Source organism: Microbacterium endophyticum (assembly GCF_011047135.1).
GTDB classification, from domain to species: domain Bacteria; phylum Actinomycetota; class Actinomycetes; order Actinomycetales; family Microbacteriaceae; genus Microbacterium; species Microbacterium endophyticum.
Genome location: NZ_CP049255.1, coordinates 2,069,727 through 2,531,099, shown reverse-complemented (window position 1 = coordinate 2,531,099; position 461,373 = coordinate 2,069,727). Strand labels below are relative to the sequence as shown.

General features: G+C 61.8%; 421 protein-coding genes, 9 tRNA genes, 1 other RNA gene and 4 pseudogenes (2 of these 435 running past the window's edge). 173 read left to right on the top strand and 262 right to left on the bottom strand.

Features of this window, described 5'->3' with window-relative positions; translation table 11 throughout:
* Window positions 1-279, bottom strand: the 5' end (the start) of a protein-coding gene (locus G6N83_RS11805; protein WP_165142289.1) for a DUF6264 family protein. It extends 300 nt beyond the left edge of the window; only the first 279 of its 579 coding nucleotides appear in the window; it begins with the start codon at window positions 277-279; the stop codon falls past the left edge of the window.
* Window positions 276-1,250 carry a 4-hydroxy-3-methylbut-2-enyl diphosphate reductase gene (locus tag G6N83_RS11800; RefSeq protein ID WP_208379981.1) on the bottom strand — a complete coding sequence of 325 codons (975 nt, stop codon included), beginning with the start codon at window positions 1,248-1,250 and terminating at the stop codon, window positions 276-278. Before G6N83_RS11800 ends, G6N83_RS11805 begins: the two co-directional genes overlap by 4 nt.
* A 136-nt stretch (window positions 1,251-1,386) precedes the next feature.
* Between G6N83_RS11800 and xseA the strand changes: the two genes are divergently transcribed.
* Genes xseA through G6N83_RS11765 form a run of 7 tightly spaced genes read left to right on the top strand, consistent with a single transcriptional unit; the run spans window position 1,387 to window position 7,470 of the window.
* Window positions 1,387-2,703, top strand: coding sequence for an exodeoxyribonuclease VII large subunit (gene xseA, locus G6N83_RS11795; protein WP_165142287.1), 1,317 nt, complete (start codon window positions 1,387-1,389; stop codon window positions 2,701-2,703).
* Window positions 2,700-2,924, top strand: a complete 225-nt coding sequence (locus tag G6N83_RS11790; protein WP_165142285.1) for an exodeoxyribonuclease VII small subunit — start codon at window positions 2,700-2,702, stop codon at window positions 2,922-2,924. The genes xseA and G6N83_RS11790 overlap by 4 nt, the downstream gene beginning before the upstream one ends.
* Window positions 2,921-3,565 carry a DUF4245 family protein gene (locus G6N83_RS11785; protein ID WP_165142283.1) on the top strand — a complete coding sequence of 215 codons (645 nt, stop codon included), beginning with the start codon at window positions 2,921-2,923 and terminating at the stop codon, window positions 3,563-3,565. The genes G6N83_RS11790 and G6N83_RS11785 overlap by 4 nt, the downstream gene beginning before the upstream one ends.
* On the top strand, window positions 3,562-4,212 hold the full coding sequence (locus G6N83_RS11780; RefSeq protein ID WP_165142281.1) for a carbonic anhydrase: 651 nt from the start codon (window positions 3,562-3,564) through the stop codon (window positions 4,210-4,212). The genes G6N83_RS11785 and G6N83_RS11780 overlap by 4 nt, the downstream gene beginning before the upstream one ends.
* Before the next feature lie 37 nt (window positions 4,213-4,249).
* A complete protein-coding gene (locus G6N83_RS11775) occupies window positions 4,250-5,644 on the top strand; it encodes a class II fumarate hydratase (protein ID WP_165142279.1) in 1,395 nt (464 codons plus the stop codon).
* A gap of 36 nt (window positions 5,645-5,680) precedes the next feature.
* Window positions 5,681-6,817, top strand: coding sequence for a sensor histidine kinase (locus G6N83_RS11770; RefSeq protein WP_165142277.1), 1,137 nt, complete (start codon window positions 5,681-5,683; stop codon window positions 6,815-6,817).
* Window positions 6,814-7,470 (top strand): response regulator transcription factor, encoded by a 657-nt coding sequence (locus G6N83_RS11765; protein WP_165142275.1) that lies wholly within the window; start codon window positions 6,814-6,816, stop codon window positions 7,468-7,470. The genes G6N83_RS11770 and G6N83_RS11765 overlap by 4 nt, the downstream gene beginning before the upstream one ends.
* 236 nt (window positions 7,471-7,706) lie before the next feature.
* Here the strand turns inward: G6N83_RS11765 and G6N83_RS11760 are convergent, their stop codons facing one another.
* From G6N83_RS11760 to G6N83_RS11750, 3 genes are all read right to left on the bottom strand, one after another.
* Window positions 7,707-9,062, bottom strand: coding sequence for a PhoH family protein (locus G6N83_RS11760; protein WP_165142273.1), 1,356 nt, complete (start codon window positions 9,060-9,062; stop codon window positions 7,707-7,709).
* Between the two features lie 216 nt (window positions 9,063-9,278).
* The gene (locus G6N83_RS11755; RefSeq protein ID WP_165142271.1) at window positions 9,279-9,761 is read right to left on the bottom strand and encodes a GNAT family N-acetyltransferase; all 483 of its coding nucleotides are present in this window, start codon (window positions 9,759-9,761) and stop codon (window positions 9,279-9,281) included.
* A complete protein-coding gene (locus G6N83_RS11750; RefSeq protein ID WP_165143433.1) occupies window positions 9,762-10,550 on the bottom strand; it encodes an isoprenyl transferase in 789 nt (262 codons plus the stop codon).
* A 156-nt stretch (window positions 10,551-10,706) separates the two neighbouring features.
* On the opposite strand from G6N83_RS11750, the gene trhA reads away from it, so the two are divergent.
* Window positions 10,707-11,378: a PAQR family membrane homeostasis protein TrhA gene (gene trhA / locus G6N83_RS11745; protein ID WP_165143431.1), complete on the top strand. Its 672-nt coding sequence runs from the start codon at window positions 10,707-10,709 to the stop codon at window positions 11,376-11,378.
* On the opposite strand, the gene G6N83_RS11740 is transcribed toward trhA, so the two are convergent.
* Entirely contained in the window at window positions 11,375-11,677 is a 303-nt protein-coding gene (locus tag G6N83_RS11740; RefSeq protein ID WP_241246202.1) for a hypothetical protein, read from the bottom strand. The genes trhA and G6N83_RS11740 overlap by 4 nt on opposite strands.
* A gap of 67 nt (window positions 11,678-11,744) precedes the next feature.
* Between G6N83_RS11740 and G6N83_RS11735 the strand changes: the two genes are divergently transcribed.
* Together G6N83_RS11735 and greA are read left to right on the top strand one after the other, a co-directional pair.
* Window positions 11,745-12,140: a DUF4307 domain-containing protein gene (locus G6N83_RS11735; protein ID WP_165142269.1), complete on the top strand. Its 396-nt coding sequence runs from the start codon at window positions 11,745-11,747 to the stop codon at window positions 12,138-12,140.
* 84 nt (window positions 12,141-12,224) lie between these two features.
* Window positions 12,225-12,716: a transcription elongation factor GreA gene (gene greA / locus G6N83_RS11730; protein ID WP_165142267.1), complete on the top strand. Its 492-nt coding sequence runs from the start codon at window positions 12,225-12,227 to the stop codon at window positions 12,714-12,716.
* A gap of 23 nt (window positions 12,717-12,739) precedes the next feature.
* Here greA and ilvA read toward each other — a convergent pair whose 3' ends face one another.
* Window positions 12,740-13,966: a threonine ammonia-lyase gene (ilvA, locus tag G6N83_RS11725; RefSeq protein WP_165142265.1), complete on the bottom strand. Its 1,227-nt coding sequence runs from the start codon at window positions 13,964-13,966 to the stop codon at window positions 12,740-12,742.
* Window positions 13,963-15,150 (bottom strand): AI-2E family transporter, encoded by a 1,188-nt coding sequence (locus G6N83_RS11720; RefSeq protein WP_165142263.1) that lies wholly within the window; start codon window positions 15,148-15,150, stop codon window positions 13,963-13,965. Before G6N83_RS11720 ends, ilvA begins: the two co-directional genes overlap by 4 nt.
* 60 nt (window positions 15,151-15,210) lie before the next feature.
* Between G6N83_RS11720 and G6N83_RS11715 the strand changes: the two genes are divergently transcribed.
* Window positions 15,211-16,440 (top strand): winged helix-turn-helix domain-containing protein, encoded by a 1,230-nt coding sequence (locus tag G6N83_RS11715; protein ID WP_165142261.1) that lies wholly within the window; start codon window positions 15,211-15,213, stop codon window positions 16,438-16,440.
* Between the two features lie 22 nt (window positions 16,441-16,462).
* Here G6N83_RS11715 and G6N83_RS11710 read toward each other — a convergent pair whose 3' ends face one another.
* From G6N83_RS11710 to G6N83_RS11655, 12 genes are all read right to left on the bottom strand, one after another.
* Window positions 16,463-17,032, bottom strand: coding sequence for a LemA family protein (locus G6N83_RS11710; RefSeq protein ID WP_165142259.1), 570 nt, complete (start codon window positions 17,030-17,032; stop codon window positions 16,463-16,465).
* Between the two features lie 83 nt (window positions 17,033-17,115).
* Window positions 17,116-18,429, bottom strand: coding sequence for a D-arabinono-1,4-lactone oxidase (locus G6N83_RS11705; RefSeq protein ID WP_165142257.1), 1,314 nt, complete (start codon window positions 18,427-18,429; stop codon window positions 17,116-17,118).
* On the bottom strand, window positions 18,426-19,658 hold the full coding sequence (locus G6N83_RS11700; protein ID WP_165142255.1) for an alanine racemase: 1,233 nt from the start codon (window positions 19,656-19,658) through the stop codon (window positions 18,426-18,428). Before G6N83_RS11700 ends, G6N83_RS11705 begins: the two co-directional genes overlap by 4 nt.
* A 132-nt stretch (window positions 19,659-19,790) precedes the next feature.
* Window positions 19,791-19,863: transfer RNA gene (locus G6N83_RS11695), tRNA-Leu, on the bottom strand.
* Window positions 19,864-19,898: 35 nt separating this feature from the next.
* Complete coding sequence (locus tag G6N83_RS11690) at window positions 19,899-21,335, bottom strand: NAD(P)/FAD-dependent oxidoreductase (protein WP_165143429.1); 1,437 nt, start codon at window positions 21,333-21,335, stop codon at window positions 19,899-19,901.
* Between the two features lie 33 nt (window positions 21,336-21,368).
* Complete coding sequence (locus tag G6N83_RS11685) at window positions 21,369-22,649, bottom strand: S8 family serine peptidase (protein ID WP_165142253.1); 1,281 nt, start codon at window positions 22,647-22,649, stop codon at window positions 21,369-21,371.
* Complete coding sequence (locus G6N83_RS11680) at window positions 22,646-23,176, bottom strand: DUF501 domain-containing protein (protein WP_165142251.1); 531 nt, start codon at window positions 23,174-23,176, stop codon at window positions 22,646-22,648. The genes G6N83_RS11685 and G6N83_RS11680 overlap by 4 nt, the downstream gene beginning before the upstream one ends.
* A complete protein-coding gene (locus tag G6N83_RS11675) occupies window positions 23,173-23,697 on the bottom strand; it encodes a septum formation initiator family protein (RefSeq protein ID WP_165142249.1) in 525 nt (174 codons plus the stop codon). The genes G6N83_RS11680 and G6N83_RS11675 overlap by 4 nt, the downstream gene beginning before the upstream one ends.
* A gap of 36 nt (window positions 23,698-23,733) precedes the next feature.
* Entirely contained in the window at window positions 23,734-25,014 is a 1,281-nt protein-coding gene (gene eno / locus G6N83_RS11670) for a phosphopyruvate hydratase (RefSeq protein ID WP_165142247.1), read from the bottom strand.
* A 117-nt stretch (window positions 25,015-25,131) separates the two neighbouring features.
* The gene (gene hisS / locus G6N83_RS11665) at window positions 25,132-26,388 is read right to left on the bottom strand and encodes a histidine--tRNA ligase (RefSeq protein WP_208379990.1); all 1,257 of its coding nucleotides are present in this window, start codon (window positions 26,386-26,388) and stop codon (window positions 25,132-25,134) included.
* A 31-nt stretch (window positions 26,389-26,419) separates the two neighbouring features.
* Window positions 26,420-27,052, bottom strand: a complete 633-nt coding sequence (locus tag G6N83_RS11660; RefSeq protein WP_165143427.1) for a nucleoside triphosphate pyrophosphohydrolase — start codon at window positions 27,050-27,052, stop codon at window positions 26,420-26,422.
* 32 nt (window positions 27,053-27,084) lie between these two features.
* Window positions 27,085-28,257 (bottom strand): Na+/H+ antiporter NhaA, encoded by a 1,173-nt coding sequence (locus G6N83_RS11655; RefSeq protein ID WP_165142243.1) that lies wholly within the window; start codon window positions 28,255-28,257, stop codon window positions 27,085-27,087.
* A gap of 127 nt (window positions 28,258-28,384) precedes the next feature.
* Here G6N83_RS11655 and G6N83_RS11650 point away from each other — a divergent pair, with 127 nt between their 5' ends.
* A complete protein-coding gene (locus G6N83_RS11650; protein ID WP_165142241.1) occupies window positions 28,385-31,057 on the top strand; it encodes a phosphoenolpyruvate carboxylase in 2,673 nt (890 codons plus the stop codon).
* Between the two features lie 19 nt (window positions 31,058-31,076).
* Here G6N83_RS11650 and mfd read toward each other — a convergent pair whose 3' ends face one another.
* The 3 genes from mfd to G6N83_RS11635 form a co-directional block, all read right to left on the bottom strand.
* Window positions 31,077-34,700, bottom strand: a complete 3,624-nt coding sequence (gene mfd / locus G6N83_RS11645) for a transcription-repair coupling factor (RefSeq protein ID WP_165142239.1) — start codon at window positions 34,698-34,700, stop codon at window positions 31,077-31,079.
* A gap of 46 nt (window positions 34,701-34,746) precedes the next feature.
* A complete protein-coding gene (pth, locus tag G6N83_RS11640; RefSeq protein ID WP_165142237.1) occupies window positions 34,747-35,328 on the bottom strand; it encodes an aminoacyl-tRNA hydrolase in 582 nt (193 codons plus the stop codon).
* 68 nt (window positions 35,329-35,396) lie between these two features.
* A complete protein-coding gene (locus G6N83_RS11635; protein WP_165142235.1) occupies window positions 35,397-36,029 on the bottom strand; it encodes a 50S ribosomal protein L25/general stress protein Ctc in 633 nt (210 codons plus the stop codon).
* Window positions 36,030-36,248: 219 nt separating this feature from the next.
* Between G6N83_RS11635 and G6N83_RS13950 the strand changes: the two genes are divergently transcribed.
* Window positions 36,249-36,371, top strand: a complete 123-nt coding sequence (locus G6N83_RS13950; RefSeq protein ID WP_260149054.1) for a hypothetical protein — start codon at window positions 36,249-36,251, stop codon at window positions 36,369-36,371.
* A gap of 137 nt (window positions 36,372-36,508) precedes the next feature.
* Window positions 36,509-37,912: an NADP-dependent phosphogluconate dehydrogenase gene (gndA, locus tag G6N83_RS11630; RefSeq protein WP_241246346.1), complete on the top strand. Its 1,404-nt coding sequence runs from the start codon at window positions 36,509-36,511 to the stop codon at window positions 37,910-37,912.
* Between the two features lie 53 nt (window positions 37,913-37,965).
* Here the strand turns inward: gndA and G6N83_RS11625 are convergent, their stop codons facing one another.
* The 3 genes from G6N83_RS11625 to G6N83_RS11615 all read right to left on the bottom strand — a co-directional run bounded on the left by G6N83_RS11625 (window position 37,966) and on the right by G6N83_RS11615 (window position 41,236).
* Entirely contained in the window at window positions 37,966-38,979 is a 1,014-nt protein-coding gene (locus G6N83_RS11625) for a magnesium and cobalt transport protein CorA (RefSeq protein WP_165142231.1), read from the bottom strand.
* A gap of 63 nt (window positions 38,980-39,042) precedes the next feature.
* Complete coding sequence (locus tag G6N83_RS11620) at window positions 39,043-39,738, bottom strand: ABC transporter ATP-binding protein (protein ID WP_165142229.1); 696 nt, start codon at window positions 39,736-39,738, stop codon at window positions 39,043-39,045.
* 31 nt (window positions 39,739-39,769) lie between these two features.
* Window positions 39,770-41,236: an ABC transporter permease gene (locus G6N83_RS11615; RefSeq protein ID WP_165142227.1), complete on the bottom strand. Its 1,467-nt coding sequence runs from the start codon at window positions 41,234-41,236 to the stop codon at window positions 39,770-39,772.
* 180 nt (window positions 41,237-41,416) lie between these two features.
* Here G6N83_RS11615 and G6N83_RS11610 point away from each other — a divergent pair, with 180 nt between their 5' ends.
* Complete coding sequence (locus tag G6N83_RS11610; protein ID WP_165142225.1) at window positions 41,417-42,151, top strand: response regulator transcription factor; 735 nt, start codon at window positions 41,417-41,419, stop codon at window positions 42,149-42,151.
* Between the two features lie 53 nt (window positions 42,152-42,204).
* A complete protein-coding gene (locus tag G6N83_RS11605; protein WP_165142223.1) occupies window positions 42,205-43,632 on the top strand; it encodes a sensor histidine kinase in 1,428 nt (475 codons plus the stop codon).
* Here the strand turns inward: G6N83_RS11605 and G6N83_RS11600 are convergent.
* The 6 genes from G6N83_RS11600 to G6N83_RS11575 form a co-directional block, all read right to left on the bottom strand.
* Window positions 43,626-45,194, bottom strand: a complete 1,569-nt coding sequence (locus tag G6N83_RS11600; RefSeq protein ID WP_165142221.1) for an FAD-dependent oxidoreductase — start codon at window positions 45,192-45,194, stop codon at window positions 43,626-43,628. The two genes, G6N83_RS11605 and G6N83_RS11600, sit on opposite strands and share 7 nt — an antisense overlap.
* Window positions 45,191-46,042, bottom strand: a complete 852-nt coding sequence (locus G6N83_RS11595) for an FAD:protein FMN transferase (RefSeq protein ID WP_165143425.1) — start codon at window positions 46,040-46,042, stop codon at window positions 45,191-45,193. The genes G6N83_RS11600 and G6N83_RS11595 overlap by 4 nt, the downstream gene beginning before the upstream one ends.
* Before the next feature lie 20 nt (window positions 46,043-46,062).
* Window positions 46,063-46,533: an FMN-binding protein gene (locus tag G6N83_RS11590; protein WP_165142219.1), complete on the bottom strand. Its 471-nt coding sequence runs from the start codon at window positions 46,531-46,533 to the stop codon at window positions 46,063-46,065.
* Between the two features lie 89 nt (window positions 46,534-46,622).
* Window positions 46,623-47,657: a ribose-phosphate diphosphokinase gene (locus G6N83_RS11585; protein ID WP_165142217.1), complete on the bottom strand. Its 1,035-nt coding sequence runs from the start codon at window positions 47,655-47,657 to the stop codon at window positions 46,623-46,625.
* Complete coding sequence (gene glmU, locus G6N83_RS11580) at window positions 47,632-49,038, bottom strand: bifunctional UDP-N-acetylglucosamine diphosphorylase/glucosamine-1-phosphate N-acetyltransferase GlmU (RefSeq protein WP_420901764.1); 1,407 nt, start codon at window positions 49,036-49,038, stop codon at window positions 47,632-47,634. Before glmU ends, G6N83_RS11585 begins: the two co-directional genes overlap by 26 nt.
* Before the next feature lie 64 nt (window positions 49,039-49,102).
* Window positions 49,103-49,174 (bottom strand) — tRNA-Gln (locus G6N83_RS11575).
* Window positions 49,175-49,250: 76 nt separating this feature from the next.
* On the opposite strand from G6N83_RS11575, the gene G6N83_RS11570 reads away from it, so the two are divergent.
* Both G6N83_RS11570 and G6N83_RS11565 read left to right on the top strand, forming a co-directional pair.
* Window positions 49,251-49,748 (top strand): MarR family winged helix-turn-helix transcriptional regulator, encoded by a 498-nt coding sequence (locus G6N83_RS11570; RefSeq protein WP_165142212.1) that lies wholly within the window; start codon window positions 49,251-49,253, stop codon window positions 49,746-49,748.
* Window positions 49,745-50,275 (top strand): hypothetical protein, encoded by a 531-nt coding sequence (locus G6N83_RS11565; RefSeq protein WP_165142210.1) that lies wholly within the window; start codon window positions 49,745-49,747, stop codon window positions 50,273-50,275. The genes G6N83_RS11570 and G6N83_RS11565 overlap by 4 nt, the downstream gene beginning before the upstream one ends.
* A 6-nt stretch (window positions 50,276-50,281) precedes the next feature.
* Here the strand turns inward: G6N83_RS11565 and G6N83_RS11560 are convergent, their stop codons facing one another.
* From G6N83_RS11560 to G6N83_RS11520, 9 genes are all read right to left on the bottom strand, one after another.
* Window positions 50,282-52,081: an ABC-F family ATP-binding cassette domain-containing protein gene (locus tag G6N83_RS11560; protein WP_165142208.1), complete on the bottom strand. Its 1,800-nt coding sequence runs from the start codon at window positions 52,079-52,081 to the stop codon at window positions 50,282-50,284.
* 82 nt (window positions 52,082-52,163) lie between these two features.
* Window positions 52,164-53,084 carry an ABC transporter substrate-binding protein gene (locus tag G6N83_RS11555; RefSeq protein WP_165142206.1) on the bottom strand — a complete coding sequence of 307 codons (921 nt, stop codon included), beginning with the start codon at window positions 53,082-53,084 and terminating at the stop codon, window positions 52,164-52,166.
* A gap of 46 nt (window positions 53,085-53,130) precedes the next feature.
* The gene (locus G6N83_RS11550) at window positions 53,131-53,865 is read right to left on the bottom strand and encodes an ABC transporter permease (RefSeq protein ID WP_165142204.1); all 735 of its coding nucleotides are present in this window, start codon (window positions 53,863-53,865) and stop codon (window positions 53,131-53,133) included.
* Window positions 53,862-54,551, bottom strand: coding sequence for an ABC transporter permease (locus tag G6N83_RS11545; protein ID WP_165142202.1), 690 nt, complete (start codon window positions 54,549-54,551; stop codon window positions 53,862-53,864). Before G6N83_RS11545 ends, G6N83_RS11550 begins: the two co-directional genes overlap by 4 nt.
* Window positions 54,548-55,375 (bottom strand): ABC transporter ATP-binding protein, encoded by an 828-nt coding sequence (locus G6N83_RS11540; protein ID WP_165142200.1) that lies wholly within the window; start codon window positions 55,373-55,375, stop codon window positions 54,548-54,550. The genes G6N83_RS11545 and G6N83_RS11540 overlap by 4 nt, the downstream gene beginning before the upstream one ends.
* Window positions 55,376-55,403: 28 nt before the next feature.
* Window positions 55,404-55,709 carry a DUF427 domain-containing protein gene (locus tag G6N83_RS11535; protein ID WP_165142198.1) on the bottom strand — a complete coding sequence of 102 codons (306 nt, stop codon included), beginning with the start codon at window positions 55,707-55,709 and terminating at the stop codon, window positions 55,404-55,406.
* 143 nt (window positions 55,710-55,852) lie between these two features.
* Window positions 55,853-57,166 (bottom strand): GNAT family N-acetyltransferase, encoded by a 1,314-nt coding sequence (locus G6N83_RS11530; RefSeq protein WP_165142196.1) that lies wholly within the window; start codon window positions 57,164-57,166, stop codon window positions 55,853-55,855.
* Between the two features lie 2 nt (window positions 57,167-57,168).
* A complete protein-coding gene (locus G6N83_RS11525) occupies window positions 57,169-58,122 on the bottom strand; it encodes a 4-(cytidine 5'-diphospho)-2-C-methyl-D-erythritol kinase (protein ID WP_165142194.1) in 954 nt (317 codons plus the stop codon).
* Window positions 58,119-59,186, bottom strand: a complete 1,068-nt coding sequence (locus tag G6N83_RS11520) for an aldo/keto reductase (RefSeq protein ID WP_165142192.1) — start codon at window positions 59,184-59,186, stop codon at window positions 58,119-58,121. Before G6N83_RS11520 ends, G6N83_RS11525 begins: the two co-directional genes overlap by 4 nt.
* A 142-nt stretch (window positions 59,187-59,328) precedes the next feature.
* Here G6N83_RS11520 and G6N83_RS11515 point away from each other — a divergent pair, with 142 nt between their 5' ends.
* Complete coding sequence (locus tag G6N83_RS11515; protein WP_165142190.1) at window positions 59,329-60,918, top strand: stealth family protein; 1,590 nt, start codon at window positions 59,329-59,331, stop codon at window positions 60,916-60,918.
* Here the strand turns inward: G6N83_RS11515 and G6N83_RS11510 are convergent.
* Entirely contained in the window at window positions 60,863-61,795 is a 933-nt protein-coding gene (locus tag G6N83_RS11510; RefSeq protein ID WP_165142188.1) for a phosphodiesterase, read from the bottom strand. The two genes, G6N83_RS11515 and G6N83_RS11510, sit on opposite strands and share 56 nt — an antisense overlap.
* Before the next feature lie 120 nt (window positions 61,796-61,915).
* Window positions 61,916-62,764: a 16S rRNA (adenine(1518)-N(6)/adenine(1519)-N(6))-dimethyltransferase RsmA gene (gene rsmA, locus G6N83_RS11505; protein ID WP_165142186.1), complete on the bottom strand. Its 849-nt coding sequence runs from the start codon at window positions 62,762-62,764 to the stop codon at window positions 61,916-61,918.
* A 69-nt stretch (window positions 62,765-62,833) separates the two neighbouring features.
* Between rsmA and G6N83_RS11500 the strand changes: the two genes are divergently transcribed.
* Window positions 62,834-64,294: a sugar porter family MFS transporter gene (locus G6N83_RS11500; RefSeq protein ID WP_165142184.1), complete on the top strand. Its 1,461-nt coding sequence runs from the start codon at window positions 62,834-62,836 to the stop codon at window positions 64,292-64,294.
* Between the two features lie 39 nt (window positions 64,295-64,333).
* Here the strand turns inward: G6N83_RS11500 and G6N83_RS11495 are convergent, their stop codons facing one another.
* The 3 genes from G6N83_RS11495 to rsmI are packed head-to-tail and all read right to left on the bottom strand — an operon-like array spanning window position 64,334 to window position 67,792.
* Complete coding sequence (locus G6N83_RS11495; RefSeq protein WP_165142182.1) at window positions 64,334-65,332, bottom strand: TatD family hydrolase; 999 nt, start codon at window positions 65,330-65,332, stop codon at window positions 64,334-64,336.
* Complete coding sequence (metG, locus tag G6N83_RS11490) at window positions 65,329-66,906, bottom strand: methionine--tRNA ligase (RefSeq protein ID WP_165142180.1); 1,578 nt, start codon at window positions 66,904-66,906, stop codon at window positions 65,329-65,331. Before metG ends, G6N83_RS11495 begins: the two co-directional genes overlap by 4 nt.
* A gap of 46 nt (window positions 66,907-66,952) precedes the next feature.
* Window positions 66,953-67,792, bottom strand: coding sequence for a 16S rRNA (cytidine(1402)-2'-O)-methyltransferase (gene rsmI, locus G6N83_RS11485; RefSeq protein WP_165142178.1), 840 nt, complete (start codon window positions 67,790-67,792; stop codon window positions 66,953-66,955).
* A 23-nt stretch (window positions 67,793-67,815) separates the two neighbouring features.
* On the opposite strand from rsmI, the gene G6N83_RS11480 reads away from it, so the two are divergent.
* From G6N83_RS11480 to G6N83_RS11470, 3 genes are read left to right on the top strand one after another with little or no spacing between them, the layout of a single operon-like run.
* Window positions 67,816-69,378: a dolichyl-phosphate-mannose--protein mannosyltransferase gene (locus G6N83_RS11480; protein WP_165142175.1), complete on the top strand. Its 1,563-nt coding sequence runs from the start codon at window positions 67,816-67,818 to the stop codon at window positions 69,376-69,378.
* A 51-nt stretch (window positions 69,379-69,429) separates the two neighbouring features.
* The gene (gene hrpA / locus G6N83_RS11475; RefSeq protein ID WP_165142173.1) at window positions 69,430-73,305 is read left to right on the top strand and encodes an ATP-dependent RNA helicase HrpA; all 3,876 of its coding nucleotides are present in this window, start codon (window positions 69,430-69,432) and stop codon (window positions 73,303-73,305) included.
* A gap of 29 nt (window positions 73,306-73,334) precedes the next feature.
* Window positions 73,335-74,276, top strand: a complete 942-nt coding sequence (locus G6N83_RS11470) for a quinone oxidoreductase family protein (RefSeq protein ID WP_165142171.1) — start codon at window positions 73,335-73,337, stop codon at window positions 74,274-74,276.
* A 27-nt stretch (window positions 74,277-74,303) separates the two neighbouring features.
* On the opposite strand, the gene G6N83_RS11465 is transcribed toward G6N83_RS11470, so the two are convergent.
* The 6 genes from G6N83_RS11465 to G6N83_RS11440 form a co-directional block, all read right to left on the bottom strand.
* Entirely contained in the window at window positions 74,304-75,290 is a 987-nt protein-coding gene (locus G6N83_RS11465; protein WP_165142169.1) for a linear amide C-N hydrolase, read from the bottom strand.
* Between the two features lie 191 nt (window positions 75,291-75,481).
* Window positions 75,482-76,720 (bottom strand): multiple monosaccharide ABC transporter permease, encoded by a 1,239-nt coding sequence (gene mmsB / locus G6N83_RS11460; RefSeq protein ID WP_165142167.1) that lies wholly within the window; start codon window positions 76,718-76,720, stop codon window positions 75,482-75,484.
* 24 nt (window positions 76,721-76,744) lie between these two features.
* The gene (gene mmsA / locus G6N83_RS11455) at window positions 76,745-78,271 is read right to left on the bottom strand and encodes a multiple monosaccharide ABC transporter ATP-binding protein (RefSeq protein ID WP_165142165.1); all 1,527 of its coding nucleotides are present in this window, start codon (window positions 78,269-78,271) and stop codon (window positions 76,745-76,747) included.
* A 75-nt stretch (window positions 78,272-78,346) separates the two neighbouring features.
* Entirely contained in the window at window positions 78,347-79,471 is a 1,125-nt protein-coding gene (gene chvE / locus G6N83_RS11450; protein ID WP_165142163.1) for a multiple monosaccharide ABC transporter substrate-binding protein, read from the bottom strand.
* A 113-nt stretch (window positions 79,472-79,584) separates the two neighbouring features.
* Window positions 79,585-80,259, bottom strand: coding sequence for an L-ribulose-5-phosphate 4-epimerase (locus tag G6N83_RS11445; RefSeq protein WP_241246343.1), 675 nt, complete (start codon window positions 80,257-80,259; stop codon window positions 79,585-79,587).
* Between the two features lie 170 nt (window positions 80,260-80,429).
* Entirely contained in the window at window positions 80,430-81,440 is a 1,011-nt protein-coding gene (locus tag G6N83_RS11440; RefSeq protein WP_165142161.1) for a LacI family DNA-binding transcriptional regulator, read from the bottom strand.
* Window positions 81,441-81,595: 155 nt separating this feature from the next.
* Between G6N83_RS11440 and G6N83_RS11435 the strand changes: the two genes are divergently transcribed.
* Complete coding sequence (locus tag G6N83_RS11435; protein WP_165142159.1) at window positions 81,596-82,150, top strand: hypothetical protein; 555 nt, start codon at window positions 81,596-81,598, stop codon at window positions 82,148-82,150.
* Here the strand turns inward: G6N83_RS11435 and G6N83_RS11430 are convergent.
* Window positions 82,147-83,475, bottom strand: coding sequence for a M20/M25/M40 family metallo-hydrolase (locus G6N83_RS11430; RefSeq protein ID WP_165142157.1), 1,329 nt, complete (start codon window positions 83,473-83,475; stop codon window positions 82,147-82,149). The two genes, G6N83_RS11435 and G6N83_RS11430, sit on opposite strands and share 4 nt — an antisense overlap.
* A 48-nt stretch (window positions 83,476-83,523) precedes the next feature.
* Here G6N83_RS11430 and G6N83_RS11425 point away from each other — a divergent pair, with 48 nt between their 5' ends.
* Together G6N83_RS11425 and G6N83_RS11420 are read left to right on the top strand one after the other, a co-directional pair.
* On the top strand, window positions 83,524-84,522 hold the full coding sequence (locus G6N83_RS11425) for a Gfo/Idh/MocA family protein (RefSeq protein WP_165142155.1): 999 nt from the start codon (window positions 83,524-83,526) through the stop codon (window positions 84,520-84,522).
* Window position 84,523: 1 nt separating this feature from the next.
* Window positions 84,524-85,393: an NYN domain-containing protein gene (locus G6N83_RS11420; RefSeq protein ID WP_165142153.1), complete on the top strand. Its 870-nt coding sequence runs from the start codon at window positions 84,524-84,526 to the stop codon at window positions 85,391-85,393.
* A 9-nt stretch (window positions 85,394-85,402) separates the two neighbouring features.
* Here the strand turns inward: G6N83_RS11420 and G6N83_RS11415 are convergent, their stop codons facing one another.
* The 6 genes from G6N83_RS11415 to G6N83_RS11390 all read right to left on the bottom strand — a co-directional run bounded on the left by G6N83_RS11415 (window position 85,403) and on the right by G6N83_RS11390 (window position 91,374).
* Complete coding sequence (locus tag G6N83_RS11415) at window positions 85,403-85,792, bottom strand: DoxX family protein (protein WP_165142151.1); 390 nt, start codon at window positions 85,790-85,792, stop codon at window positions 85,403-85,405.
* Window positions 85,793-85,848: 56 nt separating this feature from the next.
* A complete protein-coding gene (locus G6N83_RS11410; protein ID WP_165142149.1) occupies window positions 85,849-86,871 on the bottom strand; it encodes a 1-aminocyclopropane-1-carboxylate deaminase in 1,023 nt (340 codons plus the stop codon).
* The gene (locus G6N83_RS11405; RefSeq protein WP_165142147.1) at window positions 86,868-87,569 is read right to left on the bottom strand and encodes a GntR family transcriptional regulator; all 702 of its coding nucleotides are present in this window, start codon (window positions 87,567-87,569) and stop codon (window positions 86,868-86,870) included. Before G6N83_RS11405 ends, G6N83_RS11410 begins: the two co-directional genes overlap by 4 nt.
* Before the next feature lie 83 nt (window positions 87,570-87,652).
* Complete coding sequence (locus G6N83_RS11400; protein WP_165142145.1) at window positions 87,653-88,045, bottom strand: DoxX family protein; 393 nt, start codon at window positions 88,043-88,045, stop codon at window positions 87,653-87,655.
* A complete protein-coding gene (locus G6N83_RS11395) occupies window positions 88,045-88,827 on the bottom strand; it encodes an LLM class flavin-dependent oxidoreductase (protein WP_165142143.1) in 783 nt (260 codons plus the stop codon). The genes G6N83_RS11400 and G6N83_RS11395 overlap by 1 nt, the downstream gene beginning before the upstream one ends.
* Before the next feature lie 9 nt (window positions 88,828-88,836).
* Complete coding sequence (locus tag G6N83_RS11390) at window positions 88,837-91,374, bottom strand: ATP-dependent Clp protease ATP-binding subunit (RefSeq protein ID WP_165143421.1); 2,538 nt, start codon at window positions 91,372-91,374, stop codon at window positions 88,837-88,839.
* A 211-nt stretch (window positions 91,375-91,585) separates the two neighbouring features.
* Here G6N83_RS11390 and G6N83_RS11385 point away from each other — a divergent pair, with 211 nt between their 5' ends.
* Genes G6N83_RS11385 through G6N83_RS11375 form a run of 3 tightly spaced genes read left to right on the top strand, consistent with a single transcriptional unit; the run spans window position 91,586 to window position 93,642 of the window.
* A complete protein-coding gene (locus tag G6N83_RS11385) occupies window positions 91,586-92,338 on the top strand; it encodes an EI24 domain-containing protein (RefSeq protein WP_165142141.1) in 753 nt (250 codons plus the stop codon).
* Window positions 92,339-92,358: 20 nt separating this feature from the next.
* Window positions 92,359-92,511 carry a hypothetical protein gene (locus tag G6N83_RS11380; protein ID WP_165142139.1) on the top strand — a complete coding sequence of 51 codons (153 nt, stop codon included), beginning with the start codon at window positions 92,359-92,361 and terminating at the stop codon, window positions 92,509-92,511.
* Window positions 92,512-92,523: 12 nt separating this feature from the next.
* Window positions 92,524-93,642, top strand: coding sequence for a class I SAM-dependent methyltransferase (locus tag G6N83_RS11375; protein WP_165142137.1), 1,119 nt, complete (start codon window positions 92,524-92,526; stop codon window positions 93,640-93,642).
* On the opposite strand, the gene G6N83_RS11370 is transcribed toward G6N83_RS11375, so the two are convergent.
* Window positions 93,614-94,549, bottom strand: coding sequence for a hypothetical protein (locus tag G6N83_RS11370; protein ID WP_165142135.1), 936 nt, complete (start codon window positions 94,547-94,549; stop codon window positions 93,614-93,616). The two genes, G6N83_RS11375 and G6N83_RS11370, sit on opposite strands and share 29 nt — an antisense overlap.
* 188 nt (window positions 94,550-94,737) lie before the next feature.
* Between G6N83_RS11370 and G6N83_RS11365 the strand changes: the two genes are divergently transcribed.
* The 3 genes from G6N83_RS11365 to G6N83_RS11355 all read left to right on the top strand — a co-directional run bounded on the left by G6N83_RS11365 (window position 94,738) and on the right by G6N83_RS11355 (window position 97,941).
* The gene (locus G6N83_RS11365) at window positions 94,738-95,808 is read left to right on the top strand and encodes a sugar ABC transporter substrate-binding protein (protein WP_165142133.1); all 1,071 of its coding nucleotides are present in this window, start codon (window positions 94,738-94,740) and stop codon (window positions 95,806-95,808) included.
* Window positions 95,809-95,887: 79 nt separating this feature from the next.
* Window positions 95,888-96,676: an ATP-binding cassette domain-containing protein gene (locus G6N83_RS11360; protein ID WP_165142131.1), complete on the top strand. Its 789-nt coding sequence runs from the start codon at window positions 95,888-95,890 to the stop codon at window positions 96,674-96,676.
* Window positions 96,673-97,941 carry a sugar ABC transporter permease gene (locus G6N83_RS11355; RefSeq protein WP_241246201.1) on the top strand — a complete coding sequence of 423 codons (1,269 nt, stop codon included), beginning with the start codon at window positions 96,673-96,675 and terminating at the stop codon, window positions 97,939-97,941. The genes G6N83_RS11360 and G6N83_RS11355 overlap by 4 nt, the downstream gene beginning before the upstream one ends.
* Window positions 97,942-97,995: 54 nt before the next feature.
* Here the strand turns inward: G6N83_RS11355 and nrdF are convergent, their stop codons facing one another.
* The 4 genes from nrdF to nrdH are packed head-to-tail and all read right to left on the bottom strand — an operon-like array spanning window position 97,996 to window position 101,811.
* Window positions 97,996-98,970, bottom strand: coding sequence for a class 1b ribonucleoside-diphosphate reductase subunit beta (gene nrdF, locus G6N83_RS11350; RefSeq protein WP_165142129.1), 975 nt, complete (start codon window positions 98,968-98,970; stop codon window positions 97,996-97,998).
* A 24-nt stretch (window positions 98,971-98,994) separates the two neighbouring features.
* Window positions 98,995-101,154: a class 1b ribonucleoside-diphosphate reductase subunit alpha gene (gene nrdE, locus G6N83_RS11345; protein ID WP_165142127.1), complete on the bottom strand. Its 2,160-nt coding sequence runs from the start codon at window positions 101,152-101,154 to the stop codon at window positions 98,995-98,997.
* Window positions 101,133-101,573, bottom strand: a complete 441-nt coding sequence (gene nrdI / locus G6N83_RS11340; RefSeq protein WP_165142125.1) for a class Ib ribonucleoside-diphosphate reductase assembly flavoprotein NrdI — start codon at window positions 101,571-101,573, stop codon at window positions 101,133-101,135. Before nrdI ends, nrdE begins: the two co-directional genes overlap by 22 nt.
* Before the next feature lie 4 nt (window positions 101,574-101,577).
* On the bottom strand, window positions 101,578-101,811 hold the full coding sequence (gene nrdH / locus G6N83_RS11335; protein WP_165142123.1) for a glutaredoxin-like protein NrdH: 234 nt from the start codon (window positions 101,809-101,811) through the stop codon (window positions 101,578-101,580).
* Between the two features lie 372 nt (window positions 101,812-102,183).
* Here nrdH and G6N83_RS11330 point away from each other — a divergent pair, with 372 nt between their 5' ends.
* Window positions 102,184-103,389 carry an MFS transporter gene (locus G6N83_RS11330; RefSeq protein ID WP_165142121.1) on the top strand — a complete coding sequence of 402 codons (1,206 nt, stop codon included), beginning with the start codon at window positions 102,184-102,186 and terminating at the stop codon, window positions 103,387-103,389.
* Here the strand turns inward: G6N83_RS11330 and G6N83_RS11325 are convergent.
* Window positions 103,382-104,410, bottom strand: a complete 1,029-nt coding sequence (locus G6N83_RS11325) for a TIGR00341 family protein (protein WP_165142119.1) — start codon at window positions 104,408-104,410, stop codon at window positions 103,382-103,384. The genes G6N83_RS11330 and G6N83_RS11325 overlap by 8 nt on opposite strands.
* An 81-nt stretch (window positions 104,411-104,491) precedes the next feature.
* Between G6N83_RS11325 and G6N83_RS11320 the strand changes: the two genes are divergently transcribed.
* Genes G6N83_RS11320 through G6N83_RS11305 form a run of 4 tightly spaced genes read left to right on the top strand, consistent with a single transcriptional unit; the run spans window position 104,492 to window position 107,780 of the window.
* Complete coding sequence (locus tag G6N83_RS11320; protein WP_241246200.1) at window positions 104,492-105,658, top strand: acyl-CoA dehydrogenase family protein; 1,167 nt, start codon at window positions 104,492-104,494, stop codon at window positions 105,656-105,658.
* Window positions 105,658-106,932, top strand: coding sequence for a DUF445 domain-containing protein (locus G6N83_RS11315; RefSeq protein ID WP_165142115.1), 1,275 nt, complete (start codon window positions 105,658-105,660; stop codon window positions 106,930-106,932). The genes G6N83_RS11320 and G6N83_RS11315 overlap by 1 nt, the downstream gene beginning before the upstream one ends.
* A 9-nt stretch (window positions 106,933-106,941) precedes the next feature.
* The gene (locus G6N83_RS11310; RefSeq protein ID WP_241246199.1) at window positions 106,942-107,295 is read left to right on the top strand and encodes a gamma-glutamylcyclotransferase family protein; all 354 of its coding nucleotides are present in this window, start codon (window positions 106,942-106,944) and stop codon (window positions 107,293-107,295) included.
* Complete coding sequence (locus G6N83_RS11305; RefSeq protein ID WP_165142113.1) at window positions 107,292-107,780, top strand: SixA phosphatase family protein; 489 nt, start codon at window positions 107,292-107,294, stop codon at window positions 107,778-107,780. Before G6N83_RS11310 ends, G6N83_RS11305 begins: the two co-directional genes overlap by 4 nt.
* On the opposite strand, the gene G6N83_RS11300 is transcribed toward G6N83_RS11305, so the two are convergent.
* The 3 genes from G6N83_RS11300 to G6N83_RS11290 form a co-directional block, all read right to left on the bottom strand.
* Window positions 107,777-108,253, bottom strand: coding sequence for a YbaK/EbsC family protein (locus G6N83_RS11300; RefSeq protein ID WP_165142111.1), 477 nt, complete (start codon window positions 108,251-108,253; stop codon window positions 107,777-107,779). The genes G6N83_RS11305 and G6N83_RS11300 overlap by 4 nt on opposite strands.
* 440 nt (window positions 108,254-108,693) lie before the next feature.
* Window positions 108,694-110,091: an HNH endonuclease signature motif containing protein gene (locus tag G6N83_RS11295; RefSeq protein ID WP_165142109.1), complete on the bottom strand. Its 1,398-nt coding sequence runs from the start codon at window positions 110,089-110,091 to the stop codon at window positions 108,694-108,696.
* A 154-nt stretch (window positions 110,092-110,245) separates the two neighbouring features.
* Window positions 110,246-111,481, bottom strand: coding sequence for a lipocalin family protein (locus tag G6N83_RS11290; RefSeq protein WP_165142107.1), 1,236 nt, complete (start codon window positions 111,479-111,481; stop codon window positions 110,246-110,248).
* Between the two features lie 28 nt (window positions 111,482-111,509).
* Between G6N83_RS11290 and G6N83_RS11285 the strand changes: the two genes are divergently transcribed.
* From G6N83_RS11285 to G6N83_RS11275, 3 genes are all read left to right on the top strand, one after another.
* The gene (locus G6N83_RS11285; RefSeq protein ID WP_165142105.1) at window positions 111,510-111,710 is read left to right on the top strand and encodes a hypothetical protein; all 201 of its coding nucleotides are present in this window, start codon (window positions 111,510-111,512) and stop codon (window positions 111,708-111,710) included.
* Window positions 111,711-112,139, top strand: a complete 429-nt coding sequence (locus G6N83_RS11280; RefSeq protein ID WP_165142103.1) for a hypothetical protein — start codon at window positions 111,711-111,713, stop codon at window positions 112,137-112,139.
* Window positions 112,140-112,282: 143 nt separating this feature from the next.
* The gene (locus G6N83_RS11275) at window positions 112,283-113,866 is read left to right on the top strand and encodes an SPFH domain-containing protein (RefSeq protein ID WP_165142101.1); all 1,584 of its coding nucleotides are present in this window, start codon (window positions 112,283-112,285) and stop codon (window positions 113,864-113,866) included.
* Between the two features lie 201 nt (window positions 113,867-114,067).
* Here G6N83_RS11275 and G6N83_RS14000 read toward each other — a convergent pair whose 3' ends face one another.
* The 7 genes from G6N83_RS14000 to G6N83_RS11250 form a co-directional block, all read right to left on the bottom strand.
* Entirely contained in the window at window positions 114,068-114,406 is a 339-nt protein-coding gene (locus tag G6N83_RS14000; RefSeq protein ID WP_420901768.1) for a hypothetical protein, read from the bottom strand.
* Window positions 114,407-114,823: 417 nt separating this feature from the next.
* Window positions 114,824-114,958, bottom strand: a complete 135-nt coding sequence (locus G6N83_RS13945; protein ID WP_260149056.1) for a hypothetical protein — start codon at window positions 114,956-114,958, stop codon at window positions 114,824-114,826.
* A gap of 494 nt (window positions 114,959-115,452) precedes the next feature.
* Complete coding sequence (locus G6N83_RS11265) at window positions 115,453-116,013, bottom strand: hypothetical protein (RefSeq protein WP_165142097.1); 561 nt, start codon at window positions 116,011-116,013, stop codon at window positions 115,453-115,455.
* 124 nt (window positions 116,014-116,137) lie between these two features.
* The gene (locus tag G6N83_RS11260) at window positions 116,138-117,028 is read right to left on the bottom strand and encodes an Imm26 family immunity protein (RefSeq protein ID WP_165142095.1); all 891 of its coding nucleotides are present in this window, start codon (window positions 117,026-117,028) and stop codon (window positions 116,138-116,140) included.
* A gap of 75 nt (window positions 117,029-117,103) precedes the next feature.
* Complete coding sequence (locus G6N83_RS11255) at window positions 117,104-117,691, bottom strand: SMI1/KNR4 family protein (RefSeq protein WP_165142093.1); 588 nt, start codon at window positions 117,689-117,691, stop codon at window positions 117,104-117,106.
* Window positions 117,692-117,938: 247 nt separating this feature from the next.
* Window positions 117,939-118,058: a hypothetical protein gene (locus G6N83_RS13995; protein ID WP_420901763.1), complete on the bottom strand. Its 120-nt coding sequence runs from the start codon at window positions 118,056-118,058 to the stop codon at window positions 117,939-117,941.
* A complete protein-coding gene (locus G6N83_RS11250) occupies window positions 118,055-118,414 on the bottom strand; it encodes a hypothetical protein (protein WP_165142091.1) in 360 nt (119 codons plus the stop codon). The genes G6N83_RS13995 and G6N83_RS11250 overlap by 4 nt, the downstream gene beginning before the upstream one ends.
* Window positions 118,415-118,554: 140 nt before the next feature.
* Between G6N83_RS11250 and G6N83_RS11245 the strand changes: the two genes are divergently transcribed.
* Window positions 118,555-118,908: a DUF6572 domain-containing protein gene (locus tag G6N83_RS11245; protein ID WP_165142089.1), complete on the top strand. Its 354-nt coding sequence runs from the start codon at window positions 118,555-118,557 to the stop codon at window positions 118,906-118,908.
* On the opposite strand, the gene G6N83_RS11240 is transcribed toward G6N83_RS11245, so the two are convergent.
* From G6N83_RS11240 to galU, 12 genes and pseudogenes are all read right to left on the bottom strand, one after another.
* On the bottom strand, window positions 118,862-119,476 hold the full coding sequence (locus G6N83_RS11240) for a hypothetical protein (protein WP_165142087.1): 615 nt from the start codon (window positions 119,474-119,476) through the stop codon (window positions 118,862-118,864). The two genes, G6N83_RS11245 and G6N83_RS11240, sit on opposite strands and share 47 nt — an antisense overlap.
* A gap of 5 nt (window positions 119,477-119,481) precedes the next feature.
* Window positions 119,482-120,117 (bottom strand): hypothetical protein, encoded by a 636-nt coding sequence (locus tag G6N83_RS11235; RefSeq protein WP_206535813.1) that lies wholly within the window; start codon window positions 120,115-120,117, stop codon window positions 119,482-119,484.
* A 1,401-nt stretch (window positions 120,118-121,518) separates the two neighbouring features.
* Window positions 121,519-121,850 (bottom strand): annotated as a pseudogene (locus tag G6N83_RS11230) (helix-turn-helix domain-containing protein); the annotation flags it as partial.
* A 253-nt stretch (window positions 121,851-122,103) separates the two neighbouring features.
* Window positions 122,104-122,637 (bottom strand): hypothetical protein, encoded by a 534-nt coding sequence (locus tag G6N83_RS11225; protein WP_165142083.1) that lies wholly within the window; start codon window positions 122,635-122,637, stop codon window positions 122,104-122,106.
* A complete protein-coding gene (locus G6N83_RS11220) occupies window positions 122,634-123,035 on the bottom strand; it encodes a hypothetical protein (RefSeq protein ID WP_165142081.1) in 402 nt (133 codons plus the stop codon). Before G6N83_RS11220 ends, G6N83_RS11225 begins: the two co-directional genes overlap by 4 nt.
* Window positions 123,036-123,366: 331 nt before the next feature.
* Window positions 123,367-123,894: a barstar family protein gene (locus G6N83_RS11215; protein WP_165142079.1), complete on the bottom strand. Its 528-nt coding sequence runs from the start codon at window positions 123,892-123,894 to the stop codon at window positions 123,367-123,369.
* A complete protein-coding gene (locus tag G6N83_RS11210) occupies window positions 123,891-130,841 on the bottom strand; it encodes a polymorphic toxin-type HINT domain-containing protein (RefSeq protein WP_165142077.1) in 6,951 nt (2,316 codons plus the stop codon). The genes G6N83_RS11215 and G6N83_RS11210 overlap by 4 nt, the downstream gene beginning before the upstream one ends.
* A 2-nt stretch (window positions 130,842-130,843) precedes the next feature.
* Window positions 130,844-134,113 (bottom strand): LamG domain-containing protein, encoded by a 3,270-nt coding sequence (locus tag G6N83_RS11205; protein ID WP_166769995.1) that lies wholly within the window; start codon window positions 134,111-134,113, stop codon window positions 130,844-130,846.
* A 379-nt stretch (window positions 134,114-134,492) separates the two neighbouring features.
* Window positions 134,493-134,568: transfer RNA gene (locus tag G6N83_RS11200), tRNA-Ala, on the bottom strand.
* Window positions 134,569-134,621: 53 nt separating this feature from the next.
* Complete coding sequence (locus G6N83_RS11195; RefSeq protein WP_165142073.1) at window positions 134,622-135,512, bottom strand: large exoprotein; 891 nt, start codon at window positions 135,510-135,512, stop codon at window positions 134,622-134,624.
* A gap of 62 nt (window positions 135,513-135,574) precedes the next feature.
* A complete protein-coding gene (locus tag G6N83_RS11190) occupies window positions 135,575-136,204 on the bottom strand; it encodes a GNAT family N-acetyltransferase (RefSeq protein WP_165142071.1) in 630 nt (209 codons plus the stop codon).
* A gap of 24 nt (window positions 136,205-136,228) precedes the next feature.
* A complete protein-coding gene (gene galU / locus G6N83_RS11185; RefSeq protein ID WP_165142069.1) occupies window positions 136,229-137,116 on the bottom strand; it encodes a UTP--glucose-1-phosphate uridylyltransferase GalU in 888 nt (295 codons plus the stop codon).
* A gap of 102 nt (window positions 137,117-137,218) precedes the next feature.
* On the opposite strand from galU, the gene G6N83_RS11180 reads away from it, so the two are divergent.
* The 3 genes from G6N83_RS11180 to mscL are packed head-to-tail and all read left to right on the top strand — an operon-like array spanning window position 137,219 to window position 138,600.
* The gene (locus G6N83_RS11180) at window positions 137,219-137,815 is read left to right on the top strand and encodes a 5-formyltetrahydrofolate cyclo-ligase (RefSeq protein WP_165142067.1); all 597 of its coding nucleotides are present in this window, start codon (window positions 137,219-137,221) and stop codon (window positions 137,813-137,815) included.
* A 13-nt stretch (window positions 137,816-137,828) separates the two neighbouring features.
* A complete protein-coding gene (locus G6N83_RS11175) occupies window positions 137,829-138,152 on the top strand; it encodes an FmdB family zinc ribbon protein (RefSeq protein ID WP_165142065.1) in 324 nt (107 codons plus the stop codon).
* 19 nt (window positions 138,153-138,171) lie between these two features.
* Entirely contained in the window at window positions 138,172-138,600 is a 429-nt protein-coding gene (gene mscL / locus G6N83_RS11170; RefSeq protein ID WP_165142063.1) for a large conductance mechanosensitive channel protein MscL, read from the top strand.
* 16 nt (window positions 138,601-138,616) lie between these two features.
* On the opposite strand, the gene G6N83_RS11165 is transcribed toward mscL, so the two are convergent.
* Together G6N83_RS11165 and G6N83_RS11160 are read right to left on the bottom strand one after the other, a co-directional pair.
* Window positions 138,617-138,811 (bottom strand): hypothetical protein, encoded by a 195-nt coding sequence (locus G6N83_RS11165; protein ID WP_165142061.1) that lies wholly within the window; start codon window positions 138,809-138,811, stop codon window positions 138,617-138,619.
* The gene (locus G6N83_RS11160) at window positions 138,798-142,532 is read right to left on the bottom strand and encodes an AAA family ATPase (RefSeq protein ID WP_375782605.1); all 3,735 of its coding nucleotides are present in this window, start codon (window positions 142,530-142,532) and stop codon (window positions 138,798-138,800) included. The genes G6N83_RS11165 and G6N83_RS11160 overlap by 14 nt, the downstream gene beginning before the upstream one ends.
* A 167-nt stretch (window positions 142,533-142,699) precedes the next feature.
* Between G6N83_RS11160 and G6N83_RS11155 the strand changes: the two genes are divergently transcribed.
* Together G6N83_RS11155 and G6N83_RS11150 are read left to right on the top strand one after the other, a co-directional pair.
* Window positions 142,700-143,233, top strand: coding sequence for a methylated-DNA--[protein]-cysteine S-methyltransferase (locus G6N83_RS11155; RefSeq protein ID WP_165142059.1), 534 nt, complete (start codon window positions 142,700-142,702; stop codon window positions 143,231-143,233).
* A gap of 9 nt (window positions 143,234-143,242) precedes the next feature.
* Window positions 143,243-143,590, top strand: coding sequence for a histone-like nucleoid-structuring protein Lsr2 (locus tag G6N83_RS11150; protein WP_165142057.1), 348 nt, complete (start codon window positions 143,243-143,245; stop codon window positions 143,588-143,590).
* Window positions 143,591-143,606: 16 nt separating this feature from the next.
* Here the strand turns inward: G6N83_RS11150 and G6N83_RS11145 are convergent, their stop codons facing one another.
* The 4 genes from G6N83_RS11145 to G6N83_RS11130 all read right to left on the bottom strand — a co-directional run bounded on the left by G6N83_RS11145 (window position 143,607) and on the right by G6N83_RS11130 (window position 148,658).
* Window positions 143,607-144,350: a formylglycine-generating enzyme family protein gene (locus G6N83_RS11145; protein WP_165142055.1), complete on the bottom strand. Its 744-nt coding sequence runs from the start codon at window positions 144,348-144,350 to the stop codon at window positions 143,607-143,609.
* 10 nt (window positions 144,351-144,360) lie between these two features.
* Window positions 144,361-146,061 (bottom strand): ABC1 kinase family protein, encoded by a 1,701-nt coding sequence (locus G6N83_RS11140; protein ID WP_165142053.1) that lies wholly within the window; start codon window positions 146,059-146,061, stop codon window positions 144,361-144,363.
* 58 nt (window positions 146,062-146,119) lie between these two features.
* A complete protein-coding gene (locus G6N83_RS11135) occupies window positions 146,120-147,103 on the bottom strand; it encodes an alpha/beta hydrolase (RefSeq protein WP_165142051.1) in 984 nt (327 codons plus the stop codon).
* Between the two features lie 133 nt (window positions 147,104-147,236).
* On the bottom strand, window positions 147,237-148,658 hold the full coding sequence (locus G6N83_RS11130) for an HNH endonuclease signature motif containing protein (protein WP_165142049.1): 1,422 nt from the start codon (window positions 148,656-148,658) through the stop codon (window positions 147,237-147,239).
* 217 nt (window positions 148,659-148,875) lie between these two features.
* On the opposite strand from G6N83_RS11130, the gene G6N83_RS11125 reads away from it, so the two are divergent.
* On the top strand, window positions 148,876-149,793 hold the full coding sequence (locus G6N83_RS11125; protein WP_165142047.1) for an Ltp family lipoprotein: 918 nt from the start codon (window positions 148,876-148,878) through the stop codon (window positions 149,791-149,793).
* Window positions 149,794-149,847: 54 nt separating this feature from the next.
* On the opposite strand, the gene G6N83_RS11120 is transcribed toward G6N83_RS11125, so the two are convergent.
* Entirely contained in the window at window positions 149,848-150,096 is a 249-nt protein-coding gene (locus tag G6N83_RS11120; RefSeq protein ID WP_241246195.1) for a ferritin family protein, read from the bottom strand.
* Between the two features lie 252 nt (window positions 150,097-150,348).
* Between G6N83_RS11120 and G6N83_RS11115 the strand changes: the two genes are divergently transcribed.
* Window positions 150,349-150,714 carry a hypothetical protein gene (locus tag G6N83_RS11115; RefSeq protein ID WP_165142045.1) on the top strand — a complete coding sequence of 122 codons (366 nt, stop codon included), beginning with the start codon at window positions 150,349-150,351 and terminating at the stop codon, window positions 150,712-150,714.
* 204 nt (window positions 150,715-150,918) lie between these two features.
* On the opposite strand, the gene G6N83_RS11110 is transcribed toward G6N83_RS11115, so the two are convergent.
* Window positions 150,919-151,491 (bottom strand): hypothetical protein, encoded by a 573-nt coding sequence (locus tag G6N83_RS11110; RefSeq protein WP_165142043.1) that lies wholly within the window; start codon window positions 151,489-151,491, stop codon window positions 150,919-150,921.
* Window positions 151,492-151,719: 228 nt separating this feature from the next.
* Here G6N83_RS11110 and G6N83_RS11105 point away from each other — a divergent pair, with 228 nt between their 5' ends.
* Window positions 151,720-152,826 carry an SRA domain-containing endonuclease gene (locus G6N83_RS11105; RefSeq protein ID WP_165142041.1) on the top strand — a complete coding sequence of 369 codons (1,107 nt, stop codon included), beginning with the start codon at window positions 151,720-151,722 and terminating at the stop codon, window positions 152,824-152,826.
* 7 nt (window positions 152,827-152,833) lie between these two features.
* Here G6N83_RS11105 and G6N83_RS11100 read toward each other — a convergent pair whose 3' ends face one another.
* From G6N83_RS11100 to G6N83_RS11085, 4 genes are all read right to left on the bottom strand, one after another.
* A complete protein-coding gene (locus tag G6N83_RS11100; RefSeq protein WP_165142039.1) occupies window positions 152,834-153,232 on the bottom strand; it encodes a (deoxy)nucleoside triphosphate pyrophosphohydrolase in 399 nt (132 codons plus the stop codon).
* On the bottom strand, window positions 153,229-155,019 hold the full coding sequence (locus tag G6N83_RS11095; RefSeq protein ID WP_165142037.1) for a DUF2075 domain-containing protein: 1,791 nt from the start codon (window positions 155,017-155,019) through the stop codon (window positions 153,229-153,231). Before G6N83_RS11095 ends, G6N83_RS11100 begins: the two co-directional genes overlap by 4 nt.
* A complete protein-coding gene (locus G6N83_RS11090; protein WP_165142035.1) occupies window positions 155,006-155,290 on the bottom strand; it encodes a nucleotide pyrophosphohydrolase in 285 nt (94 codons plus the stop codon). The genes G6N83_RS11095 and G6N83_RS11090 overlap by 14 nt, the downstream gene beginning before the upstream one ends.
* A gap of 82 nt (window positions 155,291-155,372) precedes the next feature.
* Complete coding sequence (locus G6N83_RS11085) at window positions 155,373-156,293, bottom strand: G5 domain-containing protein (RefSeq protein WP_165142033.1); 921 nt, start codon at window positions 156,291-156,293, stop codon at window positions 155,373-155,375.
* Between the two features lie 873 nt (window positions 156,294-157,166).
* Here G6N83_RS11085 and G6N83_RS11080 point away from each other — a divergent pair.
* Window positions 157,167-157,418: a DDE-type integrase/transposase/recombinase gene (locus G6N83_RS11080; RefSeq protein ID WP_338143810.1), complete on the top strand. Its 252-nt coding sequence runs from the start codon at window positions 157,167-157,169 to the stop codon at window positions 157,416-157,418.
* A gap of 33 nt (window positions 157,419-157,451) precedes the next feature.
* Here G6N83_RS11080 and G6N83_RS11075 read toward each other — a convergent pair whose 3' ends face one another.
* Window positions 157,452-157,607, bottom strand: a complete 156-nt coding sequence (locus G6N83_RS11075) for a hypothetical protein (protein ID WP_165142029.1) — start codon at window positions 157,605-157,607, stop codon at window positions 157,452-157,454.
* Window positions 157,608-157,965: 358 nt separating this feature from the next.
* On the opposite strand from G6N83_RS11075, the gene G6N83_RS11070 reads away from it, so the two are divergent.
* Complete coding sequence (locus G6N83_RS11070) at window positions 157,966-158,217, top strand: hypothetical protein (protein ID WP_165142027.1); 252 nt, start codon at window positions 157,966-157,968, stop codon at window positions 158,215-158,217.
* Between the two features lie 41 nt (window positions 158,218-158,258).
* Here the strand turns inward: G6N83_RS11070 and G6N83_RS11065 are convergent, their stop codons facing one another.
* From G6N83_RS11065 to G6N83_RS11055, 3 genes are read right to left on the bottom strand one after another with little or no spacing between them, the layout of a single operon-like run.
* The gene (locus G6N83_RS11065; protein ID WP_165142025.1) at window positions 158,259-159,197 is read right to left on the bottom strand and encodes a sce7725 family protein; all 939 of its coding nucleotides are present in this window, start codon (window positions 159,195-159,197) and stop codon (window positions 158,259-158,261) included.
* On the bottom strand, window positions 159,184-160,053 hold the full coding sequence (locus G6N83_RS11060) for a sce7726 family protein (protein WP_165142023.1): 870 nt from the start codon (window positions 160,051-160,053) through the stop codon (window positions 159,184-159,186). The genes G6N83_RS11065 and G6N83_RS11060 overlap by 14 nt, the downstream gene beginning before the upstream one ends.
* A complete protein-coding gene (locus G6N83_RS11055; RefSeq protein WP_165142021.1) occupies window positions 160,050-161,588 on the bottom strand; it encodes an SIR2 family protein in 1,539 nt (512 codons plus the stop codon). Before G6N83_RS11055 ends, G6N83_RS11060 begins: the two co-directional genes overlap by 4 nt.
* A gap of 1,008 nt (window positions 161,589-162,596) precedes the next feature.
* On the opposite strand from G6N83_RS11055, the gene G6N83_RS11050 reads away from it, so the two are divergent.
* Both G6N83_RS11050 and G6N83_RS11045 read left to right on the top strand, forming a co-directional pair.
* Window positions 162,597-162,926 (top strand): transposase family protein, encoded by a 330-nt coding sequence (locus G6N83_RS11050; RefSeq protein ID WP_165142019.1) that lies wholly within the window; start codon window positions 162,597-162,599, stop codon window positions 162,924-162,926.
* Between the two features lie 225 nt (window positions 162,927-163,151).
* The gene (locus G6N83_RS11045; protein ID WP_165142017.1) at window positions 163,152-163,730 is read left to right on the top strand and encodes a hypothetical protein; all 579 of its coding nucleotides are present in this window, start codon (window positions 163,152-163,154) and stop codon (window positions 163,728-163,730) included.
* Between the two features lie 519 nt (window positions 163,731-164,249).
* Here G6N83_RS11045 and G6N83_RS11040 read toward each other — a convergent pair.
* Window positions 164,250-165,212 carry an exonuclease domain-containing protein gene (locus G6N83_RS11040; RefSeq protein WP_165142015.1) on the bottom strand — a complete coding sequence of 321 codons (963 nt, stop codon included), beginning with the start codon at window positions 165,210-165,212 and terminating at the stop codon, window positions 164,250-164,252.
* A gap of 200 nt (window positions 165,213-165,412) precedes the next feature.
* The gene (locus G6N83_RS13965) at window positions 165,413-165,535 is read right to left on the bottom strand and encodes a hypothetical protein (RefSeq protein WP_338143802.1); all 123 of its coding nucleotides are present in this window, start codon (window positions 165,533-165,535) and stop codon (window positions 165,413-165,415) included.
* A 396-nt stretch (window positions 165,536-165,931) separates the two neighbouring features.
* On the opposite strand from G6N83_RS13965, the gene G6N83_RS11035 reads away from it, so the two are divergent.
* Window positions 165,932-167,107, top strand: a complete 1,176-nt coding sequence (locus G6N83_RS11035) for an IS481 family transposase (protein WP_165141304.1) — start codon at window positions 165,932-165,934, stop codon at window positions 167,105-167,107.
* Between the two features lie 47 nt (window positions 167,108-167,154).
* Here G6N83_RS11035 and G6N83_RS11030 read toward each other — a convergent pair.
* Window positions 167,155-167,226: transfer RNA gene (locus G6N83_RS11030), tRNA-Arg, on the bottom strand.
* Window positions 167,227-167,259: 33 nt separating this feature from the next.
* Window positions 167,260-168,993, bottom strand: coding sequence for a ubiquinone-dependent pyruvate dehydrogenase (gene poxB / locus G6N83_RS11025; protein ID WP_165142013.1), 1,734 nt, complete (start codon window positions 168,991-168,993; stop codon window positions 167,260-167,262).
* Window positions 168,994-169,167: 174 nt separating this feature from the next.
* Here poxB and G6N83_RS11020 point away from each other — a divergent pair, with 174 nt between their 5' ends.
* Window positions 169,168-169,449, top strand: a complete 282-nt coding sequence (locus G6N83_RS11020; RefSeq protein ID WP_165142011.1) for a HesB/IscA family protein — start codon at window positions 169,168-169,170, stop codon at window positions 169,447-169,449.
* 215 nt (window positions 169,450-169,664) lie between these two features.
* Complete coding sequence (locus tag G6N83_RS13940; protein ID WP_260149057.1) at window positions 169,665-169,799, top strand: hypothetical protein; 135 nt, start codon at window positions 169,665-169,667, stop codon at window positions 169,797-169,799.
* On the opposite strand, the gene G6N83_RS11015 is transcribed toward G6N83_RS13940, so the two are convergent.
* The 4 genes from G6N83_RS11015 to G6N83_RS11000 form a co-directional block, all read right to left on the bottom strand.
* Complete coding sequence (locus tag G6N83_RS11015; RefSeq protein WP_165142009.1) at window positions 169,790-173,206, bottom strand: error-prone DNA polymerase; 3,417 nt, start codon at window positions 173,204-173,206, stop codon at window positions 169,790-169,792. The genes G6N83_RS13940 and G6N83_RS11015 overlap by 10 nt on opposite strands.
* A complete protein-coding gene (locus G6N83_RS11010) occupies window positions 173,206-174,744 on the bottom strand; it encodes a DNA polymerase Y family protein (RefSeq protein WP_165142007.1) in 1,539 nt (512 codons plus the stop codon). Before G6N83_RS11010 ends, G6N83_RS11015 begins: the two co-directional genes overlap by 1 nt.
* 1 nt (window position 174,745) lies before the next feature.
* A complete protein-coding gene (locus G6N83_RS11005; RefSeq protein WP_165142005.1) occupies window positions 174,746-175,426 on the bottom strand; it encodes a hypothetical protein in 681 nt (226 codons plus the stop codon).
* An 83-nt stretch (window positions 175,427-175,509) separates the two neighbouring features.
* A complete protein-coding gene (locus tag G6N83_RS11000) occupies window positions 175,510-176,388 on the bottom strand; it encodes a DMT family transporter (protein ID WP_165142003.1) in 879 nt (292 codons plus the stop codon).
* A 39-nt stretch (window positions 176,389-176,427) separates the two neighbouring features.
* On the opposite strand from G6N83_RS11000, the gene G6N83_RS10995 reads away from it, so the two are divergent.
* Window positions 176,428-176,934: a MarR family winged helix-turn-helix transcriptional regulator gene (locus G6N83_RS10995; protein ID WP_165142001.1), complete on the top strand. Its 507-nt coding sequence runs from the start codon at window positions 176,428-176,430 to the stop codon at window positions 176,932-176,934.
* Window positions 176,935-176,954: 20 nt separating this feature from the next.
* Here the strand turns inward: G6N83_RS10995 and G6N83_RS10990 are convergent, their stop codons facing one another.
* The 3 genes from G6N83_RS10990 to G6N83_RS10980 form a co-directional block, all read right to left on the bottom strand.
* Window positions 176,955-177,452 (bottom strand): HNH endonuclease, encoded by a 498-nt coding sequence (locus G6N83_RS10990; protein WP_165141999.1) that lies wholly within the window; start codon window positions 177,450-177,452, stop codon window positions 176,955-176,957.
* A 298-nt stretch (window positions 177,453-177,750) separates the two neighbouring features.
* The gene (locus G6N83_RS10985) at window positions 177,751-178,671 is read right to left on the bottom strand and encodes a M23 family metallopeptidase (RefSeq protein WP_241246194.1); all 921 of its coding nucleotides are present in this window, start codon (window positions 178,669-178,671) and stop codon (window positions 177,751-177,753) included.
* 197 nt (window positions 178,672-178,868) lie between these two features.
* Window positions 178,869-179,570 carry an iron-dependent transcriptional repressor DtxR gene (locus G6N83_RS10980; protein WP_165141997.1) on the bottom strand — a complete coding sequence of 234 codons (702 nt, stop codon included), beginning with the start codon at window positions 179,568-179,570 and terminating at the stop codon, window positions 178,869-178,871.
* A gap of 117 nt (window positions 179,571-179,687) precedes the next feature.
* Here G6N83_RS10980 and serC point away from each other — a divergent pair, with 117 nt between their 5' ends.
* Entirely contained in the window at window positions 179,688-180,800 is a 1,113-nt protein-coding gene (gene serC / locus G6N83_RS10975) for a phosphoserine transaminase (protein ID WP_165141995.1), read from the top strand.
* An 8-nt stretch (window positions 180,801-180,808) separates the two neighbouring features.
* Here serC and G6N83_RS10970 read toward each other — a convergent pair whose 3' ends face one another.
* Both G6N83_RS10970 and G6N83_RS10965 read right to left on the bottom strand, forming a co-directional pair.
* Window positions 180,809-181,381: a DUF3027 domain-containing protein gene (locus G6N83_RS10970; RefSeq protein ID WP_165141993.1), complete on the bottom strand. Its 573-nt coding sequence runs from the start codon at window positions 181,379-181,381 to the stop codon at window positions 180,809-180,811.
* Window positions 181,365-181,748 (bottom strand): cold-shock protein, encoded by a 384-nt coding sequence (locus G6N83_RS10965; protein ID WP_165141991.1) that lies wholly within the window; start codon window positions 181,746-181,748, stop codon window positions 181,365-181,367. Before G6N83_RS10965 ends, G6N83_RS10970 begins: the two co-directional genes overlap by 17 nt.
* A 108-nt stretch (window positions 181,749-181,856) precedes the next feature.
* On the opposite strand from G6N83_RS10965, the gene G6N83_RS10960 reads away from it, so the two are divergent.
* The 6 genes from G6N83_RS10960 to G6N83_RS10935 all read left to right on the top strand — a co-directional run bounded on the left by G6N83_RS10960 (window position 181,857) and on the right by G6N83_RS10935 (window position 188,540).
* Window positions 181,857-182,123, top strand: a complete 267-nt coding sequence (locus G6N83_RS10960) for a multidrug ABC transporter ATPase (protein WP_165141989.1) — start codon at window positions 181,857-181,859, stop codon at window positions 182,121-182,123.
* A 1-nt stretch (window position 182,124) separates the two neighbouring features.
* Window positions 182,125-183,873, top strand: a complete 1,749-nt coding sequence (locus G6N83_RS10955) for a helicase-associated domain-containing protein (protein WP_165141987.1) — start codon at window positions 182,125-182,127, stop codon at window positions 183,871-183,873.
* Window positions 183,874-183,929: 56 nt separating this feature from the next.
* On the top strand, window positions 183,930-185,585 hold the full coding sequence (locus tag G6N83_RS10950; protein ID WP_165141985.1) for a DNA repair helicase XPB: 1,656 nt from the start codon (window positions 183,930-183,932) through the stop codon (window positions 185,583-185,585).
* Window positions 185,586-185,663: 78 nt separating this feature from the next.
* Window positions 185,664-186,356, top strand: coding sequence for a response regulator transcription factor (locus G6N83_RS10945; RefSeq protein ID WP_165141983.1), 693 nt, complete (start codon window positions 185,664-185,666; stop codon window positions 186,354-186,356).
* A gap of 86 nt (window positions 186,357-186,442) precedes the next feature.
* Window positions 186,443-188,122: a sensor histidine kinase gene (locus G6N83_RS10940; protein WP_311737114.1), complete on the top strand. Its 1,680-nt coding sequence runs from the start codon at window positions 186,443-186,445 to the stop codon at window positions 188,120-188,122.
* A gap of 130 nt (window positions 188,123-188,252) precedes the next feature.
* Window positions 188,253-188,540, top strand: a complete 288-nt coding sequence (locus tag G6N83_RS10935; RefSeq protein WP_165141981.1) for a WXG100 family type VII secretion target — start codon at window positions 188,253-188,255, stop codon at window positions 188,538-188,540.
* A gap of 63 nt (window positions 188,541-188,603) precedes the next feature.
* Here the strand turns inward: G6N83_RS10935 and groL are convergent, their stop codons facing one another.
* From groL to G6N83_RS10910, 5 genes are all read right to left on the bottom strand, one after another.
* On the bottom strand, window positions 188,604-190,232 hold the full coding sequence (gene groL / locus G6N83_RS10930) for a chaperonin GroEL (protein ID WP_165141979.1): 1,629 nt from the start codon (window positions 190,230-190,232) through the stop codon (window positions 188,604-188,606).
* Between the two features lie 215 nt (window positions 190,233-190,447).
* Window positions 190,448-190,651: a cold-shock protein gene (locus G6N83_RS10925; protein ID WP_165141977.1), complete on the bottom strand. Its 204-nt coding sequence runs from the start codon at window positions 190,649-190,651 to the stop codon at window positions 190,448-190,450.
* 133 nt (window positions 190,652-190,784) lie between these two features.
* Entirely contained in the window at window positions 190,785-191,375 is a 591-nt protein-coding gene (locus G6N83_RS10920; RefSeq protein ID WP_165141975.1) for a LytR C-terminal domain-containing protein, read from the bottom strand.
* Window positions 191,376-191,384: 9 nt separating this feature from the next.
* Window positions 191,385-191,642 carry a DUF3263 domain-containing protein gene (locus G6N83_RS10915; RefSeq protein WP_165141973.1) on the bottom strand — a complete coding sequence of 86 codons (258 nt, stop codon included), beginning with the start codon at window positions 191,640-191,642 and terminating at the stop codon, window positions 191,385-191,387.
* 9 nt (window positions 191,643-191,651) lie between these two features.
* On the bottom strand, window positions 191,652-192,650 hold the full coding sequence (locus G6N83_RS10910; RefSeq protein WP_165141971.1) for a DUF2332 domain-containing protein: 999 nt from the start codon (window positions 192,648-192,650) through the stop codon (window positions 191,652-191,654).
* Between the two features lie 76 nt (window positions 192,651-192,726).
* Here G6N83_RS10910 and msrB point away from each other — a divergent pair, with 76 nt between their 5' ends.
* Both msrB and G6N83_RS10900 read left to right on the top strand, forming a co-directional pair.
* Window positions 192,727-193,134, top strand: a complete 408-nt coding sequence (gene msrB / locus G6N83_RS10905; protein WP_165141969.1) for a peptide-methionine (R)-S-oxide reductase MsrB — start codon at window positions 192,727-192,729, stop codon at window positions 193,132-193,134.
* Window positions 193,131-193,694 (top strand): nitroreductase family protein, encoded by a 564-nt coding sequence (locus G6N83_RS10900; protein WP_241246193.1) that lies wholly within the window; start codon window positions 193,131-193,133, stop codon window positions 193,692-193,694. The genes msrB and G6N83_RS10900 overlap by 4 nt, the downstream gene beginning before the upstream one ends.
* On the opposite strand, the gene G6N83_RS10895 is transcribed toward G6N83_RS10900, so the two are convergent.
* The 3 genes from G6N83_RS10895 to G6N83_RS10885 all read right to left on the bottom strand — a co-directional run bounded on the left by G6N83_RS10895 (window position 193,691) and on the right by G6N83_RS10885 (window position 195,752).
* Window positions 193,691-194,641 carry a DMT family transporter gene (locus G6N83_RS10895; RefSeq protein WP_165141967.1) on the bottom strand — a complete coding sequence of 317 codons (951 nt, stop codon included), beginning with the start codon at window positions 194,639-194,641 and terminating at the stop codon, window positions 193,691-193,693. The two genes, G6N83_RS10900 and G6N83_RS10895, sit on opposite strands and share 4 nt — an antisense overlap.
* A gap of 53 nt (window positions 194,642-194,694) precedes the next feature.
* A tRNA-Thr gene (locus G6N83_RS10890) sits at window positions 194,695-194,767 on the bottom strand.
* Between the two features lie 37 nt (window positions 194,768-194,804).
* Window positions 194,805-195,752 carry a DsbA family protein gene (locus tag G6N83_RS10885; protein WP_165141965.1) on the bottom strand — a complete coding sequence of 316 codons (948 nt, stop codon included), beginning with the start codon at window positions 195,750-195,752 and terminating at the stop codon, window positions 194,805-194,807.
* Between the two features lie 220 nt (window positions 195,753-195,972).
* Here G6N83_RS10885 and G6N83_RS10880 point away from each other — a divergent pair, with 220 nt between their 5' ends.
* Together G6N83_RS10880 and G6N83_RS10875 are read left to right on the top strand one after the other, a co-directional pair.
* On the top strand, window positions 195,973-197,076 hold the full coding sequence (locus G6N83_RS10880) for an ABC transporter ATP-binding protein (protein WP_165141963.1): 1,104 nt from the start codon (window positions 195,973-195,975) through the stop codon (window positions 197,074-197,076).
* A 94-nt stretch (window positions 197,077-197,170) separates the two neighbouring features.
* Window positions 197,171-198,481: a DUF4032 domain-containing protein gene (locus tag G6N83_RS10875; protein WP_165141961.1), complete on the top strand. Its 1,311-nt coding sequence runs from the start codon at window positions 197,171-197,173 to the stop codon at window positions 198,479-198,481.
* Window positions 198,482-198,502: 21 nt separating this feature from the next.
* Here the strand turns inward: G6N83_RS10875 and G6N83_RS10870 are convergent, their stop codons facing one another.
* The 3 genes from G6N83_RS10870 to cysS are packed head-to-tail and all read right to left on the bottom strand — an operon-like array spanning window position 198,503 to window position 201,525.
* On the bottom strand, window positions 198,503-199,141 hold the full coding sequence (locus tag G6N83_RS10870; RefSeq protein ID WP_165141959.1) for an NAD(P)-dependent oxidoreductase: 639 nt from the start codon (window positions 199,139-199,141) through the stop codon (window positions 198,503-198,505).
* 10 nt (window positions 199,142-199,151) lie between these two features.
* Window positions 199,152-200,165 (bottom strand): 23S rRNA (guanosine(2251)-2'-O)-methyltransferase RlmB, encoded by a 1,014-nt coding sequence (gene rlmB / locus G6N83_RS10865; RefSeq protein ID WP_241246192.1) that lies wholly within the window; start codon window positions 200,163-200,165, stop codon window positions 199,152-199,154.
* On the bottom strand, window positions 200,134-201,525 hold the full coding sequence (cysS, locus tag G6N83_RS10860) for a cysteine--tRNA ligase (protein ID WP_165141957.1): 1,392 nt from the start codon (window positions 201,523-201,525) through the stop codon (window positions 200,134-200,136). The genes rlmB and cysS overlap by 32 nt, the downstream gene beginning before the upstream one ends.
* Window positions 201,526-201,608: 83 nt before the next feature.
* Here cysS and G6N83_RS10855 point away from each other — a divergent pair, with 83 nt between their 5' ends.
* Complete coding sequence (locus tag G6N83_RS10855; RefSeq protein ID WP_241246191.1) at window positions 201,609-202,073, top strand: GNAT family N-acetyltransferase; 465 nt, start codon at window positions 201,609-201,611, stop codon at window positions 202,071-202,073.
* Between the two features lie 3 nt (window positions 202,074-202,076).
* On the opposite strand, the gene ispD is transcribed toward G6N83_RS10855, so the two are convergent.
* Both ispD and G6N83_RS10845 read right to left on the bottom strand, forming a co-directional pair.
* Window positions 202,077-203,267, bottom strand: a complete 1,191-nt coding sequence (ispD, locus tag G6N83_RS10850) for a 2-C-methyl-D-erythritol 4-phosphate cytidylyltransferase (protein WP_165141953.1) — start codon at window positions 203,265-203,267, stop codon at window positions 202,077-202,079.
* Between the two features lie 29 nt (window positions 203,268-203,296).
* Window positions 203,297-203,779, bottom strand: coding sequence for a CarD family transcriptional regulator (locus G6N83_RS10845; protein WP_165141951.1), 483 nt, complete (start codon window positions 203,777-203,779; stop codon window positions 203,297-203,299).
* Between the two features lie 156 nt (window positions 203,780-203,935).
* On the opposite strand from G6N83_RS10845, the gene G6N83_RS10840 reads away from it, so the two are divergent.
* Window positions 203,936-204,412: a DNA modification methylase gene (locus tag G6N83_RS10840; RefSeq protein ID WP_165141949.1), complete on the top strand. Its 477-nt coding sequence runs from the start codon at window positions 203,936-203,938 to the stop codon at window positions 204,410-204,412.
* 56 nt (window positions 204,413-204,468) lie between these two features.
* Here the strand turns inward: G6N83_RS10840 and G6N83_RS10835 are convergent, their stop codons facing one another.
* Window positions 204,469-205,152: a response regulator transcription factor gene (locus G6N83_RS10835; RefSeq protein ID WP_165141947.1), complete on the bottom strand. Its 684-nt coding sequence runs from the start codon at window positions 205,150-205,152 to the stop codon at window positions 204,469-204,471.
* Complete coding sequence (locus tag G6N83_RS10830) at window positions 205,149-206,348, bottom strand: sensor histidine kinase (RefSeq protein WP_165141945.1); 1,200 nt, start codon at window positions 206,346-206,348, stop codon at window positions 205,149-205,151. Before G6N83_RS10830 ends, G6N83_RS10835 begins: the two co-directional genes overlap by 4 nt.
* A gap of 161 nt (window positions 206,349-206,509) precedes the next feature.
* Between G6N83_RS10830 and phoU the strand changes: the two genes are divergently transcribed.
* The gene (gene phoU, locus G6N83_RS10825; RefSeq protein ID WP_165141943.1) at window positions 206,510-207,169 is read left to right on the top strand and encodes a phosphate signaling complex protein PhoU; all 660 of its coding nucleotides are present in this window, start codon (window positions 206,510-206,512) and stop codon (window positions 207,167-207,169) included.
* A gap of 67 nt (window positions 207,170-207,236) precedes the next feature.
* Here the strand turns inward: phoU and G6N83_RS10820 are convergent, their stop codons facing one another.
* The 5 genes from G6N83_RS10820 to G6N83_RS10800 form a co-directional block, all read right to left on the bottom strand.
* Complete coding sequence (locus tag G6N83_RS10820; protein ID WP_165141941.1) at window positions 207,237-207,986, bottom strand: phosphoglyceromutase; 750 nt, start codon at window positions 207,984-207,986, stop codon at window positions 207,237-207,239.
* A gap of 60 nt (window positions 207,987-208,046) precedes the next feature.
* Window positions 208,047-209,159 carry an aromatic acid exporter family protein gene (locus tag G6N83_RS10815; RefSeq protein ID WP_183408401.1) on the bottom strand — a complete coding sequence of 371 codons (1,113 nt, stop codon included), beginning with the start codon at window positions 209,157-209,159 and terminating at the stop codon, window positions 208,047-208,049.
* The gene (ygfZ, locus tag G6N83_RS10810; RefSeq protein WP_165141939.1) at window positions 209,156-210,244 is read right to left on the bottom strand and encodes a CAF17-like 4Fe-4S cluster assembly/insertion protein YgfZ; all 1,089 of its coding nucleotides are present in this window, start codon (window positions 210,242-210,244) and stop codon (window positions 209,156-209,158) included. Before ygfZ ends, G6N83_RS10815 begins: the two co-directional genes overlap by 4 nt.
* On the bottom strand, window positions 210,244-210,846 hold the full coding sequence (locus G6N83_RS10805) for a heme-binding beta-barrel domain-containing protein (RefSeq protein ID WP_165141937.1): 603 nt from the start codon (window positions 210,844-210,846) through the stop codon (window positions 210,244-210,246). Before G6N83_RS10805 ends, ygfZ begins: the two co-directional genes overlap by 1 nt.
* Before the next feature lie 143 nt (window positions 210,847-210,989).
* Window positions 210,990-211,280, bottom strand: coding sequence for a hypothetical protein (locus G6N83_RS10800; protein ID WP_165141935.1), 291 nt, complete (start codon window positions 211,278-211,280; stop codon window positions 210,990-210,992).
* Window positions 211,281-211,392: 112 nt separating this feature from the next.
* Here G6N83_RS10800 and G6N83_RS10795 point away from each other — a divergent pair, with 112 nt between their 5' ends.
* A complete protein-coding gene (locus G6N83_RS10795) occupies window positions 211,393-212,091 on the top strand; it encodes a winged helix-turn-helix domain-containing protein (protein ID WP_165141933.1) in 699 nt (232 codons plus the stop codon).
* A gap of 13 nt (window positions 212,092-212,104) precedes the next feature.
* Here the strand turns inward: G6N83_RS10795 and G6N83_RS10790 are convergent, their stop codons facing one another.
* Entirely contained in the window at window positions 212,105-213,367 is a 1,263-nt protein-coding gene (locus G6N83_RS10790; RefSeq protein ID WP_165141931.1) for an MFS transporter, read from the bottom strand.
* Between the two features lie 124 nt (window positions 213,368-213,491).
* On the opposite strand from G6N83_RS10790, the gene G6N83_RS10785 reads away from it, so the two are divergent.
* From G6N83_RS10785 to G6N83_RS10775, 3 genes are read left to right on the top strand one after another with little or no spacing between them, the layout of a single operon-like run.
* Window positions 213,492-215,663, top strand: a complete 2,172-nt coding sequence (locus tag G6N83_RS10785) for an RNA degradosome polyphosphate kinase (protein WP_165141929.1) — start codon at window positions 213,492-213,494, stop codon at window positions 215,661-215,663.
* Window positions 215,660-216,598: an NUDIX hydrolase gene (locus G6N83_RS10780; RefSeq protein ID WP_165141927.1), complete on the top strand. Its 939-nt coding sequence runs from the start codon at window positions 215,660-215,662 to the stop codon at window positions 216,596-216,598. The genes G6N83_RS10785 and G6N83_RS10780 overlap by 4 nt, the downstream gene beginning before the upstream one ends.
* Window position 216,599: 1 nt before the next feature.
* Entirely contained in the window at window positions 216,600-217,169 is a 570-nt protein-coding gene (locus G6N83_RS10775) for a 4'-phosphopantetheinyl transferase family protein (RefSeq protein ID WP_165141925.1), read from the top strand.
* On the opposite strand, the gene G6N83_RS10770 is transcribed toward G6N83_RS10775, so the two are convergent.
* Window positions 217,120-218,421 carry a M1 family metallopeptidase gene (locus G6N83_RS10770; RefSeq protein ID WP_165141923.1) on the bottom strand — a complete coding sequence of 434 codons (1,302 nt, stop codon included), beginning with the start codon at window positions 218,419-218,421 and terminating at the stop codon, window positions 217,120-217,122. The two genes, G6N83_RS10775 and G6N83_RS10770, sit on opposite strands and share 50 nt — an antisense overlap.
* Window positions 218,418-222,365, bottom strand: a complete 3,948-nt coding sequence (locus tag G6N83_RS10765; protein WP_165141921.1) for a Pls/PosA family non-ribosomal peptide synthetase — start codon at window positions 222,363-222,365, stop codon at window positions 218,418-218,420. The genes G6N83_RS10770 and G6N83_RS10765 overlap by 4 nt, the downstream gene beginning before the upstream one ends.
* A gap of 158 nt (window positions 222,366-222,523) precedes the next feature.
* On the opposite strand from G6N83_RS10765, the gene G6N83_RS10760 reads away from it, so the two are divergent.
* From G6N83_RS10760 to pstB, 4 genes are all read left to right on the top strand, one after another.
* Window positions 222,524-223,624 carry a phosphate ABC transporter substrate-binding protein PstS gene (locus G6N83_RS10760; RefSeq protein WP_165141919.1) on the top strand — a complete coding sequence of 367 codons (1,101 nt, stop codon included), beginning with the start codon at window positions 222,524-222,526 and terminating at the stop codon, window positions 223,622-223,624.
* A 142-nt stretch (window positions 223,625-223,766) separates the two neighbouring features.
* Complete coding sequence (pstC, locus tag G6N83_RS10755) at window positions 223,767-224,723, top strand: phosphate ABC transporter permease subunit PstC (protein WP_165143403.1); 957 nt, start codon at window positions 223,767-223,769, stop codon at window positions 224,721-224,723.
* Window positions 224,723-225,820: a phosphate ABC transporter permease PstA gene (pstA, locus tag G6N83_RS10750; RefSeq protein ID WP_165141917.1), complete on the top strand. Its 1,098-nt coding sequence runs from the start codon at window positions 224,723-224,725 to the stop codon at window positions 225,818-225,820. Before pstC ends, pstA begins: the two co-directional genes overlap by 1 nt.
* Before the next feature lie 19 nt (window positions 225,821-225,839).
* Window positions 225,840-226,619 (top strand): phosphate ABC transporter ATP-binding protein PstB, encoded by a 780-nt coding sequence (gene pstB / locus G6N83_RS10745; RefSeq protein ID WP_165141915.1) that lies wholly within the window; start codon window positions 225,840-225,842, stop codon window positions 226,617-226,619.
* A 13-nt stretch (window positions 226,620-226,632) separates the two neighbouring features.
* Here pstB and G6N83_RS10740 read toward each other — a convergent pair whose 3' ends face one another.
* From G6N83_RS10740 to sigK, 4 genes are all read right to left on the bottom strand, one after another.
* Window positions 226,633-227,517: an aminodeoxychorismate lyase gene (locus tag G6N83_RS10740; RefSeq protein WP_165141913.1), complete on the bottom strand. Its 885-nt coding sequence runs from the start codon at window positions 227,515-227,517 to the stop codon at window positions 226,633-226,635.
* Between the two features lie 157 nt (window positions 227,518-227,674).
* The gene (locus G6N83_RS10735; RefSeq protein WP_165141911.1) at window positions 227,675-228,313 is read right to left on the bottom strand and encodes a DNA-directed RNA polymerase subunit beta; all 639 of its coding nucleotides are present in this window, start codon (window positions 228,311-228,313) and stop codon (window positions 227,675-227,677) included.
* Between the two features lie 51 nt (window positions 228,314-228,364).
* Window positions 228,365-229,108: an anti-sigma factor gene (locus G6N83_RS10730; RefSeq protein ID WP_165141909.1), complete on the bottom strand. Its 744-nt coding sequence runs from the start codon at window positions 229,106-229,108 to the stop codon at window positions 228,365-228,367.
* Complete coding sequence (gene sigK / locus G6N83_RS10725; protein WP_183408402.1) at window positions 229,105-229,707, bottom strand: ECF RNA polymerase sigma factor SigK; 603 nt, start codon at window positions 229,705-229,707, stop codon at window positions 229,105-229,107. Before sigK ends, G6N83_RS10730 begins: the two co-directional genes overlap by 4 nt.
* Before the next feature lie 161 nt (window positions 229,708-229,868).
* On the opposite strand from sigK, the gene G6N83_RS10720 reads away from it, so the two are divergent.
* Both G6N83_RS10720 and G6N83_RS10715 read left to right on the top strand, forming a co-directional pair.
* A complete protein-coding gene (locus G6N83_RS10720; protein WP_165141905.1) occupies window positions 229,869-230,531 on the top strand; it encodes a fasciclin domain-containing protein in 663 nt (220 codons plus the stop codon).
* Window positions 230,532-230,638: 107 nt separating this feature from the next.
* A tRNA-Lys gene (locus tag G6N83_RS10715) sits at window positions 230,639-230,714 on the top strand.
* A 201-nt stretch (window positions 230,715-230,915) separates the two neighbouring features.
* Here the strand turns inward: G6N83_RS10715 and G6N83_RS10710 are convergent.
* The 7 genes from G6N83_RS10710 to G6N83_RS10680 form a co-directional block, all read right to left on the bottom strand.
* Entirely contained in the window at window positions 230,916-231,155 is a 240-nt protein-coding gene (locus G6N83_RS10710; RefSeq protein WP_165141903.1) for a hypothetical protein, read from the bottom strand.
* The gene (locus G6N83_RS10705) at window positions 231,156-231,425 is read right to left on the bottom strand and encodes a hypothetical protein (protein WP_166769998.1); all 270 of its coding nucleotides are present in this window, start codon (window positions 231,423-231,425) and stop codon (window positions 231,156-231,158) included.
* 278 nt (window positions 231,426-231,703) lie between these two features.
* Window positions 231,704-232,255 (bottom strand): hypothetical protein, encoded by a 552-nt coding sequence (locus G6N83_RS10700; protein WP_165141899.1) that lies wholly within the window; start codon window positions 232,253-232,255, stop codon window positions 231,704-231,706.
* Between the two features lie 107 nt (window positions 232,256-232,362).
* A complete protein-coding gene (locus tag G6N83_RS10695) occupies window positions 232,363-232,812 on the bottom strand; it encodes a hypothetical protein (protein ID WP_165141897.1) in 450 nt (149 codons plus the stop codon).
* A 678-nt stretch (window positions 232,813-233,490) separates the two neighbouring features.
* Window positions 233,491-234,039 (bottom strand): hypothetical protein, encoded by a 549-nt coding sequence (locus G6N83_RS10690; protein WP_165141895.1) that lies wholly within the window; start codon window positions 234,037-234,039, stop codon window positions 233,491-233,493.
* A gap of 229 nt (window positions 234,040-234,268) precedes the next feature.
* On the bottom strand, window positions 234,269-234,889 hold the full coding sequence (locus G6N83_RS10685; protein ID WP_165141893.1) for a hypothetical protein: 621 nt from the start codon (window positions 234,887-234,889) through the stop codon (window positions 234,269-234,271).
* Window positions 234,890-234,976: 87 nt separating this feature from the next.
* Window positions 234,977-236,641, bottom strand: coding sequence for an excalibur calcium-binding domain-containing protein (locus tag G6N83_RS10680; protein WP_165141891.1), 1,665 nt, complete (start codon window positions 236,639-236,641; stop codon window positions 234,977-234,979).
* Between the two features lie 254 nt (window positions 236,642-236,895).
* On the opposite strand from G6N83_RS10680, the gene G6N83_RS10675 reads away from it, so the two are divergent.
* Complete coding sequence (locus G6N83_RS10675; protein ID WP_165141889.1) at window positions 236,896-238,242, top strand: HNH endonuclease signature motif containing protein; 1,347 nt, start codon at window positions 236,896-236,898, stop codon at window positions 238,240-238,242.
* Window positions 238,243-238,388: 146 nt separating this feature from the next.
* Here the strand turns inward: G6N83_RS10675 and G6N83_RS10670 are convergent, their stop codons facing one another.
* From G6N83_RS10670 to G6N83_RS10660, 3 genes are read right to left on the bottom strand one after another with little or no spacing between them, the layout of a single operon-like run.
* Complete coding sequence (locus tag G6N83_RS10670; protein ID WP_165141887.1) at window positions 238,389-239,576, bottom strand: cation:proton antiporter; 1,188 nt, start codon at window positions 239,574-239,576, stop codon at window positions 238,389-238,391.
* Window positions 239,573-240,157: an isochorismatase family protein gene (locus G6N83_RS10665; protein WP_165141885.1), complete on the bottom strand. Its 585-nt coding sequence runs from the start codon at window positions 240,155-240,157 to the stop codon at window positions 239,573-239,575. Before G6N83_RS10665 ends, G6N83_RS10670 begins: the two co-directional genes overlap by 4 nt.
* Complete coding sequence (locus G6N83_RS10660; RefSeq protein ID WP_165141883.1) at window positions 240,154-242,409, bottom strand: MMPL family transporter; 2,256 nt, start codon at window positions 242,407-242,409, stop codon at window positions 240,154-240,156. Before G6N83_RS10660 ends, G6N83_RS10665 begins: the two co-directional genes overlap by 4 nt.
* Before the next feature lie 55 nt (window positions 242,410-242,464).
* On the opposite strand from G6N83_RS10660, the gene G6N83_RS10655 reads away from it, so the two are divergent.
* Window positions 242,465-243,352 carry an EamA family transporter gene (locus tag G6N83_RS10655; RefSeq protein ID WP_165141881.1) on the top strand — a complete coding sequence of 296 codons (888 nt, stop codon included), beginning with the start codon at window positions 242,465-242,467 and terminating at the stop codon, window positions 243,350-243,352.
* 4 nt (window positions 243,353-243,356) lie between these two features.
* Here G6N83_RS10655 and G6N83_RS10650 read toward each other — a convergent pair whose 3' ends face one another.
* Complete coding sequence (locus tag G6N83_RS10650) at window positions 243,357-243,854, bottom strand: hypothetical protein (RefSeq protein WP_165141879.1); 498 nt, start codon at window positions 243,852-243,854, stop codon at window positions 243,357-243,359.
* Window positions 243,855-244,341: 487 nt separating this feature from the next.
* Between G6N83_RS10650 and G6N83_RS10645 the strand changes: the two genes are divergently transcribed.
* The gene (locus tag G6N83_RS10645; RefSeq protein WP_206535812.1) at window positions 244,342-245,613 is read left to right on the top strand and encodes a family 43 glycosylhydrolase; all 1,272 of its coding nucleotides are present in this window, start codon (window positions 244,342-244,344) and stop codon (window positions 245,611-245,613) included.
* A 65-nt stretch (window positions 245,614-245,678) separates the two neighbouring features.
* On the opposite strand, the gene G6N83_RS10640 is transcribed toward G6N83_RS10645, so the two are convergent.
* From G6N83_RS10640 to G6N83_RS10615, 6 genes are all read right to left on the bottom strand, one after another.
* The gene (locus tag G6N83_RS10640) at window positions 245,679-248,255 is read right to left on the bottom strand and encodes an alpha-L-rhamnosidase (protein WP_165141875.1); all 2,577 of its coding nucleotides are present in this window, start codon (window positions 248,253-248,255) and stop codon (window positions 245,679-245,681) included.
* Window positions 248,256-248,305: 50 nt separating this feature from the next.
* Window positions 248,306-249,124 (bottom strand): carbohydrate ABC transporter permease, encoded by an 819-nt coding sequence (locus tag G6N83_RS10635; protein ID WP_241246190.1) that lies wholly within the window; start codon window positions 249,122-249,124, stop codon window positions 248,306-248,308.
* Between the two features lie 74 nt (window positions 249,125-249,198).
* A complete protein-coding gene (locus G6N83_RS10630) occupies window positions 249,199-250,083 on the bottom strand; it encodes a carbohydrate ABC transporter permease (protein WP_165141871.1) in 885 nt (294 codons plus the stop codon).
* Window positions 250,084-250,146: 63 nt separating this feature from the next.
* Window positions 250,147-251,454: an ABC transporter substrate-binding protein gene (locus G6N83_RS10625; protein WP_206535811.1), complete on the bottom strand. Its 1,308-nt coding sequence runs from the start codon at window positions 251,452-251,454 to the stop codon at window positions 250,147-250,149.
* A 99-nt stretch (window positions 251,455-251,553) separates the two neighbouring features.
* Window positions 251,554-252,606: a LacI family DNA-binding transcriptional regulator gene (locus G6N83_RS10620; protein ID WP_206535810.1), complete on the bottom strand. Its 1,053-nt coding sequence runs from the start codon at window positions 252,604-252,606 to the stop codon at window positions 251,554-251,556.
* Window positions 252,607-252,689: 83 nt separating this feature from the next.
* A complete protein-coding gene (locus G6N83_RS10615; protein WP_165141869.1) occupies window positions 252,690-253,271 on the bottom strand; it encodes a TetR/AcrR family transcriptional regulator in 582 nt (193 codons plus the stop codon).
* A gap of 116 nt (window positions 253,272-253,387) precedes the next feature.
* Here G6N83_RS10615 and G6N83_RS10610 point away from each other — a divergent pair, with 116 nt between their 5' ends.
* Window positions 253,388-254,710, top strand: a complete 1,323-nt coding sequence (locus tag G6N83_RS10610) for an FAD-dependent oxidoreductase (RefSeq protein ID WP_165141867.1) — start codon at window positions 253,388-253,390, stop codon at window positions 254,708-254,710.
* Window positions 254,707-255,588 carry an alpha/beta hydrolase gene (locus tag G6N83_RS10605; RefSeq protein ID WP_165141865.1) on the top strand — a complete coding sequence of 294 codons (882 nt, stop codon included), beginning with the start codon at window positions 254,707-254,709 and terminating at the stop codon, window positions 255,586-255,588. The genes G6N83_RS10610 and G6N83_RS10605 overlap by 4 nt, the downstream gene beginning before the upstream one ends.
* 264 nt (window positions 255,589-255,852) lie before the next feature.
* Here G6N83_RS10605 and G6N83_RS10600 read toward each other — a convergent pair.
* From G6N83_RS10600 to G6N83_RS10565, 8 genes and pseudogenes are all read right to left on the bottom strand, one after another.
* Window positions 255,853-255,928 (bottom strand) — tRNA-Thr (locus G6N83_RS10600).
* Window positions 255,929-255,993: 65 nt separating this feature from the next.
* A complete protein-coding gene (locus G6N83_RS10595) occupies window positions 255,994-257,529 on the bottom strand; it encodes an alpha/beta hydrolase (RefSeq protein ID WP_165141863.1) in 1,536 nt (511 codons plus the stop codon).
* Window positions 257,526-258,704 (bottom strand): DNA polymerase III subunit delta', encoded by a 1,179-nt coding sequence (locus G6N83_RS10590; protein ID WP_165141861.1) that lies wholly within the window; start codon window positions 258,702-258,704, stop codon window positions 257,526-257,528. The genes G6N83_RS10595 and G6N83_RS10590 overlap by 4 nt, the downstream gene beginning before the upstream one ends.
* 65 nt (window positions 258,705-258,769) lie before the next feature.
* Window positions 258,770-259,393, bottom strand: a complete 624-nt coding sequence (tmk, locus tag G6N83_RS10585; RefSeq protein ID WP_165141859.1) for a dTMP kinase — start codon at window positions 259,391-259,393, stop codon at window positions 258,770-258,772.
* Window positions 259,390-262,053 carry a type I DNA topoisomerase gene (gene topA / locus G6N83_RS10580; protein WP_241246342.1) on the bottom strand — a complete coding sequence of 888 codons (2,664 nt, stop codon included), beginning with the start codon at window positions 262,051-262,053 and terminating at the stop codon, window positions 259,390-259,392. The genes tmk and topA overlap by 4 nt, the downstream gene beginning before the upstream one ends.
* Window positions 262,054-262,231: 178 nt before the next feature.
* Window positions 262,232-262,549, bottom strand: a complete 318-nt coding sequence (locus tag G6N83_RS10575) for an Rv3654c family TadE-like protein (RefSeq protein WP_165141855.1) — start codon at window positions 262,547-262,549, stop codon at window positions 262,232-262,234.
* Entirely contained in the window at window positions 262,549-262,857 is a 309-nt protein-coding gene (locus G6N83_RS10570; protein WP_241246189.1) for a TadE family type IV pilus minor pilin, read from the bottom strand. Before G6N83_RS10570 ends, G6N83_RS10575 begins: the two co-directional genes overlap by 1 nt.
* Before the next feature lie 26 nt (window positions 262,858-262,883).
* Window positions 262,884-262,991: pseudogene (locus tag G6N83_RS10565) on the bottom strand (DUF4244 domain-containing protein); the annotation flags it as partial.
* Window positions 262,992-263,026: 35 nt separating this feature from the next.
* On the opposite strand from G6N83_RS10565, the gene G6N83_RS10560 reads away from it, so the two are divergent.
* Window positions 263,027-264,517, top strand: a complete 1,491-nt coding sequence (locus tag G6N83_RS10560; RefSeq protein WP_241246187.1) for a recombinase family protein — start codon at window positions 263,027-263,029, stop codon at window positions 264,515-264,517.
* 828 nt (window positions 264,518-265,345) lie between these two features.
* The gene (locus G6N83_RS10555; protein WP_165141849.1) at window positions 265,346-266,557 is read left to right on the top strand and encodes a hypothetical protein; all 1,212 of its coding nucleotides are present in this window, start codon (window positions 265,346-265,348) and stop codon (window positions 266,555-266,557) included.
* Between the two features lie 113 nt (window positions 266,558-266,670).
* Here the strand turns inward: G6N83_RS10555 and G6N83_RS10550 are convergent, their stop codons facing one another.
* From G6N83_RS10550 to G6N83_RS10535, 4 genes are all read right to left on the bottom strand, one after another.
* Window positions 266,671-266,823 (bottom strand): hypothetical protein, encoded by a 153-nt coding sequence (locus G6N83_RS10550; RefSeq protein ID WP_165141847.1) that lies wholly within the window; start codon window positions 266,821-266,823, stop codon window positions 266,671-266,673.
* A 120-nt stretch (window positions 266,824-266,943) separates the two neighbouring features.
* Window positions 266,944-267,702 carry a DEAD/DEAH box helicase family protein gene (locus tag G6N83_RS10545; RefSeq protein WP_165141845.1) on the bottom strand — a complete coding sequence of 253 codons (759 nt, stop codon included), beginning with the start codon at window positions 267,700-267,702 and terminating at the stop codon, window positions 266,944-266,946.
* Between the two features lie 264 nt (window positions 267,703-267,966).
* Window positions 267,967-268,554, bottom strand: a complete 588-nt coding sequence (locus G6N83_RS10540) for an RES domain-containing protein (RefSeq protein WP_165141844.1) — start codon at window positions 268,552-268,554, stop codon at window positions 267,967-267,969.
* Window positions 268,551-268,901, bottom strand: a complete 351-nt coding sequence (locus tag G6N83_RS10535) for a helix-turn-helix domain-containing protein (protein WP_206535809.1) — start codon at window positions 268,899-268,901, stop codon at window positions 268,551-268,553. Before G6N83_RS10535 ends, G6N83_RS10540 begins: the two co-directional genes overlap by 4 nt.
* 73 nt (window positions 268,902-268,974) lie before the next feature.
* Here G6N83_RS10535 and G6N83_RS10530 point away from each other — a divergent pair, with 73 nt between their 5' ends.
* Window positions 268,975-270,135, top strand: coding sequence for a hypothetical protein (locus G6N83_RS10530; protein WP_165141842.1), 1,161 nt, complete (start codon window positions 268,975-268,977; stop codon window positions 270,133-270,135).
* A 253-nt stretch (window positions 270,136-270,388) separates the two neighbouring features.
* Here G6N83_RS10530 and G6N83_RS13795 read toward each other — a convergent pair whose 3' ends face one another.
* Window positions 270,389-270,589 carry a hypothetical protein gene (locus tag G6N83_RS13795; protein WP_206535808.1) on the bottom strand — a complete coding sequence of 67 codons (201 nt, stop codon included), beginning with the start codon at window positions 270,587-270,589 and terminating at the stop codon, window positions 270,389-270,391.
* A 41-nt stretch (window positions 270,590-270,630) separates the two neighbouring features.
* Between G6N83_RS13795 and G6N83_RS10525 the strand changes: the two genes are divergently transcribed.
* The 8 genes from G6N83_RS10525 to G6N83_RS10490 all read left to right on the top strand — a co-directional run bounded on the left by G6N83_RS10525 (window position 270,631) and on the right by G6N83_RS10490 (window position 275,846).
* On the top strand, window positions 270,631-271,017 hold the full coding sequence (locus G6N83_RS10525) for a hypothetical protein (RefSeq protein WP_165141841.1): 387 nt from the start codon (window positions 270,631-270,633) through the stop codon (window positions 271,015-271,017).
* 663 nt (window positions 271,018-271,680) lie between these two features.
* Window positions 271,681-272,664, top strand: coding sequence for a hypothetical protein (locus G6N83_RS10520; RefSeq protein ID WP_165141840.1), 984 nt, complete (start codon window positions 271,681-271,683; stop codon window positions 272,662-272,664).
* 114 nt (window positions 272,665-272,778) lie between these two features.
* Window positions 272,779-273,285: a hypothetical protein gene (locus G6N83_RS10515; protein WP_165141839.1), complete on the top strand. Its 507-nt coding sequence runs from the start codon at window positions 272,779-272,781 to the stop codon at window positions 273,283-273,285.
* A 149-nt stretch (window positions 273,286-273,434) separates the two neighbouring features.
* The gene (locus G6N83_RS10510) at window positions 273,435-273,815 is read left to right on the top strand and encodes a hypothetical protein (protein WP_165141838.1); all 381 of its coding nucleotides are present in this window, start codon (window positions 273,435-273,437) and stop codon (window positions 273,813-273,815) included.
* A gap of 156 nt (window positions 273,816-273,971) precedes the next feature.
* The gene (locus G6N83_RS10505; protein WP_165141837.1) at window positions 273,972-274,238 is read left to right on the top strand and encodes a ribbon-helix-helix protein, CopG family; all 267 of its coding nucleotides are present in this window, start codon (window positions 273,972-273,974) and stop codon (window positions 274,236-274,238) included.
* Complete coding sequence (locus tag G6N83_RS10500; protein WP_165141836.1) at window positions 274,235-274,927, top strand: PIN domain-containing protein; 693 nt, start codon at window positions 274,235-274,237, stop codon at window positions 274,925-274,927. The genes G6N83_RS10505 and G6N83_RS10500 overlap by 4 nt, the downstream gene beginning before the upstream one ends.
* 116 nt (window positions 274,928-275,043) lie before the next feature.
* A complete protein-coding gene (locus tag G6N83_RS10495) occupies window positions 275,044-275,505 on the top strand; it encodes a prevent-host-death protein (RefSeq protein ID WP_165141835.1) in 462 nt (153 codons plus the stop codon).
* The gene (locus G6N83_RS10490) at window positions 275,505-275,846 is read left to right on the top strand and encodes a hypothetical protein (protein WP_165141834.1); all 342 of its coding nucleotides are present in this window, start codon (window positions 275,505-275,507) and stop codon (window positions 275,844-275,846) included. Before G6N83_RS10495 ends, G6N83_RS10490 begins: the two co-directional genes overlap by 1 nt.
* A 73-nt stretch (window positions 275,847-275,919) precedes the next feature.
* On the opposite strand, the gene G6N83_RS10485 is transcribed toward G6N83_RS10490, so the two are convergent.
* Window positions 275,920-277,422 (bottom strand): toll/interleukin-1 receptor domain-containing protein, encoded by a 1,503-nt coding sequence (locus G6N83_RS10485; RefSeq protein WP_165141833.1) that lies wholly within the window; start codon window positions 277,420-277,422, stop codon window positions 275,920-275,922.
* Between the two features lie 588 nt (window positions 277,423-278,010).
* Between G6N83_RS10485 and G6N83_RS10480 the strand changes: the two genes are divergently transcribed.
* On the top strand, window positions 278,011-278,478 hold the full coding sequence (locus G6N83_RS10480; RefSeq protein WP_165141832.1) for a hypothetical protein: 468 nt from the start codon (window positions 278,011-278,013) through the stop codon (window positions 278,476-278,478).
* A 451-nt stretch (window positions 278,479-278,929) separates the two neighbouring features.
* Here the strand turns inward: G6N83_RS10480 and G6N83_RS10475 are convergent, their stop codons facing one another.
* The 5 genes from G6N83_RS10475 to G6N83_RS10455 all read right to left on the bottom strand — a co-directional run bounded on the left by G6N83_RS10475 (window position 278,930) and on the right by G6N83_RS10455 (window position 289,230).
* Entirely contained in the window at window positions 278,930-280,456 is a 1,527-nt protein-coding gene (locus G6N83_RS10475) for a 5-methylcytosine restriction system specificity protein McrC (RefSeq protein ID WP_165141831.1), read from the bottom strand.
* Window positions 280,453-282,039: an McrB family protein gene (locus tag G6N83_RS10470; RefSeq protein ID WP_165141830.1), complete on the bottom strand. Its 1,587-nt coding sequence runs from the start codon at window positions 282,037-282,039 to the stop codon at window positions 280,453-280,455. Before G6N83_RS10470 ends, G6N83_RS10475 begins: the two co-directional genes overlap by 4 nt.
* A gap of 531 nt (window positions 282,040-282,570) precedes the next feature.
* The gene (locus G6N83_RS10465) at window positions 282,571-283,386 is read right to left on the bottom strand and encodes a hypothetical protein (protein ID WP_165141829.1); all 816 of its coding nucleotides are present in this window, start codon (window positions 283,384-283,386) and stop codon (window positions 282,571-282,573) included.
* Between the two features lie 363 nt (window positions 283,387-283,749).
* The gene (locus G6N83_RS10460) at window positions 283,750-287,631 is read right to left on the bottom strand and encodes a hypothetical protein (RefSeq protein WP_165141828.1); all 3,882 of its coding nucleotides are present in this window, start codon (window positions 287,629-287,631) and stop codon (window positions 283,750-283,752) included.
* Window positions 287,632-287,763: 132 nt separating this feature from the next.
* Window positions 287,764-289,230 carry a serine/threonine-protein kinase gene (locus G6N83_RS10455; RefSeq protein ID WP_241246341.1) on the bottom strand — a complete coding sequence of 489 codons (1,467 nt, stop codon included), beginning with the start codon at window positions 289,228-289,230 and terminating at the stop codon, window positions 287,764-287,766.
* A 454-nt stretch (window positions 289,231-289,684) separates the two neighbouring features.
* On the opposite strand from G6N83_RS10455, the gene G6N83_RS10450 reads away from it, so the two are divergent.
* Window positions 289,685-290,989: an IS256 family transposase gene (locus G6N83_RS10450; RefSeq protein ID WP_206535807.1), complete on the top strand. Its 1,305-nt coding sequence runs from the start codon at window positions 289,685-289,687 to the stop codon at window positions 290,987-290,989.
* A 108-nt stretch (window positions 290,990-291,097) separates the two neighbouring features.
* Here G6N83_RS10450 and G6N83_RS10445 read toward each other — a convergent pair whose 3' ends face one another.
* The 3 genes from G6N83_RS10445 to G6N83_RS10435 form a co-directional block, all read right to left on the bottom strand.
* Window positions 291,098-291,412, bottom strand: coding sequence for an FHA domain-containing protein (locus G6N83_RS10445; RefSeq protein ID WP_165141824.1), 315 nt, complete (start codon window positions 291,410-291,412; stop codon window positions 291,098-291,100).
* Between the two features lie 140 nt (window positions 291,413-291,552).
* Complete coding sequence (locus tag G6N83_RS10440) at window positions 291,553-292,167, bottom strand: hypothetical protein (protein WP_165141822.1); 615 nt, start codon at window positions 292,165-292,167, stop codon at window positions 291,553-291,555.
* Window positions 292,164-296,591, bottom strand: a complete 4,428-nt coding sequence (locus G6N83_RS10435) for an FtsK/SpoIIIE domain-containing protein (RefSeq protein ID WP_165141820.1) — start codon at window positions 296,589-296,591, stop codon at window positions 292,164-292,166. Before G6N83_RS10435 ends, G6N83_RS10440 begins: the two co-directional genes overlap by 4 nt.
* Before the next feature lie 156 nt (window positions 296,592-296,747).
* Here G6N83_RS10435 and G6N83_RS10430 point away from each other — a divergent pair, with 156 nt between their 5' ends.
* The 4 genes from G6N83_RS10430 to G6N83_RS10415 all read left to right on the top strand — a co-directional run bounded on the left by G6N83_RS10430 (window position 296,748) and on the right by G6N83_RS10415 (window position 299,342).
* Entirely contained in the window at window positions 296,748-297,044 is a 297-nt protein-coding gene (locus G6N83_RS10430; protein ID WP_165141818.1) for a WXG100 family type VII secretion target, read from the top strand.
* A 78-nt stretch (window positions 297,045-297,122) separates the two neighbouring features.
* A complete protein-coding gene (locus G6N83_RS10425; RefSeq protein WP_165141816.1) occupies window positions 297,123-297,455 on the top strand; it encodes a hypothetical protein in 333 nt (110 codons plus the stop codon).
* A gap of 31 nt (window positions 297,456-297,486) precedes the next feature.
* On the top strand, window positions 297,487-298,884 hold the full coding sequence (locus tag G6N83_RS10420; protein ID WP_165141814.1) for a hypothetical protein: 1,398 nt from the start codon (window positions 297,487-297,489) through the stop codon (window positions 298,882-298,884).
* A 14-nt stretch (window positions 298,885-298,898) separates the two neighbouring features.
* Window positions 298,899-299,342, top strand: a complete 444-nt coding sequence (locus G6N83_RS10415; RefSeq protein ID WP_165141812.1) for a hypothetical protein — start codon at window positions 298,899-298,901, stop codon at window positions 299,340-299,342.
* 1,025 nt (window positions 299,343-300,367) lie between these two features.
* Here the strand turns inward: G6N83_RS10415 and G6N83_RS10410 are convergent.
* The 3 genes from G6N83_RS10410 to G6N83_RS10400 all read right to left on the bottom strand — a co-directional run bounded on the left by G6N83_RS10410 (window position 300,368) and on the right by G6N83_RS10400 (window position 305,446).
* Complete coding sequence (locus G6N83_RS10410) at window positions 300,368-301,498, bottom strand: plasmid recombination protein (protein ID WP_241246340.1); 1,131 nt, start codon at window positions 301,496-301,498, stop codon at window positions 300,368-300,370.
* A gap of 412 nt (window positions 301,499-301,910) precedes the next feature.
* Complete coding sequence (locus G6N83_RS10405; RefSeq protein WP_165141808.1) at window positions 301,911-303,059, bottom strand: AAA family ATPase; 1,149 nt, start codon at window positions 303,057-303,059, stop codon at window positions 301,911-301,913.
* A gap of 1,064 nt (window positions 303,060-304,123) precedes the next feature.
* Window positions 304,124-305,446, bottom strand: a complete 1,323-nt coding sequence (locus tag G6N83_RS10400) for a hypothetical protein (protein ID WP_165141806.1) — start codon at window positions 305,444-305,446, stop codon at window positions 304,124-304,126.
* Between the two features lie 80 nt (window positions 305,447-305,526).
* Here G6N83_RS10400 and G6N83_RS10395 point away from each other — a divergent pair, with 80 nt between their 5' ends.
* Window positions 305,527-305,802, top strand: coding sequence for a hypothetical protein (locus tag G6N83_RS10395; RefSeq protein WP_165141804.1), 276 nt, complete (start codon window positions 305,527-305,529; stop codon window positions 305,800-305,802).
* 196 nt (window positions 305,803-305,998) lie between these two features.
* Window positions 305,999-306,799 (top strand): hypothetical protein, encoded by an 801-nt coding sequence (locus G6N83_RS10390; RefSeq protein WP_165141802.1) that lies wholly within the window; start codon window positions 305,999-306,001, stop codon window positions 306,797-306,799.
* Between the two features lie 19 nt (window positions 306,800-306,818).
* Here G6N83_RS10390 and G6N83_RS10385 read toward each other — a convergent pair whose 3' ends face one another.
* Complete coding sequence (locus G6N83_RS10385) at window positions 306,819-307,796, bottom strand: IS481 family transposase (RefSeq protein WP_165141800.1); 978 nt, start codon at window positions 307,794-307,796, stop codon at window positions 306,819-306,821.
* Between the two features lie 503 nt (window positions 307,797-308,299).
* Here G6N83_RS10385 and G6N83_RS10380 point away from each other — a divergent pair.
* On the top strand, window positions 308,300-309,241 hold the full coding sequence (locus G6N83_RS10380; RefSeq protein ID WP_165141798.1) for a hypothetical protein: 942 nt from the start codon (window positions 308,300-308,302) through the stop codon (window positions 309,239-309,241).
* 45 nt (window positions 309,242-309,286) lie between these two features.
* Here the strand turns inward: G6N83_RS10380 and G6N83_RS10375 are convergent, their stop codons facing one another.
* The 3 genes from G6N83_RS10375 to G6N83_RS10365 are packed head-to-tail and all read right to left on the bottom strand — an operon-like array spanning window position 309,287 to window position 311,412.
* Complete coding sequence (locus G6N83_RS10375; protein ID WP_165141796.1) at window positions 309,287-309,457, bottom strand: DUF4244 domain-containing protein; 171 nt, start codon at window positions 309,455-309,457, stop codon at window positions 309,287-309,289.
* Window positions 309,458-309,502: 45 nt separating this feature from the next.
* Complete coding sequence (locus G6N83_RS10370; protein ID WP_165141794.1) at window positions 309,503-310,384, bottom strand: type II secretion system F family protein; 882 nt, start codon at window positions 310,382-310,384, stop codon at window positions 309,503-309,505.
* Entirely contained in the window at window positions 310,384-311,412 is a 1,029-nt protein-coding gene (locus tag G6N83_RS10365; protein WP_165141792.1) for a TadA family conjugal transfer-associated ATPase, read from the bottom strand. Before G6N83_RS10365 ends, G6N83_RS10370 begins: the two co-directional genes overlap by 1 nt.
* Window positions 311,413-311,779: 367 nt before the next feature.
* On the opposite strand from G6N83_RS10365, the gene acs reads away from it, so the two are divergent.
* On the top strand, window positions 311,780-313,759 hold the full coding sequence (gene acs / locus G6N83_RS10360) for an acetate--CoA ligase (protein WP_165141790.1): 1,980 nt from the start codon (window positions 311,780-311,782) through the stop codon (window positions 313,757-313,759).
* 52 nt (window positions 313,760-313,811) lie between these two features.
* On the opposite strand, the gene G6N83_RS10355 is transcribed toward acs, so the two are convergent.
* Complete coding sequence (locus tag G6N83_RS10355; RefSeq protein WP_241246185.1) at window positions 313,812-314,579, bottom strand: TetR/AcrR family transcriptional regulator; 768 nt, start codon at window positions 314,577-314,579, stop codon at window positions 313,812-313,814.
* Window positions 314,580-314,637: 58 nt separating this feature from the next.
* Between G6N83_RS10355 and G6N83_RS10350 the strand changes: the two genes are divergently transcribed.
* From G6N83_RS10350 to G6N83_RS10340, 3 genes and pseudogenes are all read left to right on the top strand, one after another.
* Complete coding sequence (locus tag G6N83_RS10350; RefSeq protein ID WP_165141788.1) at window positions 314,638-316,122, top strand: MFS transporter; 1,485 nt, start codon at window positions 314,638-314,640, stop codon at window positions 316,120-316,122.
* Window positions 316,123-316,194: 72 nt separating this feature from the next.
* On the top strand, window positions 316,195-316,338 hold the full coding sequence (locus tag G6N83_RS10345) for a hypothetical protein (RefSeq protein WP_165138068.1): 144 nt from the start codon (window positions 316,195-316,197) through the stop codon (window positions 316,336-316,338).
* Window positions 316,296-316,612: pseudogene (locus G6N83_RS10340) on the top strand (acetyl-coenzyme A synthetase); the annotation flags it as partial. The gene G6N83_RS10345 and the pseudogene G6N83_RS10340, both read left to right, overlap by 43 nt.
* Window positions 316,613-316,622: 10 nt before the next feature.
* On the opposite strand, the gene G6N83_RS10335 reads toward G6N83_RS10340, so the two are convergent.
* Together G6N83_RS10335 and G6N83_RS10330 are read right to left on the bottom strand one after the other, a co-directional pair.
* Complete coding sequence (locus G6N83_RS10335) at window positions 316,623-317,090, bottom strand: RidA family protein (protein ID WP_165141786.1); 468 nt, start codon at window positions 317,088-317,090, stop codon at window positions 316,623-316,625.
* Between the two features lies 1 nt (window position 317,091).
* Complete coding sequence (locus G6N83_RS10330; RefSeq protein WP_165141784.1) at window positions 317,092-317,307, bottom strand: Sp36 family protein; 216 nt, start codon at window positions 317,305-317,307, stop codon at window positions 317,092-317,094.
* A 97-nt stretch (window positions 317,308-317,404) separates the two neighbouring features.
* On the opposite strand from G6N83_RS10330, the gene G6N83_RS10325 reads away from it, so the two are divergent.
* The 5 genes from G6N83_RS10325 (at window position 317,405) to G6N83_RS10305 (ending at window position 324,464) form a co-directional block, all read left to right on the top strand.
* Entirely contained in the window at window positions 317,405-320,014 is a 2,610-nt protein-coding gene (locus G6N83_RS10325; RefSeq protein WP_165141782.1) for a transglycosylase domain-containing protein, read from the top strand.
* Complete coding sequence (locus tag G6N83_RS10320) at window positions 320,011-320,940, top strand: metallophosphoesterase (RefSeq protein WP_165141780.1); 930 nt, start codon at window positions 320,011-320,013, stop codon at window positions 320,938-320,940. Before G6N83_RS10325 ends, G6N83_RS10320 begins: the two co-directional genes overlap by 4 nt.
* 102 nt (window positions 320,941-321,042) lie before the next feature.
* Entirely contained in the window at window positions 321,043-323,541 is a 2,499-nt protein-coding gene (locus G6N83_RS10315; protein ID WP_165141778.1) for a hypothetical protein, read from the top strand.
* Between the two features lie 16 nt (window positions 323,542-323,557).
* Window positions 323,558-323,631: transfer RNA gene (locus G6N83_RS10310), tRNA-Pro, on the top strand.
* A 59-nt stretch (window positions 323,632-323,690) separates the two neighbouring features.
* A complete protein-coding gene (locus G6N83_RS10305; RefSeq protein WP_165141776.1) occupies window positions 323,691-324,464 on the top strand; it encodes an HAD-IIB family hydrolase in 774 nt (257 codons plus the stop codon).
* Here the strand turns inward: G6N83_RS10305 and G6N83_RS10300 are convergent.
* Window positions 324,461-325,720: an alpha-hydroxy acid oxidase gene (locus G6N83_RS10300; RefSeq protein ID WP_165141774.1), complete on the bottom strand. Its 1,260-nt coding sequence runs from the start codon at window positions 325,718-325,720 to the stop codon at window positions 324,461-324,463. The genes G6N83_RS10305 and G6N83_RS10300 overlap by 4 nt on opposite strands.
* A 13-nt stretch (window positions 325,721-325,733) precedes the next feature.
* A complete protein-coding gene (locus G6N83_RS10295; RefSeq protein ID WP_165143393.1) occupies window positions 325,734-326,444 on the bottom strand; it encodes a FadR/GntR family transcriptional regulator in 711 nt (236 codons plus the stop codon).
* Window positions 326,445-326,542: 98 nt separating this feature from the next.
* On the opposite strand from G6N83_RS10295, the gene G6N83_RS10290 reads away from it, so the two are divergent.
* Window positions 326,543-327,397 carry a DUF1295 domain-containing protein gene (locus tag G6N83_RS10290; protein ID WP_165141772.1) on the top strand — a complete coding sequence of 285 codons (855 nt, stop codon included), beginning with the start codon at window positions 326,543-326,545 and terminating at the stop codon, window positions 327,395-327,397.
* Here the strand turns inward: G6N83_RS10290 and G6N83_RS10285 are convergent.
* The 4 genes from G6N83_RS10285 to G6N83_RS10270 all read right to left on the bottom strand — a co-directional run bounded on the left by G6N83_RS10285 (window position 327,361) and on the right by G6N83_RS10270 (window position 331,939).
* On the bottom strand, window positions 327,361-327,957 hold the full coding sequence (locus G6N83_RS10285) for a thymidine kinase (RefSeq protein ID WP_165141770.1): 597 nt from the start codon (window positions 327,955-327,957) through the stop codon (window positions 327,361-327,363). The genes G6N83_RS10290 and G6N83_RS10285 overlap by 37 nt on opposite strands.
* A gap of 12 nt (window positions 327,958-327,969) precedes the next feature.
* Window positions 327,970-329,400 (bottom strand): malate dehydrogenase (quinone), encoded by a 1,431-nt coding sequence (gene mqo / locus G6N83_RS10280; RefSeq protein ID WP_241246339.1) that lies wholly within the window; start codon window positions 329,398-329,400, stop codon window positions 327,970-327,972.
* 82 nt (window positions 329,401-329,482) lie between these two features.
* Window positions 329,483-330,553, bottom strand: coding sequence for an aspartate-semialdehyde dehydrogenase (locus G6N83_RS10275; protein WP_165141766.1), 1,071 nt, complete (start codon window positions 330,551-330,553; stop codon window positions 329,483-329,485).
* Window positions 330,554-330,652: 99 nt separating this feature from the next.
* Window positions 330,653-331,939, bottom strand: coding sequence for an aspartate kinase (locus tag G6N83_RS10270; RefSeq protein WP_165141764.1), 1,287 nt, complete (start codon window positions 331,937-331,939; stop codon window positions 330,653-330,655).
* A gap of 203 nt (window positions 331,940-332,142) precedes the next feature.
* Here G6N83_RS10270 and G6N83_RS10265 point away from each other — a divergent pair, with 203 nt between their 5' ends.
* Complete coding sequence (locus tag G6N83_RS10265) at window positions 332,143-333,540, top strand: threonine/serine exporter family protein (protein WP_165141762.1); 1,398 nt, start codon at window positions 332,143-332,145, stop codon at window positions 333,538-333,540.
* A gap of 24 nt (window positions 333,541-333,564) precedes the next feature.
* Here the strand turns inward: G6N83_RS10265 and recR are convergent, their stop codons facing one another.
* The 7 genes from recR to ffs form a co-directional block, all read right to left on the bottom strand.
* Window positions 333,565-334,158, bottom strand: coding sequence for a recombination mediator RecR (recR, locus tag G6N83_RS10260; protein WP_165141760.1), 594 nt, complete (start codon window positions 334,156-334,158; stop codon window positions 333,565-333,567).
* Entirely contained in the window at window positions 334,158-336,293 is a 2,136-nt protein-coding gene (locus tag G6N83_RS10255) for a DNA polymerase III subunit gamma and tau (protein ID WP_165141758.1), read from the bottom strand. The genes recR and G6N83_RS10255 overlap by 1 nt, the downstream gene beginning before the upstream one ends.
* A 160-nt stretch (window positions 336,294-336,453) precedes the next feature.
* Window positions 336,454-338,979 carry a glycoside hydrolase family 65 protein gene (locus G6N83_RS10250; protein WP_165141756.1) on the bottom strand — a complete coding sequence of 842 codons (2,526 nt, stop codon included), beginning with the start codon at window positions 338,977-338,979 and terminating at the stop codon, window positions 336,454-336,456.
* Between the two features lie 52 nt (window positions 338,980-339,031).
* Window positions 339,032-339,763, bottom strand: coding sequence for an HAD family hydrolase (locus tag G6N83_RS10245; protein ID WP_165141754.1), 732 nt, complete (start codon window positions 339,761-339,763; stop codon window positions 339,032-339,034).
* A gap of 105 nt (window positions 339,764-339,868) precedes the next feature.
* Window positions 339,869-341,095, bottom strand: a complete 1,227-nt coding sequence (locus G6N83_RS10240) for an acetate/propionate family kinase (RefSeq protein WP_165141752.1) — start codon at window positions 341,093-341,095, stop codon at window positions 339,869-339,871.
* On the bottom strand, window positions 341,092-343,263 hold the full coding sequence (gene pta / locus G6N83_RS10235) for a phosphate acetyltransferase (protein WP_165141750.1): 2,172 nt from the start codon (window positions 343,261-343,263) through the stop codon (window positions 341,092-341,094). The genes G6N83_RS10240 and pta overlap by 4 nt, the downstream gene beginning before the upstream one ends.
* A gap of 74 nt (window positions 343,264-343,337) precedes the next feature.
* Window positions 343,338-343,434, bottom strand: an RNA gene (ffs, locus tag G6N83_RS10230) — signal recognition particle sRNA small type.
* 75 nt (window positions 343,435-343,509) lie between these two features.
* On the opposite strand from ffs, the gene G6N83_RS10225 reads away from it, so the two are divergent.
* Complete coding sequence (locus G6N83_RS10225) at window positions 343,510-343,935, top strand: GNAT family N-acetyltransferase (protein ID WP_165141748.1); 426 nt, start codon at window positions 343,510-343,512, stop codon at window positions 343,933-343,935.
* 30 nt (window positions 343,936-343,965) lie between these two features.
* Here the strand turns inward: G6N83_RS10225 and G6N83_RS10220 are convergent, their stop codons facing one another.
* Both G6N83_RS10220 and G6N83_RS10215 read right to left on the bottom strand, forming a co-directional pair.
* Window positions 343,966-344,667 (bottom strand): helix-turn-helix domain-containing protein, encoded by a 702-nt coding sequence (locus G6N83_RS10220; RefSeq protein ID WP_165141746.1) that lies wholly within the window; start codon window positions 344,665-344,667, stop codon window positions 343,966-343,968.
* The gene (locus tag G6N83_RS10215; protein WP_165141744.1) at window positions 344,660-346,162 is read right to left on the bottom strand and encodes an APC family permease; all 1,503 of its coding nucleotides are present in this window, start codon (window positions 346,160-346,162) and stop codon (window positions 344,660-344,662) included. Before G6N83_RS10215 ends, G6N83_RS10220 begins: the two co-directional genes overlap by 8 nt.
* A 219-nt stretch (window positions 346,163-346,381) precedes the next feature.
* Between G6N83_RS10215 and G6N83_RS10210 the strand changes: the two genes are divergently transcribed.
* The 7 genes from G6N83_RS10210 to G6N83_RS10180 all read left to right on the top strand — a co-directional run bounded on the left by G6N83_RS10210 (window position 346,382) and on the right by G6N83_RS10180 (window position 355,291).
* Complete coding sequence (locus G6N83_RS10210; protein ID WP_165141742.1) at window positions 346,382-347,857, top strand: APC family permease; 1,476 nt, start codon at window positions 346,382-346,384, stop codon at window positions 347,855-347,857.
* A gap of 87 nt (window positions 347,858-347,944) precedes the next feature.
* On the top strand, window positions 347,945-349,960 hold the full coding sequence (locus G6N83_RS10205) for a primary-amine oxidase (protein WP_165141740.1): 2,016 nt from the start codon (window positions 347,945-347,947) through the stop codon (window positions 349,958-349,960).
* 4 nt (window positions 349,961-349,964) lie between these two features.
* Window positions 349,965-350,513 carry a hypothetical protein gene (locus G6N83_RS10200; protein WP_165141738.1) on the top strand — a complete coding sequence of 183 codons (549 nt, stop codon included), beginning with the start codon at window positions 349,965-349,967 and terminating at the stop codon, window positions 350,511-350,513.
* 79 nt (window positions 350,514-350,592) lie between these two features.
* Window positions 350,593-351,600: an AAA family ATPase gene (locus G6N83_RS10195; RefSeq protein WP_165143391.1), complete on the top strand. Its 1,008-nt coding sequence runs from the start codon at window positions 350,593-350,595 to the stop codon at window positions 351,598-351,600.
* 7 nt (window positions 351,601-351,607) lie between these two features.
* On the top strand, window positions 351,608-352,855 hold the full coding sequence (locus G6N83_RS10190) for a DUF58 domain-containing protein (RefSeq protein WP_165141736.1): 1,248 nt from the start codon (window positions 351,608-351,610) through the stop codon (window positions 352,853-352,855).
* A complete protein-coding gene (locus G6N83_RS10185) occupies window positions 352,842-355,127 on the top strand; it encodes a transglutaminase TgpA family protein (RefSeq protein WP_165141734.1) in 2,286 nt (761 codons plus the stop codon). The genes G6N83_RS10190 and G6N83_RS10185 overlap by 14 nt, the downstream gene beginning before the upstream one ends.
* Before the next feature lie 76 nt (window positions 355,128-355,203).
* A tRNA-Ser gene (locus G6N83_RS10180) sits at window positions 355,204-355,291 on the top strand.
* A 45-nt stretch (window positions 355,292-355,336) separates the two neighbouring features.
* Here the strand turns inward: G6N83_RS10180 and G6N83_RS10175 are convergent.
* Window positions 355,337-356,506, bottom strand: a complete 1,170-nt coding sequence (locus G6N83_RS10175; RefSeq protein ID WP_165141732.1) for an IS481 family transposase — start codon at window positions 356,504-356,506, stop codon at window positions 355,337-355,339.
* A 74-nt stretch (window positions 356,507-356,580) separates the two neighbouring features.
* The gene (locus G6N83_RS10170) at window positions 356,581-357,282 is read right to left on the bottom strand and encodes an NUDIX hydrolase (RefSeq protein WP_165141730.1); all 702 of its coding nucleotides are present in this window, start codon (window positions 357,280-357,282) and stop codon (window positions 356,581-356,583) included.
* 302 nt (window positions 357,283-357,584) lie between these two features.
* On the opposite strand from G6N83_RS10170, the gene G6N83_RS10165 reads away from it, so the two are divergent.
* Window positions 357,585-357,989: a glucose-6-phosphate dehydrogenase gene (locus G6N83_RS10165; RefSeq protein WP_165141728.1), complete on the top strand. Its 405-nt coding sequence runs from the start codon at window positions 357,585-357,587 to the stop codon at window positions 357,987-357,989.
* Between the two features lie 90 nt (window positions 357,990-358,079).
* A complete protein-coding gene (locus G6N83_RS10160) occupies window positions 358,080-358,817 on the top strand; it encodes a GAF and ANTAR domain-containing protein (RefSeq protein ID WP_165141726.1) in 738 nt (245 codons plus the stop codon).
* Window positions 358,818-358,867: 50 nt separating this feature from the next.
* Here the strand turns inward: G6N83_RS10160 and G6N83_RS10155 are convergent, their stop codons facing one another.
* A complete protein-coding gene (locus G6N83_RS10155; RefSeq protein WP_165141724.1) occupies window positions 358,868-359,332 on the bottom strand; it encodes a DUF3817 domain-containing protein in 465 nt (154 codons plus the stop codon).
* A gap of 99 nt (window positions 359,333-359,431) precedes the next feature.
* On the opposite strand from G6N83_RS10155, the gene G6N83_RS10150 reads away from it, so the two are divergent.
* The 5 genes from G6N83_RS10150 (at window position 359,432) to G6N83_RS10135 (ending at window position 362,848) form a co-directional block, all read left to right on the top strand.
* Window positions 359,432-360,640, top strand: a complete 1,209-nt coding sequence (locus G6N83_RS10150; protein WP_165141722.1) for a Rossmann-fold NAD(P)-binding domain-containing protein — start codon at window positions 359,432-359,434, stop codon at window positions 360,638-360,640.
* Complete coding sequence (locus G6N83_RS10145; RefSeq protein WP_165141720.1) at window positions 360,640-360,960, top strand: NAD(P) transhydrogenase subunit alpha part 2; 321 nt, start codon at window positions 360,640-360,642, stop codon at window positions 360,958-360,960. The genes G6N83_RS10150 and G6N83_RS10145 overlap by 1 nt, the downstream gene beginning before the upstream one ends.
* On the top strand, window positions 360,957-361,214 hold the full coding sequence (locus G6N83_RS13935; protein WP_277601907.1) for an NAD(P)(+) transhydrogenase (Re/Si-specific) subunit beta: 258 nt from the start codon (window positions 360,957-360,959) through the stop codon (window positions 361,212-361,214). Before G6N83_RS10145 ends, G6N83_RS13935 begins: the two co-directional genes overlap by 4 nt.
* Entirely contained in the window at window positions 361,184-362,377 is a 1,194-nt protein-coding gene (locus tag G6N83_RS10140) for an NAD(P)(+) transhydrogenase (Re/Si-specific) subunit beta (protein ID WP_277601906.1), read from the top strand. Before G6N83_RS13935 ends, G6N83_RS10140 begins: the two co-directional genes overlap by 31 nt.
* Before the next feature lie 108 nt (window positions 362,378-362,485).
* On the top strand, window positions 362,486-362,848 hold the full coding sequence (locus G6N83_RS10135; protein WP_165141718.1) for a pyridoxamine 5'-phosphate oxidase family protein: 363 nt from the start codon (window positions 362,486-362,488) through the stop codon (window positions 362,846-362,848).
* 17 nt (window positions 362,849-362,865) lie between these two features.
* On the opposite strand, the gene G6N83_RS10130 is transcribed toward G6N83_RS10135, so the two are convergent.
* Together G6N83_RS10130 and G6N83_RS10125 are read right to left on the bottom strand one after the other, a co-directional pair.
* Window positions 362,866-363,396 (bottom strand): DUF4395 domain-containing protein, encoded by a 531-nt coding sequence (locus tag G6N83_RS10130; RefSeq protein WP_165141716.1) that lies wholly within the window; start codon window positions 363,394-363,396, stop codon window positions 362,866-362,868.
* Complete coding sequence (locus G6N83_RS10125; protein ID WP_165141714.1) at window positions 363,377-363,820, bottom strand: YbbN family protein; 444 nt, start codon at window positions 363,818-363,820, stop codon at window positions 363,377-363,379. Before G6N83_RS10125 ends, G6N83_RS10130 begins: the two co-directional genes overlap by 20 nt.
* A gap of 166 nt (window positions 363,821-363,986) precedes the next feature.
* On the opposite strand from G6N83_RS10125, the gene G6N83_RS10120 reads away from it, so the two are divergent.
* The 3 genes from G6N83_RS10120 to G6N83_RS10110 all read left to right on the top strand — a co-directional run bounded on the left by G6N83_RS10120 (window position 363,987) and on the right by G6N83_RS10110 (window position 366,551).
* The gene (locus G6N83_RS10120) at window positions 363,987-364,391 is read left to right on the top strand and encodes a hypothetical protein (RefSeq protein WP_165141712.1); all 405 of its coding nucleotides are present in this window, start codon (window positions 363,987-363,989) and stop codon (window positions 364,389-364,391) included.
* A 46-nt stretch (window positions 364,392-364,437) separates the two neighbouring features.
* Window positions 364,438-365,685 carry an LCP family protein gene (locus tag G6N83_RS10115; protein ID WP_165141710.1) on the top strand — a complete coding sequence of 416 codons (1,248 nt, stop codon included), beginning with the start codon at window positions 364,438-364,440 and terminating at the stop codon, window positions 365,683-365,685.
* A gap of 122 nt (window positions 365,686-365,807) precedes the next feature.
* Entirely contained in the window at window positions 365,808-366,551 is a 744-nt protein-coding gene (locus G6N83_RS10110) for a LamG domain-containing protein (protein ID WP_165141708.1), read from the top strand.
* Window positions 366,552-366,584: 33 nt separating this feature from the next.
* Here G6N83_RS10110 and G6N83_RS10105 read toward each other — a convergent pair whose 3' ends face one another.
* Window positions 366,585-367,256 (bottom strand): DUF4166 domain-containing protein, encoded by a 672-nt coding sequence (locus G6N83_RS10105; RefSeq protein WP_165141706.1) that lies wholly within the window; start codon window positions 367,254-367,256, stop codon window positions 366,585-366,587.
* Entirely contained in the window at window positions 367,253-367,882 is a 630-nt protein-coding gene (locus G6N83_RS10100; RefSeq protein ID WP_183408403.1) for an SRPBCC family protein, read from the bottom strand. The genes G6N83_RS10105 and G6N83_RS10100 overlap by 4 nt, the downstream gene beginning before the upstream one ends.
* Window positions 367,883-368,241: 359 nt before the next feature.
* Here G6N83_RS10100 and G6N83_RS10095 point away from each other — a divergent pair, with 359 nt between their 5' ends.
* From G6N83_RS10095 to G6N83_RS10085, 3 genes are read left to right on the top strand one after another with little or no spacing between them, the layout of a single operon-like run.
* Complete coding sequence (locus G6N83_RS10095; RefSeq protein ID WP_165141704.1) at window positions 368,242-369,546, top strand: HNH endonuclease signature motif containing protein; 1,305 nt, start codon at window positions 368,242-368,244, stop codon at window positions 369,544-369,546.
* Window positions 369,547-369,583: 37 nt separating this feature from the next.
* Entirely contained in the window at window positions 369,584-370,255 is a 672-nt protein-coding gene (locus tag G6N83_RS10090) for a response regulator transcription factor (protein WP_165141702.1), read from the top strand.
* The gene (locus tag G6N83_RS10085; protein ID WP_165141700.1) at window positions 370,252-371,214 is read left to right on the top strand and encodes a sensor histidine kinase; all 963 of its coding nucleotides are present in this window, start codon (window positions 370,252-370,254) and stop codon (window positions 371,212-371,214) included. Before G6N83_RS10090 ends, G6N83_RS10085 begins: the two co-directional genes overlap by 4 nt.
* Before the next feature lie 40 nt (window positions 371,215-371,254).
* Here the strand turns inward: G6N83_RS10085 and G6N83_RS10080 are convergent, their stop codons facing one another.
* Entirely contained in the window at window positions 371,255-373,306 is a 2,052-nt protein-coding gene (locus tag G6N83_RS10080) for a heavy metal translocating P-type ATPase (RefSeq protein ID WP_241246183.1), read from the bottom strand.
* 108 nt (window positions 373,307-373,414) lie between these two features.
* Between G6N83_RS10080 and G6N83_RS10075 the strand changes: the two genes are divergently transcribed.
* Window positions 373,415-374,218, top strand: coding sequence for a GNAT family N-acetyltransferase (locus tag G6N83_RS10075; RefSeq protein WP_165141696.1), 804 nt, complete (start codon window positions 373,415-373,417; stop codon window positions 374,216-374,218).
* Window position 374,219: 1 nt separating this feature from the next.
* On the opposite strand, the gene G6N83_RS10070 is transcribed toward G6N83_RS10075, so the two are convergent.
* The 11 genes from G6N83_RS10070 to G6N83_RS10020 all read right to left on the bottom strand — a co-directional run bounded on the left by G6N83_RS10070 (window position 374,220) and on the right by G6N83_RS10020 (window position 387,624).
* A complete protein-coding gene (locus G6N83_RS10070) occupies window positions 374,220-374,693 on the bottom strand; it encodes a GNAT family N-acetyltransferase (RefSeq protein ID WP_311737119.1) in 474 nt (157 codons plus the stop codon).
* A 39-nt stretch (window positions 374,694-374,732) separates the two neighbouring features.
* Entirely contained in the window at window positions 374,733-375,530 is a 798-nt protein-coding gene (locus tag G6N83_RS10065; protein ID WP_165141694.1) for an FAD:protein FMN transferase, read from the bottom strand.
* Complete coding sequence (locus G6N83_RS10060; protein WP_165141692.1) at window positions 375,530-376,096, bottom strand: FMN-binding protein; 567 nt, start codon at window positions 376,094-376,096, stop codon at window positions 375,530-375,532. The genes G6N83_RS10065 and G6N83_RS10060 overlap by 1 nt, the downstream gene beginning before the upstream one ends.
* A gap of 15 nt (window positions 376,097-376,111) precedes the next feature.
* Entirely contained in the window at window positions 376,112-377,542 is a 1,431-nt protein-coding gene (locus tag G6N83_RS10055) for a ferredoxin reductase family protein (protein ID WP_165141690.1), read from the bottom strand.
* Between the two features lie 60 nt (window positions 377,543-377,602).
* A complete protein-coding gene (locus G6N83_RS10050) occupies window positions 377,603-378,925 on the bottom strand; it encodes an ATP-binding protein (RefSeq protein WP_165141688.1) in 1,323 nt (440 codons plus the stop codon).
* Entirely contained in the window at window positions 378,922-379,644 is a 723-nt protein-coding gene (locus G6N83_RS10045; protein WP_165141686.1) for a LytR/AlgR family response regulator transcription factor, read from the bottom strand. Before G6N83_RS10045 ends, G6N83_RS10050 begins: the two co-directional genes overlap by 4 nt.
* 31 nt (window positions 379,645-379,675) lie before the next feature.
* On the bottom strand, window positions 379,676-380,716 hold the full coding sequence (locus tag G6N83_RS10040; RefSeq protein ID WP_165141684.1) for a glycosyltransferase family 2 protein: 1,041 nt from the start codon (window positions 380,714-380,716) through the stop codon (window positions 379,676-379,678).
* Window positions 380,713-381,339: a hypothetical protein gene (locus tag G6N83_RS10035; RefSeq protein WP_165141682.1), complete on the bottom strand. Its 627-nt coding sequence runs from the start codon at window positions 381,337-381,339 to the stop codon at window positions 380,713-380,715. The genes G6N83_RS10040 and G6N83_RS10035 overlap by 4 nt, the downstream gene beginning before the upstream one ends.
* Complete coding sequence (locus tag G6N83_RS10030; RefSeq protein WP_165141680.1) at window positions 381,339-383,807, bottom strand: glycoside hydrolase family 3 C-terminal domain-containing protein; 2,469 nt, start codon at window positions 383,805-383,807, stop codon at window positions 381,339-381,341. Before G6N83_RS10030 ends, G6N83_RS10035 begins: the two co-directional genes overlap by 1 nt.
* A 72-nt stretch (window positions 383,808-383,879) precedes the next feature.
* Window positions 383,880-386,786, bottom strand: coding sequence for a glycoside hydrolase family 3 protein (locus tag G6N83_RS10025; RefSeq protein WP_241246182.1), 2,907 nt, complete (start codon window positions 386,784-386,786; stop codon window positions 383,880-383,882).
* A 241-nt stretch (window positions 386,787-387,027) separates the two neighbouring features.
* A complete protein-coding gene (locus tag G6N83_RS10020) occupies window positions 387,028-387,624 on the bottom strand; it encodes a DoxX family protein (protein WP_165141678.1) in 597 nt (198 codons plus the stop codon).
* Window positions 387,625-387,804: 180 nt separating this feature from the next.
* On the opposite strand from G6N83_RS10020, the gene G6N83_RS10015 reads away from it, so the two are divergent.
* Entirely contained in the window at window positions 387,805-388,536 is a 732-nt protein-coding gene (locus G6N83_RS10015; protein WP_165141676.1) for a VIT1/CCC1 transporter family protein, read from the top strand.
* Here G6N83_RS10015 and G6N83_RS10010 read toward each other — a convergent pair.
* Entirely contained in the window at window positions 388,533-391,433 is a 2,901-nt protein-coding gene (locus G6N83_RS10010; RefSeq protein ID WP_165141674.1) for a glycoside hydrolase family 2 TIM barrel-domain containing protein, read from the bottom strand. The two genes, G6N83_RS10015 and G6N83_RS10010, sit on opposite strands and share 4 nt — an antisense overlap.
* 133 nt (window positions 391,434-391,566) lie before the next feature.
* Between G6N83_RS10010 and G6N83_RS10005 the strand changes: the two genes are divergently transcribed.
* The 3 genes from G6N83_RS10005 (at window position 391,567) to G6N83_RS09995 (ending at window position 395,620) form a co-directional block, all read left to right on the top strand.
* Entirely contained in the window at window positions 391,567-392,610 is a 1,044-nt protein-coding gene (locus tag G6N83_RS10005; protein ID WP_165141672.1) for an LLM class flavin-dependent oxidoreductase, read from the top strand.
* 71 nt (window positions 392,611-392,681) lie between these two features.
* Window positions 392,682-395,033 (top strand): AAA family ATPase, encoded by a 2,352-nt coding sequence (locus G6N83_RS10000; RefSeq protein ID WP_165141670.1) that lies wholly within the window; start codon window positions 392,682-392,684, stop codon window positions 395,031-395,033.
* Between the two features lie 254 nt (window positions 395,034-395,287).
* The gene (locus tag G6N83_RS09995) at window positions 395,288-395,620 is read left to right on the top strand and encodes a hypothetical protein (RefSeq protein ID WP_183408404.1); all 333 of its coding nucleotides are present in this window, start codon (window positions 395,288-395,290) and stop codon (window positions 395,618-395,620) included.
* 194 nt (window positions 395,621-395,814) lie between these two features.
* Here G6N83_RS09995 and G6N83_RS09990 read toward each other — a convergent pair whose 3' ends face one another.
* On the bottom strand, window positions 395,815-397,443 hold the full coding sequence (locus G6N83_RS09990; protein ID WP_206535805.1) for a serine hydrolase: 1,629 nt from the start codon (window positions 397,441-397,443) through the stop codon (window positions 395,815-395,817).
* 193 nt (window positions 397,444-397,636) lie between these two features.
* Between G6N83_RS09990 and G6N83_RS09985 the strand changes: the two genes are divergently transcribed.
* The 5 genes from G6N83_RS09985 (at window position 397,637) to G6N83_RS09965 (ending at window position 402,615) form a co-directional block, all read left to right on the top strand.
* Window positions 397,637-399,328 carry a sensor histidine kinase gene (locus G6N83_RS09985; protein WP_165141668.1) on the top strand — a complete coding sequence of 564 codons (1,692 nt, stop codon included), beginning with the start codon at window positions 397,637-397,639 and terminating at the stop codon, window positions 399,326-399,328.
* Window positions 399,319-399,999 (top strand): response regulator transcription factor, encoded by a 681-nt coding sequence (locus G6N83_RS09980; RefSeq protein WP_165141666.1) that lies wholly within the window; start codon window positions 399,319-399,321, stop codon window positions 399,997-399,999. Before G6N83_RS09985 ends, G6N83_RS09980 begins: the two co-directional genes overlap by 10 nt.
* A 13-nt stretch (window positions 400,000-400,012) precedes the next feature.
* Entirely contained in the window at window positions 400,013-400,381 is a 369-nt protein-coding gene (locus tag G6N83_RS09975; RefSeq protein WP_165141664.1) for an MmcQ/YjbR family DNA-binding protein, read from the top strand.
* A gap of 275 nt (window positions 400,382-400,656) precedes the next feature.
* The gene (locus G6N83_RS09970) at window positions 400,657-401,622 is read left to right on the top strand and encodes a hypothetical protein (RefSeq protein WP_165138066.1); all 966 of its coding nucleotides are present in this window, start codon (window positions 400,657-400,659) and stop codon (window positions 401,620-401,622) included.
* 51 nt (window positions 401,623-401,673) lie between these two features.
* Window positions 401,674-402,615, top strand: a complete 942-nt coding sequence (locus tag G6N83_RS09965; protein WP_165141662.1) for a linear amide C-N hydrolase — start codon at window positions 401,674-401,676, stop codon at window positions 402,613-402,615.
* Window position 402,616: 1 nt separating this feature from the next.
* On the opposite strand, the gene G6N83_RS09960 is transcribed toward G6N83_RS09965, so the two are convergent.
* Complete coding sequence (locus tag G6N83_RS09960; RefSeq protein ID WP_165141660.1) at window positions 402,617-403,171, bottom strand: helix-turn-helix domain-containing protein; 555 nt, start codon at window positions 403,169-403,171, stop codon at window positions 402,617-402,619.
* Between the two features lie 67 nt (window positions 403,172-403,238).
* On the opposite strand from G6N83_RS09960, the gene G6N83_RS09955 reads away from it, so the two are divergent.
* The 3 genes from G6N83_RS09955 (at window position 403,239) to G6N83_RS09945 (ending at window position 406,971) form a co-directional block, all read left to right on the top strand.
* Window positions 403,239-404,750, top strand: coding sequence for an FAD-dependent oxidoreductase (locus tag G6N83_RS09955; protein ID WP_165141658.1), 1,512 nt, complete (start codon window positions 403,239-403,241; stop codon window positions 404,748-404,750).
* Between the two features lie 80 nt (window positions 404,751-404,830).
* A complete protein-coding gene (locus tag G6N83_RS09950) occupies window positions 404,831-406,360 on the top strand; it encodes an HNH endonuclease signature motif containing protein (RefSeq protein ID WP_165141656.1) in 1,530 nt (509 codons plus the stop codon).
* A complete protein-coding gene (locus G6N83_RS09945; protein WP_241246338.1) occupies window positions 406,360-406,971 on the top strand; it encodes a GNAT family N-acetyltransferase in 612 nt (203 codons plus the stop codon). Before G6N83_RS09950 ends, G6N83_RS09945 begins: the two co-directional genes overlap by 1 nt.
* On the opposite strand, the gene G6N83_RS09940 is transcribed toward G6N83_RS09945, so the two are convergent.
* Complete coding sequence (locus tag G6N83_RS09940; protein WP_165141652.1) at window positions 406,968-407,897, bottom strand: VOC family protein; 930 nt, start codon at window positions 407,895-407,897, stop codon at window positions 406,968-406,970. The two genes, G6N83_RS09945 and G6N83_RS09940, sit on opposite strands and share 4 nt — an antisense overlap.
* Before the next feature lie 9 nt (window positions 407,898-407,906).
* Window positions 407,907-408,485, bottom strand: coding sequence for an NADPH-dependent F420 reductase (locus tag G6N83_RS09935; RefSeq protein WP_165141650.1), 579 nt, complete (start codon window positions 408,483-408,485; stop codon window positions 407,907-407,909).
* 90 nt (window positions 408,486-408,575) lie between these two features.
* Here G6N83_RS09935 and G6N83_RS09930 point away from each other — a divergent pair, with 90 nt between their 5' ends.
* Window positions 408,576-409,088, top strand: a complete 513-nt coding sequence (locus tag G6N83_RS09930) for a MarR family winged helix-turn-helix transcriptional regulator (protein ID WP_165141648.1) — start codon at window positions 408,576-408,578, stop codon at window positions 409,086-409,088.
* Between the two features lie 26 nt (window positions 409,089-409,114).
* Complete coding sequence (locus tag G6N83_RS09925; RefSeq protein WP_165141646.1) at window positions 409,115-409,987, top strand: LLM class flavin-dependent oxidoreductase; 873 nt, start codon at window positions 409,115-409,117, stop codon at window positions 409,985-409,987.
* Between the two features lie 5 nt (window positions 409,988-409,992).
* Here G6N83_RS09925 and G6N83_RS09920 read toward each other — a convergent pair whose 3' ends face one another.
* The 5 genes from G6N83_RS09920 to G6N83_RS09900 form a co-directional block, all read right to left on the bottom strand.
* Window positions 409,993-410,664, bottom strand: a complete 672-nt coding sequence (locus tag G6N83_RS09920) for a GAP family protein (RefSeq protein WP_165141644.1) — start codon at window positions 410,662-410,664, stop codon at window positions 409,993-409,995.
* An 80-nt stretch (window positions 410,665-410,744) separates the two neighbouring features.
* A complete protein-coding gene (locus G6N83_RS09915) occupies window positions 410,745-411,029 on the bottom strand; it encodes a hypothetical protein (protein ID WP_183408405.1) in 285 nt (94 codons plus the stop codon).
* A 241-nt stretch (window positions 411,030-411,270) separates the two neighbouring features.
* A complete protein-coding gene (locus G6N83_RS09910) occupies window positions 411,271-412,536 on the bottom strand; it encodes a COG4705 family protein (protein WP_165141640.1) in 1,266 nt (421 codons plus the stop codon).
* Between the two features lie 65 nt (window positions 412,537-412,601).
* Window positions 412,602-413,363, bottom strand: a complete 762-nt coding sequence (locus tag G6N83_RS09905) for a COG4705 family protein (protein ID WP_241246181.1) — start codon at window positions 413,361-413,363, stop codon at window positions 412,602-412,604.
* A gap of 4 nt (window positions 413,364-413,367) precedes the next feature.
* Window positions 413,368-414,036: a VTT domain-containing protein gene (locus G6N83_RS09900; RefSeq protein ID WP_241246180.1), complete on the bottom strand. Its 669-nt coding sequence runs from the start codon at window positions 414,034-414,036 to the stop codon at window positions 413,368-413,370.
* Between the two features lie 218 nt (window positions 414,037-414,254).
* On the opposite strand from G6N83_RS09900, the gene G6N83_RS09895 reads away from it, so the two are divergent.
* On the top strand, window positions 414,255-414,950 hold the full coding sequence (locus G6N83_RS09895; protein WP_208380017.1) for a response regulator transcription factor: 696 nt from the start codon (window positions 414,255-414,257) through the stop codon (window positions 414,948-414,950).
* Between the two features lie 5 nt (window positions 414,951-414,955).
* A complete protein-coding gene (locus tag G6N83_RS09890; RefSeq protein ID WP_241246337.1) occupies window positions 414,956-416,338 on the top strand; it encodes a sensor histidine kinase in 1,383 nt (460 codons plus the stop codon).
* A gap of 558 nt (window positions 416,339-416,896) precedes the next feature.
* On the opposite strand, the gene G6N83_RS09880 is transcribed toward G6N83_RS09890, so the two are convergent.
* Entirely contained in the window at window positions 416,897-417,814 is a 918-nt protein-coding gene (locus G6N83_RS09880) for a DMT family transporter (protein ID WP_165141636.1), read from the bottom strand.
* 9 nt (window positions 417,815-417,823) lie between these two features.
* Window positions 417,824-418,765 carry a diacylglycerol/lipid kinase family protein gene (locus G6N83_RS09875; protein WP_165141634.1) on the bottom strand — a complete coding sequence of 314 codons (942 nt, stop codon included), beginning with the start codon at window positions 418,763-418,765 and terminating at the stop codon, window positions 417,824-417,826.
* Between the two features lie 90 nt (window positions 418,766-418,855).
* On the opposite strand from G6N83_RS09875, the gene G6N83_RS09870 reads away from it, so the two are divergent.
* Both G6N83_RS09870 and G6N83_RS09865 read left to right on the top strand, forming a co-directional pair.
* Window positions 418,856-420,148, top strand: a complete 1,293-nt coding sequence (locus G6N83_RS09870; protein WP_241246336.1) for a chloride channel protein — start codon at window positions 418,856-418,858, stop codon at window positions 420,146-420,148.
* Between the two features lie 31 nt (window positions 420,149-420,179).
* Window positions 420,180-420,791: a winged helix-turn-helix transcriptional regulator gene (locus tag G6N83_RS09865; RefSeq protein ID WP_165141630.1), complete on the top strand. Its 612-nt coding sequence runs from the start codon at window positions 420,180-420,182 to the stop codon at window positions 420,789-420,791.
* Between the two features lie 21 nt (window positions 420,792-420,812).
* On the opposite strand, the gene gnd is transcribed toward G6N83_RS09865, so the two are convergent.
* From gnd to moaA, 3 genes are read right to left on the bottom strand one after another with little or no spacing between them, the layout of a single operon-like run.
* Window positions 420,813-421,862: a phosphogluconate dehydrogenase (NAD(+)-dependent, decarboxylating) gene (gene gnd / locus G6N83_RS09860; protein WP_165141628.1), complete on the bottom strand. Its 1,050-nt coding sequence runs from the start codon at window positions 421,860-421,862 to the stop codon at window positions 420,813-420,815.
* Window positions 421,863-421,908: 46 nt separating this feature from the next.
* A complete protein-coding gene (gene fdhD, locus G6N83_RS09855; RefSeq protein ID WP_165141626.1) occupies window positions 421,909-422,766 on the bottom strand; it encodes a formate dehydrogenase accessory sulfurtransferase FdhD in 858 nt (285 codons plus the stop codon).
* 33 nt (window positions 422,767-422,799) lie between these two features.
* Window positions 422,800-423,858 (bottom strand): GTP 3',8-cyclase MoaA, encoded by a 1,059-nt coding sequence (gene moaA, locus G6N83_RS09850; RefSeq protein ID WP_165143375.1) that lies wholly within the window; start codon window positions 423,856-423,858, stop codon window positions 422,800-422,802.
* Window positions 423,859-424,049: 191 nt separating this feature from the next.
* Between moaA and G6N83_RS09845 the strand changes: the two genes are divergently transcribed.
* The 4 genes from G6N83_RS09845 to cydC all read left to right on the top strand — a co-directional run bounded on the left by G6N83_RS09845 (window position 424,050) and on the right by cydC (window position 430,130).
* Entirely contained in the window at window positions 424,050-425,495 is a 1,446-nt protein-coding gene (locus G6N83_RS09845; protein ID WP_165141624.1) for a cytochrome ubiquinol oxidase subunit I, read from the top strand.
* Between the two features lie 11 nt (window positions 425,496-425,506).
* Window positions 425,507-426,538 carry a cytochrome d ubiquinol oxidase subunit II gene (cydB, locus tag G6N83_RS09840; protein ID WP_165141622.1) on the top strand — a complete coding sequence of 344 codons (1,032 nt, stop codon included), beginning with the start codon at window positions 425,507-425,509 and terminating at the stop codon, window positions 426,536-426,538.
* A gap of 80 nt (window positions 426,539-426,618) precedes the next feature.
* The gene (cydD, locus tag G6N83_RS09835) at window positions 426,619-428,328 is read left to right on the top strand and encodes a thiol reductant ABC exporter subunit CydD (RefSeq protein ID WP_311737120.1); all 1,710 of its coding nucleotides are present in this window, start codon (window positions 426,619-426,621) and stop codon (window positions 428,326-428,328) included.
* Window positions 428,325-430,130 (top strand): thiol reductant ABC exporter subunit CydC, encoded by a 1,806-nt coding sequence (cydC, locus tag G6N83_RS09830; protein ID WP_165141618.1) that lies wholly within the window; start codon window positions 428,325-428,327, stop codon window positions 430,128-430,130. The genes cydD and cydC overlap by 4 nt, the downstream gene beginning before the upstream one ends.
* Window positions 430,131-430,344: 214 nt before the next feature.
* Here the strand turns inward: cydC and G6N83_RS09825 are convergent, their stop codons facing one another.
* Window positions 430,345-430,929, bottom strand: a complete 585-nt coding sequence (locus tag G6N83_RS09825; protein ID WP_165141616.1) for a hypothetical protein — start codon at window positions 430,927-430,929, stop codon at window positions 430,345-430,347.
* Between the two features lie 60 nt (window positions 430,930-430,989).
* Entirely contained in the window at window positions 430,990-432,108 is a 1,119-nt protein-coding gene (locus G6N83_RS09820) for a zinc-binding alcohol dehydrogenase family protein (RefSeq protein WP_165141614.1), read from the bottom strand.
* Between the two features lie 107 nt (window positions 432,109-432,215).
* On the opposite strand from G6N83_RS09820, the gene G6N83_RS09815 reads away from it, so the two are divergent.
* Both G6N83_RS09815 and G6N83_RS09810 read left to right on the top strand, forming a co-directional pair.
* Window positions 432,216-432,779 carry a TetR family transcriptional regulator gene (locus tag G6N83_RS09815; protein ID WP_165141612.1) on the top strand — a complete coding sequence of 188 codons (564 nt, stop codon included), beginning with the start codon at window positions 432,216-432,218 and terminating at the stop codon, window positions 432,777-432,779.
* A gap of 51 nt (window positions 432,780-432,830) precedes the next feature.
* Window positions 432,831-433,244: a DUF4279 domain-containing protein gene (locus G6N83_RS09810; protein WP_165141610.1), complete on the top strand. Its 414-nt coding sequence runs from the start codon at window positions 432,831-432,833 to the stop codon at window positions 433,242-433,244.
* Window positions 433,245-433,296: 52 nt separating this feature from the next.
* On the opposite strand, the gene G6N83_RS13875 is transcribed toward G6N83_RS09810, so the two are convergent.
* The 6 genes and pseudogenes from G6N83_RS13875 to G6N83_RS09785 form a co-directional block, all read right to left on the bottom strand.
* Window positions 433,297-434,283 carry an epimerase gene (locus G6N83_RS13875; RefSeq protein WP_241246335.1) on the bottom strand — a complete coding sequence of 329 codons (987 nt, stop codon included), beginning with the start codon at window positions 434,281-434,283 and terminating at the stop codon, window positions 433,297-433,299.
* 93 nt (window positions 434,284-434,376) lie between these two features.
* A pseudogene (locus G6N83_RS13870) lies at window positions 434,377-434,880 on the bottom strand (GNAT family N-acetyltransferase); the annotation flags it as partial.
* 9 nt (window positions 434,881-434,889) lie between these two features.
* Window positions 434,890-435,894: an ABC transporter ATP-binding protein gene (locus G6N83_RS09800; protein WP_165141606.1), complete on the bottom strand. Its 1,005-nt coding sequence runs from the start codon at window positions 435,892-435,894 to the stop codon at window positions 434,890-434,892.
* Window positions 435,891-436,655 (bottom strand): ABC transporter permease, encoded by a 765-nt coding sequence (locus tag G6N83_RS09795; RefSeq protein ID WP_165143372.1) that lies wholly within the window; start codon window positions 436,653-436,655, stop codon window positions 435,891-435,893. The genes G6N83_RS09800 and G6N83_RS09795 overlap by 4 nt, the downstream gene beginning before the upstream one ends.
* A 47-nt stretch (window positions 436,656-436,702) precedes the next feature.
* A complete protein-coding gene (modA, locus tag G6N83_RS09790) occupies window positions 436,703-437,497 on the bottom strand; it encodes a molybdate ABC transporter substrate-binding protein (RefSeq protein ID WP_165141604.1) in 795 nt (264 codons plus the stop codon).
* Between the two features lies 1 nt (window position 437,498).
* Entirely contained in the window at window positions 437,499-437,891 is a 393-nt protein-coding gene (locus G6N83_RS09785; RefSeq protein WP_165141602.1) for a TOBE domain-containing protein, read from the bottom strand.
* Window positions 437,892-438,001: 110 nt separating this feature from the next.
* Here G6N83_RS09785 and G6N83_RS09780 point away from each other — a divergent pair, with 110 nt between their 5' ends.
* The 6 genes from G6N83_RS09780 to G6N83_RS09755 are packed head-to-tail and all read left to right on the top strand — an operon-like array spanning window position 438,002 to window position 441,935.
* Window positions 438,002-439,117, top strand: coding sequence for a ThiF family adenylyltransferase (locus G6N83_RS09780; protein WP_165141600.1), 1,116 nt, complete (start codon window positions 438,002-438,004; stop codon window positions 439,115-439,117).
* Window positions 439,114-440,352, top strand: a complete 1,239-nt coding sequence (locus G6N83_RS09775) for a molybdopterin molybdotransferase MoeA (protein ID WP_165141598.1) — start codon at window positions 439,114-439,116, stop codon at window positions 440,350-440,352. Before G6N83_RS09780 ends, G6N83_RS09775 begins: the two co-directional genes overlap by 4 nt.
* The gene (gene moaC, locus G6N83_RS09770; protein WP_165141596.1) at window positions 440,349-440,825 is read left to right on the top strand and encodes a cyclic pyranopterin monophosphate synthase MoaC; all 477 of its coding nucleotides are present in this window, start codon (window positions 440,349-440,351) and stop codon (window positions 440,823-440,825) included. Before G6N83_RS09775 ends, moaC begins: the two co-directional genes overlap by 4 nt.
* The gene (gene mobA / locus G6N83_RS09765; protein WP_165141594.1) at window positions 440,822-441,430 is read left to right on the top strand and encodes a molybdenum cofactor guanylyltransferase; all 609 of its coding nucleotides are present in this window, start codon (window positions 440,822-440,824) and stop codon (window positions 441,428-441,430) included. The genes moaC and mobA overlap by 4 nt, the downstream gene beginning before the upstream one ends.
* On the top strand, window positions 441,427-441,702 hold the full coding sequence (locus G6N83_RS09760) for a DUF6457 domain-containing protein (protein WP_165141592.1): 276 nt from the start codon (window positions 441,427-441,429) through the stop codon (window positions 441,700-441,702). Before mobA ends, G6N83_RS09760 begins: the two co-directional genes overlap by 4 nt.
* Complete coding sequence (locus G6N83_RS09755) at window positions 441,702-441,935, top strand: MoaD/ThiS family protein (protein ID WP_165141590.1); 234 nt, start codon at window positions 441,702-441,704, stop codon at window positions 441,933-441,935. Before G6N83_RS09760 ends, G6N83_RS09755 begins: the two co-directional genes overlap by 1 nt.
* Before the next feature lie 15 nt (window positions 441,936-441,950).
* On the opposite strand, the gene G6N83_RS09750 is transcribed toward G6N83_RS09755, so the two are convergent.
* The 4 genes from G6N83_RS09750 to G6N83_RS09735 all read right to left on the bottom strand — a co-directional run bounded on the left by G6N83_RS09750 (window position 441,951) and on the right by G6N83_RS09735 (window position 443,666).
* Window positions 441,951-442,247, bottom strand: a complete 297-nt coding sequence (locus G6N83_RS09750) for a hypothetical protein (RefSeq protein WP_165141588.1) — start codon at window positions 442,245-442,247, stop codon at window positions 441,951-441,953.
* Complete coding sequence (locus G6N83_RS09745; RefSeq protein WP_165141586.1) at window positions 442,247-442,675, bottom strand: molybdenum cofactor biosynthesis protein MoaE; 429 nt, start codon at window positions 442,673-442,675, stop codon at window positions 442,247-442,249. The genes G6N83_RS09750 and G6N83_RS09745 overlap by 1 nt, the downstream gene beginning before the upstream one ends.
* Complete coding sequence (locus tag G6N83_RS09740) at window positions 442,675-443,157, bottom strand: MogA/MoaB family molybdenum cofactor biosynthesis protein (RefSeq protein WP_165141584.1); 483 nt, start codon at window positions 443,155-443,157, stop codon at window positions 442,675-442,677. The genes G6N83_RS09745 and G6N83_RS09740 overlap by 1 nt, the downstream gene beginning before the upstream one ends.
* Window positions 443,158-443,321: 164 nt before the next feature.
* Window positions 443,322-443,666, bottom strand: a complete 345-nt coding sequence (locus G6N83_RS09735; protein WP_165141582.1) for a VOC family protein — start codon at window positions 443,664-443,666, stop codon at window positions 443,322-443,324.
* 135 nt (window positions 443,667-443,801) lie between these two features.
* On the opposite strand from G6N83_RS09735, the gene G6N83_RS09730 reads away from it, so the two are divergent.
* Window positions 443,802-444,329, top strand: a complete 528-nt coding sequence (locus tag G6N83_RS09730; RefSeq protein WP_241246179.1) for a GNAT family N-acetyltransferase — start codon at window positions 443,802-443,804, stop codon at window positions 444,327-444,329.
* Here G6N83_RS09730 and G6N83_RS09725 read toward each other — a convergent pair.
* Together G6N83_RS09725 and G6N83_RS09720 are read right to left on the bottom strand one after the other, a co-directional pair.
* Window positions 444,326-445,864 carry an SDR family oxidoreductase gene (locus G6N83_RS09725; protein WP_165141578.1) on the bottom strand — a complete coding sequence of 513 codons (1,539 nt, stop codon included), beginning with the start codon at window positions 445,862-445,864 and terminating at the stop codon, window positions 444,326-444,328. The two genes, G6N83_RS09730 and G6N83_RS09725, sit on opposite strands and share 4 nt — an antisense overlap.
* A gap of 74 nt (window positions 445,865-445,938) precedes the next feature.
* Entirely contained in the window at window positions 445,939-448,251 is a 2,313-nt protein-coding gene (locus tag G6N83_RS09720) for an FdhF/YdeP family oxidoreductase (protein WP_165141576.1), read from the bottom strand.
* Between the two features lie 207 nt (window positions 448,252-448,458).
* On the opposite strand from G6N83_RS09720, the gene G6N83_RS09715 reads away from it, so the two are divergent.
* Window positions 448,459-449,940 carry an MFS transporter gene (locus G6N83_RS09715; RefSeq protein WP_165141574.1) on the top strand — a complete coding sequence of 494 codons (1,482 nt, stop codon included), beginning with the start codon at window positions 448,459-448,461 and terminating at the stop codon, window positions 449,938-449,940.
* On the opposite strand, the gene G6N83_RS09710 is transcribed toward G6N83_RS09715, so the two are convergent.
* Window positions 449,903-450,592, bottom strand: a complete 690-nt coding sequence (locus G6N83_RS09710; RefSeq protein WP_165141572.1) for a phosphatase PAP2 family protein — start codon at window positions 450,590-450,592, stop codon at window positions 449,903-449,905. The two genes, G6N83_RS09715 and G6N83_RS09710, sit on opposite strands and share 38 nt — an antisense overlap.
* A gap of 34 nt (window positions 450,593-450,626) precedes the next feature.
* Window positions 450,627-451,979, bottom strand: a complete 1,353-nt coding sequence (locus tag G6N83_RS09705) for a multidrug effflux MFS transporter (protein ID WP_375782620.1) — start codon at window positions 451,977-451,979, stop codon at window positions 450,627-450,629.
* Window positions 451,980-452,155: 176 nt separating this feature from the next.
* Here G6N83_RS09705 and G6N83_RS09700 point away from each other — a divergent pair, with 176 nt between their 5' ends.
* Entirely contained in the window at window positions 452,156-452,590 is a 435-nt protein-coding gene (locus tag G6N83_RS09700) for a hypothetical protein (protein ID WP_165141570.1), read from the top strand.
* On the opposite strand, the gene G6N83_RS09695 is transcribed toward G6N83_RS09700, so the two are convergent.
* The 4 genes from G6N83_RS09695 to G6N83_RS09680 all read right to left on the bottom strand — a co-directional run bounded on the left by G6N83_RS09695 (window position 452,577) and on the right by G6N83_RS09680 (window position 458,588).
* Window positions 452,577-454,970, bottom strand: coding sequence for an HAD-IC family P-type ATPase (locus tag G6N83_RS09695; RefSeq protein WP_241246178.1), 2,394 nt, complete (start codon window positions 454,968-454,970; stop codon window positions 452,577-452,579). The genes G6N83_RS09700 and G6N83_RS09695 overlap by 14 nt on opposite strands.
* Before the next feature lie 85 nt (window positions 454,971-455,055).
* A complete protein-coding gene (locus tag G6N83_RS09690) occupies window positions 455,056-456,033 on the bottom strand; it encodes a carbohydrate ABC transporter permease (RefSeq protein ID WP_165141566.1) in 978 nt (325 codons plus the stop codon).
* Complete coding sequence (locus G6N83_RS09685) at window positions 456,030-457,163, bottom strand: carbohydrate ABC transporter permease (protein WP_165141564.1); 1,134 nt, start codon at window positions 457,161-457,163, stop codon at window positions 456,030-456,032. The genes G6N83_RS09690 and G6N83_RS09685 overlap by 4 nt, the downstream gene beginning before the upstream one ends.
* Before the next feature lie 111 nt (window positions 457,164-457,274).
* On the bottom strand, window positions 457,275-458,588 hold the full coding sequence (locus G6N83_RS09680) for an ABC transporter substrate-binding protein (RefSeq protein ID WP_165141562.1): 1,314 nt from the start codon (window positions 458,586-458,588) through the stop codon (window positions 457,275-457,277).
* Window positions 458,589-458,843: 255 nt separating this feature from the next.
* Here G6N83_RS09680 and G6N83_RS09675 point away from each other — a divergent pair, with 255 nt between their 5' ends.
* Window positions 458,844-459,872 (top strand): LacI family DNA-binding transcriptional regulator, encoded by a 1,029-nt coding sequence (locus G6N83_RS09675; protein WP_165141560.1) that lies wholly within the window; start codon window positions 458,844-458,846, stop codon window positions 459,870-459,872.
* A 67-nt stretch (window positions 459,873-459,939) separates the two neighbouring features.
* Here G6N83_RS09675 and G6N83_RS09670 read toward each other — a convergent pair whose 3' ends face one another.
* On the bottom strand, window positions 459,940-461,373 hold the final stretch of the coding sequence (locus G6N83_RS09670; protein ID WP_241246175.1) for an ExeM/NucH family extracellular endonuclease. The gene runs 3,558 nt beyond the window's last position; the window shows 1,434 of its 4,992 coding nt (coding positions 3,559-4,992); the start codon falls outside the window, past its right edge; the stop codon is at window positions 459,940-459,942.

Here is a 461,373-nt window from a genome sequence, read left to right as displayed (position 1 = left end):
AATCGCGGTGATCGTTGAAAACAGCCCGTATCCCAGGAGCGCATAAGTGATGATGCGGTCAGTCACGCGACCCCGTGTGGGTGCCGCAAGCACAGGTACGACCGGTTTCGAGGGTGCGGCCGGTGCGGCCTCTTCGACTGGCGCCTCTACCGCTTGTCCGGTATCGAGAGCGAAAGTCGCGTCGGGCTGCTGAATGCGTGCGCGCTGTTCTTCGGGCGTTGCGTACTCGCCGTACTGCGGTGCCGGGCGGCTATCCGCGTTGGCGCGGTCGTCACTCACGCGCTTGCCCGCCCGCCGGTTCCGCGCCCTTCGCGCAGTTCCTTGGGCAGAGAGAAGATGAGGTCCTCTTCCGCGGTTCGAATCTCTTCAATGTCGCGGTAGCCAGCACCGGCGAGGTCTTCGAGCACTTGCTGCACCAGTACCTCCGGCACCGAGGCGCCACTTGTGACGCCGACGGTTTCGACGCCGTCGAGCCATTCTTGTTTGACCTCATCGGCGTAGTCGACCCGGTACGCAGCCTTGGCGCCGTGTTCGAGGGCAACCTCGACGAGGCGCACGCTGTTTGAAGAGTTTGCGGATCCGACAACGATCACGAGGTCAGCGCCAGTGGCAACCTTCTTGATGGCCACCTGACGGTTCTGCGTCGCGTAGCAGATGTCGTCCGAGGGCGGGTCCTGCAAGTGCGGAAAACGAAGCCGCAAGCGGCGTACGGTCTCCATGGTCTCGTCGACCGAAAGCGTGGTCTGTGAGAGCCAAACGACTTTCTCCGGGTCGCGCACCTCGACGGTGTCGGCGTGCTCGGGTGAATTGACGACGGTCACGTGCTCAGGCGCTTCGCCCGCTGTGCCTTCGACTTCTTCGTGGCCCTCGTGACCGATGAGCAGAATCTCAAAGTCGTCACGGGCAAAACGCACGGCTTCACGGTGCACCTTGGTGACGAGGGGACACGTCGCGTCTATGGCCTGGAGACCACGATCGGATGCCGCTGAAACAACCGCCGGCGAAACCCCGTGCGCGCTGAACACGACGTGAGAGCCCGAGGGGACCTCGTCGACCTCTTCGACGAAAATGGCGCCGAGAGATTCGAGTTCACTCACAACATGTGTGTTGTGCACGATCTGCTTACGGACGTAAACGGGCGACCCGTAGCGCTCTAGCGCTTTCTCCACAGCGATCACAGCGCGGTCAACGCCGGCACAATAACCACGGGGTGCTGCCAGTAACACTCGTTTGTGTCCAGCAACGGGCATATCCTGAAGGCTGCCTCGTCGTCCTGGGACACGGGGCACGGGCAGATGCACGGCGGGGGAAGTCACACCTTGATTCTATGGGCGTGCGCTGGATGCGGGCCGTGGACGGCCGATAACGCTTGCGAGAAAGCTCTTCATGACTATTTTTGAACCCGATGCGACAGCCGACGAGCCGATCCCGGCGGGCACCGTGCACCCCCGTGACTCGTCGAAAGACACTCCTACCTCTGTCGGCCGCCTCGGCGAGACGATCCGCGGTTTCATCGAGCGTTGGGGCACGATCTGGGTTGAAGGCGAGATCACCTCATGGAACGTTCGAGGCGGCAACGTCTTTGGACGACTGAAAGATCTCGATACCGACGCGACGATTGCGTTCCGCGTGTGGTCATCCACCACGCGTCGATTACCTGATGATCTTTCGGTGGGCGATCACGTGATCGCGTGCGTGAAAGCTGACTATTTTGTGCGCGGTGGCGACTTCAGTTTCATCGTCTCAGCCATGAAGCACGTTGGTCTGGGTGAACAGCTTGAAAAACTCGAAAAACTCCGGGCCCAGTTGCGTCGCGAAGGCCTTTTCGATGCTGATCGTAAAAAAGTACTGCCCTTTCTCCCCCAGACGATCGGGCTCATCACGGGCGAGAAATCAGACGCGGAACGTGATGTACATCGCAATGCCGAACTGCGCTGGCCGCGCGTGCGCTTTCGCAACGAGTACGCGGCGGTCCAGGGCGACCGCTCGGTTCCCGACGTGCTCGCGGCTCTTGCTCGCCTGGACGCCGATCCCGACGTCGATGTCATCATCATCGCTCGCGGCGGTGGCGATCCGCAGCATCTGCTCGGCTTCAGCGATGAACGGTTGGTCCGCGCTGTCGCGGCGGCCGAGACGCCGGTCGTGAGTGCGATCGGGCACGAAAACGATCACCCGCTTCTTGATGACGTCGCCGATCTTCGGGCATCGACGCCGACTGATGCCGCAAAGCGAGTGGTTCCCGACGTCAGCGAGCAGCATGCCCTCGTGCAACAGCTGCGAGCGCGGCTAACGGGCCGGCTCACCCTGCGCGTCAATCACGACATCGCCCAACTCGAGCAGTTGCGCTCGCGCCCCTCGCTACGCGACCCGGATGCGATGCTCAATTCGCGCAGCCAGGAGGTGCACCTTCTCTCCTCACGAGCACGTGACGTAGTCGATCGACATCATGCTCAAGCTGAGCGCACAGTCTCTGAACTACGCGCTTCACTGCGCGCTCTCTCACCGGGTGCGACCCTGGCTCGCGGGTACGCGATTGCGCACCACGATGGTGGAAAAGTGCTGCGGGATGCCGCCGACGCACCTGCCGGAGCACAAATTGTCGTCACGGTCGAACGCGGCTCGTTCGCTGCTGTCTCTGAAGGTGAAGTAGCAGAGTCCGCTGAACCGCAGCAGGCAGCACCCACACGTAGGATGGAATCATGACCGACGAGAGCACCCGGGATGTGGCATCGCTTTCGTTTGAAAAGGCGCGAGACGAGCTGATCCGCGTCGTTTCGGAGCTCGAACAGGGCGCCCCCACTCTGGAGGAGTCGCTCGCACTCTGGGAACGCGGCGAGGCACTTGCTTCCCGCTGCGAGCAGTGGCTGTTGGGAGCAAAACAGCGTCTCGATGCGCCCTCGCGTGACGACGAGGCTACTTCGTGAGCCAGAAAGAACCACGTGTTGTGGCAGAGCTTGGGCGCCCAGAAACGCCTGACGAAACCGCAGCACGGAAGGCCGCTTCTTCGCGCGCCTACCGCGGCAGCCAAACCTTTCGTAACCTCTTAACGGCGCTCGGGGTCACTCTCGTCATCGTCGCAATCGTGATCTTCGCCGTTCCGCGCGGTGAGATTCCTGATGATCCAGCCATCGATGTGGTCTCACTCGCGGCCGACGCTGAAGCCGGATACGGACGAGACATCGTCGTCGCCGATGTCTCGTCGACCTGGCGCGTAAATTCTGCTGTGGTCAAGGGTGACTCGGTTCCGGCATGGACGGTTTCCTACGTTCCCCAGGATTCATCGTTCCTGGTCGTTGCTCAAGCATTCGACGCCGACGACGCCTGGGCACGCACCGAGCTCAAGGGCAGTGCGCCAACAGGCACGACCACGATCAACGGCATCGTGTGGGACGAGTACGAAATTGCCAACCCTAGTTCAACGGGCAACATCACCTATGCTCTCGGCACTCAAGCGGGAACCGACCATATTCTCGTGTACGGCACAGCCGATCACGATACGACGGCTGCCGTTGCCGCGTCGCTGACAACAGACATCCAAACAATGCAGGAGGAATCAGCCTCATGAGCGATACGCAGTCTGCACCACAGCAAGTGTGGAACGAGATGCAGCGCGGAAATGCGCGTTTCGTGGCGGGTGAGCCACGGCATCCTCGCCAAGACGTTGAGCGACGCCACGAGCTCGAGGCCGCGCAGACTCCCCGCGCCGCGCTTTTCGGGTGCTCCGACTCACGCCTGGCCGCTGAGATCATCTTCGACAAGGGCCTCGGCGACTTGTTCGTCGTGCGAAATGCTGGTCAAGTCATTTCGGACTCTGTCATCGGCAGTCTCGAATACGCCGTCGCTGTGCTGAATGTACCGCTCATCGTTGTGCTCGGGCATGACGAGTGTGGTGCTGTACGCGCCGCGATCGACAGCACAAGCAACGATGCGCCGCCGCTGCCGACGCACATTTGGCGACTCATCTCACCAATTGTCCCGGCAGTTCGCCGAGTGATGGCGGCAGATAAAGCACCCACCGCAGACGTCGATGCCGAGCACGTCGGCAAAGAGCACCTGCGTGACACCGTCGCTGAGCTGCTTCGTTCATCCGAGCTCATCAGCGAGGCGATAGCCGAGGGCCGCTTGGGCATTGTCGGCGCCAACTACCGCCTCGGCGAAGGCACCGCGGTCCCCGACGTCCTCGTCGGCGTCGGCGAGATGGCTCCCAACTAATCTTCCACAACACACTCAGCACAGAAGGAACAACGACGTGACCGACACTGAATACCGCATCGAACACGACACCATGGGCGAAGTCCGCGTACCCATCAACGCGCTCTACGGTGCGCAAACGCAACGTGCGGTAGAGAACTTTCCGATCTCGGGCCACGGCCTGGAGTCGACTCAGATCGCCGCACTTGCCCGCATCAAGAAGGCGGCGGCGCTCGCGAACAAAGAGCTGAACGTCCTCGATGGCGCCATCGCCGATGCCATTGCAGCCGCGGCCGATGACGTTGTCACGGGGAGTCACGACGGACAGTTCCCGGTCGACACCTACCAGACAGGTAGCGGCACTTCGTCGAACATGAACATGAACGAGGTGCTCGCGGCCCTCGCCACCCGCATCCTCGGCGCAAGTGTTCACCCGAACGACCACGTCAATGCTTCACAGTCCTCGAACGACGTGTTCCCGACTTCCGTCCACATCGCCGTGACGCAGGCCCTGATCGACGACCTCATCCCCGCGCTCGACCATCTCGCTGTCGCGTTGGAGGCGAAGTCGGTCGAGTGGAAAGATGTCGTGAAGGCGGGCCGCACGCACCTGATGGATGCCACGCCCGTGACGATGGGCCAGGAATTCGGCGGATACGCGCGACAGATCCGGCTCGGTATCGAACGCGTGCAGGCGGTCATCCCTCACGTGAGCGAAGTTCCGCTCGGCGGAACCGCCGTTGGCACCGGGATCAATACTCCCCTGGGCTTTCCGCAGAAAGTCATTGAGCTTCTCGCGAGTGAGACCGAGTTACCGATCACCGAGGCGAAGGACCACTTCGAAGCACAGGCAAACCGTGACGCTCTCGTTGAGGCATCCGGTGCACTTCGCACGATCGCAGTATCGCTGACGAAAATCAACAACGACATTCGCTGGATGGGTTCAGGCCCGAACACAGGTCTCGGCGAGCTCCACATTCCTGACCTGCAGCCCGGCTCTTCGATCATGCCCGGAAAAGTCAACCCGGTCGTCCCCGAAGCCACTCTCATGGTCTGCGCGCGCGTCATCGGTAACGACGCGACAGTGGCATGGGCCGGCGCGTCGGGCTCCTTCGAGCTGAACGTCGCCATTCCCGTGATGGGCACAGCGCTGCTCGAATCGATCCGTCTGCTCTCCAACGCGATGCGTGTGCTCGCCGACAAGACGGTTGACGGCCTGGAAGCCAACATCGAACGCGCCACAGCGTTCGCCGGAATGTCCCCCTCGATCGTGACACCGCTCAACAAGCTCATCGGATACGAGGCCGCTGCCAAGATCGCCAAGCACTCGGTCGCCAAGGGCGTCACAGTTCGTGAAGCAGTGTTGGACCTCGGCTACGTCGATCGCGGCGAACTCACCCTGGAGCAGCTCGATGCGAAGCTCGACCTCCTCTCGATGACTCACCCCGGCTAAGACGACAATCGGCCGGCTCCACGCCATAATCGATACGTGTTCACGGTGCGCAACCCGCTAGCTGGGCGCGCAACCGTGCTCGGACCGGTGCTTGCTGCGGCGGGTATCGGCCTCGCCGTCACTGGAATCTCGGTGTTTGCGCTGCAACGAGCGCGGATTCTCGCGGCGCTTCCGCGCAACGCCAGTCGAGCCGATATCGATGCGGCGCTCGACCCCGTGCTGACGTCGAGCCTGACATATGCCGCAGCCGGAATCATTGTGCTCGGTGCGATTGCGGCGGCCGGTTGGTATGTCAGTCGCCGGGTGTATTCGCCGCTTCGGAATCTGGAGGAAACGGCTGCGCAGGTCACGCTGGCCGACCTCGGCGCTCGGCTGCCAGACCGCGGAAAAGACGATTTCAGTTCGCTGAACCGCACCATAAACGAGATGTTCGAGCGGCTCGAGGGATCGGTCGACGTGCAGCGGCAGCTGCTTGACGATATCCGCCACGAGTTGAAAACTCCGCTGACGATTGTTCGCGGCCACCTCGAGATCATGAACACCACCGACCCCCTCGACGTCGCAAGCGCGCGAGAAGTCGCCATGTCGGAGCTTGACAGAATGAGCCGCTTGATAGACGACATCGACCTCTTGGCGACCGTCGAGGGCGGCGGCCAGCTTTCGATGGATGTTGTCGACCTTCGCGCGCTTACACAATCTGTCGCGCAGCGCGCAGCTGTCATTCCCGGGCACGCGTGGCGAGTCGAGTCACGCGCCCGTGGGCACGTCCACGGAGACTTCGACCGACTGCTTCAGGCGTGGTTGCAGCTTGCAGACAACGCAGCGAAGTACACGCCGTCCGGGAGTCCCATTGAAATCGGGAGTGCTGTCGACGATGTCCGCGCATCTCTTTGGATCCGGGACCACGGGTCGGGAATTCCACCGGCAGCTCGTCACCGAGTATTCCGGCGTTTCGATCGGGCGAACGGACAGCGTAGCGTTGGTGGTTCGGGGCTGGGGTTGGCAATCGTTGACGCCATCGCAAAAGCACACGGGGGAACATGTGCGATTACAGACACCGCGGGCGGTGGTGCCACCTTCACCATCGAAATACCGCTTCACGACTACCAACCTGCGGCTCCCGCACCAGTACGAGCTGAGGATGTCGTGACGCAACGGGAAGCTACAGGATGACTCGCATACTCATCGTCGAGGATGAGCCCCGAATTTCATCCTTCGTGAGCCGCGGGCTGATCGTCGCCGGATATGAAACTGAAGTCGTCGACGACGGCGCACTCGCTCTTCAGCGCGTGTTCGATGGCGCATTCGACCTTGTGTTGCTCGACGTGGGGCTTCCCTCTATCGACGGCTTCGAGGTGCTTCATCAGCTACGGGGCCAAGGCTTCACGCTTCCGATCATCATGTTGACGGCGCGATCGAGCATCCGCGACACTGTCGACGGTCTCGATGCTGGTGCGAATGACTACATCGCAAAGCCGTTCCGGTTCGACGAACTGCTCGCTCGCGTGAGAACTCGATTGCGCGACCCGGGCCCCACCGAAACCACGGCTCTTGTGCGAGGCGATGTCACTCTGGATCCGCTGAGCCGACGGGCGACCTCGGCAGGACGAGATATCGAGCTTTCAGCGCGGGAGTTTTCACTCGCCGAATACTTTCTGAGGCACCCCGGTCAGGTACTGAGCCGTGAACAACTCTTGAGTCGCGTCTGGGGCTTGGATTTCGACCCAGGATCGAATGTTGTCGACGTATATGTGCGGTATTTGCGCAATAAATTCGGCACGAGCGTCATCACGACAGTCCGCGGGGCCGGATACCGCTGGGAATAGAAAATGTGGATGCCCCCGACGCTGGGGGACGTCGGGGGCTGATGAGAGTTGCGAAACCGAGGCTTCGCGACCGCTACCGGGGCAAACGGTCTTCCTCTCAAGAACTTCTCCGATGTACTTGGGGGAAACATCAGAGGAGTGCGGCTTTCGCCACAGTTAGATCCTGAATCACTTTTATGAGACAAAAGCGAGTGCCGGATGAGAAACCTCTCATCCGGCACTCGCTTTTGCATCGGCTAGCTGAGCTCGCCAGCCTCGAGCAGATCAGTAACGAGCGCGGCAATCGCTGAGCGTTCCGAACGCGACAGCGTGACGTGTCCAAACAGCCCGTGACCCTTCAGCGTCTCGATCACCGACGCGACACCGTCGTGGCGGCCCACGCGCAAGTTGTCGCGCTGCGCGACGTCGTGTGTCAGCACAACGCGTGAGTTCTGACCGATTCGGCTCAGCACGGTAAGGAGAACGTTGCGCTCCAGCGATTGAGCCTCATCAACGATGACAAAAGCATCATGAAGCGAACGCCCGCGAATGTGAGTGAGTGGCAGCACCTCGAGAAGCCCCCGCTCGATGACTTCTTCGACAACATTGGGCGAGACGATCGAGCCGAGAGTGTCGAATACCGCCTGACCCCACGGATTCATTTTTTCTTGAGCATCGCCTGGCAGGTATCCAAGCTCCTGCCCGCCTACAGCGAAGAGCGGACGAAACACGATGATCCTGCGCTGCTGTTGGCGCTCCAGTACCGCTTCGAGCCCCGCGCACAGCGCGAGCGCCGATTTTCCGGTTCCCGCGCGGCCGCCGAGCGACACTATTCCGACCTCAGGGTCGAGCAGGAGATCGATCGCAATGCGCTGTTCCGCTGAACGACCATGCAGGCCGAATGCCTCTCGGTCCCCGCGGACAAGCGAATATTCGCCATCACCGGTGACACGGCCAAGAGCCGAGCCACGTTCGGAGTGGATGACGAGGCCGGTGTTGATCGGAAGTCCACGTACCGACTCGCTCGTGCCGATCTCCGTCTCGTAGAGATCGCTGATCTCATCCCCCGCGACGTCGATGGTCGCAATACCGGTCCACCCGGAGTCGACGGCCTGCTCGGCCAAATACTCTTCGGCCGTGATTCCGAGGGAGGCCGCCTTGACGCGCATGGGGAGGTCTTTCGACACAATCGTGACTTCTTGACCGCCGTTCATGAGGTGCATGGCGATAGCGAGGATGCGGGTGTCGTTATCGCCGAGGCGCATTCCCGACGGCAACACCGAGACATCCGTGTTGTTCAGCTCGACGCGCAGCGTGCCGCCGCTTCCTACAGGAACCGGAAAGTCGAGCCGACCGTGTTCAATGCGTAATTCGTCGAGGTGGCGGAGCGCCTGCCGGGCGAAGTAGCCGAGTTCGGCGTCGTGCCGTTTTGCTTCGAGTTCGGTGATCACGACGACCGGGATGACAACGGAGTGCTCCGCGAAGCGGAAGAAGGCCCGCGGATCGCTGAGGAGAACCGAAGTATCCAAAACATAAGAGCGCAGATCTTGGTCAAGATCCGCGCTCTCGTGAACGGCTTCGTACTGTCGCTGCTGTGCTGCTTGTGTGGTCACAACTCGCTCCCGACCCGGGACACGATCCCGGTTATCGCAAGTCGACCTGGGGCCACGAGTCGCGGTCCTGAAGGCCGACCCGACCGGGCTCCTTGCCCGATGAAACAGAAACTACGCCGCAATTGTCACGGAGGGATACCGACACGCCCTTTCGCGGGTTACAGCTCCGTTAACTCCGGGCGTCGAGACGGCTGACGAGCGTTCAGCGGTCGCGTATCAGTCGCGCTTAAGGCTCTTTCGTAACCAGACGGTCGCGTTGGGGTTGTCGTTGTACGCCGCGATCGCTGTAAACCCGGCGCGCGCGTAGAGGCGTCCCGCGGCGTCCAACGAGTGATGGGTATCGAGCACGAGTTCGGTCGCGCCAAAGCCTCGTGCGCGTTCTTCGAGGCCAGCAAGTAGCGCACTACCGCCTCCGCTCCCGCGCGCAGAGGCACGCATGTAGAGATGCTTCACCTCGAACCGCACGACGCCGGTTCCCGCTGGCGCTTCGATGCGGCGCACACCACCGCACCCAACGTCGACCCCATCATCGTCCGTGAACACCAGGAACACCCCCACTGGTGGCACGAACGCGCTTGCATCTGCTGGTGATCGCTGATAGCCACCGCCAGGAAAACCATCGGCGCGAAACGCCATGTATTCGTTCAGAAGGGCGATTGCCGCTGGTGCATCAACGGATTCGGCGCGAAGGCGAGACATCTAGCTGCCGTAGCGTCTGTCTCGCGTGGCATAGTCGCGAATTGCTCGCAAAAAGTCGACTTCACGAAGGTCTGGCCCCAGCGCCTCAACGAAGTAGAACTCGCTGTGCGCGCTCTGCCAGAGCAAGAAGTCGCTAAGTCGTTGCTCGCCCGACGTCCGAATGACGAGATCAGGGTCGGGCTGGCCACCGGTGTAGAGGTGTTCACCGATTTGCTCGGGCGTCAGGTTTTCTGCGAGCTCTTCGAGAGAGCCCCCCACGCCGTCATGCTCGGCGATGATGCTTCGCACCGCATCGACGATTTCGCTGCGCCCACCGTAACCAATTGCAAGGTTCACATGCAGGCCGGTATGGCCCTTGGTGCGTTCCGCAGCTTCCGAGACGACCTCGGCCAGATCTGGCGGCAACAGGTCGGAGCGCCCCATGTGGTGCACTCGCCAGTTACTCTCGTGCGAGAGCTCGTTGGCGAGCTCAGCGATGATCTGCAGGAGATCAGCAAGTTCTCGAGTGTCGCGTTTACGCAGATTGTCGTTTGAGAGCAGGTAGAGCGAGACGACCTTTACTCCGATATCGTCGCACCACCGCAGAAATTCCCGCATCTTGGCGGCGCCTGCTCTGTGGCCGTGGGCTGCGGAATCGAATCCAAGCTGCCGAGCCCACCGACGGTTTCCGTCGATCATCATCGCGACATGGCGAGGAACTGTCTCGCGGGTGAGGCTTCGCCGCAACCGCGCGATGTACACGCGGTAGAGGGGGCCTCTCCCCTCACTTGACCAGCCGGTTTTCACGATCACTACGCTACCGCCTGCTTCTATCAATGCCGGAAGACACGTGTGTTGGGCACTCTCACGGCTCACGTGAACGACGCGGCATACATCGGGTCGTAGGCTCGCTGTGTGTCCCCCAAAAATCGCCGGTCAGACATCCCGGTTCCTGAGCTCCCTCTTATGGAGGCAGCCCACGTCGATGCCATCGTCGAAGTCAAGCCCACTTGGCGCGGATGGATTCACGCGGGAACGTTCCCGGTTGCAATAGCTGCGGGAATCGTGCTGATCGTGCTTGCCGACGGCGCGGCAGCAAAATGGGCGTCCGCCATCTTCATGGCAACGTCGCTGCTACTTTTCGGCAACTCCGCGCTCTACCACCGCTTCAACTGGGGCGCCAAAACTCGGGCAGTGCTCAAGCGAATAGATCACGCAAACATCTTGCTGCTGATCGCGGGAACCTACACTCCGATCGCGGTACTCGCGCTGCCGCCCGGCAAGTCCGTGCTGCTCCTCAGCCTCGTGTGGTCGGGGGCACTACTCGGGATCCTCTTCCGCGTGTTCTGGATCAACGCACCTCGGTGGCTCTATGTTGCGCTTTACCTTGTGCTCGGGTGGGCCGCCGTCATGTATATGGTCGACCTGTTCGACGCGAACCCCGCCATGATGGTGCTCGTTATCGTCGGCGGACTCTTGTACACCGGTGGAGCAATCGTGTACGCGCTGAAGAAGCCGAACCCGTGGCCCGGAAAATTCGGATTCCACGAGATTTTCCATGTGTGCACAGTGCTGGCATTTCTCTGCCATTGGACAGCGTGCCTCTTGATCGCGCTGCACCCCGCATATAACGGCTAACTGTCGCGCGGCTTCGAGGGATCGTCCTCGGGCGCGGAGGGGTCTTGTCTCGTCGCGCCATCCGCGTCGGCCTTTGCCCGTGCCGCAGCCTCTTCGGCATCAAGATCCTCACCGATCTCGAAGCGGTAGCGAGCACGACGTATCCGCCGCAGCATGTCCCACACCAGAAGCATCACGGCGATGGCCACGAATGCAATGACTCCAAAGCCCCAAGGCCCTGGGGTGACGAGGTCCGGGTCCAGAGTGGATGACGGACTCGGCGTCGCAGCCGCGAGTACCGCGGCGACCGCGAAGTGCATGTTGTCCTCGTTTCGCGCGTAAGCGCATAGCCTAGAGTTACAGCTTATTCCCCCTGTGAGAGACAGTATGACGACGCAAGAAAAACTCGACGTTCGATACGGGCGCGGTCGCCTGTCTGCGCGCAGGAGAAGCGCCTATATCTCGGGGAGCGTCGTCCTTATCGCTGCGCTGGGCTATCTTGCATGGGGCGCAGTGAGCGACATTTTCTACACGGTCGACGCTGTTGACACCGGATATAGCCTCGTGAGCGAACATCAGGTAGATGTGCGATTTCAGGTGACCGCTCAGGTCGGTGCCACCGTTGCATGCGCGATCGAAGCACAAGATGAAGACCACGGAATCGTGGGATGGCGCATCGTCGAGTACGAAGCATCCACTGATGCGACTCATTCCTACACGGAGTCCATTCCCACTCTCGACCAAGCTACGACCGGGTTTGTCAACTCATGCTGGGTGTCGTAATCTAGCGGGAAAGAAGTCGACGAACGCCCTGGCAAGAGCCGGGGCGTTTATCTTTAGCCGACGTACCCAAAGAAGGAGACAGCCGTGTCTGCCGACGCACCTGAAACGTTCCTCACTCAAGACGCTTACGACCGTCTCGTGAACGAGCTTGAGTACCTCTCGACGACGGGCCGCGAAGAAATCGCCAAGCGTATTGAAGCCGCTCGCGAAGAGGGAGACCTGAAAGAGAACGGCGGATACCACGCCGCTAAAGACGAGCAGGGAAAGCAAGAGGCGCGCATTCGCACGCTCACGAGTTTTCTCAAGGATGCCAAAGTGGGCAAGGCTCCGGAAAGCTCAGGCGTGGTCGAGTCGGGCACGGTCATTACGGCAATTGTTGCCGGCGGCGAAGAGGTCTTCCTGCTCGGAAACCGCGAAATCGCAGCGAACAGCGAACTCGACGTCTACAGCGAGGCGTCACCCCTGGGTGCCGCGATCATGGGACAGCGTGAAGGTGCAAAGACCAGCTATACGGCACCCAACGGCCGCGATATCCCCGTTGAGATCATCAAGGTTGAGACGTACACGGGCCAGTAGTCGGCCGCTCGCGTCATCACCGCTCAGTCTGCAACAACCGTCGGGAAGAACCCTGCCTCTTTCAGAGTGGTGATGACGAGAGCACGATGTTCCTCGCCGCGTGTCTCCACGCTGAGCTGAAGCACGACTTCACTTATCTGCATACCCTGACCGTGACGAGTGTGCAGCACTTCGGTGACGTTCGCTCCCACCAGAGCCAACAGCTCCGAGACCCGCGCCAGCTGCCCGGGGCGATCAGGCAACGGAATACGCAATGACATATAGCGACCGGATGCCGCAAGTCCATGTGCCACGACACGCTGCAGAAGTAGCGGGTCGATGTTGCCGCCTGAAAGCACAGTGACCGTTCGCCCCTGGGGCACCACTTTGCCCGCAAGCATCGCAGCAACCCCCACAGCGCCAGCTGGTTCGACGACCTGTTTTGCGCGCTCGAGCAATACGAGCAATGCGCGCGCGATGTCATCTTCAGTGACGGTGACGACCTCGTCGACGAGCTCTTTGATGATCTCGAACGGGATATTGCCGGGGCGAGCGACAGCGATGCCGTCCGCAATGGTTGGGAGGGTATCGATTTGCAGTGGAGACCCTGCAGCGAGCGAGGATGGGTAAGGCGCGGAATTCTCTGCCTGTACGCCGATGACTCGCACTGTGCGGCCCACCGCCGCAGCGCGGGCCTTGATAGCGGCTGTCACGCCTGCAATCAGGCCTCCCCCGCCGATGCCCATGACGACAGTGTCGATGTCTGGAAGGTCTTCGAACAGCTCAAGGCCCAGTGTTCCTTGGCCGACGATGATATCGCGGTGGTCGAAGGGGTGGATGAGGACGGCACCCGTGCGTTCAGCAAACTCCGCAGCGAGGCGCAGCGGCGTTTCGACAGTGGCACCCTCGAGAATGACCTCGGCACCGTAACCTCTTGTGGCCAGCAGCTTCGGCACGGGGACGCCTAGGGGCATGAAAATCGTGGCAGCGATGCCGAGGCGTTGCGCTGCGAGCGCGACGCCCTGAGCATGGTTGCCGGCGGAAGCCGCGACAACTCCGCGAGCTCTTTCTTCCGCGGTCAGGCGCGATAGCCGATAGGTGGCGCCGCGGATCTTGAATGAGCCCGTGCGCTGCAGGTTTTCGAGCTTGAGATGTACTGGCACACCGAGCACCTCGGTCAGGTGCAGAGACTCATCGAGTGGGGTTCGCGTAATGATGCCGCGGAGCGTGGCCGCGGCATCCTCGAAATCAGCAAGTGTGGGAATCGTCATCGCTTGGGCCTCCTTTGCCGGGGAACAGTGATCCAAATGAGGTCGGCAGCTGCAGGATCTTGCCCCGTTTTCCACGATTTAGTCGAGAGAGATACCGCGACCACGTTCACAAACGCAGCCAGCGGCACGGCAAACAGGGCACCGGGAATGCCCGCGATCATCGCGCCGCCTGTCACCACGAGAACGACGGCGAGCGGGTGAACCTTCACAGCCGAGCCCATGAGAATCGGCTGCAGGATATGACCTTCGATCTGTTGCACCGCGAGCACGACAACGAGCATCCAGAGCGCAATCCACGGCCCGTTGTACACGAGGGCGAGAAAGACAGCGACCGCACCTGTGACAACCGCACCGACAATCGGCACGAACGCGCCGAGGAAGACGAGGATCGCGACGGGGATAGCAAGCGGTACGCCGAGGAAGAAAGCGCCCAATCCGATTCCGACCGCATCGATCGTTGCGACCAGCATCTGCGTGCGCGCGTAGTTCACAACAGTGACCCAGCCCGCACGCGAAGCGTGGTCGATCGCCGGTCGCGCAGCGCGCGGAAAAATCCGCGTCGTCCAGCGCCAGATGCCCCCGCCGTCAGCGAGGATGCAGAGAAGAATAAAGATCGCGAGAAGAAAACCGGTGGCGACGTGCCCCACGGTGCTGCCAATCGCGAGTGCGCCCGAAAGCAACAATTGCGCCTGCTCTTGCACCAGGCTGACCACTTGGTTGAGGATGCCGTCGATGTCTTGAGTCGTGAGGTGAAGCGGACCCTGAATCAAGTAGTCGCGAAACTGAGATGTCGCCTCGACCGTTCGATCCTGCACCGAAGACCATTGACGGGCCACCTGCCAGCCAGCCAGCCACAGCAATCCCGAGACAACCGAAAGCGTGCCGACGAGCGCTATGACGATGGCAAGCCATCGCGGCACTCGGTGACGCAGCATCCAGGTGAATCCCGGCCACAGCAGGGCAGTGACAAGAATCGCGACCAACAGTGGAATGACGAGAAGCTTGAGCTGAATAATCAGCCAGATTCCGACTCCGACCGCAGCCGCTATGACAAGCAATCGCCACGCAAAAGCGGTCGCTACCCGCATGCTGTGCGGAACAACCTCGGAGCTTTCGGTGCTCACGATTCTGCTACGCAGCGCTTCGATGAGAGCGTTGCGCGGCTTATCGTCAGAACCGGTCACCCGCTCAGTCTAGTTGCGGCGATGACCCACGGTGTCGGCGCTCACCCGTAGTCTGCCGGGGTGAGACAGACCCTCAGTGCAGCAGAAGCCCGACGCCTCGCATTAGCGGCTCAAGGCTTCGGCCGAACTCGTCCTGACGTCGTGTCGAAGCAACACCTTCGCCGCGCGTTCGAACGCATGGCTGCGCTGCAGATCGATTCTGTCAATGTATTTTCGCGATCTCACTACATGCCGTTGTATTCACGGCTCGGCGCCTACGACCGCACTCAGCTCGACGAGCTGCTTTTTGAAAAGCGCGCGCCGTACGTTGAATACTGGGCGCACATGGCCGCCTTCATTGCCATCGATGACTGGGCGCTATTCGACTTTCGTATGCGCGATATGCGCTCTCGCTACCGCGACGGCCCTGATGCATGGCTCTCTGGGAAGCCCGACGTGGTCGAGTGGGTTTACCGCGAGCTGTCGGCACGAGGTCCGCTGCGCCCAGCCGAGATCGAGTACGACGTCGCGCGTTCTCGACAGAGCAGCTGGTGGGGGTGGAGTGACGTAAAACGCGCCCTGGAGCTTCTCTGGCTCTGCGGCGATGTGGCTATCGCAGGCCGACGCGGGTTCGAGCGCCGCTACGCCCTTGTAGAGCACGTCATCCCGCGCTCGGTGCTGGACGCACCCGTCCCCCGCGCCGAGGCGCTACTGCGACTTGTAGAACGAGCAACGCGAGCGCTCGGCGTTGCGACAGCAGCAGACATCGCCGACTACTGGCGAGTGCGAGACCGTCGAGCAATCACAGCTTCACTCGATGCGCTCGTAGATATCGGGTCGATAACTCCTGTGACGGTCGAGGGCTGGCAATCCCGCGATAAACCAACTGCAGCTTGGATGGATGCTGGCGCTTCGGTGCCGCGGCGAATCGATACTGCAGCCCTCCTGACGCCGTTTGACCCGATGGTGTGGTTTCGTGACCGTGCATCACGACTCTTCGGCTTCGACTACCGCATCGAGATCTACACGCCCGCCCATAAGCGCCGCTATGGCTATTACTCGTTGCCGGTGCTCGTCGACGACCGTATCGTGGCGCGCATTGACCTCAAAGCAGATCGTCAGCGCTCGACGCTGCTCGTGCAGTCCGCCTGGTGGGAGGGCGAACCACAGCCGAATTGGATCGAACGCGTCGCGCAGGTGCTGTTGGATGCCGCATCGTGGCAGCGTCTCGAAAGTGTCTCGATCTCCCGCTGGGGTGACGCAACCGACAGTGTTGCCGGTGCGCTGCCTCGCGCATTACGCCACGGCTGAATCGGTGAAAGCCAGGGCGATTCTAGAACTGGACGCGCGGCGGCTCTGAGACGTTCGCACCGCCGACGACCTCGAAGAACTCTCGTGAGTTCATTCCCAGTCGACGAGCAAACATGCTCGCCGGGAACACGTTCATTTTGGTGTTGAGTTCGCGCACGCCGCCGTTGTAAAAACGGCGCGATGCGTGAATCTTGTCTTCGACTTCAGCGATGGACTGCTGCAGTTGCAAGAAATTGTGGCTTGAATGGAGTTGTGGATACGCTTCTGCCGCCTGAAACAGCGGCACGACAGTGCGTTGGAGCTTTCCCTCGACGATGCCGGCCTGAGCGGGCGTGAGCGTTGTCGACGCCTCTGCGCTCGCATCAGCCGCCTGCGCGAGCACAACTCGTTCGTGCGGCGCATATTCGCGAACGGCATCGACGAGACTGTTCACCGCTTCGGCGCGATGAGACAACTGCACCGTGATGTCGTTCCACGCTTCGTCGACGCGCGCGTTGAGCTGCACGAGCGATCTGTAGCTGGCCCAGAGATATACGCCGACCAAAACCAGCAGTACAACAACAATGAGGACCGGGATAAGCCATTCCCACATAGCTTGAAACTCCGTTCACAATAGAGATTTATTCTATCGAGCGGTCCCGCCGAGACGTCGATCAGAGCCAGTACTCTCAGTCACTACTCACCCAAGACGCGCGCGAGATAGGCGTTCTGAAAGCGTCGCTGTGGATCGAGCCTGTCACGCAGGCTAACAAAGTCAGTAAACCGGGGGTAACGACTCTGCAACAGCTCTCGGCCCGTGGTGTGCAGCTTGCCCCAGTGCGGACGCCCACCGTGCGCGAGAAAGATTTCCTCCATCGCGCGAAAGTACGGGCCCGGGCGTTCGCGCCAATAGCGATGCACCGCGATGTACCCAGTGTCTTGCGCGTGAGCTGTCGACAGCCAAAGATCATCGGCGCGGGCAACCCGAACTTCGAGAGGGAACGATATGCGCCACGAGCTCTGTGTGATCGTGGCACGCACCTCCGCGAACACTGCGTCGAGCGATGATCGCGCAACGGCATACTCCATTTCCACGAACCGGACACCCCGGTGTTGAGTGAAGACGCGAGTGGAGGCATCGGTATATTCACGAGATCCAGTGGATGCCGCGGCGAATCGGGTGAGGCGAGGAACTATCGGCGGCGCAGCCGTGCCCGCGGCGCACGCCAGTCCCCACACACCGTTGGAGAGCACTTCTTCGTCAAGCCATTTCGACACTTTTCGCAGTGGACGTCGCGGTGCGCTCTCCGGCAGCCGAGTATTTGTCTTCGTGTGAGCGATATCGGTGTGCGGAAACCAATACAACTCGAAGTGGTCTGCCGCCAGCGCGCGCTGCTCGATGCTGTTCGCTACCGTTTCCAATGGTTCCCGCGCCTCGAGAGCGTGCAGTACGAATGCCGGAACGCACTGCAGTGTGATCTCGACGAGCACGCCGAGGGCACCAAGGCTCAGGGCGAAGGCCGGTAGCAGCTCAGCGTTCTGCTCTTCGTCGATAGTGAGGAGCTCACCATCCGCGGTCACGACTTTGAGGCCGACCACCTGAGTCGAAATACCGCCGAAGTCGGCTCCCGTGCCGTGAGTTCCGGTCGATATTGCACCAGCGATAGTCTGCCGGTCGATGTCACCGAGATTTGCCATCGCGAGCCCGTAGGGAGCAAGGAGACGCGGAATCTGATGCAGTCGCGTGCCCGCGCGAAAACTTGCACGACCGCGCTCGCGGTCGATCGCGACCAGACCGGTGAGGTCCGCGAGGTCGAGGAGCACTCCGGTAGTCGCTGCGATATCGGTGAAGCTGTGACCGGCGCCTACGGCTTTAATGAGAAGTCCTCGCGTGGCCGCCGCTCGCACAGCACGTTGAACTGCACCGATACTGGTGGGATATTCAACGCGCTGTGGGCGAGCCGCGGCGGTGCGCGCCCAATTACGCCATACTCCCCCGGGCCGGGTCACAGGAACGCCTTTCCCTCGCCGCGATACGTCGGTGTTTCTCCCACGATCGCTCCGTTCTCAACGAGCTGATAGCGATCGACCCGCTCCGCGAGCTCACCGCTCTTCGCGTGTCGAAACCACACCCGATCTCCCACTCGAAGTGAGCGCGCTGCCTGACCTTGCAGTGGGGTCTGCACTTCGCCCGCACCCTCGCGCCCCAGCGTATGAAGCCCCTCGGGCCACGCTGGAATCGGCTGGCGGGAGGCCACAGGCGGGCCCGACGCAATCCACCCACCGCCGAGCACGGTCGCGATGTCGTCTGTCGGTTTTCGCACGACTTCGAGGGAGAATGCCGCGGCGGGCGCCGGTGAAAACACCCGGTAGTGATCGAACAGGTGTCCCGCGAACAGTCCACTGCCTGCGGTGACTTCGGTTACCGCGTGATCGGATGACGTCAACTCGAGCGAGCCCGTTCCGCCACCGTTCACGAACTCAAGGGGCGAGACGGAAGACACAGCTTCGACGATGGCCGCGCGTCGCTCGAGCAGTTCCGCGCCGGAGCGCCGCTGCATCCATCTGATGACCGGGTCCGCCGGGCCCGCAGCGTCCGGTTGCCCGGCGATCTGCGCTTCGTACATCATGAGGCCCACGAGGTGAAAGCCGTCGCGTCCTGCGATCTTGCGGGCGAACGCGGCGACCTCGTGCGGTTCATGTAGCGGCGATCGACGCACACCCACGTGCCCCATCGCGCTGGAGCGCCACGAAGCGTCGGCGTCGATAGCGAGCCTTACTGCGGCCCGAGTGCCCGGTGCCGCGAGCGAGTCGATGAGGTCGAGCTGTGCTACGTCATCGACCATGAGCGTGATGCGCGCGGCGGCATGCTCGTCGGCGATAAGCACCCGCAGCGCTCCCCTGTCGACGGTGGGATAACCCAGAACGACATCGTCGTGGTCCTCCGCGAGCCAGAGCGCTTCGGGCAGAGTGAAAGCCAGGATGCCGTGGTACCCGGGCACACGCAGCGTTGAATCGACAACCTCGCGTACCCGCACCGACTTGCTCGCGACACGGATAGGCACGCCGCTTGAGCGCACCACCATGTCGAGCGCGTTGTAGCGCAAAGCGCCGAGATCGAGCACCGCAACCGGACCCGAGACGTCGGCCACTGCAGTGCTCAGCGACCCCCAGTATTCGTCGGGGCGACGCCACGGTTCTGCCGCGCCCTGGGCCGATGCCAGTAGGTCGATGCTCATACCACCACGCTTCCTCGTCGAGACGGTTGTCTGATCACCCTACGGCGATGTACTGCGAGCGGCAGGCAAAAAGCGAGAAACAAAAAGCCCGCTTCTCTCAACGAATCAAGAGAAACGGGCTTTTTAAAGCAGTACCCCCGGTGGGACTCGAACCCACACTGGAGCGATTTTAAGTCGCCTGCCTCTGCCATTGGGCTACGGGGGCATCGCCAATTACGGCGAGTCCACCGTAACGCGACTTCAGCTTTCGACGGCGTCAGTCTTCGGCGTTGCTGCCTTCTTTACGGCGGGCTTCTTCGCAGCCGGCTTCTTTGCGGCCGGAGCCTTCTCTGCGGCAGGCTTCGCCTCAGCTTCAGCGGGACGGGGACGAGTAGCAAACTCCTCGAAGTAGTGGCGGGGCGTCTGCACGGCGATCAGCGAAACGTTGTCGCGCCCCATCCAGAAGTTGAGCCACCAGTCTCCGATGACGCGCCACTTGCGCTCCCACGACGGCATTGCCAGACCGTGGTAACCGCGGTGGGCGCACCAGGCGATGAAGCCCTTGAGCGCGATGTTGCCCGACTGGAACACACCGTTGTAGAGCCCGAGGCCAGCAACGGCACCGAGGTTCTTGTGCTTGTATTCGCGGGGCAGCTCGCCGCGAAGCACCGCGACGACGTTCTTGGCCATGAGCTTCGCCTGACGCACAGCGTGCTGAGCGTTCGGCACGCAGAAGCCGCCGACACCGCCACCGCTGAGGTCAGGAACTGCGGCGACGTCGCCAGCGGCCCAGGCGCCCTCCAGGGGCTCCTCGGCAGTACCGACGCGCAAATCTGCGCGGGTCTGAATGCGCCCACGCTCTTCAACAGGAAGGTCTCCGCCACGAACGACGGTGGGGTTGGCCATCACGCCAGCGGTCCAGACGATGACGTCGGTTGGCAGTACTTCACCGGTCGAGAGCTCGACGTTGCCGTCGACGGCACCCTTGACCTGAGTGTCGAGGTGGACGTGAGCACCACGCTTGGCGAGGTCTTTCAAGACCCACTCCGACGTTTTCAGCGAAACCTCGGGCATGATGCGACCCATGGCCTCGATGAGGTGGAAGTGCGTGTCTTCGAAACGGATGCCGGGGCGATCCTTCAGCAGCGACGATGCCATCGCCCGCAGCTCGGCGAAAACCTCGATACCAGCGAAGCCACCGCCGACGACGACGACAGTCAGGAGACGGTCGCGCTCGGGACCTGCGGGCAGGTTCTCGGCCTTGTTGAAGTTCGTGATGATGCGGTCACGGATCGCAACAGCTTCTTCGATCGACTTGAGTCCGATCGCATTGTCGGCGATACCGGGGATCGGGAAGGTACGCGAAACCGCGCCGGCTGTGACAACGATCTGGTCGTATGTCTCGGTCCACGGCTCACCCACGGGCGGCGTAATCGTTGCCGTCTTCGTCGCGTGGTTGATGCCGGTCACCTTCGCGCCGACCACCTTGGTGGTCTTGAGGTGGCGACGGTGACCGACAACCGCATTACGCGGTTCGATCTCGCCAGCAGCGACCTCGGGAAGGAACGGCTGGTAGGTCATGTAGGGCAGCGGGTCGACCATGGTGACCATGGCTTCACCCTTGCGCAAGTGCTTTTCAAGCTTCCATGCGGTGTAGAAACCGGCGTATCCGCCACCGACGATAAGGATCTTGGGCACAGTGCTAGTCACAGTGGAATTACTCCTAGACAGTTAACGGGTTGGCGTACGAGAGTGGCGCGCCGAACGGATACGTCGGACAGCAGCGGTGACGCCGAGCGCTCCCAGTATAGCCGGGACCGTCACGGCAACGAGCGGAAGAGTCCCGTACGTCAGTGACGCAGCGGTCGGAATGAGCGCTGACGCGTCGTTTATCGCTTCCTCGGGCGGCTCGAGCGGAGCAATCGTCACGGGGTTCGCGCTTGGCTCGGGGTCGCTTCCCGCGTCTGCCCGACGGTAGAGGCGAATCCACTCAGAGAGGCTTCCCATCGGGTTCTCCGTCACCGATGGGAGCCATGTCGTCACTGCCGCCTCAGCATTGACCAGCCCGTAGCCGTAAAGCACATCGGGTACCGATGTGGCCGCGGCTGCGGGCGTTGCTGTCGACACGATGTGGTTGATGACATCGGCTGCGCTCATACCCGGGTTGGCGGAGCGCACGAGGGCAGCGACGGCCGACACTATGGGCGCAGCACCGCTCGTCCCGTTCCACAGCACGACGTTACCGTCGGCCGAGACCCCGAGTAGTCGTTCACTCGGCGCCGAGACACCGATCGTGACACCCTGCGTTGATGCTTCTTGACTCGCGTTCCCTTCCGGGTCGACACCACCGACTACCAGTACGCCCGGAATCGTCGCCGGTGCGCCGATCTGATCGGTGCCGGCTCCGCGGTTGCCCGCCGCAACAACGACAACGACGTCGTGGTCAAATGCGTACAGGAATGCGTCGTCCCAGCTGGGGTCCCAATCCAAAGTGTTCGTCGTAAACGACATGTTGATGACATCTGCGCCGTTGTCAACGGCCCAGCGGATGCCGTCGGCCACCTGTGTCACGAACGGTACCGATGACTCCACACCGAAACCTACCGACACCGACAGGAGCTCCGCTTGCGGGGCGACCCCCAGCATCCCGGTGCCATCTGGTAGCCCACGGGATGCTGCGAGGGACGCTACCCAACTGCCGTGATTCGAGTCCGCTCCACCAACGGGCGTGCGGCCGTCGGGCGAACCGAGCCCTGACATGTCAGTCCCGCCCACGACGGCACCATCGAACTCGGGCGCGTAGCCGATACCGGTGTCAATGATCGCGATGCGCGTGCCCACGCCACGCGTCGTCTGCCATGCCGCGCTCACCCCGTAGTCATCTAGCCAATATTCGGCTTGACGAACCGGGTCAACATTAGGAGTCGCGGGTACTGCAGCGCCGGCAGTAAGAATGAGAGCGAGAGCCGCCACAAGCGCGCCCGTCGCTGCGGCAAGAAAAGGCCGCCTCATTGCGCCCCGGCACTCGTGGCGTTCGGTTCAGCGCATGTGCAACGCTCAGGCGACCACGTGCTCCGAGCGAGGGCCTCGTCGCCGATGGGGTTGACGCCGGGTCCGGCTGCGAGCGCATGCCCCGCAAGAGCATGCAGACATTTCACTCGTACTGGCATGCCGCCGGCCGAAATCCCCTTAATCTCCTCGACGTCGCCGTAGTGCGCACGATCTGCGAGATATGCCTCATGTGCACGCGTGTACGCGGCAGCGATCTCGTCATCTTCAGCGAGAGAATCCTGCAGCTCACGCATGATGTGCTCAGCCTCGAGCACCGACATCGCGGCTGTCGCCCCGGGGTGGGTCAAGTAGTAGAACGTCGGGAACGGCGTTCCGTCGTCGAGTCGCGGGGTCGTTGCGACAACCGTCGGATTGCCGCACACGCAGCGCGCAGCGATCCCCACGACTCCCCGGGCGGGGCGTCCGAGTTGGGCGCGTACGACCGCCAACTCTGCATCGGTTACGGGCGCAAAAGGCGGAGTAGTCACTGCGACAGAGTACCGTCGTCGTCTACTTCAGTCGCAGTTTGCGCGAGGCCAGCGGCCGTGACCGACCGGACCATCTGCGTCATCCAGTCAGTTTTTGCCTGCTCGACATCAGTGCTGATCGGGGCTTCTTCTTGCGGAATCGCCGACTCTGGCAGGTCATTGTCGATGAGGTAGCCGACCTCGCCCGGGTTGAAGTAGTACAGGCGCTCTCTCGCCTGAGTGGTGATGTAAGCCGGATCGCTCCAGCGATCACGCTGTGCTTCCAGGTCAGCGACGTCATCTTTGGTCAGCTGGATCGAATTCTCGAGCGCGTCGATCTGCTGACGCTGATCGAGATAGGTGCCGAATGTCGGCACAAGAACGAAAACACCCAGCACGACGAGGCCCAACATGATGACCATGAAGCCCGAGAGCCGGATGCCACCGAGCCACTCACGCGCATCGACTTGACGTGCCGACCCGCCCGGCCGCCGCGGCGTCTTTCCGGACAAAGCAGAAGGGGGAGCCGTCGGTTTCGACATGACTCCCCCTTCCTTACTACTTGCCGTACTTAGTGCTTAGCCTTTGAAGCGCGGGAACGCGGCGCGGCCGATGAAGGTCGCTGCATCGCCGAGTTCTTCTTCAATGCGCAGAAGCTGATTGTATTTCGCGACACGCTCGCTGCGTGCGGGCGCGCCGCTCTTGATCTGGCCCGAGTTGGTTGCGACAACCAGGTCGGCGATCGTGGTGTCCTCGGTCTCGCCCGAACGGTGAGAGAACATCGACGTGTAGCCGGCGCGGTGCGCCATCTCAACGGCGTCTAGCGTCTCGGTGAGGGTACCGATCTGGTTCACCTTGACGAGCAGCGAGTTGGCGACGCCGCGCGAGATGCCATCGGCGAGACGTGCCGGATTCGTAACGAACAGGTCGTCGCCGACGAGCTGCGTCTTTGTACCGAGCTTGTCGGTGAGGTGCTTCCAGTTGTCCCAGTCATCCTCTGCAAGAGCGTCCTCGATCGTAACGATCGGGTAAGCGTCCACGAGGTCGACGTAGTAATCGGTGAGTTCGGCTGCAGTCCAGTCCTTCTTGTCGAAGCGGTAGACGCCGTCGTTGAAGAACTCTGTCGCGGCAACGTCGAGGCCGAGCGCGATGTCGGTTCCGGGCGTGAAGCCCGCCTTCTCGATAGCACGCACGAGGAAGTCAAGACCCTCACGGTTGCTGGGAAGGTCGGGGGCGAAACCGCCCTCGTCGCCGAGGCCGGTTGCGTAGCCAGCGGCCTTTAGCTCGCTGCGCAGTACGTGGTAGGTCTGCGCACCCCAACGGAGCGCTTCGGCAAAGCTCGACGCACCGATGGGTGCGAGGAAGAATTCCTGGCAGTCGATGCCGTTGTCGGCGTGTTCGCCACCGTTGATCACGTTGAACAGCGGAACGGGCATGACGTGAGCGTTCGGTCCGCCGAGGTACCGGAAGAGCGGCAGGTCAGCCGAATCGGCTGCGGCCTTCGCAACGGCGAGGCTGACGCCGAGGATGGCGTTCGCGCCGGTGCGCGACTTGTTTTCGGTGCCATCGGTGTCGATCAGGATTTGATCGATCATGCGCTGCTCGCTGGCGTCGACGCCCTCGATAGCGGGTCCGAGCTCATCGATGACAGCAGCAACGGCCTTGAGCACGCCCTTGCCGTTGTAGCGGTCCTTGTCGCCATCGCGCAATTCATATGCTTCGAACGCACCGGTCGATGCGCCGGAGGGAACTGCCGCGCGCTGGACGATGCCATCGTCGAGCAACACCTCCACCTCGACGGTCGGGTTTCCGCGTGAGTCGAGAATCTCGCGCGCGTTGACAGCCTCAATTAGTGCCACAGAGGACTCCTTGGGTAGTGGAGAAAAGTTTCACGGAGCAACGTCGGTCCTCTCCCGAGTCTAGCGATCTGAGCCGCCGCTGCCAGGGGTCACGCCGTGCAGCGGAGAATTGGCGACTTACGCGAGCGGCTTCAACTCGAGAGATTCAGCGGATTGACCGGCCTGCAGCATCGCGAACTGGCGGTAGCCATCGGATGCCGCACGCTCAAGCAGCCCCTTCACGTTCTTCGTGCGCTGCTCGAGGCGTACCCGCGCACCCTCGGCGACGAAAGCACTCTTGGCTGCGAGCAACTCGACCATTGGCACATCCCTGTCGTGGACGATGACAACTGCCGCCGCTTCACTGAGGTCTTGGGCATCGACGAGATCGACAATGCGCTCGAAGCCGATGGAAAAGCCCACCGCCGGCACTTCTTGACCCAGGAAACGGCCGATCATGCCGTCATAGCGCCCGCCACCGCCGAGCGAATAACTCACCGATGGGTGTGCCAGCTCGAAAATGGTCCCGGTGTAGTAGCCCATCCCGCGTACGAGAAAAGGGTCGAAAACGAGGGGAACCGCAGCGCCATCGCGGGCAGCAGCGACCGCGGTACCGAGAGACACGAGGTGCTCAACGATCTCGTCGGGCGCACCGTCCGGGAGCATGCCACGAATCTGCTCTCCGCCGAAGATCTCGGCGACCGACGGATGTTCGCCGGTCAAGAAGAGCTCGAAAGCATCCACTGCCGAAACTGTCGCGTCTCGCGAACGAAGCTCGGCGATCACGCCTTGCGCGCCGACTTTGTCGAGCTTGTCGATTGTGATGAGCACGCCAGGGCGCTCTGCTTCGCTGAAACCGAAAGCTTCGAGCATCCAATCGAGTGCACGTCGGTCATTGATACGCACGCTCGCGCCAGTGAGCTGAAGAGCGTCGAGAGCGTCGAGGCTCGCGACGATGAGTTCGGCTTCTGCTCGAGATGAGGCGTCGCCGATGATATCGATATCGCACTGCATGAACTGGCGATAGCGCCCCTTTTGTGGACGCTCCGCACGCCAGACCGGCGCGATCTGAATCGCGCGAAACACAGTGGGTAGTTCCGCACGGTGAGTCGCGTAGAAGCGCGCCAATGGAACTGTGAGGTCGTAGCGAAGGCCCAAGTCCGTCAGAGACGCTGGGTCGTCGGCTGCAGCACGAATGGCCTCAGCATCGAGTCCGCGCTTCATGACGTTGAAGGCGAGTTTTTCGTTGTCTCCGCCGATACCGGCGTGCAGGCGCGCGTACTCCTCCATGACCGGGGTTTCGATCTCGTCGAAACCGTGCGCGCTGTAGCGATCGCGGATGACAGAGAGCACGCGTTCACGGCGGCTCTTTTCGGCGGGCAGGATGTCGCGCATTCCGCGCGGAGGATTGACCGAGGGCACGTGCCTATTCTTTCAGTTTGTCAGACGCATCCGACGCGGCGGTACTTTGTTCAGCGCCGCGAACGTCGTCCTGAAGTTGACGCAGCCGTTCACGCAGGGCTCTTTCGGCGTCGAGCCCATGCGCTCTGGCCGTAGCGACAAGGTTCAGCAACGCGTCACCGAGGTCTGCCTCGTCGACAATTTTCGACTCAGCTTTTTGCGGCACGACGCCGACTTGCGCGGCTTTACCGAGCACTTTTTGCGCGAGAGCGAGCGACGGCATGTGCGGTGAAACGCCGTCGAGCACGCTGCGGCGCTCATGCTTTTCTGCGGCCTTTGCCGCGTTCCACAGCACGAGCACCTCTTCGGGGGTACGCGCCGTCTCCCCCGCGAAGACGTGGGGATGCCGTCGCACCATTTTTTCGGTGAGACCGCGCGCAACGTCGTCTATGTCGAACGGATCGGCGATGTCGCGCGAAGCGATCTCGGCATGAAAAAGCACCTGCCAGAGCACATCACCGAGCTCTTCGCGCAGATCGGCACGCGTGCCGGTTTCCACAGCATCGACGAGCTCAGCGCTCTCTTCGATCAAGTAAGGAACAAGGTCACGGTGGTCGATCCCCTGCGTCCACACGCAGCGATCACGGATGTCGTGCATCGCTCTCACTGCGTCGCGCAGGGGATCGTTCCTCACGCTGTTGCTGCGCTTTCGGTCGACCCCTCGGCGGCGGCGATCCGGCGGTAGTAACGTGCGCGCCACGACACGATCACGGCCGCCAGAATGACGGCGATACCTGACCCGGCAAGCACACCGAGTGTGGCCTCGTCACGAACCTCATCGTTGCTCGCGAAGGCAAGCTCAGAAAGCAGCAGCGAAACCGTGAACCCGATTCCGCCCAGAGCTCCCGCGGCCAGGAGGTCGCCGATCGGAAGCCGCTTGCCCCCGCCCTGCACGACGCGCTGTGAAATCCACCCGAAAATCGTGATTCCGATGATCTTGCCGACAGGCAGTGCGACCAGGATTCCCCAGAAAGCCGGAGAAAGCTCAGCCAGCGGAACGTTGGGAATGATCACGAGCGCAGACGAGAACGCGAAGAGCGGTAGCACGATCCCGTTGACCCACGGCTCCATCTCATGACGAACCCGCAAAGCCGGCTGCTGCGCCATCACCAGTCCGAGCGCGACGCCAGCGATCGTGGCGTGCACACCGGAAAGATAAACGAGCACCCATGTCGCAATTGCCAACACGATGAGAATCGTGATGATGAGGCCCTTGGCGCGGCTATCCAGCATCCGACTCACAAAACCGAAGGCCGCCACGGTCAGCACAGCAAGACCGAGAAGCGCGTAGTTGACATCCGAGGTGAAAAGCACCGCGATGAAGACGATTCCGACGATGTCGTCCAGGATCGCGAGCGCAAGCAGAAAGATCCGAACACCCGAGGGCAGGCCACGGCCGAAGACCGCAAGTACCCCGAGAGCGAACGCGATGTCGGTTGCAGTCGGGATGGGCCAGCCCGAGGTTACATCGCTTCCCGCTGTGAAAATCAGAAAGACGATGATCGGAACGATGACACCACCGGCGGCGGCGATCGCTGGCTGGAGAGCCTTCCGTGCCGAGGCAAGCTGGCCTTTCGTGAGTTCGTACTGCAACTCGACAGCCACGACGAAGAAAAAGAAGACAAGCAGTCCGTCGGCGATCCAGTGCCCGACAGAAAGTTCAAAAATGCCGGGGATACCGATATAGGCGTGTTGCACATCCTGTGCGAACGGTCCCGCCGCCGAATTGGCGAGAATGAGGCCGAGAGCGGCAGCGGCGAGCAGCACAATCGCGGGAAAACGATCTGAGCGCAAAAGAGACACGGATTTCCTTCCGTAGGAAGCAGGGGGGTCACAGAAACATCGCCGACCAGACTTCCCGGCACACCAGATACCAGCCTACCGGTGATGGCGTGACGAAGAAGAAACACAGGCCCGCTAGCGTGGGTATATGCGTGAACCCACCCCCACGGAAGCCGTCGACCTCGTCGGACGCTTCGAGGCTGGTCAAGAAATCCCTGAAAACATGCGCGGCGACGTGCGTCTACTCGGCTCCCTTCTCGGGCGAGTACTTCGTGAAAGCGGATCTCCCGGCCTCTACGAAGACGTCGAGCGGCTTCGAATCGCAACGATTCAGGCCTATACCGATGAAACCCCGGAAGCTTTCGAGCGGGCAACAGCTGTTGCCGACTCGTTCTCTGTCGCGAGGGCCGACGAAGTCGCGCGAGCATTCACGGCGTACTTCCACCTCGTGAACCTCGCCGAAGAACACCAGCGCGTGCGCATTCTTCGTGACCGTGACGGACAGCCCGAACGCGCCGATGCCACGGATTCCGTCGGCGGCGCTTTCACGAGCCTTACCGCCGAGATCGGTAGCGAAAAGGCACTCGAGCGCCTTCAGGCGCTGCGCTTCCACCCGGTATTCACCGCGCACCCCACCGAGGCTCGCCGCCGCGCCGTGTCTACCGGCATCCGCCGGCTGTCGGTGCTTCTGGACGAGCAGGATGCCGCAACCCACGGTGGCGACAAGCGTCGACGCCAGCGCCAGATGCTCGAAGAAATCGACACGCTGTGGCGCACCGCTCCCCTTCGCCCGGAAAAGCCCTCGCCCACCGACGAAGTTCGCGCGGTCATGGCGGTCTTCGACGACACCCTCTTCACATCTGTCCCGCAGGTGTACCGCCGCATCGATGACACGCTGCAGCCCGGACTTTCGGGCCACGCGGCGCCGGTTGTGCGCCCCTTCGTGCGTGTCGGTTCCTGGGTCGCAGGTGACCGCGACGGAAACCCGTTTGTCACCGCATCCATCACTCGTAAAGCCGCGGGAATTGCGAGCGAACACGTGCTGCTCGGACTCGAGCGCGCCACGAGCCGGATCGGCCGGGGGCTGACCCTCGACGGCACGTCGACTCCGCCCAGCGACGAACTGATGTCGCTGTGGCGTCAGCTTCGCGCGTCCGACGAAGAAGCTGCTGCCGACATCGCCAAGCGCTCACCCGACGAGCCGCACCGTCGCATCGTGCTGCTCGTCGCCCGAAAGATCGCGGCCACCCGAACACGTAACGCCGATCTTGCATACGGCGACCCCGAAGAGCTGCTCGCCGATCTGCGTATCGTGCAGGATTCGTTGGTAGCCGCCGGTGCTGCCCGCCAGGCATATGGCAATCTGCAAGAGCTGATCTGGCAGGTCGAGACCTACGGTTTCCACCTGGCCGAGCTCGAAGTGCGACAGCACTCCGCGGTGCACAAGAAGGTACTCGAGGAACTCGAAGCAGGCGGGGCGCGCAGCGAGCAGACGGAAGAAGTTCTCGAGGTGTTCCGCTCGATTGCATTCATTCAGGAGCGCTTCGGGCCGCGGGCCGCGGGTCGCTACATCGTCTCGTTCACGCAGTCGGCAGAAGACCTCGAGAACGTGCACAAACTGGCGCGGTTCGCGATGGGTGCTGACTCGGCTGTGCCGGTGCTCGATGTCGTGCCACTCTTCGAGACTTTTGCCGATCTCCAGGCTGCACCCGGCATTCTGGCCGAGATCATCGACCATCCCACGTTTGCCGCGCGTCTTACGGCGACGGAGCGACGCCTTGAAGTGATGCTCGGCTACTCCGACTCATCGAAGGATGTCGGACCGGTCGCGGCGACCCTCGCGCTGTATGAGGCGCAGGCAAAAATCGCGGCGTGGGCCAAGGACGAGAACATCGAATTGACCCTGTTCCACGGGCGTGGCGGCGCTCTGGGCCGCGGCGGCGGACCGGCCAACAGCGCAATCCTTGCCCAGCCCCCGCACTCCGTTGACGGTCGATTCAAACTCACCGAGCAGGGCGAAGTCATTTTCGCTCGCTACGGTGACGCAACGATTGCGAAGCGTCACATCGACCAGGTGGCGGCCGCAATTTTGCAGGCATCATCGCCGTCGAACGAAACACGGAACTCCTCGGCTGCCGAAACCTACGCAGACATCGCAGCGACGATGGATTCGGCATCGCGCGAACGATTCTTCAGCCTCGTCAAGGCGCCCGGCTTCGCTCCGTGGTTTGCAACAGTCACACCCATGGAAGAAGTGGGTCTGCTCGCGCTCGGTTCACGTCCCGCTCGTCGCGGGCTCTCGGTTGAGTCGCTCGAAGATCTCCGCGCCATTCCGTGGGTTTTCGCATGGACTCAGGCACGTATCAACCTCGCCGGCTGGTTCGGCCTCGGTACAGCGCTCGAAGCCGTCGGCGACGAAGAGCGGCTCAAGAAGGCTTACGCCGAGTGGCCACTGTTTCGCACGATGATCGACAACGTCGGTATGAGCCTTGCCAAGGCCGACGACCGTATCGCGCGACGCTATCTCGAACTCGGTGATCGGCAAGATCTTGCTGACCTGGTCATGGACGAGATGACCCTCACGCAGTCTTGGGTCATCCGGATTGCCGGAGGCACGGGTCTGCTCGAGAACAAGCCCGTCTTGCAGCGTGCCGTCAAGCTTCGCAGTCCTTACGTCGATGCGCTGTCACTGCTGCAGCTGCGAGCGCTCAGAGCTCTGCGGGATGCACCTGCCGATCAGCCAACGCCCGATCCCGACCTTCAGCGGCTCCTGCTGCTTTCGGTCAGCGGGGTCGCCGCTGGGCTTCAGAACACCGGTTGACACGAACCGGTAGGGGCTCCTAGGCGGAAGTCGCCTTGGCGCCCCCATCGGACGTCGGCTGCGGCGCACTCTCAGCGACCGGAGCCGGGAAAAGCTGATCAAGGAGCGTTGCCACCCACTGCAACAGGGCGGCATCCGATACCGCTCCGTCAGAGGCCGTCGGTAGCGGCACGACCATCGCGTCTCCGCCTGAAATCAACTTCGCTTTGGGGTAAAGGCGCTGCAACCGAATGCGCATGGAATCCGCCAAATGCGCGGGCGCAATGCGTAAGTTGGGCCCCATAGCGACGACGTCAGCGAGACCTGCACGCGCGGCACGACGGCGGAGTTGGGCGACTGCGACAAGGCCGTCGACATCGGCGGGCGGCTCGCCATAGCGGTCGCGGAGTTCATCAATGACGGCATCCAGCGCATCGTCTTTGGCGGTTGCGGATGCCGCAGCGGAGAGCTTCTGGTACGCCTCAAGGCGCAGCCGCTCGCTGTCGATGTATGACTCGGGAATACGCGCTTGTACCGGCAACTCCAACCGCAGTTCGGCCGGCCCCTCGGTGTCATCGCCCCGGAAAGCCGACACTGCCTCACCGATCATGCGCAAGTACAGGTCGAAACCGACCCCGGCGATGTGGCCCGCCTGCTCAGCCCCGAGAAGGTTTCCAGCGCCACGCAACTCGAGGTCTTTCAGCGCAACCTGCATTCCGCTTCCGAGTTCATTGTTGACCGCGATGGTCTCGAGGCGGTCTGCCGCGGTCTCAGACAGCGGCTTCACGTCGTCGTAGAGGAAGTAGGCATAGGCACGCTCGCGAGCGCGCCCCACCCGCCCACGCAACTGGTGCAGCTGAGAGAGTCCGTATTTGTCGGCACGATCGATGATGATCGTGTTGGCATTCGAGATGTCGAGGCCCGTTTCGACGATCGTGGTCGACACCAAAACGTCAGCACGACGCTCCCAGAAGTCGTCAACAACCTGCTCGAGCGCGTGCTCCCCCATCTGACCGTGAGCGACCGCGACACGGGCCTCCGGAATAAGTTCCGCCAGATGGGCTGCCACGCGCTGAATGGACTGCACGCGGTTGTGTACGTAGAAAACCTGCCCCTCGCGGAGGAGTTCTCGCCGGATAGCTGCCGCGATCTGCTTGTCGTTGCGTGGTCCGACGTACGACAAAATCGGATGCCGGTCCTCCGGTGGAGTCTGGAGCGTCGACATCTCGCGGATCCCCGTGACAGCCATCTCGAGCGTGCGCGGAATCGGCGTCGCGCTCATCGAGAGGATGTCGACGTTGGTCTTGAGCTTTTTCAGCGAGTCTTTGTGCTCAACGCCGAATCGCTGCTCCTCGTCGATGATCATGAGGCCGAGGTCTTTGAAGATGACCTTCTCAGTCAGGATGCGGTGTGTACCGATCACCATGTCGACGGTGCCATCGGTGATGCCCGCGAGCGTCTCACGCGCCTGCTTGTCGGTTTGGAATCGCGACAGCGCATGCACCTTGACCGGGAAACCGGCAAAGCGTTCGGTGAATGTCTCAAGGTGCTGTTTCACGAGCAGCGTCGTCGGCACAAGCATGGCAACTTGCTTGCCATCCTGGATCGCTTTGAACGCGGCACGAACGGCAACCTCGGTCTTGCCGAAACCGACATCACCCGAAAGCAGCCGGTCCATGGGAATCGGTTTCTCCATGTCTGCTTTGATCTCATCGATCGTCTGCAACTGGTCTGGGGTCTCCGCGAACGGAAAAGCTTCTTCGAGTTCGCGCTGCCACGGAGTGTCGGGGCCGAATGCGTATCCCTTCGACGCCATGCGCGCCGAATAGAGCTTGACGAGCTCAACGGCAATGTCTCGCACGGCCTTCCGCGCACGACCCTTGGCCTGCGCCCAGTCGCTGCCGCCCATTTTTGAGAGCGTCGGAGTTTCGCCGCCGACGTAGCGAGAGAGTAGATCGAGCTGATCGGTCGGAACGAAAAGCTTGTCGCCGGGATAGCCGCGCTTGGTCGGCGCATACTCGAGCAGCAGATACTCCCGCTTGCTTTTGACAGGGTTGCGCCCGCCACTGGACACTTCACGCTGCACGAGCTCGACGAACTTTCCAATGCCGTGGGTGGCGTGCACCACCACGTCACCGGGCTTCAGCTGCATCGGGTCAACGACATTGCGACGACGCGAAGCGAGCTTCTTCACGACCCGCTGATCGCTGCCGATCGTCCGCCCGTAGAACTCCGTCTCGGTCAACACCGCGAACTGCGCCGCCGGCGCTTCGAATCCCCGCTCTAGAGCTGCGGGAACAACAAGTACGACTCCCACCGGTGGCGCCGCATCGATGTCGTCAACGCGACGTGCGGCCACACCACGTTCAGCGAGCACATCGCGTGCTCTGTCGGCGAGCCCGACTCCTGATGCCGCGACAACGACGCTCCAGCCGTCAGCGACGAGGCGCGCGACATGGTCGATGGCGCCATCAACCATCCCCTGAAAAGAGGGAACAGCGTTCGCCGCGATACGCACAACATCGTCACCGGCGGTGAGTCCCTCATCTGCGGCGTCTGCAGCGCCGGAATCAAAGGCACTAAAAGTCCACCATGCGCCATGACGGTCGTGGACAGCTTCCTTCAATTCTCCCAGCGTGACGAAGTCGCCAGAGCCGAGGTCAACGGGACTCTCACCGCCCGCGGTCGCCACTGACCACGCTGCCTCCAAGAATTCACGGTTCGTGTCGCCAAGGGTCTTGGCACGCGATGCGGCACGGACGGGGTCGACAAGCGCAATCGCGGCACCGTCAGGTAGGTAATCCGCGAGAGTCACAAGCCGGTCAGCAAGCACGGGAAGGAGCGATTCCATACCCTCTACCGGGATGCCTTCACTCATCTTCTCAAGCATGCCTCGCACGCCGGGAAATCTGTCTTGAAGCTCCAGTGCGCGGGTGCGGACGGCGTCCGTCAGAAGGAGCTCGCGGCTCGGGAGAAAGTCGACTTCGGTGATCTCTTCGGGGAGCGATCGCTGATCGGCCACCGAAAACGAACGAATCTGATCTACCTCGTCACCGAAAAACTCCACACGATAGGGGTGGTCAGCAATGGGCGGGAACACATCGAGAATGCCGCCGCGCACTGCGAATTCTCCCCGCCGAGAGACCATGTCAACCCTGAGGTACGCGCGCTCGACGAGGGCAGCGCTGATTTCACCGAGGTCGTAACCGCGTGCGCCTCTGCGAACACGAAGACTCGCTACATCCGCAAGCCCCGCCGCGAGCGGCTGAAGCGCGCCGCGAACCGACGAAGTTACGACGAGCGGAGTGGTTCGATCCCACTCCGCGATTGCCCGGAGCGCCCAAAGTCGCCGCCCCACTGTCTCGGTGCTGGGGCTCAGCCGCTCATGCGGCAGCGTCTCCCATGCCGGGATGTGCAGCACTATGGCACCGGGAATCAGCGCTTGAATGGCAGGTCCTACCGCCTCGGCGCGTCGGCCCGTCGGAGTGATCGCGAGTACCGCTGGCACCCGCCCGTTCTCACGACGTTGCTGGAGGAGCGCCGCTATGAGCGGTGCATCGAGCCCGTCTACGAGCGAGAAGTCGGCATCAACTGATGCTGATTCCAGTGCCTCCCGGAAAGTATCTGTGGACGCGAGGGCGCGCGAAATCCCGGGAACTGTCACCGAATAAGTCTAGAGCGCCCCCGCGACACTCGGGGTCAGCGTTCCGTCACCGAGGCGCGTGGTGGCGTTGCTGGGCGGAAACGAGACCATCTTCGATGAGCTCTTCCACTGCATCCGCAGCGTCTGCGACCAGAGATGGGAGGGCGCTGCGTTCCGTCGTTCCGAAGGGGTCGAGAACCCAATCGGCCGCATCCATCCGCCCCGGAGGGCGCCCGATGCCTACTCGCACGCGCGGAAAATCGGGCGTTCCCAGTGCTTTCGCGACATCGCGAACGCCGTTGTGTCCACCGTGCCCACCGCCGACCTTCAGCTTGATCGTGTCGAAAGGAATGTCGAGCTCGTCGTGCACAACGATGACATGGTCGGGTGTCACCCCGTAAAACGCAGCGAGTGCGGCAGCGGGTCCGCCTGAGACATTCATGAACGTATTCGGCTTCGCAAGCACGAAGCGGTCACCGCCGGGACGAACCCAGCTCTCCGCGACGCGCGCGTTGGCCTTGTGTGCGCGGAGCTTCTCGCTCCGACGCGTGACCAGCTCGTCGATCACAAGTTGACCTATGTTGTGGCGTGTTTTTTCATACTGCGCGCCAGGGTTTCCGAGGCCGAGCACAATCCAGGTCGTCGCCATGACAGATCTCCTCCGACAAAAAGTGAGGGGGCGCGCATCGGCACCCCCTCACAATCGCAATGTCGTGACTATTCGGCAGCTTCAGCTGACTCTGCGGCCTGCTCAGCGGCAATCGCGGCATCTGCTTCGGCGATCTCGTCGATGTCGCCGTCGCCAGCGGGCGACGAGATTGCGACGATGAGAGTCTCGGGGTCGACCACGAGCACTGCACCGGACGGAAGCTTGATGTCTGCTGCGGTGATGTGCGCTCCGGCTTCGAGGCCCTCAACACTGACCTCAACCGACTGCGGGATGTGGGTAGCTTCTACCTCGAGCAGAACGGTGTTGGCGTCGACGTTCACGTTCATACCAGCAGCAGGCTCACCGGTGATGATGACAGGAATGTCAACCTCGACCTTTTCACCCTTGATGACGACGAGCAGGTCGATGTGCTCGATGATCTGGCGTACCGGGTCGCGCTGAATGTCTTTGACAAGCGCGAGAACCTGCGAGCCGTCAACCTCGATCTCGAGAACGACGTTCGCACGACGCACGATCAGCGCAGTCTCGTGGCCCGGGAGGGCAACGTGCACGGGGTCGGTGCCGTGTCCATAGATAACGGCGGGGATCTTGCCTGCAGCACGAAGGCGGCGGGCGAAGCCCTTGCCGAAGCTGTCGCGGAGTTCCGCGGTGATCTTGGTATCGGCGGACTTTGTCGCCATGATGATTCTCCTTGCGGGCACACGGGCCCGTATCGTCTGGGGTCTGGATTCGACTCGAACGCGAGTGCGTGAGGAAAGCCGTGAGCCTGCTTCACTGCGTCGATAACGGATGCATGGAGCATCCCTCGCCGAAGTACAGTGTGTGAGTCTACCAGCGTGCCGCCCGGGATACGTGCCCGCTACGATAAATAGCGCAACGACTTTGAAGGAGCCCTCATTATGGACGCCCAGCTTTCCTCTGACATCATGCTCGGCGTTGTCGGTTTAATCGCCGCCCTGGGGCTCGTCGGAACTGTCCTGGCCTTCTGGTCAATGGGTCGTCAGGCGTATCGCAAAGACTGACGTCGTCGCCGCAGGGCGCCTGACCTGCTCCTCTGTTCCTCACGACTTCTTGCAGGACAGACTTTTCGTATTTCAACCCCAAGGAGAACGAGTTGAGCGATAAAACAGCAAACATCGGTGTTGTCGGACTGGCGGTGATGGGCTCAAATCTCGCCCGCAACCTCGCGAGCCGCGAAGGCAACACCGTTGCGGTCTACAACCGCAGCCACGACAAGACCGAGCACCTCGTCTCCGCGCACCCCGAAGCGGGCTTCATCCCGACGGCTTCTTACGAAGAGTTCGCTGCGAGCCTGTCTCAGCCACGCACCGCCATCATCATGGTGAAAGCCGGCCGCGGAACAGACGCCGTCATTGAAGAGCTCGTACAGGTTTTCGAGCCGGGCGACATCATCGTCGACGGCGGCAACGCGCTCTTCACCGACACGATCCGCCGCGAGAAGGCAGTACGCGACACCGGCATCAACTTCGTCGGTATGGGAGTTTCCGGCGGCGAAGAAGGCGCGCTGCTCGGCCCGTCGATCATGCCCGGAGGCTCCGACGAGTCCTGGGTGACCCTCGGACCGATCCTGAAGTCCATCGCGGCGGTCGCCGAAGGCGAACCATGCGTCACGCACATCGGACACGACGGCGCTGGCCACTTCGTCAAGATGGTTCACAATGGCATCGAATACGCCGACATGCAGCTCATCGCGGAAGCGTATGACCTGATCCGTCGCGGAACCGGCAAGTCACCAGCAGAGATCGCTGACGTGTTCGCGGAGTGGAACAGCGGCGAACTCGAGTCGTACCTCATCGAGATCACCGCGGAGGTACTTCGTCAGGTAGACGCTGAAACCGAAAAGCCGCTCGTCGACATCATCGTTGACCAGGCTGGGGCCAAGGGAACCGGCGCATGGACAGTGCAGACCGCGCTCGATCTCGGCGTTCCGGTATCTGGTATCGCCGAAGCAACATTTGCCCGCTCGCTCTCGAGCCACGCCGAACAGCGTGCAGTATCTCGTGAGCTCCCTGGGCCCGCTCAGACGCTCACGGTAGACGACGCCGATAGCTTCATCGAAGATGTGCGCCTTGCGCTGTTCGCTTCCAAGATCGTGGCGTACTCGCAGGGCTTCGATGAGATTCGTGCCGGTGCGGGTGCATACAACTGGAACATCGACCTCGGCGCGGTATCGAAGATCTGGCGTGGTGGCTGCATCATCCGCGCTCAGTTCCTCAATCGCATCGCTGACGCGTACAGCGATGCGCCCGAGCTGCCCGTCCTGCTGACAGCGCCGTACTTTGTAGAAGCGCTCGGTCGCGCTCAGGATGCCTGGCGTCGAATTGTCTCGATCTCCGCCGCCGCGGGGCTTCCCGCCCCCGCGTTCTCATCGTCACTCGCGTACTACGACGGATTGCGCGCCGAGCGCCTGCCTGCTGCCCTGATTCAGGGCCAGCGCGATTTCTTTGGCGCGCACACGTACAAGCGAATCGACAAGGAAGGCACCTTCCACACGCTGTGGTCGGGAGATCGCACCGAAATCGAAGCTGAAGACACGCACTGACGGTCTGAAAAAACGAGGGTGGCCCGGTACATGTGCCGGGCCACCCTCGTTTTTCATAACCACTGTTTGCGCTTGAAGATCGTGTACAGCGTGATGCTGGTTCCGAGCATGAGGGCGATTGCCATCGGATAGCCGTAGGTCCAATGCAACTCCGGCATGTTGTTGAAGTTCATTCCATAAACAGTTCCGACGAGGGTTGGGGCGAACAAGATCGCCGCCCAACTCGACACCTTCTTCACCTGGTCGTTTTGCTCGAGACTAATCTCGGTCATCCGCCGCATTTGCACGCTGTTTTCTTGTTCAACCAAGATCGCGTTAACCTGCAGCGCAGATTCGAGCGCATGGCGGAAAGCTTGAGTACGTTCGACCATGTGGCGTGCTCGATCGGCCAGATCGCCCAGAATCGGCGCGCGCGTGATGTGCGCTCGCTCCATCGCGATTCGCTCGAGGTCTTCGAGAATTCCTGGCAGTTCCGATGTCGCGTGCTGCAGATCGATCACTTCTCGCTGGAGAGCGAATATCCGCTTTGACACATGCGGGTCTGTCGACGACAGCTGCTCTTCGATCTCGTCGATGTCGTGCTCGATGCCGTCGAGTACGGGGTGATAGTGACCGATGACCTCATCGATTATCGCGGTCAAGGCGGCTATCGGCCCCCGCTCCAGGTATTCGGGACGGCCGGCTAACCGCTCACGCGCAGCCGAGATGTCGACTGCGCTGCTGTGCTGCACCGTGACGATGTCATGCACGCCCGCGAACACGTCGACTTCGGCGCACGACACCATCTCGGAGGCATCGTCGTATCGTGCCGGTTGCAGCGCAACGAAGATCTTGTCATCCGATGCGGCGAGCTTCGTTCGCTGGCCAGGGCGCAAGACCCCTTCGGTGAGAAGCGGGTGCATATCGAGCAACGACAGCGCTTCGTCGAGCTCTGTCTGATCGGGATCGAGTAGAGACACCCACGCCATTCCGTTCGAGGCTCGAGCCTCCGATATCGCGTCAGAAAGGGTCGTCGCATCCGCGATCTTTCGGCCGTCAGCATAAACCTCGGCGCTCAGCACACTCATTCCGCAAACGTAATGCAGCAATGGGTGCGGACAGCACCGCCGTCCGCACCCAATGCTGAGCGTTCACTTTGTGATGTCGCGCACAGTCCCCTTCTCGAGACGAAGTCGGCGCTTCGCGCGCCGTGCAACGGCTGAGTCATGCGTCACCATGATGAGTGTGAGCCCCTCAGCGTTGAGCTCTTCGAGGACCACGAGAATCTCGTCGCGCATGCTCTCATCGAGGTTTCCCGTTGGTTCATCCGCAAGAAGAACGCGCGGCCGCTTTGCAATAGCGCGTGCGATGGCGACACGCTGCTGCTGGCCACCTGAAAGCTCTCCCGGTCGATGATCGCCGCGCTCTTCGAGGCCGACGCGCAAGAGCGCTTCCGCAACCCGCTTCGCGCGTTCTTCTTTATCCAGGCCCAGGGGCTCAAGGCCCATATCCACGTTTTCCGAAGCCGTGAGCGTGGGAATGAGGTTGAAGCCCTGAAAGACGAATCCAATCTCGTGCGCGCGCACTTTTCCGAGGTCGGCGTTCGACGCTTTGGCGATATCCGTATCGCCCAGCAGCACCTCGCCTTTCGTCGGTCGCTCGAGCGCTCCGAGCAACTGAAGGAATGTTGACTTTCCACCGCCCGTCGGACCCTGAATGGTCACGAAATCGCCCTGAGCGATGTCGATGTCAACGCCCGTCAGTGCGTTTACGACACGCCCCTTCTGCTGGTAGGTCTTCGTGACGCCTTTAATCCGGTAGGCGCTTGCGGTGTCTACGATGCTCATGCCTGTCTCCTGTTCTGAACTATCACGGCGCTTAGCCGACTGACCGAAGTGCCTCAGCAGGGCTGAGGCGGGATGCGCGCCAGCCGCCGAAGGCTCCCGCGACCAGCCCACCAACGATCGAGAGTCCGATCGCGATGAGAATCATGGTGATCGAGATGGGAGCGCTGAGGACGATGTCCGCTGAACTTGTTGCAGCATCCATTCCTGGCATTCCACCGCCACCCGGGGCACCCATACCGCCCATGCCACCGGTATCGGCGGTTGATGACGTCGAGATGGTCGGCCCGATGATGTTGATAGCAACAACGCCAGCGAGGCCAATGGCAAGACCCACAACGCCACCGATGAGGCCCTGCACCACCGATTCACCGGCAACCTGGCCGACAACCCGACGATTCGACCAACCGATGGCCTTCAGCGTTCCGAACTCTCGCGTACGTCGCGAGACTCCTGAGATCGTGAAGAGCACCGCGAGGGCTACCGCAACGATCAGGAGGATCACTGAGAGCCACGTTCCAAGGTTGGTGATGAGCGATGAAGCGCTCGACAGCGAGCTTGACACCGTCGAAGCCAAGTCAGATTGCGAGCTGACGGTGGCATCGGGCAGCGCCGACTCGATCTCGCTCTGGACTGCGCCGATGCTGTCAGAAGAATCCGCTTGCACGTAGATGGTTGAGATGACATCTTCCACGCCTGCCAAGCTCTGTGCGACGTCGATGGGAATGTAGACGTTCGCCGCGGTGTCGGCCTCGTCCGAAGTCGATGTCACGAGCCCAACGATCTCCATGTCGCTACCGCCGACGTCGATCGTGTCACCGACCGCGAGTTCGTTCGTCGTGGCATACGTCGAGTCCAAAAGCGCGACGTTCTCGCCGGCATCCGACTCACTGAGCAGGCGTCCGTCCGAGACTTCGACCGCCGAGAGCGGCCCGACTTCGGTGTCGGCAGATTCGATGCCGAGAACCGTGAACGAGTCGACGTTGAAGGCACTCCCGCCGTCGCCGCCGGGTCCGCCCGTTCCGCCTTCGGCAGCATCACCGGGAGGCCCACCCGCTGTGTCGCCGTTCTGCGACATATCGGGAATCTCACCGTCGAAGGTGATGTTCGTGAGGCTGAGAGCTCCAGAGGCCGCCGACACACCGTCGAGCTCGCTCACTGTATTTACTGTTGTGGCGTCCAGCGTGCCACGCTGCATGTCGGTCGACAGACGCGACTGGCTGAGAGTCGTTGTGCCGTCTGATGTTTCGCCGTCATCCCCACCGAACTCGAACTGCCCGCGGTCTCCCGGCTCCCCCGGTTCCGACTGCGCGCCGCTCACGGTGAGGTCGGTGCCGACACCATAGACAGATTGCAACGCCGTGGCCTGCGCGTTGCTAACTCCCGTCGATAGTGAATTCACGATGATGACGAGCGCGATCGCAATTGCGAGTCCCGCCGCCACGATGGCTGTTTGTTTCTTGCGACCCGCTAATTCTCGCCGCAGATATGTCCAGTACATTCGTCTCCTCTCGGCCGCAGGGTCCGGCCATTTGAACCGAAGCTAGGAGTCGCGCTGATGGACCGTGCTTGAGGAACTTAAGAGAAAGCTATGTACGCGCAGTGATGCCCTAGAAAAACTCACAGGCTGCGCATAGCATCATCCATAGGAATCACATAGAACGCCGCACACAATCGGAGTATGACCACGATCGCACCCACCCACTCTCTCCGCCGGGCCGACGGCAGCGCGCCCCGCGTGCTTGTCGTCGACGATGAGCAGATGCTCACCGACCTCCTCTCCATGGCATTGCGCATGGAAGGGTGGGATGTGCGAACAGCCGGTTCAGGCTTTCAAGCTCTGCAGACAGCTCGCGAATTCCATCCCGACGCGATGGTGCTCGACATTATGATGCCCGACCTCGACGGCATGGCCGTCTTACAGCGGCTGCGTCAGTCCGGCGACGACGTCCCGGTGCTTTTCCTGACAGCTAAGGATGCTGTCGGTGATCGTGTTGCGGGTCTGACAGCCGGCGGTGACGACTACGTGACGAAGCCCTTCAGCCTTGAAGAGGTCGTAGCGCGCCTACGCGGCCTCATGCGGCGCGCCGGCACAGCAGAAGCGAGTGATGCTGAGCCGATCCTTCGGGTGGCAGACCTCAGCCTCAATGAAGACAGCCACGAAGTGGAACGAGCCGGAACTGAAATCGAGCTGACAGCTACCGAGTTCGAGTTGCTGCGCTACCTTATGCGCAACCAGCGACGAGTCGTCTCGAAGGCGCAGATTCTCGATCGGGTGTGGAACTACGATTTCGGTGGACGCTCAAGCGTCGTCGAACTCTATATCTCGTACCTACGGAAAAAGATCGACCAGGGCCATGACCCCCTCATCCACACTGTGCGTGGTGTGGGCTACATGATCAAGACACCGCAGTGACGTCTGCTAAAACCTCCACACGACGACGCAATTGGAGTCTTCAGGCTAGATTGATGACGGCCGTCGTGGGAATTGTCTCCCTCATCTTCGTGGGCGCCGGGCTTGCAACAGCCACGATTCTTGAGAGCATTCTGCAAGAAAACCTCAATACGCAAGTCGTCGAAGAGACCCCCGATCTGCGCCGAGTGACAGCAACCTCAACCGCGGCTGACGTTCTTGATACCGGACGTCAGACACAGGGGTACCTGCTGATATTGCAGGTACCGAGCGGACTTACCGGCGCATACGTCACGGAGGACGCCGACGTTGCTGAGCTCACTTCAGAGCAACTGAGTGTGGTCGTCGCGGCGCTCGATACGCCAGGTTTTGTGACGATTGATCTTCCAGAGCTTGGGGAATACCGCCTGGACTTTACAGGCTCCCCCTCAGGCCTTTTTGCCGCGTACGGCCTACCAACCTCCGAAGTCACATCGACGCTCGGCACGATCCTGACAAGTGTGACGCTCGTCACTGTCGGCGGCCTCATACTGCTCGGCGTAGTGATCGTGCTGGTTATTCGCCGAAGCCTCCGTCCGCTGCGGGCAGTCGCCGACACGGCACAGCGCGTTGCCCGGATGCCGCTCGCCGAAGGTTCCGTGCGTATTTCAGAGCGCGTGCCCCCTGAGCAATCCGACCCTCATACCGAAATCGGTAGTGTCGGTGATGCCCTCAACACTCTTCTCGATCACGTCGATGCTTCCCTTGAGGAGCGGCAGCGGAACGAAGAGCGCATGCGACGCTTTGTCGCCGATGCCAGCCATGAGCTGCGCACTCCCCTGGCTTCTATTCGCGGCTATTCCGAGCTTTCGCTCCGCGCGATTCACCAGGGAAACGGCGCGGAAGCCGTCGCCAACACCGAAACCTCGCTCGAGCGCATTCAGGCTCAGTCGCTACGAATGACGGCTCTCGTGGAAGATCTCCTCCTGCTCGCACGCCTCGAAGAGGGGCAAGAGCTCGTCTACGGCGCTGTCGATCTCAGCCGCTTGGCCATCGAAACCCTCGGTGACGCGCAGGCTGCCGGTCGTGACCACACGTGGGAAATCGAACTCGGTGACGAGCCCATCGTCGTCGCCGGTGATGAGCCACGTCTGCACCAGGTCGTGGTCAACCTGTTGGCGAATGCGCGCACGCACACGCCGGCGGGAACGACTGTCACTCTCTCGGTAGCCGGTGAAGGCACCGAGGCCGTCGTGCGCGTGCATGACAACGGTCCGGGCGTCGATCCCACGATCATGAACGAGCTCTTCGAACGGTTCGCGCGCGCCGACAGTTCACGGGCGCGAAAGACCGGTGGTACGGGTCTCGGCCTTTCGATCGCGCGAGCGATCGTCGATGCGCACAGCGGAAGCATCTCGGTGGCCTCAACTCCAGGTGACACGACCTTCACCGTCCGTTTGCCAGCGCGCCCAGATACACCCGCCGCGGCAGATCCCGCTCAGTAACCGCTGAAGGCATCCGTTGTGAGCCCCCGCGCTTTCCGAAGCGCGGGGGCAAGGTCTGCGATAAGTGCCGGTGGGCCCGAGATGAAAGCATGTCGGGCGGCGAGGTCCGGCACGGCGATCTCGAGGGACGCCGCGTCCAGGCGCTTTCCGCCTGTCCACTGCCAGGCCGCAGGAAGGTCGGCCGGCTGATCGGCGCTGTAGATGATCACAGGAATACCCGCAGCCTTCAGCTCGTCCCGGAAGGCGAGCTCAGCGCCGGTGCGCGCGACGTAGACCAGCACCACGTCTCGGCGTGGTCCAGCGAGACGCATTTGGCGCAGTTGAGAGATGAAGGGCGTGACACCGATTCCGGCCGCGACCATCAGCAGGGGTCGACTCGCATCCCGCGGAAGCACGAAGTCTCCCCACACGCCTGTGACAGCCAGTGCGTCGCCGGGCTCGACTTCACCGAGCGCTCGTTTGTAGGTGCTCTGGGGTCCGGTGCCGTCGCGATACGCGACGCGCACCTCCGGAAGATCTGCCGGAGCCGACACGATGCTGAACTCTCTTCGTGTCCCGCGCGCATCGGGGCGACGGTGCGGCACGTCGAGCTCGAGGTACTGACCCGCCGCAAAGGTGAGCGGACGGCGCGTGCGAAAGATGAGCTCGTGAGAGGTCGACGTCGGCATATCGCGTGCTACGAGGGTCAGCCGAATCGCGTGGCGCAGGCAGAACGCAAACGCGACAAGATTGCCGATCAAAAGCGCGCGTTCTTGCCCGAGCGTGAACGCACCAACGCTTATCGGCCACCCAGCAAGCACACCCACGACGATCGCCACGGTGTATTGCTGCCATCGGCGCGGTGGCATTGTGAGTGGCTCCGACAGCATGAATGCCCCAAGAAAGAGGAACGGCGATGCAGTGACGATCTGCGAAAGCTGCGCGCCGACATCGAACGCAAGCCCCGCGTCTTGAAGTTGATACGCCACGCGGCCGAACGAGACCACAGTTGCAACGACAAAGAACATCGCAACAACAGCAAGCTTCTCGATACGCGCCAACACGAGCATCCCGAGCAAGACCACTGGCCCGAAGAGAACCGGAGTCCCCACCCACCAGGCGGCACTGCCGAGGCCTACCTCGAACGGAAGGAAACTAGAGAGGATCGTCAAACTGGCGGCGCCGGTCGCAGCGGGGTTGAAAATATGCCGGCCACGCCATACCAACAGGTACTTTGATGCAGACGCTACGAGGGCCGCAAGGGCGATCCCGAGAAGTGCTGCTGGATCAAGCGTCGGACGCAGCACGAATAGCAGAATCAACGCGGTAATGAGCGACGATTCGATGCGCTGAGGCAGCCGCAGTATGCGCTGCGCCGCGGCATCAACTCCGACGCAGATGATCGATAGCACGGCGAGCGTCGCCAGCATCTCGAGCGGAGCGGGCACGACCAGTTCGAAGAACGAACCACCGAACGCGATGATGGCAAGAAGCCCCAGCGCGATCAGCACGAGACGATACATCGAGATGCGCCCGAGAGCTGCGTAAACGCGATTCCAGGAAGATACCAGCGCTGTCCTCATCGGAAAATCTCTGCCCTTCCACCGGGTGACCATTCCACCCGTCCGTCTGTTGTCATGCGTACCCAGTCAACGCCCCACGCGGCAGCAAGCTCTGGACCACCATCGAAGAACAGGGCTGTTGCTGCGGCATCCGCGTGCATGGCATCCGGATGCACAGCCCATGTTGCCGCAATAGTACGCACCGGAATGCCTGTACGGGCATCGAGAACGTGGTGCAGTCCATCACCCCATGATCTCCGGTTGGTCGCCGACGCGCACAGCGCCTCATCGTGAAGTTCGTACACTCCAACGACGCGCCGACTATCGAAGGGATGCTCGAGCCCCACACGTACCGGCGTCCCCTGCACAGCGAGGTCACCGCTCGCATCAACGATCACGGGGCCATCCACGCGGGCAACAACGTGGGCGAACACCAGATCGACGAGGCGGCCTTTTCCGAGCGCCCCGATGTCGATCATGGCCCCCGGCTCCGAGACCCGCAGGTGAGTCTCGTTCCAGGCCAGAATGTCTTCCCAAACCTCTGGTGCCGGTGCGGGCCCGCTGTCAACCAACGACATACGAGCGTCATACCCTCGCTGAGCGAGCGAGTGCCCCACCAGTGGGTTGACGGCACCAGCAGTTGCAGCGGTGAGTTCGCGGTAGACCGTCAACATGTCGTCAGCGTCAGCCGGGAGAGGGATGACGCCGCCGCCGTCGGCGAGAAGTGTCACAGCTGAGTCAGCACGAAACCGTGACCAGGTGAGGTCGAATTCAGCAATCAGGTCGCTAATCGCGGAACGCTCGTCGCGGGTGAGTGGGCGTGCTGTCTCGATCTCCCACTGTGTACCGATAGCGGCGAAGCGCCACATCGACGCTTCGCCATTCGCAATCACGCGGCTGCTTCGGACTTGATTTCTTCGATTGCCGAGTTGAATCCGGAGCTCGTGAGGGATGAGCCAGCGACTCGACTGACCGAGATATCGTCGATGTTTTTGCCCTCGACGACATCGGCGATCCCACCGATGAACTCGGACTGGTATTGCTGCGACTCGCGCGCTTGCGGATCGCCCGTGACCTCGACATCTGTGATGACGTTGTCTGCAAGGGTGACAGTCACACTGATCGTTTCGACGGACTCGGGCGTCTGGTAGGTGCCTTCCGCCGTATAGGTGCCGTCGCTATACGTCCCACTCGATGTGCTGGACCCCGCCGCAGCAGAGCTTTCTGGCGTAGCGGCCGCCGAATCGCTCGTTGCCGACGTGTCGGTAGTCGAGCAACCGGCGAGAGCGACGAGTCCGGCAACCGATGCCAGGGCAGCGGCGACGCGAACGGGTCGGGGCGCGATGGTGGAACGGATCATGGTCATCCTCCTGAGTAGTGAAAATCCATCGTCGTGGTCGCGGCTATGAATAAACTCCGAGCGATCCCATGCCAGAGGTCGAGAGCTGTCTAGGCGGCGCCGTCAAACATGCTCGTCACGGAACCGTCTTCGAAGACCTCATGAATTGCACGAGCGAGCAGCGGCGCAATGGGAAGCACCACGAGCGCGTCCCAGCGACGCTCCGGCGGCAGTGGAACTGTGTCTGTCACCACAACCTGGTCAATCGAGGAGTCCTGCAGGCGTTCGACGGCGGGGTCACTGAAGATCGCGTGAGTCGCCGCAACAATGACCTTCTTCGCGCCGCTCGCCTTGAGTGCTTGAGCCGCCTTGACGATGGTGCCACCGGTGTCGATCATGTCGTCTACGAGCAGGCACACGCGGCCATCGACCTCTCCGACGATGTCGTGCACAGTGACCTGGTTGGCAACCTTCGGGTCACGACGCTTGTGAATGATGGCAAGGGGCGCGCCCAGGCTGTCTGACCAGGTATCTGCGACGCGGACACGACCCATGTCGGGTGATACGACGGTGAGCTGGGCACGGTCTTCCGCTGTGAGGTTCTGTTCGAAGTGTTCGAGCAGCACGGGCTTCGCGAACAAGTGGTCGACAGGCCCATCGAAGAAGCCCTGGATCTGGGGAGCGTGCAGGTCGACACTCATGATGCGGTCAGCACCGGCAGTGCGAAGAAGATCGGCAACGAGGCGGGCGCTGATGGGTTCACGACCGCGGCCTTTTTTGTCTTGACGCGAGTACGGGTAGTAGGGCGCGACGATAGTGATGCGCTTGGCAGAGGCACGCTTGAGCGCATCGACCATGATCATCAGTTCCATCAACCACTCATTGACGGGCGGGCCGAACGACTGGATCACGAAGACGTCACAACCGCGAATCGACACCTCGAAGCGGGTGTAGATCTCGCCGCTCGCGAAAGTTCGGTGTTCGGTCGGTACTAACTCGGTGCCGAGACCCAGAGCTACGTCGTGCGCGAGGTCGAGGTGGGATCGCCCCGAAACAACAACCAGCCGCTTCTTGGTCTTGGCGACCAGTCCTGGGGCGATTCCGTTTTCGCGGTCGAGGTCAACTGTCTTCTTTTTGCGTGCCATTGCCTGTTTCCTGTGCCGCACGGTTCGCAGCAGCCGCATCTGCGGCCCTGGTACCCGGCCTGTTGGTCTCGACCCACCCGGTGACATTGCGCTGGGGGGCAACGCTGAGTGCAAGAGCACCGGCGGGGACATCCTTTCGGATGACGGCACCGGCGCCCGTTTTCGCGCCGTCTCCGATCTTAACCGGCGCCACGAAGACGTTGTGCGATCCAGTGTGCACTTCGTCACCGATCTCGGTGCGGTGCTTGGTCAGATCGTCGTAGTTCGCCGTGATCGCACCGGCACCAAGATTGACATGTGCACCGATCGTCGTGTCTCCCACGTAGGAAAGATGCGGCACTTTACTGCCAACGCCGATCGTTGAATTCTTGGTTTCGACGAAGGTACCCACCTTGCCATCCGCCTGTACGACCGTGCCAGGACGAAGATAGGCGAACGGACCGATATTCACACGCTCTCCGATGACAGCGAGCGTCGCGTCGGCGCGCGTTATTTTGGCGTCTTCCGCGACTTCGCAGTCCCGGAGCGTCGTGTCTGGCCCGACTGTCGCCCCAGCGGCGATGGTAGTGGCACCGAGAATGAAGGTGTTGGGCAATAGCGTGACGTCTGCGGCGAGCACAGCATTGGTGTCGATCCACGTCGTGGCGGGATCGAGCACAGTGACGCCCTCTCGCTGCCATTTGTCGACAGTCCGCGCGTTGAGCGTGCGTGCGGCCTCGCTGAGTTGGACGCGATCGTTCACGCCGAGCACAGCTGTCGCATCCGGGGCGACCGTGGCCTCGGCTGCCAGACCATCCGCGCGAAGGAGCGCAACCATGTCTGTCAGGTAACGCTCGCCCTGGGCATTCGTTGACCCGACCAGGCCGATTCGCTTCCGCAGTTCAACCGACTGAAAAACGTACACACCAGCGTTGATTTCAGCGATAGCGGCTTCATCGCTCGTCGCGTCTTTTTGCTCGACGATACGTTCGACAGAGCCACGGTCGCTCCGGAGGATGCGGCCATAACCGAACGGATCCTCCATGAGAGCGCTGAGCAGTGTGACGGCAGCGGTGCTTGCACGATGGGCTGCGACGAGCAGGGAGATCGTGTCGGCATCCAATAGCGGCACATCACCACTCAGGACAAGAACGTCGCCGTCGAAGTCGGTGAGCGCCTGCAAAGCGAGTTCTACGGCGCGGCCTGTTCCCGGGACCTCGTCTTGATCAACGACGTCGACGTTCGGGTCGTCCGCCTTGATCGCTGACTCGACGAGGTCGCGCTCATGGCGAACGACCACGACGACCCGGGCGGGATTCAGGCTGCGCGCAGTGTCTAGGACGTGCCCCACGAGAGGACGCCCGCCGATCTCGTGCAACACTTTGGGCAAACGTGACTTCATGCGCGTACCCTGGCCCGCAGCGAGGATGATCACTGCGAGTGGGCTATCAGCGCTTGGGGACATGCTCCGCCGCCAGGATTCGAACCTAGACCTAACAGCTCCAAAGGCTGTCGTGCTGCCGTTACACCACAGCGGACCGCGGCGTCCGAGGGCGCCACTACCTCCAGTCTGCCAGAATCTGAAGAAGTTGCAGCGACGACGATAAGAGGGACATGACGCACGACACCGACGAAGTCGACAGAATCGTTGGTGCCTGGGTGCGCCAACGGCCCGATCTCGACTTCTCTCCGCTTGAAGTTCTCTCGCGTGTCGACCGACTATCTCGGCACCTCGACCGGGCACGACGTGACGCATTCCGCCGGAGCGAGTTGGAACCGTGGGAGTGGGATGTCCTCTCGGCGCTGAGACGCGCCGGAGAACCTTTTCAGATGAGCCCCAAGTCGTTGCTCCAACAGACCCTGGTTTCGAGCGGAACGATGACCAACCGCATCGACCGGCTCGTTGATCGCGGGCTCGTCAGGCGCGAAGCAGATCCTGTCGACGGGCGAAGTATTCTCGTCATCCTCACAGGAAACGGTCGGACTCGAGTCGATGCAGCGATCACTCGCCTCGTCGATGCAGAGTCGGTGTTGCTCGGCGCGCTGTCGCGAGGCGACCGCGACCGTCTCGCCGGACTTCTTCGCAAGCTCAGTATGGGCTTCGATTCATGAGCGCAAGCGATCGTCCCTCAAGAGAGCCCAAGCCAGCGAAAGATGCCAGAAGCTTCGGCCGTTGGTTCGATAGCCGTTTTCGCAGCGCGCCCGCTGTGTACGGACTCATCGTTTTTACGGCGTTCATTACGATCGCTTCAGATCACGCCCGCGATGCATGGGACATGCTCGACACCGCGGTGGGCACCCTGATCGTTTTCTTTATTGCCCACGTCTTCGCTCATACGCTCACGTCGCACGGCGAGCACGGACTGTGGCGAGCAATTCGTCACGGGATCGCTCACGCCTCAGGCATGCTGTACGCCTCAATTCCTACGACCCTCGTTTTGGTCGTCGCTGGAATTCAGGGTGCCTCCGCCGACAACGCCTACATCTCGTCGATGTGGGTTGCTGTAGCCATGCTCGCGCTGCTGGGATACTCCGCCTATGCCAAGCGTGGCGCACACGTCGTCGTGAGACTCTTAGGGGCCGCCGGAACCGCATTACTCGGACTGTTCATCATTCTCTTGGAGTATGTGATTCACTGATTTCGCTCAGCCGATCTGCTCGGTGAGTGCGAACCAACGCTCCTCGATGTCGTCGCGTTCAGCCTCAAGGCCCGAGATTCTGGCCATCTCGGCGGCAAGACCTTCGTAGTCGGATTGGTCGCGGTCAGCAAGCGCTGTTCGTGCAGCCGAAACCTGTTTGTCGATCTTCATCAATCGACGCTCAAGAGATGACACCTCTTTTTGTGCTGCGCGAGCATCCGCGCCTGAGAGGGCAGGAGTCGCACTCGGCGTCGACGATGAGGTCGATCCGGACGAACCGCCTGTCGTCTGCTCGAGGTGGCGAAGTCGAAGGTACTCGTCGACACCTCCGGGGAGGTGACGCAGCCGCCCACCGAGAATCGCATACTGCTGATCGGTGACGCGCTCAAGAAAGTATCGATCGTGAGAGACCACGATCAGTGTTCCCGGCCAGGAGTCGAGCAGGTCTTCCATGGCAGCGAGCATGTCGGTGTCGAGGTCGTTTGTAGGCTCGTCGAGAATCAGCACGTTGGGCTGCTCGAGCAGAATAAGCAGCAGCTGAAGGCGACGCTTCTGGCCTCCCGAGAGATCTTTCACGGGTGTAGACAACTGAGCGGTCGAGAAACCCATACGCTCGAGCAACTGACCTGGGGTGAGTTCTTGTGACTTCGAGCCGGATCCGAAGGCGTATGTCGTTCGAAGACTCGCGATGACGACGCGCACCGGATCGTTGAGGTGCTGTTCGAGCTCATCCAGCCGCTGCGTGAGCGTCGCGACCTGGACAGTCTTGCCTCGCTTGACCCGACCAACTGTTGGCTCGATGTCGCCGGAGATAAGGCCGAGGAGCGTCGACTTACCCGCACCATTGACGCCAAGTATTCCGGTGCGCTCCCCCGGTGCGAGCCGCCACTCGACATCACGCAGCACTTCGTGGTCGCCGTATGAGACGCCGGTGTCAAGCAGGTCGACGACATCCTTTCCGAGGCGTGCGACAGCGAGCGACTGGAGCGCTACGGGGTCACGAATCTCTGGGACATCTGAAATGAGTTCGTTCGCTGCATCAATGCGAAACTTCGGCTTTGTCGTGCGCGCGGGCGCTCCCCGTCGAAGCCATGCCAACTCTTTGCGCGCAAGATTCTGACGACGGGCTTCGATGGTCGCGGACTGCCGGTCACGCTCGACTCGCTGCAGAATATAGGCGGCGTAGCCACCCTCGAACGGGTCAACGACACGATCGTGCACTTCCCAGGTCACCGTGCAGACGGCATCCAAGAACCACCGATCGTGCGTCACGACCATGAGCCCACCGCTCGATGCGGGCCAGCGCCGGATGAGGTGTTCAGCCAGCCACGTAATCGCCTCGACGTCGAGGTGGTTTGTGGGCTCATCAAGCGCCAGGATGTCGTAATCGCCCGCGAGAAGCTGAGCAAGCGCCACGCGACGACGCTGCCCACCGGAAAGGTCTCGCAGCGACTTTCCCCAGTCGAGATCAGCGAGGAGCCCCGCAATGATGTCGCGGATGCGGGCATCTCCTGCCCACTCGTATTCCTCGAGGTCACCTACGACGGCATGCCCGACGGTGTCGTCGTCGTCGAGGGTGTCAGCTTGGTCGAGCACACCCACGCGTACGCCGCTTCGCACCGTGACGCGGCCGGCGTCGGGCTTCTTACGACCGGCGAGCATCGCCATGAGACTGGACTTGCCGTCGCCATTGCGGCCGACAATTCCGATGCGATCGCCTTCGTTGACCCCCAGAGAGATCGAGTCGAAGACGACTTTGGTCGGGTATTCGAGCTGGAGGGCCTCGGCCCCGAGAAGATGCGCCATATTACGTCCAGCGTACCGACCGACGGAAAGAGCGGGGGCCAGACGGTAGTACCGAAGTACTGCCGCCTGGCCCCCGGTGGGGTTAGGAACCCGCGATGAGGCCGTTGTCGGTCAACCACTGAGTAGCGATGTCAGCGGATGACATCTCGTCGACGGTGCTTTCAACGTTCAGCTGCACGAGGCCCTCCGGGGTGAGAGCTGCGCTCACCGCGTTGATAACACTTGCGATCTCATCAGCGACATCCGCGTTGACAACCGGCACGACGTTCGATGCGAGGAAGAGACCTTCAGGGTCCGCCAACGTCACAAGGTCGTCTGTCGAGATGCGCGGATCTGCCGTGTAGACATTCGCCATATCGATCGTGCCAGCGATCAGATCGTCGACGGTCGTGTCACCGGTAGCGGTGAAATCGACCGTGACGTCGTATACGTCCTTCAGTCCGGTGGGCCCGTAGGGTCGCTCCGCGAGTTCGGCGGGCCCGCCCAACGTCAACGTGTCCGAGACGTTGGCGAGGTCGCCGATCGATTCGAGGTTGTTCGCCTCGGCAAACGCGCCGGTAACCGTGTACGAATCCTGGTCAGTAGCACTCGACTGATCGAGCACTGTCAGGTTGTCGGGCAGCGCGTCTTGGAGCGCCGCGTACACGTCGTCGGACGTGCGAGCTTCGGTGTCTGGCTCGAAGTACTGCAGAAGGTTTCCGCTGTACTCCGGGAAGAGCGTGATCTCGCCGCTTTCCAACGACGGAAGATACGCGTCGCGCTGCCCGATGTTGAACTGACGGTCGACCGTGAATCCACCGTCTTCAAGGGCTTGAGCATAAATCTCGGCGATGATCTCGTTCGAGTAGTAGGCCTGGGAGCCGATCACGATAGTGTCTGAACTCGCCGAACTGGAGTCGCCACTGTCGAGAGGATCCGACGACGAGCAGCCCGCCAGTGCCAACGCCGCGACAGCAGTCATTCCGACAACGCCCAGGGCGCTCTTCTTACGTGAGAGTTTCATTTCGATTCTCTTTCTCTTGGTGCAGTGGGTGCGGTGGGTGCGAGCTCTATGAGCTTGTGGACATCGAACGTTTTCGGACTTCGCGCGGAGGTTTACCGGCGCTTACTCGAGCGGCGGCCGAAACTCCGGTGGGAACGACGAGCCGCTGCGCGAATGCAAACAGTCCATCGAGCACGAGTGCAAGCGCTGCAACAAGTATTGCTCCGCCGATGAGAACGTCGAGTTGGCGAAGTTGCAAACCGGTGATGATGTACTGACCGAGGCCCACCGGCATGACGTAGGCGGCGATGGTTACGGTCGCTACGACTTGAAGGGTGGCCGAGCGCAATCCGCCGACGAGAAGTGGAAGACCCAGCGGCACTTCAACCCGCCAGAGTACTTGCCACTCTGTCATTCCGAGCGCGCGGGCCGCATCAATCGTGCGCCGGTCGACGGCTTCGAACCCGGAATACGCGCCGGCGAGGATCGAGGGAATCGCCAGCACGACGAATGTGATTATCGCCGCCTCCGGCTTCTTGACGACGCCGAGGACGAGCACCAGAAGAACGAGCAGGCCGAATGAGGGGATAGCTCGCGCAGCCCCAGACACCGCAACAGCAACTTCTCGTCCGCGGCCGGTGTGACCGATGAGCCAGCCGAGCGGAATGGCGATGAGTGCTGCGATGAGGACGGCGAGAGCGGTATACCCGAGCTGCTGCGCGAGGGCCGCAGGTAACGGCACCGTTCCCGAAAAGCGATCCGGCGAGAAGATCCACGCGAACGCCTCGATGAGATAGTTCATGCGGTCTTCTCCGCCGCGACAGTGCGAGCAGCGCTGGATCGTGAACGCGATCGATGCGCGCGTACCCAGGGCATGAGAACTCGGCCAAAAATCACCAACGCAGCGTCAATGACGAGGGCGAGAACCATGACGACCACCACGCCCGTGAGCACTTCAGGAACGATGCGCCGCTGCAACCCATTCGTGAAGAGGTAGCCGAGATTGATGATTCCCACGAGGATGCCGACCGTTGCGAGCGAAACCGTGCTCGCGGCGGTCACACGAAGGCCTGCCAAGATCACAGGGCCCGCGAGTGGGAATTCCACAGCCCAGAATCGACGGAATGGGCCGAAGCCGACAGCGATCGCGGCTTGGCGTACGGAGGGGTCGACAGAGTCCAGGCCGTCGGCCACCGCCCGCACGAGGATGGCCAACGCGTAGATCGTGAGCGCGACGATGAGGTTCGCTTCGCTCAGAATCGGGTAGCCGAGAACCGGCGGCAGCAAAAGCAGGAGCGCGATCGATGGGATCGTGTACAACAGCCCGGTGATCGTGATGATCCCGCTCCGCACGATCTTGTATCGCCAGGCAACCCACCCGAGCGGCACCGAGAGCACGAAGCCGATAACGAGTGCGATCACGCTCTGGCGCACGTGCACCAGCGTCAATTCTCCGATGAGACCGAGGTTGTCAAAAACCCAGCTCATCCGCTTCTGCCGTCCTCAATGAGTGCGCCCTGCGCGCGCCCTTCGCCGTCGACGACAACAGTGCCGCCGCTGGTTGCCTTGAGCCGCAGCGCGCGCTTGCCTTTATCGGCTCCGATAAAAGAGCGAACGAAATCATTCGCAGGGTTTTCGATGATGTCATTCGGGCTGCCCACTTGTGCGACATGTGCACCCTTTTCGAGGATGACTACCTGGTCGCCGAGAAGAAACGCCTCGTCGATGTCGTGTGTGACAAACACGATCGTTTTCGCCACGTCGCTCTGCAAACGCAGCAACTCTTGCTGAAGCTCGCTTCGTACAATTGGATCGACAGCACCGAACGGCTCATCCATGAGCAAGATGTTGGGGTCGGCCGCGAGTCCGCGCGCCACACCGACGCGCTGCTGTTGTCCGCCCGAGAGCTGAGCCGGGTAGCGGTCTGCCATCGCGCGATCAAGGCCAACGGTGTCCATGAGTTCGAGGGCGCGGGCGCGCGCCGCCGCGCGCTTTTGACCGCCGAGTACCGGCACCGTCGCGATGTTGTCGGCGACGGTGAAGTGCGGCATGAGCCCCGCATTTTGCATCACGTAGCCGATTCGGCGACGAAGGGCCACAGGATTTCCGGATGACACATCGTCACCGTCGATCTCGATGGCACCACTGGTCGGCTCGACCATTCGATTGATCATCCGCAGCAGCGTCGTCTTTCCACACCCTGAAGAGCCGACGAACACCGTCGTCGTGTGGGCGGGGATTTTCAAAGAAAACTCTTCGACGGCGTTCGTACCACCGGGGAATGTCTTCGTGACAGTCCGAAACTCAATCATGATGCAGTGTCGTTCGACGCTCCGAGCGTCAGGCGACGACCTTCACCTGTGGCGAGAATGCCACGTACCCGGCGAAATCCGACCCAACTCGCTCGATGGCAGAAGGAAACGGCGTGAGGTATGCCCATGCCGCGTCCACCTGCTGCACAACGTCACCGTCGATGACCGAGTAATACTGGCACGCACCCTTCCAGGGGCAGGTGTAGGGAGTGGGGCTCTCAGTGAGAACGCCTTCCGTGATACTCGCGGGAGGAAAATACCAGTTGCCCTCAATACGAACGAGATCTGATTCTTCGGCCTCGGCGAGAACCGTCGTGCCCAGTAATGCCTGCATGTTTTCCTCCCAAAGACGCACGTAAGAAGTGCGCCCGGTTGTCGGCTACTGCAACGCTACCGACACCAACGGACATCGGGGCGGACTTGTCTCGAAACACGATGATCGTGTACGTTCCGCGCCGATGCCCGTAAGGAGATGTATCAGTAGACGAAACTGAGTCGAGCCTGTTCGTGCCAGCTGAACGCACGAGCCAGCGCGACAGCAGCCGTCGTCTCGATTCGGCCAGCTGCCGCGAGGGTCGCTGCGGAAACCTGACCAGCCATGATGGCTCCGAGCTCGCCGATTCCCATTCGCGCTTCTGTCACGCCGTCCGGAACAGCGTTCGGGGCGGGCGAAATTTGAGCGGAACCCGACGCGTCGATATCGATCAGCCAGCGTCCGCCAGTGATGTCGAGCGGGTCAGAGATGTCGAGCAGGAATCGACCCGGCGTGGCATAGGTGCGTGATGCCAACACAACCGGGAGATCGAGGATACGAAGATAGTGGTGGTCGAAAAGTGTTACTTTCGCGGCCTTCTGATCAGAAATCATCCACAAGACCGGATCGTGGATCCCGCCCTCGTCCATTCGAATTTCACCGATCAGATCGTGATCGATGAAGAATCGCCATAGCGCGCCGTGCGCCGCATCGTCATCCGAGATGAGAGAAAGAATCTCGAGATGAGACTTCGTGAAGTCCTCTTTATTTTCGGTGATCGCATATAGCGCAACACCCCGTACGACACCTTCGGTGTCGGTGTACTGCACCGCGCGTCGCTTTCCCGGCTTCTCGACGTCGGGGCGAGTTCCGGCGAACCGGTCCCAGTATCCGCCGGGCATCTTTGCTTCGCCCGGACGGCCGGGGCGAACCCGCTCAAAAATCTCTGGCGCAAGCTCACGCCAAGCTGCGCGTGAGATGAAATCGAGTCGACCGGGATAATCCGGGCCGATCCACGACGCACGCTTGGCATCGATGATCCAACGACCAGCGGTCGCGGCGGGAGCGAACCCGTATCGACCGTAGATGTTCGACTCGGTGACGGTGAGCGTTGCCATCGGAATACCGACGGCGGCGGCGCGGCGAAGTTCACCTTCCATCATCGCGCGAGCAATTCCGCGGCGACGATGAGTGGGAGCGACAGTGACATCGCTGATCGCGCACGTGGTCACCACGTGTTCGCCGGGCAGCGAAACCGCCGAAATCCAGGAAGCGAAGGTACCGACCGGAATCTCCGGCATGACGCCTGTGCTGTCGATGACGCCGATGAGCCGGCGGTAGTCAAAACGTGCGTGCGTGGCGTCGCGCTGCACATCCGTGGGCTCAGCGTCGAGAAAACCACGAGATACGGCTTCGAACCACGGCTCGAACTCTTTCATTTCGTTCGACATGCGCCGCAGTTCAAGACCGCGACGTGCCAGCTTCTCGCTCGACTGCTGATCGACGGGGCCGTCGTGGTGTGCGGTGGTCAGATTCATCGTCACCTCCGGGGTGTTGGGTCGGTGAGTACGCGCGCGCCAGGAACCGGCCCATGCGCTCGAAGCGCGTCACATCCCGCGGCACTCAACGTCACCTGCAAATCAAGCGCAGATGCTTCATCTCGTGCAAGGAAGGCAAGAGTCGGGCCCGACCCAGAAACGAAACCCGCGAGGGCTCCAGAACGTTCACCGAGTTCGAGGATCTCTGCCAGGTCGGGACGCAACGCAAGCGCTGCAACCTGAAGATCATTACTCACGTGCAGAGCAAGCATATCGGGATCGCCCGCGCGCAACGCTTGCATCACGCCCGGAGGAACCATCGGGGCGCGCGGCGCAGGCGAAATGTCGAGCACGCGCTGAGCACGATATTCATCGAGGGCGCTGTACACAGCGGGGGTAGAAAGCCCCTGGGTATTCGAGACCAATACCCACTCGAAGCGCCCGCGGGCGAGGGCCGGGCTGAGTTCGTCACCACGGCCGGTTCCGATCGCGGTGCCACCCAGAAGGGAGAATGGCACGTCGGCGCCGAGCTCGGCCGCGAGCTCGTGAAGTTCGTTCATTGCAAGCCCCGTGCCCCACAGCGCATCGCACGCGACGAGCGCTCCGGCAGCATCCGCTGAACCGCCACCCATTCCACCCGCAACCGGCACTGCCTTGTGGATAGTCAGGTGCACTCCCCCGGAATAACCAGTCGTCGATGCGAGCAACCGAGCGGCTCGCATCGCAAGGTTTCTCGCATCGAGCGGGACGCCCGTGACATCGACAGTCCCAGACACCTCAATCGAAAAGTCATCCGAGTGCTCTGCCCAGACATCTTCGTAGAGCGAAAGCGCCTGGTATGCCGACGCCACGTCGTGATACCCGTCGGCCTCGACTTCGCCGACTTCGAAGAACACGTTGATCTTTCCGGGAGCGCGCACGTGCACTCGGAAAGGTGACGACGCGGCTCCGCTCATAGATCTGAAGACTTCGACCAGAGATTCACATCGATCGCGCCGGCGAGATTGTCGATCCGTTGCAGCTCGTCGTCGTCGAAGGCCGGTCCGTTAACAGCTGCCAGGTTCTCATCGAGCTGGCGTGTCGAAGACGCTCCCCCGAGAGCGGATGCCACGACACCATCACGAAGGACCCACTGAATAGCCATCTGAGCGAGACTCTGACCACGCTCACGCGCAACGTCATTGAGGCTACGAAGCGATGTGAGTGCGTTATCGGAGAGCGCACCGCTCGGCAAAGAGTTGCGCTTCTGGGCACGTTCTGCGCTTCCGTCGCCGAGATATTTGTCCGTCAGGATGCCTTGCGCGAGCGGTGTGAAAGCGATGGCCCCCATCTGCTCGGCCCGCAACGCGTCGGTGAGGCCGTCTTCGATCCACCTGTTGAGGATCGAGTAGGAAGGCTGATGAATCACGAGCGGAGTCCCGAGGTTCCGTGCGATTTCGGCTGCCTCTGACGTACGCTCGGCGCTATAGGAAGAGATTCCGACGTAGAGAGCTTTGCCCTGGCGCACCAGTGTGTCGAGGGCCCCGATTGTCTCTTCGAGGGGCGTTTCGGGGTCGGCGCGATGCGAGTAGAAGATATCGACATAGTCGATGCTCATCCGCTTGAGCGACTGTTCCGCGCTCGCGAGAATGTACTTTCTTGACCCGAAGTCACCGTAGGGACCGGGCCACATGTCGTAGCCGGCCTTTGACGAGATGATCATCTCATCGCGGTAGCGGGCGAAATCCTCGCGCATCATGCGACCGAAGTTGGTCTCGGCTGATCCGTAGGGTGGCCCGTAGTTATTGGCCAGGTCGAAGTGGGTGATACCGGAGTCGAATGCGTGCCGGAGAATCTCGCGTTGATTGTCGAACGGAAAATTGTCGCCGAAGTTCCACCACAACCCGAGAGAAAGTGGCGGGAGATAAAGTCCAGAGTTTCCGACGCGGCGATAGCCGAGATGGTTCTCACGACCATCGGCTGCCGAGTACGGGCGGTGGAGGTCGGGAATATGGGAACGGAAGCGCGGCTCATCAGTCACGCTTCGAGACTACTCGGCGGTCCGGTTTGCGGCCATCGGGTCGACAATCGTTCGGAAGTCTGAACTGCCGCCAAACGGTGAGTAACATCCTGGCAACGAAGAGGACGTACTCTGAGCACACACAGTCAACAAGAAGGACTAAATGGCAACGACACTCTCTGCGCTCGACGCACACCAGCACCCCTGGGCCAGCCTGCTCGAACGCGAGGATGTCGTTCTCGATCACGGGATGCTTCATCTCGTCCATGACGATGTGACCCCCGCTCAAGCGCGCGTTGACGACCTCCTGCTGATCGCATCAACGCTAGAGGGCGCCGGCATCCCGGTTCTTCTCATTCGTCACAGCAACACTGTGCCCGCGCTCGTCGTCGATGACAGCCTGCGACAGGAGGCCTTCAGCGCGCTCATCTCGCTGTGCTCACGCGAACCGCTGTATGCCAAGACCAAGGGAAAAACGACGGTTCCACTGCCGGACGTCGCTGTCAGCAACGTCGGCCCGTCATCCGTTCGAATCTTCCGGCCTCGCCGCGCCGCATCCGGTGGCAAGCGCTACGGTGTCGAGCACGCGGCTCGAGTAGAGTTCTGGCACTTCGGCGAAGAGCTCATCGAAGCGCCGCTCAATAACGCGCTCACTCGCCGCATCACCCCCGCCGAAGACATCGTCTTTGGCGACGTCACGCGTTTCGGCCGCGAGTGGCGCACGATCAGCGGGATGTTCGAAGCTCACCCGAGTGAGATCACACATGACATCGACATGGTTTTCTCGTGGGTTGACGGATCATCAACGGAGTTCCAACGCCAGCGAGCAGCGCAAATGGCGGGTTACGTCGTCGGCGAAGGAGACGACGGCGCCGCGCGCTTTCGTCACGTCGATGAGCTCCGTTACGCGCTTCGAAGCGTGCACATGTACGCACCCTGGGTGCGACGCATTTTCATCGCGACAGATTCACCGCGGCCCGCGTGGCTCGCCGATGATCCGCGTGTGACGATCGTGCGTAGCGAGGAGTTCTTCGAGGACCCGGCTGCGCTCCCCACACACAACTCGCACGCCGTCGAATCACAGCTCCACAAGATCGACGGTCTCGCCGAGCATTTCTTGTACTCCAATGACGACATGTTCTTCGGTCGCGCGGTGCAGCCAGAAATGTTCTTCACTCCCGGCGGCCTGTCGCAGTTCGTGGAGTGTGAGGTGCGGATCGGAACCGGAAACCGAGCTCTGCACCGAAGCGGCCATGACAACGCGCTGCGCTTGAACCGAGAGCTCTTGCAGGAGCGTTTTGGTCGCACGATTGTCCGAGACCTCGAGCACTGCGCTACTCCGCTGCGTCGAAGTGTGATGCAGGAGCTCGAGCAGGTCTATCCCGAGGACTTCGCGCGCACAGCGGCTTCACGTTTTCGGGCAGCCACCGATATCTCCGTCACGAACTGCCTCTATCACTATTACGCGCTGTTCACGGGTCGCGCTGTCGCAACCACCGCGCCGCACACACGGTATGTCCAGACGACGCTTGCCGATTCGCTCCGCAAGATCGAACGCCTCGACGACGGCACGATCGACATGTTCTGCCTTAACGACGGTGGCGAGACCGAAGTTCCCGAAGAGGTGCGCGTGCGTGTACTGAGCGATGCCCTCGAGCGCATGTTCCCGGTGCGAGCACCGTGGGAACTTCCCTCAGTTAGCGCAGCGTCTTCAGCGGAGCATTCGACCGCACGCTCCGGCGCGCTGTCGTAGCACGCGCGCGAACTCCCGCTTCGCTCAGTCGTCGTTCCGCTTCTGCGGCGTCGATGTATTCGAGAGGCTCTGGAACGTCGACCGGTACCACCGAATGCACGACGGTGTCGTCGTAGACGTGCACGAGATTGAACGCCTGGGAGCCGTCTTGCGGACGCGTACCTCCCGTGGGGACAGTCAGATCCTGCGCATAACAGGTCGATGATGCGACTGAAACCGGGATGCCTGCGAAGGTTGCGAAAGTCGAGTAGTGCAAGTGCCCGGCGATGATCGAACGCACATCTGTTCCTCGAAGCACAGCAGCTAGCCGGCGCTGATCTCGCAACTCAACGCTTGCCGCGAGCGGAAGAACCGCGGGGACCGGAGGGTGGTGCATGGCAAGTATCGTGCCAAGCGGTGCCGGGGTGGCGAGTTCGGCCGCGAGCCACTCGAGCTGTTCATCACTGATTTCGCCGTAGTGCTCTCCAGGCACGCTCGTGTCGAGTGTGATGACACGCAGCCCATCGAGTTCGTCCACGCGGTCGATCGTCGCGGAGGAATTGTCGGCGGCATCCGTGTCGAAAAGCACTTCACGGAATGCGTGCCGGTCGTCGTGATTTCCCATGACCCACAGCACCGGCGCACCGAGGCGTTCAGCCCACGGTTCTACCAGTTCGCGCAGGACACGGTACGCGTCGGCCTCGCCCAGATCGACGAGGTCACCGGTGAAGACGACAGCATCCGGCTCTACACCCGATGCGGTAATAGCATCGAGAGCCTTCTGGAGCTGAGCCGCACCATCCAGCGAGCCGAAGAGCTGTGGGCCCGGAGCACGCAGGTGGGTGTCACTGATGTGCAGCAGCACCCGTTCGGGTGCAGCGTATTCTGCGGTGCGCATGGTCTCCCCTTGCGCTCCGCTTCTCGGTATCGGGTGATGAATCAGCGGAACGTGCTGGTTATGTTACCGGCATGTTTCGTCGTCGCGCTGGTAACAACATATGAACATTCCAAAAAAGGTTTACGACCCAAGCACCTGAGCGATGCGTTGAAAGTCATCGATCCGCAGTTCTTCGCCGCGAGCTGTGGGCGCGACACCCGCACGTTCGAGAATGCCGGATGCTTCAGCGGCAGTTCCGCCGAGAACGCTCGCAAGAGCTTGGCGAAGCATCTTGCGACGCTGCCCGAATGCCGCGTCGATGATGCGGAATGTACTGCGGCGCTCTTCTTCGCTGCCTCGAGTCGAGGCATCCCGCTCGAACGCCACCAGCACGCTATCGACATTCGGAACGGGCCAGAACACTTGCCGTGAAACAGTGCCCGCGAGCCGCCACGAGCCGTACCACGCAGCTTTTGCGCTCGGAGAGCCGTACACCTTCGACCCGGGCGCTGCCGCGAGTCGCTCGCCGACTTCGGCTTGCACCATGACGACACCGCGCTTGAGCGACTCGAAATGTTCGAGGAAGTGCAGCAGCACCGGAACCGACACGTTGTAGGGCAAATTCGCCACGAGTACGTCGGGGTCACCGGGAAGTTCAAGAATACGAAGCGCATCGGCGTCGATCACGGTGAGTGCACCATCGGGCACACCGTGGGCGGCCGCCGTCTGCGGCAATCGCGCGGCCAGCCGATGATCGATCTCGACGGCGACCATCGACGCGCCTGTTTCAAGGATCGCCAGCGTGAGAGATCCGAGGCCGGGACCGATCTCAACGACCCGATCCGTGGCAGTGACGCGAGCCACATGAACGATCTTTCGCACGGAGTTGGCGTCGACGACGAAGTTCTGGCCGAGCTTTTTCGTCGGAGTCACGTCGAGTTCGCCAGCGAGGGCACGAATCTCGGCGGCACCGAGCAGGGTCACAGGCATGACTCTCACCCTAACCAGCGTTCTGTCAATACTCCGTCTCGGCACCCCGGAAGGGATATTCTGACGGCTATGACCAGCACAGGTGCGATCCCCTCCGACGCCTTCTCGCTGCGTAGCCCGTTCGGGCGGCGCGCGATTGGACTCTCGGTAGCTGCCGCCGTCGGCGGCTTTCTTTTTGGCTTCGACTCATCCGTCATCAATGGCGCGGTGGACTCGATTCAGGGCAACTTCGATATCGGCGACGTGCTCACCGGCTTCGTCGTTGCTGTCGCGCTTCTCGGTTGCGCTGTGGGAGCCCTGCTAGCCGGAAACCTCTCGGACCGCTGGGGTCGTCTTCGCGTCATGCGACTCGGCGCGATCATGTTCCTTGTGAGCTCCGTCGGTTCCGGACTGACCTTCAGTGTTCCGGACCTCATCCTGTGGCGGGTTATCGGCGGAATCGGCATCGGTATCGCCTCGGTCGTGGCGCCTGCGTACATCGCAGAGATCGCGCCGCGTCAAATTCGCGGTGGTCTGGCATCGCTCCAGCAGCTCGCGATCACGCTCGGTATTTTCGCCGCACTCTTGAGTGACGCCGTCATGGTCTGGGGCGCTGGCGGCGCGTCAGAACCTCTCTGGTTCGGCCTTGAAGCCTGGCGCTGGATGTTCCTCGTCGGCGTCGTACCAGCAGCTGTCTACGGTCTCCTGTCGTTCACGATTCCAGAGTCCCCGCGGTACTTGATGGCCAAGGGGCGCGACGACGAAGCAGAAGAAGTGTTCGCGCGCCTCGTACCCGCGGCCGACCTCAAGCAGACGATGCGCGAAATTCGCAACGGCATCGATACCGACAAGAAAAACTCGAACGCGTCACTTCGCGGTCCGGTCTTGGGACTGCAGTCGATCGTCTGGGTTGGAATCATCCTGTCGGTGTTCCAGCAGTTCGTCGGCATCAACGTGATCTTCTACTACTCCACGACGCTCTGGAAGGCCGTCGGATTCAACGAGAGCAACTCGCTGCTCATCGGTGTCATCACCTCGGTCACGAACGTTCTCGTGACTCTGATCGCCATCTTCTTGGTCGACCGCATCGGCCGAAAGCCGATCCTCTTGACCGGTTCCATCATGATGACGGTGTCCCTCGGTGCCATGGCGCTGGCGTTCGCCTTCTCGGTCACCGTCGATGGCGAAGTGTCACTTCCGGGTGCATGGGGTCCTGTCGCCCTTGTTGCCGCGAACCTGTTCGTCGTCGGGTTCGGCGCGTCATGGGGCCCGCTGGTGTGGGTGCTGCTCGGCGAAATCTTCCCCAGTCGCATCCGCGGCAAGGCGCTCGGAGTTGCCGCTGGCGCTCAGTGGGTCGCCAACTTCTTGATCACGGTCTCGTTCCCCGCGATGTCGAGCTGGTCGCTCCCGCTCACCTACAGCATGTACGCCGCTTTCGCCGCGCTGTCGTTCTTCTACGTACTGCTTCGTGTGCCAGAAACCAAGGGCATGGAGCTCGAGAAGACCGAGACGCTTTTCACGCAGAAGAAGAAGCCCGCGAAAACCTCATAGCCGCACGCCGGTTCGTTCGGCGCCTGGGAGCCGATAGCGCTACGCGCCGAACGAACCGTAGACCTCGAGTGTGTTGGCCGAGATCTGAGCGCAAAGTTCATCAACGCCGACACCGAGTTCTGCAGCCATGAACCGCACTGTCACGGGCACGAGATACGGAGCGTTCGGGCGACCTCGATGCGGGGTCGGCGTGAGGAACGGGGCATCCGTTTCGACCAGAATGCGCTCGCGTGGGGTCACTGCGAGGGCGTCGCGCAAGTTTTGAGCATTTTTGAATGTCACATTGCCGGCGAAAGACAGGTAGTAGCCGCGATCGGCAGCGATCCGCGCCATCACATCGTCTCCCGAGAAGCAGTGAAAGACCGTGCGGTCCGGTGCGCCGACGCGAAGGAGCGTTTCGAGCACGGCATCGTGCGCATTCCGATCGTGGATCTGCATCGCGATGTTGTGTTTTTTGGCCAGCGCGATGTGGGCCTCGAAGCTCTCCAGTTGAGCGGGGATGCCGTCTGCTTCGGTACGGAAGAAATCGAGCCCCGTCTCCCCGATCGCTCGCACGCGTGGCTGCGCCGCGAGCTCGTCGATGACAGCGATCGCTTCGGCAAGTCTTCCCGCGGCGGCATAGACAGGTGCCTCGTTCGGGTGAATTGCGACCGCCGCGAGCACGCGCGAATCGGATGCCGCAGCATGGGCCGACCAGCGACTCGATTCAATGTCGCCACCCGCCTGCACAACACCGATCACCCCGGCGGCGGTGGCCCGGTCGAGCTGCTGCTCGAGCGTCATCGGACTGTCACCGTCAGAGATCTCGAGGTGAGTGTGGTTGTCGTACACGGGCACCATGAGCGGCTCGGGCGACTCGGGGTACCGCAGTTCTTTGCGCCCGTCGGCCGTGCGCTCTCGCACATAGGTGCTGGCGTCGAAAGCCTCCGCAGCGACCTGGGGCCGGGTGGCGCCGTCTCCCCCCGCTGACTTGCCGGTTTTTGCGGACGCCGCCCCACCCACAGAAACGGGCAAGTCAGGGGTGGAATTCGGGGTCATACTGACTGTTCGATGCGCGGGAAGAGGGGCGACAGCGCCGCGACCTTGGTACCGACGGGGAGTTGTCCCCAGCGCCCTGCGTCGCGGAGGGGCTGAGCCTGAAGCGCACCGAGCCTTTCTGTCACGCCAAGCGATGTCCAGAGCTTCTCGGTCGCAACGGGCATGACCGGCGACAGCAGTACCGCGAGCGCACGAAGGCCCTCGGCTGCCGTATACAGCACAGTGCCGAGCCGCTCGCGCTTCGTCTCGTCCTTTGCGAGCGCCCACGGTTCGTTTTCGGTGATGTAGCCGTTCAGCACATCAACGATCGTCCAAATCGCGGCGACGGCCTCATCGATGCGGAACCGTTCGATGGCAGCATCGGCGGCGGATGCGGCATCCGCAACTGTCTTTGCGACGACATCGTCGGCCGGGGTCGGTACGCCCGCGGCCGGCACGACGCCGGCGAAGTAGCGCTCGATCATCGCGATCGTGCGAGATGCCAGATTGCCGAAGCCGTTGGCAAGCTCGGCCTGGTAACGGGCCGAAAGGTCTTCCCACGAGAAGGAGCCGTCTTGACCGAAGGCAATCGCTGAGAGGAAGTAGAAACGGTACGCATCCGACCCGAAAACATCCGTGATTTCGGTCGGGGCGATACCCGTGAGCTTCGACTTCGACATCTTCTCGCCACCGACAAGCAACCAGCCGTGCGCAAACACCCCTTTGGGCACGTCGACGCCCGCAGCCATCAGCATCGCGGGCCAGATGACAGCGTGGAAACGCAGGATGTCTTTACCCACGACGTGATAGGCGGGCCAGCGCTTATCGAACTGTTCGGGATCCGAACCGAAGCCAACTGCCGTCGCGTAGTTGAGAAGAGCATCGACCCACACGTAGATGACGTGCGATTCGTCCCACGGGACCGTGATGCCCCAGTCGAAGGTCGAACGGGAGATCGAAAGATCTTTCAGGCCCTGCTTAACGAACGAGACGACTTCGTTGCGCGCAGACTCGGGACGCACGAAATCGGGCTCGGTGCGGTAGAGCTCGAGCAGCCGGTCTTGAAACTCGCTGAGTTTGAAGAAGTAGTTCTTCTCCTGCAGCAGTTCCAGCGGCTTGGAGTGGATGGCGCAGATCTTTAGTCCTTCGAAAGCACCTGTGCCATCGAGGATCTCTGATTCGGTCTTGAATTCTTCGCAGCCGACGCAGTAGAGCGCTTCGAATTCGCCGGCGTAGATGTACTCGCGGTCATATATTGCCTGCACGAACTCGCGCACTCGCTCTTCGTGGCGGGGCTGAGTGGTGCGGATGAAGTCGTCGTTGGCCACATCGAGAGTCTCGAGCAGCGGAAACCACGACTCGCTCACGAGCTTGTCGACCCACTCCTGCGGGGTTGCACCGTTGGCGGCGGCGGCACGCATCATCTTCTGACCGTGCTCGTCGGTGCCCGTCAGCATCCAGGTGTCGTCCCCAGACTGACGGTGCCATCGGGCCAGAGCATCGACGGCGACCGTCGTGTAGCCATGGCCGATGTGCGGTACGTCGCTCGGATAGTAAATCGGCGTCGTGATGTAAAAAGATCGGTCCGTGCTCACCAGTGAATTCTAGTTGCGATGGATGCCGCCGCTCACCGTGTGACGATTACGCGCTGTCTTTGTTGCTCGTTTGCTTCGCTTCAAGGGCCGCCTGGTACAGATCTCGTGATGGGTGCCCAGTGTGGCCGGCGACTTCGCGCACGGCTTCTTTCAGCCGGCCGCCAGCGGCGACCAGCTCAGTCACCTGTGCGACCGCCGCCGGAAAAGAGACCGGCTCTTCCTGTGAACCGCCCACGACAAGCACGACTTCGCCGCGCACACCGTCTTCTGCCCATTTCGCTAATTCGGCGACCGGGCCACGAACGACCTCTTCGTAGAACTTGGTAAGTTCGCGACAAACGGCTCCCTGCCGGTCATCACCGAACGCCGTGGCCATGTCGGCGAGCGCCGCGCCCGTCCGCGCGGGCGACTCGAAGAAGACCATTGTGCGCGTCTCAGAAGAAAGCGCCGCGAGCTGTGCACGGCGCTCCGACGGCTTTCGCGGCAGAAACCCCTCGAACGTGAACCGGTCAGTCGGCAGCCCCGCAACGGCGAGCGCTGTCAGCACGGCGCTCGGTCCTGGGAGCGCGGTCACTGTGACGCCAGCCGCAATTGCTGCGGCAACGAGCCCGTATCCGGGGTCGCTGACGGTGGGCATTCCGGCATCCGAAATCACGAGCACGTCGTCGGTTTCGGCGAGCGCGATAATCTCGGCTGCCCGCTCTTTTTCGTTGTGATCATGCACCGCGATCAATCGCGGCCGGTTGGTGATGCCAAGGCCCGCGAGCAGCCGCTGCGTCGTGCGAGTGTCTTCGGCGGCGACGACGGTGGCGTTCTCGAGAGCTTCGACGAGTCGTCGAGTTACATCGCCGAGGTTTCCGATCGGCGTCGCCGCGAGGATGATCACCACTCCAGCTTAGGCTTGACGCTGTGACGGATACCGCGCCGCCGCTCGTTCCGACCGAGCCGCCCTCTCACTACGACAGGTGGGCCGCGCGTGTGTACGCTTCGACGCGGCTGCAGCACAGACTCAATATCTTGGCCCCGCTAGTCATCACCCTCCTGGCCGGCTTTCTGCGCTTTTTCCGTTTGGATCAGCCGCACTCGCTCGTGTTCGACGAGACCTATTACGTGAAGGATGCCTGGAGTCAGTGGCTTCTCGGCTACCCCGCGAACTGGCCCGAGGGCGCCGACGATCTCTTCACCTCGGGTTCAACAGACATCTTCTTGTCGACAGGTAGTTACGTTGTGCACCCACCGTTGGGTAAATGGCTTATCGGTGCGGGCATGTGGCTGTTCGGGCCCGATTCGTCGTTCGGTTGGCGTTTTTCCGTCGCGCTCTTTGGCACGGCGACGGTGTTACTCGTCTACCTCGTGGCGCGCTCGCTCACCCGCTCAACGGTGTTCGCGAGCATCGCGGGAACACTCATGGCAATCGACGGCCTCGCCATCGTGATGAGCCGCACCGCGCTTCTCGACACGTTTCTCACCTTCTTCATTCTGTTGACGTTCTGGTTTTTGATCCTCGATCACCGCTGGCATCACAGCAGGCTCGCGGCAAGAATCGCTGCGCGCGAGGGCGTCGTACCCACGCGCCCAGTGCTCTGGGGCCCAGTGCTCTGGAATCGGCCCTGGTTGCTCGCGGCCGGCGCTGCCGCAGGTGCCGCGACCGCCGTCAAGTGGTCGGGCCTTTATGTGATCGCGGGCGTCGGCATATACGTCGTCGTGTCCGATGCCCTGGCCCGTCGGCGTGCAGGCGTCGAATTCTGGCCGATGGATGCTGCGCGTCAGGGCGTGGCATCGTTTCTGCTTCTCGTTCCCGTAGCCGTCATCGTGTACATCTCGACATGGACCGGCTGGCTTGCGACGTCAGGCGGCTACGACCGCTCGTCAGCCGCGGACGCCCCCGCCACCGGCTTCTGGTCTTGGGTTCCCGAGTCACTGCAGAGCCTGTGGAAGTACCACGAGTCAATGTACGCATTCCACGTCGGGCTTTCCACGCCGCACAGCTACGCGAGCCCGGCGTGGCAGTGGCCGCTACTCGTTCGTCCCACGTCGATGTATTGGAATCAAGACGACAGCGTTCAGGCTGTCTCCTCCATTCCCAACCCGCTCATCTGGTGGGCAAGTATCGCTGCGGCAGTGTTTTTGATCTACCGTTTCGTCATCACTCGCGACTGGCGCCTGGCGCTCGTGCTCACCGGAATTGCCGTCACGTACGTGCCGTGGCTGCTCTATCCCGAGCGCACAATTTTCCAGTTCTACACGATCGCGATGCTGCCCTTCCTCGTGCTGGCGCTCACCTTTGCGCTGCGTGAAATAGCGGGTCCACGGCACGCACCCGTGCATCGCCGGAAGTCCGGGCAGCGCGTCGTGATCGTCTTCTTGCTCGTGGTGGTCGCGCTATCGGCGTTTTGGTACCCGGTGTGGACAGCGTTCCCGGTGCCATATGACTTCTGGCGCCTGCACAACTGGCTGCCCACCTGGATCTAAGACGACCGAGGAGCGCCGGCTGGGTGCCTCGAGGGAATACGATGAGAGGCTATGTCTGAGCCCGTCATCACGTTCCCGCCCGAGCTGCCCGTCAGCGCCGCGCGGGAAGAGATTGCACGCGCGATCAAAGACAACCAGGTTGTCATCGTTGCGGGAGCCACGGGCTCCGGAAAAACAACGCAGCTACCGAAGATTTGCCTCGAGCTCGGGCGCACCAAAATCGCCCACACGCAGCCACGACGAATTGCAGCACGCTCTATCGCCGAGCGCATCGCAAGCGAACTCGAAGTACCGCTCGGCACAGCCGTCGGCTACAAAGTGCGCTTCACCGACAAGGTGTCGGCGGAGACCAGCATCGCGCTGATGACCGACGGCATCCTGTTGAACGAGATTCACCGCGACCGCCTGCTGCGCCGCTACGACACGATCATCGTCGATGAGGCCCACGAGCGCTCACTCAACATCGATTTTCTGCTCGGGTATTTGACCCGCATTCTTCCCGAACGCCCCGACCTCAAGGTGATCATCACGTCGGCGACGATCGATCCGCAGAGTTTCGCTGCGCATTTCGCGGATGCCTCGGGCAATCCAGCCCCCGTCATCGAAGTATCGGGCCGCACCTACCCTGTCGACATCCGGTATCGCCCACCGAACGATGAAGACGACCTCGACGGATTGGTCGCGGCGCTTCGGGAACTCGATCGTGAAGCCACGGGCGATGTGCTCGTCTTCCTCCCGGGCGAGGCCGAAATTCGCGATGCCGCCGATGCCGTACGTGGTGCGTACGCGAAGGATGCCGCGCCCACTGAGGTGCTCCCCCTCTATGGTCGCCTGAGCGCGGCTGAACAGCACCGCGTTTTCGAACCGTCGCGGATCGCGGGGGTCCGCCGGCGTGTGGTGCTCGCCACCAACGTTGCCGAGACGAGCCTGACGGTTCCCGGCATCCGCTACGTCGTCGATATCGGTACGGCACGCATCACGCGCTACAGCCCGCGCAGCAAGATCCAGCGACTGCCGATCGAGGCGATCTCGCAGGCCTCCGCGCAGCAGCGTGCAGGGCGCGCGGGGCGCACTGCGCCCGGAATCGCGATTCGTCTGTATGCCGAAGACGATTTCGCGTCGCGCGATGAGTTCACCGATCCCGAAATTCTTCGCACATCGCTCGCATCGGTAATTTTGCAGATGTTGGCGCTGGGCTTCGGTGACATAACGGCGTTTCCGTTTCTCACTCCCCCGGATTCTCGTGGCGTCAAGGCCGCATTCGATCTGCTGCTCGAGCTCGGCGCCGTCCGCACAACAGGCTCCGGCAAGACCGCGCGTACAACGCTCACCGATACGGGAAGAGAGCTCTCACGTCTGCCCATCGATCCCCGATTCGCGCGCATGCTCGTGGAGGCGAAACGGGGCGGCGTCTTGGCCGACGTCATGCCGATCGTTGCGGGGATGTCGATTCAAGATGTGCGTGAGCGCCCAGAGGAGGTTCGCGAGCAGGCGGACCGTCTACACGCCAGATTTACCGACCCCACAAGCGACTTTCTGTCACTGCTGAACCTCTGGAACTATCTGCAAGAGCAGCAGGAGGCGCTCGGCTCGAGTGCTTTTCGGCGCCTGTGTCGCAGTGAACACCTCAACTATGTGCGCGTTCGCGAATGGGTCGATGTGCACCGCCAGCTTTCGGCGCAGCTCGGTCGGCTTCGGGGCGCAAGCGACGCGGCCGACCCGGATGCTGTTCACAAGGCGATCATGGCGGGGCTCCTGTCGCAGATCGGCATCCTGGATGAGCGCACACCGTCGCGTGATGCCAAGGCCACCGCGAAAGATGCGCCAGCACGGCGTGGGGGTGAGTACCTCGGTGCCCGTGGTGCCCGGTTCGCCATTTTCCCCGGTTCCGGGCTCAAGAAGAAGCGGCCTGCTGCCGTGATGGCGGCAGAGCTCGTAGAGACAAGTCGCCTCTTTGCGCGAACGGTCGCCGCGATCGACCCGGAGTGGGCCGAAGCTCTCGCACCGGACCTCATCAAGCGGCAGGTAAGCGACCCGCACTGGTCGAAGGATGCGGGAGCCGCCGTTGCGGCCGAGAAGATCACCCTCTTCGGAGTAGAGATCGTGCCGCGCCGCCGCATCCAACTGGCGCGAATCGATCGCCCGCTGGCGCGAGAGATGTTTTTGCGGCACGCGCTCGTCGAAGAAGAGTGGGATGCCACTCGGCTCGACAAAAAGCTCACCGCGTTTGTTCGGCGAAACCTTGAACTGCGGCGCCGCCTCGAGAAGATCGAAGAGCGCGAGCGCCGCCGTGACATTCTCGTCGGCGATGAGGCCGTCTATGCCTTCTACGACACACGAATTCCGAACGACGTTTTCGATGTGCGTTCGTTCGAATCGTGGTGGCGCGAAGCCATGACGCGCACACCCCGACTTCTCGACATGAGCGAAAACGACCTCGTCGACGACGCGTCACGCGCCGACGAACGTGACTTTCCGACGCGCTGGCGACAGCGTGATCAGGTCCTGTCGCTCACTTATCGATTCGAGCCCGGTGCCGTCGACGACGGTGTCACGGTCGTCGTTCCACTCGCACTTCTCGCCTCGATCACGGAAGATGGCTTCGATTGGCAGGTACCAGGGCTTCGGCCTGAGCTCATCACCGGGCTCCTGCGTGCGCTTCCCAAAGCGATTCGGCGTCATGTGGTGCCAGCCGCTGACTGGGCAGCGACCTTTGCCGAGCAGGTGGCAGACCTCGGCCCCGAGAATACCGAGGGTGCGCCGCGTCAGAGTCTTCGGGTGGCGTTGGCATCTCTCGTGCAGCGCGTAGCCAACCAACCTGTCACGGCTGACTCGTTCGAACTCGAAAGAGTTCCCGCCCACCTTCATGTGTCGTTTCGGGCTGTCGATGAGCGTGGACGCACTGTCGGGAGCGATCGCGACCTCACCGCGCTCCAGTCGCGCCTCGCCGCCCGCACACGCTCGAGCGTCGAGCGGTCACTGCGTGCCCACAAGCCCGAGCCGGCGCACGCTGCCGCGCGCGTAGCCGCTCACGCGCCCACGGGCCCGTCGACCGCTGTTGCGGCGCGCAGCGGCCTGACGACATGGGACATCGACGATCTTCCCGCTGTTGTCGACAGCCGGGTTGCTGGCGGGATCGTCCGCGGCTACCCCGCCCTCATCGACGACGGTGAGAGCGTGTCGGTGCGTATCGAAGCGACACCCGAAGCGGCCGCTGTCGCCACGACCGCGGGCGTGCGGCGCCTTGTGCTCTTGGCAGTGCCATCTGCGGCGAGTTATGTGCTCGAACATCTCACCGCGAAAGAGAAGCTGGCGCTAGCGGCATCCCCGTATGCATCCGCGAAAGCTCTCATCGAGGACTGCCGCGTGGCCGTCGCCGATGATGTGATCTCGCGTCTTGCCCCTGCGACGGGCGTGCGCACGAAAGCGGAGTTCGAACAGGTTCGTGCGGCGTTCTCGGCAGCGTCGGTCGAGACAGTGTTCAACACCGTGTCACTGACCGCGCGCATCCTCACGCTCTCGCGCGATGTCGAGCGCTCGCTCAAGAGCCAGAATTCGATGACGCTGCTGGGAGCGCTCGGAGATATTCGTGGGCAGCTTGCCGGACTTATTTTTCCGGGGTTCGTCTCTCGCACAGGGTCACGGCAGCTAACGCATCTGCCGCGGTACCTCAACGGCATCCTCAGCCGATTGCAGATATTGCCCGATAATCCCGGGCGCGACCGCACTCGTATGACTGAGTTCGAACGCGCCCAGGTGGCATTTACCGATGCCGGCGGCACAATTCCCGTCGCGGTCGACGCGCCCACACGCATCGCTCACACGCGCTGGCTTTTGGAGGAGTACCGTGTGAGCCTGTTCGCGCAAACGCTCGGAACGGCGCAGGCTGTTTCGCTGCAGCGGATTCAAAAGGCGCTTAAGGAATAGCGCACCGGGACTCGGAGGTTGGTTACCCAATGGCACATGCAGTCGTCTACGACGAGTTCGGTGGTCCTGAGGTTCTTCATCTGATTGAAGTTGCCGTTCCTGCGCCGACGGCCGGCCAGGTTGCTGTCGCTGTCACAGCCGCAGGCGTCAACCCCATAGATATCAAGTTGCGCGCCGGGATGCGGGCGTCAAAGCCCATCACGTCAGCGCGACGCACGGGATCGGATGCCGCCGGCACCATCACCGCGGTCGGAGACGGAGTCGACGGGTTCCGCGTCGGCGACGACGTCGTCATCTTCGGTGGCCACGGCATGTATGCCACCGATGTCGTCGTCGGAGTGGAACATGTGCACCACCGACCACCGCAGGTGTCGGCAGCCGCGGGAGCTGCGCTTGGTATTCCGGTCGGAACCGCGTACCAGTCTCTTCGCTCGCTCGCCGTTCGCGAAGACGACACCCTCCTCATCCACGGCGGATCTGGAGCGGTCGGTCAGGCGGCGATTCAGTTCGCCGCGCTCTGGGGCGCTAACGTCGTCGCGACGGCATCGCCGCGACGATTTGACCGCGTGAGCGAGCTCGGCGCGACGCCCGTTGCGTATGGGCCCGGACTCGAAGAGCGCGTGCGCGCGGCGGCCCCGGGCGGCGTCAGCGTCGTCTTCGATGCTGCAGGCACCGACGAAGCGCTCGAGGTTTCGCTCGCGGTGGCGACGGACCCACAGCGGGTTGCCACGATCGTTCGCGGGGCGGATGCCGCGGGCATCGGCATCCGTGCCTTCTCGGGCGGCTCGCCAACTCCGCTGACCGAACAGCAGCTCGCCTGGCGCGCAGAAGCACTCCCCGTCACTCTCGCGCTGATGGCGGCCGGTCACTTTTCTGTGGAGCTTGCCGCGTCGTTCGCGCTGAGCGAGGCGGCACGAGCGCAGCAGCTCGTCTCAGACGGTGCCGACGGCAAAGTGACACTCTCCCCCTGACCGAGACCAGACAGTGCGGCGGCTTGATCAGCCCGCGTTAGCGAACGCGAACGGTTCGGCAGGCTCGAACAGTGCCGAGACATCACCGCCGCGGATCTCCGAACGATCTGTCGTGAGGTCAAGCTTTCTTGCCGGCATGGACTCTGAGAAATCGATCTTGGGGAGATCTACCCAGATGACACTCGGCGAAAGCACCGAGTCGAAGAAGTAGCGTCCGTCTTTGTGGTCGGCGACGGTGCGCCACCGCGTCGATGAGATATTCGGCTGACCGGGCGTTGTGATGCCATAAGGCACTGACGCATTCCGGATGACGCCAAAGACCGCCGCGGTGGCGATCGTCCGGTCTTCGACCTGCGGAACCGCATTCACGTAAAAGCCCGCTCGCACGTAGCGGTCGGCCGCCCGGTTGGTGCCGGGAAGCATGACAGTACCGCCGATTTCATCCCAGTACGTGTTGATCGCCAGCTGCTGATCGTATGGGGGCGAGTTCGTCATCACCTGGTACGAGCGACCGTGGTGAACCGTCAGCTTGCCACTCAGGTATTCGAAGATCGCACTGTCGCCGGTCGGATCTGACAGCGCGAGGTGCATCGTCGTGTCGCGGTCTTGCCCTGGCACGCCTGAGGTTGCGATCGCGAACGCGTCATCGCCCGAGACTGCGTCAACTGCATCGGTGACCGTCGCGAACGTATCGAGAAAGTACTGCGCCCACGCCGCGACCGAGAGCTTAGGGCGGCCGTCGTCTGTTGCCGGATACTCAGATTCGGCAAGCCAGAGTCCGCTCGCGACGAGACCCTTCTCATTCATTCCGTCGGCTGTCGCGACGTCATAGGCCGCAGAAACGACGCTCCCGTATCGCGACGTCCAGGTGAGCGAGTTCGCACCCGCTGCGCCGTTCCGCTCCATTCCGCGTGGAAACAGCCACATGTTCGTGCCCATGTCGGCGTTCCAGTCCATGGAGCGCGCGGTCAGCACTCGGTCGCCCTCGCCTAGATAAACAACCCTCGTGCACATCTCGTAAATCCTCTTCACCGGGCTTCTGGAAACGCTGCGGTGTGGACGTCCACCAGCGCATGGTTTTCACGTTTCCCCTGCTCTGAGCAAAGCAGGTTTTTCACGCGCCGGTCAACAGCCGGGCCCCGACGAACGAACGACGAAAAGGGCCCCGCTAAAAAGCGGGACCCTTTTCTCTGTACGTGCGCGGTCTAGCTGTGGCCAGCGCGACGCTTGTTGTAGACGTCGAAGGCAACGGCCAGCAGCAGCACGAGGCCCTTCACTGCCTGCTGCCACTCGATACCGATACCCATAATCGACATACCGTTGTTCAGCACGCCGATGATCAGACCACCGATGATGGCTCCACCGATCGTTCCGACACCACCTTGAACAGCCGCGCCACCAATGAAGGCTGCCGAGATCGCTTCGAGTTCGAAGCCGTCACCGGCCTTCGGGCCAGCAAGGTTGAGTCGTGCGGTGAAGATCAGACCAGCAAGAGCGGCGAGAACGCCCATGTTGACGAACAACAGGAAGTCGACACGACGCGTCTTGATACCCGAGAGCTCGGCCGCGTGGCGGTTGCCACCGATCGCATAGACGTGGCGACCAAAGACCGTACGGTTCATGACGATGCCGTAAATCATGACGAGTGCCGCCAGGATGATCAACGTCACGGGGATGCCCTTGTAGGAAGCGAGAGCGTAGGCAAAGAACCCGATCACGACAGCAATGAGAACGAGTTTGATCCAGAACCAGAGGGCCGGCTCCACATCCTGGTCGTACTTTGCTCGCCCTGCTCGAGCGCGCAACTGCTGCACAACAAGTGCGATTACAGCTGCTGCGCCGAGAAGTAGCGTGAAAATATCGGGCTTCACCGAGCCGAACACACCATCAAGGAAGCCGTTACCGAGGGCACGGTACTCCTCGGGGAACGAACCGATGTTCGCGTTGCCGAGAACGACGAGCGCGAGCCCGCGGAAGATCAGCATGCCCGCCAGCGTCACGATGAACGCGGGTATACCGACGAAGGCCACCCAGAAGCCCTGCCATGCACCCACCAGAGCACCGATGAGCAAGGACAGGATGACCGAGAGCCACCATGGCAAGCCCATGTTGACGGCGAATACACCCGAACATGCACCAACGAAGGCGGCGACGGATCCCACCGACAGGTCGATGTGACCGGCGATGATGATCATCACCATCCCGATCGCGAGAACCAGGATGTAGCCGTTCTGCACGACCAGGTTCGAGATGTTCTGCGGGCGTAGCAGGATGCCATCGGTCAGTACCGCGAAGAGAGCAACCACCGCGACCAACGCGATGAAGATACCGTTCTTCCCGAGGTCGGAGATGACCGTCGCGATCCAGCGCGTGAACCTGTTGTCTTCGGGCTGAACGAGACCGCCCGCAGCCTGCGAATCTTGAGAGAGATTGTCGTTTGACATGAAATGTGTCTCCTGCAAGCCCCGTTAGCGGGACTTCTCCATGGTCATAAGTTTGAGGACGGACTCGGGGGTTGCTTCGGCAATCGGCAGTTCGCCGGTGATGCGCCCCTCCGAAATGGCGTAGACGCGATCCGAAATGCCGAGCAGTTCCGGAAGCTCGGAAGAGATCACGATGATCCCTTTACCCTCAGCTGCGAGCTTGTTGATGATCGTGTAGATCTCGTATTTTGCGCCAACATCGATACCGCGAGTGGGCTCGTCAAGAATGAGCACATCCGGATCGGAGTAGATCCACTTCGAGAGCACGACTTTCTGCTGGTTTCCACCGGAGAGCTTTCCAGTTTTGACCAACACGTTCGGCGCCTTGATGTTCATGTCTTTGCGGTATTTATTCGCAATGCGGAATTCTTCGTTGTCATCCACGAGGCCGGCTTTTTCCAGCTTCTTGAGGGATGCTACGGAGATATTGCGCTTGATGTCTTCGATGAGGTTGAGACCGTACGTTTTGCGATCTTCGGTCGCGTACGCGATCCCGTTGTCGATCGCTTCGGCAACGGTACGGGTCTTGATTTCCTTGCCGCGCATGAACACTTTGCCGGAAATCTTGCTGCCGTAGCTGTGGCCGAAAAGGCTCATCGCGAACTCGGTACGACCGGCACCCATGAGCCCGGCGATGCCGACGATCTCACCCGCGCGCACGTTGATCGACACATTGTCGACCATGACACGCGAGGAATCTTGCGGGTGGTGAGCTGTCCAATCTTCGACGCGCATGAGCTCTTCGCCGATATTCGGCTCGTGATCGGGATAGCGGTGCTCGAGATCGCGTCCCACCATGTCTTTGATGATGCGATCTTCGGTCACATCTGCCTTGGCGATCGTCTCGATTGTCTTACCGTCACGAATGATCGTGACAGTGTCGGCGACCTTTTTGATCTCGTTCAGTTTGTGACTGATGATGATCGAGGTAATCCCCTGCTCGCGCAAACTCAGAATGAGATCGAGCAGGTGATCCGAGTCCTCGTCGTTGAGAGCGGCAGTCGGCTCGTCGAGAATGAGGAGCTTGACCTCTTTCGAGAGCGCCTTCGCGATCTCGACGAGCTGTTGCTTTCCGACACCGAGCTGATTGACCTTCGTCATCGGGTTGTCTTTGAGGCCCACTCGCTTCAAGAGCTTCGATGCCTCGAAGTTCGTCTCGTTCCAGTCAACAAGCCCGAAACGGGTGCGCTCGTTGTTCAGGAAGATGTTCTCGGCGATCGACAGGTACGGGCTCAACGCCAGCTCCTGGTGGATGATGACGATGCCCTTCGCTTCACTTTCGCTCAGGCTCTTGAACTGCACTTCATCACCGACGTAGACGATCTTGCCGTCGTACGTGCCGTGGGGGTAAACCCCTGACAGCACTTTCATGAGAGTCGACTTGCCGGCGCCGTTCTCGCCGCAGATTGCGTGGATTTCGCCACGTTCTACGGAGAAGTTCACATCAGCGAGCGCTTTCACGCCGGGGAACGTTTTAGTGATTCCCCGCATCTCAAGGATGTGCTCGGACATCCTGCCTCCTCATTGAACGGGCCCGAGCCGGGCGGTGGGAATTCCCACCGCCCGGCCGGAGCACTCGTGGATTAATTAACCGGCGATCTCGTCTTCGGTCCAGTAGCCGCTGTCGACCAGCACCTCTTGGATGTTGTCCTTGACGACGATTGCCGACTCAAGCAGGTACGAGGGAACGATCTTCTCGCCGTTGTCGTAGTCGGTCGTGTTGTTCACGTCCGGCTCGTCACCGTTCAAGAGAGCCACAGCCATGTTCACGGCAACCTCTGCCAGCTGGCGCGTGTCCTTGAAGATCGTGGCGTACTGCTCGCCGCGGTTGATCGCCTTCACCGAGTCGAGCTCAGCGTCCTGGCCCGAGATGATCGGCCACTCGTCACCGACGGTGTAGCCGGCGTCGGTCAGAGCGGAGATGATGCCGCGCGAAATGCCGTCGTAAGGCGACAGGACTGCATCAACCTTCTCACCGCCGGAGTATGTCGACACGAGAATGTCTTCCATGCGGCTCTGGGCGGTCTCCCCGTCCCAGCGCAGCGTAGCTGCCTGCTGGAAGTCGGTCTGGCCAGAAGCCACAACGAGCGTGCCCTCGTCCATGTAGGGCTGCAGAGTGTCGATTGCACCGTTCCAGAAGAACGTTGCGTTGTTGTCGTCGGGCGAGCCGGCGAAGAGTTCGATGTTGAACGGGCCTTCAGGCGCTCCGTCGGTCGGAGTTCCATCGAGTTCGGTCAAACCGAGTCCGTTGAGGAGCGAGGTCGCCTGCTGCACGCCGACCTGGTAGTTGTCGAACGACGCGTAGTAGTCGACGTTCTCGGTGTCGCGGATAAGACGGTCATAAGCAATGACCGGGATGCCGGCATCCGCTGCTTCCTGCAGCACGCTCGTGAGCGTCGTGCCATCGATCGATGCAACGATCAACGCCTCGGCGCCCTTGGTGATCATGTTCTCGATCTGAGAGACCTGCGTGGGGATGTCGTCTTCTGCGTACTGCAGGTCGACGGAGAAACCCTGCTCTTCGAGCTGCGACTTGACTGCGTCGCCGTCCTGGATCCAGCGCTCTGAGCTCTTGGTCGGCATTGCAACGCCGACCAGTCCGCCATCTCCGCCTCCGCTTGAGTCGCCCCCGCTCGCCCCCGAGCAGCCGGACAGAAGCAAAGCGCCCGCAACGACCGTGGCCGTTCCGAGAAGAATCTTCTTACCGTTCACTGTGTTCCCTTTCTGATGGACATCGTTGTCGCCTTCGTTGACAGCTTTGTCTTGTTGTCGATATTCGGTTTTATCTTGGTGTCGATGTTCAGTTGTGGTGTACCGTCGCCGTCTCAGCGACGGTCGTCTGTGCTCTGCCCGTAGACATTTTGATATCGGTCGTAAAGCCGATCGATTGCCTCGGGCGGAATCGGCAGGAGGTCTCCACCCTGCCGTGAAATATGGATCGTGCGGGCAGCGTCCTCGAGCATGACGGCGGCCTTCACGGCATCCTTGGCTGTCGCCCCGATTGTGAACGGCCCGTGGTTTTGCATCAGCACCGCGCGTGAACGGTGGCCGGTGAGTGTCTCGACTATTCCGCGCCCAATGGAGTCATCACCGATGACGGCAAACGGCCCGACCGGGATCGGTCCGCCGAACTCGTCGGCCATGCCTGTAATCACGCAGGGGATCTCTTCTCCGCGTGCAGCCCACGCCACCGCGTATGTGGAGTGGGTATGGACGACACCGCCGACCTCCGGCATGTGTCGATACACGTAAGCGTGCGCTGCGGTGTCGGAAGACGGCGATCGATCGCTGCCGGGCGTATCGACAACAACCGACCCATCGAGATCACAGACGATCATGTTCTCGGGAGCAAGATCGTCGTACGACACCCCTGAGGGCTTGATCACGAAGAGGTCGGTGCCTGGCACACGCGCCGAGACATTGCCTCCCGTCCAGACGACGAGGCCGTACCGGACGAGTTCTGCATGAAGCGCCGCAACCTGCTGGCGTGCGCGAGCGATAGCAACCTCGGCTTTCGCCTCGGCAGCCTGCTGCTCACGTGCATCGTTGCCCAAAACCACTTCAAGAACTCCTTCGTCCCCGGCCAATGTGACCGTTCACATTGCGTCACTATAGCCAGGTCGGATCGGGTCGTGTCAACTCCGGATCGGTCTCAGATTGGTAACGAGACTTAATGAACCGGTGCTGTCGATGCCCTCACGATGACTTCGGGCATGAGTGGATCGCTCGCAAAGTCGCGTTCTGTTGCGGATCCGAGCAGCAAGTCAACACATCGACGTCCGAGCTCTGCGAAGTCTTGGCGCACGGTAGTGAGCGGCGGCCAAAAGTGAGCAGCTTCGGGGATGTCGTCGAATCCCACGATGCTGATATCTCCAGGGACGTCGAGTCCGGCATCCCGCACCGCGTGGATAAGCCCCAACGCCATCTGATCGTTCGACGAGAAGATCGCTGTGAAGTCGCGAATTCGCAGCAACTCGCGACCGACGAAAAATCCGAAGTCCGCGGTCCAATCGCCGAGGATCGGCGCAGTCGTCGCAATATCGTTTGCGCTCATTTCCTCGAGAAAACCGCGCATTCTCGCCTCCGCCTCGATCCAATCCTGAGGCCCGGAGAGATGGTAAATCTGACGGTGCCCGAGTTCGATGAGGTGACGCGTAGCGAGCCTCGCCCCCGCTACCTGGTCAACGGTGAGGTTGTTTTCGGGCTCCAGATCGGTTGATTGCAATGTCACATACGGCACATTGAGTTCATGGGTTGCAAGAGCGCGAAATACCCGCACCTGCGGCGCGATCACGACGAGGCCTTCGATTCCCTGCGCCATCAAATGCGACAGACCCGCCGCAATCGATTCAGGGTCGGCAGCGTCGATATTCGCCGTGCTGACCCAATACCCGCGGGCTCGCGCGGCCGCCTCGATCGCCGCAATCGATGACGCCGGGCCGTACTGCGTCGCAGACGATGCCAGGACCCCGATAGTTTGCGATCGGCTGGTCACGAGAGCTCTCGCGGCACGGTTGGGTCGATACTGCAGCTGACCCATGACCTGCAGTACGCGTTCGCGAGTTTCGGGCCTGATGCTCGGATGATCGTTCAGCACGCGAGAGACCGTTTGATGAGAAACGCCCGCGAGGCGCGCAACATCGCGGATGCTGGGCGGACGCCCGCTCGCTTCGTCGCCCATGGCACTCGCTTCCTCGTGATGCCCAGCAGCTGGTGAGCCCATTATGCACGTAGTGAGCGCAAATGTGACTGTCACATTGAGAGCGCGATTCTGAAATCAGCAATCGTGCGTTGTCACATGTTGTCACATGCACGTTGTGGCGTACGCTGAGCGCCATGGCGGATTTCGCCCGATACCTCCCCCTCAGCCAGCATGAGGCGCCGGATTCTTCCGCCGTCTCATCCGATCGCCGTCGGCAGATCTCTGAACTGATCGTCGAAGCTGCCCGGCTGCTCCAGAGTGCACCAAAGCCCGAGGCGGCGGTGTTGGCCGCGAACTTCGCACGAGACGCGAAGCTTGGGCGCGGCATCCGTCCTGCGTCCTCTTCGTTCACGCCGGATGACCTCAGCCGCTACGCCGTTGAGGTCGTTCCGGGACAGAAGCTGCGGATCCGGCATCTCGCCGACACGCTGCGCGCCCTGTTGCTATTAGCGAAGGCGGTCGACTCAACTCCTGTGGTTCCCGTACTCACCTCGGGCGCTGTCGCGCTATATGCGTCTGGTCGTGCGCCATTCGAGCGCCGAGCTGCCATTTCGGGCCACACCGTCAGTGCCACTGACGCCGAGTGGTCGTTCGGTTCCGGGCCCGCTATTTCTGCGCCCGCACTGCAGATCGCAGCTTTTCTCCTGGGCGTGAGCGAAGACCCGCCACGTCGCCCCGCTGCGCCCTAGCTCGCCGTCATCAAGCTGCGATAGAAGCGAACGCCCGCGAGCCACGATTCGACGCGGATCCGTTCGTTGTGCGAGTGGAGCGCCTCTCGCTCGCCTTTGCTGAGATGAAAAGGTGCGAAGCGATAGACATTCTCGCTGAGACCGGTGAACCATCGACTATCGGTCGCACCCGACTGCAAATATGGCGTCGTGACGACGTCCGGGCCAATTGCTGTCGCCACCGCCGTGGCGATTCTGCGCCAGGGTTCACCCCGCCACGGCGAGATCGGTGATGGCTCCGAATCGTGCCGAACGTCAATTTCGACCTTCGGATCCGCGATCACACGGCGCATGCGTTCCCGCACCGATGCCACCGTTTCTCCGGTCAGAATTCGCACATTGACGGATGCACGTGCCGTCGTCGCGAGAACATTCTCCGCGGGTGCTCCCGACAGCTCTGTCACGACGGCTGTCGTGCGAACGGTGGCATTCATCTCGGGGCCGAGCCGTGAGAGCACCAGAGCAACAAGCGGCGCGGTCAGCCGGATGTGTCGGAATGCCCACCCCAAGGCGCCCGGGGCAGAGGTCGAGAGGGTGCGAAACATCGCTCGTACCGGAGGCGAAATGCGGGCATGAAATGGGCGACGCGACAATCTTGTGATCGCCCGTGCGAGTCGTGCGGTAGCCGGCAGTCTCAACGGAGTCGACGCGTGCCCCCCACTTTCTCGGGCCGTGAGAACAACTGTCATGATGCCACGCTCGGCGACGCCGACCATGGCGGTAGGTATCGAGATTCCAGGGATCGCACCGTCGACAACAGCTCCGCCCTCATCGAGCACGAGTGCGGGGCGGATGCCATTTTCTTTGAGTGTGCGCGCAAGCGCGCGTGCTCCGCCGCCCGCGGTTTCTTCGTTGTGACCGAATGCGAGGTAAATATCGTGAGCCGGCACGTACTCCTCACTCACGAGTGATTCGACGGCTTCGAGAATTCCGACGAGTGCGCCCTTGTCATCGATCGCGCCGCGCGCGTGGATCGTCGCGTCGTCGCCTGCGCCGACGAGTGTTGCGCCAAACGGATCGTGATCCCACTCGGCCGCGACGACCGGCACGACATCCATGTGCGCCATCAAAACAAGAGATTCTTCGGCTGTTCGGCCGCGCCATCGGTAGAGCAACGAATGCTCGTCGACTGTTTCACGGCTCAAAGCCGCATGGGTTGCCGGATACAGACGCTCCAGTGCGGCAGCGAATTCGGCGAATGCAGACCAATTGGTGTGCTCTTCATCGACGTGAGAAACAGTGGGTATGCGCAAGAGCTCGCGAAAGCGGTCAACGGCGGCGGTCACAGTCCGAGCCTAATCCGAAGAGCTGCTCGTGGGCATAGGGTCGGATGCATGACCGGAGATCAGACACCGAGCCTGCGATGGGGAATCCTGGCAACGGGTGGAATCGCACACGCTTTTGCAAGTGACCTGCGCACGGCTGGGCGCACTCTCACCGCCGTTGGCTCAAGAAGCGAGCAATCAGCAAAAGCGTTCGCCGACGAATTCGACATCCCGCACGCACATGCCTCTTATGAAGACCTCGTTGCCGACCCCGACATCGACATCGTGTACGTTGCGACACCGCATCCGAGTCACCTTCAGAATGCACTCCTCGCGCTGCGAGCGGGCAAGCATGTCCTGGTCGAAAAACCCTTCACTCTGACGGCACCGGAAGCTGAGATGCTGCGTGAGGTGGCAGCAGAAGCGGGTCTTCTCGCGATGGAGGCCATGTGGACGAGATATCTCCCCCATATGGTGCGGATTCGCGAAATCCTCCGGGAGGGCACTCTTGGCGATGTGCGCACAGTGTTCGCCGATCACACTCAGAAGATCTCTACCGACCCCGCACACCGGCTGAACGCTCTCGCGCTGGGTGGTGGAGCACTTTTGGATCTGGGTATCTATCCGATTTCGTTCGCGTGGGACATTCTCGGGGCGCCGGTATCTGTCGTCAGCGCTGGCCGACTGAGCGACGCGGGCTCCGATGCCGAAGTCGCGACGATTCTCACGCACGACGGCGGCGCGCTATCGACGTCTATCTCCTCGTCACGCGGGCGCGGCCCGAATATCGCTCACATCGTTGGTACGGACGCGCGAATCGACATCGATGCCGTCTGGTACACCCCTACCTCGTTCCGGGTAACGGCATCCGATGGCACCGTGCTAGAGGAATACACCTCTGACGTCGATGGGCGCGGTATGCAGTACCAAGCACTCGCAGCCGAGAAATTTGTCGCTGACGGCACGCTAGACAGCGATCTACTTTCTATCGCGGAGTCGGTTGCCATCATGGAAACCCTGGATTCGGTGCGCAAGAGCATTGGCGTCCGCTACCCCAGTGAGGACTGACATGGCTGAAATCCGTGCCGAGGCCCGTGTCGCGGTCTACCTCGACTTCGACAACATCGTGATGTCTTGGTACGACCGCGTGCACGGCCGAAACGCCTACTCACGAGACCGTCAGAAGATCGCGCAGAACCCAGCCGATCCCGAGATCGCGGAAAAACTCACTGCTGCGACCATCGATCTCGGCGCAATCATCGACTATGCGGCATCCTTCGGCACTCTCGTTCTCACACGCGCGTACGCCGACTGGTCGTCACCGGTGAACGCCGAGTACCGCTCTCAGCTCGTCGCGCGCGCCGTAGATCTGGTGCAGCTTTTTCCAGCCGCGGCATATGCGAAAAACGGTGCCGACATTCGGCTTGCTGTCGACGCAGTAGAAGACATGTTTCGCCTGCCTGACCTCACCCACGTCGTCATCGTCGCTGGCGACTCCGACTATGTGCCGCTGGCCCAACGCTGCAAGCGCCTTGGACGTTTCGTCGTCGGCGTCGGTGTTGCGGGCTCGACAGCGAAGTCTCTCGCCGCGGCCTGCGATCGTTTCGACGCCTACGACGCGCTCCCCGGCGTCACTCGACCCGCGAGCGCCGAGAAAAAGGATGCTGCGCCCGCTCGTTCCCGGGCGCGAAAGCGTTCGGTAGACCCGGCCGCCGATCTCCTCGAACGCGCGCTGCGATTAGAGGGAGACAAAGAGGGCACCGACTGGCAACATGCCTCGGTCGTGAAGAGCCTCATCACGCGCATGGACCCATCGTTCAGCGAAAAGGCGCTGGGCCACCGCAGCTTCTCGGACTATGTGAAGGCCCACAGCGATGTCGCCGAGATCGACGAGTCCGAAAACATCGTGCTCGTCAGACTCGCCGCCGCACGGCGCTGACCCGCCAGTTCAGACGCGCGAACGCGACGTCGACCATAGCGCCCACGCTACGAGCATCGGCTGGAAGAAGAGTCGCGCGAGACGCTTGGTGTCGCTGTCGAGTCCGAACCCGTCACGCTTCTGTGTGTATTGCGCGATGTTGCCGGGGAAGATCGCAACAAAGAACGCCGCAAGGATGCGGCCTACGCGGCGGCGATCTTTCGGAAACAACACGAGCGCGGACCCGAGCATGATTTCGACGACTCCGGATGCCAGAACAACGCCGTCTTTATCGATTCCCGTGACTTCAGATACCTTGTCGGGAACTTGAGCCTGGAATTCTTTGCGGGCCCAGAACATGTGGCTGACACCAGCAAAAACCATGGCTGATGCGAGCATCCAGCGAAGAACAATTTTCATCTTCTGATCAAATCGCGTCGACGTCACCTTGTCGAGCGGCTAGTCCGGTTCTCCGATCAGTGATAACGACCGCTATAGGCATTCAGCGCGGGCTGACCGCCCAGGTGTGCATAGAGGACCGTCGAGTCTTTCGCGATTTCTCCCGATGTGACGAGATCGATGAGGCCCGCCATCGACTTGCCTTCATATACGGGGTCGAGAATCACACCTTCGAGTCGGCCCGTCAGATGAATCGCGGCATCGGTCGACTCGACCGGGATCCCGTAGAAGTCACCGGCCCACCCCTCCAGGACCGTGATCTCGTCTTCGGCGATTTCACGGCCAACTTCGATGGACGCGGCGGTCCGGCGGGCAATGCGTGCCACCTGCGCGCGCGTCTCATCGATCTTCGCCGACGCGTCGATGCCGATCACTCGTCTCGGCCGGCCCCCGAAGTTCTCCGCGAGATCTGCGAACCCGGCAATCATGCCCGCGTGGGTAGAACCGGTTACTGAGCACACCACAATCGTGTCGAAGAACACGCCCAGAGCTTCTTCTTGAGCGGCGACCTCGTGGGCCCAGTTCGCAAAACCGTGCCCACCCAGCGGGTGGTCGCTTGCGCCCGCGGGAATCGCGTACGGCGTGCCGCCACGCTCCTCTACGTCGGCGATTGCCCCTTTCCACGAGTCCTTGAACCCGATCCCGAAGCCCGACGGCGAAAGCCGCACATCGGCGCCCATGATTCGCGAGAGCATGATGTTGCCGACGCGGTCGTTGACGGAATCGGGCCAGTCGACCCATTGCTCTTGCACAAGCACGGCCTTCATCCCGAGGTGCGCCGCGACAGCCGCGACCTGCCTCGTGTGGTTCGACTGCACTCCCCCGATCGAGACGAGCGTGTCAGCTCCCTGCGCGAGTGCATCGGGCACGAGGTACTCAAGCTTTCGTACCTTGTTGCCGCCGTAGGCAAGTCCACTCGAGACATCCTCACGCTTCGCCCACACGCGCGCCCCACCGAGGTGATCGCTCAAACGGTTGAGGGGATGTACCGGGCTCGGCCCGAACATCAGAGAATGGCGGGGAAAATCGGCCAGTGTCATTGCGGATCCTCATTCAAAGTCGGTGCCGGGGTCGTGCGGAGTGTGTGATCGGATGCCTCGGGCAAAAGCCGCTCGAGAGTGAGCCAGTTCTCGCGGGTCGCCGTCGCTGCCGCGTCGATGTCGCCACGGACGCACAGCGCGATAATTCGTTCGTGGTCGGCAACGCTGCCGCGACCGGCGAGGCTTGCGAACCGCGCGCGCTCGAGTCGGCGAAGCGCGGGGCTGACCTGTTCGAGGAGGCCGGGCAGGAGCGGGTTTGCACTCGCCCTGACAGCTACGGCATGGAAGTCATCGTCTGCGGCTATCGCACCGTCAACGTCTGAGGCACCGAGAGCTGCCGTGAATCGCGCGTTGGCTGCCCGCATTGAGTCGTGGTCACCACCTGTCATCAACGGAACCGCGTCACGCATTGCTAGTTCGTGGAGAGCCGCCGCCACGCGCTGTGCGGCGAGCGCCTGTCGAGCATCGAGTGGAGCAACCTCGGTGAGCTTCGCTCGGCGTGTATGCACGAGGCCCGCGGCTTCTAAGCGGGTCAGAGCTTCTCTAATGGGCGTGCGGCTCACTCCGAGCCATTCTTCGAGCTCAGGGTCGCGCAGTCGCGCCCCGGGAGCAAGCTCGCCCGACACAATCGCGTCACGGATCTGCTGGTAGGCGTAGTCACGCAGCGACCTAGGACGCTCGGCGTGCGGTAGTGACATGCAATATATTGCACATCACTGATGTGAGGACGTCAAGTCATCCGTGGGTTCTCCCAGTTAAGAACAACAGTGACGACCGCCAGTTACGACCGCGAGGTGCTCCACAGCGCCCACGCCACCAGAACCGGCTGCAAGAAGAGTCGCCCAAATCGCGCGCGATCGCTTCCGAGCATTGGGGCGTTTCGTCCGGTGCGCCACTGGTGGACGTTTCCCGGCAAGACCGCGATGAAGAATGCTGCGATCACACCGCCGACACGGCGGCGCTCACGCGGCAGCGCGATGGCCGCAGCTCCGAGCATGATCTCAACCGCGCCGGATGTCACCACGATCGCGTCCTTATCGAGCCCGGTTACCCGCGGCGCCCAGTCGGGCACCACAATGCGGTAACCGCGACGGCCCCAGGTCAGGTGAGAAAGGCCGGCCGCGATGAGGAGGGCGGCAAGCAACCACCTGGCAGCTACGACCACACGAGTCATCAGCGATCGCGCTCGATCGCTGCGCGCGCGACGAAAGCAGCATCGTCTCGCGCGGTGTTCCCCGGCGTGATCGCGCGCAACACGACTTCGTCGACGGCGCCGCGGTAGGCGGAAAGACGCTCCCGCGCGTGTTCGCCGGGCGCGATGACAGTATCCCCGGCGCTGACACCAAGGCGGGCAAAGTTGGCGGCATACTGCGGGAAGCTGGCATAACGCGCGCTTTCTTCCTCAAGAGCGCCCGCGGCATCCGGGTCGAACGCGGTGCGGACGTACAGGATGCTGCGAGCATTCCCCCGCGACCTGGTCTCGCCAGTCTGCTCCGCTGCCGCTTCTGGTGTCAGCCAGTTCAGGAGCACACCGTCGCTCCGCTCCGCAGCCAACGCGCGCATCTTCGGGCCGAGCGCTCCCACCACGACCCGCGCTCGAGTGCCATCTTTGACGGTGTCAACGGCAGTCCTCACGTGTGCCAAAGCACCGGTGCGCATACCGCCGGTTCCGATTCCGATTATCAATCGGTCTTCTGGAAGCTCCAGCGACGACACGTCATCGACGATCTGGTCGGCGCTCCGACGATCCAAGGGAACGACACCGGTCGCCAGGTTGATGCGCTCGGTTACTGCCGCGGCGGCAGCGAGCCCCGCCAACGCATCCGCGCCCGGAGTGTCATTGATCCACAGCGCATGAAAACCTGCCTGCTCGACGAGCGCGGCAATGGCACGGATGCGGACAGTACCGATCACCGCAGCCACGCCGATTGAGACGTGACCGCGGCGATCGTTCATGATTCGAGACTACGCCGCGGCTGAAAGCACCGGCGACGACACGACGAGCGTGCCGTCCATCGCGTCGACCTGTACGACGCCCCCATCAGCGAGCGTTCCGGCAACGAACATGTCGGCCACACGATCGTCTACTTCACGCTGGATGACCCGGCGCAGCGGCCGTGCCCCGAACTCGGGTTCGTACCCGGTTTCCGCAAGCCACGCAATTGCCGCGTCGGTCACCGTAAAGCTCACATTCTGGTGCTCAAGGCGAGCAGCTGTGTCGGTGAGAAGCAGACGAACGATCTCGTGCAGTTGGTGAGAATCGAGCTTTCGGAACAGCACAATCTCATCGATTCGGTTCAAGAACTCGGGACGCATCGACTCGCGAAGCTTTCCCATCACGCGAGCGCGAAGATCCGCCTCACTGCCGAACCCGGTAGCGCCGCCACCGTCTGCAATGAAGCCGATGGCCCCGGATCGGGACGCGAGGAATTCGCTACCCAGGTTTGATGTCATGACGATGACGGTGTTTCGAAAATCGACTGTGCGGCCCTGTCCGTCGGTCAAACGCCCATCATCGAGCACCTGCAGCAGCAGATTGAAGACGTCTGGGTGAGCTTTCTCGATCTCGTCGAACAGCACAACGGAGTAGGGGTTGCGTCGTACTCGCTCGGTCAGCTGGCCCGCTTCGTCGTAACCGACGTATCCGGGAGGGGCACCGACGAGCCGAGAGACAGTGTGTCGCTCGCCGAACTCGCTCATGTCGAACCGGATGACGCGCGAGTCATCGTCGAACAGCGACGAGGCCAATGCCTTCGCAAGCTCCGTCTTTCCAACCCCAGTGGGGCCCAAAAAGAGGAACGAACCAACTGGGCGCTCTGCATCGCCCATGCCGGTGCAGTTGCGGCGGACGGCCCGCGACACCGCGGCGACTGCGTCGTCCTGCCCGATTACACGGTCGTGGAGCTCAGCCTCTAGGCTCCCGAGTCGGGTACGTTCCGATTCGGTGATGCGGTTGGCGGGGATGCCGGTCGCTCGGCTGATCACTGACGCAATCTGAGCTTCATCCACGATCGTGCTCGCGTGCTGTTCTGGCACCACCGCGCGGTCTATCTGCTCTTGCAGCGACGCCATCTCGTCTCGTACCCGAGATGCTTCCTCGTAGTGCTCGGCGGAGACTGCGGCATTCTTGTCGGCTTCGAGGCCGGCAAGCTGCGCAACAAGTGCCGACACGTCGACGGTGGGCCCGGTGCGCAGCCGTAGCCGCGCACCCGCCTGGTCGATGAGATCTATCGCCTTGTCGGGAAGCACTCGTTCGGTCAGATAGCGATCGCTGAGTTCCACAGCGGCACGAAGCGCGTCATCCGTGTACGTCACTGCGTGGTGTTCCGCGTACGCAGGTGCGACTCCGTGAAGGATTGCCACGGCATCCTCGATTGATGGCTCGCCCACCCGGACCGGCTGGAATCGACGTTCGAGAGCCGGGTCCTTTTCGATCGTGCGGTACTCAGTCAGAGTTGTCGCGCCGACCAGACGAAGTTCGCCACGAGCGAGGCGAGGCTTCAGGATGTTCCCGGCGTCCATCGCTCCGTCTCCGCCGCCGCCGGCGCCCACTACCGTGTGCACCTCATCGATGAAGACGATGACTTTGCCCTCTTGAGCGACGATCTCATCGATCGTTCCGGTCAGCCGCTCTTCGAAATCGCCCCGATAACGGGCGCCCGAAAGCATTGCGGGGAGGTCGAGCGAGATGACCCGCTTGTCGGCAAGCTGTGCTGGCACGGTACCGGCAGCGATTGCACTCGCGAGACCCTCGACGATGGCGGTCTTGCCGACGCCGGCTTCGCCCACCAATACCGGGTTGTTCTTCGTGCGACGGCTCAAGATCTCAATTGTCTGCTCGATCTCGGTGTCGCGACCGATGACCGGGTCAAGCTTTCCGGCTTCCGCGCGAGCGGTGAGGTCGGTGCCGAAACGATCGAGCATCGGCGTTGTCGAGGCGGGGCGGTTGTCTTCACGTTCCGGTGCCTCTCCCGTTGACGTCACCGTCTCACGTGCGCCCTCGGTGAGCGCTTCTGCCGTGACGCCAGCATCCGCCAGAACCTGGCCTGCCGGAGCATCTTGAGCGAGCACGAGAGCAAAGAACATGTGCTCGGGATCGATATAGGTGGAGCCTGACGAACGAGCCACCTGGAATGCATGAAACAGCAGCCGCTGCACCGAGGTCGTGACGACGGCACCATCGATGTCAGCGGCACTAGTGGGGGCAGGAAGACGCTCGTCTACGGCGCGCGCGATGCGGTCGGGGTCAACACCAATACGAGACACTGCGTCACGCGCCGGCGCTTCGGTCACTATGACGCGTAGTACGTGCAGCGCATCGAGCTCTCGCTGCCCGCGCTCGATCGCAAATCGACCGGCCGACTGCAGAATTTCCTGCGTGCGCGCGCTCAAGAAACGGCTGAGGTCGATCGATCGCGCGGCGCGCGCGCGCTCGCCTTCGAGGTAGCGCGCGAGAAAGTCGTCAAACGCGTTCGATCCGTCCGGAGTGAAGTCTTCGGGCATTGCCATGCTCCTTCAAAAACTTGATGTTATGCGTAGCAACTTTACAAACTTGCGCCGCTACGTATCAAGTTAACGAGCTGCGCTCCTGGCGTATTCCCACCACCCGCAATTGATCCTCCGACTTCGCGAGGGGTCGCAACACGCCGCATCACCCCGCGTACCCGCAGCACAAAACGGCGTGTTGCGACCCCTCGCGAATAGGATGTGGGCGATGCGAGAGTTCTTACGCGGGGCCATGCTGCTCGGGCAGGGGTTTGCATGGTGGCGCCGACGGCCGGGCGTCATGTTCTTGGGCCTCATACCCGCAGCAATCGTGGGGGCCGGGATGCTGGCAGCCCTCGTTGCGCTCGGGATTGCGCTCCCCTCGGTCACTGTCGCCATCACCCCGTTTGCCGAGGACTGGCCCGGAATCTGGGCTACTGCTCTGCGAGTCACCGTCGGCACCGCACTCGTCGGCACGACCCTCGTGCTTCTCGCCGTCTCATTCACAGCCCTCTGCCTCATGATCGGCGAGCCGTTCTACAACCGCATTTGGTTGCGCATCGAGACTGATCTCGACAACCACGCGCCAGCCGCCGATTCCGGATTCTGGCAGGGAATTCTCGATGCTCTTTCGCTCCTCGTGCGCGGAATTGGAGTATCGATCTTCGCAGGGCTACTCGGGCTTGTTCCCGCGGTCGGTGGCGTCCTCGGTGCGATCGTCGGAGTCACGCTGACCGGCTGGTTGCTCGCGGACGAGCTGAGTTCTCGAGCCCTCGCCGCTCGCGGCATCGCGCGTCGCGACCGCCGCGCGATGCTCGGCGCCCAACGTGCACGAGCCCTCGGCTTCGGTGTCGCCACCCAGGTGTGTTTTCTCGTGCCGCTCGGCGCTGTCGTCACAATGCCGGCTGCTGTGGCCGGATCCACACTGCTCGCTCGATCCCTTGTCACAGCAAACCCGCCCACAGCGGGTACCCTGGATTGAGACGTCCTCGAGGGAGATTCATGTTCATCATCTCGCTGCTGCTATTCCTGCTCGGCATGTTCGCCTTCGGCATTTCCTTTTCTGTTCCAGGACTTGAGGCGCTGATCTTTATTTCTGGCATCCTGCTGGTCTCTCTCGCGATGGCGCTGCCCATCCACCTCAGAGCGAAGTAGCACACCGCACAGGTGGCTTTCTCCTTCGATTCACTTCGCCGCTGGCCCGATATTGAGGCGCCCGAGCTTCGGGCGTGGGATGCCGCAGACACGCTGATCCTCGACGAGTCGGCGTCCGCGCGAAGTGAACTCCGCGACGGCACCCTTGTCGTTATCGAAGACACTCATGGGGCATTGACTCTTGCCGCCGCTGATGCAGGCGCCAGCGGCATCCGCACCCACCAGGACTCGCTCACCGGCGAGCGAGCACTGCACACCAACGCGAAGCGGGTCGGCCTCGAGCATGTCGCGGTCTCAAAGCCGCTCGATGCCAGCCTGGTCGCCGGAGCTCGGATAGTTCTTTTGCGACTACCCCGGTCGCTCGATGCTCTGCGTGATATCGCAGGACTCATCGCCGCACACGCAGCCCCCGGGGTTGTTGTGTACGCGGGTGGGCGCATCAAGCACATGACTCCCGCGATGAACGATGTACTCCGCGAGTATTTCGATCGCGTCGATGTGACTCACGCTCGACAGAAATCGCGCGTTCTCATCGCATGCCAGCCACACGACGGCGCCGACCCCAGGGCTTCTCTGGCTGTTCACAGCGGAATGTCTGTCTGCGCATTCGGTGGAGTATTCGCGGGCACAGCGATCGATATCGGTACTCGCTTCCTGCTGGAGTGCCTGCCAGACACCGTGCCGGGTGGCTCTTCTGCCGACCCGCTCATTGATATGGCCTGCGGCAGTGGCGTCGTCGGGGCAACCCTTGCGCTACGGCACCCCGACGCGCGCGTGTACGCATCGGATCAGTCCGCCGCGGCCGTCGCCTCCGCCACAGCGACAATCGAAGCAAACGGGATCTCGTCACGCGTTGAAGTCCAGCGTGATGACGCACTGTCACTGCGGCCGGATGCAAGCGCATCCTTCATCGCGCTCAACCCTCCGTTCCACGCTGGTGCCGCGATTCACGATTCCATCGCCCCGCGCATGTTCGAAGACGCCGCGCGGGTACTTCGTCCCGGCGGCGAATTGTGGACCGTCTGGAACACTTCGCTGGCCTACCGCTCCGCCCTCGAGCGGATCGTCGGCCCGACCCGTCAGATTGGTCGCAACACCAAGTTCACTGTGACGCGTTCGGTACGGCGCTAGGGTTCTCAGCTGCGGCAGAGTCTTCTGCGGCAGAGTCTTCTGCGGCAGAGTCTTCTGAGGCATCCGGATCGTTCCAGAGCTGTACGGTTTGCACTGTCCAAAAGACGGCAAAAAGGGCAAGCGCCAACGCCTCGCCGACAAATATCAGTGGGATGCCGGTAGCACGCGACACATCGAAGCCCCATACGTCGCACAGCACAACTGTGATCAGTAGCGCAACGCTCACGCCAATCCCGATAGCGACGGTGGCATACGCGCCCCGGTATATGAGTCCACGACGGCGAGTTCGAGCGAGGCGTCCGGCACCGAGAGCCGCAATAGTTGCAACCGCAGCGATAAGACCGAAAAAGAGGGATGCCGCTACGGCGTGAGCACCCTGCAGGAACCCCTGCGGCCAGATGATCCACCACGCGCCCATCGCAATGACGATGAGTGCCGCGATGATGAGGGCGATCCCTGAAGCGCGACTCAGTGTGCGCTGCACGATGGCAAGGGCCCAGGCTCCACCGACGGCGGCTGCCGCTGTGGCGATGAGCGCGACGGCGCTGACATCAACGCTTGCCGCAAACTCTGGCGGAACACACGACGGTGCGTCGGCACATGTTCCGCCCCATACCGCTGGGTCGATTGGCGTCGGCACGATCGCGACGATGGGGGCAAGAATCGCCATGTAATCGAGGAGCGCCTGCTCGATGCTCCTACCCGACAGCGCAACGAGCGCGAGCGTGATGGCAAAAATAGCCCCGACGAACACATCCCGCGCCGGTGAATAGTAGGCCGCACTGATGGATGTGAGTGGACCGTCAGTGACAAACACCGCGGCGAGCGTGACGCCGAGCGCAAAAACTGCCCCGACGATCGAGAGCCGAACATAGCGATACGTTCGCTGCGTTGATGTCGTCCGCATCCGCATGGTGACCCTCTCGTTTCGCCTGCCATTGCCATCATGTCGTGTTCACGAGCGACGGAGATCCACACGCCGTTACCGAACTGTGACCGTCAATTGCTTTTCTTTCGCAATCCCGAGGAGCAAGGTTCAAGTGCCGCGTCGATGACGATGCGAGTGAAGTTTTTCACGTCAATGAAGGGTGAGAAATGAAGAAAAGCACATGGGCGCTTGTGGGAGCGCTCTCAGCCACCACAGCGTTAGCGCTATCGGGTTGTTCTGGTTCAACCGACACGGCAAGTAGCGACGGTGGTGGCGGCGATGCAGCGGCTCGGGCCTGCGTCATCCTTCCGGATGCGGCATCGTCACCCCGTTGGGAGAACTTTGACCGTGCGTATCTCGAAGAGGGCCTGACATCGGCGGGTTTCGAGGTCGACATTCAAAATGCGCAGGGAGACACGAGCAAGTACTCGACCATCGCAGACCAACAGCTCACGCAGGGCTGCGGCGTCATGCTGCTCGTCGATTACAACGGCGCGGCTGAAGGGGTTGCAACCAAAGCGAAGGCTCAAGGCATCCCGGTTATCGCCTATGACCGACCATTTACCGGCGCCGACTACTACGTCTCGTTCGACAACGTGCAGGTGGGAGAGCTTGAAGGACAGACGATTGTCGATGGACTGACCGCCGCCGGTAAGGACCCGGCAACCGCCTCAGTCATCTACATGGGTGGTGACCCGACCGACGGTAACGCGGCGATGTTCCGTGAGGGCGCAGACAAAGCGATGTCGGCTGCCGGAATCACACCGGCTGCCGAGCCCAAGGGCGTGTGGGATCAGGCGAAGTCGGCAACGAACTTCGAGCAGGCCCTCACATCTCTTGGCGGAAGCGTCGATGCTGTGTGGTCGGCGAATGACACCAACGCTGCGGGAGTTATCTCCATCCTGCAGAAGAACAATCTGACGGGAGTTCCAGTTTCGGGCCAAGACGCCAACGTGGCTGGGCTCCAGAACATCCTGCTCGGGTGGCAGACAGCCACTGTCTACAAGCCGGTGGCTGACGAAGCAACGGCGGCCGTTGACGTCGTCGTGAAGCTGCTCAACGGTGAAACGGTGAGCACCGATCTCACGCTCGACGACGGCACACCGTATATCGCCGTCACACCGCAGCTTGTCGGGCCTGACGAGGTGCAGACAGTCGTCGATGCTGGCGATGCGTCGGCAGCCGAGATCTGCACCGGCGATGTTGCACCCAAGTGCGAAGAATACGGCGTGAAGTAAACCGTGGATAGAGGGCGCCGCGCCGGTCAGGTGCGGCGCCCTCTGGCACGCATTTCGGAACTGTCGCAAGGAAGCGAGCATGAGCGAATACATCATTGAACTCTCGGGAATCCGCAAGTCCTTCGGGCCCGTCACTGTCTTGAAGGGCGTCGATCTCCACATTCGTGCGGGCAAGGTCACGGCGCTCGTCGGTGACAACGGCGCCGGAAAATCCACACTGGTCAAAGGACTCGCCGGCGTACAGCCGTACGACGGCGGAAGCATCCGATTCGAAGGCCAGTCCGTCACGCTGCATTCACCGCGCGATGCCGGTCATTACGGAATCGAGGTCGTCTATCAAGACCTCGCACTCTGCGACAACCTCGACATCGTGCAGAACATGTTTCTCGGGCGTGAAGAACTTCGCGGTGGCACATTCGATGAGGGTCGAATGGAAAAGGATGCCTCCGATACGCTGCGCTCGCTTTCTGTTCGTACCGTCAAATCTGTGCGACAAAAGGTCTCGTCGTTGTCGGGTGGTCAGCGCCAAACTGTCGCGATCGCGCGCGCCGTCTTGAAGAAGGCACGCGTCGTCATTCTCGACGAGCCGACTGCGGCTCTCGGCGTGGCGCAGACCGAACAAGTACTGAACCTTGTGAGGCGGCTCGCCGAGCAGGGCGTCGCCGTGCTGCTGATTAGCCACAATCTCGCCGATGTCTTCGCTGTCGCAGACGACATCGCAGTGCTCTACCTCGGTCAGATGGTCGCCCAAATCGACGCCGATGCAACGTCGCGTGACGACATCGTGGGTTACATCACGGGCGCGAAGACGCCGGAAGGGTTCTCTGTCATGGATACCACCACGATTGCTGCGGAGGGCCTGCGGTGAGCGCGCCGAAAACTAGCGGATCCTCAAGCGGATCTTCGAGCAGCGACCTCATCGGCAGTGGACTTGAGGGCGGCGTTCGCGATCAGTTCGCCGCGTGGCTTCAGCGTCTTCGTGGCGGCGAAATGGGGGCGTTACCCGCTATCGGCGGTCTCATCGTACTCACGGCGTTGTTCACGTCACTCAGTCCGTACTTTCTCACAGCGGGCAACTTCGCCAATCTCCTGAACCAGGCCGCTTCGCTGGTCATGCTCGGAATGGCGCTCGTCTTTGTCCTGCTGTTGGGCGAAATCGATCTGTCTGCGGGCGTCACAGGTGGCGTTGCGATGGCGATCTTCGTGGTACTCAACGACAAGTTCGGGGTGAATTGGATTCTTGCACTCGTGATCGGATTCGGGTTCGGAATAGTGACGGGAGCACTCATCGGCTTCTTTGTCGCTCGCGTCGGTATCCCGTCGTTCGTCGTGACGCTAGGGCTCTTTTTGGGGTACCAGGGTCTCGCGCTCCTGATCATCGGCGCTGGCGGGCTGTATCAAATTCAGGTGCCAGAACTCATCGCCATTCAAAACAGCAACCTGCCGGTATGGGCGGGGTGGGTGATGCTCGCGATCATCCTCATCGTTTCAGCAGCCACGTCGTTCTGGGATCGCATACAGCGCTCGCGGGCCGGCGTACCCAACCGCACTCTCACCCTCGTATGGCTCAAATTGGGGGCGATCGTCGTTCTGGGCGGGCTCGTTATCGGCGTGCTCAATCTGGACAGATCGCAGTCGATCCTTCCGGTTCAAGGCGTTCCGATCATCGTTCCGGTCGTGCTCGTCATTTTGTGGATCGGCACGTTCATTCTGGACCGCACCAAATTTGGGCGTTACATCTACGCCATTGGCGGCAATGCCGAAGCTGCACGTCGATCTGGGGTCAAGGTGCGATGGGTCAAGTGGTGGGCATTCGTCGCCTGCTCCACTCTTGCCGTGCTCTCAGGACTTTTCAGTGCGGCCCGCATTGCGTCAGTGGATGCCGCGGCGGGCCGCGACATCGTGCTCAGCGGTGTAGCCGCAGCCGTCGTCGGCGGCGTGAGTCTGTTCGGTGGGCGCGGCCGACTCATGCACGCGGCCATCGGCGCACTCGTCATCGCTATGATCACGAACGGGCTCGGCCTGCTGCGGCTCCCGGCGGGTATCAACCTGCTCGTCACCGGCGGTGTACTGATCCTCGCCGCGACCGTCGATGCCGTATCTCGATTGCGCTCCGGCGGCGGCCGAACGTAAAAGGTGGGGCCCGGCGTGTGCCGGGCCCCACCTTTTACGTTGATCGGATCTTCGTTAGAAGTCCCAGTCGTCGTCGCTCGTGGCTTCAGCCTTGCCGATCACGTACGACGAGCCCGACCCCGAGAAGAAGTCGTGGTTCTCGTCGGCGTTCGGTGAGAGCGCCGAGAGAATAGCGGGGTTCACGTCGGTGACGGATGCCGGGAACATGGCCTCGTAGCCGAGGTTCATCAGCGCTTTGTTGGCGTTGTAGTGCAAGAACTTCTTGACGTCTTCGGTCAGGCCGACGCCGTCGTAGAGATCTTGTGTGTACTGCACCTCGTTGTCGTAGAGCTCGTACATCAGCGAGAACGCGTAGTCCTTGATCTCGTCACGCTCTGCCTGCGAGACCTTCTCAAGCCCCTTTTGGAACTTGTAACCGATGTAGTAGCCGTGCACTGCCTCGTCACGAATGATGAGACGAATGAGGTCCGCGGTGTTCGTGAGCTTGGCACGCGACGACCAGTGCATCGGGAGGTAAAAGCCCGAGTAGAAGAGGAAGCTCTCGAGCAGAGTCGAGGCGACCTTGCGCTTGAGGGGCGAGTCTCCGCGGTAGTAGTCCATGACGATCGAAGCCTTCTTCTGAAGGTTCGGGTTCTCAACCGACCACCGGAAGGCCTCGTCGATCTCTTTCGTCGACGCAAGCGTCGAGAAGATCGAGGAGTAGCTCTTCGCGTGCACCGACTCCATGAACGCGATGTTCGTGTAGACGGCTTCTTCGTGGGGTGTGATCGCGTCAGGAATCAGTGAAACTGCGCCCACCGTGCCCTGGATCGTGTCAAGCAGGGTCAAGCCTGTGAACACGCGCATCGTCAACAGCTGCTCATCCGGCGTGAGCGTGTTCCACGACTGAATGTCGTTCGACAGCGGCACCTTCTCGGGCAGCCAGAAGTTGTTGACGAGACGGTTCCAGACCTCGAGGTCTTTGTCGTCTTCGATACGGTTCCAGTTGATGGCCTGAACGTGGTTCAGGAGCTGAAGCTTTTCGCTCATATCAGTTCTCTCTTGGTGCCGAGATCAGAGCATGCACGAGACGCACTCGGACATGTCAGTGCCCTCAAGCGCCATCTGCCGCAGGCGGATGTAGTAAATCGTCTTGATGCCCTTGCGCCATGCGTAGATCTGCGCCTTGTTGATGTCGCGGGTCGTTGCGGTGTCCTTGAAGAACAGCGTGAGCGACAGCCCCTGGTCAACGTGCTGAGTGGCTGCGGCGTAGGTGTCGATGACCTTCTCGTAGCCGATTTCGTAGGCATCCTGGTAGTACTCCAGGTTGTCGTTCGTCATGAACGCCGCCGGGTAGTACACACGCCCGAGCTTGCCTTCTTTGCGGATCTCAACCTTCGACGCGATCGGGTGGATCGACGACGTCGAGTTGTTGATGTACGAGATCGAACCGGTCGGAGGCACAGCCTGCAGGTTCTGGTTGTAGATACCGTGCTCCTGGATGGAAGCCTTCAGCGCTACCCAGTCTTCCTGCGTCGGGATGTGCTTACCCGCGAACATCTCGGTGACCTTGGCTGTTGCAGGTGCCCATACGCCATCGATGTACTTGTCGAAGAACTCACCGCTGGCGTACGTGGAGTCTTCGAAACCGTCGAAGGCCTTTCCGCGCTCAACCGCGAGGTTGTTCGATGCGCGAAGCGCGTGGAACAACACCGTGTAGAAGTAGATGTTCGTGAAGTCGACGCCCTCTTCGGAGCCGTAGTACACGTGCTCACGTGCGAGGTAGCCGTGGAGGTTCATCTGACCAAGGCCGATGGCGTGCGAACGGTCGTTTCCGTCTTCGATGGAACGAACCGAAGCGATGTGGCTCTGCTCACTTACCGCGCTCAGAGCGCGAATAGCGGTTTCGACCGTCTTGCCGAGGTCTTCAGCATCCATCGACAGTGCGATGTTCATCGAACCAAGGTTGCAGGAGATGTCTTTACCGATCTGGTCGTACGACAGGTCAGCGTTGTACGTGGTCGGTGTGTTCACCTGCAGAATTTCGCTGCAGAGGTTCGACATGTTGATACGGCCCTTGATGGGGTTCGCCTTGTTGACGGTGTCTTCGAACATGACGTACGGGTAACCAGACTCGAACTGGATTTCCGCGATCGTCTGGAAGAACTCGCGCGCGTTGATCTTGGTCTTCTTGATGCGCGAGTCATCGACCATTTCGCGATACTTCTCGGTGACGGAGATATCGCCGAACGGCACTCCGTAGACCTTCTCGACGTCGTACGGGGAGAAGAGATACATGTCTTCATCGTTGCGTGCGAGCTCGAACGTGATGTCAGGAACGACAACACCCAGCGAGAGCGTCTTGATACGGATCTTCTCGTCGGCGTTCTCGCGCTTGGTGTCGAGGAAGCGCATGATGTCGGGGTGGTGAGCCGACAGGTACACAGCACCGGCGCCCTGGCGAGCACCCAGCTGGTTGGCGTAACTGAAGCTGTCTTCGAGGAGCTTCATCACGGGGATGATGCCGCTCGACTGGTTCTCGATCTGCTTGATCGGAGCACCCGACTCGCGGATGTTCGACAGCAGCAGAGCCACACCGCCGCCGCGCTTCGACAGCTGCAGTGACGAGTTGATTCCGCGTGAAATCGACTCCATGTTGTCTTCGATACGAAGCAGGAAGCAGGAGACGAGTTCGCCGCGTTGAGCTTTGCCGGCGTTCAAGAACGTCGGTGTCGCCGGCTGGAATCGGCCAGCAAGAATCTCATCGACCAGGTTCATCGCGAGCTTCTGGTCGCCATCGGCGAGCGCAAGAGCTGTCATAACTACGCGGTCTTCGAAGCGCTCGAGGTAGCGCTTGCCGTCAAATGTCTTGAGCGTGTAGCTCGTGTAGTACTTGAAAGCCCCGAGGAAGGTCGCGAAGCGGAACTTCTTCGAGTACGCGAAGTCGTTGAGCTTCTCGATGAACTCGAAGGGGTATGCCTCGAGAACGGCACCTTCGTAATACTCCTTCTCGACCAGGTAGTCGAGGCGCTCTTTGAGCGAGTGAAAGAAAACGGTGTTCTGGTTGACGTGCTGCAGGAAGTACTCGCGAGCGGCGCGCCTATCGGCGTCGAACTGAATCTTTCCGTCAGCGTCGTAGAGATTAAGCATCGCGTTGAGCGAGTGGTAATCAAGCCCTTCGAAACGCGCCTCGCTCTTGAATGCGGGGTCTTTCAGTGCTGTTGTCTCCACCATTTTTCCAATCCGTCGCTCACGCGGTCGACATCTTCAGGCGTGCCAAAGAGTTCTAGCCGGTACATGTGCGGCACGTTGCACTTGCGGCTGATGATGTCACCGGCAAGACAAAAGGCCTCACCGAAGTTTGTGTTTCCCGCGGAGATCACTCCGCGGATGTGGCGGCGGTTCTGTTCTCTATTTAAGAAGCGAATAACCTGCTTCGGAACAGCGCCGCCCTCTTCCCCACGGCCTTGGCCACCGCCATATGTCGGGGTGACCAAGACGAAAGGTTCGTTGACCTCGAGGGGGGCATCCCTCGGCTGAAGCGGAATCCGCTCCGCCGGCATCCCCAACTTCTCGATGAAACGCGCAGTGTTTCCCGACACGCTCGAAAAGTAGACGAGGAGCGGTGCCGATGTTGCAACCGCCCTGGTCATGTCTTCAGACCAGGCGGCTGGCGAGCTCGTCGATCTTGTCAGGACGGAAGCCTGACCAGTGGTCACCGTCAGTGACGACAACCGGTGCCTGGAGGTAGCCCAGTGCCTTTACCTGCTCGAGGGCCGCGGGGTCCTGCGAGAGGTCGTGAATTTCGTACTCAATGCCCTTGGAGTCCAGTGCGCGGTATGTCGCCGTGCACTGAACGCAGGAGGGCTTGGTGTAAACAGTGATCGCCATATTGGACCAGTTTCCCCTCAAAATCTTTACTGTGTCCCGACGGTACGCCGCCAGGAACTCAATACTACATATGGGTACGGACATTGGATAGCACCACTAGGGGTAGTAGTTACACGGATGTAGTTTTCCACCGCTATCCCCACGTACACCACAGGTTCTCCACCGTTTCATCCACAGCTGAGGCGCCGCGGGTGTGATCAGAAAAGGCCTGAATCTCGCGGTTTTCGTGTCGATGCCGGACCGTTGTCCACAATCACGACGATATGCGGACCCTCCGACATCGAATATGGGTGCGCATGGCAGCTCCGGCGTGTCGCACCGCTACCGATCGAATGCACCAAATCCACCCTTTTTGGGCGCTAGCGTTGTGGCATGGCCAGCTACCGCGACCTTCTGCGCACCCCCGGCGTCGGGCGTATCATCGCGGCACAGTTGACCGCACGTTTTCCCAACGGAATGACGAGCCTCGCCATCCTGCTCCATATCGAGCACGTCACAGGTTCTTACGGTTCGGCGGGTCTCGTGCTTGCCGCGACATCGGTAGGCCAGGCGATCTCTGGACCCGTCACGAGTCGATGGATGGGCCTGTGGGGCATGCGCAAAGTGCTCACCCTCACGACGGTGCTGTGTGCCATAGCGATCACGACACTCGCCCTGGTGGAAATGGTTCTTCCCGCCTACATGGCGCTCGGACTCATCGCCGGCCTCACCACCCCGCCGATTCAATCGGCTGCCCGAACGATCTACCCCAAGCTCGTGAACTCACGGCAACTGTCTCCGCTGTATTCACTCGATGCGTCACTGCAAGAGATCATTTGGATTCTGGCGCCAGTGCTCATCACTTTTGTGGCAACACAGGCCGGCACGGTGCCGGCGCTCCTGCTGATCGCTGCGATCCTCGTCGGCGGCGGGTCCTGGTTCATCCTGTCCCCCGAAGTCGGCCGTGTTCGCATCCCTCGCAGTCGCCGCAAACTCGGCCGCGTTCTCGCGAAGCCGCCGGTGCTCATGGCAACCGCTGTCGGCTTCCTTCTCATCGGGGCGTGTGCTGCGGTCGAGGCAGGAGTCGTCGCCGAGTTCGACGAGGGCGGCCTCGAGGCTGGCCTCATCCTCGCCGTCTTCGGTATCGGAAGCCTCGCGGGCGGTCTGGGCATGGGGCACCGCCCCATCAGCCCGTGGTCGATGGCACGGCGCCTTCTGATCGTCACGATCGGCCTTGCCACGACGATGTTCGCACTCAACGCGTGGTGGCTCGGTGGCTCTCTCCTGGTCGCCGGTATCGGCATCGCGCCAGCGCTCGCGGTGATCTTCGCGATGACCTCGGCGAGTGTGAAGTTCAGCGAAACAGCCGAAGCTTACGGTTGGATCGGCACCGGTCAGCTCATCGGCGCTGCGGCAGGATCGGCCGTCGCTGGGTTCCTCGTTGACGGCATCGGTCACGTCGGCGCATACGCTGCCGCCTTCGGCTTCATGTTCGTGGGGCTCATCGTCAGCATCGTGTTCGTACGCGCCTTTCCCGACTTGCGCCACCGTGATCCGAGCCCGATACCCGATACCGAGCCGGTCGAAACAATCACTTAAGAGGGGCAGCACCTGCGCCGCGCGAGCTCACGCGGTATGTCGCTTCGACGCCTACCTCTACTACGACGTCGACGAACTCCGGCAGAGCGCTCTCCAACTCGGTTTCGAGCAGGCTAGTCGCCGGTACCGTGCCGTCTGGAGTCGCGACCCGAACTGTCGCTTCAAGGCCCGTCCACTTCACTCCGCCCACACGTGCCCCGTCGACTTCGCTGAGCCACTCGGTCGCTGACGCCTCGATATTTTGCGTCCATCCGGTCAGCACCACCGTGACCGTGGTGTTCAGTGCGAGTGGAACGACGATCACTGTGGAAAGCACAGCGACCACCGCGTACGCCCGTTTGCGGTTGGCGGTGCGCGATGAGCCCGCCGCGCGTGAATACCCCGCAAGAGTGAAGACGATACTCCCGGCGATCACGAGAGAAATCACGTTCGACAAAAAGAGAATGAGGGCACCGAGCGCACTGTCCCAGTCGCCCTGCCCCGCGCACACCCCCACAACCCCAAGCGGCGGCACGAGTGAGATCGCAATCGCGACTCCGGGCAGGATCGCGCTCAGATCGCGGCGACACATTGCGAAAGCGCCCGCCGTGCCCGTCGCCATCGCCGCCAGGAGGTCGACTAGTTGCGGAGACGTTCGACCGGTAATTTGCGAGTTCGTCGACAGCGAAGAGCCGTGCGGCAGGATGATCGAGAGCCCATAGCCGATGAACACGACGATCACGACGCTGGCGAGCACCCACAAAATCGAGCGCACCAGGAGGCTTCTCCGGCCCACGACGAGGGCGAGGCCAATGCCGAGAATCGGGGTACCGAGAGGTGCGACGATCATCGCGCCGATCACTGTCGCCGTTGAGTCGGCAAGCACGCCGGCGACGGCGATAACGCCCGACAGAATGAGCATGATGAGGAATCCGCTGCGTTTGCCGACGGCGTCGCCGCGGGTGAGGTCGAGCGCGTCTCGCACGTCATCGACGCTCTGCCGCTGTGAGTCGGGCAGAAGAAACTGCGACAGCGAAGACATATGCACATCTTGGCGGAACGGATAGCGCGATCCAATGGGCAAAAACGGCCGGATCCGGACAAGAGCGCAAGAATGAGTACTGTGACTTCTTCGGTGTTCGACCCTCGCGACATCCTGCCCGACGATCTGATCGAGCGAATTCGCTCTCGCGCCGCGGGCTATGACGCGCAAAATGCGTTTCCCGTCGAAGACCTCAGCGAGCTGACAGCGGCCGGGTATCTCTCCGTTTTGGTGCCGACAGCACTCGGCGGCGCCGGTCTCAGCATCGCCGAAGTCGCGCTGCTGCAGCAGCGCCTTGCCGGGGCCGCTCCCGCCACAGCGCTGGCCATCAACATGCACCTCGTGTGGACGGGGGTTGCAAAAGTGCTCGCCGACCGCGGCATAGATGACCTCGGCTTCGTGCAAGAGGGTGCCGTGGCGGGCGAGGTGTTCGCGTTCGGGATCAGCGAGGCGAGCAACGACCTCGTACTTTTCGGCAGCGACACGGATGCCGCGCCCCAACCTGACGGTTCGTACGCGTTCACCGGCACCAAGATTTTCACCTCGCTCGGGCCGGTATGGACTCAGCTGGGACTCCACGGTCTCGACACGACAAGCTCAGACGGCCCAAAGATGGTCTATGCGTTCGTCTCCCGTTCGGATGCAATTGTCACGCGGGACGACTGGGACACCGTTGGTATGCGTGGCACACAGAGCCGCACGACCGAGCTTCACGGCGCGGTGGCGGCGCCCGATCGTGTCGTGCGAAAGATCGCGCCGGGGCCGAACTCTGACCCGATCGTCTTCGGCATTTTCAGCGTCTTCGAGGTGCTTTTGGCTTCGGTCTACACCGGTATCGCCCGACGGGCGCTCGACTTGGCTGTTGAGGTCGCAAAAACGCGCACATCGAAAAAGACCGGCAAGACATATAGCGACGACCCCGACATCCGTTGGCGAATTGCCGAGATGGCGCTCGCCTACGATGCCCTCGGCCCGCAGATCGCGTCTCTGTCCGAAGACATCGACGCTCAGACCGATCACGGCGCGCGCTGGTTCTCGCTCTTAAGTGGTCTCAAGCATCGCGCCGTCGTTTCCGCGAAGCAGATAGTGGATGACGCGATGCTCGTCGCGGGCGGGTCGTCGTACCGCTCGGCATCGGAACTTGGCCGCCTCTACCGAGATGTGCTCGCCGGAATGTTTCACCCCTCCGACCCGGAGTCCGCGCACTCGACCGCGGCGTCGGCGTGGCTCGGACCGATGAGTTCCTGATGCCCCGCACTCCCACATCTCTCCTCAGCCGCGCGGACCAGGAGCGTCGGCGCGCACTTCGGGTGATGAAAGGTATTGCGCTCGGCGCGCTCGTGGCGCTCGCAATAGTTTTCGTGATCTCGTTCGTTTTGCAAGAACGCATGCCGGCTTTTGCATATGTGCGGGCGGCGGCCGAGGGCGGAATGGTGGGTGCGCTCGCAGACTGGTTCGCCGTGACGGCGTTGTTTCGGCATCCGCTTGGCATCAAGATTCCGCACACGGCAATCATTCCGAGCCGAAAAGACGAGATCGGTCGCTCGCTCGGCGAGTTCGTCGAGACTAATTTTCTGTCAGCGGACGTCGTTCGCACCAAGCTCGAGAGCACCTCTGTCGCCGCACGCTTGGGTGAGTGGCTGCGAGAGCCCGCGCACGCCGAGCGTGTGAGCGCCGAGGGCGCTGCGATGGCTGCTGGCGTGTTGCAGGCGCTGAGCGATGATGACGTCGGAGACGTACTCGAAAGCCTTGCTCGTGAGCATCTGATCGAGCCGCAGTGGGGTCCGCCTCTCGGTGAGCGGCTGCAACAGGTGGTGTCATCCGGGGCGCATCATGGCGCCGTCGATCTCGGCGTTGACACGATCGCCACGTGGCTTCGCAGTAACCAGACATCTTTCACGGGTTTGCTCTCACGGCGGCTGCCGTCGTGGGTGCCGTCGGTTGCTCGTCGCCTTGTCGACGAAGCGGCCTACAACGAGGCGATGAAACTTGTCGCTGCAATCGCCGCGGAGCCCGAGCATCCGGCGCGTTTGGCTCTTGATGGGTATCTTGAGCGCCTCGCACACAATCTGCAGAACGACCCTGAGACCATTGCGAGCCTCGAGAGCACAAAGTCGGGAGTCTTCGATAGCCCGCGTGTGCGCGAGCTTGCCGCGAGCGTGTGGGAAACCGCAAAGTCTGGGCTGCTGAAATCTCTTGCCGATCCAGAGAGCGCGCTTCGCGCTCGCGCCGCACGAGCACTCGCTGAGGTGGGCGATCGACTCACATCAGATACCGCTCTTCAGGCGCGAATCGATGGGTGGGTGACGGATGCCGCGGTGTTCCTCGTTGAGCGATATCGTCACGACATCGCCTCGATCATCACCGACACTGTGGAGCGATGGGATGCTGCCGAGACCACCGAGAAGATCGAACTCATGGTGGGTCGGGATCTGCAATACATTCGCTTGAACGGCACGATCGTCGGCTCGCTCGCGGGCCTGGCCATTTTCACTCTCGCCGAGGCGTTCCTCCGCGGGTAGCCTTGGCGCGTGGCCACTTCGTACCCCGCTCAGCTGCTCTTCAGCTACGGCACGATGCGCTCCACCGCTGTGCAGCTCGACACCCTCGGGCACGTTGTGACGTGGGAGGTGGACGTGCTCACTGGGTACACCGTCGACTATCTCGAAATCGATGATCCGAGGGACGACGCACCGGGCATCAACACTCATGCGCGTATGCGTAGTACGGGCAGTTCGCTCGACAAAGTCGTCGGCTTCGTGTGTGAAGTCAGCGAGGCAGAACTTGATGCACTCGATAACTATGAAGCAGCGCGCGGTCGCCGAAGCGAGGTCACTCTCGACAGCGGGCGCGTTGCCTGGGCATATTTGCCGGTGTCATCGTGATCACGCTTGTGCTGGTGCGCCATGCGAAGTCCGACTGGGGCAGCGCGATCCTCGATGACCATGAGCGACCACTGAACCGTCGCGGTCATGGCGACGCGCCACTCATGGCTGAACGCCTCGCAGCGCGCTTATCGGCGAGCGGGGTGAAGCCTGACGTGATCTTTTCGAGCACGGCTCTCCGCGCCGCAACGACAGCGGATGCCTTCGGCCAGGCGCTGAACGTGGAGGTCACTCGTGACGCGCGTCTTTACGGGGCTCTGCCGAAGGTGTTGTGGGAAGTCGCGGCGGAGTCCCCGGGGAACACGGCCATCGTCGTGGCGCACGACCCCGGCCTCAGTACGCTCGTTGCCCGACTCACCGACGGTGAGATCGTCGCGATGCCCACCTGCGCTGTCGCGATGTTCGAGTGGGAAGCTCCCGATTGGGCATCGATCGACTTCGATAGTCCCGACGGGTGGACGTTCGATGAGCCGGGTGCTCGCTAGCCGACCGCGACGATCTCGCCGCCGGTGAGGCGAACGAGTTCGTCGAACGTCAGCGGAAAGACGGTGTGCGGGGTTCCGGCGGCAGCCCAGATCTCAGGGAACGCTGCGAGTGACTCGTCGACGACAGTGGTGAGCGGGGAAGGATGCCCCGTGGGCGCTACTCCCCCTATGACTTGTCCGGTGGCATCCTTCACCTGTTCGGCTGTCGCACGACGGATGCTGTCGCGCCCGAGGCGCGTTGCGAGCGCTGTGGTGTCGACCCGGTGTGCGCCGCTCGTCATGACGAGCAGGGGCGCGTCATCCGACCAGAAGACGAGGCTATTTGCGATCGCGCCGACGTCGACTCCCACAGCTTCTGCGGCGGCGGCAGCCGTGGCTGCGGCGTCGGGAAGGACGACGATGTCAGACGAAATTCCGGCGGCACGGAGGGCCTCTCGCACAATGAGGTTTCGCTTATGCAATTGTTCGCTCACGATGTCACTTTAGCGCCGGTTCATAGCCTCACTGGTGGCGGAATCGGCGGGCTGTTCGTCGCCGCCCGACTGGAGAGAACATTGAGCGCGTCAGCGGATGGGGACCCTGGCTCAGCGTTGTAAATGGGTGGCCACCAAATCTTGAGTGTTCTTTTCCCACTCGAAATAACAATCGGGGCATCGTCGCAGAGAAAAGCGTACTTTGTGCTGTTTAACGAGGACTCGGAAGTCTGCTTACCGATGGGAGGGACGAGCATTACGAGACATGTAACAGTCCACGGGATGATTTCTTGCAACCCGGCATCGTCATTCGTTGACGAACTGCCGCAGGATGCAGGGCCATTGCGATCTAGAGATTCCGCGCGTGCGATTTCGTCACGCGGATGGTGCTGGAATCTTCTTTCAGCCGCTGCTCTTCACTGCGCCAGAACGGTGCTGCCTCAAAACGGTGGCGGTGCGTCCAAAGGCGTGAGGGAACCTGCGGAGGAGACAGACTGCTCCCGCGAACCCGAGTCAGCATCGGGCACGTCAACCACATCGGGTTCGAACGCGACCCCAGGTGGTTTGTCGGTGTAGCTTCGCCCGGTCGGCGACGTCCACTCGAGGACTCCGTCGCCGACTTGTTTCACCGACCACTTACTCGCGTGTTTCAGGCTGTGATGTCTTCGACACAAATGCGCGAGATTGTGCTGATGCGTTGGCCCGCCGAGGGCCGCATCGACTGTGTGATCAATGTCGCACCGGTGTGTGGGCATGCGGCATCCGATGAACCTGCAGTGCTGATCTCGTGCCCGAAGTTGCCGCTTCAACTGATCGTTGGGTCGGTACCGGTCAACCGAGATGACGGTTCCGGTGACCGGGTGGGTGAACACGCGATCCCACCCCGGTGCAGTTCCGGCGAGCCGCCGTGCGCTCTCGGGATCAACCAGGCTGAGCCCCGATAGATCCGCGGGGGTCGACGCCGTGCCCGCAAGCGTCGTGGCAGGCACCGTGACCTGCACGATCGCGCGGATCGCACCCAGCCCACCACAGTCATCGCCCGCGAGCGGGTCAAGACTCGGAACCGAAGTTAGCAACATGTCGGAGAACAGGTCCGCGCGGATCTGATCCGTCGTCCGCCGATCATCCACCACAGGCTCATCTTCGGCGCGAAGTTTCGTGCCGTAGTCCGACCGTCCCGCCCGGAAGTCTTTCAACGCCCGCGCCTGCTGCGTCAACCGGTTGAAGATCCCATGCGCCTGCACCGACGGCAACACTGCGTTGAGAGAACTCATCCCCTCGGCCAGGTCGAACAGGCGCACCGTACGGGTCGCGTTCGCATCATCGAAGCGTTCCTGCAGCGTCCGCGGCTGCGCCTTCTCCGCAAGTGCTGCAGCGAATCCTCGCAACCTGCCCGGTGTCTCAGCCTCAGCGACCCCGACAACCTCGCGGTCGTACTGGGCTTTGGCTGCGGCATCCGTCAGGTTTTCACCCGCCCGCAACACGGCTTGCACATGCCGTTCCGAAACACGCCCCGCACTCCATGATGCGAACGTCTCGGGGTAGTGCTCGGTGATTTCCATCGCGTCGTCGATGCGGTTTTGCGCGGTGCGATCCGACATCCGTAGCGCGGCGCCGAGTTCGGCTGCCATGGAGCGCATCGGAATCTCGCGTTCCCGCGACTCACGAGACGCGATCAGACGCATCTCAGCGAGGGCCATCCGCCCGGCTTCGGCGAGGTCCGCTGCCAGCGCAGCTTCGAGCTGCGCGATCTGCGCCACGCGAGATTCTGCCGACAACACAACCTCAGCCCGGGTACGTGCCCCGGCTTCGTGTTGCGTGGTCGTGTCCTCTGACATGACTCAAGTATCGAACATACCTCCGACATCGACCACCCCAAAAAGCCCCGATGTGGATAACTTTCTCAAAAAACTTTTGGGGAGAAACGGATGCGAATAACCGCGTCCTCGGGAGTTCCGAGCTACCGATCGCCGCCCAGACGCGAAAATTCTCTCAACAGCTCGGTGGAGTGTCGTGCCCGGCTGCGGGCTTAGTCCCCTGAATCTCGCCCCAGGCGTACCCGTTCACTGACTTGCCATCGAGTTTGCCGGAGTATGCGAAAAGCCCCTCGTAGACGGGACGGTCTCCTGCGTCGATCTCTTGCTCTTTCTCGACCGCGGTGAAGACGAGGTCGGCCGCCGGCCGCGTCGACGACGCATCGAGCTTCACGTTGTAGCTGAGCTCATAGACGTAGCAAGTGTTCGGCGAAGTCCATGCGCTTGATGGATCCGGTGTGATGTGGATCGCTCCCTGCGGCCAATTCGAGGTCGGAGCGAGGGTCCCATTCTTCGACTGCGTGGACCCGGCACCGCCGAGCATGGCGTAATAAAGGTCTCCGACATCCTCCTGGCCGGTAACAGCGATCAGCATGCCCTGTTTCGAGTCGGGCAGCTGCACCGAGAATTCAGTCCAGTGGTATCCGTTTTGCACGATGTAGGCCGCAGAGTCGTTGTAGGTTTCCGTCAGATTATCGAAGAACAACTCACCGCCAGTCCCGCTGGCGATATACGACGATCCACGTTGTACAGACCACTCCTCGACCTCAACCAACGGCATCGAATAGTAGTGGGAGCCTTGGCCGGTCATCGGGTCGCCGGTGGCCTTCAGGTATGCGCCGATGTCACCGCCGTAAGTGTCCATGATCGGCCCACGCTGATCGCGAGTCGCGATGTCAAGATCGGTCGGGTCGATGGAGTCACCGTCGAACATCCAGAGCGGGAAGAAGCCATTGGGGCCGTATCCCCACTGAATGATTCCGGTCGTATCCTTAGCCCGCACGTGGAGTGTCGTCGGCTCGGTGTCGACCCCAATCGAAGTACCGGTCGGCACGACAGCAGTGATGTCATAGACCGCACCGACCGCTCCTACCGTGCCCGAAACGACGCGCATTTCCATCGTCTGTTCGGGCTGACCGAGCGGAGTGTCGGCGACCGCGATTTTCCACGGCTGATAGTCGATCGAAACCGGCGTTGTCACGTCGGCTATCCCGCCGATACCCCCGACAACGGGACCTTCGTGCTGGTCTAGGCGATTGAAAATCAGCCCGGCTTCCTCAAAGGTATAGACCGTGTTTGAGTGCGGCCACTCTTTTTTGTTGCCCTGAGACATCATCGCGATGGAATTTACGTTGCCCTCATCGTCGATGAGGTTGCCGAAAAACTCGTATGACTGCGAGTCATACTGCGGCAATCCGGTCGAAAGGTAGGCACGAAAGCCCGTGCAGTCTTTGCCCTGGGCCAGCGGCGTGGTGGAGTACTCCGCGATCGAACCGAAATCAGCAGCCGGGATGCCGGGCGACGTTTTGCTCGTCGAGCACGCCGCAGGAATGGGGTTCGGTGCCGGCGTCGGGCTCGGGCTCGGGTTCGGTGCCGTCGTCGGGCTCGGAGCGGGGTTCGGTGCCGGCGCGGGCGGCGCCTGAGTGGGGGTCGAGTTCGGCACGTTGCCGCCCGAACCACTCGATCCGCCCCGGTTCGACGTGCCGCCGTTCGATCCGCCATTTCCTGGCGCAACAGGCGTCGGCGAAGGAGGCGAAGTCGGCGTCACGGTAGGCCGCGGGGATGGGGTCACACTCGGTCGAGGTGTCTGGCTGGCGGTTGGCGCGGGTGTCTGGGTCGCGTTTGCGTCCGGTTTCGGGGCATCGGCCACGCACGCCGCAAGGCTCAAAGTGACGAAAATACCGATGACGGACAAAGACCACACGCGCCTCGATTTCACCTCGTCAGTATGGCATGACCCTAAAACGCGCCCAGACGGCGAGCCCGGGGAAATCAGCCTCAGCGCTAGTCGATCTGAGCACTCGTGGGTGGTGAAGCGCGGGGGTGGAATCGCGGCATCCGAGTGTCGCTAGAGTGACTTCGGGGTGGTTCTGCCAGAACGATCTTGCAGCGGGTGGCTTATCAGAAACCCCGCGCGAGGGCGCTCTGCAGCAGCACTGGGGGTCTGGCGCAGCCTGGGTCCGGGCATCCACGCTCCCCGAACGAGCCTGCACGCATGAGGGAGTCTGACGTGAAAATCGACGAGACGGTCGGCATTCTGACCATCGTAGGAATCAGCGTGGTTACGGCGATCATCATCGGTTTGATCGTGTTGATATTTGCGAAGAGCTGGATCAAGGTCGCTCGCGCAGATGAGGCCCTCGTGATTTCAGGTCGCAAGCAGAAGGTGCAGAGCACCGTGACAGACACGGATGGTGCGCTGCGCTCCGAGATGTCGGAGTCGCCGGTGACGGTTATCGTCAACGGCAAGTCGCTGGTGAACCCCATTACGCAGCGTCACGAGATCATCTCTTTGCGCTCCCGTCAGGTGTCGCTGAACGCAGAAGCACAGTCGCTCGACAACGTCACGTTGAACGTCGACGGTGTCGCGATCGTGAAGATCGGCTCCGACCCGCTGCTCGTACGGCGTGCTGCCGAGCGCTTCGCGTCGCAAGACAAGGCCATCGAGCAGTTCACGACCGAGCAGCTCGAAGGTGCCCTTCGCGGGATTGTGGCGACACTATCGGTTGTCGAGCTGATGCGGGAGCGCAAGAAGTTCTCCGACCAAATCGCGGCCGACGTATCCAACGAGCTTGCCGAGCAGGGCCTGATCCTCGACTCCTTCCAGATCAAGGGCATCACGGATGCCACGGGCTACATCCAGTCACTCGGCGCCCCCGAGATTCAGGCGAAGCGCCAGGCGGCAGAGATCGCCGAGACCAATGCCGACCGCGCGATCAACCAGAAGGTCATCGCGAACAAAGAAGCCAATCTGATCGAGCAGACCGATCTCGACACCAACACCGCCAACGCGGATTCCGGCGTCGGTCGCGCTCGCGCCGAGGCGGAGCAGGCTGGCCATCTCGCCCGCGCGCAGGCCGAGCAGGCGGTGCTGCAGCAGCAGGCGGAGAACAAGCAGGCGCAGTTGGATGCCGACGTCAAGCGCGTTGCGGACGCACAACGCTACGAAGCCGAGACTCGGGCGCAAGCCGAGTTGTACACGCGCGAGCGCTCAGCCGAAGCTGCTGCGATCGAGAAGGTGAAAGAAGCCGAGGCCCGTACGCGCATCGCCGAGCAGCAGGCGGAGGCCGACAAGGCTCGTGCCGGTGGTGAGGCAGCGGCCGCCGAGGCGAAGGCTGCCGGTGAGGCTGGCGCTCTCCGCTCGCTCGCTGATGCCGAAGCCAGTGCGCGTCGCTTGCGTGCTCAAGCCGAGGCCGACGCGATCCGCGCCGAAGGTGAGGCGCGCGCCGCGGCTGTGGAGGCCGAAGCGCAGGCCATTGCCTCGAACCAGGAAGCGATCCTCTCGCAGCGCGTGCTGGATGTGCTGCCGTCGATGATGGCGGAGTTCGCCAAGGGCTACGCGGCGATCGGAAGCGTCTCGATCATCGGTGGCGGTGGTGGCACTGACGGTGCATCCAGCGTCGTCGGCGCCGAGAACGCCAAGGCCATGCGCGCGGTGTTCGACAGCGTGGAGGCCGCAACTGGCCTCGATCTGGCTGCGATCATCCAGGGCCAGGCTGTCGGCCGAGGAATCGGAGCCGGGATCAACGCGACTTCTCAGGGTTCTCCTGCTGCACCGGCTGACCCCGCCGCTTCCTAGAAGCCTCACACCCGGCAAGACATAAAAAGAGCCCGGCCGATGGCCGGGCTCTTTTTATGATCTCAACGATGTCGCGACTCAGCTTGGCCGAGATACCGCCGCGGTCGTGAAAATGATTCGGGCGGAGATGAACGCCTGAGTGGCGATCTGTTTGATGGCGACGCCTATCTGGCGGCGGCGCGCGGCCGACAACAAGAAGAATTACGGTGCTGACCCACTCACAAGACGCTCGATAAGGTGCCACCGAGCCCACACTGCGGCGGGCTCGAGGCCTACTACTTGGTCCTCGTTCGCTTTTGACCTCGTGCCGTGGTGGTAGATCGTCGGCCTCCCCGTAAGAGCATCCCGGATGACATAAGGCGGAGGCCACTCATCCTCCGGCCCCACACCAGGGTCATGGCCAACGACAGGCACGTCCTCCGCACGGAGAACATCGTCATACACCCCAACGACGAACTCGTACTCACGCTCACCTATCGGCGGCATGCCGGGTTCGTTCGATCTCGTGCAGTAGAACGCAACGGATGCATCCCTCAACACACGCCCGTATGCGAACCCTCCACCCGGAAGAGGAAATTGAACCACTGACCCCACAACAGGCCTTCTGCGTCCCACTTTTACTCCCCGAACTCGTTCCGCACCGCGACCGCCTCAGCCCTCGCGACCAACTCCAGAATCGAGCGGATGCCTCACCGTCACGCCCTGAGATCACTCGGACGTCAACGACGGCGGGAGCAGTGTCGCTCCATAACGCTACCGTGCGCGCGCTGGCCCGCGACCTCAATCGCGCCGCTGGGAGCGTCAATGCAGAGCAGCTGCGGACGGGGTGCACCCTGCCCGCAGTGAACATCGTCCACCGCAGCGTGGGCACCCGATCGAAGAGAACTACCGGGTACAGCACGCGTAAACCCCAGCCAGCCCCTTGAGCAGCACGTCTCCGAGACCGACTTTGGGCATTCAGGCGTTCGTGAGGATTTCGACGACCAAGTCTTCGAAATCAGGCTCCCCTTCGCCGTCGCTGCATCCGAGCACGACCCGACCAGGCTGCTCGGTCGTTGCACGCATTCCCGCGTTGCCGAGCCAGGCCTGCATCACGCCTAGGGTCCGCCACACGTATTGACCGGGCTGCCCCCCGCTTCCATTCGATCGTGAGGCTCTGTTCAGGTGCGGCTGTGTCGTTCCAGAAAACGAGATTCTCGAATCGCTCGCCGAGCAACACGAAACTTCCTCCCCGTATACGCAACCGGACTCCCTGAGGAGGCTGCGCAATCGCATCGACGAAGCGGATCGTCAACTCGGATATATTCCCGGGCAACTCATACAGACCGTACAGCGGGCCATACCAGTCAACAACTGTGGCCTCCTGCTCTGCAAACAGCTCAGACAAAAACTTAGGCATTTCAGTAGCCTGGCGTTCTGAAGGAGTCGACGGCAGCGTGCCCCTGACCGGACGGAAATCGGCTCATGGCGCAACCCTACGCACTCAATGCCCCGCTGCATCCACGTTGCAGAGGTGCCGTGGTCATCCGTGCAAGCTCTGCGTGACCCCAGATAGCGCGCCCGGGAGAAACCCCCTCGCAGCGCACCTACCCCTCGAAGACCGCTTTGAAATTCGTGCCCGACGTCATCCCCGTTGCCAAAATCGCTTCGACGAGTTCAGCCCGCAGATAGAGGGACCCGCGCGGCATCTCCGCCAGTTTGAACACCTGGCTACTCCCAAGCGCCTCCACACGGAAGACCGGCTCAGTCAAAGACATGATCCCCCCGGCGCGGAAACGAACAGTTTTCGAGCGTTCTTCATCGAGAACTCCCGCAATGAGAGGGGCCGAAAACAGCATCAGACGCGCATAGTCACATACCAATGGCAAAAGCTCGCCATGCGGTCGCAGCAGCGGTCCTACCACTTCGATCGCCTCGTCACGGAGCACAAGGACATGACGACCTAGCCAAGGCATGTCAGCGCGCCGCATCACGGGCGCACCTTCATCCTCCTTGATGAGAGCCATGCGAATTGGACGCCATACCGAACCGACAGTCCGCTGGGGCAGCGTCTGGATGGTTTCAAAGTCATCAGGGTCGACGGGCAACGCCCACTCGAAATCGTCTTCAGGCAAATCCGGCCGATAGATACGTGCACTTTGACTCACGGGTAACCTCCTGACAACAAGCTTCCTCGAACTCGCCCACGGCTACCCAATGCATGGAATCTCGCTTGGTGGCCAGTGAAATAAGTACATTGACGTGCCCACAGTACTCATCGGGGCACACAAACTATTCCTCGCGCGCTTTGAGTGCTGCCACGAGCTCGCGCAGCACGACGGTAACGAACGGTTCACGCTGCTCCCCCGCCCAAGAATCCGCCGCATCGAAGGCGCGTTCCATCGCGCTCAACACCTCGGCACGCGCATTCGCCGGAGCCTCTGCCGGCAACGCGACTTGCACCTTCAACAGGTTGTCGCTTTCCCTAAAAGCCCCGATACGCACACCATCGAACTCGGGCACAAAAAGGTTCCCGGGAACGTGAAACTCTATGTTGAGCTTCGCGCTCGATGCCACCCCCTCCCTCAAGGCCATGACATCGAAGAACAGATCGCTGATCGCCGTGGTCCACTCGTCGTTAGCGGGAGTCACCCCGCCCACGACGCCATTAATGCCCAACACGGGAACGACGTCTTCCGGAACCCGTTCGAACCGCAACGCGTCACTAATCCGATCGTCCAACCATCTGTAGCTCACAAGCCCCCAGACGCCCGGGACGTGATCTTCTTCTAGCGTGATCGGAACGTCATTTTCATCGACGTACGACATTCGAGCCGAGTTCCAATAGCAGGGGTGCTGGAGACGATCGTGTGGGGTGAATTCCGCGTGCGCGACGGTTTTGAAGAATCCTTTCGACCACGGCATCCGATTGATAAACACCGGGGGCAACAAGAGCTTGTCAATCGTCAGCGCAGACACATCTACTGCCTCTTCAGTGACGCGATGCCTGTACACGTAGATGAGATACACGCCTGTCACCGGCGGGAGCGACTCACCCTCGAACCGGGGTGTCAAGATCACTTCCTGAATCTCGCCAATCTGACCCACGAACGCGCCGGGGATGCCGGGGGGGGGAAGGCAGACAGCGATCGCCCCTTTTCCAGCGTCGAGCGGCTTCAACACGGAACTTTCCAAAGAACTCAGAAGCACACTCAGTACCTCAATATTCGCCGTCAACGCCGCTCGAAGAATCGGACGCTAGCGAGCGAGTTCGCGCCAGTAGGCGACGTCTGGATTCATCTCGGCCGCCAGCTCGATGAAGGCTTGATCATCCATTTCAAGATAGCCGTTGGGATCAACGAAGAAGACCCCGCGCTCGAAGCACTCTGCCAAGGTCTGTATCATCGCGCTCAGTGACAAGAACTCGGGCGGGTACTCGAGCTCGTCGATGCAGAAATGTCGAACTGCACGGCTCTGGGCGGCCTTCAAGTCGACGAAATAGAAGTCACCGCCGCCATTTGCGAACACGGGAAACCAACCTTCTACCCATCGGCGATCAGCAAGGAACACGCGGTAGTTGGCGACAGCTTCCTCAATAGAGAGGAAGGAGTACCCCGGAAAAATCTGGATGTCATCAAGCGAAGCCACAGTCGCTGAAGTGCCATTTCGCCACCGGTAGAGCTGTTCGAGTTCCTCGGTAGCAACAAGGCCGACACCCGCAAGTTGCTCTCCAGCGGCCGCGCCCGACAGCCCCTCCTGTAGGGCGTCAAGCAGAACATGTCGGTCGAGCACACGCAGCGCCGCTTCAACTCGATCGAGCGAGGACGGAATTTCTGTGCCGATCATGGTCGAAACCCTCCTTAAAAAGAATCAGCCGATGCCATCCCCATTGTTCTCGGATCCGCATAGAGAACGCCGATAACACGCGATGTTTCCATGCCGCTAAAGACGAGTGCGACCTCACCAGCTCCGCTCAACAAAGCACATGGCGAGCGGTCGAACCCGCCGAGGAGAAGGTGAGGGCGATCTCGTAGTGCGCTGCCCACCTTTCCAGAGCACTCTTGGACGTGCGGAACGCTACATTCGTTGACAATCAAGCGAGCTTCGTCAGTGCCTTCCGCGCGGCGGCACGTACCCACGTTCGTCGATCGTTTGTCATTTTCTCCAGACCTACACGCGCGCGCGGAACCTTCAGCTTCGCGAGCGCGCTCACCGCATGCCCATTGACATCTGGATCCGACAAAAGGTCAATAAGCACGTCACCTCTAACGCATTACCTACAGCCCACCGAGGGCCTAGCCCCGACGCGTCATCCACTCGCCGAAACACCTCAATCAGTTCGGGCGTCGCTGCGGGCTTTGCCCACGGCACGCTCAGAGCCCGCACGATCTGCTCCAGCGCTCTCGGCTCTGTCGTCGCTCGAAGAGCCTCAATAAGAATCGGAATAGCTCCGCGATACCGAACACCCGAACTCCGCAGTTCAGCCAAGGAACGGAACTCAAAACCCACCTCGGCGAGTCGCTCCAAAATCGGAGTTTCCCACGACGCTCTCGGCACTTCGTCAGTCACGGCAGCCTCCGAATCACACTTATTCTTCAAGAAGCGCGAACGCGCCCAAACGGGCGTTTCGCGCCTACTGAATTTGAGCCTACTGATCTGTGCGCAGGGCTCACCATGGCATGGACACCAAACCGAAAGGACGGACTGGAATGTCTGGAATAGCTGACACGAACACGATCGACCTCGTCGCGCAAGATGCCGACGGCACCTACCTTCTTGTCATGGTCGAGTCGCGGCCTTGGGGATCGGATGCCGCGCAGGCCACGCAACTACAGAACAAGATCAACACGTACGCCGGATATGCTCTCGATGGCTTGTTGGCGGAGCACTACCCCGAGACAGTCGGGCAGCCCGTCGCGATTCGGCTCCACTGCGTTGATACGCCCACCGGCGAGTTTGCGGACATCGCGGCGCAGGCAGCAGACCAGCTCGCGACGTACGCAATCGCGTTCCGCGTCAATCCGGAGAACTCCCCAGAAAGCGCACACGAAACGCCTCGATAAAAGCGCGCAACTCCACCGCGTAAGCGTTGTCCTCGTCGCGAATGTCTGCTTCGGTCGCATCGAGGAGAGCGATAGCTCGATTGTGGTCACCCGCAAGCCACCAACCCACAGGACGCCGGTAGGCGAGTTGATGGTCAAATCCCAAACGTTGATCCATGAGATCACAAACAGATTCAACACTCGCCGACGCCTCCATAAAAGGCACGGCATACTCCTGAATCGCATCCGTCAGTTCGCCCACAGATGTATTCGACGTCTCTAAAGTGCTCACCATCCACGCTCGATACCGCGCATCAGGCATGATGTAGCCAATCGGACTACATACTGTCGGCGGCTCATAGGCATGAAACCGCTTGCCCCGGAGTTCTGCCACCACACGCTCTATGCCCTGATGGCGTACTCCCACGACCGGATTGACCTCAAACTCGCCTACCGCCGTGTGCCGACTCGCGGTATTCAGACCAACCCAGCCGATCATATCGTCCGCGAGTTCACGAGTGAAGATCATGCCAGCACGCTTCTTAAACCCGAACCCCACAAGTCGCTCCGCGATCTGCCCCCACACCATGGCTGTCATCCTAGGAGCGCCCGAGCATCCTTGTGAACGAACGCTGTGAGCTTGCCCGCCGCGCTAGCCCTTTTCAGCTCATCCAGCGTCGCGGTCTCTTCCGAGGCAGACCACATTGCATCCGCCAGACGGTCGAGTACCTCGTTGCGCGCCTCCTCGGTCAGCGTGCTCTCCGAGTCCAGAGCCTGCCAGGTCTCCCCCGTGTCGTGACCGAACATCTCCGCCCCGCCGCTAGCCGGGTAGAGAATAATCGGACAGTCATTCGCGCGTGTCGGCCATCCGTCGCACGCCAGCACGGCCGGGCATATCCCTACACACACCCCGACCTGGGATGTTCTGGGGATCAGCTCGAGATGAATCAGCCACGCGACCTCTGGTCGAACGATCCGCAAGCTGCGTCCACGTCCCGCAAACCCATACCTCACAAGCTCAGCCCGGAGACTTCTGATGATCTCTTCACGTGTCGTCATCGTCTGTATGTATCCAATTGCGCCGCCGTAGACATAGTGGGTGTGGGTGGTGTTAGCCGTGACTTCATCTGCCGATGCGGCGCGGCTCATGCATGCTGACATCGCGGGTTTAAACACTATTCCAGCTTTGCCCACGCCCGCACGGGTCGCATTCGAAACCGTGCGGACCACAGCAGACGCTGCACGCGCGAAAGCCCGCGCAGCAGCGCCCACGGCTGGGCCGAAAAGGATGCTGTGGCCCACCACCTGTTCGAGGGTCTCGTGTGTCGCGCGGCCGAGAACAAGAAGAGTTACGGTGCGGACCCACTCACAAGACGCTCGATAAGTTCCCACCGAGGCCACACAGCGGCCGGCTCGAGGCCAACTACTTGGTCCTCGTTCGCTTTTGACCTCGTGCCGTGGTGGTAGATCTTCAGCTTCCCCGAAAGTCGGCTCCGTCAATTACGGAACCCGCGCCCGACTTGAGCTTCGTCGAGACCTCGAACGGTGAAGCGAGGAATCATAAGTCGTCCGGAGCACGCCTTTAACAGCGAACAACACCCGCCCATGAAGGTGACGCCCCGGCCTTCGTCTGCCTTGCTGACCTCAAGTGCTCATTGTCCTTGGGTCCGCGTAGAGCACTTCAATCACATTCGCGAGCGCTTCATCGCTGAAGACGATAGCAAGGTCCCGATATCCCCTCCCAAGAGGCACATAGCTACCGGCGCGGGGCCGAGCGATGCAAGAGCAGCCAAGACTTCTTCGAGCCCAAGCACAGTTGCCCCAAGGTCGCGCGCTCGCCCGTACTTGACTCGGAACGTATCCCCTGTGCTGGCCGCGGCTTGAATACCACATGGCACAAGCTGGTCTTGCGGTAGCGAGTCGGATAGCGCGAGCGCATGAATGCTCGCGCTATCGCACCGACCGTTCAGCATCGCGGTGACGTGCGCCAGCTCGACCATTCGTATGGGCATTAACACCTTCCCTCGATCGCGCACGAGACCACTCCACGCAGCGGCACCTCAGATTCATCGTATGCGTTGGGTCCTGGAACTAGCGATGGGCCTGCTCCTCCACTGTCGTGCGGAGAATAACCCTGTGCCCGGTAGGGCCCTTCGACGCACACTGTCTCGCAACTTTAAGATCTAGAGACCGAATTAGTGGGCCTATCCGAAGTCCTTGCGAATAATGCCGGTCCCTTCACAGCGCTCCAATGCGCACTCCGCAAAGGCACCATACGCAAAGCGAAGACAAGTTTGACGTCTATCCCTGCGCCGGTCGCCCTTGAGCTCAAGGGTCGATTGCCATCGACCTGTAAGCTCTTATTCGACAATCTCGAGCACCGTTCTCCACCTCTCGTCCTCATCCCGTCACGGCGAGCCCCACATCGATAATGGGCGACGCCTGCCTCACAAGCCGAAGAGCCTGCCTCAACTGCGAGCAGCCAACGAAACCTGGGCGGCTCCCGGGTCTGTCCGAGACGTCCTCCTGCTCGCCGAATTCACCCTCAACCCCACCCACGGTTACCAACGAAAAAACGGATGACACCCGAAACCGGGGGTTCATCCGTCCACGATGTCCTGAGAAATCACACGGACGGATCTGCCGGATCCGATCCTTCAGGATCGTCAGCGAGTGCTCCCACCCGATCCGCTCCGCTCCGCAATCACCGTCGTTGGCATTCTCGCGTCCACCGCGAGGAGCTTGCGCACCTCGGGCTCGGCCGCGTCGACCAACGACTGCTTACCCGCCCGCTGATACCGCGGCGGCGCGTCCGACGCCAACGCCGCCCTCACCGTATTCCGTGCGATCCCGAGATGCCTCACGATCGCCTTGATCGACAAGCCCTCGGCCCGATGCAACCGGCGGATCTCCGCCCAATCCTCCAAACTGATTACCCTCCAAGAGTGGTCGAAAGGGGTCAGAATCCCCCGACGTCCTGGGGTCAGTATTCACGCGTTGTCGACACCGGGCGCGTCTCGCGAGTCGTGCAGTACCTTCCGGGGACGAACGACCAACGAGCTCGCATCTCGCCGACGACTACGGCGGAGAAAGTATGTCGTCCAGGGTAGGGAACATGATTGTCGCCCTCGCCCCCGGGCCTCACAATGCGCGGACTGCGAGAAAGACCCGCGCGTCCGCACGGCCCACATGGTCGGTGCGCCTAGCGTCGCAAGCTCATGCGTTTGCGACGGCCATATGAACCACGGCTACGAACTCCTCGTCGTCGACTGGAAGACCCTTAATCACTCGATGGCCATACGACGCAACAAGGAGGTCAACGTCAACGTTGAACCTTGGATTCTCCACGTTCCTGAATCCCATCAGGACGTGCCGCTGGTAGGAGATGTTTCGCTTCCCTTCTGTGTACATTACCCACCTCAAGGAAGGAGCCCGCTCGATGATGACGTCCCCTAACCAAAGAGCGATGTCGTTAACTACCGCGTACCAAAGGTTGCGCAGCCTGTCGGGGGTGTCGGGGGATGGCTCAACATTGGTTCGATACCAGTCATTCAGTCGCTGAATCGACTCATCATCACTCTTCAGATCGAAGCTGTTGGCCTCAACGAGGCCCGCGAGAGCGGCACGACGATCAGACCGAGCTCTCATGAGATCCCCGAACGCCTCGCGGGCCTGCGGCTTTGTTAGCTCGTGAGGCAGCCCGCGCACTGGTGGCTGATACGGGTGGTAGTTGGCCCAGTCAACGCTCATCGGACAATTATCCCGCTGCTGCGGAGGAGATCCAGCAAGGGTTTTGTCGGTCCTTGCAACCCCGTGACGCGGCTACGCGCAAAGTGCCATTCGACTGAGCTGAAGACGCGTTGCGACATCAGCTCGACATCTCGCTGCACCTGCTGTCGAACTGCTGCCGTCAATGAGGTGCGTCCGACCTTCGACTCGATCGCGACGCGCGTCGTCGAGCCCCACACATCGACGCGGCGCACCCCGCTGGTCGCTTGGAAATCCACTTCTCTTCGGGCACCCGGATAGCGCGCGGCGATGGCATCGGCTGCGGCATCGCCGTTGGCCTTGTTTTGCGCGATCCGCGACGCCGAGGTCGATCCACCCTGGCCCGTCGAAAACCATTGGATTGCCGGACGTGGAGGCACTATGGACGCCTGCGCTCACAAGCCGAAGAGCCTGCCTCAACTGCAAGCAGCCAACGAAACCTGGGCGGTTCCAGGGTCTGTCCGAGACGTCCTCGGGATCAGCTCGAGATGAATCATCCACGCGACCTCTGCCCACGTGACGTGCAGGTTGCGGCCGCGCCCGACGAGCCCCCGATCCACCAATTCAGATCGAAGTCTCTTGATGATCTCGTCACGGCTCATCATCGTTCGCACAGATCCAATTGCGCGGCCCAACTACGCCGTCGCTCTGCTACGCGTACATCGGTCGCGTGTGCCGTCGCAGTCTTCGCCTCACACCAGGTGGGATCCCTCAGCCTCCATCAAGGCCTCCGAGCGGAATAACAGCTGCCCCCGCGCTTGACCACCGGCGGGCCGCCTCTACGACATGGTTGCTCCCTCCTGCGAGAATCACATGGAAGGGGACAGCTGGCCGATCCCACCACTCGCCGAGCTCAATTGGTCGAGCCCATTCCGCGGCGGCTGCCCTCAGAGAACAAACTAGCCATTCGAGCTCCAGAGCTTCTTCATCAGCCAGTACCTGGTCAGGCTCTGTCATCGTCACGACGTAGCCCTCGCCCGCGGGAAGTGTCTCCAACTCCGAGATGCACTCGTCAAACGCGTCCTCGTTGTCGCCGAAGTAGAGCGGAAACTGCAACGCCGCGGCAAACTCGTCAAGCACACCTTTCCGGCTCCGCATCTTGCGTCCGCGAACGATGCGGACAGTCAAGCCGGCGTCGGCCCAGGCCATCACAGCTATACCAATCGATTCGGCATCGCCCTCAAGTAGCAAGAGTCGAAGCTCAGAATCAACCGTCATCAGCGTCAAGGGCACCGTCATGGCATCGACCCCCGGAACATCAGGAAGCTGTCATAGTGATCACCCGTCCAATACGCCGAACCGTCGCTGCCCGTCACGATGCGTTCAGTTCCACGGTTCACGCCCTTCACGAACGGATTCGCATCCCACTCGCGATAAGTGAGACCTGGCGACTCAGGAAGCTTACCTTTCTTGTTCACAAAGACCCTCCCGCCCTTGTACCCCGGTAACGGCATACCCTTCGCATCAACGCGATTCAGGACCGTCCACGCCTTCTCCGAACCGGGTCCGATTGGGAAGACATGGTCCGCCGTACTCGCCGCACCGACCGAGCAGTTGTGGGTGAGGATGTCTGTGACACCGGCGTCTACGTAATACGTGTGCGTGGTGTCGACGGTGAGATTGTAGACCGCCTGTTCCCTGTGGTCGTGTTCGATCGCAGTGATCTGAACCCACGTGCCGTTAGAGGTACGCAACCACTGGCCGGACTGCAGTTCTCCCGCTTCGACCCACTCGCTCTTGTCTGCGACCCAGAAGGGGTGGCCGGCGGTGGCCGTGACTTCGCCTGCCGAGCCGTCATCTGACATGACGGCGATGGTCACGAGATCTTTCTCGCCCGTTCCGGTGATGGTGACGTTCACCGGTTCAGCGCTTGTTTCTCCGGTTTCCGGGTCGGTTGCGAGCACTAGGTCACCGACACGGATGTTTTCGATCGCAATACGTGTGCCGTCAGCGAGCAGAACGAGGGTACCGGGCACGAAACTGTTGACCGCGCAGGATGCCATCGATGTAGAGCTGTTCTGCGCGCCAGACGTGGCTTGGGTGGCAGATCGGGTCGCGGAGGCGTTCGCGGCACGGCTCGCGGTGGCCGACATCGCGGGTTTGAACACTGTTCCGGCTTTGCCCGCGCCTGCACTGATCGCGTTCGAAACTGTGCGGACCACAGCAGACGCTGCAGGCGCGAAAGCTCGCGCAGCAGCGCCAGCGGCTGGGCCGAGCAACCCCAGCGCCCCGCCCATAGCGGTCTCGGCGGCGAAGCTCCCCCAGTTGAAGGGTTTACCCGACTCCTTCTGCCTCCAGATATTGCTGACCGCGGCCCCAGCAGCACCACCCGCGATGGCACACGCAACGCTTCCGACACCCCCGGTGACAGCCAAACATCCCGCAGTAACGGCCACACCGACCACGACACCCGCGATCACAGACTTGTTCTTGTCGACCCACTTGGTGACGTTGTTCCATGCGTCGCCAAGCCAACTCAACCCTGACGGATCCGACCAGGTAATCGGATTGTTACCGGAATAGACATAGGCGTTGAGTTGCGCCGGCACACCGGGATCCAACAGTGGATCGGGACTGATGAACGTTCCGGTGCTTGAGTCGTAGTACCTCGCGCCGAGCAAGGTCAAGCCTGTCGTATCGGCGGGAGCGCCAAGATATCCGCGACCTTCGACCTGGCCAGCCTCACCAGCGCGCGCATCACCGAACGGTTCCGTGCGCACCCGCTGCACACCTGCCGCCCAATCGGTGTTATGCACATAAGCGACGGGGGTGCCGTTCGCGTCGGAAACGACACTGGACACACCCCCGAGGCCCGTTCCGGTGCGGACAGCAACAGTTGTGCCTGCGAAGCTGTACCAGCGGGTCGCGGTGACCTTCTCGTCGGTCGCGGTCACTTCCTGCCCGCCCGGGAGGTAGACAGTTGCTGCTCCGTCGTCGACGCGGACTAACCGCTCACCGGACGCGTCGTAGACGTTGGCCACGTCCGTCTCAGCGCCGGCGATCGAGGCGAGCTCGCCTTCGGCGTCCCACGTGAGCGTCTGCAATGCTCCGTCCACGGTGCGAGACGTCTGGTTTCCCGCGGCATCCCAGTCAAACCCGACCACCGTGGTCAGTTCTCCCGTGGTCTCGACCATCTCCGTCAACTGGTGAGGACCAGCGCCGCCGCCGCCATGGGTGTACTCGGTAACCGTCGTGTCGGCCCCGTCAACGCTGGTCTGCTGGGTACGGTTCCCGAGCACGTCATACGTATAGTCGATCCAGTACGGCGAATACCCACCAACATCAGACGTCGACCGAGGCACGGACTCGCAGCCCGGCGCGCCTTCTGTCCACGCCGTTTCCAACCGCCGCAGTCCGTCATAGTCAAAGCACTGCACATCGGCTTGATTAGACACGCGCGCTGCGGTCGGCAAGTCGCTGATGCTCGTGACGTTTCCGGAGTGGTCGTACCCATATTCCAGGGCGACTTCTGTGCCGCTGACGCGTTCACGATCCAGGCGAATACTCGCAAGCCTCTGCGTACCAATTTCCCAGTCGTAGGCGACAGCAGCCCCGTACGTAGTACCGAGGTCTTGCACGGCAGGTGTGGCGTCCGAATTCCACTGCGCATCGGCAACGTAGGTGCCCCACCCGAATCCGCCGCTCATCCAAGAGGGCATAGAGGCCTCATCGAACATCGTCGTGACGGTTTCTTCGCCGAGCACGATGCTCTCGCCGTCAGTGACTTCGGGGTAGGTGATCTGAGCGACCTGCCCGTCCTCTGTGTACGAAATCAGCGTGTCGAACGATTCCCCCGACAGGGTGTGAAGTGTGGGATTTTCAGGAAGGGTGGTCGTCACTGTGGTCGGCTGGTACGCGGTGTCGTACTCGCCGTACGTGGTTGTGTACTCGAGATTGTCAACGACGCGGGTGGCGGCGCTGGGTTGCCCAAGCGCAGTGTCGCCACCGCCACCGGCCAGAGGCGTGGCATCGAAAGTCCAAGAGGCTCGGATCGTGCCGGTAGCGGTGTCGTCACGGAGAGTTGTCGCGCGGCCAAGCGGGTCGTAGTTATAGGCGAGGGTGTCGCCGTTCGCGTCTGTCTGTGTCGCGACCTGACCTAGAGCGGTGTATGTCGTGCTGCTCGTGCCACTGTCGGGGTCGGTTTGGGAAAGAAGTTGCCCTGCGAGGTCGTACTCATAGCTCCAAACATCCCCGGTCGGGTTCGTGAGCGTGGTCAATTCATTGGCCCGGTTGTACCCATACGTGGTGGTATGAGACGTGAGTGCACGGATCTCAGCGGCGGTATCTGCGTCTGCGTCGGCCCGCGGGTCTCGGACGTATTCGCGCAACTGCGTGGTGCGTCCTCGCGCGTCGATGATGGTCTCGGTCGGCGTTCCCCCATCTGCGGGAATCGTGAGCGTAGTGGCGCCGTCGTAGACGGTGGTAGTCCGCCACATCTCGTACTCGGGGTTGGATTCAGTGCCGACCCAAAAAATCTCGGCGGTCACCCGCCCGGCACCGTCGTACTCATACGATGTCGACGACGGCGGCACGGCAAGCGGCACGACAGGAGACGCAGCCGGCACACCCTGGGCATGCCACGCGGAAGTGCGCGACTCCACATGGCCGATCGAATCGTAGAAGATATGGGAGACCATGCGGCCCCGGTCGGTGAGCGTCGCGTTCGCGCCCTCCACCTGCTGCTGGAACGGACGCAACAACCCGTCATACAAAACGACTGAAGAATGCTGGTTCTCACCGTCGGCAGCGAGGCTGCGAGTCACGACAGCGTTGAGGCCATTCGGCGATACCGTGTACTCGTATTCGAGAGAGGGGTGCGGCGCATCTACGTGCTGCGGATAGCGAATCGAGGTGGGGCGACCCAACGCGTCGTAGGTGGCTGTGGTAACCAGGCCGTTCTGATCGGTCATCGAGACCGGTTGCCCGGTAAGCGGGTTCAGCGTCTGGACAGAAACGAACTTCGACAGCGGCCCCGTGCCGTCAGGGTCGGGCGAAGTTGTCGTCACCTTTGATACTTGTCCCCCAGCCGACGCGCTGTAGTCGGTGGTGGTCTTGTTGCCCGCGGCATCTTTCACCGATGTGACGCGCCCATAGACGTCATAGGTGTTAGTCGCTCGGGTGACATTGGCCGAGGCGTTCCCCGGATCCACCGATGCTGTGGAAAGGACGCGTCCTAGCGTGTCGTAGGTGGCGGTGTCACGAGTGAGAAGATTCGCGGCTGCTGTGGAGGCACAGGCCGCGCCAAATGTTTCGGTCTTAGACGCGAAAGCGAGCATGTGCGCACCCAGATACGCCTGGTCGCGTCGATATGTGGTCTTCGTGCAGACGTCGTCGATGCTCGTGGTGAGGTCGCCGCGATCCTCAACCGTAACCGGCAGCCCAGCACTGTCGTTAGTAACCGTCGACGAAGTGCGGTGTTCAAGCGCTCCAGTTGCCTTGAAGGTGAACCCGTACGTGGTGGTCGACGGTATCCGCTTCGACGTCAGCCCGGTGCCGGTCGCGACCGTGACGGGAGTGCCCGGTTTGGTGATCGACTGGGTAATCGTCTTCGACCCGTTAAGGGTCTCGGTACTGAACACCGTACCGGCGAACTCTTCGACGTCGACCACGGAGACGGTATTGCCGGTGGGTCCCGCGGTGAGGGTGCCGCCAGTTCCGCGCAGGTACGTCGCCCGCTCGGTGGTGGCTTGCTCCTCACCTTCGCCAACGACCGTGTCCACTCGAGCAAAGCCCCGGAAATCGGTATAAGTGACTTTTGAGGCGTCCACCATCGGCCCAGTTGGCTTCGCCCACTTCGCCCCACCTAGATAGGTATACCGGGTGACTTTGGATTGCGAGCCAGTGATGAGGTCGCTCGAACCGGCCACGTGGGGTGCACCGTCTTCAACCATGCTTTCGACGACATATTTGTGAAACCAGTGGTCGGCCGGTTGGAGTTCACCATCGGGTTGCCAGCGCACGAGGTAGCAGAGGGCGGTGTTGGCGCTTTGCGCGGCGTCGCTGGAGGCGGGCAAAGATTCAGGGGTGCATTCAGTGCGGTAGCTGACGCTTATCTGAGCACCCGCGTCGGTGCGAACTTGGATAACGCGCGGACGCCACAAGCCCGACTGCCCGTCGGTTGCGGTATCAACACGGTTCGGAAGTGATTCGTAGGCGAACCGGACCGGCTGCAAAGTGATGTCATCGCTGGTACTCGCAGTGCCGGCGCGCGCGGTTCGGGTGATTTTGTCGACGCGCAGCACGACCGACCGAGATGTCTCTACCGGGTCGAAGTCGCTTTCCCCCACGAATCGGCCGGCGAATGCCCACGAGTCGATATCGCGGTAGCTGGAACCGTCCCATGCCTGCGCGGTGACATTGCTGAGCCTGGTGGTATCGAAGAAGACAGGGACGACATTCATGCAGTCATCTGCAGTTACTGTGCACTGCAGATCCCGCGGGGTGTCGGGCCATTTCGACTTGTTCGAATCGGTATATCCGTCCGCACACAGCGAAGCAGGATTGGCAAAATTGGTGAGGCAGCGCGCTTGGGTGGTGAAAGTAACTCGGTACGGTGCACTCGCGGTGGATCCAGTGCGGGTGCCGTAGTCGATGCGGACGATGTGGCCCCCGGAAATGTAGCCCGTAGTGCCCCAGTCATCGTTGTGCATGTAGTCGGCGACATAGTTGTTTGTCTCGGTGGCGTAGGTATACGACATCGTGTTGCCCGACGGGTCGACCACCTGATCGAGGTTCCAACGCCACACCTGGCTGCACTGGGAATCCGCGTACTCGGCGGCGTGGCACGGCTCGCCGGCATGGTTGCCATACACAGGGACTGTCCACGCGGACTTGAGGTCGGCACCGTTCTCGGATGTCTTTCCCCGACCGAACGTGTACTGAGTGCCGTCCGGGGTAGTGACCTTCCAGTATTCGCCGCCATTTACCCCGTTCCAGCCTCCGTTAGTGCGCTGTACCCGGGTACCGTCGTCAATTTTTGAGTGCCACACATCGGCGGCCGCATCGTAGACAAGCGGCAATGAGGCGCCTTTGAACACGAGAGTGGCATTCTCTCGGCCCCAGCAGAGGTCGCCAGATTCACGGTTTGCGTTATTCGCGCCAGGACGTTCGGAGTCTGTAGTGCACGATTCGTACTGGCGCTCGATGTAGCTCGAGGTCAGATCAAATCCCTCGCCGATCCACCCCGACTGATTGTTGGCCGACGGCACCCGACCATCGGAGACAGCAGATGAGTACGAGAGAGTGAGTTCCGGTGCTGGGCCTGCTTCAGGAACCGGGACGGTCAAGGGATACGACCACGTGAACGCACCGGTGTTGCCGGAAGTTCCCCACGAGGACGAGGCCGGTAGACCTGACTTAGACCAATCACCGGCCGAACCCGACACTCCTGCCATCAGCGCCACCGACCCGGTACCGGATGAAGAACGAGCCTGCCGTGCACCCATCCCGAATCCCATGGCGCCGGGCTCCGAGTCGACCGGCACCGTGCCGGTCACCGTCTGCGCCTCCTCGTCGTTCGTTGAGGCGAGAGGGGTGAACTGGCAAGCCTCAATGTCAGGGGTTTCTTCCGCGCACTCGGGCACGAAGACCAGCCGCAATCGGGACGCCCAGTCCCCACCCACAAGACCACTGAAATTCTCGTACGACACCGTGAGGTCGATCTCCGCACCCTCGATCGGCTCGGCAGAATCCACCTGGGCGACGTCAATGAGGACACCCGTGACACCCACCGATTCGGCGACAGACGAGTCCTCCACACGAAGTTTCACTGCCTCAGGGGAGCCTCCGCTGCTTGCGGCGGCAATGTTGACGTCCATCCCACCGAGATCGACCGTTGCGGTGTCGACAGAGGGCACCGTCACGGTTTGTTGCGCTGCATATGGGAGCGTTGCCTGAGCCTCCGGCTGCGTGCTGTCCTCGGGCTCGGGTTCGGGCCAGTCGCCCACAATCTCCGATGCCTCGACTGCGGCGGATTCCGCGACAGCATCCTGCGCCTCAGCCAGGTTGGTCGCGCGATCTTCGACCGTGTCAACCGTGCCCGTGACACCGCTGGCGGCGTTCCCCGTGGTGAACGGATCGATGGTGAGAACCACGATCATCACGGTCGCGACAGCAGCCAGCGAGAACCGAGAGTCAAGAAGACGACGCATAAAAGGGTGGCGTTCCGCGCCTGTGCGGTAAGACATGGTCACTCGCCTTCGGTGATGGTCGGGTCGAGGGCATCGAGGTCACCATCGAAGTCGGTGGCTTCCGCGCCCTGGCACATGCGACGGATCTTCGATTCAGCGACTACCTCGCCTTTAAATACGCGCACGTTGTCGATCTTCCCTGGCCACCAGCTCGATACGGCCGAGTTGGAGTACCCCCGACCCAGGACGAACGCACCAGTGGAGTCCCACGGAGTCGCTGTTCGCGCCACAGCAGTTTGCACCGGGTTACCTGTTGCGGGGTTCTCGGGGGTACCGATCTCGCACACCCAGATACTCATCGTCTTGGTGGCGGCGTCGTGTTCGGCGACCAGATGGACCCACTCGTCTCGAACACCAGGAACCGTCGATTTCACGAACGTGAGAGGGGCGGTGCCCGCGTCCGCGTCTCTCATCCGGAACGACCAGCAGCCGGCTGTCGTGTCCGGACAGGACTGGGAATAACCCAGCTGAAAAGCGGATGTGACGATCCCGTCCTGCGAAACGGCGGTGAAGTCGTACGGGCTAGTCGCCTCGGCATTCAGCCAGACGAATGCCGAGACAACAAACGATTCACTGGTGTCCACTACCGGGCCCGTACTGGCAACGTCGTCTGTTCCGTCGAAGCTCAACGAGCCATCCCCTGGCCGCGACCCGAACAAATCATGCGGGCCCGCGAGCCAGCCGGCACCGGATACTTCGAGGTCACGGGCGGGAGTGGTGCCGCTCGTGTCGGCGGCGACGTCACCCTCGCCTTCGTCGAGCATCCAGATCGCATCTTCTTTCGCCCCGGCTACGTCAAACACGTAGGTGGTCGGTGGTGATTCGTTTCCGGCCTTGTCTCGGCTCGACACCCGCATCGTCACAGGTCCGGCCGTAGTGGGTGTGAACGCAATCTGCGCAGTACCCGAGCTGTTCGGCGTGGCTGTTGAGGTTAGCGAGGTGTTGTTGAACGAGTACTTAAACTGCGTCACATCACTTGAATTGCCGCGGCTGATGGTGAACTTTCCTGCTAAGCCGACACCACCGCGCTCCACATCACGGTCGTAAATCGCGGCAACACCGGTGCGCACGGGAGTCACCGTCGGCGATGCCGGTTTCGTCACATCGACCGTGAACTCGCAGATCGCCGACGACCACGACGATCGTCGCGCCCCATCGGTCGTGTACGCCCTATAGCGGTAAACCTTTCCGGCAACGAGTTTTCCAGACGCGACCTTTGCGGAGAAGGTAGACCCGGAGGCCTTCGCAGCAAGGTCACCACTGTTCCAGGCTTCTGACTCTGGGCTCGGAATATATACCTGAAACCGAACGCGGACATTTCCGCCGTCGGGGTCCGAAGCAACCGCAGAAAAAGTCGGCGTCGTAGTCGCCAGCACAGGGCGACTACTACCCGACACACACGACTGCGCGGGCGAAGTCATCTTTACGCTCGTCGGGACATTCGGCGCCCGGTTGAAAACGATGTCGAGGCGCGCGTCGTTTTTGTAGGTCTTGTATCCGCTTGAGCTGGACTCGTTGTTCGCTTTAAGACCGATCGTCACCGAAGGCCAGTTTTGGTTAGACCCGTCAACAACGACGCTCTTCACGTCCCACTCTCGGCGCACCCCGGAGTCAGAGCATGCGTCGCCTTGCGGAGCAGTGATGTTGGAGGCGTACTTGAGGAAACCCATACTGCTCCAACTCTGCTGTGAGCTGGATATCCCATCGGTCTGGTAAGCATCCGTCCGGGTTGACGTGCAGTTTCCACGTTGTCCTGGGTCGGCGGAGAAGGTCGCGGAGGTGATGTCGGATCCCGAAAGCTTGTCGAGCCAACTTCCGACGGAGTTGCTGCCGCTGTCGCGGAACTCCCACACAAGACGGGAGGTGAAGGTTGTTACACATGCTGAGGTCCACGACATGGAGCAGTGCCCCATCGACTCGCCGACGCGGGACGACGTATCGGCCCACTTGTAAATCGCGCTGGTAAACCCACCTGTGCGCACCGCGACCCATGCTGTTGGTGTCCGTCCGCCGAGCGTCGGGTCGATCCTCACTGGCCAGACGGTGTCGGAATCCGACAGCATCTCCTCATTTGGCGACACGAGGACCGTGCCCTTGCCCTCGTCTCCTGCCACAACATCTACCGGCATCACGAGCGATCGGTCGCCGGGAAGAGGAAATTCTGCGCGCACCTCCCCGCGATCTTCAGCCATGTCGGCGCTTGAGTCCCACATCAGCGACGGCGGGCTGGAGAAGAGGATCTCCCCGCTTTCATTGACGAACTCGAATCCGGTGTCCTCTACTCCCTGCATGCTTACACCGTCCGAAGCTTCGACCTCGAACGGCATCTGCAGACCAGACCCGGGCAGTCCGCGCTCTTCGCGTGCCGATGAAAGTTCGTCCTCCAACCAGTCGGCGGCCTGCGGCGTGTCCAGTTCGACCACGGGTCGGAATCCCGATCCGTCGGCCATCACCGCGACAATCAGGCGCGCCCCGGCGGCGAGTTCGTACGTCACAAACCTGTCATCAAGAGTGGGCTCGGGTAGCGAGAGTGGAAACCACAACTTGACCCATGCGTCGTCACGTTCGACGACGCCGAGTGGAAGCCCTTCACCTGCGTCGCCGCCCGGGTTGAACCAAAGTGGAAACACCGGAGCGGCGACGCCGAGCATCGACTCAGTATCGATATCGATAGCCCCGCCGCCTACATCCTCAGGATGTTCACCGTCGTCTGTGACCTCGTCGTCCGCCACGGTGTCGCCAGCTGTGCGCTCTTCGACAATCGGAAAGACGTCAGTGCGTGTCGTAGCTGGCGCACCGACACCGCCGCCGTGCCCAGAGACACTCGTGGCGCTCTCCGTCACATTCGCGGGCACAGCCGCAGGAATGACAGAAACGTCAATCGGCTCCCACACACCGTTCACGTTCGTGTGCTCAGGTACCGCGTCCACTGTCATCCGCGTCTGCCCATCGGGGCGAGCCAACACGGTCACCCAGGGTGTGCGCTCACTAAGAACTTCGACCTCAACATCACACGCAGCCGCTATCGCCCCCGCCTCATCGGATGTCTCGACCTCGGCGAGGGAGCAATCGGCCCCAACCGGCGGTGTCTGCGATGACTGGATACCCGCCACGACGCTCGCACCTATCAAGGACGAAATCAGAAGGATCGGAACAAAACGGCCCCGCCGTGCGGCAATGCGCGCCTTCGAAGCCGCGCTCGCCTCAGCCCTAGTTTCCACGTATCCCCCACTACGCGAGGGCGCGCGGAGCATCAGCAGCGCGCGCATCCCCAAACACTTGCGCTGCGGCCGCCCCTGTGGCGAACCAGAAACCCGAACAAGCTTCAGAAATGTATCACTATGAACGACCTATGAGGAAGATGTTTTTGGGCTGAAATATCAGGCCCAACCTTAAGCGCCGAAACGTTCGACGAGCGACGGCAAAAAAACTGTCGAAAACTCGCGGAAGCGCGCCGATACTCCAACAGGTCGCGCACGTCACTCAAGTCCCTTCGACGCAATCGCATGGTCAACGACCCTAAAGACATACGAACAAAGAAACAGGGATCAGCCGCACAATCGCCCGCAAAAAAGGGCCTCCCGCGCTTACCGGCTTGCCCGTTCACTCGAACATTACGCCTAATAGAGGCATAGACGTATCAAAAAATGGTGGACCTGAGGGGATTTGAACCCCTGACCTCCTCGATGCGAACGAGGCGCGCTACCAACTGCGCCACAGGCCCTTGAACCTCAAAAACATTATCACGCCGGTCCGGCGCGACACGCATCAGGCGGGCTATCCCGCGACGCGTCGCTCCAGCAGATCGCGGACGTGCGCTTCGATCTCGGCGTCGTCGACGTACCCCATGCGCGAGTACGCCGAACCGGATGCCGCAGGCTCAACCACGCGTGCAGTATCAATAGAGCGCGGGGCAACCTTCGCCGCTTGCTGCCGCTTCGCTTCTTCGATCGCGGCAGCACGGAGGGCCTCACGAGCATCCGCTGCATCACGAACGACAGCTGCTGCTGACCCCACTGACGAGCTCAACGGACGCGGAAGTGTGCGCGGCTGCCACTGCGTGTCTCGGTGCTGACGCACGAGAGGAACGTCTTGCACGACAGGCTGGGTTCGAACAGCAGCGGGTGCCGCAACGACGGTGTGTGCGCGACGCGAGACTGCAGCCATCCGCTGAAGTACGACGACTGAGCCGAGCAGAACAGCCCCCGCGGCCCAGAGAAGGGTTGAGGTGCCAACGCTCACAAGCTGCCACGTCCCGACGCCACCGACGACGAATGCCAGCAGCGCCATCGCGGTCGCAGTGGTTCGTGCTCGACGTCGCGCGCGTGCGCGGCGAGCCGCAGGAAGTGCTCGTGCGCGCTCACGTTCGAGTCGAGCGGTCTCGAGTTCAGCTTTCGCCGTATCGAGCTCAGCGTTCTCACGCTCAGCCTGGGCGCGGCGTGCAAGTTTTTGCTGAGCCATCGCGGTGCGGGCGTTCAGCTCCATGCGCACTTCTTGCGGCGTCTCACTGGTTTCAGCGAGAATCCGAAGCGCCTGGTTGAGCCGCACAGCATTTCGTTCGGCAGCATTGAACTGGTGCGAGCTGTGCAGCGACGGCAAAAGGTAGACCAGCCAGAGCGCGACAGCGACGGCGATGATCACCCCGCCACCTAGTACTTGCCCACCCATGTCGTAAACGGTATGCGACGACACCGTTCAATGCACGCTAGAACTGCGCGTGTCGCCTGGGGTTACTCTGGCAAAAGGTCTGCTGGCGGAATGCGCGCGGCATCCTGAGGTGCATTGCCGCCGGCCCAGCGACGCAGCACGCCACCCGGCACATCCTCTCGAACGAGAGCGAACGAGTAGTGATCGCGCCAGTCGCCGTTGATGTGAATGTAGCTGCGACGCAATCCCTCGTACCGAAAACCGAGCTTTTCGACGACTCGGAGGCTCGCAACATTTTCGGGCCTGATGCAAATCTCCATGCGATGCAGGCCGAGCTCGAAGAAGCAGATGTCGGTGGCGATAGCGACCGAGGTCGGCGTCACGCCGTGCCCGGCGAACCGTTCGCTGACCCAATAGCCGATCGTTGCCGATGAGAGGGATCCGCGCGCGATCCCCCACACGTTAAGTTGACCGGCGATTTCACCGTTGTACTCCATGACGAAGGGAATGCCGGCGCCATCCCGATATTGCTGCAGCAGGCGCTTGACCCCGGCGCGCATGTCGAATGACACGGCGCTATCGGGGCTGGTTGCTTCCCACTTGCGCAGCCAACCTCGATTGGAGATCAGCTCATTTTGCAGCGTTCGCGCGTCTTTCGGACGCACGAGGCGTATCGAAATGGGTCCGTGCGCACGTGGCACCGTCAAATCCATGCCGGCACCCTTTCAAACGGTGACTCAGAGTGTGGCCGCGAATTCTTTGAACCACGGACGCAGGTCGGGTCCGAGGTCGTCGCGATCGGCAGCGAGCTGAACGATGGCCTTAATGTAGTCCACTCTATCGCCGGTGTCGTAGCGACGGCCGCGGAAGATAACGCCATAGACGCCGCCACCGGTTTCGTCGCTTGCCATCTCCTGCAGCGCATCAGTCAGCTGGATTTCGCCGCCCTTGCCGGGCTCTGTGTGCTCGAGCACATCGAAGACCGAAGGGTCGAGCACGTAGCGACCGATGATCGCAAGGTTTGAGGGGGCATCCTCAGTCGCGGGCTTCTCTACGAGACCCGTCACCTTGACGACGTCTGGGTCGTCGGTCGGCTCAACAGCGGCCGCACCGTACATGTGAATCTGCGACGGTTCAACCTCCATCAGCGCAATGACAGTCGCCGAACGCTTGTCGTACTCCGACAGCATCTTCGTGAGGAGTGGATCACGCGCATCGATGAGGTCGTCACCGAGCAGTACGGCGAATGGGTGGTCTCCGACGTGGCGACGTGCACGCGACACTGCGTGACCCAGGCCCTTCGGCTCCCCCTGACGCACCATGTGGATGTCGGCGAGTTCGCTCGACTTGTGTACGCGCGCGAGGCGATCGAGGTCGCCCTTTTCGCGGAGTTTCTCTTCAAGCTCAGGAACCGAGTCGAAGTGGTTCGCGATGTTGTGCTTGTTACGCCCCGTGATGATGAGGACATCTTCGATTCCGGCAGCGGCAGCTTCTTCGACGACGTACTGAATAGCTGGCTTGTCTACGACCGGCAGCATCTCTTTTGGCATCGCCTTGGTCGCAGGTAGAAAGCGGGTGCCGAGTCCCGCCGCAGGAATAACGGCCTTAAAGGGCTTGTGAGACATACCCAGATCCTAACGGGAGAAGGTTTCTATGACGTCACGATGACACACGGTGAGATAATCCACTCGACCCGCGAACAAACCCGAGCCTCGTAGACTCAATTCATGCCCGACGACATTGACAACGAGAAGCGAGCGCTCCGCGCCGACCTCCGCGAACGGCGACAGATTCTTTCGGATGCCGCGCGAGACGCTGCCGGAGTCGGTGTGCACGCCCAGCTCGATGCCCTCCTCGAGAGCACGGGCGCCACTTCTATCTCGTGCTTTCTTTCCACTTCGACCGAGCCGGATACCCGCAACTTCTTAAACGCTGCGCTGGATCGCGGCATCCGCGTGCTGCTACCGATCACCCGCGCGGATGGCCTTCTCGACTGGGCCGTCGCCACGGCCGACGGCGACATCGCCGAGGGTCTTTTCGGTCTCCCTGAACCAGTCGGTGAAGTTCTCGGCCCCATCGCCGTCAATGACGTTGATCTCCTCATCATTCCGGCGGCCGCCATCGACCACACCGGTATGAGGCTCGGATGGGGACGCGGCTACTTCGACAAGACGCTCGGTTCGATGGAGCGCTGCCCTCCGGTCTACGCCGTCATCTACGACTCCGAGTACATCGAGTCAGTTCCCGCAGACGTGCACGACCAGCCGGTCACCGGCATCGTGACCCCGACACAGACTCTCACCTTCGCGACGCAATCGCTCTAATCCGAAAGACGCCATGCCCACCTATGCCTATGCCTGCACTCAGTGCGGTCACCGATTCGATGCGGTGCAGTCCTTCACCGATTCAGCTCTCACGGAATGCCCCGAGTGCGGCGGCACACTCCGCAAGCAGTACGGCACAATCGGTGTGACGTTCAACGGATCGGGCTTCTACCGCACTGATTCTCGTCCAGCGGAGAAGAAGAGCAGCGATTCGAGCAGTTCATCTTCTAGCAGCTCATCGTCTTCTGGGTCATCATCGAAAGAATCGTCGTCAAAAAAGTCGGCGTCTAAAGAATCGTCGGGGAGCACCTCGTCGAGTACGTCTAAAGCCAGCTGAGCGTGCAGTGAGGAAAGACATGATCAAGGGATTCAAGGAGTTCATTCTCCGCGGCAACGTCATCGATCTGGCCGTAGCGGTCGTCATTGGCGCAGCGTTCACTGCAATCGTCACGGCACTTGTCACCGGGTTCATCAACCCGCTCATCGGCGTGATCTTTCAGGTCGGTAGCCTCGATAAGTGGACCTGGGATGTTCCCGTCCTCATCGGTGACGGTGTATCCACCTTCGCTATCGGCAGCATGGTCGGTGCGGTCATCAACTTCTTGGCCGTCGCTGTCGTCGTGTACTTCGCGTTCGTCTTCCCCATGAACCGCATCAAAGCGCGCGCCGCGACTAAGGCCGGTGTCAACGAAGAGCCCGAGTCGGAACCACTTCCGACCGAACAAGAACTTCTCATGCAGATTCGCGACCTGCTCCAGAAACAAGAGCCCACAGCAAAGCAGTAGGTCTCACTAGCTGAACTCAGTAGTGCGGCGGTACGTCGCGCAGCATCCGCTCGTCGTTGGGGCCGGAGGTATCAACGGATGCCTCGGCCCCAACGCCGTTTGTGTCGTCTCTTGGCACGGGCTCAGGGCGTGTGCCCGGGGCCGGCGTGAGCTTGGCGCGGCGTGAGCCCGCTACTCGCTCTACGCGCTGACGGCGCTCATTCGATGACATCGAGCGGTTGGGTCGTAGCACCCGTGATGGTGCTGCTATCGGTCGTGATGCCGAGCACGCCGCCGATGCGGGCCGCGACGAGCGCCGGATCGCTGTAGAGGTCGAACGCGTGCACGCGCACGTAGTGCCAGCCGAGGCGCCGAAGAATCTGTGGGCGAAGGCGCAGCGACTCACGAAGCGACTCGTCGCGGGTCTCCGGGTCGCTTTCGGCGACCACGGCTTTGCCCTCGAAGTGAGCGACGAGCGGCAGGAGGCCACGGTAGTTGACGTCGACCTTGATGCCGAGCTTTCGAAGTTCCCGCGCCAGCACTCGCGTGGGCGGGTCGGCCAGGTCTTCGAGCTGGTTCGACCGCTGGCGAGAAGCAACGTTTCCGAGGATTCCCATGAGCGTTGCGGCGCCGTGTTCGAGGCGGCCATCGTCGAATGCCGATGGACGGATCGACGAGACGATCACCATCGAGCGGCGTGCACGGGTCATGCCGACGGTGAGAAGGCGCTCACCATCTGGTGTCGAAAGGTCCCCGAAGTCGCTCAGCACACGGCCGTGGCGGGTGAGGCCAAAGCCGAGCGAGAAAATGACGCGGTCGCGGCTTTCGGCAACAGACTCTTCGAGGGTCAGCACGGCGAAGGGCTCGGCCGTGTCGCGTCCGACGAATTCGGCGACGTCGCCTCGACCGGCGAAGGCCTCGTCGATGGCTGCGCGCACGCGCTCGGCGTGGCGACGGCTCGCCGTAATCACCATGAGCGACTCCGAACCGCGGTTCACAGCGTGCTCGGTGACGAGGGTCACGATGCGAGAAACTTCGGCATCGGGGCTCTCGACCGCACCGCTGATCGGGTCGGGGGTTCCGGTACCGCCCTCGACGTAGTCGACGCTCAGGCTGCCACGACCGAGATACGAACCAGCCCACGGCAGCGAGACGATTTCGCCGCCGTAGAAGGCGTCGTTCACGAGTTCGGCCAGGTCTTCTCCCCCGGCGCGATAGCTGTGCGTGAGGGTCTCGACGTCGAAAAGCTCCGAGAGGCGTTCGAAGAGCGACACCTCGTCGAAGGGAACCTCCGACTCGTCCTCGATATCTGCGGCAGCGGCAGATGCGACGCGGAACGGCATCGGCTTCTGCGTCACGGGGTCGCCGAAAGCGACGATCTGGCGTGCCCGGCGAAGCGCGGGAGCGCCCTCTGCGAGGCAGAGCGAGGCGGCATCCGCAATCAATACCGCGTCGAACATTTCGGTGTCAGGAATCTCGGGCACGTCGTAGGGCGAGGCGAGCCACACCGGCGCGAGCGTGCGCATGAGCTTGGGTGCCGTGCGGGTGAGGGCCGCGGCAGAAGATACGCCCTGCTTGAGTGCCTGCTTGAGAGCGGATGCCTCGCGCTCTTCGTCGACGATGCCGATACGCCACTGCGTCGCAAGCTGGGCCGCCATGAGCTTTCCGGCTGCTGCGGCGTGCGCTTCGTCGACGAGTCGGTAGTCACGCTCGAGGCGATCGACAACCGCCGTGTTCGCGCCCAAGAGCGCACGGTCGGTGCGCAACAGGTGTTCGAGTGCGGACTGCCACCAGGCGAATTCGAGCTCTCGTTCGACGTCTTTTTCGGACACGTGACGCACCGACAGCTCTTTGAGGAGCGGTTCGAGTCCGAGGCCCGCAAGCTCGGTGCGGAGGTGCGCGCGCTCAACGAGGTTGTCGAAGTACGACGACTCCGCGGCAAGTCCTGCAAGGGTGCGAACGAGCTGCGGGATCGGAAGCGAGGCGAGACGGTTGACGCCCTCACGGCGGAGAATCTTGTCGAGTTCGCCGAGGTCGGCGTTCACGCGCTGCCAGGCGACGCTCACGTCGGCGAGCCCGACGGGCACCTCGGGAATCGCTCCCGCTTCAACGAAACGCTGCCACTGCGAGCGCTGCTCGTGAATGCGCACGAGCGACTCGTACATGTCGGCGACGTGCACGCCCGGGCGTACGTACTCTTTCGAGAGGTTCTTCAGACGTCGGCGGTTTGCACCGCTCATTGCTGAAGTGTCTTTTCGCGGCGAGTGAGCCTTGATGAGCTCGGCGAGCGGACGCTCGAAGACCGTCGGGCTGAACTTGTCGAGGGTTTCACGAATGCCCTGCAAAAGGCGCAGGTACTCGCCGAGCTCGGCAATCGAGCGGTACGGGCGCATGCGCGTCTGCGCGATGAGCTCGTAGCCGCGCTCGATCAGGCTCGGGGTGTCTTGCACGTGAAGTCGCTTTGCGAGAGCGTGGGCGGCGCGCGCCTCGTCTGTCACCGCGAAGCTGACGCCGTACCAGGGCGAATCGTCGGGGCCGAACCGGAATTCACCGAGGCGAGCCGATGCGGTCAGCGTTGCCGCTGCTGACTTGCGGGAATCACGCAGGCGCTCAAGGGTTGCGACGTCGAAGCGCGCCGAAGTGCTTGGTGCCGGCGACTGTGATGCGAGCTCTGTGAGCTTTCGTACGATGTCGAGCGCGCAGACGCCGAGCGACGGATGCTGCACGGTCAGCGACGAGCGGTAATCACGAAGCACCGTGCGCAACCGCACGAGCGCGTCGTCGATCTCTGACACGTTGTGCTGCTCGGCCTTTTCATTCCGACCGATAGCCCGAATGAGGTCGCGCCGGAGGTGCCGCGGCGAGACGGCGAGCGACTCGAGGCCGATCGACGAAAGCCGGTGACGGATGCCGTCAAGCGTTGAGCGACGCGCACTCACGATCAGCACCCGCTTGCCTTGCTGCACCATCGCGCCCATCGCATTGATGACAGTCTGCGTGCCACCGGTACCGGGGAGCGTGTGAACGGTGAGTGAGTGCCCCGCGGTAATCCGCGACAGCACAGCTTCTTGCTCGCCATCAGCGTCAAGGAGCAACGTGTCGGCCGCCGGAGAACGGTGATCGGGGTCAGCAGCGGGTGGCATCGGTGGGCGCACCATGACGCGGGCGCGGTCGTCGGGGTGACCGGCGAGCGCATTGAGCAGGGGGTGGTCGAGGTTTGCGGCATCCCGCGCCATCGGCGATCCAACATCGGCGAAGGTCGAGACGATCAGGCGCGGCTTCACGGTGAACGAAGCGATGTGGGGTGTGAGCGCGCGCAGGTGATCGATGACGGGCTGCGGCTTGAAGATATTGCCGTCGTAGGCGAGCGCGGCGAGCGCGGCACTATCGATGCGCATACCGAAGTGTGTGCCGAGAGCATGGACCAGCTCAGGGTTGACCGAGAACGATCCGTGCAGTTTGAGCTCGAAATCGGTGTGGTGGCGGCGAATTGCGAGGGGGCGGAGCAGTACGGGGGCGGCGCACGTGAGGCCACCGATGCGCCATCCGGCCATTCCGACGCCGAGGTGCACTGCTTCCATGCCGCGGGCTGTGCGCAGCTCGACGTTCTTTGCCGCGATGCGTTCGGCAGCGATCCGGGCTGTGCGCAACGCCACCTCGTCGCGGAACAGGTTCGAGAGCAGGGTGGCTCGGCCGGTCAGAAACTGCGGGAGGCTGCCGGGGTGCGCCTTGGTGATGTCGATGCCGGCTTCCGGCGTGTCGGAGAAGTGCAAAAGAGTGGAGCGACCACCCAGGTCGGCGGCCTCTTCGCGCAGTCTTTTTCGTTCGGGCTCGGCGATGTGCGTCACGACGACACCCGGCTCCGATAGTCCCAAACCACTGGGGTCCACTGAAGACGGGGTGTCCTTTTGCTCCGACACCGCGGTTCCCTCTGTACGCCACACAGGTGTCAGACTAGGCGCGTGGTGCTTAGAGAGGCCTTAGCGCGCCCGAGTTTCGCATTATTGAGCGACACGCCGAGCGGATCGGCGATTCCTCCACGACGGGTGTTGAGAGGTTGGCATCCACCGTTTGGGTGGGTGCGGGCACTCGATGGGCGTGCGCTACGGAGGATGAAAAGATGACCCCTACGACGTATTCAGTGCATTCCACGCCCATCGGCGACATCCTGCTGGTGCACTCCCCCGACGGTCTTGTGGCCTGTCAGGTGATGCACGCCCCACTCGACCACGTGCTCGAGCCGCTAGCGCACGAGTTGCGCTCGATTCCGCACCATGACGCGGATGCCGGGCGTATGGCTGCGGCCCAGATCGATGAGTATTTTGCCGGTGCGCGCAGAGAATTCGACCTCGAGCTGGATTGGCGTCTCGCGCACGGATTTACCGTCAGCGCCTTGAAAGCTGTCTGCGAAGTGCCCTATGGCGAGACGGCGAGCTATGCGGAGGTTGCCGCGCTCGCGGGGAGCCCCCGCGCACATCGAGCGGTGGGGACCGCCTGCCGTACGACTCCGTTCTCCGTTGTCGTGCCGGTACACCGTGTTGTGCGCGCGGATGGCTCGATCGGCGAATACGGCGGATATCCCGAGATCAAGCGATTTCTGCTTGACCTCGAGAGTCGGGGTTCGTTACGGCTGAATTCACGCGACCCTGAGTAAGGTGTGTGCATGGCTCGCAGAATCGTTCATCAGCTCGTAGACGACCTCGATGGCACCCTGTTGGAAGTCGGAGAGGGCGAAACACTGCTCTTCTCCCTCGACGGTGCTGCATATGAAATTGATTTGACGACCGAGAACGCAGAGTCTTTGCGTGCGGCTCTCAGCCAGTACATCGAAGCCGCAAGGCCCGTTGCGGCGCGTCGCGCCCAGGGTGCTGGGGCTCCGCGCAAGCGCCAGCGAAGCGGTCAGCAGGACTACTCAGCCGTGCGTGCGTGGGCAAAAGAGAACGGCTACGAGATCTCTGATCGCGGGCGCGTGCCCGCGACGATTCTCGAAGCGTTCGAAGCTTCTCGCTAACGGCAGTTTTTAGCTCTTAGCGCCGCGGCGTCCAGCCCGGCGGCAGCGGGACATCGGTGTCGGCGCGTTCGCGATCAGCGCGTGCTGACCACCCCTGGGCTTCGTTTGTGCTGTCGAACCCGCCGCGTGCGACTCGAAAGCCGACATCGTCGTGGTGCATCCTCGGGGCACCGCCTCGACGCGTTGAGGCGCGCACGTTCCAGGCATCGTCGGCGAACCCGCCGCCACGAAACACTCGGTAGTCTCCGTATCGCGCCGGATCGAGAAGGTCCCAGCACCACTCCCACGCGTTGCCCAGAGTGTCGAAGAGTCCGTTGAGGTTCGGGAGTTTTCCGCCGACGTTTTGTGGCGCACTCACACCATCGGCGCTTGTCCAGGCCACTTCGGTGAGGGGTCCGTAGTGTGGCCCGTTGGATCCGGCTCGGCAGGCAAATTCCCACTCGGCTTCGGTGGGGAGGCGGTATCCGTCTGAATCGACGTGCCACGTGATGTCTTCGCCGTCGAACGAGTAGGCGGAGTCGAGGCCTTCCCATTCCGATGCGGCGTTGCAGAATCGGATTGCGCGCAGCCACGGCACGTCGACCGCGGGGCGACGCGGGTGGGATGCCGTTTCGCCGATGATCTCAGCGAGCTGCTCTTCGGTGACGGCAAAAACGCCGATTTCGAACGGCTCGAGGTCGACGCTCCAGCGGATCTTTCGGCGGGCATCGTGCAGCATCACCGAACCGGCAGCGATGCCTGCCATTTCGATATCACTCATGGCTGGCCTCTCATCGGCGACCTCGCGCGATGATCGCGTCGATCGCCGAGGTGACGAAAGCTGCGACTGCGCCGGTCGCGAGCACGAGTCCCGCTGTTGCGGGGGAGATAACTCCGCCGCTCACGTCGGGAACCGAGAACATGACGAGGGATCCGATCGTGAAAGCACCGCCGAGGGTCACGCCCGAGACACGGCGGACGACTCCGGTGATCACTTTGCGGTCACGCTCGTTGGCGAACAGGCGGATATTCACGGTGAGGTTGCCATCTGAGAGGTCGCCGACGATGCGACCGACTTGCTCGGGCATTCGCCGCATTCCGGGGAGCATTCCGAGCGCTCCTTTGCCGATCGTGCCGGCAAGCGAGCGGGGCGAGAATTGGCTTGCGATAAGCCCTTCGGCTGCCGCTCGAGATTCGGCGAGGATGTCGAGCCGGGGTGCTGCGGTTCGGAGTGTGCCTTCGAAGATGGCGTAGGCGCGGCCCGCGGCGACGAGGTCTGCCGGAAGTGCTGTGCCCCAGCGCGTGAAGACTTCGACGGCGCGGTCAACCGTCCGAAGCGTGACGCGGGAGCCGTCGCCGAGCTCGTTTGTGATGAAAGAGGCGAGGTCGCGGCGGAATGCTGGCTCGTCGGCAGAGTTTGCCAGCGGCATGATTTCGAGCGCGGCATCCGCTACTCGCCGGGTATCGCCCTGCAAGAACGCGATGGCGAGGTCTTGCACAGTGCGGTTGAGGTCGCGGTCGAGGCGTCCGACGGAGCCGAAGTCGATGAGCGCCGGTGACCCGTCGGGGCGAATGATGATGTTGCCGGGGTGGAGGTCGGCGTGAAAGACGCCGTCGATCACGAGCTGACGCAAGAAGCTGCGCAAGACGATCTTAAGGGCGTTATCCACTCTGTTAGAGCTGTTGCCGCGCGTGAGCGAACTGATCGTGTCGCCGGAGACGAACTCCATCGTCATGACGCGCTCGGTGGAGAACTCGGTGAAGAGTTTCGGGATGTGGAGCCCGTCATTGGCTTCGAGCGATGCGGCGCGCAAGCCTTCGAGATTGCTGCCCTCGCGAGCGAAGTCGGTCTGTCGCATGAGGTCGTCGGCGTACTGACGTGCAATGTCGAGTGCTCCGAATTGTCGTGCTTGCTTCGAGCCGCGCATGATCCATCTGGCGATCCGCAGCATGATGTCGATGTCGCACTCGATGAGCGCGACGATGCCCGGGCGTTGAATCTTGACGGCGACCGGTGTGCCGTCTTTGAGGGTCGCGCGGTGCACTTGCGCGATAGATGCTGCGGCCATCGGTTCGTCGTCGAACGTGGCGAAGGTCGTGCGACGGTCGCCGATCTCTCGTTCGAGCAGGGCGTGGACGGCATCCGTCGGAGCGGGCGACACCTCTTTTTGCAGTCGGGATAGCTCGGTGACCCACTCGGTGGGGAGCAGGTCATCGCGGGTGGAGAGCAACTGGCCGGCCTTGATGAAGCCGCCGCCGGCCGTTTCGAGAGCGATGCGGAGCCCGCGTGCTTGAGCTGCACGAAGAGTTACCGTCTCGGGGTTGGCGGTGAAGTCGAGCCGTCGAAACGGGATGAGCTTGTGAGTGCGGGCGAGGCGGAAAATCTGCCAAAACCGTGCCCGTCGGGCTCGGCCGGTGAGGGGCTTCTCGCCCGCCGAGGCGGCGGCAAGATCCGCGAAGCGCGGTGGAGCGAACATCGACGAGGAGGTCACACTTCGATTCTCTCCGAGATCGCGGGCTCGCGGGCGGAGATGTCAGGCGGGCCTGCTGTCATTGGGTAACTGAGTCGACGAAGGCGAGGGACGCTTCGGAAATCTGAGTGCGTGCATCGTCGTTACTGATCTCGGGGGTGTTGTCGCCTGGCTGCGGCCCGTAGGAGCCGAACTGCGCGTGTGATGCCCCATCGATGATCGTGAATGCGGTGTCAGCGGGGAGGTCGGTGCGCGATGCGTCGATATTCTCGGGGGTCGCAAGACCGTCTTGAGTGCCAGAGATCGATTCGACGGGAATCGTGAGCGACGTGCTCATGTCGGTCGCGGGGTAAGAGGCGAAGAACAGCAAGCCGGTCGCGGGCGCCGTGGTGTCGATTTCGGCGCCCTCGGCTTGGATTGCTGCAACTGTTCCGCCGAGAGAGTGGCCGCCGACGACCCAGCCCGTAACGTCAGGATGCTGCGGCCGCGCCTCATCGAATGCTCCGAGCGCGAGGAACGCGATGCCGAGGGGTTGCTTCGGAATGACGACAGTGTGGCCGGCTTCGGCGAGTGGGCGAAGGACGGCGGCGTAGGCGCGGGCGTCGACGAGGGCTCCCGGCTGGAAGAAGACGCCGGTCGTGCTCTGGTCGCCGGTGGGGGTCATGACGATCTCGGTGGGCGACTCGGTGATGGTGACAGCGGCATCCGATTTCATTGCGGCGAGGGCCGGTTCTTCTGCGGTGTGCGGGCGAAGCCATGCGATGAGCGCGATGAAGCCGGTCGCGAGAACGACCAGGATGATGCGGACGACGCGGCGCCAGCCGCTGCGCCAACGGCCCCCTGTGGGCTCATGGTTTTTGCGCGGCAGGAACGCGAAGAGCAGCACGGCGGCGCATGCGAGGAGCGTCAAGCCGAGCAGCAACGCGTAGGCGGGGTTGCCGTGAACGACACCGCCCCATTCGGTGATGCTCGCCCAGAGCACGACGACAATTCCAGCCGCTGCGACAATAGCTGCCGCCCACATGACCCAGTCTCGACGTGGGGTTGCGGGTGCGGTGCTCATGAGGTCTCCGTGTGTGCTGAGTCATTCGGCGCGGGCCGGGATTCGAATGGGTACTCCCATCTTCTCCCGTCGACGCCGCATGCGGCTGGTCGCAGGGAGAACGCGAGCTGTGGGCGCGGCAGCCCAGCAAAGGTTAGAACGGTGGCGGCGTGTCTGGGCTTGAAGCGGAGGCAAACTTCTCCCCCACTAACGAATCGGTATCGGCGTCGCACTGGGCGTGACAATCGGAGTGGGAATGAGAATCGGGATCGGGCACGTCTGGTTCGAATGCGACCCCGGGTGGTTTATCCGTGTAGTTGCGCCCGGTCGGTGACGTCCACTCGAGGACTCCATCACCGCGTTGCTTCACCGTCCACCGGCTCGCGTGTTTCAAGCTGTGATGTCTTCGACACAAATGCGCGAGATTGTGCTGATGCGTTGGCCCGCCGAGGGCCGCATCGACTGTGTGATCAATGTCGCACCGGTGGGTGGGCATGCGGCATCCGATGAACCGGCAGTGTTGATCTCGCGCCCTGAGTTGCCGTTTCAACTGATCGTTGGGTCGGTACCGGTCAACCGAGATGACGGTTCCGGTGACCGGATGCGTGAACACTCGATCCCACCCCGGCGCGGTCCCTGCGAGCCGCCGCGCGCTCTCCGGATCAACCAGACTCAGGCCCGACAAGTCCGCCGGGGTCGATGCCATGCCCGCAAGCGTCGTGGCAGGCACCGTGACCTGCACAATCGCGCGGATCGCACCCAACCCGCCGCAGTCATCCCCCGCGAGCGGATCGAGGCTTGGAACCGACGTGAGCAGCATGTCGGAGAACAGGTCGGCGCGGATCTGATCCGTCGTCCGCCGATCATCCACAGGCTCGTCCTCGGTGTGAAGTTTCGTGCCGTAGTCCGACCGTCCCGCCTGGAAGTCTTTCAACGCCCGCGCCTGCTGCGTCAGCCGGTTGAACATCCCATGTGCCTGCACTGACGGCAATACTGCGTTGAGAGCACTCATCCCATCGGCCAGGTCGAACAGGCGCACCGTACGCGTCGCGTTAGCGTCATCGAAGCGTTCCTGCAGCGTCCGCGGTTGCGCCTTCTCGGCCAGGGCCGCAGCGAATCCTCGCAACCTGCCCGGTGTCTCAACTTCAGCGACCGCGACAACTTCGTGGTCGTACTGGGCTTTGGCTGCGGCATCCGTCAGGTTTTCACCCGCCCGCAACACGGCTTGCACATGCCGTTCCGAGACACGCCCCGCGCTCCATGATGCGAACGTCTCGGGGTAGTGCTCGGTGATGTCCATCGCGTCGTCGATGCGGTTTTGCGCGGTGCGATCCGACATCCGCAACGCCGCCCCGAGTTCTGCTGCCATGGAGCGCATCGGAATCTCTCGTTCCCGCGACTCACGAGACGCGATCAAGCGCATCTCAGCGAGTGCCATCCGCCCGGCTTCGGCGAGGTCCGCTGCCAGCGCAGCTTCGAGCTGCGCGATCTGCGCCACGCGAGATTCTGCCGACAACACAACCTCAGCCCGGGTACGAGCCCCGGGCGAGTGGTGTGTGGTCGTGTTCTCTGACATGACTCAAGTATCGAACATACCTCCGACATCGACCACCCCAAAACAGCCCAAAAAGCCCCGATGTGGATAACTTTCTTCAAAAACTTTTGGGGAGAAGACGATGCAAAAAATCCGCGCCTGAAACAGCCCGTAGACACAGCATCCGTCAATACCACTACGCTTGCGCTACACGTCGGGCACAAGGGGGTTCCGACCACTGCATTACTTGGGGGAAGTTATGTCTGACAACACATCCGCGCCTGCACCTGGCTGGTATCCGGCTCCGCATGCAAACAATGAGCAGCGGTATTGGGATGGCAGCCAGTGGACCGACTGGACCCCCGAGTCGGCCGCTGCCGCACGAGCAACGGCGCAGCTGCCGGCATCCGACAACTCTTCTACCGCCGCCACCACAGTTATGCCACGCGCCGAAACGCCCGTAGACGCGGTCGACGCAACGGTTCAAGCGAAGAAGCCGGGCCTGCGGTGGTGGGCTTGGGCTCTTATCGCGGTGGGCGCTCTGGTGCTGCTCGGCATCATCATCGGCGCCATCGGCAGCGCTACGAGTCGCTCGACTTCTGCGTCGGACGCGCGACCGGTTGCCTCGGCGACCGAAAAAGCCGCTGTCGAAGAGGCAGAACCGGAGCCCGAAGACACGCGGGTCGAGGTTCCTAATGTTGTCGGCAAGACTGTTGCCGAGGCGCGCGCGGCAATCGAGTCGGCCGGACTTGTTTTCGTGGCCACCGATGGTGCTGGGGATGACTGGACCGTTCTTACGCAAACGCCCATCGAGCCGGCTGAACCAGGCACCGAGATCGCCGTGACGGCCGAGGCTCCCGAGCCGGTCTACACGCTGGAGCAGCAGAATGCCCTCCGCGCAGCACAGTCGTATCTCGATCTCATGGCATTCTCGCGTTCCGGTCTTATTGAGCAGCTCTCGAGCGAATACGGCGAAGGCTATCCGGTAGAAACAGCGACGTGGGCTGTCGACACCGTTGGCGCCGACTGGAATGCAGAAGCTGCTGAGTCAGCGCAGTCATACCTCGACATGATGGCGTTCTCGCGCGATGGTCTCTATGAGCAGCTGACGAGCGAGTATGGCGAAGGCTTTACTCCAGACGAGGCGAACTACGCGCTGAGCCAGGTGGGGTACTGAGCGCCCGATAGGTACTCAGTCATCGGGCCTTCGCCAGACAAAAACACGGATGCCTCAACCAGCGACCTCTTCAGCGTCTTCACCGTGCGCGACGATGTCGCCGTCTTTGAAAAGAATCCCCTGCGCGATTTCGCGCCATTTCGGCTTCGCACGCAACAGGAATTCGAGTTCCATGCTGAAGTGCTTGTACTCCTCTCCCAGCGAGTCATTCATGATCGCTTTGGCAACCGCATCCTTCTCGACGGCAATGCGCTGGTCGTACCACCCGATCGCTTCAGCTTCTTCAGACAAGCTCGCCCACATGCGCGCGAAAGTGCGGACCTCCCGTCAGTAAAACTCCACAAATATTGCGGATGAATTCGAGCAGATCATCGTCGGACTAAGCGTTGCCGGGCTGCTGAGTTCGGCGTTCCGTCTATAGCACCGCGAGTCCGCGCTTCATGAGGGAAGCGAGCGCCACGAGATCGCTTCGCGAACACGTAAGCACCCCGGAACGTGACCCGGCGAAGACGGATCGTTATCTCTCCCGGGCAACCCGACGGCTACGGTTGGGCCGTGTCTGAGTTTGAACCAATGCCGCCGGCGTGGCATCCCAGTCGAGTTCGCATTGGTATGGTCTGGGGCGCGTCCGTCCTGCTCGTCACATCGATCGGCGCCACCCTGGCGGCCTGGCGGATGATCGCGTTCGCGAGGTACTGGGCTGCGACTGACCCCATCGAAGGCTTGGTCGTCCTTGCCCCTGCTGCGGGCGGTTTCTTCGCCCTCTTCGCAGGCTTCGTGCTGGCGCTCGCCGGAATGGTGATGGCAAGAGCGGATGGCGTGCCAACGACGGCACGTCGCGCGGTCACGACGGCTGCGGTGATCTGTTTGTGCATGAGCATCGCGGTGCCCTTCCTCGTAATCACTGGCATAGCTCGCTGACATACCTGGAGACCGGCACGGAAGTCGGTCGTCAACCGCACAGTCGTAGCTCGACTTGCACTCGAGGTGCTGTCCTCAGGCCGAGGACCAGGGCGCTTGCGGCGTCGTTCTCACGCGGTTTTTAAGGGCGTTCGCTCGCAAGCTCGCTTTAGCATTCGCGGAAACTCGGGGTGCTGGGATGCTGGGATGCTGGGATGCGCAGCTTTAACTTCCCTCGACCCACTCGTCCTTCTCGAGTTCTTGACTCACCGCTTCTGAAAGCGATACCTCCGTGGCATCGTCGGGGTTCCGCGCAACAAGCCAGTCAGGGCACTTTAGGTCTTTGATCGTGACCACTCGACCGTCTTGGTCCGCGCGAAGTTGTGCGCATCCGTAGAGGCTCGTGGACTCGGCGTACAGACCCGCGTTAGTGCTCGCCGCCGAAGGAATGAAGACGTCAATGACAGCCGCGCTAGGAGTCGAGGTAAAGCCGTAGATGGTTGGCGCCCGTCGAAGATCAACAGCGGTGGCCTGCTCTTCGGACGTGAGGAGAATATTCTCCGCTATTGGGTCGAGATGATCGGTCGCTGCAACGCCTCCGGGCGGCAACGCAAATACGACGTCACTGAAGACAATGACGGCGTTGTCCGTTCCTATCGCAATGCCACGAGTGGCGCTGCGCTTCGAGCTTCCCTCCGCAGTCCACACGTTCCCGCAAGACGTCAGCACAAGCGCGACCAGACATGCCGCCGCACATGCGGAGGCGGCGCGAGCTACCAGTGGAGATCGTCTTGCCATGGCTGCGAAGCGCCTCCCCCGCGCGCGTAAAAATCGACGCTTCAACGCACACTACCCGAACAGCAGATTGGAGCTGCTCAGGGCATTAGCTGGCCATGTGAACGCCTGCACTTCGTGTGGCCGTGCCCAAGATAGCGAGCCAGTGCGCGCCTGGCCGACGAAACCGCTCGATTCACTGATGGTCACTCTCAAGTCATCGCGTTCTGCGGCCTCGATAGGGTCGAGTCCATGGCCGACGTTACTCCCGCGAATCTTTCTCTAGAGCTCAACGTCCCACAGAAGCGCATCCGGGCCTTTCTGCGCGGAATTTACGGCACGTTGCCAACGGGCGTGAGCAGGTGGCAGCTCGACAGCGGCCAAGTCGCACGAGTCCGAGCTCACTTCGGCGGCGACGGATCCGCGACCCCATCGTCATGGTCGCTGGACCCGGGCGACACTGTTCGTCGGCGCGAAATCCATTCTGCATATGGCGGTCAGCAACAGGGCGGCATCTCGACTCCACGCAGCATCCCGGACGTGTTGATTTTCACCGACCCGGCTAGCGGTGCGAAGTACGGCTACGACACGTTTGAGGGTCTCCGGGAGGACGGCTCCTACTGGTACACGGGAGAAGGTCAGTACGGGCCACAAGAATTTGTGCGGGGTAATCGCGCGCTTCGGGATGCAGCCTCCGAGGGAAAGACAATAAGGCTTCTGCGCACGAACGGTGTGAATGCGACGTACATCGGCGCATTCACAACAGGCGACCCAGCTTATGAGATCGAGACGATTCCAGACGCCGACGGCAACCCGCGCGAGGGGATTATCTTCAACCTGCTACCGCTTGACGCGCGAGTTGAGCTCTTGCCCGCATACGGAGGCGAGCTCAAGCCCCCGGGAGGCCTCGTCGACTACGTTGCCGACCCGAGGCGTTGGACACCGCCAGATTTCGCGGACATTCTCATTCCGCAACGCGAAAGCGCGCAGGGCGATCGTGTCGTATCTCGCGTCGAGTTCGAGCTGCAATCAGACTTCGGCGCATGGTTGACTGACGCGAATACCCCGCCATATCGGCTGCCACTTCGCGCAGGAAGCACGATCATCGAACCCGATTTCTACGTTCCGGGCCGCGAATGGATCGTCGAAGCGAAGCGCTCGACCGCACGCGGTTATGTGCGAACCGCTATCGGACAGGTCCTTGACTATGTGCACATCGCAGCCAAAGCGGGCTTAACGGCGCTACCCGTGATTCTGTTGCCCGGCGAACCTGAATCGGATCTAGTCGAGCTAATGTTCAGCCTCAACATCATCGCGGTCTGCCGAGACCACAGTAGTTTCAGGGTCTTGGCCGACTGATCCAGCTCTAGAGCGTGGGCTCAGCTAGCAATCGGACCGCTGGCAGGTCAGGTTCTGCCCAGTCCAGTTTGGGGAGTTCGGATATCGTCAACCAAATAAGTCGGTCGTGGTCGGAGCTAGCCGTCGGCCTCGGCCCGACGAGCATCGCCCGCAAGCAGATCAGTCTGATCGTGGTTGTTCCGACTCGCGTGGCATCGCGGGTCAACTCGTCGAGGACCTCGATATCGACAGCGAGCTCCTCTCTGATCTCGCGCCGTAGAGCAGTAGCGGAGCTTTCCCCGGGCTCGATCTTGCCTCCAGGGAACTCCCACTTGCCACCCGCCGCTCTATCTCGGTTGCGCCTGCAAGCAAGTACGCGATCCCCGTCAAGGATGACTGCGGCGACCACGTCAACCTGTTGAGTCATGAGCCAATCAGCCCCCGGTCATGCTCAGCGGATGCAGTGACCACCTCGCGTCCAATGACACCCGCGACGTACTCCCGTAGAGCCGGATCACACACGTAGACGTACGTGCCACGCATTCCGCGCGTCAGCAGAACTCCGTAAATATTCCGAATGAATTCGAGCAGATCATCGTCGGAGTAAGCGATCCCGAGCTGTTTATTGTTCTCTTTTCCCTTGCTGTCGCGATACGACTCACGGTCGATGAAAAGGCGATGTGATTTCGGGTCAAAACGGAGGTCGTTGCCGATAATGACACCTGCGTAGTTGAGGTCATATCCCTGCACGGTGTGAATCGAACCGACCTCGTCGATCGACGCTGGCGAATTGATCCAGTCCTTCGCTTGGCTATTCCACCGCAACTGCAGACCGTCGACTTCGATATCGAAGGCACGTTTGTCATGGCGGCTTTTCCAATCCCACGCGTACCCCGCAACGAGACGGGCGAGGCCATGCTCGGCGTTCCGGCTAAGCACCTCGCTTCGCATCTCCGAGAGATCGTCGAAGACTCGCAAGTCGTAGTCACCGAAGTCGGAGCGGTTCGCTGCGCTGGATTCGCCCCGCAGCATCGCCCGCACAAACTCCACGTAGTCGGTCCCAGCACGTACACGCATCTGGGTCGACAACGGATACAGGCGGCGTGCTGAACGAGCTTCCTTAGCTAGCGCTCGCAGAACAGCCTTGGGAAGGTCAGCCGGCCGCACCGTCTGCTCCGCATCAAGCAAATAGATCTGGTGCGTACTCTGCGCCTTAATCCAGTCGAGCTGGGTTTTCGATGGATCGTCGCGGCCGAAGAGCTTCTCGTTTAAGTCCACGAACCGCTTGTTATTCACGCCCGACGACTGGTTGGCTCGTTGATTCAAGCGGTGTGTCTCGTCCACGACGAGGACGTCCCACTTCTCGTCGGATACCCCGACATCGAACGGTGTCAGGATCTGAGTCTCCGCTACCTTCGGAGTCTTCTTGAACACTCGCTTGATCGACTGCCGCAGCGACTGTTGCGGCACAACAAACCCGATACGGAGCCCCTGAAGCAGTGCACGGTTCTCGGGCACGAAGAACTCAGCGAACATCGAGTCAGGTTCGACCTCGTCCGCGTCGTCGTGGTCGCGGATGTCGGCGAGCATCTTCATGAGGAAGATTGCGACGATCGTTTTGCCCGTTCCGGGATGCCCCTCGATCACGCTCGTTGACGGAGCACCGGTTGCGAGATCCTCAAGTAGCCCCTCCACGATGTCTTCGACCGCAATCGCTTGCTCAGGCGTGAGCACCTTGAACGGCGAGAGCTTGAACAGATCACTGTTCTCGATCTCCGGAATGCTGCGCTGAAACACGCCATCCGAACGAAGCTTCTCGAATATCTCACGAAACCCCTGACGGTACAGATCGCGCTCGTAGTAACGAGCGTCGGTGATCCCGGCCAATACATTCATCACTGTGTACTGGCCATCGCCTGCTAGCCACCGAATCAGATGTGATTCCAGATCCAGGCAGGCCGACTTGTTGAACGTTTCGTCCATGACAACGCGCACTCGACGAAAGCTGCTTCGCTTTTCTTCATTTGCAAGATGCTGACGCATGCGAGCAGCAGCTTTAGCCGTCTCCCCCACGTATACAGATGCGGCCGCCGGCGATTTCGCGCCATCAAGCACATAAACCACGGGCCAGTTTTTGCGGCGCTCGTCATCTGCAGCCCAGCTCTTAATCGCCGCTGGGTTGAAGCTAAATTTCTCTATTTCAGAGGGCGTCATACTTCGCGCTCCGGCCCTTTGCCTTCTCGACGGGGTATTTGTCGCGAGTGTGTTGCAGCTTCGACATCACGATGTCGTCGAGGTCAACACCCAGCTGATCGGCCATCAGGATGCAGTAGGTAACGACGTCGGCGAGCTCGTTTGTCACCGCCGCCTTGTCGCCTTCCGGCCCCCACTGGAAGCACTCAAGCAGCTCGCCTGCTTCGATGGCCACGCTCTTGGCAAGGTTTTCGGGAGTGTGAAATTGAGCCCAATCACGTTCGTCCCGCATAGCTAGAACTGCGTTTCTCGTTTGTTCGCTGACCACGATGCGAAACTACCAGCGATAGCCGACGAGGCTCGGGCGCCTGCTGCTATCGCTCGCACGCCAACCCGTCGCCGTCTCGGTCGAGACCATAAATGTCTCTGCCGACGACCTTCGCGACTCCGTCGAAGTAAGCAGGTCCGTTCCCGCTCCCCCAGGCACAGTCGACATCACTCGCGATGGGCACGCAGGCATCCGCATAGTTCGAATCACAAGTGGGCTCAGCAGGCGGCGCGGGCTCAGGCGGCGCATCGTAGGTCCCGACCGTTGTCACTTCTGTCACCGGTGCCACAGTCTCGACATCAGACTTCAGCTCTCGGCCGGTCTCCACGCCATCGACGACGGTGACGACATATGTAATTGTTCGCTCGCCGTCCTGGCCGCTTACCGAAATAGTCGTTTCACCGCGAGCGATGTTTGCATCCTCAACCGTGGAGCGCTCGAAGGGAATAACCTCCGTGACGACTTCCTCGCGAGATGTTGTGACCGGCGTCGGAGTGGGGGTCGATGTTCGTCGTGGTGTCGCCTCACTGCGGGCCTCGGCGGATTGAGCAGTTTCGACCGCGGTAGGGGCTCCCGTTTCTCCAGGAACCATAGCCGCTGACACGCTCCCGGCCATGAGGAAGACCAACGCTGCACCGGCGGTCACACCAATCGCCGTGCGACGAGATTTGAGTCGAAGCCAGGTGCCGGATCCCTTGCTGATACCAACGATTCCGGTAACCAAAACGACGAGCGCAACCAATGCGACTAAAGGCGACAAAAGTGCTACCGCTACGAGAAGCCCTAGTGCAAGCAGCACCCAGACCCATCGCGAACGTCGCTTAAGGCCGATGGTCTTTGCGACCAACGGCTCCTCCCACACCGCCCCATCTCGCGAGACGTGTACGGCCCATTCGTTGCCGTCCCACCATCGCATCTTCTTGGCGTCTGACGGGTCCGGAAACCATCCCGGTTGTTGGTTCGACATTGAACTCCTCCCCAAGGACTTCCGCCGAGGAGTTTTCCCCAGATGAGAAGACTCTAATGGAAGAGGCTTCAAAGGGTACTAGAGATGAACCGCCGCGTCAGCTTCCACAAAACAGACTTGTGCGCTTCTGATTCGCCTTGAGGTTCGTTCCGACATTTTCATCTGTGAGAGTTGGAATGATGTCGAGAATTTCTCCGCCCGAGTTCCGGGAACGAGCCCTGAGGTTGTTGGCCTAGGCCCGTGCTGATCATCTGTCTGACTGGGCGGCGTTCACCCATTTCGCGGGCAAGCTCAGGGTGAACCCCGAAACACCGCGGAACTGGACCCGTGCGGCGCAGGTCTATGCAGGGCATCGCCCAGAGTTGACGAGTAGGGCGCATGCGGAGATCGCGCGGCTGATGAAGCAGGCGCGCGAGTTAGAGCGTGCGAACGAGATCTTGAAGGCCGCGTCCGTGTTTTTCGCGAAGGAACTAGACCGTCCCACGACGCGATGATCCGGTTCATCACTGAACACCGGGGTCGTTTCGGGGTCGAGTCAACCTGTCGGGTGTTCCGCCAGGCAGCTCCTGGGTTCATCACCAGCCGCGGATACCGTGCAGCATTTCGCCGCGCACCGTCGGCGCGGGCGTTGTCGGATCAGGTGCTGGGCGCGGAGATCGAACGCGTCCACGCGGAGAGCTAAGGCATCTACGGGGCGCGGAAGAGGCACGCGCTGATGGCGCGGTGGCAAGGGTGGACTACCGGTCGGGATCAGACGGCCCGGCTGACAAGGCAAGTCGGGGTGCGTGGGGTCGTGCGCAGCAAACGCGTGTTCATAACGAAGTCCGCCCTGGGCGGGCGGGCGGCCGACCGACCTGGTGAACCTTCGGTTTCATCCCGACGCGCCCACGGAGACTCTGGGGCGCTGACGTAACCTATGTGCGGACGTGGGGTGGACTCGCACATGTCACGTTCGTGACCGACGCGTTCTCTCTCCGCATCGTCGGGCGGAACCTCGCCTCCACGTTGAAGGCTGACGTGCTGTCATTGCAGGCGTTGAACATGGTCGCTTGGGAGGCCGCAGGCGATCTGAGCGAGTTGACGCATTACTCGGATCACGGGCCGAACTACCTGGCGCTCGTCTAGACCGATCACATCGTCGGGCTCGGCGCGAAACCATCAACAGGAACCGTCGGTGACAGCTTCGACGATGCTCTCGCCGAGGCGGTGAACGGGCTCTACAAGACCGAACTCATCCGCCGGCAATGCCCCCGGCACACCGTTGAACAAGTCGAACTCGCCACGCTCGAGCACGTGTGGTGGTAGAACAGCCATCGCCCGCACGGGGAGCTCGGAATGCGCACGCCCATCGAGGGCGAACAGTCGTACTACGCTCGCCTCGAATCACCCTTGGGAACGAACGTTTCTCTAGTCGCCAGATAGAAAGAACCAAACCCCGGGCGAATCAGAAGGCGTGTTGTAGCCAACACCAACTACTCAGTGGTCGACGAAGGCCGAGGCTCGGTTTTGAGCGTTGAGGGCCTTTACCATTGGAATCGGTATGGCGGAGGCAAATTGATTTATTCTGCCAACCTCGACGGGCTAGCGGAATCGAGGAAGGAATACGGCGACCAGTCGCTTCCAAGAGGCCGGTGGGTTCGTGCGAGATGCCACACAAGAGTCCGCTCGACAGATGCTGCGCGATCATCATGATGGCAGCCACATGACTGGTTTCACCAGCGCTGCTGCTATAGCGTTGCGCCGAGTCCAGGAGAAACTCGATGCGCACAGAGAGCAGATGAAGGGTCCAGGCCTCTCCGCGTCGGAGCAATCGCGTTACGCCCAATTGGACGAGCTGAAGTCTGAGATCGAGGCGGAATATGACCGCTATTGGCGAGGCAGCGGCATTGACTGGAGACCTCTGGCGCCTATCGCCAAGGGCTAAATACTAGAAGCGCCTCCGACTGAATCGCCTCAAGATGAGATCTAAATGATCGCGTCCTGCATGACTAACATGTGATTCATAATCGACAACTCCTTGACCTTGCCAAGTCCGGGAAAGTGCTGACGCTGATAGAGATCTCGAAATCCGTCAATTCCTAGATTAGTCGGGAGCGACCTTTCGTCAACGAAGTCGATGAGCTTCTCAAGGGCCTCGAAGAACTTCCCAGCTGGATCATCCTGGGTCTCATTGCTGTCGGAGCAAAAATGCTTCAGGCGAACGACATCACCTGATTCATAGGTGAAGTGGATAACAACCGCATAGGCAGGACCGCCGCCTGGTTGATATCCTCGCCCAAGGGTCAGGAAGTCGCTGACGCCGTAGTATCCCGCGCTCTTGTAGCCAGCAACGCGAGTGCTGAATATCCCCTCTTCGCGGCCGACATACTCTCGGTTGCGTGGCAAAGAAGGAAACGGGTCGTTCGCCCAGACCACCGGGAGACCACCAAGGGGCAGACCATATGAAGCCGGGACCGTCCGATCCTCAGCAATGTTCCATCGAACTCCGTGATAAGTCGCCCCTTGCAGAGCCACGGAGAGATCCAGCTCATGAACGATATCGATGGTGAACTGGTGACCAGCGCGCCTGGCGTCACTGATCCAGCGTGACATCGCCGCGTGATCAGCGTCAGCATTGGAGAGGATTGCAAGTCCGTGGCGTTTCAGAAGATCGTTCTCAAGGTAGTAGTCGCCGAGTGATCTCCAGCTTCCCTTCGAACGAAGTTCACCGACCGAGGGGTTAAGGACTAGGTCACAACTCGCTCCTTCGTCGGCTATCGCCCGAAGTCTGCGGGTGAAGAGATCGTTTGGCGAGGCAACCGGCTCCAGAATCGGTACGACACGCGAAAATGCTGCAAAACTTGAGGCGCAGTTTCGAACGGCAAAGACCTCGTGCTGTCGTGCCCTCAGCCTAGGCATGTACATTTGCGACCTCCTGGTTCATCCAATCTTGAAGACTGGAAATCTGCTGTTTCGTCGGATCGAGTTTCAAGACGGCGGGGCGCACCGGCTCGGGCAGTCGAGCGATCAGTGACCGGCCAGCCCTCGGCTTTCGCCCTCTCAACTGTTCGGCGACCGCGTTATGGAAAACGAGCGGGTCCAGGTTTCTGGAAGCGGCTAGTGCATACGAGAACACCCGCGTGTTCGGAAGGTCGGGAACAGTAGAGCCAAGAGCAGACAGAACCCTGAGATACTCTGCACGACGAAGTGACCGCATCAAGACCTCTGAATCAAGAAGCTCACTGCTAAAACTCGCCTCGCGAACAGTCACCACGCGACCGTTCACATCAAGCCAGTGAAGACCAATACTCTGGAACTCCGGGATTGCGTGCACTCGTTCCACCACGCGCTTTGAGGCCATAACAGACACGTAAGGTGCGATTCTCCTATAGTCGTTTAGTTGACTATCGAGCCGGGAAGTGTTGTCGAGGTCGCTCTTGATCTCGACAGCGTGCAACGAGCCTGACACGGCCAAGAAGTCGACGATGGATCGCCCGGCCCTGAACTCCGGCAAAAGAATGCCGTCGCTCCAAGGAATCATTTGACCGAGAACGGCTCTACGGTAGACGAGATCGTTACGGTAGTGGCGCGAGAGCCATCGGTCGCAGCGCCAGATCAGTGTTCGAACAGTGGGTGCGCCAACGGCTAGGCCACTCTCAACAAGACTTGAAATGGTGCGGTTCGCCAGCTTCGACGCGGGGCCGTCCCGCATCGCTGAGCGGAGAACAGGCGCCGAAAGCAGTGCCGAGGCGGCCGCCGCCTGACTTTCTACCGCGCTCATGATTTGGCCTCGTTCAGGGGCCCGTGCATCAGCCAGTCGAGGGCCACTGCCAACTTCGCGTACTGAGTGAGGTAATAGGACTGCTGACGATAACTTCGGTTGTTGTTCAGGTACTCTCGCAAGCCCGCACCGTCGCGGGTCTCATCCAGCAACGACCAAGGGTGGCTAAGAATCCAGTCCTCGCCTTGACGGTCGAGCACATCTTGAAAAGTAACACCGGCCGGAAGAGAGCGTTTTCCAAGGTTCTTGGTCTCTCGGGAGATATACGAGCGAATCTTCGACGGGACCTCAGCCTGAGGGACCAAGGCTCCCTCCTCATCCAGGAACTCACCTTGCCGGAGATGCTTCCAGTAGGGCACGTACCAGTTACTGGCGAAGGAACTCCCGAATGCCTCAGTTATCACCTGGTCGCTGGGAAGCCCTCGGTCTGGCGAACCGAGCACATCGTCGACGAGGTCCCAGCGCGACAGCCCGATGATCCCTTTGACTGTCATCTTGGCGCCAACACCGAAAACCACGTCAAGTTGATCCGAGGACGACTCAATGTCGGAAACTTGCACGAGTCGACCATCAGGATCGTTGCTTTTTACCAGTTCGTAGATCTGATTCTTGAGTTGGCGAAGGACCCGAGCCGGAAGCGCTCTCTCCTTGATCCCTAGCGCCCGAAAGACATCGATGAAGTCAGGGACAACGATCTCAAAGGCCTCGATTTGGCCACCTTCGATATGCACGGTTCGAGAGCGAACCTCAGGGGAAGCTCCCGACTCCCAATTGATGAAAAGAAGGCGTTCCTTAAGTTTGCTTGCGTTGGTCCCGCGCATTGCCTTCACCAGCGACCGAAGTATCTCTAGCACGTTGTTGTCACTCAGGCTGTAGCCAAGGAAAACGATAGGGTGCTCGACGAAAAAGGTCATCAACTTGGCGGCAAGGTACGCATCTCGCTCTTGGAAGTCAACGTAGTCCTCCCCCGTCAGAACGAGTGAGCGCGGCTGTTGCGACGACCCGTGAATCATGTAGATTTCCGCGATACCTTGCGGATCAGCAAACAGCAACTCGTCTTGGCCAGTGAAGACGGTGTAGTCGGGGTAAACGACGGACATCAGCTTGTCGAAATTGGTTGTTATCACTCCCTCGACATTTGCGCTCTGCAGAAGCGCGAACTCAGAAGCATACTCAGCGGTCGGCTTGAATCCTTCAATTGCTTCTTCGAAGTATCTTGCTACTTCGATCTTCAAAGCTGATGAGGGATCAGTGACCTCAGCACCATATCTGTCTCTCGAGTCCGAAAAACGCTTATCAGACCACCACACCGAGTAAAACTCTTTAGCTAACAAGGAGGCAGTCTTGGGAAGATCCCCCGAAGCGAGGCCACGGTAGTACTCGTATGGGTGGCTAGTGAATGCAGCAAAGTGCCTAAGGAGACCTTCCCAATCAGGCAGGTCAGCGTATCGTCTAGAAATCCCGGAGCCGATAAAGAGGTACGGCGCAGCCATCGTCTTCAGATGAGAGCTGAGGAAGTCGTACGCGGTACCCATGCTTCATAGGGTATCCTCGCGCGCCCTCCCGCGTTGTCGTTTCCGTGGTGCCACGCCCAGCGGCGCAGCTTTCCGCCCGCTACAACGTCGTCACCGAGTAGTTCCGCGCGTTGCCTGTCGTTGCGCGCCTGATGAGGCCAATAGTCAGAGTCCACGTCGAGGTGTACTGCGGACGGTCGACCGGGATTCTCTCCTCTCATCGTGTCGAACACTCACCGTGATGTGCCGCAATGCGAGCTGGCCAACTCGATACTCGGCCGCTTGGTCAAGGTTGCGGAAGGCGTTCGGCTTGCCCAGCGGTGACGAGCCGGTGATGTCATGGCGGTAGCTGTACGGTGCAACCGCGGCAGCGTGCGCCTTTCACCGCTCTCGCGCCTCAGGTCTCGCACTCGGCTGGTTAAGCCGCGCCACGCCCAAGCGCCTCCCCTTTCTTGCGCATCTTGTAGGAGCCCGTGCGCGTAGGTTTCGATGAGCCACCGCCGCTCTGTGAGCGCAGTCTGCAGGTCTTGCGCGATCAGCTCGGCAGGCGTCGGGATGAGTCCGGCGAGTCGTACCCGACTTCGTCTGCCGGGCCGGGGTCTCTAACTGGCTTGGTCGAGCATGCTGGCGAGGCTCGCGCCCGGCGAGCGCTCCCTCCGATTGCTCGTAGTAGGAGCTGGTTGTCTGGGTTCACGACGTAGGCGACGTATGACACGCGACACTTGAGTCGCGACATAGGCGACGGTGTCGAACTATCGAGTCGTGGTCTTAAAGGGCAGTTGTCTGTCACCGCCGCGGCGGCCGAATACGGAGTCAGTGGGCAGTTATCTCCACACGCTCCTGGATCGGTTCCGAGAGGCTGGCCTCGACACGCTAGAGCCGCGTTCTCGTGCGCCGCTAAGCAGGCCCCACACAACCACGGACCGGGTCCGCGAGCAGATCGCGGCGTTACGTTTCCAACTGACCCGAGACGGCTTGGACTCCGCGCCCGTCACGATCGCCTGACACCTCACACAGCAAGGACTGACCGTGCCATCGGCCTCCAAGATCCGACGAGTGCTCAACACCGCAGGCTTGATCGGCCCGGAACCCCGCTGGCGCCTCGCTGACGGGCAAGACGTCGAGATCCTGAACTGGCTCGACGACCACTCCCGCTACCTGCTGTCCTGCGCTGCCCACACCCCGGTCGCCGGAGACGACGTCGTGCAACAATTCCTCGAAACAGCAGAGATTTACGGGATCCCCGCGTCGATGTTGACCGACAGCGGCCGCGTCTTTACCGACCGTCGCGGCGGCGCAGAGACTCGGGGCCAAACCCGAGTCGCTGCGAAACCGACTCGCGCGCGGCCATCAATTTGAGGTACTCATCGATGTGGTCGAACACGAGCCGAATCGTTCGCTGCTTCGCCTCCTTCGAAAACCTCTTCGACATGATCAATATCTTCCTTCCAGAATCGAATGGAAGCGGCATCAAACCTGGGACGGTTCAAATTCGGCGTCGGCCTTAGCACCCCGATACGACTTCTAATTCGGTGAAACGCGCTCTTCCGCGCGGGGGCGATCAGCCACCGCTATGGTGAGGGCATGGATGAGCTCGTTCCAAATTCAGCCAAAACCACCCGACCTCTGTCCGGGTGGAGAAAGCTCCTGGTGTGGGCCGCGATCATCCCAGACCCGCGCGCGCCCACCGCAGATCCACTGAGAACGCACCTGACCCCGTTGGAACTCGCTTCTATGGTGCGCGAACAGTTTTACAAAGACCGCAACTACATTCGACTCAAGCGACAACGCTGGGCGACTGGAGCGATCGCAATTCGTTTACTTGCACTCGGGCTATCTGGCACAGCCACGATCCTCCTCGGGCTATCCAATTTGTCGGGGCCGGCCGCATGGGGGTTTGGCTTGTCAGCGCTAGTCACGCTGATTACCGCGCTCGAGCCATTCTTCAATTTCAGATCTCGCTGGGTCTCCGCTGATGAAGCACTGGCTCGTTGGCATCGCGCAGAGGAGGAACTCACTTTCTACGTAGCGAACGCATCGGTTGAAGAGCTCAGTGCAGACGAAGTGGTCAGATTTGATGAGATGCGGCGGGACGAATGGGCCCGTTTCAGCCAGGATTGGCTTTCGGAACGTCGCAGCGCGGGCTCCGGTCCACACACCTGAGTCGAGACTCGCTGCTCTGATCACCTTGGCTGCCCTATTCCAGAGGCCCTGGAAGTGAACCAGAGTTGAGGGGTCCTGGAAGCGAACCAAAGTTAGGGGCCGGTCAACGACCTGCTCAGGTCATAGCTGTTGCTCGCTGAGTTACTTCGCAAGCCCGCTGCTGCTATTCCGAGCCGCTCGCCAGAAGCGACGGTTCCGGCAAGTAATCCCCGCGCTCAACCACGACCTTGCTGACATCGACATTTCGATCCAAAGTGACCTTGACGAGTGACCGCTCTGGTGCAGATGGCGCCAACTCTAATGCAGGATACGCAAACAGCTCCAGCTGATGGACGGCAATTGCGACTTACCGCCCCTGAACCCCAGTCAGTTGTCGGACTACCGCGGCGAAGTTGGAGATAAGGTCGCAGAGATAGACACCGGTGCACTCCAGGGCGCCGCGAACTCGCATTGCCCTAGTAAAGACCGTCGGCTCCGACGGCCCGTCGCCGATCAGAGCGACAGCGATCCGCGCCCTGGCTACGTCTCGGGCAGTAGAACTTCGGTGCCCTCTAAGGTGTTGCCGTCGAGGCAGCGGAGGAAGTCGTCCTCGGTCATGACCTCGATCTCTTGGCCCTTGTCTTGCAACTCGAACGCCTTCCGCGCTTTGCCCGTGATGTTGGAGTCGGGCCGAAGCACGGCCGGATTGATGTCACCGACGACGAGGACGTTGGTTCTCTTGGTGGTGGTCTGTTCAGGTATCGCGCCAACCTTGGCGCACTCCTGGCGCGCTAAATCTCGTGTCATCGACATCAGCGTGCCAGTGAAAACCACGACGCGGCCATACAGGTACCCGCTGGGGTCGGCGTCGTCGTTCACCTCGATCGGGGTTAATCTGCGGCCGCCAGCATGCACAGCGACGCTGCCTCGATAGATACCTCCGCGCATCCGACCGATGCCAACGCCCAGCCCACCCGCCAGATCCACGAGGTCAGTCGCCTGCTGTTGCAGGGCCAGCTGGGCGACGATGTGGACGACCGCTGTCGCGTCGGCGAGCGCGTCGTGGTGGTCTTCGAGCGCTATGCCCATCGTCTCGGCCAGGAACGGCAGCCGGTAAGTCGGCAGCGCAAGTGCGCGGCGAGCCATTACTAAGGTGCAGAGGAACTGCAGGTCGGGCCACTCGATGTTGTCCAGCGTGCACGCGTAACGGATAACGCCAAGATCGAAGCCCGCGTTGTGGGCGACGACTAAATCGTCGCCGATGAAGCTCACAATGCTCGGAAGAATGTCCCTCCATCGAGGAGCACCCGCTACCATCTCCGCGTTAATCCCGTGTATGGCAATATTCCAACCGTCGAACCAGTCAGCTCCCTCCGGCGGGCGCATCAACCAATGCTGGGTCTCGGTGACCTGCCCGTCTCGCACGCGCACAAGACCGACGGAGCACGGAGAGCCACGATACGAGTTGGCTGTCTCGAAGTCGATCGCGGTGAAGTCAAGCATCAGTCACATCACAGGATTCGATCGCACGGTCAATGGCCACTGCTGCTCCTTCACACTCGCCCAGCAACTCGGGTGTTCAAGAGGCGAGTCTGACGCACCCTTGATCCGCCGTCCAGTGAGACACGGCAGCTGCGGAAATGGGCCCATAGACAGCAGCGTGACCCGCGCGGTGAGCGATGCTGGCCTGCAACGAATCCGCCTCAGAGGACGAGAATCTGATGGGGAGCGATCATCCGGTTTTCGTCCACCGCAGCGTCGCTCGCGATCAGCTCGGGCACGAATGTGAAGGCTGTGCAGCGGGCGGTGGGTCCTGCCTCGGCCACGACGAGGCTCAATACCTATGCCGGCCGATTTGGATGCCGCGGCGACGCGGCTCAACGACGCTATACCGCTGGTGGCTTTGCCGTCGGGTCCGCGGACCCACTACGCCCCATCGCCGTGACCGCAGGGGCAGATTGCCCAGTTTTCGACGAGGCAAAGAACGCTCAAATTGTCAATTTTGGTGCTGTGAGACATCGGATGAACTCGATTGAAAACCGTCCCCGCTGCACTGAAAATTCTCAGAATGCGACCAAAATCGACTTTTGCGTGGTCCAACCATAGATAAATCCCTGATCAGAAAACAAAAACAACTGTGCCCCTGGAGGTGTCTGGGTTCACGACATAGGTCACAGGTGATAGGTCCTTGGTGAGTCGCGTCATGCGTCACAGTCCGATGTATGTCGAAGCATCGGGTTGTTGTTTTGAAGATCATCGCGGGCCAGCTCACCGTCACCGACGCGGCGATCGAGTACGGGATCTCCCGTCGACATTTGCATCGGCTACTCGCTCGTTACCGTGACGGTGGACTGGACGCGGTCGAGCCACGCTCACGGCGACCGAAGACGAACGCGTCCGCCACACCGGAACAAGTTCGCGCCCGGATCATCACCCTTCGGGCGGAACTCACAACCCAAGGACTCGATGCCGGCCCTGTCACGATCGCCTGGCACCTCGAACACGAGCAACACACACCGCCATCGACATCCACGATCAGACGCATCCTGCACACCGCCGGGTTGATCACTCCCGAACCCCGCAAACGACCGAAATCGTCCTACATCCGCTTCGAAGCAGCCCAACCCAACGAGACCTGGCAATCAGACTTCACCCACTGGCGCCTCGCAAACGGCCAGGACGTCGAAATCCTGAACTGGCTCGACGACCACTCCCGCTACCTCCTGTCCTGCACCGCCCACACCCCGGTCACCGGCGACAACGTCGTCACCACATTCCTCGCAGCAACCGACGAACACGGCACCCCCGCCTCAACACTCACCGACAACGGCCGCGTCTACACAGCCCGATTCGGCGGCGGGCGCAACGCCTTCGAATACCTCCTCGCACTACTCGGAGTGAAACAAAAGAACGGCACACCCAACCACCCGCAGACCCAAGGCAAAATCGAACGCTTCCACCAAACCCTCAAACGATGGCTCGGAGCCAGACCCCCAGCCACCACCCTGCATGAGCTACAACTCCAGCTCGACCACTTCCGACACCACTACAACGAGCAGCGCCCCCACCGAAGCAACAACAGAACAACACCAGAGGCCACCTACCGTGCATCCCCGAAAGCTCTCCCCACAGCCCCACGGGCAGGACACTTCAGAATCCGCTACGACCACGTCGGCAGCAACGGCAAAATGAGCCTTCGCCGAGCCGGACGAATGCACCACCTCGGCATCGGAACAGCCCACCGCGGCAAACGCATCATCGCGCTCATCGACGAAACAACCGTCACGATCATCCACCTCGACACCGCCGAGATCATCGCAACAAACACCATCAACACACAACGCGCCTACTGGCGCAACGAAATGAAAGAGCCCGGCCGATGGCCGGGCTCTTTCTGACACATGTCGCGACTCAGGTGAGACCTATGTCGCGACTCATCACACTGTGCCCCTGGAGGGATTCGAACCCCCGACCCTCTCCTTAGGACGGAGTGGCTCTTCCACTGAGCTACAGAGGCTGGCGGCACAATTCTAACCGCCGTGCTGGTTGATCAACCAAACACTCGGCGCCACACGTTGGTGTCGGCAAGGTCGAGCAGTTCGTCGCCGCGACCCGACATCACCGTGCGCAGCGCATAGAGCGCAAAGCCCTTCGCCTGGGCGGCAGTGATCGACGGCGGAATCGACATCTCTTCGCGCGCCACCACCACATCAACGAGCACCGGGCCCGGGTCGGCGAGCGCGCGGGTCAGCGCACCCTCGAGATCGTTCGGGTCCTCAACGCGAATACCCGTCATCCCCACCGACTCCGCAACGGCAGCAAAGTTCGGGTTGTCCAGATCAGTGGCGTAGGTCACGAGGCCCGCGGCCTTCATCTCCACCTCGACAAAACCGAGGGCAGAGTTGTTGAACACCACGATCTTGATCGGCAGTTTGTTCTGCCGAATCGACAGCAGATCGCCCATCAGCATCGAGAGTCCGCCGTCGCCCGCGAGCGCAATAACCTGCCGCGAACGATCCACGCCCTGCGCCCCCAACGCCTGCGGCATGGCGTTGGCCATCGACCCGTGCGAGAACGACCCGATCAGCCGGCGCTCTTTCGTCATCTGCAGGTAGCGCGCAGCCCAAATCACGGGGGTTCCGACGTCGGCGGTAAAAACGGCATCCTTATCGGCCAGTTCGTCGAGCAACCGCGCCACGTACTGCGGGTGAATCGGCGCCTTGCCGTCGTTGTTGGCGAGACCGTCAAGCTCGCGCCGCGTCTTCTTATAGTGCTTCACGCTGTCGCTCAGGTGCGCATCGCTCCGCTCCCCCGACAGCAACGGCAACAGAGCGGATGCCGTCGCCTTAACGTCTCCCACCATCCCCAGGTCGATCGGAGTGCGTCGCCCCAACTGTTCGCCGCGAATGTCTACCTGGATGATGGTCGCTTTTTCGGGGTAGAACTGGCGGTACGGCAGGTCGGTGCCGAGCATCAGGAGCACGTCGCAGTGCTCCATGGCGCGATACCCCGAGGCGAACCCGAGCAGCCCCGTCATCCCGACGTCATAAGGATTGTCGTATTCGATGTGCTCTTTGCCTCGGAACGCGTGCACGATCGGCGCCTGCAGCTTCTCGGCGAGCGCGAGCACCTCGGCGTGAGCGCCGGCAACTCCGGCGCCGGCAAGAATCGTCACCTTCTTCGCCTCGTTCAAGAGCCCCGCAGCCTTGGCCAGCACGGCATCCGCTGGCACGGTGTGCGAAGACGACGCCTGAATCGCAGCCGACGGCCGGCGCTTGGGCGCATCGGCGAAGAACACATCACCCGGCACCACAACAACGGCGACACCGCGACGCTCAACGGCGGCACGCATGGCGGCTTCGAGCACCCACGGCATTTGGGATGGGTCAGAGACGAGCTCGCAGTAGACGCTGCACTCACGAAAAAGCTCTTGCGGGTGGGTCTCTTGAAAGTAGTTGCTGCCGATCTCTGACGACGGAATGTGCGACGCGATAGCCAACACCGGCACACGCGACCGCTGCGCATCGAAGAGCCCGTTGATGAAGTGCAGATTGCCCGGGCCACAGCTACCCGCAACGACGGCGAGCTCGCCGGTCACCTCGGCTTCGGCACCGGCAGCGAACGCCGCGGCCTCTTCGTGCCGGGTGTGCATCCACTCCAGAGTGCCGTGAGTGCGCATCGCATCGGTAAAGGCGTTGAGGGAGTCTCCGGGAAGACCCCACACTCGTTTCACCCCGGCGCGAGTAAGTGTGTCGACGAATAGATCTGCGATCGAATCGGCCATGATTCCACGCTACGCGGCGGGCACGCTGAGCGGCAGGGGTTGCGCCTTTTTCAGCTTTTTGTAGAGCATGCCGTGAACATGTGAGTTGCCTGGCAGAAGTGGCTGTGGCTTGCGTCGGGCCCGGATTCTCGGAATCGTAGCCAACCCGCAGCAATTCACGGAAGGAGAGCTTTTATGCTCACGCTCACCGAGAACGCAGCAAGCGCTGTTAAGAACATCACGGCACAGATTCCCACCGAAACCGGTGGTCTTCGCATCCGAGACACCGGAGCCGAGAACTCAGGCTTCGAGCTCGCACTCGTGCAGGCCCCCGAAGAAACAGACGCCGTCGTCGAAACTGACGGCGCACGCGTATTCGTCGACGAGATCGCAAAGGTCGCGCTCGATGACCGCATCCTCGATGCAGAAGTATCTGAAGACGGATCGGTTCGATTCGCCCTCGGCGTTTCCGCATAACGCAGTCTTTTATACAACGCCCCTGGTTTTTACCGGGGGCGTTGTGTTGTGTCTGGGCAGCAGTCCAATCAGGATGCTGTGGCATCCACCGCCCGGGATAACACCTGATTTTCTGCGCACGCAGCACCGCAAAGGGCCACACGGGCGCAATTGGCTTCTTGAAGCACTCCAATCCGTGCTTTGGAATCGAACTATCGATCCCAAAGGAGAAGCCCATGATCGTCTTTCTGTGCCTCATCGCAGCGCTGGTTTTTGCGGCAGTTTCGGGTTCGATCGTCGCCGTAATCCGCGATGGCTACAGCGCACGGCCCGAACGAGCCGACTACGACTCGCGGCAGCCTCACCGGTAATCGCGCGAGCGGTGCCCCACTCCCACTTGCAGGTCTTCGAACCGGTCGGCGACAAGGTTTGTCACGCCCTCGGGAGAACGCTCGAGAATGCCCCGCACAATCACAGCAGGTGAGTCTCGAGCAACCCTCCGGTGGCGGGTAAAGACACCGACCGAACAGATCACGTTGATGATGCCGTGCTCGTCTTCGAGATTGAAGAACGTAATACCGGATGCCGTAGCCGGCCGCTGCCGGTGCGTCACAAGACCTGCAATCTCGACGCGGCGGCCCGGTTCATGTGTGCGTAGCTCTTGCGAGGTCAACACACCTCGCGCATCAAGGGCGGCACGAAAGTGCGTGAGCGGGTGATCGTCGGTCGAAATACCGGTGGCCCAGAGGTCGGAGGCCAATTGCTCGTAGCTGGAAGGGTCAGAAAACAGCGGGGGCTGCACGGAGATGAGTGAGCCCGGCAGAAACTCCTCGCGGTCGGTTGCAGCAGAACCGGCCAGCCACAGCGCTTCACGGCGGCTGAGACCGAAGCTCTCGAAAGCACCCGCTGTCGAGAGGGCTTCGAGGTGCACTTCGGTCACACCGGTGCGACGAACGAGGTCGCGCATGTCCCGGAACGGGCCCTCCGCTACTCGCGCGGCGACGATGCGCTCGGCAACAGCAACACCCACGCCCTTGACGGCGGCAAGCCCCATGCGCACGGCGAATGCACCGTCGCGGCGATGGGCCGCTGACTCGTCGGGAGCCGCGGCGTCGAAGACAGCGACCGGGGGCTGCGTGCGGTGCGCGCACGACGGCATACCCGTCGGCGGAGCTGTGTGCACGGCTGTGTGCGCGGCATCCGCCTGTTCTGCTTCAAGGCTCGCGTGTGCGCGCGAACGCTGGATATCGGGGCGCAACACTGTGACACCGTGCCGGCGAGCATCGGCCACGAGGGTGGCGGGTGAGTAAAACCCCATGGGTTGCGCGCGAAGGAGCCCCGCCAGAAAAGCTGCGGGGTAGTGCAGCTTGATCCACGAGCTGGCATACACAAGCAGCCCGAACGAGAGCGAGTGCGACTCGGCGAACCCGAAGTTGGCGAACGCTTGAATGCGGGCATAGATCGCGTCAGACTCCTCGGGCGACAACCCGTTTTCGGCCATGCCGATGTAGAGCTGCTCACGAATCGAGTCGATGCGCTCAAGCCCGCGCTTTGACCCCATCGCGCGGCGCAGAGTGTCGGCTTCTTCGGCGCTGCAGTTGCCGATCACCACAGCCATCTGCATCAGTTGCTCCTGAAAAACCGGAATGCCGAGAGTGCGCTCAAGCACCGGCTTGAGCTTCTCGTGCGGGTACGTCACCTCTTCATCACCAATTTTGCGCCGCACAAAGGGGTGCACGGCCCCACCCTGAATCGGGCCGGGGCGAATGAGGGCGATCTCGATCACGAGGTCGTAAAACCGGCGCGGCTGTAGGCGCGGCAGAAGCCCCATCTGCGCACGCGACTCCACTTGGAACACCCCGATCGAGTCGGCCCGGCACAGCATGTCGTACACGGCGGCTTCTTCTTTGGGGATCGCATCGAGGCCCCAGGTCTCCCCCGTCGCATCACGCACGAGATCAAAGCAGTACTGGAGGGCCGCGAGCATGCCAAGGCCCAGCAGGTCGAACTTCACAAGCCCCATCCAGGCTGCGTCGTCTTTGTCCCACTGGATGACAGTGCGGTTCGGCATCCGTGCGTGTTCGATCGGCACCACCTCACCCACGGGGCGGTCGGTGAGTACCATTCCGCCCGAATGAATGCCGAGGTGCCGTGGTGCCTTGAGCAGCTCACCGGCGAACGCGAGCACCTGGTCGGGGATGTCGTGACTGCCCGTCTGAGGCCCATCTCCCCAGCGGTCGACCTGCTTCGACCACGCGTCCTGTTGGCCGGGCGAAAACCCGAGCGCCCGGGCCATGTCGCGCACGGCGTTTTTCGGCCGGTACGTAATGACGTTCGCCACCTGCGCCGCACGCTCGCGCCCGTAGGTGCGATACACCCACTGAATGATCTCTTCACGGCGATCAGAGTCGAAGTCGACATCGATGTCGGGCTCTTCTTCGCGCATGCTCGACAAAAACCGCTCGAACGGCAGCCCGTAAAAGATCGCGTCGACAGCTGTGATTCCCAAGACGTAGCAGACGGCGCTCGAGGCCGCAGACCCCCGCCCCTGACATAGGATGCCGCGGCGACGAGCCTCGACAACGATGCCGTGCACGATCAAGAAGTAGCCGGGAAAGTCCTTTGCCTCGATGACATTGAGCTCTTTTTCGAGCCGAGCCCGGTGGCCTGCTGGCATGTCGGGGTACCGCTCTGCGGCCCCTCGCCACACCAATTGGCGCAGGTGCGACATGGGAGTGTGCCCGGGTGGAACATCCTGCTTGGGCAGTGCCGGTTTAGCGCTCTGGAGCGGAAACGCCAGCTCGTCAGCGAGCGTGACAGTGCGCGCAACAGCCCCCGGGTAGCGGGCGAACCGTGCCGCCATCTCGGCGCCCGATCGCAAAAAGGCGCCGCCGTGCGCGGGTAGCCAACCGTCGATTTCGTCCATGCTGCGGTTTGCACGGACGGCCGCAATCGCGGTGGCAAGCAGTCGCTTTTTCGGCGATGCGTAATGCACATTGCCGCTGGCGAGCACGGGCAGAGATCGCTCGGCCGCAAGAGCTGCCAGCACATCGTTCGTGCGTTGATCGGTTGGGTCACCGTGGTCGATGAGTTCGACCTGCACAGCGTCGTGGCCGAAGAGGTCCACCAGCCGGTCGAGTTCTCGCGCGGCGGCGTGGGGCCCAGCCTCGGCGAGCGCCCGCCGCACAGCGCCCTTGCGGCATCCGGTGAGAATCGCCCAGTGACCGTCGGCGCGCTCTGCAAGCTCGTCGAGGTCATAGTGGGGGCGTCCCTTTTCGGCGCCCTGCAATTGTGCCGAGGTAAGGGCCCCCGCGAGCCGGTGGTACCCCTCTTGACCGCGCGCGAGCACAAGCAAGTGCGCACCCACGGGGTCGGCCACACCTTTTTGGGGTGTGGGCAGCTCGAGTGACATCTCGGAACCGAAAACCGTGTCAACACGTCGAGTCTGCGCGGCCTCGGCAAAGCGCACGATCCCATAGAACCCGTCATGGTCGGTGAGAGCGAGTGCGTGGAGTCCCAGTCGTTCGGCTTCTTCGACGAGCTCTTCTGGGGAAGATGCACCATCGAGAAAGGAGTACGTCGAGTGCACGTGCAGTTCGGCGTACGGCACCGCATCGGCTGGGCGTTCAATCTGGGGCGGCACGTAAGGTCCGCGTTTGTGCGACCAGGCAGGGCTGTCTCCCCCGTCAGCTCCCGGCGGGCGCTCGCTCTCACGCCCAGAATCGCTCAGCACTCGTTCGAACTCGGCCCAGCTCACCGGTGGGTTATTGAACCCCATCAGTCATACCTCGCCTCTGCCGCCCAGACCCCGCCAGTGCACACCAGCAACCACGCGAGCTGATCGTCGTCGACGATCTGAAAGCGATGCGTCAGATGAGCCCGGTCGGCGTCCCACTCGCGCTCGATCACGGGCCATGGGCCCGCCCACGAGGTGATGAGCGAACGCCTGCCACGAACGATCAGCAACTCCGGTTCTGCAGTGAGACTGCCGCGTTCATCGACATCAACGCCAAAACCTCCGGCAGCTGTCACGTCGACCGGCAGAAGTTCCGGAAACACCGACGCCGGCAACGGGGCGGGCAGATGCCCAGGCCACGGCTGCGCACGTTCTCGGGCAAGCACAGCGCGATCTCCCCACGGCACCAGCACGCGCCGCTCCGCAAGTAGGCGCCCACCCCCGACGGCAGGAGTCACGACCCCACGGTGCCCGAGCATTGCCTGTACCCGAGAAAGCGCATGGTGCACTCGCTCATCGGGGCCACCGCCGAAGAGCCCGGTGTGGTGGTGGGATGCCGCATCCACAGCCTCCGGAGACAGCCGCACTCGCCCGACCCCCGTCACCAGGTGCTGCGCGTCTTCGCTCAGTTGCCACCTCACACGGTCGACCACCGCCGCAGCATCGAATGCCGTCGGATGCAGCCACACCCGCTCGCTGTGCTCGGCTCGGTCTCCCGTGAGCTCGACTCGCAGCTCGGTGCACACAAGATCAAGCGCTCCGAGGGCATCGATGAATTCAGATGCCGCGAGCCTGATACCGAACGCCACATGTTCTGCAGCCTCAACGGGCGGTTCGAAAACGACCTCTCGATCAAGCTCCGGCGGCGGCGTTCGCGGGTCGACAGCGCGGGAATCACGCCCCGAGGCCAGCGCAAACAACCGCTCGCCGTGAGGGCCGAGTCGCTCCGCGACGCGAGATGCGTCAAGACCCGCGAACTGGCCGAGTGTCTGCACGCCCAATCGACCGAGCAGCAGCGCCACCTCGGCATCCTCCAAAACAGCCACCGGCATCGGAGCCAAAAAGCTTGCAGAGCCCCCCGGGGGCACGATGTGCACGGGCACTTGTGTTGTTGTGATGTTGCGCGCGGCGCGCTCAGCGGTGAAGACCCCATCGGCAACTCCCGCTCGCACATCGGTGATACCGAGATCCGTGACAGCCTCACGCAGCACCGAAGCTGCCTCGCTCTCGCCGCCGTAATACCGTGCTGGCCCGCGAATGCGAAGCGCCAGCAGCCCCGCACGCAAAATCTGCACTCCGGGCGCCCGCTCTTCGACAGCGGCAACTGCCGGGGCAAAAGCCCGGTGGTCTCGTTCGAGATCGGTCGCAATGATCGTGAGCTGCGGACACCGCGCTTGCGCATCACGTCGCCGCTGCCCCCGCCGCACACCCTCGGCTCGGGCCGTCGCCGAACACGCCACGACAGCGTTTTTTTCCACCACGGCAACAGGTGCGGCAGCGTCGAAAATACCGCTGTGCTCTGCCGCGATGATCGGCCAATCGGGCACCCACAGCACGAGCGTGCGTACTGGTTCTGCCACGTCAGCTCACCGCTCTCATCGCGGCTCGATAAGAACCAACCGAAACGGATGCCGCGGCGACCTCTCCCTGCGCATCTGGCAGCAGAATGCGTGCTCGGCGCGGAACAGCAGTGCGCCTCGAATGCACCGTGACCGTCAACGCACGCTGCTCGAGGAGCCCGTGCCCGGACCCCAACCCCGACCACTGCGGATCGCTGACGTCGAGGGTCGCTTCGCTCTGCGGCCATGCGCCCTGCACGAGAAGCACAGTCCCTTTTTCGCGGAGACGTGCCGCGAGCCGAGCTGCATCACCGTCAGACACTCGCGCAGGCGGGCGCACTGCCACCACGGGCAGCACATCAGCCAGGGTGGCAACAACCGCCAGCCAGCGCGGACCGGGGTCAGGAATGAGCACAAGCCTGTCTAAGTCGACACCCGCATGTTCGGCAGCTTCGATGCCCAAGTGCGGAATTCCGACGGCGGCGCACCATGATCCGGCGCGCGACGGACGCGCCAGCAGCGAAAGAAGAAGCGCACCCGATGGCGCAAGCGAATAAGAGGCCCCCGCGCGAAGCCCGCCCCCGGGCAGAAGGGCCGAGAGTGCGGGAGGAGCCGGAAAGACCGGGGCATCCATGCGGCGCCCCTCGGCGCGCTTGAGCTGTGCACGCAAGCGCTGCACATTCTCGGTCGTCGCCGCTGTCATGGCATCCTCATCCCTACAGGCTAGAACTTATGTTCTAGCAATTCAATGCAGGTTTCGAAGATAACAACGACTTACGACATCGGCTACGACGTCGATAATCGGCGCGAAGCCACGCGGGGTGGAAGGCTGCCCCAGAGTACCCCCACAATCACAAGCGCCAGACCGACCGCCTGCGCAATACCGAATGCTTCGCCACCCCACACGACCCCCAGCACGGCACCCGTCACCGGATTAAGAAGACCGATAATGCCCACAACACTCGCCGGCAAGCGAGAGAGCCCGGTAAACCATGCCCCGTACGCCAAAGCTGTTGCGATGACGATGATGTAGATAAAGCCAGCAATCGCGCCACCGTCGAGTGCGGGCGGCGCACCCTCAACAACGATCGCGAACGGCAAGACGACGAGAGCTCCCGCAATCAGCTGCCATGCCGTCATGGCCAGGGGCGGAACATCACTACCCCATCGAGTTGTCAGCACAAATCCGACCGAAGACGCAAGCATCGCCCCGAGTGAGGCAACCACGCCCCACATATCGACCGGGCCCGCACCCGGGCCCAGCATCAGCACGACACCAACGATGCCCACGCCCGCTCCCAGCACTGCCGCCGCACGTGGCCTCTGCCGCAAGAGCAACCAAGCAAAGAGCATCATCGCGGCAGCCGATGTCGACATGAGGGCCGCAGCCAAGCTCGTCGGAATCCGCTGACCCACGATATAGATCAGCACCGAAAAGCCACCGACATTCAGCATTCCCAGCACCACCGATCGCCACCACCAGCTCCCCCGCGGAAGCTGACGGGCAAAAGCCAGCACCAGAAGTCCCGCAGGGAGACATCGAATCACACTGCCCCAGAGCGCAGCATCCGCTGGCAACAGGTGTCGAGTCACAAAGTACGTACTCCCCCAGGCAATCGGTGCAATTGCCGTAAGCAGCATCCATCGGACTCTTTTATCTTCCATGGAAGATACTTTAGCTTCCAAGGAAGATAAAGTCGAGACATGGATGCCTCCCCCCTCGATGACCGCGTCGCACACATTCAGCGCGAGTGGGCGCGCGAACGCCCCGATCTCGACCCGTCCCCGCAGGGCGTCATCGGCAGGCTGCATCGACTCGCTCTAGCTCTCACTCAAGAGCTGACCGAGGTATACGACAGGTTCGGCCTCTCGGAAGCAGAGTTCGATCTCTTGGCATCGCTGCGGCGCACCGGTGCCCCCTATGCCCTTCGCGCGAGCGATTTAGCAGCCCACACGATGGTGACTTCGGGCGGGCTCACGAAGCGTGTGGATCGGCTCATCGAGCGTGGGCTCGTGGAACGTGCACCCTCAGACGCTGACGCACGCCAACGCCTCGTGCACCTCACTCCCGAAGGCATGACGCTCATTGACGACGCGTTCGCAGCTCACATGATCAACGAGCATCGGCTCGTAGACCAGCTCGACCCGGCCGACCGCGCAGCACTCGAGCCGATCCTCGCCCGTTGGCTCAGGCTCTTCGAAACGCCCTGATGCCAACGCGGAGAACCGCGCTACGCCGCAAGCGGCAAGTACGGCTCCCACCGCGGATCTGCACGCTCAACACCGCGCACCGTCCAGTGCGCTCCGCGCGGCGCACCAGGAACAAGGCGCAGCGTCCATGCCATCTCTTGCGGCGTTCGGTTGCCCTTGAGATTGTTGCACCGCAAGCAGCAGGCAACCAGGTTCTCCCACGTCCCCTTGCCCCCTCGTGAACGTGGCATGACGTGGTCGATCGTCGACGCGGCTTTTCCGCAGTACGCACAGCGGTGCGCGTCACGACGCAGCACGCCACGGCGAGTTACGGGCGCACGACGCGCGCCGGGAATGCGTACATACCGCGTCAGGATGATCACCGCCGGTCTCTCATAGAGGCCGCTGGCGCCCCAGATGGGTTCGCCCTCGACATGTTCGATGACTGTCGCTTTCTCATTCATCACGAGCACGAGCGCTCGTTTGAAAGAAACCACGGCAAGTGGCTCGTAGCCGGCATTCAGCACCAGTGTGCGCATATCCTGTCCTCCCGAATGGCCGGGAAGGCTTCCCGGATATTCGATTCGAATGACGATCGAACCGCGGAGGGTATGAAAAAAGGCGCCGTCTTCACAGACAGCGCCTTGCAGACACGGCAGAGCCGCAGCATCCAGTCACACAATGCCGAAGTGCGAACATGCCAAAAGCATCCATGGTTCGGATGTTCGGTATGTCGTCCATCGGCGCTCTCCGCTTCTCTCAGCGTCGAGTGACAGGGTAACGCACACCGCTGGAAGAAGAAGAACCGCGCGGTAAACGCTCAGTGTCGTGTCGTGGTCAGCCGGCGTTGGCTTGCAGCCACGGAAGCGGGTTGACGAGCGAACCGTTGATCGTGACCTCGAAGTGGAGGTGGTTCGCTGTTGAGCTTCCGGTGCTTCCCACGAGGCCGATGACCTGTCCTGCTGTGACAGTCTGGCCCGCGGCAACGACCCGGCTGCCATACGTCATGTGACCGTAAAGGGTCGATACCGACTGACCGTTGATGACCGAATCGATCACGACAGCAACGCCGTAGCCGCCCAAGCTTTCTTGCGAAGCACGTACGGTGCCAGACGCTGCGGCGTAGATCGGAGTTCCAGCCGGCGCGAGCATGTCGAACCCGTTGTGGTTCGGGCGCGACGGCGGACGGAAGAGGTTGATGTCGGTATACGTGAAGCTGCTCACAGGCCAGCGAACTTCTCCGCTGCCGGGAGCGACCATGCTGAGATCGACAGAGACAGCCGAGGAGGACGCTGCCGTTGAGACACTTGCCGCCAACTGACGTGCGCGCTCCGCTGCGGCCTCTTCAGCCTTCTTCTTCTCGATCTCTTCTGAGGTCGTTGCCGAGTAGCTTTCACGGCTGAACGATTCGTCGGTGGCATCCGATGCGATCACAAGAGACTGTGCATCTTCAGCTGCCATCTGCTGCACAGTGACCGCTTCGGTCTCGGGCTTGAAGGCGGCATAGGCGGGCAAAGCGACCGTTGCGACCAAGCCGCCAACCATCGCCACGATGACAACGCTTCGAGCGGACTTCTTTGCTGCCGCTTTATTCACAACGCGCGCCGGAAAGACGGGACGACGGGCTTTCTTAACCGATGCCTTCGACACTGTTTTGTTGGCCGCAGTGATCGCCGCACGAGCGTCTCGTCGAGAACTCGAATGAGTCGCCTCCGAGAGGTCGGTGCCGTCCTGAGACGGCTCGGTTACATCAGCCAAACTATCCTCCGCCGCCTCAACGCTTTGCGCTGGCTTGTCGGCAATAAATATCGGTTACGTATATAAAAATCGGGCCGCGACAATGACCGTAGAAGGTACTCGACGCGGAAAACCCAGGGTGGGCTTTTACCCTCGGGATCATCCGAGGCTACCGGACGGTAACGAATATGTCACGCCGAGCGCAAGAGTGGGAGCCGTTATGCAGGTTGGTGGACAAGAAAAATGTGGCTCGCAACCTCGACGGGAAGTTCAAGCCCTTCATCACTGCCGTCCATCTGAACGAGAACGTAGCCCTCACTGAATTGATACGTGCCTTTCGCGCCGGGTACGACGCCGGCTGTGCGCAGCTGCTGCAGAAGTTCGGGGTCGACCTGCGCGGGTTCGGCGAGGCGTCGGACGGTTCCCGTCATCGGACCGCCGCTCGTGTTCAGCGCACGTACCAGACTCACGACTCCTTCACCGAATGTCGATGAGGCAGCGTCACCGAGCTGGTCGAGCCCGGGAATCGGGTTTCCGTAGGGCGATTCTGTGGGGTGACCGAGCAGTTCAACAAGACGACGCTCGACCTGCTCACTCATCACGTGCTCCCAGCGGCATGCCTCTTCATGAACGTATGCCCAGTCGAGCCCGATCACGTCACTCAAAAGCCGTTCGGCGAGGCGGTGCTTGCGCATGACGTCGATCGCCTTCTGGCGACCTGACGTGGTGAGTTCCAGAGTGCGATTGTCCGAGACGACAACGAGGCCGTCACGCTCCATGCGCCCTACTGTCTGAGACACTGTCGGGCCAGAGTGTCCGAGGCGCTCAGAAATACGCGCGCGCAACGGAACAATGTGCTCTTCCTCGAGTTCGAGGATCGTGCGCAGGTACATCTCGGTGGTATCGATGAGATCAGTCATGGCATTCCTCGGAACTGTGAACTAGTAAGTCAAGCCTATCTATTGCCGACGGGACGAAGACCGTTTCGGCATCGACGCTCGCAGCGAAGCCGTGCGACCTGTCTCTAGAATCGTGACATGTCTCACGTTGCGCTTCCCCCTAACCTTCTTCCGGCTGACGGACGCTTTGGATGTGGCCCCTCCAAGATCCGTCCGGCGCAGCTCAAAGCTCTCGCTCAGTCGGGATGGTCGGTTCTCGGGACGTCGCACCGGCAGGCGCCTGTGAAGAACCTCGTCGGCAGCGTGCGGGAGCACCTCGGCGAACTGTTCACTCTTCCCGCGGGCTACGAGATCATCGTCGGCAACGGTGGGTCAACAGCATTTTGGGATGCTGCAGCTTTCGGTCTCATCGAGAACCGCGCTCAGAACCTCGTTTTCGGCGAGTTCGGCGGCAAATTCGCTTCTTCGGCAGCCGCGCCGTGGCTCGCGGCGCCCGATGTACGAAAAGCCGAGCCCGGAACACGCATCGCCGCCGAGGCCGTTGAGGGCGTCGATGTTTACGCCTGGCCTCACAACGAAACCTCGACCGGAGTAAGTGCTCCGATCTCGCGTGTTCATGGCGACGAGGGCGCGCTTACCGTCATCGACGCGACGAGTGCCGCGGGCGGCATCGATTTCTCGCTCGCGGAAGCGGATGTCTATTACTTCGCGCCGCAGAAGAATCTCGGCTCGGATGGCGGCCTCTGGTTTGCGGCCGTCTCACCCGGCGCGATCGAGCGCATTGAGCGCATTGCAGCATCCGATCGCTACATCCCGGAGTTCTTGAGCCTGAAGAACGCGCTCGACAATTCGCGTCTCAACCAGACGCTCAACACGCCAGCTGTCTCGACGCTGTTCCTTCTCGAAGAACAACTCAAGTGGATTCTCGGCAATGGTGGTCTGGCGTGGGCGGATGCTCGGACACACGAATCCTCTGACGCACTGTACGAGTGGGCAGAAGCCAGCTCATTCGCCACACCGTTTGTCACCGATCCTGCCGACCGGTCACCCGTGGTCGTCACGATCGACTTCGATGACTCGATCGACGCTTCGGGCATCGCTAAGAGCTTGCGCGCAAACGGTGTCGTCGACACCGAGCCGTACCGCAAGCTCGGTCGCAATCAGTTGCGCGTCGCGACATTCGTCTCAATCGAACCCGACGATGTACGCCAGCTCATTCGCTGCATCGACTACACGCTGAAGAACCTCTAGCGCGAAGGTTATCGGTCGTCGTCTTCGGCGTCAGCGTCTTCGGCGTCAGCGTCTTCGGCCTCAGCGTCGGAGTCGCTGTCGTCGGACTCGTCGAGCTCGTCGGAGTCATCAAGTTCGTCGCTGTCGTCCAGTTCGTCGATGTCGACACCGTCTACATCTCCCGAGTGAAGAATCGCTGAACCACCGTCGTCGAACTCATCGTCTGAGTCGTCGTCGGAGTCGTCGTCGGAATCCTGATCGTCGAGATCTTCATCTGCGCTCGTGACTGCCTGCTGGGCGTGATAATCAGCCAACCGGACGGCCCACGGCACCCACTCCGGTGCAAGCAACGCGCCATCGTCCGGAATCAATTCCGTTTCGAGCACAGTCGGCTCGCTACCGTCAACGCGCGTGACCGACACTGCCCACAGCCAGCCCGGGTATCCGCGCATACGGTTTTGGAACAGCAGCGTAATGACGCCATCCGCTTCGACACGGTGCCCCTGAGGCGCGCCGATCGCGTCGTCGGCCGTGATCTCTTTCAGCGCTGCGAGCGCGAGATCGTGGGCCGCGATAAGGGTCGAATCAGGCGTCGAGGTCATCGGCTACCTTGCGCAGAACCGCAGCGACCTTCTTGGCGTGCGAACCACTGGGGTAGCGACCGCGGCGGAGGTCTCCACCGATGTCGTCGAGAAGCTTCACCAGATCTTCCACAATGATCGCCATGTCATCGGCCGGCTTCCGTGAGCGCTTCGCAAGGCTCACGGGCGCGTCGATGACACGTACCGAAAGCGCCTGAAGACCACGCTTGCCGTCAGCTACACCAAACTCCAGACGTGCACCGGCCTTCGGCGCGGGAGCACCCGCGGGAAGCGCCGTGGCGTGCAAGAAAACGTCTTGGCCATCCTCTGCGGTGATGAAACCAAAACCTTTTTCTTCGTCGTAAAATCTAACCTTGCCGGTGGGCATGGAAACCTCGCTGAAGACGACCCGCTGACGCGGGTAAAACTGAACAGGGCCGGTTGCCGACCCTGTTGCTAGCCTACGGCACCGCCGACCAGGAGTAGTGTGGGCACGATGAGCACCCGTGCCCCTGGCGACGATCTACCGGTACGCCGGATTGATCGCATTCTCGCCTTCATGTCCCTTGGACTCGTGATCCTGACAATTGCGCTGTTCTTCGCGATTTTGATCGGTACTTCTGCGGGTGCCAATTTCTCCACGGGCGTATGGCCCGCGGTCGGAATCGTTGTGTACATCGCGCCAATCGTTGCCTTCGTCCTCATGTTCATCGTCCTGATCACAGCCTTCGTCCGGAGGGCAAGGGCGAATAAGGACCGATGACGTGAGCGGCCTCTCAGACGAACGCGCCCTTGCGGCTAACCTTTCAGCGCGTTCGCCCGAGGAACTGGCCTCGCTCTTCGCGCTTCGTGGAGTCAATGCGACCGCGTCGTGGCGTGATTTCTACGATGCTGCTGCGGCGCTCTTGGATTCTGCATCGATAGATCGGGCGCTCATTCGCGCGCCCCGCGCCGTGCTGCAGTCGTTGATTGCCGACGCCGGACCGGCATCAGCAGACATCACGCCCTGGCTCATCGAACGTGGCCTGTCCGACGACGAGGGCAATCCCTACCGGGCAGTAGCGGAGCGAGCGCGCGTATCGGATCAGACCTCGGCCCCTGGGAGTGAACTCGGGTCGATCGCACAAGAAGCTACGCTCACGGCAGCGGAAAGCTCTGCAATCGACACGGCGGCCGCAGCGGAACGTGCATTCACCGCCGTCTCGGCGCTCACCGACGTGCTGCTGGCATGCCAGCATTCTCCGCTTCAACGCGTAGGTAGCGGAGCCGTGGGCGCGGCCGATAGGCGACGGCTCGTTGAATCAGCAGCCGTTGCCGACGGCGACGAACTTGAAGATCTGCTCGGCGCGGCAGAAGATGCGTCCCTCATCCGCGGCATCGATCGTGAGTGGATAGTGACCTCCGACGGCGAGCAGTGGCTCAGTGCCGACACGGTCTCGCGGTGGTCGCAGGTCGCCAAGTCGATGGTCCAACGGCTTCCCGGTGGCATCCGGACCCCGAACGGCGGTATCTACCAGCCAGAAGCGTGGCAAGCCGCCTATCCCCTCGATGCGAGTTGGCCGGCGCGGGCCGTTTTGCTGCACCGCCGTCTCGTGCGGTGGGCGCTGTTCTTGCCGAACGGCACTGTCCCCCCGTGGGCCGCTGCTGTTCATGCGGGCGCCGATCCTGACCCGGCAACGCTGAGTGCAGCTTTCCCCGCCGAGATCGACCGCATTTATCTGCAGGCTGACCTCTCAGCGATTGCACCGGGCCCCCTTCTTCCACGCGTTGAAATGCGCCTACGCGCCATGGCCGAACGCGAGTCGCGTGCTCAGGCTTCGACCTACCGGTTCAGCGACGCCAGCCTCTCTAGCGCCATCGCAGGCGGCGAGACTGCGGAGTCATTGCGTGCATTTTTGTCGGAGATCTCGCTCACCGGCATCCCCCAGCCTCTTGACTACCTCATTGAACGAGCGTCCGACCGGCACGGTCTCGTGCGGGTGTTGGTCGACGGCGTGTCAGGGCGCACGCATGTCGAGAGCGATGACCCGCACGTGCTCGCAACAATTGCGGTCGACCAGAGTGTTCGCAGTATCGGCCTGGTTTTCGATGATGCGGTACTCGCTACGGGTGTCGGACGTGAGGCCGTTTATTGGACGCTCATCGACGCTGGCTACCCCGCGATGGCTCTCGGCACCGACGGGGCGCGTCAGAAGATTCGCCGCCGTGCGACCCCAGGGCGCGACGCGGCCCTCTCGCCTATCGAACGTTTCAGCGGTCTCATTTCTCAACTGCGCGCGGGAATGCCAGCCGATGCTGACATCGACACGGTGTGGCGAGAGCGTGAACTTGATCGCGCGGTTCGCGAACACGAGGTCCTGATCATCGAAGTTGCCCTGCCGGGAGGCGCCACGCGCTCGTTCACGATCGAGGCGACGGGCATCGGCGGTGGACGCCTTCGTGGGCGGGATAGAGCTGCGGATGTCGAGCGCACGCTGCCGATCACGAGCATTGTCCGCGTCGACCGCGCCTGAATCAACGCTGCATAGCGCGCCCGGGCACATCAATAGCCACGGTAGGCTCGTACGTTATGGCTGATGGCCCCCTGATCGTGCAAAGTGACCGCACCGTGCTCCTCGAAGTGGCGCATCCCGACGCTGAGAGCGCTCGCCATGAACTGGCGATTTTTGCTGAGCTCGAGCGGGCCCCTGAGCATATTCATACCTACCGCATCACTCGACTGGGCCTCTGGAATGCTCGAGCCGCGGGGCACAGCGCTGATGACATGCTTTCGACGCTCGACCGATGGTCACGTTTTCCCGTGCCGCCCTCGGTGTCGATCGACATCAGCGAGACCGTCGCGCGCTATGGACGGCTCGTCATCGAGCGCGCCGACGTCGCGGGGTACGGCGAGAACATACTCGTCCTGCGCTCGACCGATGCAGCTGTGCTCTCTGAAGTGTCGAAGAACCGCCGAATCCAACCCCTCCTTCTCGGTCACCCGGCTCCCCACGTCTTCGTCGTCGATGCGTGGGCACGCGGCCAGATCAAACAAGAACTGCTGAAAATCGGCTGGCCCGCAGAAGACCTCGCTGGTTACACGCCGGGCACCCCGCATCCGATAGAGCTGGCAGAGGACGGCTGGACACTTCGCCCCTATCAGCGCAAAGCGGTCGACATCTTCTCCGAGGGCGGCTCAGGCGTCGTCGTGCTCCCCTGTGGCGCCGGAAAGACGCTCGTGGGCGCGGCCGCAATGGCCGACACCAAGACCACCACTCTCATTTTGGTCACCAACACGGTGAGCGCCCGGCAGTGGCGAGACGAACTACTGAAGCGCACGACGCTGACGCCCGAAGAAATCGGTGAGTATTCCGGGCAGGTCAAAGAGATCAAGCCGGTCACGATCGCGACCTACCAAATTCTTACCGCCAAGAGGAAAGGCGAGTACGCCCACCTCGCGCTACTCGACGCGCTGGACTGGGGACTCGTCGTGTACGACGAAGTGCACCTTTTGCCGGCCCCCGTATTCAAGCTGACGGCTGATCTCCAAGCTCGCCGCCGTCTGGGTCTCACCGCCACGCTCGTGCGCGAAGACGGAAGAGAAGGCGATGTCTTCAGCCTTATCGGACCCAAGCGTTTCGATGCGCCCTGGAAAGAGATCGAAGCCCAGGGTTTCATCTCGCCCGCAGCCTGCTACGAAGTGCGTGTCGACCTTCCAGCGGGAGACCGACTTGAATACGCTGCTGCCACCGACGACGACAGGTACCGGCTTGCCGCATCCGCACCCGCCAAGATCGGGGTCGTGAAGAGTCTCGCGGCACGTCACAAGGGCGAGCAGATTCTCGTCATCGGCCAGTACCTCGACCAGCTCGACACCCTCGCCGAAGCTCTCAACGCGCCGAAGATCACGGGCGCAACCCCCGTAGACGAGCGAGAAGACCTCTACCGAGCCTTCCGCGAAGGTGAAGTCAACCTGCTGGTGGTTTCGAAGGTTGCGAACTTCTCGGTCGATCTACCCGAGGCCTCCGTCGCGATTCAGGTCTCGGGCTCTTTCGGCTCACGCCAAGAAGAGGCACAGCGCCTGGGCCGACTGCTGCGTCCGAAAACAAACGGGCACACGGCAAGCTTCTACACGCTCATCGCCCGCGACACCGTAGACCAGGATTTCGCTCAGAATCGTCAGCGTTTTCTTGCCGAGCAGGGCTACAGCTACACGATTTTGGATGCCGACGGCATCGCTGCCTGAGCCATAAAAATCGACCAAACTGACGGCATCCCGGGAAATATCCAGCAGACCCATCGCTCAGGTCACCATAATGGGGCTATGACCGCACCTCGCATCCTCGTCGTAGACGATGAGCCGAACATCCGCGACCTGCTCATTACGAGCCTCAAGTTCGCGGGATTCCAGGTGCGCGCCGTAGGAAACGGCGCGCAGACGATTTCGGCAGTCCTCGAAGAGGAGCCGGACCTCATCGTCCTCGATGTCATGCTGCCCGACATGAACGGGTTCAGCGTGACGAAGAGATTGCGGGAGGCCGGCTACACGGCTCCCATTCTCTTCCTGACCGCGAAGGACGACACCGAAGACAAGATCACTGGCCTCAACGCCGGTGGCGACGACTACGTGACGAAGCCGTTCTCACTCGACGAGATCGTCGCTCGCATTCAGGCGATCCTTCGACGCACGATGCAAGCCGACGAAGAGTCCGTCATCCGCTCCGGCGAGATCACGATGGATCAAGACACGCACGACGTATTCGTCGGCGAGACCCCCATCGATCTCAGCCCGACCGAGTTCAAGCTTTTGCGCTATCTCATGCTCAACCCCAACCGAGTGCTGAGCAAGGCGCAGATTCTCGATCATGTTTGGGAGTACGACTTCAACGGCGATGCTGGCATCGTTGAGAGTTACATCTCGTATCTGCGACGCAAGATCGATCCGCACTCCTCCGAAGCGCTGATTCAGACGAAGCGCGGCTTCGGCTACATGCTCAAGGCCGCCAAGAGCGCCTGAGCCAGCGGAGGAACACCCTGGGAACCGACACCACCTCATCCGACTCGGTCACTCGATGGTGGCGCAGCGTCAGTCTGCGCGCCAAAGTGACGGGAGTCACGGTTGCTGTGCTCGCGATCGGATTGCTGGCGGCAGGTGTGGGGACCATGGGGTTTTTGCGCCAAACACTCGGAAACAATCTCGACGAGCAGGTTCGCCAGCTCGTGAAGACCGGAGTGGCTAGCTCGGTTTTCGACGCTGAAGTGTCTGATGCCGGATTGACGTTCGTCGATAAGTCGAATGCGACCAGCTACTTCGTGGTTATCTACAGCCCCGAATCCGATGGCCATCTCGTCAATCAGGGCGGTGGTGACGGTGCGGCCGCGCCGGAGTTCCCTGACAGCTACACGATGTCTCAGGCGATGGCACAGGGCTCCGATGCTGTATTCACTCTTGAGAACTCCGCTGGCGGGGCGCCGTACCGCGCGGCCGTCGCCGTTGACACGGATGCCGAGACGGGGCTGTTGTACACACAGCTTGTCGCCATACCGACAGCGGCGAGTGAGCGCTTCATGGCGGCGTTCCTCGGCATCTACAGTTTTCTCGCCATCATCACTGTCATCGCGAGCGCTTTCCTCGTGCGGTGGGTCGTCACGCTGACGTTTCGGAGCCTGGGACAGGTGGAGTCGACGGCTGAGGCAATCGCCGCCGGAGACTTCAGCCTGCGTATGACCGACGTTGAAGCGCCCACGACAGAAGTCGGGCGTTTGAAATCCGCAATCAACGCCATGCTCGGTCGCATCGACGGCGCGCTATCGCAGCGAGACGCCACAGTGCGTCAGATGCGGCGTTTCGTGGGTGACGCTAGCCATGAGTTGCGAACCCCACTCGTGACGGTACGCGGCTACGCCGAGCTCTACCGCATGGGTGCGATCAAAAACCCCGACGATATTGCGCAGTCGATGGAACGAATCGAGAAAGAAGCGATTCGCATGGGCGTGCTCGTCGAAGATCTACTTGCACTCGCTCGACTGGATGAGCGACGCGGCGTTGAGATCACGCCGATCGATCTGCGACCGATTGCGCGAGATGCCGCGCTCGACGTAGGCGCCGCTGCTCCCTCAAGAACTGTCACCGTCGTCGACACGACGGCGCTTCCTCCACGCCCACCGTTGCCGGATGCCACAGCGCTCACTCCCCCGACGACGCCCACCGAGTCGGTGCGTCGCCGTGTGTCGCCCATGGAACGCGCTGGTTCGCTGCTGCGACGTCGCTCACGGGCTCAGGACAACGCCGCAGACGGTTTCGGCGGCACCGGCCCGCTCGATCTCTCTACAGACGCTGTGCCGGTCGTGCGCCCGACGCCTGTCGTGCTCGGCGACGAGAACCGCATCCGCCAGGTCATCGCGAACCTGCTCGGCAACGCCCGACGATACTCCCCCGACGAATCGCCCATCGAGGTACGTGTCGGAGTTGACGCCGAACAGCAGATGGGCTGGCTCGAGATCGTCGACCACGGTGAAGGTATTCCCCCACAAATCCGTGGGCACATCTTTGAGAGGTTTTGGCGTGCCGACACGTCGCGCACTCGCGATACCGGTGGCTCCGGACTCGGCCTGTCTATCGTCGCGTCGATCGTCGAATCGCTCAACGGCAACGTGGAAGTGACCGATACAGCCGGTGGTGGAGCGACGTTCCGTGTTGCGTTCCCGCTGGCGCTCGGTAAGGATGCCGCGGCTCACCTTCTGATCGAAACGCAGCCGTTGCCGCGGATGAAGCTCTCCTAACGCACCGGTCTCTCTCCTCCCCAGCAGGAACCTTCGCGACACCGGTACACGGCCTGCAGCCGTCGCGAACCAGCGTGGTGTGCTCACACTTAACGTGAAGTCTTCGTCATCTCAATCGAAGGAGCACCCCATGGCTGTTTTCGCCGTCGATAGCGACGCCGTCCTCACCACCACCGCCGCCGCCCGCGCGACGATCGATCGGTTGCATAGCGAGTCGGCTTCGCTGACTGCTCAACTCAGCCAGCTCCAGTCGTCATGGACTGGTACCGCCGCTACGGCGTTCCAAGGAGTGGTCGATCAGTGGCGGGCAACTCAACACCACGTCGAGGACACCATTGGCACCGTTAACCAAGCGCTCGCTCTGGCCGGTCAGCAGTACGCCGATGCCGAACTTTCCAACGCCGCCATGTTCCGCTGACACGCCCCCGGAAAACACGAAGGGCCCCGGCAGATGCCGGGGCCCTTCGAGGCGTCTAGTGGATCAGAAGTCCATGCCGCCCATGCCACCTGAGGGGTCACCGGCCGGAGCCTGCGACTTCTCGGGCTTGTCAGCGACAACAACCTCGGTCGTCAGGAACAGACCTGCGATCGATGCTGCGTTCTGCAGAGCGGAGCGCGTGACCTTTGCGGGGTCGATGATGCCGGCTGCGAACATGTCGACGTACTCACCGGTTGCCGCGTTGAGACCCTGACCCACGGGGAGGTCAGCAACCTTGTTCACGACGACCCCGGGCTCGAGGCCAGCGTTGAGCGCGATCTGCTTGAGCGGTGCTTCGATAGCAACACGAACGATGTTCGCTCCGGTTGCTTCGTCACCCGTCAGTTCAAGCTTCAGGAACACGTTCTTGCCTGCCTGGATGAGCGCAACGCCACCACCGGCGACGATGCCCTCTTCGACAGCTGCCTTGGCGTTACGCACTGCATCTTCGATGCGGTGCTTGCGCTCCTTCAGCTCTACCTCAGTGGCCGCGCCAGCCTTGATGACGGCTACGCCACCAGCAAGCTTCGCGAGGCGCTCCTGGAGCTTCTCACGGTCGTAGTCACTGTCGGTGTTCTCGATCTCGCGGCGGATCTGAGTGACGCGCCCCTCGATCTGTGTCGACTCGCCAGCACCCTCGACGATGGTCGTCTCGTCCTTCGTGATGATGACCTTGCGGGCACGACCAAGAAGGTCGAGAGTGGCGTTCTCAAGCTTGAGGCCTACCTCTTCGGTGATGACCTGTCCACCAGTGAGAATCGCGATGTCCTGCAACTGCGCCTTACGACGGTCGCCGAAGCCGGGAGCCTTGACGGCTGCCGACTTGAAGATGCCGCGGATCTTGTTGAGAACCAACGTCGCGAGAGCTTCACCCTCAACGTCTTCCGCAATGATCAGGAGCTCTTTGCCGTCCTGGATCACCTTGTCGACGATGGGGAGGAGATCCTTGATGTTCGAGATCTTCTGGTTCGCGATGAGGATGTAGGGCTCCTCGAAAACGACTTCCTGACGCTCAGGGTCGGTGACGAAGTAGGGGTTGATGTAACCCTTGTCGAAGCGCATACCCTCAGTGAGCTCAAGCTCGGTACCGAACGTGTTCGACTCCTCAACGGTGACGACACCTTCTTTACCAACCTTGTCGATCGCCTCAGCGATCAGGTCACCGATGGTCTGGTCCGCAGCAGAGATCGATGCCGTTGCAGCGATTTCTTCCTTGGTCTCGATCTCCTTGGCGGATGCGAGCAGCTCTTCCGAGATTGCCTTAACAGCCTTCTCGATTCCGCGCTTGAGGGAGATGGGGTCGGCGCCGGCCGCGACGTTACGCAGGCCTTCCTTGACGAGCGCCTGAGCCAGAACGGTTGCGGTGGTCGTACCGTCACCTGCGACGTCGTCAGTCTTCTTGGCGACCTCCTTGACCAGCTCAGCGCCGATCTTCTCGTAGGGGTCGTCGAGTTCAATTTCCTTGGCGATCGACACACCGTCGTTCGTGATGGTGGGAGCGCCCCACTTCTTCTCGAGCACGACGTTGCGACCGCGGGGACCCAGGGTCACCTTGACGGCGTCGGCCAGGATGTTCAAGCCGCGCTCGAGGCCTCGTCGGGCCTCCTCGTCGAAAGCGATGATCTTTGCCATGTGTGTCTCGTCCCTCCCGGACGTTGCCTTACCGTCTTAGCACTCGGCGATTGCGAGTGCTAATTCATTTTGGCACTCGGGGGTGCCGAGTGCAAGCGCGAGCAATCACCGATGAGGGCGCAAGTGGGGTGCGCCGCTACAGACATGACAACGGGCGACCCTGCGCCACCCTCACAAGAGAGGGGAACGCAGAACCGCCCGGTGAAGGTCGATGCTCAGGCTACGACGCGAACAGCTTCTGCCTGAGGTCCTTTTTGGCCTGATCCCACCGTGAACTCGACGGCTTGGCCTTCTTCGAGTACACGGAATCCAGACATGTCGATGTTCGAATAGTGGACGAAAACGTCCTGCCCATCCGACACCGTAATAAAGCCGAAGCCTTTCTCAGCGTTGAACCATTTAACGGTACCCTCGGCCATGCGTATCTCCTGTTAGTGCAGTAGGACGCGGCAATCGTATCCATGCGCACGCAAGAGATATCGCCGTTCCCGCAACTTGTGACACGGCGGCAGCGAACTTTTTACAGACCGGAAACACGAGCGCACTTCCGAGCTATGAGGCCGGCGCTTCCTCGCCAGTTGTGGCACGGTCAGCACCAACGACGACTGTCAATTGACGGGTCTGAGAGCCGTCCTCAGACTGTTCTGTCTGGAGGTATGCGTCGCTCTGCACGACCGGAACGTCGCCCAGAAGTTGAGCCAGACCCATCGCGGCCGCTTCGTCTTCGGGATAGGCGTAGTAGACCGTCGTCTGCTCGAAATCGGTCGAGGCTGCGTTTGCCGCCAGCACCGTATCGCCGGTCCATCCAACATCGGCCGCGATGATTTCGTCGCGTACCGCAGTTCCGAGTCCTGTTTCATCGGTCGCGTTGAGAACAAGCACCGTGTACGACGCGTCGACCACGGGCTCGACGCCCGCAGACTGCGAGACAGTGGGGTCAGCGGTCGGGAAGAGGTCGATTCGGCCCGAGATCATCATGCTCGCGAAGATGCCGACGACGGTCAGGACAACCGTTGCAACGAGCGCCCAGATGAAGACCAACCAGCCGCGCATACGGGGATTCTCGGCGCGATGCGCGCCGACGCGGTCAATTCCCTCGGGGAGATCGTCGAATCGGTCACGCGAAGTGGGCGTTCTCGGCATCCGTCGATGTTATCGGGCTGAACCAGTGCGTGCGGTATGCGCGCGGCGTGATTGGTCGTCGGCGTCACGAAGGCGCCGCAGTCGGTGCACGAGCAAAGGATCGAATTCAAGCGCCTCAGCGGTGTCGATGAGGCGTCCGAGGAGTTGGTAGTACCGGGCTGGGCTCAACTGCAACTCGGCGCGAATGCGCTCTTCTTTGTCTCCGACGTGGCGCGGGTACTGCGCTTCGAACACCAGCAGCGCCCGGTCACGATCAGTCAGATCCATACGTCAACGCTAACGCGCACCGGTTACCGAGAGCGGATGCCACTCCACGACAGCGCCGAGCGGGTCAACTGCAGCCACGATCTCGCCGTCGATCCCGAGCACGAATCGCGATGCGGGCCAGCCCTCGCCGGGCGGCACAGTCCACGCATCGTGGGCGGCGGGTGGATCGATCGTGACCCATCTGGCCGCGGCGCTTGCCGCGCTGATAACGGCGTCGCGACGCGCCCGCGGGATGTGAATCAGCACTCCGGGTGTGGTCACCACAAGGGTTGCGTCTTCAGGCGCGCGGGCGATGAGCGCCGGCAATTCGGCTTCGGCGTCTCCAGCGACAAGGATCGGCGGATCAGCTGCGGCAATATCGAGCGCCGCGGCGATGCGCTCGGCACGCCCTTGCTCGCCCGGCCATACGAGCATCTTCAACCACTCGCGATCCTCGGGATTTCGGGCGTCGAGAGGCGAAAGATCGATCCCTGCGCGCCACACGACATGCGGCAGCGCGACGCGCGGTTCTCCCGAGAGCTCACAGTCGAGAACGACACTGCTTCGTCCGCGAGCGGGATCGAGCTCGATGACGCCCGCGCCCGTGCGCGAGAACCGGTAGGAATACTGGTCGGGATAAAGACAGAGCCCCGCGCTCGCGCCGAGCTCGATAAGAGCGATCGGGCCCTCGATGAGCGCCAGCGCGGGCAAGAGCGCAGCGCAGCGCAGCGGCTCATTGGTTTGCAACGAACGACGCTCACACTCAGCGATCACGAGATCGGCGTGAGCGTGCAGCCATTGTGACCACTCCTTGTACGCCGATAGCGGTGCACCGAGAAGGCGCGTCGCCGCGAAAACCAACGGTGGCTGACGATGCGTTGCGGGAATCTTCGCGAGAATTGCCCACACGTGCGGGTCGTCTGCCACGCCCTGAGCCCAATCGGCATAGAGCGCAGAGCGCCCTGGCGCCTCATCACGCGCAAATCTCGCGTACCGTGCTGAAACCACCGCGCGCTCGGATGCAGTCATATGTCCATTCTCGGCGCACTCTGGGCGACAGCTGCCACCTACTCGGGTTGAATAGAGAGAGCCCCAAGGAGGTTTCATGACGTACCCCGTCGACAAGTCAGATGCGCAGTGGCGCGATGAACTCGATCCCGATCGATTCGCCGTCTTGCGGGAAGCCGCCACAGAGCGCCCCTGGACCGGCGAACTGCTCGACGAAGCACGCGCTGGGCTCTACACCTGCGCTGGTTGCGGCGCGGAGCTGTTTCAGAGCGGAACGAAATTCGATTCGCACTGTGGGTGGCCGAGCTTCTACGAGTCGGTTCGACCCGATGCCGTTGAGCTGATCGACGACAACGCGCACGGCATGCAGCGCACAGAGGTGCGCTGTGCTTCGTGCGGCTCACACCTCGGCCATGTCTTTCCTGACGGTTTCGGCACGCCCACGGGCGACCGGTATTGCATGAACTCTCTTGCCCTCGAGTTCAGTCCTGAGGTGGCATCGTGAGCGGCGCGTTCGATGCCGTGCTCGCACGCAAGTCGCTGTCGCGCGTCACCGATGCTGCGCCCAACCACGCCGAGCTTGCCGGCTTCGTTTCCGCGGCGGGCACGGTAGCCGACCACTCAGCGCTCCGCCCGTGGCGACTCATCGAGTTGCGAGGCACCGATCGTGAACGCCTCGGACGTGCGCTTGCGAAGGCAGAGGGCGAAAAGCATCCGTCTACGAAGCCGATGCGTGCGCCTCTGCTGATAGCGGTCGTCGTCAGCTACGGAAAAAGCGAAAAGGTCCCGCGCTGGGAGCAGGAGGCCACGGCGGCCGGTGTCGCTCACATGTTGAGCCTTCTCCTCGACGAGGCCGGGTGGGGTGTGTTCTGGCGAACGGGCGGCGCAACCCGCAGCAAGGCGGTCGCTAAAGCGCACGGGTTGGCAAAAAATGAAGCCTTGATGGGCTGGCTGTACGTGGGCGGCAAACCACCGCGCACACGTCCGGGTCGTCGGAAGTCCATCGACGGCGATCGGTTCTTAACGCGGATGCCACGAAAAAAGAAAACCGACGCTTCGGCCTAGTACCGCGGGCGACGTTTCGGAAACGCCGCGACACCGACTCCGATAAGTGCGACAACGGCTGCGAGTATCGCGAACAGTGTCGACGGGCCTGACGGTGCTGGCCAGATGACGTCGAGCACGACGGCTGTCGACAGGAGACCCACGACCGATCCGAGCCCCAGCAACAGCACACCGGTGATGCGCACGAGAGCCGCCGACAAGAAGATGTAGACCACGCCGAGCGCACCTCCGAGGTATACCCAGGGACTCGTGGGAAACGTCGTCGGCGGCCCAGAAATCGCGATGTGGATGAGCGTGATTATTCCGAGCGCCAGAGTGCCGCCCAGAAAATTGACGAAGGTCGCTACGAGTGCGCTGTCGATGCGCTGCCTCAGCCGCCCATTCGTTGCCTGCTGCCACGCAATGCCAGCTCCTGCCAGAAACGGCAAGACGAGCATCCACCAGGTATCGCCCGCGCTCCCGTCACCGACAACACACAGCACAACCGCGACGACAGCGCACGTCGCACCGACTACTCGCGGCATAGTGACGGCGACGAACCCGGCCGGTCCGTAGCCGAGCCTGTCGAGGAGCAAACCGTTGACGGTTTGACCCGCGACAACTCCCACGGTGAACAGCGCGACGCCCACGGTCGCAACCGTGAGACTTTGCGTCACAACGGTCAAGGCTCCGGCGAGACCGCCCAGCATCATCCAGGCCGGGATGGTGCGAAAAGCCCCCCGCGCTACCGCTTTCACGCCGGTGCGTCCCGAGGGAAACACAAGGCAGAGCACGAGCACGATGCCGAGGCCCGAAGCGAACGAGATGAACGCTGCGACGAGCCCGTCACCCAGCGCAGACCCGAGCGATCCATTGGATCGCGCCTGAAGTGCGGTCAACACACCGACAGCGACAGCACCGGCCAGTGAGAGGCCCACGGAGAGGGCCGACGGCATCCGCTTGTTCATTGCCCCTCTTTCGCCCGCGGGTTCGAGGAAGGACGCGAAACGTCTGTTTGTTGTGCCGGCTACAGGACTTGAACCTGCAACCCCCTAATTACAAGTTAGGTGCGCTACCAATTGCGCCAAGCCGGCAAGGCGATCCAGTCTACTGGGTGCCAGGCCCCATCCGTTACGGCGTGGGAGTGGGTGTCGCCGAACCCGAAGTGGGTGACGGCGTCGGAGACGGGGTGGTGTAGTACGAATCACTCGCGACCGTCAGCACGAACTGCGAGAACTCTTTGGGATCGGTGAGCGATCCAAGGTAGGGCTCACCGTTGACCAGAATCGTAGGAGTACCGGTAAGAGTCTCAGAATCAGTGTCAGGAATACCCTCCAGAGCTCGATCGGTCGCTGACCGCGCCCACGAGACGAATTTCTCGTCCTCGATGCACGAGCGAACGAGCTTAGGACTCGAAACTCCTGAGGCCTGCGCAATGTCTGCCAAGTCGCTGTCGCTCAGACCGTCGGTTGCCTCAGCGGGTTGCTTATCCAACACGTTGTGGTTGAAAGCGAAAACTGCGTTCGGAGAGTACGTCGCGACACACGCAACTGCGCTGGCAGCACGCAACGAATATTTCGTGCCATTCGACTTCGCCGTGAGCATGGCGACGGGGTAATACGTCAGAGAGGCGACGTCGTTGGAGACCCACGTGGATAGCTGCTGGGCATTCGCCATTTCGAAGTCGCGCGCACCCGTCGACAGGTAGTCGATGTACACGCGAATGTCGACCTCGTCGACGGCGCTGGTGACCTTGGGGGTTGGCTCGTCTTCGGCTTTATCGGTTTCGTCCGGGTCTGGAACCGCCTGGGTGACACCTGTGACCCCCGACACATCGGTGATAACGAATCCGTCGTTCGTGTTCTGCGGCTGCAACTGCGGCTGCGAGGCGTTGGAGACAACAGTCCAGGTCACGGCACCCGCGATGAGTGCGACGACAGCGACAGCGCTCACAGCGATGACGCTGAATCGGATCTTGCGCGCACGTGTCTGCTTCGCGTGCACCAGTGCAGCTTTTTCGCGAACGGCGTGGCGCCGATCACGTGCTTCGGGCACGTTCGATGGGTCGTCGCTGGACATGGAACCTCGAAAGACAAGCGGAGAACCGGGAGTACCGGTATGCCGCGCAGGGAGGCGCGACCTTTTAGATCGTAGTCAGAGAGGCTGAGAAAAGCCCAGACACGACAATTTCTCGCATGACATAATGAACGAGCGCCCGATGATGGGCGTACGGGCAACACCCGTTAAATCCTCACAACGGATCGTCCGGCACGTACCTGCCGGTGAAGGAGAAGAAAAAATGGCGTCAGTGACGTTTGACAATGCAACTCGGCTTTACCCGGGCGGAACTCGCCCCGCCGTCGACAAGCTCAACCTTGAAGTGAGCGACGGCGAATTCCTCGTGCTCGTCGGACCCTCCGGTTGCGGTAAGTCCACCTCGCTGCGAATGCTCGCCGGCCTCGAAGAGGTCAACTCGGGTCACATCCGCATCGGCGACCGTGACGTTACAGACGTTCCGCCGAAAGACCGCGACATCGCAATGGTTTTCCAGAACTACGCGCTGTATCCCCACATGACCGTCGCTGAGAACATGGGCTTCGCGCTCAAGATCGCTGGCATCGGCAAGGATGAGCGCGCGACCCGCGTTCTCGAGGCTGCCAAGCTCCTCGACCTTGAGGAATACCTCACACGCAAGCCCAAGGCGCTCTCCGGTGGTCAGCGTCAGCGTGTTGCCATGGGCCGTGCAATCGTCCGTCAGCCCCAGGTCTTCCTCATGGATGAGCCGCTGTCGAACCTCGATGCAAAGCTCCGTGTGCAGACTCGTACCCAGATCGCGTCGCTCCAGCGTCGCCTCGGTGTCACCACTGTCTACGTGACGCACGACCAGACAGAGGCGCTCACCATGGGTGACCGCATCGCGGTGCTGAAAGATGGCATCCTGCAGCAGGTCGGCACTCCTCGTGACCTTTACGAGAAGCCCCGCAACACCTTCGTTGCTGGCTTCATCGGCTCACCCGCGATGAACCTGTTCCCCGCAAACCTCGCAGAGGGCGGTGTAACCTTCGGTAGCCTCGTGGTGCCGATCGAGGCCGACGTCATCGGTCGCGCATCGAGCTCCGAGGTCACAGTGGGTATTCGCCCCGAAGACATCCAGCTCAACCCGGCTGGCAGCGAAGGCCTCTCGGTTGTCGTCGACCTCGTTGAAGAACTCGGTGCAGACGGTTACCTCTACGGCCACGCCGACATCAACGGCAAGCGCACAGACGTTGTCGCTCGTGTCGACGGTCGTAACCACCCGAACAGTGGCGAGACAGTTGTTCTCAGCCCCGTTCCGGGACACATGCACGTGTTCGACCTCGAGTCGGGCGACCGCCTCACCGACCGTGCTATCGCGTCGGCGTAAGCACGTTGCAGCCCGACAGTAGTCGGGCATTTACTCCACGCGCGGCGCGGCGGGTCTTTGATCCCCGCGCCGCGCGTTACGTAGAGGAGAACACATGCCCAAGTCGTTGACGATCACAGCGAGTTCGATCGACCCTGGCTTGCTATCATTGCCGTGGGCTACCCCATTGGCTGATTGGCCGAGTTCGGCAATCGTGTATCTCCCCAAGGGTCTTTCGCGTCACCTCGTTCGCTTCGCAAACCTGTCTGGCCGGGTCGTTGCGATCAAAGAGACCACCGCCGAGATGGCACGGCGCGAATACGACATGCTCGGCAATCTCACGCGCCTTGCTGTGCCGTGCGTTGATCGATTCGCGGTCATCGGTGGTCGCACAGATGCCTCTGGCGAGCCGCTTCCGGCGGCTCTCGTCACAGCGCACCTCCGGTTCTCACTCCCCTACCGCGCACTGTTCACGCAGGTGCTTCGACCACACACCGCTACGCGTCTTGTCGATGCTCTCGCGCTGCTGCTCGTGCGACTCCACAACGTGGGTTTCTTCTGGGGCGACGTTTCACTGTCGAACACACTCTTTCGCCGGGATGCCGGCAGCTTCGCGGCCTATCTCGTCGACGCCGAGACCGGCGAATTGCACGAAGGCGGCCTCACCGAAGGTCAGCGCATGCACGATCTTGATGTCGCGCGCACGAACATCGCGGGCGAGATCATGGATCTTGAAGCCGGTGGACGATTGGAAGGCGGCATAGACGCCGTCGCGATAGCAGACGGCATCATGTCGTCGTATCACGCACTCTGGGCTGCCCTTACCGACCAAGAGACGTTCGCAGCCAACGAGTCGTGGCGCATCACAGAGCGGGTACAGCGCCTCAACGAACTGGGATTCGACATCGGGGAGATGTCGATCGAGACCACGAACGACGGCACGAAGGTGTCGATTCAGCCGAAGGTCGTCGACGCCGGCCACCATCAGCGCCGACTGCTGCGACTAACGGGCCTCGACGTAGAAGAAAATCAGGCTCGCCGTCTCCTCAACGATCTCGATGAGTTCCGCGCGCGCATCTCGCGACTCGGCGACGACGAAGAGATGGTCGCCCACGAGTGGCTCACCCGCGTGTTCGAGCCGGTCGTTAAGGCAATCCCCTTCGACCTGCGCTCAAAGCTCGAACCTGCCGAGGTTTTTCACCAGGTGCTCGAACACCGTTGGTATATGTCACAAGAGCGCGGCAAGGCTGCGCCGCTTGCTGAGGTTCTCACCTCGTACGTCGAGAACGTCTTGCGATTCCGGCGAGACGAAGCGACAGTGATGGGGCCTCCCACTGAAACTGTGTCGATGCCGATCATCAGTGACGATGCTCCGCTCGAGCAAGATGATGAGGCTGACAGCATCGACTGGCGCGACCTCGTCTGAGGCCGAGTCAGTCGATCAGACTCAGTAACCGACGGTGAAGCGCTCGCGCGAGTGCTTTGGACTCTCGATCTCGTCAACGACGGCCACCGCAAGGTCTTCGCCGGAGATGAACGAGTTGCCGGTCTCGTCGACGACGAGCACGTCTCCGCCGTCTCGGTACCTTCCGGTTCGCTCACCCGGATTGAAAGAGCCGAACCCGGCTGCCGGGTGCACGAAGAACCAGTCTCGTGCCGATTCAAGCTCCTGCAAGTGTTCAAGCACCTCAATTGCCTCGAGGGCCTCGGGCTTGAAGTCCTCGGGAAAATCAGTGTCGACGAGGCGCGCGCCACCGACGGCGACGAGACTGCCGCCAGCCCCACCGACGACGCCGAAGCGGACATCAGCCGGAAGATGCGCCTCGAGTTCAGCGACAACTGTGTTCAACACACCGACGAGCTCACCGCGCGCGGGGACACTCACGACGACCACCTCAACGCCCTCAAGCTCGGCGATCAAACTCGGAACGTCGAGAAGCGTGCCCTCGACGTAGGTTGCGCCTGCGACGCGTTCCGCCGCGATGTTTCGCGCGACGGAGACGACCGTGTGCCCACGGTCGACGGCCTCGCTCACGATGTGGCGACCGGCGTAACCGGTTCCGCCGATGACGGCGATGCGTGTCATGATTCGTCCTTTACTTCGCGACGGTTCGGAAAGTCGCGATCTGGTAGAGCGCAACGGATGCCGCAATGCCGGCGTTCAAGGATTCAGTCGCCGCTTCGATGGGAATCGAAACGATCTGGTCGCAGGTTTCGGCAACGAGTCGAGAAAGGCCTTTTCCTTCGCTGCCGACGACGATGACGACCGGACGATCAGCGAGCTCGATCGAGGGGAGCATGACGTCACCGCCACCGTCGAGTCCGAGAACGAAGACACCCTGCTTCTTGAGGTCTTTGAGTGTCGCTGTGAGGTTCGGAGCGAGCGCGACTGGCACCCGCGCTACCGCGCCAGCGCTCGTCTTCCACGCGGCGGCGTTGACGCTCGCGCTGCGACGCTGGGGAAGAATCACAGCGTGTCCACCGAATGCGCCGGTGGAACGAATGATCGCGCCGAGGTTTCGAGGATCGGTGATGCCGTCGAGCGCCACCATGAGGGGCACCTTGCCGCTGTCGACGATCTTCTCGAGAACATCTTGAGGGTGCGGATAATCGTAGGGCGGAACTTTGATAGCAACGCCCTGGTGCACGCCATCGAAGCCAGCCATGCGGTCGAGCTCTGGGCGCGTGACCTCCATGACGGGGATGCCGCGCTGTGTCGCGGTCGAGAGCATCTCCTTGACACGATCGTCCATCTCGACGCGCTGTGCAATGTAGAAAGCGGTCGCCGGGATCTTTGCGCGGAGCGCTTCGAGGACCGAGTTGCGGCCCGTCACGATCTCGGTGTCGTCGTCGCGCTTCGCCGCGCGCGGTCGCGAGTTCTGAGGGCCGGAAGATGGCTTCTTGCCTCCCGCGGCCGCGTAGCGCTCGGCTGCAGCTTTACGCTTTCCGGCAGGGTGCCACGCGCGATCCTCGGCCTTAGGCGTCGGGCCACGTCCCTCAAGCGAGCGCTTGTTCTTTCCGCCCGCGCCCTTTGTAGGGCCCTTCTTGTTACCTTTACTGGCGCCTGGGCGCCCTGGCTTACCGGCCATCAATACTCCAATGAGTTCCATCTGGAGTGTCCTCCAGAACGATGCCCGCAGCACCGATCGCGTCTCTGACACGATCTGCAGCGGACCAATCCTTTGCGGCGCGCGCTTCGGCACGTTGAGCGATCATGCTCTGAACCAAAACGTCAAGAGCGGATGCCTCAGCCGCACCCGTTCGCGCGTTGCTGTCGTTGCCGACAGCAATCCCCAAGGTTCCCATCATGCCAGTAACTTCGGCTGCGGCTACAGCGGCGGCACTTTTGTCGCCCGCGTCAAGGGCAGCATTACCCTCGCGGACCAGTCGGTGCACGACGGCGAGAGCCTCCGGAACGTTAAGGTCGTCATCCATCGCACGTACGAAATCGTCGGGCAGCGATCCAGCAGACACCGTCCCGTTCGCGGCTATCGAGCGCTTGACGAAAGTGCTGATTCGTTCGAGCGCAGCGGAGGCCTCATCGAAAGAGACGGGCGTCAGGTCAAGGCTTGAGCGGTAATGCGCTGCCGCTAGCGCGTACCGCACGACGAGTGGATCCCGCTCGGCCAGCACATCAGCGGCCAGCAAGAAATTACCGAGCGATTTCGACATCTTCTGATCGCCAACAGTCAGGAGACCATTGTGCACCCAGTACCGGGCGAAGCCGTCTCCGGCGGCGGTGGACTGCGCAAGCTCATTTTCATGGTGCGGGAATCGCAGATCGAGACCGCCACCATGGATATCGAACTCGGAGCCAAGGTAACGTCGCGACATCGCAGAGCATTCGATGTGCCACCCTGGCCGTCCCATGCCCCACGGCGATGACCAACTGGCATCCCCCGGTTCATCCTCTTTACGCGCCTTCCATAGAGCGAAGTCATGAGGATCACGCTTTGCGCGCGGATCCGAATCCGCGGCGGGTTCCATCGCATCGATGGACTGGCGGGTGAGCTCGCCATATGCCGGCCATGACGCAACATCGAAATAGACGTCACCGTCGGCAGCATAGGCATGACCGCGCTCGATGAGTTCCGCGATGAGCTCGATCATCTGCGGAATACTGCCCGTTGCGCGCGGTTCGTACGTCGGGGGCAAAATTCCGATGGCCTCATAAGCGCTCGTGAACTCTCGTTCAACTCGATATGCAAGCGCCCACCAGGGCTCATCATCCGTCGCGTTGGCGAGAACCTTGTCATCGATATCGGTGACATTTCGCACGAAGATGACGCGACCAAAGCGATCCTGCAGCCAGCGACGCAGGATGTCGAAGCTGAGAGCCGCACGGAGGTGCCCGATATGCGGCCCCGATTGCACCGTTGCACCGCACACATAAACTGAGACAGAGTCAGCTTCGAGCGGCACGAAATCGCGCAATGAGCGCATCTTGGTGTCGTATAGCCGGAGAGTCACTTCACCAGCCTACCGGCGTCGCTCTCCCCGTCGATGATGAGAAGTCAGTGCGAAACGAATCCCAGAAAAAGGTGTCGAGAACAGTGCCAACCATTGAGATCCGCATCGACGATCTTTCCGGTGAAGGTGTGCGCGCGCTCGTTCAATCCCACCTCACGTCGATGCACGCCACGTCTCCCGCCGACAGCTGCCACGCTCTCGACGTCGACCAGCTGCGGCATCCCTCGGTCACGTTCTGGTCAGCATGGATAGGCGACAGCGTTGCCGGAATCGCCGCGCTCAAGGTACTCGACTCTGATCGAGGTGAAATCAAGTCGATGCGCGCCGATGACAAATTTCGCGGCGATGGCGTTGGCCGAGCTCTCCTTCGTCACATCATCGCGACGGCACGGGACAAGGGGCTGTCGTCACTGTGGCTCGAAACCGGAACGGCACCCGAATTCACACCAGCGACTCGCCTCTATGCGAGTGAAGGGTTCGTCGATTGCGGCCCGTTCGACGAGTACCTCGAAGACCCGCACTCTCGCTACATGACCGCGAGCCTGTAAGCGCTAGGCAGGCTGCAGAAGTGCCACAGCGGTAGCCGTGACGCCATCACCGCGACCGGTGAATCCCAGCCCGTCGGTGGTCGTCGCTGAAACAGAGACTGACGCGCCGCCGAGCGCCGCGGAGAGGGCTGCTTCAGCTTCTTGTCGGCGTGCTGAAAATCGCGGACGAAGAGCCTGCACTTGCACCGAGACATTGCCGATGTGCCATCCTTCGGCAAGCAGAAGCTCCCGGGTGCGCGCGAGAAACGCATCAGCGTGCGCGCCCGAGAACTCCGGACGATCTACACCGAAGTGTGTGCCGATGTCACCGATTCCCGCAGCGGAAAGCAAGGCGTCAACAATCGCGTGTGCGACGGCGTCACCATCGGAATGGCCGGAAAGCGGCGCTTCGCCGGGCCATTCGAGTCCAGCCAACCAGAGCGTTCCCTCGCCACCGAATGCATGCACATCGGTACCCACACCGATGCGTGGCCCGACCGCCCGACGCGCGGGGACTGCATGCAGCGGAGAAACGAGGTGGCGCGCGCGGTCAAGATCAGGCGGGGTCGTAATCTTGAAAGCCAGCGTGTCGCCCTCGACCGAGACGACCTCATGACCAGACTCCGCGATGAGCGCGGCATCATCGGTGAATTCGACATCAGAAGACTCATACGCCGCGTCGAAAACGAGCCGAGCGAAGCCCTGCGGGGTTTGTGCGGCTGCTAATTCTGACCGATCGATCACGCCAATGATCTGCCCGCCCTCGACACGCTTGATCGTGTCGACCACAGGAACCGTCGGTATCGCTGCCGCAGCACCGCCCTCGATCGCTTCGATCACGCGAGCGAAGACATCCGGCGGCGTCAGTGCGCGCGCAGCGTCGTGAACGAGCACGATTTCAACGTCTGGCCATACGGCCATTCGACCGGCATTAACGGACGCCTGTCGAGTCGCTCCGCCCTCAACGACCGAGATGAGATCAGCACGATCACCGGCGACCTCGCGGACGTCCGTGAGCGCGTCACCCACTCGATCGGCGGGCGCGACAACAATCACCTGCGCTGAAGGCGCGCGAACGACTCCGCGGAGAGCGTGCCAAAGAATAGTGTGCTCATCGAGCCCCACGAATGCCTTCGGAGCGCCCGCTGACAGACGTGTCCCAGACCCCGCAGCGACCACGATCACCGCAACACGTGGCACAGGAGTGATTGCCACCCTTGGCTTCTCTCGTCGTAAAGCGAGCGCTAGCTCGCGAGCACCTCGTCGAGAACGACGCCTGCGCGCTCCTCGTCTGTCTTCTCCGCAAGTGCGAGCTCAGAAATCAAGATCTGACGCGCTTTTGCAAGCATGCGCTTCTCACCTGCGGACAAGCCACGATCCTGGTCTCGGCGCCACAGGTCACGAACGACTTCGCTGACCTTGATGACATCGCCCGACGCGAGCTTTTCCAAGTTCGCCTTGTACCGACGCGACCAGTTGGTCGGCTCTTCGGTGAAAGGAGCACGGAGGACATCGAAAACGCGCTCGAGTCCCTCTTTGCCAATCACATCTCGTACACCGACGAGATCGACGTTATCGGCCGGGACCTCAATCGTTAGATCGCCCTGGGTGACTCGGAGCTTGAGATAAATCTTCTCTTCGCCTCTGACCGTCCGGGTCTTCACTTCGGCGATCGTTGCTGCCCCGTGATGGGGGTAAACGACCGTTTCGCCAACCTCAAAAAGCATGGAGTTATGTCCTTTCGGCAACCTCAAGGATACCACAGGGCTTTGTGCGCTAAGGTATGCCGCCGCTGACCGCCATGCGATGCGCCCGGCTGCTCCGCGGTGCTGGCGCTACCCCATAGAATGCTAGAGAAGCTTTCAGCCACTGTGGGAGGAACCGTGAAATCGCGCCTCATCGCGTCGCTCGTCGTGAGCGCTGCCGTTGTCGTCGGAACGACAGGATGCAGCATGATCACGCCGGCGTCCACGACAGTCCCCTACTCGCCCTCGGATGGCATCAACATTCCGAACGAGAGCGGGCCAGTCGAGATTCGTAACGTCTTGATCGTCACAAACGAAGAGGGCACAGAGGGAAACCTCGTAGCCGCCCTGGTGAACACGTCAGACCAAGCCCAAACCGTGACACTCGACATCGGAGAAGCGGGTAGTTCGAACACGCAGCGTCTTCGCATTCCCGCGGGAAGCAACGTGAGCTTGGGAGCCGAAGGAACGGCACCTTTGCTTCTCACCGACCTCGACACCGCGGCTGGTGCGACGCTTCCGATTACGTTCCAGTCCGGCACCTCGACTGGCATCACCGTCGACATTCCCGTTTTGAACGGCGATCTTTCTTACCTTTCCGACCTGGTGCCGTAAAGGTCCGGTCACAAAAAACCGCGGGGCGCTCAAGCGCCCCGCGGTTTTTTGTTGGATCACGCCTCGAAGCGGTACCCCAGACCTCGCACTGTGACCAACATGCTGGGACGGCTCGGGTGCTCTTCGATGCGAGAGCGAATCCGTTTGATGTGCACATCGAGAGTCTTCGTGTCTCCGAAGTAGTCGGTGCCCCACACACGATCAATGAGCTGGCCCCGAGTGAGGACTCTCCCCGCATTGCGCATGAGAACCTCGAGAAGCTCGAATTCTTTCAACGGCATACTGATCTCGCCACCGCCGACGGAAACCGTATGCCGATCTATGTCGAGCGAAACGCGTCCGCCACTCAAGACGTGTTCATCGAGATCAGCGTCCGCGCTTTCGAAGCGACGAAGTACTGCACGCATGCGCGCAAGCAGCTCCCGGGCCGAGTAGGGCTTTGTGACATAGTCGTCAGCACCCAACTCGAGTCCCACGACGATGTCGACTTCGGAGTCCTTCGCCGTCAGCATGATCACGGGGACGCTCGATGTGGTGCGCAACTGGCGACAGACCTCTGTTCCCGGCATGCCGGGAAGCATCAGGTCAAGCAGGACGATATCGGCGCTGCGCTCCCGAAACGCTGTCAACGCTGCGGCACCGTCTTCGGCGATCTCGGTCTCGAAGCCCTCGCGACGCAACAAATATGCGAGCGGATCTGCAAGATCCGGCTCGTCCTCGACAATGAGCACGCGGGTCATAGTGAAGCTCCATTCGTGGACTGAACTTTAGTCTTCTTCTTCCGTGCCTTAGACGGCTCCGGGATGTCATCGGGTGCTTTGGCGCGCGGGAGGCTGATTGTGAAAGTCGAGCCCTTGCCCTGCCTCGACCACAGGCGCACCTCTCCCCCGTGCCGCTGCACCGCGTGCTTCACGATAGACAGGCCGAGTCCGGTGCCGCCGGTGCGCCGAGAACGCGCTTGATCCGCGCGATAAAACCGCTCGAAAACCCGCTCCTGCTCGGCATCTGTCATTCCGATACCCCGGTCTGTGACAGAGATCTCGACTGCCTCGCCATCGAGCTTCACACCGACGCCCACTCGAGAGGAGCGCGGCGAGTACGCAATGGCATTCGCGACGAGGTTGCCTAGAGCTTCGCTCAAGATCTGCGCATCGCCGCGCACATACAATCCGCGCGTGCCACCACGAGCAACTTCGACGCCCGCGACATCTGCTTGCAGACTTTGCGCGTCGATCGCTCCAGTCACGATCTCATCGACGGAAACATCTCGCACGTTTGCCAACTCATCTGCCGCCTGAAGTCGCGAAAGATTCATGATGCGCGACGTCAGCGACGACAGTCGCGAAGCCTCAGCGTTGAGGCGTCGCGCGAATATCCGCACCTGTTCCGGGTCGTCAGCCGCCGACTCGATTGCTTCCGACAACAAACTCACGGCACCAACGGGGGTCTTGAGTTCATGGCTTGTATTCGCTACGAAATCGCGGCGCATCTGTTCGACACGTTCACGCTCGGTGATGTCGCGCACCACGATGAGCACAAGTCGGCCGGAGATGGCGCTCGCGCGTGCCGATACGAGACGCGGTTCGGCGGGAGCGAGTGCGCGTTTCAGAGTGAGCGTGGCAGCACCCGGCACATCGACCGCACGCGCCGCGCGGGCGAGGGTCCGCAGCTGCTCGTCGCTGATCACATCGCCGACATTCATGCCGAACCCGCCAGCCGCGACGGATGCCGCGCGGACGGTGCCGGATGCATCGACCACGATGGCCGCGTCATCCATGCCCGCTAAGACGTCGCGCACGCCGTCGGGTACATCGACGGATGCTTCGGCGAGCTGTCGGTCACGCGCCCGAAGCGCGACGACGACAACGAGCGCGGCGGACCCGCCAATAATCACCCCGAGTAACAGGGCGAGCAGCGCGAGCTGCGTCGTTTCCATTTCTCCAGATTAGACGGCGCTACACATCGCTTCGGAACCGGATTGAGGCAGATGCGCCCAGGCCAGCTACTATTCACTCTCGCGGCACCGTTCGTTAACCTTCGCTCGCGAGAATCGCGGAGGCCGGTTCGAACGCTTATCCCCGCCAGGAAGGAATGTCGATGCGCGAGGTTTTTCAGCAATCGCTGGCAGATGTGCAAGATCGACTCATTGAGATCGCCGAGCTCGTGGCAGAAGCCATGGCTAAAGCGACCCAATCATTCGGAACGAGTGATGTCGCGCTCGCCGAAGAAGTCATTGAAAACGACCCTGTTATTGACGAGAAGACGGTTGCGCTCGATGAGCTCGCAATCGATATTCTCGCTCGCCAACAACCCGTGGCAAGCGACCTTCGCGTTGTCGTTTCGGCGTTGCGCATCAGCGCATCGCTCGAGCGCATGGGTGACATCGCCGAGCACATCGCGCAGTTGACGCGTATGCGTTTCCCCGATCGGGCCATCCCGAAGGGCCTCAAGGGCACCTTCACCAAAATGGGTGAGCTTGATGTTGAACTCGCGAACAAGCTCGCCGAGTTGCTCCGTACGCGTGATGTCGCGCTTGCTGATGAGATTCGCAACGCCGACGACAAACTCGACGAACTGCACGTCAGCGTCTTCGAGAAGGTCTTGAGCGACTCATGGCGCGGCGAAGCTGCTGCCACCGTCGATGCAACCCTTGCAAGCCGCTACCTCGAGCGCTTCGGCGACCACGCGGTGTCAGTTTCGAAGAAGATCGTCTACCTCGCCACAGGTGACTGGGTGCCGGTAGCAGACGACGCGTAAGCAGCTATACAAACGAAGAAGGAGCGGATGCCACGTGGCATCCGCTCCTTCTTCGTTTGCGGTGGGGTTACTTCTTGCCCTGCGACGCGACGGCTGCGGCACCTGCGGCTGCGGCTTCAGGGTCGAGGTATTCGCCCGGGCCGAGCGGCTTAAGGTCGGCGTCGAGGCGATAGACGAGCGGAATTCCGGTGGGAATGTTGAGCTCCGCGATATCTGCATCGCTGATGCCCTCGAGGTGCTTCACGACACCGCGCAGTGAGTTACCGTGAGCCGTGACGAGTACCGTCTTGCCCGCGGTGAGGTCGGGAACGATCTCACTCGACCAGTACGGGAGCATGCGATCGATGACCAGCTTGAGCGATTCGGTGCGGGGCACGTCACCATCAATGCCGGCATAGCGAGGATCGTTCATCTGGCTGAATTCGCTGTCGTCAGCGAGCTCGGGGGGCGGCACGTCGAAGGAACGACGCCAGAGCATGAACTGCTCCTGGCCGAACTCTTCCAGCGTCTGAGCCTTGTCTTTGCCCTGCAGCGCACCGTAGTGACGCTCATTGAGGCGCCAGGAGCGCTTCACGGGAATCCAGAGGCGGTCGGCAGCGTCGAGCGCGATATTCGCGGTCTGGATCGCACGGCTGAGCACCGAGGTGTGCAGCACGTCAGGCAAAAGACCCGCTTCGGCGAGGAGCTTGCCACCGCGAGCGGCTTCAGCGCGCCCCTGTTCGGTGAGTCGCACATCCACCCACCCGGTGAAGAGATTGAGTTCGTTCCATTCGCTCTGCCCGTGGCGGAGGAGGATCAGCGTGTATGGCGCAGTCATACCCCAATGATACCGAGCAGACCTACCCCGACCAGGCCGGAACGTGCCGGGTGCGCCGACTCAGAGTCGTGGTACTGAGCTTCTCGCCTGTTCGCCGGGCATACCGGCAGCAGTGAGGAGATCTACCACAAGGGGTCGGAGCGAAAGGATCAGGTTCTGATCGCTCGGCGCAGCATCCGGCAGCATTGCTCCTGGGTCAAGTCTCACGGCGACAGCGCGCAGTGACTCGCGTGCCAACGGCTCGTAGGAGATATCAGTCAGCGAGAGGTGGACGAGCGTTGCACCGCGCTGAATCTCAGCAATCACGTCGGCGATAAGCGGGCGTTTGGCACCGTCATCTTCAACATAGAGCGCACGTCGGGCGATAACCCGCAGGTTTCGCACCGAGAGATCCATGGCTGAACGCACGCGTTCGTGGCGGAGAAGCTCCGGCTTGGTGCGCGCAAGAATCGGTGAGATACGCGCGATAGCGAGACTCGATTCGAGCGATGCCGTCCACGCGTCGATGCGGGTGCTCAAGGCGCGGGCTTTCTGGAGGGCTCGGTCTGCACGCATGCGGTCGCCACGGCGCAAGGCCTGAACCACGGTCGCCACCGCGTCATCAAAACCCGAAAAGACGCTCTCTGCATCCGCAAGTTCTGCGCGTCGCGTGTTCCGCGGAATAAGCGCTGTCACGGCGAGTGCGGCAGCTCCCCCGATGGCACCATCAAGAAGTCGTACGAACGGAACGTCGATCGGCAGAATCATGACGATCGCTGCCTGCGTTGCGGCCGCCATCGTGAAGCCCGGTGCGGTTGCCAGGAAGCGAGCTGCGGCCATCGCAAGTGCCAGCGAAAGAGCAAGCTGCCACCACCCGATGCCGAGTGTAATGACGAGGAGCTCCGCGATCAGGATGCCCACCAGCATCCCCGCAACAGTTTCGAGAACACGAATGGGTCGGGCATCTCGCACGAGGCCGAGACTCGAAATTGTCACTGTGGCCGCGAGCAGCGGTGTCGCGTGGCCGAAGCCCCACCGGGCTACGGCGACAGCAGCCGTCACAGCAACAACGATTTGGACAATCGCGCCGGCCGACCAGCGCACGCGCAACAGTCGTGGTCGAATATCCCAACGTGTGCGCCATCCGGTAGGAATCGGCGCCGTCAGCGGTGACGGGTCGTGGTCGCCGCTCACCGCACCGCAGCGCGCCGCGACAGTCGCGGCAGGCGCGGCACGTTGGCAGCGGCTCCCGCCTCCGGCGGCACGATGGTTTCGAGTGTCGCCGCGATCCGCCCCTCGGGCGTCTCTACCTGCACGACACCTTCGACCGGCGAATTCCGCTTGAGCATCGCGAGCGCGATCGGGCCATCCTCGTAATGCAACGCCGATGACCAGACGGTTCCAAGCAGAGTCTCGCCGTCGAACACCGAGGCATTCCTCGCCGGAAGTACGCTGTCGCTACCGTCGAGATGAAGCATCACCATTCGACGTGGCGGGTGCCCCAGGTTGTGTACTTTCGCGACAGTCTCTTGGCCGCGATAGCACCCCTTGCTGAGGTGAACGGAAGTGCGCAGCCAGTCGACCTCGTGAGGCAGCGTGCGATCGTCGATATCACGCACGCGCGGACGCCATGCCGCGAGCCGCAGTGCGTCAGCCGCGATATAACCCGCCAACGAAATCTCGTTGCTGGAAGCACGGTGCGCAAGCTCAGAGATTTCATCTGGCGTGAGCAGAGCTTCGGCCCAGGAGTAGTCAGTGCCGGGGTGGCTTTCGACAACCGCGTAGCCGTGGCCGCCAGGGGTAATCTCAGGCCAGCTATCGCGCCACGTCGGAGCAGTTGGTGCAACCGCCGCGAGGGCTTCTGGCGTTCCGCCGACCACCGAGTATTCCGCGCTCGCGTCACGCGGCGCTACTCGCAGCCGAAATCGCATCCGTGTCAACCACGCGAGCAATCCCTCGGCGTTCACATCATCGACGATGAGCCACGCCGTCTCACCATCGTCGTATACGGATGCCGCGTACTCGACGTGCCCGTTCGGACCAAGAATCAGCGTCTCCGAGCTGCCGGCCGGCGCGAGCGCGCTGAGCGCCTGGGACGAGATCGAATCCAGCCAGGTGAGTCGGTCTTCGCCGGCAACGGCGAGCACCGATCGATTCGAAAGCGGTACGACAGCGCTACCGTCGGCCAGCGATCGCTGCTCGCGCAGCGGCGCTCCGAAGTGAGCGACTCCGTACTCGTCGATCACAGCTCCAGAAATTCCAGCAAAAAGTTCGTTCATTAGTCCGCCTTCGCGAGTCGAGCTGACGCGTGCGATGCGAGTCCGGATCCGAGTGCTGCGATGTCCCATGCCCACAACAAATGCGAGTCGACGAGTCCGTACATTCGGGTCGCTGCCGCATATGGCTTCGCTCCCGCAGTGCGGACAACCGCATCCGTCGCAATGTCGATCCGCGGCCCAGTGGCCTGGCCGATGTAGAGCTCGCAGACGCCGTCCGCGCGGACAAGAGAAACTTCGATACCAAAGCCACCTTCGGGCGTTCGTAGTTTCTCGACGTCGTCCGCGGTACGCACGACAGCGGGTGCACTCGCGGGAAGAAGAGCCGGCCCTGGATCGGATGCCGCGGCATCACGCGCGAGCCGCCAATAGCCCATCTCGGCGAGAAGGGGACGTTGTTCGCCGTCCTCGCCAATCAGCCATGCCGAAGCCGAATAGTTGAGGTACGCGCCACCATCGTGGCTGAAACTCACGCGGTGGGCGAATTCGCCCGCAAAGTGGATGCCGTCGGCTTCGTAGTCGATGACGCCGCTCCCTTCCCAGACTCCGATGAGCCAGGAGAGGGGAACGAGTTCGGCAGGTAGATCCGTGGGTAGATCGATCACGACGGGGCCGCTAGCGCTGACCGCGGTAGAGGTTCTTGATCACGACTCCAGAGACGAAAGCGATCGCGAGCGAGGCAAGCCCCAGAAGTCCCACGAAGAAGAGTTCAAGCGCGACGAGATCCATGATCTGATTCTAGACCGATCTAGGCGGGGATGAGGGCGGCAACCCTGAACCCGGCGCTGATGATTCCCAGCACGATGAGCGCGCCGAGAATCGACAGCGATGTTCGCTGGATAAAGCGCTGGGTCTGCCCGTACCAGAGCTGAACGATGAAGGACAGGATGATCGCGCCTCCGAGCGCAACAAGCGTCCACGCGGAGCGGAGGTCGGACGGGACGAAGAACCCCACGACGAGTCCTGCGATGGCCGCGGCGATCCAAACGGTAACGATGCCACCGAGCGGACGGCGTGGGGCGAGGTCGGGCGCTGACATGCCTCTATTGTGGGGCATGCGCTGCGCTGGTGGAACGCCGGAGATGCCGGCGTGCACTCGCCAGCCCCTAAGATAAGGGCACGACGCGGTCTACCGCGGCCGGGAGGACTCTTTGGCACAGCTTCTTGTACTCAGCTCCGCACACGGGGGCGGCCCGATCCTGCCCGCGCTCGAACTCTTGAGCCACCGTGTACGACAAATCCCGGCAGAACCGGCACAGTTGGTCAATGCGCCGAGCGCGGATGTGATCTTCATCGATGCGCGTATTGACCTCGTCGGCGCGAAGTCGCTCTGCAAAATCCTCAACACGACAGGTCTCGATGCGCCGCTCCTGCTGGTTGTCACAGAAGGCGGCCTGACCGCTGTGTCGACGGACTGGGGCGTGGACGACGTCATCCTCGTCACCGCTGGCCCCGCGGAAGTGGACGCGCGTATCCGCCTCGCGATCGGACGAGTCACAAAAGAACAGGTCTCGAGCCGGATCCAGACGTCGGGCATCACGATCGATGAATCGTCGTACTCGGCCAAGGTGCACGGGAAGCCGCTCGACCTCACATACAAGGAGTTCCAGCTTCTCCACTTTTTCGCCACGCACCCCTCACGTGTCTTCACCCGCGAACAGCTGCTGAGCGAAGTCTGGGGATACGACTACTTCGGCGGCACTCGCACTGTCGACGTTCATGTGAGGCGCTTGCGCGCAAAACTCGGCGACCTCGAGCAGCTCATCGGAACAGTTCGAAACGTCGGCTACCGCTTCAACGTGTACGAAGAAGATCAGGTGCCTCCGCGCAAGGAACGCTCCGACGCGTAGCGAAACACTCGCCCTATCGCGCCGGTCGCTCTCGCAGGCGAGATGAGATCGCCATCGCCAACCCGATGACCGCGAGGGAAATCGATGCGGTGAGCACGAGCGCGAACGCTCCGCGCGATCCGGTTTGCTCAGCCCAGACGCCGGCGATCGCAGCACCAGCTGCGATCCCGATGACGACGCCACTGGCCGCAAGAGTCATCGCGATTCCGGCGCGACCGTTCACAACGACAGACCCCGTGACGGTGAAGATCGTGAGCAACAGCGGTCCTTGAAAAAGACCCGCGAAAATGGCTGCCGCCAGCACAAAGCCGAGACCGGGCGCCCACAGCAGCAACGTCGCGCCCACGCTCATGCCGACGCCGGCTATCCACCACCGCGTCCAAAGTCCGATTCGCGCCGGCAACCACACCATCGCGATTGTTGTGACAGCCGAACCCACGGCCATGACCGCATAAAGGAGCGCACCGGCATCCGGGATGCCGATCTCTTCGGCGAACGCGGTGAGACCAGTCTGTGAAGCGCCGAAGAACACACCCATCGCGAGCATGCCGGTAAGAGACACAGCGACAAGAAATCTGCGACCCGCTGGCGCGCCAGCGGTGTCGTCGGTCTCGGTGTCGTCACGCATATCGCGACGACGCGGCACCAGCCGGTGCGTGCGGTGCACGGCGAACTGCGTCACAAATACGACGACCAGAATCCCGGCAACGATCACTGCTGCCTGCGGCGCGAGCGTCACCGCGAGAATGCCGACGATCGCGGGCCCGAAAATGTACGCGAGCTCGTCGACAACGCCCTCGAATGCAAAAGCTGCCGGAAGATCGCCATCGGCCACGGCCATCCAACGTGCTCGCGAGAGCGCACCAACCTGAGGAAGCGTCAGTCCCGCCGCACCGGAAAGCGCGACAGTGATCGCATCAGGGCCCACTCCTGCTGTCAGAACCAGAGCCACGAGGAACGTGACGTGGAGGACGACCCCACCGAGCAATACGCCTCGCTGCCCCCATCGATCTGCGAGGTAGCCGCTCGTGGGCGCGCCGATTGCTTCGCCAATAGCGGCGGCGGATGCGGCGAAACCACCGATTGCGATTGAACCCGTCGCGGATGTTGCGAGAGTGAGGATGGCAAGTGGCACCATCGCCATCGGCAATCGACCGAATGTGGTCGCGGCGAGATACGCCCACCCAACCCGCTGCGGAAGCGCTCGGTAGCTGGTAAAGCCCCGCTCGGACGATGGCTCGTTGGACGATGGCGGCGCTGTGTCGCTTTTAGACATGACTGACCTATCTTCTGGCGTGTCCCCCACCCGGATCACGCCTCGGCCCGTTCATTCGATCTGAGGCGACATTATCAGCATGAGAGTTCACACGGCGGTCACTTCTGAATGTCATGATGAAGGAATGATCCACGAGACATTGGACACCGGTCTTGGTGACGCAGACGACGACGACTTCGATGGAGTCGACGAATCGCGCGACTCAGAACTGCCAGAGAACAGATATCTCGACAGAGAGCTGAGCTGGCTCGCGTTCAATCAGCGCGTGCTCGAGCTCGCTGAGGATCCTCACCTCCCGGCACTGGAGCGCGCCAACTTCCTCGCGATTTTCGGCAGCAACCTCGATGAGTTCTTCATGGTGCGTGTTGCGGGACTGAAGCGTCGAATCATCACCGGGCTTGCAGTTCCCACCAACGTTGGCCGCGCTCCGCAGGATGTGTTGGCCGACATTTCTCAAGAAGCGCACACTCTGCAACTGCGCCACGCTGATGCATGGCGAAACCTTGTGCGCCCAGCACTTGCTGATGCCGGCATCGACGTCGTGCGTTGGGACGAGCTTTCCGACCCGGATCGTGCGCGGCTCTACGACTACTTTCAGACGCAGGTTTTTCCGGTTCTGATGCCACTGGCAGTCGACCCGGCACACCCGTTCCCCTATATTTCGGGCCTCAGCCTGAACCTTGCGATCCGCATCCGCAATGCCAAGACGGGTCGCCAAGAGTTCGCGCGCCTCAAAGTGCCGCCGATGCTCCCGAGGTTCGTCGAGGTGCTTCGCGAGGGCGACCGCGTGCGGTACCTCCCCCTCGAAGATCTGATCTCCAACAATCTCGCGGATCTTTTCCCGGGGATGGAGATTCTCGATCATCACGCCTTCCGTCTCACCCGCAATGAAGACATGGTGATCGAAGAAGACGAGACCGAGAACCTGATCCAGGCCCTCGAAGCGGAGCTCATGCGTCGCCGATTCGGGCCCCCGATTCGGCTTGAGATCGCCGACGACATGGACGAACTCACGTTGAAGCTGCTCGTCGATGAGCTCGGCATCACGACGCAGGAGGTGTATCGACTTCCGGCGCCGCTCGATCTTCGCGGTCTGTTTGACCTCGCACGCATCGAACGCCCCGACCTGCACTACACACCCCACGTTCCTACAACAGCTGCAGCGTTCCAGCCGGGCGACAACAACGAGCGAGTGGACTTCTTCACCGCTATCCGCAAAGCAGATGTGCTCGTACACCACCCTTACGAGTCATTCGCAACGAGCGTGCAGGCGTTCCTCGAACAGGCGGCGAAAGACCCTTACGTTCTCGCCATCAAGCAGACGCTGTACCGCACGTCTGGCGACAGCCCCATCGTGCAGGCACTCATCGACGCTGCCGAAGCCGGCAAGCAGGTGCTCGCGCTCGTCGAGGTCAAGGCGCGTTTCGATGAGGCGAACAACATCGTGTGGGCCCGCAAGCTCGAAAAGGCCGGCGTGCACGTCGTCTACGGTCTCGTGGGTTTGAAGACTCACTGCAAGCTTGCCCTTGTCATTCGACAAGAAGACAACGTGCTGCGTCATTACAGTCACGTCGGAACGGGTAACTACAACCCGAAGACCAGCCGTATTTATGAAGACTTCGGCTTGTTTACTGTGGACAACCAGGTGGGTCGCGATCTCACCCGCCTCTTCAACGAACTCAGCGGCTATGCGATCGAGAAGAAGTTCAAACGTCTGCTCGTTGCGCCGCTGCACTTGCGAAAAGGTCTCGTTCGACTGATCGATAAGGAGCGCACGAATGCGCTGGCAGGACGCCCATCCGGCATCCGAATCAAAGTCAACTCGATGGTTGATGAGCAGATCATCGACGCCCTCTATCGCGCCAGCCAAGCAGGCGTACCAGTGGACGTGTGGGTGCGCGGCATCTGCAGTCTGCGCCCCGGTGTCGCCGGGATGAGCGAAAACATCACGGTGCGGAGCATCCTGGGTCGCTACCTCGAACACTCGCGCCTTTTCTGTTTCGAAAATGATGGCGACCCCCAGGTTTACATCGGTAGCGCCGACATGATGCACCGAAACCTCGACCGTCGTGTCGAAGCCCTTGTTCGTATCGTCGACCCGGCGCAAATCGCCCACCTCGGCTCGTTGTTCACCGAGGCGCTGAGCGCAGAAACCAGCTCATGGTGGCTGGGTTCCGATGGCAAGTGGACGCGTCATAATTCGGATGCCGAGGGCAAACCGCTCGAGGATCTCCAAGACAAGACGATGGCCGCGATTCGACGTCAGCGTCGCGCGCGGGCACGGGCTATTCGGTGACGGCTACAGCTGTATACGCGGCCGGCGGAGTGGTCTGGCGCCTCGTCGACGGCAAGTTGAGGGTGCTGCTCGTCAGTCGCGAGGAATACCGCGATCTTTCGCTACCCAAGGGCAAGGTGGACCCTGGCGAGATGCTCGCGGAGACCGCGGTCCGTGAGATCCACGAAGAAACCGGCATCCGCACATCGCTCGGAATTCCCGTGGGCGTGTCGACCTATCATCTGCCCAGCGGGCGCAAGAAGATCGTGCACTACTGGTCGGCACACGCGACCGATGATGCGATCCGCGCCTCAGACTTCGTTCCGAATAAAGAAATTTCTGCGCTGACGTGGCTGAGTCCCAAGAAGGCACTCGCTCAAGTGAGCTACCCCGCTGATGTCGAGATTTTGGAGGCGTTCCTCAAGTTCGTCGATGACGGAGTGCTCGAAACGTTCCCGATCATCGCGCTTCGACATGCGAAGGCGCTCCCCCGCGAGTCATGGGCCGCGATCGACAGTGCACGCCCGTTGACCGCACGGGGAACACGACAGGCAGAGTCGATCGTCGGTGCGCTGCGAGCATTCGGCATTCGTCGGATCGTCTCGAGCGACGCGCGCCGATGCCTTGACACTGTCGCACCGCTTGCGGCCACGCTCGGAATCAAAGTCACAGCGACGCCCGAGCTGAGCCAAGACGCGTGGGAAGCGGGCACAGCAGACCCACGCAGCGTCATCAGCAAGAGGGTACGGTCGAGAAAAGCCGCTGTGCTGTGCAGCCACCGACCCGTGATGCCCGATGTTCTCAACGAGATCGCGATGACCACTGGAACTGTCGCTGGCTCGTACATCGGGGCCGCCGCGGCACTGGACCTGGCCGGGTTCTCTGTGGCCCATATTTCGGCCACGAACCCAGGTTCCGGAATTATCGCGATTGAGACGCACGTTCCGAAGGACTGACGTGCGCCCTGACGTTCGTGTGGCATGGGGGCCGGCACCCGATCGCCTTGGTCGGCGGGACGCCGCGTGGTCGCTGCTGCGGGGACTCGTCGGCGACGCAGCTCACATCTCGACGGGATGCGCTCGCTGTGGCGGCGATCATGGTCCGGTGCGTATTTCGGGGGCCGCGCTGCGCGCGAGCGTCTCTTACGCTGGCGGGCTTGCCCTCGTGGCAGTAGCGGACAGCCGTTCAATAGCTGCTATCGGAATCGATGCGGAAGCTACCGATGACCCGGTTCGCTCGCGCGAGGGGTATGCGAGAGCGCTGGGTCGCACATCGGCGACTGTCACTGATTGGGTGCGCGTCGAATCGGCTCTCAAAGCAGACGGTCGCGGGCTGCGCGTTGATCCGCGCAGCGTTGAGATCACCGGAAACACAAAAGCGTGGACAGCGGTTATCCCGGGATCCACGGCATTTCGGGGTTGGGATCTTTCGGGCCCATCGGGAGTCGCAATCGCTCTTGCAGTTCAAGCGCGCTTCGTTACCGCCGCGGGAAGCTCGGCAGCGAGGGCTGGTCAATCCAGGCGCTGAGGGTCGCGCCGCCGTGGCGCGGTGAATAGCGAGCGACGAGCATCCGAAAGTCTTCGGTATCGACGAGCGCATGGCGGTTGTCGGCGGCCCACTCGCGAAGCAGATCGAAGAATACGGTGTCTCCCAGCAACGTGCGCAAAGCATGGAGAGCGAGCGCACCACGCTTGTAGAGGCGGTCGTCGAACATCAGATCGGGCCCGGGCTCAGCGATAACGAGGTCTTGCGGTTCACCGCGCAGCTGACGGTAGTGCTCGCGCGCGCTCGCATCCGCGGTTTGCCGACCGGATGCCTCGAACCACAGCCATTCCGCGTAGCACGCGAATCCTTCGTTGAGCCAGATATCGTTCCACTGCCCGATGCCGACACTGTTGCCGAACCACTGGTGCGCAAGCTCGTGCGCGACGAGACGCTCACTGTCGGGGGCCAAATGGTTTGACCCGAACACGGCCATGCCCTGCGACTCGAGCGGTATCTCCAGCGCGTCGGGGGTGACGACGAGGGTGCAGTGCTGCTGCGGATAGGGGCCGAAGGCATCCGTGAAGGCTCGGAGCATTTTCGGTACGTCGGCAAACGCACGGGCAGCGGCGACTCGCTGAGTTGGAGCCGTGTGGAGCTCGCCAGTGATTCCACCCGGCACCTCGAACGGCGAGGGCGTGTATGTGCCGATTTGCAACGCGAGCAGGTACGTCGCGGTGGGAACATCACTCCGAAATCGGGATGTCACCATGCCACCCTTGCGAGTGACGTCGGTGCGAACGCCGGTCGCCGCGACAGCGTACTCGGCATCGACAGTGATGCTCAGCGAGTAGGTGGCGCGGTCGTCTGGACGATCGTTGCAGGGAAACCAGGTGGGCGCACCCACCGGCTGGCTGGCCACGAGAGCGCCGTTGTCGAGCTCTTCCCAGCCGATCGTTCCCCACCGCGAGTGTCGGGGGGCGGGAGCGCCGGCATAGTCGATCGCGATGGTGAACCGCTCGCCAGGCCTCAACTCGCGCGGCGCGCCGACCTGAAGCTTTCGCGGTCCCTGCGTGAACTTCGTACGCTTTTCACCATCGAGACGCACCCGCGATACGCGAAGACCGATGAGGTCAATCGAAAGCGAGCGCGTCTGCTCTCGCACCACCCCCGAGAGCATTGCGGTACCTTCCAACCGATTCGTGCGAACCCGGTAGGTCAGGTCGAGGTCGTACGACTCCACGTCGAACGAAGGGTCGCCGCTTTGCGGCGCGTAGCCTTCATGGTCCTCGCTCATGAGGTGGATTGGTATGCCCGCGCCTTGACGGCACGCCACGGCCCGATCGGGTTTCCGCTCCACCGCGAGCCGACAGGCACAGTCTCGCCTCGCATGACGAGCGAGGCCGGTCCCACGGTTGCATGAGCACCGATGACAGCAGCGGGAAGGATCACGCTGTGAGGCCCGAGGGTTGCCCCCGGCGCGAGTTCGACGGTGTCCATGCTCATGATTCGATCATGGAACAGGTGCGTCTGCACAACGCAGCCCCGATTGACGGTTGATCCAGCTCCCAAAGTGACCAGATCGGGCTCCGGTAACCAGTAGCTGTCGCACCAGACTCCTCGTCCGATATTCGCACCGAGCGCGCGCAGCCACACGGCCAGCGCGGGGGTTCCCGCAGCGCTGCGCGCAAACCACGGCGCCGCAACCATCTCGGTGAATGTGTCAGCGACTTCGGTGCGCCAGACGAAGCTTGACCACAGCGGGTGAGAGCCAGCCCGGATCGGACCTACGATCGCCCACTTGGCCGCGGCTGAGATAGCGGCAGCGACGGCTCCGGCGATCAGCATGACAATTCCTGATAACGCGATCGCCCACCCGATCCCCCAGGCGCTGACGAGCGCCGCGAAGGTGAAGAGCACCGCAAGCCCGAGCGCGTAGGTCACGATGACGGGCACGATGCGGCATAGCTCCCAGAGTGTACGTGCAGCCCGCAGAGCGCCCGTGGGTTGATAGGTACGAGTCTGGTCGCCCGTGGCAGACACACGGCGCAGGCGCACGGCGGGAGAACCCAACCACGACGACCCGGCCTTCGCTTTGAACGGCGCTGAAGAGAGCACGGCGACGAGCCCGTCTTTTGGCACCCGGTGACCGGGGGCAGCCATGCCCGAGTTTCCCAGGAATGCGCGTTTTCCGATGCGCACCTGACCGATGCGCACCCAGCCCCCGCGCATTTCGTACGTCGCGACCATCGTGTCGTCAGCGAGGAACGCGCCGTCATCGATGCGCGTCATCGACGGCAGAAGCAAGACCGTGGATGCTTCGACATCTCGACCGACAGATGCTCCCAGCATCCGGAGCCACACTGGCGTGAACAGGCTCGAGTAAAGCGGAAACAAGAGCACGCGTGATGCATCGAGCAAGCGCTCGATCGACCAGGCTTGCCACCCGATGCGGCTGCGCACCGGCGTAATACCTTCGCGAAGACCGAGTGAGAGCAATCGCACGAGAAGGACCACGACAGCAGCAAACACGAGACCCGTAAGAAGCGTTGCCGGTACGAGCCAGATCGCTGCGGCGAGCGCTGCCTCGGCAAGCGAATCTGCACCGCGCATACCGAGTGCGAGCACCGCCGCACCGCACGCGAAGGCGATGACGGGCAGCAACGCCAAGCCGATGGCTGATGCGGCATATGCCCACAGCCAGCGGTGCGTCGCAGGTGCGTGCTCGCCGGGCCAACCGCGGGAGGTGCCGCCTACGCGGATGGCAGGGGATCCCGCCCACGATTGGTCAGCTCGAACGCGACCGAAAACAGCGGAGCCTGGCGCTATTTCTGCGCGCTGCCCGATGCGGGTGCCCGGGGCGAGAGTGCTGCGTGCACCCACCGTTGCCTCGGCTCCGATGCGCACTTCGCCGATGCGCACGAGGTCACCGTCGATCCAGTACCCCGACAGGTCCACCTCGGGCTCGATCGAGGCGCCATCACCGATGCGGAGCATTCCCGTAATGGGCGGCAGAGTGTGCAAATCGACGTTTCGACCGATGCGGGCGCCCAATGCGCGAGCGTAGTAACTGATCCACGGCGCGCCGGCAAGGCCGACGGCATCAATCTGATCGGCTAACTGCTCGGCGAGCCAGAGCCGCAGGTGAACTCCCCCGCCGCGCGGATAGTCGCCGGGGGCCACGCCGCGCAGCAGCACGCGCGCGGCACCGGCAGCGATCGCCATCTTGCCGAAGGGGGTGGCGAACACGAGGAGCCCCAGGACCAGTGCCGGCCACGGCACGGTAGGCAGCACGTCGAATCCGCCGAAAGGCTGGAGAAGCGCAGACGCGGTCAAGATGTACAACAACCAGCGGATGCCGGTGAGCACAAACAACGGAATTCCCAAGAGCGTCTGGAGCCACTGCATCCGCCGCGGAGTCGGAAGCGGCTCGTGAAAGTGCACGTCATCGTCGGAGACGAGTGGACCGAGGGCTTTGGCCATCGCTCCCAGCCGGGGTACGTCATAGATGTCGGCGACAGCGAACTCCGGCACGCGCTGACGGATGCGCGACACGAGCTGCGCCGCAGCAAGTGACCCACCGCCGAGATCGAAGAAGTCGGCCTTCGGCCCCGGAACGGGCACACCCAAGACGGCCTGCCACTGCTCAGCCAGCCATGCTTCGCCGGGTGTGAGGCCCGCGACGGGAGTATCGATGCCGGGAAGCGGCCACGGGAGCGCTGCGCGATCCACTTTTCCCGACGTCCGCACCGGCAACTCCTCGACGAGGGCGAGCAGCGGCACGATTGCCGCAGGAAGGCGCTCCGACAGCGTCATCCGTGCGGAAGAGGTGTCGAATCCGGCAGCGGGGTTGTCGGCAACGAGATACCCGACAAGCACCGAGACACCGGCATCCGTGGTGCGCACAGCTACTGTCGCGGCAGCAACGCCAGGCAGGTCTTGGAGCGCGGACTCGACTTCACCGAGTTCGATGCGCCGCCCGCCCACCTTTACCTGATCGTCTGCACGCCCCTGGAAGACGAGGCCTTCGGTGTCGTAGCGCACGAGATCGCCGGAACGGTAGGCACGGTCCCACCCGAGAGTTGGCATCGGGGCGTATTTCTCGGCGTCTTTGGCGGGGTCGAGGTAGCGGGCAAGCCCCACCCCACCGATGATCAATTCGCCCGTCTCACCTTCGGCTACTGGCTCGCCTGCGGTGTTCACGACTGCCAGACTCCAGCCATCGAGCGGGAGTCCGATGCGCACCGGCACTGTGCCATCGAGGAGGGCCGCGCATGCGACGACTGTCGCTTCGGTCGGACCGTAGGTGTTCCACACTTCACGCCCGTCCGCAACGAGTCGGGCCGCTAGTTCCGGCGGGCACGCCTCGCCGCCGAAAATAAGCAGTCGCACGTTTTCGATCGCACTCGAGGGCCACATTGCCGCGAGCGTCGGCACTGTGGACACCGCGGTGATGCCCTGCCGCAGCAGCCATGGCGCGAGGTCTTCACCGGAGCGCACGAGTGCACGCGGCGCGGGCACCAGGCACGCACCATTTCGCCACGCGAGCCACATTTCTTCGCACGACGCATCGAACGCGACAGAGAGTCCGGCCAACACTCGGTCACCAGCACAAAGGGGTGCATCGCGTAAGAAGAGCCCGGCCTCGGCATCGACGAATGCCGCCGCTGAGCGGTGGGTCACAGCGACACCTTTGGGTACACCCGTTGAACCGGAGGTGAAGATGATCCACGCGTCGTCGCTCGGCTCCGGTGAGGGGACCGTCGCAGTGGACGTCGTTGCGGGGTGTGGCGCATCTCCGGAAAAGAGAGGTTCTGCTGCAGAGTCAGTCTCGTGGTCAGAGGAGACGTACTCCCCCGAACCGACGATGATGCCCGTTACGGCGGCCTCACCGAAGACAAGTCGTGCACGTTCGTCGGGATCATCAGCATCGACGGGAACGTATGCGGCGCCCGCGGCGAGAACGCCGAGAATCGAGATGTAGAGCTCCTTCGAACCCGATGCCACCCGCACTCCCACGCGGTCGCCGCGCCGGACGCCTGCCTCGTGCAGGCGTGCAGCTGTCCGGTTGACGTGCGCCAGCAGCTCGCGGTAACTCAGCGCGCCAGACCCGTCGTCGAGAGCGGATGCCTCGGGAAACTGGGCCGCAGTGGCACGGAGAACGTCGATGAGAGTACGGGACCTGGGCGCGAGGGAAGCAGCATCCAAAAGAGGCTGCGCCACGTCGGGAAGGTGGGGCATGACGATCAGACTATTTTCCGCATGAGCCCCAATTTGGCACACACAGGAGCCGTTCACCTCCCGTTCACCCCTGCAGCGCACTCTCTTAAGAGTTCGTGTCTACCGTCGGGGCGTGCCCTGCACCGGGTCACACCACCCTGATTTGTGAAGGATTCACAGTGAAGATCAACCGCATCGCCCAGGTGGGCGCCCTCGCCGCTGTCGCGGCTCTCGCTCTCGCCGGCTGCGCCGCAAACGAAGGTGGCACCGCCACTGACACCGAAAGCGCATCGACGCTCTCGGGCACCCTTTCCGCAACGGGAGCCTCGTCACAGACGGCAGCCCAGGAAGCATGGGTCGCCGCATTCCAGACGGCAAACCCCGACGTCACGATCAACTACGAGCCCACCGGTTCGGGAACAGGCCGCGAGAACTTCATCGCCGGCGCCAGCAACTTCATCGGTTCTGACCGTGCGTTCAACGACGAGGAGATCGCCGCTGGCGGCTTCGCCTCGTGCGCAGATGACGGCGCCGCTGGAATCGTCGAGCTGCCGCTCTACATCTCGCCGATCGCGATCATCTTCAACCTCGACGGCATCGACTCGCTCGACCTCGACGCCAAGACGGTCGCTGGCATCTTCGCCGGAACGATCACCAACTGGAATGACGCGGCTATCGCCGACCTCAACCCGGGTGTTGACCTTCCCGACCTCGCGATCTCGCCCGTGCACCGCTCGGACGACTCGGGTACCACCGAGAACTTCACCGACTACCTCAACGTTGTCGCACCCGACGTGTGGAGCTACGAGGCTGACGGCGAATGGCCGCTCGATTCCGGTGAAGCCGCACAGGGCACCTCCGGTGTCGTTGCTGCTGTGACCGGCGGTCAGGGCACCATTGGTTACGCCGACGCTTCGCAGGCCGGCGACCTCGGCACCGTTGCTATCGAGGTCGGTGGAGAGTTCGTCTCTTACTCGCCCGAAGCTGCTGCGGCGCTCGTTGACGCTTCTCCCGAGGTTGAGGGTCGCACCGACGGCGACATCGCCATCGAGCTCGACCGCACCACCGACGAGGCTGGCGTTTACCCGATCGCTCTCGTGAGCTACCTCATCGGTTGCGTCGAGTACGAAGACTCCAACGTCGCTGACCTCGTGTCGCAGTACTTCTCCTACATCGCAAGCCCCGAGGGTCAGGATGCCGCAGCGTCGAACGCTGGTTCGGCTCCGATCTCCGACAGCCTGCGTACCCAGGTTGAGTCCGCGATCGCGCTGATCAAGTAATTTAATCCCGCTTATCCTTGCCCAGCTCGGGGCACTCGTTACACTCCGAGCTGGGCAGGTTCTGCAGGGGCCTCGGCGCTTGATCGCACCGGGGCTCGTGCTGAGCCCGATCGGACTCCACACAAAGGAAGCTTGAATGGCGATGACTACGGCGAAGGACACCAAGCCGCGCAGTAAACCGAAGGCACCCCGGCGGCCTGGCGATCTCGTCTTTTCCGGCACCGCTGTCGCCGCCGGAATCACGATCCTCGTCGTACTCGCGGCCGTAACCGTCTTTCTCGTAGCCGAGAGCATTCCGGCGTTCACGGGTGACCCCGAGGCAAACCCGATCCTTAAGGGCGAATCGTTCTGGGCCTATGTTGGCCCGTTCGTCTTCGGCACCATCTGGGCGTCGATCCTCGCGCTCATCATCGCCGCTCCGCTCGCTATCGGCATCGCACTCTTCATCTCGCACTACGCGCCGCGCCGTATCGCGTCGTTCCTCGGCTACATCATCGACCTGCTCGCTGCTGTGCCGTCTGTGGTCTTCGGCCTCTGGGGCGGCGTTACCTTCGCTGGACTCATTCAGCCCTTCTACGCATGGCTGAACGAATATCTCGGCTGGATTCCGCTCTTCGGCGGCCAAGTATCCGCAACGGGTCGCACCATCCTCACCGCCGCCCTCGTGCTCGCGATCATGGTCTTGCCGATCATGACGGCCATCTGCCGTGAGGTCTTCCTGCAAACCCCGAAGCTTCACGAAGAGGCAGCACTAGCGCTGGGAGCCACCCGCTGGGAGATGATCCGCATGGCCGTGCTCCCCTTCGCCCGCGGCGGTATGGTCTCGGCCGCGATGCTCGCCCTCGGACGCGCCCTCGGAGAGACGATGGCCGTCACGATGGTGCTCTCGGTGTCCGGTGCTGTGACATTCGAGCTCATTACGGCTACGAACCCGACCACGATCCCCGCAAATATCGCGCTCTCCTTCCCTGAGGCGTACGGCGATGGCGTGAGCGTGTTGATCGCGACCGGCCTTGTGCTCTTCGTGCTCACGTTCGCGGTCAACGCGCTTGCCCGTTGGATTGTCAACCGCCGTTCCGAATTCTCGGGAGCAAACTGATGTCGACTGTTACAGCCACCGCTTCTCCCGTGAAGTCGGTGAACTCCCTCACAAGCGGCAAGCTGCCGCGATCTGTGCCGTGGACGGTGCTCGGCGCATCGTGGCTCATCATGTTCGCAGTCTTCGCGATCTTGAACGCCGGTCAGCCGATCAAGAACTTCAATATCGCGGCCGCGGTGTTCCTCGGCACCCTGCTGTTCGTCATCGCCATCGGCGTACTCTCGAGCATCGTCGAAGGCCGTCGCAAAGCGGCAGACCGGGTCATCACAGCAGTCGTCTCGGCAGCGTTCATCGTCGCTCTGCTGCCGCTCATCTCGCTGCTCTACACCGTCGTGGTCGAAGGCGTGCAGCGCTTTGATATCGAGTTCTTCAGCTCCAGCATGCGGAACGTCGTGGGCGCCGGCGGCGGCGCGATCCACGCCATCTACGGCACGCTGCTCATCACGGCCGCAACAACTGTGATCTCGGTACCGATCGGGCTCATGACGTCGATCTATCTCGTCGAGTACTCCACCGGCAGCCGGCTCTCGCGGGCCATCACCTTCTTCGTCGATGTGATGACCGGCATCCCCTCGATCGTTGCGGGTCTGTTCGCCTATGCAGTCTTCGCGCTGTTCTTCGGTCCGGGTATCTCAATGGGCATCATCGGCGCCATCGCCTTGAGCGTGCTCATGATTCCCGTTGTCGTTCGGTCATCTGAAGAGATGCTGCGTCTCGTGCCCAACGAACTCCGTGAAGCCGCCTACGCGCTAGGCGTGCCGAAGTGGCTCACGATCCTCAAGGTGGTGATCCCGACATCGATCGCCGGAATCACCACGGGTATCATGCTTGCCATCGCGCGTGTCATCGGTGAGACTGCTCCCCTGCTTCTTACAGCGGGCTACACGCAGAGCCTCAACCTCAACCTTTTCGATGGCAACATGATGACCCTGCCGGTGTACGTGTACAACCAGTACGCGAACCAGGGCACGACCCCGGACGATTCCGTCGCCCGCGCATGGGCCGGCGCTCTCACCCTTATTCTCATCGTCATGGTGTTGAACCTGGCTGCGCGAATGATCGCGAAGCTGTTCTCCCCCAAGACCGGCCGTCGCTGAACCGAAAGAAAGAGCCCCCGTGTCTAAGAGCATCGAAGTCAACGACCTCAACGTGTACTACGGCGATTTCCTCGCGGTAGAAGACGTGTCGCTGATGATTGAACCCCGATCCGTCACAGCGTTCATCGGCCCTTCCGGCTGTGGCAAGTCGACATTCCTCCGCACGCTCAACCGCATGCATGAAGTGATTCCCGGCGCCTACGTCGAGGGCGAAGTGCTGCTCGACGGTGACGACCTCTACGGTCCAGGCGTCGACCCGGTGGCGGTGCGCCGCGACGTGGGTATGGTCTTCCAGCGGCCGAACCCCTTCCCCACGATGTCGATCCGCGACAACGTGCTCGCCGGTGTGAAGCTCAACAACAAGCGCATCTCGAAGTCAGACGCTGACGACCTCGTAGAGAACTCGCTCAAGGGCGCAAACCTCTGGAACGAAGTGAAGGATCGTCTCGACCGTCCGGGATCAGGACTCTCGGGCGGTCAGCAGCAGCGCCTGTGCATCGCGCGTGCGATTGCCGTCTCCCCCGACGTGCTGCTGATGGACGAGCCTTGCTCGGCCCTTGACCCCATCTCGACGTACGCGATCGAAGAGCTGATCGGCGAGCTGAAGAACGACTACACGATCGTCATCGTCACGCACAACATGCAGCAGGCATCACGCGTCAGCGAGAAGACCGCTTTCTTCAATATCGCGGGCACCGGCAAGCCCGGAAAGCTCATCGAATACAACGACACGTCGGCGATCTTCACGACTCCCGCTGTGCAGGCCACCGAAGACTACGTCTCGGGCCGCTTCGGATAATCCCCCGCTGCGCCTAGTCGCGCGGTGACAGCAAATACTCGTTGATGGATGCCGTGAACTCGGCATCCATCACGAGTTTTTTTGCGTTCAGGGTAGAAACCGGAGCTGCCAGTCGCACGCTCGAGACGAGCCATGCGGCATCCGCTTGTTCGAGCTCTGCCGCCGTGATCGTTTCGTACGCCGCCTCGTGACCCCGCGCCGTCAAGTGTTCAAAAACACTCATCTGAGTTGTGCCGTGGAGGATGCCAGCTCCCGGCTGAGGTGTCACGAACCTGTCGCCGAAGCGCAGAATCACTGAGGATGTGGGCCCCTCGAGCACAATGCCGTCAGAAGAAACAAAGATCGCGTCATCCGCTCCTTGACGCTTTGATTCCCGGAGGGCTGCCATGTTGACCGCATAGGAAAGCGTTTTGGCCCCCAGCAAAAGCCACGGAGCACGCTCAGATGCGCCGCTGTCGAGCCCACGATCGAGCGTGACAACTCGTACGCCATTCACGCGCACAGCGGCGTTATTCGGCGCTTCAGCGGCAGTCACCCATGCGGTGGGTGTCGGGCCGTGTTCGATACCGCGGCTGAGAATGAGTTTGATGACGCACTCGCCCGCTGGGCAGACGGCCGCGGCAACGTTGATTGCCTCGCGCCACTGTGTGAGGTGAGGCGCCGGCAGATCGCACAGCCGCGCAGAGTGCGCAAGGCGCTCCAGATGAGCTTCGACCTCTTGGGCGTGACCGCTAATCACACCGATCGACTCGAAGATTCCGTCACCGCGCTGAGTGCTCAGTTCCCCCACGCTCAATGCCGGAGCGCTCGGGTCGACGACTTCGAAAGTGTGGCCATAGCCGGGCAGCGAAACATCGGCTGCGAGCGGGTCGATGAGCAGAGCAAAACGCCAAGACATACCGTGAGCCTACGCCGCAAGGAATGCTCGTTGCCGTGCTCTTGTTACACTTGAGTAGTCGGGCCGCAGTAACCCCGGGCTCCATACTCTGCCGCTTCGAGCGGCCTCGCGCCGAGAGGCGTTCTGCGGCCCGGCGCTAATTTTTTCGCGTCGACGTCTAGGTGAGCGCGTCTTTTCGCCAGAGCGTCGCAGCGGACGCGAGATCTGTCGCATATGTCGTCAATCGCAAGGCACGCGTTGTGAATGCTGATGCACGCTCGGGCTCAGTCGCGTCGTAGTCGTCGGCGAGGTGGGCTGCGCCCGTCGCTTCAAGGCGGCAGAAGGCCGATGCGCGCTCGAGAGCCACCGCGAAGTCGCCTTGGAAAACACCCCGCATAATCAGGTCGACGAGGGCCACGAGCTCTTCCGGACCCGCAGGCGCTGGCGCGCCAGCTACGATCTCGTCGGCAGTGGATGTATCTGTGCGTCCGCGCTCGTAGAGCAAAGCAGCCGTCTGCGGATCTTCGTGGATCATCAACTGCACGAGGTACAGCCGCCAGAGGGTTCCGGGCAAGGACCGAGCGGGTGAGCGCGACCACAACTCGGCGATGTCGTCGATGCCATGATCGCGCGTGAAATCGACGAGGCGATCGACGACGTTAGCCTCGGGGTCTTCACGCACCCGCGAAAGGAGAGCAGCGGCAGTGCCGTGGGCGACGCGAGAGACTTCGGCCGGGTCATCGGCTGCGAAAAGGCGATCGAAGAGCTCTGCGGGCCGGCGGATGGGCTTGTGGAATTCCCTCGACTCATCACTCATCGATCAAGGCTACCCGCCGAACCGAAGCGCGATCTCGACTTCAAGCGCGAGTTAGGCGCCGGTTTCGATCGCAATGATCGGAGTCGAGGTCGGTTGGCCATCTGCCGAACCACCGGCAGCTTCGACGGTGACCGCGATGACGTCACCCTCGTGCATTTCTCCGCTGAGAACAGCTGTTGCTTCTCCGTTCGACGCGTCGAACACGCCCGCGGCGATCGCTTCGCCGTCGCGCACATACCAAAGCTCGAAGGCCTGCGCTTCGGTGAGGGTCGGCAGCCCGTCGGAGACGAGCACAGCTTCACCTTCCGATGCTGACCAGTGCAGGGTCGCTTCTCCCCCATCGGCGAGAGTTGTCGTTGCGCTTTGCGCATCAGCGGCTTGTTCGATGCGGTCGAGAGCCACGACGGATGCCGGTGTGCTCAACTGCTGCGAAACGTATACGGCGCCGCCACCGATTCCGAGGACGAGGGCGAGGGATGCCGCCAGCGCAAACCATGCGCGAGAGCCCCATCGTCCACGAGCTGGACGAGAACGCGAGACAGCATCTTCCGATTCGGTCACAGCGAGAGGTGTCACCGAATTAATTTGCGCGAGGATTCCCTCACGCAGCGCACGTGGCGGGGCAACAGCAGGAATCGTGTCAGCAAGCGCCGCAGCAGTGTTGAGATCGTCGGAGACGAGGTCGGCCCATTCGGGGTGCTCGAGCATCGCGTCAGCGAAAGCAGTCTGGTCTTCGGGCGACAGCGCGCCAAGTGCGTGTCCTGCCGATAGTTCAGCAAACTCTTCTTTTCTCACGATGTCACCCCCATTTCTGCTCGCAGCCTAGTGAGGCCGTCTCTCATTCTTGTTTTGATTGTTCCCAGCGGAGCCCCAACGAGGGCCGCGATTTCGCTCTGACTGTAGCCGCCGTAGTAAGCAAGGGTCAGAGCTTCTCGTTGTGCTTCGGGCAGCGTCGAGACAGCTTGGGCCACCCGACGTCCTTCGATGCGCAACTCCGCCTCCTCCGAGACGCCATCATGTGCGACGCCCATATCTTTGAATCCCGCACGCACATCACGATCAGCACTCGACTGCGCTGACCGCACACGGTCAACAGCTCGTCGGTGTGCCATCGTGAATACCCACGATCTTCCTTGGCCCTTATTCGGAGCGAACTTGCTGGCGGATTGCCAGATCTCCAAGAACACCTCTTGAAGCACCTCTTCGCTCTGAGAGCGATCGACGAGTACCCGCACGATAAGACCGAACACGCGCGAAGAGATCATGTCGTATAGCCGGGCGAACGCGGACTGATCGCCTTGAGCGACCGCCAGCAGAAGTTCGGCAACGTGATCGACTGAGGGACCCCCGTCTTCGGGAACGTCGAGGCCGTCAATCACCATGACATCCAGCATGCCTTACACCCGGTCCAGATATGAATCGACGCCCCGATCTTGACGCAGGATTTCGGGGTTTGGCATGCGATGTAAAAAACTTTCCATCCGATTCGGCGACGGTCTCGAAGACCTTATGAACGTCGCAGACAGCGGCGGACACCCCACACACGGAGGAAGTCATGTTCAGCACCAAGACTCGCATCAGCGCCGGAATCTCGCTCGCCTTTGTTGGCGCCCTCGCCCTGTCGGCATGTTCCGGCTCCGGCAGCACCACCGAAGGATCGTCGTCGGAGCCGATGGACTCATCGACGCCGATGGCCGAAGAGACAATGTCGTCTGACGCTTACGCAAACCTCGTCGGCGCCGGTTGCGCCGATTACGACGCTGCTGTTCCCGACGGGTCGGGTTCGGTTGCCGGAATGGCTGAAGACCCGGTAGCGACGGCTGCCTCGAACAACCCCATCCTCACCACGCTGACTGCAGCAGTGAGCGGCGGCTTGAATCCCGACGTCAACCTCGTTGACACTCTCAACGGTGGCGAGTTCACAGTGTTCGCACCGGTTGACGACGCGTTCGCGAAGATCGACTCGGCGACGATCGACACCCTCAAGACTGACAGCGACCTGCTGACAAAGATCCTCACCTACCACGTGGTACCCGGTGAGATCGAGCCCGCCGACATCGTCGGTACCCACGACACCGTAGAGGGCTCGACCCTCGAGGTGACCGGTAGCGGCGACGACCTCATGGTCAACGGCGAGTCCATGGTTATTTGTGGTGGCGTCCAGACCGCCAACGCGGTTGTGTACCTGGTTGACACGGTACTCATGCCCACCGAGTAACTACGTAGCTCACAAAGCGGCGGGGCCGCTGACATTTCTCTACAGATGTCAGCGGCCCCGCCGCTTTGTCATGAGCAGTGCCGAAGGCAAGTAAGATAGTCCGGTACGGGCCTGTAGCTCAGTCGGTAGAGCATCGGACTTTTAATCCGCGGGTCGTGGGTTCGAGCCCCACCGGGCCCACCACATCTGTGCTTCAACAACCGACAACCCTGCGCAAGCGGTTGTTTTAAGTTCTTTGATTTGCTGCCTCATGAATGGGCCCACACAACCCCGATATCGTTGCTCGGATCAGCCGCGCCAACACCGGGAACACCGGGAACACAAGGTCAGTTGTGGCCGCGTGTGGTCGGTGTTCCCGGGCTCATCATCGGCCACTTTTTACGTCTACGGCCTCACGATCGCGAGCGCGAGAAACGTCGCGCCGATAAAGCAGCCTCCTATCGCTGAGTACATGAGCCGCGCTCCAACTCCCGATTCAAGATTCGGGTCGGTCATGCTCTTAGGCTCGGCCCGCGTGGCGCGGCGAAGAAGCAGCCGGGTGATTCTCGCGCGCGTAACCAGGGCAAGACTCGCGATAAGAAACATCAATGAGCCGCCGACCCCGGCGAGATCCCAGAAAGTCACTCAGACCATCCCCAGGGCGAAGAGGTAATAGACCCCAGCCGCAATCATGTATAGCCCCACGGTGATCATGAACACGCCAGCTACGACTACTGAACCAGCGGCTTTCGGATGTTCCAGCCCTTCGCTGGGCTTGCCGAAGTAAATTCGAAAAACACGCGCGCTCGAATTCGCAAAGTAGGACCGGAGCCAAATTGCGAGTACGCCCATCACCACAACGATCGGTCCGACGATGATGGTCGGCAGAACCACGTCAGGGGACACCGAATTCATAAAATCACCACGACCAACCTCCATCAGCGAAACAGCCCACGCCAGCACCGACTGTTAACACCCCAGGTGAAAGGTCGTCGCTTAACTTGCTCTCGAATCCCGGTTGCGCGAATCAATCGCTGCCCATTACTCAGCGTCCATGTACTGCACCAAACGAGCTCTTGAGCCTACTGAGAATTCATCTTTCTACACTCAGCGCGAATCACTCAGCGGCCTCTCGACGCGTAGCGACCATGCCCACAAACCCCAATAATCAATGTGGCCGATCGCAGGAGAGTTCACTCTGGGCAAGCCGACGACGATGTCGTCCCGTCGGATTGCAACCAATCATCCGCGGGTACGCCGTCCGACGGTATCCGGAAAACAGCCGATGCGATCGTCTCGTCGCCGTCGAAAAACGCGATATCGAGTTCGCTGCCTGGCGCGAGGGTCGGCGCATAAAACACCTCGGCTCCGTTAACCCCTGACGCACCCGCAACAAAGGTGGTCCCGGGACTTACACCCTGTTGAGTATCAAGAGACCAAAACTCCGTCCACTGCTGAGATGTTGACCGCCCTCGCTCCAGCCCGGAAATTCTGCTTACGTCGCCGTCTACACAGATCGCAACCTCGAGCGACCCCTCGGAGTCTCTCAGCGCAGCTCGTCCCTGGAACATGTGTGGGTCACACCCGGTCAGCGCGAGGCAGAGAACGATCAGGAGGTACACGTGGGCAAAGTTCCTCATATCACCAACCACAATTCCGATATCCCGAACTCTGCACGGTTCCAGCCACCCGTCCTCTCTGAGGAGAAGCCTCCCATCAGACGAATCCGCCGGGTTGTCTCGCACGAGCTGCGCTTCTATACGAAGCAAACTCAGCGTGGAATTAGAGATTGGTCAAACCCGAAAAATGGCCAAGAGTCGCCAACAAACTCAGGAAGTTTCAACGCACGCCTTTATACCTGGTAGCGAACGTGCTTGATAACTAGAGCAAGCGTAATGGGAAGCCAAGCAACACAACCTGCGATTCCCGAGCCAAACGCGACCAGCGAAACTACCTCAACGCCGGACAGTTCCGTCGAGACAAGAACCCCTAAAGCTGGCGCTATCGACGTTGCCATGCAAGTCGCGACAACGAGTGCGATTTCCCAATGCCCCGCCGGACGCGAGACACTGCGCAAGAATAGATACAACCCACCAAGCAACACAAGCTGGACACTCAGAGCCCACGCAAATAGAGGAACAAGCTGAGTCAGCGCATCCGGCCGTAACTCCCAGCGGCCGCTCAGGAGCGGCCAACCCGCCGTACCGTCGTCGATGACGAAGAACGCCGCAACAACAGCCAGTGAAATGCCCTCCGCCCACCAAAGTCGACCACGGTGCATTCTCTCGCTTGCAGCAAGCATGTCAGCCTTCCCAATCGCACGCCGCAGACGGATGCCCAATCGGCCCGATAAGCGCCCCCAGGCCCAGCCCGGATCGCTAGGTCTCGCTAGGTCGCAGCATACCCACACTGCTTTCAGCTCTCAGCTCGCAAGTTGCGAAAGCCCCGCGAAGCCCCAGACGAGCATGACTGCTCCCACTAAGACGCCACCGGCCCCGGCGAAACCCACCCAAAACGGACCTCGCCCTCGGTTAACTCGCTCTGCGACACGAACAAAAGACGGCTTTGACCTTGCCACGATGGATCGATAAGCACTTCTTCTGAAGAGAACGATCAGAACGCCCACCGCCACGGCAACGCACCCCACAATAAGATTCGGCAGAATCGTACTGCTGTCAACGTCACCCATACCTCACCATCCCCCTGAAAAACTGGCTCCAGGGCCCGCCGCTTAGCCCGATACGGAGGACAACCGCTATACAACGGCCACCGAGAACAATCCACCAGGCGAGCCTCCTGGCTCGGGAGACACCGCCGCGGCCACTGTCGATGTCTGTCATATCCGGGTCCTTTCCGGCAAGCATAGGCTGCCCATCTAGAACGCCTGGGAGGCGGGGGCTCAGTCACGGAACTGGGCGACTTCTGTGTCCAAGCCCGCGCAGATCCTGGATACCTCGGGCTTCGAAAAATCCCCCGGGCGTCACCGATGCCTTGCGCGAATCAGAAGCACAACAGCAAGGCCGATGAGCCAGACAGCGGACTGAAACACGAAACCAGCGCAGAGCCCATAGACGGCTGCCAACACGCAGGCAAGGCAAATCAATGGCACACTCGGCGGGCGAGCGACCGCTGAGTGTCCGAGCCCGCTTGCGAGAAGGACCGTCACCGCCAGCCCGATAACCACCTGCACCCAGTTCAATTGGGTCCATGCACCATCCGGATCGAGCTGCCAATCCACATATACGCACGCGAGAACGAAAGCTATGTAGAGCAAGGCTGCCCAGGCGGCAGATCGGAAGGCCGAGCGTGATCTCGACGCGATCGCAATTGGTGCGACTACAAGCAGCCCGAACGGTTCGGTAAAGAACAGCCCCAACATGCCGCCATCACCCATGAAGAGACCCGCAGAAACAAAAAGTAACCATTTGGACGCGACAACCGCGACCAACACGCTTCCTGAAGCCCAGAACACGCGGCGAAGTACTTCGAAGGCCCTCCGCGCAGTAGAGTGTGGGGACTTTTCTAGCATGACATTTCAGGTCCCATCACTGAGGGCGAGTCGGACATGATCGCTGTACACCCAGCCTCTCCAACCTCATTCACTAGTGCGCACCAATTCAAGCGTTTGTTGCTCATCCGGCACGTGGGATCACCTGGTCAACGATCAAAAACTGACCAAGCACAAAAACGTGGGCCCAACGTGATCAGCGCTGTTGGCCCTTCGTCAGCGAGCAGTTGGGGGGCGGGAAAATGATTCTCTACTCGGCAGTCGCCACCGAACGGTTGAGCTGGTCAACCATCGGTCCTAGTAGGTCTTCTTTCATCATCTCCGGTACCCACCCCGTCCACTTCGAAAGCGGCACCATAACAAGAGCGGTTGAAGCTCGATTCGAAAAACGTATCCGCAACGCAGGAATGGTATGAAACGGGAGATCCACACGTCCGATCTCGAACCGCGTGTCGACAAGGTCCATGCTGCCCACAAATCTTTTTCCCTTGTAGATCAACATCTGCCTGCTTTCGACAACCATGCTGTAGTACACCGGGAGTCTAAGAGCACGTTTGGAGCTCACTACTTGATCAAGCACTTCCCTCTGATCTACGCGAATCATACTGACGAAAATCATCGCAGCAGGGTGCCGCTCACGAAGTGCCCCAAGCCCGCCAAACGAGTTATGACGATAGACCAACACCATCCAGCCGTATCCTACGAAACACACTACGACCGTCAACACAAGGATCAGGACGGTCGTGGCAATATCGTCGTACTTCTCGCCAGCTGCGTATAGCGAGGTAATTGCCCGCACCGAAAGCAAGGCCACTCCGACAATGCCCGCAGCCCAAATAAGTGCGACATTGCGCCTTTTTCTTACTCCCATATTACCGGTAACCCTCCAATAGCAGTGGCAAATCCTGCAGGAAGAAACCCGCGATAGAACTCTTAGCAGCGTGGACGGGCTGCACAGCTATCGCAGGGACTCACAAGCGATTCGGTCCATATCAGCATCCAAGCCGAAGACGTCGCCGTAATACCGGTAGTACTTGTTGAAAGCCGCCTGCGCCGCCGCTTGGCTTGCGAAGTCACTGCAGTTCTTGTTGTCCGCGGGCCTGCTTGGTTTCGCAGGCGCGGCGGGCTTTGGGGGTTTTGGCGGTGCAACGATCGTCGCCGTCGCGGCCGACGTGCGAGACACCGAGACGTATCCTGACTTCGATCCGGTCACTCGCAGCGTGATTTTCTTACCCACTGTCGACGCTGTCGTCGTGTACGTCGCGCCAGTTGCCTTTGATATTGCCTTGCCGTTCGCGTACCACTGGTATTTGAGTGTGGTGCCGCTCGTCCACGAACCCGGTTTTGCAGAAAGCGTCGACCCAGCTTTGACGGAGCCCGAGATTTTCGGTGTGGATGCCGCGAGAACCTTCGCGGTGGATGTCGACGTCTTCGCGACCGTTGTGAAGCCTGACTTCGAACCGGTGACCTTCACAGAAATTTGCGCGCCGGCTCGAGCCGAAGTCACAACATATATTGACGAGGTCGCACCCGAGATTGCTTTGCCGCTCGCGTACCACTGGTATTTGAAGGTCGTGCCGCTTGTCCAAGAACCACGCGAGACCGTCAGTTTCGAACCAATCGCAGCCGTGCCAGACAACTTCGGGGTCGAGGCCAGAAGCACCAGGGCTGTGCCCGACGATGTACGTGACACTGACACGTACCCAGACTTGGCACCTGAAATCTTCACGGAAATCGACTTGCCCGCAAGCGACGAACTGACCGTATACGTCGCGCCGGTCGCTTTTGAGATCGCCTTACCGTCCGCGTACCACTGATATTTGAGGGTCGTCCCGCTCGTCCATGACCCTGGCTTCGCCGTCAGTTTGGCGCCTACAGCGGCAGAGCCGGAGATTTTCGGTACCGGCGACGCGAGCACTCGCGCCGTCACTGACGATGTCTTCGAGACGGACGTGAAGCCCGACTTGGCTCCGGTGACCTTCACCGATATCTGAGCCCCGGAAAGCGACGATGTGACGACGTATGTCGAAGATGTCGCCCCCGAGATCGCTTTACCGCTCGCGCACCACTGGAACGAGAGCGCTGTGCCGATCGTCCATGAGCCGGTGACTGCCGTGAGCTTCGACCCGATCGCGGCGGTGCCAGAGATTTTCGGCGTCACCGCCGCGAGAATGCCTCCCGTAACCACCGAGGTCGCGGGCGAAGTCTCTGATGCCGATTCAAAGCTCTCCTTTGCCCCGGTGACCTGCACAGTAATGCGCGTGCCAGCCATCGTGTTCGCGAGCTTCAGCGTCGCTTGTGTCGCGGATAAAAGTGGAGCATCGTCAGCAAACCATTGATAGGAGAAGCTCGCGCCTGCTTCCCACTCACCCGGGTTAACAGTCAGCGTGGAACCGACTTTGGGCGTTCCCGAAATTGTCGGAATATCCGTCAAGAGTGACGAAATAACGTCGATGGTGGGCGATGTACTCGGCTCGACGGCCACGCTGCCACTCGGCTCGGGCAACGGCGATTCTGCAGCCATCGCTTGCTGTGGCATGAAACTGATCGATACCGCAACCAGCGCGGTCACGGCCAACTTCGCCGAAGAACGTGTGATGCGCGCGCGCAATTTGCTGCTCATCGCAGCACCCCCTACTACCCCCCAGGCGCCGTTGCGGAGGACTTCGGCCGCGTCGACGTAGATGAACGCACTGACGTAAGCGTCAACTCACACATAGCTAATGAATACCACATTCATGGGCCCGACGAGACGTCAGAGATCATCGGTCAGCGACTCGCCGCAGCCCGGACAGCATCGATGCAAAGCCTTTCGGGTGAAACCGCACGAGCTGGTCTAGCGTGGTCAATGTCGGAGGTATGTTCGATACTTGAGTCATGTCAGAGAACACGACCACACCACACCGAGCCGGGGCACGCACCCGGGCTGAGGTTGTGTTGTCGGCGGAATCTCGGCTCGCGCAAATCGCGCGGCTGCAGGCAGGGCTGGCAGCAGATTTCGCCGAAGGCGGGCGTATGGCGCTCGCTGAGATGCGTCTCATTCCGTCGCGTGAGTCGCGGGAACGAGAGATTCCGATGCGTTCCATGGCCGCAGAATTCGCGGCGGCATTGCGGATGTCGGATCGCACGACGCAAAATCGCATCGATGAGGCGATGGACGTCACCGAGCACTACCCCGAGACGTTCGCATCGTGGAGCGCAGGTCGCATCTCGGAACGGCATGTGCAAGAAATACTGCGGGCGGGCATAAACCTCACGGATGCCGCAGCCAAGGCCCGATACGACCAAGAAGTGGTCGAGGTCGCTGAGGCCGAGACACCGGGACGGCTCCGCGGGTTCGCTGCCGCGTTGGCGGAGAAAGCACATCCGCGGACGCTTGAGGAACGCTTCGAAGACGCCAACGCGACGCGCACGGTGCGACTTTTTGATCTTGCTGATGGGATGAGTTCGATTCAAGCAGTGCTGCCGTCAGTGCAGGCGCATGGGATCTTCAACCGGCTGACGCAGCAGGCGCGGGCTTTGAAGGACTTCCAAACAGGGCGATCGGATTACGGTACGAAGCTTCGCGCTGAGGACGAGCCCGTGGTTGATGATCGGCGGACGACGGATCAGATCCGCGCTGACCTGTTCTCCGACATGCTGCTCACCTCGGTGCCGAGCCTCGACCCATTGGCGGGCGACGACTGTGGTGGGCTGGGTGCGATCCGGGCGATCGTGCAGGTCACGGTGCCTGCGACCACGCTTGCGGGTACCTCATCGACCCCCGCGGATCTTTCGGGGCTGAGCCTGGTAGACCCCGAGAGCGCGAGGCGGCTCGCCGGTACCGCGCCGGGGTGGGATCGAGTATTCACTCGGCCCGTGACAGGAACTGTGGTGGCGGTCGATCGATACCGGCCGAGTGATCAGCTGAAACGGCAGCTTCGGGCGCGAGATCAACACTGCCGGTTCATCGGATGCCGTATGCCCACCCACCGGTGCGACATTGATCACACGGTCGATGCCGCTCTTGGTGGTCCGACGCATCAGCACAACCTTGCGCATCTGTGTCGAAGACACCACAGCTTGAAACACGCGAGCAAGTGGTCGGTGAAGCAAAAGGGCGACGGTGTCTTGGAGTGGACCTCGCCGACCGGTCGAAGTTACACCGACAAACCACCCGGGGTCGCATTCGAACCCGACGTGCCCGATAGTTCGGACTTACCCGATCCGCATCCGCCCTTTTAAACGCAAGGTGGCGGCGCGGCGCGTGATCAAGTCAACGTCACGACGTCGACATTGATCTCGACCTCCATCTGGATCTCAGCCTCGAGCGTCCAGCCAGAGTCGTCCCCGGTAGCGCGTGCGCTTCAAGAGATGGCGCCGATGAAGACCTAGGCCCGGCTCACGGCAGCCCGATCACGGTCTTCTTGCTCACGCTTCGCGAACCACCTGGCTATCGGAACGTCGGTCGATGAGTGCGCGATGATCGAGAACGAAATAGCCACCACGATGATGTGGAAGAGATGGGTGGCATCCACCAGGCCGCTCTCGAGTACAAGCAGCCCGTACAGCACCGATGCAAAGCCTTTCGGCCCGAACCACGCCGCCGTCGCTCGCTCTTCCCACGGTAGGCGACTGCCTATGAGAGACACTTCGACAGCAAGCGGCCTCGCCAACACGAGCGTGAGCGCACAGAAGATGTAACCCCAGATATTGACGTCGCCGAGCACTGCGGGCGAAATCAGCGCTCCGAACACGAAGAGCGCCAAGAGCTTGACCACCTCGGCGACGTAGTCGCCGAACTCGATGAACGAATCTCGCACCTCTGGCATCGCCGTGGCGATCGTGATGCCCGCGGCGAACGCAGCGAGATACAGGTTGGCACCGGTGGCGGTACTGATGCCGAAGATGAGGCATGCGATCGCGACGGGTGTCAGTGCGGCATACAACGGCGTCGAGGGGAAGAAGCGCAGCCGCACGAGAAGTGCAACCAGGAGCGGCACCGCAACGCCCAGCACGATGCCGCCGATGAGCTCGAGCGCGAGCAGGCCGAACTCGGTCTGCTCGCCATCGGCAATGGCCAAGAAGATCAACACCGCAGGCAGCGCGAGCCCGTCGTTGAGGCCGGACTCGACGCTCAGCAGGTGACGGATGCGGCCGGGGATTTCTTCTCGCCCGACGATGGCCGACGACAGCACCGGGTCGGTAGGTGCCAGCACCGCCGAGATGAGGGCAGCTTGGATCCACGGAACACCGAGGAGAAGCATCCCGAGAAACGCCGTCATGGCGAAGGTCAGCGGCATTCCGAACAGCAGCGCTCGACCTGGTAGACGCCACGCGCGGCGCAGATCGCCAACGGCTATGCGCTGACCGTCGGTGAACAGCACGATGAACAGCGCGAGTTGCGCGATCAGACTGACGGTCGGATCGCCCGCCGAAAGATCAATGACTCCGAGAACACCGTCGCCGAGTAGGAACCCGGCGATGAGGAAGAGCACAGCTGTCGATAACACCGTGCGGTTCGCGATCCCGGAGATGAGGATCGCGACCAAGAGCACCGCCCCGAAGGCGATGATCATTCGGGAAGTGGAGTCTCAGCGAGCTCAGCACCCGCGTGCGCGACCTCGGCGAGCGCTGCTTCACTCGAGGCTGGGTGAACCCCGGCCACAAGATCAGTGAAGATTCGCACGTGGCGGCCTGCTGCCACGGCATCGAGCGCAGATGCCCGTACGCAGTAATCGGTCGCAAGCCCGACGACGTCGATATCGAGAATGCCGTGTTGCTCGAGAAGTGCTGTCGCAGTGAGCCCATCGTCGCTCACACCTTCAAACAGCGAGTAGGCCGGCTTTCCCTGACCTTTTTTGAGGTGATAGGTCACCCGAGACGTGTCGAACTCGGCGTCGTACTCAGCACCAAAGGTTCCGGCCACACAGTGCACTGGCCACGTGTCTACAAAGTCCGGCGATTCGGCGAAGTGGCCGCCATTGTCGTTCGAACCGTCATGCCAGTCTCGAGATGCGACGACGATTTCATAGTCATCGGCATGCTCGGCGACAAACTGCGAGATGCGTGCAGCCACCGCGTCCCCACCGGCAACGCCCAGAGCGCCATGCTCGGTGAAGTCATTTTGAACGTCGACGATAAACAGTGCCTTGCTCATGACTCGAGCGTACGTCGGTACTCGGCTCGTGTCATCGTCTCGGATGCCTCATCTCGCCGCTGCTCGACGGTCTCGTGACCATGTCGCCACAGCTTGGACGGCCACCAGATTGCGCGGCCTATGTCGTAGGCGACCGCCGGCACCAGAAGTGAGCGCACGACGAATGTGTCGAGCAGCACACCGAACGCCACGATGAACGCCAGCTGCGCGAGGAACAGGATCGGAATCACACCGAGCGCGGCGAATGTTGCAGCCAAGACGAGACCAGCCGAGGTGATCACGCCACCGGTTGCCACAAGACCCCGCAAAATGCCTCGCCTTGTGCCGTGACCAAGCGACTCCTCGCGCACCCTCGACATCAAGAAAATGTTGTAGTCGACGCCGAGCGCGACGAGGAACACGAACCCGTAGAGCGGAACGGCGGGGTCGGCACCGGCGAAGTCGAAGAGGTGGTTGAAGACCAGTGCGCTCACCCCCAGCGCGGCCCCGAACGACACGATGACGCTGAGAATCAGCAGCACCGGAGCAACAACAGCCCGCAGCAGGAGCATCAAGATCAGCAGGATCACAACGAGCACGACCGGAATGATGAGGGTGCGGTCACGGATCGAGGTGTCGTTCGTGTCGATATCCGTCGCAGTCACTCCCCCGACGAGCGCTGTGCCTGCGCCAAGGCTGTCGTCGAACGATGTACGCAGCTCACGAACCGTTTCTTCGGCGGCGACGGAGTCGGCGGCATCCGTCAAAGTCGCGATAACGAGCACGTCGCCGTCCGAGACTGTCGCGGTTGGTGCCGCTGTTCCGGGCGGACCCACGGCGGCGAAAACGGGTGCTCCATCTTCGATGGTCACGCTCGCTTGGCCCGTTGGCGAGTCCTCGGACGATACGGCGACAGCATCGATTCCGGCCGAGTCGTCGAGCACTGTCACGGTGTCAGCAAGGTCACTTTCGGGCACGATCACGTAGGCCGGGCTTCCGGATCCACCAGGAAAATGCTCGCCCAGCACGTTCTGACCGTCGCGTGCCTGCGATGCGCCGAGCACCAGATCGCTCGTTGGCACACCATCGGCTTTCAGCTGCAAAACACCCGCGGATGCCGCCAGCAACACCACCGTGCAGATGATCCACACCGGGCGCGCGTGACGCGCGATGAAGCGCGCCTGCCGTGGCCAGAGGCCCTTCACCGGCTGAGTGAGGTCGTCGGGGATCACGACCATGCCGTGCTTCGGAATGAACGGCCAGAACGCGGCCTTGCCAACGAGCGCGAGTAGCGCGGGCAAGAAGGTAAGGGCGGCGAGCATCGAGAACGCGATACCGATCGAGGCGATCGGTCCGAGCGCGCGGTTGGTTGCGAGATCAGAGAGCAACAGGCAGAGAAGGCCAGCGATAACGGTGCCGCCAGAGGCGAGAATCGGCTCAAACGCTCCACGCCAGGCCGAGCGCGTGGCATCCCATCGACGTTTTCCTTGTCCGATCGATTCTCGGAACCGCGCGACGTATAACAGGGCATAGTCGGTCGCGGCACCGATCACGAGGATGAACAGAATTCCCTGGACTTGTCCGTTGAGGACGAGGATCTCGGCCTTCGCCAGCCACCAGACCGTCAAAAGCGCAACACACAGTGCGAACGTCGAAGTCAACAGCACGAGGATTGGCAGAAGCGGCGAGCGGTAGACGATGATCAGAATGACGAACACGGCGCCGAGAGCGACGAGAAGAAGCAGTCCGTCGATTCCGAGGAAACCCGCCACAAGATCTGCACTGAAGCCGGCGGCTCCCGTCACCCAGGCATTAAGACCTGCGGGCAATTCGTCGGAGATCATCGTGCGGAGCTCTCCCACGACGTCGCCGATATCGTCCGCCGCATTCAGCGGCACAAATATCTGGGCGGCTTCGCCATCTTCGGAGATGACCGGAGGAGAAACGTCACCCGAGACACCGTCGAGGTTGCCAATGTCGGTCACGAGCGCCTGCAGGTCCGCGATCTGCGCATCGGTGAGGTCACCGTCTCCCGTCACGACAACGAGAGCAGGAATTGTGTCGCTCCCTGTGAAGTCGGTCAGGCGTTCGGTGACCTGTGTCGCGTCGGCACTCGAGGGTAAATAGCTTGACTGGTCATTGCTCGAGACCTCGTCGACCTTGCCGAAATAGGGTCCACCCACGGACCCACCGATGAGCCATACGAGCACGAGAAGTGCTGGAATACCGACCCGGAGCCATCGCGTCGGTTGCACGCGTCGTTCGTTCGCCATGTATCTAGCTTATCTAGCGAAAAGATATTTTTGCTAGCCCTTTATGCTGGCGAGAATGTTCTCCGCCGTTATCGCCCTCGTGGGCGCCCTCGTTTACGGCTCCGCCGACTTCCTGGGCGGACTTGCGGCACGCCGGCTCAAAGCAGTAGTCGTCACGGCGACAGCTGCCGGCTCTGGCCTCCTCCTTTTACTCATCGCTGCACCCTTTTTCGGGGGAACCTGGAACCGTGAGGACGTTATCTGGGGCGCGCTTTCCGGCATCGCGGGTGCTGCCGCCATCGGGCTGTTGTACGCGTGCCTCGCTATCGGACCGATGAGCATCCTGTCGCCGCTCACCGCGGTCGTGGCGGCGATTGCCCCGATGATGTGGGGCCTACTCGTCGACGGCGAGTCACTGGCATCCGTTGGTTACGTGGGGCTCGCTCTCGCCGTTGTCGCGGTTGTGCTCGTTGGTTTCGTTCCGGGCCAGAAGACGGTACGCCCCTCGGCTCTCGGGGTCGCGATGGCGACCGGGTCGGGGCTGTCTATCGGCGCGTTTCTCATCTTGATCAACCAGACCGCGGACAGCAGCGGGCTCATTCCTCTGGTCATGAATCGTGCCGTAAATGCCGCCATCACGGGATCGATCGTTGGCGTGCTCATGCTCGTTGCGCTGCGACGCGGCCAGAGCCCAACGGCTCCCCTGCGCCCGCACCGCGCCGGCACGGTTCGCCGCGCTTGGCTACTCGCGATCGCATGTGGAGTGACGGATGCCGTCGCGAACGTACTCTTGCTCGTCGCCCTTCGCGACGGGCAACTGTCGATCGTTTCCGCACTCACCGCCCTCTACCCGGCGGGAACAATTCTTCTCGCAGCGCTCGTTCTGCGAGAGAGGATCGCGCTGGTGCAAGGTCTCGGGCTCGCGCTCGCCGTGGCCGCGGGCGCTCTCCTCGCGATCGCGTAGAGGACTATCCGCGCACGAACAGCAGGGCAAACGAGACTAGGACGGCGACAACGCCGAGCGCGAGAAAACCTGCCCCGAACAAACTGACGGCTCGAACGAGCGGCCATCCCGGCGTCACACGGTAGCGGCTGAGGCTTCCGCGCCGACAGTAGATATCGATCATGTCGCCATCAACGCGCTCGATGTGGTCGGGGCGAAGGATGACGCTTCCCACGTGCCCAGACTCGTCGAACCACCGCGCCACGGATTGGTCGCCGTCGCGGTCGACGTACGCGCGTATCGACACCCAGCGACCGTCTACAAAATGCAGAACGACGGCGACGATGATGACGATGAGTCCCATGCCGATGCCCGCCCAAGACATGATCTCGAGCAGCATATCTACGACGTGTTCCATATCTACGACGTGCTCCACCGCAGCCTCCAGACCCAGAACCCCTGTCGTTGTGCCACGTACGACGATCGGACGCTCCCCGGCTTTTTGGCCGTCTGGCTTGATCATAAGTCGTGAATCGACGTAATTGTCCCACGTGGGTCGATCAGCATATTCGAGCCAAAAGGACACGGCTTGCGAGAGCACGTTTGCGCCGAAGCGCAAATGGTAAACCGCGTTTTAATTCGGCACCGCGCACACCTGAGATCTCGTTGCCAGCGAGACGCATGTGGTTTGGAAGCAAGCCGAAAAGAATTTGGCTGCCTGCTGGGGCCCGTCGCCCGGGTTCAGGCAGTCGCGCACCACTGCTTAACGCGCGACGGCGGGACATCCACTTGACGACATGTTGGGGTATCTGCCACTGTCGAATTTAAGCGCTTCACTCGCGTTGCGTGTCCAATCGATAAAGGAGTCGATTTTGTCCAAAACCTCACATACGCCCCTCCGCCGCTTCGTTATCGCCGTGCTAACCACAGCCGCTTTGCTTCTGTCGGTCCTCGTGTCAGCGGCGCCAGCCAACGCCCTCAGTGGTGAGACCCGGATGCACGATCCTTCGATGATCAAGGTCGGGTCGTGCTACTACGCGTATTCCACTGGCTTTGAGAATGACCAGCAGAACCCCACGGGCTCGATCACTGTATTTCGGACGTGCGATGCCACACCGGCAACGGGCTGGGCAAAGATAGGTAACACGTGGAGCACGACGCCCGCGTGGATCACGACGAAGCTCGGCAAGACGCCGCCGAACATCTGGGCGCCGGACATCAACTATTTCGACGGCGAATATCACCTGTACTACGGCGCGTCTGTCTGGGGAACCGCCGATGCGGTAATGGGTTTGTTGACCGCAAGTGATCCTGCCGGCCCGTGGACCGACCAGGGCATGGTCACCGACGTGAACTATCCAATCGACCCGGATGTCATCCGCGGCGAAGACAACCGCCTCTACGTGTCTTGGGGATCATGGACAGGAGGAGCCGTCTACATGCACGTGCTGGATGAGACCAGCGGAAAGCTCTCCACCACCGACCACAACCTGTGGAAGATCGCCACCGGCGTCGAAGGGGTATCGATCGCGCACGACGGCGACTACTTCTATCTCTATGGCTCTAAAGGCCTCTGCTGCTCCGGCAGCAGCAGCACCTATCACACGGTCGTCGCACGTTCAACGTCGGTCACCGGGCCTTACACCGACATGAGCGGCGGAAAGATGGTCGACGGCGCGGGCACTGTCGTCCTGGCCGGCACCTATCCGCGTGTCGCGGCCGGTGGTGGCGACGTCTATCAGGACGGTTCGTCCAGTTCTTTCGCCTACCACTATTACGACGCGGCCAACAACGGTCGCGAATCGCTCGACGTTCGTCCGCTGAGCTACCAGAACGGATGGCCGGTCTTCGGGGCTCCCGCAGGAAAGAGCGAGCTAACCCTGCAGGTCGCGCACAGTTCGAAGTGCCTTGACGTCTGGGGTCTTAGCACGGCTGAGAACGCGGGCGTCAGACAAGGAAACTGCAACGGCGGCGCTAACCAACGCTGGACGCTACAAGCTTCCAGCAGTAATAGTTACCAGGTGGTTAACGTTAACAGCGGCAAATGCTTGGTGCCCGAGAACGGCAGTTCTTCGCCAGGCACTGTTATGACTCAGGCCACATGTTCTACCAGCGGTTCGCAACAGTGGACTATCACGCCGACGCTGGGCGGGTACGTCACCGTTTCAAATGCGGCCAGCGGGCTGTGCTTGGAGGTGTGGGGCAACAGCACCGACAACGGTGCGTCGACCAACCAATGGGCCTGCAACGGTGGAGCCAACCAGCGGTGGCTCCAGGGCTAAGAGTTTAAGGGGCGGTGAGGCGCAGCCTCACCGCCCCTTAAATTGGAACGAACTATGGTTCGGATCTACGCGGCGTCAACGAACATCTGGTGCGTTCCCGATGTGAGCCGCGTCGTCTCACCTTTTGGGCCCTCGAACGCACCCACTGCGCCAACAGGAACGACGACGGTGGCAGTGATCGTAGTTCCGGAGCGCTGCCAAGAGATCTCGGCCCGACCGAGCGGAGTCTGGTGAACGGCGGATGCCGCGTCTAACCCGCTCTCATAGCCCGGGCGGAAGCGAATGCGAGTCCAGCCTGGGCTGAGCGGGGCCATGCCAGCGACCGTACGATGCATCCAGTCGGCGACCGAGCCGAATGCAAAGTGATTGAACGAAGTCATGTCCCCCGGATTGACACTTCCGTCTGGCAACATGCTGTCCCAGCGCTCCCATATGGTTGTTGCGCCCATCGTCACGGGATACAGCCACGACGGCACGCTGCGTTGCCGAAGCAGCGCATAGGCTACCTCGATGTGGCCGCCAAGCGTCAGGGCGTCCAAGAGCGTAGGCGTTCCGAGGAACCCGGTGGTGAGGTGATAATCGGCCGCGCGGACGAGTCGGGCGAGATTATCCCCTGCTATCGCGAGCTCGTCCTGGTCGAACAGCCCGAATACGATCGCGATCGCGTAAGCCGCCTGCGAATCCGAAGTGAGCGTGCCCGGTGCGCTTAGATACCGTGATCGAAACCCTTTGCGCGCGAGGTTCGCCCGCTCGCGCAAGAGCCGCCGTTCGGCTGAATCAAGCTCAATCTCGAAATCAGCCAGTATGGCCGCCGACCGTGCGAAGTAAGCTGTCGCGACAAGGTTGGGGTCAGTCATGCCGTTCGCGGGGTCGTCCGGCGGAGCGCTCGGATCGAGCCAGTCTCCCAGCTGATAGCTGGTGTCCCACACATGGTTGTCGCCCGCCAGGCGCGCTTGCAGGTCTGACCACGCGCGCGCAGAAGGATATTGCCTACGTAGTATGTCGGTATCTCCAAAGTGGGCATAAAGTGCCGCTGGGACTATCACCGCAGCATCTCCCCAACCGGCTCCCGGGCGGGGCGGGGTCCACTGGTCGCCGCCGGGAATTACCGGGACGTACCAGGGAACCGTGCCGTCCGGCTGCTGCTCGGCAGCTACGTCGCGCAGCCATGAGGCAAGAAGCCCAGCGCAATCAAAAAGGTATCCTGCGGTGGGGGCGAATATCTGGATGTCTCCAGTCCAACCCAACCGCTCGTCACGCTGTGGGCAGTCCGTTGGCAAATCCACGAAGTTGCCACGCATGCTCCACACCACATTTTCGTGCAGACGATTAAGGTCTTCATCAGAGGACGAGAACCAGCCTGTGCGGGCCATATCGGTGTGAATCACTCGCGCTACGACACGTCCGTCGATTGGCAGATTATCCGGCCACCCGCTCAATTCCGCGTAGCGGAAGCCATGAATTGTAAAAGCCGGTTCCCACTGCTGCACACCGGAGTCGTCCAGAATGTACCGGTCGATCGAGTACGCCCCGCGAAGTGGTCTGGTATACAACTCGCCTTCGGCGTCAAGAACCTCGGCGTGCCTAATTGTGATCTCGTGACCGGAGATGCCATCGACCTCGATTCGTAGCCGCCCAACCAAGTTCTGCCCGAAGTCGATGACGAATCTTCCTCCACCACACGATCGCACGGCTGCGGGTGATCGCTCCTCGACGCATCGCACCGGGGGGCCGTCGGGGGCCGTGAGCGTATGCAGATCAATCTCCCGCGGTGCTGCGGGCTCCCAGCTTTCCGCGAAACCAGGAGTCGACCACCCGTTTTGGGTTTCGCGCGCGTCGAAAGACTCCCCCTCGAGTAAGTTGGTGCGCATGATCGGACCGGGAGCGCACGACCATTCAGGCCCAGTGCCGTGCACGATATGTGTACCGTCCGCAAGGTCGACGCGCACCTGCGCAAGCAGAGCCGTCTGGGTCCCGTACAAATTGGAATGCCCGCCATGGAAGCCGACCCTCCCCCGAAACCAGCCGTCAGCAAGCGTGACACCGATAGCGTTGGAACCCTCCCGTAGCAGGGCGGTCACATCGTAGGTGTATACGCGGAGACGGTGCGAGTAGCTGGTCCACCCTGGCGCGAGCTCGTCATCGCCGACCCGCTGGTTATTAATCTCCGCCCGGTAAAGTCCATGCGCTGTGATGTAGAGGCGGGCGCGAACGATCGGTGCTGTGACAGCGAACGTCGAGCGCAACAGCGCGGGCCTGCGATCGGACTGGGGGTCTTCGTGCCACGACGGGCCGATCGGTAGTGCGATCCAGTCTGCAGGATCCAACAGACCAGTCTCCAGCACGGTCCGCGCACTCCACCGTCCTGGCGCGTTTTCATCAGCTCCCTGGACTCGCACTCGTACGAGCGCACGCTGAGAAGAAGTCAGCGGTGCGAAAGGCCACTCCACGAGTGTCGAAGAAGATCCTTCGACACTCGCAGTGCGGCGTCGCCCTTCAACCACGGCCTCGATCTCGAATGACTTCTGCACCCAGCCCTTTGGAGCCGAGCGGATGCTCCAAGACAAACGCGGATTGCGCTCGCCGATCCCGAGAGGAACGCGATGATGCTCGATTGAGGGTGCAAAGGGCGTGACAGACACAGGTAACCGTCTCTCGTGGATCGTGTGCGGAAAAATCGAAAGGGTGTGCGTCAGCCTTTGACCGAGCCGGCCGTAAGACCCTTCATGATTCGTTGATTAAGCACGAGGTAGATAGCCAGCGCTCCGAACACGTTGATACAAATGGCCGCGAACAATGGCCCGTACGCAGTCTGGCCAAACTCGCCACTGAACGTGAGAAGTCCTACTTGGATAGTGCGCAGGTTCTGGTCCGTGGTGAAGGTGAGCGCGATCAGAAGGTCATTCCAGATAAAGAAGAACTGGACCAGGGCAACGGTAAAGACCGCGTTGCGTACCATCGGAAATCCGATCGACCAGAATGCTCGCAAGACGCTGGCACCATCGAGCGTGGCTGCTTCAAAAACCTCTCGAGGCACCGATCGAAAAAAAGTCGCCATCATGAACACTGTCAGGGGCAGTCCGGTGGCGGTGTAGGTAATGATGAGGGGCCACAGGGTTCCTGCGAGGCCCACCTGAAAGTAGACGGTGAACAGCGGCAGAAGAATCATCTGACCCGGCACCATTATGCCCACCAGGAACAGCAGCAAAGTTTGATTACGCCCCTTCCACACAAGCACCTCAAGGGCAAACCCGGCCGCTACACCGAGCAGAATAATCATCACTAGCGACGGAAATGTCGCGAGAATACTGTTGCGCACATAGGTGCCGAGGTTGCCGTCAGTCCAGGCGGTGACGTAGTTGTCGAGGTTTAGTTGGGATGGTAGTGCCCAACTGGGCTCGGTGAGGAACTCGTTCTGACTCTTGAAGGAGCTGAGCAGAAGCCAAACCAGTGGGTAGATTTCGACCACCAGCAGGACGCCGACGAGGACACGAACCGGAAGTTTGCGCAAGAAGCGTGATCGGCCTCGGGCCCGAGGGGTCGAGTCTGCTGAAAAAGCAGGGATAGCTGTCGTAGTTGTCATGGTCAGCTCTGAGTGTTATCGGCGCGGGCGGAACGGAAGATAAAGACGGTGACACCGAGGCAGAGAATCGTAAGCACCATGGCGATCGTGCTGCCGTACCCGTACTCCCCGTATGAAAACGATGTCTGGTACATATATAACGTCAGTGGAGTGGTCGATGTGCCTGGCCCACCGTTAGTCAACGCGAGGATCGAATCGAAAACCTTCAATGTTCCGTTGATCGAAAAGATGACCGCCGACAGCAAGACCGGAAGCGAGAGCGGGACCACGATGTGGCGTACCAAGCGCCAGCCGCTCGCTCCATCCAACCGCGCGGATTCGAGAATGTCTTCTGGAATATCGACCAACCCGGCGTACAGCAAAACCGCGTAGAAACCCATCGACCGCCAGAGGTCCATAAGGATGACCACCATAAATGCGGTACCGGGGTTGCCGAACCAGTCGACGCTGGAGAGGCCGAGAAAATTGAGGAACTCATTGACGATTCCCTGTTGCGGCGCCACAGCAAACATTTGTTGGAACAGCAATGCCACCGCGACAGTCGGAAGGACTACAGGGAAAAACACAAGCGTTCGGACGACGCTTGAACCTCGCCGCAGCGCGAATGTGTACAGGAGCGAGAGGGCGTAGCCCAGCAGAATCTGCCCAGCAGTAATGATGACGGCGTATCGGATCGTGAACCAAAGCGCGTCGAGCACGCGCGCGTCCTGGAACAATTCGACGAAGTTAGCCACACCAACATACTGAAAGCCAAAGAGGGCGTTGCCTTCGAAAAAGGTCAAACCCAGCGACCAGAGAACGGGAATGAGCATCCCGAGCGTGTAGACGACCAAAGCGGGCGCCAGCAGGATGGCGATCGACTTGCGGTCACCGAGGACATTCTTCATGGGGCTACTTCCTGAGAATGAGGGGGCGGCAGAACTGTCGCCGCCCCCTCGCGATCGGTATGCCTACTCGGCATCCAGGTCGGTCTGCACAAGGTTCATGAAATCTTGAGCACTTATCGCGCCGGTCACCAGCTGGGCAGCGTTCTGCTGACTCGTAGTCGTCGCCTTGGCACCGAAGAGAGCTTCAAACCAGAGCGTCGTCTCTTCCGTCTGGGCGATCGTGTCTTGCGTAAGCTGAGTCAGCGGGGGAAGGCCCGCCACATCCCCGTTCGTCTTAAATCCGGAGATCGTGCCCTGCTCAGTGAGCGACTCGGCTCCATAATTTTCGGCGATGCAGCTCAACCACGCGCCGACGTTGTCATCGTAAGATTTTGCCGAAACGGCGATGGGTAGACCAACGTTGGCCGGGATCTGGGCAGCACTTCCTGCTCCACCCTCGACCTCAGGCAATGCAAAGAATCCGATGTTGTCCTCGCCAATCTGATTCTGGTCGGGGTCATTGAAAGCACCGAGTGTCCAACTTCCCATGTAGAACATTCCGGCCTGACCGGTCAAGAACTGCGAGACCGCAGTATCGTAGTCGATCGACCCGACGCCTTCGCCAAAGTATCCCGCGGCTCCGAGATCGGCAATCGCCTGCGCTGCGGCGACATATTCAGGATCCGTAAGCTTGGCCTCGCCGTCCGCAATTTTCTGCATCGCATCTGGCCCGAGTTCGCGATAGAGGTAGCCGCTGATCAAGCGTGTGATGGGCCACCCCTGCTCGCCCGACGCTGAAAACGCGGTAAGCCCCGCGGCCTTGAGAGTTTTCGCTGCGCTGACGAGGTCGTCCCACGTCTTGGGCACGTCGATTCCATTCTCAGCGAAGATCTGCTTGTTATACCAGACACCCTCAATATTGAACTGGTACGGCAGAACAATGAAATCTCCGTAGATGTTCTCGATAGTAGACATCGCGGCGGGCTCAATGTCGTCGATGACGCCGAGATCTGTCAGCGCCGACTCGAGGTTGAGAGTCTGTCCCGCCTCGTTGAGATCCTTCGTCACGGCTGGAGATCCGCTCGCAGCGAACTGGGCTGGAAGCGCGTTCTGTCCTCCGAGCAGCTGGAGTTGCTGGTCGAGTCCGGATTGCGGGACTGTGTCGATGCTCAGAGCAGCAGTGGCGTTTTCGGCCTCGCACGCACCTTTACTCAAAGACGTTAGCGTGTCTTGCACAACGGCGTTGTCATCGTTGATGAGAAGTCCGAAGCTTGACGATGAGCTCTCACTTGTACCACCTCCGCCTGCGCAGGCCGTAAGGGACGCGACGGCTGCGGCGGCGACGATGAGAGGGAGCGCACGCGAGATGCGGCGCGTACGGGTAATGGACACATTTCCTCCTTGAAACGCAAATGTAATGCCGTGATTTAAGCGCTTTAATTAAGCGCTTAACAGACACTAGACCCAAATGCATTTTCTGTCAAACACCCATCAGGCAGGCATGAATGCCCCTATCGCCGTGCTGCCCCTCAAGACCAGCGAGGGCGCAACGATGACGGTGCGGTGGGTATGTTCCCAAACCGGCGTCGTCAGCTCCTCGATGAGCAGATCCGTCGCGGCCTGACCGAGTTGCGTGCCTGAAAGGCCAACGGTCGTCAACAGAACTGGCCCACTCTGGGCGGACCGGTTGTCCTCGCATCCAATAATCGCGATGTCATTCGGCACCACCGCAATGTCCTGCGCGTGCAGACCTGTCGCGAGGCCGTTGGCGATTTCGTCGGTGACGGCCACGACGCCGTCAGGTAAGTCTGCTCGTCCGAGCGTCCCGAAATCTTCAGCGACCTTCAGGCCATGCTCGAATCGCAAGCCTTGCGTGTCGATCTCTTCCAGCGAGACGTCGCTCATTTCACTAACCGCCCGGCGCACACCTTCGCGCCGATCGTGCACCGGCTGATAGAAATCTTTGTCTGCTAGAAAGACGAGTCGACGGCGGCCAAGATCAATAAGGTGTCGCGCTGCGAGATATCCCACCATCTCGTTGTCGACAAGTACCGTACAGCAATCAGATCCCACTTGTTGGTAGTTGATCAGGACGATTGGTCGACCGTGGGACCGTATCTGCTCGATTCCCACGGTCGAGTCCTCCATTGGCGCAAGGAGCACACCCGCGACACGCGCTTCATCGAAAAGTCGCAGGTAATCTTCCTGCCGAGGGATCGAACATGCTGAGTTTCCGAGGAGAAGACGATAGCCGCGTTCGTCAGCGCCCTGCTGCGCTCCATGGGCCATGTCGACGAAGAGCGAATTATCTAGGTCCGCGAGAACCATCCCGATCGAACTAGTTGAACCGGTTGCCAACATACGAGCCGCGTCGTTACGGACGAATCCGAGTTCCGAGACCGCCTTGTTAACGCGCTCGGTCGTCCGCTGGGAGACGTTACCCTTGCCATTGACCACGTTCGACACCGTGGCAATCGACACGCCAGCCCGGCGCGCGACGTCCATCATGCTCGGGCCACCCTGCCCTGCTCTGATTCGTGCCATCGTTACCTCCGTGCCCTGAGTGTATCCACCTGCGTGGTGGGCAGCTTGATTCCCACACCCGATACCGGGTCCGCATCGCCCGGTTAGTTCGTCAGCACAAGAAGCCAGAGCCGGACAAGAGCTTCCTGTTCCTCCACGCTGGTGCTTTCCTTTTCCCTGCCGGCAAAAAAGCTCGACCCCAGTTGCATAGTCGCGGTGAGCAAGACCGCCAGGGCGCCCGAGTCGATGGTACCCCTCCAGCCGCGCGCGGAAAGTTCAGCAAGAACTCCGGCACTCGCGCGCCGCATGCTCATCATCAGTGATAACGCAAGATCGGGGTTATGCCCGATTGCGTCATTTACTACCCCGGTAACGGTGCCGAACGAGCGTAGCCCCGTGATAACAGAGTCAACCCACTTGCTGATCCCTTCTTCTGAGAGCGCAACGCTAGACAAGCTTCGAACAACTCGGATCATCCGAGGTTCGATGCTGCGTGCGATCTCATCTGCCAGGTCGTGCTTGCTAGCGAAGTGAAGGTAGAGCGTCGCTCGCCCAATACCCGCACGATCGGCGACGTGACTCATCGTTGTCGACCGATAGCCAAGCTCTGAGAATGCTTCTATCGCGGCTTTGACGATTCGTGCCCGTGTGAGTGCCTTCCCCTTCGCTCGTACCGAGTTCGTCATGAATCGATCATCTCACCTTGCTTTTCTTATAAAGCCTCGAGCTAGACACCTGCCTATTGACTAGACAAGTGTCTAGTCATATTGTCGCTACATCACAACGAAGTGGGGAGGCCACAATGACGTACGATCTAACCGTTCTGATCGCCGGCGGTGGGGTGGGCGGTCTGGCCCTGGCTCAGGGACTGAAGAAGCAGGGCATCCATGTCCGGCTCTTCGAGCGCCAGCCCGAGGGATCGGCCGCCGGCTACCGGCTGCACATGAACGGAGACGGCGGAACCGCTCTGGAAGCGTTGCTGCCGCCGCACCTGTTCGAGCTCTACCTCGACACCTCGCGCACCGACCCGGAGCACGAGCGCCTGGTCTTTCTCGACAACCGGCTCCGATTCCTCGGCGGCCGGCCACATCTCGGCGCCCTCGTGCGCCACCGCAGGAAGGACACCGCGGTCAACCGGTCCACTCTGCGCCAGATTTTGCTGAGCGGCCTCGACGACGTGATCGAGCGTGGCGAGGTCGTGGGGTTCGAAGAGGATGCCTCGGGCGTCACCGTGATCCTCGCGGACGGTCGCCGTGAACGCGGTGACGTGCTCGTGGGCTTTGACGGCGTGCACTCGCGCGTGCGCGCCCAGCGACTCCCGGAAGCCGCTGTCGTCGACCTCGGGCTGAATGGCATCTACGGCCGCACGCCGCTGCCGCCCGACCTGCAGCGCTCGATCGTGCCCGAGCTGCTGGACGGATTCGTCATCGTCATGGGTCCTCGCCTGCTCGAGAACGGCGTGCTCGCGATGGGCGCGTTCACGCCCCGTGTCCCCGTGGCGGAGGCGGCAGAGGCTCGAGGCCTGTTCCCCGATCTGGCCCCCGTCGGGCCGTACATGATGCTGGGCGCCGGCGTGCCGGAATCAGTGTGGAGCGAAGTCGGTGCCGAACCGGCCGACGCGAGTCCCGAGCAGCTCAAGGCCGCCCTACAGGTCCTCGTGCGCGGATGGCATCCGCAGATCGTCGAGATGGTCGACCGCGCGACGCCCGGCGACCTGTTCCTCACGCAGCTGCGGTATGTCGACGCCCCGGAGTCGTGGACTGCGTCGCGAGTGACGCTCGCGGGAGACGCGATCCACGGCATGCCGCCGACTCTCGGCGTCGGGGCGAACCTGGCGCTGCGCGACGCGCAGGTACTCGCGGGGGCACTCGTGTCGGTCCGTGACGGACGCGCGGCATCCGTCACGGATGCGATCGGAGACTACGAGCGCGAGATGCGTTCGTACGCATTCCCGCTCCTGCGCCGCGCCATCACCCAAGAGGGCAGCGCCTCGGGATTCACTCCCCGGGGGATGCTGCGACTCATGCGGATGGTCGGTGTGCGCCGCCTCGTCCGCGCTGCACGATCCCGTAAGAACACCGTCGGCCGACTGGTCGGCACCGAGCAGAAAAGGAACCACTCATGAACACCCGAGAGATCGAGATCGACCTGCAGGGCGTCGTCCTGCGCGGCAAGCTCTTCACTCCCGAAGGTGACGGCCCGCATCCGGCCGTTATCCTCCAGGGCGGACTGGGCGGGCCTGCCGACAGCTTCCTCCCGATGGTCGGACCCTTCGTCGAGGCAGGACTTACGACGCTCGTCTACGACCACCGCTACACGGGAGCGAGCGACGGCGAGCCCCGTCAGCTGTTCGACCCGTGGCAGCAGTGCCGTGACCTGCGGCACGTCCTCACCTGGTTCAGGATGCAGCCCGAAGTCGATCGCGATCGGATCGCACTGTGGGGCATCAGCATCGGCGGCGCGAACACCCTGTTCGTTGCAGCGCTGGACCGTCGCGTCGCCGCGGCCGTCGCCCTCATCCCGCCGGTGAGCGGCATCTCGGCGCGCAACCTGCAGCCCGCGGACACGCTCGCAGCGCTGGATGCGCGGATCCCCGCCGATCGCGAAGCGCAGCTGCTCGGCGAGCCGGCCGAGACGATGCGACTTCACGGCGTGCCCGCCCCGGGCGACCCCGTCATGTTCTCGGACGAGGAAGGGCTCGATTTCGTCGAGCAGATGCTCAAGGAGGTGCCGACGTTCCGCAACGCGATCACTCTGTCGACGCTGGACTACCTGTACGAGATGGAAGTCACCGCCTACGCCGAGCGGATTGCGACCCCGCTGCTCATGGTCCTCGCCTCCGAGGACTATGTGGCCCCGGTCGAAGAGGCACGCGAGATGTTCTCGCGCGTGCCCGAGCCCAAGGAACTCATCGAGTACCCGGGGCAGCACTACGAGATCCTCTCCAACCACCTGCCCGAGATCCTCGGGCGCACCGCGCAGTGGCTGGCGAAGACGCTCTGAATATCGTCGTGTAACCCGAAGGTAGGAACAAGGAGAAAAACGGTCCGGACCGGGCGCATCGTCGAAAGGAGAAAAACGGTCCGGACCGGGCGCATCGTCGAGGCGTCTGCAGTCATCAGGCTACCCACTGCACCTCAGCACCGAAGTGCACCAACGAGGAATAGCAGTTTGTAGCTAGCCTGGAATTTACCTCGACGCCGCGAAGAAGGAAGTCAACGTGATAGTCACCGGCCGCCTGACTTTAAAGCCTCAGACATCCAGTTGTGGAGCCACCTAAGGGAATCGAACCCTTGACCTATTCATTACGAGTGAATCGCTCTGCCGTCTGAGCTAAGGTGGCGCGCGTAGCTTGCGCTATGCACGATCATCGATCTTACATGGCCGAAAGAACACCTGCGAACCGAACTATTCGCAGACAACATCTTCCGCTGGTACGGCACCTGTCAAGAAGTAGTTTTCGACGATGTCGTCAACGCACTCGTTGCCCTTGTTGTAGCCCGTGTGCCCCTCGCCCACTCGTGTGACGAGCACACCGGACTCAAGCTGATCAGCGAGTGCCACCGACCACTCGTAAGGCGTCGCCGGGTCGTTCGTTGTGCCGACAACCACAATCGGGGCAGCGCCCGCGGCAGTGATCTCTTCGCGGACACCCGTAGCGGGGTACACCCATTCCTCGCACTGGTCGGGTCCTGACCAGTACGGTGCAATCGTGGGCGCATCAGCTTCGAGGCGGGCCTGCGCCGCAGCCTTTTCCTCTGCCGTGTAGTCGAGCGGATAATCCATGCAGTTGTATGCCGCAAAAGCCTCTGTCGAGTTGTCGGTGTAGACGCCGTCTTCGCGTGCGTAATAGAAGTCCGCGAGCACGAACGCGACGCTTGGATCGCCCGCCAGAGCGCTCGTCAGCGCGGTGGTGAGATACGGCCAGCTGCCTTGCGAGTACAACGCCGCGATGATTGCTGTCATCAGCGAACTCGAGCCGAGCATCCGGCCATCTGCGTTTGCAAGCGGTGAGCGGTCCACACTCGCGAGGAGCGTGCCGAGGTCTGCCATTGCATCATCGACTGTGCCAGCGAACGGGCAGTCTTCCCCAGCGAGGCAGTCGGCCATGTAAGCACGAAGCGCCGACTCAAAGCCGATGCCCTGAGTTGTGCCGACGTCGAGGCCAGAAACAGACGGATCAATTGCGCCGTCAAGCACGAGTCGGCCGACATTTTCGGGGAAGAGCTTCGCGTACGTCGCGCCGAGAAACGTGCCGTACGAATAGCCGAGGTAGTTGAGTTGGTCATCGCCGAGCACACCCCGCAAGAGGTCCATGTCGCGCGCTGAATTCTCGGTCGTGATGTACGGAAGGATGCCGCCACTGTTGGCATCGCATGCCGCCGCAAAGTCAGCGTTCGCCGCATTCAGTTCAGCCGTCCACTCGTCGCTTCCGCCCGCGCCCGTCGGCAGGTCGAAGAGATACGCGTCCATGCCTGATGCGTCGTAGCAACTGACCGCTGTCGAATCCCCCACCCCACGCGGGTCAAACCCCACAACGTCGTAAGACACCTGCAGGTCGGCACCGACCGAGTAATCGAGCGAGTCGCGCACCAGCGCAACACCGCTCGCGCCGGGTCCTCCTGGGTTTACGAGAAGAGACCCCAGCGGATCGGTCCTAGTCGCGGTGTGCCGAATGAGCGCAAGATCGATATCGCCAGCTGAGGTGTCGCTCCAATCGAGAGGAGCGGTGACTGTCGCGCACTCGAAGACGTCATTGCACTCGGTCCACTCCACAGCCTGCTCGTAGTAGGGCAGCAGCTCAGCGGCAACACCAGATGTCGAAGGAGCGCGAGTGGGTGCTGGTGTGGAGTCTTGCTTGAAAGAGCAGCCAGACAAGGCCACGGCCACAACCGCACTCCCTGCAACGAGCGCAAGAGCCGAACGACGAAGCGAAAAAGTCATGGGGTTCTCCCGGTCGCAACAGTGATGAACAAACTCTCGAGCGCGAGAGCGGGGGCAGCGTTCTGCTCAAGGTGACGCCGCGTCGTGGCAATCTCATCGAGCACAGCCAGAGTGCGAGTGGGTGGCCAAGCCAGGGCAACCGCGTGAAGAGGCTCCGCAAGCTCAATGTTGATGAGCCCCTCTGTGCGACCGAACTGCATCATGACTACGTCGCGAAACAGCGCTTGCAAGTCGGTGAGCACGCGGTCGATTCCATCGCGAAGACTTCGCGTCGCGCGCCGTTTCTGCTCGTCTGCGAGAGCGTTGACCTGTGCACGCACCCCGGGGGGCACAGCCGCACCCTCGGGCACACCCACTGTGCGCAACAGCTGAGAGCGCTCAGAGTCATCGCGCTCCGCGGTCAGCGTCTTTGCGTCTTCGGTTGCGGCCTTTACAACCTGAGCTGCAACCTCGACAGCGTCGGCCACACCGCGCACACCGAGCACGGCGCGCAGGGTGTCGTTTCGCCGGTCGCGGGCTGCGGCATCCGTCGCGAGTCGCTGCGCCATACCGATATGACGCTGAGCGTGACGAGCCGACTGTTCAGCCACAGCAGGATCGGCTCCGGTGCGTTCCACGATGAGCCGCGCAACGTCAGCAATCTCAGGTTCGCGCAACCGCAGGGTGCGCACGCGCGACCGAATCGTGGGCAAAAGGTCGGCGTCGCTCGGTGCGCAGAGCACCCACACAGTGCGCTCTGGCGGCTCTTCGAGCGCCTTCAGCAACACGTTGGACGTGCGTTCGGCCATGCGATCAGCGTCTTCGACAATGATCACGCGGTATCGACCGACAGAAGGTGAAAAGTAGGCACGCTCAACAAGCTTGCGTGCCTCTTCGATGCGAATGATCACCTGTTCGGTGCGAAGAGCCGTGAGGTCTGGATGGGTGCGCGCGATCACCTGGCGCATGGCCGCTGTGTCACCGGGCTCAGCGATGAGGGCCGCCGCGAACGCGTACGCAAGAGTTGAACGCCCCGAGCCAGGAGGGCCGGTAATGAGCCACGCGTGGGTAAGAGCGGACGGCTCGGATGCTGCAGCACGCAGAGTTGCGACGGCATCCGCTTGCCCCCACACAGCGCCCCAGGGCACATCACCGAGCGACACGGCGGGCGCCGCCGTCGCGGTGGGAGCATCCATGTCGACCAGCCTACTGGCGACCGCTGACGTTCCTCCCCGAGCGGAGCAGCCCTAGAGAAGCGCCCCTAGAGGAGTGCCGTGATGCGCTGTTGAATCGCGCGAGAAATGTCGGCCGGGTCGCGGCTCGCGTCCACGACGAGAAAGCGCTTCGGCTCGGCTGCAGCGAGCGAAAGGAATGCGTGCCGCACCCGAGCGTGGAAGTCGGCTTTCTCGGCTTCGAGTCTGTCGAAAGGCTTGTCCGCGGCATCCAGGCGCTCACGAGCTAACTTCGGGTCAAGATCGAGCAACACAGTGATGTCAGGCAACGCGTTTTCTGTCGCCCAGAGTGACAGCGAACGCACTTCGCCCGGGTCGAGTACGCGCCCGGCTCCCTGATACGCGACCGACGAATCAAGGTAGCGGTCTTGCAAGACAACGTCACCACGCTCGAGAGCCGGGCGCACGACTGTCGCGACGTGGTGGGCGCGATCAGCCGCGTACAGCAGCGCTTCTGCCCGGGGCGCGACATCGCCTCGGTGGTGCAGCACAATCTCGCGAATCAGTGCGCCCACGTCACTACCGCCGGGCTCGCGGGTGCGCACGACCCTGCGGCCGTGCTCACCCAACCACTTTTCGAGCAGCGCCGCCTGAGTCGTCTTACCGACCCCGTCGCCGCCCTCGAGCGTGATCCACAACCCCGACGTGGTCACTTCTTCTTCGCGGGAGTCTTGCGGGTTGTCGTCTTGCGGGCGGTGCGCTTGGGAGCAGGCCCCTTGGCGCGTTTGTCTGCCAATAGCTGCTTTGCACGTTCGAAATCGACGTCGTCAGGAGTCTCACCACGAGGAATCGTCGCGTTCGTCTCGCCGTCAGTCACGTAGGCACCAAAACGGCCATCTTTGATCTTGATCGGCTTGCCGCTGACAGGATCGGCGTCAAACTCTTTCAGCGCACTTGAGGCGCGACGCGCACCGTACTTCGGCAGCTTGTACACCTCGACGGCCTGATCGACCGTGATGTCGAAGATCTGCTGTTCGCTTTCGAGCGAGCGCGAGTCAGCACCCTTTTTGAGGTACGGACCATAGCGGCCGTTCTGGGCCGTGATCTCTTCGCCCGACTCCGGGTCGTTGCCGACCACGCGGGGCAGGTCAAGAAGTCGGAGCGCAGTTTCGAGATCGACGCTGTCGACCGACATGCTCTTGAACAACGATGCCGTGCGGGGTTTGGGTGCCGCCGCCTTCTTGGCCGTCTTCTTCTTGGGAGCAGACTCAGTTACTTCACCGGTGGCTTCGTCTACTGCTTCCGGCTCTTCGGGGTCGTTCTCTTGTACGTAAGGACCGAAGCGGCCGTCCTTGACGACGACCAGCTTGCCGTTCTCCGGGTTCTCACCGAGCACACGATCGCCCGCGACAGGAGCATCAATAAGCTCCTGCGCCTTGGCGGGGGTCAGCTCATCCGGAGCAAGCTCTTCTGGCACATTGACGATGCGCGCCTTGGCTTCTGGATCGGTAGCGTCGGGCACTTCGAGGTAGGGGCCGTACTTGCCGAACCGCAGAGTCGCGACGTCACCAATCGGCGTCGAATTGAGCTCTCGCGCATCGATCTCACCGAGGTTGTCAACAATGTTTCGAAGACCCACGTGCCCCTCAGAGCCGAAGTAGAACTCCTTGAGCCACGCCGTCCGCTGTTGCTCACCACGGGCGATCGCGTCGAGGTCATCTTCGAGTGCCGCTGTGAAGTCGTAGTCGACAAGGTCGGCAAAGTGCTCTTCGAGAAGACGCACGACGCTGAATGCGAGCCAGCTCGGAACGAGCGCCTGACCGCGCTTACTGACGTAGCCACGATCGAGGATGACGTCGATGATGCTCGCGAAGGTCGAGGGACGACCGATGCCCTTTTCTTCGAGGGCCTTCACGAGGCTCGCCTCGGTGTAACGGGGCTTCGGGGTGGTCGCGTGACTCTTCGCCTCGACGTCGTTCACCCCGAGTACATCATCGACGGCGAGAGCAGGGAGCGACTGATCAGATGCGCGATCCGCATCGCTTCGCTTTTCGTCGCTGCCTTCTTCGTACGCCTCGAGGAAGCCCTTGAAGGTGTACACGGTGCCGGACGCGGTGAACTCTGCCTTCTTGCCACCGGCCATCACGGCCATCGTGACTGTCGTCGTTTCGTACTTGGCATCGGACATCTGGCTTGCGACGGTGCGCTTCCAGATGAGGTCGTAGAGACGCTGCTCATCACGGTCGAGGCTGCTAGAAACTGAGCTCGGGGTACGGAAATGCTCCCCCGACGGACGAATGGCCTCGTGAGCTTCTTGGGCGTTCTTGGACTTGCTGCGGTACACACGGGGGTTCGCCGGAACCGCACGATCGCCGTAGAGCGCCACAGCCTGCTCGCGGGCTGCCGTAATCGCCTGCGTCGACAGCGACTGCGAGTCGGTACGCATATAGGTGATGAAACCCTTTTCATACAGCCGCTGCGCAACGCTCATCGCGTGCTTCGCGCTCATCGAGAGCTTGCGCCCCGCCTCTTGCTGCATCGTCGAAGTGGTGAAGGGAGCCTTGGGGCTCCGAGTCCCGGGCTTCGCCTCGACGCTCGAAACGGATGCCTCGCCTGCAGCGACGACGGCCGCGGCGAGTTCCTGTGCGTCTTTCTCGCTCAGCACGAGCACAGCTTTTTTGAGCTGACCGGAGTCGTCGAAGTCGGTGCCACGCGCAAGCTGCGCACCATCTACCCGCACGAGACGCGTGGAGAAGGCATCCGTGCCCTTCTGCACGAGAGCTTCGATGTCCCAGTACGACGCCGACACGAATGCCATGCGCTCGCGCTCGCGCTCGACGACGAGGCGGGTTGCTGCCGACTGCACGCGGCCTGCGCTGAGAGCGGCACCTTCGCGGCCGGAGCCGACCTTGCGCCAGAGCACAGGGGAAACGTCCCAACCGAACAGGCGGTCGAGCACGCGGCGTGTTTCTTGAGCATCGACAAGCGCGAGGTCAAGCTCACGCGTGTTCTCGGCGGCAGCCTTGATGGCGTCTTTCGTGATCTCGTGAAAGACCATGCGCTTGACGGGAACCTTCGGCTTCAGCACTTCGAGCAGGTGCCACGCGATGGCTTCACCCTCGCGGTCCTCATCAGTGGCGAGCAATACCTCGTCGGCTGTCTTCACCGCCCGCTTGAGTTCTGCAACCGTCTTCGTCTTGCGGTCGTTGACGACGTAATAGGGGTCGAAGTCATTGTCGACGTCGATTGAATATTTGCCATACGACGCCTTTTTATCGGCGGGAATGTCTTTCTTGCTGGCCAAGTCGCGGATATGACCGACAGAGCTCAACACCTCATAGCCATCGCCGAGGTACCCCTGAATCGAGGTCATTTTTGTGGGCGACTCTACGATGACGAGTTTCTTGCCCTGAGCCTTGCTGCCGGTAGCCACGTGTGGTCCTTTCTTCGTTGCACACCATACACACCACAGACTGTGACCTCGGCGCATCGCCGCGCCAGGTTCGCCCCGCGCGCAATCATTTTGGGCGTTTCGCGCGCCGCTGCGGCGCTCACTGCGGCGGGCCGGCACGTGCCGATGCAGTTGTCTGCCAGCGCAAGAAAGTCCCGGTCACACTCACGGTTGCGATGAGCCCATCGAGTGCGCACGAGGAGACGACAGCGCCGAACGTGGCGGCGACTTCGGCCGCCCGATCACACGGCACACCAATCTCGGCGCCCGACGCCGTGTCTGCGGCGGCAAGGGCTGCCGAGTCCGCAGCGCTCGCCAACCGTTGTCCGGCAACGGCTGCACTTCCTGCCGTAACCAGTCCTACGCTCAGCACTGCGGTTGCCGCCACGATGCCGAGCGCGGAGAGTGTCCCTGCCATCAGATCCCTCCGGCAAGCGCGCACGATGACGCATGAAGCTCGACGAAAGCAAGCGCTACGCCAGCCGGGGCGCTCGCTACGACGCAGACCAGATCGCCACGCTGCTCGATCGACGCCGCCGCGCCCGAGACCGCGTCGCCGACAAGGGCGATTGCGCTTGTCGCGTCTTCACCCCGTGCGACCCATCGCGCGGCGTCTGCCGCGGCATCCTGAAGCCTGACGTGACGAGACGCCGCGCCGAGCGTGCCAACAGCGAGTGCCACAACGACGAGCACGGCGGGCAGGGCGACCGCGAACTCGGCGGTCACCGAACCACGCTCGCCCCACCGCTTGATCATGCGACGGTCAGGGCGCGGCGCACGAGATCTTCCAGGATGCCGCGCACCTCATCGGATCGCATGATGACCACGAGCAGCCCGGCAAACGCCACGGCCGCCGCCGTGAACGGCTTTAGGCATACTCTGACAAGATTGAGCCATGCCAGCCCCTGAGCCCAGAGTCCCTCGCGTCGCAATCTACGCCAGGCAATCTGTGGACGAGGACCAGGGAATCACTCAGCAGCTCGAAGACTGCCGTGCAGAAGTCATTCGACGTCGCTGGACACTGGTCGAGGAATATCAGGATAACGACACGTCCGCTTCGAAAGAACGCGGGCCGAAGACCGCTTGGTCCGCGATGCTAAAAGCCTTTGACAAGGGCGAGTTTGATGCGATCATCGTCACGGAGACTTCTCGAATCACTCGAAGCCTCATTGATGTGCTTGACATCCGTCCCCCGCGCCGGAATATCAGGGTCATCGTGATCCGCGAAGGTATCGATACTGACCTCGATGACTTCATGCTCAAGCAACTCGTTCTCCTCGGCGAACGTGAAGTCAAAATCAAGACCGAGCGAGCTGCGAGATACGCGGTCGGGCGCCGACTCGCAGGGCATCCGACACCCGGAAAGCCGCCACACGGCTACAGGTGGGTTCCTGGCATCGAGCGAGACGCCGGAGGGACGCGCTACAGGGTGGACGAAACGGAAGCCGAAGATGTGCGTCAGATCTTCAACGAATTCCTCACGGGAGCTCCGCTGGCTCAGATTGCTCGCGACCTCAGCGACTCAGGAAGGCTGACACGGCAGGGGGTGCGCTGGCACTCGTCCACCGTTCGCAGAGTGCTACTGAACCCGCTATACGCGGCGCTACTACCGCCTGCGCAGCCGAGCGGGAAGTTTGATGCCGCAGCTATTGATCTCGAGGCCTGCACGGCAGGGGCATGGGAAGCGATCATCGATCGAGATATCTTGGTGACGAGCAGAGCACGGCTCATCGCAGTGAAGCCGAACCATAGCGGCACCGCGCGCAAGTGGTTGTTGTCGGGTCTCGCTGTGTGTGCAATTTGTGCCAGCCCTGTCAGATCGGCGCGAGGGGAAACCCACCCAACCCTCCGCGTCAAAGACGCAGTCGCCGCGCCGTCTCAGCGTTACCACGCGTATCGCTGCCCACAGGGGCACTTCATGCGCAACGGTGACATCATCGATGAGTTCATTTCAGAGATGTGTATCCGTCGACTCTCAACCAACGATGCGGTCGGATTGGTCGCTCCGCATGAAGCTCCGATCGACGTGGCATTGCTCCATACGAAACGTGAAGTGCTGACAGCTCGACGCCGGTCGATTGCGAATTTCGTTGTACGAGGCTTAATGACCGACGCTGACGCGCTGGAGAGCCTCGACGAGGTCGCGAGAGAACTTCAGCTCATCACCGACCAAATCGCGATGGCTATCAAAGTAAACCCACTCGCAGAGCTTTCCGAGGTGGAGGACGTGCGAGCTTGGTGGGAAACAGCGACTCTCGCTCGAAAGCGTCTGGTCATTGGCGCGCTGATGAAAGTTCGAATAAGACCCGTTGGAAAAGGAAAGCGCGTGACCACGCTTCAAGGGGCGGCCGACAGCCTAGACATTCACTGGCTCGAGAATGCCTAGCCTCAATCCAGTCCGAACCGTGCGGCATCGATGCGCTGAGCGGGCGACGATCCGTGAGGGGCGAGCTCTGCCACAGCTGTCTGGCGCCGAGCGGTATGCGCATGAGCGCCGCCTCGGCTTGAATTGTTTCTTCTCTGCGGCTCCGACCCTCTACATCCCCGCGACTTCGAAGCACCGACGGCCAGAGTGCCATAGCAATAACAACTCTCAAAAAGATCAGTCGTCCAACTGGGCTCCGGCTTGTGGAGAGTTTCTGACGCAGTCCTGGGGTATTCGCTAACGTGCGAGGCATGAAGAACGCGATTTCAGACGACGGGCTTGGCGCAGCTGCAGCGCCTCATTGTCCACAGTGTGGAACGGTGCTAAGACCGTCGGGACGTGGCTACTGGTGCGAATGGTGCCAGCTCATCGTTGTCGGGCTTTAGCCGCATACCAGTATTGGTTGCTCGTGTGAAGGTTGGCACGTGTGTCGAGCTGTGAGAAAGTGCACGTCGCGGAAACCCGCCTTTATTCCTCCCGCAACTCGCAGATGATCTGGCGTCTCGACTGAGCTGGGAGCGGACCTCGAGAGCCGTTGCGAGCGCTGTCCCAGCGTTCAGATAGATCGTCATGACGCTGATCGGTTCTCGGCGCCGATTCGCATCGACGACGGCCTTCCCCGCGGGTTCAAGAAGTCGAGCGTCTCCATGCACCTCAGCGCGTAGACGGCCCCAATAGCTAGCAATCCTGTCGCAGGCATGGCTGGCTAGCGCATGTGGGATTGTCTGGAACGTCCACCGACTGTAACAACACTTGCAGCATCGGGCGGCCTGTTGCAGGATGTGAACTATGGACAAGCGAATCGAGAAAGAACTCGTTCTCCTGCGCGCGCAGCGCACGCGCTTGGTCGACGAGATGCATCGAGTGGATGTAGCGATGGGCTCTACAGCAGCGAAGGCATTGGCTTCCGACCGATATGCATCAAAATCTGCCATCGCGCGGCTGCTGGGCTTCTCTCATACCCACGTCGGAAATCTGATCGAAGCGTCATCGCGGGAACTCCCTCCAGAACCTGAGACTCTTGTCCCCGTGATGGAAAACACGCTCGCAGGCGACTACGTGACGTCGATCGGTGCGCGAATCACAAGGAGTGTGTCGGCTTTCTCGGAAGCGGATGTGCTCTTCCAATCAGAGATCGATCCCCGAGCCCTCTTGTTAGAGAGCCAGGAGAGCGAATCTCCGTGCATGATGTGGCTCCTCGATAACGGGCAATGGGTCGGTGTTTCGGCAGCTACCGTCGGATACAACGGAAGCGGTTGCTCGCTTTCAATCGAGGCTTTGACTCGTGCGGGGATAAGACCAGAGATAGCCGAAGAGATCGTAGGTTGGCGCTTCTGTGATGCGGTTGACATTGAAGACCCGTCCACCTGGAAGACCAGCAGGAAGTGGCCCGTCCACTCACGAGAGATCCCTAAGCGCATGGGGGATCGACTTATCGTGCCATTCGGAGATCTGCTCCGCGAGGAGAGGTTCCCTTCCACTAACTGGTTGCCGGTTAGAGCCCCTGGGATTGACGAAACGGGCTTTTACCCTTCAGATACGGGTCAAACCTCGTTCCAGGCATGGCTGCGCTTTCTCGACGATGAAGATGGAACGGGCCTTCCGAACTGGGCTCAAGGGGGACGCGTTGCGCGCGTCTTTCGCAACAGCGAAGCCGCATTCGAAGATGGGTTTTCTCTTTCGACAAGAGGCGGTTTGTGGACCGAGAACACACTTCAGCCGTGCGTCGTCATCGAGCAGGGATTTGTGCAGTTGTGGGGGTTTTTCCATGCGCCGCTTAACCGCACGCAGTATTTGCCGGACGAAGCATACGAAGTCCTTGCGATGGCAGGTGTGTACCCGAATTCCCTTCGAGAGCGTGACGAGCGGGCGTCGCGACCGTGGGCCCGCTTCGTCGCGTCCCTTGGCCCGAGTAAAGACGGCCTGCCGGATCGAATCGATATTTCTGGTGACGAAAACGGGTGCGTCCAGTTCACGCCGGACTTGCCACTAAACGCATAGAAAGGACGCGGAGCAGCAACGCGAGAGCGTTGTCTCCCGGAAGCAGTCCAAGCTATGAGTACTCGATTATTAAGACATCCACGAGGCTTGCCGTCTCCGCTCAGCCGATCAGCTTAGCCATCGAAGAGGCGGACTTTCCTCTGCTTGACGAGGTCTCCACAGAGTTCGCCAACGACAACCGCCGTGAGTTCCTTCGGGTCACCACCGCAGAGTTCAAAGAGCAGCTCGAAGAATAAGCCCTCGCCCGTCAGCGCCACGATCTCCATCGTGAGCTAGAGGCTATGGTCACCGGCGACTATATCGAGGAACACGAAAAGTCCCTTCCCTGATCGCAGGGCTGTCTTCGACTTCAGCGGTATCCGGACAATCGGCGCACGTCCGCAGGCTCACTTCGACTCACCACTAACGCCCAAGATCGCGAAGAGATAGATCCGCTGCCTCGCTTGCGCGAAGACCTTGTTGTCAGACGTGGGCGGGATGATCGGGCGGATTTGGATGCCGCCGCACGATAGATATACCAGGCTGGAGTCGAAACCAGCGCGCATTATTGCATGGTCGTATTTGAGCGGATTGCCGAGCTTCGCCAGTGTCGCGTCAAGCACCGCCATCACGGCTGGCTCGACAGCGGGGACGAGGAGACGCACAGCATGGTGGGATCCTGGACCCGTGGTGTCTTCGAGCTGTTGGAGTTGCAGGCCCGACAAGAACGGCTTTAGCGCTTCCAGTACAGCAACGTACGCCGCCTCGTCTTCGGAGCGGCGGATGTCTACACGGTGCTTGTTTCCGACGAACTGCTCGCCCGCATACGCTTCATCGAAGATGAGGAGCCGCGGGATGGGCACGTAAGGCCGACTATTGAAAATGGAGCTGTGTGCAATAACCCCGATAGCTTCACCCGAGTGCACGGCCAACTCCTCGGACGAGCCCCAATCGTCATGCCTACCGGTCAGCAGCGCGACAGGGATGCCCTCGCGCTTCGCCGCGCTAGCGACCCGCGTCGCCAACTGCGTAGTCGGCGACGCGTACAGGACTGGACCCTCGCCCTTCCGGCGCACCCACTCGCCGATTAGTAGTCCAGGCGGCGTCTTCCCTGTGCCCGTCGAGAGTTCGAGGGCGAGATCAGCGGTCTCCCTGTGTTCATCCACATAGGCGCGGATCACATCATCCTGGTGCCGCCAGCACCCAGTGACGGCCTCGTTGGCACGAGGCGTCGTGTGGCTGCGGCACATCTCCTCAGAAGTGTCGAAATGCTGAGGCGCATTCTTGCTCCTGCCGTCGAACGCCATCGTGTGTTCCTCTCACGCTTGCCGTGTCTACTGCTACCAAACTCACGCCGCTTGACACGTTCTGGCGTCTCTACAGTCGACGCTGTAGCAGCCGCGGCATTCGCCGGGCTCCAGCGAATGCACTCACAAGTGGGTACCCCGGACATGCACGGTGCTCCCAGACAGCGATCGGTAAAGATGAGGCGTGAACGGAACCGAATCTTTGACAGCCAGCTGGTGGAGCTCGAGTCGCCCCTCGAAGGCCGCCAGGACAAGCCCCGCCCCGGACGCCGACGGAGCAAGGACCCCTTGGAAGCCAAGGAACCACGCAGCGTGTCCCACCGACTGGCAGGCGGTCCAATCGTCATCCGCGACGTCCGCGAGTGTCAGCCCTAGTTTCTCCAAGACTTCCGGATCAGTTAGATCCAGCACTAGGACGTCATCTACGGCAATGGTGTGAAGCAGATACGAGGCCTCGAGCATCGTCTCAGGGGTCGTGGCGAGGGCGGAGGCAGCGCGGCGCGCTTCTCCGGCACAAGCATCGATGGGAGTAGCTAAATAGATGGCCCCAAAGATGTCGCGCGGGTTCCATCGCCCACCGAATGCGCGCGCCCCTGCCCCCGAAAGAGGATCTCGGCGTGAGGTCGCGTACCGGTGGAACGTCTCGCTGATCGCTCGCCGTGGCAGCTCATCGATGCGCTCGACGAGGTTCTCGTCGAGCTCGCCATTCAAACGACTATCCCGTCAGCTATCGCCTCGATTAGATCCAGGACATCTCGATAGCGACCGTCATGGATCCGTTGGGCTGGGGTGTCGTGGTTGAGTAAGCGACTCGGGGTGAACATCCAGAGGTTGGCCTGAGATGCCGGCAGGATTTCTGTCACCGCACCCGCCACATACGCAAGTTCCAGAAGCCTCGCCTTGTTCAATCGCTGGGGAACGACATCCCCCATCGACCACCGCGCTACCGACCGCGCAGAAGCATCGACGATGGCGCCGACCTCTTCTTGCGTAAGGCCAAGCTGATCAATGATGTTCGAGACCTTGTGCGCGAGGGCTGTAGCCGTATTGACGTTCAATTTGTCCATCCTCTGGTGGTCTTTCTGGCGTTAAGTATGACATACTTCTGTCATCCTAGGGAGGGTTAGGGACATGGGCATCGAGTTTCACGTCGGGAGAACCGACCATCACTCCGTCGAGGACTACCTCGGCCGCGATCACGATGGCGTGACTGCTATCAACCTGGAAGCCAAGTACGCGAGCCACCAGGAGGCCGTCGCGGAGGTTGCGCACTCGGAAGGCATCGCAGTGTTTCTCGACCCGCGTACTGATCGCCTTGAGCATCCCGGCCTGCACCTTCAGCAACTTCCTGGATACCGCGAGGAGGGATATCGAGTGGCTGAGCTTGCAGCAAGTGACAGCACTCGTCAGCGCCTAGCGGAGTCCGTGGTGGACGCTCAGGTCGGACTCGTTTCGAGCATCACTCCCGCGTACTTTTTCGGCCAGGACGAGCGTTCAATGAACCTGAACCTGGATCTCGCAGACATAACCCGCACGATGACGGATCTCCCGGTTCGTCCGATCGTCACGATGAAGAGTCGAGTCAGCGCCCAGACGCTTGCGCAGGTTGCGGAAGACTACGCACGACTTGGGTTCGATCAGGTCGATCTCCGCTTCAGTCCTCTCGGCGGTGAGCACGACAGCATCACGAAGATCCGGTCAGTGTTCGCAGCTACCCAGATGTTCACGTCCGCGGGGGTAGCGGTCACGCTCGGGCATGCTGGGAACATCGGTCAGGTCGCCTACGCCCTTGGATATATCTCCTCATTCTCGTCCGGCATCGGCATGGGAGAGAAAGTAAACCTCGCATCCGATTATCAGCGGCAGAATCAGCCTCCGCGGCGTGGAGCGGATGGTCGGACACTCGGAGGCGGACAGTGGGAAGGGGTGTATCTTCCCGGGCTGGCGATGACGCTCAAGAAGAGTCGCGCAGCTGCGCTGCTTGAGCACAGCGACATTCGCACACGGATCGGACGGTGCCGTGTCGGGGCATGCAGTAATTCGGTGACCGGGCCGACGTCCGACCACCGTTCCCATTACCTTCATTCGAAGGCCGGCGAAGTCGCTTTCCTGCAGAACACCCCCGCGCCGTGGCGCGCGGAGGCGGAAATCAAGCGCCTTCGCCGCGCACATGAACTTCGCGAAATCGTCAACAGCGACTACAAGAAGCGCGGAGAACCGCTGCTCCAAACCCGCACACTCAAAAGCTTGCTGGACGAGATCGGCATTGCTCGCAACGAAGCCGTCGCGTAAGCGACACCGGCCCGCTGCGCAGGCCGGTTTGCGTCCTCTGATGGACGCGATGGCACAGACTCCGCACCGACAGTCACCGAGCACCCCCTCCTCAATGGGCATTCACAACCCCACGGGGAAGTACGCCCTGTTTAGCCCTGGGCTTCGGTCCGACTTTTCGATCTGTGAAAGTTGACGCGAGCCCAGGGCGAATCACGCCACGTCTCCGAGTTTTTCGATCTCTTCAGCGCATTGGACGCTCTCTATACAGCGTTCAATACGCACGGCGTGAAAGGGCAAGTGGCACACAGCTGATCATCTCGATGCGACCGACATCGCCGATGCTTTCATTGGCATCCATCGCACCATTCCTGACTACAGCAATTTTGAGTTGGCGCAGGACATGGTGCGACCCCATCAAAACATGATCAGGGAGATCCGATGTCGGCATCTTGAGAGGAATTATGGTTGGCATCCATGCTGTTTTCGTGGCTGGGGCGGTGATACCGCACGGCCATGAGCACAGCGATCGGAGCAACGGAACTGAAGGCCTACAGCGACTCAATCCGACGCACCACTGCTGAGATCGTCGAAGACCTACGCGTTGCCCTCGGCGCCAAGCTCGTGGCGTACATCGCTGGCGTCTCCGAGACCCGGACCGTTCGCGAGTGGGCCGAAGCTACTCGCCGCCCCACGCCCTCGACTGAGAATCGTCTGCGCCTGGCGCATCGTGTTGTGACCCTCATCAGCGAGAGCGAAGGCGATGCTGTCGTCCCCACCTGGTTCCAGGGGATGAACCCGCACCTCGCCGACCGTTCGCCCGCACGTGTGCTGCACGAGGACAGCTTCGACGATGCGGTGCCCGGGGTGCTCGCAGCGGCGTCGGCCTTCGTGGGCGCCTGATCCCTGGGCTTGACCACCAACTCTCCGGTCACAACCGCTGGGATGAGCCATCGGGCCTCTTCAGGGCGGACTGCGCAGGTGACGGTGTCCATGGTTGCTTCGTTGAAGTGCCCCGGATGCGCACGCGCTGACCTCGGAGCTTGCGACAGTGATCTCTCGTCAGGCATCACTGAGAGCCCCGAAGACGTCGAGCAGTACGCGTGTCAGTTCCTGCGTCGCTTCCCAAAGAGTGGATCGCAGTGCCTCAGCGGCGCGGATCTCCCGGCAACTCGGGCGTAACCGCTGCTGTGTCGTCAGCACGGATGTGCGGAGGCTCTCCGGCGTCGCACTGGTGAACCGTCCGTTGGAGGATCATTCGAACCATTTCTTTCGCTCTCGATGAAGTGAACGTCACGCCCACCCACTGATATCACGGCGAAACACGCATCATTTCTGGGCATCGCCGCGGTCGCAGGCTGTATACCTGCTTGCACCCCTCTTCATCTACGGGTCGACACCACTGTCGTCTGCCATAGCTATACTGAAATTTCGGCGGTCTGGACCGCCACACTCCGAGTCTGATCCCCCACGCGGGTCAGGCACCGAGGACAACCGAGGCGGATTCAGAGCTGCAGTACCTGTGAAATCACGTTCTCTCTCATGAGGGCGCCGCAGGCGTGGGATGTGACGTCCAGAAATGAGTTCGAGTTGACTGATTGCACCAACCGCGATCCCGATATCACGCGCGACGCGAAGGCCTGGCGAGACGCCGCTGGCGTGAAGTACACCGAGGCGCTGCGCGTCATCGAGGACCCGCTCCATCAGGGCCTCCTCGGAGATCGCATCGTCGTGCGCGATCTGCTCCGCATGCTCGAGGAAGACCCTCTTCTCGGACGAAGCGGATACGCCGGCACATTCGGTCGCAACGGTCTGCACGCGGACATCGCCATGCGGGACCAGCTCTCAGAGCGAGTCCTCCGTGAGGTCGTGCTCGCCGCCGAAGTCCTACGGATGTTCACGCGCTCGAAGACGCTCGCCCCCGGCGGCACCCCGACGCTCACAGCGGCCGGTATCCCCTTCGACACAAGTCTGATCGACCTCTACGAGCGAGAGTGGGTGAGCAGCTACGAGATGAAGCACACGGCCGAACAGATGCTCGGCCCGATCGATCCATACATCTCGAACGGCGCCGTGATTCTCGCAGCGACCGCCATCGGACTGCCGACCATGAGGTTCGAGGAAGACAGCCCCAACGTGCGCATCGGGGTCAGTCGGGAAGAGCACGACCACGTCCGACGGATGCTAAACGGAGGCAGTGACCGACCCAAGACTGGCCGAAACCTTCCTCCCGGCTACACGCGCCTGCAAGCGGTTCTCATGCGAGCATCCGCCGGCGAAACGTTTGAGCAGGAGCTCACGATTCCGCTGACCATGCGGAAACCCGATTCGCCGTTCCATAGGTGGCTCGTCGCTCAATCGGATCGCACCGGCATACTCGGCAGAATGGCCCAAGACTACGCAGAGGGCGTGCGACTGAGCCATCACCGTGCAGTTGACTCGCCCGACGACCTGATTGAGCTGATGGGCACGCTGAGCAGCGCCCCAGAATTCGACCATGCTGCTGCGCAGTTCGCCGCGGAATACAAGAGTCTTATGTCAACGCCCTGACCAACCACATCCGCCCAAAAGGACCGCCTAGTGCACACCCGCGCTGGGCGGTTTTTTGCGCGCCTGAAAATCAAACCCCGCCCTCATAAAGACACCTCGAAAGGAGCGTCAGTCATGACACTCATCTACTCCGCGAGTGAGTACGACACCGACGAGATCGTCGAACTGCGAGCCCGGATCAATACCGACAGCTCAGCGTTCGAAGAGCTCCGTCGCGCACACCGCCACGAGGAGCGACAGCTGCTGGCCCAGTACAACGCCCTACTCGCAGCCGAGCGACCCGCGTACCCGACAGCTGCCCATCTGCGCGCGTTCGATCAGATTGCCACGATCGTGCACAACGACGAAAGATACGGCACGCACTCCGGTCGACCCACGAAAGAAGACAAGAGCGCCGGCATTGAGCTGCCGCCTGAAGTGCATTTCAGTTCCCACGTCGGTCGTGTCAACGTCTACGCTCTCGCCCCCTACAAGCCGGAAAGCGTCAGTCGCCTATGGGGCTTCGACGAGGACGACATCGTCACTTTCCGCAATGAGTTGACCAAGCGATCGCTTCGGATTGTTAATGATTGGGTACATGAAGACGGCGTCGCGTTCATCGTCGTCGACGGCCGTGTCTGATGTGTCTCGCTCGAATTCAGAGTGAACAGTGAGCCGTTGACGCGCTTGAGAAGCTCACCTAAAGACCTTCGACGTTGAGACGCGCTGCGTCGTGACGACCAGGTGTAACTAGGGTGGCTTTACGGGTAGAACACGGGTATCCTGAGGGCATGGAGACCCTGACCCCCACCACCCAGCACGGGCGCACTATGCGGATGGACATCCACGAAATCGTCCGTGAGCTCAACGCGTCCCTTGGTCCGACGCTCGTTGCCTCGCTCGCCGGGTCCAAAGACAGCAAGCTGCCGATCCGCTGGGCTAAGGACGACGGCCCCGAGCCACGATCGGACGCCACCCGGCGCCTCACTTTCGCGCACCGGCAGTGGACTCTTCTGGCCGCGGCCGATGGTGAGCACGTCGCGCGGCAGTGGTTCATAGGCGGCAACCCACAGCTGCGGGAGGACACCCCAATCACGGCGATCCGCGAGGACCGCCACAGCGCTGTCGCCGAGGCGGCCGAGTCGTTCATCGCTGGTTCCGCCGCCGCATGACCTTCACGTGGACCTGCGAGAAGACAGGCCTGCATCTCATCTCTGGACCCGGCGTGTACAGCTATCACATCGGCAACTATTCCGCCAGCACCCCTCATTCGCTGGTAGGGGGAATACGATTAATAACGCATTACTAATCTGAGTAGGAGGCCCGATATGGCCGCTCGCCCCATCAGCTTCGCCGTCGAAGAAGCGGACCTGCCTCTCCTCGATGAGCTCGCCGCCGCGTTCGGCAGCGGCAACCGCAGCGAGTTTCTTCGGGTCGCCATCGCCGAGTTCAAAGAGCGGCTCCGCCTGCAGCGACTTCACGAAGTCCGTGAGCAGATGGAGTCTCTTCACGACGAGGCACTCGCTGAGCGCGGCGGCAGGGTCTTTACGTCCGCGGAGACCCTGGCCCTCATCGAAAATCTCGAAGGCTCGTGAGCACACGCTCTGCGCGCAGGATCAACGTCGTCCTCGACGTCAACGTCTTCCTCGACTACATCGGTCGTGAAGATGGAAGGATCCTCTTACCCACAGCAGACAACCTCCCCTCTTCTTCTCCCGCAGCCGACACGCTCGCTCTCGCGTTCGACGATCGCTATGCCCTCTTCGTTTCCCCGCATATCCTGCGCAACATCAACAGGGTCATGCACGCGAACGGACAGTCGGAACAGACCCGTCGCAAGTTCATCGAGTTCATCGTCGAGACCTGCGAGCTAACCGGCGGGGCGATCGTTGACCCCGTTGTGCGTGACCACGCTATCGGGGACCACGAGGACAACCACATCCTCGCACTGGCGAAAGACCCCTCCGTCGACGCTGACGTCATTGTGTCCTCTGACCATCACTTGATCGATCTGGGTCCCGCGTGGAATGGCCGGCTGATGATCCGCCCTCGCCAGTTCACCTCGCACATGATGCGATCGGGTGGGCAGCAGTCTGCCGCTACCCCCGCCCCTATGGAGCACGTGTCTTCCGCGAGCCAGACAGAGGCCCGTCCAAAGGCAAGACCAGCGCAGCGGCCACAAAAACCAACCGACAGGTTCCCCGAGCTAAGAGATGTGCAGGTTGATCGAGCGGGTCTTGGGCAGAACGGTGACCCCAAGACACACGACACGCCTGAACTCTGAATCACGCAGCTACCTGGGCCTGCGGGTCAGTACAGATAGACAAGCCCTCCATCGCGGGTCTTGCTGCTTCCGAAGAACAGATCGACTTCCGAATACATTCCGAATAGGATGGTGTCATGACTCTGATCAATGAACTTCACGCCACTTCGCGGCGCTCGTCCGACTTGAGTAAGCACTCAGCTGACGTCTTTGCGGAAGCCGAAGATCACACGGTCCAGATCACCCGGCGTGACGGTGAACCGTTGGTTCTCATGTCGCAACGAGAAGCAGATGCCCGTGCAGGGTTGCTGCAGTTCGCTGCAGACCTCATCACGGTCACCCTCGACGAAGACGGAACTCTCGCTTCTCGCATGGCTCGGAAGTTCGAGTGGATGCACGCACTGAGCGCTGCCGACCAGGCCACGTGCGCGCAGGATCTTGTCGCCGCTGCCCGGGCCTCTTTCGCGACCGGTCAGGCCCACCTCGCTGTGGCCGAGCTCACCTCTTGGCGTGAGACAGCGACCGCAATCGCTGCAGGGCTTTCCGCCGCACCCGTTGAGTGGCTCGACACGACGCCGACGGTGGAGCGCCCCAGCTAGTGCCGAAGGGTAACCAGGTACAGCGTCCAACGAAGAAGTCCGAGTACACGATCGTTTTCGCCTCAACCGGGGCCGAGAAAGGCTGGCGCGACCTTCGCGCCACGACCCTTGGGCCCCTCGCCGATTCGTGGGACTTCCTCACAAGAACTCCGACCGAACGCACCCCGACCAACTATCCGTTGAAAGGTGAGCTCGGGGTCGTCTCGCGCGGCGGGAAGACGTACATGAGATGGCAGCACAAACCCACCCGCCAGGGTGACGCCCGCATCTGGTTCTACGTCGATGGGCAGACCGTCTACCTCGAGCAGGTGCACACGACGCATCCGAATCAAACGAAGTAATCGTTGAGGTCGTTCGAGCTTCGTATTCTCTCGTCCGCGCCACCACCCGCAGATACGGCACTTGGCTGTGCTATCAATGTTGGCGGCGACGAACATCCGAAGCGTACTCGTTTACCACTTTCAATGCCTCGATCGCACGTGCAGAGTCTCCGCCGAATAGTCCGGAAGCGACAGGGCCCCACGCGGCCCCCAGCCGTTCGACCTGCTCGAGCATGAGGGCTTCTACTGGCTTTTCTGCATGTTTGTGCCGCCAGGTATAGCGACCAAAGCCACCCCGGTTGCCGTACCGCTGTTGTCCCTGCAACGCCGCGTCGTTGGCCAGGGCATCAAGAAGCACTTCAGCCTGGTCGAATGCATCAGCAAAATCGGCATCCTCGGACAGAGTGTCGGCGAACAGGTCACGAAGAAGTGCATGAAGGTGATCCGACATCGGCGTGAACCTTCCTCCGATCCGCTTCTCTGCGAGACCAGTTATGGTTTCGTCGTTGACTGATCGTCCGTCATCAATCAGTCCGAGTGCCGACGCCAGCACCTCAACGTCACGGCCTACCGACTGAACGTTGACCTGTCGCACGAGGGGTACCTTGATCTTCGGATCGAAACGGTCCCGTACCGTAGGTGATACAGCGAACGCGTGAAGTGGCGAATAGTTCTCACGAGAAACGCTCGCGATCGCGACGACGTACATAAGGATGAGCGCGGGGTAACTTCGCAGTCGAACGAGCACAGGTAACCCGTCGGTTTCGATCATCCTTGCTGTCAGCAAGCCCATGAACTGCGTCCAAGCCTGGTTGTGCCGCGGTAGCCCGTAGGTGGCAGCGAGACGCACTGGCTCCAGAACGGGCGCCAGAGCGGTTTCATAGTGCCGGACCTGGCCCTCCCAGACGGGGAAAAAGCCGACATATGTTCTATCTTCAACCGTTGCAGGGAAATCTTCATCATTGCCGAATTCTTTTCGCAGAGGTTCGCCAAGCTCACGCATGAAGTCTTCGAGTTCAATGTCGGCGTTCGGATCGCGAAGGAGCTGTTTCATAGTGTCCGCACGTTCGCGAGCAGTCCCGCTCGCCGCACGCGCGCTCGACTTAGCGTCGGTGGCTATGGATGGGCGACTCTCCGGGTTGACGATTCGCCCGACCGCCTGAACGAGCCGAATGGTCTGAACTGTTTTCTTTTCTCCGAAGAGATCCACGTGCTGAACGGCCTCCTCCAGCGTCTTGCCTCCTACGAGCGAATACTCCGGGATCGGACACTCATCGAATCGCACAGTGAATAGCCACGAGGTTGCAGGGGGGCGCAGTTGGTACTCGTCAACCGCGAGAGCCAGCTCCGCATACTGATACGACTTCTCTCTCCGCGAAGCTGCCGAAGAAAAACACGCGATGAAAGCGATACTGTCCGCCTTTATCGCAGCGCGTATTTTGGCCTGCCAGTCTTCTCCCGGCCACAGATCTTGAGTATCACGCCACACCCGGACTCCTGCAGATTCGAGAGCTTCTTGAAGTTCATCCACTGCGGCTTTGTCCTCGTGCATGTAAGACAAGAAGGCGTGACGTTGGGAGAGCGGCAAGGGTTGCATGACATGCAGTATCTCAGCCGATCTGCCGTGCCGGTCTCGGCAAGCGGCAAGCGGCAAGCGGCAAGCGGCAAGCGAGCCATCTGACTCATTCCCGCATACCAACAGATAAATACGTAAGTGTTGGCATGATTCGATGGTGACCACACCATCTCTCGACGCTCCGTCCCCATCGATGCTGACTCGCGCTTCATGGCCCGGGTCAACGCGAAGATGGCGCAATACGTAGGTGCTGAGCGGATTGTGGTCATCGACACTCAACCTGAGTAGCCAGTGGATAGCGTGCGGAGTGATCTTCCTGACGCTGCCTAGCCTGGAAAGGTTCGCGCTGGCACCCAAAGAACTGAACGAAGGCCGGCCGATTCTCGCCCCGGCTCCTTTTCCTGCAGATCACTATCTTCCTTCACGAGCACAAATCGGCTAGAGTAGTACTCGCCCACCGTTACGACGGATCGGGAAGAAAGCCTTAGAAACCCAGCCGGACGACTGGATCTAGGGCTTTTCGCTTGTCTACTGCATGAGCGAACTTTCGGTCGAGCGAACGTCGACAAGCGTCGAAAGCGCATCGAAGTAGCGCGAATTTCCAGCCCTATGAGCGTTGATCGCTCCCAGAACAACATCCGCTATCCACAAAAGCGGTTCGTCCCCACCGCGCTTGTGCGCGATTCTCAAGCGTTCATCCAGTCCGGAATTCTGGAGTGCGACTATGTGCGCGACGTCTTTCTTGTCCTGGGCTCCGCCGCGGCTTTCGAGTACGAGGTCGTGAACATCCAGATCGAGCATGTTGTTGTAGAGATCGCCAAGGCACAACCTGCGGAACCGCTCAGTCTTGTTTTGACGTTCGCTGCGATGAGTGATCACGACGCTCAACGGCTCAAGCTGCTGAACCTCATCAACGATTTTCTTGCGTCGCTGCTCGCTTTCGTCTCTCCAGTGCAGCTTGATCTGCCCGGGCAATTTCAGTCGCTGCAGCTGCTCTCGCAGGCCATCACAACTATCCGAAGGTACGACGGCCGCACCAATCAAGTACTCCTGCGTTCCCGGCTCGCGAAGCGCTGACGATTCATCGACAAACGCGCGGTGGGTGGACATCACAACACAGTATCGCCCACAACGGGTGACGGACTTGCGTCCGACTGATACTTCACGAATACGTGTGCAAAAGCACGTTTTCACTCGTTTTTGACGTCCGATCTCATGAAAGTTGACAGCGCGTGAGACGCAGGTCTCGCGGAACTCCGCCACTTCCGTACTTTGTAGTCACGGCCATTCGTCTCACGAAAGCTGTCAGTAACCATCGGAGCAGCAGGTCGGAAAGCGAGGCATGGAGATCTACGGGGAGGGCGAACCGGGGCATACCTCCTCCAACCTCGGTGAGGAGACTCTGCACCAGCGGCGTAATCCCGGCACATGGGGGCAGGGCGGTCGCCCCCTAGTGCGCTGACACAGCGATACTTTCACGGTGAATTTCAGATGGCCGCAATCGCTTGCGGCAGAGCATCTTCCTCGATCAGATAGGAACGTCGTCTTCCGAAAGGTCCATCGTCGCTTCGACTAACGCGAGCAGCTGTTGCGCCTGAGCGATAAGGCGAACGCCGTACGACGCGTCGCCCGGAGCGGGAAACAGAAACCGGAGCGACCCCACAATCACGCTTTGCGTGGTTGTTGCGTCTGGAAGGTGTCGCTGCTCCCACTCGTCCCAGAGCGCAGGCACCAGCGCCATCTCCGCAGTGGCATCGTCCGAAGCAGTCTCGCCCGGGGGCGCGGAGAAGGCAAGGAATGCCGGCGCGCCAGATCGCAAAGCATAGGTCGCGATCTGATATTGCGCGGACATGGGCGCCGAGTACAACGAGCTACTGGCCATGTACTTCGCATCGACGATGATCTTCCCGCCGCCCGGCGGTGATACCAATAAGTCCGGTGCCTTCCCCGTAAGTGCCTTCCAGCCCAGCGGCTCTTGGCGATAGAAGAGGGGCAGCCGCGGTTTGGAGACGTCGGCGCCTGCACCTCGGAAAGCCTCGACCAGCAGGTGCTCCCACAGGTCGCTCGTCACAAATTTCACGTTGATGGCGACGCCGCTCGCTGTCAGACTCTCGCCGCTGTGCCGAGAATCACTCCGCAAGACGGCAACGGCCAGGTCATGCAACTCCTTCAGTTTTGGATCCCGGCTAGACCAAGCGCGTCTCGCGCGTGAAAGGACAGAGGCGGCTTGCACGCTGCCAACATCCTCCAGTCGCGCCACCGCTTCACGGATCAGGTCGGTGCGCGCTATGGCTTCCGTGGACGCGATAAGCGCCGTCTTAATGGCACGCCAGACGTCGTCATCACCCGTCAGCGTGTCAAACTCGCAGTCGATGGGGAGCGCTCGAGTCGCCTGCCGTCGCACGAGGGGAGCGGCGAGAATACGTCCACGCACCACACCGAGCGATTCCACTACTTCGCGGTACACCGGTTTGCGAAGAGGGATTGCCGCCACCGCCCGATCCACGAAGACAGACTGCAAGAGCGGGCGCAGTTCAGGCATAGAAGCGAAGACGCCGGCCGCAGCAGTGAAGTCAGCGATGCTGCCCCGCACCGGTGCGATCTGCTGACGGCTACCAAGCAGGAGATCCCACATAGCCGTACGAAGCTCCGGGCGCTCTACCGAAGTTTCGGGTCGACGCGGTCGCGCAACGGGAGTCCAGAGTTGATCGCCCGCCCCGGGTTCTCGGTCGCCATCGCTCGAGTGACTGGCCGGCACCAAGACCTCGGCCTCAGCCTCGGCGATCGGCAAGGTCGTTGTTTCTATCCGCGTCGCCCACACTGGAGGGAAGCCGACATAGTCACCTTCGTAGATATCGACCGAGCCTCCGGCGACAGGTGCGCCAACGCTTCGCGGGGTGCTCGACCCACGCCATAGCTTGGGCAGCACATGTATCACCAGCGACGATCGAGACGCGCCGTCGTTAAGTACGGTGAGGCCCACACCGTTTCCCCGCTCACTAACGCGGAACCAGCTTAGGTTGTGCACATCAGCCAGCGGGGTCGAGTCGGTCATAGATCGACGGCCCGCGTGGATCGCACGATGGGCCGGCGCCCAAGCCCCAAACCGACGTAAGCGATCGTCCAGCTGGTGCTCTCAGATGGCAGTAGCAACGCCGGTATCAACTCGAGCAGCGTCTCCGACGCGTTGAAGACGTGAATGATCTCGGCGAGCTGTGCGAGCAGAAGCGCGGCGGTGCCACTCGCGCTTTCGTCAGCGAAGAAGTACGAGTGCCCCAGTCGAGCATCCGGTCCGAGTTGCTCAAGCAGAAGCGTGTTGACCTGGCCATACCACTCGATCACCGTTCGCCACTCCGGATCCTCCGATACTCGCGCGCCCACGAGCGTGTTCGAAATAAGGTCATTGCTCGTTAGCGGCTGCATGTCCATCCAAGTGAACCGCCGACGCAGGGCCAGATCGATCGAGCCAACGGAGCGGTCCGTCGAATTCATTGTTCCGAGCACATGCAGGTTTTGCGGAACCACTAGATAGCTAAGGCCGAGTGGTTTTGCGGACGGCGTCGAACGCCCCAGTTTGTCGAGCAGCGGTAGTGCAACGTCATGGACTTCCTCTTCTTCGGGAGCAGGCCCCACGTCGGGAAGCACGTCTATAGGAGTCTGCAGTCGCACTGAGATGTCATCACCCAATGGCCGGTACTTCAATAGCGCCTCGTCAAGAGCAGTCTCGGCGAAATCTACACGCTTCGACTTTTCGAGAGGGAGAAGCAGATCGCCGAAAACACGTGACGTGTTCGCGCGATTGATCTCGTCGACGAACAATAGGAAGAGCTCATCCGGGTGGCGCGCCGCGCGGATACACATCTCGACGAACACCCCGGCTCGGCCCTCGAAGCCGCCGTCCGCCCTGGGGCGCAGTCCCGAGACGAACTCTTCATAGCTTGTAGACGGATGGAACACGACCAGCTCGACGTGTTGGTACGCCGTACGAAGCTGATGGATCAGATGCGACTTTCCTGATCCGGCAACACCCTCGACAACCACATTGAGGCTGTCCCGGAGCTTCGCCAACACTTCTCGTGCGATCGGAAAGTCGTCCGCCGCATCTTCTGGCTCAACCGCGGCGTCTAATGTTGATGCGGCTTCGGCGTCGCCATGCGTGTCGAGTCTCTTGTACAGTGACGGCGCGGGTGAGCCGCGCAACGTAAAGTCGCTAATCGAACTACCCCGTGCCCGCGCCAGCTCCTTTAGATACTCCAGGATGGCGGGAAACGCAGCAGGGTCAGACCACTTCAGAACCGGGCCGATCGCGTCACGTCGTAGGACAAGGGCTTCCAGGACATCGTCACGAAGATCCCCCGACTTGACGACGGCGTTGTGTAAACGAATACCGAGCTTGTTAGAGGAATTCATCGGGCCGATCACCTCGGGCTCGACATTCTCAAGAGAGAAAAGAAAACGCGGGATAGGCTGATACCCCAGCTTCAGGAGCTCGTCGAGCTTGTCGGCCTGCACCGCGAACCGAGGGTCATCAACCGCAAATGCCTCCGTGATGCTGTCCACTGTGCTGTCGTCCGGCCGCGCCCCACGAGGGTGCAACCAGATGGGCGCGTCTGCGGTGTCGGTAGTTTCGGAGGTCATCGCTCCCCTTCGATCGAGTCGTCTTCGCTCACACTAATGCGTGGTCTACCGGCGAATGGCGGGCACGTGAGTGAGTAAGTCAAACCGCTGCATAAAGTCTCGCGTACTTTGGCGTACCGACTGCCTAGACCCGAACGCAAGGCGGCTCACGGCAGATCGAACAACGGCAGGGGGCGGGCATCCCTCTCTTCTCAAACTCATCCTGCTGGTCCTGGACGAGATCGATGAGATAGATGTACGCGGCTCGCGCCACACGCAGAAACTGTCGAGTAGCGTGGCCTAACGCTGTCGCGGCGATGTTGCTGTGCGCGGGCTCGGTTGCTTCTGTCGGTACACGGTGCGTTAGGTGCACGAGTCGATGCGTCCCCGCTTTGCGAACCGTCTTAACCTCTGGGTACACCCCTTCGACATCGATCGGCCGTCGTGACGCCAGCGAGCTCGTCATCGACTTGGGCGGGCGAAGGCTCACGTCCAACGGGAGAACCGCTGGACACACGCAGTTCGCTCAGTGTCAAACACGACGACGTAACATTACTCAGGCGACAACGCGCTCCATGTCTTTCCATCCCAGAACCATCCGAGACGCGACCGCTCATGCATGACCCAGAAGTGTGTGATTGCAGGATCCAGCGTCGGAGCAACTGAGGGGGCGCCCCACCCCTCGTCGGCCCAGGACGGCGATGTCCTACTCAAGGGCCGAGCGATGTTGTGCCAGGTGTCGTCGTTTACCCACACGAAGAGATGCCGCTGCACGGCGCCTGTGGCCGCCAGTTTCTGAGGGTTGTCGATCTTGTCGCTGAGCGCATCTAGCAGCCGCTCCAGCGATTCGTCGCTGCCGCTGACCGACCCGCCGCTGCCCGTGGATACCAACACCTGATGCACGTGACTGGGAGCGTCCGACTTCACCTCGTGCGGCGCGGAGCTCGCCATCTCCACGCCCGCGTTCAGTAGGGTGCGATAGATCTCGGCCAGAGGGCCGCCCTCAATGGTGTGGATCGCCGCGCGCTCTCGACGGAAATACGACTCACCCACCCTCTCTAGCTCAGCCAGCGCCGGCTGCACCCGTTGTATGAAAGTCTTCATGTTCGCCTGCCCCTCAGGCGCGAATACAAGCCAGCATGTCGCGAGATCCACGCCTGGCACGCCCTTCTTCACGGACTTCTTCAGAGCATCGCGAGCACCCTTATTCCCACCTTGGGTCACCGCGGTGACCTCCAACGCGATCTTCCCATCGGCAGACTTATAGTCCACCCCACCATGGGTGTCCGCGTGCTCGAGCTCCACCCCAAGCCTCTCTTCGACGATCTGCTTGGCGACTAGTTCATTCGGACGTTCCTGGTTCACCACTGCCTTCTTCCTCTGGCGACTTTGCCCTCGAAGCATCTTGATACAGCGCCACCGTAGCGCTTCCGAGGCTCGCGTCGCTCGCGGCATGTCAGCAGCTTTGCGCGCCGACGTCGACCTCCACGCCGATGCTCCGACGGCACCCAACCGAGTCAGAATCGGGGTGCGCGGTGCCGTGCGATCGCACGATTTTCGTTGCTCGGCCGCCGCACCGGCGTCTGGTCATCCGAGCCGGGCTCAAAGAATCCTGCGAGCAACCCCTGCTGACGTCAACTTCGAGCCGAGCGCTTGTCACTAATGGTCGCCCCAGGCCTCCAATCTGCCTGCGCTCGCGGACGTCGGGCGTCAGCGCCACCTCAGGAGGCATCACTCAGCGAGGGCCTCGGCCACCTCCGGATCAATGTCGGCCTGCATCGCGAGGCTTGCGTACATACTGAGCTGTCTCGTAAATGAGGTTTGCTGTCCCCGGACAAGCGCTACAAACTGTGCCGAGAACGTCTCACCCATATTCCCGTCTGCTTCCCGGGCGACTTGTGCGGCCAAGGAGTCGAGAAAGGCAGCAATGTCTTGAGTGATCCGATCCGGGTAAGCGCCGAGGGCCGCGCGGGCAACCAGGAACTCTCGTTCAGCCGCCAAACGCGTTTCGGCTAGCGGAACGGTCGACCGAGAGCGCTCTAGCAGTGCCAGCCCGGACAACACAGCGAGCGCATGCTGGCCCGCACCGAGCGCCTCGAACCGAGGAGTCTCCCATGCCTCTGGAAACGTCGCACCCCAACCAGTGAGTGGTTCGACGATCGGAAACGCAGACCGAATGATTTGCCAGCCGAACGAGTCGACTCGGCGTCCAGCTATCTCCGGGAAGATGATCAATGCGGGGCGGTACGCGTTTCTCATCTCCGCGGGAGTCAGAGCCGCGAGCGTTCTCTCCACCACGAGGAGCCAATCGACAACGTTCTCGGCCTTCACCGCAATGGCGTATTGCTGTGGCGGCCAGCCGTCCTGAATGCCCTGGATCATCCTTGAGTAAGAAGCAGCCTCCCCACCGAAATCTCGGATGACCGCGAGTCTCTCCTGTTGTCCGCGCTCGGCACGCCGCAACGCGTTCCTGGTTGACAGGTCTGCCGCGCGAGACAAGGCCCGCTGCGAGTCGCCGGACCGTGCGGCTCGTCGAATGTCCTGCGGCATAGTGCCAGCTGACCCGACCTCCTGGAGCACGGTCGCGAGTTGTTGGAGCTCTCGCTCGACGACGTCAAGCAGCCCGCCGGGATGAACACCGATCATCTCCCACTGCTCTTGCCGTGCCTTGCCCACTGCATCCACGAGAGTTTCACTGATATGCGAAGCGAGCGCTACGTAGCCTGAAGCGTCGGCCAGCCGACTTGGGATGTCCACCGCGATCGCGGAAAGCAGAGTCTGGAGACTATCCGCCATAACGGAGATTTCAGCCGCAAGAGGCTCGCGGAACACCGGGACCAGTCGACGTGAGAGCGCGTCAAGTTCAACGCGTGAGGCGTGAATCGCAGACATGGCAGAAGGACGATTCTCGCCACGGAGCCACACACGGATAATGCTTGGGAGGAGCGATTCGGCGATGGTGATCCCTGCTAGCGCGATCTCCATACGATCAGTCGCTGTTAGATCGTGCAAGCGAGCTGCGGCGAACCCAGCGGTCTGCCGATGCCCGCTCACAGACGACCGAGAGTGAAGATACTGCCGACGAAGCGTCGACACTCCCATCAAGTTACCTCCAACCTCATAAGGCGCTCCGTCCGACCAGATCGTGGTGATATCTGCATGTACGACGCTCGGGTTGAGGGCGATCCCTAAGCGAGCAAATTCCTTGGCGTTTCGGTCAGCGTCACCCTGCACTTGATCGGAAATGTGGAGGATCTGGCCACGGAAAACTGCGCCTTCAGGTCCGCCAACGATTCCCGCCGTCGTCGCCCAGGGGAATCGCTCGAGGATGCGCTGTTGCGCGCGGTCAGCACCGCCCGCGGCCGCGAGCAGTAGTTCCGCGACTTCCGAAGCAAACGTAGCCGCTGTTAGCAAGAGGTCAGCCAACTCGTCCAGATCTGGTTCGACGTCGAGCGATCGGACGGGGCGGCCTTCGTCGCGCATCCGCCTAAGTGCCTGAACGAGGTCGCTGGCGATCGCCGGCGCAAGGCTTTGAGAGTGTCCGAGCGCCTGGTTCACGCTGGCTAAATCTGGCGAGTCGAGTATCACTTCACCGAGTCGTTGCACACCCACTTGTTGCACAGCCCTATCTAAAGACTCGAACGGCTCGCGCACCGCAGCACGCAGCTCCGCAATCGCCGCTGAGACGTTTTCCGGGAACGGCAAACCCGTTGGGTCCGAATCGATCAGCGCCAGCTGGATCGCGAGGAGTTTTGACGGCGGTTGCACATCGTGTCGATCGAGTACTTCGACCCACCGCCCTGATCGCGCGCTCAGATCGACGAACTTCACGGCGCGAAGCCCTTCGAGCACATCTGCGTTGTCGCTTGACTGCATCCTGGCGATAAGCGCCTCTACAGCCGCCGGCAAGGCAGCCGGGAGATCTTGCGAGATTCCTGCCAACAGCGCCGGTAAGGCGGGAGCGGGAAGTATGGATGCGAGCTTCACTGTCGTCATGCTGGCGGTCGGTGGCGGGAACTCATGGAGGATCTCCGAGAGGAATCGTGATCTCAGCGGATGTAGCCCTTGCACCGACTCACTCACGACTTGGACGAGGTGTTCCTCGTTGAGCCGCGTCAGGGCGCTTCGCAGACTTCCTGAGCCGTTCTCGAACTCCGACAGTTCCGAGATAGGCACAGAGAGCGCCCACCTCCCTGCGGTTGCGATCAGGGCGAGGATCTGGAGCTCGGTCTCTTGCTGGGCCCGGACGCGCGAGAGCACTTGGTCTCGCAGGACGTCTCGGAGCCGACGGCCACGCGTGAGCATGTAGGTGAACTCCATCGTCAGTCCGTCCGCTTCGACGTACGCTTCACGCCAATGCGCGTTTGACGTCAACCCCCGTTGCCGAAGATTCTCGTGCAGCGATTCGGCGATTTCCTCCGTGAGGGCAACCTCCACGATCGCGCACGCGGCCCGATCTTGAACGCTGACGAGGTCCTCATTGCGGACCGTCCCGAGGAGCATGACGCCTTCGAAATCACGGGCGGCCCGGTTGATCGCGTCCCACCCGACGAGCTCCCCCGTCCCCACGCCGTCCACGACCAGACCGATCTGGTTTCGGCGGCTCGGCATCCGCGCGGTGAGGAGATCTCTGATTCCCTGGATGGCATCGTCCGAGAGACGAGTCACTCGATACCAGGTGACGTCGCGGCGCGTATAGACCGTCGACCAAAGGGCGGTTGATTTTCCAACTCCGGAAGGACCGGCCAATAGAACGGAAACGCCCGAGTTCAGGCTTCCGATGGCCTGCGCAGCGATATCAGGCATCGGCGCTGGCAAACCAGATGCGATGTGTGAAGGTCGGGCTGCGGTGCCCAAGTAGTAGTCATTCGCCGCCGCGTCGTTCGAGAACTGAACGGGGACACAGATGCCATCCAGGAGTGCCCGCTCCAAGGCATCCCGGTCAAGAAGGGTTAGCACCTCCTCAATTCGTCGCGTAATCGAGGTCATATTCACGAAGGCGGCGCTGGCCGCGTCAGGAGCTGCCGCGTTCTGATCCGCCGCAGTTGCTACGTCGATGCGCAGCAGACGCTCGACGAGTTCTGCAGCACCACGTACCGACCCCGACGCGGAAACGATCGCATCCACCGCGGCGGACTGAGCGTCCTGCCACTCGAGGGTGATCAAAGTAGTCAACCGGAGAAACGATCTTGCATGATCGCCACCGAGACGCTCGTGAATGCCTACCACGAGCGGATGGGCCGAAGTCAGGTCCGCCAGGACCGCAGCAGGCCCATCGAAGACCTCGCCCGCAACGCTTCGCTCTTGAACCAAGATCAAGCGCCCTGGGGCGATGCCTAGCGATTCACGGGCCAGGTGTTTGGCCCACATCTCCTCAAGATATCCAAGGGTTTCGGAGACTGAGAATGGACCTCGTTTCTCCTGCCGGCTCTTCACCTGCACGAACGCCGGTGCGGCCCCTTCTATGTGCAGGTCTTCATAGCCCTCCGGGACGATGCGTTCAGCAGTAATCCCGCCAGCGATCAGCTGGCTACTGAGCCACGCCCCGACTGCATCCTGATAGTGGAATCCCCTCCCGGCTATAGCTCCAGACCGGCTCCAAGCATCTAGCATCGTTGCTTCCTCCCGAGGCCGAACCTAACCGTTACCGCTAGCCCCTGCCGGGGATCACCGAGTGAGGCGGGCGTACAAATGAATAATCGCCTGGATGGGGTTGAGTCCAGAAATGGCGGACATCACGAAGATCTATCGCCGCCAATTGCTGTCGAAACGACGCTCAGGCAGCATCGAAGGGCGAGTCAAAGAACCAGCTGCGGCGTCTGCAAACCATCCCATCCAACGCTCCAGGAACTCCTCCGGATCAGCCCGGTCGATAGCAGTGATCGGCCAAGCTACCTGAGTGCCTCCTGTCACCTGCTGAAGCGCATCCACGGCCTCATACGGCGCCTGAGCGAACGGCTCAATCTGTCGATCGGCCCCAAATGGAGAACTCATGAAGGCAAGCTCGTACCAACCATAGTCGCCTTCCTCGTACGGATCGCAGAACCAGAGGGAGTGACTTCGCCCCACCCAGTCGCGACCCGGGCGGCCAAAATCTACCCCAATACTCGCAAAAGCAAGCACTGAAAAAGGAGTCGTCCAGTCTTCGACCGACCGAACACGACCGACGCTCAGGGTCGCTTCTACAAGGTCAACTTTGAAGATCGGAGCCGCGTTCCCGGTGATATTCGCGAACTTGGCCATCGGGGCGTTGTCCGCGATGTCGGCGCGAAGGCGCCCCATGATGTCCAACAGCGCGCGTTCTGCCGCGGCCACCTTCGACTGGTGTTGCGCGCGTTGCTCCTCTAGGACCGATAGCGCTGCCTGCTCTTGGGCCCGTTCCCGCGTTTGCAGGTGCGCGAAGGCGGCGAGCTTGGATGCCCCACTTCTATCCGCCCCTTTGTCGGCGTCGCGAAGGCGTGCGAGGAGCGCTCGAGGCTGAGGGCGAACAGCGGGCTCCTTATAAAGGCACTCCTCGATCAGAGTGCGCAGCTTCGCAGTTCCAGACTGCAGTTCGGCGGGCGCTACATGGAGGTGCTGCTCTCGATAGTCCGCTTTGCTGGGTCCACGGAACGGCCGACAACCGTCGACCAGCTCATAGGCGAGCACCCCGAAGGAGTAGACATCGGTCGCGCCAGTGGCATGGCGATGCTGCCATTGCTCCGGTGCCGCGTACTCCTTCGTGAAGCTGAACATGCGAGTACTCTCGGCCGTACTGGCCTCGCTGTATCTAGAAATTCCGAAGTCCGCGAGCCTCCACCTTCCGTCGTAGAACAGTACGTTCGCCGGCTTGAGATCGCGATGGACAATCGTGCCGTCTATCTCAGCGAGTGCTCCCGCGATGTCCCGAAGAACGACGAGAACCTTTGCCAAGGGGAAGGTGCCCTCAACCTCGGCTATGTGTTGCGCTAGGGAGTAGTCCGCTCGCGGCATAACCAAAACCCAGTGGTCTTCGTGCTCGCCCGTATCGAGGACTGGCATTACGTTACGGAACTTCGACGCGCCAACGGAATCCGCAATTAGAAGCTCGCGATGCGCTCCAGGCTCTTTGGGCACCGCCTTCGCCACCGCTCGTTCGCCGTCCGGAGACTCCACTTCGAGGAGTCGTCCGAACCCAGCATTGTCCGCGTCGATCGGCCCGATCACACTCCACTCCTGGTGGTCAAGGATCATTCGCACGGGGAAAGACTACCTACCCCTGTCGCATTGGGTGTGCCGCCTCCCCGATGCCTCTTCTCGCAGAGATTCGAAGCAGTTCTTAGGTTCTGCGTAGAACGGCAGAGAGGCGATCCACAACCCGATCGTGACTCGGTTCATCGAGCGCGATGGGACGGCAGGAGCTCAGGCGTCGTCGCAAAGTGACCCGCGTTAGCCCCCGACTTTTGCAGGGACAGATAGACAGCCCTGGGCTGCGACGAGCAACGGCATCGCACCGTTCGGCCGGACAACGCCAAAATGGCAAGCCTTCACCGTGCGGTCAGAACGAAACTAATCTGGTGTGCAGCTGCACGGAAGCTCCGAGCAAACCATTCGGACGCTCCCAGGCATGGGTCTGTCGGGAAGTTTGTGTGTGAGGGGTTCGGCGTGATCGGTTCGGCTTCGGTCGGCCGGGAAGATGAATCACGTCATGAACACCGAATTGAAGACAACAGCTGAGCAATCCTCGACCGTCGATCTGCGGACCGGGGAGATCCTCCCCGCGCCTCCCGATGTCGCTGCGGTCGCGGAGCAATTGGTCGCGGTGGCGCGTGGTCAAGGGATCGAGCTGACGGGCCCGAACGGGCTGCTGACGGGGTTGACCCGGCAGGTGCTGCAGTCCGCGTTGGAAGCGGAGCTGACTGAGCACCTCGGCTACGACAGCGGCGACCGGGCGGGGAAACAGACACCGAACAGCCGGAACGGATCGACGCCGAAGACGGTGCGGACCGAGATCGGCGATCTGACCATTCAGGTCCCCAGGGATCGGGCTGGGACGTTCGCGCCGGTGGTGGTGCCCAAACATCAACGCAGGATCGCGGGCTTCGACGAGGCCGTGATCTCCCTCTATGCGAAAGGCATGACCACCGGCGATATTGCAAAGCACCTCTCCGACCTCTACGGATCCGACGTGTCCAGAGACCTCGTCTCGACCGTGACCGACAAGGTTCTCGGCGACATGCAGGAATGGCAAGCCCGTCCGCTGGACGTCGTATATCCGGTGGTGCTGATCGACGCGCTCGTGATCAAGGTCCGGGACGGGCAGGTCGCCAACCGGCCTGTCTACGTCGCTGTCGGCATCGATCTCGAGGGTCACCGGGACGTGCTCGGGTTGTGGATGGGACCCACCGGCGGAGAAGGCGCGAAGCAGTGGATGAATATGCTCACCGAGTTGCGAAACCGCGGCGTCGCCGATGTCTGCATCGTCTGCTGCGACGGACTCAAAGGCCTCCCCGACGCGATCACCGCGATCTGGCCCCTCGCAACCGTGCAGCAGTGCGTTGTCCATCTCGTACGCAACTCGCTGCGGTACGCGTCGAAGAAGTACTGGTCCAAGATCACCGGCCAGCTCCGCGAGGTCTATACCGCCCCGAGCGTCGCAGCAGCCGAGGCGAGGTTTACGGAGTTCGCTGAGCAATGGCGGGGGCTGTATCCGGCGATGATCCAGATGTGGGAGAACGCCTGGGGCGAGTTCGTGCCATTCCTGAAGTTCCCGCCCGAGATCAGACGGCTCATCTACACGACGAATGGGATTGAATCGCTCAACGCCAGATTCCGGCAAGCGACACGTCGTCGCGGGCACTTCCCCAACGAACAAGCGGCGATGAAAGTGCTCTACCTCACGGTGCTCGAGCGGCGCCCGAATCGCACGAACCCGACCGGGCAGATCGCTGGTTGGAAAGCTATCCTGAACGCCCTGTCCATCACCTACGGCGACCGCCTAGGAATCAACTAAGCCGAAGCCCCCGTACACAAAGGAACGGACAGACCCGCAAGCCACCACAGCTGGAGGCAAAAAGGCGACGCAGGTCAAAATGTCACCTGTCCGCGCAGCAGTGCCGGTCTATCCGATGAGGATTCGTGCGGTGTGGTCTCCGAATCGGATGAGATTGCCGGGCGCGATGGCGGTTCGAACGCTAGGTGGGAGGGGCGTGTTGTCAAGGTAGGTGCCGTTTGCGGATTCGAGATCACTGATCCAGGGGCTGTTCTCTGGGGTGAGCCCGAAGGCAAAGTGGCTTCGCGAGAGGAGCCGTTCGGCGTCTGCGATGGTGATGGTGTGTTGGTAGCCCTCGTCGGTGCGGGGGTTGCGCCCGACGACGCCGGTCCCACTTATGACGACGCGCTGACCGTCTGAAAACGCGAGTGTCCACTGAGTCATAGGCGAGACGCGCACTCGGGGTGCCGTCGGCTGGGCGGCTGCGGTGCCGCCGGAATTGGTCATGGGAAACCGAGGCGGCGTCAGCAGCGTGTGGGCGCGCTCAGGGATTTCCCGGGCAGGGGTGGCGATCTTTTTGGCGCTCACTGGTTTTCTCCGGGAAGCGGGTGGAGCCTGAAAGTGTCGGTGACAGCGTCGAAGAGTTCGAGTAGTGGCTCGTGGATTTCGGCTGCGGGCGATCCGGCGGATATGAGCGCGACGCCACCGGGGAATGGAACGAAGGTGTTCATGAGGACGGCAGGCGCGGTGATCCGACGGTTGTTGAGGTGGATGGGTTGAATTCCGTAGGTGCGGGCGGCGGGCCCCGCGTGGGTGAGTTCTGTCGTAGTGGTTCGTAGCCAGTATTGATCGTTGTGGGTCGCTTCGATGCCCGTGAGTTGGGAGACGATGTCCTCAAGTGGCTGGCCGCCGGTTTCGGGCGCTGGGGGAAGGATGCTGACGGTGACGGAGCCGGGAACGATGCCGTCGTCGGCGGCTTCGAGAAATACCCCGCAGTAGCGGCAGCCGATGTCCCAGGCTGAGCGGGCGGTGTCGCGGAGGTAGGAGACCATTTCTGCTCGGTGCGGGCGGAGCTCTGGGACCTTGCTGTATCGGTCTTGCACGATCTGTGCGATAGCCCTGTCCCGAGTGAGGGGCCGCAGGTCGATTTCGGACCACGAAGGCGGGATCGATAAAGAGAACGCTACTCGGGCGGTCACAGCTGCATCTCCGATACTGCGTCGGGCGTTTGCGTGAGAGTGGGCGTGAAGCCGGGTCCCGGCATGTAGCCGCGGCCGACGGGGTGTTCGGTGGCTGCGGTGAGGTCGGAGCGGGAGAGTTTGATGCCGATGGTGTCACCGTCGGTGAGTTGGGTGGGGCGAAACAGGATGCCTCTCCGGCCTTTGATCGCTTCCAGCAACCAGCTGCTGAAGCCCTTTCCGATCTCGTCTGCGTCGCCACCGACGATGAAGGCGAGGTGGCGTTCGCTGGCTTGAGCGATCGCGGTGCGAAGCCACTGCTTCGCGGATGCCTCTCGTAACAGTTCAGCGTCGTCGACGATGACGATCGTCAGCCTTCCGCTCTTCCCGTCTAAAAGGGGTTCTAGTTGCTCTTGTGTCAGGTCACTGCCGGTGAGGACGGCGTGCACTCCGGGTTTCCCGGCAAGGGTTCGAAGGGGGCTACGCCTGGGTGCGACGACGACGACGTCATAATCGTTGCGAAGCGCGGACATCGCAAGGGCGAGGAGAGCTGTGGAGCGTCCGGAGCCGCTGTTTCCCGCGACGACGAACGTGGGTGCGGTGCGGGGGTCGAACGTGATGGGTTCGACGTCCTCACCGCCGAGCCCGACAAACAATTGCCCTTCGGATTCAAGCATCCCGCGCTCAGCGAGCGCATCGGCATAGGTAAAGCGGGTGGGTATCTCGGCGATCCGCAGCGGCTGTTGGTGCCACCCGGTTCCCGAGTAGTGCGCGGTGAGTTCCGCGCCGATCTGAGTGATGCGAGCGGACTGCTCGGCTGGGTCGAGGTCGGGTGCAATGGCGGCAACGTGAACCTCGGCGGCATCGGTGGAGTTGAACGCGCGCCCGTTGGGGATGGTTTCCGGCAGGGACTTCGGTCGCAGCCCGATGAGGGCGTAATCCGAGCGTTCCACGAGTCGGAGCAGCAGCTTCCGGTCTGCGAGGGTGGCCATCCTCCCTGAGGTGAGGAGTTGCCGGTCACCACTGACGATGAGGTGGACGCCAACCGAGGCGCCTTCGCGCAGCAAAAACAGAACCGATTCGAGGAGAGCGCCGCCGTCGACCGATTCGAACATGCCCTGAAACGATTCCCACCCGTCCAGTAGCACGAGCACTTGGGCGGGCGCGTCCTCGCCTGCGCGTCGGCGGAGCGCGCGCAGCTGGGTGAGGTCGGAGACTCCAGACCCGGCGAGCAGGTGCTGGCGCTCTTTCACCAGGCCTCGGAGTTTGCTGATCAGCCGTGCGATCTGATCGGTCTGGTGGCGGAGAGTGACAGTGCCGACGTGCGGGAAACTGCGCAGCGGCAGCAGCCCGCCGTTTCCGGCGTCGATGGCATAGATATGGAGATCTCGTACCTCGTGGGTGGTCGCGGCAGACACGGCGATGGTGCGCAGCGTCGTGGTGCGTCCGCTGCGCGGCGAACCGACGACGTACAGGTGCCCGTCGTCCTCGAGCGAGAATGACGCCGCGACCTGGTTCTGCTGGTCGGGTCGATCTTCGATCCCGAACCACACGCCAGGCGAAGAACCAGGCGTCGTGTTGTGTTTTTTGATGTCTTCGAGCGCGAGTACCTCGGGAAGCGCGGGCAGCCAGGGGCTACGCTGCCTCGGAACGCCGACAGCCGCGGTCGCCGCGACAACAGCGTCTACGAGGAGGCGCAGATCGGTGACTTCCACGTCGCCGGCGACTGACCGTTCGACCGGTCGTGGTGCGGGGTCTGCCAGGTCGGTGAAACGCATCGGCCTCATGACTGGGTCGGCGGCATCGGCCTCGCCGCGAGACGGTGCGCGCCCACCGATTCTGGATGTCTGGAATGGAATCAGGGCATTCGCCCCGAGCCGAGCGAACGCGCGGCCCCGTTGCGCGGGGTTAATACTGCCGGCGTCCGGTGCGTCGATGACATCGGCACTTTCTGCCCCATCCGTCATGCGCAGTGCGATGCGCAGATTCGTGTTGGCCCGGATCTCTGGCGACACGGCCCCAGAGGGTCGCTGGGTCGCGAGGATCAAGTGAATCCCCAGAGAACGTCCCCGTTGGGCGAGGTTCACGAGACCGGTGACGAAGTCTGGCAACTCGCGGGCGAGGGAAGCAAACTCGTCGACCACGACAAGCAATCGCGGGATCGGCGTAAGGTCGCGGCGCGTGGCGAGATCTTGGTAGTCCTCGATGTCTTTTGCACCGGTCTCGCTCAGGAGGTGTTCACGGCGTCGAAGCTCTGCAGACAGGGACGTCAGCGCTCGTTCGACCAGGTGAGCGTCAAGGTCAGTGACCATGCCGACAGTGTGCGGCAACGCGGAGCAGTCTTTGAACGCCGCACCGCCCTTGTAATCGACGAGCACGAAGTTCATCTCGGCCGGGCTGTTTGCCACGGCGAGGGATGCCACCAGGGTTTGCAGGAACTCCGATTTCCCCGACCCCGTGGTTCCCCCGACCAGGCCGTGCGGGCCATCAGCTGTCAAGTCGATCGCGAACGCGCCGTCGAGGGACTCGCCGATAATCGCCGTTGTGGAGCGCGGATTCAGTGACCACCTGGCCCGCAGAGCGTCCGGTGTCGGCGGGTCGAGCTTGAGAACCTCGAGCAGCCGTGAGGACTGCGGGATCGCCGCGTCGTTGACGCTCGGAGTGATGTCCACGATCGGAGCAAGTCCACGCGCAACCCAGTCCAACCACTCGTCCTCGACGAGATCGACGAGGACTCGTTCGTGGCTCGCAGCCTTCTGAGTCCTCAACTGCCCGAGGTGGCGATCCACGACCAGTACCGTATGACACTCCTCGGGGAGGAGTCGCTCATCGCGTTCCACACAGATGGAGTAAATCCCCACCCGCGGGCCTTCTTTCAGGAGCCGCACGATCCCGGGAAGCGGCCGCAGCCTCGACGCCCCGTCGATGACAAGAACGATCGAGGGAGAGGCCGGGCTCTTATCGCCCGATGCCCGTGCCGCGGCCAGTCGCGCGTCAAGGGTCTGCACCAACTCCGCGACTCGCGTTCCGAGCGCAGTCGTTGAGACCGCGATGGTGCGAAGCGTGTCCTGCCCGAGCCCCGGCTGAGTATGTGGCAACCAAGCCAGGAACTCCCACGGATGCGTCCGGAACGGACCCGACGGCTCGGCGTATCCCTCCAGGAGGTACAAATGGACGTCTTTTGGGCTGTGCAAGACGCCGATCTGCGCCGCCATCCACTGTGCGACACGACGCGGTTGGTCTGGCGAAGAGTCCAGGCTCGCGAGCCCCACTACCCCAGCCGTGGGTAGTGCCACGGTCACGGGGGCATTGTGAATATCCCAAACAACCCGCTGCCGGTGCTGCAGCTGTTCAGGATCCTCCAACGCCACATCGGACGGTTGCGTTGCGGTTCCCATCCGCAACGCCAGCCAGGTATCTTCATCGGTTCGCCGCTCCCACAATCGGGGCAGCGGTCCGACGCCGATCAAACCGGCGAGAGCCGCGTCGGGAGCATCCAGACGTCGTTGAACTCGTTCTGCAGCAAGCGCGGCCGCGGCATCCTCCTCCGTGCGCTCTTTCACATCGACGTAGTCAGCCATCAGGCGCTTGTATCGTCGGCGAGACGCTCGGCGACTAGTGAAGTAAGAACCTATGAGCATGACCGGCGACATAATTCCGAAAGCGAGCATCACCGGATTCCGATACAGCAGTGCTAGGCCACCTGCCAATACCAGCGGAATCAGACTCATCAGGATCGGTAGCGGCACACGATCGGGTTCTGCCGGCTCCGACGGCAGCCGGAACAGCGACGAGGGTTCGGCGGGAAGGATTCGCGGCGGCCGGTTGTATTTCCACTCGCCCGACGTCTCCTCGACCTCTACCGCCGCGACCACCGTCTCGGCATAGCCGATCTCGAGGATGACGTCGTCGTAAACGATCTGGTCGCCAGCCTCTAGCTGCTGGCCGTCTTGGGGCGATTCGCCGTTAATGGCGCACGCAGGTGTGACGTCTGGAAGGAACCCGACACGCACCGGTCCCGCGCGTTCTACGACGAGTGCAAGATCTTCCGGTGCAGCGGTCTGGTCCCGAACAATCACGTCGTTGCTGTCGCTGGTGCCGATCTTCAGGGAGCCGGGACCTGAGTGCAGGATGCGCCCTGCCCCGATCCCGGAGACTACCCGCAACTGCATGGTCGACTCCACGAGACGTGGACGCGTGACCGCCTCGGAGTCAGCGCGAAGAAGGGACACAAATGACCCTTCGCGCAGCCCGCTCTGAGCGACCGTCGCTCCTTCCGGAACGATGACGCCGTCGACGGCGATCTGCGCGGATGCTCCGCTGAGATCCGCACCGGTGGCCGCGATCCCGCGTCGAGCGAACGCAGCCATCGGTTCGGCGCGGTCGCTGTCTACGAACACAAGACGCCGAGCACCCGTCACCCCGTCATGCAACGTCACCAGCATGCAAACCCCCGTTTCACGCGCGCTCAACTATCATCACTCATCCCGCGCCGCCGAAATCACCAAAGATTAGACCTTGATGAGAGTTTCGGGCTCGACAGGTGTTGGCCCTGGGCGTCGCAGGTAGCATGATCACAAAATCGGTAACAGGGGGCAACCATGGCGAACGTAAACGTCACATACCAGGAACTCACGAGCACCGCTTCGCGGCTCTCCAGTGGCCAGGTCGAAATCGAGCAGAAGCTCGCAGAGCTCAAGAAGCTCGTCGACAACCTCATTGCCGAAGGTTTCCAAACCGACAAGGCATCAGGGGCTTTCCAGTCGTCATACGAGGAATTCACGACCGGTGCCACCAAGACCATCCAGGGGCTGGAGGGGCTGTCCAGTTTCCTCAAGTCGTCTGCTGACGCGTTCGACCAGGTCGACCAGCAGCTGTCGTCGGCGATCAGGGGCTGACTCTGACCTTCGCACTCGTCCGGCTCTCGCCGGGCGAGTGCGGTGCGTTGATGGCTTTGCGGGGATAGGGGGTTTGTCGTGGCTGGACGGTTGGTCGTTGATACCCAGCAGCTGGAAACGCTGGGCGTTCAGCTGAGCCGGGTGCGTGAGAAGCTCGCTGACACTCGCGCGGAGTTGGACTCAAGGGAAACATCAGTCGGGTCTCCCAATGTCGTCGGGGCATTGCGCGGATTCGAGGACCACTGGGGACGCGGGCGACGCGACCTTACTGAATCAGCCGACGCTCTCTCTCAGATGCTCGTCGACTCCGCGACCAGCTACCTCAACGTCGACACGGATCTCTCTGACGGCATCACGTCGGAAACTGTCGCCCCTGGCGCCCCGGGCGCCAAGGCACAGCCCCAGGCCTGAATCGGTGCCCGTGAACAGGAGCATGTAGTCGATGTCGCGTCCCACAGATTGGCATCTCGTTGACCTGGGAGGTGACCCTACCCCCGGGGAGTCTTGGGGTGTGCGGGCACTGTCCGGCGCCTACGGCAACATCGCGTCGATCGCGGGTGAGGTGTCCACGATCGTCGATGCGATCACCACGACGTCCCGATCGGGGATTTGGATCGGGCACGCCGGCGACGCGTTCCGCACCAAGATCGACTCACTCCCCGACGACGCCCGCAAATGCGCCGACAGTTACGGCATCGCACGCGACGCAATGACACAGTGGGCATCGAAGCTCGACGACACCCAAGCCCGCGCCGATACCGGACTCAATCAGGCGCGCACCGCGCAGGCCGACCTCGAGTCAGCTCAGCACGCGGTCGCCGAAGCGCTTGCCGCGCAATCCACCGCGTCCGCGACGCTGCGACGCAGCACGAATCTGTACGACCTATATCGTGACGAGCCAGCCCCGGCGGGCGTAAACGTCCCGACAGATTGGCAGATGAGGCAATCCCGCAACAGTGCCGCCGCCGCATCCTCTTGGGTACACAGCGCGTCCGGCGAGCAAGCCGATGCGCAGGCACGTCTGGATGCCGCTAAACGTCTCGTCCACGAAGCACAAACCGACTACGACGACGGCGCACGCGTCATCGTCACGCAAATCGAACATGCCAAGAATGCTGGCGTTCGCGCTGACACATGGTGGGAATCGCTCTACCACTCCGACGCATGGAAAGTCATCGTCGCCGTCGTCACGGTTGTGGTCATCGTCGCTGCGATCGTTCTCTCCGGCGGCGCCGCTCTCGCTGTCCTCGCTATCGGTGGAGCCCTCCTCCTCGCCGACAGTCTCATGGCATGGCAAGAAGGAGACATCGGCGGGGGTGAGTTCGCCCTGGCCGCCATCCTCACCGTAGTGCCAGGTGGAAAGCTTGTCGGAGCCGCGGAGAAGGGTCTCTCCGCGGCCGCACGTGGCACTGCCGCAGCCGCCCGCGGCACGAAAGCCGCTGACCGGATCGCCGAAACCACGAACGCCGTCCGGCGGGGTGAGACAACTACCGTGACACGCTCCGCGCGACTCGGCGAGACAGATTCGCTGAAGTACCGCGACACATTCTTCGAAGCCAACCCGTCTGTGCCCCCCACAAACACTGTCGTTCACCACGCGGTCGAACAGGGAGTACTCAAGAAGTACCCAGGGATTGCGACGCCCGAGCAAATCCACTCACTTGAGAACCTGCGAGGCATTCCGAAGTCCCTGAACAGCTCGATGCACCTCAGTGAGATTCGAATCGCGTGGAACACTTTCTACCGAGAAAATCCGACGACGACCCTCGATGAACTGCTGCGTTATGCCACCAAGCTGGACGATCAGTTTGGACATCTGTTCACACCACCGATCCGTTGAATTAGGCTGATCAAATGAAGTATTGGGCGCTAACGCTAGAAGTTCCTTTCGGGATGGGGGAGTTCGCAGAGTTTGACCAGGATCCGTCTCACTGGATCGATGGTGTCAAGCCGATGTCGACGATTGACTTGGTGCTCTACACGATGTCGGTTCCCGATCTCACGACAACGGACGGCATCTATTTCGCTACACCGCGTTTGGCACAGGCGATGGCTCATCTCACAGGTTTGCGGTCAAGGGCTTTTACCCTTTCATTTGACGAGCAAATGCTTGAACTTGGTGAGTTTGACGACCAAACACTGCCCGACTTGTCCTGTTTCGAGGTGGTTGGCTCCTACGGGACAGATGACTTCGCCCACCGCGAAGGCGTGACAGAACTTCTCGCATCAGAAAGGGCCATGGCGCTGCTCGCCGACTTCAGCCTCGGTTCGGGTACTGCTGCACTCTTCCGCCCCTAGTAGCCGTCAGCCGGAGCTGAGGGGTGGCGCACCATTCCCACGCGAACTCGCCTCCTTCGTGACGGTCAACTATCTGCACGATCTGCGCTCATCAGATCTCCTGCGACGATGCGGGCTTTCCTCGGCCAACGTCTGGGAGCGAGCGCACACCAAAGACATGCGTCACGGGTACACCACACCCGGTCTAGATACGGAAAAACCCCGATTTGCCGGGAGCTTCCATGGCAGTGGCAGTGGCAGTGGCGGTGGGACCTGAACACTGTAATAGAACTCGTTCGTCATGGCTCGGAAGAACGCCCGGATGGCTCGACATGTAGGTGCTGATCGGGCCATGATCAGCGACATCCAACCTCTGAGTAGCCCGCAGCTAGCGCGCGGAATCGACTTCTTGATGCTGTAGAGACTGCAAATATCTTCAGGACCGGCCGATTTTCTGGAAGTAGCAAGGCCCTGCACGAGTGCAGGGCCTTAAACCTGATCAAAACGGACAGGGGCTGTGTGACCAGCGTAGTGAGATTGGTTCGAGTCGAGCGGCGCTGAATGAGACCTCGATCACCGCGCATGCGTATCGGAAAAGACTCATTTGGAATGAGTCGCGGGCATGCCGTCAGCAACTCATCGGGCCGAAACATCTGTATTCGCGGCGTGAATTCACCTCACGATCCCGGATAAGCACCGAAAAGCGCGCCTGAAACCTAGGCCTAAGACGAAGTAGTCGTGAGAGCGGAGCACTCGGAATCGCTCGCCGTATCGTGGCTGAGCGACCGACACGCCCAGATCCCGTTTCCAAGCATGATCGGGTGACCGGCGATGAACCAGTTGGTGGCCAGCTTCGGGTCACCAACTGGTCTGCTATTCACCACGGGGTCCAATGGTGGCCTCCGGATGGTCTCGTGTTGGCCAGGATTAGGTCATCGGGAGTCCAGTGATCCCGAAAATCGCTGTTCACCGGATCTAGTGACCGCTAACTGCCCATAAGGTGGCCAGTTCGCGGTCACTACATGCCCCCTACTTATTCCGATCGATCATCGCTCACGATCGAAGTCCTTTTTCGGGGCGGGCTGATCGTCTCGCCCCATCAGCCCGATCACTTCTCGCCTTAGTGTGCGGGCTTTGCGCATGTCAGCGTTGAAGAGATCACGCAGAGGCTTTTGCCCGATCTTTACCTTGTCTAGCCAACGATCAACATCCGCAGGCACGTGCTCAAGGCGTGCGCTGAGATCGCGCATGCGTTCTCGCTCGGCATCGGCATCTTTGCGCGCTTGATCAGCCGCATGCTGCGCCTGCTGGGCGCGGTGGCGGCTTTCGGTCGCCTCTCGGATCGCTAGCTCTGCAGTTGCTTTATGCGCCGCCAACTCGCGCTCTCTTCGGACGATTTCTGTCTCGCGTTCATCAAGTTTCGATGCGCGAGAAGTCAACCTATGCCGCGTGGACTTGTTGGTTTGCTGTTCGTTTTTTATGGCCGAGGCGGCATCTTTGAGCCAGTCCGCCTTCCGCTGGAACTCGCTGCTACTGAGATGCTCCCTTGAGCGCTCAGTGACCCGATATTCCACGTCGTAGCCGGCGGATGACACGGCAGCGCGAAGCTCCATGTGCTGCCGCTTCAGATCGGATGGCCCCTTGAAGAAGTCTTTCTGAGAAAGCCTTCCGTCCGCTGATATGGGGACGATCGCAACCTGTATCTGGGGGTTCACCTCGTCTAGATGAACGGAGAATCCCACGATGTTGTCGGCGCCAAACTCTCCCACGACCCAGTCCAACGCTGCACCCATATAGGCGTACGCTTCCTTGCTCGGTCCCTCCTCGCGCCAATCAGCGTTGTGGTCGTCGAACCACTTGGGATCGAGCTGCAGGATCACTCCACGCATCAAGACCGCATCCTTGCGGAGTGCCCGTTGCACCGTACTGAGGCGCTCTTTGAGGTACTCGTCGAGCTCGTCAGACGGTGGACGTCCGGCGACTGACTCCAGTCGCCGAACCCCGCCCTGACCGTCGTTCACCCTTGTGAGATTGAAAACGGTTCTCTCAGAAACGATGTTCGGATTCGACTGTGAGAAGTGAAAGCCAGCCTTCTGGTCGGCATCTCGTGCGATGTGCCTGAAGAAGTTCTTCGCGTGGCCTCCGCGCCCCACTTTGTGGGACACGTCGAAGGTCATCGTGTAACTCACGATTCTCCCCTCCCGATCTCCTCCGTGGTCTGTTCCGTCCTCGACGCAACAGACCACGGAGCCTCCGGCGGCTCTCCCGAGGGGCTTCTCCTGTCGTTCATCCGAACACCACGCCTGTACTTGTTTTTGAGGGTGGTGTTCTCCTTCGCGTCAGAAGAAGGCGTAGCCCCATACACTTTTGAGCGCGCTTCGCTTGTCAAAAGCTCCTGGTGCCCTCCGGGAGCCGCTGCGCGGGCCATGCGCACCAGCTTCGGGCTACGCCCATCGAGAGACTCGCTGCGCGAGGCGCGGCTGGAACTGTGCGGGAGGCCGAAGAGACGCAAGACGGCGCCCAGTGCCGACGGCAGCGCAGATCTCCGCGAGCTGATTGCTCGCCCGGCGCGTTCACCGACGTTACCGATCATGATTCTTCCCGTTCGGCGATCCTGCGCAGTTGCTCTTCACGCTGCCTGACCATCTCAGGCGGATAGGAGACGATCTCACCGTCGTCGTCGAGGACGTAGCCGTCCTCGGTCCTCTTGTTGCACCGGCCGCGATGCGTCGCGTGGCACCAGTCTGGGTTGCACTTCGCGTCGTGCCACGGGTGGCCACAGCCTCCCGCAGGGGCGCCGCCTTCAGAGACACCGTCGGGAACGCTGTAAGCGTCGCCGATGCTGAACGCCTTGACGAGCTCATGCAAGGTTGCGTTGCGTCCACCGGAGCTAGTCGTCACATATCCGCTCGCGACGAGCACCTGCAAAGCCGCGAGCACCGTCTCAGACTTACCTTTGACGCCCTTCTTAATCGCCGCAGTTGTCTGCGGCGATTGGTTCGCTTCCAAGAACTCCGAGATTCCCAGCATGTGCCGGGTCGGTGCCCACTCGTCGTCCTGGATAGGACCGAGCAATGCGTCGACGCTGCTCGTGCCGCGGCTCGGCGCCGGGTTGACGGTGAGCGTCATGGACACCTCGCCGGTCACAAAGTTCCCATGACGATCCTTCGTTGCAGTTAGCCGCGCCTGCCCGGGACGCCCTTTCGCGAACGCCATCTCCTTCCCGATCGTCTGAATGAACTGAGCGCCTGAAATCGCTGCTCTCTTTCGCTGCGAGCCGATCGGAGACGGCGCCGCGCTGTCCGACTTCGGCAGATGGTCAAGCAGGAGGACAGCTGGACCGCGGGTCGCGATCGCCGTCGCGACCCGCTGAAACCAGAGCGCCACGGCATCGTCTGAATTGGGGTCAGTCCCTTCGAGAGCCATGCTTTCTCCCGTGCTATCGAGGACGACGAGCGACGGCCGCATCTGGTCAAGGAGTGCCCAAAAGATCGATCGAACATCGTCGCGGAACGCTTCCTCCGGACGCACGTACGCGAACCGTACGGGGTCGGCGAGGACGCCAGGCGGAACGCCAAGAGCGAGCATCCGCGCTGTAAGGCCGATCGGCCCGTCCTCCATATCGATGTAGATCACGTTGTTGCTGTCTTCAAGCTCGGCGGCCGCGGCCGCTAGTGCAGTCCAGGTCTTCCCGCAGCCGGACTCGCCCGCGAGTCCATTGGTGGCCCCCGCATACAACCAGTACGAGCCGTCCGTCAGCCGCCCAACACTCGGGCGCGGCGGGGTAAGAGTGCCGCTCTGGAGGCCGCTAACGCACTCAGCAAGATTGGTTGGGAGCCACGAAGATCCCGGCTGCGCCGGGATCGCAGATAAGGGAACGCTCGCTCCGCTCGCTTGGCTCAGCGGGGAGGAGGTGGAATGCGCAGAAGGGCGTGAGGTATTCGTGAAGGGTAGGGCTGCCCGGCGCTGCGTTCCCGTTCCTGGGCCGTTCCCCTCACTGGGAACTGTTCGTTCGTCGCCATCTGTAAGGACCGATCTGACCCGTTCCCCCGTTCCCTGTCCTACTGGGAACGGGTAGAACGAGTCGGATTGCACGGCCCGGTGGTCTGTTTCAAAACCCTTCCGACCCATTCCCGATGGGAACGGGTCCGTAGCCACTCCATCCTCCGAGCTCTGCCCGCGAGCGAAGCGAGCGGAACTGGGCGTCCTCGCGCTGTGCGCGTCGGTCCGATCGGCGGACGCGAGTCCGCCCGCAGACTGTTCGTCGGTGGCGCTCATCGTCCGCCTCCGCCAAGGATGACAGCCAAGCGTTCACGCTGGCCGGAAGTCAGTGGCGGCGCAGCGGCCACCAGGCGGTCAATCACATCTACGTGCTTGTCGGCAGCTGCTATGTCAGGGCTGCGAGGAGTGTCGACTAAAGGCGGGGCGGATGAAGTAGGTGCTAGGGGCATACGGAAGGTCCTCAACGTGAGTGTCTTCCGGTTCCCCGCCCTCAGGCCTTTTACCGATTACTATCCGGGTGCAGTACCTCGCGCTTCGTGGCTGCAGGATCCGTGTGGATTCCCTCAGCGGGTCGCGACCCCGGTGGGATGTTATATTTCCTGCGACGCTAGCGCTCGGGTACGACATTTCTTGGTGCTCGTCGCTCGACGCTCGACCTCGGCCGCCTTGCTCGCCCCGTATATGACCGCTTCGCGAAACATCCGTCCTGTCGCCAGCTCAACGACTATGTGGCGGGTGGGATGTCGTCAGCCGCCACGCCCTGGCTTCCGAGCCCAGCTTCTCGCGCACGCGGCACGCCGTTAGTCGAACGCTGGGGTGTCCCGGGCGAAACAGATGAGTAGTGATGTCGCATTCATGATCGCGAGCACCGCGTTGATGCGGTTGTACTGGTGGCGGGTGATTGCGTGCGAAGTCGCGTTGCGCCGGTACCCTCCCGGCCGGTCGTCGAGCGTGAACCAGCCGCGCATAACAGTCGTGGCCGGATGCACGGCCAAGGTCAAGCGCCAGCTCTGCTTCTTGAACTTCGGATACGAGCTGGGGTTCGTCAACACTCCGGGCTTCACATCGAATGCATCTTTCGTGTGCTGGTTCACTAATGTGTCCAAGACGTTGGTTGCCAACGCCTGGGAGGCCTCGACGTGGCCGTCACGTAGAGCCAAGATCGCCTTGCGGATCATGTCCACGTAGAACAGAGCGCGGCCGCGGGGAAGGCGCCCGATCACCCGCTCACAGTGGGTGAGGATGCCGCGGTGGTTGTTGGAGATGATCCGGCGCCGCGCCGGCGCACCGGGCGCAGCGAGAAGCATCTCGATGACTCGCCCCGACGGCACCCACGCCAGCGGGATGCCTTCCTCCAGGATGGCCCGCACATCGTCTTCAATGTCGTCAGGCTCGAGTCCCACCGCTCGCCAATTCGGCGGCAGGTGCTGCTTGTCGAGCTCTAGGCCCTTAGTGAGGTCAGTGATCCAGCTCAGGTCACCCAAGAAGCCGGTGTTCAACCTCCCGAGGACATCTAACGATGCCAGCTGCTGCGCGCTGATGAGCGACTCCATCGGCCGGAGAAGCGAGTTCATGATGGTCTGAGTCGGGAGCGCGTCAGCCAACGCGGATGAGGTGGAGGTTATGCCGAGCGACTCGACGCCCTTCAGCATGGAGAGCGTGTCCTCGCTGATCGATGCGATCGCCGGCATGTTGACGGAGTCGAAGAAGCTCGTCGACAGCACGGAGTTAGACAGGATCGACGAAGCAGCAGCATCACCGAGGATCCCCTCTAGGCCCGTCATTCCCCGGAATGTCGATGTGAAAGATTCCGTATCGGGGAGAAGTTTGTTGAAGTTTTGAACTTCGTCGAGAAGCTTCTTAGTGGTCGGGGACAAGGTGAACCCGAGATCCGTCTTCGGCATGGATCTCATGATCGAATTCATGGCCTGCGTCGAGAGAATCTGGTTAGCGTCCCGTGCGCTAGCGCCGACCTTGTTCGGTGTCTCTGCCGCAGCGGGCGGCGCGGTCTCGGCCTCGGTGTTGTCGATCTTGTTCTCGGCAGCGGCAGCGTCGGGCGCTCCGTCCACTTTGGCGTCGGCCGCGATGTCGGAACCGCCGTCCTCAGTGGTCGAGTTCTTCACAATTTAAGAGAACCACATGCGGCGGACACCGGACGGGAGGTTGGAAGCGAGATGTGCCACGCAGAGAGAATGTAGTTGTCGTGGCGACGGCAGCGCTCAAGAAGCATCGGATTCCAGTGGATCGTCCATCCTCCGATGCGGACGATTTGGTGCCCAGGGGACTCGTCGCGCCCGATGGCGTTGAGCACGCCGTCGACATCGATAGCGATGATGACCAGCTCCTCTGGCGCGACCGCCTCGCCAAACCTGACGCCGCGCAGAACTCTCCCGCATTCGTAGCACGGTCCACAATTCTGCCGCCGTCGCGAACAGGCGCCTCCCACTCATTCCTGCTCGTATACGAGCAAACGCAGTGAAGTCACAATTTTCTTTGTTTGATCTGGCTCTTTCTGGTTCAAGGATGGCCTGCTACGGTTTCGATTCGCCTCCGAAATGACCCGCAGCCAAGCACCAGGAAGATTGTTCTGAACCGTGACGTTCACCTTTAGGAACGAACTTGCTCTCGGGCGCTACTTGTTCGTCCACCTAACGTTTCTACTGTCAGAGCTCGGCATGAACATACTTGTCGCGAGGCGAGAGGTAACGATTAACGCCGGGCGAATCGACCTCTTCGGGATCGATTCCGACGGCACTCTTTACATCTTCGAGCTCAAAGTCAACACGGCGAGGTCCGCGATCATTGGTCAGGTCATTGCCTACCGGCAAGTGATCCGAACGATGAGCCGAGACCAACTCACCGAGAGCGTGCGCCAAGGGCCAGGCGGGGTCGACTTAGCCACGGAGTTCGAGCGTCACTTCGGTCACCGAATGCCCGAGATTGGCGAGCACGAACCGGTAATGGTGCTCATCGCCGGAGCTTTCGATCTGAACACCTCCCTTTGTGTGACGGAACTCGCAGAAAAGGGGTTCGGCATCGTGGCCCTGCTATACGTGATTTCGGACGACAGAGTGGCTCTGGTCCGAGCTCTCCGGCCGGACGGCACAGTAAGCCTCTCACCACCAGGCCGGCGCAGCTTGTGGCAAGTTGTTCCCGTGCGACCCGATGTTCGGGAGTTCTGCGGCACTCGTCTGGACGCTGTCGTTCCGCCGGTGATGACGTTCCAAGGGATCTACGCCATGTACACGCGATGGGTGATCGAGCAAGAGGGGTTGGGCCGAGGCATGCAGTTCCTTCAGCCATGTGCCTTCGGCAGAGAGCTGGCAGCTTTCATGGCTAACTCCGGCCAATGGGTGAGAGGCTTCGCGCTCCCCGGAACACGGATCGACCCTTGCGAACCTCTCGAAGCGGTGCCGTCACTACGTCCGCGCAAGACCGAGGGTCACCGCGTCGTGGCGTATCGTCGTGTCGCTTAGGCCCCCTAGTTGTACCTGGTCAAGACGTTGGTTGCAGTCGGCTGATCGGTGGTTGGCCTCCGAGGGCTGAGTGGCGTCGTCCAGTGTTGTAGTGCTTGAGCCAGGGGTCAAGGGCTGCGGCGCGGTCAGCGCTGGAGTTGAATGACTGTCGGTAGGCCCACTCAGTCTGCAGGGTGCGGTTGAATCTCTCGACCTTGCCGTTCTGCCAGGGGCAGTGCGGCTTGATGAGCTTCTGTCGGATGCCGTGCGCGGCGCAAACCTCGTGCAGCGAGTACCGGTACGCCCAAGCGTTGTCCGTGATCAAGCGCTCGATCCGGGTGATGCCATGGGCGGTGAAATAGCTGATCGCACGTGCGAAGAACGCAGCGCAGGTCGCTCCCTTTTCGTCGGGAAGGACCTCCGAATACGCCAACCGTGAGTGATCGTCAACGACCGAGTGGACGAAGTCATAGCCGGCACGCGTGGCGGCAGCCTTGAGTCGGGTCTGATGATTCGTCGCGGTCTCCCCGCGAGAACGCCATCCGCCACCGTCAGGGATGCGGCCAAACTTCTTCACGTCCATGTGCACCAGCTCGCCGGGTCGTTCCCGCTCGTAGCGGATCGAGGTGGTCTTCGACGCTCGGATGCGCTCACCGGTCATCGGGTCCAGTTCAGCAAGTCGCGGCAAGCCAGCACGGGCGATGATCCTCGAGACCGTGCGGGGCGGCACCCCTGTGCGGACGGCAACCTCGTCCCGTCCCACCCGCTCCCGCGTGCGCACCGCGATCACCTCAGAAGTCTTGGCCGCCGACGTGCAGTTTGCGATGTGGTGGGGCCGGGAGGACCGGTCCCGTAGGCCAACTGGGCCCTCATCGCGGTAGCGATCCAGCCACCGCTTCACACAGCGGCGTGGCACACCCATCGCCGCAGCGATATGCGCTTGCTTCCAGCCCGAGCGGGTGCGTTCAACGATCAGCAGCCTGCTATGAATGGTCAGGCGCGCATTAGCGTGGGACATTGAGGGCCTCCGGTCGGTAGAGACGTCAGATATCTCCACTAAGCCCGGAGGTCCTCGCCTTTCACAAGACCCGAACTGCCACCAACCTCACGACCGGGCACACCTAGGCGCGGATCGGTAGCATCTGCTCTAACGCCACAACAAATGCTTGTGTGACACACCATAGACAAACTAAGCCCGGGGCGATGAAGATGAGCGGCAGGAAGGCCAGGGAGGCACGGCGCGTTCTCCGCCAGAACAGCACTGACGCGAGCCGTAAATATGTAATTGAGTCGGAGTATCCTGCACTGACTTCGCAAGAGCTGGCGGAGTCCGCCAAGGCGCGGCTTCGGAAGTCACGCCTAGCGTTCAATCATCTAAGTTCCGGTCTGAAGCTGTCGAAGTCCGACGACGCCTATACCTTGTTGATTGGTTCTCAAACAGATGCATCCCACGCATCTGCGTCCAGGGTTGATGAGTGGCTCGAAGGTTGGCGGATGCCTGCGGATCATGAGTTACCCGACGTGAGAACTTCGCTCACGACTTACGTGGGTTTTGTGGAGTCGCGCGACATGCCGTCAAGTAGTTCGCGACAAAAGGGGAAGGTCCCGTATGCGTTGATCACGACGAGATTCATCGACCTTTGCTGGAAACTCACGGAGGTCTTCCCGACTTTCATTAGCAGCGTCATTCCGTCGCGCGACGTCGAGATAGGGTCGAAGTCGCGCACGATTTTGTTCACTCATCTGGGTCTGACCGATGATCGCCGTGAAGACGTTGCAGAGCTAATTGATCGCGCCCGCGATGTCATTCTCTCAGAGCGAGTCACGAGTGCGGCGATCCGGTGGGCTGTCGCGCACGAGATGGCTCACATCCACGGTTCAGCGCCCGACCGGACAGGCGCCTATTTACGCGCTGAAGAAAGTTACCCGAACATAGTCCGCGAACAGTGGGAGCCGAAGCGAAACGGCCTCTCTCGCTTCGCTGACAGCGTCCAATCCTACAAGAATGAAATTGCGTGCGATCTTCTCGCGAACCAATATGTCCTGGACTCGCCTTTCGCAACGCATGACATTATCACACAGGCGATCGGTTCACTCGTCGCACTCGAAGCGCTCATCTGGCACGGGTGGGATCTGGACAAAGCGAAGACCTCGGACACACACCCGTCGCCGTCACTGAGACTTGAGCTCGTGGCGAAGGACTGGGCACGAATCTTCGCCGACCCTGAAACATGGGCCAGATGTGAGGTACCGGGGGAGTATGCCAAGGCTGATTTCGCATACATGCTCGCATTCGACCGCTGGGCACGAGGCGTCTATGGCGAGCACCGCGATGGCTCTGTCTGGGGCTTTGAGATCGAGGCCTGCCTGAGCGAGCTGCATCGCGTCGTGCCACAGGGCGGAGTGGATTACGTCTACGTGCAGCGCCCCGAAGGCTCACTTCGTGTCCGGAGAACCCAGTGATGTGAAGATTTCAGACTCTTGATTGGCTGTTCCCCAAATATGCTTTTAAACGTTCACGGCGGCCATTGTGGCAATGGCGTACTCAGCCGTGGCAGCTCCCTCGTCGTCGCTCATGATTCCTTGCCGCGCTGTGCGCGCGCGATACAGGCGCTCGGCGCGACGACGCGAAAGCTTTGGCACCGCAGTTTCGTTGGTTCGGCACAAGCTGGCGAACATGACATTCTCCTTCGATTGGTGAGGCGGGCACTCTTTGTCAGCAGCTCAGATCGACATCGGTGTCGAGGCGAGAACGCTGAGGAACATGGGGGCGACGCCGAGCAAGAGGAAAGCCGGCAGAGTGCAGACTCCGAGCGGTACGAGCAGGTGCGAACTCAGCTTCGCCGCGCGCACTCGACCCTCGGTTCGTGCGTGGTGGCGCGCCAGCGCTGCTGTTGCACGCAGGAGCTCGACCGCAGGAACTCCCGCGGATCGCGAAAGCGCAAGTGTGTCCGCGGTTGATTGTGATGTCTGCACTTGAGTCGCCCCGCTGACCACCGAACGGGCGCGTTCGAGAGAGACGCCGCCCGAAAGAGCAATCGCCATGAGTTCGGCATCGAGTCCGGGAACACCCGGAGGAGGTGCGGCAGCGCGCACAAGCTTTCGCGTCCAACGCCGGGCGCAGATCATGAGCATCACGCCCGCGATGACGCACACGGCACCGACGGGCTGCGACACAAAAACGCCGACGACATCGAAACCGAGGGCCAGCGCAAGGCCCACGGCTACGAGCGGGAGCCACGACATGAGCCGCGCGGTTCCCGCCGGCTCGGCCAGCGCGACCCTCGCCTCATCGGCACACTCTTCTGCGTCGCGTAGTGCACCGGCTACAGCGCGAAGACTGTCGGCAAGCGGTGCGCCCACTATTTCTGCCACCTTCCAGGCAGCACCCACCGGTTGCCAGTCGGGCCCGATTTCTCGAAGTGTGGCGGCGATGTCGCTTCCCGCCTGCACACGCTGAGCAACGGCATCCCCTGACGAAGCGAGGTATTGCCAGGCGCGCTGGGGATGTATGCCGGCCTGCAGCAGCACCGCAAGCCGAAGCACGGCTTCCGCAGCCGCGGAACGATCATCGCCCGCGTCGGCGGCTCGCCGCAGAAGTTTCATCACCGCTCCTCGCTGATGACGAGTCGACCATCTTCGACGGCCGGCGCGCCGAAACCTGCGATCCGGCGGAGGCCCTCCCGAGTGCGCTCCAAATGGATGACGGTGTCGAGTCCGCTTGCAGCTTGGCGCGCGAGCGCACGGTCATCCAACCCGGCAAGTGAGCCGAGCGCCTCGAGCCTGGCCGGTACATCTCGCAAACTGTTCGCGTGAAGTGTGCCAGCACCGCCGTCGTGACCTGTGTTCAGGGCAGAGAGCAGTTCACGCACTTCAGCGCCGCGGCACTCCCCCACGACGAGCCGATCGGGCCGCATACGCAGAGCTTCACGTACAAGCTGAGCGAGCCCTACTCCACCGGCGCCTTCCAGGTTCGATTGACGAGCCTCCAGCCGCACGTGGTGGGGGTGAGATATCGCAAGTTCCGCGACATCTTCGATTGTCACGATGCGGTCGGATGCCACAGCACGCTGCAGCATCGCAGCGAGAAGAGTCGTCTTTCCGCTACCGGCTGAGCCCGTTATGAGCACGTTCTGGCGTCGAGCAACGATCTCTTCGAGTTGTGCGCGTTGCACCGCGTCGAACGCACCCCGGCGTTGAAGCTCGTCGAGATCTGGCGCGTCAAATCGCGGAACGCGAATCGAAATCGTTGCACCGGCCGGCGCGACGGGCGCTAAGACGGCGTGCACCCGCATACCGGACTCGAGCCGCACATCAGCGCACGGAGTTGCGTCATCGAGGTGGCGCCCACCGAGACCGATGAGCGCCACCGCGAGTTCCCTGACGTCGTCGGCGCTCGCACGCCACTGCGGCACTCTCTCAGCACCATTTCCTCGGTCGACGAAAAGCCCATCTGCGCCGTTGACGAAGACATCGGTTGTGTCCGGGTCACACAGCCACTGGGCTAAGGGACGAAGCGCCGGAAGCTCCGCCAGCTGCGATCGGTCGGCCTTCGGCCGCGCCTGCACGTCTCTGCGATGCGTCGAGATCGCGGGTTCAGACATGCGAGGTTGAACGACAAATGGCTGAGGCATCCCTCAACGCTACGAACCCCGCGCACTCCCCTGACGGTCAAGTACGTCCCTCGTGGATACCGCAGCTCGCCAAACCAAATGGGGAGGAAGAAAAGAGATGGGCGGCATCCCATGGGGGAATGGAATGCCGCCCGCGCGACGCATGCATCAGGGGGGTGGTCAAGCGCCGCGAAGCCAGAATCAAAGTTCGGCCGAGACAACTGTACGCAGTGATGAATGACGACCCAACCGATTTCAGCCAATGGCGCACTGATATATCGGCTCAGGTCGAAAAGTCGTTGAAACCCGGCGTCATCCGAGGTGGAGCAGTCGCCGAAGCGCGAGATAGAGTGACGCGGAAAGTTAGTCGCAAAGGAGCGAGCGCTCGATGAGCACACAGATCGATCACCTGATGAACGAAACCCGTAAATTTGCGCCCTCCGTGGAGTTCGCAGCGGGAGCCGTGGCCACGCCAGACCTCTACGAGTCGGCGCATGCCAACAGGGAAGAGTTCTGGGCGAGCCAGGCACGAGAGTTACTGCACTGGCACACTCCGTTTGAGCACGTACTCGACTGGTCAAATCCGCCCTTCGCGACATGGTTTGCCGACGGCGAACTCAACGTGGCCTACAACTGCCTCGACCGCCACGTAGCGGCAGGAAACGGCGACCGGGTCGCTCTGCTGTGGGAGGGGGAAAATGGCGACGAACGTCGCATCACGTACGCCGAGCTGACGGCCGAGGTCAGTCGCGTCGCGCACGTTCTCGAAGACCTCGGAATCACTGTCAACGACCGCGTCGCCATTTACCTGCCGATGATTCCCGAAGCGATCGTCGCAATGCTCGCGGTCGCACGCGTCGGCGCTGTGCACTCGGTGGTTTTCGGCGGGTTTTCGGCTGACAGCCTGCGAGCGCGCATCGACGATGCTGGGGCAAAAGTCGTGATTACGGCCGACGGCGGGTATCGCAAAGGCAAGGTATCCGCACTCAAGCCGGCGGTCGACATGGCGCTCGCTGATCGCGGAAACGGCGAACAGGAAAGCGTCGAGCACGTGCTCGTCGTAAAGCGCGGCGGCAATGAGGTCGAATGGCACGAGGGTCGCGACCTGTGGTGGCACGATGTCGTCCCGGCAGCATCGGATGAGCACACGGCGAAAGCCTTCCCGGCCGAAACCCCGCTCTTCATCCTTTACACCTCGGGCACCACGGGCAAGCCGAAAGGCATCGTTCATACTTCGGGTGGATACCTCACGCAGGCGGCTTTTACTCATCTCAATGTCTTCGACCTCAAGCCCGAGACCGACGTGTACTGGTGCACAGCGGATGTCGGGTGGATCACGGGCCATTCGTATGTCGCGTACGGGCCGCTCGCGAACGGTGCGACTCAGGTGATCTATGAAGGAACACCCGACACCCCGCATCCTGGTCGGTGGTGGGAAATCGTCGAGAAGTATCGCGTGACCACTCTTTACACTGCTCCGACTGCCATCCGATCGTTCATGAAAATCGGTCGCCATGTCCCGCAAAAATTTGACCTCAGCTCACTGCGGTTGCTCGGGTCGGTGGGCGAACCAATCAACCCAGAAGCATGGATGTGGTATCGGAGCGTGATCGGCACAGACCTTGCTCCCATCGTCGACACGTGGTGGCAGACCGAGACCGGAGCGATCATGATTTCGGCTCTCCCCGGTATCACCGCGACCAAGCCCGGTTCCGCGCAGGTTGCCGTGCCGGGAGTGTCCATCGAAGTCGTGAACGAAGCCGGTGAAACCGTTGCGAACGGCGATGGCGGTCTCCTGGTCGTCACCGAACCATGGCCCAGCATGCTGCGCGGAATTTGGGGTGATCCCGACCGTTTTGTGGAGACGTATTGGGAGAAGTTCGCAGCGCAGGGGTATTACTTCGCTGGCGACGGCGCTCGCCGAGACGAAGACGGCGACATCTGGTTGCTCGGCCGAGTCGATGATGTGATGAACGTGTCGGGCCACCGGCTCTCGACCGCCGAGATCGAGTCCGCTCTTGTCGCGCACGAAGCCACCGCAGAGGCAGCAGTTGTGGGAGCACACGATGAGGCCACCGGGCAGGCGGTCGTCGCTTTTGTGATCATCAAGCAGAGCTACCTCGAGGCGCACTCGCTGGACGGCTTGGCCGGCGCACTACGCGCGTGGGTCGGCGAGCAGATCGGGCCGATCGCACGACCACGCGATGTGTATATCGTCGCGGAACTGCCGAAGACCCGCTCCGGAAAGATCATGCGCCGTTTGCTCCGTGACGTTGCGGAGGGTCACGAGGTCGGCGACACGACGACTCTCGCCGACACGATGGTCATGGCCACTATCAAAGGTCAGGTGACAAAGGCCAAACCATGAGAGAGGTTGCGCCAACCGAACACCGGCCGCTAGGGCCATGGCTCCTGCGCACTCAGGCGCGGGCTTGCATCCGAATCCCGGCGAGCAGGAGGTCCAGACCAGCGCAAAACTGAGCACGGTCGCTGTGGTGCGCGAACTCTTCGACGATGTGGTGGATAAACGGGAACTCGCCCGGGTCGAGGCTCCTCCACGCTTCCGTCGCGCGGTCGAGATACTTCTCACGACTCACCTCACCTGAGACGACCTCCTCGGGGAGTTCGTGCCCCATGTCTGCAGCGACCCCGATGACGAAGCCGACGACGGCAGAGGTCGCATTGAATCGCTGCGTCGGAGTCAGCTCCAGCAGCATCGTCTGCTCGCCGATCTTCTCGTAGAGCCGGAGCGAATGCGGTTGCGTTCCCGTGTCCCGAAGCGCGTAGGCACCGAGCCACGGCCTGTCCACGATGGCGTCGAACAAGGCGACGGCGATCGTGCGCAGATCATCGACCGGATCCCCGCCCCCCACGTCCTGAACCGATGCGAAGACTCTCGCCAAGATCGAGTCCGCCGCCATGTCGAGAAGTTCGTCTCGACCCGAGACGTACCAGTAGATGCTCGCGGGGCCGCCACCGAGTCGCGCGGCGAGGGCACGGATCGTCAAGCCAGCCACCCCGGACTCATCGAGCAGGGCCACCGCCTCAGCGAGCACGGAATCCAGTGAGTGCGACGCGCGCGACCGCGCTCGCCCAACCGCCGTACCGGTATCGGCGACAGGTTCATCGTGAGTGGGCATGCCCCCATCACACCACAGCGAGCGGGCGCCTTGCGGATTATCGAACACTGTTCTATTGTATCGAACGTCGTTCGATTATCGAACAACGTTCGAGAAAGGTTTCGCCATGAGTACATCGACTACTCCCGCACCGACCCGCATATACCCGTCACTGAAAGCTGCGTGGCTGCCGCTCGGGGCGCTCTGCCTTGCATTCTTCGTCGAAATGGTCGACAACACCCTTATGTCCATCGCCCTCCCGACGATTGGGCGAGATCTCGGCGGAGACACGACCTCTCTGCAATGGGTCAGCGGCGCGTACGCCCTGACGTTCGGTGGACTGCTTCTGACCGCGGGTTCCGTCGCCGACAGGTTCGGGCGACGACGGGTGCTTCAGATTGGACTCGCACTGTTCGGCACCCTCAGCCTCGCCGTGCTCCTGGTGAGCAGCACCGGCGAACTCATCGCTCTCCGCGCGGCCCTCGGCATTGCGGCAGCAGCCATGGCTCCCATCACGAACTCCCTCGTCTTTCGACTTTTCGACGACGACAAGCTCCGGATGCGCGCAATGACGATGATGATCGTGGTCGGAATGTCGGGCTTCGTCATCGGGCCCCTCCTCGGCGGCACGGTGCTCACCCATCTCTCGTGGCACTGGCTTCTGCTGGTGAACGCGCCGATCGCGCTGGTCGCGGTGGTCGGCGTCCGCCTCGGGGTACCCCGCGACACCGCAGAGGGGCTCACCCGGGATCGGCTGGATGTCGCCGGTGCGGCACTGAGCATCCTCACGATCGGCTTGGCCTGCTACACGTTCACGAGCGCCGTGGAGAACGGATGGAGTTCTCCCCTCACCATAGGGTCGATCCTCGGCGCGGCGCTCGGCCTCGCCCTGTTCATCTGGCGCGAGCGCACCGCGGCCACGCCCATGCTCGATCTGTCTTTATTCAGTCATGGGACGGTGCGCGGCTCGACGATCGCTCAAGTCGGCACATCCATCGCGATGACGGGCGTAATGTTCGCGCTGATCCTGCACTTCCAGTACGCCTGGGGGTGGAGCCCCATGGACGCAGGATTCGCGAACCTTCCAATCATCGTCACGATGTTCGCGGCCACACCGATCTCGGAGGGACTCGCGAGCCGGTTCGGTCACCGCATCGCTGCCTTCGTCGGAACAATCTTCCTTGTGGTCGGCCTGCTCGCGATGGCGTGGAGCGTGGAGCAGAGCTACGTCGCCATCGCCGCCGCGATGGTCGTCATAACGATCGGACTGCGTACCGTCATGACGATCTGCGCGGTCGCTCTCGTGGGCGCCATGCCCAAGAACCGCACCTCCATGGGGACCGCACTGAACGACACCGCCCAGGAGGTCGGCACGAGCGTGGGCACGGCCGCCGTCGGCACGCTCATCGCGGCACTCGTGACGACAGTACTGCCGGACGGTGCCTGGAGTCCGGAGCTCATAACCGCATATTTCGCAGGCGAGAGGGTGATTTTCATCGCCTTGGCGGTGGTTGTCGGGCTGCTCTCCGGGTGGGGCGCATTGACGCTGACGAGCTCGCGGTCGTTGGATGAGCACGCGACACCTACAGAAGAGGTCACGGAGGCATCGTGACCCACGAGCACAGCGGCAACGCCCGCTCGCACCTCATCACGTGCCGTCGTCGTCAGATCCTTCACCGGATCGATGACCATTTGCATCTATCCGGGCGTGTCGATGGCATACTTCCCCTCGGCCGTAGCCACACCGTTTGTCGTGGAAAACTCGGAAGCAACGAGCGCAGACGAGACGGTGATGTCTGGGTTTTGGGTCGTGTGGATGACGTCATGATTATCTCCGACCGCCGCCTCTCGGCCATGGAGATCGAGGCGGCATCGGTCTCATACAAACCCACCACCGAGCCTGCCATTGTCGGCGCCTATGACGACACCTCCGGCCAGGCGGCGGTCGCTTTTAGATCATCAAGCAAAGCTGCCGAAGACCCGCTCCGGAAAGATCATGCGCCGTTTGTTGCGGGATGTGGCAGAGGGTCGTGATGTCGGAGAGACCACGACCCTCTGCGGACACTGCAGTGATGAGCGTGATCAGCGCGCAGGTGCTCTAGTCGCGCTAGCTCATTCGAATGAGAAAATAACCTCGACCTCGACAGGAGAGTCGAGCGGAAGTACTGCGACGCCCACTGCAGAGCGTGCGTGTGAGCCGGCTTCACCGAAGATTTCTCCGAGCAATTCGCTCGCGCCGTTGATAACGCCAGGCTGACCCGTGAATTCAGGAGCGGATGCCACGAACCCCGTGACTTTCACTACACCCGTCAGACGATCCACCCCTCCGACCGCCGCAGCAGCAGCCGCGAGCGCGTTCAGCGCGCACACACGCGCATACTGGCTGGCGTCGGCGGAGTCCACATGTCCACGCCCTTCGCCGACCTTGCCGGTCGCCGGGAGAACCCCCGCCACAAACGGCAGCTGACCGGAGGTGAACACCAGATCACCGTGTGTCGTCGCTGGAATATAGGACGCGACGGGTGAGGCGACGTCAGGAAGATCGATACCTAGGTTCGTGAGGGCTGCTGAAATGCTCATCTCACTTCCCCTCGAACTGCTGAGCGGCGACAGCTGCGGCATCCAGTCCGGCGTTTGCGGTCCCACCGCCGGTCGGTCGCTTGAAATACGCGACAAGACCGCCTTCGGGGCCGGTCACAACCTGAACGAGTTCCCACCCCTGTTTACCCCAGTTATTGAGGATCGCGGCAGTGTTGTGGATCAAAAGAGGAGTGGTGAGGTATTCCCACGTGGTCATCGGAGCTCCGGATGTTCGCGGTTCGGTAAGGGCAAAGCCTGCGCTGATAAGCGCGTGATCAAGGGATTCCCCAGGTATCTGGCCTAGCATCAAGCCTATGCCCGAGAAGAAACGGACTGCCAGCGGTGTGCTCGGCGGCCTCGCTGGACTGGTTGGTCTGAGCGTCGCTGCCGGTGTACTTATCACTGCCACAATCACTCCTGCTGTTGCAGTCACCGGCGCCGCTGCGTCAAGTGCGATCTCGATGTTCGAGAACATGCCTGACTATTTGGCAATCGATGACCTGATGCTGCCCTCGACGATCTACACGAAAGATCAAGCAACGGGCGAGTACACCGAGCTCACGCAGTTCTACGAGCAGAACCGTGAACCGGTCACGTTCGACGAGATCGCGCCCGTCATGTACGACGCGCTGCTCTCGAGCGAGGACCCTCGCTTTTACGAGCACGGCGGCATTGACCTTATCGGCACATCGCGCGCGCTCTTGAGCAACCTCAGCGGCTCGAGCCAATTGCAGGGTGGATCGTCGATCAGCCAGCAGTACGTGAAGAACGTATTGATCCAGCGCTGTGAAAGCAACGCCACGTCTGACGAAGAGAAGCAACAGTGCTTCACCGAGGCGACGAACTCGAGCGGCTCCGACGGCATCGAACGCAAGTTGCAAGAGATGCGGTACTCGATCGCACTTGAACAGGAGTACTCGAAAAACGAGATTCTGCTCGGCTACCTCAACATCGTGAACCTGGGCGGAACGACCTACGGTGTCGAAGCCGCTGCCCACCATTACTTCAACGTCTCCGCCGCCGACCTCACGCTCGGCCAGGCCGCTGTCATCGCCGGCATCGTCCAGAACCCCAACACGTATCGCATCGATATGCCAGGCGGGTCATCGACCGACCGCGATGGAAACCCCATCAACAGCGCCGAAGACGGTTACTCGCTGACAAAAGACCGTCAGATCTATGTTCTCGATCGAATGCTGAGTGATGGAAAAATCACCCAAGACCAGCACGATGAGGCCGTCGCGGCTCCGATCGAGCCGAACATTACCGACCCGACCACGGGCTGTGCCGCCGCCGGGGATGCCGCCTACTTCTGCCAGTACGTCGTATCGGTAGTTCGCCAAGATACCGCACTCGGTGAGACACAAGACGAACGTGACCGAACGCTCAAGCGTGGCGGTTTGAACATCTACACGACACTCGACTGGCGCGTACAGCAGCAGGCTCAAGACTCGATGAATGCTTACGCTCCGACTTCGGTCGGCGGCATGGACTTTGGTTCTACGGCGGTGAGCATCGAAGCATCTACGGGTCGAATACTCGCGATCGCACAGAATACGAAGTTCAGCGAAGATGCCTCGTTGGCCGACGATCCGAACTACACGTCCCTCGTTTACGCCGGAAATTCCACGTATGGAAACTCCGACGGTTTCAACGCCGGCTCGACATTCAAGCTCTTCACGCTTGTCGACTGGCTTGAACAGGGGCACTCCGTTAATGAAGTGCTCGATGGCCGAAATCGAGTCTTCAAAACGATGCGGAACTCCTGCACCGGCGACTGGAATAACACCTCCAATACGCTCATCAACAACTTCAATAAGGTCGGCGGATCCGTCGGCACACCAATGAGCTTCACCGCACAGTCCTTGAACTCTGGCTACCTCGCAATGGCATCTGAGCTCGACCTTTGCGACATTGCCAACGATGCAACGAAGATGGGCGTCACGCGCGGCGATGGCACGCCGATCACGATGCAGTACGGCACCAACGTCATCGGCTCCGACAACGTGTCGCCGATCGCTATGGCTGGTGCTTATGCCACCATCGCGAACAACGGAACCTACTGTGAGCCCACCGCGATCGATAAGGTCACCAACTCAGACGGTGATGCCCTCAAGCTCGCCGAGAAGACATGCACCCAGGTACTCACACCTGAAGTCGCTGCGACGGCCGCGTACGCGCTACAGGGCGTCATGGCGAGCAGCGGCACTGGCTCGCAGGGAAACCCGTGGGATGGCACAGCCCTCATCGGAAAGACCGGAACTCACGAGTCGTTCCAGACCTGGATGATCGAATCCTCGACCAAGGTGACGACGGCCGTTTGGGTAGGAAACGCCTCCGGCGACGCCGATCTTTTCACGCAGTATGCAAACGGACGCCAACTGTCGAGCCTGCGGTATTCCATCGCGCGAGATATCCAGCATTCAGCGAACGTGGCCTACGGTGGAGACAGCTTCCCCGCACCAGATCCGAACCTCATCCGCACCGTTTATCGCGACCTGCCGAGCGTCATCGGCCAGTCAACTGAACAGGCTCAGCAGACGCTATCGGATGCTGGCTTCACCGTGACCGTCACCGACGCTGCTGACGGCGTCGAGGCTGCTGGAACGATCATCAGCCAGAGCCCGGGGGCTGGAAAAGTCGCTGGCGGCACCTCCGTCACGATCACACCCAGCAATGGAAACGGTGTCTCCGTTCCGGGCGTGAGCGGAACGCTCGCCCAGGCGCAGCAAACGCTCTCCGGAGCCGGCTTGAACCCGGTAGTAGGAACCTGCACTGAAACCGGCAGCGCCAGCGGCGAAAAGGACAAGGACAAGCCCGAGGACAAGACGAAGACTGCGACGGGAACCGATCCCGCTGGCGGTACTGTCGTCGCGCGTGGCGCAACTGTCTCGATCAACTACACCGCCGCATCCTGCCCGTGACATCGAGCAGCACAAGGGTCGCCCTCACCGCTCTCGCTGCGGTGGGGGCAACCGGCGTCGGTGCCGCTGTCTGGGGTATCGGGATTGAACGCTATTTGTTCACCGTTCGCAGGCACGATGTCTACGTTTTGCCTGCCGGGTCGCGACCACTGCGAGTCCTGCATATCTCCGATGCCCACATGGCTCCGAGGCAGCACCGCAAACAGGAGTGGATCGCTTCTCTCGCGCAGTTGAGCCCTGACCTCGTGATCAATACCGGCGATAACCTCGGGCATCCGCGTGGTCTGGAAGGTATCCGCGAAGCGCTGAGCGCATTCCGCGGGATTCCCGGCCTCTACGTACACGGCTCGAACGATCTCGTCGCGCCGTCGCCGCGTAACCCCTTGCGCTACTTCATCGGCCCCTCATCGCATACCCCGCAGGCAGAACCCCTGGACACTCGCGCTCTCGACAGGTTCCTGCAGGACGACTTGGGATGGCACGGTCTCAACAATTCGACCGCTGCACTGCGCGTCGGCGATGTGAAAATCAACGCTTTTGGCGTGGATGACGCGCATCGACAGTGGGATGATATTCCGTCACTTGCTCCCCAGGTCGGCAAGCTGAAAAAACGTACCGACCTCACGCTCGGAGTGACGCACGCGCCCTACCGCCGAGTCCTCGATGCGTTCGTCGATTTCGGAGCTGATACGATTTTCGCCGGTCACACTCACGGCGGACAAGTACGAATCCCCGGCTCGCCGAAGGCCCTCGTGGCAAATTGCGACATCCCGCTCGACCAGGCGCGCGGCCTCAGTTCCTGGGCTCACGGCGAAGCATCTTCCCCGCTGAACGTGAGCGCGGGAATTGGCCACTCAATCTACGCGCCGATCCGATTCGGATGCCGCCCCGAAGCGTCTCTGCTCACGCTTCTGCCCCGCCGATAGCCACTACGGCCTTCTCTCCACAGCCTCGGCATGCACCGGGGTTATCCACCGCGACGCGCGCGGAGAGTTCGACGAGTGCGCCGGCGATCGACGATCGTTGGCATGCGAAGAATCCTTGTGGCGATAGTGATCGTGGTGGCACTAGCAACCGGCGGCATTCTGATTTCCCTGCCTGTGCAAGCTGCTTCTCAAGGAAGTGGTTTCGGCACGTGGGCCCCGACATCGACGTACGGTTGGCACGGCTCGATGGTCGTCGGTGGCGTGCACACCTACTGCATAGTGCCGGGCCAGCCTGCACCCACCGGAAACACGGTTGATAACGGCATCAGTTCTTCTGCTGCCGGTCTCAGCTCCGCGCAGCTGACCGGTATCAACCTGCTCGTGTCGAAGTACGGCCAAACCAGCGACCCGGTGCAAGCGGCAAGCGTCGGGTGGGCCGTCAAAGCAATTGCGAATTGGCACGAAACACTTCATGCCTTCGGATATCAAGGCGACAGCCTGCAGGGTGCAATTCACTGGACGTTCTCGTCGCTTGCCTCTGAACACGACGAAGCCGTACAAAACCTTGCGGCCGCGTACTACACAGAAGCCACGAACACTGCAGCCGCCCCCGCTAGTGGGACGGGCTCACTCTCGCTAACGATCGACGAGGCGGATCCGTTACGCGGCACCGTGACGGCCCACACAGACGTACCTCACGCGTCTGGCACTCTCGCGCTGGAGAATGGAATCTTCGTGCAGAGCGGATCCGCGACGATCGAAAATGCCACACCGGAAACGACATACGAGATTCAGGCGCAGGCACCCGTGGCCGGAAGAGGTTTTCGCGTGCACGCCTCGGGTACGTTCAGCGGAGGCTTCGCGGGGGCGGTGCATCACTTCTCCACACCTGGCGGTCAAGACACAGCCGGTCCCGCCGGACGTGTGGAAGTGTCGATGTCGGCAGAAGATGCCGCTGACCGTGAGACGACTTTCTCGCCGGTGATCACGACCCAGGTTGCCGCCCGCTACGTACCCGGTGGCCGCTACACCGACGACGTCACGTTCGCCGCCGCCGAGGGCACGTGGGCGCGAGACGGCGGGGGCGACTATCTCCCGGTATCCGCAATCGGAACTGTCTACCGCACTCAGTCAGAGCCCGCGCTGGCAGACGAGATCCCGAGTGATGCAGAAGAGGTTGGTTCTCTCGCACTCACGAGCGAGTCATCGAGCGGCCCGACGGTGCCCTATCGTGTCGAATCAGAATGGGAACTTCCCGGGCCCGGTTTCTATACCGCGGTATGGAAGATCAATGCTGCGGAACAAAGCGACGAGGTCGCAGCGACGCTGCCCGAAAACTACAGCTGGACGGAACAGTTCGGTGAGGTGAGCCAGATCACGATGGTTGCCGCCATCTCGTCGAGAGCCCAGCCAGTGGCCGCTGTAGGTGGCACCATGAGCGACGACATCATCGTCGACGGAGTGGTTCCGGCGAACGGTCTTTTCGTGACAGCATCCGTCTTTCGCGCTCCGGAGGGGGTCGCTCCAGCCGATGCTTGTACGCCAGAAAATCTGGTGTGGGAAAACAGCGAACCGGTGTTGGTAAGCCAACCTGGAACAATCACGATCGAGGCGCCGAATGTTCCCGACTTCGGCACGTATTACTGGCAAGAACACGCACGAGATCATGAGGGAAGCAGCGTGCACGTCGGCGCGTGTGGGATAGAGAGCGAGACGACGACAGCACCGCTTCCCACGGTGACGACGACCGCACTTGCCGAGGCTGACTTCGGCGCGGCCATCACCGACACAGCGCACGTTACGGGGCCGGTTCCCCGCAGTGGTACGACTGACTTGACATTCGAGCTCTACCACGCAGAAGGAAACACCGAACCTGCCAACGCTTGCACCCCGGAAACGCTCGTTGAGACGACGCAACCGATCCCAGTCACGGACGAGGGTGACTACGTCTCGCCGGAAGTCCGCGCCCACCAGCAGGGCAGCTACTACTGGATCGAGTATCTCTGGTACTCCCCCTCCGATGGCGGGGAACGACGTCTTCTCGCGCAGGGCGCGTGCGGCCTCGAAAACGAAACCACCGCGGTGGCTTCTCCAGAGGTCGTGACCGCAGCGCTCGAGCGCGCAGGAGTCAACGAGTCGTTCTACGACAACGCAACGGTGACGGGGCTCGCCGCCGATACCGACGCCGAGCTCGTCTTCTTCGTTTTTCACAACGAGCCCGACACTCTGCCGGTGTGCACAGAGGACACGCTTGAGTACGAGACCACGGTTGTGCCACTCGATGGCAGCGGCGAATACCGTTCGCCAGACGTGAGCTCGCCCACCTCCGGCACCAAGCAGTGGATAGCCGAGTTGCGTTACCGCACCGCAGCGGATGCCGAAACTCTCGTGCTCGCGAAAGGCACCTGTGGCGACGAAGACGAGTCGACGATCGTGAGCGACCTTGCAGTCACGGGTGCGCGCGACGGCAATGGAATGCCGGTGCGTCAGCTGGGCGCGCTCGGAGCAGCAGTGCTCGCCCTCGGAATCGGAATGATCGCGATCTCACGCGCGCGACGGACGAGAAGAGGGCGATTCGTCGCCACGCTCGAATCACGGTAGAGTTGTGTGGTTGATACGGGGTGTGGCGCAGCTTGGTAGCGCGCGTCGTTCGGGACGACGAGGCCGCAGGTTCAAATCCTGTCACCCCGACAACAGAGAGGCTCCGCCGGAAGGCGGAGCCTCTCGCATAACGACGATAGGAGCCTGAAATGCCCTCCCCTCGCACGCCCAAACTTGTGGCATTCGATCTCGACGACACTCTCGCTCCTTCGAAAAGCGAAATCGACCCCCGCATCGGAGAGCTCCTTGTCGCTCTCGCGCAGCGCGTCGATGTCGCCATCATCTCCGGCGGGCAACTCGCACAGTTCCGCACGCAGGTCGTCGAAAAGCTGCCGCCTTCCGCCGAAGAAGTTCTCTCCGCTTTTCACCTCATGCCCACGTGCGGAACCCAGTATTACCGCCTCGAGGTTTCAGGGATCACGACCGTGTACGCACACACGCTGAGTGACGATGAAAAAGTACGCGCACTCGCGGCCGTCGAAGAAGAGGCACGTCGTCTCGGCCTTTGGGAAAGCGAAACCTGGGGCGACATCCTCGAGGACCGCGGGTCACAGATCACCTTCTCGGCCCTCGGCCAGCGCGCCCCGCTCGAGGCAAAGATGGCGTGGGACCCGACGGGCTCGAAGAAGAATGCTCTCCGCGAGGCCGTCGCTGCTCGTATCCCAGACCTGGAAGTACGCTCCGGCGGCTCCACCTCAGTAGACATCACACACCGAGGCATCGACAAAGCATACGGAATGACGAAGCTCGCCGAGCAAACCGGCATCCCGCTCAGCGACATGCTCTTCGTCGGCGACCGACTCGACCCTGACGGCAATGACTATCCGGTGCTAACGCTGGGCGTCGAATGTCACGCGGTCGAAGGGTGGGAAGACACCGCCGACTACCTCGACCGTCTTCTCCCCACCCTCGCTCCTCGCTAAGCCTTGGCCGCGGAACGCGCTGCGTCCGACACCGGGACGAGCCGCATCAGCTGAGTGACGTGGCTCGGCTGTAGTTCTTCAAGGCTCGATACGCCCAGCAGGCGCATCGTGCGCTCGATCTCACTGCGGAGGATAGAGATGGTTTTATCCACACCTTCTCGACCGCCGGCCATCAAGCCATAAAGGTACGCGCGCCCAATCAGTGTGAACTTTGCGCCGAGAGCGATGGATGCCACAATGTCGGCACCGTTCATGATGCCGGTATCGACCATCACTGTCGCATCCCGTCCGACTTCGCGAACGACCTCCGGCAATAGTCGGAACGGGATGGGCGCTCGATCAAGTTGCCGCCCGCCGTGGTTCGACAGAATGATCCCGTCCACCCCGGAGTCGATGAGCCGCTTCGAATCCTCCAGATTTTGAACACCCTTGATGACGATCTTTCCCGGCCACATGTCGCGAATGACCTCAAGATCGTCATAGCTGATGGTCGGGTCCATAGCGGCGTTAAGCAACTCCCCCACCGTGCCGCCGGTCGTGGACAGCGACGCGAACTCAAGCTTCGGTGTCGTGAGGAAGTCGATCCACCACCACGGGCGCGGAATCGCATTGACGATGGTGCCGACGGTTAGCTGCGGCGGAATTGAAAATCCGTTGCGTTTGTCGCGCAGGCGCGCGCCCGCAACGGGTGTGTCGACCGTGAATTGCAGAGTATCGAAGCCCGCCTCGGCCGCTCGCTTCACGAGGGCGTATGAGATGTCCCGATCACGCATGACGTAAAGCTGAAACCAATTACGCCCGTGCGGATTAGCCTTCTTGACGTTCTCGATCGAAGTAGTCCCGAGCGTTGAAAGCGTGAAGGGAATTCCCGCCGCGGCCGCGGCGGCGGCCCCCGCGCTCTCGCCTTCGGTCTGCATGAGGCGGGTAAACCCGGTGGGGGCAATTCCGAATGGCAGGGCGCTCGGGCCGCCAAGAATCGTCGTAGAAGTGTCAACATCAGGTGCAGGGCGCAAAATGCCGGGATGAAACTCGACATCTTCAAACGCCTGACGCGCACGCGCTAGTGAGATTTCACCCTCGGCGGCGCCATCCGTGTAGTCAAAAGCCGCTTTCGGAGTGCGGCGCTTCGCGATCTTTCGAAGATCAGCGATCGTCAGCGCCTGATCAAGTCGTCGCTTTTTCGCGTTCAGCTCCGGCTTTTTGAACTGCATCAGTTCAAGAAGCTCCGGAACTTTCGGGAGCTGTCGGGAAACCATTGTTGCCTCTTTCCTAAAGAATGTCGCGTGTGACGCCCGCGTAGTAGCCGGTGATGTGATCGTGCACGAGAGTTTTAGCGGATGCCGCGTCGCCGGCGTCGATGGCGGCAACAATCTCGCGGTGCTCATGGCGCAGGTTCGTCGACGCTTCATCCCAATCGGGTAGCGCCGCGGCCCCAGCTTGAACGTAAGACTCGATGGCCGACCGCAGGCCCGCCATCATCGCCGAGACGACGACATTGCCGGTAGCCTCTGCAAGCGCCACATGAAGGCGCGCATCAAGCGCCACGAACTCGCTGCGCTCGAGAGTCGTCGCATCCATCGCGTCGAGAATCTCTCGAGCTGTCTCAAGCTCGCGCCCAGGGTCGTTGGCGAGAGTTTCGACGACGGATGCTTCAAGCATGAGCCGCGTCGCCACGACATCTTCAAGCGGAAAACCTTGAGCCGCAACCTGCAGGCGAAGAAGCGCGGCCATTCCACCTCGCGGGGTGGCAATGATAATCGCGCCGGCGGAAGGACCGCTCCCCGTTGCGGTGTGGATGAGTCCGAGTACCTCGAGCACCCGGAAAGCCTCACGAACGCTCGAGCGACCGACACCCAGTTTCGCCGCCAGCTCACGCTCCGACGGCAACCGATCTCCAGGAGCAAGGAGGCCCTCGAGCAATTGGGATTCGATCGTTTCAAGAACTGAACGCCACGCCCGCGTGGGCACATCTTCTTCGATGATGGTCACATTTTCCTCCAATGGTCAGACCACATTATCGCGTGTGGTCCGACCATGCAAAGCGTCGGTAGCGCGTCAGTCTCCTCTACCCTTTGCTCATGACCCCTCTCTCGTTCGTGCTTGTGGTCGCGGCCGCCGTCAGCTTTGCGTGCTGGGTCCTCTCACTCGTGACGAAAGACACCTCCTGGGTAGACCGAATCTGGTCGATCGTCCCGGTCGCATATGTCTGGATCTTCGCGTCGGCAAGCCTTACAGCGGGCGCTGATTCGGCACGCCTTTTGATCATGGCCGCGCTCGTCACACTGTGGGGCGCCCGCCTCACCGTCAACTTCGCCCGGAAGGGTGGCTATTCGGGCATGGAGGACTATCGCTGGGCAATCCTCCGAGCGCGTATGAAGACCTGGCAGTTCCAGCTTTTCAACCTGTTCTTCATCGTGCTCTACCAAAATGCGCTTCTCGTGCTCATCGCCCTTCCCGCACTCGTTGCGTGGCAGAACCCCGCGCCCCTCACGTGGTGGGATGCCCTATGGTCGCTCTGTTTTCTTGGATTTCTGATCGGCGAATACGTCGCGGATCAGCAGCAGTGGACGTTCCACAAGGCCAAACAAAGCGCGGGAGGCGCCCTGGCGCCGGGCTTCGCGACCGGAGGACTTTTCAAGTTCAGTCGCCACCCCAACTTTTTCTTCGAGCAGGCGCAGTGGTGGGCGTTCTACTTTCTCGGCGCGACCGCCGCGACATCCTTGGGGTGGTGGGGCGGGGTCATTAATTGGACGATCGTAGGTGCCGCGCTCTTAACAGTGCTGTTTATCGGATCGACGATTTTCACCGAATCGATCTCGGCCGGCAAGTATCCGGAATATGCCGACTACCAGCGCACGACCTCGATGCTTTTTCCGTGGCCGCCGCGCATGATGGCTCAGACGGCGAGTCGCCCGCCCGATTCAGTCAGGTAGCACTCGGCACACATTGACTCATAGGTAACGCTGTCGGCCGTGAGCTGGTCGATCGCGACTTGGTCGCCGTCGAAGACAAACCGCCCGGCGACGAGCCGCGCGTTGAACAGAGCCTTCCGCCCACAGCGACAAATGGTCTTGAGTTCTTCCAAACTGTGCGCGAGCTCCATCAGCCGGCGGGAGCCCGGAAACGCTTCCGTACGAAAATCGGTGCGGATGCCGTACGCCAACGCCGGAACGCCCTCCAAGACGACGATGCGCAAAAGATCGTCCACCTGCGCAGGCGTGAGGAACTGCGCTTCATCGATCAAAAGGCATGCCACACCATCGTGTCGATTGTCTCGAAAGAGCTCGCGAACATCATCGCCGGGCCGGATGAGAAAGTCGACCTCTCTCGACACACCGAGCCGGCTCGAGATGCGGTCAGCATCTTTCGTATCGATTTCAGGCTTCGCGAGCAGCACTCGCTGCCCTCGCTCCTCGTAGTTATAGGCAGCCTGCAGAAGCGCCGTGGACTTGCCCGAATTCATCGCGCCGTAGCGGAAATAGAGTTTGGCCACCGGCCACTCCTTCTAGGCTGAAAGCTGAAGAGTTGCCGACGTGGCGCCTAGCGTTTCCGCAGCCTCGGCCGGGCGTTCATTGAGCTTTTCGCCGTAGCTCGGAATGAGCTCACGCAAGCGTGGCTCCCAGCCCGAGATTCGGTCAGGAAAGCACGATCTCAAAAGCTCAAGCATGATCGACACCGCGGTCGATGCTCCCGGGGAGGCACCGAGAAGGCCTGCGATCGAGCCATCCTTGGCGGCCACGACCTCGGTACCGAACTGCAAGACACCGCCCTTTTGGGGGTCTTTCTTCATGACCTGGGCGCGCTGCCCCGCGTCGAGCAGTTCCCAATCCTCATCTCGCGCGGTCGGCATGAAGTCACGGAGACTGTCGACCTTTTTCGCGTGATTTTTGAGTAGCTCTCCCACGAGGTACTTGATAAGACCCGGGTTATCGACGGCGACCTTCAACATCGGCCCGATGTTATGGGGGCGTACCTGAGTTACGAGGTCCCACACTTTTCCCTGTTTCAAGAACTTGGGGCTGAATGTCGCGAACGGACCGAAGAGAAGTGATGTTTCGCCATCGACTACACGCGTGTCGAGGTGCGGGACCGACATCGGTGGCGCACCGACCGACGCCTGCGAATAAACCTTCGCCTGATGCTGAGCGACGAGTTCGGGCTTGCTCGTCTTCAGCCACTGGCCACCGATCGGGAAAACGCCGTAACCCTTGATTTCGGGAATGCCGGAGCTCTGCAGCAGCTTGATAGCCCAGCCGCCAGCGCCAACGAAGACGAACCGCGCGTTAATGTATCCGGGTGTGCCCCCGATGACGTTGCGGTATTTGGCACGCCACGTGCCATCTTTCAACCGCTTGAGGTTTTTCACCTCGCGGTTTGTGATCACGTCGACACCGCGGGTGCGCAGGTTGTCGAACATTTGATGCGTCACGGCACCGAAGTCCACATCAGTTCCGGCAGGAACACGGGTTGCCGCAAACGGCTCCCCCTTGCGGCGCTTCTGCATCAACAACGGAGCCCACGAATTGATGACGCGAGAGTCTTCGCTGTATTCGATGCCGGAGAACAAGGGCTGCGTACGGAGAGCCTCGTAGCGCTTCTTGAGGTAGGCGACATCCTTCTCGCCCGTGACGAAAGTCATGTGTGGGGTCGAATTGATGAACGTCGATGGTTCATCAAGTACTCCATCGTCCACGAGCGACGACCAGAACTGCCGGCTCAACTGGAACTGCTCATTGATCGACACTGCTTTCGCGGGATCGACCGAGCCGTCAGCGGCCGGGGGCATGTAATTGAGCTCGCAGAGCGCTGCGTGGCCGGTACCAGCGTTGTTCCAGGCGTTGGAGCTCTCAAGCCCCACGTCACCCAACCGCTCGTGGACAACGATCTTCCAGTCGGGCTGCAGTTCAGAGAGGAAGGTGCCCAGCGTGGCACTCATGATGCCGCCACCGATGAGCAGCACGTCGACGGATTCAGTCACGGTACTAAGTCTAGGCGCGAGCGGCGAGGACGAGAGCCGCTCAGGCGGCTGCAGTGATGCGCGCGGAAACCAATTCGGCAATCTGCACCGCGTTGAGGGCAGCGCCCTTTCGCAGGTTGTCATTGCTGATGAAAAGCACCAGCCCGCGACCCTCGGGAGCTGACTGATCCGCACGAATACGACCGACGTAGCTCGGGTCCGTACCGGCTGCTTGCAGCGGCGTGGGCACTTCTTCGAGAACAACACCCGGCGCCGAAGACAGCACCTCGCGCGCACGGGCGGGAGTGATCTCGCGAGCAAACTCCACGTTGATGCTCAGAGAGTGTCCGGTGAACACGGGAACACGTACACATGTGCCTGCCACCCGGAGGTCCGGAAGCTCGAGAATCTTGCGACTCTCGTTGCGGAGTTTCTTCTCTTCGTCGGTCTCGTTGAAGCCGTCATCGACAAGGTTGCCGGCAAACGGAATGACGTCGAACGCGATCGGGGCAATGTACTTTTCTGGCTGCGGAAAATCGACAGCCGAACCATCGTGGACCAGAGCAAGGGTGTTGTTTTGCGCGAGTACTCCCTCGACCTGACCCAGAAGCTCTTGAGCACCGGCGAGGCCGGAACCGCTCACCGCCTGGTAGGTACTGACGATGAGACGCTCAAGGCCCGCTTCGGCATGCAGAGCCTTGATGACCGGCATCGCAGCCATCGTCGTGCAGTTCGGGTTGGCAATGATGCCCCTGTGCGCTTCGTCGATTGCGTGGGGATTTACTTCGCTAACCACGAGCGGAACCTCGGGGTCCATGCGCCACGCGCTCGAGTTATCAATGACCGTCGCGCCCGCCGCCGCGAACCGCGGAGCGTGAGCACGGCTACCTGTCGCGCCCGCCGAAAAGAGCGCAATGTCGATTCCAGCGGGGTCAGCAGTGGCAATATCCTCCACAATCACGCTGTGTCCACCGAAGTCGATCGAGGTTCCAGCAGAACGAGCTGTCGCGAACAACCGCAGCTCACCAATCGGAAAGTTGCGCTCGAGGAGAATCTCGCGCATCACTTTGCCGACCTGGCCGGTGGCGCCGACAACGGCGACGGAGAGTCCTGAATCTGCGATGCGGGTCATGGTGTTCCTCGGGTGTGACGGACGCGCGGCATCCGTTGAATTTCCGCGCGGGGTTGCCCGATTCTACCGTGCTCTCACACGACGCCCTCGAGCTTTGGACTAGATACCTGTGCCTGCGTAGACGGTTGCCTCGACGTCGCCATCCAAGCCATAAGCCGAGTGCACGATGCGCGCAGCATTCGCCAAGTCGTCGCCGCGAACCACGACGGAGATGCGAATCTCGCTCGTCGAGATCATCTCGATGTTGACGCCCGAAACGCTCAGCGCTTCGAAAAGTGTCGCGGACACACCCGAGTGGGTGCGCATTCCGGCGCCCACCACCGAGAGCTTTCCGATTTGATCGTCGTGAATGAGGCTTTCGAAGCCCACCTCGGACTGCTCACCGGTCAACGCGCGCATGGCTGCCGGAGCATCCGTTTTGGGCAGTGTGAAGGAGATGTCGGTGCGACCGGTCGTGGCCGCCGATACGTTCTGCACGATCATGTCGACGTTTGCCCCGCTCTTGGCGACGATCTTGAAGATCTCCGCGGCTTTTCCGGGAACGTCGGGCACACCGATAACGGTGATTTTTGCCTGGCTCAGGTCGGTGGCAATGCCCGCGACAATCGGCTCTTCCATGTGTTCTCCCTGGGGGACGAGATCAGAACGAGTATTGCGGCCGAGCACCCACGTGCCCTCGCTCGAACTGAAAGTCGAGCGAGCGTGGATGAGTACGCCGTGACGGCGCGCGTATTCGACCGCGCGGATGTACAGGACCTTCGCACCGTTTGCGGCAAGTTCGAGCATCTCTTCGCTCGAGACTCGATCAAGCTTCCGTGCTTTCGGAACGACGCGTGGGTCTGCCGTGAAAATACCGTCGACGTCGCTGTAGATCTCGCAGACATCGGCCTGGAGCGCGGCAGCGAGCGCAACCGCGGTCGTGTCGGAGCCACCACGACCGAGAGTCGTGATGTCGCGGGTGTCACGGTTGAAGCCCTGGAAGCCGGCGACGATGACGATTGCACCCTCATCGAGCGCCTCGCGAAGACGAACAGGGGTGACGTCCACGATGCGCGCGGAGCCATGCGTGGCATCCGTAATCATGCCGGCTTGACTGCCGGTGAAAGAGCGCGCTTCGAAACCCATCGATGAAATCGCCATGGCGAGCAGCGCCATTGAGATTCGTTCACCACTCGACAACAGCATGTCGAGCTCGCGTGGAGCGGGGATCGGCGCAACCTGAGATGCAAGCGCAAGCAGTTCGTCGGTCGTATCTCCCATCGCGCTGACGGCGACGACAACCTCGTGCCCTGCCCGACGCGCATCAACGACGCGCTTAGCGACGCGCTTGATGCTCTCGGCATCGGCGACGGATGACCCGCCGTATTTCTGGACGATCAGCGCCACAGTGAAACTCCCGGGGATGAAAGGCGCTCGGATGCTACGCCCAACAGTCCATCTTACGGATCCAGATATGCCAGCTCGAACATGCAGTCCGCTCGGATACTTTGCACGTCAACGGCGATACGGCGTCCAGCATTTTCGAGGGCGGCATCAGTAGGATGGGTGGTTGCTTTGGTCCACCCGATACAGACGAGGAGAGCGGCGAAATGCAGCCCCCACGCCGCGGGATCTTCACCTCGCTCAACGCGCTCATTCGCAGCGAATCCTCTTCGCAAGCGATGACCGAGGCGATACCGATCATTGATGATTCGATGGCGGTACGCATTCTGGACCTTGCCGTTCGTATCGGCGAGACTATGTTGTCGACCGGTGCACCAGCGAGCGAAGTCACCCTCACAATTGTTCGTGTAGCAGGCGCGTACGGGCTGGACCCGGTACATACCGATGTGACGTACAACTCGATCACGATCGCGCATCACCGAAGTGGTGCTGACCGGCCGCTCACTCTCATGCGCGTGGTGCGCGTGAGTGCTCCCGACCACGAAAAGTTGCAGCGACTCCAAGCACTTGTGCTTCAGATCGGCGATGGGCTGAGTGTTGATGCGGCGCGACTGGAATACCGGGCTATCAGAGGAACGCCGTTTCGATATCGCCCCGCTGTTGTCGTCGCAGCTCAAGCCACGCTGGCCGTCGGTGTCGCCGTCATGTTCGGCGGTAGCTGGCTCGTCATCGCGCTCGCGTTTATCGCCGCCGCTCTGGCTGCCCTCACCCAGGCGGTCCTCGCGAAAGCACGTGTTCCGTTCTTCTTCAGCCAGATCGCCGGCGCGTTCGTACTCACGATGGTCGCCGCACTCTCCCCCCTGCTGGCCATGACCAACCTTGAAGTCGCGTCCGAGATTCGGCCGTCGGTCATCGTGGCGTCCGGAATCGTGCTGATGCTGGCGGGACTCACCGTGGTTGGCGCTGCTCAAGATGCGATCGACGGTTTCGCGCTCACTGCACTCGGCCGCATTCTCGAGCTCATGACCCAGACTCTCGGTGTCGTCCTAGGAATTCTGGTGGGCCTCGAAACAGCCCGTGTCGTCGGGCTCGCCATGGAGCCACCAAGCGAAGCTGTGCCGCTCGGGCCAGTGCCGCTGCAACTTTTCGGAGCGGTACTCATCGCAGTGTCGGTCGCGATTTACAACGGTGCTGGACTTCGAATCATCGTCGTCAGCGCGTTCCTCAGCCTCGTGGCGTGGCTGGCGTACCTGGCAGCTTCGAGTATCGGGCTCGACATCGCGGCCGCCAGCGGCCTGGGTGCATTCGCGGGCAGCTTCGTCGGCATCCTCATTGCATATCGACTTCATGTGCCTTCAGTGGCGATCACGACAGCCGCAATTTTGCCGATGGTGCCCGGGGCTGCGGTGTTCCGAGGTCTGCTCACGATCGTGGAGTCCGGTGAAGATCCCACGCTGCTCCTCGCAGGCTTCGGCACTCTGGTGAGCGCGGGTGTGATTGGCATCAGCCTCGCCGTCGGCGCATCGCTCGGTATTTACTTGGGGCAGCCGGTTCGCGCATCGTTGAAGGGTGTCATCCGATCACGGGCGCGGGTGCGACGGTAAGCGCTCCGGTGATCGCAATCGACGTCAGAGGGCGCGGCGTCCTTCGAACGCGCGGCCAAGAGTGACCTCGTCGGCGTACTCCAAGTCGCCGCCGACCGGCAGTCCGGAAGCCAGCCGGGTGACGGAAATCTCAAGGGTATGCAGCAATCGGCTCAGGTAGGTTGCCGTCGCCTCGCCTTCGAGGTTGGGATTCGTCGCGAGGATGACTTCCTGCACGGTGCCGTCGGCAAGACGCTGCATGAGCTGAGTGATGCGCAGGTCGTCCGGTCCGATTCCCGCGATGGGGCTGATCGAGCCGCCGAGCACGTGATAGAGCCCGCGGAATTCACGTGTCCGCTCAATCGCCGACACATCTTTGGCGTCTTCGACAACACAAATGAGAGTCTGGTTGCGTCGCGCGTCACGACAGATGGAGCAGCGCTCTTGCTCGGTCACGTTTCCACAAATTTCGCAGAAACGAACTTTGTCGCGCGCATCGCCGAGAAGCGAAGAAAGTCGGGACACGTCGAAACTCGGCGTCTGCAAGATGTGGAAAGTGATGCGCTGAGCCGATTTCGGTCCGATTCCGGGAAGACGACCGAACTCGTCGATGAGATCTTGAACGATTCCGTCGTACATCAGTTAAACCTCGTGGCTCGTTCGAAAGGCTCTTCGCGAACGAAGTGTGCATTGAGTACCTGCCGCACGACGGCTTCGCCGTAGCGCTGGATGCCATCGGGTGCGGGCGCTGTGCGAATCGGGGGCGCAACAGTTGGGGGCGCGTATGCCTCGTCGACAGGTGGAGCGATGTCATCTTCGCGATCATCGGAACGCTGAAGTTCTGAGGCCAGTACCGCCCCATCTCGCGGTTCTGCGCGTACTGGCGCGGCGACCATCGTCTGCAGATGCCGCGGCGCTGCATCCTCTGGCTCATCATCGACAGGAAACTGCGAAGCGGCGCTGTCGGACCATCCCATATCGGGCGGTGGTGCGTCATCATCGGAGGGGATCTGCGCAACGTCCCAGTCGGTCACTGGTGCCGACGGTGGCTGTGCCGCAGGAGATGCGGCCGACGGTGGAGTTTCTGTGCTCGCTGCCGGCGGGCTCGATGCCGAGCCGGGCCGGGCCCCGCCGCGCGAATCATCGCCGGGCGGAACGTCTGAGGGAGGCGTGGGCCCCCGCCCCGGACCACCGCCGGAATCAGGACCGAGGTCGCTCTCGTGCTTCGCGATGTATTTCACCCGCACGCCCACGACGCCGAGAATCGCCTGCCGGAGATCTTCACTCGGACCGCCACCCGCGCTGCGCTGCTTGAATTTCTCCACATCGCTCTGGCTCGGGAAAGCCAGCGTGAGCACATCATCGTTGAGCGCGACGGCGCGAGCACCTATCGCGATCATCCACGAAGAACGACTGATGCTCTCAAGACGCACGAGAACTTCGGGCCAGGCATCACGAAGGCGGCTGAAGCTCACCGGCCCGGATGCCACGGGAACTGGGGCAGACTCTGGCGCGGACGTCGCCTCGGGTTTCGGAGCATCAGGTTTCGGAGCATCAGGTGCCGCAATTGTAGGTACCGGAGCCACTGCGTCGCGTTCAACCGAAGGTACTGCCGCCGGACTAGATGCGGGCGCTGATGTGGGCGCGGCGGACGACGCTGAAGTGTGCGCGAGTACGCGCGCGATCATGAGCTCAAGCTGCAGTCGAGGAGACGTCGCACCGGTCATCTCGTCGAGTGCGCCGATCACGATGTCAGCCGTGCGCGAAAGGCGGTCTGACCCATAGATGGCAGCTTGCCCAGCCATCTGTTCGATCTCTTCGGCTGGAACCCCGCGCAACACCGTGGCAGCACCCTGACCCGTTGCCGCGATCACAATGAGGTCACGCAACCGCTCGAGAAGGTCTTCGACGAAACGACGCGGATCTTGACCGGTTTGCACAACACGGTCGATCGCCGCGAAGGCTGCTGCCGCATCGGCGCTTGCGAGTGCATCGATGACCTCGCTGAGCAACGCGCCGTGGGTGTAGCCGAGCAAGGCCACAGCACGCTCATACCGCACGAGCACTCCCCCCGATTCGGAAGGGTCGGAGCCGGCAATAAGTTGGTCGAGCAGCGACAGTGTGTCACGCGGCGAACCGCCACCCGCGCGGACGACGAGGGGCAACACGCCCGATTCGACCTTCACGCCTTCCGCATCGCTGAGCTCACCGACGTATTCGAGCATGGCGGCGGGAGGTACCAGACGGAACGGGTAATGGTGTGTGCGCGAACGAATGGTTCCGAGAACCTTTTCGGGCTCTGTCGTCGCGAAGATGAACTTGACGTGCGCGGGTGGCTCTTCCACGAGTTTGAGGAGCGCGTTGAAACCCTGCTGAGTCACCATGTGCGCTTCGTCGAGAATGAAAATCTTGAACCGGTCGCGAGCAGGTGCGAACACGGCACGCTCTCGCAGATCACGGGCATCATCAACACCGTTGTGACTTGCCGCGTCGATCTCGACGACATCGAGCGAACCGCCGCCGTCACGCCCAAGTTCGACGCAACTGGGGCATACGCCACAAGGCGTATCGGTGGGGCCCTCGGCACAGTTCAAACAACGAGCAAGAATTCGCGCGGATGTCGTCTTGCCGCAGCCGCGCGGGCCTGAAAACAGGTACGCATGACCCACCCGGTCGCTGCGCAGCGCCGTCATGAGGGGCTCGGTTACCTGCGCCTGTCCGATCATCTCGCCGAACGCCTCTGGGCGGTAGCGGCGGTACAGAGCAGTAGTCACAAACCCAGCCTACGGCGTTCCACAGACACTGCCGCGGTTCGCTCCAGCATCCACTCATTCCCTCGTGAGCCGTCGCCCCGGGCGGACGAGATACAACGAGTGGCGGATGATTTTCGATCACATGCCCGCTCTAGGTAGATCTCCTCCCGGAGGACCATGGCTAGTCGATCATCGGTCGCGACTCGTCGGGGTCGACGGGGTTTCCGTCATCACCGATGATCGAGATGCTGGTGGTCACTGTAGGTACGGAGGCCGACAGCAGTGTGCCGTCTTCGCGGCGCACATCGGCGAACTGAGTAAGCGACGGACGACCGGGAATCACGGGACCCTGGTCTGCGAGCGGCACCGAAAGGTCGCTGCCGCCGTGCACTGTGTACTCGGCACCACGCACCCAGAACGTCACCGGGGCACCCTCCCCTGCCCGGACGCGCATTTCGTCGGGACGCAGCACGATGTCGAGCTCTGTCCCGTGCCAATGAAGCGTGTATGCAAGCTCCGGCCAGTCCGCCGGAAGCCTCGGATCGAAAGAAAGCTCGCCGAAGTGATCGCGCATTCCGCCGAATCCAGAGACGAGCGCCGTCCATACTCCACCAGCCGACGCCACGTGAACGCCGTCGGCCGCGTTGTGGTGCAGGTCTCCCAGATCGACGAAGATCGACTGCAAGAAGTAGTCGAGGGCAAGATCCTGATACCCAACTTCGGCGGCGAGTATCGACTGCACCACCGCAGACAGCGTCGAGTCTCCCGTTGTCAGCGGGTCGTAATACTGGAAGTCAGCGAGTTTCTCTTCGCTTGTGAAGTGGTTTCCCTGCAGGAACAGCGCGAGGACAACATCCGCCTGCTTGAGTACCTGATAGCGGTAGATCACGAGCGGGTGGAAGTTCAGCAGCAGCGGACGCTGATCCACCGGTGTGTTCTCGAGATCCCACACCTCGCGTTCCAAGAACACGTGATCTTGTGGGTGGATGCCGAGGGCTTCGCTGAAGGGGATGTGCATTGCCTCAGCGGCTTTATCCCACATCTCGGCTTCGTCGGGGTCGAGACCCACGCGGCTCACCAAGAGTCGATACGCATCGGGTTCGTAAACTTCCATTTCACGAATCGTGCGGGCGGCAAATCTCAGGTTGAAGCGTGCCATGACGTTCGTGAACAGGTTGTCGTTGACGACCGTGGTGTATTCGTCTGGCCCGGTTACCCCATGAATGTGGAACGAGCTCTCGCCGTCACTCTCGCGCCAGAACCCGAGCGTCGCCCACAGCCGCGCAGTCTCCACCGCGATGTCGACGCCCTCGCTGTACAAGAACGCGGTGTCACCGGTTGCCCGCACGTACTTCGCCAGAGCGAAGCTGACGTCGGCGTTGATGTGGTACTGCGCGGTTCCCGCTGCGTAATACGCGGATGCCTCTTCGCCGTTGATCGTCCGCCATGGGAAAAGCGCACCAGCCTCGTTGAGTTGACGCGCGCGACGGCGAGCCGCCGGAAGCATAAGAGCACGCATGCGGATCGCATTTCGCGCCCATTGCGGGGTCGTGTACGCCAGGAAGGGCAGCACATAGATTTCGGTGTCCCAGAAGTAGTGGCCGGAGTATCCCGAACCAGAAACACCCTTCGCGGGAACGCCCAGGCCGTCAGCACGCGCGGCGGCCTGCGCCAACTGAAAAAGGCACCAGCGCGTGGCCTGCTGGAGGTCGTCGTGTCCTTCGATGCGCACGTCGGAACGGCGCCAGAAGGCGTCCAGCCAGTCGCGCTGCTTCTGGAACTGCGACGCAATGCCTTCGGACGCAGCACGATCAAGAGTGCGGCGGCAGCGGTCGATCAGTTCGCGGGTGGGCACTCCACGCGACGTGTGGTAGCTCACGACCTTCACGACTCGTGTCGGAACGCCTAGCCTCGCGTTGACGCGGAAGACGTTTTTCGCAATGTCGGGCTCGATGAGAGTGCGCGCGGTGTAGGCGTTCTCGGTTTCGATGATGTGGTCGGCTGCGACACCGATGGTCATCTGCGATTCCGATACGCGATAGCTCAGGGCCGACCGGAGTCCGTCTTGCCAGTACTCCTCAGGGCGAAGTACGCGCTCCGCGATGCGTTCTGCTTTGCGAGGGTCGAACCCGGCACGCTTCGTGGGCTTGGGGGTGCCGCCGTAGACATCTTCGCCATCTTGACGGTTGATCAGCTGGCAGTTGATCGTCACTGGAGCATCAGCGTTGAGTACCGTGACCTCGACGCTCATGATCGCCAAATGCTTCTCTTCGAACGACACCATGCGTTCGAAGTCGATACGCACCTGCTTACCGGACGGAGTACACCACAGTAAGTGGCGGCGCAGCACACCGTCACGCATGTCCAGAGCGCGCTCATACTCGGTGACGTCAGCGACGTCGAAAGACAACGGTTCGTCATCGACGTACACGCGCATGACTTTGGCATCGGGGGCGTTGATGATCGTCTGGCCCACTTCGGCGAAGCCGTAGGCCTGCTCAGCATGGCGAATCGGGAACGTCTCATGGAACCCGTTGATGAACGTGCCCTGCTCGTGGCCGAACCGCCCCTCCGGGTGATTGCCTCTTAAGCCGAGATAGCCGTTGCCCACCGAAAACAGTGTCTCGGTAACGCCGAAGTCGTCGAGGCCGTATGAACGCTCAACGAGGCGCCAGGGGTCTACGGGAAACCGGTCGCGATCCATCATGGGGATGCCTTCCACTGTCGGGTCTCGGCAAGTGTCGATAAAGGGAAAAAAGTCAGTCTACGAACGCGTCGAGGTCATCGACCACAACGTCAGCACCTGCTGCGCGCAGCGCCTCAGCGCCGACCCCACGGTCGACACCGACGACAAGGGTGAAACCACCGGCGGATGCTGACTTCACACCGCTGATGGCATCCTCGACCGCCGCGGTGCGCGCAGGGTCGACACCGAGCATGCGTGCAGCTTCAACGAAGACGTCGGGGGCGGGTTTCGAAGAAAGGTTGTCACGCTCGGCGATGACGCCGTCCATCACGACCGGAAATCGATCGCGGATACCGGCAGCGGCCAGCACCTCTTCAGCATTTTTAGAGCTCGATACGACGGCAACCGGGGTGCCAGCGGCCGCAAGCTTTTCAAGCAGTCGCAACGAGCCCGGGTAGGGTGCGATGCCTTCCGCACGCAAGACCCCTGCGAAAACCTCGTTCTTGCGGTTTCCGATTCCGCACACGGTGTTCAACGCTGGGTCGTCGCTCGGATCTCCCCACGGAATCTCGATGTCGCGGCTTCGGAGCAGACTCGACACTCCGTCGTATCGTTTCTTACCGTCGAGGTACTCGAAATAATCGCTTTCGGTATAGGGCTCTTCTACGCCCCACTCCACGAACACTTCGTCGAACATGGTCTTCCACGCGTGCATGTGTACTTCGGCAGTCGGCGTGAGAACGCCATCAAGGTCAAAGAGCACAGCTTCGAAGCTCGTAAGGTCGGGCAGGGCGTCGTTTGTCACAGTGCCTCCAGACAGGGTGCGGCATTCCGCAGGGTTAGGGGAATTGCACCTCGGCGTGCGTGTCTGCTCAGCGTAGTGTGCCCACGTTACGCGCCGGTATCCCGCTCACGACTCGTCAGCGACAACAAGCGCTTGACGCGCAATTTCGAGTTCCTCGTCCGTCGGTACGACGAGCACTGTGACTCGTGAATCATCCGTGGAGATGACGCGGACGCCACCACCCCGCTTCGCGTTGCGCTCAGGGTCGATCTCGACGCCGAGGAATCCGAGCGTGGCAACAGTTGCAGCACGAATAGCCGGGTCGTTTTCGCCAACGCCGGCTGTGAAGCTGATCACGTCGACGCCACCGAGCTGCACGATGTAAGCGCCGAGGTAGGTACGCAATCGGTGGATGTAGACGTCAAAAGCGAGCTGGGCGTCGGCGTCACCCTCGTCAACTCGATCCATGAGGTCGCGCATGTCGCCCACCCCGGAAAGACCCAATATTCCGCTGCGCTTGTTGAGAAGCGTGTCGATCTCGCCGATCGACATGTCAGCCCGACGCGCGAGCTGAAAAACGATGGCCGGGTCGAGATCGCCCGAGCGTGTGCCCATGACGAGACCGGCGAGCGGAGTAAAGCCCATCGATGTGTCGACCGAGCGGCCGCCATCGACAGCCGTGACAGACGCACCATTTCCCAGGTGAAAGATAATCTGGCGCAGCTCGCCGTTGGGACGCTCCAAGAACGAGGCAGCAGCCTCGCTGACGTACTTGTGGGACGTGCCGTGAAAACCGTACTTGCGAAGGCGGTATGCCTCGGCGACCTCACGATCGATGGCATAAGTGAACGCTGCGGGTGGCAGAGTCTGGTGGAAAGCCGTGTCGAAGACGGCGACGTGAGCAAGATCCGGAAAAGCCTCGCGTGCAGCACGGATGCCCTGAAGCGCGCCCGGGTTGTGCAATGGCGCGAGTGCGGCAAGCTCGTCGATGTTGATCTCGACCAGCGGTGTGATCAACGTCGGCTCGAAGAAGCGCGCCCCGCCGTGTACGACGCGATGGCCTACCGCGGTGGGGGCGTTCTCGGTGAGCGACGGCCCCTGATTCGCGAATGCCTCGAGCATGACAGCGAAACCGGCGCGGTGATCGACGATCGGCACTTCACGGGTGGTCGTGGCATCCACCATCGTGGCGGCATTTTGACCACCGGGCGCCATCACCTTGTGCTTGGCGCGGCCAATACTTTCTCCGATGCGCTCGACGATTCCCGACGCGAGAACGCGCTCACCGGTCATCTCAATGAGCTGATACTTGAAGGACGACGAGCCACTGTTGACGACGAGGACGACGCTCACGCGGTCACGCTCCCTGATTCTGATCGGCCCTGTTCCTGATCGGCTTGGGCCTGGATCGCAGTGATCGCGATCGTGTTGACGATGTCTTCGACCAGCGCGCCGCGCGAAAGATCGTTGATGGGTTTATTGAGGCCCTGCAGCACCGGGCCGATCGCGACAGCGCCGGCCGATCGCTGCACAGCCTTATAGGTGTTATTTCCCGTGTTGAGGTCGGGAAAGATGAACACCGTGGCGCGCCCAGCGACGTCTGAACCGGGCATCTTGGCGAGAGCGACGGCCGCATCCGCGGCCGCGTCGTACTGGATGGGGCCCTCGACGAGCATCTCGGGCGCACGTTCACGCACGATGCTGGTGGCGGTTCGTACCTTTTCGACGTCTGCGCCGGTTCCAGACTCCCCCGTGGAGTACGAAAGCATCGCGACGCGGGGTTCGATTCCGAACTGCGCGGCAGTAGAGGCCGACGAGATCGCGATGTCGGCGAGCTGGTCGCTCGTCGGATCAGGAATCACCGCGCAATCACCGTAGACGAGCACTCGATCGGCCAACGCCATCAAGAACACGCTCGACACGACTGACACACCGGGCTTTGTCTTAATGATCTCGAACGCCGGTCGGATCGTGTGAGCGGTGGTGTGGGCCGCACCCGACACCATGCCATCGGCGAAGCCCATGTGAACCATGAGCGTGGCGAAGTACGAAGCATCCGTCACTGAGTCCGCGGCGCGTTCGTAAACCATGCCCTTGTGGGCGCGAAGGCGTGTGTACTCCGCGGCGAACTTGTTGACGTAGACGGCGTCGAAGGGGCTGATGATCTCGGCCCCGGAGATATCGATGCCCAACTCGAGGGCTCGGTGGCGCACTTCGAGGTCTTCTCCGAGGATGATGATGTCCGCCACGCCGCGCGCGAGAACCGTCGCGGCAGCGCGCAACACTCGGTCGTCTTCGCCCTCGGGCAGGACGATGCGTTTTCGATTGCTGCGGGCGCGCTCCATGATGCCGTACTCGAACATCAGGGGTGTGACGATGCTCGATCGCGCGAGCCCCAGCAATCGAGTGAGCTCCTCGACGTCCACGTACTTGTGGAACATCGCAAGTGCCGTGTCATAACGGCGCTGCGAGTCGGCCGCGAGTCGCCCGCGGGTGTTCATGATCTGCACGGCTGTCTCGTACGTTCCGCCGTCGGTTGAAATGATCGGGAGCGTCGAGTCAAGACCGTCGATGAGGCGGTCGATATCTTCGGGCAAGGGGAACGGCCCGTTGAGCACCACTCCGGCAAGAGATGGGAACGTTCCCGACGAGTGCGCGAGCATCGTCGCGAGGAGAACCTCAGTGCGATCGGCCGGAATCACAACGAGTGCGCTCTCGGCGAGTCGGGGCAACACGTTGACCATTGACATACCGGCAACGACGACGCCGAGAACCTCACGGGTCATGAGGTCAGGGTCGCCTTTGACCAGGGTGCCGTTAACCGAGCGGAGCACTCCCCTGACAGATGGCGCCACCAGGAAGCGATCTTCGGGCAGCGCCCATACCGGCACTTCAGCTGCGCGAGCAGCAGGCAGACTGTGCTCGATCACGCCGCGGATGGCGGCCACGATCTCTTCAGAGCGTTCCGGGTCGATTCGGTTCGCGGCAATGCCGAGCAGGTCCGCTCGACCATTTGATAGCTCGGTGAGAGCCAGCGACGTGATCTGGCCCATCTCTTCGGGCGTCCGAGGGGTCGACGTGCCGAGTTGCTCACCGCTCCCCTGATGCGCGCGCCCCCCGAGGACAAGCAATACTGGCGCGCCGAGGTTCGCGGCGATTCGAGCGTTGTATCCGAGTTCAGCGGGGCTACCGACGTCAGTGAAGTCGCTACCAAGGATCACGATCGCGTCGCACTGCGCTTCGACCGCTTTGTAGCGCTCGACGATTCGACCGAGCGCGGCATCCGGATCGTCGTGCACGTCGTCATAGGTGACGCCGATGCACTCGTCGTAATCGAGGTCGACGCCATCATGGTCGAGCAACATCTCGAGCACGTAGTCACGTTCGACGGTGGAGCGCGCAACAGTTCGGAAGACCCCGATACGGGGAGTCGCGTGACTTAATGCGTCAAGCACTCCGAGCGCGATCGTGGACTTGCCGGAATGTCCTTCGGCTGAGGTGATGAAGATGCTCTGTGCCACACATCAACCCTAAGAGGCTGCGACACCCGCCGCGCGCGGGTGCACCGGAGAAAGTCCTACGAATCGTTCCGGAAAAATAAGACTCTCCGCGAACCCGGCAGAGCCTGGTTACCCTTGCTACGTTTCCGTCCTGGGGGAGTTGGCCTGGATGCCGCCTCGCGGAGAGCTTCCCATAGTCTAACGTGCTCGCGCGCTCTCGCCAGTCGACGGTCAGGAGTCGACAGTCGTGCACCATATTCTGAGTGGGTGCATTCCCGCTACCGCTTTTCGACATCATCCGACGAGATCGACCGCGTTGTCGTGCACGGGTGGCTCAGCGAGCAGTCGTACTGGGCGAAGGGACGGACCCGTGAGGCGCAGGATGCTGCGATCGATGCCTCACGTAACTACGGCATCTTCGAGGTCGATTCCGGCGCACAAGTCGCCTACGCCCGCGTCATCACCGATGGCGTGACCTTTGCATGGCTGTGCGATGTCTTCGTTGCAACGACTGCGCGGGGCAACAACCTTGGCAAGGATCTCATCGCGGGCGTCGTAGCTGACCTCGAACCCCTGGGGCTACGCCGCGTACTCCTTGCAACGGCCGATGCGCATGGCCTTTACGAAAAGTATGATTTCGGGCCGCTGCCGGAGCCTGACCGCTTCATGGTGCGACTGCAGCCGACCACGTGACTCCGGACGATGCATGAGGCGCGACAGACCTCACGTCACAAGTGGCGCAAGCCGTTCCGCAGCGGGCCGCAATATCTCAAGCACCGCTGCAGGCTCCGATATGCGGTGTGCGGGACCGGAAAACCCGACAGCGCCTGCGAGAGCACCGTTGCTGTCACGAATGGGGACCGCGAGGCATCCATAGCCCACCGTGATTTCGCCCACTTGACGGGTGGCGTCGAAACGCGCCAGGTCGGACGCCACAGCCCCGGGTAGCGCGTTCGCCGGCGCCATCTCGCCAAGAAGCAGGCGCCCCAGCGCAAATCGCCCCGGCTCTCGAACGAGGCGGACGTCATCGGACAGGGGAAAGTCGGGGTCGGCATCGACAACCGTGATCCGGCCGTCGATGTAAAGCACCACATGCACTCCGCCTCGGACAGCGGATCGAGTATCGGCGACGACGGCGCGGGCCGCTGTAGCCAGCCGCAACGGTGGTGTCGCAGCCGCAATGAGCTGCGACACTTTTGCACCGAGCGCGAACCCGGCAAGATCCGGCGTGCGCACGAGATATTCGTCTTGCACGAGCAGATTCAAGAGGCGATAGGTCGTCGCACGCGGCAACCCGAGTTGAGTTGACACTTCGCGTGCCGTCGCGCCCGCTCCCAGATGCGCGACGGCCTCGAGCACACTCAATGCACTGTGAATCGCACGCGGCTGACGCGCGGTGAGAGCGGGCGCAGGTGCCTCAGGCATCAGTGGTTCGTCCATCTCGGGCGACACCACCCAACACTTGAGATGCGATCGGTTCGTCGTAGGCGCCAATGCCATCGAGCGAGCGTCGATCGCCGCGAATTCGCCCGATGATGACGATTGCAGCCGCCACCGCGACGGCGAGTACCACCCAGATCGCCGCGCTTCCTGATGCCGCATCGACCACGAGGAACGCTACGAGACCGCCCGTGAGGGCGACAGCAGAGACTCCGGCGATGACCGCCGAACCGACTGTTAATTCGCCTATTCGACGCAGAAACAACGGCGCGGAAACGCAGACAAAGATATAGGCGACGATGTAACCGACACCGCCGAGCGCGATGGTGATGTGCATGGCGTCGCGAATTTCCATACCGGCAATCGTCACGAGCAAGGGCGCGATCGTGATCACGGGCAGCGAGAGCCAGATGGCCCCGATCGGGGTGCCGAACCGGCGGTGAGCCCTCCCAGCAGCCCGAGGGAGCACGCCGTCACGGCCCATCGTGAAGAGCACCCGGGTGAGGGCCGTCGTCGAGCCGATGGCGCAGGCGAGAAAGGATGCGGCGATCCCGGCGTCCGCAAGGGTGGCCCACATGTCCATGCCATAGGCCGCCGCGAGTTCGTTGATGGGCGATGCGCTTTCGGAGAGTTCCCTATCCAACGCGGCAAATCCTGCAACCTGGGTGATCGATGCCAGAAGGTAGAGCCCACCCGAGAGGATGACCGTCCAGACAATCGCCCTCGGCACGGTTCGAAGCGGCGAGCGTGCTTCGACGCCGAGGGTCGCTGAGCTCTCGAATCCGACGAATGCGGTCAGGGCGATAACGGAGCCGGCAGCGATGGCAGCCGGCGACCATTCGCCGGCTGCTGGCACCAAGACCGCCGGGTTGATCGGCCCAATCTGGACCAGCAAAATGATGAGCATCACGACGATGAGCGCGACCGAAATCACTTCGACGACAAGAGCGATTCGCGAGGACACTCGAATGCCGCGCACCAATACCAGTGCGACAAAAGCCGCTTCTGCGAGAAGCACGAGTGCTGTCGTGACGGGCCCAGCTGTGCCAGGAAGAATCGCACCCAACAAGAACGTGAGGTAGTAGGCGCCGCCAAAGAGCGCGAACATCGCGATTGCGCCGTACCCGACGAGAATTGCTGCCCCAGAAGCCAGGCCGGCTCCCACCCCGAGGCCTCGGGCCGTGTAAGTGTAGGTCGAACCGGCCGCCGCAAAACGGCGCGCGAACTGCGAAATAGTGCGTGCTACCAAAAAGCTCAGCACGCCGGCGACAAGGATCGACAGCACGGTAGCCGAGGGCGAAATTCCGGCGACCAGCAGCACTACCGTCGTTGCCGCGGCCGCGGGCGCGACCGCCGCGACTGACTGGGCGAGCACATCGACGAAACCGACGCTTTGACGATCAAGTCCGTGCAGCGGCGAGCGCGCACCGAATTCTCGCACCGGATCGGGACGAGCGATGGCGCGTTCGAGTGCTGTCATGGTGCCTCCGGGAGCCGTCTGTGCAGCGTAAACACCACTGGTTGCCGCCACGGGTCTCGCGTGTTTCGAGTGTGTGTCTCTCAAATGAGACCGCGTCCGCACACTGTCTCGTTTGTCATGCCCTTCTTTTTCACGACCCAGGAACGGTGTTGCAATCCGGGCGCGAGAGTCTCATGGCATCCGCTCGTTCACCCTGCACCGCCCACGAAGGGACCGCTCATGACACAGCTCGAATCCACGGGGGTCGAAGCGTCCGCAAAGCGCTCGCTCACCGGCTCTCTCGGCGTCACCGCCATTGTCTTTATGGTCGTCGCCGCGGCTTCTCCCCTCACCGTCGTCGGAGGAGCCGCACCTCTCGGCATCCTGATCGGCAACGGGGTGGGTTTCCCGTCGCTTTATGTCATCAGCGCCGTCGTCCTGTTGCTGTTCTCAGTGGGCCTGGCCGCGATGGCGCGGCACGTCCCGAAGCCGGGAGCATTCTTCACCTACGCCGGCTACGGCCTCGGGCGGTCGACCGGCCTCGCCGCGGCCTGGATCGCCATGCTCACCTATACGACAATTCAGGTATCGGTGTACGGCTACGTCGGCTACATCCTGAGCTACACCGTCGAATCCATCGGCGGGCCCGCTGTTCCCTGGTGGCTTTTCTCGCTCGTCGTCATCGCCCTCGTGGGAGTCCTCGGCTATCGCCACATCGATTTGTCGAGCAAGGTGCTGGGTGTTCTCCTCGTCGCTGAGGTGGGGATTGTGCTCGTCATGGTGGCCGCCGTCATGATCAACGGCGGTCCGGAAGGACTCAGCCTCGAGACATTCGTCCCGTCGAACATCGCCAGTGGTTCACCCGGAGTCGGGCTGATGTTCGCTATCGCCGCGTTCATCGGGTTCGAAGCCACAGCGATCTTCCGTGATGAGGCGAAGAACCCCAACCGCACGATTCCCCGCGCAACGTACGCCGCTGTCATCGGTATCGGCGTCTTTTACACACTCGCTTCATGGGGGCTCGTGATGGCGTGGGGACCAGACGGAATCATGGATGCTGCGGCAGAAGACCCCGGCAACCTCATCCTTCGCACGATGTCGATCTACCTCGGAAGCGCCGGCGAGATCATCACCAACGTCTTGCTGATCACGTCGATGTTCGCCTGCGTGCTCTCGTTCCACAACGTCGTCACGCGCTACCAGCACTCGATGTCGAACGCGGGGGTCATGCCCGAAAAGGTGGGCGCGGTGCACCACAAGCACCTCTCACCACATATCTCGTCGGTGGTCCAGACCGCGACAGCGGCCGTACTCATCGTCGTCTTCGCGATCTTCCAACTCGACCCCGTGTTGCAGGTGTTCACCTGGTTCGCCGGCGTCGCAACGCTCGCAATCGCGCTTCTCATGGCGCTGACATCGATCGCCGTCATCGTCTACTTCGCCAAGACCAGACAAGACCGCCGCGTCTGGCAGACGATGCTTGCTCCGGGCCTCGGGTTCGTCGGACTGATCGTTTCGGCAATCCTGATCATCGCCAATTTTCCTGTGCTCGTCGGTGACGCAGATGCTGACGGCAATCCCGTCTTCGGCGGGGTGAGCTGGGTGCTACTGGCACTGATCGTGATCTTCCCCCTGTTCGGATTTGTACAGGCGTGGTGGATTCGCACGCGCAGACCCTTGGCGTACGCAAAACTCATCGACACCATCTCGAGCTGACGACCGCCGGGGGTGCGCTCTCCTCATCCCGCGTGCTCCCGGCATCCCTCTCCCCCGCTGTTATCCCTTCTTCTAGGAGCATCACCCATGAGCATCACCGATATCGAAACCGCCGCCGGATATACCGCACCCGCTGCCGCCTCGCACCCACTGTCATCGCTGAGTGCCGACGAAATCGACGCCGTTCGCGAGATCACCGCTTCGCTTCCTGAAATGGGCGACCGGGTGCGTTTCGCGTACGTCGGCTTAGAAGAGCCGCCGAAGGCCGACGTACGCGCATGGGAGGCTGGCGGTGGGCTTCCCGACCGTCGTGCGCGTGTGCAACTTCTCGATATGACGACGACGCGTTCCGTGGATGCCATCGTCTCGATCACGAACGGAACCGTGCTCTCCGCAGATGTACTCGACGGCACAGCCGGGCAACTACCGATTCTCGATGCCGAGTTCGAAGAGGTCGGCATCATCGCGAATGCCGACGAGGGGTGGCTCGCCGCTCTCGCCGGTCGCGGACTCACTGTCGACGACGTCGCGCTCGTGCCGCTGTCGGCTGGGCATTACGGATACGCCGCTGAAGAGGGCCGCCGCATCCTTCGCACCTTCGCGTTTCGGCAAGACCACCCCGCCGACCACCCGTGGGCGCACCCCGTCGACGGCCTGACCGCCTACATCGACGTCGCCGACCGCAAAGTGATCGAGATCATCGACAATCCGGGACTCGCGGTTCCCGAGACAAGCGGAAACTTCGACGACCCGGCCCTGCAGGGGCCACCGCTCGAGGGCCTCAAACCGATCGAAATCACGCAGCCCGAGGGTGCGAGTTTCACTGTTGATGGCGAAGAAGTGACGTGGGGCAACTGGAAGCTTCGCATCGGCTTCGACACCCGCGAGGGCTTAATCTTGCGCCAAGTGGAGTTCGCTGACCGCCCCGTCATGTACCGCGGATCCATCAGCGAAATGGTGGTCCCTTACGCGGATCCGTCGCCGAACCGCTTCTGGCAGAACTACTTCGACACCGGCGAGTACCTGTTCGGCCGGTATACGAATGAGCTCGAACTCGGCTGCGACTGCGTCGGTGACATCACGTACCTGGATGCCACGCTCTCTGATGAGTTGGGCATGCCCCGCGTCGTCCGAAACGGGGTGTGCATGCACGAAGAGGACTTCGGTTCGCTCTGGAAGCACACCGATATCTTCACGGGATCAAACGAAGTGCGCCGGCAGCGCCGACTCGTCATCTCGTTCTTCACGACCGTGGGCAACTACGACTACGGGTTCTTCTGGTACCTGTATCTCGACGGCACAATCGAGTGCGAGGCAAAGCTCACGGGCATCCTTTTCACGTCGTCATACCCGGGTGACGGTGAAGACGGCACCCCGTATCCCTACGCTTCCCAGGTGGCACCGGGCCTCGGCGCTCCGTATCACCAGCACCTGTTCTCGGCACGCCTCGATATGACAGTGGATGGCACCGCCAACGTCGTCAACGAGATCGACGCCGTGCGGTTGCCCATTTCGGAGCAGAACCCCTACGGAAACGCGTTTACCAAAAAGGTGACACCGATCACTTCAGAGAAGGTGTCCGGCCGACTCGCCAACGGCGCGCTCAACCGGGTGTGGCAGATCGCGTCTACCGAGAAGACAACCTCAATGGGTCAGCCAACGTCTTACGTGCTCTTTCCGACAGAAACGCCGACGCTGATGGCTGACCCGTCGGCATCCATCACGTCGCGCGCGGAATTCGCAACCAAGAACCTTTTCGTCACGAAGTACGACCCGGCAGAACGATACGCCGCGGGCGATTTCGTCAACCAGCACCCGGGCGGGGGCGGCATCCCCGAGTTCATCGCGGGAGACGAACCTCTCGTCGGTGAAGATGTCGTGCTGTGGCACACGTTTGGTCTCACGCACTTTCCTCGCAACGAAGACTGGCCCGTGATGCCCATGGACTACGCCAAGTTCACGCTCAAGCCGTACAACTTCTTTGACCGCTCACCCGTGCTGAACGTGCCCGCTCCCGTTACCGACCATTGCTCTGCGGGTACGGGTCACGCTCACGCTGAGCACCACGGACACGGCCACCACGACGATCACGCCGCGCACTGAGTCCATGCCCGAACTGCTCCACGCGTGGGCCGTTGCCCCGGCCGCGATCGGAACCTGCTGCTTAGCAGCCGATCGGGGCCGGGTGCGGATGCCCGAGCTCATGGCGTCGATGTTGATGATGCTTGCGATGCTCGATGCTGCTCTGACACGTCTCGTCGCACCGGTGTACTGGGCAGCGTTTTTGGTCGTCGGCGCCATGGGGCTGGCTGCGCTGCGCACCACTCGGCGGAGTCGTCATTCGCGATCTCGAAACGAACACGGGGCTTCGAAGGCAAGTGGCACCGGGGCAGCACTTCACACGCCGCTCGGAATGATCGTCATGGCCGCCCTCATGCTGGGGATGAATCATGGTTCCGGCGGCACTGCAACAGCAGGGGCGCATCAGCACGGCATCGGCACAGGGTTGCTGATGGCCGTCCTGATCGCTGGGGCCGCAGCCTACTCGGCAGCATCTTTTGCTCTTGCTGTCCGCAGAAGCGGATGGTCGGTGCGTGCTGAGTACACGACGATGGGCGCCGCGACCTCGCTCATGGCGATCGCGCTCCTCGTTTGACCCTGGCACCGGCACCGTCGGGTTACGATCGGGTAACGAGGGCGAAGAAGCTCGCCGAGTGCGCCGGCCGGGGGACCAGATGGACAACACCGCAACGTCAGAAGCTGCACCCACACGCAGGAGCGCACTCGACTCCGCAGAGTTCCAACGGCTCGCGGGCCTTGTCGAAGCGTCGATCTCGCGAGTGATCGATGGCAAGCCTGAAGCCGTGCGTTCCGCGATGGTCGCACTTCTCGCCGAAGGCCACCTGCTCATCGAGGATGTGCCAGGCGTCGGTAAAACGATGCTTGCGCGCGCACTCGCCGCGTCAGTTGCGGCGAGTGTGCGCCGCGTACAGTTCACTCCGGATCTCCTCCCCGGCGACATCACCGGAGTGAGTGTTTTCGACCCGGTTGAGCGCGAGTTCGAATTCAAACCGGGCGCAATCTTCGCGAACATCGTCATCGCCGACGAAATCAACCGGTCCTCCCCGAAAACGCAGTCGGCGCTGCTCGAAGCGATGGAAGAGCGCCAAGCAACCGTCGACGGCAGTTCTCACCCACTCCCCGACCCGTTTCTCGTGGTCGCAACGCAGAACCCCTTCGAGATGGAGGGCACCTACGCGCTCCCGGAAGCTCAACGAGACCGTTTCATGCTGCGGATCTCGATGGGTTATCCGGATGCGGCATCCGAGATTCTCATGCTTCGTCAGCGTGAAAGTTCGAATCCGCTCGCGGCCATCACGCCCGTGATCTCTGCCGAACGAGTACGTGACCTCATCACCTGGGCGCGCGCTGTTCACGTCTCGCCGTCGATCGAGGAATACGTCGTCGCCCTCGCGCACGCGACGCGCACACATCCCGACATCAAGCTCGGTGCGAGCCCCCGCGCGACTCTTCAGCTCCTCCGCGCAGCCAAGGTGTGGGCGGCGCTCGATGGGCGGGCATTCGTGATTCCCGATGACATTACCGACCTCATCGTCCCGGTGTTCGTGCACCGGATCATTCCCTCGCGGGTCTCAGCGCGCGGCGGGAACACCGGCGGTGTGACAGCGATCCTCGAACGCATCGCACGCAGCATGCAGGTTCCGCTGGCTACCCGGTCGTGACGTCGCGATGAGGCGTTTCTGGCCCCTGACCGTCCGCGGGACGGGTGCACTCGTGCTCGTTATCGCGTTCACTGTCGCAGCCAACGAGCTGGGGCTCATCGAGCTTCTCGCGTTCGCGGTTCTCCTTCTCGCGTTGCTGACGATGGGCGCACTTTCTGTATGGCTTCGGCGCCGACACGCGCAGGTCACTCGCGCGCTCTCACCCGATGTGCCCTCGATCGGAGCAGATGCCACAGTGACAGTTCGTGTGACCGCGGAGTCGTCGTGGCCGGCGTCATCCGGCACCTGGACCGACGCTCTCCCCGGGGATATCACGGCGGATGCCACCGGGGTCTTTCCCGTGTTCACCTCGCGCCGCGACGGTCGGCACGCCGAAGTGACGTACGAGCTCAACGCTGTGCACCGCGGCATCCATTGGATCGGTCCCCTGCGGCTGAAAATAACGGACACATTCGGACTCATTCGACGCCAACATACCCTCGGCGAGCCCACGAAGATCGTCGTTGCCCCCACGGTCGTCGACCTCGGACCGACTCCGGGGTTTTCCGGCGACAGTGGCGGCACGCTGAGCCCACTCCTCACTCAGCGCGGACAGGGCGCTGACAACCTCATCGCGCGGCCGTACGCGTCGGGTGATTCGATGCGTCGCATCCACTGGCGGGCGAGCGCTCATCGCAACGAGCTGATGGTGCGAGAAGAAGAGCAGGAGAGCACCCCCGAGGCCACCGTCGTGTGCGATCGCGCAGTGATACGTTTCGATCCCGCAGCGCTGGATGCCACCGGCGCTGACGCCGATTTCGAAGTCATCGTATCGGCGACTCTCTCGGTGACGGCACGACTTGTGCGCGACGGTTACACGGTCGCCGTCATCGACTCTGATGGTTCAGAGTTGTGCGCACCGATTGCCGGTGGCGACACCACTGCCGTCGAAGAACTCGTGCTCGACTTCGCGACGATAACCGCACGCTCCGTGCGCGCCGGCGTGGCCTTCGCCGGTCTCGCGCAAGAGGTCGCGGGTCGAACCATCGGCCCGCTCGTTGTGGTGACTGGTGCCCTCACCTCTTCCGATACCACGGCACTCGCAGCCCTCGCCGGCCACAGCCATATGCCGGCGCTCATCACGACGACGCGAAACCGCGAAACGTTGCAGTCAGCCACTGGTTGGCGCACCGCGACGGTTTCCGACGACTCGGAGCTCGCCGAGGCATGGCGTACTGTGACGTCTACCGCGGAGGTGGCTCATGGCATCCGCTGAACGTCGGGCGCACCGCGCCCAGCATCGCCGCGGTGCGCTCTTGCCGACCATCGCACTGTGGACAGCGCTTGTCGCGAGCGCGCTGCCGCTCCTGCGCGTCATCGACTCGGGCGCTTGGGTCACGACAGCGCTCTTTGGAACAGCCGTCGTTCTCGCCGTCGGCTGGGGCGCACGCCGCTTATTGCTGGCGGCGGTCGTTGTCCCCCTGCTGGAACTGCTGACGTGTGTCGTGTTTCTGACGGCCGCATTTCTGCCGACGACCGGGATATTCGTCGTTATCCCCACATCTCAGACCGTTGTCGGGGCGCAGTCTTTGCTCGCTCAAGCCCTCGACGAAATCGCGGTGGGCGCGGCTCCGCTGTCTCCTACTCTCGCGCTTTCTTTCTGCCTGGTCGCGGCGATCATGCTGCTTTCGGTTGCGATGGATCATGTCGTCCTCACCGCCCGAATGCCGCTTTTGGCTGGCCTCGCACTCGTCGCGGTTTCTGTCATCGCGCAGGTCATCGTGCCCGGCGACTTCAGTGCGGGTGAGTTCGTGTTCTTGGCTGCCAGCATCCTGTTTCTGTTGTGGACTGAGACGCGGCGTCGTGAGAAATCACGCGCATTGCAGTCAATTTCTTCAACGGATGGCCATGCCACTACTGCGCGGCGACATGCTGGCCGCGGTGCGGCCGCTCTCGCAATCGGCACCGTCGCTGTCATCACAGCTCTCGTTGTCACCCCACTTCTGCCCGCGCCGGTGGCACGCACGCAGGCCAGTACGGGACTCGCCGGCACTTCGATCAACCCGACCCTCCGGCTCGGCGACGATCTGAGGCAGCCGAATGACGTCGACGTTCTTACGTTTCGCACCACGCTGCCAACGGCGCCCTATCTTCGCGCCGCAACTCTCTCGACGCTCGATGGCGCGGTCTGGACGCCCGATGAGGGCGGTGCGCTCGCGCTGACGCCCGGCTCCGGGGTTGCCGCGATCACGGCTGGCGGCGACATCGCGCGCACAGCCGGCGTGACAACGATCGATATCGAGGCTCTCAACTCCGGGCTTCTTCCCGTGCCTTACCCAGCGACCGATGTCACGGGTTTGAGCGGAGATTGGGAGGCGCGACCCGAAGGCGGCACGGTCACCGCGGTAGCGAGCAACACTCGCGGGCAAAGCTACGCCGTGACGAGCGAGGTTCCGCGCCCAACCCGGGAACAAATTCAGGCATCGGATGCCGGTGGCTCAGGCAACGATGACCTGTTCACCGAGATGCCGAGCGATATTCCTTCGAACATCGCTCAGCTTGCTTCTGAGGTGACGGCTGGAGCCGCAACCGACTACGACGCGCTGATCGCACTTCAAAGCTGGTTTCGAGGCTCAGAGTTCGAATACTCTCTCGACGCGCCGGTAGAAGAAGACTTCGACGGATCGGGCATGGTTGCGGTTTCGAAGTTTCTCGAGGTGCGTAGTGGCTATTGCGTGCATTTTGCTTCGGCGTTCGCCTCGATGGCACGAACACTCGATATGCCCTCTCGCATCGTCGTCGGGTATCTGCCCGGCGTCGCAACGACAGACGTCGTCGGCGAACAGCGCGTGTACCAGGTGTCGAGTTCGCAGCTCCATGCGTGGCCCGAGGTGTATTTCGATGGCATTGGCTGGGTAGCATTCGAGCCGACGAAGAGCCTGGGCACGGCGACGGTTTTCTCGGCGACGCCCACGAATTCCACCGACACCACCGAAGAAAACGCCGCCTCGGCGCAACCGACTGCGCCCTCAGCTTCGCCGTCGACATCTAATGGCCGACCCGCAGATGCGCTCGATCAAAATAGCGCCGAGGCTGCGGGCGAGGGCGACGCGCTGGGCTCAACAATCGGCATCTTGGGACTCGTCGTGTTGCTGCTCGCCATGCCAGGACTTGTTGCCGCGCTCCGCCGTGGTCGTCGGCTGCATCTGGCGCATCGCGGTGATGCGCACGCGGCTTGGGCATTCGTCGTCGATTCCGCAATCGACCTCGGCATCGCGATCTCGGCGAGCGCGTCTCCGCGCGCTGTCGCAGCGCACCTTCGCGATAGCTGCGACAGCGCGCTGATCGGGCTGAACCTACTCGTGCCAGCGATCGAGCGTGCGGCGTACTCGCCAGCGGGCACAGCGGCCAGTAGCAGCGGATTAGCGGATGCTGCGGCATCCGTTCGCGACGAGTTGCGGGCGTCAGCGAGCCCCGTGCGTCGCGCTTTCGCTCTCGCTGCACCACGCTCGATTGTGGTGCGCCCTGCGGTTGAGGTTGCCAAATAGGCAACAGCGATCCCGACCTCGGGCTCGGGAGCACTGCCGATGACCTGTAGGATGGTCTGCGGCCCTCCGGGGCTGTGGAGGATTCGCCTAGTGGCCTATGGCGCACGCTTGGAAAGCGTGTTGAGTGAAAGCTCTCAGGGGTTCGAATCCCCTATCCTCCGCCACTGTGATGAGTCGCGACATAGGTCTCACCTGAGTCGCGACATGTGTCAGAAAGAGCCCGGCCATCGGCCGGGCTCTTTCATTTCGTTGCGCCAGTAGGCGCGTTGTGTGTTGATGGTGTTTGTTGCGATGATCTCGGCGGTGTCGAGGTGGATGATCGTGACGGTTGTTTCGTCGATGAGCGCGATGATGCGTTTGCCGCGGTGGGCTGTTCCGATGCCGAGGTGGTGCATTCGTCCGGCTCGGCGAAGGCTCATTTTGCCGTTGCTGCCGACGTGGTCGTAGCGGATTCTGAAGTGTCCTGCCCGTGGGGCTGTGGGGAGAGCTTTCGGGGATGCACGGTAGGTGGCCTCTGGTGTTGTTCTGTTGTTGCTTCGGTGGGGGCGCTGCTCGTTGTAGTGGTGTCGGAAGTGGTCGAGCTGGAGTTGTAGCTCATGCAGGGTGGTGGCTGGGGGTCTGGCTCCGAGCCATCGTTTGAGGGTTTGGTGGAAGCGTTCGATTTTGCCTTGGGTCTGCGGGTGGTTGGGTGTGCCGTTCTTTTGTTTCACTCCGAGTAGTGCGAGGAGGTATTCGAAGGCGTTGCGCCCGCCGCCGAATCGGGCTGTGTAGACGCGGCCGTTGTCGGTGAGTGTTGAGGCGGGGGTGCCGTGTTCGTCGGTTGCTGCGAGGAATGTGGTGACGACGTTGTCGCCGGTGACCGGGGTGTGGGCGGTGCAGGACAGGAGGTAGCGGGAGTGGTCGTCGAGCCAGTTCAGGATTTCGACGTCCTGGCCGTTTGCGAGGCGCCAGTGGGTGAAGTCTGATTGCCAGGTCTCGTTGGGTTGGGCTGCTTCGAAGCGGATGTAGGACGATTTCGGTCGTTTGCGGGGTTCGGGAGTGATCAACCCGGCGGTGTGCAGGATGCGTCTGATCGTGGATGTCGATGGCGGTGTGTGTTGCTCGTGTTCGAGGTGCCAGGCGATCGTGACAGGGCCGGCATCGAGTCCTTGGGTTGTGAGTTCCGCCCGAAGGGTGATGATCCGGGCGCGAACTTGTTCCGGTGTGGCGGACGCGTTCGTCTTCGGTCGCCGTGAGCGTGGCTCGACCGCGTCCAGTCCACCGTCACGAGCGAGTAGCCGATGCAAATGTCGACGGGAGATCCCGTACTCGATCGCCGCGTCGGTGACGGTGAGCTGGCCCGCGATGATCTTCAAAACAACAACCCGATGCTTCGACATACATCGGACTGTGACGCATGACGCGACTCACCAAAGACCTATCACCTGTGACCTATGTCGTGAACCCAGACACCCTATCCTCCGCCAATTTTGAATTCACGGGTTTCGTCCCAGGGTTCCGTCCATCCGAGTCGGTCGAAGAGCGCATCGAGAAGCAGCGCAGTGAAGCCCCACACCAATTGCGTGCCTCGTTGCCCTCTGGCATGAAAAGCAGGCCCTCGCCACTGCTGACCATCTCGTTCGATGACGGTCACTCCGCGATTGGCCCGGTCAAGAAGATCCGCGACCGGCGCCCGGAACACATCAGATGATTCGGCCTCGTCAACAACGCCCACCGGCGATGGGCGTTGCCACCATGCCAACACTGGCGTGACGAGATGCTCCGAATACGACAGGGGCACGCCTTCGAGGGTACCGAGCACTTCGACGCCCTCGGTGTCGAGCCCAGTTTCTTCTCGTGCTTCACGGAGCGCCGCAGCGATGGCGTCGGCATCGCCCGGATCGGCACGCCCACCGGGAAAAGCCACCTGCCCGGGGTGCGCGCGCAGCGTCGAGGCGCGCGCAAGCAAAAGCACGTCGAGATCTCGCGAAACCGCGCGCGCGGCAGCGTCATGAGCGCTGGGAAAAGTGTCGAGCGCCCCGAACAGAATCAGCACGGATGCCGCCCGCTCCCGACCCGCGCGCGGCATCTGGTCGAATACCGGGAACATCCGCTCGCCGCTGGCTGCGGCATCGGCGAGAGCTCGGAGTTGGTCTCGCGCACCTGCTGTTGCCATGCTCGATCCCTCCTGTCTCGCACACGAAGATCACTGCGCGGCGTGATCTCAGTTTGCCGCATTTTCATTGTGCACCTCCGACGACGAGATCGAACCGCACTCGAAAACGGGGACAGAAGTCACAGATCCATAACGCTTGAGCCTGCCGAAACCGCACGCACCCGCCATAGCGTCTGATCGGGGCTTCGGACCGCCCCCGTCGTATCCGGAGCGCCAAGATTCGCCTACCGTAGAGAGAGCGCGGTCTGTTTCGTGATTCGCTGCAACTGGTGGCTGGCGTCAGCCTGAGAAAGGACGCGCTCATGAAAATTGTTATGTCTGCCGATTGGCGAGACGACATCCCGTTCGAAACCCCGATGATGGCCTCCGAGTCGGCTCCGGGTGAGCCCATTCGCTGCGCGAGCTGCGACAACGACAAAGATGCGTTCCCTCGCGATGAGCTCTGGGCTTTCAAACACCGCCATCCCACGAACCACGCTGGCTTTGTGCGCTTCTACTGCGCCGAGCACGTACCTGCGGCGGTCGTAGAGCAGCCCGCGGCACCGGTCGCGGCGAAAGCCACCAAGACTCCGCGCGCCTCCCGCGCAGCGACGCCTGCACGACGCCCCACACCCGCCGAAGAACGGCCGCGCGCCGTGTGCCCCACGTGCTACATCGAGGTGTCCGCAAAAGGCGTCTGCGGCATGTGCGGCGAGCAGGTCGCCTGAGCTTTCGCGCCTAAACTGCACACAGGGAAGCATCTGTCTTCCCGGACTCTTCCGAATGTTGCCGGAGTTCTTTGACACAGTCAGGACCTCATGGACGGCACGTCCCGCGAAGCCCATATCAACGCAGCGTTTGTCGCGGTCGCAGATACCTTGACGACCGAGTACGACATGGTCGATCTGCTCCACACTCTGGTCGAAAGCTGCGCGTCGATTCTGCATATGGATGCCGGTGGCCTCACGCTCGTCGATGGCTCGGGTCGTCTCCAGCTCATGGCGTCGACCAGCGAGACGGAAGCGTTCGTGAACGTCATGCGGCTGAATGCTGACGCGGGTCCGTGTAGCGAGTGTCTCCGAACCGGTATCGCTGTCTCGGTGAAAGACATTTCGGAGCCCGCACCGTGGCACGCGTTCCAAGCCTCCGCAGTCGACCAGGGGTTCCGGTCGACCCTTGCGACACCCCTCAAGCTTCGCGGAAAAGTCATCGGCACGATGAACCTTTTCGGTTCCCGTCCCGATGAAGTCAGCGCTCGCGATGCCGCTGTGGCTCAGGCTCTGGCAGATGTGGCAACGATCGGGATTCTGCAGGAGCGAGTGATCCGAGAGGGCCACGCGGTCGAAGACCAGCTTCGGCACGCTCTGGAAAGCAGAATCGTCATCGAGCAGGCGAAAGGCGTCGTGGCCAACGGTCTCTCGCTCAGCATGGATGATGCGTTCGCGCTGCTACGCAAGTACGCGCGCGATCACAATCTCACTCTCAGATCTGTTTCTGAGCACGTCAGCAATCGCGAAGTATCAGTCGATCAGTTCGCGGCTCTCGCCCGCAGCTGAGTGGCAGAGCAGCACGCACGGCGAGGGCTCAAGCGTGCTGCCCGCAGTGTTTACTTGCCTCCCGGCGGACCCACCAGCAGCAGCAGCACAACGAAGACCAGCGCGACCACACCGACAAGGAGCAGAGCGAGCAGCCACGGGCGGCGTAAGAGTAGGCGCATGAACCTGTCGTGCCACGCAGCATCCCTCGGGTCATCCCCTGCCTGCAAGCGCCAGCTACCCGCTAACTTGCCTGCTCGATGCAGCCAGATCTCCGTCGGGATCGTCGCGTACGGGACGACAGCACTGACGATCGCGATAATCGCCGGACCGGCTTTCCAGCGATTGTTCTTGGCCACAAGAACCGCTGTCGCACCATAAGAGAGAAACACGAAACCGTGGATGCCGCCACCAATCGACACAGCGATGTCGAGGTCGGCGGTCGCGCGAAGGATAAGCCCGAGGAGGAGAAGCGTCCACGACACGGCCTCGCCGATTGCGAGCGTGCGAAAGAGGGTGAGTGGAGTTCGGAACATGCCCTCTAGTTAACCAATCAAGCAATACCGCGAGTACAGTTCGAGTAGTTGCTCCAATCCTTGGCAGCGGATTTCTTTTCGCGCCGACCAAGGATCGCCATGGCACATACAGACACCACCCTGATTGTGGGTGTGCTCTCTGAGCTCAGCTCTCGAGAACATCGCGTCGCGCTCGATCCGAGCGCTGTCGACCACCTCGTGAAGGCCGGTTTTGCTGTGCTTTTCGAAGCCGGTTGCGGGGCGGACGCAAGCTTCCCCGACAGCGCCTACGAAGCATCAGGTGCCACTGCGGCATCCCACAGCGATGTCATCGCGAAGTGCAATATTCTTGCGGTGCTTGATTTTCCGGCTCCCCTGGTCGCCGATGCTCTCACTTCCGGTCAAGTCCTCGTCGGGCTCCTCGATGCCCTCAATAACCGTGATGCAGTCGCAAAACTCGCAAGCCGCGGGGTCACGGCCGTTGCCCTCGAGCTTCTTCCGCGGACACTCAGCCGCGCGCAGGCGATGGATGCTTTGAGCTCGCAATCAAGTGCAGCGGGATATCGGGCCGGAATCGTCGCCGCTTCGAGCTTCGGCCGTTACCTGCCAATGATGGTGACGGCATCCGGTACGGCAATCCCCGCAAAAGTGATCGTGATCGGCACCGGCGTCGCGGGGCTTCAAGCGATCGCCACCACCAAGCGCTTGGGCGCCATTGTGACCGGTTACGACGTGCGTCCCGCATCGCACACCGAGGTTGAGTCGTTGGGTGCGCGTTTTCTCACGTCGTCGGTCGCGGCCGGCGCCGGCGAAGGTGGATACGCGCGCGCAATGACAACCGAAGAACAGGCAGCACAACAAAACGAGCTGTCCGAAGCGCTCATCGCGTTCGATGTGATCATCACGACCGCGAAGGTGCCCGGGCGAATGCCTGCCCTTCTCGTCTCAGAGCAGGCACTCGCCACGTTGCAGCCCGGCTCGGTATGTGTCGACCTCGGAGCGAGCGACAAAGGTGGCAACGTCTTCGGTTCCGTCGATGGGGAAACGCACACCACAGCGGGCGGAGTCATTGTGGTGGGCGGGGGCAATCTCGCCGCAGATCTCCCGGCATCCGCTTCGCAGATGTACGGCAGAAACATCACATCGGTCATCGATGCTCTTGCCCCTGACGGCGTGATCACGATCGATGCCACCGACGAGGTTCATTCGGCCATCGTGGTGTCGCACGACGGCCTCATCGTCAGCGAAAGAGTGCGCGATGCGATGAAACTCGCGCCACTACCGGCGCCAGACGCTCACATCACTTCTCCGAAAGCGAAGGCCGCGTGATGCAAACCCTTTTCAGCAACCTCGCCATTTTCGTTCTGGCACTTCTCGTCGGCGTAGAAGTGATCAGCAAGATTCCAACGACGCTCCACACTCCGATGATGTCGGGCTCGAATGCCATTCACGGCGTCGTTATCGCGGGCGCAGTCGTCACTGCCTCGCTCGCCAACACTCCGGCGGGCTACGTCCTGACCTTCATCGCGGGGACCCTGGCGGCCGCGAACGTCTTCGGCGGGTACGTCGTCACCGATCGGATTCTCGCAATGTTCACGCGCCCCACGGTGCACGACGACGCCAAGGCTTCGACGAAGGATGCATCATGACCGGTTTCGATTTCATCGTCGGTGCGCTTTACCTCGCATCCGCCACTCTCTTCGTTGTGGGGCTCCATAAAATGCGCGCGCCGTCGACGGCTCGACGCGGGAATCTCATTTCTGCCGCCGGCATGGTCATAGCCGTCGTCACGACGGGTGTGTTCTCGCTGGTGACGACGGGGGCGACTGGATCGCCTGGAGCGCGCTCGCTGCTGGCGCCATCGTCGGCGGTGTGTTCGGTGTTCGGCAAGCCCGCACGGTGAAAATGACCGATGTACCCCAGCTGGTGAGCATCTTCAACGCCGTCGGGGGCGGCGCGGCCGCCGCCGTCGCTTTCGCCGCCTTCGTGCTGCCCGCAGACAACGCCACACTCAGTCTCTCGGTGTCGATTCCTGTCGTGCTGGATGTGCTGATCGGTTCGATCACGTTCTCCGGATCGCTCGTGGCCGCCGGAAAACTTCAGGGCATTATTCCGGGCAAGCCCATCAGCTTTCCGGGCGCCCGCGTCGTGAATGTGGGCATCGTGATCGTTGCCCTCGTCAGCGGGATCTTGGCCATCGTGTTTACCGGCAGCACCCTCATGCTCGTGATCGTGCTGGTCGCCTCGCTCATTCTGGGTGTCCTGATGGTGCTGCCGATCGGTGGAGCCGACGCACCCGTGATCGTGTCGCTCTTGAACGCATTCACCGGGCTCGCCGTGGCAATGGCTGGGTTCGCGATCAACAACCAGGCCCTCATCATTGCGGGCGCTCTTGTAGGTGCCGCAGGCACGATCTTGACGTTGCAGATGGCGAAGGCCATGAACCGTTCGGTCGTTTCGATCATCCTCGGCGGATTTGGCACCGGCGATGCTGCGGCCTCGCCCGCGGCTAGCGACGAAGATCTCTCAAACGTTCGGAGTCTGACTTCCGACGATGTCGCAATCCAGCTCGCGTATGCCCAACATGTGCTCATCGTTCCCGGGTACGGACTGGCAGCAGCGCAGGCACAGCACGAGGTTGCTGAGCTTGCCGCGCTCCTCATCAAAAACGGCGTCGATGTGAAGTACGCGATCCATCCAGTCGCGGGCAGAATGCCGGGTCATATGAACGTTCTACTCGCCGAAGCGAACGTGCCCTACGACCAGATGCTGCAACTCGACGACGCCAACGCAGCGTTTGATAACTGCGATGTCGCCCTCGTCATCGGAGCGAATGACGTCTGCAACCCTGCTGCACGCGTGTCCGAAAATGCCGTGTCTGGGATGCCGATCCTCAACGCCGACCACGCAAAATCTGTCGTCGTCATCAAGCGATCGATGCGGCCAGGATACGCGGGCATCAGCAACCCGCTCTTCACCGACCCAAAGACCGGCATGCTCTTCGACGACGCTAAAAAAGCCCTGGTGGACATCACCGCGGGTGTTAAAGAATATGTCGCAGCGTAGTCGGCAGAAAAGGAGTTGTGAAGAATGTCTCACGACGTATCCGAACCGGGCTGGTCCCCGCAGGGGCCAGTCGTCGAGCTCTCAGATGAGGCAAGTTGGGCGCATCTCATGAGCAAGAATTTCGGCCACCTTGCACTCAGTACGCGCGGCAGGCCCGATATTTTTCCGGTCAACTACTACTCCGATGGAGAGAAGATTCTCTTTCGCAGCAGCAAAGGATCAAAACTCGACGAACTGATCGAGAACCCGCACGTCGCGTTCGAAGTGGATGCCGACACATCCGATAACGTCTGGAGCGTCGTTGTTCGGGCGAGCGCAAAAGTTCTCAAAGACGACCTCGTACTCTCCCCCGCGGCACGAGAGACACTTCCGGCATGGATACCGGTCGAAGAGTTCGTATACGTCTCCCTTGAACCCAGCAGCATCCGCGGCCGGTTGTTCGAGCACCACGTGCCGATCGGTCGCATCTAGTTCGACGCGCTGATCGGTTAAATGCCGACGAGGCCTCCGCGCGGCCGGATGAGCCCGATGCGGGCAAATGCGAGATACAACTGGCAACCCAAGCACAGCCCGAATGCTGCGTTGAGGAATGCCGCCACGAACGCCGCGGCGCCTGCGATCGGAAGCGCCCACGCCACACCGAGCAGGTAGAGCGCGAGTCCCACGGTCACCACCGTGAAGCCCACGACCTGAGCGAACCGGGGCGGCCGCGGGTCTTCGAGCTCTTCGGGAGGGGCAAGTCGTGGTCGAATCACGCTCCGATACAGCACGCCCCAGGGCGCGGTACGAGGCGATGTGAAGCCCCAGACGAAGAGTGCATCGACAACGACCAAAACGATGAATCCAGGGTCAGTCAGTCGTTCCGCGACGGTCGCGAGCGTTGCAACTCCAGGGCCGAGTAGGGCGAGGAACGTGCCGATCAGCAGCAGCACAGCGGTGATCCACGCCGCAAATCGCGGCGCCCTCGGGTCTATCCCGCGCGGTAGCTGCACTCTGTTTTCACCTGGCGAATGCGACATCTGCGCCCCTTCTCAGTGCGTCGATTTCTTGATTGATGAGCATCGGCGACACGGCGCCGGCGTATCGTGCAGCAACTCGACCCTGCGCATCCACGACAAGAACCGTCGGCGTTTGCAGTACGCGCAGCTGCGAGGCGAGTTGCGGGCGGTGAGTGAGGTCGACATCGGTGTACACGACGTCTTCGACCCCGGAGAGATTTGAGACGAGTGCCCGGTGAACCCCCGGGCAGCGCGCGCAAAACTCGGTACTGAGTTGTACAACGGTCGCGACGTCGCCCAGTGTTTCCAGATCGATGTCGGCGGGCGTTACTTCGGCTACAGTGACCCGGCGTTTGCGGCTGGAGCGACGCTTCGTGACGATTCCAACGGCAATGGCGACGAGTACAAGCACGACTATCAGCGCAGCGGCAAGGACGGGATTCACGTGATTACGTTACGTCTGCTCTGAGGTGTGGCGGCGAATCTGCGTCATAGTCCGTCACAGAACACCGGCGCTCGCACCGTGCGCACTCAGCGGGGCCGCGCCGCGTACCCTCGAAGGTGACGGCCCTGTATCTCCCTCCAGGTGGCCGCCCACGAGAAGAGGACTAGTGCGCATTCAGAGCACGATCGCAAAGTCGGCCACGATCATCGGCGCAGCGGCAGTTTCACTCGGGGCGACAGCTTTCGTTGGCGCCACGAATTTTTCGCTCGGCTATTTTCTCGGCACAGTTCTCATGCTGTCCGCCGTGATCTTCTGCGTGCGGACGTTCCGCGGCATCGACGAGCACATCGAACCAGCGCGGGCATGGTGGCGTATGACCTCTCGTCCTCTAGCCGGTTATCTCCTCGGTGCCCTCTTTCTGGCAGAGGTTTCGTGGATCGCCGCGGGGTACGTCGAGCCACAGGGTGGCGTCGCTCTCGTGACGGGTCTCGTCGTGAACAGCGTTTTGTCAGTTGCGTACCTCCACTCGTCGCTACGTTTGTCGAGGAACGCACGCAAGGCCGCAGCATGATCTCGTACTGAAGCAAGCGGCGACCGTCGCTCGACCTGGGGGAACGATGTCAAGACAACGCTCGACTGTCGCGCGACACGCGCGCCTGCGCTCTCCTCACCCAGCGAAGCAGGCACTAAAACTCATTGCCGTCGCAGCTGTCGTGGCTCTCGTGGCTACGGCAGGGGTAGCTTCGTACATCGTCTACGACCTCTCGGCGAAAGTCACCAGCAAAGCTGTCGCGCTCGAAGATGACGTCGCTCAGCCGCCAACGATGGGCGCATTTGAGGGTGACTTCAGCGTGCTCATCGTGGGAACTGACGAATGCGAAGAAGAGCTGAAAGCGGCCCTCGGCGATCGGTGCACGGGAGCAGACTCCGAGGGGCAGCTCAACGACGTCAACATGCTGATGCATGTGTCAGAAAATCCACGGCGGGTGACTGTCATCTCGTTCCCGCGCGATCTGATGGTCGCGGTGCCCTCGTGCACAAGAGAAGACGGATCCACCACCTCCGCCATGTCTAAGCAGCCTCTCAATAGCGTCTATGGCGTTGCCGGGCTCGGATGCGTTGCCTCGACGATCTCTGCACTCACCGATTTTGATATCCCGTTCGCCGCGAAGGTGAGCTTCGGCGGAGTCGTCAACATCACCGACGCAATCGGTGGAGTCGAGGTATGCATCGGCAACAACGGCATCCGCGATTACTACACCGGCATCGACTGGGAAGCGGGCATGCAAACGGTCAAGGGGCTGGACGCACTGCAGTTCTTACGCACGCGCCACGGCGTTGGCGACGAAAGCGACCTGGCTCGTATCGGCAATCAGCAGCAGTACATGTCGCGGCTCGCTCACAAGCTTCGGAGCGAGGAGGTGCTGGCGGATGCCGGCAGCCTCTACCGACTCGCGAATGCCGCAGTAGACAACATCGAACCGAGTGAAAGCCTCACGAACCCGCTACGCCTCGTGCAGCTCGCGCTTGCGATAAAAGACGTGCCGTTCGAAGACATCACCTTCGTGCAGTACCCGGTCGTTGACGACTCTGCCGACTCGAACAAGGTGGTTCCCGATTCTTCTTCCGCCGAGATTCTGATGACGGCGATAGCCGAGAATAAATCGCTCGAGATCAACGGTAAAGCCGGCTCGAACGGGGGTGTCATCGAAGTGACCCCGACTGATGAGCCCGAAGCGCCGGCATCCGAAGAGCCGACGGAGACCGCATCTGAGGCCCCAGCCGATGGAACCGTCGCTCTGCCGGGCAACGTCAACGGTACTTCGGCCGATCAAGAGACCTGCTCCGCAGGCAACGGGCGGTAGCTCATCGCTGTTGACTCTTCATCGCAACGCATGATGCGATGAGAGTATGGCTGCTGCGCGCTGGATTCCACTCAGTGTCATCGGCGCGTGCCTCTTTCTGGCGTCACTTCAGATCACACTCCATGCAGCAGCCTGATATCGAAGATGACTTCTCGGGCCCGCTCCGCGCAGACCTTTGGGTTGACCACTATCTACCGCATTGGACAACACCCGAGCGTTCGGCTGCGCGATACTCATTCCCGGCAGGAGGAATGCAACTGCGCATCGATTTAGAGCAGCTCAACTGGCGAGACGAAGACGCCCCGCTACGCGTTTCGAATCTTCAAACCGGCACATTTGCTGGCGATCTCGGCACAAGAGTTGGCACACACCGACATCGAGAAGACGGACTCGTTGTCCGCTCGCCCACTCCGACGCGGCTGCTGTGGGCGCCCACCGCCGGGCGCGTTGAGCTGACCGTCAGCGCGAGCGTAGATCCGCAATGCATGCTCGCTGCGTGGCTGGTAGGCACGGAGCATCTGGATGCCGCGCAGTCCGGCGAAGTGTGCATCTTCGAGATCGACGGGCACGCGGTCGGCGCATCAACTCTCGCGCGTTCGGGCATCAAAGCTCACACCGACGCTGCCATAGAGACTGACATGGCCGACGTGCGCTTGCCCTTTGACGCCTCGCGGCCACACACATGGAGCGTTGATTGGGGCGATAACCGCACCGTCATCTGCTGCGAAGATGTCGTCGTTCGCGACATCCCGCAAGCACCGAACTACCCGATGTTCCTCATGGTCGATCTTTTTGAAATCGGGCAACCTAGCGGCGCGTATCCGAAAACAGCCATGCTGCATAACTTTCGCGGCTGGACTCGCTAGCTCGACAGTCAGCCCTGATTCATCGGCGAGAGGCTAAACCCGCCGCTCGTGCCGCAGAGGTTTGAGGCGCTCGGGAGCGTCGGATGCCGGAATCCATTCGCAGGTGAATGATCCGCGGTATCCGAAGAGAAAACCGAAGCGATGGTTGTGCACCTGCATGTCGACATGAAAACACTGATCAGTCTCGTCGTACCATTCATGCAGGGTGGCGCGCCCGCTGAAGAGCATGGGAAAACGGAAGGCAACGGGACCTTCATAAAACCGTTGCGCATCAGATTTCAGCCTCAGACCACCGTCGTCGTCGACCGATAGCTCAAGATCAACGGCGAGATGCTGATGAGTGCCGAGGTAGTCAACGATGCGCCCGGCGCTGAGGATCATCGTCGCGTCGAATCGACTGGCGCGCTCATTGATCGTGTATTCACGCACGAAGGTGACCGTTTCACGTCCGAGTGGGTCTCGATACGGAAAGTTCTCGATGGTGAAAGGCACCTCGCGACCGAGCGTGGGAATCAGGATGTTGCGAAGTCTCCCGATCTGCAAAAACGGCACCGTCCACCACGGCCCGCGCCGAATTTCTGTCATGACACCGCGGCCGATGCACGCTTCGCCCGACTCAAGCCCGACGCCAAACCTCCGCTGCATCATCGGGTGAAGCCTTGCGAAATCATGCTCGCCAATGGCACGCGCAAACATCGAACTCATGCTGTGCCCTTCGGGTCGGCAAGCTTCCTCAGCGTTTCTGGCGCCGCACTGAGATGGTCGGCGCGCCGACTTCCGCCGTGGGGTTTGCGTTTGCAACGACCAGCCCGAGGACGGTTTGCGCGCCAAAACCACAGCACGCTCCACAGCGGCCACTGTTCGGGGGCAACGCCGGTTTCTAGCCAGATGCGCAATCGGTCGAAGCTCCACGCGGTGGCCCAACCGATGATCGGGCGAACGACCACGTCGAGCACGCCCCATCCGCTCGAATAGTCGTAGCCCGTAATGAAGCTGATTGCCCCGTCGCCCGCCGGTACATACCGCCAATATCCGCGGCCATCGCGAATCGGTGACAGCGGGTCGGATGTCGTGAAACGCAGCGCCGATGTGCGCGTGCCGTCAGCGCGAGTGATTTCTCCGAGACTGATTCCGGTGCCGCGCACGGTATGCAGCGGAACCCGCCGCGTATAAACGAAGCGGGTAGTCCCGGAGTCCGTCGTCGAGGTCGGTTCGATGCTCGTGAACCTTACGTCCCAGCGCACGTGCTGCGTGGGATCTTGAGTGGCTTGCCACACGCTCTCTAGCGGCGCCCGAATACTTGTTTCTACGTAGATTCCACCCGCCGCCATCCCTCGACGGTACGACACATGCGTCGATGCTCGCGAGCGACGCTCCACGCGAGAGAACCTGGCATGATGACGTCGATCGACGAACCCTTGGCACCTCCGTTGCCCGTGGTACCGGCTCGCCATACGACCGGGCAGTACGTGGGGTGACGTCGCGAATGCCGTGCCTCGGGTTCGCGGGCGAATTTGCTACAGCAATCCCTGAGCAGTGCTCGCGTCACGCGGAATCGAATGCAGCACGACTAGATGGATTAAGGCGCATCTTCTTCTCCCCAAAAGTTTTTCAAGAAAGTTATCCACATCGGGTCTTTTCGGGCTTATTCGGCGGGGTCAATGTCGGAGATATGTTCGATACTTGGAGCATGTCAGAGAACGAAACCGAGCAACAAGACGCAGAAGCGCACGAGCTTTCTGAGTCTGTGGCGACGTTGATTTCGTTCGATGAACAGATCGCTCAGATGCAGGCGGCGCGGGCCGAGGTTCTCGCGAACATGGGGCGCATTGCGCTTGAGCAGATGGGGCGGATGACATCGCGAGACTCACGGGATCGGGAAATTCCGATGCGGGCCGTCGCAGCAGAAGTTGCGGCGGCACTGCGGTTGTCGGATCGCACCGCGCAGGCACGGATCGACGACGCGATCGAAGTGACTGGGGCGTACCCAGAGACGTTCGCGTCGTGGAGTGCCGGGCGTGTCTCGGAACGGCATGTGCAAGAAGTACTGCGGGCAGGCGTGAATCTGACGGATGCCGCAGCCAAAGCCCGGTACGACCGGGAAGTGGTCGCGGTCGCTGAGGCTGAGACACCGGGACGGCTGCGGGGGTTCGCGGTGGCTCTTGCGGAGAAAGCGCAGCCGCGGACGCTGCAGGAACGCTTCGATGATGCGAACGCGACCCGCACGGTGCGCCTGTTCGACCTGGCCGATGGGATGAGTTCACTCAACGCAGTATTGCCGTCAGTGCAAGCGCATGGGATCTTCAACCGGCTCACCCAGCAGGCGCGGGCGTTGAAAGACTTCCAGGCGGGACGGTCGGACTACGGCACACGGGAACACGAGCAGCCCGCAGACGATCATCGGACGACCGATCAGATCCGCGCGGACCTGTTCTCCGACATGTTGTTGACGTCGGTGCCGAGCCTTGACCCGCTCGCGGGGGATGACTGTGGCGGGTTGGGAGCGATCAAGGCGATCGTGCAGGTCACGGTGCCCGCGACGACCCTTGCGGGCACGGCATCGACCCCGGCGGACCTGTCGGGGCTCAGTCTGGTTGATCCGGAAAGTGCCCGGCGGCTCGCCGGGACCGCACCGGGGTGGGATCGCGTGTTCACCCACCCGGTCACCGGAACCGTGGTCTCGGTTGACCGGTACCGACCCAACGATCAGTTGAAGCGGCAACTCAGGGCGCGAGACCAGCACTGCCGGTTCGTCGGGTGCCGCATGCCCACCCACCGGTGCGATATTGATCACACAGTGGATGCAGCGCTTGGCGGGCCAACACATCAGCACAACCTCGCGCACCTGTGTCGAAGACACCACAGTGTGAAACACGCGAGTAAGTGGTCGGTGAAACAAGTCGGCGACGGAGTCCTCGAGTGGACGTCACCGACCGGGCGCAACTACACGGATAAGCCACCCGGGGTCGCATTCGCACCAGACCCGGCCACCTGACTGCGCTGCGCATGACACACGCGAGTAGTGTTCGAAGATGGCTTCAAACGACCGCGGCAGCGTGCTGTACGTCGAAGACGACGCCGACATCGCCGCGATGACAATCGAGATGCTCTCGGAGACGTACGAGGTCGAGCACGCCGCCGACGGAGAGGCGGCGCTGCGTCTCGCACTACAGCGCCGCTACGACGTCATGATCGTTGATCGCCGCTTGCCCGGGATGGACGGTGTTGCATTCATCGCGGCCGTCCGCAACGCACGAATCACGACACCGATCCTCATGCTCACGGCTCTCGGCGCCGTCGACGATCGCGTTTCCGGCTTGGATGCCGGAGCCAACGACTACCTCGTCAAACCGTTCGACTACGACGAACTGCTCGCGCGCCTGCGAGCACTCCGCCGGGCGTTTCGCGCGGAAGGTCGGCGCCGACAGCTCGGCGACTGGACCTTCACGCCAGACTCGCAAGCGATCTACGATCCGTCCGGATTCCGCATCACCCTCACCACAACCGAGAGCGCGCTTCTCGAACTCCTGAGCGACAGCCCTGAGCACGTTTTCAGCCGAGAAGAGATTCTCAGCTCCGTCTTTCCCGACGGTGAAAGCACCAACTCTGTCGACACCTACGTGCACTACGTACGCCGCAAATCAACTCCGCACATCATCGACACCGTTCGGGCTCGAGGCTACCGCGCGGGAAATCCGTCATGAATTCCGTCGACGACAAACATCGCGTGCAACGCGCCGCTTTCACGGTCGGACTCTCCGTTGGCATCGCATCCGCCGTGATCATCACGCTAGGCGTGGGCGCGCTGGTCGCATTCATCCTCCTCACCTCACGCCATGAAGCTGATGAGCATCGAGGCGGCTTACCTGGAGACGAAGTCGTCGTTGACGTCGACCGAATCCTGCCGGCCGTCATCGTCATGGGAGTGCTGGGAGTGCTCCTCATGGCACTCGTTGCATGGATAGCAGCACGGCGCTCAGTACGACCGCTCGGCGAAGCTCTGCGGCGCCAACGCAACTTTGTCGCCGACGCCAGCCACGAACTACGCACGCCCCTCACTACTCTGACGAGCCGTATCCAGATCCTGCAGCGACGAAACGAACGCGGCGAACCGATCGAGTCGAGCATCACCGACCTTCGGGGTGATGCTGGCATGATGAGCGACGTCCTCAACGACCTTCTCTTGGCTGCCGAAGGTTCAATCGAGCGCGCCGCCGAACCGACACCGGTTGCAGCCGCCATTGCGAGCGCACTCGAATCGTTGCAACCGGTGGCCGATGAAGCATCCGTCGCTCTCGCGATGACGGCGCCGGACGCGGGAGCAGTATCGCTCCCCCGCGTCACCCTCGTGCGCGTGCTCGTCGCGCTCCTCGACAATGCAGTGCAGCACTCCCCTGCGGGCGGCACTGTCTTAGTCGCGGCCAGCCGACAGCAGGATGCCGTCGCCATCCGCGTGAGCGACGAAGGCCCGGGTATTACCGGCATCCGCCCCGAAGACGTCTTTGAGCGCTTCGCACGATCGGGAGAAACCGGGCGCCGACGAAGCTTCGGCCTCGGGCTCTCTCTCGTGCGTGACGTCGCCCTCCGCGCGGGAGGCAGCGTCGACGTGGAGCAAACATCGAGCGCGGGCACGACTTTTCTTGTGACGCTACCCGCGCTGTAGCAACTCGACACTATGGCCGTCGCGGCGGAGCCTGTCGTGTCTAACGACGGGTGACCAACTCGGCGCTGAGGTCTAGCCTGCGAAGCAATTGCGCATTCAACGCAACAACGACTGTGGAAAGCGACATGAGTATCGCGCCGACCGACATCGGCAGCACAAAACCTATCGGTGCGAGAATTCCCGCCGCCAGCGGCACAGAGATGAGGTTGTAGCCGGCGGCCCACCAGAGGTTCTGCGTCATCTTGCGATACGACGCTCGAGAAAGCTCGATCACCGACACGACAGAGCGCGGGTCATCGCTTGCAAGAATGACACCCGCCGATGCGATCGCAACATCGGTACCGGCTCCGATCGCGATACCCACGTCGGCTTGCGCAAGCGCCGGGGCATCGTTGACGCCGTCTCCGACCATGGCGACATTTCGCCCCTCAGCCTGAAGCTCTTTCACCTTCGAAGCCTTTTCATCTGGCCGCACACCGGCAAAGAATCTATCGATTCCGAGCTCTTCTGCAACCGACCGAGCAACAGCATCCGCGTCGCCCGTAATCATGACCACTTGCACGTCCCGCTCGTGGAGGGCAGCAATCGCGTCACGCGATTCCGAGCGAACAGCGTCGGCGAGGCGCAGGGCTCCCGCAGCTTTTCCGTCAACGACAACGTGCAAAATGATGGCACCCTGCGCGCGCCAATCGTTCGCGATGGGCAGCTCCGAGAGGCCCTCTTGCTCGAGAAGATGCGGTCCACCGACCTGTACTGTTCGACCTGCCACACGGGAACTCACGCCCACAGCAGGAGCTGACGTGAAGTCGTCCGCGCTTTCGAGGTTGATCTCCCGATCCGCTGCGGCTCCAACGATTGCGCGACCGAGCGGGTGCTCGGAATCCGACTCCGCAGCCGCAGCCCATCCAAGAACTTCTTCTTCGGTAAAGCCATCGGCAGCCTCGATTCCGGTGACGGCAGGCTTTCCCTCAGTGAGAGTGCCCGTCTTGTCGAAGAGCACTGTGGTAATTGTTCGCATCCGCTCAAGCGCGAGGCGATCCTTAACGAGAACCCCCGCTTTTGCTGCGCGCTCGGTCGATATGGAAACCACGAGCGGAATCGCGAGACCAAGAGCGTGTGGGCACGCGATAACGAGGACCGTAATAGTTCGAACGACAGCTGCATCCGGCATCCCAATCGCCGTCCAGATGATCGCTGTGAGCACACCAGAGCCAAGTGCAAACCAGAAGAGCCAGCCTGCCGCGCGGTCTGCCAGGCGCTGCGCCCGAGACGAAGACCCTTGTGCGTCGGCCACGAGCTTCTGAATACCGGCAAGCGCCGTGTCGTCGCCGGTTGCCGTGATTTCGACTCTCAACCCAGAGTCGGTCGCGACGGTACCGGCGACCACAGCGTCTCCGTCCGCTCGACGTACCGCTCGGGACTCCCCCGTGATCATCGATTCATCTACCGAAGCTTCCCCCTGCACCACGCGCCCATCGGCCGGGATCCTCCCGCCCGGTCGCACGACGACGACATCGCCGATCTTCAATTCCGATGGGGACACTGTGGTCGTCGAGTCTCCATCTACGCGTTCGGCAACATCGGGAAGGAGCGCCGCAAGTGAGTCGAGGGCCGAGGTGGTCTGTGCCAGCGATCGCATCTCAACCCAGTGGCCGAGCAGCATGATGACGACCAAGAGAGCGAGTTCCCACCAGAAATCGAGCCCCTCGTCGAGCACGCCCAGGCTTGCACCCCATGACGCCGCAAATGCGACGGTGATCGCGAGTGCAATCAACAGCATCATTCCCGGCTGCCTACTGCGAAGCTCGCTCACAGCTCCCGAAAGAAACGGCGCTCCGCCCCACAGGTACATCACAGTTCCGAGCACAGGCGACACCCACATCGCCCATGAACCGCTCGGCAACGAGTAGCCGATCAGCATCGCGAACATCGGCGAAAAGAACACAACAGGAACTGCCACGAAAAGCATGATCCAAAAGAGCCGCCGAAACTTCGCCACGTGGTTCGCGTGACCAGAGTGCTGTGCGTGATCCGAGTGCTGTGCGTGATCCGAGTGCTGTGCGTGACCAGAGTGGCTATCGTGCTGACTCATGGGAACCTCGTCCGCCGGTTGATTTTCAGAGTTCATACATACCCTACCCCCGTACCATATCGTCGCGCCTGATGTGTGCGATACGCCCTACACGACGAGAATCATTGAATGAGTCGTGACGAACTGAGCCGGAGCGCCGAATTTCTGCATGCATACGACACTCAACTACGAACGGATGCCGAGACTCCAAGCGCCACCAAGATCACCCGGCTCGGCTCGCTACGGCTCGTGACGTTTGCTGGCGGCCGAGGCTTCATCACGTATCAAACCCTCGGCGACGCATCGGCCGAATCGCTGCGCCGCCTTGTGCCAGAAGCGTTGAGCTACTTTGCGTCGGACAATGAAATTAACCGGGTCGAATGGAAGACGCGCGGCCACGATCACGCGCCCGGACTTTCTGACGCACTCCTTGAGAACGGTTTCATCGCGGACGAACCCGAATCGATCATGATCGGCGACGCGCAGGGACTCGCCGTTGACGTGCCGCTGCCCGAGGGAGTGTCTCTCCGACGCATTTATGCCGAGTCGGATGTGCGTGCGATGAGCGCGATGCAAGATGAAGTCTTCGGCGATCCAGTTTCGGATGAGATGGCAAATGCGTTGCTGCACCGACTTTCGCTCGACGACGGCATGGAACTGTGGGTCGGTGAGGCGGATGGCGAGATCGTGACGGCGGGTCGCCTTGAGCCCGTCGCAGATTCTGACTTTGCCGGCATTTGGGGAGGTGCGACGCGCGCGGAATGGCGGGGTCGAGGCATTTATCGTGCGTTGACCGCGGTGCGTGCTCGCTCGGCGATCGCGATGGGGAAAACGCTGATCCACAGCGATTCGACTGACTACTCGCGGCCAATTCTCGAGCGTTCCGGGCTGGTCGCAGTATCGACGACAACACCGTATCTCTGGAAGCGGTGAGTTACGCCGGTGGCAATGACATGAAGACATCGACAGCGTCTTCGCTATCAACCACGAATCCATACCTTTCGTAAAGCCGGCGCGCCGCGCTTCCCTGCAAGACATTGAGGCGAAAAGGCCGCGAACTGTCTTCTTCGGCAAGCACTGTTTCGAGCACGTGACTCCCCACTCCGCGCCCTTGCAGCGCCGCGGAGATGTAGAAGTGCTCGATCCAGCGGGCACCATCTTCGACCCGCACGGTGATAGAACCAACGTCGCTGCCGTCAACAACAATCACGCGCGCGCTCGCAGGCGTGAAAGCATCACGCATGCGTTGACGCACCCGAACCGAGTCGTATCTTCCCAGGCGCTCAAGGTCTGCCCGAAGCACCTCTGCACGGATTTCAACGAGCCACTCGATGTCATGACTCATAGCTGCACGCAGCGAAACTGTCGCTTGCATCTCCGAGGGAGGGGCAGCCAGAAAGTCATCCACACCGGGTATTTTATCCCGAGGATTTGCGGCGCGCTTTCGCTACGCCACCACCGTCTCGATGACGGTGCTGCCCAGCCAGCGGGTCACACGGCCGTCATCGGCAACCAGCATCCCGGTCTGTGTTCCGGCCTTCGACACCCAGGATCGCTCATCGAAGCCGGCAACCACCGCGGCCGTCGCCCACACATCAGCGCGCGTCAAACTGTCGGCAACGACCGACGCACTAGCCACGCCACGGGCAGCGGCGAGACCGGTGTGCGGATCGATGATGTGAGCGCCGCGCTCGGCCGAGCCCGACGTTGCCATCGCACCGTTCCTGATATCGAAGGTCGCCAGGACTTCACCCTGTCGATGCGGGTCGCTGATACCAACCGTCCACTGCCACTCGCGACCCTCAGCCGTGAACAGCTGCAGGTCACCGCCGGCATTGATGCCCACAGCGATCTCATCGGCGAGCAACGGCTCGAGGTGAGTGCGCGCCGCACGCTCGACCGCCCAGCCCTTGACGAACCCGGTGGGGTCGAACCACCCCTGCCAGTGCGCAGAAAACAACCCGCCCGTCTCGACTTCGGCTTCGCGGCAGGCCTGCGCCACCTCGGCAACGCGAGGGTCGGCATCCGCCTCAAAAAGTTCACCCCGCGCCATGCGAGAAATGTCAGAGTCGTCACGGTAGGTCGAAAACATCCGATCGATCTCGCGAAGGTCAGCAAAGCAGGATGCCACGGCTTTCTCGGTCGCAACACTCGCCGTGTCGCTATCCGACCTCACGTGAATGCTCACTGCCATCCCCATCAGGTCTTCCACCCAGACGTGCAGACCCGCTACCCGCGCGCCCATCAGCTCTGCGCCTGGTCTAGCGCTGACTGCAGCGACGTCTTGTACCCCTGGCTCGTGTAGGTGGCGCCCGAGACCATGTTGATCTGCGCGCTCTGCGCGTCGATCGTTTCACTCACGAGGCGCGGGATCGCGTACGAGTTGATCTGCCTGTCCTTACCGTTGCCGTTCGGATAGTCGACCGCCTGAACATCGGTCACAACGCCACCCGAGACGGTGATCTGCACCTGCACCGGGCCGTACCGCGTACTGGTTGAGTCCCCGGTATATGTGCCGTCAACGAGTCCTGATGTGGTGGCCGCGGGCGCAGATGACTGTGGCTGCGATGACGTCGAACCCGAGGTCGAACTCGAGCTTGAGTCCGAGCCCGAACCCGAAGTCGAGCTTGAGTCCGAACCCGAACCCGAAGTCGAGCCCGAACTCGAAGTCGAATCCGAGGTCGAGGAGCTCGCATCCGTCGAGGACTCCATCGCCGCAGCGGGTGCCACGACGTCGAGCGAGGTGCGATAGCTGAACAACAACACCAGCCCTGAAAGCGTTGCGAGCAGGCCGTAAATGATCTTCTTCATGGCGTCTCCCTACGCTCAGACCGTGAATGCTTCAGAGTGAATGCGCTCGGGCTCAACGCCCGCACGCTTGAGGTCACGCGTCACGTGCTTCATCCACGGGATCGGACCGCACACGTACACGTCGTACTCACCGAGGTCTGGCGCAAGATATTGGATCAGGTGAGCGCCGCGCCATTCGTTGTGGCTGACCGAAATCCAGGGCGAGTTGCGTGTCGAGCGAGACCCGACGAGCGGCACATGCCGCAATCCGCGCCGCGCTACGAGATCAGCGATCGCATCGACCCGCAGCGCATCGTCGGCCACGCTGTCTCGCGCAATGAGAGTCGCATCACCCGGGGCGTACTGCTGCTCTTCGAGCAGCGAGACGAGAGGTGCAACACCCGCACCTGCGCCGATCATGAGCAGCTTCGTTCCGCCCCGCACTTCGCCGGTCATATGCCCATAAGGACCCTCGATCATCACTTTGGTGCCGGGGCGCATCGAAGCGAGACGTCGCGTGCCATCGCCCGCATACCGGGCAGAAATCGACAGTCCGGCAGCGGTCGGAGCCGACGCGAGCGAGAAGGGGTGCCCGCGTGTCCAACCTGGGCCGTCCAAGAACCGCCACACGAAGAATTGGCCGGCTTGCGCATTGAGGCGGTCGAGGCGCCGACCGGTCATCTGCACCGTCACGCCCCGTGCACCATCGGCGGTAACGGATGCCACACGAATGTCGTGGCGCAGGGAACTGAGCAGCGGCATCCCGAAGCGAAAGACGATGACGGATGCCGCAGCCGCTGCCCACAGTGCCCACCAGTAGAAAGTGGCAGCGGGAGATGAGAGAAAGTCAGCACCGGTCCACAGCTGGTGCGGCAGCGCAAGCCCCACGCCGAGATAGGCGTAGAGGTGCAGCAGGTGCCACGACTCGTAGCGGATCCGGCGGCGAGCGCGGCGGATCGAAGTGACAACGACCATGATGATGCAGAGGGTCGCAACGGTTGCGAGCAGCATGCCGGGGTAGTCCCAGACGAACTGCCACAACTGCACGAACGGATTGATCGCGGCGGTGGCGGCGTAGCCGAGCACGAGCAACACGATGTGGGCCATGATCAGCCAGAACGACCAGAAGCCAACGAAGCGATGCATGCGCGTGATCTCGTCACGCCCGAATCCGCGCTCGAAAAACGGGATGCGCGCCATGAGCAGCACCTGGTAGAGCAACAGGTTCGAAGCAACGAGACCGGTCAAACGACCAAGCGTCGTTAGCGTTTCCCCGTTGAAGCCGAGAACAGCTGTGACGCCTCCGCCCCACACCCATAGGGCAACAACGAAGAGGCTAGAGAGCCAAATGAACACCGTCGCGCCGACGTTCCACGCTTTCTTGTGCGAACGCGTGCGCGTGCGAAGTACTGGGGTCACGGGAGCCGCGGGAGCGGGTGCTGTCGTCCGCGCTGCGAGAGTGGTCATACCCACATGTTCGAGTGCGCTCTCTCAAAGAGCTCTAAGAAAGCGGCTCTCTCAGTAACCTCATAGAACTTCGGCTCTCGGCAACAAGATTCGGAGCGAAAACCACTGCTCGGTCGAGCTCAGCGACATCGACCCGCCGTACCGTTCAGCTGCGGCTTCGATATTTCGCAGCCCATAGCCGTGCTCATCCCCCGCTTTGCGCGTGACAATTCGACCATCGCGACGAGCCACCACCCCGTCGAACGTGTTCTCCACACTGATCATCACAAAGTCGTTGCGGGCGAACAGCGAAAACTTCACGAGGCGCTCTTCGGCATTGGCGACACGCAAAGTTGCTTCGAACGCATTGTCGAGCGCGTTACCGACGATTGCGGTCACATCGAGCGGACTTAGCGCGTTCAGAAGGCGCCCGTCAGCAACCGATGTCATTTCGATGCCGCTTTCACGCGCGTAAAGCTGCTTACCCATCAACACGGCATCAAGCACCGAGTTGCCCGTCCGGATGCTCGCCCCGTAGTTCTGAATCGACGTCTCCAGCTCGTTGAGTATCAGCAGGCGCGATTGCGGGTCTTGCTCTGCTCTGATCGCCTCGAGGTGGTGCTTCATGTCGTGATACTTGCGATTCACTTCATCGATCGCGCGACGCGACATCTCGTACTGGTCGTGCTGACTTGTGAGCAATCGTGCCATCGCGTCGGCTTCACGCCGAGCTTGCAGACTGCGTCTCACTTCGAGTTGCCCGTAAAGCGCGATGTATCCGCACAGGTCGACAAGGGTGCGAATGTAGAAAACCTCGGTACCGACACGACCACTGAACGGTGTGTTGGCATTGACGAAGCTGAGATTTGAAATGCCGAACGTCGCCACCGCGATGGCCAACGCGCTCACGAGTTCGCCCACCCCGACTTCGAACTCGATCCCCCGCGGCAGGTGCCGCCGCTCCGCCCACCACGCGAGCGCAAAAACAGAGCCGTAGACCGCAAGCATCACGCTCGTTCGCACAACCTGTGGAGCAGCGTCGAGATAGAACCGCTCCAACTGCCAGTGCACGGATGCCGTCAACTCCGCGAGAACGAAAGCACGCGCGGCGAGGTATCCCGCCGTCGTGGCCGTCACCTCGAGACTGACGCGCACGATGACAAACATCGTGAAGGCTGCAGCGAGCATGCCGAATATCCAGAGCGAAAGCGGCAGCGATCCAGCCCACATCTGAACTGCCACGAGTGCGAGCAACGCGAGAAGCGTCACCATCGACGTCCCGACCCACCGCATCCGCCGATTGACGAGCAGCATGAAGACCATGCACGCGCCCCACTCGGCGACCGCGGTGAATATTCGGGGAATGTCTGCTGTTGCGGCGGTCGCTACCTCGACCACGCTCACGTCGTGATCCCGCGCGCACTGATATATGCCGAAAGAACCGCAAGAAACTCTTTCTTCCGCGGCCTGCTGATCTGCAGGCGCACTCCCCCGCGCACGCGGCAGTCGTTGCCTTCGACACCAGTGACGTGACGCAGATTGACGAGATATCCGCTGTTGCAGCGGAAGAAACCGTCATCGGCGAGCTCTGATTCCATCGCCTTGAGGGTCGTCACGACCGTGTGATCAGCGTCGAGAGTGTGAATCATGACGTGATGCTTGACGCTCTCGATGTAGAGGATATCGGCAATATCCACGCGGTGGCGATCGCCATCAACGGCAGCGAACAGGAGGTGCCGCCGCTCTCGCCGCCGCAGGCGCACAAGACTTCGCGTGAGTTCTTGCGCGAATGCGGCATATGTCACGGGCTTCATGAGGTAGCTCAAAGCATCCACTTCGTAACCGGCGACTGCGTACTGCGGCGAGCTGGTGACGAACACGATGATTACCTCGCTATCGACCTCGCGGATGCGCCGCGCGGCCGTCATGCCGTCGACGCGCTCCATCTGAATGTCGAGAAAGAGGATGTCCCAGTCGGGTCGATAGTCCTCGAGAATGTCGGCACCATCGCGAAATGCCCCCACGTGGAAGGCCTCGCCCTGCTCGCGTTGGAACCGATCGAGGTGAGAAAGCAGCCGATCAATGCTCGCTGGGTCGTCCTCGACCACTCCGACTCGAATCACTGCTCTCCTCCCCTGTTCACACGCTTGCGGTCTAGCTAAATCCAACCACCCTTCGCGCCACGTGATACGCGAGCAGAGTGACACGTCGCCCGGCTTGTCCCGGAAGGTTGCTACTGGTTCCCATAAAGCTTCGCCTCATCCGCGTGTAGACCCACGGGTTTTCGCGCTTGATTTCAGCCCAGAAATCCTGACGTTTGCGAAGGTGCTCTGGTGTGCCACCGCGCGCGAGCGTCGCGGATGTGACAGCGCAGAGCGCTTCGACGTAGTGCAGCAGCGCTGTATACAGTGCAAGCGGGACTTCGCCGCTCGAAACCTGCGTGGGAGACGGCAGAGCGTGCAGAGCGAGCTTGTTGACGAGGAGCTGTTGATCGACGCGCGCAAGCATCACGTTAGCCTCGACCGACTGACCGACACGGCCGATGAAATAGTGATACAGGCTCACGGGTAGGTAGTACATCTTCCGAACACGAGCGAGCGGCACGATGACGTAAAGATTGTCGACGTAGAACGTGTGGTGGGGCAGCTGTAAGCCGCTTTCACGAAGCAAAGCTGTGCGATAGATGATGGCGTGCATCATCAGGTACTGCCGTTTACTGAAACGCTCCACATCGTTCCATCCGAAAACTTGTCGTTCCGGAAAGACGGAGTCGAACCGCGAAACCCGATTCTGTTTGCCCACCCGATCGTGCACGAAGTCGGTGAACAGCGCGTCGATGCCACCGACCGCATCACGTCCGCGAAGAGTATCGAGTACCCTCACCAGAGCCGCGCGATCGAGCCAGTCGTCGGCGTCGAGCACCTTGAGGTAACGACCCCGCGCGTGCGCGATTCCGGTTTCAATCGCGGCCCCGTGTCCACCATTCTTCTGGTGAACCACCCGAATCGTATCGGGGTGCACTGCCGCGAAGTTATCGGCAATCACACCCGTCGCGTCAGTAGAACCGTCGTCGACGATCACCACATCGATATCGCCGATGCCCACGAGGGAATCAACAGCACGGTGGAGATATGCGGCCGCGTTGAACGACGGAACGACGATCGTCAGCAGCGGCAGGGCGGCGCCTGTGGTCATGCCGATTCGCTCACCGATCCAACTTCCGGCTCGGTCTTCTTTTGCCGAAAGATCACTCGGAAGATCGGATAGAAGACCCAGAACGAGATCGCTGCGTTGATGACGCCGGTGATGAGGTCTGCGACTACCTCACCGGTCGATCCCCAGCCCCAGGTGTTCATAAGCAAATCGTAGATGGGCGCCTTGTAGAAACCCTGCGCGGCAGCAGCGATGAACGTAATGGCGACGTACGCGAGCGCGTACCAACCGGCGGCGATCCATGCCGATGTGTTGGATTTGAAGGTGATGTTTCGCTGCAGGAAGAAGTTGATTACCTGCGCGATCAGCAGTGTGATCTGCACCGCGAGAAAATATGCGAGCCCGCCGCCACCCTGCGGCAGAGCACCGGCGGCGTAATCGAAGATGTAGTACTGGCTGCCATCGAAATTCGTGCCGACCGGCAACGTTTGAAAATTGACGTTGACAAGATTGGTGAATGTATCGAAGAGCCACCGGAAGATGGGCAGCATCGCGAGCTGCAGTGCAGTCACACCGTTCGACAGCACAAAGAACACGAGGAATCGCGAAATTTCGGGGCGGCGAGTGGCGAAGTCGACCCACCAGTTCTTGATCTTGGTAAACATCACGAGCTCCTGTGTGAAGTGTGGGTGAGAGTCGCCGCAGCCGCGCGGAACTGCTCACGCGAACGCTTTTCGGCGCGGCGACCCCTGAAATAGGCAGACAGCACGCGACCAATGCCGCGGAATACATGGCCGTTGACGAGTGTCAAAACACCGTCGGTCAGCTGCCTCGTTGCGCGACCGCCGCTCATCTTCGACAGCACGCGGAAAGGCGCATTGAAGATGAAGAGAATATTGAGATCCGGCTCGCCGGACTCTTCGGCTTTGCGACGACGACCATCGATGATCCGGAATCCGAAGCGTGCCAGAGCACTCCGCGCCACGCGAATCCGGTCGATCGGATCGTTGAAGCCAAGTGGCCCGTCACCCCACGCCGCACGGGGCACCGGACGACCAAGCAAGGCCGAGAAGTCAGCATCCGAAACGTGCGCGATGTCAGCCCGGTGATAGACCTCGGCCGACGCTGCCACCGCTCCGGATTCGACCGTGCCAGCGACGTCGATCTGCGCGTTTAGCGACAGATTTCGCACGTGCGAACCGACGGCGATCTCGTAAGTTCCCGACTCGGTCTGCCACGACGAGGTGTTCTCATCGAAGAAACGGAAGGCGCGTTGTCCGAGTTCAATGGTCACTGTCTGCGACTGGCCAGGCTCGAGTCGTACTTTGGCAAAGCCCTTGAGTTCACGCTGCGGACGATAGAGCGAGCTCGCACTCACGCGGCCAACATAAAGCTGAGCAACATCGCTGCCCGCGCGCTCACCCGTGTTGGTCACTGTGAACGACGCAGAACCGCCATCGATGGTGAGGTTCTCGTAGGCAAACGTTGTGTAGCTGAGGCCGAACCCGAAGGGGAAAGCGACGGATGCCGCGACCGACTCGTAATACCGGTATCCCACGTAAAGTCCCTCGCGGTATTCCGCGGTGCGATGAACGCTTGGGAATGAGTCGGCGGCCGGGGTATCCAGAAGCTTGTGTGGATACGATTCTGCGAGTCTTCCACCAGGGTTTACTACCCCCGTCAGAAGATCGAGCATGCCTTCAGCACCACCCTGTCCGCCGAGATACCCGTGCACGAGCGCTTGAGCTTGGTGCGCCCATGGCACCTCAACGACACCGCCAGCGCTGAGCACGACAACGGTGCGAGGGTTTGCGGCGGCGACTGCGGCAAGGAGCGCCACCTGATCACCAGGCAACTCGAGAGTGGCGCGATCAATACCTTCTGACTCAGCGATTTCGGGCAGCCCCAGCGACAGCACGACAACATCGGCTTTCGTTGCGACGGCAATCGCCTCACGAACGAGCGCTGGGTCGGCTTTTCCGTCACGCCGGAAGCCCTGAGCAAAGTCAGTGAGTACGAGATCGGTGGACGCGATTGCAGCGCGGAGATTCGTCACGCGAGTCGCGTTGACGTTCGATGAGCCAGCGCCCTGGTAACGCGGCGTCTGCGCAAAATCGCCGATAAGCGCGACGCGTGTGCCTGCTGCGAGGGGCAGAAGCGCTTTTTCGTTCTTCAGCAGCACCGCAGACTCTGCTGCGGCGCGCCGAGCGAGCGCGTGATGCGCCTCAGCGTCGAACGTTGCCGGTGTTTCGCGAGCTGTCACGCGCTTGACGAGGTCGATGACCTCACGCACGCGTGCGTCGAGGTCAGCTTCCGAGAGCGTGCCCGCGCGCACGGCATTCGCAATCGCGCGAGCCGAGTCGAACCCCGGTGACGGCATTTCGATCGTGCCGCCAGCGTGAACCGCGCGAACGGCATCGTTTCCGCCACCCCAATCCGAAATGACGGCACCGTCAAAGCCCCACTCTTGGCGAAGTACTTCGTCAAGCAGGTGAGTGTTTTCGTGAGCGTACGCACCATTGACGAGGTTGTAAGAACTCATGATTGCCCAGGGGTTCGCGCCCGTGACAACGATCTCGAACGCTGTCAGGTACAGCTCCCGAAGCGTCCGCTCGTCAACGACCGAATCGCTGACCATACGGCGAAGCTCTTGGCTGTTCACAGCGAAGTGCTTGGGAGTGGCAGCAACGCCCTCCGACTGGATGCCGCGGACGTACGCTGCCGCGAGGCGTCCCGCAAGCTCGGGGTCTTCAGAGAAGTACTCAAAGCTACGACCACCGAGTGGATTGCGCTTGATGTTGAGACCCGGCCCCAGCAAAACGTGCACGCCCTGAGCCGAGGCTTCACGTCCGAGAGCCGCGCCGATTTCTTCCGCAAGCTCTTCGTCCCAGCTGTTGGCAACTGCGGCCGCTGTCGGAAAACAAGTCGCAGGCTCTGAGTCGTTAAGGCCGAGATGATCGGCTGAGCCGACCTGCTTTCGCACACCGTGGGGCCCATCCGACATCCATACCGCGGGCAGACCGATCCGCGGGATCGCTCGCGTTTGCCAGATGTTCTCGCCACTCAAAAGTGCGGCCTTCTCGATCAAGCTGAGGGCCGCAACCGATTCGGAGGAGTCAGGGGTGTTGTTCACTGTGTGTGTCTTTCTGTGCGGGGCCGGGAGTTTCCCCCCGGCCCCGTGATCAGTGTTGTTTCAGCCGCGCGATCAGCTCGCGGCAGGCTCTTCAGTCACGACGGATGCAAGACCGCGGTGACGACGAACCCGGATGATGATCCAGACAATGGCGCCGGCGATCAGGATGCCGAGCAGCACGGTGCCCGCGATCACGCCGACTTCCCAGGCCGCAGCCTGATAGGTCAGAGTTGCGCCCGGTGCCATGCCGTTGACCGCGTTCGAATTCGCGACGGTGTACAGCACGTTGTGAATGGCGTAACGGATGTTGTCCTGTGCGTACGCGCTCTGAGAATCTTCGACTGTCTTGAAGTTCTCAAACGTCAGCATGTGGTCGGTGCCACGCGCTGCCCACGCCTCATCGGGGTACATGTACGGGTACAGGTTGAAGTCGGTGATCGCCATTCCGGTGAACCCCCACTCTTCCCGCAACACGTTGTGCATGAGAGCTTCCGAACCACCGGCCCACGTCGCGCCGATGCGGTTGAACGAACTCATGATCGCCGTCGCACCGATATCGCTCGTGACCTGCTCACCATCAGCATCGAAGTACGTGAGTTCGCCCGAGGCATCCTTCACAACCATCTCGAACGGCTTCAAGTACAGCTCGCGGATCGTCTGCTCGGTTGCCCAGGTAGCGAGACCGTTGCCGTTGACACGGTTGGTCTCCTGGTCATTCATCGCGAAGTGCTTCGTGAACGAGTAGACGCCCTTGGTGAGTGCGCCATCGACAACGCTCGTTGCAAGCGTTCCCGAAAGCACCGGGTCCTCTGAGTAGTACTCGAAGTTGCGCCCGGCGAACGGAGAACGGTGGAGGTTGACGGCAGGTGCATACCAACCGTTGACGCCCATCGTCATGGCTTCGTTTCCGATCGCGACGCCCATCTCCTCTGCCAGCTCTGTGCTCCAGGTCTGGCCGATGAGGTACTCCGAGGGGAACGCGGTTCCCGTCCAGAGGTCCGGGTTGATGAACGAGCTGAACCCAGCGGGCCCATCAAGGTCGTTCGTGCGTGACTTTCCGATTTCGGGGAGCCCCGCCGTGTTGTACGCACCCGAGGTGAGAAGCGCGATCGTGTCGTCGAGGTCGAGCTGGTTCAGCAACTCATCCCACGCTGGGTCATCCCACTCGAGGCCGCGCATATCGATGAGCGACGCGTCGCCATCGGCATTCCAGGTAGGTGCCTCGGCATCCGTGTTCTCGTCCGCTGCAGCCGCAGCGTCGTAAGGAGCAAATGCCGCGATCGTCGCATCGCTGGCCTCATAAGCGTCTCCGGAGGGCGCCGTCGGGAAAGTACCCGCGAAGTCAGCGCGAGAGAACGCAATAAGAGGGCCATCGGTGTATTCGGTTGTGACGTCTGCGAACTGGTTGGTTGCTGCCGTCTCGTCGCTGTCGCGGCCTTCGGTGTAAACGATCGTGTCATCCACGTTGTAGGCGATCGGATCGATGCCCGCGGCCAGGTTGTGCGAGTCGGTCTGCACCTTGATCTCGTATGTGCCGGCATCCAGCACATACGAACCGGCTCCCGACTCGTCGTACGAGGCCATGTCTTCCACGGCGATCGTCATCGTCACGGTCTCTGTCGCGCCAGGCTCGAGAATTCCGGTCTTGGCGAAGTCTCCGAGAACAACCGACGACTTCTCGATGCCGCCAGGTGTGTAGGGAGCCGTGTAATAGAGCTGCACGACGTCCTGGCCCGCAACATCACCCGTGTTCGTGACGTCGACATCAACGGATATTTCTCCATCGACATCGCCGAGTTCTTGGCCGGTGACGGCCCATTCGAAGTCGGTGTAGCTGAGGCCGTACCCGAACGGGTAGACAACAGCCTCGTCGTAGTTGATGAATCCTTCGACTGCGGCGGTCTCGTAGTAGCGGTAGCCGACGTAGATGCCCTCGTCGTAGTTCACGAAGTACGCGTCGTCGAGGTTGGTGTACGCGTAGTCACCGAAGTTCTGGAACGTCGGGTCTGCCGTGAAGTCGCTCGAGAATACGTCAACCGTGTGGCCCGAAGGATTCACTGCGCCGCTCAGAATGCTTCCGAGAGCGTTGAAACCGGTCACACCGGGCGATCCGGCCAGAATGATGCCGTCGATGGCGTCATCGTTCTGGAGCGATCCCAGCTCCATCGACGTGGACGCGTTGATCACAACGATGACAGTGTTGAAGTTTGCTTCAGCGAGCGCGACGAGGTCTTTCTCGTCTTTGTTCAGCTCAAGCTGGTGCTGTCCAGCTTCCGCGTTGTCGTCCCACGCCTCCATGTTGGTAGCCAGGTCGCCGCCCTCGCCGCCGCCACGACCGATCACGATAACTGCCGCGTCGTTGTAGTCAGTGAAGCTGTCGAGTGCGTCTTGCGAGTAGTCGGCAACAGGCATCTCGCCGATGTTGTAGTTCGAATCTTCCGGCTTGTCCATGACGATGTTGGTGCGCCCACCGTCGGCGGAGAGGTTTTCTTCGGCGAAGGCCGAGAGCTCTTCGTAGACCGTGTCGTTGACAGTGAAGCCAGCGTTCTCGATACCGTCGCGAATGTTGACGGCTGTGCGGGTGTCAGCTGTTCCCGAGCCCGATCCGCCATAGACGGGGTCTGCGGCGCCGCGGCCAAGCAGCGTGACGTTACCGAGAGCCAGCGGAAGTTCACCGGTGTTCTTCAGTAGTGTCATGCCTTCGTCTGCAATGTCTTCGACGAGTTCTGTTGACGCAGCCTTGGCCTCGTCAACAGTTGCGTAATCGCCGGAGTAGTACTCGGTGTCGAGCTCTGAACCCTCTGCGGTGTTCGTGATCTCGTACGTACCGGTGCCCATGTAGGACTCGATAGCTCCTCGGAACATGCCGATCGCGACGTTGGCTCCAATGGCGATAATCGCCACGACTGCCACAACCGGGATCCAGATCGCGAGAAACTTCTTGTTCGACATCGGCCTCTTAGCCGTGGTTGAACTCACTGTGTTCTCCTCTTGTGTGCAGACCCTCGTCTTCGGGGGTCAGCACCGCGCGACAATGCGGCGGCGCCGTGACCCATTCCACATCGGTCTCAAGAGGGTGATTGACGCAAATGCACAAACTGTCATTTTGCTCGCATGATCTGTCTGCCGAGGAGCAGATTTTGCCCGCGCACCTGCAACGCTAACGTCGAAAAAGGCCCGCAACCTAGAGGAGGTTGCGGGCCGTAGGGGCTAGCTGCGGTCAGACCAGCCAGTGGTTCTTCTGCACGATCGGCAGTTTCTTCCACTGAGCGCCGAACCCCCATGTGTCACCAGCAGAAGCTGCGGCGACGACAATCAGCATCAGCGCGTAGATGATGTGGTAGTCAACCAACGGGTTGGTGGACCCCGTCAACATGGCGAACGGCCATTCTGCGAGGTACATCATGATCATGATCGCGGTGCCGGCAACAGCAGAGATCCGAAGACCAACGCCGAGCATGACCGCCAGGCCGACACCCAGCATTCCCGCCATGAACAGCACATCGACGAGCGGGCTCGCGATGCCCTGGAAGAACGGCTGCAACGGCCCCGTCACCGCTTCGCTGTTGAGGAAGCCCTGAGCGGGGGTGCCGCCGTTCACCCAAGCTCGCTCTACCGGAGTAGAAAAGCCAAGGCCAAACGTCTTGTCGAGAAACGCCCACAGAAAGATGAAGCCGATGGCGTACCGAGATACTGCCAAAACCCGACGAGCGATAATTGACGTGACGACGTCTTTTTCTGCGGGGATGGCCTTGAGGGCCGCGGCGTTGCTGGTAGCAGCGGTCGTGGTGACGCGGGGAGCCGCGGTGGTGGACATGGTGTTCTCCTATGTGGTGATCAGGGGCCGGTTTTCATTTCGGATCCCCTTGGTGACTTTGTGGCCTGACCACACATACGATCCTCTGGATCAACTCTCAGCAATAGGGACTTTGGTCCCGGCGTTCAGAAATTTCTCAGAAAGTCCGCGCGGCGCCGCTGCACGTGCTTTGCTGTGGACATGACGACGGACTCCGCGCTTCCCCCTGCTGGTCACCCCCACGAACCGCACCAGGAGGGACTAGCGAAGCGACTCAATTGGCTGCGCGCCGGCGTGCTCGGCGCCAATGACGGAATCGTGTCGACGGCTGCCATCGTCGTGGGTGTCGCAGGCGCGACGAGTGCCGTCGCGCCGATCTTCATCGCCGGTATCGCAGGTCTCGTGGGTGGCGCGATCTCTATGGCCCTTGGAGAATATGTCTCCGTCAGCAGCGCTCGCGACAGCGAGCACGCTCTCATCGAAAAAGAGAAGCGCGAACTGCGTGAGATGCCCGAAGAAGAGCTCGAAGAGCTTGCGGGAATCTACGAGTCGAAAGGCCTGAAGCCGGCAACGGCACGTCAAGTGGCCGTCGAGCTCACCGCGCACGATGCGGTCGCAGCGCACCTCGCCGCTGAGCTCAACATCGATGAGAGTGACGTTGTAAGCCCGTGGGCGGCCGCCGGAGCATCGGCTCTCGCCTTCACGATCGGGGCGATACTTCCGCTCCTCGCCATCCTCCTGCCGCCCGCCGGGTGGCGGGTGCCCGTCACTTTCATCTCGGTGCTGCTCGCACTTGCAGTGACCGGATGGATTGCGGCCTACATCGGAGGCAGTTCGCGTACAAAGTCGGTCGTTCGCGTACTGATCGGCGGCGCCGCTGCACTTTTCGCAACCTACGGAATCGGCTCGCTCCTCGGAGTCTCCGGAATCTAGACCGTCGCAGGCGCTGTGCTCAACACGAGCGAGATTCGCCCGGGCTGAGGAGCCACCCGATAACGCTGCAGGATTCCGGGACCACACGTGGCCGTGCCGACGCCAGACTGCGCGAGATCGATCGAGACGTACGTGTTGCCGTCGGCGACAAGATCCGCGTTGTGCGTTGTTTCCGCGAGCGTTTTTCGGGAGTGTGGCGAGACCGTGAGCGCGAACGGCTGCGACAGGGTTCGCACGGTGAGCGAACCAGCATCCGTCTGCACCGTGGCTTCGCGAACCTCACGGCGCGAACCACTCTCTTGCGGCCGCACGTGATCGACAGTGAGATGAGCGCGCTCGACATTCCACCAACCGTGCGAGACGCCCGACGCGGAATCCGGGTACGCCTGACCAGGACCGAGACCGAAGTAATCCATGCCCCGCGGGGGCGAAGCAATCACGAAGTCGAGCCCTAACCGCGCCCAATCTGAAGTCCACTTGCCGCGAGGTTCGAGTGTGACATCGAGGCGAACATCTGTGGACGACAGCGCCGTCCAGGTGAAGGCACCCTCGATACCTGTCTCTCTGATGGGTGTGCCCGTTCGAGTCCGCACCGTGAGACTCGCTGATTCAATCTCGGCCGAGATGAATCGCGAGACGGTGCGGTCGATTCCGGCGTCGTGCCACCGATCAGCGAACGGCGGCTTCTCGGCTTCATCCCAACCTGGATAACGATCGTTGTCGGTCGGAGCACGCCAGATACCCACGGCGGGTCCCGCGATCGGTAGCGCGCCGAGAGTCACGAGGGCCCCATCGACGACACCGAACGACGCGGCTCCCACGTGCGACGCCGATGCGGTCAGCCCAGCCGTCGGCTCCGGTGCCGTGATGACGGTCTCACGCACGTCTTCGCCGCGTGAGACCACATGCCCCGCGGGTGCCCACGACGTCGCAACGCGCAGCCGCGCCTCGAGCGAAAGCACGTCGGCGAGTGCGGTCTCGACGACGGAGCGCGTGCTCTCTGGCAGCGGAATGCGCGTGCGCGACCTCGGCGAGATGCCCGCAGCATCCACGGTTCCGGCGGCGATCTCCACGCCGTCGACGACGCGCCGCCACACAAGCTCAAGGTGGTCGAGCGAAACCATGTCGTACCGGTTTGCGACGTCGATGTGGCTGCGGTCAGCGGCAACGACGATGCGCACCGGCGCAATGATCGCGGCGTAGTCGATGAGTCCGGGGCGCGGTTCGAGGTCTGCACTGACGAGGCCGTCGATCACGAAGTTGCTGTCGTGAACCGTCTCGCCGAAGTCGCCCCCGTACGCGATGCGTCGAGTGCCATCTGCGCCTGTGGTGGCGAGACCGTGCTCAATCCACTCCCAGATGAAGCCGCCCGCGAGGCGAGGATACTGCTCGAAAAGATCCCAGTACTCAGCAACAGCCCCAGGACCGTTGCCCATCGCGTGGCCGAACTCGCACTGGATGAAAGGAAGAGTGCGCCGATGCATTTCCGCCGCCGTTGCCGTAATCGGGGCTGGCTGTTCAACCTCGCGCCCGATCTCACCGACCTCGGCATGCGACGCGTACATGCGTGAATATACGTCGACGTAGGTGCTCGACCAGTCACCCTCGTAGTGCACGAGGCGAGAAGAGTCGAACGCTTTCACCCATGAAGACATCGCTTCGAGGTTGGCGCCGGTTCCCGCCTCGTTTCCGAGCGACCACATGATGACGCTCGGGTGGTTCTTGTCGCGATTGACGGTGCGACGGATGCGGTCAAGGTAAGCCTCGCGCCAGGCATCATCGTTGCTCGGGTTTCGGCGCCATTCGGAATGCTCGAAGCCGTGCGACTCGAGGTCGCACTCGTCGATGATGTAAAAACCGAGCTCATCGAACAGATCGAGAACCTCGGGGTGCGGCGGATAGTGCGAGGTGCGGACGGCGTTGATGTTGTGGCGCTTCATGAGCGACAGCTCGGCGCGCACACGCTCAGGATCAAAGACGCGACCCTTGTCGGGATGGTGTTCGTGACGGTTGACTCCGCGCAGCATAACCGGGCGACCGTTGACGAGCAGTTGCGCCTCTTCGATGTGCACGCGACGGAAGCCGACGCGCAGCTGCACGGTTTCGCTCGCGGTACTGATCTCAGCGTCGTAGAGCGTCGGAGTTTCCGCCGACCAGGGTTCAACGAGGCCGACCTCGATCGGCCCTTTCGCCACGGCATCGACGGTGAGCGCTGGGATCGTCAGCCGAGCGTCGACGTCGTTCTGCACGGCTACCTTCACGTCGAGCGTTCCGGCACCGGTCGCCGGATCGTAGTCAGCCACGATGAAGATGTCTTCGATGCCACCATCTGGCCGCCCCAGCAGAGTGACGCTTCGAAAGATGCCAGGGAGCCACCACATGTCCTGGTCTTCGATATAGCTCGCGTCGCTGAACTGCATCACGCGCACGGCCAGCTGGTTTCCGCTCTCGCGAAGAGATGCGGTCACATCGAACTCCTGCGTGAGCCGGCTCCCCCGAGTGGTGCCGAGAAGCTCGCCGTTGAGCCAAATCTCCGCCGCCGACTCAATGCCGTCGAAACGGAGAACCACTCGATGGCCCTGGAGCGCAGCATCCGTGTCGAAATCAACCCGGTAGTCACCGATCTGGTTGGCATCCGGCGGGTACGGCGGGTCGAGCGGGAAAGGCATCTGGTGGTTGGAATATGCGGGCGATTCAAACCCCTGCAGATTCCAGTGCGCGGGAACGTCGATTTCGTCCCAGTTCTCGCATTCAGCTGTCTGCCACTGATCGTCGGGAGCGCCGCGCAGCGAGCGCGAGAGTCGAAAGTGCCATTTTCCGTCGAGCTGCTGCTCCGGCGCGTTGCTCGTGAGGCGGGCACGGGAAGAGAGCGTTCCAGTGGAGATCTGAGGGAGCATGAACAACCTTGTTATCGATATCAGGGCCTAACCGATCCTAGGTCGACCGGCGCGCCGATTCCAGCCCAGGCGATCACTGGGAGCACTATTCATTCACCGGAATGTTTTGTGCGGCTTTATCGTTGCAATCACTATGCAACGCTTTGGAACTCTCTCCTTCGGACACTACGGCCCCCTCGGTGGCGGCCGTGAGCTCACCGCTGGCGACTCGCTGCACCAGGCGATCGACCTCGCGCAGGGCATGGACGAACTCGGCGTCAACGGCGCGTACTTTCGCGTGCACCACTTCGCCCGCCAGCAGGCGTCGCCCATGCCGCTTCTCGCCGCAATCGCTGCGCGCACCAAGAACATCGAGGTAGGTACCGGTGTCATCGACATGCGCTACGAGAACCCCCTCTACTTCGCCGAAGAGGCAGCGGCCGTTGACCTCATCAGCGACGGCCGACTCGCGCTCGGCGTGAGCCGTGGTTCACCCGAGTCTGTGGTTCGCGGCTACGAGAAGTTTGGCTACACCGGGTCGCAAGACCCCCGTGGTGCTGACATCGCCCGCGAACACTTCGCAGACTTCTTGCGCGCAATCGAGGGCGTAGGTATCGGCGAACCCGACAACAACAGCCCCTTCAGTACCGGCGCTTCGGGCCTTCAGCGCATCGAGCCACACTCCCCCGGCCTTCGCGACCGCATCTGGTGGGGCGCCGGCAACAGCGAGTCGGCCGAATGGGCCGGACGCATGGGAGTCAACCTCATGTCGTCGACGCTGCTCACCGAACACAAGGGTCTCCCCTTCGACGAGCTTCAGGCACAGCAGATCGACGCGTTCCGCGCTGCATGGAAGGATGCCGGTCACCCGGGCACCCCGCGGACATCGGTGAGCCGCAGCATCTTCCCCATCACGACAGCAGAAGAGAACATGTACTTCGGCGGGCGCCAGGATGGCGACCAGGTCGGCGTCATCGACGGCATGCGGTCAACGTTCGGTAAGACGTACGCGGCAGCCCCTGACGTGCTCGTGGAGCAGTTGCTCGACGATGCGGCGATCCGCACCGCCGACACGCTCATGCTCACGATCCCGAGCCAGTTGGGTGTTGCTTATAATACAAGGCTGGTCGAGTCGTTTGCGAAGTACGTGGCACCGTCATTGGGGTGGAAGCCGAATACCGAGGGATACGCAATGTGAGTGCACCGAAGGGTGCTCTATCGGCCTGCGTCGCTCGATCCGCGACAACTGCCCCACGCTAGAGTCGGCTCATGCTCCGACGAATTGATGTGAAGGGACCATGGAGGTCACTTGACAAGGGTTTTTGGCCTGAGGCGACACCCCTAGGCGCACAATCCATCATCTATGGGCACAACGGGAGCGGGAAATCCACCTTCTCGCAACTGCTCCTGAGCCTCGCGGAAGACGCCGCCGTCACTGAGATGGTGTGGGAGGACGAAGACAAAACCCGCGTGACAGTTAACACGGGAGATAGCTCTCCATCGCCATCAATGGCTGTGTTTACGAGAAAATGGGTTGAGGACAACCTCAAGGATTTTCTGGACGGCGATAGCGCTTCAGCAATCGTCACTCTCGGCAGCGAGGCAATTCATGCGAAAGAGGTGGAAGCGCAGCTTGTCGACGAGATTGCCGAGCTCGTGGACGCGGAAGCCGACTCAGAAAAGCAGCTCAAAGCCGCCGACAAGCGTGCCGACAAGGTTGCAGCCGACGTTCAGAGCCAGATCGTCAGCCAGCTGCGGCCCTTCGACTACGAGCACTACACAAAAAATCGGTTCTCCCTCCCGCGAGTAAAGGAAGAACTCCGCAAGTATGGCGGCGACTTTCCTTCTGCCAACGAGCACGCGTCCGCACTTGTGAAACTGGCGGAATCCTCGCTCACCAGCCTTCCCATCGTGACTGCGGCCCCTTCAACTGCTGTCAGCGGACTTGAGGAACTGAGGGCGCTGTTGGGCGAAAGTCCAACGCGCCTCGCAATCGCTGCGCTCGAGGAGAACCCAACCGCACAGGCATGGGTGGAGAAGGGGCTCGCACTACATGAATCCCGCGACGACTGCTTATTTTGTGGTCATCACGTGGACGACTCTCGCCGCAAGCAACTAGCGGAGCACTTCGATGCGAGCTGGCTGAAGTTGAGAGCAAGGGCAAATGACCTAATCAAGGACGTTCGCTCTGCCATAAGCAGTCTCGAAAATTGGGAATCAAGACTGCCGTCTTCTTCTGACCTTACGTCCGATCTGCAACTTCCCTACGCGGACGCGGTCGGACAGATTCAGGCGGCTGTCAAAGCAAGGATCTCTCAGCTCCACGAGATCGAAGCGGCCCTCGAACTCAAATCCTCCGATCCGAGCACCCAGCCAACCTGCCCTGATCCTTCACCCCTGACGGAAGTCATCTCGGTGACCGTCGCCTCGCAGGCGATCATTGAACACAACGATCAGGTTGCTCGGCGTGAGGAGGTCATGGCCAACTACCGAGACGTTGCGTTCCGTCACATCGTGGGTTCTCAGCACGATGACTTTGCGGCAGCCGAGGAGAAGGCTAGAGAAGCAGCCCTACGTCAGACGACGAGTAAAGACAAGGCTCGTCTGGCGGAACGAAAGCTTGAACAAGTGCGCGCGGCTCAGTTCACGACGAAGGACATGGCGGACACTCTCAGTCGAGACCTCGCTCGTGTGTACGGCAAGAGTCACTTGACCGTGGTCGTTACGGACGATGGCAAGTCCTATGCCTGTCGGCGCGGCGATGATCCCGCAACACACCTGAGTGAGGGTGAGAGAACGACCCTCTCTCTGCTCTACTTCCTGCGACGCCTCGAGGATGAGCAGAAACCAGGAAACGAGCGAGCGCAACGAATCGTGGTCATCGATGACCCGTCCAGCTCCCTCGATCGAGAGGCACTGTTCGCAACCCATCAGTGGCTGCTCGACACGTTGGAGGATTTTGGGCAGTTCATCATCTTGACTCACGATTTCGGGCTTCTGCGGCTGTTCATCAAGTCGAAGGGAAGCAAGTGGGGATCCTCGAACAAGGCCATCCGGACGGGGGACGCTGACGAATCTCGATTCCCCAAGGTTGCGTTCTTAGAGATGTACTCAGCTCAAGACGGAGACCGTCGAGGTACGAGGATCGCCAACCTGCCCCCGCTCCTCTTGAGTACCACTTCCGAGTACGCATATCTATTTGCGATGGTCATGGCAGGCGTGGGGGACAGCCCCGATCACGACCGGCTCTTTCTTCTCCCGAATGCAGCGCGACGAGTTCTTGAGATCTTCGCAAGTTACAAGGCCCCTCATCGGACTGACTTCTCCGAACAGTTGCGTTCGCTGGTCGAGACTAAAGAAGGTGAGCCCTTCCGTGATGTTTACGACTTCTGCAACCGACATTCGCACGGTGAAGGTAGCGAGAGCGTGGACGTACTGGACGCGCGTTCCGTTCACGCTCAACTTCGCCGGGCGATGGAGTTCCTCAAGGCCGTAGACGAGGAACACTTTCAGAGGATGTGCCAGGCGGCGAAGATCAACAAGCAGCACTCGCTTTTGCGGGCGCCTCGAAGCAACGGCAGCTCCCCGCGCCCGACGGCAGACTCATCGACCAACACATAGCTCATCGCTGGCAGTCGCAGGAGTGGGTCTGCGCGAGTTTCGTGACGGGGGTCCGATGCGGGTCTGTGGCAATTTCGAAGCGCAAACCCCAGCGTCCTCATGACCCAAACCTTCTGAGCACTGCCGCCATGCGCAGTTCTAGATCGCGCGTCGGGTTGATCGAACGGGAGCAGCCTTGACGGTCTTCTCGGTGTCCGACAGCCTTGGGGGTAGGACGCGACGAACGGCAGCGTCCGGACGCCTGAGGGGGAACTGTGGAGCTACCAAACCATGACGACGTTATTGAGGCGATAGCGCGACGCCGTGAAGTGCTGGTCACCTTCCGATCGAAGGAAGATGGTGGCGCAGTCCTGGTTCGACGGTGCGCGCCGATGGATTACGGCCCGAGTCGTCGGGCGCACGACAAAACACCCCGCTATCACTTTTGGGATTGGGAGAGCGACAGCCCTCGCACTCATACCCTCTCGCTTCTCGCGATGCAGATCGAGTCTGTCGAGATCCTCGACACGACCTTTGATCCGTCATCCTTCGTCACATGGGCGCCGAAGTGGTTCGTCGAACGCACGACGTGGGCGCCGTTCAACTAGCTGGCCGTGTAGAGAACCAGCACACCCGCATGTCCCACGGCGTATAGCGATTCACGAAGCCCACGGCTCGCGGAGGCTGTGTTGCTTGCGATTGCCATCCCGAGCCAGCTGGGGGTTGAGTTCAACCTGCGTATGGTCGGGTCCTTCGCGAAGTACGTCGCTCCCGCATTGGGGTGGGAGCCGAGCAACGCAGGCTAGGGCGTTACGCGTTCCCAGGTACCCAAGCCCTGGGAGTTGAAGAAGTCGAGCGTGACAGCGTTGACCTGACCTTCGGAGCGAGTGAACTCAGCCGACGAAAGAGAACCCTCCGGGGCGTTCTCTCCGGTGGGAATGAATGAGTATTCGTCACCGTCCCACGGCGAAAGCACGAACTCATACTGACCGTCGGGCCCGAGGGCTCCCATCAGAGTCGATCCGTCGTCTGTCGCTGTGACCGAGAGGGTGCCGTAGTAGTCACTTTCGTACGTGCCAACGTATTCGGCGTAGTCACCGGGAGCTGCAGCATCTGTCGGGCGGGTCTCGCCCGCGAGATCACCAGCGGGTGCGAGATAGACGCCGAGCGCACCGGCGTAGTCCGCAAACCAGTCGCGCGTCTCGTACCCGAACTGCACGAGATCCAAGAACGACGAGGTGACTGCCTCCGCAGCACCCACGGGAGCACCGTTGGTGAGAACGACAATCCCAAGATCAAGACTCGGAATCATTCTGAAGCTGGTTCCCGCTCCCAAGACGAAAGCCCCCGAATGACTGATTGAGGCTCGCCCGCCCGGTTGGGACCCCACCTGGAAGCCGAATCCGTACATTCCCGTTCGTCCCGCCGCGGTGCCCGGGTGACCCGACACCATCTGCCCCGTCGTTGCGGCGAGCAGAGCTGACGAGTCAATATAGGTGTCTCCCTGAAACTCGCCCTCTGAAAGCACCAGATTCATCCAGGTGCCGAGGTCCTCCACGTTCGATGAGACACCACCCGCGGGCGACTGCTCCTCTGGATTGCGCTCGTAGAGCGGCGTGAACTCACCGTCAACCATCGCGTGCAGGTCAGCGCGATCGGCTTCGGCGAGAAAATCCTCGTAGCGAGAGCTCGTCGAATCCATGCCGAGCGGCTCGTATAGGTAGGTCTGAGCGGTGTCTTCCCACGTCATCCCCATCGCGGATGCTGCGGCTTCTGCACCAATCGTGATTCCGTAATTGGAGTAGTGATACTCCGCCCGAAACGCAGTCAAAGGCTGCAAGTACATGTGATCAAGGATGTATTGACGATCAAATCCGAGATCTTCGAGGTCATCGCCAGCTCCGGTTGCGAGCCCCGAGCGGTGGGAGAAGAAATCGCCGACCGTCGCGTTCTCGGTCACATACGGATCTGACAACTCGAAGCCGTCGAGTTCACTCTGAACTGGTGTTTGCCATGTGATTGCGCCGGCAGTGATCGCCTTAGCCACAACAGTTGCAGATATCGGTTTCGAAAGAGAAGCAAGCTGAAACACGGTTTGAGCGTCGATAGGGGCGTCGGTTTCTATGTTCTTTACACCGAAGCCCTCCGCATAGACCGTTTCTCCACCGTGGACGACCCCGATTGCGAGGCCCGGAATTCCAGCTGTGTCGAGCGCTTCTTGCGCAAGGTCTGGCAGCTGCGCGAGCGCCGAAGCGACGGCGGCATCGACCTCCTCATCGCTCGCACCCTCCGGGAGCGCAACTGCGTCAGCATCGGGGCTACCGCCGGCAACAACCTCAACTGTCGCTGGGGCGCTCGCGCACCCCGCGACCAGACCAACGATCGTAAGCGAGGAAAGAAAAACAAGGGGAAAGCGGTATCGCGAACGCACAGTTGCTCCTTGGCGCGGATCACAGAGAGGGAGATATCGAGCATGATCGTGCCCGATGTTTCTCACCCATCGTTACCCACCAGAACCACGTGCGATATAGACATGGGTCTATAGAGAGCGACAGTCTTCCGAGAGGATAGTGAGAGACGGAACATCCGCCCCACCACCGCCCAATCTCGCCGTCAGGAGCAAGATGTCGCGACAACGCCTCGCGAGCGCGCTCCTCCTGCTCGCGATTTCGGTTGCGCTTTTGGGCGCGCTGCAGCTCGCGCTCGTTTTGCCGGGGTCTGGTGTTCCCGCAGTTCTGACACTTTTCACGATCGTGTCGTGGGTCTACGCCGCAGCTGGGATTTTCGCCTGGTGGCGACGCCCGGCAAACGCGATGGGCATGCTCATCGTCATCGGGGGCTTCGCAACGCTCATTGCGGGGCTAGGCAATGCTCGTGTCGCGCCGCTGACAACCGTCGGCGCGATCTTCAGCACCACGATTTTCGCTGTCATCGTCCATTTGCTCCTGGCATTCCCCTCGGGCGGCCTCGACTCGCCTAGCGCTGCCGCCACAGTCATCGGCGCCTATGTCGTTGCGCTTCCAATGCAGCTCCCCTACATTTTCACTTCGGCAGATTCGCCAGAGTTCGCCGTCGCTAGCGCGACGCAACAGATCGCCGGGGCGGCAATCATGATCGCAACCGCCGTGATTCTCACCAACCGCTTGATGCGCGCGCAGCCACGAGCACGACGGATGCTGCTTCCGCTCTACTCCTACGGAGTCATCGCAGTACTCGCCGTACCCGGGACGAGCCTCGTCTTGACAGCTCTTGGCTTACAGGACGGGGTTGCTATCCCTGTGACGCAACTCATCGTGCTGATGGGGGTTCCGATCGCGTTCACGGCTGGCGTCTTAGACGGGAGCTTTGCACGCACCGGAGAGATCATTCAACTGAGCGAATGGCTCAGCACTTCCGATATCAACCGCGGCCCCATCACAGACGCCCTCGCCTACACCCTCGGGGATAGTTCCGTGCAACTGGCCTTCCGAGTAGATAACAGTGACTCTTACGTCGACGAGCACGGAACACCGCTTGAGCTGCACTCCGACACGCACCACCGCGGACGCGTCGCCGTCACCACGAATGGGCGTGAGATTGCAGTGATCGACTATGACACTCAGCTCACAGCACGCGACGACGACGTGCGCCGAGCGGGACAAGTCGTAGCTATCGCGATCGACCGCACGCGACTCGCCACCGAGCTCATCGCGGCGCAACGCGACGTTGTCGCCTCCCGTGCGCGCCTTGTCGATGCCGCCGACCAGGAACGCTTTCGGATCGCGCAGAATTTGCATGACGGCATCCAGGTACAGCTCGTGTTGTTGGCGCTCGAGGCCCAGCAGATTGCGAATTCATCGGCCACGCCGAGAAATGTGAGCATGCGCGCAACCGAGCTTCGCAAACGCATCGATGACGCAGCTGGTGATCTGCGGCGACTCGTGCACGACGTCGTCCCGCTTGCCCTGCTGCAGCGGGGGCTCGTCGCAGCCGTAGAAGATTTGGTCGATCGGATGCCGATTGCCACCAATCTCGAGACAGCATATGAGAAACCGGCGCTCACCTCGACAGTCGAAAACACGGCATATTTCGTCATTGCCGAAGCGCTCGCCAACACCGTTAAACACTCCGGGGCAACGTCCGCGAGCGTGCGAATTGACTCGGATACAGAGCGAGTGATTCTCGAAGTGAAAGACAACGGGCGGGGCGGCGCTGTCGCGGGAAAACGCGGTCTGGGCGGCCTCGCAGATCGTGTTGACGCGCTCGGTGGGCGCTTTTCCATTGATTCTGCGCCAGCGAACGGAACTCAGCTGATTGTGGAATTGCCATGCGCGTAGTGATCGGCGAAGACGAAGCACTTCTGCGACAGGGCCTCACGTTGGTGCTCGAACAAGCAGACTTCGACGTGGTCGCCGCTGTCGGAGACGCCGGCGCGCTCGAGGATGCCGTCATACAGCACGCGCCAGACCTCGTCGTGACGGATATCCGGATGCCACCGACCTTCACCGATGAAGGACTTGCCGCGGCTGTGCGCATCCGCAAGCATCACTCCGAAACAGCGGTAGTCGTTCTCTCCCAACATGTGCAGCGCAGATACGCTGTCGAACTCATTGGTGACGGTGGTGGACACGTGGGTTATTTGCTCAAACAGCGCATCTCCGACGTACGTACTTTCACTCAAGACCTGCGCCGCGTCGCTACCGGCGGGACAGCGCTCGACCCAGACGTCGTCGCAATTCTGATGTCGCGAGCTCGCATGCTCGGAGGCGGAATCGAGGCACTTACACCGCGCCAAAGCGAAGTCCTCGGACACATGGCTGAAGGACGCAGTAACGGGTGGATAGCGGACGAGCTGGGACTCTCCGAAAAAGCGATAGTGCAGCACACATCGCGCATCTACGACACGCTCGACCTCCCGGTAGATGCCGACGACCACCGGCGGGTGCGTGCCGTGATCCACTACCTCACTCACAGTCCGCCGACAACACCCGCGGGCCCCGCTAACTGACAAGATCGAGGTCATGGAAAGCATCCGTGATCGCGCGCGCGAAGTATGTCTCGAACTGCCTCAGGCAGTCGAGGAATACCCGTTTGGCGTGGAGACGGCCGTGTTCAAAGTACGCGGCAAGATGTTCGCCGCGATCCGGATGAACCAGTCACCCACCGCGATCACGCTGAAAGCGGCACCCCCGCATTGCGAAGCGCTAGTTCGCGAGTATGCCGAAATCACACCGGGTTACCACATGAACAAACGGCACTGGGTGACAGTTCAGTTGATCGACAGTGTGCCCGCGCTGCTTGTAGAAGACCTCATCGCGAACTTCTACGATCGCGTGCTTGACACCCTGCCGAGAACTAAAGAGGCGCCTCAACAGCCGGACGCATTCTGACGCTGTGGTGTCATTGGTATCGGATAGAATTTCCATAGCCGGCAGGGGGTGCTTGGTCGCGCTTTTCAACGCGACTGAAAGTATTCCCCTCGCGTCTCGCGCTTATCACCCGGTGCGTCCGACTCATACTTCAAGGAGCCCGAGTGTCTACCCCTACTCCCCCGGAAAACCCCGAACAGCCGGAACAGCAGACGCCTAATGCACCCCCGGCGCCACCAGCCCCGCCGGTACCCCCGGCACCTCCTTACAGCGCGCCGCTCGCGGGAGATCCGCGCATGCCCGCTTATCCTGCGCCGCCCGCCGGTGTCGCGCCCGCACCTCCGGCCGCGGCCCGTTCCGCGAAGCTCGCAATCTTTGCTCTCGTCTCGGCCGGTGTCGGTCTTATCTTTGCCGCGATCCCCTTCGTGACGTGGTTCTCGGGATTGTTCCTTCTCGCCGGTTTCGTCATGGGCCTCATCGCACTGATCAAGAAGAACCAGGGCGGCACCGGATTCAGCATTGCCGCCGTCGCCGTGTCGGTCGTCGGATGGATTCTTTCCATCGTCATGACCTTCGTGTCGTTCGGATTGATTAGCGACGCGACCTACGATGCGATCGTCGACGACTACACAGGTGAGATCGAGGGTGGCGCGCCTTACACGGATGACAGCACGGAAGACGTTGCGGGCGACGCGGAGTCGGTCGAGATTGTCGAAAGCGCGTTCGCTCAGGTCGACTACGCGGAGGATGTCTGGTGGTACGCCGTCATACTCGACAACCCGAACGACGACTACATCTTCGCCTACGAGGCGGTCGAAGTCACCGCTCTCGATGCGTCGGGTGCGGCCATCGACACGGCAACCGAATACCCGATGTTGCTCGCGGGCAAAAATGCGCTCTTCGGCGCATTCACTGAGATCGGCACGAACAAGATCGCCGAGATCGAGATCGTGCTTCCCGATGCGAGCGCCGGAGTATTTTCGCCCGCGGACGAAACCGGCACCCTCGACATCGGAGATGTCACGGCGACGTCAGACGAGTACGTCTCGTACGCGAGCGGAACAGTGAACAGCACGTTCGGCGAGGAACTTTCCGGTGTGTACATCACCGTGATCGCCCGCGATGCGGCTGGTGCGATTATCGGCGGCGGCTGGGACACCGTCGAGACGGTACCCGCCGATGGCTCATCCGCTCCGTTCGAGGTGATGCTCTCGCTCCTCTTGACCGACGGCTCCAGCTTCGAGGTCTACCCGAGCCTCTAGCTGCGGGCAGCCGTGGGTCGTGCTCCCACGGCGTCAGGTACGCTCACCGATATGTGCACTCGCATCTTTTGGAATGACAATGCCGTCGCGAAAACCGTGACGCGTTGCATGGACTGGGCCGTCAGCGACGAACCAGAACTGTGGTTCGTGCCTCGCGGCACCACGCGCAACGGAAATGGCGACGAAGCATCCCATTCCTGGACGTCTCGCTACTCGAGCGTCGCGACCAGTATGTGGAGCATGGGCACAGTCGACGGGCTCAACGAGAACGGGTTCGGAGCTCACGCGCTCTATCTAAACCCCGAAGACGTGTCATTCCCCGAAAATGACGGCCGACCCTCCGTCGCCAACGCGATGTGGGTGCAGTACCTCCTCGATAACTACGGCACTGTCGCGGAGGCCGTGGCAGACGTCGATCGCGTGCGCATCACGTCTCCGCTTTTTCGCGGCATGGAACTCGGTGTGCACATTGCGATCGAGGACGCCTCGGGCGACTCCGCAATCATCGAACCCCTCAACGGCACACTCGTTGTGCACCACGGGCCGCAATACACGGTGATGGCAAATTCCCCCACATTCGATGAGCAGCTCGAAAACCTCAAGCTGTACCGACCGTTCGGGGGCGAGCTGCCCCCACCCGGCGACATCACCTCGGCCGATCGTTTCGTGCGTGCTGCGTACTTTCTGAATTACCTACCCGAGCCCGAAAACACCGAAGAGGCCGTCGCCGGTGTCTTCCAGCTGATCGCGAACGTGTCGGTGCCCTACGGCGCTCCGTATTCCACCGGCGACGTTTACCCGACGTGGTGGCGTGCCGGGGCCGACCTCACGAATCGCATCTACTACTTCGGGTCGACCCGAAGCCCCAACATCTTCTGGATCGAACTCGACGAACTCGCAGATAGCCAAGAGATTCGAAAGCTCGATCCGCGCGAGCTCACCCTGGTCGGAGACCAGACGTCACACCTCGCACCCGCGGAACTGGTCTACTAAGTCAGGCGGCGCCGTGCACGTGCATGCGTGCGCCTGACTCGTTGAAAATGCTCAGCACCTGAGCCGGTCGAAAGCCCGCGCACGTCATCGCGTGCGGCGTGCGCGTATCGAACTCGGCGGCCTCGCCGCGAGTGAGCACCAGATCTTGGTCACCCAAGCGCACGTGCACTTTGCCGCTGAGAACGTAGAGCCACTCGTAGCCTTCGTGCGTGCGGGGCTCGGGGAGTTCTCGCCCCGGCAGGTAAGTGATCTTGTCGGTATGGACCGGTGCACCCTCCGACGCCAACGGCGCGATGAGCATGCCATCTCGCCGAATCGTCGCTCGTCGAATGCGCGGATCAGGAGTCTCGGCGCGCACCAGATCATCGAGTCGGATGCCGAGGTGCCTCGTCAACGGAACCAACAGCTCCAAGCTGGCCTGACGTTTGCCTGATTCCAGCCGCGAAAGGGTGCTCACCGACATCCCGGTTCGCTCCGCGAGCTCCTCGAGGGTCAGATCGTGGGCACGGCGGGCGGCGCGAAGGCGTGGCCCCACGAGATTGAGTTCTTCACTCACAAACTCCTCCTTGCCATTTCTGCAAACCAACTTGCCAATACTCCACTATGACGCAGATGCTGAAGGTATGGAAAACACGTCCTGGGACACGATCATCATCGGCGGTGGTGCAGCCGGGCTCAGCGCAGCACTCATGCTCGGCCGAGCACGTCGGCGGACTCTCGTCATCGACTCAGGTGCTCCTCGCAATCGCTTCGCAGACCACATGCACGGCGTGCTTGGTCATGACGGCATCTCCCCCGCCGATCTCATCGCACGCGGACGCGCCGAAGTCGCCCGCTACGGCGTCGAGGTGGTGTCGGGTGAGGTTTCACGGGTCGATGCGGGCGAGGCATCCGTGACCGTCGTTTACGGCCCCGGCGCTAGCGCCACAGCCCGCAGCGTAATAATCGCCACGGGGCTGGCCGACGAACTGCCAGACGTTGCCGGGCTCGCCGAGCGGTGGGGAAAGGGCGTGCTGCACTGCCCGTACTGTCACGGCTGGGAAGTCCGCGACGGCCGACTCGGGGTGCTGCTCACGTCTCCGATGGCACTCCACCAGGCTGAACTGGTGCGGCAGTGGAGCTCCACCGAAATCGTCTTCACGGGGCTGATCGGCGGCATCGACGACGATGCCGCCCATAGGTTGCGGGCGCGAGGGGTCGAGATCGTCACCGAACCTGTCGTCGAGGTTTTCGGCGAAGGCCGCGCTGTCGCCGGAGTGCGCCTGGAGTCAGGCACGACAGTGCCACTCGACGCGCTGTTCGTCGCCTCGATGCCGCGTCCCATCGACGGCTTCGTGTCGCACCTCGGCCTTTCGCGCACCGATTCTCCCGTAGGCAGCTTCTTGGCAACGGATGCCGTGGGCACAACAAGCCACCCACGAATCTTCGCTGCGGGCAACGTTGTCGATCCACGTGCCACGGTACCAATGGCAATGGGTGCCGCCGCGGGCGTTGGCGCCGCTGTCAACGCGATGTTGGTGCAGGAAGACACCGAAGCTGCCACCTTTTGGGAAGAGCGCTATGCCGGTTCGGAGCGCGTGTGGTCGGGGCATCCGAATTCCACAATGGTTGACGTTGTTTCGGACTTGAACCCTGGCACCGCCCTCGACCTGGGGTGTGGCGAGGGCGGTGATACAGTGTGGCTCGCTCAAAACGGGTGGGATGCCACGGGCCTCGACATCTCGCCGACCGCTATCGCGCGGGCAACTGCCGCAGCGTCGTCGCTCGGCATCGACCGGGCACGGTTCGTCTTAGCGGATCTCTCGACGTGGCGAAGCGATCAGGTCTTCGATTTGGTCACAACGAGCTTTCTGCATTCACCGGTGGCGCTCGATCGCATTGCGGCGCTCCGTCAGGCCGCGGAGCGAGTTGCTGTGGGTGGACATCTCCTCATCGTGTCGCACGCCGCACCACCGCCAGGATCGGGCGGTGCGCACCATCATGCCGATATGTTCGTCGCACCGGCAGATGAGGTGCGGATGCTCGCGCTTGATCCCACGCACTGGGAGGCTGTCCTCACCGAGTCGCGGCGACGAAAAACGACCACAGATGTGTGGCATGAAGACGGCGTGATACTGCTGCAGCGACTGAGCTGAGCTTTACTGAACTGAGCAGAGTTTTCCACAGTTGCTGGTCTATAAATACGAATGTCTGACCTTGATGCAACACTCGAGTTATGAACATCTTGACGGCAATTCGTGAGCGGCTCGACCGCTTGGCGGCCCGTGCCGAGCTTGATGTTGAGCCGCGAGCATTGCCTGCGACCACCAATGGATTGACAGATGCGGCAGTTTTAGAGGTACTTCGCGACCTCGCCGGCATGTCAAACGATGTCGGCCGGTTGCAGTCGGTTCTCGCTGGGGTCGCCGCCCAACGATCGCGGCGCGAAGACGGCCACTCGGGGCTCGCCGCCACCGAGGGACATTCCTCACCCACGGCTCTCGTGCAATCGATCATGGGCGGCACCCGAGCCGAGGCGCAACGTCAGGTGCGGATTGGAACGTCACTGGTTGACGCTGAGGATCGTCTGCCGGCTGACGAGGCGGATCGTCGTCGACCCCTCTGGCACGAGCCACTCCGTCGTGCATTGCTCGATGGGCGGATCACCGCAGCTCAGCATGATGCCGTCCGCAGCGGACTCGGCGAGCCCATCGTCGGGGGCGTTGATGACGAGACTGCCGCCGCCGCGTGGTCGGTGGCCGCCGATCAGCTCGCCGATGAGGCGACTTCGCTCACCGCGGAAGACCTCGCGGCCAGGGCACGCGGGGTCCGTGACATTCTCGACCCGACCGGAGCCGAAGCGCGATGTGAACAGCGCTACGAAAAGCGATCGCTCCGCATGTGGATAGACCAACACGGCCAGCATCACGGCCACCTCACGTTCGATGACGAAATGGCGCACTGGGTGCGGGCGTTGACGGCTGCGGCATTGCGTCCACGGCTGGGCGGCCCTCGATTCGTCGCCGACGGCGAGCGAGAAGCGGCGGCTACCCTCACCGAAGACCCACGCAGCAATGAACAACTCGAATACGACCTGTTCATGGATGTGCTGCGCGCGGGGTCTCTTGCCGAGGCATCCGACGTGTTTGGCGCTAGGCAGCCGGGCGTGCGCATGATCGTGGTGAAAGACCTCGTGGGGCCGCGAGATGCGCTCGGCAGACTCCTCGCCGTGGGGCACACCGAAGACGGCGGCGCACCAATCCCAGGTTCGATCATTGATCGGTCACTGTGCACCAGCGGTGCACTCGATGTGACGGTCGATAGTTGCGGCAACCCGCTCGATGTCGGGCGCGAACAGCGGCTCTTCACACCGAAGCAGCGCATCGCGCTGGCGGCACGTGACGGCGGGTGCGTCTGGCCAGGATGTCAGCGGCACGCTTCCTATTGCGAAGCCCATCACATCGACCACTTTTCGGCGGATCATGGGCGCACCGACATCGACCGAGGCGTATTACTTTGCCGCTTTCATCACATGTTTCTTCACAATCGCGGGTGGAAAATCGAGCGAAACGGGCTCGCACCATTCGTGCTCAGACCGCCGGGTGATGCGCGAGGGCATGGCAACGCCCAGGCGATGGAGCTGAGATCGAAGGCACCGTGGAACTGGGCATGGGATCCGCCGCGGGCGCCCCATCGCGAAAGATGGCGCCAGAACGCCGACAGAGAACCAATGGCACCGCGCCTCACGCCACAATTGACACTGTGATGCGACGAGCTCTTTCCGGCGATGAAGCTGCCCTGCACGTTCTTGCTGCCGCAACGTTTCCCCTTGCATGCCCGCCGGGATCGACCGAGAGCGACCAGCGAGATTTCATCGCCGAGCACCTGAGCGAGGAGTCATTCGCACGCCACCTGCGCGACCCCGAACGCGCGATCTTCGTAGCTTTGCCGGGTGGAAGCGAGGACGGCAGCGAGGGCGGCAGCGCCGACGGCAGCGAGGGCGGCAGCGCCGACGGCAGCGAGGGCGGCAGCGCTCGAAGCTTCCTCGGCTATACGATGCTCGTTTTCGGTGAACCGACAGACCCCCAGGTGCGTCGTGCCATTAAGGGGCGACCCGCGGCCGAACTCTCGAAGTGCTACGCACTGCCGTCAGCGCACGGCAAGGGAATTGCCGCACAGCTCGTTGCCGCGAGCGTCGCCGAGGCATCCGCCCGGGGTGCACGCACGCTGTGGCTCGGCGTCAACGAAGAGAACACCCGCGCACAGCGGTTCTACGCAAAACAGGGATTTGCGGTTACCGGCACCAAACAGTTTCAGGTCGGTTCGCGCCTCGAAAATGACTTCGTACTCGCTATGCCGATCAGCAGCAACAGCTAACGGCTGAGCAGTTCGTCCGCCGTCATTCCGGCAATCATCACCGTCACCTGAGTGCCCCACGGATCGTGCGTGACAATCGCGCGACCATCATCACCAAACTGAACTCCCTGACGCCGCAGCCGAGACGCAAGCGCATCAAGGTCTGCGCGGTCGGGAACAGTCACCGAGACATCTCCGAGCCCGAGGCGAACGGCCCGCGGCCCCGCTCCACGGCTGTTCCAGGTGTTCATAGCGACATGGTGATGGTAGCCGCCTGCCGAGGCGAAGAGGGCGGTCGGGAAGCCTGAGAACGTCGGCTCGAACCCGATCGCATCCACATAGAAGCTTCGCGCAGTGGGGACGTCACCGACTTGAAGATGCACATGTCCCACACGACCCGCGAGCGCCGGAGCCACATCGAACACCTCTTGCGTCAAGTGGCGGCGCAGGTATTCGTTCGGGTCGAGATACACCGTGTCCATGGCGATCTGGCCGTCGCGGTACTCCCACTTCTCGCGAGGGCGATCGGTATAGAGCTCGATGCCGTTCCCCTCGGGGTCAGTGAAGTAAAAAGCCTCGCTGACGAGGTGGTCGCTCGAACCCGTGAATTGAGTTCGCGCGTCTTGTGCTGCGCGATAGACCGTCGCCGCAAGGCTCGGAGCATCGTCGAACAAAAACGCCGTGTGATAGAGGCCAGCTTCGTGCTGGTCGACTCCCGGAAGCCCCGGCGTATGAATGAACCGCACCATCGGCACCTCACCGCGCCCCAGCACACGATGCACTTCGGTGCCGCGCGAACGCTCCTCAATCGGAGTAAGCGCGAGCGCATTTTGGTAATAGGTCGACATCAGGTCGAGGTCGCCCACACGAAGGCTGACGGCATCCATCGTCGTGTCGGGATTGATGAAACGTTTGTCGGCGGGCGACGGAGACTGCAATGCGTTCATAGTGTGGTTTTACGCTACGACAGCGAATCCCCCGGTCCAGGAAACCTTTTCGCCCACCGCGAGAGTGAGCTGCAAAAAGCCGATGGCCTCGAGCTCGTGCGCACGGCTGAGAGCACCCGCATCGATGGCATTCACTCCACCCGCAGCAACGGCTTCGATGAACGCCGCCTTGGCGGACGCATCGTCACCGGCAACCAGCACCGTCGTCGCATTTCCGCCGACCTTCTTCGTTGCGAGGGTCGCCGCGAACGTCGTGTTGAACGCCTTCACGACGTGGGAATCTGGCAGTGCTTTCTGAATCTCAGCGGCAGCAGAAGAGCCGACAGGAACAGTGAGCGAATCGAAGGTCTCGAAGTTGAGCGGGTTCGTGATGTCAACAACAGTTTTTCCCGCGAGCTGGTTCGCGTATGCACTGACGATGCCATCAATAGCCGGGTAAGGAACCGCGAGCACAACGATGTCACCGGTGACGGGTGTTGCCGGAATCTGGTCCTTCGCGATGTAAGTCACAACGCTGCCACCGTCGGCGAAAACACCACCGATCGCACTGGCCATTTTTCCGGTTCCGAAGATCGTGACGTGAGCCATCGGTCTCTCCTTCGTTCGTTTGCTTGTAGGTACAACTAAGACGATATAACCAAAAGGTTGTAGCCGCAACTAATTGCTATACTTCTCGTTATGGCCGAGCTTTTGAACCGCGACGAACGCATTGCGATCGCGCGGCTTCATGCTCTTCTCGAGCTCCTCCCCACAGCTCTCGACAAAGAACTGGCGCCGGCAGGACTCACTTCCTTCGAGTACACGCTCGTCGAGGTGCTCGCCGAGGCTCCCGCGCACCGCATGCGGCTCAGCATGCTGGCGGCGAAGACCAATGCAACGCTGCCCCGGCTCTCGCGCGTGGTGTCGAGCCTCGAACGCAAAGGGCTTGTCGTGCGAGCTCCCTGCTCTCAAGACGGCAGAGCCACAAACGCTGTGCTCACTCCCGGCGGAATAGATGCGTTCAACGCAAGCCGCGAGCTGTATGCGAAGGCGGCTCGTGCCATGATTCTCGATGGCCTTGCGACTCTGCCGGACGATGGCGTCGCGCAGCTCGCTGAGCTGTCGTATGCCATTCTGAGCACGCTAGACCCAGACAAGCGTTTGCCGGTCACCGCCGATGGCGCGCCCAGTTGCGGCGCTGACCCGGCATGAGGCTGTAGCCCGAATAGGGTGACATTATGCGTTCACTCGGTGTCATTTTTCAGCCTTCGTTCCCGCCCGAGCGCATGCTCGACTACGCGCGAGATGCCGAAAAAGCTGGCATTCCCGAGCTGTGGCTGTGGGAAGACTGCTTTCGCGAGAGTGGGATAGCTGCGGCATCCGCTGTTCTTGCTTCCACCGAGAAGTTGCGCGTAGGCATCGGCGTACTGCCCATGCCACTTCGAAACGTTGCACTCACTGCAATGGAACTTGCAACAATCGACCGGCTCTTTCCTGGCCGCATCATCGGGGGTGTCGGCCACGGCGTGCAGAGCTGGATGGCCCAAGTAGGTGCGCGTCACGCATCGTTTCTCGCCCTCATGGACGAATACCTGCCGACTCTCCGCTCGCTCCTCGCGAAGGAGCGGATCACGATCGACGGTCGATATGTGCACCTCGATGACGTTGCTCTCGACTGGCCACCCGCACAGCCGACGCCCGTGTATGCCGGAGCGGAAGGGCCGAAAACGCTCGCGCGCACGGGTGCCCTCGCCGACGGCACGATCATCCCGTCGGGGTGGAGCGCCGAACGCCTACGCCCCGCGGCACACATCGTTCGTGACGCCGCTGGTGAGAGAGCGGATACGCACCCCATCGTCGTGTTTTTACTCGCGTCGTTTCGCGATCACGACGACGACATGGCACTCGAATTTGCCCCCACCACCGACCCTGAACATCGCGTGAGTGCAATCGGGTCTCCGACGTTCGTGGCCGAAAAGGTGAAAGAGCTCATGGATGCCGGCGCCACAACAGTTGCACTCCAGCCGCGTCTGACCGAACCCGATCTTCCGGGGTTCATCGCGGGCGCGGGCGCTGTTGCGAAGCTCTTAGGCCTCAGTAGCGCCAACTGAGCGGGCTAGAACTGAAGCCAACCGAGGGTATTCGCGCCAAAGAGAACGACGAAAACACCCACGACGATGACGACGATCGCCATGATGACAGTCGAGTCGCGCTCGATCCAGCTCTGCAAGCGCTCCAAACGCTCGCGCATCCCGCCGCTGGCTGACATATAGGTCGCCGCGATCGCGACCACGGTCGAGATCGACAACACGACAAAAAGCAGCACCATGATGACGCCGATCGGCCACGTAACCTCGGCATGACGCACGCGGGTGGCGACCGTCGCGGCGAGCAGAAGCGCCTCAGGGTGCAGCGGAAAGCTCACCCCAACCACAACTGCCACCCACGGCTTGACGTTCTGCATCGCTGACATCATTCGCGACGGACGCCGCGGGCCAGATCGAGTGCGTAAGAACTGAATCGCACCCACCACACAGAGGAGAGCCCCGGCGACGAGTTCGACACTGCCAAGAAGCACCGGGTCATCGACCTGTGGCAGATGCACTGCCTGCAAAGCACCCGCCAAGAGCACTGTCACGATTAGAAGACACGCACCGTATCCGACAGCCAGATACCAACCAGGAACCGACGAACGCGCACCCACCACAGCAACAATCGTCGTGACGATCGGGATCGCCGTGAATGCCACCGTCAGCCCGAGGCCGATCACAATGAGCCAATCCGCCACGTCTCACCCACTTTTCTCTTCAGCAAGTGTGCCAGGTTCGACGCTTATGCCGTCGCGCCTGCTTTAGCGGGGGGGGCGAGCTAAGACCAGAGCTTTCCGTCCCAGACTCGGTCTGCGACCAGAACACCGTCAACGAGTAGTTCTGCAATATCTCCCGCCCCCGACACACGAAGTACTCGCCGAAGGCCCGGCTGCGCAAGTCCGACATCGCCGAGCCGGAAGACACGTGCACCTTCAGCGATGCTCGATGCCGCCGGAGTGGACGCAGGTCCGTTGTCAGCGCCATACGTTGCGCGCGGCTTCCAGCCAGCCGAAACAACCGTCACTGGAACGATGCGTTCGGCCGCACCACCGGGCATTTCCACAACAAACTGGGCGGCCAGAAGATATGGCAGCGGAATGTCGGGCTGGTGGCAAGTGATGAAGATGAAGCCCCGTTCGCCATCGGCGCGGAGAGCCCATCGCGTCGTCAGCGCGCGGAGTTGCCCGTTCGGTGGCGGTGTTATGTGATCGCTCCGTGTCGCGGATCGATTGCCGATGACGAGGACGCTGCCGGCGGCTTCGATGACGTCGTCGGTGATCGTCTCGAGTTCGTTCGATTGTGCATCAGGCTCCGAGGGTGGTGAGGAGGGCCTGCAGCGCTTTCTGTTCGGTGCCGGAGTCGGGGGTGACGGAGCGAACGGAGGAGAGGACCGGGTCGATCTGCTGGTCGATGTAGGTCCAGGCGCCACAGTCGGTGGCGTTGAGGGCATCCTGTTTGTCGTCCCAGGCTGTCTCGAGGTCGGTGGCGCGGGCGCTGGCGCCGGCCTGGTCGCCACTTTGGACGCGGCCCAGGATGTCGGTGGCGATGGTGCGGAACTGGTTCATGTCCGCGACGGGGAAATTCGCCTCGGCCGCCGCCGTCGCCTGATCCTGGGTAAGGGTCGAGCTGTTGTTGCAGCTGGGCCCGGGGCCCTCGTCCGCGAGGGCGCTGGCATGGGGCTGGCTGCTTGTGAAGGCCAGGAGGGCGATGGTGGCGACCGCGACGACACCCAGGATGCCCAGGGAGACGCGTCGACGGCCGGGTGAGGGGGCGGCATCCTGCGTGGTGCGGGCGCGCTCCACAACGTCGGCCTTGCTGATGGTGAGGTAGATCACAGTGGCGAGGATCGCGGCGAGGAAGATCAGGCTGGTCGCAAAGGTGCCGAGGCCGATGCCGCCCTCGGTCGGGGTCAGGCCGAGCCAGTCGCCGATGTTGGCGCCGAGCGGACGGGTGAGGATGTAGGCGATCCAGAACGCGAGGACCGGGTTGGCGCCGTAGCGCCAGAGAGCGGTGACGATGCCGATGAGTACGAGGGGCAGGAGAATCGACAGTCCTGGTCCCCAGCCGGTGAGTTCGAGGGTCCAGTCGCCGAGTGCGGTGCCGAGGGCGAAGGTCACGAGCACGGTGACCCAGTAGAACGCCTCGCGAGGGCGGGTGACGATGCTGTGGATGGAGAGCGTGCGTTCGCGGGCGTACCAGATGGCGAACACCACGGCGAGGGCGACGGCGAAGATGCTCGAGCTCACCGCGAGGGGTACACCGACCTGATCGGTGAGGATATCGGTGTACAGCGTACCGGTGATGCTCAGCACGACCACTGTCAGCCAGTACGCGCCCGGCCGGTACCGAGCGAGGCTCAGCTGCACGGCCAGCACGATCGCGGTGACGACGGTGAAGATCACCACGGTGGCCACGAGGCCCACGCCGAGGGCCATGTTGATGTAGTCGGCGAAGCTCTCGCCCACAGTGGTGCAGAGGATCTTGATCACCCAGAACCAGATGGTGATCTCGGGGACCTTGCTCAGCAGCTGCCTCGCCTCAGCGGCGGGCCGGGTGTCGTGTGCGCTCATGCTCTGAGATTCCCAACCGGCGCTTCGAGCATCCTGCACGTCGCGCTGCTCGCTTCTGAAAGTTCTCACACGATTGGGAGCGCGGCCCGCGGCCGGGTCTGCCGGCGGCTGAGGGCGGCGACGCAGCCGGCGATCGCGATGGCGAGCACGAGGCTCACGATGCCCGTTCCGATGCCGATCCCGCCGCGGTCGGGGCCGACGCCGAGCCAGTCGGCGAAGGAGGCCCCGAGCGGCCGGGTGAGGATATACGCGATCCAGAACGTTGCGACCTTGTTCGCATCGAGGAACGCGTACGCGACCGCGGGAATGCAGATCGCGACCAGGAACAGGAAGCCGGAACCGAGGTAGCCGAGACCGAGCACGTGCGCGGCCCAGTCTCCGGCGGCGGTTCCGAGGGCGAAGGTGGTGAGCACGGTCGCCCAGTAGAACGCCTCACGCCGCGGGGTGATGATGGCGTGGATTGAGAGGGTGCGCTCCGTTCGCCACCAGAGCAGGAACACCACCGCGAGTGCGATCGCGAAGACGGTGGTCGACACCTCGTAGGGCACCCCGAACTGCACGTGCACGACGTCGGCGGTCATGGTGCCGAACACGCTGACCAGCACCACCGCCAGCCAGTACACCCAGGGCACGTAGCGGCGGGTGCGGAATTGCAGCAGCAGCGCAGCGACGAGCAGCACGAATGCGATCGCGACCCCGACGACGGGTTCGATGGTGGTGACGACGAAGTCGGAGGTGGTCTCGCCCATGCCGGTGGTGAGCACTTTCGTCACCCAAAACAGCACCGTGATCTCGGGTACCTTGCTCGCCAGGACGGGGCGTCTCACGCGCTCACCCACGGTCGGCGCCGGTCGAGGCATCCTGCCCGCGACCCTCGTCTCGTTCGCGCTTGTCGGCGCGCCGTTCGCGGAAGACGGCGATGGCGATCGGGATGACCGAGATCACGACGATGCCGACCGCGATGAGGTCGACGTTGTCGGCGACGACGGGGATCTTGCCGAGGAAGAACCCGGCCACGGCCAGCAGCAGCGCCCAAGCGATACCGCCGATGGCGTTCCAGAGTAGGAAGCGGCGGTACGGCATGCTCGACATGCCCACCACGGGCGGCACGAAGGTGCGCACGACGGGAACGAACCGGGCCAGCACCAGCGAGTGAGCGCCGTATTTGGCGAAGAACGCGTCGGCCCGGTCGAGATACCGGGTCTTCAAGATGCGCGCGTCGGGTGTGAACAGTCGGCGGCCGAATCGCCGTCCGATCGCGTAGGCGACGCTGTCGCCGACGATCGCGGCGACGGCCACGCCTGCGATGAGCAGCGGGAGGGGAAGCCCGAGCGACCCGGCCAGTAGCGCGGCGGTGAAGATGAGGGAGTCGCCAGGGAGGAACGGGAACAGCAGCCCGGTCTCGATGAAGATGATGCCCATGATCACCGGCAGCACCCAGGGGCCTGACCCCTCGAGGAGGGCGGTGGGATCGAGGAGTCCTCCGGATTGGATCAGCACGTGTGCCCTCTCGGTGTCGACGGCTGCTCTCGATGTCGACAGCTCGTTGTCGAAGACTAGGCAGCCGCCGTACGAGAAGCACCCGGATGCGCACCGGGGTTCCTGAGAGAACTCTCAGACGGGCGGGGGCTTCGGCACAGCCGTGATTCGACGGCCCGGTTCGTGAGAAACCGTTCAGAGTCCCGCGCTCCCGCAATCCGTCGGGGAGAATGGGTGCCATGGCAGCTGCCCCTGATCGTCCGGTGCCGGTGCTGATCGTCGAGGACGACGTGCAGCTCGGGCCGCTGCTCGTCCGCGGTCTCGCTGAGGAGGGCTACGACGCCGAGCTGCTGCAGGACGGGCCGTCGGCCCTGATCCGGTCCAGGGCTGTCGACTTCTCGATGGCCGTGCTCGACGTGATGCTGCCCGGCATGTCCGGGTTCGAACTCTGCCGCCGACTCAGGGGGGACCATCCCGCTCTCGGCATCCTGATGCTCACCGCTAGGGACGACGTCGACGACCGGGTGAAGGGGCTGGACGCGGGAGCCGACGACTACCTGGTCAAGCCGTTCGCGTTCGCAGAGCTCACGGCCCGACTGCGGGCGATGCGCCGCCGCGAGGGCCTCGCGCCCAACCCGCGCATCGAGATGGGCAACGTGCTGATCGACAGTCACGACCACACCGTCGAGATCGCCGGTGCGCCGGTGTCGCTGAGTCCGAAGGAGTTCGCGCTGCTGCGGCTGCTCGCCCAGAACCCCGGCGAAGTGCTCGCGCGGGAGCGCATCCTGATCGAGATCTGGGGCACGGTGCAGCACACCGACCCGAACATCGTCGACCAGTACGTCAGCTATCTGCGCCGCAAGATCGACCCGGCCGGTTCCGGGCTGGTGCTGCGAACGGTCCGCGGCGTCGGATTCGTGCTGGAGCAGTCGTGACGCGGATGCTCGGCCGGCTGTCCATCCGGGCCCGCATCACCATCGGCACCCTCCTGATCGCGGCCTTGTTCTTCACCGGCGTGGCCATCGTGGTGAGGCAGCAGGTCGACGGCATCCTCCAGAACGCCGCCTACGACGTGCTCATGAGCGACGCCACCCCCTTCGAGACCGCCATCCAGCAGGAACCGGACGACCCCGTCGACAATCCCGGCGAAGGGCAGCTGATAGCGGTCGTGGATCCCACGGGGGCGACCCGCGTCTCAACGCTCCCGAGCGCCCTCACCGCGACACCCGACCTCGTTGACGTCACCCGCCCCGGGCCTCAGCACCTCGTCGTCGACGGGTCCGCGTACCTCGTCGCCGTCGAAAAGGTCACCTCGCCGGGCGGCGACTGGACGATCATCTCCGCCCGGAACGAGAACGCGTCCCGGCAGGTGCTGGAGGACCTCACGGTAGGCCTGATCATCGGTCTGGGAACCTTGACCGTTCTGTTCGGGTTGGTCTCGTGGCTGCTCACCGGCGCCGCCCTGCGGCCCGTCTCCCACCTGCGCCGCAGCGCCGATACCATCGTCGCCACCTCGTCCGACGAACTCCTGCCCGTCGGGCCCGCGAAGGACGAGATCACCTACCTCGCCACTACGCTCAACACGCTCATCACCGACCTCCGGGCATCCGCCACCCGCGAACGCCAGATGGTGTCGGATGCGAGCCATGAGCTGCGCACTCCCCTCGCCGTGCTGCAAACCCAGCTCGAACTCCTCCGCACCGGCGATCGGTCGACCCTCGACGCCGACCTCGTCGCCGCCGGGAGCGCGACCCTCCGCCTCAACCAGCTCGTCGACAGCCTCCTCGAGCTCTCCCGCCTCGACAGCGGACGCGCCACGACCACAGCGACGCTCGGTGAACTGATCGACGAGGCGGGGGAAGCCGTCGACCGGGCCCGCTCCGTCGCCGGGAGCGACCGAATCGACATCGACCTCGACGTCACCGGGAGCATCGACCGCGCCCGCACCCTGCCCATGGCGGCGCTGCTCTACGGACGGGTGCTGGACAATCTGGTGGCGAACGCCGTGCGAGCCGTCGACGGGCACGGGAGGATTCTCGTCACGCTCACCGCTACCAACGACCGGCTCGAGACCACGGTCGCCGACAGCGGGCCAGGGATGCAGCCCGCGTTCGTCCCCTACGCGTTCGACCGGTTCACCCAGGAAGACCGCTCCCGTGCCGCTGGCCACGGCAGCGGACTGGGCCTCGCCATTGTCGCCGCTGCCGTCTCCGCAGCCGGCGGATCCGCCCACCTCACCAACGTCCCCGGGCGCGGGCTCACCGTGACAGTGCGACTCCCGAACAGCGCCGAGACGATCGGACCGTTGAAAAGCGGCCACTAGCCTTGCAAAAAAGCGGCCACTTATCGATGCGACTTACATCCAAGCCGGCCAACGTCCCGAGAACTCGGACCCGCTATGCGCGGAACGACCGCCGCGACGCACGTCTCAAAAAGCTACTGTTTTTCGAGGTGACATGCTCATGCCGTGAGGGCGGCGTTTCCGAGTTGGCTGGGCGGGGGTGGCGGGTGAACATTCTCTTACGCGCGTAGAGCATCGTGACGGTGATACCGACTGCGAGTGCTGCACCGGCGGGTGAGAAGCCGAGGAGCACGAACGCGACAGCGTAGTAGAACGCGCTGGTGCCGAACCCGGAATGACTGGGCAGTTCACGATACGTGCTGTCAGAAAGCGTGAACGGGGCCGAGATGAGCAGTGCTTCCGCGGCAGTCGGTACCGACCAGATGATCTATGGCTAGGACTGGTTGGATCCGGCCGGGCGTGCGCTTGCCGAACACGGCGTGCAGACCGCACTCGACAACGGAATATGGGGCGTCGTGCTGTGTTCAAACGCGGCACCCCATCATCCGATGTGGCAGCTTCGCGACTGGCAATCCGCTCTCAACGCGAGAATTCTGGCTGCTTCTTAACGCGCGACGAAAGCGCGACAAGAACGAGAGCGGATGCCAACACCACAAGCCCGACAGTGGCCGAAACCGTGAGCCGCTCCCCCAGCAGACCGATGCCGAGCAGGGTCGCTGTCAACGGCTCCGCGAGCGTCAGCGTCGCAACCGTCGGTGCGGTCAACCGCGAAAGACCCCACCCGAAGAGTGCATAAGCGATCGCGGTCGTCACGACACCGAGCCACAGTGCGAGCGCAAGCCCTGCCGGGGTGAGTAACCACGCCGTTCCTGCAACGAGCAGCACCGGAACACTCACGACAGCCGCGGTGCCGAAGAGCGCACCCATCGCATCGAGCGAACGCCATCCGCGGTCAAGCAGCGCTTTACTCGTCAGGGCATAGGCGGCGTACGAAGCGCCGGCCCCCACCGAGGCGGCAAGCCCCAGCGGATCGATTGCGACGGCTGCGTCTCCGCCCACGAGACCCCCCACGAGCGCCACGCCGATCACGGCGAGTGCGGTCGCCAGAGCCCATCCCATGGTGGGGCGTCGGCGGCGGATCAGGGCATCGAGTACACCCGTGATCACCGGTGCCGAGCCGAGCGCGACAACGGTTCCGATGGCTACGCCGTTTGTTCGGGTGCCGAGAAAAAACGCAGGCTGGTACGCGAGAACCCCAACGGCCCCCACCGCGACAAGGATCGCAGTCTCTCGCGTGAGGCGTGCTGGGGCTGCATCGGCGCGCGCGTTCGCACGCTTTCGCGTTGCCAGGGCAATGAGCCCGAGCATCCCGCCGCCGATGAGGATGCGCGCAGCACCCACGGCGAAAGGCGACGCGTCAACACCCGCGAGAGCTTGAGCTGTGCCCGTCGTACCGAAACACAGCGCGGCGAGCAGGACAGCGAGAACGGCGACCACGAACGAATTTCAGCGCACGCGCAGCGCGCCGGGCTGAAGCGTGACCTCGAAGCACGCAACCTCGCCGACTTCTTCGCCATCGATTTCGAACGGCTGTGGCGATGGCAACTCGAGCCGCATGGATGTCGCCGTGCGGTGCTGCAACGAATCATTACTCGAAGTGTTCTCACCCGGCATCAAGAGCTTGATCAGACCATTGTCCCAGACGACGGAGCGGAGGGCCTCCATCCACTGCATACCGTTCTCAGCGCTCACGACGATCATGTCGAGGCGGCCGTCATCGGGCTTCGCGTCGGGCATGAGCGTGATCCCGCCCTGGATCATCCCGCAGTTTCCCACGAGCACCGTGTGCGCACGGAGCTTCTCCGGCTCGCCCCCATCGATCGTGAGGGTTGCCTCGACTGAAGCGGATGCCGAAACAGCACGCCCCATCGCTTCGACATACGCCATCCAGCCAGCTCTTGCCTTCAGCTCGCTGTCGGTCTCGGCGAGCATTTGAGCGTCGATTCCGAAGCCCACCATGACGACGAAGGCCTCTTTCTTGCCGCTGTCGTCTACCGTGACCCAGCCAACGTCGATGTCAGAGGCAGTGCCCGTCAGCGCACGTTTCACTGCGGCGCGCATACTCACGAGCGGGATACCGAGATTTCGCGCGAAGAGGTTACCCGTGCCACGGGGTACGATCCCGAGCTCAACACCGGTACCGGCGAGCGCTTCTGAAACCGCACGCACAGTACCGTCGCCGCCCGCAGCGATCACGAGGTCGCACCGGGCTTCAACTGCTGCTCGACCCTGGCCAAGGCCTGGGTCATCTTCGGTGGTTTCGAACCACTGCACGTCGACGCTGTCAGTCTTTCCAGCGGCCTTCAGCGTCTTGGTGATCAGGTCTTCCAGATCGTCCCGGTCCAGCTTGCTCGGGTTGATCACCACGCCGATGCGCGAATCCGTCATGAGTACCTCCTCGGTAAGAATATGTGCGACACGGGCAGAACACGGCACACCCCTACGATGACAAGAAGAGTTCGCCAATCTGGGGGTGTGATGCGACTGCTGTGGCTGAGCGTTATCGCGCTCATCGCGGGCGCCGCGGCCGGATTTGTCGGTGGCGCTTTTCGGTGGGTGCTCTTTCACGCCGACACTCTGCGCGCGACCATCTCCGAGTGGGCGCATGCAACTCCAGGCGGATTCGTCGTACCAGTTTTGCTCACGGCGCTGGCTGCCGCTGCGGCCGCAGCTATCGTGCGGCTCTCGCCCCGATCATCAGGGAGCGGAATTCAGGACGTCGAGGCCGTTGTGCGCGGTGAAGCAGAACCACCTCCGCTGGGAGTGCTGCCGGCGCGGTTCATCGGCGGCGCGCTCGCCATCGGCGGTGGCCTCGTGCTTGGCCGGGAAGGCCCGACCGTGCACATGGCCGCAACGATCGGAGCATCCGCTGGTCGCGCCACCCGACGCAGCAGCGACGACATTCGGGTGCTCCAAACCGCGCTTTCGGGTGCAGGTCTCGCCGTTGCGTTCAATGCACCGATCGGCGGTGCATTGTTCGTCTTCGAAGAAGTGACAAAGCGGATCCAACTCCGAACGGTTGTCGCCACTCTCGCAAGCGTTGGTGCAGCCGTCGCCTGCGCACGTTTGATCACGGGCGACCGTCCAGACTTTACGGTTGTCGAACCCGCAAGCATTCCGTTGTTTGCACTGCCACTCGTTTTGATATTCGGAGTGCTCATCGGCGCCGTCGGCTCGGCGTATAGCTTTCTCGTGATCGGATTTCTCGATATCGCCCGTCGGCTCCGTCAGATTCCGGCCACGGTGCGCGCCGCGTGCATCGGAGCGATTGTGGGCGGCGCGCTTTTTCTCGACCCGCTGACTGTGGGTGGAGGCGATGCCCTCACCCAGGCGATTTTGACAGGTCATGCGATCGCGCTGCCGGTGCTCGTGATGTATATCGTCATCCGTTTCATCGCAGGGCCGTTGTCGTACGCGGCAGGAACGCCAGGGGGTCTATTTGCCCCGCTGCTGGCGCTGGGTGCACTTTTTGGCCTTGTCTTCAGCCGTCTTGTCGACATCTTGGTTCCGAGCTTCGCAGCGAGCCTCGGGCCGAACGGCAGCCGAGATTTCGCCATCACGATGGCAGTCGTTGGGATGTCTGCACTGTTCGCAGCTGTTGTGCGGGCGCCGCTGACAGGTATTGCACTCATCATTGAGATGACAGCAATCACGAGCGCCAGCATCCCGATGATTCTTGCCGCGGTCGCCGCCGTCATCATGGCCACGGCGCTGCGTTCGCAGCCCGTCTACGAAAGCCTTCGCCACCTCATGATTGATGGCAAACCGTGAATCATTCGACAACCCGCGGGATACTAGAGCTATGACCCGGCCCGGATACAGCGCGATCTCGAGTTACTCCCGCGTCCAGATCCTCAACGAGCTGCAGCAGAACGCTGGCCGATCGATCACCGAGCTGTGTGCCGCCACCGATCTTCACGCCAACACCGTGCGCGAGCACGTGCAGCGGCTCATCGAGAGTGGCTATGCCGTTGCAGAAACCGAGGAGCGCAAAAAACGCGGGCGACCACGGGTTCTGTATTCCGCCGCGAACGGCACCGGCAACACTGAAAGCCCCATTGCTCGCCGGCGCGCCGAAGACGCGGCTCGGCGCGGCGACCTCATGCGACGCGTCATGCCGTGGACTGATTGTGGTGACCTCTCCACCGCCGCGATGCATCAGATCGATGCACTCGTCGACGACCTCGGCGGCGCAGGTTTCGACCCGGTCGTCGATGACATAGACCTGACCGTCGACCTCTCACCGTGCCCGCACGCCGACACTCTGCCGGAGCACCGCGGCACGCTGTGCCACGTGCACCTCGGCATCATGGATGGCGTGCTTGCTCAGGCGGGCGGCCCGCTGCGCGTCGAAGGAATGGCGCCCAGCTGCAACCCGTCAGAGTGCGTTGTGCACCTGTCGAGTCGCAGCTGAACGCCAGAGCCCACTGCGGATTTAGTGCTCTTCGCCCTTACCTGCTTCGAGCATGTCGCCCGTGGGAAGTTCTTGGTGTCCGCCGAACTGCAGGCGCATCGCCGAAAGCACTTTGTTGGCGAACTGATCTTCGCCGCGTGAGGCAAAGCGCTCAAACAAGGATGCCGCGAGCACCGGAGCCGGAACGCCCACATCAACAGCAGCCTTCACGGTCCATCGGCCCTCACCGGAGTCAGAGACGCGTCCAGCCAGCCCGTCGAGCGTGGGATTCTGCTCGAGGGCAGCCGCGGTGAGGTCAAGCAGCCACGACGAAATGACCGATCCGCGCCGCCATAGTTCGGCGACCTTTCCCGTGTCGATATCGAACTGGTAGAACTCCGGCTCTTCGAGAGGCGCAACCTCGGCGGAGTGGCTCGCATCGCGAAGGCCCGCGTCCGCGTTGTTCAAAATGTTGAGGCCCTCGGCGAGCGCGGCCATGATGCCGTATTCGATGCCGTTGTGCACCATCTTCACGAAGTGTCCGGCGCCCGAGGGACCGCAGTGCAGATACCCGAGTTCTTCTTCGGTGTAGTCGCCCGTGCGACCCGGAGTGCGCTCGATGTCGGATGCACCGGGGGCGATCGTTGCAAGAATCGGCTCGATACGCGAGAAAGCGACATCGGGGCCACCGACCATGAGGCAGTAGCCGCGATCGAGTCCGAAAACGCCACCGCTTGTTCCCGCGTCGACGTAGTGAATGCCGCGATCTTTCAGCGCTGCGGCGCGGCGGACGTCGTCGCGATAGTTCGAGTTACCGCCGTCGATGATGATGTCGTCAGCTTCGAGCTCTGCCGCAAGCTCTTCGACAACGGCGCCGGTGAGTCCAGCCGGAACCATGAGCCAGATCGCTCGAGGACCAGTCATCTTGGCGGCGAGGTCTGCCATGCTCGACGCCCCGACAGCACCTTCCGCGGCAAGCGTCGCAACGGCATCCGGATTCACATCGAAAACGACACATTCGTGGCCGGCACGCATGAGGCGCCGCACGATATTGGCGCCCATGCGCCCCAGTCCAATCATTCCCAGCTGCATAATTTTCTCCTCGCGTGTGCGTATCGGTAGAGAGTGTGGTGTTCGGTCAGAGGGGTGCGGGTGAGTTCACGCTGATGCGCTCGGAATGCGAATACACATTCATCGATGTGCCCCGCAAAAAGCCCACGAGTGTGAGCCCTCGGTCAACGGCGAGCTCGACAGCGAGCGAAGACGGCGCCGAAACCGCGGCAAGTATCGGGATGCCTGCCATCACGGCTTTCTGCACCAGCTCGAAGCTCGCGCGGCCAGAAACCTGCAGCACAGTGCCTGAGAGCGGAAGGCGGTCGCTCAAAAGTGCCCAGCCGATCACCTTGTCGACAGCGTTGTGTCGACCCACGTCTTCGCGCAGTACGAGCATTTCACCGGATGACGCATCGAACAGCGCCGCGGCGTGGAGTCCGCCGGTCTTCTCGAAGATTTCCTGCTCGGCACGCAGACGATCGGGAAAGGTCGTCAGCAGCTCCGCGTCGAGCACAGCATCGTCTGCTGCGACGTCGTAAGTAGAGCTCGTCTCGACCGCCTCAAGAGAGGCCTTTCCACACACGCCGCACGAACTAGACGTGTAGAAGTTGCGCCCAAGCGCGCTTTCGGGAACCTCGACGCCGGGCGCGAGAGTCACATCGAGCACGTTGTAGGTATTGCCGTCGATCGTGATTCCGGTGCCTGGCCCGCCGCAGTGGATCGCCGAGTGGAACTGCGGCCCCGCCGCGATCACGCCCTCAGATACGAGAAATCCTGCGGCGAGTTCAACATCGTGACCGGGGGTTCGCATCTGCACAGAGAGAGCGGTGCCTCCGACACGAATCTCAAGAGGCTCTTCGACAGCGAGCACATCAGCGCGGCGGTGAGGTTCCTTGCCGAGGGTGATTTTCATCACCGGTTTGCGTGCCGTAATCCGCCCCATGCGCTCATGCTATCCCCGGCCTGTGGCCGAGGTTCAGCCACCAATCGCATTCATCCCGCGGGCTGGTTGCAAGAAGCCCGGATCATTGATTGCGTGGCCGGGAAGCTTTCCGTGCACGCAGGAGCGCAGCATCCGATCGATTCCCGCGTCGATGTCTTTCACGTCGCCAGTGGACGATGCTCGCAGCACCGGCATGAGGTCATACTCGGTCGTAGAAAAGAGGCAGTTTCGTAGCTGGCCGTCGGCGGTCAGCCGCAGCCGGTCGCAGTCACCGCAGAACGGCGCTGTGACAGAGGCGATGACACCGACGGTGTGGGGGCCGCCATCGAGGGTCCAGCGTTCGGCGGGCGCGCCGCCACGACCGGGAACGGCAGCGAGCTGCCACCGTTCGCTGAGTGCCGCGAGAATCTCGTCGCGAGTCACCATCTGCGTGCGGTCCCACGTGTGTCCGGCGTCGAGCGGCATTTGTTCGATGAACCGAAGCTGCGCGTTTTGCGAGATGGCGAATTCCACCAGGTCGACAAGCTCATCGTCGTTGACACCGCGCATCGCGACGGCGTTCAGCTTCAATGGTCGAAGATCGGATGCCGCGGCGGCAGCGATCCCCTCCAGCACGTCATCGAGCCGGTCACGACGTGTGAGCTCGTGGAAACGCTCGCGCCGAATCGTGTCGATCGAGATATTTACACGGCTGAGGCCCGCGGCGATCAAATCGGGCAGATACTCACCCAGACGGATGCCGTTGGTCGTCATCGCGATCTGTACCGGACCCGCGGGGCTCTTGATGACGGCCAGGCGTCGCACCACCTCGACGATGTCTTTTCGAAGCAACGGCTCACCGCCGGTCAAACGGAACGTCGTCACACCAGCGGCGGCGGCCACACGGGCCACTCGCTCGATCTCGTCGAGATCGAGAATGCTCTGTCGGGCCAGCCATTCATTGCCCTGCTCCGGCATGCAGTAGGTGCAGCGCAGCGAGCAACGGTCTGTCAGCGACACCCGAAGATCGCGATGAATTCGGCCATGAGTATCGCGTAGCGGACCGGATTCACCCGAGAAATCCGGCGATTGCGGCGCGCCGATGCGGGGCATCCCGATGGTTACCGGAACTGAAGTCACCGCCCGTTGCTCCTCGTCACAATTTCAGAGTAACCTGGTGCAGGACGCATGTGGTCAGACCACAAAGAGATCGAATCGGATTATTCACGGTCCGGGGCATGGCTTCACTGAGAGTGACCTGAGTACCGTTGATCAAAATTCGGTGCGATGGGGAAGGAATACTGATGGATTTTCTCGATCCGCTGGCACTGGCGAGGTGGCAGTTCGGGCTGACCACGCTGTACCACTTCTTGTTCGTGCCGTTGACGCTCGGAATGGCATTGACCGTCGCCATCTTCCAAACGGCATGGTTCCGCACAGCCAATCTCAAGTGGCTCCACCTCACTCGCTTCTTCGGCAAGATCTTCCTCATCAACTTCGCCATGGGCGTCGTCACAGGAATCGTGCAGGAGTTCCAGTTCGGCATGAACTGGTCGTCCTACTCCCGCTTTGTCGGTGATGTGTTCGGCGCACCCCTTGCTTTCGAGGGACTGCTGGCCTTCTTCTTCGAGGCCACATTCATCGGACTCTGGATCTTCGGATGGGACAAGCTCCCCAAGGGTCTCCACCTCGCCAGCATCTGGATAGCGACCGTCGGCGCCTGGTTCTCGGCCTACTTCATCCTCGCTGCCAACGCGTTCATGCAGAACCCCGTTGGCTACGAGATGTCAGCGGACGGCACGCGCGCCGAAATGAACGATTTCCTCGCGGTCCTCACGAACCCGGTGGCGCTCGCAGCTCTCCCCCACACTCTTTTCGCGGCGTTCATGATGACTGCAGGCGTCATCATCTCAATCGCCGCGTGGCACCTGTTACGCCACCAGAACGTTGACATGATGCGCACAGCGCTTCGCTACGGACTCTGGGGCATGATCGTCGCATTCGCTGGAGTTGCCATCTCTGGCGACCAATTGAGCCTTGTCATGGTCCAAACGCAGCCCATGAAAATGGCAGCAGCTGAGGCGATGTTCGATACATCGTGCGGGGCGGATGCCTCGTTCTCGATCTTCACGCTGGGCACGCCCGACGGTACGAGCGAACTGTTCTCGATTCGCGTCCCCTACTTACTCTCGTTCTTGTCGACGCACACCCTGGACGGATGCGTCGAAGGAATCAACGACCTCAACATGCAGTACACGACCGAGCTGTTCCCGCAGTTTGCGGACCAGGTCGACGGCAACTTCGCCCCGACCCTTTGGGTCACATACTGGGCCTTCCGCTGGATGATCGGCCTCGGCGGCACTGCGGCGCTGGTTGCCGTCGTCGGCCTGTGGGTCACACGCAAGAAGGCGAAGAAGCAGCCCGCCAAGTGGATGTGGCGCGCCGCTATCTGGGCATGGCCGGCATCGCTGTTGGCCATCCTCGTCGGATGGATCTTCACTGAGATGGGTCGACAACCGTGGATCGTGTTCGGGTTGATGCTCACGGAAGACGGGGTATCACCGAGCGTGCCCGGCTGGACTGTGCTGATCTCCCTCATCGCCTTCACCGCTATCTACGCTGCCCTCGCGGTGGTCGAAATACGGCTCATTATGAAAGCGGCTCAAAAGGGCCCCGATCCGCTGCCTGAGCCCGGAAGCGAGCCCGAAACACCTGCGGCGCTCGAAGACACCCCGACGACGATTTATTAGGAGCAGCAGTCATGGATCTCGCATATCTCTGGTTCTTCATCGTCGGCGTCCTGTTCGTCGGCTACTTCGTCCTCGACGGCTTCGACTTCGGTGTCGGCATGTCGCTGCCGTTCCTCGGAAAGAACGACGTCAGCCGCCGCCAGATCATCAACACGATCGGTCCCGTCTGGGACCTCAACGAGACCTGGGTCATCGTGGCGGGTGCGTGCTTGTTCGCGGCCTTTCCCGAGTGGTACGCCACGCTCTTCAGTGGCTTCTACCTCGCACTCCTCCTGATTCTGCTCTCGCTGATTCTCCGCGGCGTCTCGTTCGAATACCGCCACCAGAACGACAGCGTGCGGTGGAAGCGCAACTTCGACCGCATGATCGTCATCGGCTCGGCCGTGCCGGCATTCCTCTGGGGTGTCGCCTTCGCCAACATCGTGCAGGGCGTGCCGATCGATGCCAGCCACGAGTTCACTGGATCATTCCTCACCCTCCTGAATCCCTACGGGCTGCTCGGCGGACTCACCACTTTGCTGTTGTTCTTTACGCACGGCGTGTATTTCGTCGCGTTGAAAACTGACGGCCAAGTGCACACAGATGCACGAAAGCTCGCCCTGCGTTCAGGCGTTCTCACGGTCATCGTGGCGGCGGTCTTCCTCGCATGGACGATCATGAACGCCTCGAGCGGTGGCGCGCCGCTTGTTGGACTTGCAATCGTGTGCGCGCTTCTTGCTGCAGTACTGCTGATCGCATCGGTCGTCGCGAATCTGCGCGACCGCGAAGGTTGGGCATTCGGCTTCGGCGCGTTCACCGTCGTGTTCGCAGTTCTCACACTGTGGTTCTCGCTCTTTCCGAACGTCATGCCCTCGTCGACAGACCCGGCATTCAACCTGACTATCGAGAACGCCTCAAGCACCGACTACACGCTCACGATTATGTCGTGGGCAGCCCTCATCTTCCTTCCCCTCGTCTTGCTGTATCAGGGATGGACTTACTGGGTATTCCGTAAGCGTGTGACCCGCAGCCGCATCGAGCGCGCCGCAGCTGAAGTTCATTGAGGCAAGATCGAAAGATGCCATCACGCGACGGGGCCGGGCCAGCGACTCGAACGAGGGCCAGCCCCGTAGATCCTCGGCTTGTGCGCTACAGCAGGGCGTCGCGAGGGTTCTTCGCCGTCACCGCGGCGACGGTCCTCGCCCAGACCGGGATCATTCTCGGGTTCGCCTGGCTCCTCACGAAAGCTCTCGTGGGTGCCGTCGAGGGTGCGCCCATTGACGAGCTCATCCCTTACGCGGCGGGAGCGCTCGGGCTTGCCCTGCTTCGCGGACTGCTGATCGCGGCATCCGAACGCACCTCAGCCACAGGCGCGGCGAAAGCGTCGCTGCAGCTGCGCCAGGCGCTTATCGCAGCCGTCGAAAAACTGGGTCCAGCATGGCTTGCGCGCCGAAACGGTGCCGCACTCGCCGTGACGTCCGGGCACGGCCTCGAAGCGCTCGACGCATATTTCGGGCGCTACCTGCCCCAGCTGATTGCAACAGCCATCACCATGCCCATCGTGACCATCGCGATCTTGGGGTCTGACCTGGTCGCGGGCATCACGGTGATCGTGACGATGCCGCTGATTCCGATCTTCATGATCTTGATCGGTCTGGCCACCCGCGGCGTGCAAAAGCGACAGTTCGACACTCTGCGGACGTTGGCTTCACGCTTTGCCGACACCGTCGGGGGCCTTAGTACCCTGAAGATCTTCGGCAGAGCCGAGCGGGCGGCATCATCGATCGATACCGTCACCCGCGGCTACAAGCGGGAGACGATGACCGTGCTGCGCGTGTCTTTCCTCTCGGGATTCGCGCTCGAGTTCTTGGCGTCGATTTCGGTAGCCATCATCGCCGTGACGATCGGTTTCCGGCTCCTCAGCGGCGACATTTCGTTGACCGTCGGCCTGTTCATCCTTCTGCTCGCCCCCGAGGCCTATCTGCCGCTACGCCAAGTCGGGGTGCAATTTCACGCGGCGTCCGAGGGCGTCGCCGCCACCGACGAGATCTTCAGCGTGCTCGACGACGCCGCAGCCCTCCCCGCTGCCGCCGCCCCCGCTGCCGCGTCAGCCGCCGCAGATTTGCCGAAGGGTCGCAACACGCCGTTCCCACCGTCGTCGGCATCGCCATTACGGCATGTTGCGACCCCTCGCGAGGGGGTTTCGGCGGGTTCGCACAGCGCCACACCAATCATCGAGGTGCGCGGGATGCGGGTGGCCCGCGGCGACCGCTCACTCCCGGCCGTCGACCTCGCCGTCGCGGCGCAAGAACTCGTTCTCATCGAGGGCCAAAGCGGGGCGGGCAAGTCGAGCATCGCGGCAGCTCTCCTCGGCTTTGCTACGTTCGAGGGCGAACTGCTCGTCGAGGGCGTCGCTGTAGCGGCGGCTCGCGATGAGCTCGCGTGGGCTGGCCAGCGGCCCGGTCTCATCTCTGGCACGGTTGCCGTCAATGTCGCACTCGGCGATTCAGCACCCGATACCGAGCTCGTCGAGAGGTGCCTCCGCGATGCGTCGGCCGGCGACATCCCCACGGATCTCGAGCTCGGCGCCGGTGGTTCGGGGCTCTCGGGCGGCGAAGCCCAGCGCGTTGCTGTAGCCCGTGCGCTCTACCGACTTCGCTCGACGAGTGCACGTGTTCTGCTGCTCGATGAGCCTTCGAGCGCACTCGATTCCGAGACCGAGGCGGCGCTGTGGGCACAGCTTCGAGCCGAAGCAAACACGGGGGCCGCCGTCATCCTTATTTCTCATCGCACCAGTTCTCGTGTGATTGCGGATCGCATCGTTCGCCTCGCACCGTTGGAGGTGCCGGTGTGAGTGTGTCGACCGAGCTCGAGCAGCGCAGCCGCGAGGTTCTTCGCGCAGCCCAACCACCGATTCGCCAATTCTGGCCCGCGCTCGCGGCAGCATTCGGCACCGCTATCAGCGCCGTTGCGTTGCTCGCGGCGAGCGCATGGCTCATCACCCGCGCGGCCGAGCAACCCGCCGTGTTGTACATCTCGGCCGTTGTCGTAGCAGTACGCGCGTTCGCCCTCAGCCGCGGCGTGTTCCGGTATCTCGAGCGCCTCTGGGGCCACGACGCCACCCTCACTCAGCTCGCCGATGTGAGGTCGAGTCTTGTTCGTCGACTCGTTCCTCTCGCGCCCAACGGACTCGGCCGCACGCGCCGCGGCGCGCTGCTTTCGAATCTCGTCGATGACGTTGACGAGCTGCAAAACCTGCCGCTCCGGGTTGTGATGCCGCTCGTCACCGCCGGGCTCGCCGCGTTCGCGAGCGTCATCTTCGTCGCGTTCCTCTCTCCGCCTGCCGCCGGGGTGCTCGCAATCTGCCTCGTTGTCGCGTTCGCCCTCGCCGTCTGGGTCGGCTGGGCTGCCGGCGCACGCGCCGAGCGCGCCATCGCTCCCTTGCGGTCGCAGCTCTCCGATGCACTTGTCGACGAGCTGACCGCTCTCGATGTGCTCACCGCCTACAGCGCAACGGATGCCGCGGCCAGCCGCGTGCGCCGAGCCGATGAAGCCCTCCGCACTGCCATCATCCGCCGCTCGTCGGCACAGGGTCTCACGAGTGGCGCTGTGTCACTTCTGGCCGGTGCCGCTTCACTTCTCGCGCTATTTGCCGCGCTCCCGGGGCTCGGCGAAGGCGGGTTCACGGGCCCCGCTCTCGCCGTCGTGGTGCTCCTACCTATGGCGGTGTTTGAAGTCTTCGGCACCGTACCGCTGGCGCTCGCTTCGCTTCGTGAAGTGCGCGGTGCCGCGACCCGCATCGCCGAGACGGTCCCCGCCGAGATTCCCGCCGAACTCCCCGCGCCCGCATCCGAGACACCCTCGCGAGGGGTCGCAACACGCCGCAATGAGGGCGTCGATTCGGGCGATAGCGGCATGTTGCGACCCCTCGGCAGCATCCGAACCGATGGCGCCGCCGCCAGCGCCCGCATCGGCGACACCGGGATCGAGCTCGTCGGGCTCGCCGCACGGTGGCCGAAGCGCGGCGGTGAGGCTGCGGCATCCGTCGATGACGCGGGAACCCTCAACGACGTCGATCTGAACATCGCTCCCGGCGAGCGTGTGCTCATCACGGGACCGAGTGGCGCAGGCAAGACAACGCTCGCGCACGTGCTTGTGCGCTTCTTGGACTACACCGGGTCATTTCGCATCGGCGACATCGAAGCGCGCGACATCAGCGACGACGAGCTGCGGCGAACTATCGGACTCTGCGAACAAGACCCCTACCTCTTCGATGAGTCGCTGCGCCAAAACCTCATTTTCGCCCACGATTCCGCGTCAGATGCCGACCTCTGGACGGTACTCGACCGCGTCGGGCTCTCTTCATGGGCACACGAACGCGGTGGACTCGACGCAGCCCTCGGCGAACGCGGTGTGCTCGTCTCTGGTGGCCAAGCGCAACGCATCGCTCTTGCCCGAGCGCTGCTGGCCAACTTCCCCGTGCTGGTGCTCGACGAGCCGACAGCGGGTGTTGACCCGGATGCCTCCGACTCACTGCTGCACGACATGCTCGGCGCCGTCGACCGCGACCACGCAGTCGTGATCATCTCCCACGTGGCAGTACCCGCAGGGCTCGTCGATCGCTCTGTGCGCCTCGTCGCCGGACGCATTGCGTGAGGGCGCATGTGTCAGATCCGCGGCTCTGCCCCACCTGCGGCGATGTCCTCAAGTTCGAGATCCTCGACGATGAGCGGTTTCTTGTGGCCTGGTCATGCGTGAACTGCGGTCTGATCCGCACCACCGAGCCGGTGTAGCGCGTTCGATCCAGCGGTGCCGACCGAACAGCATCCTTCGTCACAGCTAGCGGCCTGAGTTCGCGGCTATGAAAGCCCTACCTACCGGCAGCTGCACCCCTCGTGTTGGCGAAAGCATGCCGAAGTGCGTGCTCGAGACCGTCGACGTCGCGCACATCGTAAAAGGCGACAGGAAGGCCAGGCCCCAAGGCCGCGAAGAACTCGAGACCGCTATTCGCGTACACACCGAGGCCGGAATTTGTCCGCATTCGAGCAGGCCGGTCACCCGGTAGATCGAAGCTCACGTCCATTCGGAACCGGTTCACAGTTTTCGAACGCCCCATACCTGGCGCCAAGGCAATGGAATCTGTCGAGCGAGGCCCAACGACAACCGCACGCTCAGTGGTGAGGTAATAACGCGTCCGCCGTTTCGTAAATGCTTTCACGAAGAACCGGCCCACCGATATATAGACGCCAAAAGCGACGAAGAAAAGCCCGAACACGATAACGAATGGTGGTGCTGTCGATCTGGAGACGCTAAGCGTCCAGAAAATCGCGAAACCCACCCATAAGAAGCTGAACGGGATGAAAAAGACGTCCGTGCGCGTGAAATGAAGCGAGGGATCAGGGCGTCCTGTCCATACGATCTCTTCGCCGGGAGCAAGCGTGATGTCGTTGGCCACGCGAAAAGAATGTCACAAGAACTGAATCTCTCGTCTCACACACCAGACGAACGACCATCGCTAGAGGCTGACGACCAGCTTTTGGGCCGAAACGCCCTCACGTAGTGCATCAATGGCCGACTGCACGCTGGCAAGCCCGTGGCCTACAACACGTGCCGGAGGCGCCGCGACATAGCGCCCCTCGGCAAGGGCGAGAGGCAGGAAGTCCCGGAAGACAGCAGGCGCGACCTCGTTATTCATCAGCGAGCTGCCCCACACGAACCCGGCCTTCACACCGAGCAATCGTGCGCGCACCTGGAGCGCCACGTTCGTCCACACCAGGCGGGAGAGCATGCGAATCGTGATGCTATTCATGCCGCCGCCGCGAGGGAAGTCACCGAGAGACACCGATGGGCTGGCAAGCACGACCCTCCGTCGACCGTCGACGCGCGAGGCGACAGCGACGGTTGGCTCCGCCGAACCCGTGCCGACCGCCAGGGCCCCCGCGAATTCAGCGCCTGCGAGCGCTGCGACCAGATCATCAACGGCCGTGTCACTGGAGTAGTCGAATACCTGGCTGGCGCCAAGGCCCCGCACGTAATCGTGGTTCTTTGGTGAGGCAGTAGTGATCACGTCGTAGCCCGCCGCGACCGCGAGCTGAATCGCATTGCTCCCAACGCTCGTTGAACCTCCCCAAACAAGCACAGTTTTTCCCGTAGGCATCGCATCAACAGAAGGATGCTGCAACCCGAGCTGGTTGCGTTGAAACAGCGCTGAAGCCGCGGTAGACAGCGCCAACGGCAACACCGCTGCTTGCTCGTGCGTCAGGTCGTCGGGAATCGCAGACGTAAGCTTCGCCAGCACCACCGTGTAGTTCTGGAAAGCACCTTCGGCCGCGGAGTTGCGAGATTTCTCCATGCCCACGGCATAAGCGAGCACCCGATCGCCGATTGTGAATCCAGTAACGCCCGACCCAACTTCCACCACTTCACCCGACAGGTCCTCTCCCAGCACTGACGGGTAAGGAAGCCACGAATACATCATGTTGCCCGTGGTCTGCTTGACAGCGTCGAGTGGGTTCACTGCGATGGCGCGATTGCGGACGACAAGTTCACCGTGACCCGCCACCGGAACCGGTGCCGGTCCAACCTTCAGATCGGCATACTTGTCGCCCAGCCAGGCGGCCTTGTTTTCACTCATCGGGTTCTCTTCTCTCCACACGACGTCTGCACCACACGTGCATGACATGCAATGTCATCACTCTATGCCATGTGACGACACCGCGTGTCATCATCTAGGCTCGTGGGATGAGTCGCTGGGAACCAGATGCCGCAGTTCGCCTTGAACGAGCAGCCCTCGAGCTCTTCGCCGAACGGGGCTTCGCCGAAACGACCGTCCCCCAGATCACAGAGCGGGCGGGACTCACCACCCGCACATTCTTCCGGCACTTCACGGACAAGCGCGAGGTTCTCTTCGCCGCCGAGCGCGATCTACCCGCCTACATATCCGATGTCATGGCGTCCGCGCCTGACGGGTTGAGCCCCATGCAACTTGTCTCTCATGGGCTTCGCGCCGCAACAGCGACGAGATTCAACGACTGGCGTCCGCAACTCCTCATCCGCCGATCTGTCATCCGCTCAGACGAGGGCCTTCGAGAACGAGAGCTGGCCAAGGGACGCGTGCTCGCTGCCGCGATCGATGCGGGATTGCGTGCCCGGGGTGTCCCGGTTGCGTCCGCCGGTCTGCTCGCAGACATCGCCGTGACAATCTTCAACACGGCCCTCGATCGATGGCTCGACGGCGACGACCGTCCGCTTGCCGACATTGTCGGCGCAACGGCCGACGAGCTGCAGCGGCTCGTCTCAAGCTGAGCGGCCGCGAGCGTCCCGCGGCGCCGGACGCTGAACAACTATGCTCGGCCTGTGATTCAATCTGGCCAGGCATCGTTCACAGTGTTTTCCACCGAAACCACCCCGGAACGTATCTCAGAGATGCTCGGGCTCGTTCCCACAAAAACCACGACTCGAGGTGCGGTGAACGGTGCCGGACGAGTGCGTGATTACAACACGTGGACGATCGATGTCCGCGAGTTGCACAACACGGAGTCCGACCAAACCGGCACCGTTGCGCTCACCGAGCTCATGACTCAGGTGCAGCCATCTGCGAGCGAGATTCAGCGACTGCCCGCTGATTGCGAGGCACGGATTACCTGGTCTGCGTACTCCGACTCGTCACAAGGCGGCTTCGTTCTCCCGAGCGAACTCTCCCGCGCGATTGCAGACCTTGATGTGGATGTGTTGGCCACTGTGTACATGTCATCGGACGACGATGACTAAGGATGTTCGCTGAAGCCGAACCGGCCAAGCCCCGCTAGTTCCGCTAGCTCCGCTAGCTCCGACGAGCCACGGCATCTTCGAGCGCTGCGCGCAACTGCGGATGGGTGAACTCGAAGCCCGCATCGGTCAGCGTTTCGGGTACGACCCACCGGCTCTTCAGCACGAGTTCTGGCTCGGTGCGGAGCACCCACATGGCGGGCTCCAGCATCCATCGCCATGCCGGAAGCCCAAACGGCATCCCCACGACCTCGCGTAATTCGCGCATAAAGGTGCGGTTGTCGCTCAGCTCCGGACTTGCGAGGTTCACCGGCCCAGAAATGTCCGGCCGCTCGATCAAGAACCGCGTCGCCGCAACGACATCGTCGATGTGAATCCAACTGAATTTCTGCGCGCCCCGCGTGCGGTGGTGCGATGAACGCTCGAGACCTGAAGCGTCATCGCCGATCCCTCGATAGCGCCGGTGCCGAAACCACGGGCTATCGATCTGCGGCCCGCCGAGACCCACGCGTGCGAGCCGAAGCAACGACGCCGTCGCGGAACCATCACCGACGACGATCGCCATTCGAAGCGCAACTCGGCGCGTGTGCGGCAGATCACCTGCGAAGAACTCTTGCTCCCACGAGCGAGCCACATCAACCGAAAACCCTTCGCCGATCACCCCGCTCGATTCCGTGTTCGCTCGTACCTCTTCGTGACGGTAGATCGTTGCGGTCGACGCGTTCAGCCACACCCGCGGCGGATTCGGCACTGCAGCAATTGCCTCCCGCAGAGCCCGCGTCGTGTCAACGCGGGAGCGCAAGATTTCGTCGCGCGCCACATCGGTGTATCGCGCATTGACCGATTTACCCGCAAGATTCACGAGCACATCGGCACCATCGACAGCGCGAGCGATCGCAGCAGGCGTATCCCATGTGGTCTCAGCGCTTCGCCCGATACGACGCACTTCATAACCATCGCTCTCGAAAGCGCTCGTCAACGCAGAACCGATAAAGCCGCTGGCGCCAGCCACAACAGCGACGGGGCGAGCCCCGGGGGTCACTGTCTGCCCAAACACCTGCTCGCCCCGCTCCGAGTCGAGTCGGTCAAAGCCGAGTCGATCGTAGAAAGCGAGCGCGCCGGAATTCTCGGCGTTCGCCGCAAAGTGCACGCCAGCGATGCCGCGCTCGCGAAGAACCGCGGTGAAGGCAGTAATCAGAAATCTGCCCCAGCCCTGACCTTGCGCTCCGGGAAGCAGGTCGATGTGCAGATGCGCAGGGTACGTGCCACCGTGCGGGTCAGAACCGGGGCGCAAGTTATATGCGTAGCGAAGAATGTCGGTCTCGCGCGTGGACTCTGCCGCGGCATCCGGAGCGGGCCAGCGGTCAGCGAAGCGCGGCCACCACTCTGAGGCGAACCACTCTTCGAACTCACGAGTGTTGTCCGTGCCAACGATGTAGCCGATCGCACGATCATCGTCATCGACGACAACGAAAGCCAAATCGGGATGCCGCGCAACATACGGCAACACGAATATCTCTGCCCAGAGGTCATCATCCGGCAGGAGCCCGGTGGCATCCGCGCCTGCATCTGCCGTGCGGAGACACACCTCAGCGAGGGCCTCGTCATCGGTAGGACGATAGCTGCGAAGGTGTGGCATGTCTCGAGCTTATGTGTTGGGAAGTGTGCGCACTCGCTGCGGATCGACCCACAGTTCGAGTACCGTCCCGACTGCTATCGCACGCTCGGCGAGGTCTTCTAACTCGATGTCGACGGCCACTGGTGGCGACTCGGTGTGAAGCCGCACACCGACGAGCGTCTGTTCGATGCGAGATACCCGCGCTCGCCACGAGCCCGGGTGCGGCTGCTGAAGAATCTGCACATCGGACGGCCTGAAAATCGCTATCTGATCGAGATACGACCCGCCGATACCCTCAGTCAGCCGGTTCCGCCCCGCAAGGGACGCCACGAACCGAGTAGCAGGAGAAGCGAAGACTTCGCGTACACGTCCGGTCTGACTCACGACACCATCTTCGATCACGACGAGCCGTGAGGCGATCGCGAGAGCGTCGACGGCGTCGTGCGTCACGATAAGTGCGGTGGAGTGCACTTGCGCCTGAACGATCTCGCGAAGGCCGGCCGCCGTCTCGGGATCAAGGGCGGTGAAGGGCTCGTCCAAGAGCACGACGCCTGGCCGCGCGGCGAGCGCCCGGGCGAGAGCCACTCGCTGCTGCTGGCCGCCTGACAGCTGGGCCGGCGCTCGATCAGCGAGCTCAGCGATCCCGACCTTCCCTAGCCACCTCAGCGCCCCTGCGCGCGCATCGACTTTTGAAACACCCTGAGCTCGCATACCAAATTCAACATTCGCTGACGCTGAGAGGTGCGGAAAAAGTCGCGGATCCTGCCCCAGCAGTACAACTCCTCGCCGGTGCGCTGGCGCAATACGCTGCGGGCTCGAAATCTCGCGCCCGTCGATCCTCACGGCTCCATGAGACAGCGGTTCAAGCCCGGCAATACCCGAAAGCAGTGTCGACTTTCCGGCCCCGCTCGGACCCATCACCGCGACGATCTCGCCAGGCTCGAGAGCCACATGGGCGTGCAGATTGAATCCGCTCCCCCGCAGAATCTGCACGTCGGCATCGAGAGCGGATGCCGTGCCCTCCCCGAGCGTCATCGCACAGTCCCCGGTCGCCATGCGCGCACAAGCAGCAGCACCGCGATAGCGGTGACGAGGAGGAGGAGCGACAGCGCGACGGCGGTGCCCTGCGTGACGCCGGCCCCATTGAACGCCGTGTAAATCGCCAACGGCATCGTCTGCGTTACTCCGGGCGCGTTACCTGCAAAGAGCGCCGTTGCCCCGAACTCACCTATTGCTCGAGCGAAACACAACACGACACCTGCGACGAGACCCGGGGCCGCCAGCGGAAGCGTGACCCGCCAGAGGATTCGCCACCGGCCAGCCCCGAGCGCTGCTGCCGTTTGTTCGAAATCCGTTCCGGTCGCACGTACGGCTCCTTCGAAAGCCAGCACGAGAAAAGGCAGAGCGACGAACGTTTGCGCCAGCACGACAGCGCTCGTCGTGAAAGTAATCGAAATCCCAACTTCGGCCAAAAGCTGACCGAGCCATCCGTTCCTGCCGAACAGGAACAGCAGCGCGACGCCACCGACCATCGGCGGCAAGACCAGCGGAACAGTGACTGCGGCACGAAGAATCGCGGCAGTGCGAGGCGCACTGCGGGCGATAAAAAGTGCGAGCGGAACCCCGAACACGACACAGATCAGCGTCGCGAGCGCACCTGTTCCCAGCGACAGCCCGAGCGCTGAGAGCGCCTCGGGTGTCGTCACGTCGTGCCACAGTGTCTTCCACTCCACGCGCGCGACCAGCGCCGACAATGGCACGATGAGTAGCGCCAGGCCGAGGAACGCGGGCACCATCAATACTTGAGGCACGTACCCCGGTCTCAGGTTCTTTGACGCGATCGTCACGGCGAGCCGAATCCGGCATCCGCCATGATCTTCTGCCCCTCATCGCTTGCGATGAACGCGACGAAGGCAGCTGCCGCATCCGGATTAGACGAATCAGAAAGCGCAGCGATCGGATACGTGTTGACGACGTCTTCGGCTCCGTCAGGAGTGATCGTCAAAACATTGCTGAGACCGACGGCATCCGTTGTATAAACGAGGCCCGCGTCGGCTTCGCCCGCTTCGACCTTCGTGAGCACTGCGGTCACATTCTGTTCGGAGCTTGCGGGGGTCACATCAAGACCGGCGTTCGCGAGCAAAGTCTGCGATGCGGCCCCGCACGGAACTTCAGCGGCACACAGCACAACCGACACTGCTGGGTCAGCAAGATCCGCGAGCGTCTCGATTCCAGCAGGGTTCGATTCCGGAACGACGATCACGAGCGTGTTGGTGGCAAAATCCACGGGATCGGTCACGAGCCCCGCGTCGACCACTTTCTGCATATTTTCTTCGTTCGCTGACGCAAACACGTCGATCGGCGCTCCCTCGATGATCTGCGTTGCGAGCGTGGACGATCCGTCGTAAGTGATGGGCGAAATGGTCACACCCGGATGCTGACGCTCGAAGGCGACGACAATCTGATCAAACGCCGCGCCCAGCGATGCGGCAGCCGCGATCGTGAGGGTTCCCGAAAGTTCATCGTCGGTCGCAGCAGATGAGGATGTCGCGTTTGTCGTGGCCGATGTGCACCCGGCGAGCGCCACGATCGTGACGGTGACTCCCGCAAGCGCGGCGAGGGCACGTGTTGTTCGCATTTCAGTCCTTCGGGGTCTCAACGATGACGTTCGTGGCTTTGACGACAGCGACAGCGAGCGAGCCTGGTTCGAGCTCGAGCTCTCGCACCGCCTCGGAGGACATCAGCGATACGACGCGGTGGGGGCCTGCCTGAATGTCGACCTGTGCCATCACCCCATCGATCTGTACTCGCGTCACGAGCCCGACGAACTTATTACGTGCACTCGAAAGCACATCGCTCGCGTCGTGTGCGGCGGCAGCCACGTCCGCAGCGTGAGCGGCGAGCGCAGCTCCTGGCACTGTGACAGGACTCTCTCCGGTCGTCGGTAGCGCACCCTGGTCGATCCATCGACGAACCGTGTCGTCGCTCACCCCGAGCAACCGGGCAGCGTGAGAGATTCGATAGGAATGCATGAATTGATACTATCTCCGCTTCTACGGTTTCTGTACGCAAAATTCTCCGCTTAAGCGGTGCAATAAAGCGCGATGGGTCCGCAGTAACAACACGGGATTACTCTGGGACCATGCCTCTTCCACCCCTTGTCGAGCCCGTCGCAGAACTGAGCGCAAGCGAGCGCACGCGCACGGCACGCCACACGGCACTCGCCGGGTTCGGCGACATCAGCCAGCGTCGACTGTCGTCCGCTCACGTCGCGATCGTTGGCGCCGGCGGGCTGGGGTCGCCGAGCGTATTGGCGCTAGCGGCGGCTGGTGTTGGCATGCTGACCGTCATCGACGATGACGTGGTCGAACACACCAACCTGCAGCGCCAAATCATGCACCGCCGCGGTGACATCGGTGCTGCCAAAGTCGAGAGCGCGATCCGAGTCGCAAGCGACCTCGCACCAGAAACCACGGTGCGTGCGCGACGTGTGCGTCTCACAACCGAGAATGCGCGCGAAGAGCTCGCCGGCGCCGACGTCGTCATCGATGGCACCGACACATTCGAAACGCGACACGCTATCGCCGCCGCGTGCGAAGAGCTCCAGGTGCCTCTCGTCTGGGGCACCGTGCAAGGCTTCGATGCTCAGGTCACGGTCTTCTGGTCAAACCCACCCAAGGGCACTGAGCCCATCGTTCTCTCCGATCTCTACCCGGATGGCAGCGTCGGCGAAGTACCGACGTGCGCGGATGTCGGCGTGCTCGGCGCGCTCTGCATGCAGGTTGGTGGCGTCATGGCAATCGAAGCAATCAAGCTCATCGCGGGGATCGGCGAACCGCTCCTCGGGCGAATCCTTGTGATCGACAGCATGCGCGCACGCCAGAGCGAGGTCACTCTGCGATCGTCTCGCATGCGATGGACGCGCGCACCAGAACCAGCGTCGAGAGTGAAAGCTCCGCACGTCACGGTTGCAGGGGCGCTCGAAGCTCAGGCCTCAGGAGTACGCCTGCTCGACGTGCGAGAGCCGGGCGAAACTGCCACGGGCACGATCCCGGGAGTTGTCGAATTACCCCTCGCGCAGCTCCTTGATGATCCAGGCCGGGTCGGCACCGACCCGATCGTGATCGTCTGCGAAAGCGGAATGCGCGCCCAGCGTGCGGCTGACCTGCTGCGCGGACGAGGGGTCGCGGCATCCGTTCTCACCGGCGGCATGGTCGCGTGGCGCAGCGCCCAGAGCGAAGCGCAACAGCCCGCATGAATGAAATGCTCGAGGTCGAAGAGCACCTCGCCAGTATTTTGGCGACCGTCGCCGTCGTTGGAACTGAAACAGTCACTCTCGCTGCTGCGTGCGGGCGCACGCTGCGTGAGCCCGTTCGGGCCGCGGTTGATATCCCGGTTTTCGACAACTCCGCGATGGACGGATTCGCGGTGCGCTGGGCTGATGTGGCCACAGCATCCACCGAGCATCCGGTGCGCTTGCGCGTAGTCGCCGATCTTCCCGCTGGCAGCGATGCTGACCCGGTCCTCAGCGCAGGAGAGGCCGCCCGCATCATGACGGGGTCGGCACTTCCTACTGACGCCGATGTGATCGTGCCGTTCGAAGAAACCGCCGGCGGTCTCGAAGATTCACTCGGCGAAATCGAGGTGCTCCTCGCCCCGGCGCGTCGAGGTGCCCATGTGCGGCTCCACGCCGGCGACGCTCATGTCGGCGACGAGATCATGGCCCCCGGAATCCACATTGGTCCGCTCCAGGCCGCCGCCGCAGCCGCAGCCGGGGTTCCTACGCTCGTGGTTTCACAGCAACCACGCGTCGCGGTCATCTCCACCGGTTCCGAGCTCGTCACCCCCGGCGATCCTCTCCGTCGCGGGCAAATACCCGAATCGAATAGCACTCTGCTCGCGGCGCTCGCGGCCGATGCCGGCGCCGAGATCGTCTTGCGCATGAGCGTTCCCGACGACGACGAGAGCTTGCGTCGCGCACTGGCGGATGCCACGACCCGCGGCGCTAATGCCGTGATCTTCTCTGGCGGAGTCAGCGCGGGAGCCTACGAAGTGGTGAAGACCGCTCTCGGACCGGGGGGTGAAATGTCGTTTTCGAAGGTCAAAATGCAGCCAGGAAAGCCCCAGGGCTTCGGCCGGCTTTCCAGCGGCGTTCTCCTTTTCGGGCTCCCCGGAAATCCCGTGAGCTCGGCGGTGTCTTTCGAAGTCTTCGTGCGCCCCGCGCTCCTCGCGATGCAGGGCCGCGCCGAGCTGGCGCGCACGGTGCTGCGCATGCAGACAAGCGCTTCATGGCGCACCCCTCCCGGTCGGCGCCAGTATCTCCCGGTCGTGATCGACCGCACCGACTCCGCCGGATGGACTGTCGCCCCAGCTACGTCTGGTGCCTCCCATCTTGCCGGTGGGCTTGCGCGCGCCGAGGCATACGCGATCGTTCCCGCGGAGGTCACCGAAGTCGCCGCCGGGGCGTTCGTCGATGTCATGCTGGTGTCATGAGTTTCACGCATCTGGATGCCGCAGGCCACGCCCGCATGGTTGATGTCACTGCCAAGCAGCCCACCGTCCGCGCGGCCACTGCCCGCGGCTTTGTGCGCTGTTCTCCCGAGGTCGTCGCAGCACTCCGTGACGGCACTGCACCGAAGGGTGACGTCCTCGCCGTTGCACGCATCGCCGGTATCCAGGGCGCGAAGCAAACCCCCGCACTTCTGCCCCTCGCCCACGTAATTGGCGTGCACGGCGTTGTCGTCGACCTCGATCTGGGTGACGAGGGCGTCGCTATCGAAGCTGTCGTTCGCACGGCCGACCGCACCGGGGTCGAGATGGAAGCACTCACCGCGGTGTCGGTGGCAGCTCTCGCCATCGTTGACATGGTGAAGGGGATGGACAAAGCCACCTCGATCGAGAACGTGCGAATCGTCGCAAAAGAGGGCGGCAAGTCCGGGCCCTGGATGCGGCCCGGCGAGCAGTGAGTATCAGCGCTATCCTTCTCGCGGGCGGCCGCGCATCGCGGCTCGACGGTGCGACGAAGCCACTGTTCACTCGTGACGGACATACTCTCCTTGACCGAGCGATCGGCGCGGTACGAGGAGTCGGCTGCGAGCTGATCACAGTCGTCGGCCCCGAACTCTCAACACCCGAACGCGCCGGCATTGCCTGGGTGCGCGAAGATCCGCCTTTCACAGGTCCGGCCGCCGCGACCGTTGCCGCACTGGCTACGGGCACGATGGACTCGGAGTGGACGCTCATTCTGGCATGCGATCTCCTCCGCCCAGATGTGGCCGGGGTCATGCTCGCGGAAGCCGTCGCGCTATTGCCCCACGACACTGACGGCGTATGTCTCGGGGACAGCGCCTCACGCCCACAGTGGATGATCGGCGCGTATCGCACACGGGCGCTTGTACGCGCGGCATCCGCGATGCCCGATGCTGGCCGCAATGCGTCAATGCGTGCGCTGCTCGACGACTTGGCGATCGCCGTGATCGCCGCACCAGACCACGTGGTCGCAGACGTGGACACCTGGCAGGATGTCGAGACAGCACACCTGCAGCTCCCCACTCGAGAGGATCCCTCATGACTGAATCTCAGCGGACGCTCCCACCCGAGGCGCTCGACGCATGGGCGAAGGTGCTCTGCGAGCATTTTTCGATCGAGCGTGAAGACCTCCCGGTGGCGTTGATTCTCGATCTCGCGAGAGATGTGGCGGTCGGCGTTGCCCGCCCCGCCGCACCCCTCAGCGCATTTGCCGCTGGGCTTGTTGCCGGGCGCCAGGGGGGCACTTCCGAACAGGTGCGCGCAGCAGTCGTGCAGATCACCGCGCTCGCCGAAGCAGTAAAGAAGGATGTCTGATGGCCCTCGTTCGCTACTTTGCCGCGGCTGAAGAAGCCGCGGGTCGCACGCAAGAAGTCCGAAGTGATCCCACCCTGGGTGATCTACGAGCGGCACTCGCGACTGAACGCCCGGGTCTCGGCGGCATTTTGCCGAAGTGCGCCGTGTTGGTTGACGGTTCGCGCGTCGAAGACGACACCGTGCTGACAGACGACGCCGTGGTCGATGTGCTCCCGCCCTTCGCCGGGGGCTAACTAATCGCTTGAGGGTCAGACGAATCGCCCGGAACGAAACGGCAGCATTGGCGCTCGGTATTCGAGAAAAGACGCGCCGTCCGCGAGAAGCACAGCTCGCGCTTGGCCGAAACGCCACAACCGGTTGAAGAGAAAAACGTCGATGACGACGGGGCGATCCGCGGCCACTTGCCACGTACCGACACCCCACTGCGCGGGTTGACCGCGCCCTTCGACAACGAGCGTCGGCCTCACCCCGGCGTAGAGAGCGAACCACGGTTTGTGCAGCCTGAGTTCGATGCGTCGCGTCGCGCCACCCGCCAACTCAACCACTACCCGCCCAGCCCCTTCCAGGCTGTTGTACCGTCTGCCTCAACCTGGCGTTTCCACACCGGGAGTCCGGTCTTGATCGACTCGATCACGGCCCGGCATACCTCGAAGGCCACACCGCGATGAGCGGATGCCACGGCAATCACCACGGCAGCATCGCCCACTTCGAGGCGACCAATCCTGTGGCTCACCGCGACGATTGCCCCGGTATCGCCCGCGGCATCCTCAGCGATGCGATACAGGGCGGCTTCGGCGTCGGGATGAGCGGAATAGTCCAACGCGACGACAGCGGTCGTGGCATCCGGGTCGTGGTCGCGCACCCGACCGACGAACGTGGTCACGGCTCCCGCCGCATCGTCGTCGACGGCGAGAAGGTGCTCGTCGAGGTTGAGCGGGTCAGAGCTCATTCGAGCAATACGCACGGAAGTCATCAGTGGTCTCCCCCACTCAATTGGTCGATCACGTGAGCAGCAATAGACAGAATCACCGGCATCCCCGATCTCACAGCCGCTGTGGAACCGGGAAGATTAACGATCAGCGCACTGTCTTCGTCGACAACTCCTGCGAGTCCTCGAGTGAGCATCCCCGCAGGCTTTTCTGCCACACCGCGGCGACGGAGTTCTTCGGCGATGCCAGGAATCTCGCGCGTGATCACACGGGCGGTGCCCTCCGGTGTTTCGTCTCGCGGCGAAACGCCAGTGCCGCCGGTCGTCACGATGAGCCGAGCACCCGCAACGAGCGCGGCGTGCAGTGCCGCCTCGACGTTGTCGGCACCGTCGGCGACAACAGTCGGCGCATCGCAGATCCAGCCCGCTTCGCGAAGGACAGCGACCGCGATCGGGCCACTGGTGTCAGTTCGTTCCCCCGCCGCTGAACGGTCCGAAACCGTCACGACGAGCGCAGTGCGTTGCATGAGATACAGCCTATGGTCCGGCCAGCACGGATTGGCGCGCGCGTCGCCATGCAGCCAACGCGACGACAAGATGTCTCACGTGTGGGATCAATATTCGCTTCATACTCACGAAGACACGCGACCCGTCGTCGGCGAGCGTGGGGCAGCGGCAAGGGGTAGCTCCGCTACTCCCAGAGCTCGATGGGTAGCCCCTCGGGGTCATGGAGACGAGCGAAGCGACCGAAGCCCGCGGCATCCCATTCCTCACGACGTTCGACAACGATGTCCGCCGCTTCGAGCGACAGCACAAGTGCATCGAGATCGGTAACGCGGAGATTGAGCATGAACGGCTGATCAGCAGAAAAATAGTCGCTATCAGCTGGGAACGGCGCAAAGATCGTGGGGCCTTCTTGCTGCTGCCAGATGCTTTCAGAGCCGGCATCGATACCGAGATGCTCGCGATACCATTCAGCGCGTGCTTCCGGGTCTCGACTGCGGAAAAAAAGCCCTCCAATGCCCGCCACACTCATGATTTATCTCCCTGCGGTCATGGCTGATTAGCCGGCTCGGTTTCCGCTGATCGTAACCCGATCCACCGTGTTCGTCGGGTCCAGGTCATGGCGTGCGCTACCGCGCCACACTTCGTTGGCCTGAGGAGATCGACTGTGACATGGCCCACTGCGACTGCGCTCGAAACATCTCGTTTCAGCCTCGAACCGTTGTCTCAAGATCACGCTGATGAGATGACCGCCGTACTGGCAGACGCATCGCTCTACACGTTCACCGGCGACGAGCCGCCGACGCGAGACGAATTGCGCGCGCGATATGCACGCCAGTCCGTCGGGCACTCCCCTTCGGGCGATGCGGGGTGGCTCAATTGGATCATCAGAGAAAAAACGTCACAGGATGCCATCGGCTACATACAGGCAACGGTCACCGTCGATGACAACGCACGCGCGGCATCCATGGCTTGGCTCATTTCGCCCGCGAAACAGGGACTCGGGGCAGCTACCGAAGCAGGCATCACGACCGTGACGTGGCTCGCGGCCCAGGGAATCCAAATCGTTCGCGCTGAAATACATCCCGATCATCGCGCCTCCGAGGCGGTGGCAAGTCGCCTCGGCCTGGCTCCGACACTCGCGTGCATCGACGGTGAGCGAGTGTGGCAACGAGACCTGAGGTCTGATGGCTAAGCCGTCGGCTCGGCCTCGGCTGCCGCGGCGATGCGGTTAGCCATGCCGCGGAAGATGAAGCCGTGGAACGGCAGCACGGAAAGCCAGTACAAGCGACCGGCCAATCCTCTTGGGAAGAACACAGCCCGCTGATCGTAACGTGAGCCACCGTCTTCGTCGGCCGTCGCACGCAGCTCAAGCCACGCAAGACCCGGAACTTTCATTTCAGCCCGAAGCCGAAGCAGCTCGCCAGGCTCAAGCGCTTCAACGCGCCAGAAGTCGATGGCGTCCCCGACGCCCAGCCGCCCCTTGCTGCGCCGTCCTCGTGCGAGACCGATGCCGCCGACGAAACGATCCATCCAGCCGCGAATCGCCCACAAGACCGGGCTCGAGTACCAACCGGTCTCGCCGCCGATTCCTTCGATCACCGTCCACAGCTTGTCGACGGATGCGGTAGTCTTAGCGCTGCGCTTATCGGTATAGACGACTTGGCCCGCCCAATCCGGGTCGCTCGGCAACGGATCGCTCGGCACGCCCGAGAGGTCGGCATCCTGCCAGCTCGTCTCGATCTCGTCGGCTTCCAGGCGGCGGAGAGCGAGCGAAACTGCGCCGCGGTAGGTCGTGAGCCCGCCTTCGGGCAGCGGAATCAGTTCATCGACATCGTGATTTTTCATCACACATTCGTTCTGCAGCGAAGCGATGAGAGGCCGGGCGATCTCACGCGGAATCGGCGTCACAACATTTACCCAGTGCGAGGCGAGGCCCGGAGTAAAAACCGGTAGTGAAGCGATCGGGCGCTGCCGAAGGCCCGCTTCGACGGCGTATCCGTTCATCATCTGGCCGTACCGCAACACGTCCGGTCCACCGATATCGACCGCACGGTTCACGTCGGCATCGACGCGTGCTGCCCCCAGCAGGTAATGCATGACATCGCGCACAGCAATGGGCTGGATGTGGTTTCGCACCCACCGCGGTGCCGGCATGTACGGCAGGACCTCCGTGAGGTGCCGCACCATCTCGAACGACGCCGAACCAGACCCGATGACCACGCCTGCCTGCAGCACGAGAGTGGGAACACCCGACTCGAGAAAGACTTCGCCGACCTCGACGCGCGAACGCAAGTGCGGCGAGAGTTCGACATCGTTGGGATGTAGCCCGCCGAGATAGACGATGCGTGAAACGGATGCCGCAACCGCCGCGTCCGCGATCGTGTGAGCCGCACGCAAGTCGGTTTCTTCGAAACCTTTGCCCGCCGACATGGAGTGGACGAGGTAGAAAAGGACATCGACGTCGGAGCTTGCCTCGCCGACAGCGTCGCGATCTTCTGCAGAACCTTCGACGACCTCGACATCTTTGCCCCAGGGGAACGCCGCCACCCGGTTAGCCGAGCGACCGAGCACACGCACCCGGTACCCAGCAGCCAGCAGTCGCGGAACCAACCGTCCGCCGATGTAGCCGGTTGCACCGACGACGAGCGCTCGCGGTGCACTACCGTCGGCACGTGGAATTGCCTGGAGCTGCGGTTCGCGGCCAGTGGGCGCAAAGGTGTCGGTCATGTCGCCGACGATACGCGCTGTGAGAAGTTGTTCTTCGGGGCTTGCGTCTACAGCAACACTCGCGTACTCAGCGTCTAGCTGCGGTGTTCGAGTCGGATGACGACCGACTTCGAGGTGGGTGTTCCACTCACATCCGCGACGGACTCAAGCGGCACGAGCACATTCGTTTCCGGGTAATACGCCGCGGCATTGCCGTGTGGCGTCGAATAGTCGACGATCCGGAAACCCTCGGCACGCCGCTCGTGCACAACGCCATCGGCGTCAGGCCATTCCGAGACAAGGTCAACGATTTCGCCATCGACGAATCCGAGCGCGGTGATGTCATCGGCGTTGACAAACACCACGCGGCGTCCGCCGTGGATGCCGCGGTAGCGGTCGTCTTTGCCATAGATCGTGGTGTTGTACTGGTCGTGCGAACGCAGGGTTTGTAGAACGAGGCGTCCGCTGGGAACCGGGATGTACTCGAGAGGATTGGCGGTGAAGTGGGCCTTTCCATCAGACGTCGCGAATCGCCGTTCATCTCTGGGCCCGTTCGGGAGAAAGAACGTGCGCCCCTTGTCGATGCGCTTCTCGAAGTCGTCAAACCCCGGTACGACCTTTTCGATGTGAGCGCGGACTCGGGTGTAGTCGTTTTCCAGCAGCTTCCAGTCGGCGACCGGCGCGTTTGGTCGATCCGATCCGAAGACAAGTTCGCATAGACGCGAGACGATGGCGACTTCACTCAGAAGGTCTTCGGCGGGAGGCGCCAACCGGCCTCGCGACGAGTGCACGGCCCCCATCGAGTCCTCGACAGATACCTTCTGCTCGGCTCCGCCACGCCGATCGCGATCGGTTCGGCCGAGCGTCGGCAAAATGATGGCGCGCTTGCCTGTGACGACGTGCGACCGATTCAGCTTGGTAGAGATGTGAACGGTTAGATCGAGTCGGCGAAGCGCCGCCTCTGTGACCTCGGTATCTGGAGTGGCAGAGGCGAAGTTGCCGCCCATGCCCAAGAAGAACCGCGCCTTGCCGTCGCGCATCGCACGGATCGCACCGACGGTGTCGTGACCGTGTTCACGCGGAGCAGTGAAAGCGAACTCGCGATCGAGGGCCCTGAGAAATTCTTCCGACGGCTTCTCATAAATGCCCATCGTGCGATCACCCTGCACGTTCGAGTGTCCCCGCACGGGGCACACCCCCGCGCCCGCACGACCGATGTTTCCCTGCAACAGCAATACGTTCACCACTTCGCGAAGCGTGGGCACCGAGTGCTTGTGCTGAGTGAGTCCCATCGCCCAGCACACGATCGTCGACGCTGACTGACGCACAGCTTCCCCCACCTCGCGAAGCTGCGCCTCATCGATCCCGGTGGCTTCCTCGAACTCTGACCACGAGGCATCCGACAGATGCGCTTTGTATGCCTCGAACCCCGAAGTGTGACTCGAGATGAATTCGTGGTCGAGCACGCCACCCTCGCGCACTTCGATCTCGAGCAGGTACTTCCCCACAGCCTGAAAAAGCGCCTGGTCGCCGCCGAGCCGAATCTGCACGAACTGGTCGGCAACCGGTGTGCCCCCGAGCACCATTCCCTTCGGCGTCTGTGGATTCTCGAACCTTTGCAGCCCGGCTTCGGGCAACGGATTGATCGCGATGATCTTCGCGCCCTGCTGCTTTGCCTTTTCGAGCGCGGTGAGCATTCGCGGGTGATTCGTCCCGGGATTTTGACCGGCAACGATCAACAGTTTTGCGGTGTGCACGTCTTCGATCGAAACCGTGCCCTTGCCAATACCGATCGTCTCGGAAAGGGCTGAGCCGGATGACTCGTGGCACATGTTCGAGCAGTCGGGCAGGTTGTTCGTGCCAAAGCCACGCACGAGCAGTTGATAGACGAACGCGGCCTCATTCGATGTGCGGCCCGATGTGTAGAAGATGGCTTCGTTCGGATCCGCGAGAGACCGAAGCTCGCGTGCGATCTCGTCGAGGGCATCGTTCCACGAAATCTCGCGGTAGTGCGTCGCGCCCTCATCCAGAATCATCGGATGCGTCAAACGCCCCTGCTGACCCAACCACCAGTCATCGTGGCCGGCGAGATCGGCCACGGAGTGCTCCGCAAAAAAATCTGGAGCTACACGGCGCACCGTCGCTTCTTCGGCGACAGCTTTCGCTCCGTTTTCACAGAACTCCGCCACATGACGGTGGTCAGTCTCGGGCCATGCGCAGCCCGGGCAGTCGAAGCCATCCTTCTGATTCACGCGCAACAGGGTTTGCGCCGTGCGCACGACACCCATCTGCGAGAGGGAGGTCTCCATCGCGTGCGCCACTCCAGGAATACCCACCGCAACGGTTTTGGGATTCGTCACGCGCAGGCGAGTTTCGTCGATGTCTGTCTTCGGGGGCTTCGATGCCATAACGCGATGCTAACGCGCCGTCCGGCGAACGGGGACGACAGTGTCCACGTCGCTCGCCAGCGGACAGAAGTACCACAGGCCGCGAGTCGATGCGAGCCCGGGCGTGATCTGAGCGAATACGCAACAGTAGAACATGACGCGTCCACACCGCCGCGGCACCCTGCCGCGCCCGGAGCAGCCCAATCGGGCCCGACCGCAGGAGGAAAAGTGCGTAACGAAAAAGATGTAGCCGCCCCGAGGCTCGACGTCGACGATGTCATTGTCGTCAAGAAGTCACGAATTCGAACCGCGATCGGCGGCACGGTCGTCGGTAACTTCATGGAATGGTTCGACTTCGGAATCTACGGATACCTCGCAGTCACCCTTGCGGTGGTCTTCACGGCTGATCTTCCCGATCCGTGGGGCTTGTTGGTCACGCTCTTTGGCTTCGCCATCTCCTTTCTCGTTCGCCCGATCGGCGGGATCGTTCTTGGGCCGCTCGGAGACCGCATCGGTCGCCAGAAGGTTCTCTTTCTCACGATGGCGATGATGGCCGTTGCCACGGCGCTTATCGGTGTGCTCCCCACGTCGAGCACTATCGGGCTGTGGGCAATCGTGCCGCTGTACTTCTTGAAGATGGTGCAGGGCTTCTCAACCGGTGGCGAGTATGCGGGCGCAACAACCTACGTGTCCGAGTTCTCCCCCGACAAGAGCCGCGGATTCTGGGCGTCGTGGCTCGATGTGGGTTCCTACGTCGGCTTCGCCGCTGGAGCTTCCGTTGTGGCGCTTACAACAATCGTCACAACGAACGTGTGGGGCGAAAACGCCATGGTCGACTTCGGCTGGCGCATCCCGTTCCTCGTCGCGATCCCCCTCGGAATTGTCGCAATCTGGTTCCGTCTCCGCATCCCGGAAACGCCCTCGTTCGAGGCAACGCGTGATGACGAGAACGCCACCGTGCTGCCACCCGAGAATCCGCTTGCGCGACACGGCGTGCTCGGAATTATCCGCTACCACTGGCGGACTGTCTTGATCGGTATCGCGCTCGTCGCGGCAACCAACACGGCCGGCTACGCGCTCACGAGCTATATGCCGACGTATCTCGAAAGTGAAGTCGGCGTCTCCAACCTCGGCGCGGCGGTCGCAACAGTGCCGGTGCTGATTGTGATGTCGGCACTCCTTCCGCTCATCGGAAAGCTCAGCGACCGTATCGGGCGAAAGCCGGTCTACCTCATCGCATCGAGCTCAACGATCGTGCTCATGATCCCGGCGTTCGCCATCATGCAGATCGGTGAAGAGTGGGCTGTGTTCATCGCCCTGGCGATGGTCGCAATCCCCGTCGCGTTCTACGTGGCCGTGTCAGCGTCGGCGTTGCCCGCACTTTTTCCGACGGCATCCCGCTTCGGAGCGATGGCCATCGCCTACAACATCTCGGTGTCACTGTTCGGCGGTACGACACCGTTGTTTAGCCAGGCACTGATCGAGCTGACTGGCAACACGTACATGCCCGCGTTCTACATCATGTTCTTCGCAGCGCTCGGCGGAGTCGCGATGCTCGCGATGCGCGAGTCCGCAAAGCGACCGCTGCTCGGATCAGTGCCAACGGTCGAGACCGAAGAAGAGGCACGAGAAATCGTCGAGCATCAAGACGATGACCCGTTCATCGACACTTCTACGATGCCTGTTCTCCTGACCCGCTCACCGCAGTAGTTCGACGCCACGAGCGTTCTGCGAGGAGCCGGGAAAACGCAATCGTCATGAGAAGCGCTATCCCGGCTCCGACCAGCGCACCCCCAACGGTGTCGGTCAGCCAATGTGCGTGCAAATAGGTCCGTGAGAATGCCATCAGCAGCACCCACAGTGCCCCAACGACATACGCCCATGCGCGTGGCACGAGCACAGCGAAAAGCACAGCCAGCGTCGCCGCGTTCGCAACGTGACCAGAGGGAAATGATCCGTAGTCACTCACGACGATGATGTCTTCGGGGCGCGCGCGCCCGAAGAGGTGTTTCAAAATCTGCACCGCCAGTGTGCTGGCGATGAGCGTCGCCACGACATAAACGGCAGCCCACGGTCGTCGAGTGACAAGCAATGCGGCGACCGCCGCCACCGGAACAACGACCGACGAAACGAAAACTCCGCCCGCGATATTCATTGCTTGTGAAAACCAGAGCAACAGCGGCGCAGCTGTTGCGGCAAGAAGGTTGTTCCACGCCGTGTCGATCGCAAACGGGACTGGCCCTCGTTCGTGAGTCCACAGTCCCAGACCGCACGCGAGAGCAATGCACACGAGCGCGATCGGCAGCAGAACCCGCAAGAGCGTTCGACGGGATGCCGGGCTGACCGGTGCTGCGTTTGTCATCGCACCATCATGCCTCTTTCGCGACGCCCACCTCTTAAGGCGCGAGCTGCGCTACAGTTCGCGGCCGCACGATGAACCACAGCGAGAATGCGCCGATGACCGCGCACCCGACCATCACTGATGCCATGGTCGTTGCGGTGATTCCGGAATCTCCCGAGATCAACCCAACGAGAGGCGAAATAATCCCCGCGATACCGAAGTTCGCAGCGCCGATGAGCGAAGCAGCCGTTCCCGCCGACTTTCCATGTCGGTCCAGAGCGAGAACCTGCACGCACGGAAAAGTGAATCCGCACGAGGTCATGAAGATAAAGAGCGGAATCATGACGGCCCACAGTCCACCACCCATCAGGTCTCCGATGATGATGGCGGCAGAAGACAGAATCAATGCCGCCGTCGAGAACGCCAAGACCCACTGCGGCCCGTAGCGCGCCGCCAGTCGGGATGCCGTCTGCACACCGATCACAATGCCGACAGAGTTAACGGCGAACACGATGCCGTACTGCTGCGGGTCCATCCCGAAACCCTGCTGAAACAGGAACGGCGACGCCGAAAGGTAAGAAAAGAGCCCACTGAACGCCATTGCGCCGATAATAAGCACGCCGACGAAGATCCGATCGCTGAAGACGCTGCGGTACCGCTGCATAAGAGTGGCCGACCCCGGACCGTTTCGGCGCGCAGGCGGAAGCGTCTCGGGAATCAGAAACAGAGTGCTCACGAGCATGACCGCGCCGTAGATCGCCAAAAAGACGAAGATGCCCCGCCACGGCATCACAACGAGCAACGCTGAGCCGATCAACGGCGCAATCACAGGAGCAACTCCCGATACGAGCGCGAGTCGACTGAGCATCACCACCAGTCGCTTTCCGCCGAACAGGTCGCGCACGATCGCCATCGCGACGACTCCACCGGCCGCAGCGCCCATCCCCATCAGCACCCGAGCGACGCCCAGCAGGATAAGCGTCGGCGCCAGAGCCGCGAGCGCACTCGCGACAACATGCAACGCAGTGACGATGATGAGCGGGATTCGTCGCCCCACCTTGTCGCTGAGCGGCCCGACGATGAGCTGTCCGATCGCGAATCCGAGCGTCGTGCCAGTGAGCGTGAGTTGAATCGCCGCCGCCGTCGTGTTGAAGTCGACTTCGAGCACCGGAAACGCGGGCAGGTAGAGATCGATCGTGAACGGCCCGAGCGCTGTGAGCGCCCCGAGCAACACGATGTAGATCACGCGACGCGCCCCCGGGATCGCGTCTCCCGGGTGGAGCATGATCGGTGCTGTCACCGGGTTCGTGCCCAGGGTGCGAATTGCTCCCGTCGGAGAGCTCGATGATCGCTTGGGGGAGGTGCGGTGAAAGCCGGTGGCAGTGGGTACGGAGTCAGTATCAGGCACGACGAAATTCACTTCAGGTTCGTAAGAGGTGTGGCCGCTAGGCCGAAATCAACAGCGCATCGAAACGATTCGAGCGCAGGTTTCAATGGTATCGGAACTCACGCGAAAGAATCAGGGCCACTTCGCATCAGCGCGCTTACCTAGAGCGCACGCGCCCTTCGTGTCAGGATGGGCGCGTGAATGAGCCCATCCGAGCGTCGAGACCCATCGTCATCACCATCGCAGTGGTGCTGGTCTACCTCAGCGGGCTCACGAGCACCGGGCTCGGCATCCTGATTCTTCTGAGCCGCTATCAGGTCGCAATAGATCAGGTTCTGTTGGTGTCGCTCCTCGGTGCGGGTATCATCCTCTTCGGCTTGCTCACCGTCGCCGTGGCCTCGTCGCTTTCCCGCGGGAGCGGGCTGTCACGTTTGCTCGTGACGATATACCTCGGCGTGCAGATCACACTTCACCTCACGACGATCATCACGACCGACGTCTGGGACTGGTACGCAGCAGTGCAGCTCGCGCTGGAGATATTCGTCGTGGCAGTCGTGTGGCTTCCGCCGGCATCGCGCTACTTCCGGCCGATGCGTGAAGCGCACACACCCGACATGGTCATTCAGCGCTAGCCATCACCCGCGCAACGTAGCGGCGGTGTACAAAACGCACTGCTTCGAGCAGCGCGATGGCACCGATCGTCACAGCGGTGAGCAGGTACGCCGCGGTCTCTCCGGGGTCGATCAACGCGAAGAACGACGTGGCAAGCGGAATGGTGAATATTCCGACGAGGCCGATGAACATCGCTCCGATAACGAGCACCTTGAAGCGATTGATCGGACGAGAAAGCACTGTCAATATCCAGATCCCGACGACGGCCAGGATGATCGTGGCGCCGGTGCGAAGCTCGGGCTCATCAACACCAAGACTCTTTGCCGCAAGTGTGTACGTCGTCAAGGCGAGCGCGACCATGATTCCTGCGGGGATAGCAAAAGAGAGCGAGCGCTTCAAGAAACCCGGAACGTATCGCTGTGCGTTCGGCATCAGAGCCAAGAAGAAGGCCGGGATGCCAATCGTCAGCCCATCCGTAATCGACAGCTGTCGCGGCAAGAATGGAAATTCGAGCACGAAGATGCCGAAGATCACGGCGAGCGCCGTGGCATAGGCCGTCTTTGTGAGAAACAGCATCGAGACCCGCTCGATGTTCGCAATAACCTGCCGGCCCTCCGCGACGACATCGGGAAGATGCGAGAACTGGCCATCGAGCAGCACCAACCGGGCGACGGCTTTCGTTGCAGCGGCACCCGAATTCATCGCGATCCCCATGTCGGCGGTTTTGATGGCGAGCGCGTCGTTGACACCATCACCGGTCATGGCGACTGTGTGCCCACGTGATTGCAACGCCACGACCATTCGCCGCTTCTGGTCCGGAGTGACTCGCCCGAAGACTGACTCAGTTTCGAGCACGACAGCCAGAGCGTCGTCATCTTCTGGGAGCAGCCGCGCGTCGTATCCTTCAGCCACGTCCACGCCCACTTCGCGGGCGATCGCCGCGACCGTACGCGGGTTGTCACCCGAGATGATGCGGATGCCGACGCCCTGTGCGCGAAAGTACGACAGTGTCTGCGCGGCATCCGGGCGCACTTGCTCCCGAAAAGTCAGCACAACGACCGCGTCAAGCTGGAGGGGCAACTCTTCGGCTTCGACGCCCGCAGCCTCCAACGTCAGCGGACTGTATGCAAGCACGAGCGTCCGGCGTCCGAGAGAAGCTAACGAAACGACTTCGGCGCCGAGCTCTGTCGATGTGTCACTCGCTTCGTCTCCGAAGATCATCTCGGGTGCTCCGAGCACCCACGTTCCTGCCAGATCAGAGAACGAAACCGCGCTCCACTTGCGTGCCGACGAAAACGAAATCGATGCGCCACGAGTGAGCGGATCAACGTGCGGATAGGGCTCTTGCAAACAGCGCGCAGTCGCATTGGCCTCGGATGCCGCACCATACCAAGACAGCACGCGCTCCCAGCCGTCAACGTAGTTCCGGAGCGGGTGGGCGCCATCAAATTCGATATTGCCGCCCGTGAGCGTGCCGGTTTTGTCGAGACAGATCACATCAACACGAGCGAGACCTTCAACAGCCGGAAGTTCGTTCACGAGCACCTGCTTGCTCGCGAGCTTCGCCGCTCCGACAGCGAATGCGATCGACGTCATCAAGACAAGTCCGAGCGGGATCATCGCGGTAAGAGAGGCGATCGTGTTCACGATCGCCTGCACCCATGAGCCACTCTCGAAGGCTCTCACCCACCCCCCGGCCACCATGATCTGAGCGTTCAGAACGAGCAGCCCGATTGGGCCGATTCCCCAGCCGACCCACTTCAAGACACGGTTGACCGACGTGCGAAGTTCCGAAGAAACCAGTGAGAACCGCTTCGCCTCAGTTGCGAATGTGTTGGCGTAGGAGTCCGCGCCCACTCGCACCACACGGGCGTCGCCCTCTCCGCCCACGACAACCGACCCCGAAAGCGCCTCATCGCCGGGATGTTTGTCGACGGCATCCGATTCTCCGGTGAGCATCGACTCATCGATTTGCAACCCGTGGGATGCGATAACGGTGGCATCGGCGGGTACCTGGTCGCCAGCGCGCAGAACGAGGACATCATCCATCACGACATCAACCGGAGCGATCTCGCGTTCCGTGCTGGCACGTCGCACTCGAGCCTGCGGAGCGTTAAGAAGCGCCAGTTTGTCGAGCGCAGCCTTTGCACGAAATTCCTGAACGCACCCAATGATGGCATTTCCGAAGGCGGCAAGGCCGAACAACGCATCGCGCCAATGGCCGACCAACAACAGCACGAGAAAACAGGCGCCCACGATGCCGTTGAAGAGAGTGAACACATTCGCCCGCACAATGTTCCACGCGCTACGACTCGAATCCGCCGTATACGCGTTAGTGTGCCCTGCGGCCACTCGATCGGCGACTTCTCCGTCGGTCAGCCCGACCGACGGATCAGTCACCTTCTCTTCAACTTCTGTATTCGTCGGCTCCACTAACGTCCCCCGTCTATTGACGATCACACTAGCGAAACAGACCCGACCGGAATCACCCCTTTGTGGAACCGGCCAGGAGCCCACGAACGAAGTAGCGCTGCAACGAGAAGAACACGATGAGCGGAACGATGATCGCAACGAACGCACCGGCCGTGAGGAGTTGCCATTCGTTTCCGCGCGTTCCCGTAATCTCGGCCAAAAGCTTCGTGATTGGCGCCACGGGCCCGTCGGCAAAGATGAGAGCGACCAGCAGGTCGTTCCACACCCACAAGAACTGGAAAATCGCGACTGACGCGATTGCTGGCATTGTCAGCGGCAAAACCACTCGGTAGAAGATCTGCCCCCGCGACGCACCATCGACGCGAGCTGCCTCGATGATGTCGGCTGGTATCTGCGACATGAAGTTGTGCAGAAGGTAGATCGCGAGCGGAAGTGCGAACATCGAGTGCGCAATCCAGACCTGCGCGTAACCTCCGGATACATCCAGCGGGCCCGTTATCTGAAGACCTGCCACATTGAGCCCGCGGGAGAACGAGCTAAGGAGCGGAATAAGAGCCATCTGAATGGGAACGATCTGAAGCGCGAAGATAAAGATGAAAAGCGCATCTCGACCTTTGAAGTCAATCCACGAGAACGCATATGCCGCGAAGCAGGCGATCGTCAAGGGAACAACTGTGGCTGGAATCGTGATCGCGATCGAGTTCACGAAAGCGCCCGCCATTGTCAGCTGAGCATTTCCGGCCTGCAGCACCTGCACGTAGTTATCTATGGTGACTTCGGGGTTAGTGAAGAAGGTCCACCACCCCGTGCTCTTTATCTGCTGTTCGGGGCGGAACGACGAAACCAAAAGCCCAAACGTCGGAATCGTCCAGAGAAGTGCGATGACGATGGATGCTACCGATGCCCACGGATTGGTGAGCTTTTTCCGCGCTTTTCGCCACGGGTTCTGCTCGCCCCGACGCTCGCCGCGAGTGAGCTCTTCTTTTGTCTCGTCGTCGAGTGGAAGATCGACCGGCATTACCTCGCTCATCGGATCTCCTTCTGCTTGCTGATTTGTCGCGCGTTGTAGATCACGATCGGCAATACCAGGATGAACAGCACGACAGCGAACGCTGCGCTTCGTCCGGCTTCGAACTTCGTGAACTGTGTATACATTTCGTTGGCGATGACCGACGTGTCGAAGTTTCCGCCGGTCATGGTTCGCACGATGTCGAAGACCTTCAACGATGCAATAGATATTGTCGTCAGCACCACGATGATCGCCGGTCGAATTGCCGGAACGGTGACGTTGCGAAAGCGCTGCCACGCGTTGGTTCCGTCGAGTTCGGCCGCCTCAAGTTGCTCGATGGGCACGCCCTTGATGGCAGCGGAGAGAATAACCATCGCAAAACCTGTTTGAACCCAGATCAGCACGACGATCAAGAAGAACGTATTCCATGGCGCTCCGAGCAGCCACTGCTGAGGCTCGCCGCCGAACCACACCACGATCTGATTCAAAATGCCGATCTGGGCAAATTCTGCCGACCGGTATTCGTACACGAATTTCCAGATGATGCTCGCACCGACGAACGAAATCGCCATCGGCATGAACACCAGCACTTTGTAGATCTTCTCGCCGCGTGTCTTATCGATGAAGACCGCATAGGCGAGACCGACAGCCGTCGAGACGGTTGGTGCGACGAGTACCCACACAATGGTGTTCGCAATGGTGCGAATTCCGTCAGGCTGGGTGAAGACCCACACGAAGTTCTCGAACCCGACGAATTCCTTTCCGGATGAGTTCATCAACGATGCGACGAGCGTTTGGATCGAGGGCAGGATGAGCCCGATGAGAAGCAAGATGCCGGCTGGCGCGAGAAAAGCGACCAGCTGGATGAAATATCCCTTTCCTCTTCGAGAACGAAAATCGATCAGGAAGAGAATCGCGCCGATGACCGCGGCTGCAATGGCAGCCCACCACACTGAGTTGAAGACGACGACAACGACTACTGGCACGAGCACGCACATGGCGAGTCGAACCCAGGTGTAGATCTTCCCGCTACGCGGGGCGATGTCGACGAAGAAGAGAATAAGACCAATGACGGCGAGGAACGCCACCACCACGACGACCGCCTGGAGAATGGGATGCATTGTCCCGACCCAGGTAAAGAAAGCGGTCATGTCGCTCCTTTCGAGTACGACTGTGGACTCGATGCTCGAATCCGGGTGAATACCAGTGCGCGGATTGAACGGGGCTGCTTCATCTCTATGAAGCAGCCCCGTTTCATCGCGCTAGCTGGGCCAGCCAGACTCGATCTGCTCGGTGACGTCTGCCACTGAGCTACCGCTAATCCACGAGACCATTCCCTTCCAGAATGTTCCGGCACCGACAGCGCCAGGCATTAGGTCGGAAGCGTCGAAGCGGAACGTCGTGTTCGGGTCCTGCAGAATCTCGATCGACTGCGAAAGGATGCCTGAAGAGGCATTGGCCGAGTCGAGACCGTTGTTGGCCGAGATCACGCCGCCGAGAGAAACTCGGTTGTTTGCCCACTCAGGGCTCGAGAGGTACTCCTGCACCTGCACCGTGTCAGCATCGCTGTTGAAGGCTCCGACAATTTCGCCGCCACCTGTAACTGCCGTGGCACCGGCTTCTTCACCCGGCATGATGAAGGCCCAGACGTCGCCATCTTCAGCGACTGTGCCACCGGCATCCTGAATGAATCCATCAAAGAACGATGCCTGGTGGTGAAGGGCGCAATCGCCACTCACCAGAGCGGTCGCCGGGTCTCCGAATTCGGTCGAGTTGATCGACTGAACATCGCCGAACCCCGCATTGACATAGTCACCGTTCAGAAGAATCTCGCCGGCCGAGTTGAACGCGTCAACGATCGGAGCATCCGTGAACTTCACGTCGTTCGTCACCCACTGGTCGTAGACGTCGGGGCCGGATTGGCGAAGTACGTAGTCTTCGATCCAGTCTGTTCCCGGCCATCCGGTCGCGTCTCCCGACCCGAAACCAGCGCACCAGGGCGACTTGCCTGTTTTCTCTTGAATCGTTTGAGTCAACGTCATCAAGTCGTCGAGCGTTTCGGGTACTTCCACGCCCCATTCGGCAAACTTCGCCGGCTGATACCAGATGAAGCCCTTGACGCTGGCCATGAGGGGTGCGCCGTAAAGCGTGCCATCCACAGTGCCGTACGCCGCCCAGTCCTCGCTCCAGTACTCCGAAACATTCGCGGCCACACTGTCAGGAGCCGGTGCGAGATAGTCACGGCTTGCGAGGTCTGCCAACAGACCCGGCTGCGGGAATATCGCGATATCGGGCGGGTTACCGCCCTGAGCACGAATTCCGATCTGGGATTCGAATTCTTTGGATGATTCGTACTCGATAGTGATGCCCGAAGACTCCTCGAAGTCTTTCCACGACTCTTGCAGCAGTTCAGCTTCAGTATCCGCGATTGTTCCGTAGATCGTTACGGTGTTGTCGCTGTCGCCACCGCCACTTGATCCACCCCCACTGTCCCCCGAACAACCGGCCAGGGCGAGGCCTGCAACACCCATCAGTGCGATGGGTGCGACCAGGCGACGACGCTGTGTAAACACCATGTGCTTCCTCCTCTTTGAGTACACGAGCGATTCATAAACCGCACATCGGATTCGCTCAGGAACCGATTCCAGGCAAAGCTACCTCGCAACACAGAAAGACACAACGTTGCTCTAGATCACAACTTGATAAACACGGGCATGGGAGCGCTCTCGGTACCGGGTCGAGTCGTGTGGAACCGGTTGCGTGTTTCGCTTTTCACCAGTACTGTGAGCGACAACTGCCATCGGCCTATCACTGGAGAAAGCGCTGAGATCATGAGCGGGATCACTGATGTCGCTGTGCGCGCGGGCGTGTCGAAGTCAACAGCCAGCCGGGCTCTCAGCGGTGCGGGTTATGTCTCCCCTGATACCCGCGAACGCGTGATCGCGGCTGCCGCTGCTCTCGGATACGTGCCCTCGACGAGCGCTGTGAGTCTTGCAACCGGGCGCACTCGCAATATCGGCGTGATCATGCCATATGCGAACCGTTGGTTCTTCGCAGAAGTGCTCGAAGGAATTCAATCAACGCTCTTGAGCGAAGGCTTCGACCTCACGCTCTACGACGCGAAACCCGGTACCGTCGAGCGCGCCAGGGTCTTCGATGACTTTTTAGCACGCAAGCGATTTGACGGACTCATAGCTGTCGGGCTCGAGCCAGTGCACGACGAGTTAGAGCGTCTTGTCGCGATCGGAAGACCCATTGTGAGCGTCGTGGGCAAAGACGAAGAGACGAGCGGCGTCGCGATAGACGATGTACGTGCCGCCCAGCGTGCAACCGAGCACCTTATTGCGCTTGGTCATCGAAGCATTGTCTTCCTGGGTGCCGGCGATCCTCATAGCTGGGCACACGTCGACCGCGCCCGTCTGCGCGGCTACGAGATGTCGATGAAAGATGCAGGCTTGGCCGATGCGATCCGCCATGTCCCCTCGGAGGTGACGCTGCCAGGTGGTTACTCGTCCGCGGTTAATCTTTTGAGCGATGCCAGCCGTCCGACTGGAATTGTCGCTGTCTGCGACGAAGTGGCAATCGGGGCAATCATCGCTGCACGGCGCCTCGGAATAACTGTGCCGACCGCGCTGAGCGTCGTGGGAATCGACGACCATGAGTACGCCGAGATGTTCTCGCTGACAACCCTGGAACAGGTGCCCCGAGAGCAGGGCGCGCGCGCTGCTCGGCTGCTACTCGATCAGATCACCCATCCTGATCTCCCCGCGGTGTTCGAGCGACTGCCGGCGCGACTCATCGTGCGCAATTCCACCGCCGCGATTGATCCGACCGCGTCTGCCATCACAGCCTCGGTGTAGCAGCGGGCCGGGCGGAGGACAGCAAAAGGCCCCGCCGCGAGGACGGGGCCTTTTGCTGTGTTGTGTTCTACGCGCGACGCGTTGCGACAACGCGCGCTGTCAGGCCGAGGCCTAGCAGCAGCATGATTGCAAGCAGCAACCCACCGGTCTGGCTGAAGTCGCCACCGGTCGTGGCAAGCGCGCTCTTGCTCTCGATCGTGATGGCTTGCCAACCGATGACATTGCCATCAGCGTCAAGCACGACGAGTCGATGATCACCGGTCATACCCGCGGGGAGCTGCACTGTGACAGTTCCCGCGGTCGAGACCTGCAGCCATCCATTGCCGTTGATATCCATCAGCTGCTGCGGTGTGGAGTGAAGCCACACCGTGACCCACTCGCCGGCGTACTTGGTGCCGACGTTCACCGTCACCATGCCGCCAGGCACCAGTTCACCCGATTCGATGCTGATCTCGCCCGAGAGTGCGGCTGTGAGTTCCGCATCTGTCGCAGGAGTCGGCATTGTCGTCGGCTGCTCGTTGCCGCCGGTACTGGGTAGTCCGGTGCCGGGATCGGTTGGATCGGTGGGGTCGGTGGGGTCGGTGGGTTCGGTGGGTTCGGTGGGGTCGGTGGGCACTGTTGCCCCGGTCACGGTCAGCGGCACCGAGATCTGCGTCCCACTATCCGTCGCGACAAGACTCAGAACACTCTCCCCCACGGCCGATTCCGGAACAGTGAACTCCACCGTCGCCACACCACCAGTAACCGTGAACGGTGCAAACACCGTGTCACCAATGGATGCTTCCAACACCGTGTTCTCCGGGCTCCCCAGCGACGTCAGATTGATACCCGACACCCGCAACGACACCGTGTCACCAACCTTCACCGTCTCAGGAACACCCGTGATCTCAGCACTCCGGCTCGCGAAATCAGGCTCAAGCCCCGGGTTCTCTTCCAGATACGAAATCCACGCATCCCGGTCAATCAAACCGGAGTCCTTCGTATCCGCGCCCTCTGCCAACACGGTGAAGTTGTCGCCACCCTGCAGCAAGAAGCTGAACGAACCCACACGGTACTCACCCGCCGGATCAATCGGTTCCCCATCAATCCACACACCCGTGATGTGCTCACCCCGCGGCGCGGACTTGTCATACGTATACCGAACGTTGTCCGACAAACCCAACGCAAGATACGAACGACTCGCACCCTCCGGCTGCCACTGCTGCTCAAGAACCGCCTTGAACTGCGCACCCGTCAAAGTCGTCGTCCACAAGTTGTTCACGAACGGCAACACCGCATTCGCTTCCGCATACGTGATCGCACCGTCTTCGCCATAGAGAAGATCAGAACGCAAACCACCAGGGTTCACCATCCCAATCTCCGCACCACCACGATCCGCACTCGACAAGCTCGACACCAACGAATCCGCAACAAGGTTCCCCAACGTCGACTGCGACGCACGATCATCACGCTTCGCCCCCGTCCAGACACCGTCAACGTACGACCCTTCCGTGAACGCCGT

Coding starts and splice junctions, on each gene's coding strand:
- G6N83_RS11800 (WP_208379981.1), bottom strand. CDS start 1,250: ATGCCCGTTGCTGGACACAAACGAGTGTTACTGGCAGCACCCCGTGGT.
- xseA (WP_165142287.1), top strand. CDS start 1,387: ATGACTATTTTTGAACCCGATGCGACAGCCGACGAGCCGATCCCGGCG.
- G6N83_RS11790 (WP_165142285.1), top strand. CDS start 2,700: ATGACCGACGAGAGCACCCGGGATGTGGCATCGCTTTCGTTTGAAAAG.
- G6N83_RS11780 (WP_165142281.1), top strand. CDS start 3,562: ATGAGCGATACGCAGTCTGCACCACAGCAAGTGTGGAACGAGATGCAG.
- G6N83_RS11765 (WP_165142275.1), top strand. CDS start 6,814: ATGACTCGCATACTCATCGTCGAGGATGAGCCCCGAATTTCATCCTTC.
- G6N83_RS11755 (WP_165142271.1), bottom strand. CDS start 9,761: ATGTCTCGCCTTCGCGCCGAATCCGTTGATGCACCAGCGGCAATCGCC.
- trhA (WP_165143431.1), top strand. CDS start 10,707: ATGGAGGCAGCCCACGTCGATGCCATCGTCGAAGTCAAGCCCACTTGG.
- G6N83_RS11740 (WP_241246202.1), bottom strand. CDS start 11,677: ATGCACTTCGCGGTCGCCGCGGTACTCGCGGCTGCGACGCCGAGTCCG.
- G6N83_RS11735 (WP_165142269.1), top strand. CDS start 11,745: ATGACGACGCAAGAAAAACTCGACGTTCGATACGGGCGCGGTCGCCTG.
- ilvA (WP_165142265.1), bottom strand. CDS start 13,966: ATGACGATTCCCACACTTGCTGATTTCGAGGATGCCGCGGCCACGCTC.
- G6N83_RS11710 (WP_165142259.1), bottom strand. CDS start 17,032: ATGTGGGAATGGCTTATCCCGGTCCTCATTGTTGTTGTACTGCTGGTT.
- G6N83_RS11700 (WP_165142255.1), bottom strand. CDS start 19,658: ATGAGCATCGACCTACTGGCATCGGCCCAGGGCGCGGCAGAACCGTGG.
- G6N83_RS11685 (WP_165142253.1), bottom strand. CDS start 22,649: ATGAGGCGGCCTTTTCTTGCCGCAGCGACGGGCGCGCTTGTGGCGGCT.
- G6N83_RS11675 (WP_165142249.1), bottom strand. CDS start 23,697: ATGTCGAAACCGACGGCTCCCCCTTCTGCTTTGTCCGGAAAGACGCCG.
- hisS (WP_208379990.1), bottom strand. CDS start 26,388: ATGCGCGACATCCTGCCCGCCGAAAAGAGCCGCCGTGAACGCGTGCTC.
- G6N83_RS11660 (WP_165143427.1), bottom strand. CDS start 27,052: ATGCACGACATCCGTGATCGCTGCGTGTGGACGCAGGGGATCGACCAC.
- G6N83_RS11650 (WP_165142241.1), top strand. CDS start 28,385: ATGCGTGAACCCACCCCCACGGAAGCCGTCGACCTCGTCGGACGCTTC.
- pth (WP_165142237.1), bottom strand. CDS start 35,328: ATGGCGACGACCTGGATTGTGCTCGGCCTCGGAAACCCTGGCGCGCAG.
- G6N83_RS11635 (WP_165142235.1), bottom strand. CDS start 36,029: ATGGCGACAAAGTCCGCCGATACCAAGATCACCGCGGAACTCCGCGAC.
- G6N83_RS13950 (WP_260149054.1), top strand. CDS start 36,249: ATGGACGCCCAGCTTTCCTCTGACATCATGCTCGGCGTTGTCGGTTTA.
- gndA (WP_241246346.1), top strand. CDS start 36,509: ATGGGCTCAAATCTCGCCCGCAACCTCGCGAGCCGCGAAGGCAACACC.
- G6N83_RS11625 (WP_165142231.1), bottom strand. CDS start 38,979: ATGAGTGTGCTGAGCGCCGAGGTTTATGCTGACGGCCGAAAGATCGCG.
- G6N83_RS11620 (WP_165142229.1), bottom strand. CDS start 39,738: ATGAGCATCGTAGACACCGCAAGCGCCTACCGGATTAAAGGCGTCACG.
- G6N83_RS11615 (WP_165142227.1), bottom strand. CDS start 41,236: ATGTACTGGACATATCTGCGGCGAGAATTAGCGGGTCGCAAGAAACAA.
- G6N83_RS11610 (WP_165142225.1), top strand. CDS start 41,417: ATGACCACGATCGCACCCACCCACTCTCTCCGCCGGGCCGACGGCAGC.
- G6N83_RS11605 (WP_165142223.1), top strand. CDS start 42,205: ATGACGGCCGTCGTGGGAATTGTCTCCCTCATCTTCGTGGGCGCCGGG.
- G6N83_RS11600 (WP_165142221.1), bottom strand. CDS start 45,194: ATGAGGACAGCGCTGGTATCTTCCTGGAATCGCGTTTACGCAGCTCTC.
- G6N83_RS11595 (WP_165143425.1), bottom strand. CDS start 46,042: ATGTGGCGCTTCGCCGCTATCGGTACACAGTGGGAGATCGAGACAGCA.
- G6N83_RS11590 (WP_165142219.1), bottom strand. CDS start 46,533: ATGATCCGTTCCACCATCGCGCCCCGACCCGTTCGCGTCGCCGCTGCC.
- G6N83_RS11585 (WP_165142217.1), bottom strand. CDS start 47,657: ATGGCACGCAAAAAGAAGACAGTTGACCTCGACCGCGAAAACGGAATC.
- glmU (WP_420901764.1), bottom strand. CDS start 49,038: ATGAAGTCACGTTTGCCCAAAGTGTTGCACGAGATCGGCGGGCGTCCT.
- G6N83_RS11570 (WP_165142212.1), top strand. CDS start 49,251: ATGACGCACGACACCGACGAAGTCGACAGAATCGTTGGTGCCTGGGTG.
- G6N83_RS11565 (WP_165142210.1), top strand. CDS start 49,745: ATGAGCGCAAGCGATCGTCCCTCAAGAGAGCCCAAGCCAGCGAAAGAT.
- G6N83_RS11560 (WP_165142208.1), bottom strand. CDS start 52,081: ATGGCGCATCTTCTCGGGGCCGAGGCCCTCCAGCTCGAATACCCGACC.
- G6N83_RS11555 (WP_165142206.1), bottom strand. CDS start 53,084: ATGAAACTCTCACGTAAGAAGAGCGCCCTGGGCGTTGTCGGAATGACT.
- G6N83_RS11550 (WP_165142204.1), bottom strand. CDS start 53,865: ATGAACTATCTCATCGAGGCGTTCGCGTGGATCTTCTCGCCGGATCGC.
- G6N83_RS11545 (WP_165142202.1), bottom strand. CDS start 54,551: ATGAGCTGGGTTTTTGACAACCTCGGTCTCATCGGAGAATTGACGCTG.
- G6N83_RS11540 (WP_165142200.1), bottom strand. CDS start 55,375: ATGATTGAGTTTCGGACTGTCACGAAGACATTCCCCGGTGGTACGAAC.
- G6N83_RS11535 (WP_165142198.1), bottom strand. CDS start 55,709: ATGCAGGCATTACTGGGCACGACGGTTCTCGCCGAGGCCGAAGAATCA.
- G6N83_RS11530 (WP_165142196.1), bottom strand. CDS start 57,166: ATGAATCTGACCACCGCACACCACGACGGCCCCGTCGATCAGCAGTCG.
- G6N83_RS11525 (WP_165142194.1), bottom strand. CDS start 58,122: ATGAGCGGAGCCGCGTCGTCACCTTTCCGAGTGCACGTGCGCGCTCCC.
- G6N83_RS11515 (WP_165142190.1), top strand. CDS start 59,329: ATGGCAACGACACTCTCTGCGCTCGACGCACACCAGCACCCCTGGGCC.
- G6N83_RS11510 (WP_165142188.1), bottom strand. CDS start 61,795: ATGCGCACCGCAGAATACGCTGCACCCGAACGGGTGCTGCTGCACATC.
- rsmA (WP_165142186.1), bottom strand. CDS start 62,764: ATGCCTGTGACCCTGCTCGGTGCCGCCGAGATTCGTGCCCTCGCTGGC.
- G6N83_RS11500 (WP_165142184.1), top strand. CDS start 62,834: ATGACCAGCACAGGTGCGATCCCCTCCGACGCCTTCTCGCTGCGTAGC.
- G6N83_RS11495 (WP_165142182.1), bottom strand. CDS start 65,332: ATGACCCCGAATTCCACCCCTGACTTGCCCGTTTCTGTGGGTGGGGCG.
- hrpA (WP_165142173.1), top strand. CDS start 69,430: ATGTCTGAGCCCGTCATCACGTTCCCGCCCGAGCTGCCCGTCAGCGCC.
- G6N83_RS11470 (WP_165142171.1), top strand. CDS start 73,335: ATGGCACATGCAGTCGTCTACGACGAGTTCGGTGGTCCTGAGGTTCTT.
- G6N83_RS11465 (WP_165142169.1), bottom strand. CDS start 75,290: ATGTGCACGAGGGTTGTTTATCTAGGCGAGGGCGACCGAGTGCTGACC.
- mmsB (WP_165142167.1), bottom strand. CDS start 76,720: ATGTCAAACGACAATCTCTCTCAAGATTCGCAGGCTGCGGGCGGTCTC.
- mmsA (WP_165142165.1), bottom strand. CDS start 78,271: ATGTCCGAGCACATCCTTGAGATGCGGGGAATCACTAAAACGTTCCCC.
- G6N83_RS11440 (WP_165142161.1), bottom strand. CDS start 81,440: ATGGGCGACGAAGCGAGCGGGCGTCCGCCCAGCATCCGCGATGTTGCG.
- G6N83_RS11435 (WP_165142159.1), top strand. CDS start 81,596: ATGGCGGATTTCGCCCGATACCTCCCCCTCAGCCAGCATGAGGCGCCG.
- G6N83_RS11425 (WP_165142155.1), top strand. CDS start 83,524: ATGACCGGAGATCAGACACCGAGCCTGCGATGGGGAATCCTGGCAACG.
- G6N83_RS11420 (WP_165142153.1), top strand. CDS start 84,524: ATGGCTGAAATCCGTGCCGAGGCCCGTGTCGCGGTCTACCTCGACTTC.
- G6N83_RS11415 (WP_165142151.1), bottom strand. CDS start 85,792: ATGAAAATTGTTCTTCGCTGGATGCTCGCATCAGCCATGGTTTTTGCT.
- G6N83_RS11410 (WP_165142149.1), bottom strand. CDS start 86,871: ATGACACTGGCCGATTTTCCCCGCCATTCTCTGATGTTCGGGCCGAGC.
- G6N83_RS11405 (WP_165142147.1), bottom strand. CDS start 87,569: ATGTCACTACCGCACGCCGAGCGTCCTAGGTCGCTGCGTGACTACGCC.
- G6N83_RS11400 (WP_165142145.1), bottom strand. CDS start 88,045: ATGACTCGTGTGGTCGTAGCTGCCAGGTGGTTGCTTGCCGCCCTCCTC.
- G6N83_RS11395 (WP_165142143.1), bottom strand. CDS start 88,827: ATGAACGATCGCCGCGGTCACGTCTCAATCGGCGTGGCTGCGGTGATC.
- G6N83_RS11390 (WP_165143421.1), bottom strand. CDS start 91,374: ATGCCCGAAGACTTCACTCCGGACGGATCGAACGCGTTTGACGACTTT.
- G6N83_RS11385 (WP_165142141.1), top strand. CDS start 91,586: ATGCGAGAGTTCTTACGCGGGGCCATGCTGCTCGGGCAGGGGTTTGCA.
- G6N83_RS11380 (WP_165142139.1), top strand. CDS start 92,359: ATGTTCATCATCTCGCTGCTGCTATTCCTGCTCGGCATGTTCGCCTTC.
- G6N83_RS11370 (WP_165142135.1), bottom strand. CDS start 94,549: ATGCGGACGACATCAACGCAGCGAACGTATCGCTATGTTCGGCTCTCG.
- G6N83_RS11365 (WP_165142133.1), top strand. CDS start 94,738: ATGAAGAAAAGCACATGGGCGCTTGTGGGAGCGCTCTCAGCCACCACA.
- G6N83_RS11360 (WP_165142131.1), top strand. CDS start 95,888: ATGAGCGAATACATCATTGAACTCTCGGGAATCCGCAAGTCCTTCGGG.
- nrdF (WP_165142129.1), bottom strand. CDS start 98,970: ATGAGCGAAAAGCTTCAGCTCCTGAACCACGTTCAGGCCATCAACTGG.
- nrdE (WP_165142127.1), bottom strand. CDS start 101,154: ATGGTGGAGACAACAGCACTGAAAGACCCCGCATTCAAGAGCGAGGCG.
- nrdI (WP_165142125.1), bottom strand. CDS start 101,573: ATGACCAGGGCGGTTGCAACATCGGCACCGCTCCTCGTCTACTTTTCG.
- nrdH (WP_165142123.1), bottom strand. CDS start 101,811: ATGGCGATCACTGTTTACACCAAGCCCTCCTGCGTTCAGTGCACGGCG.
- G6N83_RS11330 (WP_165142121.1), top strand. CDS start 102,184: ATGGCCAGCTACCGCGACCTTCTGCGCACCCCCGGCGTCGGGCGTATC.
- G6N83_RS11325 (WP_165142119.1), bottom strand. CDS start 104,410: ATGTCTTCGCTGTCGCAGTTTCTTCTGCCCGACTCACAGCGGCAGAGC.
- G6N83_RS11315 (WP_165142115.1), top strand. CDS start 105,658: ATGCCCCGCACTCCCACATCTCTCCTCAGCCGCGCGGACCAGGAGCGT.
- G6N83_RS11295 (WP_165142109.1), bottom strand. CDS start 110,091: ATGTCAGAGGACACGACCACGCAACACGAAGCCGGGGCACGTACCCGG.
- G6N83_RS11275 (WP_165142101.1), top strand. CDS start 112,283: ATGAGGGAGTCTGACGTGAAAATCGACGAGACGGTCGGCATTCTGACC.
- G6N83_RS13945 (WP_260149056.1), bottom strand. CDS start 114,958: ATGCAGGCCTGGCTCGGCAACGCGGGAATGCGTGCAACGACCGAGCAG.
- G6N83_RS11255 (WP_165142093.1), bottom strand. CDS start 117,691: ATGATCGGCACAGAAATTCCGTCCTCGCTCGATCGAGTTGAAGCGGCG.
- G6N83_RS11245 (WP_165142089.1), top strand. CDS start 118,555: ATGTCTGGAATAGCTGACACGAACACGATCGACCTCGTCGCGCAAGAT.
- G6N83_RS11240 (WP_165142087.1), bottom strand. CDS start 119,476: ATGGTGTGGGGGCAGATCGCGGAGCGACTTGTGGGGTTCGGGTTTAAG.
- G6N83_RS11225 (WP_165142083.1), bottom strand. CDS start 122,637: ATGAGCGTTGACTGGGCCAACTACCACCCGTATCAGCCACCAGTGCGC.
- G6N83_RS11215 (WP_165142079.1), bottom strand. CDS start 123,894: ATGACGGTGCCCTTGACGCTGATGACGGTTGATTCTGAGCTTCGACTC.
- G6N83_RS11210 (WP_165142077.1), bottom strand. CDS start 130,841: ATGTCTTACCGCACAGGCGCGGAACGCCACCCTTTTATGCGTCGTCTT.
- G6N83_RS11205 (WP_166769995.1), bottom strand. CDS start 134,113: ATGCGCGCGCTGCTGATGCTCCGCGCGCCCTCGCGTAGTGGGGGATAC.
- G6N83_RS11195 (WP_165142073.1), bottom strand. CDS start 135,512: ATGGGTGGGCAAGTACTAGGTGGCGGGGTGATCATCGCCGTCGCTGTC.
- G6N83_RS11190 (WP_165142071.1), bottom strand. CDS start 136,204: ATGGATTTGACGGTGCCACGTGCGCACGGACCCATTTCGATACGCCTC.
- galU (WP_165142069.1), bottom strand. CDS start 137,116: ATGTCTCACAAGCCCTTTAAGGCCGTTATTCCTGCGGCGGGACTCGGC.
- G6N83_RS11180 (WP_165142067.1), top strand. CDS start 137,219: ATGCCCGACGACATTGACAACGAGAAGCGAGCGCTCCGCGCCGACCTC.
- G6N83_RS11175 (WP_165142065.1), top strand. CDS start 137,829: ATGCCCACCTATGCCTATGCCTGCACTCAGTGCGGTCACCGATTCGAT.
- mscL (WP_165142063.1), top strand. CDS start 138,172: ATGATCAAGGGATTCAAGGAGTTCATTCTCCGCGGCAACGTCATCGAT.
- G6N83_RS11165 (WP_165142061.1), bottom strand. CDS start 138,811: ATGTCATCGAATGAGCGCCGTCAGCGCGTAGAGCGAGTAGCGGGCTCA.
- G6N83_RS11155 (WP_165142059.1), top strand. CDS start 142,700: ATGACCCCTACGACGTATTCAGTGCATTCCACGCCCATCGGCGACATC.
- G6N83_RS11150 (WP_165142057.1), top strand. CDS start 143,243: ATGGCTCGCAGAATCGTTCATCAGCTCGTAGACGACCTCGATGGCACC.
- G6N83_RS11145 (WP_165142055.1), bottom strand. CDS start 144,350: ATGAGTGATATCGAAATGGCAGGCATCGCTGCCGGTTCGGTGATGCTG.
- G6N83_RS11135 (WP_165142051.1), bottom strand. CDS start 147,103: ATGAGCACCGCACCCGCAACCCCACGTCGAGACTGGGTCATGTGGGCG.
- G6N83_RS11130 (WP_165142049.1), bottom strand. CDS start 148,658: ATGTCAGAGAACACGACCACACACCACTCGCCCGGGGCTCGTACCCGG.
- G6N83_RS11125 (WP_165142047.1), top strand. CDS start 148,876: ATGTCTGACAACACATCCGCGCCTGCACCTGGCTGGTATCCGGCTCCG.
- G6N83_RS11120 (WP_241246195.1), bottom strand. CDS start 150,096: ATGTGGGCGAGCTTGTCTGAAGAAGCTGAAGCGATCGGGTGGTACGAC.
- G6N83_RS11110 (WP_165142043.1), bottom strand. CDS start 151,491: ATGGCAAGACGATCTCCACTGGTAGCTCGCGCCGCCTCCGCATGTGCG.
- G6N83_RS11105 (WP_165142041.1), top strand. CDS start 151,720: ATGGCCGACGTTACTCCCGCGAATCTTTCTCTAGAGCTCAACGTCCCA.
- G6N83_RS11100 (WP_165142039.1), bottom strand. CDS start 153,232: ATGACTCAACAGGTTGACGTGGTCGCCGCAGTCATCCTTGACGGGGAT.
- G6N83_RS11095 (WP_165142037.1), bottom strand. CDS start 155,019: ATGACGCCCTCTGAAATAGAGAAATTTAGCTTCAACCCAGCGGCGATT.
- G6N83_RS11090 (WP_165142035.1), bottom strand. CDS start 155,290: ATGCGGGACGAACGTGATTGGGCTCAATTTCACACTCCCGAAAACCTT.
- G6N83_RS11085 (WP_165142033.1), bottom strand. CDS start 156,293: ATGTCGAACCAACAACCGGGATGGTTTCCGGACCCGTCAGACGCCAAG.
- G6N83_RS11075 (WP_165142029.1), bottom strand. CDS start 157,607: ATGGCTGTTCTACCACCACACGTGCTCGAGCGTGGCGAGTTCGACTTG.
- G6N83_RS11070 (WP_165142027.1), top strand. CDS start 157,966: ATGCTGCGCGATCATCATGATGGCAGCCACATGACTGGTTTCACCAGC.
- G6N83_RS11065 (WP_165142025.1), bottom strand. CDS start 159,197: ATGTACATGCCTAGGCTGAGGGCACGACAGCACGAGGTCTTTGCCGTT.
- G6N83_RS11060 (WP_165142023.1), bottom strand. CDS start 160,053: ATGAGCGCGGTAGAAAGTCAGGCGGCGGCCGCCTCGGCACTGCTTTCG.
- G6N83_RS11055 (WP_165142021.1), bottom strand. CDS start 161,588: ATGGGTACCGCGTACGACTTCCTCAGCTCTCATCTGAAGACGATGGCT.
- G6N83_RS11045 (WP_165142017.1), top strand. CDS start 163,152: ATGGATGAGCTCGTTCCAAATTCAGCCAAAACCACCCGACCTCTGTCC.
- G6N83_RS11040 (WP_165142015.1), bottom strand. CDS start 165,212: ATGCTTGACTTCACCGCGATCGACTTCGAGACAGCCAACTCGTATCGT.
- G6N83_RS11035 (WP_165141304.1), top strand. CDS start 165,932: ATGTCGAAGCATCGGGTTGTTGTTTTGAAGATCATCGCGGGCCAGCTC.
- poxB (WP_165142013.1), bottom strand. CDS start 168,993: ATGGCCGATTCGATCGCAGATCTATTCGTCGACACACTTACTCGCGCC.
- G6N83_RS11020 (WP_165142011.1), top strand. CDS start 169,168: ATGCTCACGCTCACCGAGAACGCAGCAAGCGCTGTTAAGAACATCACG.
- G6N83_RS13940 (WP_260149057.1), top strand. CDS start 169,665: ATGATCGTCTTTCTGTGCCTCATCGCAGCGCTGGTTTTTGCGGCAGTT.
- G6N83_RS11015 (WP_165142009.1), bottom strand. CDS start 173,206: ATGGGGTTCAATAACCCACCGGTGAGCTGGGCCGAGTTCGAACGAGTG.
- G6N83_RS11005 (WP_165142005.1), bottom strand. CDS start 175,426: ATGACAGCGGCGACGACCGAGAATGTGCAGCGCTTGCGTGCACAGCTC.
- G6N83_RS11000 (WP_165142003.1), bottom strand. CDS start 176,388: ATGGAAGATAAAAGAGTCCGATGGATGCTGCTTACGGCAATTGCACCG.
- G6N83_RS10995 (WP_165142001.1), top strand. CDS start 176,428: ATGGATGCCTCCCCCCTCGATGACCGCGTCGCACACATTCAGCGCGAG.
- G6N83_RS10990 (WP_165141999.1), bottom strand. CDS start 177,452: ATGCGCACACTGGTGCTGAATGCCGGCTACGAGCCACTTGCCGTGGTT.
- G6N83_RS10980 (WP_165141997.1), bottom strand. CDS start 179,570: ATGACTGATCTCATCGATACCACCGAGATGTACCTGCGCACGATCCTC.
- serC (WP_165141995.1), top strand. CDS start 179,688: ATGTCTCACGTTGCGCTTCCCCCTAACCTTCTTCCGGCTGACGGACGC.
- G6N83_RS10970 (WP_165141993.1), bottom strand. CDS start 181,381: ATGACCTCGACGCCTGATTCGACCCTTATCGCGGCCCACGATCTCGCG.
- G6N83_RS10965 (WP_165141991.1), bottom strand. CDS start 181,748: ATGCCCACCGGCAAGGTTAGATTTTACGACGAAGAAAAAGGTTTTGGT.
- G6N83_RS10960 (WP_165141989.1), top strand. CDS start 181,857: ATGAGCACCCGTGCCCCTGGCGACGATCTACCGGTACGCCGGATTGAT.
- G6N83_RS10950 (WP_165141985.1), top strand. CDS start 183,930: ATGGCTGATGGCCCCCTGATCGTGCAAAGTGACCGCACCGTGCTCCTC.
- G6N83_RS10945 (WP_165141983.1), top strand. CDS start 185,664: ATGACCGCACCTCGCATCCTCGTCGTAGACGATGAGCCGAACATCCGC.
- G6N83_RS10935 (WP_165141981.1), top strand. CDS start 188,253: ATGGCTGTTTTCGCCGTCGATAGCGACGCCGTCCTCACCACCACCGCC.
- groL (WP_165141979.1), bottom strand. CDS start 190,232: ATGGCAAAGATCATCGCTTTCGACGAGGAGGCCCGACGAGGCCTCGAG.
- G6N83_RS10925 (WP_165141977.1), bottom strand. CDS start 190,651: ATGGCCGAGGGTACCGTTAAATGGTTCAACGCTGAGAAAGGCTTCGGC.
- G6N83_RS10920 (WP_165141975.1), bottom strand. CDS start 191,375: ATGCCGAGAACGCCCACTTCGCGTGACCGATTCGACGATCTCCCCGAG.
- G6N83_RS10915 (WP_165141973.1), bottom strand. CDS start 191,642: ATGGATCTGACTGATCGTGACCGGGCGCTGCTGGTGTTCGAAGCGCAG.
- G6N83_RS10910 (WP_165141971.1), bottom strand. CDS start 192,650: ATGACTGCATCCGAGCGCGCGGTGGTTTCAGCACGGTACGCGAGATTT.
- msrB (WP_165141969.1), top strand. CDS start 192,727: ATGACGTACCCCGTCGACAAGTCAGATGCGCAGTGGCGCGATGAACTC.
- G6N83_RS10895 (WP_165141967.1), bottom strand. CDS start 194,641: ATGAACAAGCGGATGCCGTCGGCCCTCTCCGTGGGCCTCTCACTGGCC.
- G6N83_RS10885 (WP_165141965.1), bottom strand. CDS start 195,752: ATGTCCAGCGACGACCCATCGAACGTGCCCGAAGCACGTGATCGGCGC.
- G6N83_RS10880 (WP_165141963.1), top strand. CDS start 195,973: ATGGCGTCAGTGACGTTTGACAATGCAACTCGGCTTTACCCGGGCGGA.
- G6N83_RS10875 (WP_165141961.1), top strand. CDS start 197,171: ATGCCCAAGTCGTTGACGATCACAGCGAGTTCGATCGACCCTGGCTTG.
- G6N83_RS10870 (WP_165141959.1), bottom strand. CDS start 199,141: ATGACACGCATCGCCGTCATCGGCGGAACCGGTTACGCCGGTCGCCAC.
- rlmB (WP_241246192.1), bottom strand. CDS start 200,165: ATGGAACTCATTGGAGTATTGATGGCCGGTAAGCCAGGGCGCCCAGGC.
- G6N83_RS10845 (WP_165141951.1), bottom strand. CDS start 203,779: ATGCTTTTTGAGGTTGGCGAAACGGTCGTTTACCCCCATCACGGGGCA.
- G6N83_RS10835 (WP_165141947.1), bottom strand. CDS start 205,152: ATGACCCGCGTGCTCATTGTCGAGGACGAGCCGGATCTTGCAGATCCG.
- G6N83_RS10830 (WP_165141945.1), bottom strand. CDS start 206,348: ATGGAAACGACGCAGCTCGCGCTGCTCGCCCTGTTACTCGGGGTGATT.
- phoU (WP_165141943.1), top strand. CDS start 206,510: ATGCGCGAGGTTTTTCAGCAATCGCTGGCAGATGTGCAAGATCGACTC.
- G6N83_RS10820 (WP_165141941.1), bottom strand. CDS start 207,986: ATGACTGCGCCATACACGCTGATCCTCCTCCGCCACGGGCAGAGCGAA.
- ygfZ (WP_165141939.1), bottom strand. CDS start 210,244: ATGAACGAACTTTTTGCTGGAATTTCTGGAGCTGTGATCGACGAGTAC.
- G6N83_RS10800 (WP_165141935.1), bottom strand. CDS start 211,280: ATGTCAGCGCCCGACCTCGCCCCACGCCGTCCGCTCGGTGGCATCGTT.
- G6N83_RS10790 (WP_165141931.1), bottom strand. CDS start 213,367: ATGTCTAAAAGCGACACAGCGCCGCCATCGTCCAACGAGCCATCGTCC.
- G6N83_RS10785 (WP_165141929.1), top strand. CDS start 213,492: ATGATCCACGAGACATTGGACACCGGTCTTGGTGACGCAGACGACGAC.
- G6N83_RS10770 (WP_165141923.1), bottom strand. CDS start 218,421: ATGAGCGAGGACCATGAAGGCTACGCGCCGCAAAGCGGCGACCCTTCG.
- G6N83_RS10765 (WP_165141921.1), bottom strand. CDS start 222,365: ATGCCCCACCTTCCCGACGTGGCGCAGCCTCTTTTGGATGCTGCTTCC.
- pstC (WP_165143403.1), top strand. CDS start 223,767: ATGACTACGGCGAAGGACACCAAGCCGCGCAGTAAACCGAAGGCACCC.
- pstA (WP_165141917.1), top strand. CDS start 224,723: ATGTCGACTGTTACAGCCACCGCTTCTCCCGTGAAGTCGGTGAACTCC.
- G6N83_RS10740 (WP_165141913.1), bottom strand. CDS start 227,517: ATGTCTTGGCGTTTTGCTCTGCTCATCGACCCGCTCGCAGCCGATGTT.
- G6N83_RS10735 (WP_165141911.1), bottom strand. CDS start 228,313: ATGAGTGATGAGTCGAGGGAATTCCACAAGCCCATCCGCCGGCCCGCA.
- sigK (WP_183408402.1), bottom strand. CDS start 229,707: ATGCTGGATGTCATGGTGATTGACGGCCTCGACGTTCCCGAAGACGGG.
- G6N83_RS10720 (WP_165141905.1), top strand. CDS start 229,869: ATGTTCAGCACCAAGACTCGCATCAGCGCCGGAATCTCGCTCGCCTTT.
- G6N83_RS10705 (WP_166769998.1), bottom strand. CDS start 231,425: ATGAATTCGGTGTCCCCTGACGTGGTTCTGCCGACCATCATCGTCGGA.
- G6N83_RS10695 (WP_165141897.1), bottom strand. CDS start 232,812: ATGCTTGCTGCAAGCGAGAGAATGCACCGTGGTCGACTTTGGTGGGCG.
- G6N83_RS10690 (WP_165141895.1), bottom strand. CDS start 234,039: ATGCTAGAAAAGTCCCCACACTCTACTGCGCGGAGGGCCTTCGAAGTA.
- G6N83_RS10685 (WP_165141893.1), bottom strand. CDS start 234,889: ATGGGAGTAAGAAAAAGGCGCAATGTCGCACTTATTTGGGCTGCGGGC.
- G6N83_RS10680 (WP_165141891.1), bottom strand. CDS start 236,641: ATGAGCAGCAAATTGCGCGCGCGCATCACACGTTCTTCGGCGAAGTTG.
- G6N83_RS10675 (WP_165141889.1), top strand. CDS start 236,896: ATGTCAGAGAACACGACCACACCACACCGAGCCGGGGCACGCACCCGG.
- G6N83_RS10670 (WP_165141887.1), bottom strand. CDS start 239,576: ATGATCATCGCCTTCGGGGCGGTGCTCTTGGTCGCGATCCTCATCTCC.
- G6N83_RS10665 (WP_165141885.1), bottom strand. CDS start 240,157: ATGAGCAAGGCACTGTTTATCGTCGACGTTCAAAATGACTTCACCGAG.
- G6N83_RS10660 (WP_165141883.1), bottom strand. CDS start 242,409: ATGGCGAACGAACGACGCGTGCAACCGACGCGATGGCTCCGGGTCGGT.
- G6N83_RS10655 (WP_165141881.1), top strand. CDS start 242,465: ATGTTCTCCGCCGTTATCGCCCTCGTGGGCGCCCTCGTTTACGGCTCC.
- G6N83_RS10650 (WP_165141879.1), bottom strand. CDS start 243,854: ATGATCAAGCCAGACGGCCAAAAAGCCGGGGAGCGTCCGATCGTCGTA.
- G6N83_RS10645 (WP_206535812.1), top strand. CDS start 244,342: ATGATCAAGGTCGGGTCGTGCTACTACGCGTATTCCACTGGCTTTGAG.
- G6N83_RS10630 (WP_165141871.1), bottom strand. CDS start 250,083: ATGAAGAATGTCCTCGGTGACCGCAAGTCGATCGCCATCCTGCTGGCG.
- G6N83_RS10620 (WP_206535810.1), bottom strand. CDS start 252,606: ATGGCACGAATCAGAGCAGGGCAGGGTGGCCCGAGCATGATGGACGTC.
- G6N83_RS10615 (WP_165141869.1), bottom strand. CDS start 253,271: ATGACGAACTCGGTACGAGCGAAGGGGAAGGCACTCACACGGGCACGA.
- G6N83_RS10610 (WP_165141867.1), top strand. CDS start 253,388: ATGACGTACGATCTAACCGTTCTGATCGCCGGCGGTGGGGTGGGCGGT.
- G6N83_RS10605 (WP_165141865.1), top strand. CDS start 254,707: ATGAACACCCGAGAGATCGAGATCGACCTGCAGGGCGTCGTCCTGCGC.
- G6N83_RS10595 (WP_165141863.1), bottom strand. CDS start 257,529: ATGACTTTTTCGCTTCGTCGTTCGGCTCTTGCGCTCGTTGCAGGGAGT.
- G6N83_RS10590 (WP_165141861.1), bottom strand. CDS start 258,704: ATGGATGCTCCCACCGCGACGGCGGCGCCCGCCGTGTCGCTCGGTGAT.
- topA (WP_241246342.1), bottom strand. CDS start 262,053: ATGACCTCGATTCAGGGGTACCTCGGCGATGGCTATGAGGTGTTGAGC.
- G6N83_RS10575 (WP_165141855.1), bottom strand. CDS start 262,549: ATGGCAGGGACACTCTCCGCGCTCGGCATCGTGGCGGCAACCGCAGTG.
- G6N83_RS10560 (WP_241246187.1), top strand. CDS start 263,027: ATGCCAGCCCCTGAGCCCAGAGTCCCTCGCGTCGCAATCTACGCCAGG.
- G6N83_RS10555 (WP_165141849.1), top strand. CDS start 265,346: ATGGACAAGCGAATCGAGAAAGAACTCGTTCTCCTGCGCGCGCAGCGC.
- G6N83_RS10550 (WP_165141847.1), bottom strand. CDS start 266,823: ATGGAGATCGTGGCGCTGACGGGCGAGGGCTTATTCTTCGAGCTGCTC.
- G6N83_RS10530 (WP_165141842.1), top strand. CDS start 268,975: ATGGGCATCGAGTTTCACGTCGGGAGAACCGACCATCACTCCGTCGAG.
- G6N83_RS13795 (WP_206535808.1), bottom strand. CDS start 270,589: ATGCCAACCATAATTCCTCTCAAGATGCCGACATCGGATCTCCCTGAT.
- G6N83_RS10525 (WP_165141841.1), top strand. CDS start 270,631: ATGAGCACAGCGATCGGAGCAACGGAACTGAAGGCCTACAGCGACTCA.
- G6N83_RS10515 (WP_165141839.1), top strand. CDS start 272,779: ATGACACTCATCTACTCCGCGAGTGAGTACGACACCGACGAGATCGTC.
- G6N83_RS10510 (WP_165141838.1), top strand. CDS start 273,435: ATGGAGACCCTGACCCCCACCACCCAGCACGGGCGCACTATGCGGATG.
- G6N83_RS10505 (WP_165141837.1), top strand. CDS start 273,972: ATGGCCGCTCGCCCCATCAGCTTCGCCGTCGAAGAAGCGGACCTGCCT.
- G6N83_RS10495 (WP_165141835.1), top strand. CDS start 275,044: ATGACTCTGATCAATGAACTTCACGCCACTTCGCGGCGCTCGTCCGAC.
- G6N83_RS10485 (WP_165141833.1), bottom strand. CDS start 277,422: ATGCAACCCTTGCCGCTCTCCCAACGTCACGCCTTCTTGTCTTACATG.
- G6N83_RS10480 (WP_165141832.1), top strand. CDS start 278,011: ATGAGCGTTGATCGCTCCCAGAACAACATCCGCTATCCACAAAAGCGG.
- G6N83_RS10475 (WP_165141831.1), bottom strand. CDS start 280,456: ATGACCGACTCGACCCCGCTGGCTGATGTGCACAACCTAAGCTGGTTC.
- G6N83_RS10470 (WP_165141830.1), bottom strand. CDS start 282,039: ATGACCTCCGAAACTACCGACACCGCAGACGCGCCCATCTGGTTGCAC.
- G6N83_RS10460 (WP_165141828.1), bottom strand. CDS start 287,631: ATGCTAGATGCTTGGAGCCGGTCTGGAGCTATAGCCGGGAGGGGATTC.
- G6N83_RS10455 (WP_241246341.1), bottom strand. CDS start 289,230: ATGATCCTTGACCACCAGGAGTGGAGTGTGATCGGGCCGATCGACGCG.
- G6N83_RS10450 (WP_206535807.1), top strand. CDS start 289,685: ATGAACACCGAATTGAAGACAACAGCTGAGCAATCCTCGACCGTCGAT.
- G6N83_RS10445 (WP_165141824.1), bottom strand. CDS start 291,412: ATGACTCAGTGGACACTCGCGTTTTCAGACGGTCAGCGCGTCGTCATA.
- G6N83_RS10435 (WP_165141820.1), bottom strand. CDS start 296,591: ATGCTGGTGACGTTGCATGACGGGGTGACGGGTGCTCGGCGTCTTGTG.
- G6N83_RS10430 (WP_165141818.1), top strand. CDS start 296,748: ATGGCGAACGTAAACGTCACATACCAGGAACTCACGAGCACCGCTTCG.
- G6N83_RS10420 (WP_165141814.1), top strand. CDS start 297,487: ATGTCGCGTCCCACAGATTGGCATCTCGTTGACCTGGGAGGTGACCCT.
- G6N83_RS10415 (WP_165141812.1), top strand. CDS start 298,899: ATGAAGTATTGGGCGCTAACGCTAGAAGTTCCTTTCGGGATGGGGGAG.
- G6N83_RS10410 (WP_241246340.1), bottom strand. CDS start 301,498: ATGACCTTCGACGTGTCCCACAAAGTGGGGCGCGGAGGCCACGCGAAG.
- G6N83_RS10390 (WP_165141802.1), top strand. CDS start 305,999: ATGAACATACTTGTCGCGAGGCGAGAGGTAACGATTAACGCCGGGCGA.
- G6N83_RS10385 (WP_165141800.1), bottom strand. CDS start 307,796: ATGTCCCACGCTAATGCGCGCCTGACCATTCATAGCAGGCTGCTGATC.
- G6N83_RS10375 (WP_165141796.1), bottom strand. CDS start 309,457: ATGTTCGCCAGCTTGTGCCGAACCAACGAAACTGCGGTGCCAAAGCTT.
- G6N83_RS10370 (WP_165141794.1), bottom strand. CDS start 310,384: ATGAAACTTCTGCGGCGAGCCGCCGACGCGGGCGATGATCGTTCCGCG.
- G6N83_RS10365 (WP_165141792.1), bottom strand. CDS start 311,412: ATGCCTCAGCCATTTGTCGTTCAACCTCGCATGTCTGAACCCGCGATC.
- acs (WP_165141790.1), top strand. CDS start 311,780: ATGAGCACACAGATCGATCACCTGATGAACGAAACCCGTAAATTTGCG.
- G6N83_RS10350 (WP_165141788.1), top strand. CDS start 314,638: ATGAGTACATCGACTACTCCCGCACCGACCCGCATATACCCGTCACTG.
- G6N83_RS10345 (WP_165138068.1), top strand. CDS start 316,195: ATGACCATTTGCATCTATCCGGGCGTGTCGATGGCATACTTCCCCTCG.
- G6N83_RS10335 (WP_165141786.1), bottom strand. CDS start 317,090: ATGAGCATTTCAGCAGCCCTCACGAACCTAGGTATCGATCTTCCTGAC.
- G6N83_RS10330 (WP_165141784.1), bottom strand. CDS start 317,307: ATGACCACGTGGGAATACCTCACCACTCCTCTTTTGATCCACAACACT.
- G6N83_RS10325 (WP_165141782.1), top strand. CDS start 317,405: ATGCCCGAGAAGAAACGGACTGCCAGCGGTGTGCTCGGCGGCCTCGCT.
- G6N83_RS10315 (WP_165141778.1), top strand. CDS start 321,043: ATGCGAAGAATCCTTGTGGCGATAGTGATCGTGGTGGCACTAGCAACC.
- G6N83_RS10305 (WP_165141776.1), top strand. CDS start 323,691: ATGCCCTCCCCTCGCACGCCCAAACTTGTGGCATTCGATCTCGACGAC.
- G6N83_RS10300 (WP_165141774.1), bottom strand. CDS start 325,720: ATGGTTTCCCGACAGCTCCCGAAAGTTCCGGAGCTTCTTGAACTGATG.
- G6N83_RS10290 (WP_165141772.1), top strand. CDS start 326,543: ATGACCCCTCTCTCGTTCGTGCTTGTGGTCGCGGCCGCCGTCAGCTTT.
- mqo (WP_241246339.1), bottom strand. CDS start 329,400: ATGAGTGCCACGCTGGGCACCTTCCTCTCTGAACTGCAGCCCGACTGG.
- G6N83_RS10275 (WP_165141766.1), bottom strand. CDS start 330,553: ATGACCCGCATCGCAGATTCAGGACTCTCCGTCGCCGTTGTCGGCGCC.
- G6N83_RS10265 (WP_165141762.1), top strand. CDS start 332,143: ATGCAGCCCCCACGCCGCGGGATCTTCACCTCGCTCAACGCGCTCATT.
- recR (WP_165141760.1), bottom strand. CDS start 334,158: ATGTACGACGGAATCGTTCAAGATCTCATCGACGAGTTCGGTCGTCTT.
- G6N83_RS10250 (WP_165141756.1), bottom strand. CDS start 338,979: ATGATGGATCGCGACCGGTTTCCCGTAGACCCCTGGCGCCTCGTTGAG.
- G6N83_RS10220 (WP_165141746.1), bottom strand. CDS start 344,667: ATGCCTGAGGCACCTGCGCCCGCTCTCACCGCGCGTCAGCCGCGTGCG.
- G6N83_RS10215 (WP_165141744.1), bottom strand. CDS start 346,162: ATGACAGCACTCGAACGCGCCATCGCTCGTCCCGATCCGGTGCGAGAA.
- G6N83_RS10210 (WP_165141742.1), top strand. CDS start 346,382: ATGACACAGCTCGAATCCACGGGGGTCGAAGCGTCCGCAAAGCGCTCG.
- G6N83_RS10205 (WP_165141740.1), top strand. CDS start 347,945: ATGAGCATCACCGATATCGAAACCGCCGCCGGATATACCGCACCCGCT.
- G6N83_RS10200 (WP_165141738.1), top strand. CDS start 349,965: ATGCCCGAACTGCTCCACGCGTGGGCCGTTGCCCCGGCCGCGATCGGA.
- G6N83_RS10195 (WP_165143391.1), top strand. CDS start 350,593: ATGGACAACACCGCAACGTCAGAAGCTGCACCCACACGCAGGAGCGCA.
- G6N83_RS10190 (WP_165141736.1), top strand. CDS start 351,608: ATGAGGCGTTTCTGGCCCCTGACCGTCCGCGGGACGGGTGCACTCGTG.
- G6N83_RS10185 (WP_165141734.1), top strand. CDS start 352,842: ATGGCATCCGCTGAACGTCGGGCGCACCGCGCCCAGCATCGCCGCGGT.
- G6N83_RS10175 (WP_165141732.1), bottom strand. CDS start 356,506: ATGTCGAAGCATCGGGTTGTTGTTTTGAAGATCATCGCGGGCCAGCTC.
- G6N83_RS10170 (WP_165141730.1), bottom strand. CDS start 357,282: ATGGCAACAGCAGGTGCGCGAGACCAACTCCGAGCTCTCGCCGATGCC.
- G6N83_RS10165 (WP_165141728.1), top strand. CDS start 357,585: ATGAAAATTGTTATGTCTGCCGATTGGCGAGACGACATCCCGTTCGAA.
- G6N83_RS10160 (WP_165141726.1), top strand. CDS start 358,080: ATGGACGGCACGTCCCGCGAAGCCCATATCAACGCAGCGTTTGTCGCG.
- G6N83_RS10155 (WP_165141724.1), bottom strand. CDS start 359,332: ATGTTCCGAACTCCACTCACCCTCTTTCGCACGCTCGCAATCGGCGAG.
- G6N83_RS10150 (WP_165141722.1), top strand. CDS start 359,432: ATGGCACATACAGACACCACCCTGATTGTGGGTGTGCTCTCTGAGCTC.
- G6N83_RS10145 (WP_165141720.1), top strand. CDS start 360,640: ATGCAAACCCTTTTCAGCAACCTCGCCATTTTCGTTCTGGCACTTCTC.
- G6N83_RS13935 (WP_277601907.1), top strand. CDS start 360,957: ATGACCGGTTTCGATTTCATCGTCGGTGCGCTTTACCTCGCATCCGCC.
- G6N83_RS10135 (WP_165141718.1), top strand. CDS start 362,486: ATGAGCAAGAATTTCGGCCACCTTGCACTCAGTACGCGCGGCAGGCCC.
- G6N83_RS10130 (WP_165141716.1), bottom strand. CDS start 363,396: ATGTCGCATTCGCCAGGTGAAAACAGAGTGCAGCTACCGCGCGGGATA.
- G6N83_RS10115 (WP_165141710.1), top strand. CDS start 364,438: ATGTCAAGACAACGCTCGACTGTCGCGCGACACGCGCGCCTGCGCTCT.
- G6N83_RS10110 (WP_165141708.1), top strand. CDS start 365,808: ATGCAGCAGCCTGATATCGAAGATGACTTCTCGGGCCCGCTCCGCGCA.
- G6N83_RS10105 (WP_165141706.1), bottom strand. CDS start 367,256: ATGAGTTCGATGTTTGCGCGTGCCATTGGCGAGCATGATTTCGCAAGG.
- G6N83_RS10100 (WP_183408403.1), bottom strand. CDS start 367,882: ATGGCGGCGGGTGGAATCTACGTAGAAACAAGTATTCGGGCGCCGCTA.
- G6N83_RS10095 (WP_165141704.1), top strand. CDS start 368,242: ATGTCAGAGAACGAAACCGAGCAACAAGACGCAGAAGCGCACGAGCTT.
- G6N83_RS10090 (WP_165141702.1), top strand. CDS start 369,584: ATGGCTTCAAACGACCGCGGCAGCGTGCTGTACGTCGAAGACGACGCC.
- G6N83_RS10085 (WP_165141700.1), top strand. CDS start 370,252: ATGAATTCCGTCGACGACAAACATCGCGTGCAACGCGCCGCTTTCACG.
- G6N83_RS10080 (WP_241246183.1), bottom strand. CDS start 373,306: ATGAGTCAGCACGATAGCCACTCTGGTCACGCACAGCACTCGGATCAC.
- G6N83_RS10075 (WP_165141696.1), top strand. CDS start 373,415: ATGAGTCGTGACGAACTGAGCCGGAGCGCCGAATTTCTGCATGCATAC.
- G6N83_RS10065 (WP_165141694.1), bottom strand. CDS start 375,530: ATGGGCGCGCGGGTAGCGGGTCTGCACGTCTGGGTGGAAGACCTGATG.
- G6N83_RS10060 (WP_165141692.1), bottom strand. CDS start 376,096: ATGAAGAAGATCATTTACGGCCTGCTCGCAACGCTTTCAGGGCTGGTG.
- G6N83_RS10055 (WP_165141690.1), bottom strand. CDS start 377,542: ATGACCACTCTCGCAGCGCGGACGACAGCACCCGCTCCCGCGGCTCCC.
- G6N83_RS10040 (WP_165141684.1), bottom strand. CDS start 380,716: ATGACCACAGGCGCCGCCCTGCCGCTGCTGACGATCGTCGTTCCGTCG.
- G6N83_RS10035 (WP_165141682.1), bottom strand. CDS start 381,339: ATGTTTACCAAGATCAAGAACTGGTGGGTCGACTTCGCCACTCGCCGC.
- G6N83_RS10020 (WP_165141678.1), bottom strand. CDS start 387,624: ATGTCCACCACCGCGGCTCCCCGCGTCACCACGACCGCTGCTACCAGC.
- G6N83_RS10015 (WP_165141676.1), top strand. CDS start 387,805: ATGACGACGGACTCCGCGCTTCCCCCTGCTGGTCACCCCCACGAACCG.
- G6N83_RS10010 (WP_165141674.1), bottom strand. CDS start 391,433: ATGCTCCCTCAGATCTCCACTGGAACGCTCTCTTCCCGTGCCCGCCTC.
- G6N83_RS10005 (WP_165141672.1), top strand. CDS start 391,567: ATGCAACGCTTTGGAACTCTCTCCTTCGGACACTACGGCCCCCTCGGT.
- G6N83_RS10000 (WP_165141670.1), top strand. CDS start 392,682: ATGCTCCGACGAATTGATGTGAAGGGACCATGGAGGTCACTTGACAAG.
- G6N83_RS09985 (WP_165141668.1), top strand. CDS start 397,637: ATGTCGCGACAACGCCTCGCGAGCGCGCTCCTCCTGCTCGCGATTTCG.
- G6N83_RS09980 (WP_165141666.1), top strand. CDS start 399,319: ATGCGCGTAGTGATCGGCGAAGACGAAGCACTTCTGCGACAGGGCCTC.
- G6N83_RS09975 (WP_165141664.1), top strand. CDS start 400,013: ATGGAAAGCATCCGTGATCGCGCGCGCGAAGTATGTCTCGAACTGCCT.
- G6N83_RS09970 (WP_165138066.1), top strand. CDS start 400,657: ATGCCCGCTTATCCTGCGCCGCCCGCCGGTGTCGCGCCCGCACCTCCG.
- G6N83_RS09965 (WP_165141662.1), top strand. CDS start 401,674: ATGTGCACTCGCATCTTTTGGAATGACAATGCCGTCGCGAAAACCGTG.
- G6N83_RS09955 (WP_165141658.1), top strand. CDS start 403,239: ATGGAAAACACGTCCTGGGACACGATCATCATCGGCGGTGGTGCAGCC.
- G6N83_RS09950 (WP_165141656.1), top strand. CDS start 404,831: ATGAACATCTTGACGGCAATTCGTGAGCGGCTCGACCGCTTGGCGGCC.
- G6N83_RS09945 (WP_241246338.1), top strand. CDS start 406,360: ATGCGACGAGCTCTTTCCGGCGATGAAGCTGCCCTGCACGTTCTTGCT.
- G6N83_RS09940 (WP_165141652.1), bottom strand. CDS start 407,897: ATGAACGCATTGCAGTCTCCGTCGCCCGCCGACAAACGTTTCATCAAT.
- G6N83_RS09935 (WP_165141650.1), bottom strand. CDS start 408,485: ATGGCTCACGTCACGATCTTCGGAACCGGAAAAATGGCCAGTGCGATC.
- G6N83_RS09930 (WP_165141648.1), top strand. CDS start 408,576: ATGGCCGAGCTTTTGAACCGCGACGAACGCATTGCGATCGCGCGGCTT.
- G6N83_RS09925 (WP_165141646.1), top strand. CDS start 409,115: ATGCGTTCACTCGGTGTCATTTTTCAGCCTTCGTTCCCGCCCGAGCGC.
- G6N83_RS09910 (WP_165141640.1), bottom strand. CDS start 412,536: ATGAGCGCACACGACACCCGGCCCGCCGCTGAGGCGAGGCAGCTGCTG.
- G6N83_RS09895 (WP_208380017.1), top strand. CDS start 414,255: ATGGCAGCTGCCCCTGATCGTCCGGTGCCGGTGCTGATCGTCGAGGAC.
- G6N83_RS09890 (WP_241246337.1), top strand. CDS start 414,956: ATGCTCGGCCGGCTGTCCATCCGGGCCCGCATCACCATCGGCACCCTC.
- G6N83_RS09875 (WP_165141634.1), bottom strand. CDS start 418,765: ATGACGGATTCGCGCATCGGCGTGGTGATCAACCCGAGCAAGCTGGAC.
- G6N83_RS09870 (WP_241246336.1), top strand. CDS start 418,856: ATGCGACTGCTGTGGCTGAGCGTTATCGCGCTCATCGCGGGCGCCGCG.
- G6N83_RS09865 (WP_165141630.1), top strand. CDS start 420,180: ATGACCCGGCCCGGATACAGCGCGATCTCGAGTTACTCCCGCGTCCAG.
- gnd (WP_165141628.1), bottom strand. CDS start 421,862: ATGCAGCTGGGAATGATTGGACTGGGGCGCATGGGCGCCAATATCGTG.
- fdhD (WP_165141626.1), bottom strand. CDS start 422,766: ATGGGGCGGATTACGGCACGCAAACCGGTGATGAAAATCACCCTCGGC.
- moaA (WP_165143375.1), bottom strand. CDS start 423,858: ATGCCCCGCATCGGCGCGCCGCAATCGCCGGATTTCTCGGGTGAATCC.
- G6N83_RS09845 (WP_165141624.1), top strand. CDS start 424,050: ATGGATTTTCTCGATCCGCTGGCACTGGCGAGGTGGCAGTTCGGGCTG.
- cydB (WP_165141622.1), top strand. CDS start 425,507: ATGGATCTCGCATATCTCTGGTTCTTCATCGTCGGCGTCCTGTTCGTC.
- G6N83_RS09820 (WP_165141614.1), bottom strand. CDS start 432,108: ATGAGTGAAAACAAGGCCGCCTGGCTGGGCGACAAGTATGCCGATCTG.
- G6N83_RS09815 (WP_165141612.1), top strand. CDS start 432,216: ATGAGTCGCTGGGAACCAGATGCCGCAGTTCGCCTTGAACGAGCAGCC.
- G6N83_RS09800 (WP_165141606.1), bottom strand. CDS start 435,894: ATGACGCTCGGGGAGGGCACGGCATCCGCTCTCGATGCCGACGTGCAG.
- G6N83_RS09795 (WP_165143372.1), bottom strand. CDS start 436,655: ATGGTGCCCGCGTTCCTCGGCCTGGCGCTACTCATCGTGCCATTGTCG.
- modA (WP_165141604.1), bottom strand. CDS start 437,497: ATGCGAACAACACGTGCCCTCGCCGCGCTTGCGGGAGTCACCGTCACG.
- G6N83_RS09785 (WP_165141602.1), bottom strand. CDS start 437,891: ATGCATTCCTATCGAATCTCTCACGCTGCCCGGTTGCTCGGGGTGAGC.
- G6N83_RS09780 (WP_165141600.1), top strand. CDS start 438,002: ATGCCTCTTCCACCCCTTGTCGAGCCCGTCGCAGAACTGAGCGCAAGC.
- G6N83_RS09775 (WP_165141598.1), top strand. CDS start 439,114: ATGAATGAAATGCTCGAGGTCGAAGAGCACCTCGCCAGTATTTTGGCG.
- moaC (WP_165141596.1), top strand. CDS start 440,349: ATGAGTTTCACGCATCTGGATGCCGCAGGCCACGCCCGCATGGTTGAT.
- G6N83_RS09760 (WP_165141592.1), top strand. CDS start 441,427: ATGACTGAATCTCAGCGGACGCTCCCACCCGAGGCGCTCGACGCATGG.
- G6N83_RS09755 (WP_165141590.1), top strand. CDS start 441,702: ATGGCCCTCGTTCGCTACTTTGCCGCGGCTGAAGAAGCCGCGGGTCGC.
- G6N83_RS09745 (WP_165141586.1), bottom strand. CDS start 442,675: ATGACTTCCGTGCGTATTGCTCGAATGAGCTCTGACCCGCTCAACCTC.
- G6N83_RS09740 (WP_165141584.1), bottom strand. CDS start 443,157: ATGCAACGCACTGCGCTCGTCGTGACGGTTTCGGACCGTTCAGCGGCG.
- G6N83_RS09735 (WP_165141582.1), bottom strand. CDS start 443,666: ATGAGTGTGGCGGGCATTGGAGGGCTTTTTTTCCGCAGTCGAGACCCG.
- G6N83_RS09725 (WP_165141578.1), bottom strand. CDS start 445,864: ATGACCGACACCTTTGCGCCCACTGGCCGCGAACCGCAGCTCCAGGCA.
- G6N83_RS09720 (WP_165141576.1), bottom strand. CDS start 448,251: ATGGCATCGAAGCCCCCGAAGACAGACATCGACGAAACTCGCCTGCGC.
- G6N83_RS09710 (WP_165141572.1), bottom strand. CDS start 450,592: ATGACAAACGCAGCACCGGTCAGCCCGGCATCCCGTCGAACGCTCTTG.
- G6N83_RS09690 (WP_165141566.1), bottom strand. CDS start 456,033: ATGAGCGAGGTAATGCCGGTCGATCTTCCACTCGACGACGAGACAAAA.
- G6N83_RS09685 (WP_165141564.1), bottom strand. CDS start 457,163: ATGACCGCTTTCTTTACCTGGGTCGGGACAATGCATCCCATTCTCCAG.
- G6N83_RS09680 (WP_165141562.1), bottom strand. CDS start 458,588: ATGGTGTTTACACAGCGTCGTCGCCTGGTCGCACCCATCGCACTGATG.
- G6N83_RS09675 (WP_165141560.1), top strand. CDS start 458,844: ATGAGCGGGATCACTGATGTCGCTGTGCGCGCGGGCGTGTCGAAGTCA.